This window comes from Brucella pituitosa (genome assembly GCF_003049685.1).
Lineage (GTDB): Bacteria > Pseudomonadota > Alphaproteobacteria > Rhizobiales > Rhizobiaceae > Brucella > Brucella pituitosa.
Genome location: NZ_PYSY02000001.1, coordinates 173,014 through 634,386, shown reverse-complemented (window position 1 = coordinate 634,386; position 461,373 = coordinate 173,014). Strand labels below are relative to the sequence as shown.

Genomic DNA, 461,373 nt, shown 5'->3' with positions numbered 1-461,373 from the left:
CGATGCCACGCTGATAGAAGACCGGCCAGTCCTTGCGTTCAGGTGACTTGATCTGCTCAACGGCCGCATCGTAGATTTTTGCGGCATCAGCAAAATTCTTGTCCTGTGCATAGACACCGCCCAGTGCCAGATAGGTGCGCAGATCGGTCTTGTCGCGGTTGAGCAAGGTTTTCAACTGCTCAATCGCTTCGCCTGTCTTTTCATTTTCAGCGAGATTAAGCGCCCGCTGCATTTCTGCATCGCGCCTATAGGGCGATTTTTCAGGAACGCGACCATAATATTCGACCGCCCTTTCAGGCTGGCGCAGCTTCGCCGAAATATCGCCAAGTTGATAAAGCGTAGCATCATTATCGGGACGCAATGGCAGTGACATTTGCAGATAAAGCTTGGCAAAAGCTTCCGCACCACCACGGTTGATCGCAGTACCGAGCGTATAAAGCACTTCGCCCACACCCTGCTGCGGCGTCTCGATCAGGCGAGGATATTTCTGTCCAGCCTCGATCTTTTCGCGCATCTCGGTAATGGTCATGCGACCGTTCAGAAGCTCTTCAGCATCTTTCAGAATCTTGATCGCGCCATCCTTGTCACCCTGACGCAGCTTGAAGGAGGCATAGGCCATCACAATGCGTTCATAGGTATCAGGTGCAGCACTTCCGCCCGGACGGTCGTCAATCGCCTGCTGGTAATAGTTACGTGCATCCTGCTTGTCACCAGCGATGTCGGCAATCAGCGCCGCATTATAAATGCGGAACAGGCCATACCATTCAGGGCCGTTGATCTTCACGACGTCTGCAAGCGCGCGCTTCGGATTACCCTGCCCGACCTTAACCCATGCGCCCATGAGGCTGGTCGCAAGCTGATCCATATCGGACTGGATCGACAGCATCAGGAGTGGGCCAGTCTTGCGATACTGCTTCCTGGAAATGGCGTCGATTGCCAGAGCAACACGCGAAAAGCGTTCAATCTCAGGCTGATTCTTCAGCTCTTCCGCAAGCGGCAAAGCATCCTTGAAACGGCCTTCTGTCAGAAGTGCAAGAAGCAGGTTCTGTTTGATAATATCGTTGCCGGGGTCAAAGGCCATGGCCTGACGGTAGAAATCTACCGCAGCACCAATGTTGTTGTCGGCTTCTGCCGTACGGGCTGCAAGATAGGCACCTGCAAACGAACCGGCGCGCACTTGCGACACAGGATCAGGATTGGTTTTAGCCATTGCCGCATTTGCTGGCAGCGCTACTCCCGCTAGAGCCAAGAGAAGCAATCCGTAAAGCGGACGACGTTTCAATCCCTGCCGCATAAAGCCCAGTCCTCTTTCCAATTCCGCATAAGTTCCCCTATTCAGAGGCACCTCAAGCATGGCCTTTTTGGGGTACACGCGCAAGAAAAGCATCCGTGATGGATGCTTTTCTTTTCATTATGACTCCGCATGTCGTTATCCCGAAACCGCTTCCCACTTTCGGGCGACATGCTCAACGATGCATCCCTAATGAATGCTTCGTCGTTGTTTAATCCCGGTTTTAATTAACGCGGCTGATGCAGAAATCGATCACTTCGATCAGTGCATCTTTCTCAGGTGTTGCCTTGAGCGGCGCCAAGGCATCGCGGGCGATTTCACCGAAATGTCGCGCGCGCTGTACCGTATCGGCAATCGCACCGTGCTTCGTCATCAGACCAATGGCCTTTTCAAGTGACGCGTCGTCGCTGGCACCCTCTTCAATCGCGTGCTTCCAGAATGCGCGCTCTTCATCGCTACCCCGACGATAGCTCAGGATAACCGGCAAGGTGATCTTGCCTTCACGGAAATCGTCGCCTGTGTTCTTACCAAGATCGGCAGCCGAACCACCATAATCCAGCGCATCGTCAACGAGCTGGAAGGCGAGGCCGAGATTGAGACCATAGTCGCGCAGCGCTGCACGATCCGAGCGCTGTGCCTGAGCAATGATCGGACCGACTTCAGCAGCCGCTGAGAAAAGAGCGGCAGTCTTTGCCTTGATCACGGCGAGATATTCGTCTTCGGTGGTTTCCATGTTCTTGGCTGCAGCAAGCTGCATCACTTCACCTTCGGCGATAACCGAAGCGGAGGTTGCGAGAACATCGAGTGCATCAAGCGAACCAACGTCTACCATCATCTTGAAGGCCTGACCGAGCAGGAAGTCGCCAACCAGAACACTGGCCTGATTGCCCCAGATCATACGCGCCGTGCTTTTGCCGCGGCGCAAATCGCTTTCGTCAACCACATCATCATGCAGAAGCGTTGCCGTATGCATGAATTCAACTGAGGTTGCGAGACGGACATGGCCGTCACCTTCATAACCAAACATGCGGGCTGCCGCGAGCGTCATCATAGGGCGCAGGCGCTTGCCACCAGATGAAATGAGATGGTTAGCCACTTCCGGGATCATCTCGACATCGGAACCTGCACGGGACAGGATCATTTCGTTCACGCGGCCCATATCGGCCTTCGTGAGATCGACCAGAGGCTGGACCGACCCTTCCTGTTTCTTTTTCCCGTCGAGATTCAAAACCACACCCAATGTCGTTACTCCTAGCTGCTGACCACACTATGTGTGCGGATCAGAATGCTCAAGACGCTTAAAGGCCCCCTGCACGCCCAAGCTTTTCATTCAGAGCCTGTTCACCATTGAAGGAAGCAGTTGTCAATGCGGTCTATTGATTACACATTGTCGAAATGATCGAACTTATGCGCACAAATGATTCCGTATTGCTGTCCGTCGCCGAAGCGCTGATGAAAGAGGCAGGTATCATCTATTTCATTGCCGACACCAATATGAGCATCCTCGAAGGTTCGCTTGGCATTATACCGCGGCGGTTTCTAGTCGAAGAAGACAAGCTGGACGAAGCCCGACGCTATCTCATCGACGCTGGCTTGGAACACGAATTAAAAGACCATGGCAAATAACATTTCCGAGCACCAGCCTTACACGGTCGATGAAACACTCGATGTGTTCCATCGTGGTGCATTTCACCTCGTACAGCCTGCCATGAAGGGGCATCGCTCCGGTGTGGACGCGATGATTCTCGCAAGCAGCGTCCCGCAGGGTTTTTCAGGTCAGCTCGCTGATCTTGGTAGTGGTGCAGGCGCTGCCGGACTGGCTGTGGCCGCCCGTTGCAAGCATGCGCACGTCACACTTATTGAACGTTCTGGCTTCATGCTGAACTTCGCGCATAAAAGCGTCAGCCATCCACTGAATGCAGCCTTGCTTGATCGCGTCGATATTCTCGAAGCAGATGTCTCGCTGACTGGAAAGGCACGCGCTGCCGCTGGCCTCGTTGATGATAGTTTCGACTTTGTCATCATGAACCCACCTTTCAACGAAGCCAGTGACCGCTCCACGCCCGACCCCGTAAAGGCCGAAGCGCATGTCATGCCTGCAGGCATGTTTGATCAGTGGTTACGCACCGCATCGGCAATCCTTCGGCCAGGCGGTAGCGTGTCTATTATTGCGCGTCCGGGTTCACTCGCCTCGATATTAGAAGCACTGACGGGTCGTTTTGGTGGAGTGAAAATCATTCCGGTACTGCCGCGTCCCGACAGTGCGGCCATCCGCATTGTGATTATGGGCATTCGTGGCAGCCGTGCTGGACTTTCGCTGATGCCTGCACTCATCCTTCATGGCGATGAAGGCAATGATTTCACGGAGCGCGCAACCGCCATCAATAACGGGCAGACTTCGCTGCTTTAAAATTTGCCGCACAGCGCCGAGGTATTCATGGAAATCAGACCAGTCAAAATCGATGATGCAGACGACATGAGCAAGGTGCTTAAAGAAATCATTGATGCAACCGGACGTAAGCGGCAATATGACCGCGATCATGTCATCGAACTCTATATTGCCGACCCCAACCGTATAGAATGTTACGTGGCGGTTATTGAGGGCGAAGTATTGGGGTTTCAGTCGCTGAAACATGCAACCGAGGGCAATTCTTACGGCGTTGCTGTCGGATGGGGCATTATCGGAACCCATGTCAGCCCACGTGCTGCCCGTAAAGGCGTGGGTTCCGCATTGTTTGCCGCGACACACCAAGCTGCAAAAGGTGCCAGGATCACCGATATTGACGCGAGTATCGGCGACGACAACGATATGGGGCTCGCTTATTACGAAGCGATGGGATTTCGCACCTACCGAACCTCACCGGGCCGGATCTGCAAACAATATAAAGTGGAAAATTGAGGACATGCTGCTGATCGTCGGAACCGTGCGACTGCCCGCTGAAAAATTAGAAGACGCACGCCTTGTAATGCAGCGCATGATCCAAGCAAGTCGCGCGGAAACTGGCTGCATTGAATATTCATATGCTCAGGACATTCTTGATTCCGGCCTCATCCATGTAAAAGAGCTCTGGCAGGACCGGGTTTCACTGGACAAACATTTCACTTCTGGCCACATAGCAGACTGGCGTTCCGAGTGGCCACGACTGGGCATAACGGATCGTAATCTCATGCTCTACGATGTAGACGCTCCGGAAATAACCTGAAAAGAAATCAATGACGCCCAATCCGAAGCCCGTTCGCCCCGTTTCCATCATGCGCCGCTTTCTTGATAGTGAATCTGCCGGTGGCATCGTCCTTATGTTCTCTGCGGCCCTTGCACTCATCGTTGCGAATTCACCTTTCTCAAAGGCTTATTTCGACGCTTTGCATTTCTACATCGGACCGCTCAGTCTTGCGCATTGGATCAATGATGCGCTGATGGCTATCTTCTTCCTGCTGGTCGGGCTTGAGATCAAGCGTGAGTTTCTCGATGGTCAGCTTGCAAGCTGGCCCAATCGCATGTTGCCGGGGATTGCTGCTGCGGGTGGCGTTATTCTGCCTGCGCTGATCTTTGTCGCATTCAACTATGGCGATCCTGAAAAAGTGCACGGCTGGGCTGTACCATCTGCCACCGACATCGCATTTGCACTCGGCGTTTTATCGCTGCTGGGTTCGCGCGTGCCTTCGAGCCTCAAAGTCTTTCTGGCAACGCTTGCGATTCTCGATGATCTGGCGGCTGTTGTCATCATTGCTATTTTCTACACTGCCGAAATTTCCATGCCTTATCTTGGTGCGGCATTCGCAACAGCTGCGGTGATGTTTGCAATGAACCGACTTGGTGTAGCCAAGTTGCTGCCTTACCTCATCGGTGCGGCGGTGTTGTGGTTCTTCGTGCTCAATTCCGGTGTCCATGCAACGGTTGCGGGGGTTGTGGCAGCACTTATGATCCCGCTCAAGCCCGCCAAGGCGAAGCCAGACGATATGAGCTCGCCGCTCCATATCCTCGAACATGCATTGGCAAAGCCGGTTGCCTTCTTCATCGTGCCCGTATTTGGCTTTGCCAATGCGGGTATTTCCTTTGCCGGGATGAGCCCTTCCATCATCTTTGATACGCTGCCGCTCGGCATCATGCTTGGACTGTTTGTCGGCAAGCAGATAGGCGTGTTTGGCGCAGCCTGGCTTGCGATCAAATCGGGGCTGGCACAAAAACCAATGGGCGCAAGCTGGGCTCAGCTCTATGGCGTTGCAGTTCTGTGCGGTATCGGCTTCACGATGAGTATTTTCATCGGCCTCTTGTCGTTCCCGTCGGAACTGTTGCAAGCGGAAACGAAAATCGGGGTTCTCACAGGCTCCGCCTTGTCAGCAATATGTGGCTACATACTGCTTAGAATGCTGGCAAAGCCGAAAAAGTGATACGCGATGAATGCCCGGAACACTTTTCCGGGCATTTCTCTTTGTATTTCCAAGATTGATTTCTACATTTGAATGAAGAAGCTTTTTCAACTGGAGTTTGATTTGCCCGGAATATTGACCCGTTTCATTCCGCGTCGTTTTCGCAAAAAAGAAATTGAGATCCCCGTTGTGCGCCTGCATGGCGCCATCATGACTGGCGGCTCGTCTTTCCGGCCGGCACTCTCGCTTGCCACCGCAGCAGGCGTTCTGGAAAAGGCGTTCACCGACAAGGAAACACCGGCGGTTGCGATTTCTGTCAACTCACCCGGAGGCTCTCCGGTTCAGTCGCGTCTGATTTATCGACGCATCCGCGATTTAGCCGATGAACATCAGAAACGTGTCTTCATTTTCGTCGAGGATGCCGCCGCATCAGGCGGTTATATGATCGCGCTTGCAGGCGACGAAATCATTGCAGACCCCTCTTCGATTGTCGGCTCCATCGGCGTTGTTTCGGCATCCTTCGGCTTCCCGGAACTGCTCAAAAAGATCGGTGTTGAGCGTCGCGTTTATACCGCCGGACAGAATAAAGCCGTGCTCGACCCATTTCAGCCGGAGAAAAAGGCAGATATTGATCGCTTGAAAAAGCTTCAGCTTGAAATCCATGAGACTTTTATTGACATGGTCAAGGAACGTCGCGGGAGCAAGCTCGCAGATGACCCCGATCTTTTCACCGGTATGTTCTGGACCGGCATAAAGGCCAGGGAAATTGGTCTTATTGACGGGATTGGTGATATGCGCAGCTTTTTGCGCAAAACCTATGGGGACAAGGTGAAGCTCAAACTCATAGAGCCAAAGCGCGGGTTGCTTGGACGCAAGGCACCGGGCGTCGAGATGAGCCTCGGTCTGGGACTTGACCCGACCAGCATTGCCGCCAGTCTTGGTGAGGGTTTACTGTCGGTTGCCGAAGAAAAAGCGCTCTGGGCACGATATGGGCTTTGAATTCCATCGTTTCACCATGATATGATGCATAATTGGGTGGATCAGTGTTATGCTATTCGCCAAGACTTTTCCCTGCGTGGTCCCGAGATGGCAATTTCGGGATCTTGTGCAAGCCTGAGGACTAGAGGCCATGCCCCAGCTTATTTTTCTGCTGTTGATCATCGCTGCCGCCTGGTACGGCTACCGTTCCTTCAAACGCGAAGCGGTACGCGTTACCCAGCGCGTGCGCCGGGCAGAAAAAGAAGCGCAGAACCGCGCTCATGGCACGCTCGTTCAGGATCCTAAGACCGGCGAATATTACGTCAAAAAAGATTAGAGCCGTTCCAGTTAAGACTGAATCATTGGAACCGCTCTATCTATTTGTTTTGGCGCATTATCCATCGCAAAACCGCTACGCACTTTTGCTGGAAATGCTTTAATCCTGCTTTTTCTGAATGCATCGTTTTACTGAGGCCGCCGCTCTGGTTCGTCATCCTGTTCATCGTGTGGCACCGGCCAAGATTAATCTCGCGCTGCATGTAACAGGGCGCCGAGATGACGGTTATCATCTGCTCGACATGCTGGTGGTGTTCGCCGATTATGGCGACCGCATAAGCGTTGAAGAAGCGCATCATGACAGTTTCAGCATCGATGGGCGCTTTGCTCAGGGCATACCGCTTGATAGCGGCAATCTGGCCATCAGGGCCCGCGATGTTTTAAAGCAATATGCAGGTCGCGATCTCACGCCCGTTGCAATTCATCTTGAAAAGAACCTGCCAGTAGCTTCTGGCATCGGCGGCGGCTCAAGCGACGCAGCAGCAACACTTCTTGCGCTCAATGAAATCTGGCAGCTTGGTCTCGACTTAGACACACTGACGGAACTTGGCCTCAAGCTCGGTGCTGACCTTCCTATGTGTTTGCATGGCGCGGCTGTTGGCACTCCACTCGTTGCGCGCGGCATTGGTGAACACCTGACTACGGTCGCGCAAATACCCCCTCTTCCCTTGCTGCTTGTTAATGATGGCACGGCCGTTGCCACGCCCGATGTCTTCAGGGCATTGACAAAGCGCGACAACCCTTCCCTCCCGTCGCCTTCAGAAAGCGGCATAGAAACAATCTGCGCCTATCTCGGCTCAACCCGCAACGATCTCCTGCCAGCAGCCCTGACGCTTGCTCCACAAATCGAGAATAAGCTCGATCTATTGCGTATGCAGGGCGCACTTTTTGCGCAGATGTCGGGCTCGGGTGCGACGTGCTTTGCCATCTTCAAAGACCGGCAAAGTGCAGACGATGCGGCTTCCAAAATTCAGGCGCAAAAGCCTGACTGGTTTGTGGTTTCCACCCAAACAACGGCATCGTAATTCCAGCGTCAGATAGCCATTTTTCGGCCTCATACTGTTCACATATACTTGAATAAATCGTGTCATATTGGGCATTAAGCCCGCTTCAAGGCTTTATTGTTCACACTTTGCGATACATTCTGTGAACCATATGCTGTCTAGGCGCTGCCGATGGAAAGGCCTATCTCTTGCTCATCGAAACGACGAACACACCGTCGCTTCACACAAACCAAGGAGATAGAAAATGAAAAAGTTTGCTCTTGCTGCCGTAGCCGTTGCCCTTAGCGCCGGTGCAGCACTCGCTGAAAATCCACATGTTGGTGAACCTGCCGATCTTTATGCAAATGATCGCACGCCAGTTGCAACCCAGCAGGTTGATAACACTGCAACCGCTTCCATCGGCCAGTCGTCGTTCCAGGATGGTTCGGCTCATCGCTTCGGTGATGCATCGCCTTCGAGCTTCCAGAACTAATATCGGCGGAAGCAGGTCCAATACAAAAAGGCGAAGTCTCTTCAGGCTCCGCCTTTTGTTGTTTGTGGGGGTATAATGATTTGCGGCAACCGAACAGGCTTCAACTGGCGCGGTAAGCCTTCCAGCTCAAGCCCATTCGATGGCAACGAGCCAAGCGCTTCAAGCCTCACGAGCAAACCAGAGTCCAAAGATGGCTTGCGTGCAAAGAGTTTGCCCAGCAATCCCAAACGCGCCTCTTGCTGCAAAGTAAACCTGGCCGGACCCCAACTTTCTCCCATGTGGCGACGCACAGCTTCTTCCCAGCCGTCTGCCAATATTGCCCCGGGTTGCAAAATCAACAGCCACTCCGTTCGTAACGCATCAAGCGCCTCGGTCAGCTCATCCTCGTTATAAAGAGCACAGCCTGCTCCTTCTGCCACCAGCCTTGTCTCATCGGTCGAGCCTTGATCGACCACAACAACGCGACGCAAAAGCCCTTCGACCACTGCTGGCACCAATGCCGACAACGTGTTCGCCAAAAGCTTTTCAGAATTTAGAGTGACGATAAGAACGGAAAGCATGATCCATTCTATATCAAGACCTCGTGATCGAAAAGCTGTCTTCCTGTATGTTCTTGCTTTGTTCCTTTCTTTGCGATAGGAATAGATTCATCAACAAGAGAGTCGGTTATGGAAATCATCCAGCAGGCAGATAAAGCAGCATTCGGAACAGGGCGCGCGGAACACGCCAATGCGCTCGTGAGCGAGGCAGGCCTGCGCATTGACCATTCACGTCGTCGCGGGCGCGGCGCTGGCATCAATCCCACAGGGCGATTTGAACCCACCACACGACATGAATTTGACGATGGATGGGAGACGCTTGAAGACCTTCCACCCTTCAAGACAGATGTTCAGGTTGAAAAGCCGCGTACCATCATCACACGCAATGATTCACCTGACATCAGCTTTGATCGGTCCATCAATCCCTATCGCGGTTGTGAGCATGGCTGCATCTATTGCTTTGCGCGGCCAACGCATAGCTATATGGGGCTCTCGGCGGGCCTTGATTTCGAAGCCCGGCTATTCGCCAAGCCCGATGCGCCACGCTTGCTTGAACGGGAACTGGCAAAGCCCGGTTATCAGCCAAAGACCATAGCCATTGGCACCAATACCGACCCTTATCAGCCTATAGAGAGAAAATGGCGCGTCATGCGCGAGGTTCTCGAAGTACTGGAAGCTGCCAACCATCCGGTAGGCATCGTGACCAAGTCGGCACTGGTGGTGCGCGATATAGATATATTGAGCCGCATGGCAGAAAAGGGCCTTGCAAAGGTCGCGCTTTCAGTCACCACGCTTGACGCCAATCTTGCCCGCACGATGGAGCCACGCGCATCGACGCCGACCCTGCGCTTGCAGGCTATTCGTAAGCTCACTGATGCTGGCATTCCGACCAATGTGATGATGGGGCCGATCATTCCCGGCATCAACGATCATGAAATTGAGCGCATTCTGGATGCCGCCTATGCGCAAGGCGCACGCGAAGCAGGCTACGTCCTCTTGCGTCTGCCGTTGGAAGTAGCGCCTTTGTTCAAAGACTGGCTCTTGCGCAACTACCCCGATCGTTATCGCCATGTCATGTCGCTTGTGCGTTCCATGCGTGATGGCAAGGATTATGATGCCGAATGGGGCAAGCGCATGCGTGGAACTGGGCCTTATGCCTGGCAGATCGGTCGCCGCTTTGAGATTGCCGCACGCAAGCTCGGCTTCAATTCCAGACGGCTTCATCTTCGGACAGATCTGTTTGAGCCGGTCGAAAAGGGTGGCAAGCAGCTTTCGCTTTTTTAAGTTTGCGCGCTCACCGTCTCGAACGCGAGCAGTTTGCATGAGTTACGCGTTGCGTATTCAATCCCCGTCTGATGTCCATTTCAGACGGAAGGTCCCTGCTTTTACGCCACCTTCCTCGGCAGGGACCTTGCGGAGAACCAGAAGCAATGCGAGCATTGCCGCCAAATGAAACGCTTGTCTTCTGATTCTCCGCTCCTTTTTGACATCCCGCTCGCACCGGACTTCTCGGAAGAGAAGAAACATCTGGCGCGCGGACTTCTTCATATTGCAGGCATCGACGAAGCAGGTCGTGGGCCTTTGGCCGGTCCTGTGGTGGCGGCGGCTGTGGTGCTTGATCCCAATGATTTGCCTGAAGGACTGGATGACTCCAAGCGGCTTAAGGCTGCCAAACGCGACGCCCTCTACGAAATCATTCTTGCCAAGGCATTGACCGTCTCAGTCGCGAGCTTAAGTGCGCGCAGCATTGACGCCAGCGACATTCGCAAGGCCGCGCTTGAGGCCATGCGTCGCTCATTTATGGGGCTTACCCTCAAACCTTGCCATGCGTTAATCGATGGACGCGATGTACCGCCCGGCTTGACCTGCCCCGGCTCTGCTTTGGTGAAAGGCGATCAGCGCTCAATTTCCATCGCTGCCGCCTCCATCGTGGCTAAGGTCACGCGTGATCGCATGATGGTCCGGGCAGGCAATGCCCATCCTCCCTACGGACTGGAAGTTCATGCGGGTTATGGAACCGTCAAGCATCGTACTGCCATTGAGACAGACGGCCCTGTACCCGGCATTCATCGCTACACATTCGCACCGATCAAAGGGCGCTTTTCCTGCTAACACTTCGGTCTGAACCGAAGCATGTGCGTGCAGCGGACTGCTAGAGAGCAGTACAACCGCTTAAACATGCAGGAAAAGATGAGCCACAAAACCAATATCGTCGTCGAACTAGGATTGCTGTTGTTACTGGCCGCTCTTTGGGGCGCATCCTACAGCTTGATTAAAGTCGGCGTGGCTACGATCCCACCTATTACCCTCATCGCAGCCAGAACCTTGATCGCAGGATTGATATTAATTGTCATAATCAGGCTGCGCGGTCTGAGGCTGCCAACCGACGCGCTGACCTGGAAACGCTTTCTGTTTCAGGCCTGCCTGAACAGCGTCGTACCATTCACCGCGATTGCATGGGCGGAACAGACGACGGAAGCAGGCCTTGCTGCAATCCTCAACTCAACAACACCGATCTTTACATTTCTCATCACGCTTCTGATCACACGCCACGAAGCTGTAACCAGCCGCAGACTATTCGGCGTTGCAGCAGGCCTTGCGGGCACCTGCCTCATTATCGGTGTGCAGGCGCTTACCGGGTTGGGCAATGAATTATGGGCGCAGCTGGCAATTATCGCTGCCACCATCTGCTACGCAGGCGCCGCAATCTTTGGCCGGAATTTCAAAAGCCTTGATCCGATGCTGCCAGCCGCAGGCTCTCTCATCAGTGGCGCGATTATTCTGATCCCATTGAGCCTCATCATCGACCAACCATGGACTCTGACACCCAGCGCTAACTCAGTATTCGCATTGCTCGGCCTTGCGGTGTTTTCAACGGCGGCTGCTTTCACAATCTATTTTCGGCTCATCCACACATTGGGGTCTGTTGGCACCACAGCGCAAGCCTACCTCCGCGTTCCCATTGGTGTCGGTATCGGTGCGATCTTTCTCGGAGAGAGGCCGACATCAACTGCGTGGCTGGGTCTGGCTTTCGTCATCATAGGTGTCATCGCGATGACGCTGCCACCGAAACAGGAACCCTGAAATTTGGTAGGCTCCCCAAATACCATAAACAAAAAACGCCGCCCTTTTGAGGCGGCGTTTTCAAAATTCAATGACTACTGCAGTTAGTTCAGATTGGTCTTAACCTGACCGAGCGCATCCTTGAACAGGGTGCCTGCAACCTTGGCGTCAACCTTGTCAGCAACGATCTTGCCAGCAGCGGCGACAGCCAGATCAACAGCCGAAGCACGGACTGCATTGATTGCATCGGTTTCAGCGGTTGCAATCTTCTGCTCAGCAAGCTTGTTGCGACGAACAACATATTCTTCGGTCGCACGCTTGGCATCTTCAAGAAGAGCCTTTGCTTCGCGCTCTGCCGCAGCGACAATGTCGCCAGCTTCTTTTTCCGCTTCCTTGCGCTTGCGATGATATTCAGCAAGAAGCTGCTGGGCTTCTTCGCGCAGGGTGCGGGCTTCTTCGAGTTCCTTCTTGATGTTTTCGGCGCGCTCATCGAGCGAGCGACCGATCATGCCCGGAACCTTCAGGTAAACAATCAGTGCAATGAAGAGAAGAAGAGCAATAAATGCCCAAAATGTTGAATCCATTTTCGTCTCCTCAGGCGTTTGCGGTTTTGACTGCTGCGGTCACGTCAGCCTTATCGGCCTTGGTTCCCAGAAGCTGTTCAACAATCGCAGACGTGGTTTCTTCGGCGATAGTGCCGACATCGCTCATGGCCTTGGCCTTGATTGCGGCGATACGTTCTTCCGCTTCAGCAAGCTTGCTCTCGAGAGCAGCTTCCGCAGTGGCACGTTCGGCCTCCGCTTCGCCCTTGCCTTTTTCGTGAGCAGCTTCAGCAATCGAAGCAGCCTTGGTGCGCGCAGCAGTCAGTTCCTGCTCGTAAGCAGCAATGGCGTTGTCCGCATCTTGCTTAAGGCGGGCAGCCTGCTCGAGATCCTGTGCGATACGGTCACGACGGTTTTCGATCACGCCGCCGATACGCGGAAGAACCACGCGCGACAGGAACAGATAGAAAAGACCGAAAGTGATCGCCAGCCACAGAAGCTGCGATGCGTAATGGGTGGAATCAAACGGCGGGAATACGCCGCTGCCGTGTCCGGCATCGTGCGCGACCCCGGTTTCGGTGTGCACAGCATCGGCTGCGCCGTGCTCACCAGCAGCTGGTGCCGGTTGCGATTCGGTGGCGGTTTGGGCAAACGCCGTGGACACGAACATCCAGATTTCCCCTTCAATCCAGCATGCTCTTTTCCGGAAAGAAGTCCCGGATTTATAGAAACATGCTCACTTAGACGTCATATGCAAAGGCCAGCCGCGCTGCATTTCAAGATACAGATCGCGGCAGGCCAGTTTCTTGCGACTGTTTATTAAACAGCGAAGAGGAGCAGAAGCGCGATGAGCAGCGAGAAGATGCCCAGAGCTTCCGTCACAGCGAAACCGAATACCAGACGGCCGAACTGGCTGTCAGCAGCGGATGGGTTACGCAGAGCGCCCGAGAGATAGCTACCGAAAATGTTGCCGAGGCCGAGAGCCGTACCGGCCATACCGAAACAGGCGAGACCGGCGCCGATGTACTTTGCTGCTTCCGCTTCCATGTTAAAGCTCCTTCTGGATTGCAAATTAGTGCGGATTTCTGTTCTGGCGGAAACCCGCCGGCTAGAACCTCAAAGCGCATCACTTTAATTGTATCGATGCGAAGCGCTTTAAATGTTTTCATAACGCATGTTGTTGTCGGAAAACCGGTAAACCACTTTTCCGCAACATGCTTTAGTGACCCGGATGTACTGCGTCGTTGATGTACATGCAGGTAAGGACGGTGAAGACGTAGGCCTGGAGGAATGCAACCAGGAACTCAAGCGCGGTGATCGCGACCGTCATGATAAGAGGCAGGATCGCTCCACCAACACCAAGTGCACCAAGTGAGCTCAGCGAGACAACGAAGCCTGCGAAAACCTTGAGCGTGATGTGGCCTGCCAGCATGTTCGCGAAAAGACGAACAGAAAGGCTGATAGGTCGCGAGAGGAACGAAATGATTTCAATGGCAACAACCAGTGGGATGATGATGCCCGGAACACCGCTTGGCACGAACAGCTTGAGGAAGCCAATGCCATGTTTGTAGAAACCGTAGATAATTACAGTGCCGATGACGAGCAGCGACAGTGCAAATGTAACGATGATCTGGCTGGTAATCGTATAGAAATACGGGAACAAACCGATAAAGTTTGCGACCAGAATGAACATGAACAGCGAGAAAACGAAGGGGAAGAACTTCATGCCCTTCGACCCGGCCGAATCTCTCAGGCTCGACGCTACAAATTCATAGGCCATTTCCGAAACCGACTGAAGGCGGCTCGGGATCAGTCCACGGCTCGACGACGTGAAGTAAAGAAAGCCTGACGCAAGCACCACCGTTGCGACCATAAAGGCCGAAACATTGGTGAACGACAGGTCCAAACCACCGACGTCGATCGGAATCAACCGGGAAACCTGGAACTGATGGATCGGATCGTTGGCCAACTTAACCTCGTCTGTCGTTCCTGCCCTAAGGCGTTTCAGTCTCGGGCAAACCGCCCGCTTGTCTTAAGTGTCTATACGCGAACATTTTCGTGATGTCCGCGAAGACTTATTCCTTATCGCTCTTTTCCACGCTAGACTTATTATTGCCTTGATCGGCAACATAACCTGCGGAACGGAGCACGTTGAGGGTGCCAGCGCCAAAGCCCAGAAGGAGAAATACTATCAACCCCCATGGCGACGTGCCTGCGTAGCGATCAAGAGCCCAACCAATTACTGCGCCAACCACGATACCAGCAATAAACTCGCTGGAGAGTTTCATGGCCTGCGCGACGGAACTGGATGTTTCCGAACGCTCATTCTCAGAAGCCGGTGGTTTAAGCACCCCCTTTTTGGCCAGTTCGGCCTCAAGGCGGTTCAAACGCTGATCCAGCCCCCCGGAAACAGTTTTGCGGTCCACATCCCTGCCTACACCGGATGACTTTCCGGGCTCAGTGCCGCTCGTCATTGGCAGCTCCTTTTGCAAGAAATGCGGGCCTTAAAAGCCCATTTCCAAGTTGCGCGCAACATATTGACACACCGCGCGCTAGTCAAGGCGGTCAAGCAGTTGCTTCAAAAGGTTTTTTCTCTAGTAAATGCAATGATTTAGCCGATGGTGCGACTCATTTTCCGCCCAAAGTCGGAGTTCATGCAGCAATTCGGCTTCAAAATTGGAATCGAATTAGGCGAAGCTCCGCACATGGATTCATCAATGTGCACCCGTTTCAAGCGACGTTCGAGACAAATAAATGTGTCCGAAAGTGATTTCGTAGCAAGCCACTTGAACAGACGCCTGTTATTAGCTCCAGCCGCCGCCATAAGTGCGATAGAACACATGAAGGCCGATCTTGGTCATCTTCTTCATGGTGGGTGCCCAGAACGGGCTGACATAGGTCGCGTGATAATGGGTGGAGGAACCAACCTCCGGCAGCCAGATCTGACCGGCGGTGACTGTTTTGGCGACCTGCTGCGCCATGCGCCATTGCGGCATCTCGGTTACGCGATGCTTTTGCCCATCGCAGGCAAATGAAAACTGGCATGCATTGAGCCAGTTGCGATTCTGATAGACCACATCGCAAATGGTTCCCGGATAAGACGGGTTGCGAACGCGATTGAGTACGACCTGCGCTACGGCTACCTGTCCTTTGACGGTTTCGCCACGCGCTTCATAGTAGACTGCCTCTGCGAGACACTTCTGCTCTTTCGATCCAAAGGATTCTGCAGGCAAAGGCGTAGCCGCCCATGCGTGGTCCTGTTCACTGATCGGCGGCACAAAACGACCGCTATCTGCTTCCGGCGTCAGAATACTTTCAAAGGGCGAAGTTTTGCCGTAGTCGGGCTTAGAAGGCGCATAGCCCAACGCGAGAACGTCGGGCTCATTATTGTTGATCAGCTTTGCCAGCTGCACGGGCATATCCTGCTTGGGTTTGGGTGGTTTGACCGCGTGGAACGCCATCGCGATCTCAACCTCCTTCCCTTCAATGCTGGACTTTGAGAAGGCCATGCGCGCATCGATTTTTTCGCGCGGCGCTGTGATCATGCTTATTTTCTCAAACATGCTGCCCGCGTTGAAAGCCCGCGCCGGAGCCTTAGGCTTAACAGAAACGATGCGACCGGTCTTGTCCGAACGATTGATGCGGTTTTCATCCGGGTTGGGATCATCGATACCAAGCTTAGCAGTCTTCTGCCCACCGGAAAGTGCAACGCGGCCAATGCCCGGCACCTGAATACCTGTTGCAGCAATACTGCCTGTGACCGTCGTTGCATCGACAAAAGGCATTTCTGCCTGATGCAGCGAACCAACCGGAGCCTTGGCGACAAAAGCTGTCCAGCGATGCCCTGCCACGTCTGCAGTCGGTACAAGGCTTGCCATATCCTGAAAGGCAATTGCATTGGAGTTGAACAGGTAGGCGATCGCAGCCAGCAAAAGCGGCACCAGACGATGCGGCTTGCGCACGACATGACGTGGCTTGGCGCGAACAGCGTAATAGCGACCATCCTCGGGACAATAGCCCGTTACCGGATAATGCCATACCGGCTCGGCAGCGGCCTTTGACCGGCCAAACAGCGCTCGCATGGAACCAAAACGCACCGCAAACTCCACTCGCAACGATTACTTAACTATAGCGAATAATGGAGTATTAACCTTGATGGATGGTTAACGGTATTTTGTTTACCCTTTGAAAAGATTGATTAATTTTGAATTAACACCGTTCCCGGAGGTTTGTTTTTATTTGCTTTTTTAGCTATCCCAATAGCAAATGCGTTCAGGCAAGAGCGTGCTGGATTTATCTGGAATGCAAAAGGAATTTAAAATGGTCGGCAAAAAGACATTGAGTACACTGGTGGCGGCACTGATTGCCCTCCCCTTTCTGGCTTCAAATCTTAATGCTGAAACCTTTGATCGTGTGGTGATCCTTGCCAATACACCCAAAATCACCCGTTGGGCCGTCATTCATCAGGAACCCGATCCGGCTCACAACGATCCCTATTATCATTTGGAGGCGTTCGAGCATAAGAAAGGTGCGCAGCCTTGGGTGTTCAAGCGACTTGCACATCATATGGTGATCACCAGCGAAGCGCTCGAGAAGAGCCGCAACAAGAAACGCGCTGGCACATATGCCTATAAGGATGTCGAGTTCTGGATCACATACAAAATGTGGCGTGACAATCCGGAAATCCGTGCGCAAACGCCCATTTGTGAAACGAGCATCAAAGACTGCCTTGAACGCGCCACAGACCAAAAATAAGCGACCAATATGATCAGGAAAATTCTTTTCGTCGTCGTTCTCATCGCTGTCGGCTTGTTCGGCTACACCAAGGTCATGGCGCGCATCGGTTCAGGCGAGCCGCCACAATCTCTCCCTGCGGAACAACAGGCAGACGCCATAAAGGTTTATAAAGGCGAGCGTCGGATGACGTTGCTGCGCGATGGCGCCGTGATCGGCACATATCGGATTGCACTCGGCGGCAATGGCGATGGGGGACATAAGAGCCGCGAGGGCGCCCAGAAAACACCTGAGGGCGCTTACATCATTGATTGGCGCAATCCGCGCTCAATGGCGCATCTGAGCCTGCATGTTTCCTATCCAAATACTGCAGACCAGAGTGCAGCCGATGCGGCAGGCTATGCACCCGGCGGCAATATCATGATCCACGGCCTGCCTAATGGCTGGGGATGGCTTGCTTCTGTGCACCATCTCTGGGACTGGACGGACGGCTGCATCGGCGTGACCAACACGGAGATGCGCGAAATCTGGTCGAAGGTGCCAAATGGCACCCCCATCGTCATCGAGCCCTAATTCAGCTTCACTGCCCAGCGCTCGATATCGGCACTTTGACCGATCAGGGCCAGACCATTGGCAATCGAATCAAACTGGTTCGAGCTTGTGACCATTGCATCCGGGAAACGCTTTTCAAAAGCCTCGCGGATGGCAGGCACGAAGGATGTGCCGCCCGTCAGGAAGACACGATCGATACCCGCAAAAGTAAGCCCCGCATTCTCCACAGCCTGCTCAACTGATTGTTCGATATTCGCCACGTCATCGGCAATCCAGTTGTCAAAATCGTTGCGGGTGATATCGGACCTGATCTCGAAATCATCAGCTTTGAAATGAAGCTCAGATATTCTTTCCGATGACAAGCGTACTTTGAGGTTTGAGACGGCGCGATAAATCTCATAACCGTAGTCGTTCTCGATCAGGTTGATGAAATGCTCGAGCGGTTCGGGATCGACGGCATTCTTCGCAAGATCGGTCAGTGCGCGAATGGTGGCTGGCGAGTTCATCAGGAACAGCGTATTCCACCGTGCGAAGTTCGCATAATAATGACGCGGTATCGGCAGGCGTTTGCCGAAAGATTTATATTCGCCATTTTTACCCAGAAGCGGGGAAACCGCATTGTCGATAATGCGATAATCGAATGTGTCGCCTGCAATGCCGAGACCGGTCTGGCTCAATGGCGTGAAACTTAGGCCCTGCGCACCCACTTCAAATCGCACGATAGAAAAGTCGCTCGTACCGCCGCCAAAGTCGGCCACAAGAACAGTCGATTCGGCCTTCAGCTCCTGTGCGTAGAAATATGCAGCCGCCACAGGCTCATACACATAATGAATATCGGTAAATCCAAAAGCGCGAAATGCTTTTTCATAGCGCTGCATGGCCAGCTCTTCATCAGGCGACGCTCCGGCAAAAATGACCGGACGACCGATGACAACACGATTGCCCTTAGGAGGCAAACGATCCCCAAGGCGCGCTGCAACTGACTCCAGAAAAGTCTCGAGAATGTCCTCAAACTTGAAGCGCTTGCCGTAAACCGGCGTGTCGGTAAAAGATTTTTGGGCCGCAAACGTCTTGAAGGATTGCAACATACGGGTTGAGTGCGGCGCGTTGACGAACGCGTCCATGGCCCATGGACCACTTTCCGACGTGCGCTCGCCGGTTTCGCGATCCTGCCAGAAACAGAGAATCGAGCGATAGCCGGTCACATCAACGCCATCTTTCGGCACGCTCAGCACTGCCGTCGAACCATCGGGTGAAGCCAACGACAGGACAGTGTTGGTTGTGCCGAAGTCGATGCCCAAGGTCACGCCATTAAATTGGCCCTTGCTCTGGCCTTGCTCAGCCTTCGTCATGATCTGCCTCTGAAGTTGCGGAAATTGCCGGGGGAATTTTGAGAGGCGGGCCATTTACCAGCCGAAGTGGCTTAGCTCAACCCGCAAAAGGGAAAATAAGCACGATATATTGCCCGATAATATATCAGAGAACGCTTATTTTCTTATTTCCGCGAAGCCCTAGTTTCTGGTTATTGAAACCACGAGTCGACCAGCAAAAGGGAACAATCTCATGAGCACAAAGCCAATTATCGTACTCGCACATGGTTTTTGGGGAGGAGCGGCCCATTGGAGCAAAGTCATCCTCGCGCTTTCTAGAATGGGATACGACAAGATAAGAGCTGTCGAAATGCCACTAACCTCGCTCGCGGACGACGCTGAACGTTTGCGCAAGATGACAGCGCAGCAGGAAGGTCCAGTGCTTCTGGTCGGCCATTCCTATGGCGGTGCAGTCATCACGCAGGCAGGCGATCTGCCGAATGTGGTGGGGTTGGTTTACATTGCTGCCTTTGCACCGGATGCGGGCGAAAGCCCCGGCGGCATCAGTCAGGAACATCCACCTGCAGCATTCCCTAATCTCGCACCCGACAGCGATGGATATCTCTGGATCAAATACGATAAGTTTCACGAGAGCTTCTGCCAGGATCTGAGTGCCGACGAAGCTCTGGTGATGGCAATCACGCAGAAAGCTCCAATCGCCAATACATTCGGCGACACGATCACCGCACCTGCGTGGAAGAAAAAGCCGACCTGGTATCAGATATCGAGCCAGGACCACATGATCGCGCCCGAAAACCAGAAGCGAATGGCCGAACGCATGAATCCGCGCAAGACCATCACATTGGATGCAAGTCATGCCTCGCTTGCCTCAAGACCCGACGAGGTTGCCGGACTGATCGCCGAAGCCGCAAACAGCGTCTCGTGAGAATCGAAAAGCAGAAAGCCCGGATTGCTCCGGGCTTTTCTCTATCTCTTTTTCTTCGCACGACCTGCGAACGGATTGTCCGAGGTGCGCAATGAAAGCCTTATCGGCACGCCCGGCATTTCGAATGTCTCACGCAGGCCGTTGATAAGATAACGCACATAGGATTGCGGCATCGCATCAGGACGCGAGCAGGAGACAACAAAGCCCGGCGGGCGGGTTTTGATCTGCGTCATGTACTTGACCTTGAGACGACGTCCGGAAACAGCCGGTGGCGGCTGATGCGCAATAACGCCTTCAAGCCAGCGGTTCAGGCGGCCTGTCGAGATACGACGGTTCCAGATTTCATGCGTCTTAACGACGTTTTCCATGAGCTTATCCAACCCCTGGCCACGCTCGCCTGAAATCGGCACAGCGCGAAGGCCCCGCACCTGTGGCAGAAGCCGTGCGGTCTTCTCGTAGAGATCTTCAAGAACCAACTGGCGATCTTCGATCAGATCCCATTTGTTAAACGCGATAACCGGCGCACGGCCTTCGCGAATGATCAGATCGGCAATCTGCAAATCCTGTTTTTCAAACGGGATCGTTGCATCAAGCACGATGATAACAACCTCAGCAAAGCGAATCGCACGCAGGCCATCGGCAACGGAAAGCTTTTCGAGCTTTTCCTGCACCCGCGATTTGCGGCGCAGACCGGCCGTATCAAAAAGCTTGATGTTACGTCCGCGCCATTCCCAGTCAACGGAAATCGAGTCGCGCGTGATACCGGCTTCAGGGCCCGTCAGCAAACGGTCTTCACCGAGCATCGTGTTGATCATTGTGGACTTGCCTGCATTCGGACGTCCAACAATGGCTATGCGCAGTGGCTTGGTTGTATCGTATTCCGGAATGATTTCTTCATCCGGGTCTTCGATATCATCGCCGATCAGCTCACCGACTGCCTTCGGTGTGAAGACTTCATCGGCTGCTTCTTCTTCACGCTCATCTGCAAAGACACGTTCTTCGCCCAAAAGCTCGACAATCGCATCACGCAGGTCAGGCATGCCCTGACCATGCTCAGCAGAGATCGGGCAAGGCTCACCCAAACCAAGCTGGAAAGCATCATAAAGGCCCGATTGCGCACCGCGTGCTTCTGATTTGTTTGCGACCAGAACAACCGGACGGTTTGAACGGCGAACAAGTTCGGCAAAGGTTGCATCGGTCGGCGTAATGCCAGCCTTGGCATCGATCACAAACAGGATCGCATCCGCTTCCTGAATGGCAGCCTCAGTCTGCGCGCGCATGCGCGCTTCCAGACTGTCATTGGCAGCTTCTTCAAGACCAGCCGTGTCGATAACCTGAAACTTCAGATCGTAGAGCTTGGCATCATGGATGCGCCGGTCGCGCGTAACGCCCGGCAAGTCATCGACCAGCGCCAGCTTGCGGCCGACGAGGCGATTAAACAGTGTGGACTTGCCGACATTGGGACGCCCGACGATGGCGAGAGTGAAACCCATAGGTTCGTATTACTCCGAAGATAAGCGCGGCTTAAAGCGTTTCGCGCTTATATTAGTGTTGCTAAACGCTTTAAGCATTTACTTCTTTGCTTGTCGTTATCGGAAAACCGGTACCCACTTTTCCGCGACAAGCTTTAGCCTTGTTGAGCTTCCGGCATCTTGATGCCAGCGCCGCGCATGAGATCTAGCATTGTGTTGGCGCGTTGGCGGATATTCGCCGGCGCCAGATTGTCATTAGCAATCTGCTGATAGAGCTTGGCAGCATCGTCGAAACGCTCTGCCTTCCAAGCAGCAAGGCCCAGCGCTTCGCGAGCGCTGGAACGCATTGGATTGCCATCTGCCGAAAGGGTTTCAACGCGCTTTGCGACATCATCATAAGAACCAGAATCAACAAGCAGATAAGCCGCACGCAGGCGAGCGACATCACGCATTGGAGCAGGTACAGCATTGTCGGCAGAAACAGCATCAAAGGCTGCAACGGCTGCTGCCACATCGCCCTTTTCTGCCTGAACGGAGGCCACACGCAGACGTGCCAAAACCGGATAAGAGCCGTAACCGGTCTTTTCCAGATCATCGAGCGCAGCAATAGCTTCATCGTTCTTGCCGGAAGAAGCCAGATCGAGTGCTGCCAGGAACCTGTCACCGGAAGCGGAGGCTTTGCTGTCAGTCCAATGCTGATAGCCAACCCAGGCGGCCGTACCGATAACGACCGCAACCGCACCGCCGATCAAGATGGGGCCGAAGTTTTTCCAAACCTGCTTTGCCCGTTCCGAACGGAGTTCCTCGTTTACCTCGCGAATGAAACTGTCGTCTGCCATGGACCTGCCATCTTTAGTAGAGTGCAACGGATTTGAAGCCGCGCTCTAAAACCCGTTGATCTTAATTTATCTATTCTGGCGCTTTTAGTCGGAATTCACGCCATATGTAAGACCTGTCGGCGAAATAAGCTGTAAGTGCAAGAAACAATGTACATCTATGTCGGAGCTTCGCCATATTTTGTGACTAACAAGCAACTTTTCCAGTCAGATTGCGTTCATTCCCCCATGCGCCTCATCACTCCCGCCGTCATCATCGCCTCCTCACTCGCTGCAAGCCCCGTCCTCGCCCAGACGACGAAGCCACAATATGTGCTGATTTCGTTTGACGGCGCGCATGACAACAAGCTTTGGACGCGTTCACGGGAGCTGGCGAAAAACAACAATGCACATTTTACCTATTTTCTGTCCTGCGTCTTTCTGATGGAAAAGAAAGACCGCCGCGATTATCAGCCCCCGCGTAAGCCTGCTGGCGCATCCAATGTCGGCTTTGCACTGAGCCATGATGAAGTTGTGACCCGCCTCGACAATATCTGGAAGGCACATCTGGAAGGCAACGAGATCGCAAGCCATGGTTGCGGCCATTTTGATGGCACCAGCTGGTCAACCGCAGACTGGGACAAGGAAATCAAGGAATTCCGTCGCATCACGGCAGACGCCTATAAGAACAACAGCATCGAAGGCGAACCGGAAGGCTGGCAGGAGCTGGCCCGCAAGGGCATCAACGGTTTTCGCGCGCCTTATCTCGCGGCATCCAAGCCGGTGCAGGATGCGTTGAAAGCCAATGGCTTCCGCTATCAGGCTTCGTCCATCACACGTGGACCGGAACTGCCACAGATAAATGGCCAGTTCGCATCCTTTGGCCTGCCGCTTATTCCTGAAGGGCCATCCCAGCGCGCTATCGTCGGCATGGACTACAATCTCTATGTTCGTCACTCAAAGGGCAAGGAGCTACCTACCCAATCAGCAGAGTTTGAGGACCGCGCCTACAAGGCGTTTCGTACCGCTTTCGACAAGCAATATGACGGTGAGCGCATTCCGCTACAGCTCGGTTTTCATTTTGTGCTGATGAATGACGGTGCCTATTGGCGGGCCATGGAACGGTTGGTGTCGGAAGTCTGCAACAAACCAGATGTCAAATGCACGACCTATAATGATTATCTCAACAGCAGCACCGACGCACACTCCGATGGTCTGGGCGACAGTGCCGCTCAGAGCAGAGCACAGGCTTTATGACATGAGGCCCAGATTTTCCTGATCCAGTACAGGCGCTGGCGGTCCTTCAATAGCTGCCTCAAAGCCACGTAAACGCTTGTAGATTGAAAGCAGCTCAATAATCGTCGTCCATGAGTTGACGAGATATTGGAACGAGGTCCGCACCTGCTCGAAAACATTGGAAATCTGGCTCATCAAACCAAGCGTCAGCTTACCTGCTACGATAGAGGGAATGAGGATCAGGAGCGGAAAGATATTATCCGCCTGCAGATAGAAAATACGTGCGACGTTGAAATAGACATAGTGGAAATAGAGCCTGAAATAATTGTGGCGAACATTGGTGAAAAGCTCGCGCATGGTGACAGGCTCTGCGCGATTAGCATGGTCCTCGCCATAAACCAGTTCCTTACGGTAGGCCGCTTCCACGCGCTGATTGTTGAATTCCAGACCCGGTAGCTTGATACCAACGAGCGCCAGAAAGCCCGTCCCGAATATAGCCCAAACTATCGCAGCCCAGACCAGCGCATGTGGAATTACGCCAATTATTGGAAGTTCGCTGACCTTTTTGGAGAAGGTGAACAACACTGGCAAAAAGGCAATCAACGTCATAACCGATTTTACAAGGCTTACACCCAGCTGTTCCAGCGTGGTGGAAAAGCGCATTGTGTCTTCTTGCACGCGCTGGGCGGCACCTTCGATATGACGCAATTTCTGCCAATGCAGCATGTAATAATCGTTCATGGCCGTACGCCAGCGAAAAATATAATGACTGACGAAGAACATGCTCAAGACGCCGATGGTGATGGCCAAAAAGGCAATTCCAGCAAAGTCCAGTGCGCCCCAGTAAAAATCAACAGCGGATACAGCACCCGGCGTACTCAACCCCTTCTGCACCATGTCATAGAACGGCCCATACCAGGCGTTGATCGCGACACTGACCTGAACGCTGAAATAGGTTGTAAACAGGATGAGAGCCGAACCAAGGATCGACCAACGCTGCCATGGGTGCGACGAGAACGCACTCCAGAAAGCATAGAACGCAAACACCGCAACGGCAAAATAAATGTAGAACCACAAAAATGGTGCGGACCAGAAGACGCTAGCGCCGATGATCGGCGCAGACTCTGCCGCTGCACGTGGCAGGCCGACAAACCGTCCAAGAGTGCTCCCCCCATCATACCAGCCAATGACAGCAAGTAGTGTCCAAAGAAGAGCTGAAGAAAAGAGCAGTTTGGGACGAGGAAAGAATGATACGAACATCAGGAAAATCCAAAAATGCAATTCTGCATTTATGAAATGCCTGTCCAACGTCCTTTACCAGTTAAATTTTTGTAAGGTTTCCCGTTACTTGGCAGCCTTGCCAGCGGCAAGGCCTATGAAAGCTGTGACCAGCAACGCAAAAGCGGCGATCAGACTTGGCAGGGTAAACGAGCCGGAATATTGCGCCATGAAGCCGGCAACCAACGGCCCTGCAATCTGGCCAATACTGAAACAGACTGTCATGCGCCCAAGTGCGCGCTTTGGCGAATGGGGTGCGAGAACACGCGCAGCCTGAAGGCCAAAGGCAGTCAAAGCCATGAACGTCAAACCCAACAATGCACCGCCAATCAGTGGGCCAAAAGGTGCGGGCAGAACCACACTTGCGGCAACGCCAATCGCTTCCAATACGGCAGTCAGAGCAAAGGCAGAAAACAATCCGAATTTTCTGATAGCAGGCGACCATAGCCAGATTGAGGGTGCAGCGCACAATCCGGTTATGACCCAGACCGCCGCTTCCATCAGCGGCCCGCCCTCATTGGAACGCACGATGGCAATGATGAATGTCGCCGTAATCACATAACCAAAACCAAAAATGCCATAAGCCAGCGCAATTGCATTGAACGCGAAACTGTTTGGCAAAGCCGGTTCACGCTTGCCATTCGTGCCACCGACCGGGCCTTCCTTCACGAGATAGGCCACGAGAGCGGCCAAGATTACGCTCAGAACAGCCGCGCCCATCCAGTCTGCTTTCCAGCCAAGGCCGGACAGCCGAATGGCAGCCACCATTACTGCGGAAATTGCAATACCCGCACCCACGCCACCGAAATGCAGTGCACCGAGCCCTGCCCGCTCCGCTGCCGTGATATGGCTCAACACGATTGCGGTTGCGAGAATCATGGTGACGGCACTGATGAAACCTGCTGCAAACCGGATGATTGAGAACAGCCACACGCCATCGACCAGTGCCATGAGCGCACAAAGCACGGCACTGATGATCAGCCCCACAAGCACGCTGGCGCGTTCAATACCGGCAGACCAGCCATAGCCGCCAACAACCGCCCCAAGCAGATAACCGACATAATTGGCTGATGCGATGAAACCGGCATCTGCTGCATCAAAACCCACATCCGCCATCATACCCGGCAGAATTGGCGTATAGATGAAGCGACCAATACCCATTACCGCGATCATGGCAAGGAAGCCGCCAAAGGCATAACGGAGTGCAATCTGGTGCGGGTATGTCTGGGAGAGTGTCTTGTTCATGGCGGGGAAAATACGCTTCGCGCGAAGGCATACAATTGAATTTTTCTGATCAAACCTATCAACTCAGCTTTCAGGTAAACTCTAGTGCGCGCAAGCGGACTTTATCATTCTCGAAGGTCCGTGGTTTGGCGTTCTAACGGTCTAGAGAGGTCGCTAAATGCTGCCGAGGCCAATTGGAAAGTAGAACAAATCTCAAGAATTTCACTAGGCAAAAACTCTAGAAAATTGCCTAAAGGTATGCGCTTCTCCCGATCTTTCACTGTGAAACTCGCTGGCGGACCTCCATGAGGTTGGCCTTTAATCAAAGAACCCATGGGACTAGACATATCCATCTTGTTAGAATCCAAGCCATCATGCACGGCTATTTCAGCATCTAACCATCGGACAACCAATTCGTTACTCTCTACCAGATCCGGAGCGCCTACTACTCCAGCGCGATGCGCAAGACAGTTCCTTGCCCGATTAAAACCAATAAGCCGCGAAACCCAAGCTGCGTCGACTGAAAAATCTTTCATCAAAATATCTAGTTGATCTTCGATACCTCGCCGCTCAAATTTCTTTGCTGTGGTAGAAAAATCAGCATCGGGATTCTGTTCTAGTGCAACTGCGTATATTTCCATTAGGAAAATAGAGAAGCTTTCTATTAAATCTCGCAGCACAGAAACAGCCGCCCAGGACTGAAACTCTACATGTAACTCTAAGCTTTCAGCCTTTCTAATACCTTCAAATACGTACTCCTTCTTATCAATGTTCAATTTATGATCAGCATTTGTTGGGATTGCTTTGAGGCAAACAATATAATGAAAAGCTGCTAGCTGAATTGCTCGCTGCATTTTATTAAGTGGTGTCACCAATCTTTGATCCATCTTTACCTCTTTATCTCGGACTAAATGGCATCCCACTAATCTTAGTTCGACGGTTGTCGTCGCACCGGCACACTGTCAGGCTGGGCTGAATGCAGGAAATGCAGCAGTGTTTCATTCACCGATTGCAAACGGAAAGCCGTATCGCGCCAACTGAAATCAATGTCCTGCGGCACAGCTGTCAGGCGCACCGGCACCTCACCTTCATCCAGATTGCAATTGTGGATCACCGATTGCAACGCCTGTGCAATCCATTCTGGCGGCGACGCTTCCTTCTTGCGCAGCGCATTGCCGAGAGCTTCGCCGAACAACAGTGCCGATGCATAAAGACGAATGCCACGACGATCATAGCGGCCCGCCATTTCGCTGACCTCACGCGCGACAAGGCGCCCGCGGAGCGACCATCGCGCATTGGATCGCGCCAATGCAATGCCATCACCCAGCGCATTGACTGCTCGTTGTGCCTGCGTGAACTGGTTTATGGCGCTTTGCGCGTGAACAACGTCTTGCTTTTCAAGGGCAATTGCTGACTGTTTCAGGCCTTTCAGAATGTTATCGACCAGTCCCCGCACGGCTCTGTCAATGAGCCTCACCGGATCGGGCGTCACCAATATCTGACTGAACAAAAGCCCGACACCGGCGCCGACCAGCACATCAATGAGGCGCGTCATACCAGCAACCTGTGGCCCCATAGCCAGAACCAGAATGGCGGAAACGCCCGATTGGATGGCGATTGCGGGTGCCAAGCCGAATGTCGTTGCAAGCACCATGGCTATGCAGGTGACAACACTCATATGCAGAACCGGAATTGTTTCCGGTAAAAGTAGGGACAACTCCCCTACCACAACACCTGTTGTGACGCCGGTAATGACACCGATCGCCTGCTTGCCGTGATTGGGAAGATTGGGTGCCAAGCAGATAACCGCTGTCACCATTGCAAAGACAGGCCGTGGCTGGCCAAGCATCCACTGGCAAACCAGCCACGCGACCGCACCGGCAACAGAGGCAATCAACGCATCCCGCCAACTGACCGACCATTGCTGGAAAATTTTGTCTATCCGCTTATGCATGGTTTGGCCTGCCCACTATCGTCATGTGAAGACATATTATCTAAGGCAAACCTTGAGATGCTCAAGCTTCGAAAAACGCTTCGTATTGATCTGGCTTGAAACCGACGGTTAGCTTTCCGTCCTTATCGATTACCGGGCGTTTGACCATGGAAGGCTGTGCCAGCATCAGCTCGCGTGCCTTTGCAGCATCAACATTCTGACGTTCGTCTTCAGGCAGCTTGCGGAAAGTGGTGCCCGCACGATTGATCAGCTTTTCCCACTCAACATCTTTCAGAAACCGGTCAAGTGTCGCGGCATCGAGGCCTTCCTTCTTGTAGTCGTGGAAAGCGTATTCGATGCCATGATCTTCAAGCCAGGTGCGCGCCTTCTTCATGGTGTCACAGTTTTTGATACCGTAGATGGTCACGCTCATTTCCGACTCCTTTGATCTTGTGTCGCGATCAAAAGCTATCAACCGAAACGTTGCAACCCCTTATCGTGCGTCATGAAATATAATGCCCAGCGTATGGCGCCTGCCCGAGCGCAAGCGGCTGACTCCATGGCGCATCTTGACGCGATAATCGCCTCGTGTGCCACGCATTGGTCGATCATTGACCGCAAAAACAACCGCATCTCCCTGTTGCAGGGACACGACCTCGGCCCTGCTCTGCATACGCGGACGCTGTTCCGTCAGTACAAACTCACCGCCGGTGAAATCCTCGCCCGGCTGTGACAGCAGGACTGCCACCTGAAGCGGGAAAGCGAGATCGCCGTAAAGATCCTGATGCAGGCAATTGTAGTCACCTTCGACATATTGCAGGATCAGTGGAGTCGGGCGTGTCTGCCCTGCTGCATGGCAGATTGCGAGATATTCATCGTGGCTTGCCGGATATTCCACTCCACTTCCCAGACGTTCGCTCCAGCGATTGGCCAGGGGGCTTAGCCGCGCATATAGCGCCTTGCGGGATGTGCTGATGATCTCAGGCAGCGGATTGGCAAAATACTTGTACTCACCGCGTCCAAAACCATGCCTTGCCATTGATATTGTCGAGCGAAACGCATCAGAAGCATCATAGAGGCCGACGAGCTCGTTACATTGCTCTTCGGAAAAGAGTTGCCCTAGCGTCGCCGTTCCAAACTGGTCCAGCTCATCGGCAATTTTTTCCCACTCATAAGAGGCCAGTTTATCCTTCATGACTGGCGCTCTCTTTCGAGCAAATCACGCTTGCGTTCAACACCCCAGCGATAACCGGACAGGCCGCCATCATTGCGCACCACGCGATGGCATGGAACTGCAACAGCAATCTTGTTGGCACCACAGGCTTGTGCCACCGCACGCGTTGATTTGGGCAGACCGATCGTTTGCGCAAGATCGCTATAACTTACTGTTTTTCCAAGCGGAATATCTCGCAATGCCTGCCACACGCGCTGCTGAAAAGCTGTGCCTCTTAAATCAAGCGGCAGATCGAATCCTATGCCGGGATTTTCGACAAAGCCGATGACCTGCGCGATGTGATCCTCGAAATCGCGGTCTGCTCCCACAAGCTGCGCTTTGGGAAAACGCTTTTCCAGATCGGCAATCAGCTCCTGTGGATCGTCGCCCATCAGAATGGCACAGACCCCCTTCCCGCTTTCGGCTACCAAAACAGCACCCAGGGCGGATTGTCCAATGGCAAAGCGGATGGTTTCGTTTTCACCGCCGGACTTGTAGGCCTTCGGCTTCATGCCGAGGATCTTGTCCGAAGCCTCATAGAAACGGCTGGAAGAATTATAGCCTGCCTCGTAGATCGCGTCCGTTACGCGAATGTCATTGGCTTTGAGGGCTGCGCGCATTTTTCCTGCGCGATGTGCATCGGCATAGGCCTTCGGCGTCAGACCAGTAAAGCTTTTAAAGATGCGATGGAAATGTGCTGGGCTGGCACCGGCAACGCGTGCAATCTCCTCGAGTGCCGGAACTTCATCGGCATTTTCGATGAAGCGGCAGGCGGCGGAAACCATATCCGCGTAACGCGCAGTATTTTGTGTCTCCAGCGTTGCATCGACATGCGGCTTGCACCGCATGCAAGGGCGAAAGCCAGCGTGCTCCGCATCGTCGCAAGTAATAAAAAACTGAACATTTTCGCGTTTACCACGGCGCGATGGGCACGACGGACGGCAAAAAACGCCCGTCGTGCGTACAGCGTAAACGAATTCGCCATCTGATGCCTTGTCGCGCGCCAGCACTTTTAGCCAACGGCTTTCATCAGTGTCATTGTTGCTTGTCAGCGTGCGTGTCATCAGGTTCATGTCCGTTATCCTTCTTACTATGAAGGAAAGCTAACGCTTAACAAGACCGACAACACTCCGCTGCTTGCTTTCAAATTTTTGAAACGCTTTTTATACCAAGGCGGCTCAAGATGCTAACGCATCACGCCTTGATAAAGTTCAAGCGCCACTCGGGCTTAACCAAAGTCCAATGAGTTTCACTCAATGAACTTTGGTATTAGGCCTTGCGCGCTTCCTTGATAGCGTCGATCAGGCTCTGCTCATTCATCACGCCACCATAAAGTCTAGTGCCTATGACAAACGATGGCGTGCCGCCAAAATTAAAGGCTTCACCCTGTTCCATGTTGCGCTCAAGAATACCGTTGATCCGAGCAGCGTCGGCTTTGTAAGCAGCTTCAAGCTTTTTCGGATCAAGACCAGCTTTCTTAAGTGCTGCATCCGTCTGGTCCTTGGTCAGACGACCCGGTGTTAGCATCATGGCTTCCATCGCCTTGACATAATCACCCGACTTTTCGGCTGCCAGCACCAGTCGCGCCGGATAGGCAGAGTTGTCACCAAAGATAATCCAGTCTTTCAACACCAGCCGCACCTTGCCGTCATTTTCGACAACGCGCATCAGTTCAGCGTGGCCCTTTTTGCAGTAGGGACACTGATAGTCGAAATATTCAACGATAGTGACGTCGCCATTGGGATTACCGAGAACCGGGATTTCCTTGTCATAAAGAACATCGGCGACGGTCGGCACACGCTGAGCGAAGCTCTCGCCGCCAGAAATGGCTATTGTTGCGGCACCGGCTGCGGTTGCTGCCAGCATCTGACGACGATTGATCATTAGCTTTCTCCTTGCCCAGACTGGGACCTAGATTGAGACTTGTCCAGAACGACGACACGGCTTCCGCTGGAAACACGCTTGTGAAGGTCGAGAATGTCCTGGTTGAAAAGACGAATGCAGCCTGAAGATGCGGCTTTACCGACGGACCATGGCTCATTCGTACCGTGGATGCGATAGAGCGTATCTTTGCCGTCGCGATAGAGATAAAGGGCTCGCGCGCCGAGTGGATTGCGGATGCCGCCTTCCAGACCCTTGGCATATTTCGCATAGTGATCAGGATTGCGCTTGATCATATTCTGCGTCGGTGTCCAACGCGGCCACTGCGCTTTATAGGCAACCTTTGCTTCGCCGCTAAAAGTCAGGCCAGCGCGACCAACGCCCACGGAGTAGCGCATGGCCTTGCCGCCGGGCTGCACGAGATAAAGATAGCGTGCATAGGGATCGACAATGATGGTTCCAACCGGATGGCTGGTCTGGTAGTTCACCTGCTTGCGCAGATTACGCTCGGCGATTTTGCTCAGATCAAGTGCCGCAATCTGATTACCGCCATCATTGACCGCGCCATACATGACTTCATATTCGCTCTTTGCCGTCTGCACTTCAGGCTCTGGCAAAGGCTCAACAACAGGTGCTGCAGCCACGGGCTGGGGAGCGACAGCAACCGTCTCTGGCATCGTCACTGCGATCGGCCTATCTGACGATGTCGTCGTGCAAGCCGCAACTGCAAACGGCAGAAGGCTGATCAATATCAGTCGCGCTAAGGACGCAGTTGAGCGCCCCTTTTGATTGTGAGTGGTCAATGCCCCATACCCCAAATGTCCCCGAGCCATGTTCAATTTAGAGCGCATTTCGATCTGATTGAATCAGATCGGCGCTCTAACCTTTCGTTTTGACGCGCGTCTTGTTCCGAAAACCGGTTTCCACTTTTCGGGACGCGCTCTCATAAGCCTTGTTTCTCACCGGCCTTTAGAAGTCCGACAGAACGTTCAATGGTTGCCGACGATACATCGCCGACCAATCTTGTTCCTTCAGGCTCTTTGCTGGCATTGTTGAAGAAAACCATGGTTGGCGGACCTGCTACTTTAAGCTTTGCCATGAGATCGGCATTGCCCGCATTGAGGTCCGAGACATCCGCCTTGATAAGCTGATATCCGCCAAGCGCTTTCTTCACGCCTGCATCCGGCAGGACGCGCCGCTCCACAGTAGAGCAGCTGACGCACCAATCTGCCGTGAAATAGACCAGCGTCGGCTTGTCGCCGTGCGCCGCATCCAGCTTTTCCTGAAGGGCAGAAACCGTTTCGACCGGCGCGAATCGCAGCTCGGCCAAGTTATGGTTAACGTCACGATTAACCAATGCCGCCAGCGGTTGCAATGGATCGCGACCACCAGAAGCCACCCCGAGCATCAAAATGACGCCATAGACGAAGGCCGTCGTGCCAATGGTGCGGGCGACGACACTGCGCCCCGGTATCTTGAGAAAGGCAAAGCTTGCAACGCCAAACAGCAGCAAGGCCCAAAGCACCATATCCACGCCCGATGGCAGCAAGGGCGCGGCCATGAAAATAGCGGTTGCGAGAAAACCAAAGCCAAAGACCTGCTTGAACATTTCCATCCACGCCCCGGCACGTGGCAAGGTGCCTGCGCCAAGCGTAGCGAATGCGATCAAAGGCAAGCCTTTACCAATACCAAGCGCGAACAAGGCGCTGGCTCCAAGGGCAACATTGGCGGTTTGTGCGATATAAAGCAGCGCACCTGCCAAGGGCGCCGTAACACAAGGGCCGACGATCAACACCGACGAAAAGCCGAGAACTGCGGCGGAGCGCTTTGAACCGGTGCGCTGCCCGGTTTTAGCTGAAACTGCGCTCACCCAAGAGGATGGCAGCTGTATTTGGAACAGGCCAAACATCGACAGGGCAAGCAAGGTGAATATTCCGGCAAGTGCCAGCGCCATCCATTTGGACTGCAGTACCATTTGCAGGTTTTGGCCGGACCAGCCCGCAATAGCGCCGATGACTGCAAAACCAAGTGCGAGGCTGACGACATAGGTACTGGACAGAACGAAGCCACGTCGTGCAGTAAGTTTTTCGCCTTCTCGCGCCAGAGTTCCCGCAACAATCGGATAGATTGGGAACACGCAAGGCGTAAAAGCCAGCAGCACGCCGAAAGCAAGAAACGCAGCAATCACCAGCGCTGAACCGCCCTGATCGAGAAGACTTTCGATCATGCCTTTTTCAGGAGCGAGTGCGAAAGCTTTGCCTTGGTCATTCGGAGTTGAGGCGGCCGTAAATGGAGAGCCTTGCGAAAAAGCCTTACCCATCTGGCTGCTGACTGCGAGCGTCACCGGATCAATGGTACGGGTTTCAGGGCGATAGCAGATTCCATCTTCCTGACACCCTTGATAGGTCAGCTGAATGGGCTCGCTACCCACCGGAACACTGGCACTTGCTCGCGTGTAATAGACTTCGAGCCGTCCGAAATTCGGATCATCCTTGGTGATGCCCGGTTGCGTATCGACGGTAAGTGCTGCGCCTTTTGCATCTTTTGCTTCGATATGATCGCGATAGAGATAGTAGCCGTCGGAAATCTGCCAGTTCAGCAGGAGCCGGTTGTCGCCATCCTTCGCTACACTTAAACCAAAAGCATCATCGACCGGCAGCGGGCTTGCAGCCAGCACAGGTGAAAAAGCAAACATAAGAAAAGCGGCGAGTATCGCGAAAAAGCGCATTCGGGTTATTCCGGGTAATTTGATTCGTGCAAAATAGTTTAGGTTGTAAAAAGCAAATGCTGTCGTCACCTTAAGGCAGCCTTAAGCTGGCAAAGCGAGAAGCCGCTTACAGATGAAACAAGGCGGAAACAGGAAGACACATGCGCATTCTGGTGGTTGAAGACGATGCAATCCTGCTCGACGGGCTTTCCGTGGGTCTGGGATTAGCCGGATTCACCGTGGATGCTGTTGCAAGTTGTGGCGATGCGGAAGCAGCGCTTGCCGCCCAGAATTACAACGCGGTTGTGCTCGACCTGATGCTGCCGGATGGCTCAGGTCTCGACATCCTGAAATCCATGCGGCAGGCGCGAGATGAAACACCGGTCCTCTTGCTGACCGCACGTGACCAGGTGCCCGAACGCATTGCAGGGCTTGATGCAGGTGCAGATGATTACGTCGGCAAACCCTTCGATCTGCACGAGCTTGCTGCACGCGTTCGAGCCATTGCACGGCGCGGCTCAGGTCGCGCCAGTGCTACACTTGAATGGCAAGGCGTAGAACTTGATCCGGCCGAAATGTCGGTACAATTCAAGGGCGAGCCGCTTCGCCTGACACGACGTGAATTTTCGATATTGCGTACTTTGATGGAACGCCCGACAGCGACGGTTTCCAAGTCATCGCTCGAAGAAGCGCTTTATGGCTGGCAGGAAGAAGTCGAAAGCAACGCAGTCGAAGTGCATATCCATCACCTGCGCTCCAAGCTTGGTTCAGGCTTTATCGAGACTGTGCGCGGTGTCGGTTACAGGCTCGCGGGAGCTCAGGCATGAACTCCATTCGCAGTCGCCTCACCGGCATATTGATCGGCATCACCTGTCTCGTCTGGTTGTTTGCCGTGATCTGGATTCATGTGAGCACGCAGTCGCGCCTCGAAAAAGTGCTCGATGCGCGCTTGATGGAAGCCGCCCGCATGGTCAATTCGCTTTTGATCGAGCGGCGCGTTGAGGTTAATCCCGATGGCGACGGCGGACAGCTTTCACTCAAGCCGATGGATGATTTTCCCCATTATGATCGCCAGCTTTTCTGCCAGATCTGGGCAATCGACGGCAGACTTGTTGGACGGTCCGAAAGCGCACCAGGTGAACGCCTGACCGATGTGGCCAACGGCTTCTCGGACACGATTGTCGCGGGCGACCGCTGGCGAGTATTTGCGGTTGAAAATACAAAGCTCGGACTGCGCGTGATGGTGGGCGATAGCCTTTCAGTGCGTGAGCGGCTTGTGCAAAACGTGGTGACAGGCGTCGTACTACCGGCACTGCTTCTGCTGCCGATCCTTGCTGGTATGATCTGGCTGTGCGTGCGGCGTGGACTCAACCCATTGAGCAACCTTGCAGCAATCTTGTCCAAACGGGATGCGAGAGACTTACGGCCACTCCGAGAAGAGAAACTTCCGTCAGAAATTGCCCCGGCTGTTTCGGCGCTGAACGGGCTTTTCCATCGTGTGGAAGAAGCGCGGGAACGCGAACGTAATTTCGCAATCTTTGCCGCACACGAATTGAAAACCCCGCTTGCGGGCCTCAAAACGCAGGCTCAGATTGCCGAGAGTGCAAAAGACGATACCATGCGTATCAATGCCGTTCGTCAGATTGCAGCTGGCGTGGATCGCACCAGCCGTCTGGTCAACCAGTTGCTTGATCTGGCAGCACTCGAAACAGGCGACGAAATGGAACCACCGGCACCCGAACCCGCTTGCCAGCTTCTGGTTTCTATCTCAACGGATATGCGGATGCTCGCGGCGCATCGTGGCGTGAAGGTCGAGCTACCCGACAACCTGCCGCTTGTAACCATGCAATATCCGCACCTCTTTACGCTCGCTATGCGCAATCTGATCGAGAACGCCGTCAACCATTCGCCGGAAGGCGGTTCGGTACGATGCAGCCTTTATCAGGATGGCGAACATCTCGTCTTCACTGTTGAGGATGACGGGCCTGGCATACCGCCGGAGGAAATGATCCATGTGACCGAACGCTTCTATCGCGGTGCGAACAGAAGCGAGAACGGCAGCGGTCTTGGCCTTCCAATTGTCCAAATGGCAGCAACACGTATGGGCGGTGAGGTGCAGTTGCATAACCGTGCTGAAGGTGGCCTGCGTGCCCTCCTCATTATTCCGACACAAGCTGCGGCATAATACCAAGGCGCTGAGATGCCGACGCATCACACTTGGCAACTGACTTCCCCCGAAACTCCCAATTCATCGCAGGCGCTCCGATCTTTTGTTTTGGCGCGCATCTTGTCCGAAAACCGTTTCACACTTTTCGGGATGCGCTCTAACGCTCGTTGATTTAGATCAATGACACCCTTTCGCAGAGAGCCGATAGAGAACTATCGCTATAGCTGTCTTCACTTCGACAGCTTCTGACTTGCGCTGCGAGGGGATTAGATGAACTACGCCGCTGGAACAGTCCTTTCTGGTCTGGGAGCACTTTTTGCCGTGCTTCTGGCCGGATTTTCTCATGATGAGTTGTTCAGAACCCATATGTGGATTCTGTTCGCTACACTTGCCATCTTCACCATTTTGCTGATGCGGAACGCCGATTATGGCCTTGCGCCAAAAAAGGTCGATCAGTCCACCTATATGGACGGACCGATCCGCTACGGCGTGATCGCAACGGTCTTCTGGGGTGTCGTTGGCTTTCTGGTCGGTGTACTTATCGCGGCCCAGCTCGCTTTTCCCGATCTCAATCTGGAACCCTATCTGAACTTTGGCCGCTTGCGTCCGCTGCACACCTCAGCAGTTGTTTTTGCGTTTGGCGGTAACATCCTGATCGCCTCATCCTTCTATGTCGTGCAGCGCACCTGTCGCGCCCGCCTCATTGGCGGCGATCTGGCCTGGTTCGTGTTCTGGGGCTACCAACTCTTCATCGTGATGGCTGCAACCGGCTATCTGCTCGGCATCACGCAGAGCCGCGAATATGCTGAACCGGAATGGTATGTCGATATCTGGCTTACCATCGTCTGGGTCGCCTATCTCGTTGTCTTCCTCGGCACCGTGTTGAAGCGCAAAGAACCACATATCTACGTGGCAAACTGGTTCTACCTGTCGTTCATCATCACCATCGCCATGTTGCACATCATCAACAATCTGGCGATCCCGGTATCGTTCCTCGGCGTGAAGAGCTATTCGGCCTTCGCAGGCGTGCAGGATGCCGTGACACAGTGGTGGTATGGTCATAACGCAGTTGCGTTCTTCCTGACCGTGCCATTTCTCGCGATGATGTACTATTTCGTACCCAAGCAGGCGAACCGTCCGGTCTATTCCTATCGCCTGTCGATCGTTCACTTCTGGTCGATCATCTTCCTCTATATCTGGGCTGGCCCTCACCACCTCCATTACACGGCTGTTCCCGATTGGGCGCAGACGCTCGGCATGGTGTTCTCGATCATGCTCTGGATGCCTTCATGGGGTGGCATGATCAACGGTCTGATGACGCTTTCCGGCGCATGGGACAAGGTTCGTACCGATCCGATCATCCGTCTGATGGTTGCAGCAATTGCCTTCTACGGCATGGCAACCTTTGAAGGTCCGATGCTGTCGATCAAGGCGGTCAATTCGCTGTCCCACTATACGGACTGGACCATCGGTCACGTCCATGCTGGTGCGCTCGGCTGGAATGGCATGATCACATTTGCTGCCGTTTACTACCTCACACCAAAACTATGGGACCGTGAACGCCTCTATTCGATCCGCATGGTCAACTGGCACTTCTGGCTCGCAACACTCGGCATCGTGCTCTATGCCGCCGCCATGTGGGTTGCCGGCATTCAGCAGGGCCTGATGTGGCGCGAATACGACGATCAGGGTTTCCTCGTCTATTCCTTCGCCGAAACCGTGCTCGCAATGTTCCCTTACTACGTGATCCGTACGGCAGGCGGTCTGCTTTACCTCGCCGGTGGACTGGTGATGGCATGGAACGTCTACCAGACCATTCGCGGCAATCTGCGCAAAGAAGCCCCAATGGGCGGTGCCCGGCCTGTAGCCGGCACCACGATGCAGCCAGCCGAATAAGGAGTGTGATTTATGTCTATTCTGAAAAAACACTCCAAGCTGGAGAGAAACGCAACACTGCTGCTGATCGCCTCGCTCGCTGTGGTTACGGTCGGTGGTATCGTTGAAATCGCGCCGCTGTTCTATCTCGAAAACACCATCGAGAAGGTGGAAGGGATGCGTCCTTATTCACCGTTGGAACTCGCGGGCCGCGACATCTATGTGCGTGAAGGCTGCTACCTCTGCCACAGCCAGATGATCCGTCCGTTCCGCGACGAAGTGGAACGCTACGGTCATTACAGTCTGGCGGCGGAATCCATGTACGATCATTCGTTCCAGTGGGGCTCAAAACGCACGGGGCCGGACCTTGCGCGCGTCGGCGGACGTTACTCCAATGAATGGCACGTACAGCACCTGATCCGCCCGCGTGACGTGGTGCCGGAATCGGTCATGCCAAGCTACGCTTTCCTCAAGGATCGTCCGCTTGATGCCAACAACATCGCTGCGAACCTGAAGGCCAATGTGGCAGTCGGTGTGCCTTACACGCAGGAGATGGTCGACAACGCGCTTGCTGATCTGAAGGCGCAGGCCGATCCAAACGCCGATACGTCCAGCGTCGAGGCCCGTTACCCTAAGGCACGCGTTGGCGATTTTGACGGCAACCCGCAGGTCATTTCGGAGATGGACGCGCTGATCGCCTATCTTCAGATGCTCGGCACCCTTGTTGACTTCTCGACCTACGATCAGTCCCCCAAAGCGAGATAAAGCGGAGATTTAGCGATGGATTACAATACCCTACGCACTTTCGCCGATAGCTGGGGCCTGCTCGCCATGGCGCTCTTCTTCGTCTTTGTCATTCTTTTTGCCTTCCGCCCCGGAAGCAAAAAGAAAGCCGATGAAGCGAAGGAAATTCCATTCAAGGACGACAAAAATGACTGACAAACAGATAGATGAAGTCAGTGGTGTAGAGACCACCGGCCACGAATGGGATGGCATTAGGGAACTCGACAATCCTATGCCACGCTGGTGGCTCTGGACTTTCTACGCAACCATCGTTTGGGCACTTGCCTATGTCATTGCCTATCCGGCATGGCCGCTGATTTCCAACTCAACAGCAGGCCTGATCGGTTGGTCGAGCCGCGGCGATTTCTGGAAAGAAAACGCCGCGATCACTGCCGATCGTCAGGGTATTATCGACCAGATCAAAGCCAAGGATGTGCATGAGATTCTGGCCGATGAAAACCTGCGCCAATATGCGATTGCAGGTGGGGCGGCCGCTTTCCGTGTCAACTGCGTGCAGTGCCACGGCTCAGGCGCACAGGGTGCGCCCGGCTATCCAAACCTCAATGATGATGATTGGCTTTGGGGTGGTTCGGTTGACGACATTCTCACAACCATTCGCCATGGGGTGCGCTCCCCTGACGATAGTGAAACGCGCGTTTCGGAAATGCCCGGCTTTGCCGATGTTCTCGAACCCGCGCAGATACGCGATGTCGCAGCTTACGTGGTCAGCCTTTCCGGCACGCCACATGATCCAGCCATGGTTCCAGAAGGCCAGAAAGTTTTTGCTGAAAACTGTGCCGTCTGTCACGGCGCGGATGCAAAGGGCTTGCGTGAATTTGGTGCACCAAATCTCACCGATGCCATCTGGTTCTATGGCTCTGGTGAAGACGCTATTGCGCGTCAGGTCGCGCGTCCGAAGCATGGTGTGATGCCTGCTTGGGAAACACGCCTTGGTGATGCGACCGTTAAACAGCTCGCAATCTTCGTCCACTCGCTCGGCGGTGGTGAATAACGACTACTGGCCCCTTTCCGGGGCCAGTTAAAATAAAGGGCAGCTCCAGTTGAACGGCAAATCGGGGCTGCACTCATGTTACTGCATCGGAACGGACGGCGAATAACCACCCCGCTCTCAATTGTTGCAAGTGCGATCTACCGGCAAGCCAGCTTCTGTCTGTCCGGCATCGTGCTTCAGGAGCAAGGCAAATGTCAGATGATGTCGAACGCATAGACGTTCAGGCAGTCAATTCCCCCAAGACCCGCCCCCCAATGAGTGGGAAGTCGCTCTATGCGGCGCGGGTAAAGATATTTCCGAAGCGCGTGCAAGGCAATTTCCGCCGCTTCAAATGGATCATCATGTTTATCACATTGGGGATCTATTACCTGACGCCGTTTCTTCGCTGGGATCGTGGGCCATATGCGCCCGATCAGGCAGTGCTGATCGATCTGGCCAATCGCCGCTTCTATTTCTTCTTCATCGAAATCTGGCCGCAGGAATTCTATTATGTTGCAGGTCTGCTCATCATGGCGGGCCTTGGTCTGTTTCTGGTGACATCGGCGGCTGGGCGCGCCTGGTGCGGCTATACCTGCCCGCAGACCGTCTGGGTCGATCTTTATCTGGTTGTCGAGCGCGCCATTGAAGGCGACCGCAATGCCCGCATGAAGCTCGACAAGGCACCATGGAGCTTCGACAAGGTCTGGAAGCGCGTAACCAAGCACGCAATCTGGATTATCATCGGCGTTCTGACAGGCGGCGCATGGATTTTCTATTTTGCCGACGCGCCCACCCTTCTCATGGATTTTGTGACCGGTCAGGCAGCACCCGTCGCCTATTTCACCGTCGCGATCCTGACGGCTACGACCTATGTTTTCGGTGGTCTGATGCGCGAGCAGGTCTGCACCTATATGTGCCCATGGCCGCGCATTCAGGCAGCGATGCTTGACGAAAACTCGCTGACCGTGACCTATAATGACTGGCGCGGCGAACCGCGCTCACGCCATTCCAAGAAGGCATTGGCTTCAGGCGAAACCGTTGGCGATTGCGTCGATTGCAATGCCTGCGTTGCCGCCTGCCCGATGGGTATCGACATTCGTGACGGTCAGCAGCTTGAGTGCATCACCTGCGCGCTCTGCATTGATGCCTGCGACAGCGTGATGGACAAGGTTGGCAAGGAACGTGGTCTGATTTCCTATGCAACGCTTGCCGATTACGATTGGAATATGGCGCTCGCCACCAACAATGGCACCGCCCCTATTGATCCGGCACGCGTTTATGAAGCGCCGAACAAGCTCTCCGGTGCCGTTGAGCATCTGTCGTGGAAAAAAGTCTTACGTCCGCGCATCCTGTTCTACTTCATCGTCTGGGCGCTGATCGGCCTGACGCTGGTTATCTCGCTTTCCATGCGCCAACGCATCGGCATCAACGTGCTGCATGATCGCACACCGCAATATGTGTTGCTGTCCGATGGCTCGATCCGCAACGGTTATACGGTCAAGTTGCTGAACATGATCCCCGTTCCGCGCACCTTCCGTCTTTCAATCGAAGGTCTGCCGGGTGCAACGCTGACTGTTCAGGATGAAAACATCGATGCGGACGGCAATTATGATGTGCCAGTTGAACCAGACAGACTGAAGACGCTGCGCGTTTTCGTAACCCTGCCGCATGATGCTATCATGGAGCCCCGCTCTGACTATGAAATCGAAGTGCGCGACGCAGACGGCTCTGAAAGCGCACGCTACAAGGCAACCTTCATGGCCCCGGAGAAGAAATGATGTCAGTAAAATCGAAAACGTCAGGTACTTTTACCGGCTGGCACATGCTGGGCATCATGATTGCTTTTTTTGGCGTCATCATCGCTGTCAATATGACCATGGCTTACAAGGCTATCAGCAGCTGGAGCGGACTTGTGGTGAAAAACACCTATGTCGCAAGCCAGGAGTTCAACGACAAAGCCGAGACCGGCAAGGAACAAGCTGCACTCGGTTGGCAGTCACAGCCATCTTATGCAGAAGGTGTGTTCAGCTGGAAACTTGCGGATCGCGACGGCAAAGCCATAAACGTGACCGGCGGCACGGTTGAATTCAAGCGCCCGGTCGGTGATGTCCATGACACCAAAGTCACTCTCAGCGCGGGTGACGAGGGTGTGCTGACCGCGCCGCTTGAACTTGGCGAAGGCGCGTGGATCATGGAAGTCAATGCCGATACCAATGAAGATTATGGTCTTGAAGATCCCTATCGCCACATCATCCGCGTTCTTGTAAAGGACGGGAGGATCTTATGAGTTGCTGCGTTGAAAATGCTCAGATAGCCACTGCCATTCAAGCTGTCTCGCCAGATGAAATGCTGGTTGCGAGCCGTGCGTTGGGCGATGGCCTGCGCCAGCTTGACCTCTCGGTTCCGGGCGTTCATTGCGGCCTCTGCATCAAGACCATTGAAGGGGCGCTCGGCAAGCTCAAGGGCGTCGCTTATGTTCGCGTTAATCTCACAGCGCGCCGCGTCACCATTCGCTGGAAGGACGGTGAAACACCGCCCGATGTGGTCGATCCGCTGCGCCGCCTTGGCTATGAGGCGCATATTTTCGATATGGTTCAGGATAAGGACCCGACCTTCACGCGGCTGTTGATTGCACTCGGCGTTGCAGCCTTCGCATCCAGCAATGTGATGCTACTGTCGGTTGCAGTTTGGTCGGGTGCGGATGCCGCCACCCGCGATATGTTTCACTGGATTTCCGGTCTTATAGCGCTGCCAACACTGATTTATTCGGGTCGAATTTTCTATGTTTCTGCATGGAATGCCTTGCGCACCCGACGCGTGAACATGGATGTGCCAATCGCGCTTGCCATTTCGCTTGCCTTCGGCATGAGTGTTTACGAGACCATGAACCATGGGCAGCACGCCTATTTTGATGCCTCGGTTTCACTGCTGTTCTTCCTGCTGATTGGCCGCACGCTCGACTATCTGATGCGTGCACGTGCGCGTTCTGCTGTTCGCGGTCTGGCGCAATTGAGTCCGCGCGGTGCGGTGGTGATTGGTGACAATGACGAGCGCAACTATCTGCCGGTCAATGAAATCCGCCCCGGAATGCGGATTATCCTTGCCGCTGGCGAACGTGTGCCGGTCGATGCCAAAGTCGAAGACGGTCGTTCGGAACTCGATTGCGCCATTGCATCGGGCGAAAGCGATGCGGTTCCAGTTGGCCCCGGCTCGGATATTCGTGCGGGAACCATGAACCTCTCAGCCCCGCTCGTCATTCGTGCGACCGCTGAAGCAAAAGATTCGTTCCTTGCCGAAATGGTGCGTCTGATGGATGTGGCCGAAGGAGGCCGCGCCTATTATCGTCGTCTCGCTGATCGCGCCTCGGAGCTTTATGTGCCGATGGTGCATACGATAGCCTTTGCGGCATTTGTCGGCTGGATGATCTATACCGGCGGCGATTGGTATCGCTCGATCTATATCGCGATCTGCACACTCATCATCACCTGCCCCTGTGCGCTGGCGCTTGCGGTGCCGATTGTGCAGGTGGTTGCAGCTCGCCGCCTGTTTGAAAATGGCATCATGATCAAGGACGGCTCCGCCATGGAGCGGATGGCTGAGATCGACACTGCTGTGTTCGACAAGACCGGTACGCTGACACTTGGTCAGCCACGCCTGACTAACCGCGATGCGATCAACCCGAACCACCTCGAAATTGCTGCTGAACTGTCGCTTTATTCGCGTCATCCATTGTCGCGGGCGCTTGCGCTGTTTTCAGGCGCAAAGCCAATGACGGCCTTCACCCGCATTGAGGAAATTCCTGGTGCTGGCATTGAAGCCGAACTGAGCGGCACGATCTATCGGCATGGCAAGCGCGAATGGGCGGACAACCATGCAAATGCCGCTCTTTCTGATGGCCCAGAGACTGGCCTTTCCATCGACGGCAAGCTGGTTGAAACCTTCCGCTTTGAAGACCAACCGCGCGAAGATGCGGCGGCCGCCATCGGTGCGTTGAAACGCAATGGCTTGAAGCTTGAAATCATTTCCGGCGACAAACAGCCTGCCGTGCAAAAGCTGGCCGGTTATCTGGGTGTTGATACTTATCGTGGCGAAGTTCTGCCTGCTGACAAGTCACAACTTGTGCAGGAACTCACCGCCGATGGTCGCAAAGTTCTGATGGTCGGTGACGGGCTGAACGATGCGCCAGCGCTCGTCGCGGCCCATGTTTCCATGGCCCCGGCAACGGCTGCCGACATTGGCCGCAACGCTGCCGATTTCGTGTTCCTGCGCGAAAGTCTCTCCGCCGTACCGCTGGCTTTTGCTGTATCAAAAGAAGCAGGCCGATTGATAAGCCAGAACTTTGCGCTTTCCATCGGCTATAATATCATTGCTGTGCCGATTGCGATTTTCGGCTATGTCACGCCGCTGGTGGCAGCACTTTCGATGTCGCTGTCATCAATTGTGGTAGTGAGCAACGCCATGCGGCTTAGGGCCGGAAAACAAAAGCAGCCGGTGCAGACCAGCGTTGCACCTGCTGTCCTTCTCAAGGAAGCGCACAAATGAGCGGACTGCTTTTCCTTATTCCTATCGCGCTGGGCCTGGGGGTTCTGGGCCTTGCGGGATTTCTATGGTCTTTAAAAAACGGCCAGTATGAAGATCTGGATGGCGCGGCTACGCGCATTCTGATCGACGACGAAACTAAGCCAATATCAAAATAGCTCTGAGATCATTGACGTTTGTTCCGGTAGGACCGGGCATGAACAGATCATCGATTGTGTCAAATGCCGTCCATGCATCATTGGCATTAAGCCGGGTCGCACCATCTTCGCCAGCCTTTTGTAGCCGTGAAACCGTTGTACCGTCGGCAAAAGCTCCGGCGTTATCTTCCGAACCGTCAATGCCATCGGTATCTGCTGCCAGCGCATGAATATTCGCATAGCCATCAATATCGAGCGCAAAAGCCAGCAGAAACTCGCTGTTGCGGCCACCCTTGCCGCCTTTGGCGCGGATGGTCACGGTGGTCTCACCACCGGAAAGCAACACAATCGGTTTTTTGAACGGGCGATCACGATCCGCCACTTCACGCGCGATTGCTGCATGAACATGCGCTACTTCGCGCGCCTCGCCTTCCATTGAATCGGACAGGATCACCGCTTCAACACCATGGCGCTCGGCTTCCTTGACTGCGGCCTCCAGTGAGACGGCTGCTGACGCAATTACCCGCACTTCATTGTCGGCAAAGATCGTGTCGTCAGGCTTCGGCGCATGAGCCTTCTCGCTTTTGATATGCGCAAGCACCGCATCCGGCAGTTCAAGCTTGTAACGTTCAATGATTTTGAGCGCGTCATCGCGAGATGTTGCATCAGGCACGGTCGGACCAGAAGCGACAAAGGCAGGGTTATCACCGGGAATATCCGAAACCACCAGCGAGAAGACCTTTGCCGGATGTGCGTGCGCTGCCAGTCTTCCGCCCTTGATGGTTGAGAGATGTTTTCGCACGGCATTCATGGCCGAAATCGGCGCACCAGATGCCAGCAGCGCTTTGTTGACCGCAATCTCGTCGTCCAGTGTCAGACCTTCGGGCGGCGATGGCAACAAGGCAGACCCTCCACCAGAAACAAGCGCCACCACAAGGTCATCTTCTGTGAGGTTCGACACTGCATCGAACAGTCGCTTTGAGGCCGCAAGCCCGGCATCATCAGGCACCGGGTGCGATGCTTCGATGATCTCGATGGTTTTGCAAGGCGCACCATAGCCATAGCGCGTGACGACAATACCTTCGAGTGGCGCGTCCTCACCCTCATGCCGCTCGGCCCATGCCCGCTCGAATGCAGCCGCCATCTGTGCCGAGCCTTTGCCTGCACCAATCACAATCGTCCGGCCCTTGGGCTTGGCAGGCAGATTGGCGCGGATCACCAGTTCAGGATCAGCAGCAGCAACCGCTGCATCAAACAGGCTGGTCAGAAACTTCTTCGGATCGGTGATAGCGGTCATGAGATTCCCGATTTTGTTTATTGTTTCACAGCACTATTTCGTGCCGCGCATATAAAAGCAATGGAGCCGGCCATCTCCCTCCAGATAACCAGCTCCATGTTCTCCCCTCCAGAGAAATCAAACTTGGGGATTATGCAACGTCATGGTTTGCCATGCGTTCCAGCGCACGCACCAGCCCGGAATGATCCAGACCGTCGTCACCATGAGCCGCACAAGAGTTGAACAATTCCTGTGCTGTCGCGGTATTCGGCAGCGAAACGCCCAAAGCCTTCGCGCCCTGCAAAGCCAAATTCAAATCCTTCTGGTGCAGCGCAATGCGGAAACCCGGATCGAATGTGCGCTTGATCATGCGTTCGCCGTGTACCTCCAGAATACGCGAGGAAGCAAAGCCACCCATCAGCGCTTCACGCACCTTGGCCGGATCGGCACCCGCTTTGGAGGCAAAGACCAGCGCTTCGGCGACAGCTTCAATATTGAGCGCGACGATAATCTGGTTTGCGACCTTGGTGGTCTGGCCATCACCGCAATCGCCCACAAGCGTGATGTTCTTGCCCATCAGTTTCAGCAGAGGCAGTGCGGCATCAAAACTTGCCTGTGCACCGCCTGCCATGATGGAAAGGCTCGCGTTCTTCGCACCGACCTCGCCGCCTGACACTGGTGCATCGATATATTCCGCACCGGTTGCCCGGACTTTTTTCGCAAACTCCTTGGTTTCGATAGGCGAAATCGAGCTCATATCGATGAGCGTCTTGCCCTTGCCCAAGCCTTCCGCAACACCATTCTCACTAAACAGAACGTCGGCTACCTGCGGCGTATCCGGTAGCATGAGGATGATTGTCTCACATTCCGCAGCCACTGCCCTGGGCGTATCGAGAACGGTCAGTCCTGCATCCAGCAAGTCTTTATGCGGGGGCTGCGTATGCTTTGAGGTAAAAAGCTGGTGGCCTGCATTTTGCAAATGCTGCGCCATTGGCTTGCCCATAATCCCCAATCCGATGAAGCCGATCTTGGCCATTTCGCTTACTCCCTATTCTAACTTATGCACTCAACCGTTCAGCTTCATATTGTTTGAACCAGCCAAGACCTTCCTCGGTTGTGGTCTTGGGCTTATATTCGCAACCGATCCAGCCCTTGTAACCGGCGGCTTTCAGAGCTTCGAACACATATGGATAGTTGATTTCGCCCGTGCCCGGCTCGTTACGACCCGGATTATCGGCAAGCTGAACATGCGCAATCAGCGGCTTGTAGCGTTCATAGGTGGCGATCAATTCACCACGTGTGCGCTGCTGATGATAGAGATCATACTGGATGAACAGGTTGTTGCTGCCGACCTCGTCAATGATCGAAACTGCCTGCTCCACCGTATTGAGATAAAAGCCCGGAATATCATAGTGATTGATCGGCTCGATCAGCAGGCGGATGCCATGCTTGCCCAATTCCTTTGCGGCAAGCCGCAAATTGCTGACGAAAGTTGCGCGCAACACATCTGGATCAGCGCCCTGTGGGGCAATACCCGCGAGGCAATTGACCTGCGAACAGTTAAGCGTTGTCGCATAGTCAATCGCGTCGGCAACACCGCGACGGAACTCATCGATACGATCAGGCAGAACAGCAATACCGCGTTCGCCACCACCCCAGTTGCCTGCAGGCAAATTGTGCAGCACCTGCGCCAAATTGTGCTTGGTGAGTGCGGCTTTCAGCTCATGGCGGTTGAAGTCATAGGGGAAGAGATATTCCACCCCTGTGAAACCGGCTTTGGCGGCGAGAGCGAAGCGATCCATGAACGGCACTTCGTTAAAAAGCATGGTGAGATTGGCTGCAAATCTTGGCATTTCCGCCTCCTCTATTTTTCTAGGCAATTGTGAACGGAAAACCGCTTCACACTTTTCCTGCAATTGCTCATTTTTAATCCAGCAGCATGGCAATCGCCGTTGGCGCATCCTCGCCACGTTCGGCGAGCTCTTCAAACTCGACGACCTGATCAATATCCGCCCCCATGGAAATATTGGTGACGCGCTCAAGGATGAACTCGAGAACAACCGGCACCTGATGCTCTTCCATCAGCGCCTTAGCCTGTTCAAAACCTTCCGCGAACTGGTTCGGACTGCGAACCCGGATCGCCTTACAGCCGAGGCCTTCCGCAACCGCCACGTGATCGACGCCGTAACCCTTTTCCGCGTCACCTGATGCGTTGATATTGTCGAAGGCGAGACTGACCTCGAAATCCATATTAAAGCCGCGCTGCGCCTGACGAATGAGGCCGAGATAGGAATTGTTCACGACCACATGAATGTAAGGCAGCTTGTGCTGTGCACCGACCGCCAGTTCCTCGATCATGAACTGGAAATCATAGTCGCCTGAAAGCGCAACGATTGGGCGATGAGGATCGGCAGCGCGGACGCCGAGAGCGGCTGGCAATGTCCAGCCCAACGGGCCAGCCTGACCACAATTGATCCAGTTGCGCGGACGATACACATGCAGGAACTGCGCACCGGCAATCTGGCTCAGACCAATGGTCGTGACATAACAAGTGTCGCGGCCAAAGGCCTTGTTCATCTCTTCATAGACGCGCTGCGGCTTGAGCGGCGTCTGATCGAAATGGGTCTTACGCAGCATGGTTTTCTTGCGGGTCGCACATTCCTCGGCCCAGCCCGACCAGTCGCGCAGCTTGCCAGCGGATTTCCATTCGGTCGCAACGTCGAGTAGCAATTTCAGAGCTTTAGCAGCATCCGAAACAATACCGAAGTCCGGTGCGAACACACGGCCAATCTGGGTGGGTTCAATATCGACATGGATGAACTTGCGGTCTTTTTTATAGGTTTCGACATTGCCGGTATGGCGGTTTGCCCAGCGGTTTCCGATGCCTATAACGGTATCTGACGCAAGCAGGCTGGCATTGCCATAACGGTGCGACGTCTGAAGACCGCACATGCCTGCCATCAGGCGGTGATCATCGGGGATGACACCCCAGCCCATCAGGGTTGGAATAACCGGAATGCCGGTGATTTCGGCGAACTCAACCAGAAGATCGGAAGCATCGGCATTGATGATACCGCCGCCTGCAACAATCAGCGGACGTTCCGCTGCGTTGAGCATGGCAATGGCCTTTTCGGCCTGTGCACGGGTTGCTGAAGGCTTATATGCTTCCATCGGCTGATAGGTATCGATGTCAAACTCGATTTCGGCGAGCTGGACATCGATCGGCAGATCGATCAGCACCGGGCCGGGACGACCCGACTTCATGATATGAAATGCCTTCTGGAAAACAAAAGGCACCAGTGGTGGCTCCATAACCGTAACCGCCCATTTGGTGACGGGGGCTGCGATCTTGGCAATATCGACTGCCTGGAAGTCCTCTTTGTCGAGGCGCGCGCGGGGGGCCTGGCCTGTAACGCAGAGGATTGGAATTGAATCGGCGGATGCCGAGTAGAGGCCGGTGATCATATCCGTACCAGCTGGGCCGGATGTGCCGATGCACAGACCAATATTGCCGTACTTTGCGCGGGTATAGCCTTCAGCCATGTGTGAAGCGCCTTCAACATGGCGTGCAAGAATATGGCGGATAGAACCACGCGCTTTCATGGCGGAGTAAAATGGGTTGATCGCAGCACCCGGCACACCGAAAGCGCAATTGATCCCTTCTTTTTCCAGCACAAGTACGGCTGCATCGACTGCACGCATTCTGGCCATGACGGCTTCCTCCTATGGAATAATTCTCCATTTACAAAATCTATAGCCAAAAAATGGAAATGCATACCATCATACGGAAATAAAGATTTTCAACGGAATGGAGATAATCGCCACGCCCTTTTCGAGGTCATGGGGATAAGGTAGTGATAGAAAAACAAGGAATCGGAGGCGGCTGATGGAACAGATAAAAGCGAAGCGGGGCCGCAAGGCAGCGGAAAACGCGGCACCTTCATCCGTTCAGGTTCTGGATCGCAGCCTCAAGCTTTTGGCACTTATTGCCGAGAATGACGGTTCGACATTGACCGATCTGTCTGATGCAAGCCACATGGCACCTTCAACCGTGCATCGACTTCTTTCATCACTCGCAAATCACGGCATGGTTTCGCATGATGCGGAGAGCGGCGACTGGACCATCGGCGTCAAGGCATTTGAAATCGGTAATGCCTTTCGCCGCTTCCGCAAGCTCGGCACTCTGGCGCGACCTTATCTCAAGCAATTGATGGAAGCGAGTGGCGAGACCGCCAATATCGGCGTCGAGGACGGCGGCGATGTCGTGTTCATCTCGCAGATCGAAAGCCATGCGCCGATGCGCGCTTTTTTCCGCCCGGGGCGCCGTGGACCGATCCATGCATCCGGCATCGGTAAGGCTGTGCTTTCGACATGGTCGGATACAGAGATTGCGCGAACGCTTTCGGGAAGAACACTTGAGCACTTCACACAACGCACACTCGACACGTTACCTGCCCTGTTGAAAGACATTCAGGAAACCCGCACCCGTGGCTGGTCGATTGACGATGAAGAACATACGCTCGGCATGTGCTGCATCGCAGCACCTATTTTCAACGAGTATGGGGAAGCAATTGCGGGCATTTCCGTTTCTGGACCTGCCGTGCGTTTGCCTAAGAAAAAGCTGGAAGAACTTGGGCCGATGATCCGCAAGACAGCCGATGAGCTGACCCGAACCATGGGTGGCAAGCGCCCGGAAGAGCTTTAGAACGCGCATCTATTCCGAAAACCATTTCACACTTTTCGGGATACGCTTCAAAAACAGAAGAACCCGCAGCAGATTGCTCCGCCACGGGTCCTCCCTCTCCCTCCTCCAGAGATTTCTTTAGGCGAGTTCGGCCTTCAGCGGCTTTCCCGCGATATAGGTCTCGACAATCGCACGGTCATCACCGACCGTTTGCAGCAGGAACAACTCCTGTTCAAGCGTTGCCCCTGCAGCCATGCGAAGACGCATCGGCGATGTCGCTGCCGAATCCAGCACCACGATATCGGCTTCGGTGCCCTCATCAAGCGTGCCGATCTTGTCTTCCATTGAGAGCGCGCGGGCATTGCCGAGCGTCATCATGTAGAATGACTGGAACGGATTGAGACGGCTTCCGCGTAGCTGCAAAACCTTGTAGCCCTCATCCATCGTGCGCAGCATCGAAAAGCTAGTGCCGCCGCCGACATCGGTTGCGACTGCCATGCGCACGCCCGATGCTTTCAGGCGGTCGCGATCGAAAAGGCCGGAGCCGAGAAACAGGTTCGAAGTCGGGCAGAAAACCGCAACCGAGCCGGTCTCCGCCATCACCTGCACTTCACGCTCTTCAAGATGGATGGAATGGCCAAGCAACGTCTTACTGCCGAGCAAACCATAATGCTCGTATATGCCGAGATAATCAGGTGCATCCGGGTAAAGCGATTTTGTGAACTCAATCTCTTCGTGATTTTCCGAGAGATGCGTCTGGATAAAGCATTCAGGATGCTCACGTGCAAGCGCCTGACTTGCTTCCAGCTGTTCTGGCGTCGAGGTAATCGCAAAACGCGGCGTGATCACATAATCGAGGCGATCCTTGCCATGCCAGCGGGCTATTAGCTGCTTGCTGTCATCATAACCCGATTGAGCGGTATCACAGAGTGCGGGCGGCGCATTGCGGTCCATCATCACCTTGCCGCCAAGCATACGCATATTGCGATGCTGCGATGCACGGAAATAGGCATCGACGCTCTGCGGGTGTACCGAGCAATAAGCGACAGCCGTGGTGGTGCCATGGCGGATCAATTCGTCCAGAAAGCGCTCAGCGATAAATTCCGCGTGCTGCTCATCGGCGAATTTTTGCTCTGCCACAAATGTATAGGTGTTGAGCCATTCGAGAAGATTGGCCGCGTAGGACGCAACAACCTGCGTCTGCGGATAATGGATGTGCGTATCAATGAAGCCGGGCAAGATGAGATGTGGGCGATGATCGGCAACCTTTACGCCGCTGCCTGCTTCAGCACTTATCTCGGCGTAGTCTCCGAGACGCGTGATGCGGCCATTTTCGACAAGCACGGCACCATCTTCGATATAGCGATAGGATTGACTGTCATCCAGACTCTGCGGTTCGTCACGAAAGGTCAGCACGCGGCCACGGATGAGAAGTTTGGTCATTATTGCTTTGCTCCAGAAGTCGCAGATTCATACCAGGAAGCGAGCAGCTTGCGCTCCTCATTGCTTACGCCGGTAACATTGGCGGGCGGCATGGCATGGGATCGACCAGCCTGCAAATAGATTTCGCGCGCATGCGCGGCAATTTCCCTATCAGTTTCAAGGACTACACCTTTAGGTGGCACAATGATGCCTTCCCAACCCGGCTCCTTTGCATGGCACATCGCACAACGTCCCAGAACGGTATCCCGCACTTTTTCAAAGTGCGGGTCCGAGATGAAAGTCTGCTGCAGCGATGACACCTTCTGTTCTTCCGGTTCACCCGTCAGAATCTTCGGTACAGTCGACAGCCACATGATGATGATGAACAGGATAACCGTCACCAGCCATGTCCATGTCGGGCTACCCTTGCGGGCGTGCTGCGTGTTGAACCAATGGCGGATCGTGACGCCCATCAGGAACACCAGCGAGGCGATGATCCAGTTGAACTCAGTCCCGAATGCCAGCGGATAGTGGTTCGACAGCATCAGGAACAGAACCGGCAGCGTCAGATAGTTGTTATGCGTTGAGCGTTGCTTGGCGATCTTGCCGTATTTCGGATCGGGCTTGCGGCCTGCAATCAGATCCGCCACCACGATTTTCTGGTTCGGAATGATGACCATGAACACGTTGGCAGACATGATAGTCGCGGTGAAAGCACCCAGATGCAGGAAAGCTGCACGACCCGTAAACAGATGCGTATAGCCCCAGGCCATCACCACCAAAATGCAGTAGAGGATGATCATCAGGAGCGTATCGCTCTTGCCGAGCATCAGCTTGCAGATAGTGTTATAGGCGATCCAGCCGAATGCCAGCGAGGCAATCGAAATAGCGATTGCAACCGGTGCTGAGACATCGAGCACATTCGGATCGACCAGATATAGATCGGCGCCCGCATAATAGACGATGCAGAGCAAAGTGAAGCCTGACAGCCAGGTGGCGTAGGATTCCCATTTGAACCATGTCAGATGCTCGGGCATCTCGGCAGGTGCAACCAGATATTTCTGGATGTGATAGAAACCGCCGCCATGGACCTGCCATTCTTCGCCATAGGCGCCGACCGGCAAGCCTGGACGCTGGCGCAAGCCAAGGTCCAGCGCGATGAAATAGAAAGACGAGCCGATCCACGCAATCGCGGTGATGACGTGTAGCCACCGCACTGCGAAGCCCAGCCAGTCCCAGGCCACGGCAAGATCATACATCCGGCACTCCCATTCTCAGAGCGCCATGCGCCCAAAAGGACGCATAAAGGACGCTCTGTCTCGTTTTCGTTGACGCATCGCGCTTTCCAAAAATCCATTTCGATTTTTGGGCCGATGCGGTGGCCCCATTGTTCGTTACTTTATTATGTGCCAAAGCTTGGCCCTTATGGGAACGTCACATCACGACCATCACTTTCAAAAAAATATATACAATGGTGGAACGGACGCATGTCTTATCTTGATAATCTGCGCGTTTTTGTGCGCGTTGTCGAATTGGGAAATTTGTCGGCGGCAGGTCGCGACCAGCGCGCTTCGCCAGCTGTTGCAAGTAATCGAATCAAGGAGTTGGAGAAGCATCTTGGTGTGCGGCTTTTCAACAGAACGACACGCAAGCTGACGCCAACCGAGCACGGTCGCATATTTTATGATGGTGCTTTAAAAATTCTCGAAGCCGTGGATGAAGCCGAAGCAGCCGTCGCTGAACTGGCAAAAAACCCAAAGGGTTCGATTCGCATTACAGCACCTCTGGGGCTGGGTCGAAGGCTCATCGCATCAGGGATTCCGGAGTTTCACGACAAATATCCGGACATAGAAGTGCGCCTGCGACTATCTGACCATGAGATCGACATCATGAGTGAAAGCGTTGATGTTGCTTTCAAATTGGGTGTTCTGGAAAATTCGAACCTCCGGATGCGCGGCATTCTGAACTGCGAACGTGTGATCTGTGCTGCACCCGAATATCTGGAAAAGCATGGCACTCCGCAATCGCCCGAGGAACTTCTGGGCGACAAACACGATTGCCTGCTCCTGCGCTTTCCCGGTTCGAAAGAATATTTCTGGTCTCTGCAAACACCGGAAGGTCTGCGCAAATTCGAAGTCACCGGGCCTTACGATTCCGATGATGGCGACGTATTGACGCAATGGGCGCTCGGCGGGCGCGGAATTATCAACAAGCCGCTGTTTGAAGTGAAGGAATATATCCGTGACGGGCGGCTGGTTCCTATTCTTGCAAGCACGCCACCAGCGTCGATCCAGCTCGCTGCGATCTATCCGCATAAGCGGTTTCAGGACCCGAAAGTCCGTCTGATCATCGATTTCATGACAGAGCGTTGCCAGCGTCTGATCCGCGAGGCACTGGCTTAAAAAGACGCCCGCCTAGTCAATTGAGTTAGGCGGGCTGTAAAACTTTACTGGAAACCAGAACGGCGGTTAAAACCTCGGGCGCAGCCAATGCGGCAATAACTTCCGGTCGCTTGTCTTTAACGACCGAGCCGCCAACCGGACAGACGAGATTTTCAAATAATTCTGCGCGACCGATTTCGCGTTTCAACCAATTTTTGAAAGTGGCCTTCTTGGTCTTCGAGCCGATCATACCGACATAGACGGCATCGTCACGCTGCAAAGCTTCCGCCACGATCAGGAAATCAAGCGCATGGTCATGGGTCAACACGATGAATGCGCTGCCGGGTGGGGCCGAACGCACCACCTGTTCGGGCATGGCTGCAAGACAGGTTTCAACGCCGGGCGCATCAACGGCCATCAGTTCCGCTTCACGCGTATCAACCAGGATAACCCGCACGGGTGTCAGTGAGAGCGTATAGGCGAGAGCATCACCGACATGGCCTGCGCCAAAGATATAAACATGCGGACGGGTGGCGATTTCGGCATCGACCTTTGCGATTAGTTCTTCAGCCAGTCCGCGATTGACGCGCCGGAAGCTCAACCCAACACGACCGCCGCAGCACTGGCCGATTTCAGGGCCAAGTGGTACATCCATAGGGGAATCTTTACCGCCAGCCAAAATCTTGCGGGCATGGTCGATTGCCATATATTCGAGCTGCCCGCCGCCAATGGTGCGAAAAATCATATCGCGGGCGACAAGCATCCACGCGCCGGCATCGCGCGGGGCCGAACCTCGGACATCGGTGACTTCAATCAGAACACTATCGGGCCGCTTGTTGAGAAACGCCCTGATGTCGTCTCGTCTGCCCAGCATCGCATCAGCCTTTCTGACTTCGCAGCCGCTCGATTGCCATCAACACGCGCTCCGGCGTTGCTGGCGCATCAAGGCGCGGACTAATTTTGTGATCGGCAACGCTCGCCACCGCATCCGACAGCGCATAAAGCACCGACATGCCATGCGGCAGCGGCGGCTCGCCAACCGCCTTTGAACGATGGATTGTTGGCTCATAAGCCTCCGACCAATCGGTCAGCGCGACATTGAAAATCTTTGGACGGTCTGATGCCAGCGGGATCTTATAGGTCGATGGTGCATGGGTGCGCAGCCTTCCTTTGTCATCCCAGACAAGCTCTTCCGTGGTCAGCCAGCCCATGCCCTGCACGAAGCCGCCTTCCACCTGACCAATATCAATCACACGGTTCAGCGAACGGCCCGTATCGTGAAGAATATCGGTGCGCTCCATCACATATTCGCCGGTCAGCGTATCGACCGATACTTCCGAGCAGGCCGCGCCATAGGCATAATAATAGAAGGCGTGGCCTTTACCCTTGGCACGATCCCAATGGATTTTCGGTGTCTTGTAATGCCCCGACGCAGAGAGCTGCACACGGCCAATATAGGCTTGCTTCACCAGATCATTGAAGCTGATTTCCTGATTACCAACGCGGATACGGTTAGGGAGGAAGACGACCTGATCTTCCGGCACCTGATGTTGCTGCGCGGCAAAGCGAATGAGGCGTTTCTTGATCTGACGCGCCGCATCCTGTGCGGCCATACCGTTCAAATCGGCCCCGGACGATGCTGCCGTTGGTGCAGTGTTCGGCACTTTCGCGGTTGTTGTTGCGGTAATCTTCACACGATCAAGATCGATCTGGAATTCTTCGGCCACCACCTGCGCCACTTTGAGATGAAGCCCCTGCCCCATCTCCGTGCCGCCATGGTTCATATGCACCGAGCCGTCATTATAGACATGCACCAGCGCGCCAGCCTGATTGGATTCCGTCTTGGTGAAGGAAATCCCGAATTTCACTGGCGTCAGTGACATGCCGCGTTTGACATAGCGGCTTTTCGCGTTGAATTCGCGGATTGCCTCGCGACGCTTCGCGTAATCCGCACTGTCTTCCAACTCAGCAACAATGCGCTGGATGATGCAGTCTTCCACCTTCTGGTGATAGGGCGTCACATTGCGCGTGCCACCTTCGGTGCCCATGGCATCGTAGAAATTGAGCTTGCGGATTTCGAGCGGGTCTTTGCCGACAGCAAAAGCCACTTCCTCAATCACGCGCTCGGCACCCACCATGCCCTGCGGACCACCGAAGCCACGGAATGCCGTGTTGGACACGGTATTGGTATAAAGCGGGGCGGACTGCGCATGAACAGCCGGAAAGAAATAGGCATTGTCGCAATGAAATAGTGCGCGGTCGCCAACCGGACCGGACAGATCGGCAGAGAAACCAGCATTTAGTGCAAACAGATAATCGACACCAGAATATTGCCCTCATCGTCAAAACCGACTTCGTAATCGATCATGAAATCATGACGCTTGCCGGTCGAGGTCATATCCTCATCACGGTCGAGCCGGATTTTCACAGCGCGCTTATGCTTCTTGGCCGCAATGGCTGCAATGGCTGCCCATTGATTGGCCTGCGTTTCCTTGCCGCCAAAACCGCCACCCATACGCCGCACTTCAACCGTCACCGAATGGCTCGGCACGCCAAGCGCATGGGCCACCAGATGTTGCGTTTCGCTTGGCCCCTGCGTCGAGCAATAGATGGTCACATCTTCATCTTCGCCGGGGATGGCAAGTGAAGCCTGTCCTTCGAGATAAAAGTGATCCTGTCCACCGACAAGCATCTGCGCTTTGACCTTGCGCGGGGCGTCGTCAATGGCCTTGCGGGCATCGCCGCGAATAAGCGTGAGTGGCGTGAAGACCAGCCGATCCTTGTAACCATCAAGACCCGCAATCGAAAACAGGCCGGGCATTTCTTCATATTCGACTTTGGCAAGACGTGCAGCGCGGCGTGCCTGATCACGCGTGCGGGCAACAACCGCAAAAATCGGCTGACCATGAAACTGCACGTTATCGACCGCGAAGATCGGATCGTCATGCATGCCCGATGGCGAGACATCGTTTTCGCCCGGCACGTCCTTATAAGTCAGCACATCGACAACGCCGGAGGCCGCGCGCACAGCCGATAAATCAACCGCAATGATTTTGGCATGGGCAACAGTCGAACAACCTATACCGATATGCAGCGTGCCTTCGGGTTCTGGAATATCGTCGATATAGACCGCTTCGCCCGTCACATGCTTATGCGCGGAATCATGGCGCTGATCGGTTGCGACACCGCCTTTAATACGGGCGGCTTTTATTTCATTTGCAGGATGCTTGTTCATGTCATCCTCCCTATGCAGCAACAACGTTTGGCTTACGCAAAGGTTCGGCTTGCCCTTGCGTTTCAGCATAAAAGCGACGGAGCAAATTCTTGGCGACCAGCAAGCGATAATCAGCCGTCGCGCGCATATCGCTCAAAGGCTGATAATCAATTGAATAGGCATCAAGTGCAGCCTCAACCGTTGCATCATTCCATAGCTGGCCCATCAGTGCCGCTTCAACGGCCGACGCCCGCTTTGGCGTTGCTGCCATTCCACCATAGGCGATACGGATGGATGCAACCTTGCCCTCATTATCGAGTGTCAGATGGAAGGCACCAAGCGTTGCCGTGATGTCTTCCTCAAAACGCTTGGAGATCTTGTGAATGGCAAACTGGCTGCGCTCATCTGGCACCGGCACATGCACGGCTTCCACAAATTCGCCGGGCTGGCGATCCTGTTTGCCATAGGCAATGAAATAGTCTTCGAGGGGAATTGTCCGGCGTTCGGCACCTTTGCGCAGCGTCAGCTTTGCATCAAGCGCGATCAATGGCGGTGGCGTATCGCCAATCGGCGAACCATTGGCAATGTTACCGCCGATGGTGCCCATATTGCGCACCTGTTCACCACCAATGCGATTGATGAGATTTCCCAGTGCCGGAATGCGTTTTGCGAGGAAGGAGAAAGCTTCCGTATAAGTCACACCCGCACCAATGGTGATGACCCCGTCTTTTTCGCTGACGGTGCGCAGTTCTGCGAGATGGCCGATAAAGACGACCGGCGAAATATCGCGCATCATCTTGGTGACCCAGAGGCCAACATCGGTTGAACCAGCAACGATTGTTGCCTTGGCTTCGGCTGCATAGATAGTGGCAAAATCATCGAGGTCGGCAGGCACGACCAGACGATCCTTACCACTACCCACTTCAACCCGCGCGCCATCACGCAAGGCGTTAAGCTGGCTGATGACATGCGCACGTTCAGCCGCAAGCGGATCTTCCATCAGCGTACCATAATCAGAGATTGCGCGGGCCGCGCGCATGATGGCTTCATAGCCAGTGCACCGGCAGAGATTGCCTTGCAACGCCTTTTCAATCTCAACGTCTGCAGGCTTTGGATTGCGCATCCAGAGACCATAAAGCGACATGACAAAGCCCGGCGTGCAGAAACCGCATTGCGAGCCGTGAAAGTCGACCATCGCCTTTTGCACCGGATGCAGGCCACCGTCGGACCCGCGCAGATGCTCGATGGTCACGACATGGCAACTATCCAGCGAGCCGACAAAACGGATGCAGGCATTCACGCTTTCATAGATCAGCTCGTCGCCCACAATCTTGCCGACAAGCACCGTGCATGCACCGCAATCGCCTTCGCCGCAACCTTCCTTGCTGCCACGAAGTTTGCAGGCAAGACGCAGATAATCGAGCAAAGTTTCGTCAGGCGAAACGCGGTCGAGCTCTACCGTCTCGCCGTTCAGCAGAAAGCGGATATTGTGTCGGACTGCTTGACCCATATCGCTTAGCTCCCGCGATAGGTTGAATAGGAAAATGGCGAAACCAGAAGCGGCACATGATAATGCGCCTTTTCGTCAGAAATGCCAAAGCGCAGCGGCACAACATCCAGAAATGGCACGATGTCATCGCTCTTTCCGAAATATTCGCCAACATGGAAAAGCAGCTCATACGAACCAGTATGCAGCGCATCACCTGCGAGCAGCGGCTCGTTGCAGCGACCATCCGCATTTGTGCGTATCTCACGAAGCGTTTCTGACTGCTGATTCCCGATGCGGCGTAATTCAATGCGTAAGTTTGCTGCTGGCTTGCCGCTCACCGTATCGAGGACATGCGTCGTCAATCGGCCCTGACCGCTCATTTCCTGACCCATTTATACTCCTGCTGCCTGCACGATTCTTCCGACCCTACCGTTAGGACCATTGCAAGCAATTGTTTTTGTGTGATTTATTTCACGCAAATCTGAACGATCTGCGAACCACACTTGTTCCCGATTTTGATTATTTACCGAAGTTCTGTCCTGGGAAAGATGATAATCGTTGGATGTCTTTCAAAATTTTGAGGGGGAATGGTCCGCGTAATTCTTTATTATCATAAGAAAAACCATGAATAATTGAGGGAAGACCATATGAGTTATCCGCGCAATCTGGTTGGCTATGGCCGCAACACACCAGACCCACGCTGGCCGGGCGGGGCCAATATCGCCGTGCAATTCGTCGTAAACTACGAAGAAGGTGGCGAAAGCTGCATTCTCGATGGTGACCCTGCATCCGAAAACCTGCTTTCCGAGATCGTGGGCGCACAAGCGTGGAATGGTCAGCGCAACCTCAATATGGAATCCATCTACGAATATGGTGCCCGCTCCGGCTTCTGGCGTTTGTGGCGCGCTTTCACGCGACGCAACATGCCGGTGACGGTCTATGGCGTGACCCTTGCCATGGACCGCAACCCCGAAGCCATCAGTGCCATGAAAGAAGCGGACTGGGAAATCGCCAGTCACGGCCTGCGCTGGTGGGAATATAAGGACGTTCCCGAAGACGTGGAACGCGAACATATTCGCGAAGCGGTGCGCCTGCATACGGAAATCACCGGCTCGCGCCCTCTGGGTATTTATCAGGGCAAGCCTTCGGATAACACGCTGAAGCTGGTGATGGAGGAAGGTGGCTTCCTCTATTCGGCCGATTCCTATGCGGATGAGTTGCCTTATTGGGTGAAGGGGCCGAAGGGTCCACATCTGATCGTGCCTTATACGCTCGACACCAATGATATGCGCTTTGCGACCCCACAGGGTTTTAACTCCGGCGATCAATTCTACACCTATCTTAAAGACACGTTCGATGTGCTTTATCGCGAGGGTGCGGAAGGTGCGCCAAAGATGATGTCGATTGGTCTTCATTGCCGTCTCGTCGGGCGTCCGGGTCGTGTGGCAGCGCTTGAGCGCTTCCTCGATTATGTGCAGAGCCATGACAAGGTGTGGGTTGCGAAGCGCATCGATATTGCCCGCCACTGGCACGAGCACCACAAGCCGAAACAAGTCGATGTGGTGCCATCCAAGTCCAGCAAGACGGATTTTGTTGCGCGATATGGCGGCATTTTCGAACACTCGCCATGGATTGCCGAACGCGCCTATGACACCGGCCTGACGGAACTCGCCGATTCTGCATCCGGTCTTCACACGGTTCTGGTCCGCGCTTTCCGTGCGGCATCAGACGATGAAAAACTCGGCGTGCTGTGCGCGCATCCTGATCTTGCCGGTAAACTCGCAGCGGCCAAACGCCTGACGCCTGAATCCACCTCCGAGCAGGCATCCGCCGGTCTTGATGCGTTGACGGACGATGAGCGCAAAACGTTCACCGAACTCAACGACGCTTACACGCAGAAATTCGGCTTTCCTTTCATCATCGCGGTCAAGGGCCGCAACAAAAGAGAAATTCTCGACGCTTTCAAGCGGCGCATCGAGAACACGAAAGCTGCCGAGCTGGAAACGGCGTCCGAACAGGTTGAGCGCATCGCGCTGCTGCGGCTCAAAGATATTCTCCCTGAGACACTTTACTAGGATAAGACAATGAGCCGTAATTATTATGCACCGACCGGCGGCCTGCCGCCCCAGACGCAACTCCTGACCGATCGCGCCATGTTCACCGAAGCCTATGCGGTTATTCCGAAAGGCACATTCAGCGATATCGTCACGAGCTTTCTTCCCTTCTGGGACAAGACGCGGCTGTGGATCATCGCCCGCCCGCTATCAGGTTTTGCCGAGACTTTCTCGCAATATATTATGGAAGTGCAGCCCGGCGGCGGCAGCGATCGCGCGGAACTCGATGACGGTGCGCAGGGTGTGCTGTTTGTCGTTGAAGGCGAAATCACCGTCACGCTTGCAGGTAAGAATCATGTGCTGACCGAAGGCGGTTATGCCTATCTGCCGCCCAAAAGCGGTTGGACGCTTCGCAACAATTCGGGCGCTGTCGCGCGCTTCCATTGGGTGCGCAAGGCTTATGAATATGTCGATGGCCTTGATGTGCCGGAGCCGCTTTTCCTCAATGAAAAGAACATCGCACCGACGCCAATGCCAGACACCAATGGCGCATGGGCGACGACGCGCTTTGTCGATCCAAACGATCTGCGCCACGACATGCATGTAACGGTCGTTACGTTCGAGCCGGGCGGCGTCATTCCATTTGCTGAAACCCATGTGATGGAACACGGGCTTTATGTGCTCGAAGGCAAGGCCGTCTACCGGCTCAATCAGGATTGGGTGGAAGTGGAAGCCGGGGACTTCATGTGGCTGCGCGCTTTCTGCCCGCAGGCTTGCTATGCCGGTGGTCCGGGCAAATTCCGCTATCTGCTTTACAAGGACGTAAACCGACACATGAAATTGTCGCGATAGACGCCACGCATCACTCTCCTGACAACGGCCGGATTTGCTCCGGCCTTTTCTTTAGAGCATAGCTCTGATTGCTTTCCCAAATAAAAACGGCGGGCCGAAGCCCGCCGCCACCATTCTTCTGACTGGAGATCAGATTAAAATAACAAAGCAGTCCTTCTACTTTGTCGAATGGTATCTCTGTATATCTAGTTTTCTAATTGCATATAATACCAATATATATTGAGAATATTTGCATTAATATTAGTAAATGGGGAAATTAGGATTATCAAACTTCGTGTACTGGCCGCCACGTAATGTAACGGTCAGCGCACTTATTAGCCAGCGCACTTATTAGAACGAACGCTGGAAGCGAACCATGCCCTGCCATGCGTCCTTGCCCTTGAGGTAGGACTTGTCGTCCTGCCACTTGGTGTAGGAAACTTCTGGAGTAACAGTAAAGCCAGGCACCATTTCATAGGCAACGTTAGCGGTTGCAGCAAAGGTGCTGCTGCCGTCATATGCAGCCTGCACATTGAAAGTCGCCTGTTCGGTTGCCTTGAATGCAGCGCCACCCCAGACAGCCCAATCGCCACCCCATGTGCCGTAGAAGCTGCTGATCGCCCGGACCTGACCGACAACGTTGCCGGAGTCATCCTTCACGTCGAAATACTTGTCCTTATTCGACTTGTAACCGCCCATAACCCAGAGCGAGAAGCGATCCGTGAGGTTTACGTCGCCACGCAGCTTGCCTGCCCATTCTTCGTTACGAGCGTCATAAGCTGCAACGGCTACAATCTTGCCCCAGCCCTGTTCATATTTCACACCACCAACGACATGCGGGGCGTAATCCTTGATGACGCCGTCGTAGCCGTACTTGCTATCAGTATCGGCGTTGTTGCCCTGTTCAAGCGACAGAATTGCCGACAGGCCATTGTCACCATTGAAGGTATAGCTGATAAGGCCGGTGCGATAACCACCTGCAAGGATCACGTCATCGTTGATGACGTCGCCAAGGTAACCAGGGAAGGTAACGAAAGCCGACTCGTCAAGACCAACGCGAAGACCACCGAGCTGGATATAGCCGTAACGCAGTGAGCCGGATGCGCCTTCTACGCCGTTGCCCCAGTCATAACGGGTTTCAGCAAAGGTCTTGAGGGTGCCAAGTTCAGTTTCCGAAGCCGTGCTGAAGCGGAGTGTGAAGCGAGCCTTGTTGTCCCAGGTCTTACGCTTGTATCCGTCACTCGCAAGGGCAGCGCCGTCGCGATCAGTAAATCCACGGCCATATACATCGTTGCCACCAGTCAGATCGTAACGAACATAGCCGGAGACGCGCAGGCATGTCTCGGTGCCGGGAATGTAGAAATAGCCTGCACCATATGCATCGCAAACGCGTACGTATTCAGCGGCCTCTGGTTCTGGTGCAACGATTGCGTCGGCAGCTTGAGCCGCACCATTTCCCGCAGCGATGACTGCTGCCGAACCCAGAAGAAAACCCTTAATAGTCATTTTGATATGCCTCCAGCAAATATGAATAATTAACACTATCGACTGATAGAATGAATCCAATACAGATCTCAATTACAACTTATCAATCATGGAAATAATAAATAACCATGTGGCAAATCCAGCACTATTTAACAGTATATTATATTTACCCAACTAATATTTACTTAAAGTATAGGCTATTTATATTAAACTATATTCCTTTACCAATTAATTGGTTATTATCTTACGAATACCAATTTTCTAATTCATGCCTGACCGCTTTAAAGGCCTGAACCTTGCGAAGGCAGTTCTCTTATCCGAGAAGACCAACCTTTACGATAAGCCCCGGCCTGCCCTTGATTGCAGAACTACGACAAACTTACAAAGTAGAATATTCAATATTTTATAATCTATATTTTAGAAATCAATTACATTGCCGACTTCACGCAATATATTATCTATTGCATTTAATTTGACTTTGTGATTATTAATATATCATGGTCGGTAAGTTGTTTAACGACCTTCTCTCATTGCCACTCAGAAGAGAATGTATTAATGAAAACTTATAGCCTGATCGGCCTTGCAATTGGCTTTGCTGTGGTTTCGAGTATTCCGGCGTTTGCCGCCCCTCTCCCAGGCGGCGCAAGCACCCTCCAGGAAACATATCAGGACTGGACTGTTTCCTGTCAGTCCGAAAAAGAAACAACTGTCTGCGCTATACGGCAGGATCAAAGCAGCACTCAGACGGGTCAGCGCGTTCTGACTGCCGAGTTGCGCAATATACCTGGTGGTAAGGTTGAAGGCGTCATTCTAATGCCATTTGGCCTTGATCTTGTAAAAGGCGTTGCACTGAAGATCGATGAAGCTGACGGGCCGCAGCTGACATTTTCAACCTGTCTGCCGCAGGGCTGTCTGGCACCAGTGAGTTTTGATGCCAAGCAAGTGGCCGCTTTGAAGGCCGGCACTAATTTGAACGTGAATGCGACTGCGCTTAGTCCAAGTCAGGCTGTGGCTTTCAAAATTTCGTTGAAAGGTTACGGCGCAGCGCTCGACCGTATTATTGCACTCACGAAATAATTTGGGGGCATTTGATTTTAGCGGATACATAAGGATATCCGCAGCATTGCAGATCATGCCGTATGGTTTCTACCGTACGGCATTTTTTTGTGATCCGCGCTGATTGAAAGTTTCACACTTGTCCAGCCTGAAAAGACCTTTCAAATTTAGAGCGGCTCCAGTGGATAAAGAACCCTTGGACCCGCTCTAAATATTTGCCTTTGCGCAATATACCATGCAAAATTGTTTCGCGTTTGTGGCTCAAATGCTCGTAATTATTTTGATACGACACTGATGCGCATGAGAGAGCGTCGCCAGCGCATGGTCATCAGCACAGAAACTATCGCAAGCCCTGCCGCCAGACCAAGCCAGACACCTGCACCACCAAAGCCAAACTGGAATGCAAGCAGCGCACCGAACGGCAACCCTACACCCCAATAGCCGACTAATGCCAGATACATGGGTACGCGCGTATCTCTGAGGCCACGCAGCATACCTGCAGCCACCGCCTGCGCTCCATCGACAATCTGGAAAAGTGCAGCGAGTGCTAAGAAGGTGACCGCGAGTTCGATAACGGCAAAGTTTTCCGGATCTTTGAGATTAAGAAACACACCGATAAACAGACGCGGAATCAGAATCATCAACAAGCCCATGATCGCCATGAAACCCACGCCGAGCGCATAGGCGCTCCAGCCTGCATAGGCGACAGCCTGAGGGTCGCCGCGGCCATAGGCACGGCCCACGCGCACGGTTGCAACCTGACCGAAACCGAGTGGCACCATGAAGCTCAGAGAAGCGACTTGTATAGCAACTGCATGGGCAGCCATGGCAGTGGGGCCGATATAGCCCATCATGACAACGGCTGCATAAAAGATCGACGTTTCAAACACAAAGGTCAGCGCCATAGGAAAACCTATGCGCCAGAGCTCAACGAAACGCGGCCAGTCCGGACGCCAGAACCGCCCAAACAGCCGATACCGACGGAACCGGCGGTGACGCATGGTAATGAAAGCCATGCCCAGAAACATCATCGTACTCGACAGGGTAGTGGCGATACCCGCGCCATGGAGTTCCATTCTTGGAAAACCGAAATGGCCGAAAATCAGTGTCCAGCCAGCCAGCGCGTTAAACCCGATAGCGACGGCTGCAACAATCAGCGTCCACATCGGCTTTTCCATCGCCGCAAAGAATGAGCGCAGCACGATATAAAACAGATACGGCAACAGTGCCCATTGCAACGTATGCATGAAATCGGTCGAGCGCGCGGCGATATCCGGTTGCTGACCAAGGAAGAGGAATATTTCCTCGCAATGCCAGAGCACGATCCAGATCGGAATCGAGATGATAATGGCCGACCACATACCCTGACGCACGGTACGGCGCACATCGCGCACCGAATGACGGTTCCTGCCAAGTGCAATGGCGATCATCGGCATCACAGCCGAAACCAGCCCCATCGAGAAGATCATCAGGGTGTGATAGAAACTCGTCGTCAGGAGCGCCGAAGCCAGCGTATCCTTGCCAAGACGGCCAATGAAGATCACATCGGTCGCAGTCAATGCTGCCTGTGAAAGATTGGTCAGAATCAGCGGCCAGCCCAATTTGAGAGCCATCCCCATTTCCCGGGTCCAGCGCTGAACGCTGCTCATGTGAGGCTCATGAAAGCCCGCATCAAATGTATTGGTCACAAACTTACTCCCGGGGCACACCCCGTACCATCCGTGGCCGTCAACCCATCGGACAATCCATAACGAAAGCACGCGCCGAGACATCAAAGGCTCAGAGACCAGGTCGATCTGAGGAGAATGGCGTGTGATACGAGTATCGATCGCCCCATGCCGGCTAAGAGCGTTCATCGCTTCAAAAGCGACTTCGCCCCAACTTTTCGGGTTATTCAATTTCTATTGGGAACGTTGTGGATGTTCCAGAAATTGATCCGGAGCCAGGCGGGCTGCGCATCGATTTGCACAAAATTAGAGCACAATGGATATCAGACTTGCTTAAAGAAGCAACACACCTTGGGAAGTAAATTCTGATCTCCTGACATGCATGGAAATCAATTTCCAGACATGTCGCAAAAATGCACTTTCTGGTCTGCAGAACAGTTGACCGTTACATCTGATTATCTAGGAATGTCGTGGATGCAATTTTGCGAGGGAAATCATGCGCAGCACCAAAGTCATCCATATTGTCGGCTGTCACGCAGAAGGCGAAGTCGGTGATGTCATCGTAGGTGGCGTGGCCCCTCCTCCTGGCAATACGGTGTGGGAGCAGTCACGCTTCATCGCCAGTGACGAGGCCTTGCGTAATTTCGTGCTGAACGAGCCGCGCGGCGGCGTGTTCCGCCACATCAATCTGCTGGTGCCTCCGAAAGATCCGCGCGCGCAGATGGGTTTCATCATCATGGAACCCGCCGACACCCCGCCCATGTCCGGCTCCAATTCGATCTGTGTCTCCACGGTTCTTCTGGATAGCGGCATTATCCCCATGCAAGAACCAGTCACGCGCATGGTGCTGGAAGCGCCGGGCGGGCTCATCGAGGTGGAGGCTGAATGCCGTAACTGCAAGGCTGAGCGCATCAGTGTGCGCAACGTACCGTCTTTCGCGGACCGTCTGGATGCATCGCTGGAAGTTGAAGGCCTCGGCACGATCACCGTTGACACAGCCTATGGCGGCGACAGCTTCGTTATTGTTGATGCAGCTTCTATTGGAATGAAAATCGAGCCGGGTCAGGCACGGGAACTGGCTGAGATTGGCGTTAAGATCACGAAAGCTGCCAATGAACAGCTTGGCTTCCGCCATCCTGAAAAAGACTGGAACCACATTTCCTTCTGCCAGATCACCGAGCCGGTGACGCGCGATGGCGATGTACTGACCGGTATAAATACAGTTGCCATTCGACCGGCGAAACTGGATCGTTCGCCAACCGGTACCGGCTGCTCGGCGCGCATGGCCGTGCTTCATGCAAAAGGCCAGATGAAAGTCGGCGAGAAATTTATCGGAAAGTCCGTGCTGGGCACGGAATTTCACTGCCGATTGGACAAGGCTCTGGAGCTTGGTGGTAAACCGGCCATCAGCCCGATCATTTCCGGCCGCGCATGGGTGACAGGAACCTCACAGCTCATGCTTGATCCGAGCGATCCGTTTCCGAGTGGGTATCGTCTGTCGGACACTTGGCCAAATATGCCTGAGTAAGCCAGAGCAAAGCGCCAATAAAAAACCCCGCCAAAGCATAGCATTGGGCGGGGTTTTCTTTACTCATTCAAATGACGCTTACGCGAAATCCAATGCACGGTCGCCGTCTTCGTCCTTGATGCGCGATGGCAGGCCTATCTGGTTCAGGATGTGGAGGAAAGGCTTCGGGTTCAGCTCTTCCACGTTGACCATCTTCTTCACATCCCATTCGCCCGAAGCGATCAGGATTGCAGCTGCGACCGGCGGAACGCCAGCGGTGTAGGAAATGCCCTGCGAACCCACTTCATTATAAGCGTCCTTGTGGTCGGCAACGTTGTAGATGAAGACTTCCTTTTCTTTGCCGTCCTTGGTGCCCTTAACGAAATCACCAATGCAGGTCTTGCCGGTGTAATCCGGTGCCAGCGACGAAGGATCAGGCAGAACAGCCTTAACCACCTTGAGCGGGATAACTTCCAGACCTTCAGCAGTTTTCACCGGCTGTTCGGAGAGAAGGCCGAGATTGTTCAGCACGGTAAAGACATTGATATAGTGATCGCCAAAGCCCATCCAGAAACGCACATCTGCGTTCGGATAGTTCTTTGAGAGCGAATGCACTTCATCATGGCCGGTCATATAAGCCTTGCTTGGGCCAACGACAGGCAGATCAAAGGTGTGTCCAACTTCGAACATCTTGTTCGACTGCCATTCACCACCCTGCCAGGAATAGACCGTGCCGGTGAATTCGCGGAAATTGATTTCCGGATCGAAATTGGTCGAGAACCAACGGCCATGCGAACCGGCATTGATGTCAACGATGTCGATGGATTTAACTTCATCGAGATAGTCGTCGGCAGCCAGACGCGCATAAGCATTGACCACGCCCGGATCAAAGCCGATGCCGAGAATGGCGGTGATGCCCTTCTCTTCGCATTCCTGCAAGTTCTTCCATTCGTAGTTGCCATACCACGGTGGGGTTTCGCAAATCTTCTTCGGATCTTCATGGATCGCGGTGTCCATGTAAGCCACGCCCGTATCGATACAGGCGCGAAGAACCGACATATTGAGGAAGGAAGATCCGACATTGATGACGATCTGAACGCCGATTTTCTGGATCAGAGCCTTGGTGGCTTCAATATCCAGAGCATCCAGCGCATGCGCTTCCAGTTTCACCTCGGTCTTGAGGCTCTTCTTTTCATGCACGCTATCGATAATCTTGCGGCATTTCTCAACCGTGCGGGACGCAATATGGATATCGCCCAATATGTCAGAGTTTTGCGCACATTTATGTGCAACAACCTGTGCCACGCCCCCGGCGCCGATAATGAGAACGTTCTTCTTCATTTTCTGTCGATGCTTCCTCTTCCAGCGGTTTCCCGCCATCTGTTTCGCGTCCCCGGCGCTCTCAGCCGCGGAACCTGTTTAAGTTTTACGCCGCTGAGTAATACCGCGACGCAGGGTTCAGGAGAGCGAACCCTCGAAATCCGCGTAATCAAATTCGCGGACAATTTTGACCGTGCCGTCGAGTTCACGCACGGCAATGGCTGGCATTTTCACGCCATTAAACCAGTTCTTTTTGACCATCGTATAACCGGCCGCATCTTCAAATGAGAGGCGGTCGCCAATGGAGAGCTCCTTGTCGAAATTGAACTCACCGAAAATATCGCCAGCAAGGCAGGACTTGCCGCAGATCATGTAGCTATGATCGCCATTGTTGGGTGCCATCTTCGCCTTTTCGCGATAGATGAGCAGATCGAGCATATGTGCTTCGATCGAGCTATCGACGATGGCGAGGTTCTTGCCGTTATAAAGCGTGTCAAGAACCGTCACTTCCAGCGTCGTGGTTTTGGTGATCGAAGCCTCACCCGGCTCCAGATAGACCTGCACGCCGAACTTTTCCGAAAACGCCTTCAGGCGTGTGCAGAAATCATCGACCGGATAATCGTCTCCAGTGAAATGAATACCGCCGCCAAGGCTGACCCATTCAACGCGATGCAGAAGTGAGCCAAACTTTTCTTCAATATCGGTCAGCATCTTGTCGAAAAGACCGAAATCGGAATTCTCGCAATTGTTATGGATCATGAAGCCGGTCACGCGGTCCATGACCTTTTCAACCTTCGCAACATCCCATTCGCCAAGACGGCTGAACGGACGCGCCGGGTCAGCCAGATCAAAGGTCGAAGACGAAATGCCCGGGTTCAGACGCAGGCCACGCTTGATATGCGCTGCCTTGTCGGCAAAGCGCTCCAGCTGGCCAATCGAATTGAAGATGATCTTGTCGGCATGCGAAATGACTTCATCGATCTCGTTATCGGCATAAGCCACGCTATAGGCATGGGTTTCACCGCCAAATCTTTCATGACCGAGACGCACTTCATTAAGCGAGGACGACGTGGTGCCATCCATATATTCGCTCATCAGATCAAACACCGACCATGTGGCAAAGCATTTCAGCGCCAATAGCGCCTTTGCGCCGGATTTCTCGCGCACATAGGCAACCTTTTCCATGTTGCGCTTCAGCTTGGTCTTGTCGATCAGATAGTAGGGCGTCTGGATCATGAGCGTTCCGGGTCGTCAATTGGGGAAATATGGCCTGTCCAGCTAGGCTGGCGAGCACGTTGTTTGAGTCTGGCGCGCATCTTATCCGAAAACCGCTTTGCACTTTTCGGGACACGCTTTAAAGCCGCTATTGGTACAGGCTTATAGGAAGCTTGTGACAGAAACACAAATCCGCCACAGACGTTTAGAGAAAAAATTCTCCGACGCGGCAGCGGATTCTGTAATTCTTAGCTTCATATAGAGTTTTTCTGCCAAATTTGAACCCCTTTGAATTTTTATTGAAGCCGTTTTACTTCATTCCCCATTCCGAAGATCAAAAAAGCATTTTATAAGGCCAGCCAACGCGTGCGGACAGCGGGCATCAACCCGCCTCTGAAATGCGGGATAGGACCAGGGAAAGAAATGCAGACCGAAAATCCAGCCGCCACTGCCACAGCAGGGGCTACTGCAGGCTGGGGAGAATTGTTCGCGGGCAGGAATGCGATCCGTTCGCTAACACTTGTGGGCGGCGTTGCGCTCCACGCTATCAATGTTTTCATTGCTACAACCATATTACCAACCGTTGTCGCCGATATTGGCGGCATGGACTATTACGCCTGGAACACGGCGCTGTTTGTAACAGCCTCGATTCTTGGCTCGGCCCTTGTGCCAAAACTTCTTTCGCAGGCCGGGCCGCGTAACGCCTATCTTGTAGCCGCCATCATCTTTGCAGCCGGAACACTGGCCTGTGGCTTGGCACCTTCCATGCCAGCCATGCTCGCGGGCCGTGTTGTGCAGGGACTTGGCGGTGGCATGATGCTGGCGCTGTCCTATGCCATGATCCGTATCGTCTTTGATGAATCGCTCTGGCCTCGCGCCATTGCGCTCGTTTCCGGCATGTGGGGCGTGGCAACGCTTGTTGGCCCGGCTATTGGCGGCATTTTTGCTGAACTTGGCGTGTGGCGCGCAGCTTTCTGGTCGCTTGTGCCGGTGATCGGTATTTTTGCCATCATGGCGACGCTCATCCTGCCAAAACGCGCGGGCGATGATGAAGCCAAAGACAAGCTTGCCTGGCCACAGCTTATTCTGCTGACGGCAGCCGTGCTGATCGTCTCGGCGGCGAGTATTTCAGCAAGCACGTTCTGGAATGTCGCTGGCGTTGTAATTGCTTTTGCTGTGCTGCTGTTGCTTGTCATTGTTGAACGGAAGGCCACGAAACGCATTCTGCCGAAAGGCACTTTCAGCATCAAGCGACTTGGTGCGCTCTATATGACGATGGGCTTTCTCGGTGCATCAGTCACAAGTTCGGAAGTCTTTGTGCCACTGTTTTTCCAGGTATTGCATAACCAGTCACCATTGGTGGCAGGCTATCTTGCAGCACTCATGGGCGGCAGCTGGACGCTTGGTTCCATCGGCTCATCGGGTGTATCCGGTGCCCGTGTGAACCGTGTCATCCTTGCAGCCCCTGTTATGGGAATAGCCGGCATGGTGACACTTGCGATTCTCGTCCCTCCGGGCAGCGAAGGACATTGGTATGATCTTCTACCGATCTGTCTTGCCATGGCAATTATAGGCTTTGGTGTCGGCATGACATGGCCGCATCTGCTCACCCGCGTCTTCAAACGTGCTGAAGCTGCGGACCAGAATCTGGCTTCTGCGTCACTAACCACGGTGCAGCTGTTCACGACGGCCATGGGGGCAGCGCTCGCTGGCATGGTTGCCAATCTGGCAGGGTTAAGCAATCCCGGTGGCGTAGCAGGCACTGCCAATGCAGCGCTCTGGTTGTTCATCGGATTTTCCGCCCTTTCAGGCATCGCACTGCTTTCTGCCATAGCGCTTGTTCGCAGCTCGCGCTGACACACAAAAAGTGGCTTCCGGAGGTACAACATACTCCGGAAGCCACAGCGATTAGAAAGCAATTCCTTGAGGCTGCGTTTGAATTCGATTTAATTGCGCGGAGAATACAAACCGATGACTCTTGATGTCGGGACGCAGAAGCATTATTCCAACTTCCGTAATCTTCGTCCGGCTATGGTGCAGCATACCGGCAAATCACGACCTCGCGGAAGCCACCCTGAAGGCAGCCAGACGCGATCCCCTATGATTGCGATAAGAACGCTCGCTTCTTGAGAAGCGGGCACCGTGAAAAGCGAAACAGAGACAGTTCCGACAATGAGCAGCAATTTTAATCAGGAAACCGTTCTTGACGTTCACCACTGGACCGACAGGCTGTTTTCCTTCCGCACCACGCGTGACCAGGGCTTTCGCTTCCAGAGCGGCCAGTTCATCATGATCGGCCTTGAAGTGAACGGCAAACCGCTGTTGCGCGCTTATTCGATTGCTTCCAGCGTCTACGACGAACAGCTCGAATTTTTCTCGATCAAGGTGCAGGACGGCCCACTGACGTCGCGCTTGCAGCATCTGAAAGAGGGCGACAAGATTCTCGTCGGTAAGAAGCCGGTCGGCACATTGCTTTATGATAATCTCATTCCGGGTGACAATCTGTGGCTGCTTTCGACGGGCACCGGCCTAGCACCGTTCCTCTCAATCATCCGCGATCTTGAAGCCTATGAGCGCTACAAGAAAATCATCCTGGTTCATGGCGTGCGTGAAGTGAACGAGCTTGCCTATGCAGACCTCATCACCAAAGAACTGCCGGAAGATGAATTCCTCGGCGAGATGGTGCGCGAGAAGCTCATTTATTATCCGACTGTGACCCGTGAAGAGTTCCGCAATCAGGGTCGTCTTACGGATCTGATCAGCTCGGGCAAGATTTTCGAGGATTTGGGCCTGCCAAAGTTCTCCGAACAGGACGACCGCATGATGCTCTGCGGAAGCCCGGAAATGCTTGCCGACATGCGCCAGATTCTCGAAGGCCTTGGCCTCGAAGAAGGTAGCCAAAGCGAAGCCGGTCACTTCGTCATCGAAAAGGCTTTCGTCGAAAAGTAAGACTTTGCGCTCAGGCGATGTTTAAAAGGGTGGCCAAAGTGCCGCCCTTATTTTTCGTATCTTGCTTTATCCGGCACCAGCACTATGCTCACAGCCATGATAAAGTGTTCGAGTACCCCCTGCATCGCGCTCCTGTGATCTCATCACAAGTTTCATCACTGGGAGCATGAACGTAAGCAACCACACGGTTTCTTGCGGGGTTTTCGTTTGCATATACGCAAGCGAACAAATGCCGATCTGATCGGCGATTACGCATTATCCCAAACAAAGCTGCTTCGTCACTTTTACCGGATATGCCTGATGCAGTGAGCATTCTCATGAAAAATTACTTTGAAAGCCCGTTTAAGGGAACCACCCTCGATAAGCAGGTCGCAAATCCAAACATCATCGTTGGGCGTTACAGCTATTATTCTGGCTATTATCATGGCCACAGCTTCGATGATTGCGCCCGCTTTCTGCTGCCCGATGAAGGTGCCGACAAACTCATCGTCGGCAGCTTCTGCTCAATCGGATCGGGTGCCGCCTTTATCATGGCGGGCAATCAGGGGCATCGACATGACTGGATCAGCACCTTCCCGTTCTTCTTCATGCCAGAAGTGGAAATATTTACGGGTACTGAGAACGGCTACGCCCCCTCAGGCGATACGATCATCGGCAATGATGTGTGGATTGGCTCTGAAGCCATCATCATGCCCGGTGTGAAGATCGGCCACGGTGCAATCATTGGCACGCGAGCGTTGGTCACGCGCGACGTAGAACCCTATGCGATTGTCGGTGGCAACCCTGCCCGCACAATCCGTTCGCGTTTCAACGAAGCAAGCGTCAGCATGCTTCTGGAAATGCAGTGGTGGGACTGGTCCGACGATCAGTTGAAGGGCGCCATGCCTATTTTGACCGGCGGTGATATTGCAGCGCTTTATCACTATTGGCAGAGCGTTGTTCACTGCAGGTGACATGGGGCCTGCTCGCAATTTGCGAGCAGGCTTTCTCCACGCGATACAGCTGTGAAGTCTAGAGCACATCCCGAAAAGTGCGAAGCGGTTTTCGGAAAAAGATGCGCTTAAAAACAAATGGATAGAGAATTTCCAATGATTCAATCAAAACAGGAAATTCTCTAGAGCATAATTCCTTAAACTTGGATCAGTTTAAGGAATTATGCCCTGATTTTAAAGGGTTAGAGCGACCTTTGGGCGTCCAATAGGACGCCCGGCGCTTTAATCTTCGGATCATGTAAAGCCAGCTCATATCTCACATATGAAAAACATGATTGCAATATTCATATTTACATGGCAGCTATAACTGACTGACTATCAGTCAGTCAAAGCGGCAACCTGAAAGGTCGGCTAAAGTGTGCGTGCAGGTCTTTCAGGTTGTCGTCCTCAAAAATCAACCAAAGATAAGCGCTGCGGCTGGTTTAGAGCGCAGTTCGATCTGACTGTTTGTTTTTTAGCGTGTTATCCCGAAATCATCTCACACTTTTCGGGATGCGCACGGTCCAATGTTAACGCGCATCTTCTCCGAAAACCGTTTCACACTTTTCGGGATGCGCTCCAAGACTGCTGCGGCAGAAGCGAGATCCTATGTTTCACGATACAGAACAATGGCCTTACATCGTTACCATTGCCAAAGGCCCCTCTACGATTGAAGACGTGCGTGCATTTTTCGACAGCTGGAACGCATGGCTGGATGAAGGAAAGCCGTTCATTGCCATTCGTCGCTTTGTTGACGAGGCAGCACTCGTTCATCCAGATGGCGCTCCACGCGAAATCAAACAATGGTTTCAGCAAAATGCCGAACGTATCCGCAATCAGGTTATGGCGATGATTAGCATCGTACCAGAATCCGTGTATGAGGAATTAAGTCGTATGGATGCGGAAAAGCTGTTTCGCGTGCCAGCAGGAACATTTTCTAATGTGGATGCAGCACTGCACTGGCTCGAAGACAGAGTTGTGCGTCCCAATCAGCTTGCCTTTGACAGAGTAGCGATCCGCGCAAAACTGGAGACATAGATTTGCCAGCAGCCAAGCCCAAGCCCCGCACGAAACCGGCCGAGATACGCCGTAGCGAGCTGATGGCGGCTGCTGAAACGATCTTTCTGGAAAAAGGCTTTGCGGCAACAAGCGTCGATGAGATCGTACGCAAAGCCGATGTTGCCAAGGGCACATTCTATCTGCATTTTCGCAGCAAGGATGATATTCTGACCGCTCTGCGTGAGCGGTTTGTTACATCCTATTGCGAAGACCTCGACAGGGAATTGGACGCAGTACCGATGGGTGACTGGAACGGGCGTCTTTCGGCCTGGGCCGCGACCGGGGTCGCAGGCTATCTCGATAATTACCGCGTGCATGATCTGGTTTTTTATGATTTTCACCCACCCATGCGGCATGTGAAGCAGGAAAACCCGGCCGTCCTTCGACTTGAAAAACTTCTGAGAGATGGTCAAGCTGCGGGAATCTGGAAAATCGATAACACACGCTTGCTGGCAACGCTTCTCTTCCATGCATTGCATGGCGCGGTCGACGACTTCATCATCCGCTCAAACATCGCAGAACGCGATGAAATGGTTCGCGGCGTGCAGGATCTGTTTTTGAAAGCAGTCAGATCTTAGGCTCAGCTATTTCTTAACGCCAAACACATGTTCAGGCCCCGGAAAAGACCGCGCGCGCACTTCTTCCGCATAGGATTTTGCGGCTTCAGAAACCTGCGGAGCAAGCTCGGCAAAGCGCTTGACGAAACGCGGTGTAAAATCCTGAAACAGTCCCAGCATATCATCTGATACAAGGATTTGGCCATCGCAGGCGGATGACGCACCAATACCAATTGTTGGAATTGTCAGCGTCTTAGTGAGCTCACGAGCCAATGGCTCGAAAGTGCCTTCTATTACCAGCGCAAAAGCACCTGCATCGGCAATTGCCTGTGCATCGCGGCGAATTTGATTGGCTTCCTCATCATCGCGGCCCAGCGAGCGAAAGCCGCCGACCGTATTGACCTGTTGTGGCATCAGCCCGACATGGCCGAAGACCGGAATGCCACGTTTGACGAGGAATTCAACCGTCTCGGCCATTTCCTCGCCACCCTCAAGCTTCACGCCGTCGCAGCCTGTTTCCTGCATGATGCGCGCTGCGTTGTGGAACGCTTGTTCTTTCGATTCCTGATAAGAACCAAATGGCATATCGACAATTACACAAGCATGCTCGACGCCACGCATAACCGCCTGCCCATGCGCAATCATCATGTCGAGCGTAACGCCAAGGGTCGAATCCATTCCGTAAAGCACCATGCCAAGCGAGTCGCCCACCAGAAGCAAATCGCAATGTGGATCGAGCAGGCGCGCAATTGGCGTCGTGTAGGCCGTGAGGCTGACAATCGGGCGCTCACCCTTCATCGCTTCAATCGCCTTTGGCGAAAGGCGCTTCTTTTTAACAGTCGCGCTCATTTCAGGCCGCCTTTTCCTGCGCTTTAAGCGCTATCACCCGATTATCAAGAAGGCGCGTTGAACCGAGCCGCACAAAAAGCGCCACCAGGACCGGCCTGCCCTGTACCGAGGTCAGACGCTCCAGCGTTTCAGGATCGCGTAATGCGATGACTTCCGGTGTCGCCAGCGATTCCGTTTCAATGAACACACGGATTGCAGCCTCAAATGCTTCCGGATCGTCGATGCCGGAACGATAAAGTCGCTCAGCTTCGTCCAGTGCCTTTGGCACGATGATCGCAGCCGCGCGTTGCTCGGATGTCAGATAGACGTTGCGTGACGAACAGGCGAGCCCATCATCTTCACGCACGGTTTCAACACCAACCACACGCACAGGGATCGCCATATCCTCGACCATGTGGCGAATGATGACGAGTTGCTGAAAATCCTTCTCGCCAAAATAAGCAGCGTCAGAGCCGACAATGTTGAAAAGCTTGCTGACAACTGTTGCGACGCCTGCAAAATGGCCGGGGCGCGCCTCACCTTCCATCTGGTTGCCAAGTGTCGGCACGTCCACCACGGTCTGCATCGGGCGCGGATACATATCCGACACCGCAGGTGCAAAAAGGAAATCCACATTTGCATGGCGCAGCAGATTTGCGTCACGTTCGAGATCACGCGGATACTTGTCGAGATCTTCATTGGCGCCGAATTGCAGCGGATTGACGAAAATCGAAACGACCGTGACGTCATTTTCCGCACGTGAACGGCGAACAAGTTCGAGATGCCCTTTGTGAAGATAGCCCATCGTCGGCACGAGACCGATGGTTTTACCGCTCTTGCGTGCGGCGCCAAGCGCCTGCCGCAAATCTTCAATCGTATGGATGATCTGCATGAGGATCTCCCTGCCAGCAACCGGATTTTAGTCGCCAGTCCTATAGCGCGCCCTCAAATATGACAACAGCACTTTTGTTAGTGAATATCCGAGAAGAGCGAAAAACCTCAGTTTCCGACTGTACCGCTCACCGTATTGCTAACCGTTCTACCAAACCTATCAATCTGCTCATCATAGGTTCGGCGCGTATTCGGATCAAAGACTGCAATCGGCGCACTCACGACGAGCGAGGCGGCACTGCCCACGCCTTGCGCAGTACCAAGTGCAACAGCACCCAGCCGTTCGCCCAACCCGATATCAGAATCGGTGATAGTCTGGCCTGTTACGAGACGTTGACCGATCAGCTGAACAACCTCAGGACTTGATGCAAACTTGCCGTGATTGAGCCTGTCACCGGCTTTAAGCTGGGTCAGATCGATAACAGTTATGCCAGCCTTTTCAAGCTGTGACCTGTACGGCTCAACCGAAGGATCAATCTGCCCAAGTCGGTCAACATTGCCGGAGATGAAGCGTGAAGCGCGCAGTGCACGGTCATCGCGTGACGTGAAAAGCGTGAACCGTGGGTGGTCCTTACCCATGGCGCTGAACTGCTTATTGAATACATCCACATCAAGATCAGGCGACGCAAGAATGACGTCGGAAATCTTCGGATTGACACGCTTATCGCGGATCGCCATCTGACGCAGCGCCTCAACCGTCAGCCAGCTGCCCATGGAGTGGGCCATGACGGTGATGTCTTTCACACGCGGATCTTCGGCGATTTTGCGCAGGGTCGTTTCCAGCGCATCGCGCGAATAATTCGTGCTTTCCTTGTCGTAATTATAATCGAACACGCTACCGCGCGACGGCCATGTGAAAATGACGGGCGCTACTTCAGCGCCAGAATCGTGCACGATCTGCGCAAAGCGATAGACCGAGTCCTCATAAGTATTATTGAAGCCGTGAACAAAAACCATGACCCGACGGGATTTCGGCAGGCTATGATCAAGCCATTGTCGCGCGCCGGTTTCCGTGTTGATCGCTTTTACTTCAACGGTCGTGAAATCCTTCAGCGGATTGGCTGGCAGCTTTTTAGGCCACTGAACCTCACCAACCTTGCGGTTCTTTTCTGGCGGGATGGAAACCATAATCTCCGTCAGGCTAATTTCCTGATCACGTTCACCGGAAAACAGCGTTCCGGGATTACCGGACGGTGCACGGGTCGTCGCCACCATAAGATCGACCTTCGATGCGCCCGGCACACTTTCCGCAACTGGAATAAGGACGCCGTCAGGACGGCTGGCACAGCCCGCGATCAGGGTCAGACAGACAAGCAATGCCGGGGCAGTACGACGAATGATGCTCCGCAAAACCCAACTCTCCTGACAAAATCCAAACCCAGATAACGCCAATCCAAGGCGAGGCGTGCAGTTAATATATTCTTTACCTGAGAGGATAAGCCAAGTCCTAATTGTCAGGGCCTGTGGAAAGATGCTGTTGCTGCGGCTTCTCGGTTACACACTGTTTCCGTAACCAACACTTTCCCGCACGCCTCTTGCGCCCAATATTGGAACCAACAGTGCAAACAATTTCATTTATGCGCAGGAGGACACAAAATGACTTCAGACCTTACCCCACAACTCACAGGGCTGCATCATCTGACAGCCATCACCGCAGATGCACCTGGCAACAGGCGCTTCTATACAGACACGCTTGGTCTTCGCCTCGTCAAGAAGACGGTCAATCAGGACGATACCAGCGCCTACCATCTGTTTTACGCCGATGGACTGGCATCTCCAGGAACCGACATCACGTTCTTCGACTGGCCCGTACAGCGTGAACGGCGTGGCACGCATAGCGTTTCCCGTACCGGATTGCGCGTAAACGGCGTTGAAAGCCTCGACTGGTGGCGCAACCACCTCAATGAAAAGGGCATCGAAACCGGCGATATATTCGAAGTTGCTGGTCGCGCAGTGCTCGATTTTGAGGATCCGGAAGGTCAGCGCCTGCGTTTGACCGATGATGGAGGCACCGGTGCAGCACATAGCTGGGAGAAAAGTCCGGTTCCTGCTGAGCGGCAGATACGCGGCCTTGGTCCCATTACGCTAAGCGTTCCCGATCTGGCACCGACAAAAATCGTGCTGGAAAAGGTAATGAACATGCGTGAAGCCGGTGACTATGCTTCGCCCGATGGCGAAGGCCATGTCCACGTGTTTGAAATGGGCTCAGGTGGTGCCGGCGCAGAACTGCATATCGCCGTGCAGCCCAATCTATCACCAGCCGGTCAGGGCGCAGGTGCCGTGCACCATGTTGCATTCCGCACACCGGATCAGGAAACCATGCAGGAATGGGTGGATCGCCTCCGGGCTTTCCGCATCCCATCCAGCGGTGAAGTCGAGCGCTATTACTTCCGCTCGCTCTACTTCCGTGAACCCAATGGTGTGCTGTTTGAAATTGCAACTGATGGTCCCGGCTTTGCAGTTGATGAACCGCTGGAAAGTCTCGGAGAGAACCTGTCGCTACCACCCTTCCTTGAAGGAAAGCGCCAGGCAATTGAAAAGGGCTTGAAGCCACTTGATTAATACAAAAGGCCGCCGGATTTCTCCGGCGGCCTTTTTTGGGGTTTAACATACAGAGGTCAGAGCTTGCGCTGCAGCCATTCACCAGCCAGACGAACATCTTCATCTGTCAGTCCATGACCACCTTCGGTGGAGAGAACATCAAGTTCTGCACCATCAGCCCGCAAGGCTTGCTCCAGTTTGCCGGATGCATCGCCAAACGGATCGCCAATCCCGTTGAGCAACAGAATCTTAGCATCCGAAAGGTCCGCAACCGGTTGCTCTTCCAGAACGTCCGTTGCACGCAACAACACGGCTTTGCGTACGACATGTGGATGGAGCCGCATAAAGGCCGCAAGCAGATTGGCGCCGTTGGAGTTTCCAATGAACGCAGTCCGTTCCGGATCAATACCGTAGGCAACAATCGCACCTTCGACAAAAGCCTCGAAAGCCTCGGCCTCAGACCGAATGTCCTCCTGGTCGAACCGTTTCAGATCGAAACGGCGAAACCAGCGCTGAATGCCTTCTTCCGTGCTGCGTCCCCGAACACCCAGAAGCGTTGCGCGCGGTGCAGCCAGACGAGCAAGCGGCATGAGGTCGTTTTCATTGCCGCCGGTGCCATGCAGCAGAACAAGCGTACTGCCATCCGGGTTTTCCGGCTGATGGATACGATGCACAAAAGGCAAATCGCGATAGATCACCCTTTCCTCACCCGGCAAGCCAAATTGCGGCATACGGGATCGGATCGCATCCGCCTGCTGCTCGTTGCCCGGTGGCACGAACAGAACCCGACCCAGCGATTCCACTGGTTCATCCAGGGTAAAGCCGGGAGCATCGGTGGCAAATTCAAACAGGGTTCCGCCCGGCTCACGGACATAGAGCGACGTGAAGTATTTACGGTCATGTACGTTGACTTCACTGGAGTTAAGCTTTGAAAGCTCCTTCTCAAGCTTTGTCACATCATCCGTTATAGCCGCACGAAACGCCACGTGGTCAGCAATGCCTGTTCCGGGAATACCCGGCCAGAAGCCACTTGCATCGCGAACGTCAATCACATCGCCTGAATCAGAGACCAGACGATCAATCGTGCCTTCCCTGGCCTGAGCGCGGAAACCGAAATAGCGTTCGATGAAGCCAACTGTCTGTTCTGGTGCCTCAGACAAAATGGTTGCCGAGCGTATCCGGCGCACAACATGTTCCGCAGGAATATCGCCTGAAACCCATGCGTCATTGGCTGCAAGATCGCTGCCGACCAGCTTGACGATAACGCCATCCGGATCGCGCAAGCGAAGCACCGGCTCGCCAAATTCCTGTACCGGACCTTCAGACTGCACGTGATAGCGCAATGCCCGCTCCAGCCAAAAGCCGACCGAGGTGCGGTCGATCGCAAGGGCAATTTCGCTAACCTGACCATGACCGACACGGCCCCTTGCACCATCTTCCCAGACGAGGAAAGTGATCAAAGACCCCGGCGTTCCAGAACGGTCGCCATAGAACAGGTGCAGCTGTTCCGCATCTTCAAATCCACCTGTCCGCTTGACTATACGCAGACCGAGAAAGCCAGCATAGAAGTCGACATTGGCCTGAACCTTGCGCGTAATCAGCGTGAGGTGATGGATCCCACTGGTCATGATTGCAATCTCCCGCGTTTCGTGGCGGCAAGTCTCTCAGACGGAGACAATCACCGCAAATGTGAAGTTACCCGAGAGATAGTTCACATTGGCTCGAATGCCCATGGGGCTGTGCGGCGACGCACTGTTAACAGTTCAGCATTTGGGGAGGTTCAGAAAAGAAAAAGGCCGCGCGGGAGGAGGATGCGCGGCCTGATCTTGAATACGGCTGGGAGGAGGAGTGCCGTATCCCGCATCGGGTTCTGGGAGGAGGAGTGAACCCGATGACTAATAATTACCCGCAGCCTCTTTATTCAACAACGGTCAATAACGCATATCAGTTATGCAAATACGCCGATGCTTAAGATTGTTGCAGAAACACAAACGCACACAATATGCTTATATTATAAGCATATTGAACAAAATATGCTGAAAAATCAGCACTTCAGAGAAGCTGGGCGATGAACGGCGCAGCCAAAACATTGACCAAACCGACCAGAACCATGACGAGACCTGCAATCGAGCCTTCCTCGCTGCCGATCTGATGGGCCTTGGCAACACCAGCCCCATGCGCGCCCATACCGAACAGTGCGCCGCGCGCGAGAGCCGAGCGAAGCGGCAACCAGTTGAGCATCACCTCACCCAGCGCTGCACCGAATACACCGGTCAGCACCACGAAGATGGCTGTCAAATCAGGCGTCCCGCCAATATCGCCGGAAACCGTCATGGCGAAAGGTGTACTCATGGAGCGCGGCATCAGGCTGAGGCTTATAGCGTCATTCAATCCAAGAAGATGCGCAAGCCCCCAGGCCGAAAGCATCGCAGAAGAGCTGCCAACCACGACACCAACCAGCAGAACCGGCCAGTAACGACGAATAGTTGCGCGTTGCTGATAGATGGGAATGGCAAAGGCCACCGTTGCCGGGCCAAGGAGCGCGACCAGCCAATGCGTCGCACTGAAATAGCCGCGGTAGTTTTCATTAAGGCCGATAAGCAAGGCCATCAGCAGCAGTGGAGTGATCGCAAGCGGCGTCAGCCACCACATGGGAAAACGGCGATAAACGCGCTTTGCAGCAAGATAGAGAAGGATCGTAGCCGCCGACCAGAATAGTGTCGCCACATAGGGGTTACTTAGTGGCATAGCGAGCGCTCAGACGATAGCAGAAGTCTACAGTCAGTGCCGTCACAGTCATAACGGTCAGAGTTCCAACCAGAATGACCGCCATAATCTTCACACCCAGCATACCGAGCAGTTCCTGATGTTCCAGAACTGCCAGAACTGCAGGCACAAAGAACAGCAGCATTTCAGCAAGAAACCATTCAGCACCGCGCTTCATGCTGAATAGGCTTACACGTCCACTCAGAAGCAACGCCAAAACCAGCGCCATACCAACAATGCCGCCAGGCAGTGGCAGACCGCTTAAACGAACAAACGCCTCACCGGCCAACCAGAAACCGACCAGCGTCGCAATCTGCATCAAGCGGCTGTTGTGCAGCGCATAGCGAAAACGGATCATCAGGTTATGGGCATTCATGGTCATGTTCCAATGCTGGTATTTGTGAAACCAATATAGGCCCGAAATCGATATTCCAGAAATGAATTGATTTCATTGCAGCTATTCCATTATAGAATAGCTTATGAACTTACGTGGCTTTCAGGCATTCGTGGAAGTGGTGCGGCAGGGCGGCTTTTCCGCCGCGGCCCGTACCATCAATGCTACACAATCGACCGTCAGCAAGACGGTGCGGCAGCTCGAAGACGAACTCGAAATCATTCTGCTGGACCGCGAAACCACCCCTCCCCGTCTGACAAGCGCAGGTGAAATCGTCTATCGGCGCGCACTGGCTATGCTGACGGAAAAGGACGACATGCTGACTGAGCTTGGCGAGTTGCGCGGGCTGAAGCGCGGTCTTTTGCGCCTCGGATTGCCACCCATCGGTTCGAGTGTATTGTTCGCCCCGGTCTTTGCGACCTTTACCAAACTTTACCCGGATATCGACATTCAGCTCGTCGAGCATGGTAGCAGGCGGCTGGAGGAATTGCTTCTTGCAGGCGATATCGAACTTGCCGCTTCGCTTCTGTCGCTCGAAAGCAATTTTGAATGGCAGGCGGTGCGTCGGGAGCCGGTGGTGGCACTGCTTCCTGCCAGCCACACCTTCGCCGATAATGGCGGCATCCCTTTGCAAGACATTGCCAGTCTGCCCTTCATTCTGTTTGAAAGCGGCTTCGCCCTCAATCATATCATTCTCGATGCATGCCATCAGCACGGATTGTCCCCGAACATTGCCATGCGTTCCAGCCAGATCGATTTTATCGTGGAACTGGTAGCCGCTGGTATGGGTATTGGCTTTCTGCCACAAATGATTGCTGAACAGCGCAAGCACCCCGATGTCCGCATCCATAAGATCAAAGGCGCGGAACTGAACTGGGACATGGCCCTGATATGGCGAAAGGGTGCGTTTTTATCCCATGCCGCACGGGCCTGGCTCACGCTATGCAAGCATGAAAACACCCATCACGAGGCTTGAAACCCGCACCCGCGCGCCTATCTCAATTGAATACACCGACGCCAAGGGGAGCTATAATGCGCCCATCACCCATACGGCTTTAAGAGGAGGCCATCATGGAAGGTCAGGTTATATTCTATAAGGGCGACAGGATCATTTACCGGCACCACGTTGAGGTGCAGGAAGACGACTATTCAAAAGGCGTCAACGACGCACTCATCGCCTTCCAGCGCAACTATGCCGGCTTCGATCTTGCCGACGACAGCATCCACATCCGCTTTAAGCGACCAGGTGACGTTTGAAACCTGCAGACATCCTGGAGAAAGTTTCGTCTGAGAAATCAGGCGAAGGCTGCCTCGCGTGCAACGCGGTGAATATCGGTACGTGACAGACCGAGATCATAAAGCTCGCGGTCGCTGCAGCCACTGAGTTCGCGCAGATTTTCGCGATACTGCATCCAACGGGAAAACTGGGTACGAAGGTTGTTCATGATGGTATCCCCTTATGTGCAGCACACCTCTTTTCAGGATGTGCTGTGCTTTTTTACCTTCCTCCCAATATGAAGTTTCCGCCTTTTCAATCGTTTTGAGAAGTGCATAAACTGCATGGCTGCAATGCCAAACCCGCCACCTTAAAAGAGCAGATAGGTAACGCAGTTCGTTATCTTGCGCGAAAAAGTGATCATTAAAACAGGCCTCATATCAGTTGGGAGAGGCTTAGAAACTTGTAATCTTCCAATTTTAATTAAATCTACCTATCTGACTTAACAGGATAAGATTCCCTAACATATGAACAAAACGATATTTATTGTCGGCAATGGCCCCCTTGACCATGATTTGTCCGCTGAAATTGACGCTGCCGATCTTGTCCTTCGTTTCAATGAACCGCGCGTCTCTCTCGGAATGAGCGGTACAAAGACCGACATGCTTATGCTCGCCACCTCGAGCAAGCAGATGGAACAGTGGATCAAGGATCCAGCCTTCATCAATTCGGAAATTGTTCGCAATACCCCGGAAATGCTGTTTGCCTTCCACCCAAGCATCATCAAACGGTTTCATCATCACCCAAACATTCTGTCACGGCTCAAAGGTCGCCGCGCCGACTGGACCAATGAGGCGATTGACTATTTCGGCCGGGCTGGCAAGAAAATCCGCATCATGCCATCGCAGGACTATTTTGCTGTTTGCGACGAGCTTGGTATCAGCGCCGATCGGATGAAAGAGGTTTTCCCAAGCACTGGGTTCTTTGGCATCTGGCTGGCTTTACGCAAATACTCGCAGCCCGAGTGGGATATCAAGATTTGCGGATTCAGCTGGGAAGGCTGGAAGCGCCATGACTGGAATGCCGAACGAAAATGGATTGAAGAAAAGATCGCCGCGGGGCTTCTTCATAAAGTAGGTTAGAGCGCATCCCGAAAAGTGTGAAACGGTTTTCGGACAAGATGCGCGTGAAAACAAATGATTGGAGCGCCGACCTGATTCAATCAGATCGAAACGCGCTCTAATAAGTGCGACTTGCGAAAATCATGCGCATGGCAGATATAGAAATCCGCTTCGGCTGAAATTACTTTTTGCGCGCTCAGGTTTTACATGAACATCAAGGCTTTCATCATTCATTTGACGCGCGCGACTGACCGCAAGCCGCAAGTGGATAAACTCATTCACGAGCTGCCAGTAAAAACGGAAGTAATCGATGCTGTTGATAGCCGCACCCTCACAGACGCTGAGATAGGCCGCGTTTACAAACACAAGCTTCATGCACCGCGCTATCCGTTTGAGCTTAGCAAGAACGAAATTGCCTGCTTCCTGTCCCATCGCAAAGCATGGCAGGCCATCGTCGACCAACAACTGGACGCAGGCTTCGTCATTGAAGACGATATTGAACTCACTGATGTTTTCAATGCTGCCTTCCATGCGGTCAGCAATCATTTTGAGCCCGGCAGTTTCGTACGCTTTACATTCCGCGATGACCGCGAGGATGGACGCGAAGTTTTCCGTAACAATGAAGTGCGTATCATCATTCCAAACCCGATTGGGCTTGGCATGGTCGCACAGCTTGTAAGTTTCGATGCTGCTAAAAAGCTGCTTGCAATCACAGAACGATTTGATCGTCCTGTCGACACGTCAATTCAGATGCGTTGGGTTACTGATTTACAGCCGCTCGCAGTCATTCCTGGTGGCGTGAAAGAAATTTCTGCGCAGCTTGGCGGCACGACCATTCAGCACAAGAAATCCCTTTCCGATAAGCTTAAAAGGGAAATCATGCGCCCTATCTACCGGATGCGTGTGCGCGGCTTCTCCTCAAGATCGAAGTGAGACAAATGGCGGTCCCCGTTCTTCTTTATCACCAGATTGCACCTCTGCCGCACAAGAAGATCCCGTTTCGCGGCCTTTGGGTTCATCCGGACAAGTTCCGCAGCCAGATGGCGTGGCTGAAACGGCTCGGCTATCAGGGCCTCTCGCTGCGAAACGCTATGCCCTATATCAAAGGCGAGAAGATCGGGAAGGTTGCAGTCATCACCTTCGATGACGGGTTTCTCAATAATTATGAGAATGCCCTGCCGGTTCTTGCGGAGTTCAACTTTACCGCAACCAATTACTTCGTCGCAAATCAGGTTGGCGGCAGCAATATTTGGGATCAGGCCATGGGTGTTCCCTCGACACCCTGCATGTCGGTGACACAGATGCGCGAATGGGCGGCCTTGGGTCATGAAGTCGGTGCACATACAGTCGACCATGTTAATCTGGAAAAGACGCCCGAAGAAGAAGCTCGTCGACAGATCGTGCAGTCCAAAACCATGCTTGAAGACATGCTCGGATCAGAAGTGACAAACTTCGCTTATCCCTATGGTGGGAATCACCAGACCCACCGCGACATGTGCCGCGACGCTGGTTTTGAAACTGCGACAACGACCGTTCATGCACGGGCGCGTGCAAGCGACGATCGCTTCGGCATGCCGCGCGTTTATGTTCGCCGCAGAGATATGGCACCCAAATTCATTTTCCGCCTCATGACGAAATGACCAACTTTTTCATCCAAGCGCTGAAAACCGGCTATTTGTTTGATTTTGATCAATGCAGCTTCACGAAAGCGTGGCAAATTGCCCGCCATTGCGCCATGGACGCAAACACGCAAAAGCGGTACTAGAGCAATAACAAGGAGCGTATAATGGACTATCGCCGGTTTTTTGAAGAAGCGATCGACCAGCTGCACGCCGAGAAGCGTTACCGCGTTTTTGCCGATCTTGAACGCATTGTTGGACGTTTCCCCCGAGCTACCTGGCGCAACAATGGCATTGCACGTGAGATCACCGTCTGGTGCTCGAACGACTATCTTGGCATGGGGCACCATCCTGATGTGATTAAGGCGATGTGCGAGACCGCCAACAGCACTGGTTCCGGCGCAGGCGGCACCCGCAATATTTCGGGCAACAATCACCCACTTGTAGAACTTGAAGCCGAACTTGCTGACCTGCATGGCAAGGAAGCTGGCCTCGTTTTCACGTCCGGTTTTGTGTCCAACGAAGCCTCGATTTCGACCATTGCACGTTTGCTTCCAAACTGCCTGATCCTTTCTGACGAACTGAACCACGCTTCGATGATCGAAGGTGTGCGTCGTTCGGGTGCAGAAAAGAAGATTTTCCGTCACAATGACGTCGAGCATCTGGAACAGTTGCTCAAGGCCGCAGACCATTCCCGCGCCAAGCTGATCGTGTTTGAATCTGTCTATTCGATGGATGGCGACATTGCGCCGATCGAGAAGATTGCCGATCTGGCCGACAAGTATAACGCCATGACCTATATCGATGAAGTTCATGCAGTTGGCATGTATGGCGTGCGCGGCGGCGGCATTACCGAACGCGACGGTCTTGCACATCGCATGGATATTATCGAAGGCACGCTTGCCAAGGCATTCGGAGCACTGGGCGGTTATATTACCGGTTCACGCGCTATCATCGATGCCGTTCGCTCCTATGCGCCGGGCTTCATCTTCACAACATCACTTCCGCCGGCAGTTGCCGCTTCCGCTACCGCTGCGATCCGTCACCTGAAGGTTTCGCAGGTCGAGCGCGATGGTCAGCAGCGCCAGTCGCAGCGCGCCAAGGATGTTCTTTCGGCTGCCGGTTTCCCGGTCATGCCGTCGGAAACCCACATCGTGCCAATTCTGGTTGGCGATCCTGAACTGTGCAAGAAAGCCAGCGACCGTCTTCTCGACGTACACGGCATCTATATCCAGCCGATCAACTATCCGACTGTGCCACGCGGCACAGAACGCCTTCGCATCACACCGTCGCCATTGCATGACGACCTGCTGATAGACGGCCTCAAGGATGCGTTGCTGGAAGTATGGAATACGCTCGGCATTCCATTTGCTGAACCGGATGCACCAAAAGCTGCAAATTCCGACCGCGTTATTCCGCTGATGGTTTCAAAAGCAGGCGGCTGATAAACACAGTATATAGAATTGAAAAAGGCCGGTAAAAACCGGCCTTTTTGGTTTTTAGAGATCATTAATCCAGCGAACCAATCTTGCAGCGGCCTCATCCACCTGCTGCTGATCGCGACAGAAGCAGAGGCGGAAAAAGCCTTCGCCGCCAAGCCCGAATGCACTGCCCGGTGCAAGGCCTACATTGGCATTATCAACCATGTCGATTGCAGCCTTGACCGAATCCGTCACACCATCCACACCGAAGAACAGATAGAAAGCCCCCTGCGGCGGCGTGAGACGGACCTTTCCAGTGCTTTGCAAAGTTGCGCAGAGATGATCTCGTGTTGAGCGCGCGCGTTCAACCTGCATGGCAATAAAATCATCGCCGTGGTCGAGCGCCGCAACCGCACCGCGCTGCATGAACTGCGCAACACCGGAATTAGAATACTGGATCATATTTTCAACAACGGGGCCAATCGAAGGATGAACGGTCATCCAACCCACGCGCCAGCCAGTCATCGCCCAGTTTTTGGAAAACGAATTGACGAAGATGATGCGGTCGTCGGGTTCCATGATGTCCATGAAAGAAGGTGCGCGTCCGCCACCGTAATAGAAATGGGTGTAAATCTCGTCGGCAATGATCCAGATGCCCTTCTCGCGCGCCATCTCGAGAATAAAGCGCAGTGTTTCGCGATCCGCAGTCCATCCGGTCGGATTGGATGGCGTATTGATAAATATCGCGCGCGTGCGTGGGGTGACGGCTGCGGCGATCTTCTCAGGATCAAGCACCCAGCCATTGGCACCGAATTCAAGTTCCACGGGCACTGGAACCGCACCGGCAAGTCCCGCTGCGCCAACAAAATTGGGCCAGGCCGGTGAGAGATAAATCGCTTCTTCACCTGCACCCGTTGTTGCCTTCAGCGCCATCTCGATGGCGTGCATGCCCGAACCAGTGACATAGAAGTTATCGGGCGTGAAGGATTGAGAAAAATGGCGCGCATGATAGCGAGCAAGAGCCTCGCGCAGATCAGGAATACCAGCCTGCCATGTGTAGAAGGTTTCGCCGTCGGCAATTCCCTTCTGAGCTGCCTCGCGGATGAAATCCGGCGTGGAAAGATCGCCCTCACCGACCCACAACGGAATCAGGCCCTCTTTGCCACGACCGTGATTGGCAACGGCAACAATGCCGCTTTCAGGTGATTGAGCTGCTTCACGGCGAAGATTGGCGATAAGCGTCATTTGTTCCCACATAAAATTCGATTTTGATTACACCTGCTTAGCAAGGAGCAATCATGAAATCACGTGGCATTTTGTGATGATCCGATCAACCACATTGATGGGTCGAACCGGTTCTCACCTTGGGAAGGCGCGCACAAAAAACGGAGCCATGAAGGCTCCGTCGTTTGTCAAAAATTTTGGGTCGCCTATTCTGGGAAAAATCAGGCTTTGCTCTGCTTTGCGAGGAGATCGCGGATTTCGGCGAGCAGCACTTCGTCGCGCGGCAGCTCTGCAGCAGCTTCCGGCTTGGCTTCTTCCTTCTTCTTGAGCCTGTTCATGCCCTTGACGACGAGGAACAGAACCCATGCAATGATCAGGAAGTTGATAAGCAGCGTAACGAAATTGCCGTAAGCGATGGTCGCACCGGCTTCACGAGCTGCAGCCAGCGTGGTCTTCGGATCCCCAGCAAGCTGAATAAACATATTGGAGAAATCGATACCACCCGTCAACAAACCGATGATCGGCATGATAATGTCATTGACGATGGAATTGACGAGGCCACCGAACGCCCCGCCGATGATAACACCGATGGCCAGATCGACCATATTGCCCTTGAGAGCAAATTCTCTGAATTCTTTCAACATTAGCCTGTATCCCTCTCGAACACGAACTCAAACCGGGCCGTCTTTGCTGCGGATAAGGTTCGCCAGATAAACTTCTCGCTGTGAACCGATGAGATCAGGGATGATCACAAATGTTCACTCGCTAGTTTGTAGGCTAAAATAACCGAAGAAAAGATGAACTGTGCAAAATGCACCGTTTAGAAGTGTCTTTTTTTGAATTTGCTAATGTTTGGGAGCTGGAGACGCAAAAGATGCGTCTCCTAAAACAAATTTAAGCAGCAAACCGCTTGGTTGCTTCAATCAACTCATGCGTAATTCCGGGCTCGGTCACCGCGTGACCGCTGTCTTCAACAATTTTGAGATCAGCTTCTGGCCACATCTTCTTAAGCTGCCATGCATTGATGAATGGCGTGCAGATATCATAGCGGCCATGGACGATCACGCCCGGAATCTGCCGGACACGTTCAACATTCCGCAGAAGCTGGTCATCGCTTTCAAGGAAACCACCGTTCTGGAAATAGTGGCATTCGATACGCGCAAAGGCGATGGCGTGATGATCTTCTCCAAAAGCTTCAACACGAGCAGGATCAGGCTGCACCGAGAGCACTGAACCTTCCCATCGCGCCCATAGACGGGCAGCTGCAAGCTGCACCTGCGGATCGCGATCGGTCAGACGCTTGTAATAAGCTGCGATCATATCGCCGCGTTCTTCCTCAGGGATATGCTCCTGATAGGCCTCGAAGTGATCGGGGAAAATGATGCTAGCACCGTTGGAATACATCCAGTCGACTTCAAACCGGCGCACCATGAAAATGCCGCGTAAGATGATTTCCGACACGCGTTCCGGATGGGTTTCCGCATAGGCAAGGCCCAGCGTCGAGCCCCATGAGCCACCGAAAACCTGCCACTTGTCGATGCCCAGATGTGCACGAATATGCTCCATATCGGCCACCAGATCCCAGGTGGTATTCTCGCGCAATTCTGCATGCGGTGTAGAGCGACCGCAGCCGCGCTGATCAAAAAGGATGATGCGGTATTTCTCTGGATCATGCAGGCGACGCATGGCGGGCGTGATGCCGCCGCCCGGCCCACCATGGATCATGATCACAGGTTTGCCATCAGGATTGCCGCACTGCTCGACATGGATGCGGTGTAATGACGAAACCTGCAGCATCTCTTCCTTGAAGGGCTGGATTTCCGGATAAAGCGTATTGCGCGTCATTTAATGCCTTTTCGTTCCCGCTGGAGCATTTCCAGTTTAAACTGAATTGTTAGAAATGTTCTGTCTCTTTGTTTAAGCGCATCTTGTTCCGAAAACCGCTTCACACTTTTCGGGATGCGCTCTGGAGCATTCCCTGTTTTGCCGGGAAGGCTCTTGTTCATCACTGAAATTAGCACACAATACGGCCAGAAGGCGGCAATGCGACATATGAATCCAGCTAAGCAATGCTATTTTTGGTTGCCCGGAACAAAAATCGGCATAAAACGGAAAGGCTGCATGTAAAGTGCAGCGCATGGGGAGGACTTTCAGAATGGCGTGCGAGGCTTATGCAATTCATTATCGCTGACGACCATCCGCTTTTCAGAGGTGCGTTGCGACAGGCTCTGTCAAGCCTTCCTGAAGAAGCAGAAATCCTTGAAGTCGGCGATTTCGATGCAGCGAAAAAGCTCGTCGTAGAACGCGACGATATCGACTTGCTTTTGCTTGATCTGACCATGCCTGGCGGGACTGGCCTTTCTGGCCTGGTCACGTTGAAAGCACTTCAGCCTGCTTTGCCGGTCATTATTGTATCAGGCACCGATGACGCAGCAACAATCAGGCACGCGGTCGAATTAGGTGCATCAGGCTTCATCTCGAAATCCGCAAGTATGGAAACCATCGGCGAGGCTGTGCACGCCGTGATCGCAGGCGATATCTGGACACCGTCCGACATTGATCTCGATCAGGCACATGATCCTGAAATCGAAGCGCTCATCAACAAGATAAGAACACTCACACCCCAGCAGACACGCGTATTGACCATGCTTGCCGAAGGCCTGCTCAACAAGCAGATCGCCTACGAACTGAATGTATCAGAAGCGACGGTCAAAGCGCATGTCTCCGCCGTTCTGCAAAAGCTCGGCGTTGATAGTCGCACACAGGCGGTCATCCTTTTGTCGCGCATAGGCAGCGACGCACTGACCTCAGAAGCCAGCTGAAACTATTTGTTTTTACGCATTTACCTCACGCATCGAAGCGGGATAAGAAATCAGTCCAGTGGACTGATTTCCCCGCGTAGGCGCTTCGCACTTTTGCTGGAAATGCTAATAAGTCACTCTGCGGCTGTTGGACGGCTGGAAGCGACTTCACGCTGATGCAACGCGCTCGATAGAAGCGAGCGCAATGCTGCCGGGCGCAATGGCTTGTGCAGGACGATGACATTTTCATCGTCAGCCCGCTTGCGAACTTCCTTGGAGCGATCAGCTGTCAGCAGAATAGCCGAAATTTCATGTTTGAAGCTTTCCCGCGCAAAGCCGATCATGTCCAGCCCGTTTTCATTATCGAGATGATAGTCGGCGACGATAATATCCGGTGGCACTTCCCGCTCGACACAGAATACCTTCAGCTCGGAACCGCCACGCAACGTGGTTACATTGCAGCCCCAGCCAGTCAGAAGCGTTTCCATCCCGGCCAGAATATTGGCGTCGTTGTCGATACAAAGCACATCAAGGCCGGTGAGGCTCGACGCACGCTTCACGCCCGTGCGGCTTGCAACCTCTTCCATAGGAGCAGGTGCTGCGCTGATTGGAATGCGCAGCGTGAAAACGCTGCCTTTCCCTGGCGTTGAGGATAGTGTCAGGGGCAGCGACAATACACGTGCAATACGATCGACAATGGAAAGGCCCAAACCAAGGCCTTCCGCCTCACGCATGCCTTCATCAAGACGCGTAAACTCACGGAAAACCAGTTTCAGTTTCTGCTGCGGGATGCCAATCCCGGTATCAAGCACTTGCAATTCAATAAAATCGCCACGTCGGCGAACACCAAACAGAATGCCACCCTTACGGCTATACTTGATTGCATTTGAAACCAGATTCTGGATGAGGCGTCGCAGCATGTTGCGGTCTGTCTTCACCACGATACTCGACGGCACCACCCGCAGTTTAAGCCCCTTTTTACGAGCCATCGGTGTGAAATCTGTCGCAATCTGACTTAGAAGCTTATCGAGACGGAAGACCGAAACTTCCGGCTTGAGTGCGCCCGTATCGAGCCGCGATATATCGAGCACCATGCCCAGGATAGCCTCGACCGATTCAAGTGAAGAATCGATGTTGCGGGCGAGCTGGCTGGTTTCTGCACGTCCAAGCTTTTCTGTCAGCGCTGTACTGTAAAGCCGTGCAGCATTGAGAGGCTGCAAAATGTCATGGCCAGCTGCAGCCAGAAACCGTGTCTTGCCAAGGTTTGCTTCTTCGGCTGCGGATTGTGCCTTTGCAAGCTTCTGGTTCACGTGCGTCAGCTCGGCAGTACGATCCGCGACGCGCTGTTCAAGAACTTCGGCCGCCTTCTGGCGCATCAGATCGGCCTCAACTTCGGCAGTAATGTCTGTATAGGTTGCGACAAGCCCCCCATCCGGCATGGGATTAGAATTGATCTCCAGCACCTTTCCGGTCGATTTCAGCGTCATGCGCCATGGCTGTCTGAGGGTTGCAAGAGACCGTATAACCGAATGCTGCGCGTTGACGGCAAGATCGCCGCTGCTGGCCAGATGCTCGACAATTTCGGACACCGGAATACCGACCTGCATCACTTCATCCGGCAGATCAAAATGAGCACGGAACTGACGGTTCCAGCATGTCAGCCGCAGATCCTTGTCGAGCACCGTTATGCCCTGATCCATCTGATCGAGCGCAATTTGCAGAAGATCCCGATTTTGTTGCAGGGCGACAGACGCATCATCAAGCAATTGCCGTGCGTCACGCGCAGAGGCATCGTTGCGTTGGAGAAGCAACGACAGGACGAGACGCGCCGACGAGGAACCGACAGCAGTGCCCAGCAATTGCTCCGCATAGCGGATCAACGGTGTGTCCACCGTCATGCCGGGATCGAGCCTGCGCTGCTCTCGCCCTTCAAAACGAAGGAAAGCCCGCTCAACACGTTCGGCTCCGAGATAGCGGGCCATGGTTGCTTTGAGTTCTGCGACCGTAACCGTTGTCCGAAAGCGCTTGAGGGTCGGCGTACCAATAAAATAGCGCGGCAGAAAAATACTTGCCTGAATACGTTCAAGCGGTGTGGAGGCACGTGAAAGCGAGCCAAGAATGTAAAACAAGGTGTTGGCCGCAAGGCTCCACATGACGCCATTGGTCAAAGGCAAAGCATCGGTGCCAAACAAGGCCTCAGGCCGTAAGGCGGTAAAACCAAGAAAGCCTTCGCGCAGGATCTCCGCGTCTTCCGGAGCCATGGTTGGCAGAAGCAACGTATAGGACCAGATCAGAAAGCCAGCAGACAGGCCGAGCATTGCGCCACGTCCATTGGCATTGCGCCAGAACAACCCGCCGATAAACGAGGGCATAAACTGCGCAATGGCTGCAAAAGATATCAGACCGATGGATGCGAGGTGAATATTATTGGACGCCATGCGGTAATAGACGAATGCCAGCGCCAGAATGCCGATGATCGTCAGTCGCCGCGTATTGAGAATGATCATCGTCAGATCGCGCTGTTCAGTCGGATGGCGAACAGCGAGCCTGCGAATGATAAGCGGCAGCACAAGGTGATTGGAGATCATGATCGCCAGCGCCACGCAAGCAACGATAACCATAGCCGTGGCTGCTGAAAGCCCGCCGAGAAAGGCTATCAGCGCAAGCCAGTGGGCACCGGCTGATAGTGGCAGTGCCAGCACATAAAGATCGCCACTGACTGTATTGCCAAGCGTCATGACGCCGATGAGCGCAATCGGGAAAACGAAAATATTGATCAGGATCAGATAAAGCGGAAACAGCCATGAGGCGGTACGCAGTTCTTTCTCACTGCGGCTTTCAACAACCGTCACATGAAACTGGCGCGGCAGCATGATGATGGCGGCAGCACTCAACGTCGTATGCACGATCCACGTACCGATTGAGGTTTCATAGTGAAAGGCATCAAGGGCCGCTGGCGATTGCGAAATCTTCTCGATCAATTCTCCCGGCGAGCCAAAAACAAAGAAGGTGCAGGCAAAACCAACTGCAAGAAATGCGGAAAGTTTGATCACTGATTCAAGTGCAACCGCCAGTATAAGGCCGTTCTGATGTTCGGTCGCATCTGTGTGACGCGTGCCGAACAGAATGGCGAAGACTGCCAGAACGGCAGCCACCGGCAGGGAAATATCGCCAAAGACAAACGAGGACGGATCAAAGGCCGAGCCATAATGCTCCATCACCAGCCCGACGCTGCCGGAAACGGCTTTAAGTTGCAGCGCGATATAGGGAATGGAGCCGACTGCTGCGATACAGGTTGCAAGTGAAGCCACGCCAAAGCTCTTGCCATAACGGGCAGCCAGAAAGTCAGCGATGGAGGTGATGTGTTCTGACTTCGCCAATCGTACGATGTGGCGCAACAGGCGATTGCCGAGCGTGAAGACCAGAATTGGACCGATATAGATGCCCAGAAACTCGAGTCCACGCTGCGCCGAGAGGCCAACCGAACCGAAGAATGTCCATGACGTGCAGTAAACCGCGAGACTGAGTGCGTAAATATAGGGGCGTGGAGCGCTGCTCCAGCGTGCGGCGCGCCTGTCGCCGATGCTTGCAACCGCAAACAACATCAACAGATATAAAAATGCCGCGCCTATAATTCCCCAGCCCTGCATTGCCGGACCATCCTCCCCTGCTGCTCCCCACTAATTGGAGGAAGCAGACATGGGAAGGCAAGCATTTTCATAGGTAGCGCGCAAGGCCCACCATATTATCAACTCGTTACTGAGCGGGCGCCGTACGCTCAGTAGGCTTATCGGCTTCGCTGTCGAAACTCTTCGTAACGTCCATGAAGCGACGCATGAAACGTTCCATATAGCCAAGAGACTGCTCAAACTCTGCATCTGTTGGCAGCTTGGACGCTGTTGCTGATGCACCACCTGCTTCAAGGGCTGTAACCTTGTCCTCGAGCTTCTTCACCCGATCCTGCAAATCAGAAAGATCGTTTTCGTAAGCTTCCCGATCCTCGGTCGCCATCTTGCAGATAAGCTGTCCCTGTTGCTCATTGCAAACCGACAGTGCACCGGTGCGCGTATCGAGCCGAACATAACCAGTTTCGGTGCCTTCAAGGCGATAACGCCCATTTTCCTCAGCATAGGCCCCGCTTGCAACAAAGCTTGTACCCAGCAATGAAACGGCTGCGAGTGTGCGAAATAGCGGCATGGTGTTGCCAGACATGGTTCGATCTCCTTCAGAGCATATTTTAAGCACATCTTGCCCGAAAACCGTTTCACACTTTTCGGGATGCACTTTAAGCTTCCACCCAACATATGGGAGCTATGCAAGAAAAACGAACATGTCATGCTTTGATTTTCTGGTTAATTCGGTCTAGAGAGCAGCCATGACCAAAACGACCATCTACAAGATCGCCCCGCGCGATCTCTGGGCGCAGGCAGAAGAGGCTGGCATTTTTACCGGGACACCGGTTGATATTGCCGATGGCTATATCCATTTCTCCACCTATACACAGGTGCGCGAAACAGCCGCCAAACATTTTGCCGGGCAAACGGATCTGCTGCTGGTAAGCGTGGATGTGACTGCCTTAGGCGATGCACTGAAATATGAAGCCTCGCGCGGCGGGGCACTGTTTCCGCATCTTTATGCGACACTGCCAATGTCTGCAGTCACGAAAGTTGAGCCATTGCCGCTCGACAAAGATGGACTCCATATCTTTCCGGAGCTTGAGGATAAATGAGCGGGCTTTTTGAACTTATCGGGCGACGGGCATTGTTCTCGTTCGATGCCGAGCAGGCGCATGGTTTGTCCATTGCTGGTCTTAAAACCGGTATCGTCACATGCAACTGCCCCAATGACCCTGCACTTTCGGTCAAGATTGCGGGACTGCAATTCCCGAATCCGCTGGGCATGGCTGCGGGCTATGACAAGAATGCCGAAGTGCCGGACGCGCTTCTGAAAATCGGTTTTGGCTTCACAGAAGTCGGCACAATCACCCCGCGTCCACAAAGCGGCAATCCGCGTCCACGCATCTTCCGCCTGGTAGACGATCGCGGCGTCATCAACCGCCTTGGCTTCAACAATGAAGGTCATGATGCGGCTTTCAAGCGACTGTCCCAGCGTGCAGGCAAAAGTGGTATCGTCGGCGTCAATATCGGTGCCAATAAGGATACCGAAGATCGTATCGGTGATTATGTGGCCGGCATCCGTAAGTTCTATCAGCTTGCGCGCTATTTCACCGTCAACATTTCGTCGCCCAACACGCCGGGCCTGCGCAATCTTCAGTCGCGCGAGGCATTGCGAGAACTGCTTTCGCGCGTACTTGAAGCGCGTGACGAAGAAGGCAAGATGTGCACGCTGAAACGACCTGTCTTCCTCAAGATCGCGCCTGATCTTTCTGACGAAGAACTGGATGATATCGCGGCGGAAGCTAAAGCGCAGAAGCTCGACGGCATCATCGTTTCCAACACCACGCTTTCACGTACTGGCCTGAAAAGCACTGAGAACCGCGAAGAAACCGGTGGGCTTTCCGGCGCACCGCTTTTCGAGCGTTCGACCATCATTCTGGCCCGTATGCGCGAACGTGTCGGCCCTGACATGCCTCTGATCGGCGTGGGCGGCATCGACAGCACCGAAACAGCACTCACCAAGATCAAGGCTGGTGCCGATCTCGTGCAGCTTTATACTGGCATGATCTATCGCGGGCCGGGCCTCGCATCAGAAATCCTGCGCGGGCTTTCCAAAGCCGTACAAGCCGAGGGTGTGGCAAACATTGCCGCGCTGCGTGACCGCGACACGAAGGAATGGGCCGAACGCCGCCTGCCTGATTAAACTTTGCTTGAGCATGCTCCAAAAAACTCAGACCTGTATCTGCGCGGCAGCAATGTCAGAAGTGTTATACCTCGGATCGACAGAAACAGATTGATTGCCAGCCAAAGCCCGTGATTGCCCATCACGGGCTTTGCTGCATAAAGTACCGCCAGAAAAAATATCAGCGAGAAGAACATCATATTGCGCATGTCGCGCGACCATGTTGCACCGATATAGACGCCGTCCATATGAAAGGCGAGCAGGCCCGTGAGGCCCGTGAGTGCCGCCCACGGCAGATATTTGATCGCCTCATCACGCACGTCCGCAGCCTTTGACAGCAGGCCGATAATGGCATCACCAAACACCATCAGGATCAGTGCAATCGCACTGGCCATGACCAGCCCCCAGACAAAGGTCAGCTTGGCACCACGCACGAAAGCGGGGCTGTGACGTGCACCGACCGAACGCCCAACAATCTGCTCAACAGCTGCGGCCATTCCATCAAGGAAGAAACCGCAGATGAGGAAGAAATTCATCAGCACCGCATTTGCTGCAAGCGTCACAGGTCCAAGCTCCGAGCCAGCGCGTGTGAAGAAAGCAAACGCCGTCAAAAGCAGGATCGAGCGGATCATGATGTCGCGATTGAGCGCGATCATCCGCACAATGCCAGCCTTGTGCAGAATGTGCCTGATATCCGGATGGCGTCCCGTTTGCCTGTGGAAATGCCGCATAACAAGAAACAGCCCGACAATAGCGGCCACCGTTTCGCCGGTCACAGTTGCCCAGGCAACGCCTTCGACACCCCAACCCAGTTCCAGGCCGAGCACGATACAGAGTACAATATTGATGCCATTGATAAGCACCTGAAGGCTCAACCCGAGCACACCCTGCCCCCGGCCAAGCAGCAAACCAAGCACTGAATAATTGATCAGCGCGACAGGTGCCGACAACATGCGAATGGAAACATAGCTCACCATCGCTGCCTGTGTTGCGGGCGTTGGATGAATAAAATCAGATGCGATAGTGAGGACAAGCGGCAGGCTCAGGATCATCAGACAACCGGCAACGATTGCTATGATGATTGCGCGCCAGAAAATCGCCTGTTCTTCCGCCTTATCCTCCGCACCCATGGCTTGTGCCACAAGGCCGGTCGTACCGGAACGCAGGAAGCTGAACATCGTCAGCAGAAAATCGAAAACCAGCGCACCGATTGCCAGTCCGCCAATCAGTTCGGCCTGCCCCATCTGCCCGACCACGCCCATATCCACCAGCCCCAGCAGAGGCGTAGTGATAGCGGCCAGCGTCATCGGCACGGCGATCATCATCACCATGCGATTGGTCACTTCAAATGGTCTGGAAACGATGCCTTTTTCGTGCAGCATCTGATCCATGGCTGACCCCGACAACTGATTAGCAATAAGAGGAAGCTCTACTCTGGAATTTCCGGAAACGACAGAAAATTCGGCCACCGCATTGTCGCAGGTCTGACAGCATTATGTCAGTAGGTTAAAGCGTGTCGCTTTAACTGTTATTTTTAGCATGTCTCCCAAAACCGGTTCCCACTTTTGGGAGACGTGCTCTAAAGTCCAAGCATTATCGCCCAGTAAATGCGACGCGGATTATTTTCAGGCGTTGCCCAGGCAAGGCCGTAATGCTGAAAAGTCGGATCGAGCATGTTTTTGCGATGACCGGGCGATTTCATCCAGGCATCGAAGACGGTTTGTGTATTGGGCTGACCAGCGGCGACATTTTCCGCAGCGGGACCGCGAATGCCTGCCTGTTTCAGCCGTGACACGAACCCATTGCCCCAGCCAACCGAGTGGCCGATCTTGCCGTGGCTCGCCATACGCCTTGCCTGATAAAGCGCGGCCTGTTCGAGCTTGCTGTCAGTCGCCATCAACGACAGGCCGTTGGCCTTGCGGATTTGATTGAACAGTTCTGTCGGATCGACGTCTGCTGCGGCATCCGCAAAACCTGCAGGCAAGGCGGCGAAAGCCAGTGCACCACCGGCGAAGACCAAAAATCCACGCCGGGAAAGAATAAATGTGTCGTTCTGCTGCATTTGTCCGATTTCTGAGCGGTTCAAATTGAAGCATTGGTCGGCACAAAAATGCAGCGCAGTTTTGGCTCAAATGCTCTGATTATTTCCGGTAACTCAGGATACGGAGCAAAATAAAGGCAGGAATGACGACTGCCGCACCAAGAATGAGATAATCAGCAAAACCGGCAATTGCTGAGAAGCCCATATTCCACAGACGCAGCACGAAATCGCGGATGCCGTAAAGAATATCATACGGTGTCCAATGGAATGCGCTCATTACCACGCCAACCACAAGCGAGATCAGCACAAGCTTGATCAGTACACGCGCTGGCGTATCGCCAAGAAAACGGTTTACACCATCAGACATGCAAATCTCCTGCGTCAAAGCATGTCTCGGAAAAGTGGGAACCGGTTTTCCGCTAAGACATGTGTAAAAAGAACGAAAGCTTCATCTTCTGCCAGAGCGGCAGTTTCGTCGCGGAAAATAGGAGGTCGGTGCGGGATTCGCAAGTTATCTCGGGAATTCAGTGCTGTTTACGATATTCGCGCGGGGCTTTTTGCTTCTGCCTGATAAACGAACGGTTCATGCTGCGTGTATCGGTAAAGCCGCTGGCAACGGCCACTTCCAGAAGCGACAGCCCGGTTTCCGATAACAGTTCCCGCGCCTTCTTGACCCGCAACTCCTCGCGCACCTCAAATGCTGTTCGCCCTACTGCCATGCGGAAACCACGCTCCATCTGGCGTACAGAAATGCCGAGCTTGCGCGCCACATCGATCATCGGCACCGGCTCTTCCAGCGTTTCTTCGAAAATACGGATTGCCTTGCGGATCATCGGCGAGCGAACGCCATTGAAGCTGAGCGCTGGCTGCTCTGATCGCACCAGCTCATAGGGGATCATCAGGATGGACGCGCTTTTGCGCGCCAGTTCCTCCGAGATTTCATTCTGGATGATCGATAGAGACAAGGAGGCTGCGCCCAGCCCACCTGCGCAGGTATAGTGCCGACCGCTACGGTGAAAAAGGCTGGTCGTGTCAGCCGTATGGCCATCGAAAAGATCGACGAAATCGTCGCGGTGAAACCAACTGACACAGCAATTGCGATCATCCAGCAAGCCGCCCTCGGCCAGAAGGAACGCCGCCGTGCAAAGGCCTACTACCGTTTTGCCCCGTTTGTCGGCTCGTTTGATCAGATCAATCAGCGCCTGCTGACGCGGGCGATATTGTGCAAGCAAACCGCCAACCACAGCCACATAGTCACATTCATCAAGTTCGCCGATGGGAGCGGTCGGCTCAATGACCATGCCGGAACTGGACGTGACCGGATCGCCTGACAATGTGCAGATTTTCCACCCACACCGGATCTGACGGCTCTTGTCACGGTCATCGGCTGCCAGTCGAAACGGATCAAGAAACAGACTGAGTGCCGTCAGTGTAAAGCCCGGTAGCGCAACGATGCCCACCAATAGACGCTGCTTTGGCAGATCTACTGTGTTTTCCCGTACCTCGTCCTTCCCATGCTTCACTCTTCCGGTCTCCTCCACTTCATCCCTCGTTTATAAAAGCGGGATCAGGAAGAGTGCAATCACCGGAAATGCTTAGAGAGCTTGAGTTGCTGCGCCTGATAGTTCGATCCGAGATCAACGCCGTAGAGCGCCTTCGGGCGATTCAACATATGCTCATAAACAAGACGGCCGACAATCTGGCCATGTTCGAGAATGAACGGGACTTCATGACTGCGCACTTCCAGAACCGCACGGCTTCCGGTGCCACCAGCGGAGCTGTGACCGAAACCGGGATCAAAGAAGCCCGCATAATGCACACGGAATTCGCCGACCAGCGGGTCGAAAGGCGTCATTTCAGCTGCGAAAAGCGGCGGCACATGCACGGCTTCACGCGAAACCAGAATATAGAACTCATCAGGATCGAGCACGAGCTCTCGTGACCCGCGATCATAGATAGGCTCCCAGAAATCCAGCACGTCATGCGCGGCGCGCTTATCGACATCGACAACAGCCGTATGGTGCTTACCGCGATAGCCGATGAGCTTGTCTTCACCACCTGACAGATCGACCGAAAGTGCGATACCACCACCCGAAATATTCGGCATTTCAGAAGCGACCAGCGTTTCATTCTGATGAAGGGTCGCGAGTTCTGCTTCGCTCAGTTGCGCACGACCCTTGCGGAAACGGATTTGCGACAGGCGTGAACCGGTGCGGGCCACAATCGGGAAGGTACGCGGGCTGACTTCGAGATAAAGTGGACCTTTGTAACCAGCCGGAACCTTGTCGAACTCCTGCGCCCCGTCTGTGATGACGCGCGTGAAGATATCAAGACGACCGGTTGAACTCTTGGGATTGGCTGACGCTGACAGCTCTGGCGAAAGTGACAGGCTTTCGAGCAATGGCACAATGTAGACACAGCCGGTTTCAAGCACGGCACCAGCGGTCAGATCAATCTCGTGCAGCTTGAGGCGTTCGAGCTTGTCGATAACTGGTGTACCAGGGCCAGGCATGAAGGATGCACGCACACGATAGGCTTTCGCACCCAACCGCAGATCAAGGCTGGCAGGCTGAATCTGATCCACATCCAATGGACGCGCAGATTTGAGCAAACCGCTTTCAAACAGCGCAGCGATATCCGCATCTGCCAGAATTCCTGCATCCCTCTGCGTCATAACACTGAACTCCGTGACTTACTTAATTTTTGGTCTATGACCATTGACCGCTCCCGACACCAATGCCAACCCTGAAACCCCGCAGTTTGCGGGTTTTCCGCAGGAATCACAGCTATCAGAGCTTTGGCAGGCAGCGGTTTTCCTGAAAACTGATGTTCCAAGCATTGACGACCCCGGCCAAGAGGCATAAGGAAAAAGTGTTCCGTGGTGATTTGGCCGGCCGGCTTGCAGCCACGTTAAAGAATTCGCTAAATGAGGCCGCGGTTCGTTACCGGCCTTTTGCGTTTTCGCAAGGCCGGTTTTTTATTGGCCGCCGAGGCGCCTCCGTGCCCCGGCCGACCAGCTTTCGACAGGTTGGAAAAATGACGAATGAGACTACCCGCAAGTTCCGCCCGGCAACTCAACTCGTTCATGCAGGATCGCTGCGTTCGGGCTTTGCAGAGTTGTCTGAAGCCCTCTATCTGACGCAGGGCTTCCTCTACCCGACGGCAGAAGCCGCCGAAGCTCGCTTCACAGGCGAAGACCCGGGGTTCATCTATTCGCGTTATGCCAACCCAACCACCGACATGTTTGAAAAGCGCATGTGCGCACTTGAAGGTGCAGAAGATGCACGCGCCTTCACATCCGGCATGGCAGCGGTTGCTGCGTCCATTCTCTGTCAGGTACAGGCAGGCGAGCACGTCATCTGTGCACGCGCCGTCTTCGGATCGTCGCGCTATATTATTGAAACCCTGCTGCCACGCTATGGCGTGGAGTTTTCGATCATCGACGGTTCGAAGATTGAAAACTGGAAAGCTGCGGTTCGCCCGAATACCAAGGTGATGCTGCTCGAAAGCCCGTCGAACCCGACACTTGAGGTTATCGACATTGCGGCTGTAGCAGAAATTGCCAATGAGATCGGCGCAAAGCTCATCGTCGACAACGTGTTTGCAACGCCACTTTACCAGAAGCCGCTGGAACTCGGTGCGCATATCATCGTCTATTCCACAACCAAACACATCGACGGTCAGGGTCGCTGTCTTGGCGGCATCATCCTTTCCGATCAGGAATGGACCGAGGAAGTTCTGCAACCTTACTTCCGTCATACCGGTCCGGGCATGAGCCCATTCAACGCCTGGATCATGCTGAAAGGCCTTGAAACGCTTGGCGTTCGCGTGCGTCAGCAGACGCAGTCGGCTGCAGCCGTTGCCGATGCGCTTGCCGGTCAGGCAGGTGTGAAGCAGGTCATTTATCCCGGCCGCGCCGACCACCCGCAGGCCGACATCATCGCCAAGCAGATGACTGGCGGCTCGACGCTGATCGCGCTGGAACTCGAAGGCGGCAAGGAAGCGGCCTTCAAGTTTGAAAATGCGCTTCAGGTCTTCAGCATTTCCAACAATCTGGGTGATGCAAAGAGCATCATCACGCACCCCGCCACAACCACGCACCAGAGCCTCACCGATGAAGCCCGCGCAGAGCTTGGCATTTCTGACGGTATGCTGCGTATCTCGGTGGGCCTTGAGGATACGGACGATCTGGTTGAGGATGTCCTGGAAGCGCTAGAGCGCGTTTCGATCTGATTTAATCAGATCGGCGCTCTCTCTTCTTTTTTACCGCGCATCTTATCCGAAAACCGTTTCACACTTTTCGGGATGCGCTTAAAAGCGCCGCTCGTTAATACGATTGTACTAATCCAGCGTCTTTTGATCGCAAAATGATGCATAAACAACGCAATTGCCGGAACATTTCGGCAATTGCGGCATAATTGTCCGCTTCAAATCGTTGACCTCTCGCGCAACTTTGGCGATAGCTTTGTGAAGTGTGTTTGATGCGATTCAAAGGCGGGTGCGTATGTACAGAGCGGTAACGCGGGGTATCGAAGTAACGGCCGAGCCCTTTTATCTTGAAGATCAGTCTGAGCCTGAAGAAAACCGCTACGTCTGGGGTTACCGGATCACGATCGCCAATAATTCTTCCGATACCGTACAGTTGCGCTCGCGTTACTGGCAGATCACGGATGGGAATGGTCAGATAGAAGAAGTGCAGGGAGATGGCGTTATCGGCGATCAGCCAACGCTGAACCCCGGCGACTCCTATCAGTATTCTTCAGGCTGCCCACTCACCACCACATCCGGTGTGATGGTGGGGCGCTATCAGATGCAGGCTTCTGATGGAAAAGCTTTTGAAGTCGATATTCCGGCCTTCTCGCTCGATATTCCCGAAACACGCCGCACACTGAACTGAAAAAAGGCGCTTCAAAAGAAGCGCCTTTTTTCATCACTTCGCAAACTGCTCGGGATCGAACTCATAGGTCGTGGAGCAGAATTCGCATGTCACCGAAATCTTGCCGTCCTTAACGCTGTCCTGAATTTCTTCAGCCGAGAAATTATTGAACACGCCTTCGATCTTATCTCGCGAGCATGAGCAATCATCCTCAACGCGGATCGCTTCATAGATGCGCACGCCACGCTCGTGGAACAGACGATAGAGCAAGCGCTCTGAACCGACCTGCGGATCGGTCAGTTCGGAGCTTTCGATCGTTCCGACCAGCGAACGCGCTTCATCCCAGCCGTCGTCTTCAGGACCGAGAATAGCGGTGTTCTCGTCACCATCACCACCCGGAAGGTCCGGCATGCGCGAGCGTATTTCGGATTCTGGCAGAAACTGAATCATCAGACCACCAGCGCGCCAACGCTCGACCAGTTTGCCATCGCTACCCCGTTCGACAAGCTTCGCAACGCTCAGCTTCATGTCGGTTGCAATCTGTTCGGACTGACGGAAATAGGTACGTGCAATTTCTTCCAGCGTCGATCCATCAAGCGCAACAATGCCCTGATAGCGTTGTGTATGCGCGCCCTGATCGACCGTGAAGGCAAGCGTGCCACGACCGAGCAGCTCTTCAGGACGAGTTTTGCCTGTGCTCACGGCTTCCCTGACGCGTTCGGCATCAAAGCGTGCATAGGCGCGCACGGAACGCGGCGTGCGGAAATCGACGACCAGCATATCGACAGGACCATCGGACTGGGTCTGGAAGATAAACTTGCCGTCGAATTTCAAAGACGTGCCAAGAAGAACAGTCAGAACCGTTGCTTCGGCCAGAAGGCGGGCGACATGTTCCGGATAGTCGTGGCGTTTCAGAATAGCGTCAATGCTGCCGCCCAATTGTACGGCGCGACCACGCACGTCGAGCCCCTCCACCTGGAAGGGCACAACGGCATCGTCGCCGGCGAAGTCGAGGTCTTCCAGAGCGATCTGGATGTCTTCGACTTCGATTTGCTCATTGCTGATCTTGTCAGACAAATTATGCTCCCAATCAGCTGTTTTGCAGGCACCATGCCAGAATGGCCTTCTGGGCGTGGAGCCTGTTTTCAGCTTCATCGAATACGACCGATTGTGGGCCGTCGATCACTTCGTCGGTCACTTCCTCACCGCGATGCGCGGGCAGGCAGTGCATGAAAAGCGCCTTAGGGTCAGCATTAGCCATCAGACGTGCATTGACCTGATAGGGCATGAAAACATTATGGCCACGGGCATGATCTTCCTGCCCCATCGAAACCCATGTGTCGGTGACGATGCAATCCGCACCGCTTACCGCCTTGTCCGGGTCCGCTGTGGACATGATGTTCGCGCCGTTTGCCTTTGCCCAATCGATATATTGCTGCTTCGGCTCGCTGCCTTCCGGCGTTGCGATATTGACGTTGAAATCAAAACGCGCCGCAGCTTCCACAAGCGAATGAAGAACGTTGTTACCGTCCCCCATCCAGGCAAAGGTCTTGCCTTTGATCGAGCCGCGATGTTCCTCATATGTAAGAACGTCAGCCATGATCTGACAAGGGTGTGTGTCATCGGTCAGTGCATTAATTACAGGAACGGTCGCATATTCGGCCAATTCCAGCATACGATCATGCGATGTTGTGCGGATCATGATCGCATCCACATAGCGCGAAAGCACCTTTGCGGTGTCTGCAATGGTCTCGCTGCGGCCGAGCTGCATTTCCGAACCCGTGAGCATGATCGTCTCACCACCAAGCTGGCGCATGCCTACATCAAACGAGACGCGGGTACGTGTGGACGGCTTCTCGAAAATCATTGCCAGCACCTTGCCGGCAAAAGGCTTTTCGATTTCGCCAGCCTTCAGCCGAGCCTTGCGCGCCTTGGCATCTTCCATAATGGCGCGGAGTTCACCGGCTGGTACGGTTGAAAGGTCGATGAAGTGCTTGATACCGTTATTGTTCGCCATAATCTCACGCCGTCTTGCTGGTCGGATTTGCGATTGCAAGCCGCTCTACGGCCATCTCAATACGCTTCAATGCTTCACGAGCCTCTTCAGGCGTCGTGACCAGTGGCGGAAGAAGTCGGATGACGTTGTCACCAGCGCCGACGCTCAGGAAATGCTCGTCGCGCAGAGCCTGAATAAGCGTCACGTTTGGCACAACGCATTTGATGCCCATCAGAAGGCCGCGGCCACGGACTTCAGACACGACACTGGGATAGCGATCAATAATCGATGCAAGACCCTGCTTCATGGTCAATGCTGTTTCCTGCACGTTTTCGAGGAAGCCGTCAGCCAACACCACATCAAGCACGGCATTGCCCACAGCCATGGCCAGCGGGTTGCCGCCATAGGTGGTGCCATGCACGCCAGCGGTCATGCCCTTGGCTGCTTCAGCCGTTGCAAGACAGGCGCCCATAGGGAAGCCGCCGCCGATACCCTTGGCGACTGCCATAATGTCCGGCGTGATGCCCGACCATTCATGGGCAAACAGTTTGCCGGTACGGCCAACGCCAGTCTGCACTTCGTCAAGGATCAGAAGAAGGCCCTTGTCGTCGCAGATCTTGCGAATAAGACGCATGAATTCTTCCGGGAAGCCGCGCAGACCGCCTTCGCCCTGCACAGGCTCAAGCAGAATAGCAGCCGTTTCATCGGTGATTGCAGCACGCAGCGCTGCTTCATCGCCAAATGGCACCTGATCGAAGCCGTCGACCTTCGGGCCGAACCCTTCGAGATACTTGGCCTGACCACCAGCAGCAATCGTTGCCAATGTGCGACCGTGGAATGCCCCTTCAAAGGTGATGATGCGGAAGCGCTCAGGATTGCTGTTGACATAATGATAACGGCGCGCGGTCTTGATCGCGCATTCCAGAGCCTCGGCACCGGAATTGGTAAAGAACACTTTATCAGCGAAAGTCGCCTCAACCAGACGACGACCGAGCTTCTCCTGTCCCGGAACCTCGTAGAGATTGGACAGATGCCACAGCTTGTCAGCCTGATCTTTGAGTGTATTGACCAGATGCGGATGGGAATGGCCCAGCGAATTGACTGCAATGCCTGCAGCAAAATCAAGATAACGGTCGCCGCCTTCGGTAATCAGCCAGATGCCCTCACCTCGCTCGAAGCGCAGAACCGCACGATTATAGGTGTCGTAGAGCGGTTGCACAGTCGTAACGTCGGTCATTGCAGTCAGGCCTCCATAAGCCTTGTAAATGCAGCGCCTCCGGCCAAGCCGGTCAGGCAGCGTTTCCCATTGTGTTGATGTCCCGCACATGAACGCAATCGTTCGCAGGCGGGTCGGGGATCACATGTCTTTGCATGATCCTCCCGGCGGAAATAAAAAACCGCCCTCAGGGCGGCAATATTTAATCCCGCGCGTATATTGGCGTTCACAAAAAAAATGTCAATCAAAGCCCACCCGGATAATCATGCATCTTTATGCATGAGTTCATGCGGGAAGCTCACATTATAAAGAGCGGGATTAAGATGGCACCTATGCAGTCGGAGGGGTGGCATTTTGCAGATCGGGTCGATATATAGACACCAGATGTTCTCCCTGACGGGATGTCACCCTGAAAAGCTGCTGCAAAATACGCGCAACTGACTCAGAAAAACCGTCTTTTGCACCCAAGTTGGGGAAAACCATAAAAATGGAATCCGCCTGACAGGGCTATCCCTTGTCATGGAGTCGTTGATTAATGTAGTTTCTATTCAAAGCAAAAAACTACATTTCGTGCGACGGACCTAGTCACCCGGATAGATATAGTGTTTGTGCCTGGAGCAATCCGGGAGCACTGGCGGATTCCGGATAACGAAAACTGATTGGAGCCCAGGGCGATGAACTGGACAGATGAGCGCGTCGAACTGCTGAAGAAATTATGGAACGAGGGCTTGAGCGCAAGCCAGATCGCAGCACAGCTTGGCGGCGTGAGCCGCAATGCAGTGATCGGCAAAGTGCATCGTTTGAAGCTTTCGGGCCGTGGCAAAACCACCACGGCTGCTCCGCGCAGTAAAAAAGTCAATACTGTTGCGGCCACTCCACGTCCTACTGCAACCCAGACGAATGGCGGCATCAGCCGCCCTCAGGCGACAACGACCATCCGCACTGCAACCGTTACACAAACCGTCGGTGCAACCGCACTTCAGATGGAATATGTGGCCGACGCAGTGACTGAACGGGTCGTAAGACCAGCCTCGGACGTTGTTGTACCTATTTCCCGCAAGCTGACCTTGCTGCAGCTTAGCGAACGCACCTGCAAGTGGCCAATCGGCGATCCGCTCAATGAAGATTTCCACTTCTGCGGCAGTGAATCCGGTGAATCCAGCCCCTATTGCGGATATCATTCGAAACTGGCTTTCCAGCCAACGGCAGAACGTCGCCGGGCACGCTGAACGACGATAAGCCAAATCGCAAAAATCTAAGCCCCGGAGCGGAAACGCTGCCGGGGCTTTCGTTTGCAGCAGTCTTGTTCTTCGAGCACATCCCAAAGAGTGTAAAAACAAATAACGAGCGCGCCGATCTGACCCACCCCGAAATCGTTCCGGGATGATCTCTTAGAGCACCGATCCGATGGAAACAGATCGGTGCTCTAAGTATTTGTTTCGTCGCATTATCCTGCGCAAAACCGCTTCGCACTTTTGCTGGAAATGCTCTAACTCAAGCCCGCTTGGGCAGGCGCACCAGAAAGGTTGAACCTTCGCCCAGCTGCGAACGCACAACCAGTCGCCCGCGATGGCGCGCCAGAATGTGCTTGACGATCGCAAGCCCCAACCCTGTTCCCTTTTGCGCACGGCTGGTTTCAACATCGATACGATAGAAGCGCTCTGTGAGACGTGGCAGATGTTCAGCGGCAATACCCGGACCAAAATCCTGTATGGAAGCCACAGCCTCGGATGCACCGCCATTGTTCTCTTCGTCCAATTTCAGAATAACGCGCTTACCGCCCTGCCCATATTTACAGGCATTCTCAACCAGATTCTGGAACACCTGAATCAGTTCATCGCGCGTCCCCGTCACGTTGACCGGATGATCCGGCAAATGGCGTTCAATCGTGACATCCAACCCCGCGGCCAGCGGGCTTAGCGTATCTGCCACATGATTGAGCACAGCCGTCATATCCACGCATTCATTCACAGCCAGATGGGCACGCATTTCAAGGCGTGACAACGACAGGAGATCATCTATCAGGCGCGACATGCGCTCAGCCTGTTTCTGCATGATGACGAGAAACCTGTCACGCGCTGCTGCATCGTTGCGCGCAGGTCCCTGCAGCGTTTCGATAAAGCCCAGCAGTGAGGCAAGCGGGGTGCGCAGTTCGTGACTGGCATTGGCAATGAAGTCCGAACGCATACGGTCAATGCGCCGTGTTTCGCTCTGATCGCGGAAAAGAAGAACAAACAGCTCTGGCTTGCCGTCAGCATCACGCAGCGCCTTGACCATCGCCTTATACCAGCGATCAATCGGCACGCGCTCAAAATAGTCGATGCTGCGCGGTTCGCCGTCTGCAATCACCCCCTGGATGAGCGCATGCATTTCCGGCGCACGAAAACGCAGATAAAGGCCCGTGTCCTTTTCAAGAGATTGAAATGCATCAAGAGCGGCGGCATTGGTAAAAAGCACAGTTCCACGCTGATCGAAAACGATCATCGGATCGGTTAACAGCTCTGCCAGCCGTTCGCCCGAAACATCAGCCATTTCATTGGTTGAATGCACGCCCTGCGGCTTATCCTCGATGGCATCTTCGCGCGTCGCACTGGCAACCCAGATAGCCCCTATGATGATCAGAACCATCAAAGCGATACGGAACCATAACGGCAATTCCAGCACCATGATGCAGACTACCAGTACTATGCTGGCAATGAGCACGCCTTTGACCCTGAGAAGCGGAGCGAAGAGGGGTTCCTCTGGCTCGGAACCGGGCGAAGGCTGGTTGCTGTTTTCACTCATTCTGACATCTCTCACTTATTGCACCGCGCAAGCAATTTACCCTGGAACGCGTTTCGATCTGATTGAATCAGATCGGCGCTCTAACTATTTGTTTTCACGCACGTCGTTAACGAAGAACCGGCCCCCCATTTTTCCGTGACATGCTTTAGCCAAGTCATTGTCCCAAAAGCGAGTAAGCGATCCTTTACGCGGCTTATAAACAGCCCATATCATGCATAATGCGATATGGGCACTTTTCGTAGCGTGCCTCTCTATAAACCAAAGGAGCTTGCCGTGGGTGACAGTTCAAAGACAGCTAACAAAAAGAAAACAGAAAAGGACAATTCGAAATCCACTGACAAGCCCTTGAAGATCAAAATCGATGGCGATACCCACAAGTTCGATATCAATGATCCGAAGCTTCCAGATTGGATAGATGACCGGGCTCTGCAGTCCGGCGGCTATCCCTATGCTGAAAAGATGAAAACGAAGGAATATGAGGAAACGCTGGAGCGTCTTCAGATCGAACTCGTCAAGATGCAGTACTGGTTGCAAAGCACAGGTGGGCGCGTAATTTCAGTGTTTGAAGGACGCGATGCCGCCGGCAAAGGCGGTACGATCTTCACAATCCGTCAATTCATGAACCCACGTACTGCACGCAACGTCGCGCTGCCCAAGCCAACTGAAACCGAACGTGGCCAATGGTATTTCCAGCGCTATGTGCAGCTTTTCCCAACGACCGGCGAATTCGTCACCTTCGACCGCTCCTGGTATAACCGTGCCGGTGTTGAGCGCGTCATGCAATTCTGCACGCCAGAGCAAATTGAGACATTCCTGACGGAAACCCCGGATTTCGAGCGAATGATTGTCACTGATGGCATTCACCTGTTTAAGTTCTGGCTCGATATTGGTCAGGAAATGCAGCTCAAACGCTTCCATGAACGCCGCCACAGCCCGCTCAAGAACTGGAAGTTCTCGCCCATGGATGTGGCAGGCATTTCACGCTGGGACGATTATTCCACTGCTTTGCATACAATGCTGGAACGCACTGATACAGGCTATGCGCCATGGACAATCATCCGCTCCAATGACAAGCGACGCGCCAGACTTGCTGCAATCCGGCGCGTTTTGCTGAGCTTGCCCTATGAAGGACGTGATCTGGAAGCCATTGGCCCCGAAGATCAATCCATTATCGGGCGTGGGGCCGAGTTCCTCGCATCTAAAACACCCACCCCTTCATCCTCCAACAAATAGAACACACTTGGCTGGTGCGGAGTTTTCTCCCAGAGATGCGGCTTTCGCACCAGCTGCCAAAGCGCACGCCAGGCTGAAATGGAGATCAGGACCCAATAGGCAGGAATAGCCAGAATATAAGCGTAACCACCCAGTTCCGTCGGTTCCATCGTTTTGGAACCAAGCACGTAAAAGCTCAGATAAGCCAGCATGATATTGACGAGATCAATGCGCAACAGCCACAGATTTTCCGAGCCAAGCGGTCCGACGAGCATCATAGCGACAAGTACAGCCACCGTCATAAGCATGAATGGATGCAAAAGCGCTGAACCGATAATACCGAGCGTATAAATCTGGTTGACCACGAACCGCCACCAGCCGAGCTCACGCCAGGTCATGTAGGGGTTTCGGCCATGCACAAGCCACGTCTGCATCCACCCCTTGATCCAGCGCGTCCGCTGTTTGTGCCAGACGGAATAATCCACCGGCGCATCCTCAACCGTGCCGCGGGTGATAACATCAATGCCATAGCCAAAGCGGGCGAGCCGCATACCAAGATCGGCATCCTCCGTCACATTATACGCGTCCCATCCGCCAACCTGATCGAGACAGGAGCGGCGAAAATGATTGGAGGTGCCGCCTAACGGAATGACAAGCCCCTGCGAGGCGAGCCATGGCAGCAGGCCCCGGAACAGGGTCGCATATTCGAATGCGAACATACGCGTGAGCAAATTCTGCCGAAAATTTCCAATAATGAGCGGTGCCTGAACGCAAGCGAGTTGCTTGCCTCCCCGCTGAAATGCCTGCCATGCCTCAAGCAACTGGTCAGGATGCGGGCGGTCCTCTGCGTCAAAAACCGCAACTATTTCTCCGCGCGCAAACTGAAGCGCGTAGTTCAATGCCTTAGGCTTGGTGCGCGGCCCGCCCGAGGGCACGAGAACCAGTTCATAATTGGAAGGCAGCGTCCTTCCTCTGATCTCAGCAATCGTATCGAAATCGTCTTTCTCACACACAAGCTTGATATCCAGCTTGCTGCGCGGCCAGTTGAGCCGCTCAAGCGAGGCCAGCAACTGCCCGACCACGGCCTGCTCGCGATAGAGAGGCACCAGAACTGAGTAGACTGGCAAGTCACGTCGCTTGAAAGACATAATCTCGGGAAAACGCAAACGTCGGCTGCCAATGGCTGCAAAAAGACGAATAAGCACACAACCGAAAAAGAACAATGTCAGACACACATGTAAGGCCAGAATGGTTTCTGTCGGCCAGTTCACGATACTGGCGATAAATGCATAGAGCCCCATCGCTATGATGAATGCCTGAGGTGTCTCAAGAACACGGGACGCAGAAAAAAGCTGCGGCGTCATCGCATGCGCTCGCGCAATGAGATCTTTCTGATGACGCTGCCGCAAAATTCTCTTTATGAATGAGGGCGTGCAAATCCTGATCCGATCCCGCAGGTCCGGCGACTGACAAATATGATCCCGCAATTTCGCGATGCGATTTTCAGTTGGTGCCAGATAAAGATAGGAAGTGCCGTCTCGGCCGAGCACCATCAACTGGCCAGGCTCAGTGAAAATGGCCGATGTCTCTTCGCCCGTGACAAAGACCCGGGACGATAGAACCTCTTCTGTAAATGTCAGTTCAAGATAATCGGCTATCGCTTCGAAAAGCAGTGCTTCTGAAACACCCTGCTGATGTGCAACTTCATCGCAGAAACTTGTCCCGTTTATGATAGCCGCTTCATATGCCTGCTTCAGGCAATCACGCGGCACGCCACGGCGCTCCAATCTGGCGGATATGGCAGTGCATATCCCCAGATCGAACGCAATCGATCCATTACTCATAGTACCCCCGCACTACTACTGGATTATTTTCAATTATTACTAATATTAAATTCAATTCATGATGTGGTTTATTTACAATGCTAATTTATGTATTTATTAAATAATCCCACATATAGATATTTATTTCATTCTATTTAAAATAGAAACAGAATTATTCACTTCAAATAGAAGTTATTTTATTTTTACGTCCTGTTGGGCCAACCCATTCAAAATCATTGCATATTTTCCCACACAGGCTCTATTAACGTGAAATTATAAGATATTGCTTAGACAAAGCACCGATGAAACGGCACCTTTTGAGCATAGCGGTTGCAGCTTGTTGGCTTTTGAACAGCCTTCCCGCCGACGCACAATCCGCACCCAAGGCACCTGACTTCTTCAATCAGAAGGAAAGGCTGGCGTTGCCGTCTCTCCAGGGCCTCAGCAGGCTTCGCTTTGTAACGACGCTCGACTTTCCACCCTTTAATGCACTGAACGAGGCTGGGCAGCTTTCCGGTTATAATGTTGATCTCGCCAAAGCGCTTTGCAATCAGATGGGATTGAGTGACATCTGCCAGATTGAAGCTGTGCCTTGGAACGAGCTTGAAGCCAGGCTTGAAAGCGGAGATGCCGACGCCATCATTGCAGGCTTCAGTGCCAATCCACAAAACCGCGAGAAATTTGTCTTCACCCGCGCTTATATGCGTCTTCCTGCCCGCTTCGCTACAATGAAAGCAAACCGTTTCTCTGAGCCCGCTTCTATCGCTGTACGCGGCAAGAATGTCGGCGTCATTGCAGGAACGGCACACGAGCAGCTTCTAAAAGCTTATTTCCCGCAAGCCCTCGCCAAACCTTATCCCGATCGCGCAGCACTACTGACCGCATTGCAAAAAAGCGAAGTGGATGCAGCATTCGATGACGGAATGGCTCTATCGTTCTGGCTGGAGAGTGATCAGGCCAATGATTGCTGCAGCTTTGTCGATGGGCCTTATCTTGCGCCGCAATACCTTGGCCCCGGTTTAAGTATAGCTGTAGCACCTAAAAATGCAGCGCTAGCGAGCGCTTTCAACAGCGCACTTCAATCACTGCAACAGCAGGGAAAACTCACAGAGCTTTATCTGCGCTATTTTCCGAACAGCTTTTATTAGAGCAGTCTCAACAGCTCGGGCTTAATTGGAACCGCTCTCCCCGACACGCGCCGAATGCGCCGTTCAGCAGCTAACTTAAATTAAGCTGATTGATCCGGAAATGCGCCATTGCCAAAGCCAAGCCTGTTCGAACACGAGCCAATTTCGTGCCATTTTGTCGCACCAAAGCGTGCGCCACAAACTGAGTTTTCAGTGATTTTTGAAACTTCCGATTATTCGATACTTACAGTACGTAAGTAAAATTATTTGAAATCAGAATATTGTGTGGGATTTGTTGAAAATATTCGGTGCACTTACGCTCGCACCCTCGTAACTTTCGTGTCGCTTTTATCATATTTCGTCAATAAATCCAGCCGTTTATTTGAGCTTGAAGATTTCTTCTTTTAATCGATAATCAAAATCGAGGAGAAGGAGGAATTATACATGTACCAAGGCATTAGCACTCATTGGCACAAGACTCCTGCACAGACCCAAAGGTCACCGAATGAAGCAACCTACGTGTTCTTCGGTATCTTTCTGGCGTGCCTGACAGTTCCTGCGGCAATCATTCTTTGGGCAATCGCTCAAAGCATAATGACGCATTTCTAGAAAAGTCAGGCGATCTCGCTGTATATTGCCGAGACGTCAAGCAACGGTCGTTGATGTGAGTGTATGGAGAGCGTGACGAGAAGGCGCGAGCGGCGCCTGGGGAGGCTTGCTCATAAATATGACCCAACATGTGCAGGTGTCATTAAATCCATCGCATGTTGTCTGCAGTTTAACAAAAAGCCCGCCAATTGGCGGGTTTTCCTTTTTCGGTCCTGAGCGCCACACACAGCCTACTGCATAATTCCTTAAGCGTGACCAGCTTAGAGCGCATCCCGAAAAGTGTGAAACGGTTTTCGGAAAAGATACGCGTTAGAACAAACGGTTAGAGCGGCCTTTGTGCGCCCGATAGGGCGCACATTACTCTTATAGGCTGCGCGAGGACACCGGATCAGTGAGCAGGGCCATTTCCCTCGTCCGGAGCAGTCTGCGCCGGAGCTGGGGTGGCAGCCACATCGTCGGGACGCTTCTTAGGCGGCTTGCGAGCGATCAGGCTGTAGAACATCGGGATGAAGAAGGTTGCGATAAAGGTCGCAGCCAACATACCACCGATAACGCCTGTACCGATCGAGTGACGGCTTGCCGAGCCTGCGCCCGAGCTGATTGCCAGCGGAACCACACCAAGGATGAACGCCAGCGACGTCATCACAATCGGGCGGAAACGCAGACGCGCAGCTTCAGCAGCAGCCTCAATAGCCGACTTGCCCTCTTCACGTTGCAATACCGCGAACTCCACGATCAGGATCGCGTTTTTCGCCGCAAGACCTATCAGCGTCACCATACCAATCTGGAAGTAAACGTCATTGGTAAGACCACGCAGATCGGTCGCAAGAAGCGCACCGAAGATAGCGAAGGGCACAGCTGTAATAACCGCCAGCGGAAGGCTCCAGCGCTCATACTGGGCGGCGAGGATCAGAAACACCATGATCAAACCGAAGATCATAGCCTGATTGCCACTGCCGCTCGTCGAGACTTCCTGATAGGCAGAGCCCGTCCAGGCAATCTGGTAACCCTGCGGAAGCACTTCAGCCGCAACTTCCTGCATCGCCTTGATAGAGTCACCTGACGTGTAACCCGGCGCTGGATTACCGGTGACCTTTGCAGCATTGAACGCATTGAATCGTTCGAGCTGATCAGGACCGACGACGCGCTTTACCGTCACCAATGCGCTGAGCGGGATCATGCTGCCAGAGTCGGCGCGCACAAACACATGCTTCAAATCGCTCGGATCACGGCGGAACTCAGCCTCCGACTGCAAGTTGACCTGATAGTTTCGGCCATAAAGCGTAAAGTCGTTGACATAAACGCTACCGAAGGTCGCCTGCATCGCGGTGAATACCGAGTTGATCGGCACACCCATCGCCTTGGCTTTTTCGCGGTCGAGCTGAATGTCATATTGCGGCACATTCGGATCGAATGTTGTACGTACGCCTGTCAGTTCCGGGCGCTTGGCTGCGGCGTCTGTCAAAAGCTTGGTCGCATTGGTCAGCGATTCAACACCACCACCCGTACGATCCTGTACGTAGAGTTCAAAACCGCCCGTCGTGCTCAGTCCCATGATCGGAGGTGGATTGAATGCCAGAACCAGACCGTCCTGAATGCCCGCATTCATACCCATGATAGCACCGGGCAGATTACGCGCATCGACATCAGGTGTCGTGCGTTCTTTCCAGTCCTTGAGCATGATGAACATCGTACCGGCACTGGTCTTCAGACCACCCGAGAGCAGATCGAAGCCGGAGACTTCAAACACGCTTTCGACAGCAGGATGCTTGCGAATATTGCTGCTGGCCTCATGAAGAACTGCCGTCGTGCGTTCCAGCGATGCCGCTGGCGGCAGGATGGCCACACTGAACAGGAAGCCCTGATCTTCATCCGGCAGAAGCGAGCTCGGCACTTTCTCAAAGAGATAATATGTAGCGCCCAACAGACCTGCGAAAATAAGCAAACCGATGGAAGCACGTTTCAGGAAGAAGCGCACACCACTGGTATAGCCGCGCGTCAAACGATCAAAGAAGCGATTGAAGATGCGGAACGGCAGCATAGGCTCATGATGGCCTGGCTTAAGGATCAGCGCGCACAATGCAGGTGTGAGCGTCAAAGCCACAATACCGGAAATCGTCACCGAAATCGCGATCGTAACAGCGAACTGCTTATACATTTCGCCGACCAGACCGCCCATGAAGGCGACCGGAATAAACACGGCGCAAAGCACGAGAACAATCGCGATAACAGGCCCCGTCACCTCGCTCATTGCCTTGATGGCAGCTTCACGCGGCGGCAGTTTTTCCGTCGTCATGATACGTTCGACGTTTTCCAGCACCACGATGGCGTCGTCCACGACGATACCGATGGCGAGAACCAGACCGAACAATGTCAGCAGGTTAATGGAGAAGCCAAGCACATACATGCCCGCAAATGTACCGATGATCGAGATTGGAACCGCGATAACCGGGATCAGTGTCGCACGCCAGTTCTGAAGGAAGATAAAGACCACCAGAACCACGAGGATAATCGCCTCGATGAAAGTATGGACCACTTCCTCGACGGAGACCTTAATGAACTTGGTCGTATCGAATGGAACCGAATAGTCGATGCCTTCAGGGAAGCTCGTCTTCAACTCCGCCATGCGGTTCTGAATGAGTTCCATCGTATTGAGCGCGTTGGCACCCGGCTGCAGATAGATCGCAATCGGAACCGCGGGTGTGCCATTGAGAGCACTGTCGACGAGATAGCTCTCTGTCCCCAGTTCTACGCGCGCGACATCCTTGAGCCGAAGCGTTGCAGCATTCTTGTCAGAACGCAGAATGATATTCTCGAATGCCGATGCATCTGGCAGACGGCCCTGCGTTGTCGCAGTATAGGTGAATGGTCCCGCCTGCGGGTCAGGCTGATCGCCAAAACGACCCGCTGCAAACTGTGCGTTCTGCTCCTGAATAGCCGTCTGAACGTCCGAAGGCGTCAGATTATATTGTGCAAGCTTATCAGGACGCAGCCAGACACGCATCGAATAATCGATATTGCCGAGAAGCTGAACGTCACCCACGCCCGTAAGACGCTTGAGATCGTCAATGACGTTCAGAAGCGCATAGTTACCGACATAAGTACGGTCGTAACGGTCGGTGGTCGAGAACATCGCCACCATGCCGAGAATCGTGCTCGAACGTTTGTCGACGGTAACGCCGAGACGCTGCACTTCCTGCGGCAGGGATGAAGTCGCACGCTGCACACGGTTGTTAACGTTGATGGTCGCCTGATCCGGATCGGTACCCAGAGCAAAGGTCACGGTCAGCTGCATGGTGCCGCTGCCAAGGCTCGAGGACTGCATATAGAGCATGTTCTCGACGCCATTGATCTGCTGCTCAAGCGGCGCCGCAACGGTCTGCGTCACCGTTTCCGCGCTTGCGCCCGGATAGGTCGCACTGACGACCACCTGTGGCGGCGTCAGCTCAGGATATTGTGCGATAGGCAGGATCCGCATCGAGATGAGGCCTGCCAGCACAATGACGATAGAGATAACCGCCGCGAAAACCGGGCGGTCGACGAAGAATCTATTCATTTCTTGTCTGCCGCCTGTTCTTTACCAGCCTCTGCTCCTGCATCGCCTGCAGCCTTCTCAGCCGAAGCGTCAACCGGCTTAACCGTCTTGCCTGGAGCAGCTTTAATCACGCCTTCGGTGATGATGCGGTCGCCAGCCTGCAAGCCGTCGCTTACGAGCCATGCGTCCGTCAGTTCACGCGAAATCGTAACGGGGCGAACTTCCGCAACGTTGTCCTTGTTCACAACATAGACGAACTGCCCCTGCGGGCTCTGCATCAATGCTGCTTTTGGAACCAGAATTGCATTGTCGATGGTAACGCCAAGAATAGCTGCACGCACAAACTGGCCAGGGATCAGACGCTGATCAGGATTTTCCACGACAGCGCGCGCGCCCAGTGTACCAGTTTCGGTATCGAGCGATGAAGACGTGAAGTCGATAGTGCCTTCATGATCATAAGCCTGTCCGTCACCAAACAGAATCTTGATGCGCAGACGATCGGCGTCCTGACCCGTCGCGCCCCTAGCCTCGCGCAGCTTGCGGATTTCCGCAGCTTCCGTGTCGGTGAAGGAGAAATTGATGTAGACCGGATTGATCTGGGTGATCGAGGTCAACAGACTCGATGTCGAATCTGTACCGATAAGGCTGCCTTCAGAAACCTGTTCAAGGCTGGTGATGCCGCTGATCGGCGCAGTGACTTTGGTATAGCTCAGATTGAGTTCTGCCGTCCGCAACTGTGCTTTGGTGGCTGCAACAGCGGCCTTGTTAAGATCGCGGGTTGCAAAAGCAGTATCGCGGGCAGCCGCACTTTGCACCTTTTGCTGAACGAGCTGTTCGGCACGTTCTGCATCGCGGATCGACTGCTGATACTGAGCTTCAGCCTGAGCGACCTGTGCCTGCGCACGAGCCAGTTCCGCCTCATACGGCGCCGGATCGATCTCAAAAAGCACGTCGCCAGCTTTGACTACAGTGCCTTCTACGAAATTGCGGTGCAGAAGAATGCCGCCGACACGAGCGCGCACCTGAACATCACGATATGCACTCACCCGAGCTGCATATTCGTAAGGGACGGAAACGTTCTGCGCCTTGATTTCTGTAACAGTGACTGGAGGGGGCGGTGGCGTAGCGCCTCCCGGAGCCTGCGCGAATGCAGACTGTCCTGCAATGATGAAAAATGCGGCTCCCGCCGCAAAAAGCCGAATAGAACGGTTCATGGTCATAATGGGAGTTGCCCTTGATGTCGCACGGTGCGGCCGAATAAACATACACGAATGTTTGTAAATACGAATTACCGTGTTATAGTCAATCACCTAATGTTACATATCACGAATGAGTTATCCCAATTTTAAAGTAAAAACCTGAAGAGGTTTTGGAAACTTTTCACTTTGGAATATCGAAAGAACCCGAATGCGCAGGACCAAAGCCGAGGCCGCGGAAACACGCGACGCCATTCTCACGGCCGCCGAGCATGTCTTTCTGGAACGCGGCGTAACTCAGTCTACATTAATGGAAATCGCAAGCCATGCCGGTGTGACACGGGGTGCGATCTATTTTCATTTTCACGACAAACTCGACGTTTTTCAAGCGCTCATCAGCCGTACTCGTTTTCCACACGAAGAGATTATGCTACAGGCGGCGGCCTGTGACCACCCCAATCCTCTCTATGTCCTTGAACAATCGATCCTAACGGCGATGGAACTCTTCATTACCAATGAACGTCAGCAGAATGTTTTCACGATCATTCACCAGCGCTGCGAGTATGTTGGTGAGAACGCCCCGGTCGTTGAACATCTGAATGAAGCACGCACCAATGTGCTGTCTCTTTTCATAGGGCTGCTTGAAGTCGCAGAACGTCGCGGAGAACTTTCCAGAGAATGGACATCTTATACAGCAGCACAAATTCTGCTTGCTGTTCTGGGCGGGCTGCTCAATGAGTGGCTCAGAAGCGAGCGTAGCTTCGATCTTGTCGGTTCAGGCAGCAAGGCTATCAAAACAATGATACAGTCTATGCGCAGCGAACAATTCGCCGTTAGCTAGTGTCCGCCTGATATCGTAACGGGACCGCCTTATCACCGATACAGAGCGTTTGCCGCGTGCGGATGCGCCCAACCCACAAAGTTAGGAAAGACGATCAACAGCATTTTAATTTACGCTTACGTCAATGTAACTCTTGCGATTACGACGAAAGTCGCCCACATTAATTTCTGAGGAGCACGCCTGTCAGTCTTTCTGAATCAGGCAGCATTGGGAGAAGGGTGGCGGCTTGCTACTCAAACAAAGGACGGAGCAATCCGGGGAGAAAGCATGGCGAAAAAGGCAACCGAAACTGAGAATACGTCGAGCAAGGCAACAGCCACTGTGCCTGCACCAAATAAGATTTGGCTGAAATCCTATCCGAAAGCCGTGCCGCATGAGATCGATCTGAGCAAAGCCACATCTATTGGCGACATGATCTCCGCCGCATGCCGCCAGTTCGCTGACAGGCCAGCCTTTACCTGTATGGGCAAGGACTTGTCCTACAAGGATTTGGACGAAAACTCCCGCGCACTCGCCGCATGGCTTCAATCACGTGGACTGGTCAAGGGTGATCGCGTTGCAGTGATGATGCCCAATATCCTGCAGTACCCGATTGCGATTACAGCAATCCTGCGGGCGGGCCTCGTCGTCGTGAACGTCAATCCGCTTTACACACCCCGCGAGCTTCAGCATCAATTAAATGACTCAGGCGCCAAAGCGCTGATAGTTCTCGAAAACTTTGCCTCGACCGTCCAGAAGTCACTCGCTTCCATTCACGTGCCGAACATTATCGTTGCCTCTATGGGTGACATGCATGGATTGAAAGGCCACATCATTAATCTTGTGGTGCGCAAGGTGAAAAAACTGGTGCCAGCCTGGAGCATTCCCGATCATGTGCGTTTTAAGGATGCGCTGGCACAGGGGCGCGGCAAGTCCTTTAATCCGGTCCCAGTCAATAATTCCGATCTCGCCTTCCTGCAATACACCGGCGGTACAACCGGTGTGTCCAAGGGCGCAATGCTGAGCCACAACAATATTCTCGCCAATGTCGAACAGATGCATACCTGGATGGACGTCGCATTCCAGAATAAAGGCAAGCCGAAGGAGCTCAACTTCGTCTGCGCCCTGCCGCTCTATCACATCTTCGCTCTCACCGTGAATGCGATGATCGGCATCAAGCTGGGCGCGCGCAATATTCTCATTCCGAACCCGCGCGATATTCCGGCCTTCGTAAAAGAACTGCAGAAGTATCCGTTCCATATCTTTCCTGGCCTCAACACCCTGTTCAACGCTTTGATGAACAATGACGACTTCAAGGCGCTCAACTTCAAGCCACTTATTCTCACGCTCGGCGGCGGCATGGCCGTGCAACGTCCCGTCGCTGAACGCTGGCAGCAAATGACAGGCTGTCACATCACTGAAGGCTATGGGCTTTCCGAGACATCGCCCGTTGCCTCTGCCAATGCGCTCGATGCGACAGAATTCAGCGGCACTATTGGCCTGCCAATGCCATCAACGGATATCGTCATTCGCGATGATGACGGCAAGGATCTGCCGCTCGGCGAGGTCGGCGAAATCTGTGTGCGTGGTCCACAGGTTATGCTCGGCTACTGGAACCGGCCTGATGAAACCGAACGTGCCATCATGGCCGACGGCTTCTTCCGCACCGGCGACATGGGCTTCATGGATGAAAACGGCTTCACCAAGATTGTGGACCGCAAGAAGGACATGATCCTTGTTTCCGGCTTCAACGTCTATCCAAATGAGATCGAAGAAGTGGCTGCAGAGCATCCCGGTATCGTGGAATCGGCTGCTGTGGGCATTCCCAACGAGCATTCAGGCGAAGTGGTGAAGCTCTACGTGGTGCGTCGCGATCCGAACCTCACAGAAGAAGATGTGAAGTCCTTCTGCGCTCAGCGTCTCACCAACTACAAGCGTCCGCGCGAAGTGGAGTTCCGCGATGCATTGCCGAAAACCAATGTCGGCAAGATTTTGCGTCGTGAACTGAGGGACTAAACAGTCTCAGGATTATAGATGATCGCAAGCTGCGGCTCTGTTGAGCCGCAGCTGGTGGAGCTTTGTGTCGAAGGAAATGGAACGATGATTGAAGAAATCACCTTCGAGGCCAGTGATGGCTTTCCGCTTTCGGGCAAGCTGTTTCATGGCAGTGGCAACAAGCCATTGGTGCTGATTTCATCAGCAACAGCCGTACCGCAGGGCTTTTATGCAGCCTTCGCCAAGCACCTGATTGCCGAAGGTGCACGCGCGGTTCTTACCTATGATTATCGTGGTGTCGCAGCTTCGCGGCGTGCCCGCAAAGCAGTGCCCGAGATCCGTTTCAGGGATTGGGCCGTGCAGGATTTCCCCGCAGCACTCCATCGCCTGCAAGCTGTTGCGCCGGGACATGAAATGGTCGGCATAGGCCAATCCTTCGGCGGACAGGCGCTCGGCGTGTCTGGAAGCTCCGACGCCTTTTCGCGCTATGGCATGGTGGCTACCATGTCGGGTGCAATGCATCTTCTGGATGATAAATGGGCCTGGCCGCGCATGAACATTGTCGGCGTGCCGGTCTCCTATCTCACGCCCAGTATGCCTCGCTGGATGAATGGCGAGCCAATTCCCGGCTCGGTATTCCGGGATTGGGCGCGGTGGTGCCGGATGAAGAACTACTTTTTTGATGATCCGCAGCTTGGTGCTGCTGACCTTATTGCCAAGGTCAAAACACCCATTTTGTCTGTGGGACTTGAAGATGATCCGTGGGGAACGCGGCGCGCAGTCAGCCACTTTCTGAGCTACCACACGAGCGCACCGATTGAGCAGCTCTGGTATTCGCCAGCAGACGCCGAAGGCCAGCCAATCGGCCATCTTGGCTTTTTCCGCTCGCGCTTTGCACAAAGTCTGTGGCCGGAAATGACAGAATGGCTGCTGGATGGCGTTTCACCATCCAGTCAGGATCATTTGAGCAAGTCAGGCAAGCCCGCGATGGAGTCGAGCACCACATCGGCGTGAGGCTCAAGCGCCTCGCGTGGACTGTTGCCCGACAAAACACCAACGCCAAGACCGGCCTTCGCAGCCTGTGCCGTTTCAAGATCGTGCAGATTGTCGCCTACCATCGCGATGGCGCTTGGTTCAAGGCCGACTTTTTCTGCGAAATAGAGCAGTGGGTCCGGATACGGCTTGGGACGTGCGGCTGTATCATACCCAATCACCACATCAAAGTAGTGGTCAATGCCTAAGGCCTTTGCGGTCGCATGAGCACCCGCTTCGGAATCATTGGTGGCAATGCCAAGGATAAAACCCATCGCGCGAAGGGTTTCCAATGTTTCCCGCAAGCCTTCGATCGCCACAGCAGAACGCGCACCTTCGGCAACCGTATAGGCGTCGAACTCACTGATCTTGGCTTTGAAACCGGCCTCGTCAATATCCGGGTGCCAGAGCTGCACAATGTCTTCGACTGTTCCGGCAGCGATTACGGAATTGGCGCGAAAGCGCTTTTCCTGCCAGTCATAGCCGCCCGCATCCAGCAAGGAACGCGCGCGATGCTCATCACCATTGGCGGTGCGCTGTGCAAGATTCCATGACACGGCAAACCACGTGCGGTCGAAATCGATCAATGTACCATCCTTGTCGAAAAGGATGGCACGGATCGCTTTCAGCTTTTCGGAAGCGGGCAGCGCACTCATGCTTCTAAGGCGCCGGAACGCTTCTTGACTGCCGATGGTTTTGCAGCAAGCAGTTTTAAAAGATCATCGCCACGGCGGACATAGCGCAACGTGCGGCGAGTCAGAATTCGGCCTGCCTGTGGCGCGGTCAGCGTAATGTCGTCTTCCGGCTCACCCGGTTTCGTGACGACCGTTACGAGCTTTGCACCCGCTTCCACCACATCGCCGGGAGCAACATGATAAAGCACCATGCCACCTTCCGGTGCGCGCAGCATTTCCACATTTTCAAGCGGCGTTATCAGACCCTTGTAATCGAGATCGAGCTTCACGCTTTTGTCGACAATCACGCCACGATGGACGAGAAACTTGTAGAGACCTTCAGCATCACCTTTGCCCATATCGGCATAGACATCGCTGAGGCCACGGAATTCGACCGTGGTAACGGCGCGGCGTTTCATATTGCGCTGGTCAGCAGGCAATTGCAGAACCGGATGCGCACAGGCTTCCTCGAAGGCAGCGTCTGCTGTCGTGTCCCATGCGAGGATCGCGGTCGAGCCAAGCGCCACGGCCAGATCCTTCATGTCTTCCACAAATTCCTTGGCGATATAGACGTAGTTTTCGCTTTCATCATCGCAGTGAAGATCAAGCACAATGTCATTGGCAAGAGCCATCTTCAAAAGCGTAGCCTTGAGACGCTGTGCAAGCGCGACAGGCGCATCCGGGTCGGGCAGTTCACTGGTATCGAAATCAGGCAGCAATGGGAAAGCGCGATTGAAATTGACCGCCGAGAAAAACTCGAAGCGACCCAGATGCTGATGTGCCTGCCACTGGTTCGAACCAATCGGATTTGCCTGTGGGATAACCGTGATATTGCCAAGAATGCGGCCTTCTTCAGATGCCTTTTTCAGCATCGGAACGAGAAAATGCAGAGCAGCCTGCCCCGGCAATTCACCGCCATGCAACGAGGATTGCAGATAAGCGGTCGGCGCATCACTGTCTTTGCCTGCAAAACGCAACACACGCAGTTCAATGGCGTTACCCGGTACATCGCCGGCAAACTCGATAATCTCGGTCTTCATTTCAGTTCCCATTTTTATTCAGCACTTCATACCTAGACGGAAAAAAAGCCGGGTGTGAAACCCGGCTTTATCCTTATCCACCTGTTTGTAGTATCAGGCTTTGCGGCGTGCGTGCAAATGCGCAACGAGGCCGATTGTTGAGGCGTCTTTGCCTTCGGCCGATTCAGCACCGGAAACCACCGGCAGAAGCTCGGTTGCCAGTTCCTTGCCAAGCTCTACGCCCCACTGGTCGAACGCATTGATGCCGAAAATCTGCGCTTCGACGAATACGCGATGCTCGTAAAGGGCGATCAGACGACCAAATGCAAACGGGTCGAGCTTGTCGTGAACAAGTGTGAGCGACGGACGGTTGCCCGAGAACACGCGATGCGGTGCAATGCGCTCGACTTCGCTTTCAGGAAGGTTCTTGCTCTTTAACTGCGCGCGGGCTTCATCCAGCGTGCGGCCTTTCATCAGCGCTTCCGACTGCGCAAGGCAATTGGCAAGCAGCATTTCATGCTGATGATCGAGGTGCTTTTCATGGCCCTTTGCCGCAACGATGAATTCGAGTGGAATAGTGTCGGTGCCCTGGTGCAGAAGCTGGAAGAAGGCGTGCTGGCCATTGGTGCCGGGCTCGCCCCAGACAACTGGACCAGTTGGGCCGGAAACGGGCTTGCCGTCGACCGTCACGCTCTTGCCGTTCGATTCCATATCGAGCTGCTGGAGATAGGCCGGAACACGCGCCAGACGCTGATCATAAGGAATGACAGCGCGGCTACCATAGCCACAAATTGCACGGTGCCAGTAGCCGATAAGACCGAGCCAGATTGGCAGATTCTTTTCCAGCGGTGCATCGCGGAAATGCACGTCCATCGAATGCGCGCCCGCAAGGAATTTGCGGAAATTGTCTGCACCAATCGCGATCATCACCGGCAGGCCAATCGCCGACCACACCGAATAGCGGCCGCCAACCCAATCCCAGAAGCCAAAGACGCGTTCTTCGCCAATGCCGAATGCTGCAACCTTATCAAGGGCTGTGGAAACGGCAGCAAAATGCGCGCCAACTGCGTCTTCACCCAGTGCATCGGCGATCCATTTGCGCGCGGTCTGCGCGTTGGTCATGGTTTCGATGGTGGTGAAGGTCTTGGAGGCGACGATGATGAGCGTCGTTGCCGGATCAAGCGCATTGAGCGTGTCGGCAATATGTGCGCCATCGATGTTCGAGACATAATGCGCACGTGGGCCATCGTGGTAAGGCGAAAGTGCGATCGTTGCCATGACTGGGCCGAGATCAGAGCCGCCGATACCGATATTGACGATGTCGGTGATCTTCTTGCCGGTCGCACCCTTGATCGAGCCTGAACGGATGCCATCAGAGAAGGCAGCCATACGGTCGAGAACTTCCTTCACGTCAGGCAGAACGTTATGGCCATCGACCAGCACTTCCTTGGACGTGGTGTCACGAAGGGCCACATGCAGCACAGCGCGGTCTTCAGTATTGTTGATGTGCTCGCCTGCAAACATTGCAGCGCGACGACCTTCCACGTCAGCAGCCTTGGCCACTTCAGTCAGAAGCGCAACCGTCTCGTCATTGACACGTGCTTTCGACCAGTCAAACAGAAGATCGTCCAGAGATAGCGAATAGCGCTCAAAACGGCCTGGATCGGCTTTAAAGGCTGCGCGCATGTCCTTTGGTGCAGCGTCCGTCCAGTGCTTTTTCAGCTGTGCGACCGTTGCTTCAAGCTTCGCCGCGTCTCTTGCCATGATGGTACTCCCGGTCAATCAAATCGATTTAATTGTCTTAATAGAGCATTTTAGTGGAGAAGTGCATCCGTTAAATTACAGAAATTTTCCATTTTGATGTCGTTCCGTATAGGGATATGCATCAATTTAGGTTGATCAGGAGCAGTGTAAAGCATGGACCTCGTCGGAGAAGAAAGAATCGCTGCACCCCGGCAGGCCGTATGGGACGCGCTCAACGACATTGAAACGCTGAAAAACTGCATTCCGGGCTGCGAAGATCTCGAACGTCTGTCGGACACGGAAATACGGGCAGCGCTGAAAGTCAGTCTCGGCGTGCTTAAAGTTCGCTTTCACGGCATGCTCGAACTTTCCAACATGAACCCGCCCGCCTCCTATACGATCTCTGGACGCGGTGAAGGTTCCATTGCGGGCTTCGCCCATGGTGATACGGACGTGACGCTAATCACAGACGGCGACGGCACGATCCTCACATACTCAATCAGGGGTGATGCGGGTGGCAAGATCGCCCAGCTCGGCTCGAAACTGCTCGGCTCGGTGGCACGCAAGGTCGCGGATCGCTTCTTTGCCAATATCGGTGCTGCGGCCGCGCAAAAAGCGGCAGAAAATGCCGCTGCAAAAACGGCATAATTTCATTCCAAGATGGTATGAGAATAGATGGGAAAGCGTTTTTGCTTTTCGCCCTTATGAGATAGTCGATAACGCATAAACCGTGACAAGGCCTATCGGCATGAAACCCAGAGATACCGCCACCTATATTTTTCTTGCTGTAGCATGGGGGCTGTCGTTCCTCGTCGTGTTGCGCGTGGTCGAAGCCTTTGGCTGGGTCGGCGCGGTTGCCTTCCGCTCCTTCATTGCGGCTGGAACGCTTTTTGTAATCGCGAAACTCTCCGGACGCAGGCTTGATTTTCACGCGGGCTGGAAACCCTTCGCCGTGGTTGGCGCAACCACCGTTGCAGGCCAGCTGATCGGCCTTTCCTATGGCACACCGCTGATTGGCACGGCAATGGCTGCGATCTGCGTTGCATCCATTCCGTTTTTCTCGATGGTTATCAGCCAGCTTTGGGGCCTTGAGCGCATCACTTCACGCGGCTTGATCGGCCTGTTGCTCGGCGTGACCGGCATCGTGCTACTGGTTGGCTTCCCGGCCGTTGCCGTTACGCCTGAATTTATCATGGGCTGTATTGCCGTGCTTTTCTCCTGCTTCTCGGCAGCTTTCGGCAGCAATTATGCAAGCCGTCGTCTTTCTACAACCGGCTCATGGGAAACCACCATCGGCGCATTCGTGTTTGGCGGTATTCTGACTTTGCCACTGATTTTCGCCATTCCTGTACCAACAACACCGGGGCTCGTTGACTTCATCTATCTGCTGGTTTCAGCCTGCGTGATGAGTGCGCTTACCTATGTGCTTTATTTCAAACTGGTCGGGAATGTGGGACCGACCAAAGCCATCAGCGTCGAATTCGTGGTAACGGTCATCGCGGTTCTGGTGGGTGCGGTGTTCCTCAAAGAACAGCTTTCGTTGATCCAGTTTGTCGGTGCTGCCGTCATCATTGCGGGTTGTGCTCTGGTGCTGAGCTCGCGCCCTGCCCTGCCAAAAGAAGCGGAAGCTTTTCAGGAATCAGAAGCAGAGAAAACCTCTGACAATGACATTCTCAAATCAGAGACAATCTGATTTCACACTCTGATCATCTGTCAAAGGCCCGCGCTTCCAAAGCCGGGCCTTTCTCTATTTCTAGTGCCTAACTCTCATAAATTGACCAGATGATAAAAAATTTGACCTTCCGTGAAAATCTGTCATCCTATCAGTAACGGGCACCACGCGACGGCAAAGATCGCAGCCCGGAACAGAGTTCAAGGTGCGCAAAGGGAACCCGCGCCTTAACAAGCAAAAATGGGAGATGCGATCGATGAGATCAGCAGAGAATTCGCCTATTGATGCAATTGATAATCCGGGACATGCGAACGGGCCTGATATTCACGGCTCGCGGCTTGAGAAGGCCGACTATGCGCATGTTTTCGATGATCTGCATCCGCCGCTGAACAAGCATGAAGCCCTCGTTGAATCCGACCGCTGCTATTATTGCTATGATGCGCCCTGCATGAATGCATGTCCGACCAGCATCGATATTCCGCGTTTCATTCGCCAGATTAACACTGGCAACGCCATCGGTGCGGCAAAGACCATCCTATCGGAAAACATTCTGGGTGGCATGTGCGCCCGCGTCTGCCCGACAGAAACGCTCTGCGAAGAAGTGTGCGTTCGCGAAACTTCGGAAGGCAAACCGGTCAAGATCGGTCATTTGCAGCGCTATGCCACAGATGTTCTGATGGAAACCGGCAATCATCCTTTCAAGCGCGCACCCGAAACCGGCAAGCACATCGCAATCGTTGGCGCGGGCCCGGCAGGTATCTCCGCAGCACATCGCCTTGCGATGTATGGGCATCAGGTGACGATTTTTGAAGCGCGGCCCAAGGGCGGCGGTCTGAATGAATATGGTATTGCCGCCTATAAGACGGTCAATAATTTCGCCCAGCGCGAACTGGAATTCGTGCTGAAAATCGGCGCGATCAATATCGAATATAACCAGACGCTCGGTCAGGACATCACCATTGAAGCGCTGAAGGCTGGCTATGATGCAGTTTTCCTCGGCATGGGCATGCCGGGTGTTAATGATCTGGCACTAGTCGGCGAAGATGCGCCCAACGTGATCGATGCTGTGGATTACATCGCCAATCTGCGTCAGGCAAAAGACCTCTCATCCCTCCCCGTTGGCCGCAATGTGGTCGTGATCGGCGGCGGCATGACCGCTGTAGACGTTGCCATTCAGACCAAGAAGCTTGGCGCTGAAAACGTGACAATCGTTTATCGTCGCGGTCAGGAAAGCATGAATGCCAGCGCCTATGAGCAGGAACTGGCACAGATTCATGGCGTGGTGATCCGTCACTGGTTGCAACCGCATGCCCTTGAGCGGAACGAAGACGGCACGGTCAATGCCGTGGTCTTTGAATATACCAATGCCGATAGCGGCAAGCTTTCCGGCACCGGCGAATATCTCATTCTTGAAGCCGATCAGGTGTTCAAGGCTATCGGCCAGAAGTTTGAACCAGAGCCAATTGCCGGGTCTGGCATCGGGCTTTCCAAAGGACGCATCAGCGTTGATGAAGATCGTCGCACATCCGTTGAGGGCATATGGGCGGGGGGCGACTGCGTTGCGGGCGGTCAGGATCTGACCGTTGCATCGGTGGAAGACGGCAAGGTTGCCGCAGAATCCATCCATGCGACGCTGACAAAACGTCCCGAAGCCATTGAAGGCTTTGCCGATGCGGTGTTGTCGGGCGGCGCACTTCATGCACCCTCCCCGTCTGCTTCGCGTGACCGCAGTGTGCCATTGGGCCAGGAACAGGGCTGAGGAGAGTAAAAATGGCTGATCTTTCAACGAACTTCCTCGGCATTAAATCTCCAAACCCGTTCTGGCTGGCTTCGGCCCCACCGACAGACAAAGCGTACAATGTCGAGCGAGCTTTCAAGGCTGGCTGGGGTGGCGTGGTCTGGAAAACACTGGGCTCTGAAGGCCCGCCGGTGGTCAATGTCAATGGCCCCCGCTATGGCGCGATCCATGGTGCTGATCGGCGGTTGCTCGGTCTTAACAATATCGAGCTGATCACCGACCGTCCGCTGGAAGTGAACCTGCGCGAAATGAAAGAAGTGAAAATGCGCTGGCCCGACCGCGCACTGATCGCTTCGATCATGGTGCCATGCGAAGAAGAAGCGTGGAAAGCCATCCTGCCTCTGGTAGAAGAAACCGGCGCTGATGGCATTGAGCTGAACTTCGGCTGTCCGCACGGCATGAGCGAGCGCGGCATGGGTGCAGCTGTCGGTCAGGTGCCGGAATATGTCGGCATGGTCGTGAAATGGTGCAAGCAATATAGCCGCATGCCGGTGATCACCAAGCTGACGCCGAACATCACCGATATTCGCAAGCCAGCACGCGGCGCAAAGGCCAATGGCACCGATGCTGTATCGCTGATCAACACGATCAATTCCATCGTGTCGGTCGATCTCGACAGCATGTCGCCGGTTCCGTCCATTGATGGTCGCGGCAGTCACGGCGGATATTGTGGACCAGCGGTCAAGCCGATTGCGCTCAACATGGTGGCGGAAATTGCGCGTGATCCGGAAACCTATGGCCTGCCGATTTCAGGCATTGGTGGCATAACCACATGGCGCGATGCAGCTGAGTTTATTGCACTTGGTTGTGGCACGGTTCAGGTTTGTACGGCTGCAATGACCTACGGCTTCAAGGTCGTTGAAGAAATGATCGATGGCCTTTCCGACTGGATGGACAGCAAGGGCTATCAGACGCTGGATGATTTCCGCGGCATGGCCGTGGGACATGTCAGCGACTGGCAGTATCTCAACCTCAATTACGTCACCAAGGCGCGGATTGATCAGGATTCCTGCATCAAATGTGGTCGTTGCCATATTGCCTGCGAAGATACCTCGCATCAGGCAATCACCAATCTGGTGAATGGTGCGCGGCACTTTGAGGTGATCGATGAGGAATGCGTTGGCTGCAATCTTTGCGTCAATGTCTGCCCGGTTGAGGATTGCATCACCATGGAGCAGATCGGCGATTTCGATCCGCGCACCAAGGCACCGATCCCGGCACAATATGCCAACTGGACCACGCATCCGAACAATCCGATGGCGGTCAAGGAAGCAGCCGAGTAAAACAGAAACGCCGGGGAAAACCCCGGCGTTTTTCATTGCTGACAGATGATTTAACGGCTGACGCGTTTGCCTTTTTCCGGCTCGAACACATGGCTTGTTGCCGGATCAATCGCAATGGTCAGCACATCACCCGGGCGTACTGTCAAGCGTTCGCGGAACAAGCAGGTGACTGGCTGATCGCCGAGCTTGCCCATGACCATGATTTCCGAACCGGTCGGTTCAACGATTTCGACTGTGACCGGCACGCCCTGCTCGGCAATCTTCATATGTTCAGGGCGCATACCATAAACGGCCTTGCCCGAAAGACTTGCATAATCGCCTTCCGGAAGCGGCATACGGAAGCCGCCGTCGGCCACGAACGAACCTTCTTCGATCTTGCCATTCACAAAATTCATTGATGGCGAACCGATAAAGCCTGCGACAAACATGTTGGCCGGGCGATCATAAAGATCGAGCGGCGCACCGATCTGTTCAACTAGACCATCACGCATGACGACGATCTTATCAGCCATGGTCATGGCTTCGATCTGATCGTGGGTCACGTAAATCGTGGTGGTCTTCAGACGCTGATGCAGACCCTTGATTTCGCCGCGCATCTGCACACGCAATTTAGCGTCGAGATTGGAAAGCGGCTCATCGAACAAAAACACCTGCGGATCGCGAACAATCGCACGACCCATGGCCACACGCTGGCGCTGGCCACCAGAAAGCTGGCGCGGAAAACGATCAAGCAACTTGTTGAGGCCGAGAATCTCGGCTGCACGATTAACGCGGCTGTCGCGTTCTTCCTTCGGCGCGTTTTTCAGCATGAGCGCGAAGCCCATATTGTCGGCCACCGTCATATGCGGATAGAGCGCATAATTCTGGAACACCATGGCAATATCGCGCTCTTTAGCGCGCAGGTCATTGACCACACGCGGACCGATGGCGATTTCGCCGTCGCTGATTTCCTCAAGCCCTGCGATCATGCGCAAAAGCGTTGACTTGCCACAACCCGATGGGCCGACCAGCACGACAAATTCGCCGTCCTGAATATCCACGGACACGCCGTGCAACACGCCGACATTGCCATATTTCTTGATTGCATTTCGGATGGATACAGATGCCATCTTGAACCTCAACTCTTATTTGACGGCGCCTGCTGTCAGACCTGCAACGATCTGGCGCTGTGCGAAAACGGTTAGCAACAGGACCGGCAATGTGACCACAAGGGCTGCGGCGGCAAGCGGACCCCAGCTGACCTGTTCAAAGGACAGCATGTTGTAAACTGCGACCGGCAGGGTGCGTGTCTCGCGACTTGCAAGCACGATGCCGAAAACGAAATTGTTCCACGAGAAGATCACCGCAAGGATGAGCGACACCACAACGCCAGGCTTGGCGATGGGAAGTGCCACTTTCCTGAACACCTGCCACGAGGATGCACCATCGATAATGGCGGCTTCTTCAAGCTCCATAGGGGTCGTCTCAAAATAGCCGATCATGATCCAGATCACGATTGGAACAGTCACAACGAGATGGATGATGATCTGCGGCCAGAGCGTGCCGAGCAGTCCCAGCGTCTGGAACAGCAGGAACAGCGGGATCAAATAAGACAGGCCCGGTGTCATACGCGCAATCATGATGACGATTGCCGACTTGTTGGCGCGCAGTCGTGCGATACCGTAACCCGCCGGAACACCGACCAGCAATGCCAGCAAGGTGGCTGTTCCGGTGACCAAGATACTGTTCCAGAAATAGAGCAGAAAGTCGTTGGTCTCGAAAATTCCGGTATAGTTCGACCACGCGATGCGGTCAGGGATGAGGATTGGCGGATAAGCGCCGTTGTCGATTTCATATTTCAACGAAAGCGACAGCATCCAGACGAAGAAGAAGATTGCGGGCGACACGATCACGAAAACCATGAGTGCCGTGCCAAGCTTGGAAAGAATTGACTTGCGTGCCATGGTCAGTCCTCACGAGTTCCACTTGGTCCGCTGGCGCAGGGCCAGAAGAACCATCGACATGGCGATAATGACAATGAAGAACACCACGGCAATCGCCGATCCATAGCCAATGTCGTAATAGGAAAACGCCACGTTATAGAGATAAATATTGATGGTTTCCGATGCCGTTCCGGGACCGCCCTGCGTCATCGCATAGATGATGTCGAAGCTTTTCAGCGCATCAATCGAGCGAATGATAACGGCCACCATGATAAACGGCAGGATCATCGGAAGCGTGATATAGCGGAACTTCTGCCAACCATTGGCACCATCGATTTCCGCACTTTCAAACGGATCACGCGGCATGGAAGCAAGGCCGCCCAGCACAATCAGCATCACCAGCGGCGTCCACTGCCAGGTTTCAACCAGCACCAGCGACGGGATAACCGTGCTCTGATTAAAGATCCACTCTTGCGGCGCAATGCCGATCAGCGAGAGAAGATAGTTCAGCACACCCAGCTGCGGGTGATACATCATGGTCCAGACAAGGGCGACCGCAACTGGCGTTGCCATCATCGGCATCACGAAAATACCGCGCAACAGTCCGCGCATTGGCAATTTGCTGTCAAAGACCAGCGCCGCAATCGTGCCCAAGATCATCGGAGCCACGACCGAGAGAACCGTATAGACAACCGTGTGCCACATGGATTCCCAGAAGCGCATATCGGCGGCGAGACGCAGATAATTGTCGAAACCGACAAAGCTCTGTTCACCGCCGAGCTGCCACTGGTTGGCACTCATCCAGAGTGTAAACACCCATGGGAAAACGATCACCGCCCCGACGGTAATCAAGGCTGGAAGAACGAACGGCCAGTAGCTTGGCCGCAAGCGACCTGTGACCGGCTTGGTGGCAGGAACAGCTTGCGCTGTTCCTGTTTTTGCACCTATCGGGGCGGCAGATGTCATTTTCCTTCGCTCCGTGCGAGGACCGGACGGAATTCTTCCGTCGCGCGTTTCATTTCAGTTTCTGCGTCAGCACCGTTCAAGAGATTGGTGAGGCCAACACCGATAATGTCGCGGAATTCCGTGACCGGCACGATGACTGGCAGGCAGAGCTGGCTGATCGGGGCAGACTTCGAGAGCGCTTCTACCCAGCCTTCCGGCATGGTGACGCCCTTGCGGACTTCTGCATCGTCGATGATCGACTTGCGGAACGGAACGCCCGATCCCGATTGCAGAAGACGCGCGCCCATTTCCTTGGAAATAGCCCACTGGCAATAAAGATATGCGGCTTCTTTGTTTTTCGAAGCTTCGGTCACGCCGATACCGTCGCCGGTGGTCGGGGCTGCCTGTGCATTCGGGCCTGCTGGCATGACGCCATAGCCAACCTTGCCAACAACGCGCGACTTGTTCGGATCTTCGAGCGGTGGAGCAAAGCCGATACCATCAAGCCACATACCAACGCGGCCCTGAAGGAAGTTCGACTGGCATTCGGCCCAGTTGAAGCCCGCAACACCGGGAGGTGCTGATTTGGTCATCAGACGCTGGTAAAGTTTGGCGGCTTCAATGCCTTCAGGAGAATCCGTCTGGACATTGCCGTCCGCATCCACCGACTGCTTGCCATAACCGAGCAGAAGGCTGGTATAGACCGGCGCATTGGCATTCTTCATGCCGCGTGCAACGAAACCATAGGTTCTGGTTGATGGGTCCGTCAGGGCTTCAGCGGTTGTGACCAGCTCTTCAAACGTCTTAGGGAATTCAAGGCCCTTCTCCGCAAAGAGATCCTTGTTCCAGTAGATGATCCAGTAATCAACCGAGAACGGCAGCGCGCCGAAGCGGCCATTGGCATCCTTGGCGAAGGTCAGACCAGCACTGGCGAAATCATCTTCTGTGAGTGACGCATCGGTCAGCGTCGGGTCTTTCAGGAACGGGTTGAGGTCGGCAAGCCAACCGCCCTTTTCAAACTGGCGCTTCTGAACGTGATAGCTGATGTGAATGACGTCGAAACTCGGACGGCCTGAAGTCAGCTCGATCACCGCCTTCTGGCGCTGCTGCTGTTCCGGCGTCTGCTCGGAGTTCACCTTGATGCCAGTGAGTTCTTCGAATTCCTTCTGATATTTCTGAAGGATTTCGCCGCGCGGGCTCTTGATGAGGTTTACTTCAAGTGTGGTCCCGGCATACTTCTTCCAGTCGACACCCGACTGAGCGAATGATGGGCTGATGCCCGTGACACCTGAAGCGGCAATGGCCGCTGTTCCCGCCAGAAACTGACGACGTGTTGGACGTAATAGATTCATTACATGCTCCTCCCCTGTTGTGTTCCTGATCAGGCGACTCCTCTCGCATGACCATGGCCTTTAGATGTGCAAAGCCAGCTTCCGTGCATTGTTGATATGAACGGCGATGGCATCCATGGCTGTCTGCGGATCGCGTGTTTCGATTGCAGCAAGGACAGCGAGATGCTCCTGCATGACCGGGATAACGCGCCCGGTGATGCGGAAGCGTTCCTGATTGATCAGGCGCATCTTGATCGTATTGGTCTGATAGGCGCGCCAGATGATTTCATTGTCGAGCGAGCCGACAATTGTATCATGCAAGCTCCAGTCGATATTCTGCGCCTGCTCTTCGAGCTCTGGTGTTTCGCCCTCACTCATTGCGCGATTGAGCGTGTCTTCATGCTCAGCGCGCAACGAACGCAACAGCTCATCGGAAGCCGCCTGACAGAAGATGGCAATCGCCTCTTTCTCGATGAAAAGGCGGAACTGAAACGCTTCGCGGATCAGATTGAGATCGATATGGGCGATCTGCAGTCCGCGCTGCGGCACGGTCTTGATAAGACCTTCCGCTTCAAGGCGCGGGATCAGTTCGCGGATAGCACCCAGCGGCAAGCCCGTCATGGTGACAAGCTGGCGCTGCGAAACGAACTGGCCCGGATGAAAATCACGCGCCAGCAAATGCTGGGTGAAGCTCTGATAAGCCTTGTCCCGCAATTTTACCGGTTCGTTGTGATCGTCCGCCAAAGCCTGTCCCCTCTCAGTCCCGCTTGCTTATGCCGCCCTTAAGCTGCTTTTGCCATATGCAAACGGTCAAATACACTGCCAATTGCATCGAAATCCGCATCATTCAGTGAAATCAGCGGCGCGCGTACGCGACGCCACTCCTTGTCACCCGTATGACGCGCCACCATGGCCTTGACCGCAGGCGTGACCGGATAGTTCAGCAATTGCTGTACTGCGCCGACCAGTTCAGCATCGTCCTGACCGTTATTGATCATGCGCAGAAGGCGATCCGGGAACAGGTTTGCCATGCCGGAAATCGCACCCTGCCCACCGAGACGTACACCGGCGGCAAGATCACGCTCATCGCCGATCAGGATCGCAATGTCCTTGTGGGCTGCAAGCAGCTTTTCCGTATAGGCCCAGGTGCCGGAAGAATCCTTCACGCCAGTAATGATGCCACCAAAGGCTGCGCGCAGACGGGTGATCAGATCGACCGAAAGCTCAACCGCTGTCACCGATGGGATGTTGTAGAGAATGATGCTGCGGGCATCGTCACCCAAACCTTTGAAGACTGCCGAGAACCAGTTGAACAGGCCTTCATCCGAGAGGTTTTTGAAGTAGGAAGGCGGCGCCAGAAGAATGGCCTTGCAGCCGCGACGCAGTGCATCGGCAGACTGTGCGACCGCATCGGCAATCGAGTTTTCCATCACACCAACAACGATGTTGGAAGCAGCAAAGCCCTGCGTAATGAAGGCATCGAGAAGCGCTGCGCGCTCGGCGTCACCAATGGAAGAGCCTTCGCCGGTGGTGCCGAACAGGGTTACGCTTGAGCAGCCGTTATCAAGGCGTGCGCGGGCATGCTTCAGGGCACGGCTGACATCGATTTTGCCATCTGCGTCGAATGGTGTCGTAAGCGCTGCAGAGAGCCCGAAGCGCTCCTGCCGAGAATGATTGTGTGCCAAAACTGGCTCCTCCCAAATTTGAACTTCAGGTTTGCACATACTAACATGTTAGTAAAGAGTCAATTCGGGTTCAGTGCGTAATCGCGCTTTTTGGAGGAGTGTTTTGATGCTTATTGAGCGGGGACGATGCCGCTTTCGATGAAGGAAAGAACTTCCGTTTTGCTTGGTGAACCGGCACGTCCGCCGAAGCGCGCGCATTTGATGGCGGCGGCTGCATTGGCAAAGCGGATGATGTCGGTCATCGGTTTACCTTCCACCAGACCACGTGCAAATGCGCCATGGAAGACATCGCCCGCGGCCAGCGTATCCACCGCATTAACCTTGAAGCCCGCCACATGGGAAACAGGCTTGCCAGCACCTTCAGTCCAATAGCAGCCATCTGCGCCAGCCGTGACAGATGTGAAAACATCATAGCGGTTGCTGAGAATACGGACACATTCACGCAAGTCCGCCGTGCCCGCGACGCTGATTGCAGCGGGTTCCGACGCAACAATATGAGTTGCAAGCGGTAGCAGCGTTTCCAGCAATTCGACAGGCGCGGTATCGGCATCCAGAATCGCCGGAATACCGGCATCGCGAGCCGTACGCAGCGCCGTTTCCGCAGCCCATGGCCAACGCACATCGGTCATGACAGCCGCATAGGCTCCCGCCACAATCGGCGGCACCGGATCAGCCGGGCTTGCAAGCCTGCGATCATAAAAAGGCACGATGATGCGTTCACCATTCGCATCGACGAGGATCGAGGAAAATGCTGTGCGCGCGCCTTCCAGCCGCCTTATATGCGAACAATCAATGCCTTCGGCTTTAAGCTCTGCTATGGCACGATCACCCACCGGATCAATCCCCGCAGAAGCCCAGAGCGCCACGTCGCCACCAAGCCGGGCAATCGCAGCAGCGGCGCTCGAGGCCATCCCAGCCGCAATCTCGACCGCCTCGCGCGGCAGATATTTGCCTGCCTGTTCGGGAAGCGTGTCGAGGCGGAAAATGGTGTCCATTGTGAGGGCACCGACACAGAGAATTTTGGAGGACATGATTACGAAATGAGACCTTCCGAGCGAAGCGTCGTCCAGAATTCATCCGGGATCGACTGTTCGAACCAGACCACATTTTGCCTGATCTGTTCAGGTGAACGTACACCGATCAGAATGGAGCTGACGGCCTCATGCCTCAACGGAAACTGCATGGCGGCAGCGGCAAGCGCCACATGATACTCATCGCAAATATCATGTAGGCGATTGGTGCGAGCAACGATGTCGGCAGGTGCATCGGCATAGTCGAACTTCTGTTCGCCGCCGCGCGGTGCCGCGAGAATGCCTGAATTGAATACACCAGCGATTACCAGTGCCATGCCGCGCTTTTGTGCCAGCGGCAGGAATTCTTTTTCGGAAACCTGATCGAGCAGCGAGTAGCGGCCAGCCAGAAGCGAGCAATCGAGATCAGCCTCTTCCAGCGCATCGCGAATGATCTGCCATTCGTTCACACCAAGACCAAAACCCTTGATATTACCTGCCGCGCGCAGTTCGGTCAGCGCACGGAAACCACCGCCCCTGGTCAGCGCGTTCCAGTGAAACTCGTGCCTGTCGGCATGGGTCACGCGGCCAATGTCGTGAACATAGAGAAGATCGATTTCTGGAAAGCCGAGACGCTGCTGGCTGTCATCGAAGCTGCGCATGACGCCATCATAGCTGTAATCAAAAACCTCACGGAAATTGAGGCCGTTATGCCAGCCCGAATCAAGCGGATTCTTTGGCGGCGCTGGTGGCAGGGTGCGACCAGCGCGCTCATTGGTCATCAAGCGGCCAACCTTGGTGGATACAACCGCGCGCTCACTCTTTTCGCGCAACATATCGCCAAGCAAATGTTCGCAACGGCCATAGCCATACATCGGCGCGCTGTCGAAATAACGGATACCGCTGTCCCAACCAGCTTCCAGCAAAGCGTCCGCATCAGCACGCGAAACCGGCGCATACAGTCCGCCCAAAGGCGCGGTTCCCAGACCAAGCGCTGTTACAGTCAGACCAGTTCGGCCAAGCGCCCGTTTCTCGGATGCCTTCAATTGCATGGGTATTTCCTCCATCGCGGCATGCAGCATGCCGCACTCCGTTTTCAGCGCGTCTTATCCAAAAACCGCTTCGCACTTTTTGGGACGCGCTGCCTCTTCCGGCGATTGATAGGAGCAAGCATGCCAAAGCGCAATCGGAAAAGCATGCGCATGCGAAGAGTCTATTCACGTGCAAATAAACCATGCTTGACAGCCCCGAATTCCTGTCGATATTACTATGATGTCAGACCAATTTAAGAACCAACAAGGGAACCGGCTCTGACCTGATTGCGCGTTGAGACTCTGGGCTGATCTCTGGGCCAATCTGTGAAATGGAGGCAGAATGAAAGATCGCAGGCTGCTGCAGATAGCTCCATTGCCGCCGATGGATCGCGCCCGGCAGGTAACAGATGCGCTCGCCAATTACATCGCGACAGCGCAGCTTCAGGCCGGAGATCGCCTTCCCGCCGAACGTGAATTGATGACCGCGCTGGCCGTGGGGCGCTCCACCATTCGCGAAGCAATCCGACACTTTCAGGCCCTAGGTGTTATCGAAGCCCGCAAAGGCAGTGGCACCTATCTGCTCAAGCCGATTTCGGCGGCAACCATTCATATGCCGCTTTCGTTCGACCCCGCGCAATTGCGCGATGCATTGCTGCAATCGCTTGAAGTGCGCCGTGGCATCGAAGCCGAGGCCAGCATGGTCGCCGCCCGCAAACGCACCACTGAAGACCTAATCATCATCGAACGCAATCTCAATGAGATGGAACGCGTTCATATCGCGGAAGGCACGTCAGGCCCGGAAGATCTGGCGTTTCACCTCGCCATTTACGACGCGACCCATAACCCGCTTTTCAGACAATTGCTCGAACAGATGCGCGAAGCCTTCCTGCACTTCTGGGATCATCCGTTTGAGCGGATCGACTTCGCGCGGCGGACCTTTCCGTTCCACCGCACGCTCTTTAACGCCATCGTGGCTCAGGACCCTGAAGCCGCACGGCAGGAAACACTCAAAATCCTCGACATTGTCGAGGAAGACATCAAGGAAATGTCCAAATGACCGACGGGATGGATCCGCTGGATTTTGCAGCACTTACGGTTGCCCATGATGAAGGCAATGCATACGACGCCGTGGTTCCACCCATCGTGCAGACCTCGCTTTTCACCTTCCCAAGCTATGACGACATGGTCGCCTCCTATCGCGGCGAAAAGGTTCGCCCGATCTACACACGCGGCCTCAACCCGACCGTGCGGGCATTTGAAGAAATGCTGGCAAAACTTGAAGGCGGCGAAGACGCGCTGGGCTTTGCAAGCGGCATGGCTGCGATCTCTTCAAGTGTGCTGGCCTTCGTCAATCCGGGTGATCGCATTGTTGCCGTGCGCCATGTCTACCCGGATGCATTCCGCCTGTTTGGCACCATTCTGAAGCGCATGCAGGTGCAGGTCGATTATGTCGACGGACGTGACGAGGAAGCGGTTGCAAAAGCCCTGCCCGGTGCAAAGCTCTTCTACATGGAAAGCCCGACGAGCTGGGTCATGGAAGCCCATGATGTCGGCACCTTGGCAACTATTGCCAAGCAGCATGGCGTGTTGAGCATCATCGACAACAGCTGGGCCAGCCCGATCTTCCAGCGCCCACTGTCGCTTGGCGTTGATCTCGTCGTGCATTCGGCATCGAAATATCTCGGTGGTCATAGCGATGTCGTGGCCGGTGTCGTGACCGGCTCGAAAGAGCTGATCAATGCAATTCGCGCGGAAACCTATCCATATCTCGGCGGCAAGCTTTCACCGTTTGATGCGTGGCTTCTGGTGCGCGGTATGCGCACCTTGCCGACGCGCATGAAGGCGCATGAGGCTTCGGCACTGGAAATTGCAAAGCGTCTTCAGGCGCTGGATGTGGTTGAAACCGTCTGCCACCCGGCACTCGCCAATCGTCTGCCTGCGGGGCTCAAGGGCACGTCCGGCCTGTTCTCGGTCATCTTCCGGGAAGGCGTGAACATTCGCGAATTCTGCAATCATCTCGATCTGTTCAAGCTCGGCGTGAGCTGGGGCGGACATGAAAGCCTGATCGTGCCGGGCGAAGTCGTGCTGCAGCAGAAGGCGCAGCCAAATTCAGCACATACGTTCGGCATCGACCTGCTCTCCGTGCGCCTGCATGTCGGACTGGAAGGAACGGAAGCGCTGTGGCGGGATATTGAAGGAGCGCTCGCAGCATCGACCGAATAACGAAAATCTAGTGAGGAGCAATAAGGGGAACTGCAATGAAAAAACTAATAGCAGCCGCATTCGCAACCATGCTTTTGAGCGGTACGGCACTTGCTGATACCACTCTGAAGCTTGTTGAAGTCATCACCAGCCCGGAGCGCACCAAGACGCTTGAATCCATCGTTGCCAAGTTTGAGGAAGCCAATCCGGGCACCAAAGTCGAAATCATTTCGCTGCCATGGGGCGAATCCTTCCAGAAATTCGCAACCATGGTTTCGGCTGGTGAAATTCCCGACGTCATGGAAATGCCGGACACCTGGGTTTCGCTCTATGCCAATAATGGCATGCTGGAAAACCTCGAACCATATCTCGAAAAGTGGGAAACCACGCCAGACCTGACCGAGCGTGCGCTTGAGCTTGGCCGCAGCGTCAAGAACACAGCCTATACGCTGCCTTACGGCTTCTATCTGAACGCCATGTTCTACAACAAGAAGCTGCTGTCTGAGGCTGGTGTGTCCGAGCCACCGAAGACGATGGACGAATTTGTCGAAGCCTCCAAGAAGATTGCCGCTCTTCCCGGCAAGTCCGGGTTCTGTATGCGTGGTGGCCCCGGCGGCCTCAATGGCTGGGTGATTTTTGCTGCATCCATGGCCGGTGACAATAAGTTCTTCAACGAAGACGGCACCTCGACCATGAACAGCGAAGGCTGGAAAAAGGGCATCACCTGGATGGTCGATCTCTACAAGAACGGCCTTGCACCGAAGGACAGCGTCAACTGGGGCTTCAACGAAACCGTTGCCGGTTTCTATAGCGGCACCTGCGCCTTCCTCAACCAAGACCCGGATGCGCTGATCGCCATTGCCGAACGCATGAAGCCGGAAGATTTCGGCGTTGCCATCATGCCAAAGGGCCCGGCTGGCAAGACCTTCCCAACCATCGGCTTTGCCGGCTGGTCGATGATGAGTGGCAGCCAGAACAAGGACCTCTCCTGGAAGCTGATCTCGATGCTTGAAGGCCCGGAAGGCAACATCGAATGGAACAAGCGCACCGGTGCCTTGCCGGTTCTCAAATCCGCTCAGAACGATCCGTTCTATAGCGGCGAGCAGTTCAAGGGCTGGTTCGATGAACTGGCTGACAAGAACGTCGTTCCAACCGTCATGCCGACCTATCTGGAAGAGTTTGCCTTCTTCAAGGATTCGCTCGTCATCAAGACCTCGCAGGAAGCGCTTCTCGGCGACATCACGCCGGATCAGCTGGCCGACCAGTGGGCAGAATATCTGACCAAGGCACAGCAGAAGCACCTTTCAAAGCAATAGCAACATGAACAGCTTGCAGGCGTGGAACAGCCACGCCTGCAAAACGAATGATGCAGCCCCGCGAAGGGAAAAATGATGAACGACACCGCTTCCATAAAGGCCCCGGTGCGCAACGACGTGCCAAAGCAGGATCGCCGCAGTTTTCTGCAGCGACTTGCGCACGCCTCCGAACCTTATCTCTACAGTGCCCCCGCACTGATCCTCATCGGCGCCGTCATGCTGGTTCCGCTGATCCTCGGCGTCTCCTATGCCTTTCGCGACATTCAGTTGCTCAACCCGTTTTCGGGTGGCTATGTGGGGCTTGATCATTTCCGCGAACTTGCGACCGATCAAGCTTTCTATCGTTCCTTGAAAAACACACTCTGGTGGACCGGTTGCTCGGTGCTGCTGCAATTCGTGTTCGGGCTTATTCTTGCCCTGCTGCTCGACAAGCCATTCGCCGGACGTGGGCTGGCACAGGCGCTGATCTTCCTGCCATGGGCTGTGCCGACTTTCCTCACAGGTCTTAACTTTGCGTGGCTTTTTAATCCGGTGATCGGCCCGCTGCCGCACTGGCTACATGCAATCGGCATTCTGAGCGCACCAGACAACATCCTGTCCGACCCCAATCTGGCCATGTGGGGTATCATTACCGCCGGTGTGTGGTGGGGTATTCCGTTCTTTGCCATCACTATGCTGGCCGCCTTGCAGGCTATCCCGCGCGATCTTTATGAAGCGGCAGCCATTGATGGCGCTGGCCCCGTCCAGCGTTTTCTCTCAATCACGCTTCCTTACCTTGCGCCAACCATGGCTATCACCATTTTGCTGCGCACCGTCTGGATTGCCAACAGTGCCGATCTGATTGTCGTGATGACCGGCGGTGGCCCTGCCGACCGGACGCAGATCGTCGCGAGCTACATCTTCACGCAGGCCTTCAAACGGCTTGATTTCGGCTATGCCTCGGCGATTGCGATGGTCCTGCTTGTGCTGCTGATGGTCTATTCGATGCTCATCGTGCTGTTGCGCCAGACGCTGCTGAACAAGGATTGAGGCCATGACCAACCGTAAACTCCTCCTTGTTGGCGCGCATCGCATTGCCATTTTGCTATTCGTCCTGTTTGCGCTGTTTCCGATCTTCTGGCTGGTGAAGGTTTCCGTTACCCCCAATGATCTGCTTTACAGCGAAGGCGTGCGGCTATGGCCATCGCGTATGACGTTCGATCACTTCAGCCATGTGTTGAATAACAGCTCATTTCCGCTGTTCTTCCGCAACAGCCTGATCGTGTCCGGCTCAACCGCCATCATTGTTACGCTGTTGGCATCGCTCTCCGGCTATGCGCTGTCACGTTTCAATTTCCGTGCAAAATACTGGATTGTGGCGCTGATGCTGCTGACGCAGATGTTCCCGCTCGTGATGCTGATCGCGCCGATCTACAAGATCATGGCGCCGCTCGGTCTCACCAACAGCCTGATCGGCCTCATCATCGTCTATTCGGCATTCAATGTGCCTTTTGCAACCTTCCTGATGCAATCGTTCTTCGACGGCATTCCGAAGGACCTCGAAGAAGCCGCCAAGATCGACGGCGCAACGCAGTTCATGGCTTTCCGCCAGATCATTCTGCCGCTGACCCTGCCCGGTATTGCTGCAACGCTCGGCTTTGTTTTCACCGCAGCGTGGAGCGAGCTTCTGTTCGCGCTGATGCTGATTTCCGGCAATGATTCAGCCACGTTCCCGGTCGGGCTTTTGAGCTTCGTCTCAAAGTTTTCGGTCGATTTCGGACAGATGATGGCAGCGGGCGTGCTCGCGCTGATCCCGGCCTGTCTCTTCTTCTTCCTCATTCAACGATATCTCGTGCAGGGCCTCACGGCTGGCGCGGTCAAAGGCTAGAGCATGTCTCCCAAAAGTGGGAACCGGTTTTGGGATAAAGACATGCGTTAAAACAAATAGATAGAGCATTTCTTACGTTCCATCTTAAACAAGAAATGCTCTGAAAGGATTTTCCCCTATGGCTTCCATCGATATTCAGTCAGTCCGCAAAAGCTATGGCGAACATGCTGTTCTGCACGGCGTTGATCTTGAGATCAAAGATGGCGAATTCATTGTGCTGGTCGGCCCGTCAGGCTGTGGCAAATCCACATTGCTGCGCATGATAGCGGGCCTCGAAGACATTACTTCGGGACAGGTGCAGATCAGCGGCAAGCGCGTCAATGAACTCGCACCCAAAGACCGCGATATTGCGATGGTGTTTCAGTCCTATGCGCTCTATCCGCATATGAGTGTCGCCGACAATATGAGCTACAGTATGCGGCTGCGCAAAACGCCGAAAGAAAAGATCGCAAGTGCCATCAAATCAACTGCCACAAAGCTTGGCCTCGAACCTTTGCTGGAACGTCGCCCGAAGGCGCTTTCCGGTGGTCAGCGTCAGCGTGTAGCTATGGGCCGCGCCATTGTGCGTCAGCCCAAGGCCTTCCTCTTTGACGAGCCGCTTTCCAACCTCGATGCGCGCCTGCGCGAGCAGATGCGGGCTGAAATCAAGAAGCTGCATGGTGAGCTGAAAGCCACATCCATCTATGTGACACATGACCAGATCGAAGCCATGACTCTGGCCGACCGTATCGTCGCCATGCATGGTGGTGTGGTGCAACAGGTCGGCTCTCCACTGGAGCTTTATGACCGCCCGGCCAATCTCTTCGTGGCAGGTTTCATCGGTTCACCCGCCATGAATTTTCTCGACGTAACCTATCTTGAACAGGATGGTGGTCCGCGTCTGAAACTCAAGGACGGCACGCTCATCGCGCTGCCGCAGCCGGTAAAACTCAAGGATGGCGCGAACGCCACGCTAGGCATTCGTCCCGAGCATGTACATATCGAGAATTCAGCAGACCTGACGGCTGATGTCGATCTGGTCGAGCCGACCGGCTTCGGCATTATTCTGCATCTCAGCCTGCACGGATTGCCGTTCAAGATTTTCACGCTGGATCGCGATGCGCTTCATGCGCAGGGTTCTGTTCAAGTGAGCTTCCCGGCACAGCATCTCCATCTGTTCGATGGCGAAGGAAATCGCGTCGAGAGTGCTTAAACTGCATCCGAAAACCGCGCCTGAATGCTCTGCGAAAGCAGGGCAACAGGGCGGCTTTGATCCCCAGCCTTGAGCCAGATCAGTTCTTCAATCTCACTGGAAGCGGCAGGAACTTGCCCTTCTTTCAGGGTGAGATGAAACAGCTCTGCTTCAACTGTGGAATCAAGTTCGTTGGCGGCAGGCGCTGACATTTTTGCAGCAAAGCGCAACTGGCTCTCGTCAATGCAAATGCCAAGCTCTTCCTCTATCTCGCGGATGAGTGCTATTTGAGGCTGCTCGCCCGCATCAATCTTGCCACCGGGTTGGAAGAAAATCTCGCTGCCGCGCTTGCGCACGAGGAGGAAACGGCCCGCTTCATCGCGGACAATGGCTGCTGCAATAAGAATCGTTTTCATGATGACGAAACATCGTCGCGAACACGCACACCGTCAAGAATGACTGCAGCAATGGAGCGCGCCGTCTGCTCATAAAAATCTGGTTCTTCCGTGCGCTTGCCAAGTATGGCTGCGACCTGAACCGAGAAGTCGGAATAATGCTGCGTCACCGCCCATATCGTGAAAATCAGGTGATAGGGATCAATCGGCGCAATGCGCTTTTCCTCGATCCAGCGATGAATGACACGCGCCTTTTCATCAACCAGATCTTTCAGATGGCCTTTCAGAAAATCAGTAATTGCCGGTGCGCCATGCAGGATTTCATTGGCGAACAGGCGGGATGCTTCCGGACGTTTTGCTGAAAGCTCAAGCTTCTGCGCGATATAATTGCGAAGCTCCTCAAGCGGATCGCCTTGCGGGTCGATGCTCTCAAATGGGCCAAGCCATTCGGTGAGCGTTTCTTCAAGAACCGTCACATAGATATTCTGCTTGCGCGGAAAATAATAAAGCAGGTTTGGCTTCGACATACCTGCCTTTTCGGCGATCTGATCAACTGTTGAGCCGCGAAAGCCATAGGCGGAAAAAACATCCAAGGCGGCGTCCAGAATAAGCCTGCGGTTGATCGCCTGAATGCGCGTCGCACCTTCCGTCTTCTCGTTCGCACCTGCTTCGGCGGGAGCTGTCGCATCTGTGACCATTTAACACCTTCTGACGAAGCAAAATTTCTTAAAACCGCTTGACCGCTGTCGAACGCTCTTCTAGCCTGCATTTTGACCAACTAGTCAAGTTTTTGCAAATACTGCAAGAAGATTGAGGCCAAAGAGCCGGGTCGCGGGAACAACATAACATGCGAAGCGCTGGCAGCAATGCCACCGTTGATGCATGCTTGAAATGTGGAGGCAGAGCGTATGGTGCTCAGCAACAATCCCAGTTTCAGCAATCTCAAGGTCGATGGCGATCGCCTGTGGGACAGCTTGATGGATATGGCCAAAATTGGCCCTGGTATTCGTGGTGGCAACAACCGTCAGACGCTGACCGATGAAGACAGCGAAGGCCGCCAGCTTTTCCAGTCGTGGTGTGAAAAAGCCGGATTGTCGATGACCGTCGACACGATGGGCAATATGTTCTTCCTTCGCCCCGGCGAAGATGCGGATGCTGATCCGGTCTATATGGGCAGCCATCTCGACACGCAGCCGACAGGCGGCAAATATGACGGCGTGCTGGGTGTGCTTGGCGGACTTGAAGTCATGCGCACATTGAATGACACCAATATCAAGACAAAGCGCCCTATCGTCGTGGTCAACTGGACCAATGAAGAAGGCACGCGTTTTGCGCCTGCAATGCTTGCTTCCGGCGTTTTCGCCGGTGTGCATGAGCAGGATTGGGCCTATGAACGCACGGACGCCAAAGGCAAGAAATTCATCGATGAGCTGGAGCGTATTGGCTGGAAGGGCGACGAACCGGTCGGCAAGCGCAAAATCCATTCCATGTTCGAGTTGCATATCGAACAAGGCCCGATCCTTGAGATTGAGAACAAGGACATTGGCGTCGTCACCCATGGTCAGGGACTGTGGTGGTTGCAGGTAACCCTGACCGGCAAAGAAGCACATACCGGCTCGACGCCGATGAAGATGCGCAAAAATGCAAGCCTGGGCTTGGGCAAAATGCTGCAGCTTGTCAACGAGATCGCCATGTCGCATCAGCCTGATGCCGTTGGCGGCGTGGGCCATATCGAAGTCTCGCCAAATTCACGCAATGTCCTGCCGGGTCAGATCGTTTTCACCGTCGATTTCCGCTCACCGGATCAGAAAACACTCGATGCCATGAAAGAGCGTTTTGAGGCCGAAGCACTGACGATCGCTGAGGAAATTGGCATCGGCATCGAGATTGAAGTGGCAGGCCATTTCGATCCCGTCACCTTTGATGAGGGCTGCGTCACTGCTATTCGCAATGCGGCCGAGCGGCTCGGTTACAGCCACCGCAATATCGTTTCGGGTGCTGGACACGATGCCTGCTGGATCAATCGTGTAGCGCCAACTGCCATGGTTATGTGTCCATGTGTGGATGGCCTGAGCCATAATGAAGACGAGGAAATTTCAAAGGAGTGGGCATCGGCTGGTGCTGATGTGCTGCTTCATGCCGTATTGGAGACTGCTGAAATCGTGAGTTAGCATTCCCACCATCCAATACTGCTGAATGTTCGCAACAAAACCAAAAAGGGGAACGACGAACATGGTTAGTTCTGGGGCAAGTAAGGTCATCAAAGGCGGCACCGTGATTACGGCAGACCGCACCTTTAAAGCCGACGTTCTCATCGAAGGCGAGAAGATTGTTGCCGTGGGCGATAATCTGACCGGCGATGAAACCATTGATGCATCGGGCTGTTACATCATGCCCGGCGGCATCGACCCGCATACGCATTTGCAGATGCCCTTCATGGGCACCTATTCATCCGATGATTTCGACACTGGCACCGCCGCAGCCCTTGCTGGCGGCACGACAATGGTTGTGGATTTCGTTCTGCCCGGACCGGAAGGCAACCTGCTCGACGCCCTGCAGGAATGGTTCCAGAAAGCAGGCAAGGCCCGCACCGACTATTCGTTCCACATGGCGATCACCGGCTGGAGCGAACGCGCGTTTAATGAAATGCCGGAAGTGGTGAAGCGCGGCATCAATACGTTTAAGCACTTCATGGCCTATAAGGGCGCGTTGATGGTCAATGATGACGAGATGTTCGCATCGTTCCAGCGCTGCGCCGAGCTTGGCGCCATGCCACTCGTTCACGCGGAAAATGGCGATATCGTTGCGCAATTGCAGGCCAAGCTTTTGGCTGCTGGCAATGACGGACCAGAGGCGCACGCCTATTCACGTCCGCCGGAAGTGGAAGGCGAAGCCACCAACCGCGCCATCATGATTGCCGATCAGGCCGGTGTTCCGCTTTATGTGGTGCACACATCCTGCGAACAAGCGCATGAAGCAATCCGCCGCGCGCGCCAGAAAGGCATGCGGGTTTATGGCGAGCCGCTGATCCAGCATCTCACACTTGATGAAAGCGAATATCACAACCGCGACTGGGACTATGCCGCACGCCGCGTGATGTCACCGCCATTCCGCGATAAGGTCAATCAGGATAGTCTCTGGGCCGGGTTAGCTGCCGGAAGCCTGCAAGTTGTGGCGACCGATCATTGTGCCTTTACCACTGAGCAAAAGCGCCATGGCATTGGCAATTTCACCAAGATTCCGAACGGCACAGGCGGGCTTGAAGAACGGTTGCCGGTGCTCTGGACACGCGGCGTTCGCACCGGTCGTCTGACGCCCAATGAGTTCGTGGCGGTCACCTCCACCAATATTGCGAAGATACTCAACATCTATCCACAAAAGGGTGCGATCCTGCCGGGTGCTGATGCCGATATCATCATCTGGGACCCTGAAGCGACCAAGAAGATCTCTGCCAAGACGCAGCATTCTGCCATTGATTACAATGTGTTCGAAGGTTTCGAACTGAAAGGCCTGCCGGTCAAGACGTTCTCGCGCGGTCGCCTCGCCTTCGACAAGGGGCATGTGACAGCGCAGCCGGGCGATGGTCGTTTCGTTGAACGCGAGCCTAACGGCGCAGCCAACCGGGCCCTGTCGCAATGGAAAGAAATCGTTGCTCCGCGCAAGGTGGAACGCAGCGCCGAACATATGCCGATAGGGGTCTGATACATGGCTCTAGCTCAGCTTCGGGAAATGCGCATGAATTTGGAAAACAGCGTTGCCCCGGAGAGGGGCTTGGAAAATGCACAAACCGTGATCGACATCAAGGATCTCTCCCTGGTGTTCGAGACCAATGATGGTCCGGTCCATGCGCTTTCCAATATCAATCTCGCTATAAAGCGCGGCGAGTTTGTTTCCTTCATTGGTCCGTCAGGTTGTGGCAAGACCACACTGATGCGTGTGGTGGCCGACCTTGAACAGCCAACCTCGGGCTCTGTAACCGTCAACGGCAAGACGCCCGCACAGGCGCGGCTTGATCGCTCTTACGGCTATGTATTTCAGGCGGCAGCACTGTTTCCATGGCGCACCATCGAAGACAATATCAGCCTGCCGCTCGAGGTGATGGGCTATGCTGCTGCCGAGCGCAAACTGCTTATTGAAAAGAACCTCGCACTGGTGAACCTTGCGGGTTTCGGCAAGAAGTTTCCATGGCAGCTTTCCGGTGGCATGCAGCAGCGCGCATCGATTGCCCGTGCACTGTCATTCGATCCAGACATGCTGCTGATGGATGAGCCTTTCGGCGCGCTTGACGAGATCGTTCGCGATCACCTCAACGAACAGCTTCTGAAACTTTGGGCCGCAACGCAGAAGACCGTGATCTTCGTCACGCACTCCATTCCTGAAGCCGTATTTCTGTCGACCAAGATCGTCGTGATGAGCCCGCGTCCGGGCCGCATTCATGAAATCATCGACTGTGATCTGGGACCGGATCGGACACTGGATATCCGGGAATCGGAAGCTTTCCTGAAGATAGCTCATCGTGTGCGCGAAGGTCTGCGGCTGGGGCATATCCATGAATAACTTGCGGGGGCAAAAGTCAGGTAAAGGGGGGCAAGAATGACAGCCTTTCTTCGTGACAAATTTATTCCGGTAACGACGGTTTTGCTGGCGATCATCGGGCTTTGGTATCTGCTTGCGGTCTTTCTCAACGCACCGTTTGAGCGTGATCAGGCAGAGCGCGCCGGAACCGAGATTTCATTCTCGACAATCGTTGCCAATACGATGCATCAGGACCGCCCAGTCCTGCCTGCACCGCATCAGGTGGCGGAAGAAATCTGGAAAACCGTCTTTGACGTAAAACCGAGCTCCAAGCGCAGCCTCGTCTATCACGGCTGGGTGACGCTCTCATCGACCTTGCTCGGTTTCGTGCTGGGATCGGCGCTTGGCGTGCTGCTCGCGGTCGGCATTGTGCATTCGCGCACCCTCGATAAAAGCCTGATGCCGTGGATCATCACATCACAGACAATCCCCATTCTCGCCATCGCACCGATGATTATCGTGGTACTGAATGCGATCGGCATTTCGGGGCTTTTGCCAAAGGCGATCATATCAACTTACCTTTCCTTTTTTCCCGTGGCCGTGGGCATGGTCAAAGGCCTGCGATCCCCCGATGTGATGCATCTTGATCTGATGCGGACTTACAATGCATCCCGCAATCAGGTGTTCTGGAAACTGCGCTGGCCTGCTGCCATGCCCTTCCTGTTCACATCGATGCAGATTGCAGTCGCTATCAGCCTGGTGGGGGCTATCGTCGGCGAGCTGCCGACAGGTGCCGTCGCCGGACTTGGCGCACGTTTGCTGGCCGGTTCCTACTACGGCCAGACGGTTCAGATATGGGCCGCACTCATCGCAGCAGCCATCATGGCTGGTGTTCTGGTGGCCCTCGTCGGGTTTGTCGCAAGCGTCGTCAACCGACGCATGGGTGCAAAGCCAGAAAGGGCGGCAACATGACGAATGTCATAATCATTGTCGCGCTGATTGCCGTCTCATGGGCAATTGTCGGTTGGGTGGCAAGCCTGAAGTCTCGCAATCCGCACAGCCAGAAGCTGCTGGACATTGCCGTCCCTGCCCTCTTCGGCATCGCGATGCTCCTTCTGTGGGAAGTCGCCGTGCGGTTGTTTGCCGTACCGCAGGTGCTTCTGCCTGCCCCATCGGTCATATGGGCGCGGATCACGAGTTCGGTTCCAATCCTGTGGGCCGATTTCCAGCAGACCTTCATGAAAGCCGTCATCATCGGCTATGTCGCAGGTTGCGGTCTGGGCTTTGTCACGGCCATCATCGCTGACCGAGTGCCATTCCTGCGCAAAGGTCTGCTGCCGCTTGGCAATCTTGCTGCCGCCCTTCCAATTGTCGGCGTGGCACCCATCATGGTGATGTGGTTTGGCTTCGACTGGCAGTCGAAGGCAGCCGTCGTCATCATCATGACCTTCTTCCCGATGCTGGTGAACACAGTGGCGGGACTTGCGGCAAGTGGCTCGATGGAACGCGATCTGATGCAGACCTATGGCTCGAACTATTGGCAGACGCTGATCAAGCTGCGCCTGCCGGCAGCCATGCCATTCATTTTCAACGCGCTCAAAATCAACTCCACGCTGGCGCTGATTGGCGCGATTGTCGCCGAGTTTTTCGGCACGCCGATTGTCGGCATGGGCTTCCGCATATCGGCTGAAATCGGGCGCATGAATGTGGACATGGTCTGGGCTGAAATCTTTGTAGCCGCTCTTGCGGGATCGCTCTCTTACGGGCTGATCGCGCTGATCGAGCGCAGAATGACATTCTGGCACCCTTCATACAGGAGGGCATAAGCCTGAATATTTGGCATCTGCAAAAATAAGGTAGAGCCTTAACCAGAGGAGAACTGAAATGAAAAAGGCAATTTCTCTATGCCTTGGAACAGCCGGACTGGCGCTCGCGCTCATGAGCAGCTCGGCAATGGCAGCTGACAAGCTGACCTTGCAGCTCAAATGGGTGACGCAGGGACAGTTTGCAGGCTATTACGTCGCCAAGGACAAAGGTTTCTATGAAGCCGAAAATCTCGACGTGGAAATCAAGCCGGGCGGCCCGGACGTGGCTCCTCCGCAGGTAATCGCCGGTGGTGGCGCTGACGTGGTGGTGGACTGGATGCCGTCCGCGCTTGCGACACGCGAAAAAGGTGTGGCGCTCGTCAATATCGCACAGCCGTTCAAGAAATCCGGTATGATGCTGACCTGCCGCAAGGACACCAACATCACCAAGCCGGAAGACTTCAAGGGCCGCACGCTTGGCGTCTGGTTTGGCGGCAATGAATATCCGTTCCTGTCATGGATGAGCCATCTGAAAATTCCGACCGAAGGCGGCAAGGATGGCGTGACCGTACTCAAGCAGGGCTTCAACGTCGATCCGCTGATCCAGAAGCAGGCCGATTGCATTTCCACCATGACCTATAACGAATATTGGCAGGTGATCGACGCCGGTATTCCTGCCGATCAGCTCGTCGTGTTCCCTTATGAAGAACAGGGCGTCGCCACGTTGGAAGATGGCCTATACGTTCTTGATAAGAGTCTTGACGATCCTGCAATGGTCGACAAGCTCGCCCGTTTTGTCCGTGCTTCGATGAAGGGCTGGCAATATGCATCTGAAAACCCTGCTGAGGCTGCCGAAATCATTCTCGACAATGATGCTTCGGGTGCTCAGACCCAGGAAGTTCAGGAGCTCATGATCAAGGAAATCGGCAAGCTGATCGACGGTTCGGATGGCACGCTTGATGTGGCGGCAGCAGACCGCACAGTTGATACGCTGCTTGGCGGCGGTTCCGATCCGGTCATTACCAAGAAGCCGGAAGGCGCTTGGACGTCCAAGATCACGGATGCGATGAAGAAATAACAAACCTCGCAGCAAAAAAGCCCGGTCCTATGACCGGGCTTTTTTCATTTCAACTTTTCTTCCAGTGCTACGGCCCTGACCAGCTCGCGCTCAAGCCGTGCTTCTTCTTCAACTCTTGGCTTGGTGAAGCGACCAAGAAGAAGATAGGCGACCGGCGTCACAAACAAGGTTGCGATCGTGGCAAGACCCAGGCCACCAACTATTACCCAGCCAAGCGCCACACGGGCTTCCGCGCCTGCACCACTTGCGAGAACCAACGGTACACCGCCGAGAACCGAACAGATCATGGTCATGCAGACCGGGCGCAGGCGGATATTTGCCGCCTCTTCAATGGCCTCACGAACATTCATACCCTTGTCACGCAACTGATCGGCAAATTCGACAATCAGAATACCGTTCTTGGCCATGATGCCGACAAGCAGCACAAGTCCGATCTGGCTATAGACGTTGAGGCTCGTGCCGGTCAGGATCATCGCGAAGACAGCACAGCCAAGACCCAGCGGCACGGTTGCCATAACGATCAGCGCACTTACAAAGCTTTCAAACTGTGCTGCCAGAACCAGCAGGATGATGATGATGGCAAAGCCAAATACCAGTGCAATACCGGTCGAGGTTTCACTCAGTGTCGAGGCTTCGGCCAGTGGAATAATATGTGCGCCGGGTGGTAGTAGCGGTGCTGCTATTTCCAATGCGGCGGCATAGGCGTCGCCCAAAGCAAAATCGCTGCGCAGATCACTCGTGATAGCGATAGACCGCTGCCGCTCTTCGCGGTTGAGCTGTGGTGGAACCGCTTTTTCGACTACCGATGCGATGGACGACATCGGTACATAACGACCATCTGTTGTCTTCAGGAAGACGTTTTCCAGATCGGTCGGGTCGTTAATCGGGTTGGTGGTCGATACAAGCTTCACATCGAAACTTCTGTCGCCAACATAGACCGAACCGATTTTGCGACCATCAAGGACAGCCTGAACCGCATTGGCAAGACCGGTGATATCAATACCAAGATCGGATGCACGCTCACGGTTGATCTCGACAGAAAGCTGCGGCTGCGTCGGTTCGACCGACAGACGCGGCTGCACGAAACGGGGGTCTTTTTCGAGCGCCGAAACAATAGCGTCAGTCGCAGGACGCAGTTTTGCATAATCCTGACCAAGCACCGCAAACTGCAAACCATTGCCTGCACCGCGAATACCCAGACTGTTCGGCTGCGCCGTGAAAATACGCACCGCTGTAATACCGCGTGTACGCGCAGTGATATCGGCCATGATTTCCTGCTGCGAGCGGCTGCGCTCTTTCCACGGTGCCAGTGTCAGAACCATAAAGCCGTTATTCGACGACCCGCCCGACCCGGCAATGCCATAAGTGGTCAGGATTTCGCCGCTATCGCGCAAAGGCTGGATCGCTGTTTCGATCTTCTCGAGCTGCGATTGAAGAAATTCAACGCTGATGCCCTGTGGCCCATTGATGCGTAGAATGGCAACCGCGCGATCTTCCGTCGGTGTCAGCTCCTGTCTCAGCATACCGAAACCGACATAGGACGCACCGGCAAAAAGTATTGCGACCAGAACGACAATGAACGGGGCAGAAAGACAGGCATGGAGGCTCTTACGATAAAAGCTTGCCAAACCACTGCCGATCCGACGCAGAAATTTTGGACCATGGCCGCCGCCTTCAGAGGTTTCAACACCCTCTTTAAGGAACCGCGATGCCAGCATCGGACAGAGCGTCAATGCCACAATCGATGACAGCAAAATTGCAATCGCCAGCACGAAACCAAACTCGCGGAAAAGACCGCCAGCTTGTCCCGGCAGGAAGGAAATCGGCACAAACACAGCCACAAGTGTAAGTGTCGTTGCGATGACAGCGAAGAAGACTTCCTGTGTGCCAAGGACTGCCGCCGCACGTGGTCCCATGCCCTGATTGCGTCGCCGCACGATATTTTCGAGCACCACAATCGCGTCATCCACCACAAGGCCAGTCGCAAGCACCAGCGCCAGCAATGTGAGAATATTGACCGAGAACCCGCTGAGATAGATCGCCGCAATCGTGCCGATCAATGCCACAGGCATAGCCAGAGCCGGGATAAGTGTCGCGCGGATATCCCAGAGAAACATGAAGATGATCACGACAACGATGATAACGGAAGCAATCAGCGCAATCTCAACTTCGTGGATAGCGCCATTAATGAAGCTTGCATCGTCGCTGGTAACTGTCACATCGACGCCGGGCGGCAACGTATTTTTCAGGTTGGCGACGGCTGCCCGGATGCCTTCCGAGATATCGAGCGTGTTCGACTGCGCCTGACGCACGATGCCAAGACCAATGGCCGTCTTGCCGTTCGAACGCACAGCCGAACTTTCAATGTCCGGTCCCAGTGTCACCGTTGCGACATCGCGGAGTTGCGTGCGCCCTTTGATATAGACGTTCTCGAAATCTTCCGGTCGTTCAAGATTGGCCGTGGCGCGAACAACAATCGACTGATCAGAACTGCGCAACGACCCCGCTGGCGCATCAAGGCCCATGGAAGAAAGCGCACTCGAAATATCCGCAATGGTTAGCCCGTAACTTGCCAGACGTGCCTGATTGATATCGATGCGGAAAATCTTGTCGCGATCACCATTGATCTGCACATCGGCGACACCGGGAACAGCCGAGAGCACATCCTGGATCTGATCTTCCACCAGCACCGTCATGTCATCGACCGCCATGGTGTCGGACGTGACAGCAAGGCGCATGACCGGATCGGCATTGGAATCGGCCTTGATGATGCGCGAAGGATCAGCTTCTTCGGGCACATCGTTTGCCACGCGTGAAATAGCGTCACGCATATCTGCGGCGGCGACATTGAGATCAACGCCGTCGTTGAACTCGACCGTGACACGGCTGCGCTCAAAAGAAGATGACGAGGAAATGGATTTCACGCCCGACACGCGGGCAACCGCATTCTCCAGAACCTGTGTCAGCTGACGATCAATGGTTTCAGCCGAAGCGCCGCTGAAATCGGTGCTGATGGTGACAACGGGCCGGTCCACATCCGGCAGCTCGCGGATGTCGACGCCGGTAAAGGCCGCAAGGCCTGCAACGATAATCAGAACATTGATGACGAAGGCAAAGACCGGGCGCCGAATGAACAGCGCTGTCGACCCACCGGTATTGCCCGAATGCGAATTAGGATTGCTCACGCTTTATCCTCACCCTGCAACGCGGCTTTTGGCGACTGGATCAATGCGGGCGGTGCCCTGCTCATCCTGCAAACGGACCGGCGCATCGTCGCGCACGGTCTGCACGCCTTGCGTAACGATCATGTCGCCTTCCTTAACTGCACCGTCGATCAATATGTTGGTCGAATTGCGCTGTACGATGCGCGCAGCGACTTTCTTCGCGACGCCTTCTTCCACGCGCCAGACGTAAGAGCCGTCGGCACCCCACTGGATAGCCAGTGGATCAACGGAAGGATAATTATCTCCCGGGAACAAGACAGTCACCGAGAACGACATGCCGGCGCGCAGGCGATCCTGATCGTTGTTGATCTCAGCACGAACATGCAATGTGCGGCTCGCTTCATCGAGCATATTATCAACAGCGTTGATTTCACCCTTATGCATCACACCGGGAAATGCTGTCGATTCGGCCGTCAGCGGCTGACCGACTTTGATCTGCGGTGCAAAACGTTCCGGCACCCAAATATCGATCAGCACCTTGGAGCGATCATCAATGCGGGCAATTGAAGTTTGTGCGGTGACATAATTCCCGGCATTAACCGGCAGAATACCAACAACACCGGAAATCGGCGCGCGTACCGTGCGGCGGCTCAGTGCGAGCTGCGCATCTTCCAGTACAAGCTTGGCGTTGGACAAAGCAAGATCAGCTTCAACTTCCTGAACAACGGTTGCCGTATTCGTGGCCCGCAAACGCGCGATGCGCTGCCGGGTGGTTTCAGCATCTTTCAACGCAATCTGTGCTTTGCTGACTGCAATGGTTTCGGTCTCATTGTCGAGGACCGCAATCGGATCACCCGCCTTGATGAAATCGCCCGCTTTCACAAGCAGTTCATTCATATAACCGCTCGAATAAGGCGTGACCGAAACTGTACTGAGGGCGCGTGCTGATCCGATGGCTGTCAGGCGATTGTTGATCGTCTCCTCGCCAGCCGGTTCAACAACAACGAGCGGAGCGCCGCGTCCCGAAGATGATCCATGCGCCTGCGGTCCGGGAGCTGCGCCTGATGCCGTTTGCGCCGAAGAGTCTTTATTTTTATAGATGTACCAACCGCCACCAGCGGCAATAACAATAAGCAGGCACAGAACAATCTGCTTCCAGGACTTCATTCAACTCTCCGGCAGGGCCTTGTCGAAGGCATCGACGGGCCTCTGATTCAAACCATCCATATTCACGTTGGGCGCAGGATAAGCTGCAAACAGTATCAAAATAATGATCGCCCCAATAGTTGCACCGAAAGTGCCACCATTGAAGCATCACAGATTTCCCTTTTTGCGAGTTTGCACGTCGCGATTCCGCACGTCGAGTTAAATTTCGGTAATGCTGGTAAAGGAACCCAACGGACCTGTTTCAATCAAAAGAGACAAAGCCCGTTGGAATTATCTCGCGCCACCATATATAGAAGGCGATATTTGTATGTTCGCATTGTGATGAGCTTTCTGAATAAGGCGCGGCCGCATCGCAGCCACACAGCCTGTCGATTTGGATTTAACGTATGGCGGCTGTTGAAAAAACCATGGATACGGGTGGGGTCGTTGCCGATACAGCCGCGCGTTCTCCCGCTACGGCATCCCCACAGGACGATAAGACTTCGCCCATCCATTTCACGCGCCTTCGCTGGCGCAACCGGCTTTCAAGCAAGCTCCTCATTCTGACGGCTCTTGCCGTTCTTATCGCTGAGGTTCTGATCTTCGTGCCATCTATCGCCAATATGCGGGTGCGCTGGATGAGTTCGCGCCTCGACACCGTGTATGCCGTCAGCGAAGTGCTTATTGCGAGCGGCAATATCAATATTCCACGCGAAGTTCAGGACAAGGTGCTGCTTGCAACCGGGACCAAGGCAATTGCTTTGCGCGAAGCGGGTGCATCTCATCTTCTCGCAATGAGCGAAATGCCGGGCACTATCGATCAGGTGGTCGATCTCAATAATATCAGTGAAGCCGCTGCGATCTGGGATGCGTTTGGAACGCTGTTTAACGGCGGCAATCGCACTTTGCGTATTTATGGATCGAACCCGCCATCCGCCAATCCCGGACGTATTATCGAAATCGTCACTTCAGATGCACCGCTGCGCCATGCCATGCTGAGTTATGCGACCAATGTTGCGATCATCTCTCTGCTTATTTCGGTGATTGCCGCGAGCCTCGTTTATCTCATCATTCACGAAATGCTGCTGCGCCCTGTGCGCCTCATGCATCGCAATATGATCGACTTTGCCTCAGCACCCGACAATCCAACCCGGATTCTTGTGCCAGAAAACCGCAAGGACGAGTTCGGCATTGCACAACGACAGATCGCACATATCCAAAGCGATTTGCAGCGCACGCTGAAAGAACAGAAGCATCTGGCCGATCTCGGCCTCGCGGTTTCCAAAATCAATCATGATATGCGCAACATTCTGGCATCAGCGCAGCTCATGTCAGACCGACTGGCCGACACTCAGGACCCGATGGTGCAGCGTTTCGCGCCAAAGCTCATCCACACGTTAAGCCGTGCCATCAATTACTCCGAAAGCGTTATGGCCTATGGCCGCTCGCAAGAGGCCCCGCCTGCCCCGCGCCGCGTACAATTAAGCACCGTCATTCTTGATGTGCAGGAAACGCTTAATCTGAAAGCGGAAAGCGGTATCGAGTTCGAAAATCTCATCCCCGTTGATTTTGAATTGAATGTCGATTCCGAACAGCTGTTCCGCGTGTTGCATAATCTGTGCCGTAACTCTGTGCAGGCGATGGAGCGTGATCGGCGCAGCGATGTATCTACCGTCAAGCGTCTCACACTTTCTGCAGGGAGAATCGGAACGACAACAATTATCGGCGTGGAAGACACTGGCCCTGGCCTGCCGCAGAAAGCGCGCGACAATCTCTTTACAGCGTTTAAGGGCTCCACACGAAGCGACGGGACAGGGCTTGGTCTTGCAATCGCGCAGGAACTGGTGCGCGCGCATGGCGGCACAATCGAACTGCGTGAAGATCGGCCCATTGGTGCGCATTTCGAGATTCGCCTTCCTGACTTGCCCAATTGGGGCGAAAGACGCAGCAATAAGCACGGCAGCGACGCGGCTTAAGCATCTTGTATCAATACAATGAAACGACACGCATCAGAGGATTGCGTTCGATATTAGAATTTCGCCCGACATAAATGCTGGTTCAAACCTGAAATTCAAAAAATCCACTCGATTCATCAAGTTGCTAGTGGGCTGATTCACTGCATGATTCCCGCTTTGCGAATGCTGTCTCGTCCTGAATTCACGCCATTGCCTGGCTTTCATGCGTTTTCCCCATTTCGAAACAGGCTCTAAAAGCCCGCAAAGCCGGGCATTGATAAGAAAACTTCACATAAGCGCATTTTTTTCCAAGAAGGTGCTTGCTTTTAGTAATCCGTCCGATTATCAACCGCCCATCGCCGCAGCAATCGCGGCACACAGGCAAGCACCCGTAGCTCAGCTGGATAGAGCACCAGACTACGAATCTGGGGGTCAGAGGTTCGAATCCTTTCGGGTGCGCCATTCTTTCTCAATAAAATTCAATGTTTTTTAGATCAGCGGTAACGCTGATTTACTAAATTTATTCAGCCGCTTAGCCGAGAAGACCCCCTGCAGGATTTTTACCTGTGCGGGAGCTACGCCAAGTGAGATGAATTTACTTTTTCATTCGCAAAATCAAATCGCAGATCATGGCGAACAGCAATGATATCTATCATTGTGTAGCTCGAAATTTTATCTCAGGGGGGATAGGACCTTCGTTTCCAACCTAAGGGAAACTGGTGCTGCGAGAGAGGATTGAACTCTCGGCCTCTCCATTACCAATGGAGTGCTCTACCACTGAGCTACCGCAGCATTCTCTTGAACGCGGCGGACTTCTGACACATCATTACGCAAATCGCAAGCAACCAATCACAATTATTTTCACATAATGTGGAAATCCCCCGCCCGCCTCCACAGAAGGCGCTTTTCCCGCGCTTTCTGCCGTAGTAAACAACCTTCATGAACGAAGATGACACCCACGACGAGAAACAAAATCAGGCGGACAGGCGCAAAAAGCGGCTTGCAGAGCAGCTTCGGGCGAATCTGGCACGTCGTAAAGCACAAACCCGTTCGCGCCGCGCCGGCGATGCCGACGAACGCAATACTGGTATTACTGCGGGAAAAGACGACACCGATTAACATGCGGTTCAATTTTCAAGGTTAGTATATCAGGCGGAACAAAACCGCAGCCGGCAAAGCCTTTCTTGAAGATAGCGAGTGGCTGCGATAAAAGCACAATTCAATTCTTGGTGGCGTCGCGGTTCGGCTATGATTCGTGATCGACGTAATTCCGCCGCAAGAACAGTCATTTCATAATGCAACGCCCGCAGGCATGAACGCTGCGGAATTTGCAAAAATCGATTACCGGGCAATGGCTTCGGCCCAGAAGGTGAAACAGCATGGATCGCATCAAAATCGTCGGCGGCAACAAGCTCAACGGCGTCATTCCCATCTCTGGCGCGAAAAATGCCGCGCTTCCTTTGATGATCGCCTCCCTTCTCACCGACGATACGCTGACGCTCGAAAACGTGCCGCATCTCGCCGATGTCGAGCAGCTGATCCGCATTCTTTCCAATCACGGCGTTGATTATTCGGTCAATGGACGCCGTGAGCACCAGAATGGTGCCTATTCGCGCACCATCCATTTCACAGCCCGCAATATCGTCGACACCGTTGCTCCTTATGAGCTGGTCTCCAAGATGCGTGCGAGCTTCTGGGTTATCGGACCGCTTCTGGCTCGTATGGGAGAAGCCACCGTTTCACTGCCCGGCGGCTGCGCAATCGGTACGCGCCCGGTTGACCTGCTGCTCGAATGCCTTCAGGCTCTCGGCGCGCAGATCGATATTGAAAACGGCTATGCCAAGGCGCGCGCGCCAAAGGGTGGCCTTGTTGGCGCACACTATCGCTTCCCGAAGGTTTCAGTTGGCGCAACCCACGTGATGCTGATGGCAGCAGTGCTGGCCAATGGCGAAACCATTATTGAGAACCCTGCACGCGAACCGGAAGTCGTCAATCTGGCGGATTGCCTCAACGCCATGGGCGCAAAAATCACCGGTGCTGGCACCGAGACGATCCATGTTCAGGGCGTGACCAGCCTGTCAGGTGCACGCGTTCGCGTTATTCCTGATCGCATTGAAACCGGCACGTATGCCATGGTTGTTGCGATGACCGGTGGCGACGTCCTGCTTGAAGGTGCTGAGGCAAGTCAGCTGACCGCAGCACTCGATACGCTGCGCAAAGCTGGTGCTGAAATCACCGAAACCAACAGTGGTCTGCGTGTTGTGCGCAATGGCCATGGCATTCATCCGGTAGACGTGACGACCGATCCATTCCCCGGCTTCCCTACCGATCTTCAGGCGCAGTTCATGGGCCTGATGACCATGGCAAAGGGAACGTCGCGCATTACCGAAACGATTTTCGAGAATCGCTTCATGCACGTGCAGGAACTGGCGCGCCTTGGCGCAAAGATTTCGCTGTCCGGTCAGACTGCAACCGTTGAAGGCGTCGAACGTCTCAAGGGTGCACAGGTTATGGCGACCGATCTGCGTGCTTCGGTTTCTCTCGTCATTGCAGGCCTTGCAGCTGAAGGTGAAACCATCGTCAACCGCGTCTATCACCTTGATCGCGGCTTTGAGCGTCTGGAAGAAAAGCTCTCGCGTTGCGGCGCGAATGTCGAACGCATCAGCGGTTAATTGCTTAAAAGCCGGAAATAAATTTCCGGCTTTTCTTTTATCGCAGGCAGATTAATCAACAGGCTGAAAAGCCTGTCGATTTTTTTGTGCTGGCATGTAAAGTTGCTTCCACATCATTTTGAAAATAGCAGGGAACGATGCCAGATATGGAAATGTTGAAGCTTGTGGCGCTGGATGAGGAGGATTTGCAGGTCCTGTCCGCCCATCTTCAGGATGCAGTCCTAAAAGTCTCCGATCTTCAATATCTTGCGAAGGACAAGCGTTTTGTCCTGACTGCCAACCGTTTTGCTTGGGAAGAGGCAAAGCCTAAACTGTTCCGCAAGCCGCAATATCAGCGTCGTCGCACGGCCCTGCATTTCAATCGTGTCACAGCTGCAAAAGCTACCGGCATCGACCGGCAAAAATCGGATGAAGTACTCTCGCTGCTGGCCATTCGTTTCGTTCCCGGTGAAGCGCCTGCCGGAACATTGGAACTGACTTTCTCGGCAAATGCGGCTATCCGTCTGGATGTAGAATGCATTGAAGCACAGTTGACGGATCTCGGTCCTGCCTGGGAAACAAATACCCTGCCGCGACACGACGCCTGATTGCCGCTGACAACCGCTTCACATACCTGACGGGCACCGCCCAGACTGACAATTAAAGGAATACCAGCGTGGTCACGACGCTCAGACAAAACGATCCCGATTTTGAACAGAAGTTTGCAGCTTTCCTCACCGGCAAGCGCGAAGTCTCGGAAGATGTGGATCGGGCTGCCCGCGAAATCGTTGATCGTGTGCGCCGCGAAGGCGATTCAGCGCTTATTGAATATTCGCAGCGGTTTGATCGTATCGATCTGAATAAGACCGGCATCCGCGTGACGGAAGCGGAAATCGATGCGGCCTTTGATGATGCACCGGCTTCAACCATTGAAGCTCTCAAACTCGCCCATGAGCGCATCGAAAAGCATCATGCGCGTCAGCTGCCCATGGACGACCGTTATACCGACGCGCTTGGCGTAGAACTCGGTTCGCGCTGGACGGCCATCGAAGCGGTTGGCCTATATGTGCCCGGCGGCACAGCGAGTTATCCAAGCTCAGTGCTGATGAATGCCGTGCCTGCGAAGGTCGCGGGCGTTGATCGGATTGTCATGGTCGTCCCCTCGCCCGATGGCAAGCTCAATCCGCTAGTTCTGGTTGCTGCACGGCTCGCAGGTGTGTCGGAGATTTACCGTGTCGGCGGGGCTCAAGCCATTGCAGCACTCGCCTATGGCACTGAAACCATTGAGCCGGTCGCCAAGATCGTCGGCCCTGGCAATGCCTATGTTGCTGCCGCCAAGCGCATTGTGTTCGGCACTGTTGGCATCGACATGATTGCAGGCCCTTCCGAAGTGCTGGTGATTGCCGATAAGGACAACAATCCCGATTGGCTGGCCGCTGATATTCTGGCGCAGGCAGAACATGACACTGCAGCACAGTCGATTCTGATGACCAATGATGAGCCTTTTGCAAAGGCTGTTGAAGAGGCTGTGGAGCGTCAGCTTAAAACCTTGCCGCGCGCTGAAACAGCCGCCGCAAGCTGGCGCGATTTCGGTGCCGTCATTCTGGTTGACGATTTTGAAGCAGCCATTCCGCTGGCAAACCGCATTGCTGCGGAGCATCTGGAAATCGCCACGGCAGATCCGGAAGCGCTTTTGCCAAAAATCCGCAATGCCGGTTCGGTCTTTATCGGCGCCTATACGCCGGAAGTGATCGGCGATTATGTCGGTGGATGCAATCACGTTCTGCCAACCGCGCGCTCTGCGCGTTTCTCGTCTGGCCTTTCGGTTCTTGATTATATGAAGCGCACCTCGCTTCTCAAACTCGGCCCGGATCAGTTACGCGCCCTCGGTCCCGCAGCTATCGAAATCGCTCGTGCCGAAGGCCTCGACGCCCACGCGCAGTCCGTTGCCATCCGGCTTAATCTATGAGGTATCATGACCGCCGGCGTTCCTAATGCCCGTCTTGTTGACGTCGAGCTCGATGAATCCATCGGCCGTTCGACGCCTGACGTCGAGCACGAACGCGCGGTCGCGATTTTTGACCTGATTGAAGAAAATGCCTTTCACCCGGTGGGTGATCATACCGGCGGGCCGTACAAGCTGAAGCTTTCGCTGATGGAATCACGCCTGATTTTTTCCATCATGCGTGAAAGCGGCGACGATGTTGCGACTCACATCCTCTCATTGACTCCATTGCGGCGTGTTGTGCGCGACTATTTTCTCGTTTGCGAAAGCTATTATGAGGCCATTCGCTCAGCGAGCCCCAGCAAGATTGAGGCAATCGACATGGGGCGGCGCGGCTTGCACAATGAAGGCTCGCAAACCCTGCAAACGCGACTGAACGGCAAGATCGAAGTCGATTTTGCGACCGCACGGCGTCTTTTCACGCTCGTCTGCGTGCTGCACTGGCGGGGCTGATCCTTGATGAGCAATCAGGAAGCGATTGTCCCAGCAGAAGAAAGCGAAGTCGTTAAACGGCCCACTTCTGTACTTTTCGTCTGCGGCAAGAATTCCATTCGTTCGCCAATTGCCGAACTTCTTGCAAGAAAGCTGCTTCCACCCAATATGTATATTGCTTCTGCCGGTGTTCAACGCGGCGAGCGCGACCCGTTTGTCGATGCCGTGCTCATTGAAGAAGGCCTGTCGCTCGATGCCCGGCAACCGCGCGGACTGGAAGAACTGGCGGACGGCTATTTTGATCTTATCATCACGCTTACCCCGCTCGCGCATCATACGGTGCTTGAACGGATGCGCGGCTTTTCAGTGGATGTGGAATATTGGCCCACGCCTGATCCAACACTTATGACGGGAAGCCGTGAGCAGATCCTGAATGCATATCGTGATGTGCGCGATCGCCTGAAGCGGCAAATCACAGAGCGATTAGCCCCAAAATAACATCGCCCAATTCGGTTGTTCACAAATGCCGTCTAATCATATAGGTTCCGGCCAAATTTAAAGCTGCGGCCCGATTTCGGGCCAATCTATCAAAGAAAGTAACAGGTATCGCATGGCGAAAGAAGAAGTCCTCGAATTTCCGGGCGTTGTTACGGAACTGCTGCCGAATGCAATGTTCCGCGTGAAGCTCGAAAACGAACATGAAATTATTGCCCACACTGCAGGCCGCATGCGCAAGAACCGCATCCGCGTTCTCGCCGGCGACAAGGTTCTGGTCGAAATGACCCCTTACGACCTGACCAAAGGCCGTATCACCTACCGCTTCAAGTAAGCAGCCCCTATCTTTCGGGAAACTTAGTTCCAGGAAAAACCTTGTCTATGAGTGCGCAACATAAGCTGGTTCTTGCCTCCGGCTCTCCCCGCAGGATCGAGCTTCTGGGGCAGGTCGGCATTGAGCCAGATCATATTCAGCCAGCAGATATTGACGAAACGCCTGAGCGCGCGGAACATCCGCGTTCACTGGCGCGTCGTCTTGCGCGTGAAAAGGCAAAAGCCGCACAGGAACAATTGAAGGGCGATGAAAACTTCGCCAATGCTTTTGTTCTGGCGGCTGACACGGTTGTTGCCGTGGGACGTCGTGTCCTGCCCAAGGCAGAAATCAACGACGAAGCACGGGAATGTTTGCGCCTTTTGTCAGGACGCACGCATAAGGTTTTCACCGGCGTGTGCCTTATTCTGCCCAACGGCAACCTGCGTCAGACGCTTGTAGAAACGCGCCTGCGTTTCGAGCGTCTGACACGCAAGCAGATTGACGCCTATCTCGCGTCAGGCGAGTGGCGCGGCAAGGCTGGTGGTTATGCCGTTCAGGGGCTTGCAGGCAGCTTTGTAGTCAAGCTGGTTGGATCATATACCAATGTGGTTGGCCTCCCCTTGCAGGAAACTGTAAGCTTGCTGGCCGATGGTGACTATCCGGTTTATGCCAATTGGATAAACGGCAAGGTCTGAGAATTCCCATGAGCGACAAGAAAGATATATCTGCAGCTGCCGGTTCGCGCGTTACACCGTTGCGCCCGACTCGCCCCTGTCCTGAATGTGGTAAGCCATCGGTTCGTGATACGTATCCGTTCTGCTCGCCACGTTGCAAAAGCATCGATCTCAATCGCTGGCTTTCGGGAAGCTATGTCATTCCTGGAAAAACGATTGAAGAAGAGGAAGAAAACGACAACTGAGGCTGGCAAACATCGATTTCCACAGCGAAATCGGCACTTTAGCGTGTTTATAAGAAATCTTATAAAAATTGCGATGGGGTGCTGGACAGCGCGAAATTTAATGCTATAACCCACCCACTTCCGGCGGACACCAACACCGCCACACGGTGAGAAATCACTGCAAGGATGCCCGGATAGCTCAGTTGGTAGAGCAGCGGATTGAAAATCCGCGTGTCGGCGGTTCAAATCCGTCTCCGGGCACCACTCTAAGCCCTTCATATAATTATCATATTTGACTTGTTTCATTTCTCAATCCAGTCAAGTTTGACGCTTTTTTCAGGCGGGTTTGACAGTTTTTGTTCTACGCCTGTTCATTTCAGCGTCTAAATCCGTCACGGTTGCCGACATTAATTTGCTCACATCTGCACGGCGCGAATAGTGCTTCGCCATGGCTTCGGTTTTGTGACCGAGCATCGCCGCAATCGTCTCATGATCCTTGCCCATTTCACGCAGAATCGTTGCCACGGTATGCCGCAATCCTTTGAGCGTTAGGCCGGGGTTAATCGTGCCAGTTTCTTCCAGCTTCTTTTTCAATTTCGCCCAGTTGGTGCTGAAGCCGTTATAGGTCCACGGCCTGCCATAGCTATTGGCGCAAACGGTAATTGCTGTATGTTTTGGTGCGCGCTCAAGAGCTTCAACAACAGGCGATGGAAGTGGCAACCAAACCGCAACGCCTGTTTTTCCGCGTTGAGTATCAATCTTGCCGTCGGATATTGATGAACGCGACAATTGCAGTGCGTCCTGTGGATCCAAGCCACAATACATCATAAGGATCATTGGCAACGCCATATGGCTGGGAAGCGCTTCAAGAACCGCATGGCGTTCCGCATCCGTCCAAGGACGGTTCGCGTCAGCAGTACCTTTTGGACGACGAATGCCCTTAATATTCAGCGCGGGATTGATCTTCACATAGCCGCGCTCAAGCCCCCAGGCGAACGTCAAAGCCATAACTGTCTTGACGTAGTTTCCAAAGCGGCGACCGTGCTTTTCAGCAGCCTTGTCGCGTATCTTCACAACAAGAGGCGGCGTGAAGCGATCAATTGGAGTATCAGCAATGGGCTGCAAATAATCGAAAATGCGCTGATAGTCTGCTTTGGTGCGCAAGGCGAGGTCTTGAAATGAAACACCCGCACGGTAACGAGAGATAAGCATTCCCAACGTTCCCGGCTTGGAATTTTCCCCCTTATCGAGCAAGGCTTGAATGCGCGAGCACTCAGCAAGAAACGATAAACTGCCAAGCGGAAACTTGACAGTATCAATCATTGTGCCGGTCTTGCGGTGACGACAACGCCATTTATATGGCAGCTTTTTATCCTGCCAGATTTGAAAACCTTTGACGCGAACGATTGCCATCAGCCCAACCTTTCAAGCAATCGATCATCGTCGCTGTTTCCACCCGTCTTTAATGCATCGATCCACGCATCGAGATCATGCATATCGTAAAGGCGGTCGCCATTCGGCATATCGATTTGAACGACTGTGCACATGCCCATGAAGTGCTTAACCGGAAGGCCGCAGTATTCTGCGGCATCCCTTGGCTTTAATAAGCGGCGTGGAGGTACTTTAATGTTAAGCGTGGCGCTCACCATAGCTCAGCCCTCCAATTTGCCCGAAATAGCCCGATAAGCAGGCAGAACAAGATTGATTGCAGCCTCATGAAATGGGCTGTCATGCCGCCATCTGACGGCCTTACGGTCATCTTTACTGAATGGCGGCCAAACACGGTATTCGCCGTCTCTCGACACCAGAGCCGCACCGCGAATGGTGAGGCCACCGGCAACGCTAAGGTCGGCATAGGCCAGCAAATCAAAGTCAGGCTTAGCCGCACCGTTATAAAGCCGCATTCCAAGAAGCTGCATATCCATTACCGCCCCCTTATCGAGCCAATCGCACAGCGACAGAAACCGCAGCCGCAGCCGCTGTTTCAACCGCATGGCCGATCAATGTATTTCCGGTGTTGCTGGCAGTGACTTTCTTGGCAGTCGCGTCCCAAAAGGCTTTCTGCCCCTCGATCAGCCCTGCACCTGTAGCCTTCGGAAGATCGAAAACGCCTTCCAGATAGGTTGATACTTTCTGCCCTACGCTGGCATCAGTTGCGGCAACGCCGAATAGATCACCAGTCAGAAAACCTTCACCCGACAAAACACCGTCAACAGGCGCGGTAAGATCAACAATATTTCCATGCTGCACATAGTTTCGCATATCAGTAGCCCTTAGAAACTCTAGGATAAATCAACCGGCGCGACGGCTTTAAAGCCGCCACAATCCGGGTTTCGAGATCAGCAATGGCAGCGGCCAATTCAGCGTCACTGCGATATTCGGTTTCATCATCCCCAAAGCGGGTCTTGCGAACACCTTCGGCCCGTAAGGCTCGAAGGTTTGCAAGCTGCTGCTGCATCTCGGTTACATTCATGGCTAAGCCGCCTTATGGTCAAGGCGTGTCCAGCTACGCCATTCAAGCCAGCCAAGGCCGAACGGGTGGCGTATCTTGAACTGCACTGCATCCGTATTGAAATCGATACGGCTGTCAGTGAAAGGCGCTTCCTGCCCTTGCAGATAGACGCGCACAGCGCCGTCCATTTTCGACGGTGCGGCAACCAACCATGATGCATCAGGATCAGTTAGGCGCGGCTCGACAACCACTTGCAGCTTTCCAGCGAGCGGGTTCACATCAGCGATTGCGGAAGCCTGAATGCTGGCAAGAAGGCGAAGCGCGGTTTCCTCAAAATCAGAATGCACAAGCCAGTGTGTCGGATAGACACCGATCATCACATTTCCAACGCCTTTACGCTTTGCCATCGCAGAGCGAGCGCCCATGATCTGCTTGACTTCCGTCTGACTATCCAGCGTGAAATCAACAATGTTGCCACGGCTGGCATGAAAAACTGTCTGGCCGTCTTTCATTTTCGGGCCGGACAAACTGCCTTGCTGCACATATGCAACCTGACGATCTGCAATTTCCGCAGCCATGCGCTTGCCAAACTGCGTACCGTCATTGCCAAGTCGAGAACCGGCATTGATCGTCAATTCGTATGACTTGCTTGTAATGCCGCCGATCACGGCAACACTAACAGTTTCGCCTGTTTCGTGAATGAACGAATGCTTGTATTCGCCGCTCTCCAATTTGTCGGCAATTGCAAGGCTGGTCCAATCAGCAAGGCCACGTGTTTCTGCATTGAATGTCGAAACACTATCGCGACCAAACAAAGCTGCCATAGGCGAAGCCGCTGCATCCAATTCACGGCGCATAGCAAGATTGAAAGTACCGCCTGCAATCAGCGGAAAATCGGACGTGGTGGCAGCGCGGCGCACAACCTCCGCATCAGATAGGCCAATTGTTGTGATACCAGCATTACGGCAAAGGCGTTCAGCCAATGCGCGTTCACCCTGTGCAAACACTTCCGCAGCCTGTCCATTCGGCTGTTCGCCACGATTAACAGCATCGTAGAAATTCACAACGGCATTGCGCAGAACAACAGGATTGTCGAGCGTGTCATCATTATGCTGGCGGATTGTGCGGACAGGCGGAGCGCTACGCTCTACCGCTGCAAGCGCCAAGGCAGTGCGCTCACTGTCTGGCGCATCAGAGTTGCGCAGCGCTTCACGCACCGCATCTGGAACGCCAGCGGCACGGCAAACCGTGTCCCACTGTTCAACCGACATGCGGTTGATTTCGATCACATCTTCGGGGTCCATAGGACGGCTCCTGATTTTTGAATGGGGATCAGCAGGATTAACCACAAAGCTGCCCTCGATCAGCTTCCCAGAAAGGGCTGTTCTGATCTTGCGGCCTGTTGCTGGGTCTTTGCTGTCACGCCATTTCGAAACTGAAAAGGAAATGGAAAAACTCGATTGCACGCCATCCTTAAGATTGGCTGCGAGCGCGTCATTATCAGCGCGCGAAGATAAGCGCCCTTCGGCTATGAGGGCTTGAATGTCGCCTTCGATTGTTTCGAGGCGGAAGTTTTTAAGAATGCCCACCGTGTCACGAACACTGATGGAATGATCTGTTTGCAGTGGCAGGCTTTCCGGCCAGCCGGTGGCACCGAACGAAGCAAGGTCCAGAACTTCAAAATGGTTTCCACAATTCACGGGTGCAGATGTTGCAACAACAACCGTGAATGAGCGGGTTTCTGGATCATAACTATTCGGCTTGGACTGTGCCTGAAACCGACGAACAAGATTTGTCATTGCTTATTTCCTTGAGTTTTGACGGTTTTGTCGGCTTCAAATTCTGACTGCACAGTCTCATATTCGCGGCCCCGCGCTTCGATGATCTCCTTGCGAGACTTCAAACCAGCATTCAGCAGGGAAATATCGGCATTGGCTTCCTTGAGACGGTCGATTTCAGGCCAGCTTGGTTCGATCCAACCATGGTCAAGATCAGCTCTAATCCGACCTGCCAGTCGCTCGATTGCCTGCCAGCGCGTGAACACCGGGTCGAGAACGCCCTCAATCAAAATAACTTTGCGAGTGGCTTCCGCCTTGCGGCGTGCCGTCAATGCGCCACCGCGAAAGCTGGAATAATTTACGCCCTCAAGATCGCCGATCAGGTCTTCATATGTCACGCCAAGGGACGCCGCTATCTGACGATAAAGCACCTTGATAAAAGCATTAAAGTCCGGCGACTGTGGACCGTTGACGACTTCAACCTGTTCGCCCGGACGTGCGCGAATAATTGCGCCCGGTTCCAATGAAGGATTAGGCTCACCATCAAAAGCATCTGTGCCGTCAGGACTGGTCAAGATTGCTGTCAGCATAGCACTGACTTGCAACTGCTTGAGCCGCGCTTCTATGGCAATGCTTGCATTGTTGAGAACCGGCAACGTTGCGACAAGCGCACTGATACCACGCACCTGTCCGGGAAACTCATGCTCAAATACATGCACAACGTCCGATGCATCAAAACGAACTGATTGCGTGTTACGGGCAAATGGATCGCCGGGAGAGTTCGGCAATATCCAATAACCAGCAATCACGCCAAGGCCATCCCGCTCGACACCGGCAACGATAGAGCCGGATGCATCCAAATCTTCATTCTTGGAGCGATCAAGCTGTTCCGGGTCGAGAAGCTGGAAAGCGTACCGGCCATCAATCACACGATGCAAACCAAGGATTTCACCGCTGATCACCCATGAGCGAACCGAGGCACGTTGCATGGCCGTAATCGACATAAGCGCAGATGGATCAATGCGCGAAGTGTTGAACCGTGCATCAACAATCTGATCAGGTGTATTCAACCGAACACCACTGCCCACGATCTGCGACACAACCAGATTGACCGCCGAACGTACCACGGGATCATTTACATAAAGCCCAGCAACACGCTGCGAAACTGTCTGGCCTACCTGACGAATATCAGCCGAACCAGAGATAACACGTGGATCATCCGGCCAGTTTATGCTTGCAGCGTTCACAGCGCGTTTAACTGGCTTGGATGAAGGGTTGAATAGCTTTCCAAACAAACTAGCCATCATTTATCCATTGAACTTAGACGGTTGATCACGTTTGCTAAGATCGCCGAAAGGCTAACCAAGGAAAAAGAAGCGGCCCCATCAGATAACAAAGACGAAACTTTATTGGTGAGGCTCGAAATGTCGTGGAAAATTATCCCACCAATATGATTTCCTCCGCCATCAACTTCACGGCCACACAATACAAACACTTCACCGCCACTAATTGTTTTGTCGTATGAAGGCTGAATGCCGGAAAAGAAATCATATGATCCCTCGGCAATAAATTGCGCCAGCGTATGATTACCTTGTGAAGCTAATACTTCTGAAAATGCAGCAACTTGGCACAGGTTTGCGAATGATAGACGAGTCCACTTTCCGCTTTCCAAAGGAATTTCAAACTTGCCACGCTTTATCCAAGAGCGAAGCGTTTCAATATCCACATCTGCCGCCCAAGCTGCATCTGATACCGTAAAGGTACGATTTAGAAACTTTGAAAGCACTGCACATCTCCTATAAAACTAGGGCAACTGTACCTCTTTTTTCAAAGTAGTGCAATTGCCCCGCTTTTAAAAGATCAATTTTGAGTACCCCACCAATAACCAAATACTAATATGCGGCGTTACGGTGTGGATAAGTTTCCGCTATGAGCGCGGTGGGCCGCGTGTTCTCTCATTTCAACGCCCTCCAACGCTGCCAGTGCATTGAGCGCCTTCTTATCCGCAACCTCAAGAACGCGGCTTACGCCACCGAGAATGTTGTTATATGGACGTGACAAATCTTCACTGATGTTTCCCAAACATTCGATAGCAGTGCGCAATAACGCCGAAACGTCATATGCATCATCAATTGCCAGATTGAGTTCATCTTTATCGATCATGGCAAAATAACTCCCTTTTCAGCACAAATACGACGTGCATAAGCAAGGGCTTCGCGTTTTTGGTTCGAATCTAAGCCCGACCACAACAGCAAAATTTCCGCGTCAATTTCAGACAAGCCTTCGGCGTTCGCCGGAATGGATGGTTTCGGCATCAGTTGCTCCATAAGTGAACTTCATGTATTATGTTAATCATCATGCTCAACATCGGGCATATTGTCAACACTATGCACAATGTTGGGCTTCATGCACATAACACCAGCACAATGCCGCGCCGCTCGTGCGCTGCTAGAAATGGAGCAAGCCAAACTTGCAGACGCTGCGAACGTCTCGCGGAATACGATTGTGGATTTTGAGAAGGGTCGTCGCACACCCAATATCAACAACCTGATCGCTATTCAGAATGCGCTAGAAGCATCTGGAGTAATTTTCGTCGCCGAGAATGGCGAAGGACCGGGTGTAAGATTAAAAAAGACGATTTAGTTTTGTGCAGGTTATGATGGAAGTATTTCTAGAAATTATTAATTCACAGATAGTGCAGGCACTCCTAATCGCATCTATCATAGGAATTACTGCGAGATTATTCTCCCCAAAAGGAAAACTTATTTGGGGGGTGTCTCATCAGCATTATTACAACATGCCTAAAATCGAAGGTGATGGAACTTTTCCAGTCGTCACGCAACAAATATGGTTTCAGAATCTCGGACGGCTCCCAATCGAAGAAATTGAAGTTGTAATTAACTGGAAACCACAACACTATGAAATTTGGTTCCCGCGCGAATGGCAACCAAGCGAAACACCTGACAAACGGTTTCTACTTAAAGTTCCGTCATTAAGTGCGAGAGAGTTATTCACGCTTTCAATGATCGACACTCGACCAGAGTTACCCGAGATTTTAAATGTGAGATGGAAAGGCGGCATCGGTAGAAGGGTACTAATGAGTCCGCAACGAATCTATCCGATGTGGATAAATTACCTAATTCTTATGACGTTATTTTTCGGACTGTTTTCCATTTTTTCCTTTTTGCTTAGAGCAATAATACATTTAAATTCGTAAGATAATAATAAATTGAAATTCTCATCAAGTCGCCAAGTTGGCGACTTGACCAACTGGCCACCGTGCCCACATGAAATACGGGTGACACCGTGTCACCCGTGCGGGTCTGCAAATTTGCAGCCCCTGATTAATCATCGCAGCCACTTCGATTTCATGACGGCCTGCACCTTAGGCGCTGCCGTTTCTACACCAAGCCGCAAATCATCAATGCGCTGATCCCAGTTGATATTCAGTATCTGCCGTGCCGCGAAGCCATAAACAACGCAATCCAGCGCCTCAGCTCGACGACCGGGAATACGCTCAAACCGGCGCTGTGGCTGGCCGCGTGTATAGCGCACCACAACACGCTCACTAGCAAGCTGTTCAAACCACGATAGCGGCAGCCGATCAGAAAAACGAATTGTGCGCCCACGCGATAGCCGTGCTGTCAGGTGCGACTTCAGCCCATCAACACCTACGATCCAAAGCGCCCCGCCCTTCACTTTCTGCTTGGATTTCTCAATCCATGGCCGATTTCCGTTCACGCCCTTAATTGCCAGCACTTTGCGCGAGGAACGCGGAAAGCAGAACGAATAGACATTTTCCATCGTCTCGCCGTCAGAGCTATCGATAGCAACAGCGTCAAGCCCCAGCTTACCACCAAGCGGATGATCAAAACGCATTTTCAGAACGGCGTCTAGTTCCGTCCATGTAGCATCGTCATCCGGCAAACCCCAAATCACCTTGTGATCGAGAATCATGGCTTCGCCGTCCCGCGTCCAGCCGATGATTGTAACCTCAAGGCGGTCGCGTTGCGTGTCCACACCCGCTGTAAGGGCAAGAACACTTTCTGGTAGCATATCAAGCGAGATTGCTTCGACGCGGCTTGCAAGCTCGCTATCGTCCATTTCCTCGCCGCTTTCGCGCCAACCCTGCCCCAGCACAAGATTGATGAAAGTTTGCAGCAAGGCCGGGTCATCTTTGGCAGCGAGAAACTCTTTGGCGAGAATGCCCCACGCTGCATTTTCCAGCGGTGACACAAGAGAGTTGATACGAAAACCCGCATGGCCCTTCACTTCCGGCACTGTGATACGCCAGCGACCGGCTGCAACCATGCTGCCCTTGTATCTTTCCTCGACGACAGAACCGCAGCCAGGACAAGCCCAATGAGCCTTTTCCGGCTCACCTTCCGGCCAGTGAATGTCCTTCCATTCGATTTCGTGGAAATCGCCACATTCAGGACAAGGCACTTCATAGATTCGCTTGTCTGACCGCTCATAGGCGCTCAACACATGGCTGCTATCTTCATAGATCGGGGTCGAGCCGATTATGATTTTTCGATCAGGAAAAGACATGGTGCGCCGTTCGGCAATCGGGATCGGACTGCCTTCCTTGGTCATTTCCATGCCGTCAGTCTCGTCCATGATCAGGATACGGGCATTGTGAGCGCGAAGATTGCGCGGTGCTTTGGCTGCGATAACCTTTAGACTGCCACCCGGAAAGCGCCGTGACAAAAGCGTATTGCGTTTCTCGCTGCCCTTATCGCTTGCCAGCGCATTCGAAAGGCATGGCGAAGCTTCGAAAGTAGGCTCGACGTTCGACACAACGAATGTTCGGCAGTCATCCTCAGTCGGCAGAACGAACAATACGGGTGCTGGTTCATTCACCACATGCGAACCAAGCAAGCCAACCAGCAATGTGGTGTAACCAATACGGGCCGATTTCACGACCGTAATGCGTTCGATCTTCGAATCGCTCATTGCATCGGCCATGCCACGCTGAAACGGATATAGCCGAATAGGGCCGCGCATGGCCGACACATCAGCAGGCAACCGCACTTCACGCTCGATCCACTGCGACAGTTGCAACCGTGCAGGCGGAATAATCGACCGGCGCGAACGCTCACGAACTTCGAGAAGTGTTTCACTGATCATTGCCAAACTCCGTAAGCATTCGGCGCAGCTCGCCGTCTATGGCTTCAATATCCTCAACCGTCAGGTGCGGAAGAAGCTGCCGTAACCGCGAAGGCACCGCGAGAACACTGGATCGCAACTGCATCCACTCACCCGACCAGAGCCGTTCCACTTCACTTGCAGGCACCAATTCACGCCGCATGGTCGCATTTTTCAATTCGACAGCATCCGCTTGCGCCTTTGCCAGCCTTGCGCGTTCCGCAGTCAGCGATATCGCCTGCTTTTCCTCGCCGAACAGCGTGGCACCTTGCGCCTGACTTGCTGCCCGTGTCGGATTGATATTCTCCGAAATCCAGAGTTTGCACCGCGCAACATCAAGCTTTCCATCACGATCAACCGGCATTCCCGCCGTGATCATCTGCGAAACCCGACCTGGAGAAACATTGATCAGCTTGGAAAAGCCGCTTTTCGAAATGGTGCGCGGTTCCTGTTTTAGCGCTGGATCGGCTGAAACTTCATGAACAATATTCATGACTATCACCATTTAACCCATTGTTTTTAGCTATAAAATTTAATTGCACAGACCGAAATCCCGCAGTCGCGCTCACCCGCAGCAGACAGATGCCCGGAAGGACCCAAACCTTCATGCCCCGACTGCCCTCGCAGCCATCAGCACCACATTCCCACCCCCTGCCTGCCTTGCCAGTAGTGCATTCATGAACGCTGGCAGTGCTTTCACTCCACCGCGTGGGAAGCTCATAGTCTTGGCATCTCGTGGAAACGGCCAGCCCCTTGCCTCAAACTCGCACTGCCAATCCTTCCATCGAGCGCTGCCCGATGTGACAGCTTCCATCTCGAAAGCCATCTTGCGGATCGAAGGCGCAAGCGTTTCATGCTCAAGTGCCTTTGGCTGTTCGAACATGCTGTTGATCTCAGGCCAACCGTGCTTGGCCTGATGATCCAGAACAAGGGCTGGCCTTTTCTCGATCTCGATCAGGTTTCGAAGCAAAGCTGTTCCCGGCCTTGGCAATGCCCCCGGCCCTTTTGCTAATTTGTCGAAAATAGCAATAGACCATGCAGCCTTGAACGGTTCATCGGCAGCGTCATGCGCACGCGCCGCGCTCAAGGATTTAATCAGGGATTTATTCAAAGAGGTTTGTAGGACATTTTTGTCCACCTTTTCGGCATTCAAATGTCCACCTTTAGGGACAGCCGTGTCCACCTTTTCAACTAAACGTGGACAATTCTGTCCACCTTTATCAGGTGCAATTGACTGTATATCAGCACCCATTTCGTCTGTTGTCGTGCCTACTTTGATGACTGCAAAATACGTCAGCGCCTTCGAACGTCCGCCATTGCCGTTCGTTACAATATGGCCGCGCTCACGCAACAACGTGACAGCACGCTGGATCGTCTTAGGAGAGCAACCAGCCTCTTTTGCAAGCGTCTCATAGGACGGCCATGCATTCAGGTTTCCGCTACTGGCGAAGCCCCTACGATTGAAATAACGGCTAATGCGAAAGGCAGCATCACGTGATACCGTCGTAAGCGCCTGATCATCGTAAATCTGGTCAAGCCATACCATACGGCTACGGGTGAAATCATCGCTCATGGCTACGATCCCCCACGTTGCCCGAATTTGCCATCATACGCGCCTGTTTCATCGCTTCGATAGCGTCGAGCGCTGTAAGAGTGAAACGCTCACGTACGACAGGTATTTTTGCGCCTACGCATTGGTGACCGCATTCAAACAGCCATTTCGCAGCGACTAAGATTTCTGGATTAAGGTGATCAGCCATCATCAAGCCTCACCAAGCTGCAAAACTAAACGATTTTCGCCACGATCATCGACCGCAGCAACTTCAAACCAAGGCTGGCCCGGACGTGCCAATGCTCGCACCTTGTCCTTGGCCCTGACTGTGACAGTCGGGTACTTGGTACGGTCGATATGAAGTTCTGATTTTTGGGCAACGATGCGCGTGCGCCAAGATGATTTGCTCGAACCGCCAATCGTAGTGGACTTGCCACCGCCAACGCGCAGAACGGCTTCTATCTCGATTATAGGGCGGCTAGGATCGGCAGTGCCTTGAGCCGTGAAAAACGACAATCGAACCGGCTCAGCAAATGCCCGATCAACAGCGGCCACGGCCCGATCTCTCAATCGGTGATAACGTGCGGGCATCATTTCGACACCTCACAAACCGCACCTAGCAAGTTTGACAGTCTGTTGCTAAGTGCTTGATTTACTAACTCAAGTTTGACGGAAGTTTTTATATAAGCAATTGTATTCGCAAAAATGGACTTTGATTGAAAATCCGCGTGTCGGCGGTTCAAATCCGTCTCCGGGCACCATCTTCCTCCTGACAATGATTTCCAAATATTGCGCAGCACTTTAGCGGTTACCTGATATTCGGTGGGTTTGATCCGGAACACTCATGAAATTTTCCCCTGCCGATCAAGACGTCCTCTTCCGCATTCTGCGGTGGCGGCGAGATGTGCGCCATTTTCTATCTGATCCTGTTTCCGATGAAATTCTCGAAATGCTGCAACAGGCAATGGCCTATGCGCCATCCGTCGGAAATTCGCGTCCGTGGAGAATCTTTGCCGTCCAGAGCATCAAAATGCGCGAGGCGGTGTATGATGTATTTGAAAAATCAAACTGTGATGCAGCAAATATCTACGACCCCGCTCGTGCCCGGAAATATGAGAAACTGAAGCTGGAGGCTATCCGCACAGCTCCGGTTCAACTCGCCATTTTCACCGAAACAGACCCCGTTGAAGGCCACGGACTTGGACGACAGACAATGGCTACCACACTGGAGCAAAGCACAGCGATGGCAGTCCAGAATCTCAATCTGGTAGCCCGTTCACTCGGACTTGGTGTCGGCATGGTTTCTATTCTCGATCCACACGCAATGAAGCACCTGTTCAGCACGCCAGAACATTGGAATTTCAGTTTTTATCTGTGTATCGGCTGGCCATGCTTCGCCAGCGATACGCCCCTCCTGCACGAGAACGGATGGCAAGAAAATACGACCCTCCATTGGAGCACGTTATAGGTCACAATCATCTTTTAGCCTGATCGCTCAGCAAGTGGCTGAGGCGCATTTGATAGTTGATCGCAACAGCCCAATTTGTTTAATGAGAGACATGCTTCTACACGACAAACATCGGCTCGCTGTTCTCACATCCTATAACACGATCGAGATGGGGCAAGATCGCACGCTGGATGCGCTCTGCAACCTGGTTCTGTCGACATTTGGTGTACCCATGGCAGCTGTGTCGCTTGTCGATGAAAGTGTGACGCACCATATCGGTATGGCAGGCTGCGTGTTCGGCGATGTGCCCAACGAAAACACGTTCTGTTCCCGCGCAATCGAAAGCACAGACCCTTTTCTGATAGAAGATGCCACTTCCGATGATCGTTTTGCCACCAATCCTTTCGTGAAAGACGCTCCGGGTATCAGATTCTATCTCGGTGCTCCGCTGATTGCGCCCGATGGCTCAACACTTGGTGCGATTTGTGCACTGGATACCAAAGTCAGACACTGCACTCCTGATGAGAAGATTAAGCTCGTCAGTCTCGCCAGTACTGCCGTCGAGATTCTGAGCATGCGTCGCTACATGCGCGAAGCCCGTAAATTGGCGCTTGTCGACGGATTGACCGGCATCACCAATCGCACTGGCATTGAGTTGGAAATCGAAAAGGCAATCATTGCATTGCGCAATCACGGCCTCCCCTTCTCGCTGCTTTATTTCGATGTCGACCGGTTCAAACAGGTCAATGACGAGCGTGGCCACACCGCAGGCGACGCGTTGCTGCGACTGATCGGCGAAACGCTGGCTGGCCGCAATCGTCCGGATGAGGTCAGCGCACGTCCCGGCGGCGATGAATTCATCGTACTGCGCCTGGGCGGCACAAAGGCAAGCGACCTTGCAGAAACTCAGCAGATCAAGGCTTTGCTTGATGATGCCGTTGCGCGTGAAGGCTTCAATGTCAGTTTTTCGATGGGCCTTGTGAGCTTTACTGTCGCGCCTGTCGATGTGACCGCAGCGCTTTATGCGGCAGATGCACTGCTTTATGACGCCAAGCGGCGTGGTAAAAACCTGATCTCTGCCAGCGAGCAGAAGTAAGGCTTCACTTTTCAGTGAGACTGAGGCCTGTTGCCTTGCTGCAATTGATCTGCAGCACATCTTCTGCGACCACTGCACCTACAGATAATTGGGAATGTTATCTGGCGGGTTTCAGCGCATATCGCTTATCATCACGCGACTTCATTCAACACTTAGCGAGGGCTTTCCATGATCTGGACCTTGTTCGGCATTCTTTCGGGTGCCTGTATCGCCATTCAGGCACCCATCAATGCTGCACTGGCGCGTGGACTTGGATCGCCAGTCACAGCTGCGGCAATATCCTTTCTGTCGGGAGCGGTCATTCTTGGCATGATTGCAGCCATAACCGCACGGGTAACAGGCGCGATGCCAAGTTTCAACGTGCCTGCGAGCTGGCTGTTTGTGGCTGGCGGCGCGCTCGGCTGCATCTATGTCACGACATCGGTGTTGCTGACGCCACGCATTGGCGCTGCTGCCGTGATGGGTCTTGCGGTCGCTGGACAATTGATGGCCGGACTGGCTGCAGACCGCATTGGTTTCATGGGCGTTGCTGTGCGCGAGATCACTGCGGGACGCATCGCAGGCGCGGTCCTGCTTCTCACCGGCGCGCTGATGATCCGCTTTCTCTGAGGCATTTCCGACAGAAGTGCGAAGCGAATTTGCTTCGGATAATGCGTCAAACAAAAGCCGCGCTGGCAGTATTTCCAGCGCGGCTCTTTAATCAACCCTTGAAGGTGTATTCCGCAATCGACTGCGGCTTCATTTCAATCGAGAAGCCTGGCAGCGATGGCGGCATATAGGCCGCATCCTTGATGATGCATGGCTCGATGAAATGCTCGTGCAGATGGTCAACATATTCGATCACACGACCGTCCATGGTGCCGGAAACGGCAACATAATCGATCATCGAAAGATGCTGCACATATTCACACAAGCCAACGCCACCGGCATGTGGCCAGACCGGCTTGTTATATTTCGCAGCAATCAGCAGCACGGCCAGAACTTCATTCAGGCCACCCATACGACATGAATCGATCTGAACAATGTCGATAGCGCCTTCTGCGATGAACTGCTTGAACATGATGCGGTTCTGGCACATTTCGCCGGTCGCAACCTTCACATCGCCAATGGCTTCGCGGATTTTGCGATGGCCTGCAACATCATCCGGGCTGGTCGGTTCTTCGATGAAGAAGGGCTTGGAGAAGGCAAGCTTGTTGACCCACTCGATTGCCTGATCGACTTCCCAGACCTGATTGGCGTCGATCATCAGATAACGATCCGGACCGATCACTTCGCGCGCGATGGTGAGACGACGAATATCGTCTTCCAGATCACGGCCAACCTTCATCTTCACATGGTTGAAACCCTCGTCGATGGCTTCCTGACACAGACGACGCAGCTTGTCGTCATCATAGCCGAGCCAGCCAGCCGAGGTCGTGTAGCAAGGATAGCCCTTGGCCTCGAGTTTCGCGATACGCTCAGCCTTGCCGCTCTGCGCTTTACGCAGAATTTCGACAGCTTCGTCACGTGTCAGCGCATCGGTGAGGTAGCGATAATCGACGATATCGGCGATCTCTTCCGGCGACATGTCGGCAACAAGCCGCCATACCGGCTTGCCAGACTGCTTTGCAGCCAAATCCCAGAAGGCGTTGACCACAGCGCCAGTGGCAAGATGCATCGCGCCCTTGTCCGGACCAATCCAGCGCAGCTGGCTGTCACCGGTCAGGTAGCGCCAGAACTTGCCGGGGGCCGCGAGGAAATCATCCATCGAGGCACCCACGACCAGATGACGCATGGCGAGAATCGCCTGACAGCAAATGTCGTTGCCGCGTCCAATGGTGAAGGTGAGACCGTGGCCCTTCAGCGCCTCGTCATCCGTATCAAGGATAACATAGGCCGCCGAGTAGTCCGGGTCCGGGTTCATCGCGTCAGAACCGTCCAGACTTTGCGAAGTCGGGAAGCGCAGATCGAAGACGCGCAGATCAGTAATTTTCGTCATGATTTATCCGTGATCAGAGCACGCTCCCCAACCGTGAAAACCGGTTATGGGGAGCATACTCAAAAAATTAAACGTCAGCGCGCACGTTCTGCTTCTGGGTGCCGAGGCCTTCGATGCCGAGTTCGACAACGTCGCCAGCCTTGAGATAGCGCGGTGGCTTCATGCCCATGCCAACGCCCGGAGGCGTGCCGGTGGAGATGATGTCGCCCGGCTGCAGTGACATGAACTGCGAGAGATAGGAAACGAGGTGGCGTACGCCATAGACCATGGTCTTGGTCGAGCCGTCCTGCATGGTTTCGCCGTTGACCTTGAGCCACATGCCAAGGTTCTGCGGGTCGGCAACTTCGTCCTTCGTCACCAGCCATGGACCTGTCGGACCAAATGTGTCGCAGGATTTGCCCTTGGTCCACTGACCGGCGCGCTCGATCTGGAAAGCGCGTTCCGAAACGTCATGCAGCGTGCAGTATCCCGCGACATAATCAAGTGCATCATCTTCCGAGACGTATTTCGCGGTCTTGCCGATGACGATGCCGAGTTCGACTTCCCAGTCGGTCTTTTCCGAACCGCGCGGGATCAGCAGATCATCATTCGGGCCGACGATTGCTGAAGTAGCTTTCATGAAAATGACGGGTTCTGGTGGAACAGCCATGCCGGATTCTGCTGCGTGATCGGCATAGTTGAGGCCGATGCAGATGAACTTGCCGGTGCCTGCAACACATGGGCCAAGGCGCGGGTTGCCTTCGACCTTTGGCAGCGCATTGACATCCAGCGAACCGAGCTTGGCGAGTGCTTCAGGGCTGAGAACGGCACCCGACAGATCGCTGACATGGGCAGACAGATCACGGATATTGCCGTCGGCATCGAGAAGGCCCGGCTTTTCCTGACCGGTTTCGCCATAGCGAAGAAATTTCATGAGTTTACTCCTTGTGGGGATGCTGAATTAGTAACGATGGGGCGCCTAGGGTAGTTGAGATTCTGGTTATGGCGTGCCGAAAATGGTGTTTTTCGAGAACCGGAGCAGAGTGTACTTAAAGGTACATGAGCACCGGAAGCGCAGAAAAGTGCCATTTGCAGGCCGCCAGAGCCTGAATATCGACTACCCTAGATCGTCCAGCCTCCATCAATGTTATATGCCTGACCGGTCGTGTAAGTTGCACCCGCGAGATAGACCGCAAGATCGGCGATTTCTTCCGGCTGACCGATACGGCCAATTGGCTGACGCGCGATGAAGGCTGCGCGCTGTTCTTCATAATCGCCCTGCGCACGCAGACGGTCCTGAAGCGACGGGCTTTCAACCGTACCGGGGCAGATGGCGTTGCAGCGGATACCATTGGCAACATAATCGGCAGCAACAGCCTTGGTCAGACCGATGACAGCCGCCTTGGTGACACCATAGGCAAAGCGGTTCGGCACGCCCTTCACGCTCGAAGCAACCGACGCCATGTTGACGATAGAACCGTCCTTGCGCTCCAACATTCCCGGCAGCACGGCGCGAATGGTGCGGATCATGGCCTTGACGTTGAGATTGACGGCAAAGTCGAGGTCTTCGTCCTTCATCTCAAGGATTGAGCCGCCATGGACAACGCCTGCGCAGTTGAACAGGATGTCCACCTGGCCGATTTCGGCGACCGCTGCCTTCACTTCTGCCTCGCCAAGCACATTGAGCTTGCGGGTGATAATGCCCGAAACGCCTTCGATTTCCTTGAGTGCTGCCTCGTTGATATCGGTCGCGTAGACCTTGGCGCCAGCTTCCGCAAAAGCCAGCGCACTTGCACGGCCAATGCCCTGAGCAGCAGCCGTGATGAGTGCGGTTTTTCCATCAAATCGTATCGTCATTTTCAAGCCTTCCGTTCAACAAGCAGGATGTGGTCGCAAGCCAGCACCACTTCATCCCGCTGATTAAGCACTTCGCACCGCTCGGTAACGCGGCCCATATTGGCCCTCTTCGGGTCATCTTCCTTGGCGCTGATTGTCACGCGCGTGCGGATCGTATCGCCGATATGAACCGGACGCACGAACCGAAGGCGGTCATAGCCATAGGAAAACGCAACAGGGTTAATCAGCGTTGCCGTGAGGCCGACGCCGATTGCAAAGATCATCGTGCCATGGGCAATGCGCTGGCCACCGGGCAGAGTCTTGGCGAATTCCACATCCATGTGGTGCGGAAAGAAATCGCCCGTATGACCGGCATGAACCACGAAATCCGTTTCAGTGATCGTGCGGCCATAGGTTATGCGCTGATGACCGAGTTCATAATCTTCAAAATAGATCGTCTGTTCAGACATGATCAAAACTCCGGTTTTGCAGCAAGCGGCGTGGCGGGCGTGCTGCTCGACTGATAGGCGGCTTCGACCAGCGCCATAGTGTGCCAGGCATCTTCGACCGAGCCGATAAGCTCTGCATCTTCGCCAGTGGCAAAGCGCTGCAACTGCGCCATGCGGTTCAAGAATGCATCCGGGAACCAAGCGCCTTGAAGTGCTACCTGTACCCAATCGTCCGTGCCCTTTGGCTTGATCCAAAGCTCGTCCGGTTCGCCACGCGGGTAATCGAGATTGACGCCAAGTTTCACATAGGCAGCACCTTCGGTGCCGCAGATACGGAACTCGCAGGCCTGAAATTTGCGGCCAAAATCATGGTCATGATTGATCGACAGCGCACAACGCACGCGGTTGCCATAATCGAGGATCGCAGCCGTGCGGGTTTGGGCAACGTCATGGTTCGGATGGCCGATGGTTTTCGCATGAACGCCTTGCGGATTGCCGAGCAGACCGCGCACGAAATCCAGATAATGGATCGAGTGCATGGCGATCTCGATGCGCGGCAGACCTTTCAGGAACGGCCACAGACCCCAAGGGGTCGCAAGTGCCAGCCATGCGTCGAAATCCACCACTTCGCCAAGCAAGCCCTTATCGACGGCATCGTAAAGTGCCAACATCATCGGCGCGAAACGCAGCTGGAAATTGACCGCAGCCTTGAGATTGCGCGCACGGCAAACTTTCAGAATTTCCGTGGCTGCAACAAGATCGCTGCCCATCGGCTTCTGGATCAGAACAGCCGCACCTTCCGGCAATTGCGCGAGGATCGAAGCATGAGCAGAAGGCGGCGTTGCCAGATCGAAGATCGCGTCTTCAACCGCAATTGCTTCTTCAAGGCTGGCAAAAGTCTTCACATTCCATTTGTCGGCGAGTTCTTTGGCCTTATCAAAATTAGGATCGAAAATGCCCGCAACCGGAAAACCGCCCTTTTGATAAGCGGGCAGGTGCGCGTCGCCGACAATGCTGCCCGCACCGAAAATCACGATGGGTTTCGGCTGCGCAGGTTTCGCCCACCACTGGCGCAAGCTCTTCGGATCAAAAGCGTCAGTCATGATGGAAAACCGCCTCCATCATTGCCCACCACTCGCCGTCTTTGCGGGTTTCAAGCGGCTTCTGGCATGGCATGCAAACGGCCCACCATTCCTGATTTTTCGGGTTATCGGCCATCTTCTTCATGTCGGCTTCAAAGTCGGTGCCGACATAGTCCCATGTGCCGAACAGCAGGTTTTCCGGCTCTTTGAGAAAGATCGTGTAATTGGTGATGTTGCATTCGGAAATGAGCGCCAGAATTTCCGGCCACACGCTCGCGTGCAGCTTTTTATATTCTGCGATTTTCTCAGGCTTTAGCCCGATCACCATGCCCATTCTCTGAATCATCACGACCTCACGATCTCGCGGGTGAATTCGGAAACGGACCGGCTGCGGACGGCATCCCAATCCCACGAAATACCGATGCCCGGCTCCGATGGTGCGATGGCGTGGCCATCACGGATTTCCATGCCCTTGGTGGTCAGATCATCAAGCTGCGGAATATATTCGACATAGCGCCCGTTCTGAACGGCACAGGTAAGGCTGACATGCAGTTCCATCAGGAAGTGCGGGCAGACGGGAATATCAAAAGCTTCTGCGGCGTGCGCCACTTTCAGCCAAGGCGTGATGCCGCCGATGCGCGCCACATCCACCTGAACGATGGAGCAAGCGCCCTTCTGCATATATTCGCGGAAATGGCGGATCGAATAGATCGATTCACCCACCGCAATCGGTGTCGGGGTGGAACGGGTCAGGCGGATATGGCCGTCAAGATCATCAGCCGGAAGTGGTTCTTCAATCCAAGCGAGATCGAGTTCTTTCAGGCGCTCGGCGCGGCGAATGGCTTCGTCCACCGTAAAGCCCTGATTGCAATCGGTCATGATTTCAAAGCCGTCACCCACGGCTGCACGCACCGCCGAAAGACGCGCATAGTCTTCCGAACCATGCGGCTTGCCGATTTTCACCTTGGAACCGGAAAAGCCCTTAGCTTTGGCCTGCAACGCATCTTCAACCAGCGCTTCTTTCTCGATATGTAGCCAGCCACCTTCGGTCGTGTACAGCGGGCAGCGATCCTTGGCACCACCTGCAAGCTTCCACAGCGGCAGGTTCTGTTTCTTCGCACGCAAATCCCAAAGGGCCGTATCAATCGCAGCCAACGCCAAAGCCGTAATCGCGCCGATGGTTGTGGCGTGGGTTGCAAATTCAAGCTTACGCCAGATCGCCTCGATGCAATCCGCATCCTCATTAAGGATCAGCGGCACCAGATGGTCGTTCAACAGGCGCATAACGGACGAGCCGCCCGTGCCGATGGTGTAGCTATAGCCCGTACCCACCGCACCATCACTGTCGGTGATGGTGACGATTGGCGTTTCCTGACTGACAAAGCTCTGGATCGCATCGGTGCGCTTGACCTTCGGCGGAAGGTCGACCATGCGCAGTTCGACTTTTTCAATACGCGCCATAACTATACCGCCAGACTCTTGCCGCTTGCAGCATCAAACAGATGCGCCTGCGACAGATCAAAATGCATAGAGATCGCTTCACCGGAATTGAGGTGACGCGGGTTTAGCATACGCGCCACCCATTCCTTGCCGGCGAACTCGACAAAAACCAGCGTTTCATTGCCAAGCGGCTCGGTGATCGAAACGTGCAATTCGCCCTCATGAACGGCGTCTCCCGATGAAAGCCCATGGCCTTTCGGAAACAGATCATCCGGGCGCAGGCCGAACGTGACCTTGGAGCCATCCGTGACCTTGGCCTTGAACTGTGCAGGCACCGGCAGGCGCTGACCATTGGCAAAGACCAGTTCCGAACCCTGCACGGTTGCCTCGGCCATATTCATAGGCGGCGAGCCGATAAAGCCTGCAACAAACTGCGTTGCCGGGCGCTTAAACACTTCATCCGGGGTTCCGACCTGTTCAATATGGCCGTCACGCATGATGACGATGCGGTCGGCCAATGTCATGGCCTCAACCTGATCATGCGTCACATAAACGACGGTGGACTGCACCTTGGCATGGAGCTTCTTGATCTCCGTGCGCATCTGCGTGCGCAGCTTCGCATCGAGGTTAGAAAGCGGTTCGTCGAACAGAAACACTTCCGGATTGCGCACGATAGCGCGGCCCATGGCAACGCGCTGGCGCTGACCGCCTGAAAGCTGCGCCGGACGGCGTTCCATCAAGGCTTCAAGGCCAAGAATAGCGGATGCTTCATTGACGCGACGGTCGATTTCCGCCTGGGGCTGCTTGGCGATTTTGAGCGAGAAACCCATGTTTTCGCGCACAGACATATGCGGATAAAGCGCATAGGACTGGAACACCATCGAGATGTTGCGATCACGCGGCGGCAGATCGTTGACCACCTTGCCGCCGATTTCCAGCGCGCCGTCGGAAATGCTTTCAAGACCTGCAATCATGCGCAGCGTCGTGGACTTGCCGCAGCCCGAAGGGCCAACAAGCGCTACAAATTCCTTGTCGGCGATTTCGAGATTAATGCCATGCACCACTTCGATTGTGCCATAGCGCTTGACGAGATTTTTAATGGAAAGCTGAGCCATTTTATATCAACCTTTAACCGCGCCGAACGTCAGACCAGCAACGAGATGCTTCTGAACGATGAATGTGAGGGTCAGCGCCGGAATAATCATCACGACCGCCAGCGCACACATGCCGCGCCAGTCGATGGTGAATTCAGCGGTGTAATCGAGAAGACCAACAGGAAGGGTCTTAGAATTGACCGAGCGAGTAAGCTGGGAAGCCAGCGCATATTCGTTCCACGAGGTGAGGAAGGCGAAGATACCTGCGGTCGCAATGCCGGGACCAGCCAGTGGAAATTCCACCTGCCAGAAGGCCTGCCAGCGCGTGCAGCCATCAATCTGGGCTGCTTCCGCCAAATCCTTCGGCACCTGACGGAAGAAGCCGTCGATCAGCCAGATCGTAAACGGCACATTGAGCGCCACATAGGTGATGATCAGGCCAAAATGCGTATCGATGATGCCGATGCGCGAATAGAGCATGAAGAGCGGCAGCGAAAGCGCAATGCCCGGCACCGAGCGCGTCAGCATGAGGCCGAGGAAGGTCGTCGACTTCCCCCCAGAAGCGGAAGCGCGCAAACGCATAGCCACCCGAAACGCCGACGATCAGCGCAATAATGGTGGATGTGACCGAGATAATCAGCGAGTTGCGGAAATAATCCCAGACCGGAATACCGCCGCCGCCTGCGCCCCGAGAACATGGCACGATAAGCCTCGAAGGTGATTTCCTGCGGAATCCAGACCGGCGGCTTTGCCATGATTTCGACTGGCGGACGCAGCGAGGACAGCACGATCCACAGACCGGGCAGGCAGATGATCGTCATCGCGAGAAACAGGCCGATGAGGTACGCGACTTTCTTGACGCGACGTAGCAGGCGATGCTGATCATTAGAGAGGGTTTTGGAAGCCATGATTACCACTCCGCTCCAATTTGCGCGCGTGCGGCTGCAAGCTTGCGGAAGAACATTACGGTGAAGAGGATCGACAGCAGGATCGCGACATAGGCCATGGCATTGGCCAGCCCCATCTGCGCATCCGAATAGGCGGTGCGCCCGACCAGCGTCCAGATCAGCTCGGTTCGGCGTGCCGGGCCACCATCGGTCATGATCTTCACGATGTCATAAGCGCGCGCCACATCAAGCGAACGAATAGTCATTGCGATGAAAGCAAAGGGCATCAGATAAGGCCAGATGACATAGCGGAATGTCTGCCATGGCGTGCAGCCGTCGACGCGCGCGGCTTCAACCGGGTCCTGCGGCATGGACAGAAGACCGCCCAGAATGAGGATTGCGAACACCGAGGTCGACATCCAGACTTCTGCCAGTAAAATCGCAAACAGCGCCAGATTTCCGTCGATCAGCCATGGAATAGCCTGGCTTGTGATGCCCAGAGATTGCAGCGCATTGTTCACGAGACCGATATTGTCGTTGAACATGAACTTGAACTGGAAGCCGACGAGCACCGGCGAAAACATCATCGGGAACATCATCAGCGTGCGCAAAACACGCTGGCCGTGGGTGGCCTTGTTGATGAGCAGCGCTAAGCCAAGGCCGAGCAGCATTTCCAGATTGAGCGCGATGGTGAGGAAAATCACCGTGCGAATGAATGCAGCCCAGAACACCCAATCACTCATGATGCGCTGATAGTTGCGCAAGCCGATGAAGTTGAACAGGCTTTCAGGGCGCGTCAGCCGGAACGGCGTGAAGCTTGAATAGAGCGAAAGCGCGAGGGGAAACAGAACCACCGCTGCGAGAATGATGAAGGCCGGAAGCAAAAGCAGAACCGGCGGGGAAATTCGTTTAAACATTGTTCTTCCGAAGCGGTCATTAAGCCAGCATCAAAGCGCGCGCATCTTGTCCAAAAACCGCTACACACTTTTTGGGATGCGCTTGGAATGGCCCGCCCCATTCAGAACGGGCCATGAAGTCATAGTTTAAATCAAACGGCGGGCTTAAAGCTCGCCAGCATCCTCAAGGATCTGCGTTGCCTTCTTGGCTGCATCATCAAGCGCCTGCTGTGAGGTCTTGTCACCAAGGATAGCTGCCTGAAGCTCAGGATAAACAGCGTTGGAAATTTCGATCCAGGATGGGGTCTGCGGAACCGGGAAAGCGGTCTTCGCAGTTTCCTGGAACACTGAGAGCACTTCCTTCTTGTATGGATCGGAAGCAGCCTGTTCGATGACGTAATCCCAGACAGCGGTGCGGGTTGGAAGCGTGCCAGCCGCCGATTCCTGCTTCTGCGAATCCTCATTGGTCAGGAACCAGACGAGCGATGCGGCAGCTTCTTTATTGTTGCAGGTTTCAGTGACCGAGAAGCCATGATGACCCGACCAGCCAGTGCGCTTACCCGATGAACCTTCCGGCGCGACGGCGATACCGACATTGCCTGCGACTTTCGACGACTTTGGATCGTTGAAATAGGTCGCCCAGCCCGGCCAATCCAGATTGAGTGCAATGGTGCCGGATGCAAAGCCAGCGCCCAACTCATCCCACAGATAGTTGGTGGTGCCTGCAGGAACGGCCTTGGCCTTGTAAAGGTTGACGAACCAGTCGAGCGCACGGACACCGGCTTCAGAGTTGAAAGCAGGCTTGCCGTCCTTGAGATATTCGCCGCCTTCAGCCACCAGCATTTCATAGAAGCGGCCATTGATGGCTTCTTCCTTGCCCGCAAACTGCGTGCCATAGAAATTCGGCGGATCTGCAAAGAACACAGCCTGATCGGAAACTTCCTTCCAGGTCTTTGGTGGAGCCAGATCGTAGCCGTATTTCTCCTTGAATGCCGCCTTCTTGGCGTCATCTTCGTAGAGGCTCTTTTGGTAGTAGAGCGCCGAGACGTCGTATTGCGCCCGCGGCAGCATGATCAGCTTGTCGTTAAGCGTCGAAGCCTTGATGACCGATGGCACGAAGCCTTCGATTTCTTCCTTTGGAACCAAAGCGTTCAGGTCGGCATAAAGGGTAGGATATTGTGGTGCAAAGGACGAGTGGTTGGAACCAACGCACCAATTGATCGAGCCGGATGCAATGTCCGACTTGATTTCCTTGTCCAGCTCGAAGTGGTTCTTCTTGGACAGGATGTTGACCTTGGCACCGGTCGCTTTTTCCCATTCGGCAATGCGCGAATACAGCGCTTCATACTGCTGACCACCAATGAGCTTGGCGTCAATTGTAACGCCTTCAAATTTGCCCGGAAGTTCCGCAGCCCCCGCAGAAACCATACCCAGCGCAAGCAGGACTGAACCTGCCAGCACAGATGTCGTAAAATTCCTCATGCTTTCCTCCTCATGACGGGCACCTCCCGTGCCCGCACCCAATTGTAAATTGTGTATTTATATGCAAACATAATATTCACAGCCGGTCAAGGCGCTTTCGCTGCGTTCACGACTTTCATCACTTGCGATGTTCGTATATGAAGAAGGCTATTCATGAAGGGGACCAGTTTGGAAACGGATGATCGCTACCGCGCGCCTGCGCTGGACAAGGGGCTGGATATTCTCGAATTGCTGGCGAGCGTCGATGGCGGCTTAAGTCAGGCTGAGATTGCCAAATATCTCGACCGCAGCCCCAACGAGTTTTATCGGATGCTCGATCGTCTGGTGAAGCGCGGTTATGTGACCAAGCTCGAAGGCGACCGTTATTCTCTGACGCTGAAGCTGTTCGGTCTTGCACATCTGCATGCGCCGGTGCGCAGACTTGCATCATTCGCCACGCCCTTCATGCGCGAACTCGCAGACCGCTCAAAGCAAGCCAACCAGCTTGCCGTGTTTGATCGCGGTTCTGTTGTGGTGATCGCCCAGCAGGAAGCCCCGGATTATTGGGGAATTTCGATCCGCGTCGGCTCACATATCAGCCTGTTTGATACAGGTTCCGGCCATGTGCTTTTAGCCTTCCGCTCGCCGGAAGAGCGTAAGATGATGATCGCCGAATATGTGAAGGGCGGCGAAAGTGCACAGCTTGACGACAACTTCTATGAGCGTCTCGATCAGATCCGCGAGCGCGGCTACGAGATGATGCCAAGTGCGCAGGTGGCTGGTGTCTATAACCTCTCGGCACCGATTCTCGGGCCGGACGGCACATGCATTGCAGCGCTCACCTGTCCTTATGTCACGCTCGTTAATTCGGCATCAGCACCCGACATCACACAGACGATCAATTTGCTGCAAAAGACGGTCAAAGACCTGTCGAAGCTGGTTGGTTCCGATATCGGAACAACTGATTAAACAGCAGTGATAATTCTTATTTGAAAACTCTCTTCTTTTTTGAAAGTATGACATCGGAGGAGAGTTTTCATGATTATCGATACCCATCTGCATCTGATAGACAAAAGCGCGCTCAACTATCCATGGCTGGGAGACGTACCCGCCTTGAACCGCGACTTTCTGTTTGACACCTATCGGAAGCAGGCCGAACGCTGCGGCATTACAGCGGCGCTGCATATGGAAGTGGATGTTGCGGCTGATAGCATTCAAGCCGAGACGCACCATGTTCAGGATATTTCAATCGCGAATGGTGGCTTCATAAAAGGTGCAATTGCCTCCTGCCGCCCGGAAGAACCGGGCTTTCCCGAATATCTCGAATTGCAGCTTGGTAATCCTTTCGTCAAAGGCTTTCGCCGCGTGCTGCATGTCGTACCTGATGACGTTTCTGAGGGTGTTCTTTTCCGCGAGAATATCAAGCGGTTGCAAGGCACTGGCCTGACCTTTGATCTCTGCACACTCCCACACCAGATCGACAAAGTGACGGCACTTGCCGATCTCGCACCAGACGTGCAATTCGTGCTCGATCATTGCGGCGTTCCCGACATCAAATCAGGCGCACTGGAAGTCTGGCAGAAGGGCATTAACGAGATTGCGCAGCACGACAATGTGACGGCAAAGATTTCCGGTGTGGTCGCCTATGCCGATGCTGAAAGCTGGACCGTCGACACTGTGCGCCCCTATGTAGAGCATGTCATTCAGGCCTTCGGCTGGGAGCGGATTGTGTGGGGCAGCGACTGGCCGGTCTGCACACTAGCGAGCACTGTCGATGCCGGGCTTTCGACATGGGTGGCCACAACCCATGCGCTCCTTGAAGGATGCAGCGAAGACGAAAAAGCGCTGCTTCTCTCCGAGAATGCAACGCGTCTCTGGAAGCTATAAAATTGATAAAGCTGGCGGATTAACCGCCAGCCAATTTGTTGAATTAAAAGCTTTCGCGGAAAAGCCGATTGAGATCGGCAACGACATCTTCCGCCTTCTCATTGTCCAGCAAGCCCTTGTTGATGCGTTCCGATGCCGCTTCCTGAAACGGCATATAACCGTCATGGCGCGGACGCACCCAAGCGCCTTCCAGCGTCGCGCGCGTATCGCGATAGAAGTCGGAGGTAGCTTGGTTTACAGCATCGTCTTCCCAAGCATCTGCATGTCCCGGCTGACCGTTGGAAGCCGCATAAAGCCCCTTCTGCACCTCACCACTTGCAATCCAGTAAGCAAAGTCGATTGCTGCTTCAGGATGTTTGCTGAAGGCTGAAACAGCAATACCCGTACCACCCAGAGCCGAGCCTGCAACCCCCGCCGCACCCGCTGGAATATCCGCAAAGCGAATCAGTCGATCGCGGAAGCCCGGCATGGCATAATTCACATAGCCATAGATTAGCGGCGAACAGGCAATATCCGAATCCGGCTTTGCCATTTCTTCAAACACCGCAATCGGGTCCATGCCGAAACATTCCGGCTTTACGAGCGAGGCAATCTCACGCAACTGCTCAAAAGCTTGTGAGCCATCCTCAACAGAGATCAGCTCGCCTTCGACCGCGCAAGGCGTTCCAGCATTGGCAACGAGAGTATAAAAACACATCAGCGAATGCGGTGAGCGCAGTGGCAGCAGAACTTTCCCGGCGCGGGCTAGACGCAGCACCTCACCCCATGAGGTGGCTGGCTTGTCCATCAGGTCCGGACGCCATGCCTGAACCTGTGTGGCGGCATCAAGCGGAAATGCCCATTGCCGCCCCTGCCAGTTATAGCTTGGGAAGGACTGGCCGACCGAACCTTCGGCAAGCGCCTTCAGTTCCGCTTCGCGACCCGCCACATCAAGCGGCACAAGGCAGCCTTCCTTGGTGATCTGGCCCACATGCGGATGATCGATCACGATCATATCGAAATTGCGCGCCAGTTCCTCAACCGGAAAGGTCTCGAAATCCTGCAAAGAGCGCTTTTCCCACTCGATTTCAACGCCCTTGTCAGCAAGCCATTGTTCGGCGCCTGCAACCATCGGATCATAGCCGCGCGGATGGCTCCAGGTCATGCCTTTAAGCTTGATCGTGCTCATAGACCGAACTCCTCGCGAATTTCTTTGCTGTTTTCGCCAATGCGCGGGGCTGCGCGTGCCACCTTCGGGCGCTGTCCGTTGATGCGCAGCGGCGAACGTGTCGTGGTAATGGAAACATCATCTTCGCGCGTCACAGTCTGGAGCATGTCGAGAGTTGAAAAGCCTTCGCTTGCAAGCAGTTCTTCCCAGTTGAGAACGCGCGCGCACCAGATATCAGCTGGTTCCAGAATGGCCAGCCATTCATCTACCGTCTTCGTGGCAACACAATCAGCGATCAGCCGTTTGATTTCATCGCGCTTGGCAAAAGCCAGTTTGGCATCCTCAACGAAAGGCGCAAGCGTATCTGTTTCAAGCAGTGGTGCGAGTTTCGCAATCGGCATCATGGCAATCGCCAGATAACCGTCCGCTGCTGGATAGACACCGTAAGGTGCTGCAAGATAGGCATGCGCGCTGCGGAAATCGGAACGCTTTGGCAGGCGGCGACCATCGTTAAGGTGGGTGGTCAGCACTTCAAACTGGAAATCAACCAGCGCTTCGAGAAGGCTGGTTTCGACATGCGAGCCTTTATTGGTGATGCCGCGCCGCACCAGCGCTGCGAGAATGCCTTGTGCCGCAGCAGCGCCAGCCAGCATATCGGCAACCGCCAGACCGAATGGAACCGGTCCCTGCCCTTCATCACCATTGAGCCACATGAGGCCCGAACGCGCCTGCGCCAGCAGATCCTGTCCGGGACGACCGACCCATGGACCTTCTTCGCCATAGCCGCTGATCGATGCATAGACGAGACGTGGATTTATCTCTTTGGCCGCTTCGTAATCAAGACCAAGACGCTTGATAACACCGGGACGGAAATTCTGAATAACCACATCGGCCTGTGTGAGAAGCTTCTTCAACGCAGCCAGATCGTCAGGATTTTTGAGGTCAATCGCAAGGCTGTCCTTGCCGCGATTGATGGCATGAAAAATCGTGGAATCGCCGCCTATTTCCGTGTCGCTCAGATAAAGCCTGCGTGAGAGATCGCCGCCATCGGGCCGTTCAATCTTGATGACGCGTGCGCCCAGATCCATCAGACGCAACGAGCAATACGGCCCCGACAGAAACTGGCTCATATCAACAACGACAAGCCCGCTCAGCGGCAGTTCGCTTTCCGACATCGGGAAATTCCCTCCTCATGAATTTCTTATGTGAATACAGTCTTCACATATGGATTTATAGAAGGCAAGGCTGAAATTGGGGTAAAAATGCAAAAACGCCGCCCGGTTGGGCGGCGTTTTCAGTCCCGATTTGATGAATTGGATTGTGTGTTAGACCTCGTTGCTGGCCAGTTCCAGCAAGGTCCAGACGTGATCAGCGAATGAGTTCCACACTTCGATCCGGTAATGATCGGCATCCCACTTCAACAGAATGATCTGGGCATGATCGAAGATCGTGCGGGCAGCACCCGGAAAGCTCATCTGCGAAAGCTCAAGCGGGGAAGCGGCATTCAACAGCCATTCGGCTTTGGGCCCGGAAATATCGATGCCGGTTTCCCGATGGCTTACTTCCGTCAGGCTGTGCGGCTCTGTTTCATAAAGCGTGGCGAAAGCCTGCGTAATCGCAGCACCCTTGGCTTCATCAGCCCAGATATACCATTCATCCGGTCCGATGCAGGCAACGGCAATCTCGTCCGTGCGGATCAAACCGCCGATCTTTGCCGGGATTTTTGCGCCCAGCGCTTTTTCGGCCAAGGCCAGTTTTGCCGGGGCAATGCGCAGGATGAAACGGGCGGCATCATCGGCTGCATGGATTTCCAGACGACCGGGAATGACGACCTTGCGGTTCGAATAAGGTTTTGTCTCAACAAGCATGGTTCAATCCTTATCCGTTCAGTTTCTTGCCTTCGGGATCATAGAAGACCATTCCCGAAACCACAGCCTCATGCACTGTGCCATCAGGCATCGGCATATAAAGCGTTTCACCCATACGATCCTTGCCACCGGAGACCACTGCCATGGCGATGGAACGACCAAGCGCCTCGCTCCAATAGGACGAGGTGACATGACCAAGCATGGTCATCGGCAGCGCCTGCTTTGGATCGGCAACAATCTGCGCACCTTCTTCCAGCACCAGCTTCGGATCGTTGGTGAGCAGACCCACAAGATGCTTGCGATCCGCTTTCAGCATATCCGGACGCGCCAGCGAACGCTTGCCGACGAAATCCGGCTTCTGCTTGCCGACAGCCCAGCCAAGGCTTGCATCATCCGGCGTAATCGTGCCGTCAGTGTCCTGACCGACAATGATATAGCCCTTTTCAGCGCGCAGAACGTGCATGGTTTCGGTGCCGTAAGGCGTGATGTCGTATTGCTGACCGGCCTCATAGAGCGCCTTCCAGAGTGACAGGCCGTAACGGGCAGGCACGTTGATTTCATAGCCCAGCTCGCCGGTGAAGCTCATGCGGAACAGACGCGCTGGCACGCCAAGGAATGTGCATTCCGCCACCGACATATGCGGGAAGGCTTCATCGGAAATATCCAGACCTTCAACCATTGGCTCAATGAGCTTGCGCGCATTCGGGCCATTGATTGCCACCACTGCCCACTGTTCGGTGGTCGAGGTCAATGAGACTTTCAGGTCAGGCCATTCAGTCTGGAGATAGTCTTCCATCATGTTGAGAACACGCGCGGCGCCGCCGGTCGTGGTCGTCACGTGGAAGCGATCCTGCGTCAGACGACCAACAACACCGTCATCGCGGATGAAGCCATCCTCGCCGAGCAGCAAACCATAGCGGCAGCGCCCGACACCAAGCTTCGTCCAAGGATTGGTATACATGCGGTTCATGAATTCCGCTGCATCCGGGCCAACCACTTCGATCTTGCCAAGCGTTGAGGCGTCGAAAATGCCGAGTGACTGGCGGGTTGCCTTGCACTCGCGCGCCACGGCCTGATGCATGTCTTCGCCGGTTTTCGGGAAGTACCATGCGCGACGCCACAGCGAGACCGGCTCGAAAGCAGCACCGTGCTGTTCGGCCCAGCTATCGATTGGCGTCTTGCGCGTGACATCAAACAGCTTGCCGCGATTGTAACCGCAGAAAGCACCAAAGGTTGTTGGAGTATAAGGCGGGCGGAAGGTGGTGAGACCAACCTGAGGCGTTGGGCGCTTGAGCGCATCGGCTGCAACCGCCAGACCGTTAATGTTCGAGGTCTTGCCCTGATCGGTCGCCATGCCATTGGTGGTATAGCGCTTGACGTGCTCGATGGAATGGAAACCCTCGCGCACGGCCAGACGAATATCCTTGGCAGTCACATCGTTCTGGAAATCGATGAAAGCTTTGGCCTTGCCCGGATCGCGATCAGTTGGCAGTTCGCGACAGCTTACGCCGTCACAGACGAAATCACCGGCAACTGCATATTCAGATGCTTTGGCCTTATGCCCGGCATCGGAGGCAGCAGCGGCACCCGCTTCCGCACCCTCGCGCAATGCGGCCTGCAGGTCGAAATTGCCATTGCCTGCACCGGCACAGCGGCTTTCCTCGGTGCGTTCGCCCGGCAGATAAATCTGACGCGCTTCATCCCAGACGAGAGAGCCTTTCGTGTGCGAGAACAGATGCACGCTCGGATTCCAGCCACCGGACATCAGCAGCACATCGCAGGCAATGGTACGTGCAGCACCAACCGAGCCATTGGAAACCGGATTAGCCCGCACAGACGACACGCGATGGCGTCCGCTGGTATCCGTCACAGTCCAGCCGGTTAGTGTTTCAATGCCGAGCATTTTTGCGCGGTTAATAAGGCTGTCGGCAACGCTTGAACGCACGTCGATGATGGCCGGAACCTTCACACCTGCAACAGCGAGGTCAAAAGCCGCAAGCCATGCACTGTCATGCGAGGTGACGACGACAGCCTGATTGCCGACCTTAACGCCATAGCGATTGAGATAGGTGCGTGCGCTCGATGCCAGCATCACGCCGGGACGGTCATTGCCTGCAAAGACCAGTGGCTTTTCGATAGCGCCCTGCGCCAGCACCACCTGCTTTGCGCGCACACGCCACATACGCTCACGCGGCGCATTGGAGGCAGGCTTGGCCTGATGATCGGTCAGGCGTTCGCAAAGACCAACCATGTTCTGATGGTAATAGCCAATGGCCGTCGTGCGCGGCAAAAGCGTGACATTCGGATTGGCTTTCAGCGCTGCTATAGTTTCATTGAGCCAGTCCCAGCTTGCGCGGCCATTGATGACCGGCTCCGGTTCCGACAGAAGCGAGCCGCCAAATTCCGCCTGCTCGTCAACGAGGATAACCTTCGCGCCGCTCTTTGCGGCTTCAAGAGCCGCAGCCAGACCGGCAGGTCCACCACCGGCGATCAGCACATCGCAGAAAGCATAGCGGCTGGCATAGGTGTCCGGATCGGGTTCGGAAGGCGATTTGCCAAGACCGGCGGCGCCACGGATGAAAGGCTCATAGACCTTGTTCCAGAAGCTTTTCGGCCACATGAAGGTCTTGTAGTAAAAGCCTGCCGAGAAGAACATGTAGAATGCATCATTGATCGCGCCGACATCGTGCTTCAGCGACGGCCAATGGTTCTGGGTTTCGGCCTTGAGACCATCATAGAGTTCCAGCACCGTGGCGCGGGTGTTCGGCTCGTAACGGCCCGGTCCACGCGAAACACCCATCAGTGCATTTGGCTCTTCGGAACCGGCAGAAAGAATGCCGCGCGGGCGGTGATATTTGAACGAGCGACCGGCCAGATGTTCGCCATTGGCAAGCATGGCGGATGCCAGCGTATCACCTTCAAAGCCGGAATAGGTCTTGCCGTTGAGGGTGAACCGAACGGACTTGGCCTTATTGACACGGCCTTTGTTATGAATGCGCATATCGGTCATTATTTCGTCTCCGCAGCCGGAGTTTCTGCCAAAGCAGGACGGGGTTCGCCTGCCTTGTAGGTGGTGACAAACTTGTCGCTCACCGTGTCGCGCACCGCATTGAAAAAGCGGCCGCAGCCATTGATATGCCGCCAGCGTTCATAATGGGTGCCGCGCGGATTGGAGCGCGTGAACAGGAAGTCGCGCCATTCATCATCGGTCAACGTCGATGGGTCGGCTGGGCGCGCAATATGCGCTTCGCCCGCATAGGCGAATTCCAGCTCTGGGCGTTCCATCTCGCAATAAGGGCAACGGATAAGAAGCATTAGTGTTTCCCCTATTTCCTTAGTGCGCGACAGCAGCAGCAGCCGCTTCATCGATCAGGCGACCGGTGGTGAAGCGTTCAAGCGTGAATGGCGCGTTGATCCAGTGTGGTTCGTCGCGCGCGATGGTGTGAGCGAAGACATGCGCGGAACCCGGTGTTGCCTTGAAGCCGCCCGTGCCCCAGCCGCAATTGACAAAGAGGCCCGGCACCGGCGTCTTGCCAATGATCGGCGAACGATCCGGCGTGACGTCAACGATACCGCCCCATTTGCGCAGCATCCGCATACGGGTGAAGATCGGGAAGACTTCGCAGATGGCCGCAAGCGTATGCTCGATCAGTGGCAAGCCGCCACGCTGGCTGTAAGACACATATTGATCAGTGCCCGAACCAATCACCAGCTCGCCCTTGTCAGACTGGCTGATATAGGCATGAACCGTGTTGGACATGACCACGCATGGGAAGATCGGCTTGACCGGCTCAGACACCAGCGCCTGTAGCGGATAGCTTTCAAGCGGCATCCGCACGCCTGCCGTATCCATGACGACGGATGTGCTGCCAGCAGCAGAAACCGCCACTTTCTTCGCCTTGATGAAACCGCGTGGCGTATCCACGCCGGTCACGCGACCCGACGCATCGCGACGAATGGCCGTGACCGGGCAATTTTGGATGATATCGACGCCGCGCTCGGTCGCGCCGCGTGCATAGCCCCATGCAACCGCATCGTGGCGGGCCACGCCGCCGCGCCGCTGCAAGGTGGCACCGACGACCGGATAGCGCGCATTGGCTGAAATATCGAGCGGCGGGCAATATTCCTTCGCCTGCTCCTTGGTTAGCCATTCATTGTCGATGCCGTTGAGACGATTGGCATGGATGTGACGCTTGAAGCTCTGCACATCATGCACCGTATGCGCCAGCATCATCACGCCGCGCTGCGAGAACATGACATTGTAGTTGAGGTCCTGGCTCAAGCCTTCCCACAGCTTCATCGCATGTTCGTAGAGATGTGCGCTCTCATCATAGAGATAGTTGGAGCGGATAATCGTGGTGTTGCGCCCGGTATTGCCGCCGCCAAGCCAGCCTTTTTCAATGACCGCGACATTGGTGATGCCATGTTCCTTGGCCAGATAATAGGCGGCACCCAGACCATGCCCGCCCGCGCCGACGATGATCACGTCATATTCGGCCTTGGGCTCGGCATTCGGCCATTGTGGCTTCCAGTTCTTGTTGCCGGACAGCGCATTTTTAATGATAGAAGCTGCAGAAAAGCGGGACATGTACAAACCACCAGTCTTACGGTTCATGCACCCATGCGGCACACGAAAAATCTCTGACGATATTTGTATTGGCTCACGAGCAAGATCGACAGCAGGCTTGCGTCAAAAGACGTCACAAATACGACATTTGCACCATTTCGCGACATGGCGAAGATCGGAGGGCCCAAGTGTTGCAATTCGCGTCTGACAAGGACAGTAGTGGAACCCGATTTGAACGCGCCACATCAACTTCGACTGGATTGCTAATGACCGACACACTGCCGCTTAAGCCGCTCGATTTGCCTGAAGGCGAATTCGCAAGTCTCGTGCCGAATGCCAGATTGCGGCAGCAGTTCCAGTTTATTCTTGAAGTCGAAAAACTGAAGCAGGTGATACGACGGACACCTCTTCTGGATGGCTCGCGGCGCGAAAATGATGCCGAGCACACCTGGGAGCTGGTGCTGATGGCGATGGTCTTGCAGGAACATGCGAATGAGAACGTTGACCCGCTGCGTGTGCTCAAGATGCTGATCATCCATGACATCGTTGAGATCGATGCAGGCGATACCTTCATCTATGACGACGCGGGAGCGCTTGATCAGGAAGAGCGCGAAATACAGGCAGCCAGCCGGATATTTGGCATTCTGCCCGACGATCAGGCGTTGGAGTTCCGCGCGTTGTGGGATGAGTTCGAGGCACGCAAAACGGCAGAAGCGCAGTTCGCCCGCGCGATGGATAGGCTACAGCCACTCCTCCATAACTTCTTCACCAGTGGCGGAACCTGGCACACGCCGGGCGTAAACGCATCAGACGTACTGGATAGAAAAGCGCCTATTTCGCAGGCATCGGACACACTTTGGGAAGCCGCTCAGCGGATAATCGCAGAAGGCGTAGAACGCGGATATCTCAGACAGGGTTGAACTAAACTTTTTAGTTTTGGCTGGATATCGCGAAGCTCTGGTTGCCTTCTCGGACGACCGGAAGGGGCTGCTACGTCCCTAATATTAGTGATTAATAATATTAGAAAGCCTCCAAATAGTTTTTATCAAAATAGGACAATATTGTTGTCCTTTTCTCTTTTCTTTTATTGCGTGAAGCGCTACTCAAGCGTTCATAAACGCCTCTTTATAGAGGGATAAAAGCAAGAAAGGTGATTTCGTGACTAGGGAAAATCTACTTGAAAGTGCGCTCGTTCGTCTTGATGAAGCCGCAAGCCATATCAATATCGATCCGGATGTTATCGAAAAGCTGAAATACGCCCGCGAAACCATGAAAGTGCGGTTGATGATCCGCATGGACGACGGCTCGCGTAAATCCTTTCTTGCATGGCGTTGCCGCTATGACGACACCCGCGGACCAACCAAGGGCGGCATCCGTTATCACCCCGAATCAACGGCTGAAGAAGTCGAAACCCTCGCTTTCTGGATGACCTTCAAATGCGCCGTCATGAACCTGCCTTACGGCGGCGGCAAGGGTGCAATCCAGGTTGATCCACGCAAGCTTTCCAAGGCTGAGCTTGAGCGTCTCTCACGCGCCTATATTCAGGCTTTCTCCGGCATTATCGGCCCGGATCGCGATATTCCAGCACCGGATGTCTATACCAATTCCATGATCATGGGCTGGATGGCAGACGAATATTCGCAGATCGTCGGCCAGTCTTCGCCTGCGGTTATCACCGGCAAGCCATTGGCGCTAGGCGGCTCGCTGGGCCGTAACGATGCAACTGCACGCGGCGGCTTCTATCTGGTTCGCCATTTGGCACACGATCTCGGCCTCGCTGCACAGCTCCGCGTCACAGTTCAGGGTTTCGGCAATGCCGGTCAGTTCTTTGCGAAACTTATGGCCAGCGACGGCCACAAGATTGTAGCCGTATCGGATTCGTCGGGCGCTGTTTATTGCGCGAATGGTCTTGATCTCGATCTGCTGCTGGCTGCAAAAGAACAGGGTAAGTCGGTTGTTTCCACCGCCGGCAACAAGGGCCATGAGGCGATCAGCGCTGATGAACTGCTTGCTGTTGATTGCGATGTTCTGGCACCAAGCGCCATGGAAAACATGATCCATGTCGACAATGCTGCATCCATCAAGAGCAAACTGATTGTTGAGCTCGCAAACGGTCCTGTGACGCCAGAAGCCGACAAAATCCTTGAGGAAAAGGGCGTTATCGTTCTGCCGGATATTCTGGCCAATGCCGGTGGCGTGACGGTTTCCTATTTTGAATGGGTTCAGAACCGCCAGGGCTATTACTGGACGCTTGAAGAAATCCATGAACGCCTGAAAACCATCATGGAACGCGAAGGCCGTGCCATCTGGAACCATGCCAAGCAGCACAAGGTTACTGTCCGCTCGGCAGCCTATGTTCATGCGCTGGAACGCCTTGCACAGGCTATCGAGGCGCACGGCACGCAAAATTATTTCTCGGCCTGATTGCGTATTTTGAAACTGCCCTCCTGTCAGATAGCTGGCAGGAGGGCATTTCATCGGCAAGCGTCTTTTGCCAGACGGCTATGGTCCCGTCCCTTAACATAACAATCGTATAATACTTGGCCGTAAGGCTCTTTGAATGACGTCTTGCCGTCCCTATATCCTGTGAAATCACGATACAGCGAGGAACGGGATGAATATCGGGCAGGCCGCCAAAGCATCGGGCATATCGGCGAAGATGATCCGCCATTATGAAACCATCGGGCTTATCGAGGCTGCCGACAGAACCAGCTCGGGCTATCGCGTCTATACGCAGAATGACGTCGAAACGCTGCGTTTCATCCGATCAAGCCGCGATCTCGGATTTCAGGTCGAACAGATCAAGGAACTGCTGGCGCTTTGGCGCGACCGCAACCGCGCGTCTGCCGATGTGAAGAAGGTCGCACTTCAGCATGTCGAAGACCTCGAAGCAAAGATGAAGCAGTTACAGAACATGGCCGAGACGCTGCGCCACCTCGCCCATAATTGCCAGGGCAATAACCGTCCCGACTGTCCGATTATTCAGGAACTGGCCACCCATAGCGTACAAAAGCCCGTGCGCCCCGCGCCTCGGAAGGGCGAGTTGCTGCACGGAAAAGTTTGAAACGCTCTTTGGACAAGAGACATATCAAAAAGGCAAAACGCCGGGAATTTCCCGGCGTTTTTGTTTGATGTGCTCTGTCGGTTTATTTTTACGCGCATCTTGTTCCGAAAACCGCTTCACACTTTTCGGGATGCGCTTTATTTCGGCAGTGTATAGGCAATCACGTAGTCGCCCGGCTTGGTGCCGACAGAACCATGACCCCCTGCAACCATCAGCACGAATTGCTGATCATCGACCGTATAAGTCATAGGTGTGGATTGCCCGCCTGCAGGAAGACGTGCTTCCCACAGAACCTCACCATTGGTGAGATTATAGGCGCGAAGATAATCATCCACCGCAGCGCCCAGGAAGGCAACGCCACCTGCCGTAATCATCGGCCCACCAATACCCGGCACACCAACCTTGAACGGCAGCGGAACCGGAGCCATGTCACGGATGGTGCCATTGCGGTGTTTGTAAACCGTCTTACCAGTTCGCAGATCAACACCGGCAACATAGCCCCATGGTGGCGACTGACACGGAATGCCGAGCGGGCTTAAGAATGGTCCCATGAAGACGCCATAAGGCGCGCCGTCATTGCGGTTCAGCCCCTGTTCGCTGCCCTTCTCGTCCTGACCTTTCGGCGGAATATCCGCACGCGGCACAAGGCGGGAAGTGAAGGCTAGATAGGTCGGCATGCCGAACATCACCTGACGCACCGGATCGACTGCTACACTGCCCCAGTTGAAGACGCCGAAGTTGCCCGGATAGACAATCGTTCCTTTGAGCGAAGGTGGCGTATAGCGCCCTTCATAGAAATGCTTGTGGAATGAGATGCGGCAGGCCAGCTGATCAAACAGTGTGACGCCCCACATGTCGCTTTCTTTAAGCGGTGGCGGGCTGAATGTCAGATCAGAGATCGGCTGTGTTGGTGATGTATGATCTTCCGGAATTGCGCCTGTCGGGGCCGCAATCTCACTGATCGGAATGATCGGCTCGCCCGTGCGGCGATCAAGCACATAGATATCACCCTGCTTGGTCGGCCCAACCAGCGCGGGAACACCGTTGATGTCAAGCAGGACCGGCTGGGCTGGAACATCCATATCCCAAAGGTCGTGATGCACTGTCTGGCGCACCCATTTGACCTGCCCCGTATTCACATCGAGTGCGACGATGGAAGAGGAATATTTTTCGACATTCTCGCTACGGCCCATACCGAGCTGATCAGGCACCTGATTGCCGAGCGGGATATAAACAAGGTTGAGCTTGTCATCAACGCTGAAGACAGACCAGCTGTTAGGCGAATTGGTCGTGTAGTGCTCACCTTCGGGCAGCGGCGTCGTAACGTCCGGATTGCCCGAATCCCAGTTCCAAAGCAGCTCACCCGTGCGGATATCGAACGCGCGGATAACACCCGACTGTTCTTCAGTCGAATAGTTGTCATTGACCGCACCGCCGACGATAATCTTGTCGCCGACGACTGCCGGTGGCGAGGTCGAGTAATAATAACCAGCCGGATTATATTTCATGCCATGGCTAAGATCGAGCGTGCCACCATTGGCAAAGTCGGTACAGATCTCGCCGGCAGCAGTATCAAGCGCGATCAGACGGGCATCCGAAGTCGGCAGATAAACGCGCTCAGAGCATTTGGCACCAGCACTCGCGGTTGAATCCTTCCAGTAGCTTACGCCACGGCAGGTCTGATGCTGACGGTCTGTGTTGAAACCAACCTTCGGGTCGAACTTCCACTTTTCCTTGCCCGTAGCCGCATCAAGCGCAATCGCCCAATTATGAGGCGTGCAAAGGAAAAGCGAGTCGCCGATTTTGAGCGGTGTCACCTGATAGGTGGTTTCACCCACATCCTGTGGCTGCTTCACATCGCCGGTCTGATATTGCCAGGCGACCTGAAGCTTGGCGACATTTTCAGGCGTTATCTGAGCAAGCGGCGAATAGCGCTGTCCGTAAGGCGTCCGCCCATATTGATGCCACTCGCCATCAGGCACATTGCCACCAAGATCAGGCGTTGCAGCGACCTTTTCCGTCGGCAGGTCGCCCTTGATGTTGGTCGGGTCCTGCGTCATCGAATAGCCCGCCACAACGAGCGCTGCGAGCGTCGCAATGGTCAATGGCAATCCCCCGCCATTAAGCGGTTTCCGGATCCATGGTGTCAGCAGCCACAGGCCAAGCAGCACAATGATGCCGCCAGTGGAACCCAGTCGCCACCAATCAAAGCTGACTTCATAAACGGCCCAGCCAAGCGTTCCGAGAATGACCAGCGCATAAATCCAGAGCGCCAGAGCATTTCGTTTGAGAAGGAAGAAGCCTGTCAGCAGAAAACCGACAGCGATGATGATGAAGGCCCAGCTGCCACCCAGCGTGGCGAGATAAATCCCGGCTACACCGAGCGCAAGACCAATCAGTATCAATACAATAGACGTAAGAGAAACAAGCAAGACATTACCCCCTTCAAGTAGTGACTGCAGTCCCGCCGTGCATGACTGTTAATCTATTGAAAGCTGCACGGATTAAACCGAATTCGAGGTATTCCTGATTTGGGTGGAAGTGTCGCAGCAAATCCTTTGCCACGCAACACCAGCTGCCTGTTCATCCACATAGGCTGTAAAATGAAAAATCCAGAGGCGCGTATCTAAAAATTCACATTAATGAATCGGCAGCCTTTACGACTGCCGATGTAACTATTCCAATATTTCTTTTATCAGCTCGCCATCGGACTCTTAAAGCCTTTCAGGCGCAGAGCATTGCTCAAGACGAAGATGCTTGAAAGCGCCATGGCGCCAGCAGCCAAAACAGGCGACAGCAACGTGCCGGTGAACGGATAAAGGATACCAGCTGCAACCGGGATCAGCGCCACATTATAGGCAAAGGCCCAGAACAGGTTTTCGCTGATATTGCGGATCGTTGCCTTCGAGATCGCAATCGCATTCACCACACCACGCAGATCACCCGACATCAGCACAACGTCTGCACTTTCAATCGCAATATCCGTGCCCGTACCAATGGCAATGCCGACATCGGCCGCAGCAAGGGCTGGCGCATCGTTGATGCCATCACCAACAAAGGCAATACGCTTGCCACCTGCCGAGAGGCGCTTCAAGGCTTCGACCTTGCCGTCAGGCAATACTTCGGCCACCACCTCATCAATGCCCAGACGCTTGGCAATGGCTTGCGCCGTGCGACGGTTGTCGCCCGTAATCATAGCCACTTTCAAACCCTGTTCATGCATCGCAGCAATGGCTGCAGGCGTGGTTTCCTTCATTGGATCGGCAACCGTGATGATCGCGGCAAGCTTGCCATCAATTGCTGCATAAAGCGGTGTCTGGCCCTCATCGCCAAGGCGACTTGCATCATCGGCAAAAACAGCCACGTCAAAGCCAAGCTTTGCCATATAACGATCAGCACCGATCACAACTTCATGACCGGCAACACTGGCTTTCAGGCCAAAGCCCGGGACAGATTCAAAGGCTGAGACATCGGCAAGCTTAAGGCCTTTTTCCTTTGCTGCGGTAACAATGGCATCAGCAATCGGATGCTCAGAACGAGCCTCAACAGCCGCAACCAGCGCCAGGGCTTCATCCTTGTCAACACCATCGACAACAGCAAAATGTGCAAGTGCAGGTTTGCCTTGAGTGAGTGTGCCGGTCTTATCGACAGCGATCACCGAGGCATCACGCAGCGTTTGCAGTGCATCGCCACGACGGAACAGCACACCGAACTCGGCTGCACGACCCGTTCCGACCATGATCGAGGTCGGCGTTGCAAGGCCCATGGCACAAGGGCATGCGATGATGACCACAGCGATGGCATTGACCAGCGCAAAGCCCATCATGCCTGTGCCGCCGATCACCAGCCAGACCACGAAGGTCAGTGCAGCAGCAGCCAGAACCGCAGGCACAAACCAGCCCGTCACCTTATCGACTTTTGCCTGAATAGGCAGCTTGTCGGCCTGTGCATCCTCGACCATGCGCACAATCTGCGAGATGACCATATCGCGGCCAACCTTGGTCGCGCGGAACGTGAAAGCGCCAGTCTTGTTGATCGTACCACCGACAACTTCTGCGCCTTCTTCCTTGGCGACAGGTACTGGCTCGCCGGTAATCATCGATTCATCCACATAGGACGAACCCTCAATCACCTCACCATCCACCGGCACCTTTTCGCCCGGACGCACCTGCACGATATCGCCGACCAGCACATCGTCGAGCGGCACATCGACCGTCTCACCATCGCGCACGACGCGCGCAGATTTTGCCTGCAAACCGACCAGACGACTGATTGCAGCCGAGGTGCGACCCTTGGCACGCGCCTCCAGATAACGACCGATCAGGATCAGCGTGACAATGACTGCCGCTGCCTCGAAGTAAACATTCACTGTGCCTTCGGGCAGAATATCAGACCAGAAGGTTGCAACGACCGAGAAGCCCCATGCAGCTGCCGTTCCGACCACCACCAGAGAATTCATGTCCGGTGTGCCACGCAGCAATGCGGGAATGCCTTTCTTGAAAAAGCGCATTCCGGGGCCGAACAGCACCAGTGTGGTGAGAACGAACTGGAAATACCAGCTGTTCTGCATTCCGATTGTGTTCATGACGAACATGTGCATAGCGGGAACGATATGCGATCCCATTTCAAGAATGAAAACCGGCAGCGTCAGAACTGCGGCAAGGATCACGTTCTTCTTCAGTTCGAGCGCTTCGGCATCGCGCTTGTCAGATTGCGTTTCCTGCTTCGCATCGCTGCGCACTTCATCAAGCGAACGAGCCTCATAGCCTGCAGTTTTGACAGCCTTGATAAGGTCGCTGAGTGGCACCTGACCCGCAAGCTCTACATGTGCACGCTCGGTCGCAAGATTGACACTGGCGCGGGTAACACCCGGAACTGCGTTCAATGCCTTTTCAACTTTGCTGACACAGGACGCACAGGTCATGCCTTCGATAGCGAGATCGGCGCTCCCGGATGGTACGTCGTAACCGGCCTTGCGGATGGCATCGATGACCGCAGGCATATCGGGGGCTGCTTTAAAAGTTACATCAGCGCGTTCGGTCGCAAGATTGACCAGAACCTTTTCAACGCCCGGCACTTTCGCAACGGCTTTCTCAATGGAAGACACACAGGACGCGCAGCTCATGCCCTCAACGGGAATGGCAAAACTTGTGTTTTCGGGTTTGACTGGCTTGTTCATGGCAATCCCTTTCAGCCCCTGTTTTGAGGAGCGATATTACGAGTTGCACAATAAATAACCCTTCCCACCGTTGGAAGGTCAAGCCTTAATATGGAATGATTTTCAGACTGCCATTTCGTTCTGTGGCTGCATCGTCGCGAGGATCGATCCGCAACGGGTCTGGATGAATTCCAGCACGTCGGCTGCAGGCATCGGGCGTCCCATGAGGAAGCCCTGCACTTCACCGAAATTCTGTTTACGCAGACATTCAAGCTGTTGTGTTGTTTCAACCCCTTCGGCGGTTGTGACAATCTTGAAGCCCGCTCCAAGCGTTGCGACAGCCTGAATAATCGCCAGATCACGGCTATCAATTTCAATGCCGGAAACGAAGCTCCGGTCAACCTTGATCTTGTCAAAAGGAAAAGAACGCAGATAGCTCAGAGACGAATAACCGGTGCCAAAATCATCCATGGCAATGCGTACACCCAATCGGCGTAACTCGAACAGCAGCTCAGTATTGTGCTTGCTGTTTTGCAGAAAGACCGATTCCGTAATTTCCAGCTCGAGACGATCCGGTGAAAGCCGCGCTGCAAGCAATGCGTCCTTCACGGAATCAAGCAGCGTGCATTGATTGAACTGGACCGGAGAAAGATTGACCGAGACCTTGATGTCGTCGGGCCATGAAGCTGCCTCCCGACATGCCTCGCCAAGAACCCAATCACCGATGGGGCCGATTAGTCCTGCCTCTTCGGCAATCGGAATAAATTCGACCGGGGAGACCATGCCCAATACGGGATGATACCAACGTAGCAAGGCTTCAAAACCGGATATACGTCCGGTTTCAAGATTGAATATCGGCTGATAATGCAACTCGAACTGCTGCGCTGCCAAAGCCAGCCGCAAGTCGGTCGTCATGGCATGACGTTTCTCAACGGCAAGGCGCAGGGAATGCTGATAAAAGCAGAAGGTACGTCTGCCATCTGCCTTGGCCGCATAAAGTGCAAGATCGACATTCCGCATCAGCACATCGGGATCGTCACCATGCATAGGCGCCTGCGCAATACCGATGCTACATGTCACAAATTCCGAGATATCGCCCAGATCGAATGGATCCTGAAATGCCGAAAGGAGACGGTCGGCAAACATGGCAATCTGTTCAACCGTATCGCAGTGATAAATGATGGCGAATTCATCGCCTCCAAGCCGCGCGATAAACTGATCACTGATGATATTCTTGAGACGAACCGCAACCTGTTGGAGAAGCAGATCACCAATCTGGTGACCGCTGCTGTCGTTGATGGTCTTGAAATGATCAATGTCGAGATAAAACAGCGCGAATGCAGGAGCGCGGTCTCTCTTTTTCAACACCCCGGCCATATGCTGCGAGAAATAGGCACGGTTAGGCAAATCCGTCAGACTGTCATGCATGGCAACATGGGCCATGCGTTCCTCAATCTGCCGCTGCTCCGTTGTATCCTCTATCAATCCAATGAGATAACGCGGCTGATCGCCCTCTATCGGAGGGATCGAGCGTTTTATAATCCGCATCCGGCGCGGCTTACCATCCGCGCAACGGATATCGCGTTCAACCGTCAATACATTGCCGCGGCGCATGGCCCGACGATCCTGCTGGGTCAGAAGCTTTGCTTCCTCAATCGGAAAGATTTCTGCGTCAATCGAACCGATAACTCGATCAATATCGTGCCCGCTGATGCTGGACGCCGCCTGATTGTAGAGGAGGTAACGCCCCTGATCCTTCATGTCCTTGACGAACACGCCAAGCGGCAAATTATTGATGAGACTGTCGAGCAGGGACTGCACATGATTTGCCTGCCGGTTAGCTTCTTCCAGCTCGGTAATATCCTGCACAATTGCCAGGATCGCCTGCTTTCCATCAAAAATAACCTGACGCCCGTAAGTCAGAACATCAATGGTCTGGCCGTTGGCTTTCAAATGCTGCCAGCGCTCGGGGCGTTCCAGATCACTCCTGTCGCGCACTGCGGCAAACATTCTGTCACGTTCGGTCTGTGGGCGGATGTCCAGCACCGTCATGCCGGGTATTTCGTCAACGGAATAACCATAGAGCCCATGGGCCGCTTCATTCATGACAATGAAATGCAGCGTTTCAGGATCATAGACCCACATCGGCGTCGGATGGGTTGTAAAAAGAACGCGGAAATCTTCTTCGGAGGTGCGCGCCATGGCACCATCCGAGCGAGCCTGACCGGCTTCCCGCTTCCTCATCATTGTCCCCTCATCAGACTAATCCTGACTGGATGTTCTCTGTTCTCGTGTCTGGAGAATCAGACCAAACTGTCTGTAGCAGGACGAAACAATCCCGTGGATAGCTTATTGCGTATAATTTTAACAAATTATATACAAATTATAGGAATCGCTAAATTAGCACCTGTGATTTTGAATTTTTGAGAGCTTTGCTCTGTCTCTTGACCGGCCTGCCGTTCCGGCCTATGCCTTAAAGCGCAAAATTCGTTGGGGTGCCTTCGAAGCAATATCAGGAAAAGTGCTTAGCGGTTTTCCGTCCGATGTTGCGACACAAAAGGCTGAGAGACGCTGATCGCGTTAACCCATTGAACCTGATCCGGGTAATACCTGCGTAGGGAACGGAGTTTGACGCGTCGCGACCGAGGGAGTTCCCTCATCGGAGTTCAAGCTCCAAACAGGTTCATGACGTCTCATTTTTCCGTTCGGAATGAGAGACGTCATGATGGACCAAAAAAACAGTTTCTCCCGAACTACACCAAACAGCAGTGCGGCATCCGTGCCCATATGCGTGACTATTGCGGGCTCTGACAGCAGCGGAGGCGCGGGCATTCAGGCCGATCTGAAAACATTCTCGGCACTCGGCGTCTATGGCGCCAGCGTCATTGCCGCTATCACGGTGCAGAATACACGTGCTGTAACAGCGGTGCATGATGTGCCACCGGAAATTGTCGCCGGACAAATCGATGCGGTTTTCAGCGATCTCAATGTCGCTGCGGTAAAGATTGGCATGGTTTCGGTTCCTAAGACAATTCAGGCAGTCGCGCGAAGCCTCGAGCATTTTTCCGGCCCTATCGTTCTTGATCCGGTGATGATCGCCAAATCAGGTGATCGCTTGTTGAGTGAAGATGCTATTTCGATCCTGCGCGAAAAGCTGATCCCGCTTGCAGCCATTTTAACCCCCAACAGACCGGAAGCTGCCTGCCTTCTCGATGGACCAATGGCAAGCAATGAAGACGAGGCAGAGGAACAGGGCCGTGCTTTGCTAAAGCTTGGCGCCAAAGCCGTCTTGATGAAAGGCGGACATGCGGAAGGCGCAATCTGTACGGACCTTTTGATCCGCAGTGACCAGCCAACGATCCGGCTTGAAGCACCGCGCATCTACACGCAAAACACGCATGGAACGGGTTGTACGCTATCTTCCGCAATTACAGCCGGACTTGGTAAGTATCTCCCTATTGAGCAAGCACTCCGCGAGGCCCACGCCTATCTGCAAGGCGCGATCCAGAACGCAGACAAGCTTAAAGTCGGCAGCGGGCATGGTCCTGTGCATCACTTCCATAATTTGTGGGAGACAGTCTGATGCGTGTGACCATCATTGGCGCAGGTGTTGCTGGCCTTGCCTGCGCTACAGAATTCAGCGATCAGGGACATGCAGTCACTGTCATTGCCAAAAGCACTGAGATCGGCTCCGACAGCTGCTCCTGGTTTGCCGGTGGAATGCTCGCCCCATGGTGCGAAGGCGAAAGTGCGGAAGAACCAGTCGTGCGGCTTGGGAAGCAAGCAATTGACTGGTGGGAACGGCATGTTTCAACCGTTCGCCGCAAGGGAACGCTCGTCATATCCCACACACGCGATGCGACCGAACTTCGCCGCTTTGCCCGTCGGACGGAGGCCTTTGATACCATTGATCAGGAACAGATCGAGGCGCTGGAACCGGACCTCGCAGGCCGTTTCCGGCAGGGGCTCTTCTTTGCTGAAGAAGGCCACCTCAACCCACGCAACACGCTGATTGAACTTGCCGAGAATCTTCAGAAAAAAGGCGTGGTATTTCATCTGGGACAGGATGCGAAAGACGTAAAGATCGACACCGATATCACCGTCGATGCGCGTGGTCTTGCGGCGCGTGATCAGTTGCAGGATCTGCGCGGCGTGAAGGGCGAAATGCTTATTGTTCGCTCCCGCGACATCAATCTTTCGCGCCCTGTGCGCCTACTGCATCCACGCATTCCGCTTTATATCGTGCCGCGTGGCGACGGCATCCACATGATCGGCGCAACCATGATCGAAAGCGATGAGCGGGGCGGCATCAGCATCCGCTCGACGCTGGAAATGCTGAGCGCCGCCTATGCGCTGCATCCGGCATTTGGCGAGGCGGAAATTCTCGAAACCGGTGTCGATGCCCGCCCGGCCTTCCCCAACAATCTGCCGCGTGTGCGCAAACGTGGCCAAACCATCTATGTCAATGGGCTTTATCGGCACGGCTTTCTGCTCTCGCCTGCGGTCGCACGCATGGCGGTTGCGGCTGCAACTGAAGCCGAACATAGGCCTGAATTTTTAGAGGAACTGGCATGACCATCGTTTTAAACGGCGCGGTCTTTGAAACCACGAGCACCAATCTTTCAGCCCTGCTTGCAGAAATCGAACTTGATGAAGCGGTGGTGGCAACCGCGCTCAATGGCGAATTCATCCCAGGCGACGAACGCGAAGCCACCCTGATCGGTGAAGGCGACCGCATCGAAGTGCTTGCACCCATGCAGGGAGGCTAAGATGCTGGAATTTTACGGAAAAACATTTGAAAGCCGCCTGCTATTGGGAACGGCACAATATCCCTCCCCCTCTATTCTTGCTGACAGCGTTCGCGCGTCAAAGACGGAAATCGTGACGGTTTCGCTGCGGCGCGAGAGCGGGAATATGCGTGCCGGTCAGGATTTCTGGACACTCATCAAGGATCTGGGTGTTTCGGTTCTGCCCAATACTGCTGGGTGTCATACCGCACGCGAAGCAGTGACCACGGCAAAAATGGCGCGTGACGTTTTTGGCACCAACTGGATCAAGCTTGAAGTCATCGGCGATCACGACACGTTGCAGCCCGATCCTTTCGGGCTGGTCGAAGCAGCACGAATTCTCTGCGATGAAGGCTTTGAGGTCTTTCCCTATATGAATGACGATCTTGTAGTTGCGGAAAAACTGATTGAGGCAGGCTGCAAGGTGTTGATGCCATGGGGCGCACCGATTGGTTCAGGTCGCGGCCTCAACAATCCTTATGCGCTTAAAACCATGCGCGCGCATTTCCCCGATATTCCACTGGTCGTGGATGCCGGTATTGGCGTGCCATCGCACGCTGCAACCGCAATGGAACTTGGCTTTGATGCCGTGCTGATCAACACCGCCGTTGCCAAAGCGGGCGATCCTTGCGCTATCGCCCGCGCTTTTGCGCTCGCTGTTGAAGCTGGTCGTATCGCCTATGAAGCCGATCCGATTGAGGCCCGCGACATGGCAGCCCCCTCCACTCCCCTCATCGGAAAGGCGTTTTTGTAATGCTCCTCGATCCGTTCTACCCGATCTTTGACAGCGCCAGTTGGTGTGAGCGCATGGTACCGCTTGGCATCAAACTCGTGCAGCTGCGCATCAAGGATAAGGACGACACGCAACTGCGCGCAGAAATCCGCGCAGCACGCGAAATTTGCGCGCAATATGATTGCCAGCTCATCGTCAATGACTACTGGAAACTGGCTATTGAGGAAGGCTGCGACTTCATACATCTCGGTCAGGAAGACCTTGATGACGCCGATCTCGATGCTATCCGTGCGGGCGGCTTGAAGCTCGGTGTATCCAGCCATGATAAGGCGGAGCTTGATCGCGCATTAGCGCTAAAGCCAGCCTATATCGCGCTCGGCCCGGTCTATCCGACCATTCTCAAAAAAATGAAGTGGCATGAACAGGGACTGGACCGCGTCAGCCAATGGAAAGCCACTCTTGGCGATATTCCGCTTGTTGGCATTGGCGGTATGAATGTGGAGCGCGCGCCGGGCGTCTTTAAAGCCGGAGCTGACATAATTTCAGTCGTCACTGACATCACTCTCAACCCCGATCCCGAAGCCCGAGTACGGCAATGGATCGAAGTTACTCGACCTTACGTAAAACAGACCCAAACGGTTTAACCGGAGGAATTATGAAAAAACTAGCTCTTGCTGCGCTTTTCAGCGCCACGGCTTCGTTTGCCCTGATGTCAGCTCAGGCAGCTCACGCGAACGATAAATTCAAACTCATACTCGACTGGTATGTGAACCCGGATCATGGGCCGATCATCGTGGCCGACAAGCTTGGTTACTTCAAGGATGCGGGTCTTGATGTGGAAATCATCGCCCCTGCAGATGCATCCGTGCCACCCAAAATGGTTGCGGCTGGACAGGCTGATCTGGCAATTTCCTATCAGCAGCAGGTGCATCTCGATGTTCATGCCGATATTCCCCTGATCCGCGTCGGCACTCTGGTCGATTCTCCACTCAATTGCCTGATGGTGCGTGACGATGGTTCGGTCAATTCAATTACCGACCTCAAAGGCAAGAAGATAGGCTTCTCGGTCGCTGGTGTTGAAGAAACGGTGCTTGGCACCATTCTCAAAAAGCACGACATTCAGTTGTCCGATGTTGAACTCATCAATGTGAATTTCTCGCTCGCGCCATCGCTGATGTCGAAGCAGGTTGATGCGGTGATGGGTGCCTATCGCAATGTTGAACTCAACCAGATGGCGGTTGAAGGGGTCGCGGGCAAATGCTTCTTCGTCGAGGAAGAAGGCGTGCCGGTCTATGACGAGCTGGTTTATGTCGCCAATTCCAACAAGCTTGATGCGAGCGAAAAAGAGCGGATTTCGCGCTTCCTCGCAGCCACCGAAAAGGCCGCGCAATATATCGTCAATCATCCAGAGCAAAGCTACGACCTGTTTGCGTCTTACAGTTCTGAACTCAAAGACGAACTGAACCAGCGCGCCTGGAAAGACACGGTTGCCCGTTTCTCGCGCTCACCCGCAAGCCTCGATTATGGACGCTGGAGCCGCTACGAAACCTATCTCAAGGATAACGGTCTGGTGCCCTCCATCCTGCCGGTCGAAAAATTCGCCATCGACGTCAACGCGGAAGGGAGCAAGTCATGAGCCAGCCACAGCCGCATTATTCGTCTGAATTATTTACCCGTCTGCGGGCAGCAACCCTTGATGACTGGAAGCCCTACATCGATCATGCGTTTGTCCGTGGGCTTGGAGATGGCACGCTGCCGAAATCGGCGTTCCTGCATTATCTCCGGCAGGACTATGTCTATCTGCATCACTATGCCCGCGCCTTTGCGCTCGGTGTCGTGAAGGCAGGCAGTCTTCAGGAAACACGGCTTTGCGCCGAAATCATGCATGGGCTTGCGGTTACGGAATTGCCACTGCATATCGGCATCTGCGCCCGCGAAGGCATCAGTGAAGACGAGCTTTACAACACAAAAGAAGAGCCGGAGAACCTCGCCTATACGCGTTATGTACTCGATTGCGGGCAGGCTGGCGATTTTCTCGATCTGCTGACCGCACTGGTTCCCTGCGCACATGGCTATGGCGAAATCGGGGTCAATCTCGCAGCCACGGCAAAAGCCGGTACGCCCTATCAGGAGTGGATCGACACCTATGCGGGCGCTGATTATCAGGAGATGTGCCACACGGTTGGCAAGCTCTTTGATCAGGCCGCGAAAGATCGCATTGGTACGGATTTCGAGAGCAGCCCACGCTGGCCAAAGCTCTGCCAGATTTTTGCAACGGCCAGCAGGCTCGAAGCGAACTTCTGGAGCATGGGTCTCAAAGAAGCATGACGAGCATCGCTCCTCGCTCGCGCAAAAAACGCATCGCCGACGGGTTTCTGTCGGCGGTTGCTGTGCTGGCACTGTGGCAGGCTGTGGTGAGCATCTGGCAGATGCCACGCTTCATCTTGCCCGGCCCGCTCGACGTCGTGCAATCGCTCATTACCAATGCGCAGCTGATTGCCGACAATGCCGTCGTGACATTTGGCGAAGTGCTGGGCGGGCTTTTCCTCGGCTCTGCCATTGGCGTGCTGACAGCCATCGGCCTGATGATGTCGCCTCTTGCACAACGGCTGGTCATGCCAGTGATGGTGTTCTCTCAGGCTATCCCGATATTTGCGCTTGCGCCCATCCTGACACTCTGGCTCGGCTACGGCCCTGCATCCAAAATCGCTGTCACCATTCTGATGATCTTCTTTCCGGTCGTCTCGACCTTTCTGGATGGAATGCAGCGTACCGATCAGACGCTGATCAATGCCGCCGAAAATCTCGGTGCGAAACGGATGCAAATTCTGTTTCGCATTCGCATCCCGGCAGCTTTCCCGTCACTTGCCTCGGGTTTAAGCTTGGCTGCCGTCTATGCACCCATCGGCGCCGTGGTCGGCGAATGGGTGGGCGCATCCAAAGGGCTTGGTTATCTGATGCTGCTCGCCAATGGGCGCGCCAAGGTCGATCTCATGTTCGCAAGCCTTTTCGTGCTGGCGGCCTTCACCATGCTCTTGCATGCAACGATCTCACATTTTGCGCGCAAGCTCGCCGCGTGGCCTCGAAAGCTGTAAGGCAGCATTTTTGCCACACTCAATAGATTGAAATAAAATTTCTGCATTTTGCCACTTGGCAAATGCTTTTGCTCATTTATTGTGCAGCCATCTGAAACACTGGCAAGAGGTATGAGATGCGTGTCTATCCATTTCCGTCGGTGCCCGGTGTTAATGCGGGTGCTTCCAAGCTTTAAGTCTTTGGCCCGTGTTGCAGGCTAAGGCCTGACCGCCCTCCCTAAAAGGGCACATTCCTAACAACTCCCAAATTTGCCGCAGCTATTTTCAGCTGTTTGTTTTGTCTTCGTTTTCACGCATTGTCCGGCGCATAACCGCATCGCACCTTTGCTGAAAATGATTTTAAAGGAACCAGAATCCGTCTTCGCGGCCTGGTATTATTCACATGACTCGGTTTCGTATAGATTTCCGGGGACCTGCCTTCCGCAATGTCCTCGGCTACACATTTGGCCACTGGCGAAGTCAGCCTCTGCGGCTGACGCTGATTATCATCAGCATGCTGCTTGCAACGGCCGCAGATGTTCTCACACCGCTTTATTCCGGGCGGCTCGTTGACGCCCTTTCTCTTGGCAAAGACAGCGCATGGGATGGTGCGGTTCATGCGCTGATTATCCTGCTTGCACTGGGTGCACTGGCGCTGATCACACGTCAGCTGACCTTCTATGTCATCACCGACTTCACGCTGAAGATCATGAGCGACATGGCAGCCAGTTCGTTTCGCAAGCTACAGAGGTTTTCGACCGACTGGCATGCAAATGCTTTTGCCGGATCAACCGTGCGCAAAGTCTCGCGCGGCATGTGGGCGCTCGATCTGCTCAATGACACGCTGCTCATTGCTTTGCTGCCATCAATCCTGATGCTGCTTGGCTCGGTAGCGCTGCTCTCATGGTACTGGCCAATGATGGGCTTGCTGGTTGCAATCGGCTCGGTGCTTTTCATCGTCTGCACGATCGTGATTTCACTGGGCTTCGTTGCGCCTGCAGCAACGCTCGCCAATAGCTGGGACACACGTATGGGTGGCGCTTTGGCCGATGCCATTTCGTGCAATGCCGTTGTTAAGGCATTCGGTGCGGAAGGTCGTGAAGATGGACGTCTCGCAAAGGTCGTCACCAAGTGGCGCGGTCGTACACGCCGCACATGGCTGATCGGCACGCTGAACGGCTTCATTCAGGGGGTAAACCTACTGGTGATGCGTGGCGTGGTCATTGCTTTTGCGCTCTATCTGTGGAGCCAGGGCAAGGCAACGGCCGGTGATATCACCTTCGTTCTGACTGCTTTCTTCATGTTGCAGGGCTATCTGCGCGACGTTGGCATGCATATCCGCAACCTGCAGCGTTCGGTTAACGATATGGAAGAACTGGTTCAGATTGAAGCCGAGCCTTATGGCATTGCCGACAGGCCAGGTGCTGGTGCAATCAAGATTGGAAATGGTGAGATCACATTCGACAACGTCACCTTCCATTACGGCAGTCACGACACAGCTCTTTATCGCGACTTCTCGGTCAGGATCGAAGCTGGTGAACGGGTTGGTCTGGTCGGTCATTCGGGTTCGGGCAAGACGACATTCGTCAAGCTCATCCAGCGTCTTTATGATGTCAGTGGCGGCGCCATCAAGATTGACGGACAGAACATTGCCGAAGTCACGCAAGGGTCGTTGCGTTCACAGATTGCAATCGTGCAGCAGGAACCGATCCTGTTTCACCGGACGCTGGCTGAGAACATTGCTTATGCTCGCCCCGGCGCAACTCAGGCCGAGATCGAGCATGCAGCAATGCTTGCCAGTGCGCATGACTTCATCATGCGTCTGCCAAAGGGCTATGCGACGCTCGTTGGCGAACGTGGTGTGAAGCTTTCGGGTGGCGAACGTCAGCGTGTGGCGATTGCGCGTGCGTTTTTGGCAGACGCACCGATCCTTATTCTGGATGAGGCAACGTCGAGCCTTGATTCAGAATCGGAAGTGCTGATCCAGCAGGCAATGGAACGGCTGATGATCGGTCGTACAACGCTTGTCATTGCACACCGGCTTTCGACGGTTCGTGCGCTTGATCGGTTGCTGGTCTTCGACAAGGGCAAGATTTTGGAAGAAGGCGATCATGACGCGCTTATCCGTAAGCCGGGCGGCATCTATCGCCGCATGTTCGAACGGCAGGCGCTGGAACTGACCAAGGGACTGGAAGATGTTCTTCCGTCATAGTAAGAGATGAAACGGGGCCGGGATTACCGGCCCCTTTTTTATTCTGCTGCCTTGCCGGAAGACTGGCGAATAATCAGCTTATATTCGACATGGCGCGACGGCGATGCATCGCCACTCTCGATCTGCTGCAAAAGCATATCCACGGCATCACGGGTCATCTCGCGTATGGGCTGACGAACGGTCGTAATCTGCGGGGAAACCATGCTGGCGATAGCACTGTCATCGAAGCCGACAATGGTCAGATCGCCGGGCACGTCCAGCTTATAGTCATAGGCAATCTGCAAAACAGCCGCCGCCATATCATCATTGGAAGCGAAAATGGCCGTTGGCCGCTTTTGCAGCTCCATCAGTTTTCTGCCGGCTGTCAGCCCGCTGGCGAAACTGAACCCGCCCCCAACCTCATAATCGGGATTATGCTCAATGCCCGCATCGTCAAGCATCCGGCGATAGCCCTCAAGACGCAATTGCGCAGAACGATGCGTCAGATCACCAATGACAATGGCAATCCTTGTGTGGCCTTGCTTGAGAAGATAATCCATCAGGTCAACGGTGGCGGCGGCGTCATCGATTGCCACACTATCCGTCGGATGCACGTTAAAATCACCCGCCACCCGTGAAAATGGCATGGCGGAAGCAATCAATTCCTGCAAAATCTCTGGATCATCAGACATGGGTGGCGTGACGATTATGCCATCAAGTCCGGAAGCATGGGCCGTTTCAATCAACGAACCGCGAATATCGGCGCGATTTTCGACCGGAAAGATCAAAAGCCGATAGCGGGTGCCGCGCAGGCGATCAAGCGCGCCGTTCTGCAATTCCGTGACATAGCTGTGGCTCGGATTTTCAAAGAAAAGCCCAATGAGATGCGAGCGTCTTTCAACCAGATTGCGCGCTGCCGCATTCGGGCGATAGCGCAACTCGGCCCCCGCTTCTCTCACACGCTCGCGGATCGTGTCGCGCACATTGGGTTCGTCATTATAAACCCGTGATACTGTCTTGATAGACACGCCAGCAAGACGCGCCACATCATGGATTGTCGCTCTTTTATTGGATGCGGCCATGGCCGATATGTACTCTCTCCCCGGTATTCCCGATAATTTAACTAGCTGCTTTGCCTATCGAGGCAAAGCCCTAAAGCGCGACGCGCATTAACTATTTGTTTTATCGCATTATCCTACGCAAATAGCTCACGTGCTTTTTGGTTCAAATGCTTTAAATAGAACATATCTTGGAGCGGGTGAGAAAGCGCTTTTCACGGCCATTGTCGAGCGAGAACATACCGCCTCGCCCCGGCACGACATCGATGATGAGTTCGGTATGCTTCCAGGCTTCGTATTGCGAGCCGCTGATGTAAAATGGCGCACCACCGATCTCGCCAAGCTTCACATCTGCATCAGACAAAAGCAAATCGCCCTGCGGGTAACACATCGGCGAAGAACCGTCGCAGCAACCACCGGACTGATGAAACATGATCGGCCCATACTCGGCCTGCAATTCCTTTATGAGCTCAAGCGCTGCATCAGTCGCAGTAACCTGCTGTTCTTGTGCGAGCTGGGTCATGGTTTCCTCCTCCCATAGAGCGCGTTTCGATCTGATTGAATCAGATCGGCGCTCTAAACGCTTTTATTCAAAGCATAATCTTATCGATCCTCGTTTCACTCCGGTCGGATTATGCTCTAAAAAAGCCGCCGCATCACTACGGCGGCTCTATTTGAACTATGAACCGATTACTGCGTGAGGTCCATCACGACACGGCCTTCAATCTGACCGGCGCGCATTTCATCAAAAATTGCGTTGATGTTGTCGATCTTGTCTGTGCGGATGGTCGCCTTAACCTTGCCGTCGGCGGCAAAATCGATGGATTCCTGCAAATCGAGACGCGTACCGACAATGGAGCCGCGCACGGTGACGCCGTTCAACACCATATTGAAAATCGACAGTGGAAATTCGCCCGCCGGAAGGCCATTGAGCGCAATCGTGCCACCGCGCGCAGCCATGCCGATTGCCTGTTCAAAAGCCTTCGGCGAAACGGCCGTGACAAGCACGCCCTGTGCACCGCCATCAGTTTCTTTTTTGATATAAGCAGCCGGATCATTATGCGTCTTCGCATTGACTGTAACGGTCGCACCAAGCCTGCGGGCAAGGTCGAGCTTCTTGTCATCGATATCGACGGCGGCGACATTGAGCCCCATCGCTTTGGCATATTGCACCGCCATATGGCCAAGACCGCCAATGCCGGAAATCACCACCCAATCGCCCGGCTTGGTGTCCGTGACTTTAAGGCCTTTATAGACTGTCACACCGGCACAGAGGATAGGTGCAATCTCATTGAACTCGATGTTCTTCGGCAGATGCCCAACGAAATTGGGGTCGGCGACCACATAGTCAGCAAAGCCGCCATTGACGGAATAGCCAGTATTCAGTTGCTCTTCGCAGAGTGTTTCCCAGCCGCCAAGGCAATGCACGCAATGACCACAAGCCGTGTAGAGCCATGGAATGCCGACACGGTCGCCTTCCTTGACGTGTTTGACCCCTTTACCCACTGCAGAAACAAAGCCAACGCCTTCATGTCCCGGGATAAATGGAGGGTTGGGCTTTACAGGCCAATCGCCTTCGGCGGCATGAAGATCAGTGTGACAGACGCCGGATGCCTGAATGGCCACCTGTATCTGACCGTCTCCCGGCTGCGGAATTGGGACTTCGTCAATTGTCAGTGGTTTGCCGAACTCGCGGACAACAGCCGCTTTCATTGTCTTTGCCATTGGAAGTTCCTTCTGTTTTTGGGCGAGCCGGCAGGAGTATAGATCCTGCCGACCCACCCCTTTCCTGGGAGGAAACAGGGGGGAACAGCCTCAGATCAATAGTGCAAGTGAGGCCGTACTGTACCGATGAAACTGCGAGGAGAGGGGGCGGCCCGAGGCGCGAAAGCCACGAACCGCCTTTGCTTTTTAGAAGAAGCCGAGCTTCTTCGGGCTGTAACTCACCAGCATGTTTTTGGTCTGCTGGTAGTGGTCGAGCATCTTGAGGTGGTTTTCACGACCGATACCCGACTGCTTATAGCCACCGAACGCCGCATGGGCCGGATAGGCGTGGTAGCAGTTTGTCCAGACGCGGCCTGCCTGAATGGCACGACCAAAGCGATAAGCGCGCGTGCCGTCACGCGTCCATACACCTGCGCCAAGACCATAAAGTGTGTCATTTGCAATCGCGAGCGCTTCGGCATCGTCCTTAAAGGTCGTGACCGAAACAACAGGGCCAAAGATTTCCTCCTGGAAAATCCGCATCTTGTTGGTGCCCTTGAAGACAGTTGGCTTGACGTAATAGCCTCCCGCCAGATCACCAGCCAATTCATTGCGCCCACCGCCGGTCAGCACTTCTGCGCCTTCCTGTTTGCCGATATCGATATAGCTCAGGATTTTTTCGAGCTGTTCGCTGGATGCCTGCGCACCGATCATGGTTGCCGGATCAAGAGGATCGCCCTGTACAATAGCTTCCACGCGCTTCAATGCACGTTCCATGAACTCGTCATAGATCTTTTCATGGATCAGCGCGCGGCTTGGACAGGTGCAGACTTCCCCCTGATTGAGCGCAAACATGACAAAGCCTTCAATGGCCTTGTCGAAGAAATCGTCATCTTCTGCCGTGACGTCAGAGAAGAAGATATTTGGCGATTTGCCGCCCAGTTCCAGCGTTACCGGGATGAGGTTCTGGCTGGCATATTGCATGATGAGACGACCGGTCGTCGTTTCACCGGTAAAGGCGATCTTGGCAATGCGTGGGCTCGATGCCAGCGGCTTGCCAGCTTCCAGACCAAAACCATTGACCACGTTGAGCACGCCTGCAGGCAGCAGATCACCAATGATCTCCATCAGTACAAGAATGGATGCAGGTGTCTGTTCAGCAGGCTTCAGCACAACGCAGTTACCGGCAGCAAGGGCTGGTGCCAGTTTCCATACTGCCATCAGCAGCGGGAAGTTCCAGGGGATGATCTGGCCGACAACACCGAGCGGTTCGTGGAAATGATACGCAACCGTATCGTGGTCGATTTCCGAAATACCACCTTCCTGCGCACGGATTGCACCGGCAAAATAACGGAAGTGGTCAATAGCAAGTGGCAGATCGGCATTTGTGGTTTCGCGGATCGGCTTGCCGTTGTCCCATGTTTCAGCGGCTGCGAGTTTCGGCAGATTTGCTTCCATCCGGTCTGCAATCTTATTGAGGATCACAGCGCGTTCGGCAGGGCTGGTTCTGCCCCATGCATCCTTGGCAGCGTGTGCCGCATCAAGTGCCGCATCAACATCAGCTGCATCAGAACGCGCGACTTCGCACAGAACCTGACCATTGACCGGGGATGTGTTTTCGAAATAGCGGCCAGACTTGGGTTCAACCCATTTGCCGCCAATGAAATTGCCATAGCGCTTGGCAAACTCCGGCTTTACGGAGCGATGAAATTCTACCTTGTTCATGACATTCCTCCCAAAGACAACGCCGCTCCTACGGCGTTTCTTGATCCAAGATGGCGCGGCTCTTGGGAGGAGTCATCCACACCAATGACTATACAGTATTAATGTGTCTCAATAATGAGACAGTTTGGAAAACCGAATGCAAAATCTAGTTCGGACGAATGATTTTCAGCCGATTGAGCTTGCGGTGAAGCGTGGCGCGGCTGATACCGAGAAGCTTGGCAGCGGAAGAAACATTGCCGTCTGAACGCGCAATGGCCCGCAGGATAACGCTTCTTTCAGACTCCGCCATGTCCTCTCGCGGATCGGCATGCCAACCCAACAGGTCAGCAGCCGGGAGTGCTGTCGAAAGCGCTTCATCGGTAAGACCGAGTGAAAGCCTTGCAGCTCGTGTCGCACCAACCACCAGATCATCCTTGTCGACAGCGATCAGCGCGCCACCAGTGCGATCAGCACTTGGAGCCAGCATGATGCGTGCTTGCGGAAAAGCCTGACGGAAATTTTCAGCCTCTATCCGGCGAGCTGCATCAATAACCGCCACGGAAATCAGCTGCACAAAGGCTTCAGTCAGATCGCTGCGGCATGAGGAGACATCGAGTGCAGCCATCAATCGACCCTGATGATCGTGGATCGGTGCAACCGTACAGGAAAGGCCTATGTTTCGAGTATGAAAATGCTGATCGCGGTGGATGGTCAGCGCCCGTTGTTCGGCGATACAGGTCCCAATTCCGTTGGTGCCTTCGACAGCTTCACTCCACACGGCACCGGTCCACAGACCCCATTCGTAGAATGTATCGTCATCGCCCGCAGCACCTCGTCGCTCGACCGGCACGCCGTTGCTGTCAGCCAGAAGCACACAGCAACCAACGCCACCAACCGCCATATAAAGACGATCCATGCTCGCTTGCGCTATGTTGACCACACGCTCCATACGCTGGCGTACATTGCGAAACTCGCCGTCAGAGAGCGTTTGAACTGAACCAAGCTCTGCCGGGTCCAGCCCATGCAGCTGCGCAGAACGTCGCCATGACGCGACGAGAGCCGAGCGGGCCGCACCACCCGTATCGATAGCGGAATGGATGCGGTCAGCATGAATTCTGTCTTGCGGTGCACCCATGTTTTCCTCCCAGAAAGGCTGGAAACCGCCTGCTGGAAGGATAATGACTTTTTATATCGAGGGTTGCAAGTGAGGGATTAAGCAGCCTTCACCGGCTTCAGAAAAGCTTGCAGCGCAGAGACCTCAGAGCTATTCAAACGAAGGCCAAGCTTTGTACGGCGCCACAGAATATCTTCTGCCGTATGTGCCCATTCATTTTCAATGAGATAGCGCACTTCTGCCTCATAGAGATCGGCACCAAAATGCCGTCCGAGATCAGCAAGCGAACTGGCCTCGCCGAGCAAAGCGCGTGCCCGTGTCCCATAGAGCCGGAACAGACGACGGGCATGGATAGGAGAAAGGAACGGATAAGCCGCTTTCAGCTTTTCAAGCTCACGATCAAAGGCTACTTCCTGAAAATCACCGCCCGGCAAAGGTGCGGCATGGGTCCAAGGAGCACCTTTTTTGCCCAAGTGATGCTCAATCTTCTCAAGCATATGCTCAGCCAGCCTGCGTGCGGTGGTCAGCTTGCCACCAAACACATTGATCAGCGGCGCTGCTCCCTGCGGCGCATCTTCTTTTAGTACGTAATCGCGGGTTGCTTCCTGCGCCTTGCTCGCACCGTCATCATAAAGCGGACGCACGCCGGAATAGGTCCATACAATATCCTCGAGGCGCACCGACTCCTTGAAATATTCACTGGCACAAGCGCAAAGATAATCGGTTTCCTTGTCGCTGATCGCGACCTTGGCCGGATCTCCCTGATAATCCTGATCGGTTGTACCGATCAGCGTAAAATCGTCCTCATAGGGAATGGCGAAGATGATACGTCCGTCATTATTCTGGAAGAAATAGGACCGCGGATCAGAGAATTTTTTGCGCACCACAATATGGCTGCCCTGAACCAGGCGCACATTATGCAGTTGGCGATCACCCTCAACACCTTGCAAAACCTTGTCGGCCCATGGACCTGCTGCATTGACGAGAAGCCGGGCACGAACCTCTTCACGCGCACCCGTGTCAATGTTTTCCAGCGTTACCGTCCAAGCTTCATGGTCACGGCGAGCGGATACGACTTTGGTGCGTGTGCGGATCATTGCACCACGATCTGCTGCGTCACGCGCGGTTAGCGCAGTGAAACGAGCATCATCCACCCAGCAATCGGAATATTCGAAAGCCTTGGTGAAAAGCGGCTTCAAGGGCGCAGCAGAAGGGTCGGTTCGCATATCGAGCGTGCGCGTCGCAGGCAGTTTCTTGCGGCCACCGAGATGATCGTACAGAAACAAGCCAAGGCGCAAAAGCCAGGCCGGACGCACACCACCCTTATGAAAAGGCAGCACAAATCGCATCGGATGGATGAGATGCGGCGCGTTGGCCCACAGCACTTCCCGCTCCATCAGCGCCTCACGCACCAGACGGAATTCGTAATGCTCCAAATAGCGCAAACCGCCATGAATGAGTTTGGTGGCCCGCGACGAGGTGCCGCTTGCCAGATCGTTCATCTCGGCAAGACCTACGGAGAAACCACGTCCCACCGCATCTCTTGCAATGCCGCATCCATTGATGCCGCCACCGATTACGAAAATGTCAAATATTTTATTCTGCACCATGGCGAACCCTGAAGACCTTCTCCAACCACCAAAGCGAATATAATTCATTTCATACGAAAGCAAAACGAAAATGAAACGAAACTGCGATTCTTTCTGTCCATTAGAACCTCATAGGCCCTACAGGGCGCACAGACGTCGCTCTAACAGTTTAAATTCGCTGCATAATTTTACCTTGATCCGATTTCGGCTTAAAGAATTAAGCAGCAGGCAAGTCAACCGCCGTTTCAATGAGCTCAACCTCATTCTCCCGGCATAAATCGCGCAGTTGCTGCGACGGACAGCGATCAGTGATGAAAGTATGGACCTGCGATATATGACCCAGACGCACCGGTGCTGTTCGTTCCAGCTTGGTTGAGTCGGACACGAGAATCACGTGCCGTGCATTGGCGATGATGGCCTGAGCGACCTTCACTTCGCGGAAATCGAAATCGAGCAGTGCGCCATCTTCATCCATCGCTGAGGCGCCAATGACTGCGTAGTCGACCTTAAACTGACGGATGAAGTCAACCGCAGCTTCACCGACAATACCGCCATCAGAGGCGCGCACGACACCGCCAGCAATAACCACCTCTATTTCAGGATAGACACGCAGCGTATTGGCGACATTGATATTGTTGGTGATGACCATCAGATGATTATGGTCAATGAGCGCGTGGCTGACCGCCTCGGTCGTCGTGCCAATATTGATAAAAAGCGATGCACCATCGGGGATCATTTCAGCAGCAGCCCGCCCGATCAGCTCCTTCTCATACGCTGCGATCCGGCGGCGCGCCTCATATTCCATGTTCTCGACGCCGGATGGATAGAGTGCACCGCCATGAATGCGCCGCAGCAAGCGCGCCTTGCAGAGATCATTCAGATCCTTGCGCACAGTTTGCGGTGTCACATCGAATGCGGCTGCCAGATCATCGACCAGCACCTGCCCCTGTCGGCGGGCGATATCCAGAATTGCATTGTGGCGAGGAGTAAGCTGCATTTTGTGTCCGGCAATGAATTGTTCTAACCAGAGCGAGTCGCATTTAATCGTACCCACCGCGCACGCTCTATCTCTTTATTTTCGGGTATGTCGTTATCGGAAAACCGGTGCCCACTTTTCCGCGACATGCCTTAAGTTCGTAATTTCGCTGTTTTGCAAGAGAAAGCAACCGCTTGATGACAAATCAGTTGGAAAGTGACGCCATCCGCCTGTGATTTTCACGTTACATTTGAAGCCTGCCAGCGCTCTCAGCCCCTTTACCCTCCAACGAAGCGCTTCAGACAAGATCAAGCGATATAAACTTTCGTGTAGAAGAAAAACTAAGGTAATAATGACTGGTCTTGGAACATCCAAACGATAGCTTTAAATCTTAATAATCACCAACACCTTACACATTGTATGTACAAAATATCATAACATTCATATTCACAGATTTTAAAATTTTTATAATATCAGAATAATCCTTTTCGTACGTAAAATGGAAACAACAAAATAAATGATACTGGCGCTTTTATCATACTAAAAAAATAAGATACCAACTAAAACTCGAAAGACTGTAGCGGGAGGCCATCGCGTTTACTCTCGCTCAGAAAAGAATGAGAGACCCCTCAAAGGATACCCACTCTCATTCTTTAGGGGCAGGTGAAAATCTGCCCCTACCCTTCTATTTAAACGCAGAACAAGCTCTGCGTTATACATGGCATACAGGGCTCCGAAAACTATGAAGCGCCGGCTGAGCTTGTCAGTCCGGCGCTTCATAGTTTCCAGAATATATATGTATGCATGCGAATAACTTCATTCCTCGCTGAATTTATTGCCGTACATTTTATGCAGCTTGCAAGCGACTTCAGTGCGGTTAGCAGCACCGATCTTTCTCATAATGTTATGTACATGCGCCTTTACCGTGCCTTCACTCATACCAAGTTCGAATGCAATAATCTTATTGGACTTACCCACCCGGATCGCGTGAACAACTTCGATCTCGCGTACCGTCAATAGCTCGCCCAACACATCATCGTTCAAATCCTGCGACGGCGGCTTCATCAGCATCGAAGCCGGCACATACATACCACCTGCCAGGGCAAGATGAATTGCTTCCACACAGATCTTGATGTCAACCGATGTCGGAATATAGCCGCGTGCTCCTATTTCCATCGCACGCAAAACCTGCGACCACTCTTCGCGTTCGGCAAGGAGCACAAGCGGTATCGGATACCATGCTTTCACCGCAGCCTCTACCTCATCGGAAAAAAATGGATCGGCGAGGCGCTTTGAGCCGATATGCATGAGGATAACGATTGCACCATTCAATGACATGTTCTTATCGATAGATGCATAGCTGACGACCGGAAGTTTAAGTCCGTTCATCATTAGTCCGTTGAAAAGACACTCCCGCTCCAGATTGCTTTTACAAACGAGCATCAGATGTGGTTCGTTCTGCAAAGGCAAACCGGTCGAGTGTCCCGCTTCTCTTGTTCGCCCACCTACAGCAATAGAAACTCCGTCACTACTGCCATCAGGTGCTGCCCATAAGTATTGTTCTCTGACTTCCAACATTGCTTAGTTTCCCCTGTTACTCAGGTTTGCATTCAACGCAAAACACTAGTCATGCCAAAAACTGCGCTAGTTTATTAGGATTTTTATTGCCAACCCCGATGAAGACTGGTCTAAATATTGCTATCGTCAAATAAACGTGTCATTAACTTATGTTAGCAATTTATAAAAAAATGTAGTCGCCATAAGAACGACTTCGGGAACAGAAAGTTACAAATTCTATAACTTTCGTTGGGCATAGGCAGAAGATGCATAGTGGTAACCAGAACACCACCGCCCTGATGATCGACGGATTGGTTAGTTTATTGGAATCCCCTCCAATTCTGGCCAAATTGAACACGCAGGAAAGAGAAGCGTTGCAGTCTCTCGTCATTTCCGAGAGCAGTTACGCTGCCGATACCGTCATCATTGATCAGGGCGCTTGTATCAGAAGCGTTCACCTGGTCCGTTCAGGCTGGGGATGCGTTTATCGCGACCTTTCGAGTGGCGAGCGTCAGATCATCGATTTTCCCATGCGATGTGACTTTGTTGGGCTCAGAACCGCGGACGGTTACAGCTACAATACGATCAAGACGATCACACCGATGTCTGTTTATGAAATACCGCTGACGTCGCTGGAGAAGACAGTCCGGCAGATTCCCAAGCTGAGCATGATCTTCATTGAACTTCTCTCGCGTCAGCGCTCAATGCTCATTGAACATCTGACGAATGTCGGCTGCCGAAGCGCTTTTGTCCGCACCGCGCATCTTTTGCTGGAGCTTTCGGATCGCGTCAAATCCTGCGGAATGGGTGAGCCGGACTCATTTTATTGCCCACTCACACAGTATCAGCTCGCAGATGCCCTCGGCCTGACCCCCATTCACCTCAATCGCATGATGCGTGAGTTACGAGAAGAAGGGCTCGTTTTGTTCAGATCTTACAAGGTTGAAATTCTCGACAGGCAAAGACTGGTCGAAATTGCTGAATATGATGGAGAATTTATGCGAATGTCAGTCTTTGGCAGAACGAAGTAACGTCGCCTGCTGACAAATACGGATAATTTTATAACATCGTGGGGAGAAAATGGTCGGAGCGAGAGGATTCGAACCTCCGACCCCCTGATCCCAAATCAGGTGCGCTACCAGGCTGCGCTACGCTCCGTGACCATCTGATCGTGACTCTCACAAGCCCGACCGTGAAGCGGCTTATAGCGCTGCCGTTTTCAAGTCGCAAGGGGCGTGTCGGGCTTTTTTTCAATCATTTGAGTGCATATCCCGATTAGCTGGCTTATCAGTTCCAGAGAGGGCCTTTTACACCCTGTTTTTAAGCAAAAACCGGTGCCGCTCCTGCACCATAGGCGACAAAATCGGGATTTGCGAAGCTTTGCACTGTGCCATCGGACCGTTGGCCATAAGTCAGTGGACGCGCATCAAACGTGGTGGTCATCCCACCAGCGGCGCGAAGCACTGCGTCACCTGCCGCCGTATCCCACTCCATCGTCGGGCCAAATCGCGGATATAAATCAGCCTCGCCGCGCGCAATCATGCAAAACTTGAGTGAAGACCCCACAGAAACACTATCGCCGATCTGGTTGGCTTTCAGAAACTGCTCTGTTTCCGTTGTAATATGGGAACGACTACACACTACGATGCGCTTGGATGGAGCAATGCGCGCCTTAATCGATCGCTGACTTTTGGCAGCATGATCGGCTGTCGTCACGATTTCAACAGCACCATCAGAGCTTCCCACATAGAGGAGATTGCGCACCGGTGCATAGACCAGACCAACCACGGGCGCACCGTCTTCTATCAGCGCGATATTCACTGTGAAGTCGCCATTGCGCAGCAGAAACTCCCGCGTTCCATCAAGCGGGTCGATCAGGAAGAACCGCCGGCCCAAATGTTGAGGCAATCGACCGGCAGCCGCTTCTTCTTCCGCAACAACCGGAATATCAGGAGCAACAGAGGCGAGAGCCGACAGGATTACGGCTTCTGCGGCGTGGTCAGCTTCCGTAACCGGCGACTGATCTTTCTTAGAATGAACCGCGCAACCGTTAGCATAATGCTTCATGATCACGCGCCCCGCCTCAAGCGTTGCGTCCTGCAAAGCGGCAAGAAGTGTCTGACCGTCAGGATCGGCTTTTGGTGAGGCGGATATTTTCATTTTCTCAAATCGACCAGGAATCACTGCCATAGCTGCCGATAACACCACGTTCGGCCAGATACTTTTCTACTTCCGCGACGAGTTCGTCAATGTCACGGCCTGCAGTGTTGAGATGCAGCTCTGGCGAAAGCGGTGCTTCATAGGGTGAATCTATGCCGGTGAAAGCCTTGATCTCACCGCGAAGCGCTTGCGCATAAAGCCCTTTCGGATCACGCGCCATGCATTCTTCAATCGGCGTATCGACAAAGATTTCAATGAATTCACCCTCTGGCAGACGAGATCGCACGCGGTCCCGCTCGGAACGGAACGGCGAAATGAACGAGACCAGCGTAATCAACCCGGCATCAGCCATTAGCCCCGCCACCTCGCCAACACGGCGAATATTCTCGGCCCGGTCCTCATCAGAGAAGCCAAGATCGCTGTTGAGACCATGACGCACATTATCGCCATCCAGCAGATAGGTGTGCTTACCCAGCGCATGAAGCCGCTGTTCCAGCCTGTTGGCGATGGTGGATTTGCCAGAAGCGGACAGACCTGTGAACCAGAGCACGGCCGGTTTCTGGAATTTTTGCGATGCCCGTGCCTGCTTATCGAGATCGAAAGCCTGCAAATGCACATTGGTTGCCTGACGCAACGCGCTATTGATCATGCCAGCGCCGACGGTTGCATTGGTGAGCCGGTCAATGAGCACGAAAGCGCCCGTCACGCGGTTGTCCGAATAGGGATCAAACACGATCTGATCCGCCGTCTGAAGATGGCAGAGCCCCACTTCATTAAGATCCAGATGCACCGCATCTTCGCGGGCAAATGTATTGACGTCAGTGCGGTATTTGATCTCGCTGATCGTCACCGGCGTCTGATCGGTTTCGGTGCGCAGCAGATAGGAGCGCCCCGGCTGCAAAGCTTCTTCACCGAACCAGACGATGTCGGCCGCAAAGCGATCTGCCACTTCAGGCCGCGCTTCTGCACCCACCAGCATGTTGCCGCGAGAGACTTCAATCTCGTCGTCGAGAACCAGCGTAACCGCCTGCCCTTCCGTTGCACGCGGTAGGTCACCGTCATAGGTGGCGATGCGTTTAACCTTCGATTGCTTGCCCGACTTTGCGACCACGACCGTATCGCCTTCGGCAATCGATCCAGACGCAACGGTGCCGGAAAAACCCCGGAAATCGAGGTTTGGCCGGTTCACATATTGCACAGGAAAGCGGAAAGGCTTGCCGATAGCGTCTGTATCAAGACGCACCGTTTCAAGATGCTCCAGAAGATACGGCCCCTGATACCAGCCAATACGCGGTGAAAGGCTGCTGACATTATCGCCAAAGCGTGCCGACAGCGGGATGGCCTGAATACTGGCAAAGCCCAGGTCTTTGGCGAAGCTCATATAATCCGCAACTATGCGATCAAACGTACTTTGCGAGAAATCGACCAGATCGATCTTGTTGACAGCCACGACAATGTGTCGGATGCCCAAAAGCGAAGCGATAAAGCTGTGACGGCGCGTCTGTGTGAGCACACCCTGACGCGCATCAATCAGCACCACTGCGAGATCGGCGGTGGAAGCCCCCGTCGCCATGTTGCGGGTATATTGCGCATGGCCGGGCGTATCAGCCACGATAAACTTGCGGCGCGGTGTCGAGAAAAAGCGATAGGCCACATCAATAGTGATGCCCTGCTCGCGTTCGGCTTCCAGACCATCGACCAGCAGCGCAAAGTCGAAATCGTCATCCGTGGTGCCGAATTTTCGGCTGTCGTTCTTCAGCGTCGCAAGCTGATCCTCAAAGATCAGTTTGGTGTCATAGAGAAGTCGCCCGATCAGCGTTGACTTACCGTCATCGACCGAACCGCAGGTGAGAAACCGGAGCAGCGTCTTGCGTTCCTGATCGGCGAGAAAGTCACTGACCGCCGCACTTGTTACAGAAGGCTTCAATACGGCGTTCATCAGAAATAGCCCTCGCGCTTCTTCTTTTCCATTGAGCCCGCCTCATCGCGATCAATGGCGCGGCCCTGACGCTCGGATGTGCGGGCGATCAGCATTTCTTCGACAATATCGGAAAGATTGGTGGCGTTTGATTCAATCGCACCCGTCAGCGGATAGCAGCCGAGCGTACGGAAACGCACCAGCCGTTCCTCCACCTTCTCGCCGGGCAGCAAAGTCATGCGGTCATCATCGAGTTTGATCAGCATGCCATCGCGCTCGACCACCTGGCGAGGCGCCGCGAAATAGAGCGGCACAATCGGGATGTTTTCCTGCAGGATGTACTGCCAGATATCGAGCTCGGTCCAGTTGGAGAGCGGAAAGACGCGGATCGATTCACCAGTGGAAACGCGGGTATTATAGACCTTCCACATTTCCGGGCGCTGGTTCTTCGGATCCCAGCCATGCTGTGCATTGCGGAACGAAAAAATGCGCTCCTTGGCGCGTGATTTTTCCTCATCACGACGTGCGCCGCCAAAGGCGGCATCAAACTTGTATTTATCAAGCGCCTGCCGCAAACCCACTGTCTTCATGACATGGGTATGGACGTTTGAGCCGTGCGTGAACGGACCGACACCATCGCGCACGCCGTCTTCATTGATATGAACCAGCAGCTCAAAGCCCTTTTCTCGGGCTTGCGCATCGCGAAACTCGATCATTTCGCGGAATTTCCAGGTCGTATCGACATGAAGGAACGGAAATGGCGGGGGAGCTGGATAAAAAGCCTTCATCGCCAGATGCAGCATGACGGAGGAATCCTTGCCCACCGAATAAAGCATCACCGGATTGGAGAAGGTCGCGGCAACTTCGCGGAAAATATGAATTGCTTCTGCTTCCAGACGCTCAAGATGCGTCAGGTTTTTGGTCAGGGATGCATGATGCACGTCTGTTTCTCCCGGAAACCGGCTAACTAACTTTACTTTGAAGCGCATCTTGCCCGAAAACCGTTTCACACTTTTCGGGATGCACTCTGATGGTCGCGGGAGGGTGGGCGAATGCCTTGATCCGGCGCAGATGTGGTAAAACCACGTTGTGCGCATTGTCGTGAAAGACAGAGCAAAAGGAAAAGTATGCTATCGCGTATTGCGAGAGGGTTAAGCGAAAACTTGCCTGTTTTAAGCCCGAAGCAGGAAGAAACTTGCGCCGGATCAAAAAGTGCAATTTTCGCCCAAGTTGCGGAAAATACTACTAAATTTGTGGTATTAAGACGGTTTTGGAGGAGTAAATTGTCCTTCGGGCAAGACCGCCGAAGGATTAAGCACCGTTACAGAAGACCAAAAGTGCGCGCCTTGGCGACAGCCTGCACCTTGTTGACCGCAACAAGCTTTATAAGAACATTGCTGATGTGGAAATTAACGGTGCGGGTTGAGATGTTGAGGATTTTTCCGATAATCTCAGCAGTCTTTCCTTCGCTCGTCCACCGCAGTATCTCACGCTCGCGCGCCGTCAGATTAACCTCTGCCACACAATTGATGCTTGGAACATCGACATGTTCGTACATAGCGAGATGCAGAAGGTTGGCTACAATCTGCATCTGGCGACGCAGAAACGAGGTTTCACCTTCTGACAAGGCCGGTTTTTCGCGCAGGAATGTAAGAATTCCAAAAACGCCCTGAGCTGCCCAGCACGGCTGGGAGATTCCAGCCTTCAAACCAAACACTTGTGCATCTGCCCATATTTGTGGAGCCTCCGCAAATTGTCGAGCCGACCAAACCAAAGGCTCGATGCTGTTTATGCCCCGCCTGATAATCGGATCGATATCCGCATATTTCTTGGCGGCATAGTGCTTCTGCCAACCGTCCGGCAGGGATTCAAACCGCACCCAGCGAGCAACACTGTTTAAAGACGGCACACACATGGCATATGAAGCATATTGAAAGCCGAGCGCTTCAGCATAAGATCTAACATGTTCAAATAATTGCTCTGCATTGTCGGATGATTGTATCTTTTCGTATAAATCTTCCCATTTCATCGCATAAATCCCAACATTTTCCTTATGAAGCAATATTTACTCTGAAAACGCTGCAAGCAGGCACACTCCGGCATCAGAGCACATTTCGATCTGATTGAATCAGATCGGGCTCTGACATTTTGTTTTGACACGCCTCTTTTCCGAAAACCGTTTCACACTTTTCGGGATGCGCTCTAAAACTCCGCCAGACAAACAAATATAAACTGAAGGGATTCTATGGCGCCGGAATCCGCGAATTCAAATCATCGACTACAAAACCGTAAGCCACCTGTATTACATAACACATGATTCCTGAGCCATCTATACAGAATGGTTTCAAGTTCTTACGTCGCTTTCACAAAACCAATATTTATTCTCTATAAATAGAATTTTAGTAAATAAATGTAAAAGCCCCGCACTGCGGGGCTTTATCATTATTATTTCATAAATTACTCAAGCAGCAGCTTCAATCGGCTCCGGTGTCTGACCGGGAATGTAGTTAAGGATCGGCCCAAGCCAGCGCTCGACCTCCTCAACGCTCATACCTTTACGCTCGGCATAATCCTCAACCTGATCACGCTCCACCTTGGCGACACCGAAATAATAGCTTTCGGGATGGCCTATATAGAGACCCGACACGGACGAACCCGGCCACATGGAGTAGCTTTCCGTTAGCTCAACGCCAGTCTGTGTGGTTGCATCCAACAATTCAAACAGGGTCTTCTTTTCCGTATGGTCTGGCTGTGCGGGATAGCCCGGTGCCGGGCGGATACCTGCATAACGCTCGTGGATCAGATCATCATTGGACAGTTCTTCACCCGGTGCGTAGCCCCAGAACTCATTACGAACGCGCTGATGCATAAGTTCGGCAAAGGCTTCTGCGAAGCGGTCGGCCAGCGCTTTAACGAGAATGGACGAATAATCGTCATTGGCCCGTTCAAAGCGTTCAGCAATTGCCACTTCCTCGATACCTGCCGTCACGACAAAGCCGCCGACATAATCCGATTTGCCGCTGTCTGCAGGCGCAACAAAGTCAGACATAGCGACATTCGGACGTCCATCGCGCTTCGACAATTGCTGACGCAGCGTGAAGAAGGTTGCGAGCTCTTCCTTCCGGCTTTCATCGGTAAAGAGACGAATATCGTCGCCCACTGTATTGGCAGGCCAGAAGCCGATTATGCCACGCGGCGCAAACCACTTCTCATCAATGATCTTTGCGAGCATAGCCTGCGCATCAGCCCAAAGCTGACGCGCAGCCTCACCCTGCTTTTCATCTTCGAGAATAGCCGGATAACGGCCCTTCATCTCCCATGTCTGGAAGAATGGCGTCCAGTCGATATAACGCGCAATCTCTGCGAGATCGTAGTTCTCGAATGTTTTGGTGCCAAGGAATGTCGGCTTTGGTGGTGTGTAGGTGTCCCAGTCGAGCTTGTGGGCGTTTTCGCGCGCACGTGCTAGTGGCAGACGCTTCTTTTCCGCCTCGTTGCGCGCATGCGCTGCCGCAACCTTGGCATATTCCTCACGAATGCCTTCAACATAAGCACCCTTGTTTTCAGGTGACAGCAGATTGGAAACAACACCCACAGCACGGCTGGCATCAATCACGTAGACCGCCTGTCCCTGCTCATAACGCGGATGGATTTTCACTGCCGTATGCACACGACTGGTCGTCGCACCGCCGATCAGCAGCGGCACGTTGAAGCCTTCGCGTTCCATTTCAGCCGCCACATGCACCATCTCGTCGAGCGATGGGGTGATCAGACCAGACAGCCCGATGACATCGACATTTTCAGCGCGTGCCGTATCGAGAATTTTCTGCGTCGGCACCATCACGCCAAGATCGATAATCTCGTAATTGTTGCAGGCGAGAACCACACCAACAATGTTCTTGCCGATGTCGTGCACGTCGCCCTTCACAGTTGCCATCAGCACTTTACCGGCGCTCTGACGACCTTCACCACCATTCAGGCGCTTTTCTTCTTCCATGTAAGGCAGAAGCACAGCAACAGCCTGCTTCATCACGCGGGCGGACTTCACCACCTGCGGCAGGAACATTTTGCCCGAGCCGAACAGATCGCCAACCACATTCATGCCAGCCATCAGCGGACCTTCGATGACATGCAGCGGACGCGCTGCCGCCAGACGGGCCTCTTCGGTATCGGCTTCAATATATTCGGTAATGCCATTGACCAGCGCATGCGAAAGTCGCTTTTCGACCGACCATTCACGCCAGCTCAGATCCTGCGTCTTGGCTTCTTTTGTGCCGCTGTCGCGGAAACGCTCCGCGATTTCGAGCAGTCGTTCCGTCGCGTCATCACGACGGTTCAGCACCACATCTTCGCAAGCTTCGCGCAGTTCCGCGTCAATCGTATCGTAGACCGCGAGCTGTCCGGCATTGACGATACCCATATCCATGCCGACCTGAATGGCATGATAGAGGAAGACGGCATGCATCGCTTCGCGCACCGGCTCATTGCCTCGGAACGAAAAGGACAGGTTTGATACACCGCCCGAAATATGGGCGTGCGGCAAGGTCGAGGTGATCTTGCGCGTCGCTTCAATGAAATCGACGCCGTAATTATTGTGCTCATCAATGCCGGTCGCGACCGCAAAGACGTTCGGATCGAAGATGATGTCTTCAGGCGGGAAACCAACCTGCTCGGTCAGAATTTTATAAGCGCGGGTACAGATCTCGACCTTGCGCTCTTCTGTGTCCGCCTGTCCCGTTTCGTCAAATGCCATGACGACGACCGCCGCACCATAGGCGCGCACCAGACGTGCGTGATGCAGGAAGGCTTCTTCGCCTTCTTTGAGTGAGATGGAATTGACGATCGGCTTGCCCTGAACGCATTTCAGGCCAGCTTCGATCACCTCCCATTTGGAGCTGTCGATCATCACTGGAACACGCGCGATATCCGGCTCTGCCGCGATCAGGTTGAGATATTCAACCATGATCTTCTGGCTGTCGATCAGACCTTCATCCATGTTGATGTCGATGATCTGCGCGCCGTTTTCCACCTGGTCGCGCGCCACATCGAGCGCTGTCGAATAATCGCCAGCCTTGATCAGCTTGCGAAAACGAGCTGAACCCGTGACGTTGGTACGTTCGCCGACATTGACGAAAGGAATATCCTTGGTCAGTGTGAAAGGCTCAAGGCCCGACAAGCGCATCAGCGGCGGCACCTTAACCGGCTTGCGCGGCGGATGCTTGGCAACAGCCGCAGCGATTGCGCGGATATGGTCCGGTGTCGAACCACAGCAGCCGCCAACCACATTGACGAGACCTTCGCGCGCAAAATCTTCGATCTGCGCGGCCATAGCCTCCGGGCTTTCGTCATACTGGCCGAATTCGTTCGGAAGGCCCGCATTCGGATAGGCACAGACAAATGTATCGGCAATGCCTGCAATTTCCGCGAGATGTTCGCGCATTGCATTGGCACCGAGCGCGCAATTAAGCCCAATGGTGAAAGGCTTGGCATGGCGCAGCGAATACCAGAATGCCGTTGGCGTCTGGCCGGAAAGCGTGCGGCCTGAAAGATCGGTGATCGTGCCGGAAATCATCACCGGCAGATGCACGCCCTTCTCGATGAACACTTCTTCGGCGGCAAAAACGGCGGCCTTTGCGTTCAGCGTATCGAAGATGGTTTCAATCAGAATAATGTCGGAGCCGCCATCGATCAGGCCGCGAATCTGGTCGGCATAGGCAATGCGCAGATCATCGAATGTCACCGCACGATAGCCCGGATTGTTGACATCCGGCGACAGCGACGCGGTGCGGTTTGTCGGTCCCAAAGCACCTGCAACAAAGCGGCGGCGACCATCTTTCTGCTGCGCACGGAGAGCCGCGCGACGCGCAAGACGCGCGCCGTCGCGGTTCAGTTCATAGACGGCATCTTCCATGCCGTAGTCGGCCTGCGCGATGGTGGTCGAGGAAAATGTATTGGTTTCGAGAATATCAGCGCCAGCCATTGCATAGGCATAGTGAATTTCTTCAATCGCCTTTGGCTGGGTGAGTGTCAGAAGATCGTTGTTGCCCTGCAACTGGCAATCGCAGGCACCGAAACGCTCGCCGCGAAAATGCTCTTCGTGAAAGCCAAGTCCCTGAATCTGCGTACCCATGGCACCGTCGAGAATCAGAATGCGCTCGCTTGCGGCTTTGGTCAGTGCTGCAAGCACTTCCGAACCGTCCGGCTTTGCCGCCGTTGAACCAAAAAGATTATCGAGGGAAGACGTCATAGGGGATTACCACCTGTATTCAGATACGCTTCATCGCTACAACACCGCCCGAAATCCGCAAAGGATTTTCAGTAAACGCGATGCGTAGATTACTTCATAGCGCGCGCGTTTGACGGTTCTGCATGAACCCACAGCACACGAGGTGCATTTAATGACATAAACATATCTTTATGTCAATTCGAGTGGCTCATTTTGAATCGCTGTTCGTGTCCTCACCAAACTATTGCCGTTGAGAAGAAAAAGTGAGTTTTACCAGCCACCTACCCGCCACATTGCGGGAGCAAAATGGGTTTCAGGGACGTTGATAACAAAGCCTCTATACTAGGGAGAATCCGATGAAGAGATTTGCATCTTCCTTCTTCGCAGCGTGTCTGTCACTCGGCATAGGCGTGCCAGCCATAACAGCAAGCGCCGATGCGGCACAGCCAACAACGCTCATCGCACCTACAACCTCACCCGGCGCACAAGCTCCGGTCGAGAAGGTGCAATATTACGATTACCGCGGCGATAGACGCCATTGGCGCCATCATCGGCCACGCTATCGGGATGGCTACAGGCATTATCGCCCCCATTATCGGCCATACTACCGCGATTGGGGGCCACCACCGATCTATCGCCATCCACCCCGCTATCGCTCGGCACCGATGTATCGCGGTGGCAACGCGCATGTGCGCTGGTGTTACAATCGGTATCGCTCTTACCGCGCCTATGACAATACGTTTCAGCCCAACTATGGACCACGGCGTCAGTGCTATTCGCCTTATATTTAGAGCGCATCCCGAAAAGTGTGAAACGGTTTTCGGACAAAGATGCGCGTTAAAACAAATATTTAGAGCGCCGATCTGATCCAATCAGATCGAAACGCGCTCTAAACAAAAAGGCCCCGGACAAACCGGGGCTTTTCCATAGTAGTGAATATCTCAAAGATCAGGTTACGAAAGCCCCGATAGATGCTGCGACCAATCCAATCGCAATGGCTATCATAACGCCATAAATGCGAGGTTTATCGAAAAGCACGGCAAAGGCAGAGAACCAGGCCACCACCGCCGCACCCAGCGCAAAAAGAAAACCGGGCTTGTCGCCATGGTAAAGATTGGCCGCCATCAGTGCGCCGACGATCAGCGCGCCAAACACGATCATCAGCCCTGTGGCATAGCGTTCGTAATCGTCCATCTAAAATTCCTCGTCCCGATCACGCCAAACGCGCGCCAGAAGATATCGCTCATTCATTTGGCCATTTAAAGACATGGTCATTTCCCATGTCATTGGCGGGTTATTCTCACACAATCACTATTTGCTTCGTTCTTCAACCATTTCGCAGCATGATCCGCTGCAATTATTACGACTTTCACGCAGGCGTTTTCGCAGAAACCCAACTCATGTTATGATTGCAGCCATGGAATCGTCTGGTCTCAACATCTTCGAAACACCGATAGGCCCTTGCGGCATCGCCTGGCATGCAGACAAAATCGTCGGCGTGGAAATCGGTGATGCAGATGAAAATGAGACGCGTTACAGGCTGAAAAACCGCTTTTCTGATACCGAAGATGAAACGCCACCGCCATTCGTCACAGAAGCTATCGACAAAGTTCGCATACTTCTTAAAGGCGGTGATCCGGATTTCTCCGCGACACCACTCGCGCTTGATTCGGTGCCCGACCTCAATCGCCGGGTCTACGAAGTCCTTCTGGAACTCAAAGCTGGCGAGACTATCACCTATGGCGCAATCGCGCGCAGGCTGGGCGATGTCAGTCTTTCACAGGCGGTGGGCTATGCGCTCGGCAAAAACCCTTTTCCGATTATCGTGCCCTGCCATCGGGTTTTGGGCTCCAATGGCAAGGTCGGCGGTTTTTCGGCTGCGGGAGGTACTGCGACCAAGCTGCGCCTGCTCAATATCGAACGCGCCAGAACATCGACGGAACCGGATTTGTTCGGTGGCCTGCCATTGCAGGCACGACCGACACCCGAAGACTAATTACGCAAACTCCGCCAACCCGATTGACGCAGTTGTTCTACGATCAATCCGACGGCATCATTGGTTGAGACCGACGCTGTATCGATCACAAGACGTGATCTATCCCAGGGGGCATATTCCCGAGACTGAACAGAGCTCCATGTCGGGTGAGAGGGGTCCTGAGACTTCTCCCGACGTGTCTCAACGCGTCTTTTGTGCTCCGCTAAATCGGAACAGATGATTTCCACTTCCGTGAGCGGCACTTTCGCGGAAATCGCCACAGACCCGTAGGCATCGCGCGTAATTTTGAGAGGGTTTACAGAATCTGCAATGACCGTGTGCCCAATCGCCAGATTATCCGCAGCAAGCCGGTAGGCGGTCAAATAACCTGCAGTTCCTGGCTGTGAAAGCACATCGGCAGCAACGATTGCATTTTCAATTGTGTCAATTCGCAAATAAAAAGCGGGCAAAATGCCCGCCAGTTTATGTGCAATCGTGCTCTTTCCAACACCCGGCAAACCTGCAAACACGATAAACATATGCCTGTCACCTTCTGTCAAAGCCAGATTGGGTATAAAGCCTGTCAGCTCTTGTCGGTCACGACATCTGCCGAGAAGCGCAGCTCGCGCATAGGACGTACATACTGCGTAGATGCGTCATATGTCGGATGGCTTTTGTACGCGAAAAGCGCTTCCTCATCCTTAAATTCGGCATAGACAACGAGGTCGATCGCGTTGCCCATCGGGTCGACCTTGGAATTCGGCAGGACTTCAAACACGTCGGAATAAGGAATAGTGCCCAACTGCTCCAAACCCTTACGGACAACATCGATGTCCTGATCTGGCTTGACGCTGAAGAAAACAATGTGGCGGATCACGTCTTGTCTCCAAATCCAGAGCGGTTCTGGTCAACATGAAACCATTCGAACCGCTCTATCTTTTTATTTTGACGCATTATCCGATGCAAAACCGCTTCGCACTTTTGCTGGAAATGCTTTGATGGGGCGTATCTACCCCATCAAGCGAACAAGCAAAACTACAAAAAGGTGATTGCTAAGAATTAGCCAGCCTTAATTCGCCGCCAGGCAAATCCACCCTCTTGCTGCACCGAACCACGACCGGGCTGATAGTAGCCCGGTGTGTCTACGAGACGCTGCTCGCCAAGGCGGCTTTGCGCGACCTTGTTGGTCACCTGAAGACTGTCAAAGCCAGTGCGCAGCATAAGCGCTGCCTGATCGATCAGCACGTCGCCTGTCGCACGCAATTCGCCCTCAAAACCTGCACGACGCAGAACTTCGGCTTTTGAATAGGAGCGTCCATCATTGAAAGCTGGAAACTGCAAAGCGATGACTGGCAGACTTGCCAGATGATCGAGCAAAGGCTCGATCTTCTCACCCGGCGTGACCGACACACCGATACGGCGATTGGAAGAACGGCGCTTCTCCTCATCAAGCCCCAGCCAGACGGCCAAAGGGATGATGATCGCAGGTGCATCACCTGCGGTTTCCAGATCATCCGCAAAAATATAGTCATCTTCACGAAAGCCTTGCTCAGACCAGAGCTTCGTTTCAGGTGTGGTTTCGCTCATTTCTGGTCCAAAGCTCCTAGGTTTTTCAGGCTATCCGTAAGACCGGTCAAGTGGATGCCGCATTCGGTCTTTTCTGATCCTGCCCAGCGCCCTGCGCGCTGATCTTCGTCGTCGCTTACCGGTCGTGTGCAGGGCATGCAGCCGATGGACCGATACCCCTGCTCTGTCAGCGGGTGGACGGGGAGATCGTGCATGCGCGCATAGGCACGCAAATCGTCGGCACTCATACGCGCAAGCGGATTGATACGAATACGCGGGCCAACTGATTCAAAAACCGGCAAAGCATTGCGGGTCGAGGCCTGAAACTGTTTCCGGCCGGTCATCCATGCATCATAAGGCGCGACAGCGCGCGCCATCGGCTCCACCTTGCGAATGAAACAACAGCGATCCTTGTCGGTCATCGACAAGGCACCGAACGGATCATCGGCTTTCACGTTTTCCTCTAGCGGCAAAATATCCTGCACATCGAGAAGACCCAACCGATCCACGAGATCATGCCGATAATCGAGCGTTGCGCGGAAATGCTTGCCCGTATCGAGAAACAGAACCGGTGTTGCCGGATCGATCTCAGAAATCATGTGCAGCAGCACAGCCGATTCAGCACCGAATGATGAAACGACTGCAATGCGCCCATCAAAGAGTTCGCGCGTGCTGAGCGCAATCACCTCTTGCGGAGAGGAAGCCCCATGGCTCCCCTCCAGCAGACGGGCTTGCGCCTCTGCTATCTGATCTGAATTGGGATCAAGGTCAGGCCGCACGGCTCACTTCTCCATAAAGCGCGCGTTTGAACGGCTCCATACCCACCCGGCGATAGGCAGCAAGGAAAGTCTCTTCGTTGTTTTCGCGCAAACCGAGATAGGTATCGACCACGGTTTCAATGGCATCGACCACTTCTTCGGATGAAAATCCGCGTCCGGTAATGTCGCCAATCGACGAATGCTCGTCCGCCGAGCCGCCAAGCGTGATCTGGTAAAGCTCTTCGCCCTTTTTCTCGACGCCAAGAATACCGATATGGCCGACATGGTGATGACCGCAGGCATTGATGCAACCGGAAATCTTGATCTTGAGATCGCCGATTTCAAGCTGGCGCTGCTGGTCGCCGAAGCGCTCTGAAATGCGCTGTGCAACCGGGATCGAACGCGCATTGGCAAGCGCGCAATAGTCAAGGCCGGGGCATGCGATGATGTCGGTGATCAGCCCGGCATTGGCTGTAACCAGACCATCCGACTGAAGTAGATCGTAGACAGCAGGAAGATCCGCTTTCGCCACATGCGGCAGGACCAGATTCTGCTCGTGGCTGACGCGAATTTCATCAAAAGAATAGGTTTCGGCAATATCCGCCACCAGTTCCATCTGCTCCGCACTCGCATCGCCCGGAATCCCGCCAATAGGTTTCAGCGAAATCGTGACGACGGCATAGTCCGGGTTCTTGTGTGGCGTAACATTGCGCTTGGTCCATGCCGCAAAATCAGCGTCGGATTTCTGCGTGACCGCCAGAATTTCCCAGCCTTCGGGACGCTGTGGTAAATCCGGCATCCGGAAATAGCTTTCAATCGCATCAATATCACGCTGCGGCAGTTTCAGATCACCGTAACGGATCTGTTCCCACTCGGCATCGATCTCTTCCACCAGCGGCTCCACGCCAGTTTCATGAACGAGGATTTTGATGCGCGCCTTATATTTGTTATCGCGGCGTCCATAGAGATTATAGACGCGGACGATAGCCGTCACATAGGTCAGCATGTCCTCAAGCGGCAGAAAATCACGGATTTTCTTGGCGACCATCGGCGTACGCCCCTGTCCGCCACCGATATAGACGGCAAGGCCCAGTTCGCCTGCTTCGTTCTTCTTAAGCTGCAGGCCGATGTCATGCACCTGAATGGCTGCACGATCATGTTCAGAACCGACAATCGCGATCTTGAACTTGCGTGGCAGATAGGAAAACTCCGGATGCAGCGACGACCACTGGCGTAGAATTTCTGCCAGCGGGCGCGGATCGGCTACTTCATCATGAGCTGCACCTGCAAAATGATCTGCCGTCACATTGCGAATGCAATTGCCCGAAGTCTGGATCGCATGCATTTCGACTTCGGCCAGTTCTTCCAGAATTTGCGGCACATCTTTCAGTGCTGGCCAGTTATACTGGATGTTCTGACGCGTTGTGAAATGCGCGAAACCGCGATCATAATCGCGCGCAATGGAGCCAAGCCTGCGCAGCTGGCGGCTCGACAATGTGCCGTAAGGGATCGCAACACGCAGCATATAGGCATGTAATTGCAGATAAAGACCGTTCATCAGCCGCAAAGGCTTGAACTGGTCTTCCGTCAATTCGCCAGAAAGGCGACGCCCAACCTGATCCTTGAACTGTGCAACACGGGCCGCAACAAAGTCGCGGTCAAATTCATCATAACGATACATATTTACTTCCGATATTCAGATCAGGAGGCTTTTTTCAGGGCCGGTTGACCAAGCGTAATGATGGTGGGACCGGAGAGCCGGATGCGCTCGCGGAGGCGAATGGGATAAAGCCCTTCGTCACGCTCTTCGACATCAATCACATTCACATCGACAACCAGATTGGCCTTCGCTGCAATTTTCCCGGCTTCTTCTAGTGCGCTGACTGCTTCCACATGACGGGCAACCAGCGCACCATCAATCGTTTCCTGCCATGATCCGTCAGCGCCAAGCCACACAGCCTGTCCATCGATGAGCCGGTTTGCAGTGAGAACTTTTACAACCATTTTTCCGACTCCTGATTTAAGCTGCGACTGCAACGGGTCTAACCGCCAGCGCCTGCGCTTTGTCGATAGCGGCGCCTGCAACAGCATCGCCGATGATGACCATGACCGGACCAGCAAGCTCTTTGCGCTGTTCCAGCGATGGCAGATCTTTCAATGTTCCATGAAACAGCCGCTTATCCTTGCGGCTGGCATTCTCAACAACTGCGACAGCCGTATCTTCATGCAGACCGGCAGAGATCAGGCGGCTTGCAACGGAGGCTGCGACGCTTGAGCCCATATAGACTGCGATTGTCGCACCCGAGACCGCAAGCTTGGCCCAGCCCGGCAGCACATCACCTGCCATATCGTGACCTGTCGTGAACACCAGCGAAGACGCCACGCCGCGCAAGGTCAGCGGCAGTTCCATGTCGGCTGCAGCAGCGAAAGCGGACGTAATGCCCGGCACGATCTCAAAGCCGATACCGGCTGAACGCAATGCGGCCATTTCTTCACCAGCGCGGCCAAAGACCAGCGGATCCCCCGCTTTCAGACGCACCACGCGCTTGCCCTCACGACCAAGACTGACGAGCAGATCATTGATCTCGTTCTGGCTCTTGGAATGGCAACCCTTGCGCTTGCCCACAGAAAGGCGTTCGGCGTCGCGACGCCCCATGGCAATCACACCTTCCGGCACCAGCGCGTCATGCACAATCACATCGGCTTCCATCAGCACGCGATGCGCACGCAGGGTCAGCAGATCTTCTGCACCCGGACCAGCACCGACCAGCCAGACATAACCAGCAGCATTCTGCGGTTCTGCGATTAATTCATTTGCTGCTCTATAAGCTTCCTCGCGGTCGCCATTTTCAACAGCACGCGCAACGGAGCCGGAGAAGAACCCGCGCCAGAAACTGCGGCGCGCTAAGCCTTTTGGCAAAAGCTTTTCGACCAGCGGACGCCAGCTTTCAGCATAATGTGCAAGCTCACCAAGGCGTGGCGAGAAGGCTGCATCAATGCGCGCGCGCACCATCTGCGCCAGCACAGGGGCCGAGCCTTCCGTGCCAATCGCAATTGCAATCGGAGCGCGGTTCACGATGGCAGGAGTCAGGAAATCGCAGAGCGCCGGACGGTCGACAACGTTGACTGGAATTTTCTGCGCTTTGGCCGATGCTGCGATGGCACGATCCTGATCTTCATCACCGGTCGCCACAAAAACCAGCTTGGCACCTTCAAGAAGATCGGCGCTGAAAGATTGAGAAACATGTTCCGCCCCATGGCTTTTAATGTGGCTCTCGATGAAGCTCGCCAGGGCTGGTTCAAGCTCTTCCGCAACGATGCGCAAACGCGCAGAGGTCTGCGCCACGAGACGCGCTTTGTTAAGCGCTTCCTCGCCACCGCCGACAATAACCACCACCTCTTCCGAAACACGGAAGAAAGCAGGAAAATCAGCCAGAAGACGTTGGGACATAAGAGCCACGGAGCTATCCTTTTTTAGATAGCCGCCATTATTCCCGTACTGGTGAAATTTTATAAGAAACGGGCTTGCGTGCGCAAATCGCGCGGAGCATCACTTTTTCTCAGAAAAGGTATTTTGAGGATTTTAATTCCTGATTGCCTCAAATTATATCCCATAATTTTTGTAGGATTAGCATTTGAGCGCCGTGCGTCCTATGGGACGCACAAAGGACGCTCAAACACTAAAAATACGCATCGAGCTTTCCAAAAATCGATTTCGATTTTTGGGCCGATGCGTGGCTAGCGGTAATTGCCTGACGTAAAAAAGGCTGGCACATGCTTTGGCCAGCGACGTGGCAAGACAGCCACGAGGTCAAACCGCAGAGACAGTTTCGCGTAATCCTTTTGTCGTTGCAGCCACATATCCGCCGCCGCCTCAATCCGGCGCATGGCTTGCGGGGTGACGGCAAGATGAGCCGCTTCCACACTTGTCCGTGCTTTAACTTCAACAATCAGAATGAGATTGCCGCGCCGGGCAATGAGATCGATTTCGCCAAGCCGCGTGCGATAGCGGCGTGCCACGATACGAAAACCTTTGAGCATGAGCGCTAAGGCGGCCAGCCGCTCGGCGCTGTGTCCGCGAAAGAAAGCAACTCGCTTTTTCTCGCGGAAATCACTCATCAGCCTTGTGCCTTCAACTGCATCAGACGCTGATAGAGCACCGATTTCTGCCCGCCAGTCATCTTTGCTGCCTCGCCTGCGGCCTTGGATGGCGGCAGTTCTTGCGCTAGCGACAGCAGCAGCTTGTCGATGTCTTCTTCGCTTTGCGGGCCGGCTTCCCCTGTTGGCGGGCCAACCAGCAACACGACTTCACCGCGAATACGATCTTCGCCATCAAATTGCTGTTTCAGCTCGCCGAGCGTCGCCGTGACGATGGTTTCATAAGCCTTGGTCAACTCGCGGCAAAGGGCTGCCTCACGCGCATCGCCAAAAACCTCTGCCATATCGGAAAGCGTTGTCGCCGTACGGTTGGGCGATTCATAGAACACAAGCGTTGCTTCGAGATTTTTGAGGCTTTCAAGCTTGGAGGTCTTCTGGCCATGCTTGACCGGCAGAAAGCCGCAGAACATGAAAGCATCAGTCGGAAGCCCAGAGGCTGCGAGTGCGGCAAGAAGTGCGGAGGCTCCGGGGACTGGCACCACGCGAATGCCTGCCTCGCGTGCTTCACCCACAAGCCGGAAGCCCGGATCGGACACAAGCGGCGTGCCTGCATCTGACACCAGCGCCACGCTTTTACCAGCCTGCAAGGCGGCAATCAGCTTTGCGCCTGCCTCGGCAGCATTATGCTCATGATAGCTGATTGGGCGACGTGCAATGCCATAACGATCCAGCAACACGCGGGTCACGCGGGTATCTTCACAGGCAACAATGTCGGCACTTGCTAGCACTTCCAGCCCGCGCAGCGTCATGTCACCGAGATTGCCAATCGGGGTCGAGACGATATAAAGCGCGGGTTCGATCGGGCGTGCACGCTGGGCGGTGCCGCCGACAACAAATTCGCGTTTCTGCTCGTCCAAAAATTCGGTCATTACGTGTCCTTATTGACGCATGTCGTTATCGGGTCGCAGCGGGAATAAGAAATCAGTCCAGTGGACTGATTTCCCCGCGAAGGCGGTTTCCACTTTCCCGCGACATGCGCTAAGCCGCCAGATCAGCCACCAGCGCATCAAGCACCAGCGACCCATCCGGCGTTGCACGGATGAAAGTTCCATCCATCTTTTCAATCATGCCTGATGCAATCAGCCGTTCAAGGCGCTTGCGATCAATATCATGTCCGGTCAGGCGCTGATAACGCGCAAGATCAATGCCTTCGCGCAACCGCAGCCCCATCATCAGGAACTCATCGCCTTCCTGATTGCCATTGAGATATTCTTCTTCAATGATGCCGTGACCGTTGGTCTCGACCTTTTCGAGCCAGGTTTCCGGGTGCTTTTCGGTCATTGTAACCGTGCGCGTGCCGTTCTCAACAAAACGACCATGCGCACCGGGACCGATGCCGACATATTGCCCATAACGCCAGTAAACCAGATTGTGCTGGGATTCACGTCCCGGCACCGCATGGTTTGAAATCTCATAGGCCGGAAGACCGTGTTCTGCTGTAATCTTCTGCGTTTCCTCATAAAGAGCCGCCGCATGATCAGGCTCAGGCGTGGTGAGCTTGCCAGCCTTCCAGAGATTATAGAACTGCGTGCCTTCTTCAATCGTCAGCTGATAGAGCGAGAGGTGATCGGCAGCCAGATCAATGGCTTCTTTCAGCTCTTCGCGCCATGCTTCAATGGTCTGATCGGGCCGCGCATAGATGAGATCAAAGGAAAGACGCGGGAAGATTTCACGTGCCAGCCGGATTGCAGCCTTGGCTTCATCGACCGAATGCATACGGCCCAGACGACGCAGATCAGGAGCATTCAGTGCCTGAATACCAAGCGAGACGCGGTTGACGCCCGCCGCACGATAGCCTCGAAAACGTTCTGCTTCCACGCTCGTCGGATTGGCTTCCAACGTGACTTCGATGTCCGGCGCAACTGACCAGCGCGATGCAATGCCGTCTAGCAGGCTGCCAACAGTCGACGGCTGCATCAGCGATGGTGTACCGCCGCCCAAAAAGATGCTGGTGACCGTGCGTGCTCCGGTGCGGGCGCGCAATGTGTCCATCTCGCGGTTGAAGGCTGCGGCAAAGCGATCCTGATCAACCGGCTGATGACGCACATGGCTGTTGAAGTCGCAATAAGGGCATTTGGCCAGACAAAACGGCCAGTGCACATAGACTCCGAATGCAGTTTCCCCATCCGCGCGTGCAATCGGCAAAATATCAACGGGTGGGGAGAAATGATGGTTCATTCAGCGGCATCCGAAACAACACCAAGCGCCTTTTCAGCAAACAGCTTGAAGGCGCGCGCACGATGCGAAAGCGCTGACGCATCGCCCGGCGTCCAGCCGTGCTTTTCGTCGGCAGTCATTTCACCAAAGGTCTTTTCATAGCCATCGGGCTTAAACACCGGATCATAACCGAAGCCGATATCGCCACGCGGAGGCCAGATCAGCATGCCTTCCACTTCACCGCGATAATATTGTGCTTCACCATCCGGCCATGCAAGGCAAATCACCGAAACAAAGCGCGCCTTGCGCTGATCCGGGGTGGTCGCAGCTTTGGCCTGCAAAAGATCTTCGACCTTCTGCATCGCCATGTTGAAATCACGCGTGCCGTCTTCGGTTTCAGCCCAGTCAGCAGTGTAAACACCCGGATCGCCATCAAGCGCGTCAACCATCATGCCGGAATCGTCAGACAGAGAAGGCAAACCAGTCGCTTTCGCCGCAGCGAGCGCCTTGATGTAAGCATTCTGCTCAAACGTCGTGCCGGTTTCTTCAGGCTCAGGCAGGCCGAGAGCGGCAACAGAACTGACCTCAAAGCCAAACGGGGCGATAAGCCCATCGAATTCGCGCAATTTGCCTGCATTGTGCGATGCGACGATCAGTTTGCCTTTTTCAAGCGCTCTCATTGTTCAATCCTGCTTTTAAAACGCATGATCTTATCCGAAATTGGCTTCCCACCTTTCGGGATCATGCTTAACTCCAAAGTTTAGGCTCGGCGAATTCCAGCGAGTTGCCGGAAGGATCGCGAAAATAAATCGAACGTGCGCCATTAGGCCATTCGAAATCGGACTCGATAGCAATGTTGTGCTTTTCGAGATAGTTGCGCCAGTCGTCAATTTCATGACGTGTGGCTGCAAAACAGACATGCCCTGCACCGATCGTCCCATGCGGCGGCACCGGCAGCGATCCGGACGCAGGTGGCTTCAAAGTTTCTTCCGCTTTAAACAGCAGCAAAATGCCGTTGCCACAGCGGAAGAATGCATTGCGTTCACTGACCTTGCCTACCGGCTCAAGCCCGATGATGTCGCGATAAAATGCAATCGCCTCGGCAACATCACGGACATAGAGCGCGGTTTCAAGAATGCGTGCTGCTTGCATTTCCGGCCACCTCTTAAATCAGAGAAGGCCTTAACTATCAGGCAAGTGCTGCCTTCTGCAACTCGACGAGCTGATTGATGCCGCCGCGTGCGAGCTTCATGAGCGCTGCAAACTCTTCTTCCGAAAACGGTGCGCCCTCAGCTGTGCCCTGAATCTCGACGATGCCACCCTGACCGGTCATCACGAAATTGCTGTCAGTTTCAGCAGCCGAATCCTCAACATAATCGAGATCAAGCACAGGCTGGCCTTCATGGATACCACAGGAAATAGCTGCGATATGATCTTTAAGCACCTTCTCAAAGCGGATCATCTGACGTGCTTCCATCCAGCGCAGGCAGTCATGCAGCGCTATCCAGCCGCCGGTAATCGCAGCTGTACGGGTGCCGCCATCAGCCTGAATAACGTCGCAGTCAACAGTGATCTGGAATTCGCCCAGTGCCTGAAGATCAACGACAGCCCGCAGCGAACGGCCGATCAGACGCTGGATTTCCTGCGTGCGGCCACCCTGCTTGCCGCTGGCTGCTTCACGGCGCATACGGTCGCCCGTCGAGCGTGGCAACATGCCATATTCGGCCGTAACCCAACCCTTGCCCGAATTGCGCATCCAGCCCGGGACCTTTTCCTCTAAGCTTGCCGTGCATAAAACATGGGTGTCGCCAAACTTGACGAGGCACGAGCCTTCCGCATGTTTGGAAACGCCGCGCTCGAAAGAGACGGCGCGCATTTCATCAGCAGCGCGCTTGGATGGACGCATTGTATTTCCTCAATTCATTTATCGTTGCGGCTTTTTAGGCTTGTCGCGCCCGAATGGAAAGGAATTTCGCGTGATCCTTCAAGAGAGATGTTGAGAGAACTGTCATTACTGGCGCAAAGCCTTTGACGCCTTCAATACCAGTCTTATATTTATGGCATGCAATTCAGAGGGTTCGCTCTAAGACCATGATCAAATCACCGGAACATCAGCTGCTTAATTCGCTCGACCAGCGGTCGCGCGATATTTTTCGGCTGATCGTCGATAGCTACCTCAATGATGGTGATCCGGTCGGCTCACGCAATCTGTCGCGCCTTCTGCCGCATAGTCTTTCGCCTGCCACCATTCGCAATGTGATGAGCGATCTTGAGCAACTCGGCCTCATTTATGCACCGCATATTTCTGCCGGACGTCTGCCGACGCAGATCGGTTTGCGTTTCTTCGTCGATGCGTTCATGGAAGTGGGCGATCTGCGACCTGACGAACGTTCATCCATCGAAGCACAGGTGCGCTCGGCGGGCATGAACAACTCGGTTGAAAGTGTGCTGACCGAAGCCAGTCAGGTTCTCTCCGGCTTGTCACGCGGCGCGGGTCTTGTGCTTGCGACCAAGGCCGAAGGCGCGCTTAAACATATCGAATTCGTACGGCTTGAGCCGACCCGTGCGCTTGCCGTCCTTGTGATGCAGAATGGCGATGTTGAGAACCGCGTCATCAATCTGCCCGCAGGCATTTCTGCGTCGCAGCTCGTGGAAGCATCGAACTTTCTCAATGCGCATATTCACGGCCATACGCTGTCGGAAGCAAAATCAGAGCTGGAAAAACTTTCGGAAGAAACCAGACAAGAGCTTGATCAGCTCTCGCAGGAATTGGTGGCACAGGGCATAGCCGTCTGGAGCGGCGCAGGTTCAGATCAGCCCGCGCGCCTTATCGTACGCGGTCGCGCCAATCTGCTGGAAAACATTCATGCACAGGAAGATATCGAGCGCCTGCGCCACCTCTTTGACGACCTTGAAACCAAGGATGGCATGATCCAGCTACTTGATCTTGCTGAATCGGGCTCTGGTGTGCGAATTTTCATCGGCTCGGAAAATAAGCTGTTCTCGCTCTCGGGTTCCTCGCTGGTGGTGGCCCCTTATCGGGATAGTGAACAGCGCGTTGTCGGTGCTCTCGGCGTCATAGGCCCGACCCGACTTAACTATGCCCGTATCGTACCGATGGTCGATTACACTGCCCAAATTGTCTCGCGGTTGCTGCGTTAAGTTGTCAGACTTAACAAGGCCGGGAAATTAGACCTTGATTTTAACGCCGTGAAACTCGATATCCGGCCCAAACACTATTCAAGACGGAAGAAGCATTATGGCTGATGAAAAGAATACACCTGAAAACCCCGATCTTGAGCAGCGCGATATCAACAATCCTCGCGATCGTGATGCGCTGAAGCGTGCTGCCGACGATTTTCTGAAAAGCCGCAAGGCTGAGGCACGCGCTGAAGCCAAAGAGGAAGCCGTTGATGCCGAGAGCCTGGCTGCAAATACGATTGCAGCGCTTGAAGCGGACAATGCTGAGCTCAAGGATCAGATGCTGCGTCTCGTTGCTGAGATGGAAAACCTGCGCAAGCGCACCCAGCGCGATGTTCAGGACGCCCGCACCTATGCCGTGACAAATTTCGCTCGTGACATGCTGTCGGTTTCCGACAACTTGAGCCGTGCGCACGAAGCCATCCCCGCCGATGCATTGGAAACCGATGCAAACCTCAAGTCACTGGCTGACGGCGTGGAAATGACCGAACGTGCCATGCTGCAGGCCTTGGAACGCCATGGCGTGACCAAGCTTAATCCTGAAGGTGAAAAGTTCGATCCGAACTTCCATCAGGCTATTTTTGAAGTGCCAAACCCTGAACTGCCAGCCAACACCGTCGTACAGGTTATGCAGGCAGGCTATGCCATCGGCGATCGCGTGCTGCGTCCGGCAATGGTTGGCGTTTCAAAGGGCGGCCCGAAGGTTGCTGCAGACAGCGGCACAACTGAAGCAGCGGGCGATGCCTAGGGCGCATTTTGATCTGATTGATTGATCGATTGAGAGCGGCGAGATACATCGCCGCTCTTTCTTTTTGTCCTTATCCGTTGGAATATCGACATACTAGAGCGTTTCGCCGTTAATTGTATCCGCTGCACTCGCTCTATCTCTTTATTTTTGCGCATGTCGTTATCGGAAAACCGGCCCCCACTTTTCCGCGACATGCTTTATCAGCTGGGAGGTCGTGCGTGACGATTTTTGATTTTGCAAATTTTGCAGGTGTTTTCGTCTTCGCTGCCACCGGCGCACTTGCTGCTTCACGCCGCCAGCTCGACATTATCGGCTTCATCTTTCTCGCCAACATTACTGGCATTGGCGGCGGCACGATGCGCGACCTGGTGTTGGGCGCTCCGGTTTTCTGGGTCGTCCAACCCTTTTATCTTTTGGCAGGGACATCGGCTGCAATCATCGTCTATTTCACTGCCCATCTGTTCGAATCACGCTACCGGCTTCTGCTCTGGTGTGACGCTATTGGTATGTCTGCCTATACGGTTGTGGGTGCCGCCAAAGGGCTGGCGCTCGGCTTTGGGCCATCGGTCGCGATTGTAACCGGCATCTTCACCGCAACACTTGGCGGCATTTTGCGCGATATGGTGGCAGGTGAGCCATCCGTCCTGATGCGCAGGGAGATCTATGTGACCGCGGCCCTTGCAGGCGCTTGTCTTTATGTGGTGCTGGAGCGTTTCGGGATCGACCCATTGTTTGCAGCACTTGCTGCTGCGCTAACCGCATTCATCGTGCGCGGAGGTGCGCTCTATTTCGGCTGGAATCTGCCTGTTTATAAAAGCCGTCCCGGCCGCACAGAGGAAGAACTCAAGCGCGACCGGATTGTTCGAATCGATCAATAATCAGATAAGTTTGGCCTGGCTTGCAACAGCCTGAAGATCGATCAGTGGACGCGGTCCCATCTGCTGAATGATCATGCCAGCGGCAAGCGAACCCAGACGTGCGCAATCCTCAAGCGAACGATCTTTGGTATAGCCATAGAGGAACCCTGCTGCGTAGAGATCACCAGCACCCGTCGTGTCGACCAGTTCTTCAATCTCAATCGCTGGCACATGCAGCGTCTGATCGGCAGTGATGACGATTGCACCCTTTTCCGAACGTGTGATGATCGCAAGAGGGCAATCCTTACGGATGGCTTCCACAGCTTCATCAAGCGACTTGGTCTGATAGAGCGACTTTGCCTCGTCTTCGTTCGCAAAAACGATATCGACGGTGCGTTTGCGCATCAGATCCAGGAACTCTTCGCGATAACGGTCGACGCAGAACGGATCGGACAAGGTCATGGCTACCTGACGACCATGTTCATGTGCAATTTTTGATGCGAGAACGATGGCTTCCTTGGCGCGCGGCGGATCCCACAGATAACCTTCGAAATAGGTAATGCGGGCATCGGCAACCTTGGAGGTTTCGACATCTTCCGGTCCGAGCTCCACGCACGCCCCCAGATAGGTGTTCATTGAACGCTCGCCATCCGCTGTAACGAAGATCATCGAACGAGCCGTCGGCGAACCTTTTTCCAAAGCGCGCGTATCAAAGGCGACGCCCTGTGCGCGGATGTCATGAGCAAATACCCGGCCAAGATGGTCAGTCGCGACCTTGCCGAAATAGGCGGAACGCCCGCCGAGGCTTGCAACGCCCGCAGCCGTATTGCCCGCACTGCCGCCGGACATTTCCGTGAACTGGCCTTTAATGCGGCTATAGAGCAGTTCTGCCCGGTCGCCATCAATCAGGTTCATGGCACCTTTTATGATGCCGTTGGCTTCGAGAAACGCATCTTCCGTGCGCGAAAGAATATCGACAATGGCGTTGCCAATGCAAAGAACGTCGAATGTAGCCATGAGCTGGTCTGGGGCTCCCCTTCTTGTCTGCCGCCCGTCTTCGATTGAAGACTTGTGGCAGCGATCTAGCGGCATTCATTTGGGGTCGGTTTAGCCTTTTGAAAAGTTTTTGGCTAGTCCGTCAGTGTTGGCACTTGTGGGCAGACCGTCTTGTGCAGGTCGAACAGCCTTCCTATTTTGATCGTATGAGATTGCGGAGAGTGAACCCAAAATGATCATTGATGCTGCGCTGAAGGCGCTGAAACGTCTTCCAACTCCGGAATTTCGCTCAGTTTTATGGAAAACGCTTGGCTTGACGCTTTTGCTTCTTCTCGGGTTTTGGGTCGCCATAAGGCAAATATTTTTTACTTTCGCATGGCCCTGGATGGAGCAATTGCTGCCCGGAATGCCCGAATGGGCAGGTTGGCTCGGTATCGTTGCGGCAATCGTGGCAGGTCTTGGACTGGCGCTCGCTCTCGCTTTGATGATCGCGCCCGTTACAGCACTTGTCGCCGGTATTTTCCTTGATGATGTCGCAGATGTTGTCGAACGCGAGGATTATCCCGGCGCCCCCGCAGGCACCCCCCTGCCGCTGGGCCGTTCCATTGTCGTGTCACTCAAGTTTCTAGGCGTGGTCGTTCTCGGTAACATTGTGGCACTGTTTCTGCTCTTCGTACCCGGCATCAATCTGATCGCCTTCTTCGTGATCAACGCCTATCTGCTCGGCCGGGAATTCTTTGAGTTTGCGGCCATGCGCTATCGAACAGAGCGTGAGGCCAAGGCACTCCGCTCGCAATATGGTGTGACGGTGTTTCTTGCAGGACTGCTAATCGCTGGCTTCATGGCAATTCCGATTATCAATCTTCTGACACCGCTCTTTGCAGCTGCAATGATGATCCATCTGCATAAGGCTATATCTGAGAAGGAAACTTTAAAACTGCGGCGGTAGCGGAATGAGCGCTGCCGGAACATCACAAGTCTTGCCGGGGAACTTACAGATATCGGCAATCACGCAGTTCTCGCACTCAGGTTTGCGTGCCTTACAGGTATAGCGTCCGTGCAAGATCAGCCAGTGATGCGCGTGGAACAGATATTCTTTCGGAATGACCCGCATGAGAATAGCTTCCACCGCATCCGGTGTCTTGGCCGGTGCAAGCCCGATCCGGTTGCCTATGCGCAGAATATGCGTATCCACAGCCATGGTCGAATGACCGAAAGCCATGCTCAGCACAACATTGGCAGTCTTGCGGCCGACACCCGGCAGTTTCACCAGCTCGTCGCGATCATCGGGAACTTCACCGCCATAATCACGGATAAGCGCTTCAGACAACAGAATGACGTTCTTGGCCTTGTTGCGCCAAAGACCAATGGTGCGGATATAATTGCCAACCGTGTCTTCGCCCAGCGCCAGCATTTTTTGCGGTGTGTCGGCAATCGCAAAGAGCGCGCGCGTTGCCTTGTTTACACCCGCATCCGTTGCCTGCGCCGACAAGACGACAGCCACCAGCAGCGTGAAAGCGTTCACATGCTCAAGTTCGCCTTTGGGCTCGGGGCGCAGAATGGAGAAACGACGGAAAATCTCGTGGATTTCATCAGCCGTATAAAGCGTGCCAGAAACCCGGCGCGGACGACGGGCAGGTGTCGCAACAGGCGTGTTCACGGGCGATTTGATTTTGGCGTTTTCCATTTTGTCTCTATACTTGCGTCTATCTTCGGAAAACAGTTCACAGCTTGACGCAGCCCGGAGGGAACTTTGCATGCAGCATCCAGACGGCGCAAATCCAGACAGGTTTGATACCCCAATTTTTGAAGCTCTGCTGACGCCCTATCGCTCATTGGGGAAAACGGGGTTTCGTGTGCTGATGGGGGCCATGATCTGCTGCTGGCTGTTTGTCTGCATATTGTTCTGGTCAATCGGAGCATGGCCGATCATCGGCTTTTTTGGCCTTGATGTGCTGGCGATCTATCTGGCTTTTCGCTGGAACTATCGTTCGGCAAATGCTCGCGAGGAGATATCTGTTTCGCGTGCGGCACTGTCCATCCGCAAATATGAAGCATCCGGTAAACTGACCACCCACCTGTTTCACCCCTTCTGGACAAGGTTCAATGTTGCCAGAAAGCCAGATATTGGCATCACGACCATGCGTGTCGAAAGCCGCAACAACAGCGTACTCGTCGGCGGCTTCCTCAATCCCGATGATCGCGAAAGCTTCGCCACGGCTTTTGGCAACGCGCTGAGCGAAGCCCGGCGCTAAAGAAGCGCCAAAACTTTTCCACATATGTTGACGGCTTTTGCCCCGAAAGCATCAGTTTTAGGATGCCATGACAGGAATCCGATTTCGGCCCTTGAAGTCGTGCTTTTCACAAGCCATATCAGTTGAGCGAAAGATACGCCGAAAGGGTGCTTTCCATGACGGTCGCTTCGATAAGGACTGATACAATGACAAGAATGACACCGTTTTCGAGCCCGCTATTGCTCGGATTCGACACAATGGAAAAGACGCTGGAACGGATTGCTAAATCCGGCGATGGATATCCGCCATATAATATCGAGCGTCTGCGCGGAGAAACTGGTTCTGAACGCCTGCGTATCACGCTGGCTGTTGCAGGCTTTGCCAGTGACGACCTCGAAGTCATGACGGAGGACAATCAGCTTGTCATCCGTGGACGCCAGACAGACGATACCGAACGTGAGTTTCTGCACCGTGGCATTGCTGCCCGCCAGTTTCAGCGTGTCTTCGTTCTGGCCGATGGCATGCGGGTTGTCGGCTGTGATCTGAAAAATGGCCTTCTCGCCATTGATCTTGACCGACCTGAACCAGAACGGCTTATCAAACGTATAAATATAGCAGTCAAAGACTGATCCCGGTTCAGACTGGGTTCAGGTAAAAGCCGCTATAGGAATTTATTAAGCTCTTAAGCGCCATGATCGCAAATGATATGCCGCGAAAACGGAGGCTACGATGATGAACAGACACATTCTCACTGATCATGAATTCGCTCATCTGGGTGAAGGTGAACTGGCTTATGTGCGCAAGATTCGTTCCGACGACCTGACACGCACCTTCCCGGCCCTCCCCCCGATTGCACCTGGCCTTGAGCTTTGGGCGCTGTTTGGCGCAAGCGGCGAGCCGATTGTGCTTTCCGACGTCCGTGCCACCGCACTGCAAGGCGCAAATGAACATGAACTACGCACCGTGATGCTGCACTGAATTCTATGCACAATGCCGGTCCATTAAATGGGCCGGCATTGCTGCCCGTCGTCAAATGATCATTTTGACGGATTCTGGTGCATGCAATTGGCATATTGCTCACGCAGGCACCATTCGTGCCATTTTTTACCCTTTTTCTTGTAATTCCGGCAAAGCGTCTCGGCTACTTTCCTGCATTGATCAGAAGTAGCTGAATTCGCCGCACCTGACATGTTTGGTACGAAGCGGTCCGCTCGTGCCGAACCGGAAATCACGAGCAGTGAAATTGTCGCGACTGCAATTGTTTTATACAAAGTCACAAAATACCTCTCACCAAATTCACAATCATCAATGTCTGAGGCTTATATCAAGGCGGCTCAAGATGCTGACGCATCACGCCTTGATAAAGTTCAAGCGCCACTCGGGCTTAACCAAAGTCCAATGAGTTTCACTCAATGAACTTTGGTATTAGCGGTATCGGACGGCCTCGAAAATCGTGAGATATAGCGACAGAAATAGTGCACCTTAAAAATGACAAAGCCGCCGTTCTTTCGTGAACGGCGGCTTTGTTAGCTTAATAAGTCAAAATCAGGCAGCGTTAGACGCTGGCTGTGATGTCAGGAATGAATAAAGCGCCTGCGCGTCATGTGTTCCGCGCAGCTTTGCCACTGTGTCGGCATCGCGCAACATGCGCGCAATGCGTGACAGGGCTTTCAAGTGATCCGCGCCAGCGTTTTCCGGTGCCAGAAGCAGAAAGACGAGATCGACGGGCTGATCGTCCAGTGCTTCAAAATCCACTGGAGTTTCAAGGCGCGCAAAAATTCCTGCAATCTTGTCGATGCTTGCCAACTTGCCGTGCGGAATGGCAACGCCGTTGCCAACCCCGGTGGAACCGAGGCGTTCACGCTGGAGAATTGTTTCGAAAACTTCACGCTCAGGGAGACCGGTCAGTTCCGCAGCCTTTTCAGACAATATCTGCAAAAGCTGCTTTTTGGAGCTGGCTTTCAGCGCAGGGATAATCGCCCCTGGCTGAATCAGATCACTAAGATCCATTCTCTCCGTTCCTTCTTCAATCAGGCCATCGTTGGCCCGGTTTAGGGAAGCGCACGACAGCGGAAAACTGCGTGCGCTTCAGGTTTGCCGTCAAGCGCGGGGAGCGGCCTGGCGGGTAACCGTCGATGGATCAACCCAGCCAATATTGCCGTCCGCACGACGGTAGACGATATTTACTTCATCATTGCCCGCATTGCGGAAGACCAGGACCGGGTTTTCGATCAGGTCAAGTTCCACAACCGCCGACGCAACCGAAAGGGTGCGAAGGGCGACAGACGATTCCGCAACGATAGTCGGTGCGTAATCAACCGGAAGGTCCTCCTCTTCTTCCGGCAGCGGTGCCATAACACGATATGCCACATCATCATAGATCGCATTTGGTGCAGTCGCTGGACGTGATTTCAAACGGCGCTTATAACGACGCAACCGTGTTTCAATCTTGTCCGCAGCCGCATCGAACGCCAATTGCGGGTCCTGTGCATCCCCGGTGCTCTGCAAGGTAGCACCACTATCGAGATGCAAAGTGCAATCTGCGCTATAGCGCGATCCGGACTTGGTGACCGTTACCTGCCCGGAAAAGCCATGATCAAAATATTTGCCGACAGCTTCATTAACCCGATCGATAATCCGGGCCGTGAAAGCTTCACCGACGTCCATATGCTTTCCAGATACACGCAGAGTCATTTGGTACACCTCATTTGCGTTACACAACAGGACGTAGTCTAACCATAAGGCGAGCGAAGCGCAAAGCGAACCAGCATCAAATATGCTTTTCGTCCTGTGCTTATTTTAGCCCCGCTGCACACATTCAGACTAAGTGTCGAAACACTGTTCAGAATGCGCGCTCTATCGCGACTATTCGAGTAATTTCCCCACCATATGTTTTCACAACACATGCCTGGAATGCTCGCTGCACATCGTTCTTTTATGTAACGCTGGAAACGCAGAAGCGTTTCCCGAAATATTACCTTACCTTTCGTTTAGAACACATCTCAATCCGATTGGATCCAGTCAGCGCTCTAGTTATTCGTTTCTAAGCATCTCTTATCCGAAAATTACTTCACACCTTTCACGATGCGCTCAATAATCAGACACCGGTATTCCGGTCTATGCGGATGCATATCTTAATGCGAGCGGGGCTTCTATTGACTGAAACGTCAATTGTCAATTGCACCTTCTTCCAGCAACAGGGAATGCAATACGCCCAATTTCCTCTATAAGATTGAATTTCACGCGTTCAGGGTAATACTGTTTCAAAAGTCGGCATCGATCCGGTCGTTTCCGAATGTGTATATTAGCGCGCACGCAACTTCATGCTGCGGAAACATCATTCAACGGGCCGATAATCTGGCTTTTTTCTCGCGTCTGCGCTGTACTGAAGAAGCAATATTCATCGATTCCCGATATTTTGCGACAGTTCTGCGCGCAATATCCACACCGTCCTTCTTCAAGGCTTCGACGATTGCATCATCTGATAATACATCATCCGGCTTTTCCGCGTCGATCATCTGACGGATACGATGGCGCACACTTTCGGATGAATGGGCATCACCACCTTCGGAAGAGGCAATGGATGCGTTGAAGAAATAGCGCAATTCAAACACGCCACGCGGCGTTGCCATGAATTTGTTGGCTGTTACGCGGCTGATGGTTGATTCATGCATACCAACGGCATCGGCAACGGTGCGCAGATTCAACGGCTTGAGGTGGGTGACGCCGTGTCTGAGGAACCCGTCCTGCTGACGCACGATTTCCTGCGTCACTTTCAGGATCGTACGCGCCCGCTGATCGAGGCTGCGCACCAGCCAGTTGGCCGATTGCATGCAATCAGACAGAAATGTCTTTTCCTCGCCTTTAATCGAAGTGTTCACTTCTGCATAATATTCGTTGTTCACGATAAGACGCGGCTGGGCTGCCGGGTTAAGCTCGATCCCCCAGGTTCCATCGCGCGCTGCGGCAACCAGCACATCGGGAATGATCACATCAGCAACCGAAACCTCGAACTGGGTTCCAGGCTTGGGATCAAGCATCCTGATCTCGGTCAGCATATCGAGAATGTCGGACTGATCGACACCGCAAAGCTTTTTAAGCGTTGCGAAATCACGGCGCGCAAGCAGATCAAGATTATCAATGAGCGCTTCCATCGCCGGATCAAACCGGTCCTTGAGACGGAGCTGAATTGCCAGGCACTCACGCAGATCGCGCGCGAAAAGCCCCGCCGGATCAAAGCTTTGCATTTCACGCAGAATGCGTTCGACATGTACGGTTTCAACGCCGAGATTCTGCGCAAGCAAAGAGACATCAGCGCGCAGATAACCGCTTTCATCCAGCGCATCTGCCAAGGCCGTTGCGATAAAGCGATCAGCCGGTGTGGAAAACGTCAGCGCTATTTGCTCGGCGACATGTTCGCTCAGCGATACACGGCTTGCCGTTACCTGATCTATGTCGTAGCTGCCGCCCGCACTATATGTCTCGCCAGCGGAGGTGTTCCACTGTGCAGCCAGGTCGACATGTGCATCGTCGCTGCGACCGGGATCATCGGGAAAGATATTTTCAAGCGAACTATCGAATGTCGAAGAGAGATTTTGTGCATCGTCGACAGCCCCGGTTTTGAACCAGTCTTCATCCGCAGATGCGTCCGATGTGCCTGCATCGTCGCTCTCGCGCTCACTCTGACTCTGGGGCTCAGCGTCTGCAAAATCATCATTCGCTGCCTCTATTCTGTCCAGCAGCGGATTCTTTTCAATCTCGAGATCAATAAACTGGTCCAGCTCGATATGCGTCATCTGCAGCAGCTTGATCGACTGCATCAGTTGAGGCGTCATCACCAGCGATTGCGACTGGCGAAAATCAAGCTTCGGCGAAAGGGCCATGCGTTATTTTATTCCCCCACTTCCCTGACAGCATATTTTAAGCTGGCAAACCGCTTGTTCCTGAATTGTTTTCAATTAAAGCGTGCAAGACATCAAAACTGGTATGAACCTTGCTTGTCAATTCTGAATGTGCATTTTTTCATGAAAAGGGGAAAATAGTCGCAAGAATGTGGCGACTGTTGAGGCAGTCGTCGCGGCTTATACGGGAAAAAGGAAAGCGGTTTCCGCAAATCTGCGGAAATCCGAAAAATCAGAGCGTAAACTGATCGCCGAGGTAAAGTCTGCGAACGTCTGGGTTGGCGACGATTTCAGCAGGACGACCATGCGTCAGAACCTGACCAGCATGAATAATGTAAGCGCGGTCGATCAGACCGAGCGTTTCACGAACATTATGGTCAGTGATAAGAACGCCAATACCACGGCTGGTCAGATGACGCACGAGTTGCTGGATGTCAGAAACGGCAATCGGGTCAACACCGGCGAAGGGTTCGTCGAGCAGCATGAAATTCGGGCGCGATGCCAGCGCACGTGCGATTTCCAGACGACGACGTTCACCACCCGAAAGGGAGATGGCCGGGGCCTTGCGCAGATGCGCGATATGAAATTCTTCAAGGAGCGCGTCGAGTTCAGTAGCCCGCTTCTTGCGGTCTTTTTCGACGACTTCCAGCACGGCCTTGATGTTATTCTCAACCGAAAGACCGCGAAAAATCGATGCTTCCTGCGGCAGATAGCCAATACCAAGACGTGAGCGGCGGTACATCGGCATCGATGTTACGTCGTAACCATCGATCTCAATGGCACCCGCATCAGCGGGAACAAGGCCTGTCACCATGTAGAAACAGGTTGTCTTACCGGCACCGTTTGGACCAAGAATACCCACAGCTTCGCCAGCGCGCACTCCAAAAGACACACCGTTGACGACCTGTCGTCCGCGATAACTTTTGCAAAGGCCACGAGCAACCAGCGTCCCTTTGAGACGGGTCGCTTTGCCGGGCTGCGATGGCATCATACCATCCGCACCCTCAAGAGCGGCTGCATTGTCAGACATGCCTTGCTGCTCGTCGGCTTTCTTGTTCCAGAACAATCCCACGCGCGCTCCGGTTAATTCGATTTGGGCGCAGCACCGCCCTGCTTCTGTTGATCCTGCGGCGCCATAATGATGGATACACGGCCCTTGCTCTGACCCTTGCAGCTTTCAAGGAAAGCCTTGCCGGTGCTCATATTGGCCGTGAGCTTGCAGCCCGTCGCAACATTATCACCGTCGGTCAGCACAACCTTCTGGCCCTGCAAGACCATGACCTGGCTCTTGCCATCATAGTTTCCAGTGTCACCGGTTGCGACCTGAGTGCCAGACTTGAGGTAAACCTTGCCGCTGATTTCGAGACGATCAATACCGGACCCACTCAGACCAGCAGTACCACCAGCAGCCTGACCGCCTTCACCCTGCGAATCCTTGTTGTAATAAACGATCATCTTGCCGGACTTCAAAAGCGCGTCGCCCTGCACCACGGAGACATTGCCGGTGAAGATGGCCTTGCCTTCCTTGTCGAGCATTTCGAGCTTGTCAGCGTCGATCTTGATCGGATCCTTGCCACCAGAAAGCTTGAGGCTGCCAAATGGCACCTGCTGGCTGTCCTGAGCCAGAGCGGAGAGCGGCGCAACAACGAGGCCAAGCGCCAAAGCTGCAAATCCCATCCGCAAAGTGCGGGTCTTCATGCTCTTGTTCATCTTGCCCGTCTCGCGTTCCATTACTCTCCAGCTCCCCTACACTTCCTGTTTCAGGAATCAGGCCGAGCACATCAAATCCCTGCCCGACGCATAAATCTGCCTGAAAAGTCTATCAACCTTTCAGACCTACACCTCAAGCCATAATCATTCGACCCCGATCTTAAACTTAACGCAGCCAGATAGAAATATCTGACTGCGCAGAAAAGAAAACGAAGCCCGCAGAACCTGCGTCAGACAATAGCTGTTAAAGCGCATGCGCTTTACAGCTTTAATTCAGGGCGTGTTGTTGCCCGAAACTGCGCCGCCGTCAATCACAACACGCACCTTGTTTTCAAAGATCACAATCTTGCCGCTCTCTTTGATCTGCATGCTGTCAGCGCTGATCTGCGTAGTGCCGTTACGAATATCGACAGGCTTGTCTGTCGTCACCTGCCCACTCTTCAGATTGATATCCGCTGAGCGCATGACGGCATGCAAACCCTCATTTGTCGTAACAGTAAAATCTTTATCAAGTTGCAAACGACCGTTCGCATTATCGAAAACGCCGGAAGCGGCCTCTATCTTGGCGCTACCATTGTCACCAACCGGCAGCTCGGCAGAAATACCTTCAAGCGAGATTGCGCCACTGTTTTTGACGTCCTGCACGGCCTTTGCTGCGACCATTGAATAGGGACGATTGTCTTTGGTATAACCGTCGAGCTTTGGACTACTCATGACAAGCTTTCCACTCTCGCCGCCGTTATTCACTTCGACCTTCACAGGAGCGGCCGGTGTGGCCAGAAATGTGTACCAGGAAAAGACAGCAGCAAGTGCAATTGCAGCAACAGGCAAAGCGGTTTTAAGCACACGCACGCGGATCGAATGACGCTGTGCAGCTTTAAAAAGCGAAGCTGCCTTTTCAGACGCTCCAAAATGCATGCCGCCGCTGTTGGACGCCGCGGAAGCGGAACCCTGCGAAGCATGGATATGTGGTGTGTCAGCGCTCATTGTGTCTTTCGATTACTCAATCTATTGTCGGCTATTATCCGGCAGTTTTTAATGTCGCTTTATTGCTCAACTGTTTACAGAAGCATCAAGCAAGAAACTTTTTCATGCAGTGCTATCTTGGCTCAATGCGGTTTATTTGGGGTGCAATACCCTGACACTCAAGTCTAATACACGTCACAAAACACCGCACCTGCCATGCAAAAATGACATGAACACTACGGAAACACCAAAAACTGGCTTTTCTTCAGTCCTTTAGCAACAAAGCGCCGATCACTTCATTGTTAACATACAACTGATTTTGATTATAGTCTTGGCAAGTTCCAGGCAAAATCATCGAGGGAGCTTGCAGCCTTCCCCTCTCGCCGGTCATAGATTAAAGAACATCGACTGCACTTCGTTTTGAAGAAATGGATGGATGAGGATGGCTCAGGACGCCGAAGCACTGATCGAAAGACGCAAGCTGCGCAGAAAGCTCACAGTTTGGCGCATCGCTTTTCTGCTTTTGCTGGCGGCCCTGATTGCAGGAGTCGCTTCCTATTCCATGAGAGGCACCAATTATGCAACGCCGCACGTCGCGAAGGTTCGCATCGAAGGCACGATCTTCGAAAATGAAGAATTGTTGAAGCGTCTTAACAAGATCGCCGATGATGATGCAGTCAAGGGCGTGATCCTGATCCTCGATTCACCCGGCGGAACCACGGTCGGGGGCGAATCAATCTACGAAGCAGTACGGAAAATTGCCAAAAAGAAGCCGGTCGTAACTCAGGTCGGGACACTTGCGGCATCGGCTGGCTATATGATTGCCAGCGCATCAGACCACATTGTGGCGCGTCAAACGTCGATTGTCGGCTCGATTGGCGTGTTGTTCCAGTATCCCGATCTTTCCAAACTTCTCGACACCATTGGCGTAAAAGTTGAAACCATCAAATCGTCGCCATTGAAGGCAGAACCGAACTATTTCAGTCCGGCAAGCGACGAAGCCAAAGCCATGATCCGCAACATGATCATGGATTCCTATGACTGGTTCGTCGGAATTGTTCAGGAACGCCGCTCTTTCACACGTGAAGAAGCCCTGGCTTTGGCCAATGGTGCGGTCTTTACGGGACGTCAGGCGCTGGAAAAGAAGCTGATTGATGGCCTTGGCGGCGAGGAAGAGGCCGTTGCCTGGCTCACAAGCAAGGGCGTTTCCAAGGATTTGCCGAAGATTGAATGGAAGCCTGTCAGCAGCGACACCGGTTTTTCTCTGCGTGATCTGATTATTCATGCCGGAGCACGTCTTCTTGGCGTGCCACAAGAGGCTGATGCCATGTTGAAGGAAATCGCCAGGGATCGTATCTTCCTTGACGGACTTCTTTCGGTTTGGCACGTTGACGGAACGCCGGGCATCACCCCGGCAAATAAATGAGTCTTTCACCGGACAGATATAAACACAGGGGTTTAAAGCCGTGATTAAATCGGAACTCGTTCAGGTTATCGCCAGCCGTAATCCGCATCTTTTCCAGCGCGATGTCGAAAACATCGTTGGCGCGGTTTTTGAAGAGATCACCAATGCGCTTGCTGATGGCAATCGCGTGGAATTACGCGGCTTTGGCGCTTTCTCTGTGAAAAACCGTCCAGCACGCAGCGGTCGCAATCCACGGACGGGCGATACGGTAGACGTTGAAGAAAAGTGGGTGCCGTTCTTCAAGACTGGCAAAGAACTCCGCGACCGTCTCAACGGCGCCATCTGATCGATCGTCATGGTGGCAAAGCGTGTTGTAACAATTGTCATTCTGGTGCCATTGGCGGTCATTCTGATCGCTCTTTCGGTCGCCAACCGGGAAACGGTTGGCCTGACAATTGATCCATTCAATCCCGGCAATCCTGCGCTGACCTATCAGGCACCGCTGTTTATCTGGCTGTTTGGCGCGCTTATCCTTGGCGCTTTGATCGGCGCTGCCGTTACATGGCTAACGCAAGGCAAGCATCGCCGCCGGGAACGCCGCTATAAAAAAGAAGCATCTGAGCTTCTGGAACGTGCGGAATCGGCGGAAAAGCGACACGTGCCGAGCACGGTTTCCAAAGCCTGATAGCAGCACTTTTTCTTTTTCACTTTCGTTCCTGCATTATTTGGCCTACCTACAGGCCAAATAATAAGCGGAGTTTCGGGTGAAGGCGCCAAAAGGAAAAGGCAAAAAGCCAACAGGCGGTAAAGAGCAGCGTGGCTTCGGTCGCGCAAAGCATGATGAGCCGCGCTCGGCTGCCAAGCATGGAAGCAAGCCCGACGATAAGGGCTCGTTCTTCAAAAAGCCGCGTCCGCAATTTGCCAAGACTCCTGTAAAGCCTGCTGAAGAAAAGCATATTGCGGCGCCCCTGCGTGAGATCAAAGCTTACGAAGGCGAGCGTCCCGGCGAACGCACGCCAGTTATCCTCGAAACCGAGCCGTCGGACGATTATGCACTGCTAGACAGCGGTGACGGTCTCAAGCTCGAACAATACGGCCCTTATCGTATCGTGCGTCCGGAAGGTCAGGCAATCTGGCTTCCGAGCCTACCGAAAAGCGAATGGGACAAAGCCGACGCGGTCTTTACCGGCAATACCGATGAAGAAGGCATGGGACGCTGGGCATTTCCGAAACTGCAACCCGGTCAGACTCTGGGTGAAACATGGCCGATGCAGCATGACGGCATTTCGTTTCACGGCCGTTTCACTTCGTTCCGCCATGTTGGTGTGTTCCCGGAGCAGGCAGCACACTGGTCCTATATGGATGAGCTGATCCGTAATGCAGCCAAATCGGGCCGCACGGTGAAAGTGCTCAATCTGTTCGGCTATACTGGTGTTGCCTCCTTGGTTGCAGCCCGTGCAGGTGCTGAAGTCACCCATGTCGATGCTTCCAAGAAAGCAATCGTCTGGGCGCGTGAAAATCAGGAAATGGCGGGGCTTTCCGAAAAGCCAATCCGCTGGATTTGCGAAGACGCGATGAAGTTTGTGCAGCGCGAAGAGCGCCGCGGAAGCTTCTACGACATTATCCTGCTTGATCCGCCCGCCTATGGTCGTGGCCCGAACGGAGAAGTCTGGCAATTGTTCGAACATCTGCCAGCCATGGTCGACACCTGCCGCTCAATCCTCACGCCAAACGCCTTGGCAGTCATCCTGACTGCCTATTCGATCCGCGCTTCCTTCTTCGCCATTCACGAACTGGTCCGCGACCGTTTCACCGGCCTTGGCGGCATGGTCGAATCAGGTGAACTTATTCTGCGCGAACGCTCAGCCAAGCGTGCGCTTTCCACATCCATGTTCAGCCGCTGGGTAGCAAAATGAGCCGAAACGACGATTTCTCCAGAAGCGGCAATCATCCAACCGGATCACGTGTAGGTCAGGTGAAGGAAGTCACAAGCCTCACCAATCCGATTGTCAAAGATCTGCGCTCGCTTGCGCTTAAAAAATTCCGCGATCAGCAGGGCGTGTTTCTGGCTGAAGGCCTGAAGCTCGTCATTGATGCCTTTGAACAGGACTGGCGCATCAAGACGCTTGTGTTTGCCAAGTCCGGCAAGGGCAACAAAATGGTCGAGCAGGTTGCAGCGCGGACCTTCGCCAAGGGCGGACTGGTGCTGGAAGTAACCGAAAAGATCATGGCTGCCATCACTCGCCGCGATAATCCGCAGATGGTGGTTGGCGTTTTCGAGCAGCAGTATCAGCAGCTTTCAAGCCTCAAGCCAAAGGGCAACGATGTTTACATCGCGCTCGACCGCGTGCGCGATCCGGGAAACTTGGGCACCGTTATCCGCACGGCCGATGCAGTCGGGGCAAAAGGCGTGATCCTGATCGGCGACACCACCGACCCCTATTCGCTGGAAACCGTTCGCGCCACGATGGGATCGGTCTTCTCGGTGCCGCTTTATAAGGTGACGGAAACCGAGTTTCTCAACTGGCGCAAGGGTTTTTCCGGCCTCATCGTCGGCACGCATCTTAAAGGTGCTGTCGATTATCGCACCATTCCTTATGCCAAGAAGCCAGTCATATTGATGATGGGCAATGAGCAGCAAGGCCTGCCGGATGCTCTGGCAGAGACATGCGACAAGCTCGCACGCATCCCGCAGGCTGGCCGTGCAGACTCGCTCAATCTGGCGATTGCAACCGGCGTCATGCTTTATGAAATTCGCCGCGAGGCACTCACTCTCGATGAAAGGGCCAGCGGATGAAGCGTCATGCGGTTTTGTCCTCGTTTCTCGTAGTCATTATCGCAGTCCTGATCGATCAGGGCGTCAAGTTTCTGGTCGAAACCCGTATGGGCTATGGGCAGCAGATTGATCTGCTGCCATTCCTCGCGCTGTTCCGCACACATAATGAAGGCATCGCCTTCTCAATGCTGGCATGGCTGCATGACTGGGGCCTGGTCGCGATCACCGCAGCCGTCATCCTTTTTGTGCTCTACCTCTGGTGGACAAACCCGTCTGAACGCATCTTTGCGCGCTATGGATTTGCGCTTGTGGTCGGCGGCGCCATTGGCAACCTCATCGATCGTGTCATGCATGGCTATGTGGTCGATTACATTCTGTTCCATCTGCCGACATGGTCATTCGCCGTTTTCAATCTGGCTGATACCTTTATCACCATTGGCGCAGCGCTTATCATTCTGGAAGAGTTTCTCGGTTGGCGACGCGAGCGGGCGGCGCGCTAGAGCTCTTTTGTGCCCCCAATCCGAAACGCTTGATCAGACTCAAGCTTTCCCCTATTTTGACTATGAAATTTAACTGATTTTTGAAGGGGATAAGCTTCACCCACCCCAAATGACACATTGGTGACACGGTTCTGTCATCCTCGCGTAGCACTGAATCTGTATTGCTGCGGTCAGATTGGACGTCATGTCCACGCAACCAGACCGTAAGAGAATCGGAATTGGTTAGCTCCAGCTGAAATATCAGTCGGAAAACCGTTCAGGAATGCGTGAACAACAGGATCAGGAGCGAATCATCATGTCAGTACTGCTTGGAATGGGCCAGCAAATCATTGATGATACGGTCATGTCGGGCATAGAAGCACAACCAACGCTCTTCACATCCGCAAGCGACCCCATTGTTCTGGGGCGTATCGGGTCACTGGAAGTACGACTTGCAAATTCTCGCGATGCGATTGACGCCGCGCAGGAACTGCGGTTCCGCGTCTTCTTTGAAGAAATGGGCGCACGCAAGGAAACCATCGAAGAAGTAGAACTTCGCGATTCTGATCGCTTCGATGCCATCTGCGATCATCTTCTGGTTTATGATACCTCGTTGCCGGTTCCCGAGCATCAGCAAATCGTTGGTACCTATCGCCTGATGCGCAGCGATCAGGCTGAAAAGGCGCTCGGTTTCTACTCGGCCGATGAATATGACGTGCAGCGTCTGGCGCTTTCACGTCCAAACCTCAAGCTTCTTGAACTTGGTCGCTCCTGCGTTAAGGCAGAATACCGCTCCAAGCGCACGGTCGAGCTTTTGTGGCAAGGGGCATGGGCCTATTGCCGCCGTCATTCCATTGACGTGATGTTTGGCTGTGCGTCGTTCCACGGTGCTGTGCCTGCCGCACATGCTCTGGGCCTGTCCTTCTTGCACCAGAACTGCCGTGCAACACCTGACTGGGATGTACGCGCGCTGCCGCATCGCTATCAGCCGATGGACTTGATGCCAAAGGAAGCGATCAACACCAAGGTTGCACTCTTCTCGATGCCGCCACTGGTGAAAGGCTATCTGCGCCTCGGCGCGATGATCGGCGATGGCGCGGTGATCGATGAAGCCTTCGGTACCACGGATGTGTTTATCATCCTGCCGATTGAGCGCATTTCCAGCCGTTACATCACCTATTACGGCGCGGACGCTAATCGTTTTGTATAAAGGAAAAGGCGAAGCACCAGCTTCGCCTTTCTAACTTCATGCCCTGCCTGCCAGCTCTTTCAGCTTATAAATCAGCTCAAGCGCCTCACGCGGCGTTAGCTCATCCGGGCTGATCGCCGCAACGGCCTTCCCCAATTCGCTATCCTTTGCGGCTGCCTGCGGCTTTGGCTTCTCTTGTTGAAGCACAACGGAAAACAGTGGCAGATCGTCGATCAGTTTGTCGGCTTTGCCTGATGTTTCACCAGCTTCAAGCTGATGCAAAACATCGCGCGCGCGATTGACGACAGCTTCAGGCAGACCGGCAAGGCGCGCAACCTGCACACCGTATGAGCGATCAGCTGCACCCTTTGCCACTTCATGCAGGAAGACAACGTCATTGTCCCATTCCTTGACCCGCATGGTGACATTGGACAGTCGGTCGAGCTTTTCCGACAGCGCCGTCATTTCATGGAAATGCGTGGCAAAAAGTGCGCGGCAGCGGTTTTTTTCATGCAGATATTCCACGGCCGCCCACGCAATGGAAAGCCCGTCAAAGGTTGCCGTTCCACGACCAATCTCATCGAGAATGACCAGTGAACGTTCGCCTGCCTGATTGAGAATGGCCGCTGTTTCGACCATTTCCACCATGAAGGTCGAACGGCCCCGCGCCAGATCATCCGATGCACCGACGCGGCTGAACAACCTGTCCACCACACCGATTTGCGCTGAACCCGCAGGAACAAACGACCCCATCTGCGCTAGAATCGCAATCAATGCATTCTGGCGCAGGAATGTCGATTTACCGCCCATATTGGGACCGGTAAGCAGCCAGATCGCACCATTACCCCCGTCTGATTGTGGAGAAAGATCGCAATCATTGGCCACAAAAGGATTGGCCGCCTGACGGCGCAACGCCTGTTCGACCACCGGATGGCGACCGGCCACAATATTGAAAGACAGGCTGTCATCGACCAGCGGACGGCAATAGCCTTGCTCATCGGCAAGAACGGCAAGAGAAGCGGAAACATCGAACACGCTCAGTGCTGCTGCGGCAGCACGGATGCTATCCGCGTGGCTGACTGCTTCCGCAGTGAGTTCCTCGAAAATTGCCAATTCTATCGACAACGCCCGGTCAGCCGCATTAGCGATCTTGCTTTCAAGTGCCGCCAGTTCCGTGGTGGTGAAGCGCATGGCGTTCGCCATTGTCTGCCGATGGATGAAACGGCCCTTGGCAGCATCTGTGTCGGTCATTGCGCCAGAATTATTCGCTGTCACCTCAATGAAATAACCAAGCACGTTGTTATGCTTGATTTTCAGCGATTTGATTCCGGTTTCCTCGATATAATCCGCCTGAAGTCCGGCTATCACGCGGCGAGACTGATCGCGCAGCGCACGCATCTCATCGAGCTCTGTGTTGTAGCCCTGACGCACGAAACCACCGTCGCGCTTCAAAAGCGGCATTTCATCGGCCAGGGTCCGATCGAGATGGGCTGCAAAGCTTGCCGGTATTGTCTCAATCGCGTCACAGGCAGAGCGGAGTTCATCAGGCAGAAGTGCGCCTTCAAGCAAGGAGCCAATGCCACTGGCTGCTTCAAAACCCCGCTGCAAAGCGCCGAGATCACGCGGACCACCGCGACCGACCGCCAGACGCGAGAGCGCACGCGGCATATCAGGCACGCCTTTAAGTTCAAGCCGCATCGCGTCGGAGAGCGATTGTTCACGTAAGAACCATGAAACGGAATCATGGCGCAGCGCGATTTCTGCCGGGTTCGTAAGCGGCGCTGTCAGACGTTCGGCAAGAAGACGCGCGCCGCCACCGGTCACGGTTCGATCAATCGCTTTCAGCAGACTGCCTTCGCGATCGCCGGACATGGTACGTGCCAGTTCAAGACTGGCACGGGTGGCGGGATCGATGAAAATCGTGCCGCCTTCCTGCTCGCGTTCAGGTCGCATCAAAGGCGGACGCTCTGAAATCTGCGTCTTTTCGATATAGGCAATCGCACCGGAAATGGCCGAAAGCTCAGAACGGCTGAACTGACCAAAACCATCCAGTGTCGCGACATTGAAATAGCGCTGAATGCGCGCCTCTGCTGCCCCACTGTCAAACAGCGTTGCAGGCTGCGGAGACACAGCTTTGCCGATCAGATCAAAAACAGGGCGAAGATCTGCATCATGGAATGCTGTGTCGGCCACGATCAGCTCACGCGGGTCGACACGCATGATATCGGCAAAAAGCCGGTCTTCGGCTGTTTCGGCGACGCGGAAAGTGCCTGTTGAAATGTCGATCCAGGCGAGTGCCAGCGCGCCATCACCTTTGGTGCGGCCGAGCGTCATAAGGAAGTTTGCCTCGGACGGATCAAGCAGCTTTTCTTCGGTGATCGTGCCGGGTGTTACAAGGCGGATCACATCGCGGCGAACGACCGATTTCGAGCCACGTTTCTTCGCTTCGGCCGGATCTTCGACCTGCTCACAGACGGCGACCCGATAGCCCTTGGCAATCAGCTTCTGCAAATAGTCATCGGATGCGTGGAACGGCACACCACACATTGGAATGTCTTCGCCCAGGTGCTTACCACGTTTGGTGAGCGTAATGCCCAGTGCGCGGGACGCTTCCACCGCATCATCGAAGAACAGCTCGTAGAAATCGCCCATGCGATAGAAGAGCAGCGAATCAACATTCGCGGCTTTGATCTCGATATATTGCTCCATCATGGGCGTGAGGCGAACAGCGGTTTCCTGCACAGCGCTTTCATCTGCCTGTGGGTTATTGTCGCCTGCTTTCGATTCCATACTGAAGCCTTCGTTTATTGCTCATTTAAATCGTTTAAAGTCATAAAGTTTCACAACTCATCACTTTTGGATCAACATCTGTTCCAATATGCACTGTTTACACCGTGCATCACTGGCGTTATCGAATTTGTCCCGCAGATGAACCCGGAGGGAACATGCCAGCCTCGACGCCGAAGGGCAACACGCCAGAACGCACACCCACAGCCAGTGAGAAGGAAGCGCTCGACTTTCACGCTCAGGGCCGCCCGGGCAAGCTGGAAATCAACCCCACCAAGCCCATGACGACGCAACGCGACCTGTCGCTTGCCTATTCACCCGGCGTCGCGGTGCCGGTCAAGGCCATCGCGGAAGATCCTGCTCTCGCCTATGATTATACCGCCAAGGGCAACCTCGTCGCGGTTATCTCCAACGGCACGGCGATCCTCGGCCTCGGCAATCTGGGTGCGCTTGCATCCAAACCCGTCATGGAGGGCAAGGCTGTTCTCTTCAAGCGCTTTGCGGATGTGGATTCCATCGATTTGGAAGTCGATACGACCAACATTGATGAATTCATCAATGCGGTGCGCTATCTCGGTCCTTCTTTCGGCGGCATCAATCTTGAAGACATCAAGGCACCGGACTGCTTCATTATCGAACAGCGCCTGCGCGAAGTGATGGATATTCCGGTTTTCCACGATGACCAGCATGGTACGGCAATCATTGCCGCAGCGGGCATGATCAATGCGCTGCATCTGACGGGCCGCGACATCAAGAACACCAAGCTCGTCTGTAATGGCGCAGGTTCTGCTGGCATTGCCTGTATCGAACTCATCAAAGCCATCGGCTTTCCGGCTGAAAACGTCACGCTCTGCGACACCAAGGGCGTCGTCTATCAAGGCCGCGAAGAAGGTATGAACCAGTGGAAGTCGGCCCATGCCATCAAGACTTCCAAGCGCACGCTCGAAGATGCTATGAAAGACGCCGACATCTTCTTCGGCGTTTCGGCCAAGGGCGCACTGACCAAGGAAATGGTGCGCTCGATGGCGCCAAACCCGATCATCTTTGCAATGGCCAATCCGGACCCGGAAGTAACCCCGGAAGACGTGGCAGAAGTGCGTGATGACGCAATCGTTGCTACTGGCCGTTCGGACTATCCGAACCAGGTCAATAATGTGCTGGGCTTCCCGTATATTTTCCGTGGCGCACTCGATGTTCGTGCCACCACGATTAATGACGAGATGAAGATTGCAGCGGTCTATGCAATCGCAGAGCTCGCACGCGAAGACGTGCCGGACGACGTGGTTGCCGCTTATCAGGGCAGCCGTCCGCGCTTCGGTCCGCAATATATCATTCCGGTGCCATTTGATCCGCGCCTGCTGGCGACGGTTTCGGCTGCTGTCGCCAAGGCTGCAATGGAAACCGGTGTTGCCGGTCGCGCGATTGACGATCTTGAAGGCTACAAGCGCGAACTGCTGGCGCGTCGTGATCCGATTGCATCAACATTGCGCGGCATTTATGAGCGCGTGCGCCGCCAGCCAAAACGCATCGTCTTTGCCGAAGGCGAAGAAGAACAGGTGATGCGTGCCGCTGTTTCCTACGTTAATCAGGGGCTTGGCACGGCCATTCTTGTTGGCCGTGAGGAACGCGTCGCAGAAACCGCAAAAGCGGCTGGTCTTGATCTTGATCGTCCGGGCATCGAGGTTATCAATGCGCGTCTTTCGAGCCGCAATACGGTCTATGCCGATTATCTCTATGAGAAGCTGCAGCGCAAAGGCTATCTGACCCGTGACTGCCACCGCCTGATCAACAATGACCGCAATCATTTTGCGGCCTGCATGGTGGCGCTGGGCGATGCCGACGGCATGGTAACGGGGATCACCCGTAACTACGCAACCGGCCTCGAAGATGTGCGCCGCGTGATCGATTCAAAGCCCGGCCACCGTCTGGTGGGTGTTTCCATCGCGCTCTGCCGTGGGCGCACAGTCTTCATCGCAGACACTGCCGTGCACGAACAGCCAACAGCCGAAGAACTTGCCGATATCGCCGTTGAGGCGGCGGGCATGGCACGCCGCATGGGCTATGTGCCGCGCGTGGCACTGACAGCGTTCTCGACCTTCGGTCATATGGTCGGCGAAAGCTCGGCACGCATTCAGGAAGCAGTTCGTATTCTCAACACACGCCATGTTGATTTTGAATTCGACGGCGAAATGAGTGCGGATGTGGCTCTCAACCCGAAGCTGATGGACCGGTATCCTTTCATCCGCCTGTCGGGTCCGGCCAATGTCATCGTCACGCCCGACAATCATTCGGCTTCGATTGCTGCCAATATGCTGCAGGAGCTGGGAGGTGCGACCATCATTGGCCCGCTGCTCGTCGGTCTCGATAAGCCAGCGCAGATTGTCAATATCGGCGCAAAAGATACCGACATCGTCAATATGGCAGCAATCGCGGCCTACAACGCAACCAGCTAAGCAGACGACCAACACATGGAAAAGGCCGGGCATTGCCCGGCCTTCTCTTTTGAATGTTCACCATATCTAAAACCGGCTATAGGATGATGACCGCAAGCCCTTCCCCACAAGCCGGACATCAAAGCCGCATGAGCGCACACGACCTAAAGCTTGAAGAAATCGTCAATCCCGAAACACTGCGTCGCAAGCTGAACGAACTGGCTGACTCCACAGATGAGAGCTACACAAGCCCTTCCGTGCGCAAAGTCGTGCTGCAAGCGCTTAAAGATGCTCTGATACGCGGTCGTGCCAATGCGGAAAGCATGCTGATGAAAGATGGGGGCGGCACACTTTGTGTGCGACGTCTGTCCTATCTCATGGACACGCTGATCAGCGCATTGTTCGAATTTGCCAGCACCAAAGCCTACCCGATGACGAACCCGTCCAAAGCTGAAAACATGGCGATTGTCGCTGTTGGTGGCTATGGGCGCGGCGGACTTGCTCCGGGTTCCGATATCGATCTTTTGTTCCTGTTGCCCTATAAGCAGACCCCATGGGGCGAACAGGTCGCCGAATATATGCTCTACATGCTTTGGGACATGGGGCTGAAAGTCGGCCATTCGACACGCAATATCGACGAATGCATTCGTCTTTCACGCGAAGACATGACCATTCGCACAGCCATTCTGGACGCACGTTTCATTATCGGCAACCGCGATCTGTTCAATTCGCTCGTCACGCGTTTTGACGAAGAGGTGGTCAAGGATACCGGTCCTGAATTCATTCAGGCCAAGCTTGCCGAGCGCGATAATCGCCATAAAAAAGCGGGTGAAACACGCTATCTGGTTGAGCCCAATGTCAAGGAAGGCAAAGGCGGCCAGCGCGATCTGCACACGTTGTTCTGGATCGCCAAATATTTCTATCGCGTCAAAAGCAAGGAAGAGCTGGTCAAGCTCGGTGTTCTTTCGCGAGCCGAATTGCGCCTTTTCAACAAGGCCGAAGACTTCCTTTGGGCTGTGCGTTGCCATATGCATTTTGCAACGCTTAAAGCCGAAGAACGCCTTTCCTTCGATATCCAGCCGGAAATTGCGCAGCGCCTTGGCTACACCGCGCATCCGGGCCAGAACTATGTCGAACGCTTCATGAAGCATTACTTCCTTGTCGCCAAGGATGTTGGCGATCTGACCCGCATTCTCTGTGCGGCGCTCGAAGAAGAACAAGCCAAGCATGTGCCGGGCTTCAACCGCATCTTCCTCACCTTCTCGCGCCGCAAACGTAAGCTTTCAGCAAGCGGAGATTTCATCTCCGAGAATCATCGCATTAATATTGCCGATCCCGACGTCTTCAAACGCGACCCCGTCAATATCATCCGTATCTTCCATCTTGCGGACAAGCATGGACTGGAATTTCATCCCGATGCGATGCAACAGCTTACCCGTTCGCTAAAGCTCATCAACGGAGAACTGCGCGAGAACGCAGAAGCCAATCGCCTGTTTCTGGAAGTGCTGACCTCGCCGCGCAATCCGGAATTGATCCTGCGCCGCATGAATGAATCTGGCGTACTGGGTAAGTTCATCCCGGATTTTGGCAAAATCGTCGCGATGATGCAGTTCAACATGTACCACCACTATACAGTGGATGAACATCTGCTCCGCTGCATTCAGGTCATGTCTGAAATCGAGCACGGGGAGCTCGAAAACGAGCACCCACTGGCCAATCATCTCGTTACCACCATGAAGCGTGACCGTGTTCTGCTTTATGTGGCCATTCTGCTCCATGACATCGCCAAAGGTCGACCAGAAGACCATTCCATCGCCGGTGCCCGCATTGCCCGCAGGCTCTGCCCACGCTTCGGCTTATCTGCATCCGAAACCGAAACCGTGGAATGGTTGGTGCGCGAGCACCTGACCATGAGCATGGTTGCGCAGTCTCGCGATCTCAATGATCGCAAAACAATTGTCGACTTTGCCGATACGGTTCAGACGATGGAGCGGCTGAAGCTTTTGCTCATTCTGACCGTCTGTGACATCAAGGGCGTTGGCCCCGGCGTCTGGAATGGTTGGAAAGGTCAGCTTCTGCGTACCCTTTTCTATGAAACAGAACTCGTTCTGACGGGCGGCTTCTCCGAATTGCCACGCGCTGATCGTGACCGGCAGGCGCGTGCTGCATTGGCAGACAAGCTGTCCGACTGGCCAGCGGCAGAACGTGATGCTTATCTTGGCTTGCATTACACCAACTATTTCCTGACCGTCAGTCTCGACGATCAGGTACGCCACGCCCATTTCATAAGGGAAACCGACCGCAACGGTCGTGCGCTTGCCACGATGGCCAAACCGCACACCTTTGAAGCAGTCACGGAAATCACTGTGCTCGCCCCCGATCATCCGCGCCTGCTGTCGATTATTACCGGCGCTTGCGCGGCGGCTGGCGGCAACATTGTCGATGCGCAGATCTTCACCACAGGTGACGGTCGCGCGCTTGATACAATCCTGATCAGTCGCGAATTCGACACTGACGAAGATGAGCGCAGACGCGCCGAGCGCGTGGGCAAGGTGATCGAAGACGTGCTTTCCGGCAAATCTCATTTGCCCGATGTTCTTGCCAAGCGCACCAAGCCTAAGAAAGGCGCCAAAGCCTTCAAGGTGGAGCCGCATGTGGAGATCAACAACACGCTCTCGGACAAGTTCACCGTCATCGAAGTGGAAGGGCTTGATCGCCCCGGCCTTCTTTCAGAGCTGACCGGCCTTATTTCTGACCTTTCGCTGGATATTGCTTCAGCTCATATCACCACTTTCGGCGAAAAGGTGATCGACAGTTTCTATGTAACCGATCTCGTCGGGCACAAGATTTCAAACGCAACCCGACAGGGCAATATCAGGCGCAAGCTCCTTGCCGTTCTTGGCGGGGAAAATACTGCTAAGACCAATGGCCGCGCTGCAGCATAATATAGGTATTTTAGTTCAATGAGTTTGGTCAAAAAGTTCGCAACGGTTGCGTCCGGCACGCTGATGAGCCGCATTTTCGGCTTCACGCGCGAAATGTTCATGGCAGCAGCGCTCGGCACCGGCCCCGTGGCGGACGCATTCAATGCGGCCTTCCGCTTCCCGAACACGTTCCGCAGATTATTTGCTGAAGGCGCATTCAACGCGGCCTTCGTGCCGCTGTTTGCCAAGGAGATCGAAAAGAACGGCATGGAGGGCGCGCGCCGCTTTTCCGAAGAAGTGTTTGGCGTTCTATTCACTGTGCTGCTTTTCATTACGATCGCCATGGAACTCTCCATGCCGTTTATCGTGCGCACGGTCATTGCGCCGGGCTTCACCGATGATCCGGTAAAGTTCGACAATACTGTGCGGCTTGCGATCATCATGTTCCCCTATCTCGCCTGCATGTCGCTTTCGGCCATGATGGGCGGAATGCTCAACTCCCTGCATCGCTATTTTGCAGCAGCCATCGCTCCGGTGTTCCTCAACATCATTCTGATTGCCGTGCTGGCCTTTGCCTGGTGGAATGGTTACGACGCACTTGCCGTCGGCTACGGGCTCTCATGGGGTGTGATGGCGGCAGGTGTAGTGCAGCTCGCTATCGTATGGCTTGCCGTGCGCAATGCAGGCATCAAGATCGGTTTCCGTCGTCCGCGCCTGACTAAAAATGTCAAACGCTTGCTGGTGCTGGCATTACCTGCAGCGATTACCGGCGGCATCACGCAGATTAATCTGCTGATCAACACCAATATCGCATCGGGCATGGAAGGGGCCGTATCCTCGCTCGTCTATGCCGATCGCATCTATCAGTTGCCGCTCGGCGTGGTAGGTATTGCGGTTGCGACTGTGCTTTTGCCAGAGCTCTCCCGCGCATTGCGCGGCGGACACATGAAAGAAGCCTCGAACCTGCAGAACCGTTCAGTCGAGTTCACGCTGTTTCTCACCCTTCCGGCTGCCGCAGCACTGCTTGTCATGTCAGAGCCGATTGTGCGGCTTCTGTTTGAACGCGGTCAGTTCAGTGCTGAATCGACAATCGTCGTTTCCAATATTCTCGCGATTTACGGTTTGGGTCTTCCAGCGTTTGTTCTGATCAAAGCCTTCATTCCGGGCTTCTTCGCGCGCGAAGATACCCGCACACCTATGATCTTTGCAGCCATTTCAGTGGTCGTGAACGTGTCGCTGGCCATCACGCTGTTTCAACGCATGGGGCCAAGCGGCATAGCGATTGCCGAAATTACTGCCGGTTGGGTCAATGCAGCGCTCTTGTTTGCGACACTGGTCAAGCGTGGCCATTGGGGGAGCGATATACCGTTGCTCACCCGCATTCCCCGCCTGCTGATTGCAGCGGGCGTGATGGCAACAGGTATCTATTTTGCCATCGGGCATTTCGCATATGAACTCTCATCCGCTGCCTCGTTCGCGGTCAGAGCAGGCACCGTTACGACTATGGTTGTTGCAGCAATGGTCGTCTATTTTGCACTGGCCTTTGGTCTCGGCGGTGCCAATACCGCCATGATCCGCCGTGGCATCAAACGTGGAGGCGTAAATAAGGAACCCGGCGCTGACACATAATTGCCCTTGAAAGGCTGCCACAGCTCTGCGAAAACACCGCATCAAATTAGTACCCTTCGCTCTCCACCGGCGGAGGCCAACATCAGGATAAAGTCATGAGCACGTTTAAACCGCTTGTCTTCTCCGGCGTCCAACCGACCGGAAATCTTCACCTCGGCAATTATCTGGGTGCGATCAAGCGGTGGGTAGAGGTTCAGGAGACGCAGGAATGCATCTACTGTGTCGTCGACATGCACGCCCTGACCGTCTCGCCCGATCCGGCTGAACTCATTCAGTCGACCCGCGAAGTCACGGCTGCATTTCTGGCTGCAGGCATTGATCCCAAGCGGAGCATTGTCTTCAATCAGAGCCGCGTCATGCAGCATGCGGAACTTGCATGGGTGTTCAACTGCGTTGCCCGCATCGGCTGGATGAGCCGCATGACGCAGTTCAAGGACAAGGCAGGCAAAGACCGCGAGAACGCCTCGCTCGGCCTCTTCGCCTATCCAAGCCTCATGGCTGCCGACATTCTGCTTTATCGCGCGACCCATGTTCCAGTCGGCGAAGATCAGAAGCAGCATCTCGAACTGACCCGCGACATCGCCCAGAAGTTCAACAATGACTATTCCGATCGCATTGCCTCGCTGGGTATCGGTGTGGATATGCAGGTTGGTGATGAACAGGTTTCGGGCTTCTTCCCGCTGACCGAGCCGATGATTTCGGGCCCAGCCATGCGCATCATGTCGCTGCGTGATGGCACCAAGAAGATGTCAAAATCCGACCCTTCGGACCTCTCGCGCATCAACCTGATCGATGATGAAGAGACCATCAACAAGAAGATCCGTAAGGCCAAGACCGATTCTGACGGTTTGCCAACGGAAATCGATGGCCTCACCGGACGTCCGGAAGCCGATAACCTCGTCGGTATCTATGCGGCCCTGTCGTCGAAGTCGAAGGAAGAAATCCTGGGCGAATTCGGAGGCCGCCAGTTCTCAGAATTCAAAGCAGCACTCGCTGATCTGGCAGTGGCAAAGCTGTCACCTATCACCCATGAAATGCGTCGTCTGGTGGCCGATCCAGCCTATATCGACAGTGTTCTGAAAGATGGCGGCGAACGCGCCAGCGTGATTGCAGAGGCAAACATGCGCCACGTCCGCGATATTATCGGCTGGTTGCAGGACTGATAAATAATCAGGAGCTGCCCGCTTGCGGGCAGCTCTTTGCAATGCCACATTATCGCCATGGTATCCAAACGACTTAGCCGGGAAGCCGGCCACCGACGCAAGTTTCTTGCTGTTATTGACGACACGCCCGAATGCGAGCGTGCAGTTGCCTATGCCGCACGCCGCGCAAAGAATACCAATGGCGCACTCGTCATGCTGTTTGTCATCGACAATTCGGATTTTCAGCAGATTCTGGGTGTTGGCGAAATCATGCGGCAGGAAGCGGAAGAACGCGCACGTTCAACGCTCGAAAAATTTGCAGCCACTGTGCGCAAAGAGCAGGGTATCGAGCCGGAATTGATCATCCGCGAAGGCAACACCAATGATCAGTTACCAAGCCTGATTGAAGAAGATCAGGACATAGCCATTCTGGTTCTGGCTGCTGGCTCCGGCAAGGAAGGCCCCGGCCCTCTGGTCCAATCACTTGCAGGGCGGGCATTATTTCAAATTCCCGTTACCGTGGTCCCCGCAGGACTTTCCAACGATGACATTGATGCGGTGACATAATCACCCTATATTGATCGTAACTTGCATATGCCCGTTCAAGGCAGGGCTTGCCTTCGCGCGTATCCATGCTTACGAACAGTTTCTGATATTGAAAGCGGAGAACGGATATGTTCATCCAGACCGAGACTACGCCGAACCCGGCGACCCTGAAGTTTCTTCCAGGCAAGGTTGTCATGCCTGAAGGGACGGCAGATTTCCGTGACGCGGCAAGCGCGGGCAACACATCGCAGCTCGCTGCAAAGCTTTTTGCGGTGCCTGGCGTAACCGGCGTCTTCTTCGGCTATGATTTCATCACAGTCACCAAGGAAGACGGCGAGTGGCAGCATCTGAAGCCTGCCATCCTTGGTACAATCATGGAGCATTTCATGTCTGGCCTGCCCGCTATGGTGGGTAATGCCAATGCAGATGCAGCCGCCGCTCATGACGATGAAGAATTCTTTGATGAGGCAGACACCGAAATCGTCGAAACCATCAAGGAATTGATCGAGACCCGCGTTCGCCCGGCTGTTGCACAGGACGGCGGCGATATCACATTCCGCGGTTTTGAAAATGGCACGGTGTTTTTGCACATGAAGGGCGCCTGCTCCGGCTGCCCGTCGTCGACGGCAACGCTCAAGCATGGCATTCAAAATCTTCTGCGCCACTTTGTGCCGGAAGTACAGCAGGTCGAACAGATCTGATCTCACTGAGATTTATAAAGAAAAAGGCCGCTTCTCAGTGGCCTTTTTCTTGTTCCAGAGGTATCTTTACTGCCTCACAATAACCTTGGCACCCTGCTCTGCGCGCGCATGGAGATCAATGATATCCTGGTTCATCATGCGCACGCAGCCGGACGACATGGCCTTACCAATCGACCACCATTCCGGCGTGCCGTGGATACGATAGCCAGTGTCTCCGCCCTTGTTATAAAGATAGAGCGCGCGCGCGCCGAGTGGGTTTTTCAGGCCCGGCTCCATGCCATTGCGATATTTCGCCAGCTCCGGCTGACGCTTGATCATAGGAGCAGGCGGCGTCCAGGTCGGCCATTCACGCTTCATGGCAACGCGTGCTGTTCCTGACCAGCCAAAACCTTCGCGGCCAACACCGATGCCATAACGCATCGCCTTGCCATCGGGCATGACGTAATAGAGGAACTTCTCACGCGTCTCAACGATGATCGTTCCAGGCGCTTCATCAGTCTGATATTTTACGATCTGACGGCGATACTGCTGTGGAATCTTCTCACTTGGAATGGCTGGAATAGTATAGCCAGCATCACTGATCGAAGAATACGACGCGGTATAGAAAGTGCCGCCCACCGTAGAGCAACCCGCAAGAGCACCACCAAGAAGAAGTGCTGCGGTCAGCTTCAAAACGCGAGACTTCATGAATTTCCCCCAGATTGAGATTTTCCATCATCAGGAGCGAATCGCTCATTCACGTGCAAAGTTGCGTCAGTATTGTTAACCAGGCGTTAACCGTAAATTGAAAAATCCCGGTTTGGTCACTTTCTTGCCATTTTTGCCGCAGTTGTGTGGCATCAGCGTCTCAATAGAAGTCATTTTGCTGTTGTTTCAAGCAGCGGTCAGGCGCAAAATCTTGCCATGCCGATTGTGATTCCCAACAAATCCCACCCTCTTTCAGATGGGCGTCAGTCCGAAAACGCGCTTCTTGTGCGACGTGGTGTGCAACGTCTTTTTCTGGAAATGGGGTTGGCAACGCTGCCCGAACTGCCACTGGCGTCAGGAAGACGCGCTGATCTGATTGCGGTCAGCCGCAAAAGCGAGATCTGGATTATTGAGATTAAGTCCTCGATCGAAGACTGGAAAGCGGACCGCAAATGGCCTGAATATCGCGCCTATTGCGACCGGCTTTTCTTTGCGACGCATCCGTCGGTGCCACGCGAAATCTTCCCTGAAGATTGCGGCTTCATATTATCGGACGGTTATGGCGCTGAAATTCTTCGTGACGCGCCGGAGCATAAGCTTCCCGGCGCAACCCGCAAAGCGCTGATGTTGCGCTTTGCTCGAGCAGGGGCTGCACGGCTAACGATTGCAGAACTTGCCGGGCTCGACGTGCCCGAAACCGATATTGATTAAAAGTGCATCCCTGACAGGGGAGACAGTCTTCGGATCAGCTGCGGTTTTGATTAACGTGGCGCACGTTTAGCCAGAATCCGCTGCAAAGTACGACGATGCATATTGAGGCGGCGTGCGGTCTCGGAAACATTGCGCTCGCACATTTCGTAAACACGCTGAATATGCTCCCAACGCACACGATCAGCAGACATTGGGTTTTCCGGTGGCGCAACCTTTTCACCCGGACGACGGGTCAGAGCAGCAAACACCTCATCCGCGTCGGCAGGCTTGGAGAGATAATCAATCGCACCGAGTTTCACAGCATTCACCGCAGTCGCGATATTACCGTAACCGGTCAACACGATGGCGCGCGTATCCGTGCGACGTGAACGGATGGCCTCAATGACGTCAAGCCCGTTACCGTCTCCCAGTCGCATGTCCACGACCGCATAAGCGGGTGCAGCGGCCTTTGCAGCGGCGATGCCTTCTTCAACCGATTCTGCAGTCGTTACCTGAAAACCCCGGCCTTCCATGGCCCGGGCAAGACGCTGCAAAAAAGGCTTATCATCATCAACCAGAAGGAGGGTGGGATCGTTGCCAATGGCTTCGGTGTCTTCCTGCTTCAAGTCTTCCATGGGGTGCTTCCTGCCTGTATTTTTATTCCCTTATTGATATCCCTGCGTCAAAAAGTCAAATAGCCATTGAATTATTGAAGCAATCTCAGCAAAATTAAAATTGCGGCGACGCTTAAAGCATTGTGATTAAATGTGATTTCTGATCACAAGCACGAAAAATTGATAAAATCGAAACATGGCGCAAAATGCGCATACACTTCAAACCAAGATTAATTCCGCAATATATTCATCAGCTTACAGTGAAGGCAGAGCGTGGCCATATCACTCTTACTTCAGCACCCTGCCCCGGATTCTTGCGATTTTTAAAGCTAATCTGCGCGCCAGAGCGTTCCAGCAGAGTTTTTGCGATGAAAAGCCCCAATCCAAGACCACCGCCACCATTATGGGAACTGTCGCGGCTGGTCATATAAGGTTCACCGATTCGGTCGAGAATTTCCGGTTTAAACCCTTCACCGTCGTCCTGAATCGTGACGGTAACGTTCGTGTCGGTCCAACCCCACGTGACACTGACTTCATCGCGCGCAAAATCGACCGCATTTTCCACCAGATTGCCAAGCCCATAAAGCAGCCCCGGATTGCGGCGAACAACAGGCTCCGGTTTCGGACCTTCCTGTTTGGTCACTTGAAGCAGAATTCCAAAATCCCGATGCGGCTCAATCACTTCTTCGATCAGTGATGAGAAAGGCAGACGCGACATGTGTTCCTCGTTTTCCGAGGACAGACTGGTCAACCGTTGAAGAATTTCGCGACAGCGCGCAGCCTGTGATTGCAAAAGCGCAATATCTTCTGCAAGCGCGGGATCAATGTCAGGCTTCTTTGCATAACTGCGCTGCATTTCCTTGACCACCAAGGTGATGGTGGCAAGCGGCGTGCCTAGCTCGTGTGCAGCTGCGGCAGCAAGTCCATCAAGGGCCGTGAGATGTTGCTCGCGCTGCAAGATCAGTTCTGTTGCAGCCAAAGCATCGCCGAGCTGGCGCGTTTCTTCAGCAATACGATAAGCATAGACGCCGGTAAAACCCAGTGCCGCGATAATTGCGCACCAGATGCCCGCCACAAAAAGAAATGGCAGATCAAGAGTTTCGCCCGGATACCAGGGCAGCGGCTCGTAGCGCATAGTCAACACCGATGTGCTCAACACAACGAGAAGCGCGAGAACCAGCGTATGGCGCACCGAAAGCGATGTGGCGGATATGATGACCGGCGCAATCATCAGGATGACAAAGGGATTTTGCACTCCACCTGTCAGATAGAGCAGACCCGCCAGTTGCAGAATATCAAATGCCAGAACAATGCTGGCGGCAGTCGGACTGAGACGATGGTTGGTCGGAAAGCGAAACGCGAGATAGAGATTGAGCCACGCCGAGCATGCGATGAGCGCAAAACAGACACCGACTGCGAAGTTGAACTGCAGATAGAGCGCCACGAACATGACTGTCGCAGTCTGCCCTGCGATAGCCAGCCAGCGCAGACGCACCAATGTGGTCAGACGCGGTTTTCGCGAAAGATTTGAAGCCCGATTGTCGAATTCTGCGTGCATGATCACCCCTATCAGCCCCTTATGCGGCAAGGCGCATATTCACGCAAGCAGAACTGTGTCATCCAGTCGCAGGCTTTGGCGTGCATGACACGCAACGCCCTATTATGTGGGGAATTATCAAGTTTTCCCTCATGGGCAAAACCTGCCAATCAGCAATTGTGTCAATTTTGTGAAGGAATTATAACAGGACTGTCTGCAAAGTGATGGAGGGCGCCGCGTGATTATCTTCAGGGGGAAGATATCATCCGGGCTTGGAAAACATTCCGAGCTCATTATTCCTGGAAAACAACATCTGGATAATTCACCAAATGACTGGCCGGATCACTTTGCATCCGGCTCGCTGAATGTGCAGATCATGGAATATCCATCCATTCTGCAAAGCCGTCGCAAGCAGCTAAAGGCGCTGGATCGCGGCATTGTCCCACCAAGCATCACTATCCCGCAGCACGAAATTCTGAACAACAGTCTGCGCCGCAAGTTTTTCAAGCCACGCCGCGGCATTGGCCAGGCATGGCGGGCGACGCTTTATGCGCATTCCCGTTCCATGAATGTTTGGATTTTCCGGCGTATCGGATCGCATATGCACGACTGCATTGAGCTGATCTCGGACAAGCGCATCCGTGAAAATCTCAACATCCGCGATCAGGATGAGGTCCACGTCGTTCTGCATTCCTGATCGGCATCAGGTGCCGCGTGGTTTTGCCCTGCGCGTAGCTTCGGCATTGGCCGGATCTTCCGGCCAGACATGGCGCGGATAGCGGCCACGCATATCGGAGCGCACATCCGCCCATGAGCCCTGCCAGAAGCCCGGCAGATCACGCGTGATCTGAATCGGGCGATGGGCGGGGGAAAGCAATTCCAGCAAAAGCGGTACTTTGCCATTGGCAATGGCCGGATGAATGCCAAGGCCGAACAACTCCTGTACGCGCACGGCTAGAACCGGCTCCTCCGTGTCATAGCGGATCGGGATATTCGAGCCGGTCGGTACTTCAAAATGCGTGGGTGCCAGCTGATCGACGAGGCGTTGCAGATCGAACGGCACAAGGCTCATAAGGCCGTTTTTCAGCACATGCGCCGGGATACGATCTAGCTGCGCTTCGCCTGTGAGGAAAGGCAAAAGCCAATCATCAAGACGCTCAATAAGATTGTCATCATCCATAGACGGCCACGGATCGCCAAGACCGCGATAAAGCCAGCCCAGACGACGACGCAGAATTTCAGCCTCTTTGCCCCACGGCAGGATTTGCAGTCCATGCTCACGCACGGCAGCGATCACGCCTTCATCGGCGCTCACGCCAGAAGGAGCGGCAAGCGGCTTTTCCGACAGGGCAATGGCACCAATCCGAACGGCTTCACGCGCCCGCAAAGCGTTCTTTTCTGCGTCATAGATGACTTGTCGGCCACTCTCGATCCTGCTGCCAAGGGCATTACGGATTTCACTTTCCGAAACTTCCGCAGCAGAAAGCACGCGTGCACGGCCTGCTTTGCCCGACATATCCGCCACGACAAGCCACGATGCGCGACTGAGGCTGATGGCAGGATCGACTTCGCCGCCGCGTCCATTGGCCAGCAGAAATTGCCCCGTTGCCCCTCGCGCCTTGGCGATGCGGTCCGGGTAGGCATCGATCAGTATCCGGCCAACATTAGAATTTGGGCTTGAACCCGCAGCTTCGCCTTTGTTGGGCACATTTGCAGCCAGACGTTTCGCCAGTCCTTTGGCACGCAGGGCGCGATCAGAACGGTCATTGCGGAACCGCGACATGCGCGTGTCGAGGTCGGTTTCATTGCCGCCAAGCCCACGCTCGGTCAGAAGAACTGCAAGCTCTGCTGCTCGCAAAGCCTCGCCGCGTTTGCCCGCTTCCGCCACCATATGTGCAAGGCGTGCGGGGAGTGCCAACGAGCGCATAGCCTCACCGTCAGTTGTCAGGCGTCCAGCCTCATCAAGTGCACCAAGCCGGCTAAGCAATGCTTTGGCTTCTTTGAGCGCGGGTAGTGGCGGCTTATCAAGCAGCGACAAGGTTGCTGGATCGGTCACACCCCATGCAGCCGCATCGAGCACGAGGCCGGAAAGATCGGCTTCCAGAATTTCAGGCGGCGAGAACGCAGGGAGCGAAGCCGTTTGCCCCTGATGCCAGAGGCGGATGGCTATGCCCGGCTCGGTACGACCCGCACGACCAGCGCGTTGATCAGCACTCGCACGCGAAGTACGCACAGTTTCCAATCGTGTGAGGCCGGTTGCGGGTTCATATTTTGGCAGGCGAGCAAGGCCGCTATCGATCACCACCCGGACCCCATCGATGGTTATGGAAGTTTCGGCAATCGACGTGGCCAGCACGACCTTGCGATGACCTGCGGGAGCTGGCTTGATTGCCGCATCCTGATCACGGCCTTCCATCGCGCCATAAAGCGGGGCCAGAATGATATTGGCAGGCAGAAATTTTTCCAGAATGCCAGCCGTGCGTTCAATCTCACCCTGACCGGGAAGAAAGGCAAGAATGCTACCCGTTTCATCGGCCAGCGCCTCACGAATGGCTTTCACCATCGAATCTTCAATGCGTTCGTCAGGCTTACGGTCACGGTGGCGAATATCGACGGGGAAAGCGCGGCCTTCGCTCTCAATAATGGGCGCATCGCCCAAAAGTGAGGCCACACGCGCACCATCAAGTGTTGCCGACATGACAAGAATTTTGAGATCGTCGCGCAGAGCGGCCTGCACATCGAGCGCCAGCGCCAGACCGAAATCGGCATCGAGGCTACGCTCATGAAACTCATCGAACAGAACCGCCGCTATGCCTTTTAGGTCCGGATCATCGAGGATCATGCGTGCAAAAACGCCCTCGGTAACGACAAGGATTTTGGTCTTCGCCGAGACCTTGCTTTCAAGGCGCATACGATAGCCGACCGTATCGCCCGGCTCTTCGCCCAGCAACTGCGCCATACGGCGGGCCGCTGCACGCGCTGCAAGACGACGCGGTTCGAGCAGCACAATCATGCCGTTGCCGCGCCAGCTTGCATTCAGGAAATGCAACGGCACCAGCGTCGTTTTACCCGCGCCGGGAGGGGCAACCAGAACCGCGCTTGCATGGGCAGCTAAGGCGGCGTCGAGTTGCGGCAGAATGCGGGTAACGGGAAGATCGGGCAGACTCGTCAAATGAAATTCCGTATTATAAAGGCGTTGCTTTGGTGCTTATCCCACAAGGAACGATGATGATCCATATCCGAAAATCTAATCCGGCGGATGCCCCCGCCCTCACCGCCATCTGGCGCACAAGCGTGCTGGCAACGCATGACTTTCTAAGCCGCGAAGATTTCGCTGAAATCGAAAAGCTGGTCGGTGAGCAATATCTGCCGAATGTGGCAGTCGATGTCATTGAGGATGACGGCAAGCCGATCGGCTTCATGGGCATGACCGATAACAATATCGACAGCCTGTTCATTTCACCCGACCAGCGTGGCAGGGGTATTGGTAAGCATATGATTGCGCACGCGAAAAAGCGGGGCACTCTGACCGTCGATGTGAATGAGCAGAACACGCAAGGCGTGGGCTTTTATCGCCATGTGGGCTTTGTCGAGACAGGTCGCTCGGAAACGGATGATCAGGGGCGCCCTTATCCACTGCTGCACCTCAAGCTTGAGGCTTAAAATCCGAGCCATACCAATTGCTGAGAAAACCATTCTCGCAAAAGGCGTTTCCGGAGCAATTGACATACTCCCCTATAGTATATAGGCTTCATGAAAATCGGGAGATTCCATGCCGCATTCACCGGAAGACAAAAAGCGCGCTTTAACGCGTCTGCGCCGTATCAAAGGCCAGGCCGAAGGCTTGGAGCGCGCGGTGGAAGCAGGCACGGAATGTGCTGCCTTGTTGCAGCAGATTGCGGCTTTGCGTGGGGCGACCAATGGGTTGATGGCGGAAGTGCTGGAAAGCCATTTTCGCGAGACATTCGGCCAAAATCGCGGGCTGGCTCGTGAGGCGATAGCGCGCGATGCTGTGGCAGATCCCGATGCAGAGATCGACGAAATCATGCGGATTTTGCGCACCTATCTGAAATAGGGCGCATAAACGAACACTGAAATTGAAGGGAATATCGTCATGAAATCACGCGCAGCCGTTGCCTGGGAGGCAAAGAAGCCGCTCACCATCGAAACCGTTGAAATCGGCGGTCCACGCGCTGGCGAAGTGCTGGTCGAAATCATGGCGACCGGCGTTTGCCACACGGATGCCTACACGCTTTCCGGTCTTGATTCAGAAGGCAAGTTCCCAGCCATTCTCGGCCATGAAGGCGCTGGCATCGTGCGCGAAGTTGGCGCAGGTGTTACCTCGGTCAAGCCAGGCGATCATGTGATCCCGCTTTACACGCCGGAATGCCGCCAGTGCAAAACCTGCCTGTCGCAGCGTTCAAACCTCTGCACCTCGATCCGCTCAACGCAGGGTCAAGGCCTGATGCCTGACAAAACCTCGCGCTTTTCGTGCGATGGCGGCGAAGTGTTCCATTATATGGGCTGCTCGACCTTCTCGAACTTCACCGTTTTGCCAGAAATCGCTGTCGCGAAGGTCCGCGAAGACGCGCCTTTCGACAAGATCTGCTATATCGGCTGCGGCGTAACCACCGGCATTGGCGCAGTTATTTATACGGCTAAGGTTCGCCCGGGTTCCAATGTAGTTGTGTTTGGTCTGGGCGGCATTGGTCTTAATGTCATTCAGGGCGCACGCATGGTTGGTGCGGATAAGATCATCGGCGTCGACATCAATCCATCCAAGGTGGAAATGGCAAAGAAGTTCGGCATGACCGACTTCGTCAACCCGCGTGAAATTGGCAATGACAAGGTTGTGCAGGCCATTCAGGATCTGACTGATGGCGGCGCTGATTATTCGTTCGATGCCACCGGCAACACCGATGTCATGCGTCAGGCACTGGAATGCTGCCATCGCGGCTGGGGTGAATCGATCATCATCGGCGTCGCGGAAGCAGGCAAGGAAATCGCCACACGTCCATTCCAGCTCGTCACCGGACGCGTCTGGAAAGGCACTGCATTTGGCGGCGCCCGCGGTCGTACCGATGTGCCGAAGATCGTTGACTGGTACATGGAAGGCAAGATCGACATCGACAGCCTCATCACCCACACCATGCCGCTTGATGAAATCAACACGGCTTTCGATCTGATGCATGAAGGCAAGTCGATCCGTTCGGTGATTGTCTACTGATGAGTGAAAAGCTTTTCACCTCCCAATGGGACCCAATCGATAACCTGACCCCGCGCGCGCTTTATGCGATGCTGAAGCTGCGCGTGGACGTTTTTGTGGTGGAGCAGAATTGCCCTTACCCCGAAATCGACGGCAAGGATTATGACGCATTTCACCTACGCATTCTCGATGGTGAAGAACTCGCAGCAAGTTTGCGGGTTCTGCCACCGGAACAGGATGGTAAGCCGGTGAAGATCGGCCGCGTTGTTGTGGCAGCCGATTATCGTGGTTACAAGCTTGGTCAGCGTCTCATGAAAGAGGCTGTCGCCTTTGCTCAGACACGTTTTCCAGGCATTTCCATTGAGCTTGGCGGACAGAGCCATTTGCAGAAATTCTATGGATCGTTCGGCTTCGTCGCGATTTCGGAAGAATATCTCGAAGATGGTATTCCGCATGTCGATATGCGGCTGGCACCACAGGAAAGTGCGGCCTGATGTTTCTGCTGCGCCGCCATATGTCCTTTTATCTGGCAGCCATTGGTGGCGCTGCAACCTTCATTATCGCATGGCTTCTTAAAAGCCCGCTTGCCCCGGTCATCGGGGCAAACTGCTTCTTTGTGCTCTATCTCGTTCTGGCGCTTGCGGCTTTACCCAAGCTCACCGCGCCCTATCTCAGAAAACATGCGGCAACGGCGGATGAGCCGATCTGGATCATCTTTCTGGTGACATTTGCCACCGTTGTTGTGGCTGTGGTGTCGCTGTTCATCCTGATAAACCAACAACCCAAGGCCGATCTGTTTTCGCTGGTCATGACGCTGGCGGCTGTGCCGCTCGGCTGGTGTACGATCCACATGATGACGGCGATCCATTACGCGCACATGTATTGGCAACCACGCAAACCCGCAGGCGACGATTCAGCCCATGCCAGCAGATATAGAGGCGGCTTCAATTTTCCAGAAACGCCACAGCCCTCCGGCTGGGATTTCGCCTATTACGCCTTCATCATCGGCATGACGGCACAGACGTCCGATACCAATGTCACGACCACCGCGATGCGAAAAGTGACGCTTCTGCACAGCGTCGTGTCATTCTTTTTCAATACGGTCCTTGTTGCGGCGACAGTGAATGTCGTGGTCGCACTCGGAAGCGGATAAAAATCAGGAACTCTCATGGAAACGATTTCGACTGCAAAATGCTTTGGTGGAACGCAGGGCGTCTATCGCCATAAGAGCGAGACCAACCAGTGCGATATGACCTTTGCCGTTTTCCTGCCACCACAGGTAAAAGATGGCCCTGTGCCGGTACTCTGGTATCTTTCCGGCCTCACCTGCACCCATCAGAACGTGATGGACAAAGGCGAATACCGGCAAATGGCCGCAGAATTAGGAATTGCCGTTATTTGCCCCGATACGAGCCCGCGCGGTGATGACGTGCCGGATGAGCCGGATAACTGGCAGTTCGGCAAAGGTGCTGGCTTCTATGTCGATGCGACGCAGGAACCATTCGCCAAAAACTATCAGATGTATAGCTACATCACCAAGGAACTGACTGATCTGGTTGCTGCAGAATTTCCGCTCGACATGGCGCGTCAGGCGATCACCGGCCATTCAATGGGCGGTCATGGCGCACTGACCATTGCGCTCAAAAACCCTGACCGCTTCAAATCGGCATCGGCTTTTGCACCGATTGTCCAGCCTTCAACGGCTGGCTGGTCGAAGCCTGCGCTGGAAAAATATCTGGGCGCTGAAGAACGCGCATGGCGTGCCTATGATGCGACGCTGCTGATTGAAGATGGCTATCGTTTCCCGGAATTTCTGGTCGATCAGGGCACAGCCGATGGCTTTCTGGATGAAGGTCTGCGTCCATGGCTTCTGGAAGAGGCATGCAAGAAGGCTGGCATTCCGCTTACGCTCAATATGCGTGAAGGCTATGATCATTCCTATTTCTTCATCTCGACGTTTATGGATGACCATCTCAAGTGGCATGCAGAGCGGCTGAAGTGAGGCGCTGATTAGCGCTTGACCACCTTCATCGGCAGGCCGCCCTGTGGCTGGGTAGTCAGCTTCTGTACCGGCCACGGCTTTGTCGTTTCAAGTACGTCGAAGCGGTGTTCGCGTAGCAATATAGCAAGGGCAATGACCGCTTCCTGAAGCGCAAAACTTGCACCGATGCAGACGCGCGGACCTGCGCCGAACGGCAGATACTGGAAACGGTCGATCTGGTCACGATTTTCAGGCCAGAAGCGTGACGGCCTGAAAGCGTCCGGCTCCTGCCAGTAAAGCCTGTGACGGTGGATCACCCACGGCATCACCAGAACGGCAGTCCCCTTGGCAATTTTCAGATCGCCATAGGTATCATCGACTGCTGCCTCGCGATTGATTGAAGGCGCTGGCGGATAAAGCCGCATCGCTTCCTCGAAAGCTGCACGTGTGAAAGGCAGTTTCGCCAACCATTCCTGCGGCGGCAGATCATCGCCACCATCCGCGAAGAAAGCATCGATTTCGGTTTCCACCCGATCACGTTCCTGCGGCGCTTTGGCGAGCAGATAGAGCGTCCAGCCGAGCGCGCGGGCAGTCGTCTCGTGGCCTGCGCCAATGAAGGTGATGATGTTATCTTCGATCTCTGAGCGCGTCAGTCCGTCCGGCCCTTCAGCGCGCAGAAGCAGCGTGAGGAAGTCGTTTGGAACATCCTCACCCTTGTCCATGCGCGCTTTGCGCATAGCAATCGTACCTGAAACAAGCTCGCGGAAAAAGCCAAGCGATTGCTGGCCACGTAAACGCGTGAAGCGGGGCAGCCAGTCCGGCAGGCCCAGCAGATCAAAGGGGTCGACGCGCCCCATGGTTTCAAACAGCTTGTCGATCTGTCGGGCGAAATCATTGGGGTCGCCAGCAATTTCACCGGAAAACAGCGTTTCGGCCAGAATATCGTAGGTAAGAAGCGTCATGTCATGGGCGACATCGGTGATGATGCCGCTCGTCGTGTATCGCTCCGCGAAATGACGTGAGCGCTCCCGCATGGTCTCAGCGAAACCGCCAATATGGCGCGGGGTAAAGACCGGCGCCATGGCTTTGCGCGAACGCTTCCAGACTTGTCCCTCAGCAGTCAGAAGACCATCGCGCAGAATGGGGCGCAGCACGCGCTGGCGAATGGCGGACATAGGGTAATTTGCGGCATTATCGACCAGCACGTGGCGGATCAGACCCGGATCATTGGCTATGACAGTTTTCATGCCGAACCAGCTGACGGAAATCCACGGCTCGTTATAGGAAGGCTCGCCCCACAATTCGAGCGGATTCTTATAAACCACCCGCATCATCTCGAACCGCCCAACCGGCTTTTCACGCGGGCGTGGGGCGGGCGGAACGAAGGGATTTGCGGTTTCGGTCATCTTGGCTGCAACTTCCATCAAGCGTTCCTTTTTTATAAAAATCAGGGTTTATAAAATCAGGTCAAGAACGCCCCCGTTTTGAGAATATAAGCGTCAATTGTGGCGGTTCCAGAGAACCCACGCCAGCCCAATTCTGTATAGGTTGCCAAATGAGCAGAATCCCCGGCAAATTTGGCCCCAAAATTTGGAAAAATTGCCTTTAACGCCTATATTAAAGCCATGTTTGTCGTGTGATTCGACATGGTTTTTGATGCTGCAATCGCAGCAGGCTTTAGGGCCGCGTTCGCGGCGCATTTTCGAAAGATTTTCATGAGCGAGACTCCAGAGATGAATTCCGAAGCCCCCGCCGAATATGGCGCGGATTCCATTCGTGTGCTGAAAGGTCTGGACGCAGTTCGCAAGCGCCCTGGCATGTATATCGGTGACACGGATGACGGCTCCGGCCTGCATCACATGGTCTACGAAGTCGTGGACAATGCAATCGATGAGGCGCTTGCAGGCCACGCTACGCTTGTAACCGTGACGCTTAACGCCGACGGCTCCTGCACCGTGACCGATAACGGTCGTGGCATCCCGACCGATATCCATAAGGAAGAAGGCGTTTCGGCTGCCGAAGTCATCATGACTCAGCTTCATGCCGGCGGTAAGTTCGACCAGAATTCTTATAAGGTTTCCGGTGGTCTGCATGGCGTGGGCGTTTCGGTTGTGAACGCGCTGTCGATCTGGCTCAAGCTGAAAATCCGCCGCGCTGGCAAAATCCACGAAATGGCCTTCACCCATGGCGTGGCCGATGCTCCGCTTATCGTGACAGGCGATGCAGGCAGCGACACCGGCACCGAAGTCAGCTTCCTGCCGTCGCCCGATACGTTCACCATGATCGAGTTCGATTACGATACGCTGGAACGACGTCTGCGCGAACTGGCGTTTCTGAATTCAGGCGTCCGTATCAAGCTTGCTGATCGTCGTCATGCCGATATTCGCGAACAGGAACTCCACTATGACGGTGGCGTCATCGAGTTCGTAAAATATATCGACAAGGGTAAGAAGGCGCTTCTGGAAACACCGATCTATATCAAGAGCGAAAAAGACGGCATGACCGTTGAAGTCGCCATGTGGTGGAATGATTCCTACCATGAAAAGGTGCTTTGCTTCACCAATAACATTCCGCAGCGCGATGGCGGCACCCATCTGGCCGGTTTTCGTGGTGCGCTGACCCGTCAGGTGACGGGCTATGCGGACGCTTCCGGCATGACCAAGAAGGAAAAGGTGCAGCTCACCGGCGATGATTGCCGCGAAGGCCTGACCGCTGTGCTTTCCGTCAAGGTTCCGGACCCTAAATTCTCGTCGCAGACCAAGGACAAGCTCGTTTCCTCGGAAGTGCGCCCGGTCGTGGAAAGCCTCGTCAACGAAGCGCTTTCGACATGGCTGGAAGAGCATCCGGCAGGTGGCAAGACCATCGTCGAAAAGGTCATTCAGGCAGCCGCCGCTCGTGAGGCAGCCCGCAAGGCCCGTGATATCACCCGCAAGAGCAATCTGAGTGTGACGTCCCTGCCCGGCAAACTCGCCGATTGTCAGGAACGCGATCCTGCGAAATCAGAAATCTTCATCGTCGAGGGTGACTCTGCAGGTGGCTCCGCCAAGAGCGGTCGTTCACGCCAGAACCAGGCTATTCTGCCGCTGCGCGGTAAGATCCTCAACGTGGAACGCGTCCGCTTTGACCGCATGATTTCTTCCGATCAGGTCGGCACGCTGATCACTGCCCTCGGCACTTCGATCGGCAAAGACGAATCTCACGGTTTCAATCCTGACAAGCTGCGCTACCATAAGATCATCATCATGACAGATGCTGACGTCGACGGTGCACATATTCGTACGCTGCTGTTGACCTTCTTCTTCCGTCAGATGCCGGAACTGATCGAGCGTGGCCATATCTATATCGCGCAGCCGCCGCTCTATAAGGTGTCTCGCGGCAAGTCCTCGCAATATATCAAGAATGAAGCGGCCTTTGAGGACTTCCTCATTGAGACCGGCCTTGAAGAAGCAACTCTTGAAATGGCGAGCGGTGAAGTGCGCGCCGGACCGGATCTTCGTTCCGTCGTCGACGATGCGCGCACGCTGCGTCAGCTTCTTTCGGGCCTTCATACACGCTATGATCGTCGCGTGGTTGAGCAGGCGGCGATTGCAGGCCTTCTCAATCCGAATGCAACCGCCAATGACGCTACTTCGCAGGCTTCTGCGGATATCGTTGCCAAACGTCTCGACATGATCTCGGAAGAAACCGAACGTGGCTGGACCTCCCATGTGACGGAAGACGGTGGCTATCGCTTCGAACGCATGGTGCGTGGCGTCAAGGACGTCGCCATTCTCGATATGGCACTGCTCGGTTCTGCTGATGCACGCCAGATCGACCGTGTGGCCGGACGCTTGTCGGAAGTCTTTGCAGAGCCGCCTTTGCTTCGCCGCAAGGACAAGGTTGAAACACTGTCCGGTCCGATGGCACTGCTTGATGCGATCTTCGCAACAGGCCGCAAGGGTCTGACGCTGCAGCGTTACAAAGGACTGGGCGAAATGAACGCCGAACAGCTTTGGGAAACCACGCTTGATCCAAATGTGCGTTCGCTGTTGCAGGTGAAGATCAATGACGCGACCGACGCAGATTCGCTATTCTCACGCCTGATGGGTGATGAAGTTGAACCGCGCCGCGAATTCATTCAGGAAAACGCGCTGAGCGTCGCCAATCTCGACGTCTGATAAACCAGCCCCGGAAAGACATGAAAACTTTCGGGGGACTTCCAGTTTTACAGCAGTTCCAGTTAAGACTGAATCGTTGGAACCGCTGTAACTATTTGTTTTTACGCATTGTCCAATGCAAAACCGGTTTCCACTTTTGCTGGAAATGCTTCAAGACAAGAAAAAGCCCGCCAATTGGCGGGCTTTTCTATGACCGGAAATTACTCTCCGCGTGGCTTTTTGGAATAGCCATCGTTAGATTTTTTGCCGTCCTTCTTGAAACCGTCTTTCTTGAAGTCGCCCTTAGGCTTCGACCAGCCGCCTTTTGCCCCATCACGATTATTGTCGCGCGGACCATCACGGAAATCGCTCTTGAACTTGTCGCCGCGTGGCTTGAAGTTGCCTTTGCCTTCACGCGGTGCTGCATCGCCACCAGCGCCTGCAACGGCGGTGCGGATCACGAGACCCTTTTCGCCAGTACCGCGTTCTTCAACCGAACGACGGAATTCGTCGGCCTTGGCTGCGGTAATTTCAAAGCGGGTTTCATTATCGAAAATCTTGATCGAACCAACATCGCGCTTGGAAACGTCGCCTGCCTTGCAGATCAATGGCAGCAGCCACTTCGGATCGGCGCGGTGTTTGCGACCGGCGGAAACCGAGAACCATACGCCATCGAAACGTGCATTGCGGTCGAAACGTTCGCCCGGTTCGCCACGATCAAAACGCTCGCCACGTTCTGGACGATCACCACGCTCTGAACGTTCGCGAGGCTTCTTGCTGGCAATCGGATGAACCGGTGCATCAGAAATATCTTCAGCTGCAGGCAATGCCGCGAGTTCGCGATTGAGGAACGCGCTTGCTATCTGTTCCGGCGTATAACGCTCGGTCAGTGCCTTCAACAGGTCCTGATGCTCTTCATCAACCGGCTGGCTGAAAGCTTCGCCATTGAGAATGCGTTCGTTGTTCTTGGCCTGAACGGCTGCAATACCTGGTGCCGGAACAGTCTGCGCATCAAGCTTTGCCATATGCAGAAGACGCTCTGCAATGCGGCGACGCGAGAACGGAACCACCAGAACACAGGTGCCCTTGCGGCCCGCACGGCCAGTACGGCCAGAACGGTGAAGCATGGTTTCAGCATTGTTTGGCAGATCGGCATGGATAACCAGATCAAGGTTTGGCAGATCGATACCACGTGCAGCAACGTCGGTTGCCACGCAAACGCGGGCACGACCATCGCGCATTGCCTGAAGCGCATTATTGCGCTCGGCCTGGCTCAGTTCACCCGACAGCGCCACAACCGCAAACCCGCGATTGGAAAGGCGGCTCGCCATGTGCTTTACCGCTTCGCGGGTCGAGCAGAAGATGATTGAGTTCTGTGAATCGTAATAAAGCAGCGTATTGATGATCGCATGGTCACGCTCTTGCGGCGGAACCGGCATGGCGAAATAATCAATATCGGCGTGCTGACCGGCTTCACCAGCAGCAGAAATGCGCAGCGCATCTTTCTGGAAGCGCTTGGCAAGCTGCGCAATCGGCTTTGGTACGGTTGCCGAGAACATCAGTGTGCGACGGTCTGCCGGTGCTTCACCAAGAATAAATTCGAGGTCTTCGCGGAAGCCCATATCGAGCATTTCGTCGGCTTCATCGAGCACGACGACGCGAAGCTGCGACATATCAAGGGCATTGCGCGTAATATGATCGCGCAGACGGCCAGGTGTGCCGACAACGATATGCGATCCACGTTCAAGCACACGGCGCTCGGAACGAATATCCATACCACCAACGCAGGATGCAATGGTGGCACCCGTATCGGCATACAGCCATTCCAGCTCGCGACGAACCTGCAATGCCAGTTCACGTGTCGGCGCAATAATCATGGCAAATGGTGCTTCTGGGCGGCCAAAACGCAGCTCATCACCAAGGATGGTCGATGCCATGGCAAGGCCAAAAGCAACCGTCTTGCCGGAGCCTGTCTGCGCGGAAACGAGCAGATCGGCATCCAGTGTTTCAGGAGCCAGAACGGCATTCTGAACAGCGGTGAGTGTATTGTAACCACGAGCGGCTAATGCTCCGGAAAGTGCCGGAGCGATTGTTTCAGGTAGGGACATGAATGACTTTCAAAAAAGCTTCACAAGCCGCAAACCCATTGGTCACAAACCCACTGGCGACTACCGAAGCAACAGAATTGCCGCCTACCTATAGCGTCAAACCGCTCAGGTCAACCGGTTGAGACCCTAATGGGCCTCATCCCAGTTATGCGCTGCACGCGCATCGACATGCAAAGGCACCGAAAGTGACACTGCTGGCATGGCTGCATTTTCCATAATATCGCGCACCAGCGAAATCGTCTTTTCCACTTCATTTTCAGGCACTTCGAAGATCAACTCGTCGTGCACCTGCAACAGCATACGGGCCGCAAGCTTTTCATTGGCCAGTGCAGTTTCCATGCGGATCATGGCACGACGGATAATATCTGCAGCAGCTCCCTGAATAGGGGCATTGATGGCCGCCCGTTCATTGAATGCCCGCACCTGTGGATTGGATGCTTTGATGTCGGGATAATGCGCGCGACGGCCAAAGATGGTTTCGACATAGCCATGCTCGCGGGCAAAGGCCTTGGTCGCTTCCATGTAATCCTTGATACCGGGGAACCGCTCGAAATAAGTGCGGATATATTGCCCTGCTTCTTCACGCGGGATTGAAAGCTGATTGGCAAGGCCAAAAGCCGAAATGCCATAGATGATACCGAAGTTGATTGCTTTGGCGCGGCGACGCACTTCGGAAGGCATGCCTTCAACCGGCACACCGAACATTTCCGATGCCGTCATGGCATGAATGTCGATGCCGTCCGCAAATGCCTTCTTGAGCTGCGGAATATCGGCGACATGCGCCAGAACACGCAGTTCAATCTGACTGTAATCGGCAGAAACCAGCTTGTTGCCCGGCTCAGCAATAAAAGCTGTTCGGATCTTGCGGCCTTCAGCAGTACGCACTGGAATGTTCTGCAAGTTCGGATCAGATGAGGACAGACGGCCTGTCGAGGTGGACGCCATCGCATAAGATGTGTGCACGCGCTTGGTCTGCGGGTGGATATAGCCCGGCAAAGCATCGGTATAGGTGGATTTGAGCTTGGTCAGCTGACGCCAGTCGACAATCTTGCGCGGCAGTGGCAGGCCTTCGGCGGCGAGATCTTCAAGCACCTGCGCAGAAGTGGACCATTGGCCGGTCTTGGTCTTGGAAGCGCCGGGAAGTCCCATTTTTCCGAACAAGATATCGCCAAGCTGCTTGGGCGAACCGATATTGAATTTCTCTCCGGCCAGTTCGTAGATTTCTTCTTCATAACGCGCGGCAGACTGGGCAAGATCACCCGACAGACGCGAGAGAACCTGACGATCGACGGAAATGCCGCGTTCTTCCATGCGGGCGAGCACATCAACCAATGGGCGTTCAAGACGCTCATAAACTGACATGAGGCCCTCTGCGGCCAAACGCGGCTTCAACACTTGCCACAAGCGCAGCGTTACATCGGCATCTTCTGCGGCATAGGCTGTCGCGCGATCAATATCGACCATATCGAAGGTTACAGCGCTTTTACCGGTGCCCGCCACATCCTTATAGGCGATTGGTGTATGGCCCAGCCAGCGCTCGGAAAGCGGGTCCATGCCATGGCTCCCGGTGCCTGCATCCAGCACATATGAAATCAGCATCGTATCATCAAAAGACACGGTGTTGATGCCGTGGCGGCGCATGACCAGCCAGTCATACTTCATGTTCTGCGCGATCTTGAGAACGGATTTGTCCTCTAGAACGCGCTTCAAAGCAGCCAACGCTTTATCCAGCGGTATCTGCCCTTCGACCATGCCGCCACCGAGCAGATCGCCTGCGCCGGATTTGTGCTGGAGCGGGATATAGGCAGCTTTGCCCGGAGCGAGAGCCAGCGAGAAGCCGATCAGTTCAGCCTGCATCGGATCAAGCGAATTGGTTTCGGTATCAAACGCGACAAGGCCCGTCTCTATGGCTTCGGCCAACCACTTGTTCAGCGTTTCGATGTCGCGAATGCATGTATAAGCGCTCGTATCGATCTTTTGAGCCAAAGCATCGGATGCACGCTTTTCTGCAAGTGCCTTCGGCGTATAGCCATCTGCGGGCTGCACTGCTTCTACAGAAGAACTTTCGGGCGTAGTCGTATCGTCCGACTTCACTGGTACATCAACATCAGGACCATGGGCATCCGCGCCCCATTCTGTCTCGATATGACAGGGCTCAACGGCCGATGCATCCGTCTCGGTTGCTTCCGCCACACGACGCGTAAGCGACGTAAATTCCATGGCTTTCAGGAACCCTATGAGTTTCGGGCCATTTTGCGGCTCAAGCACAAGACCTTCGAGATCAACATCCAGCGGCACGTCGGTCTTGAGCGTTACCAGTTCACGAGCGATCTTGGTCTGGTCAGCATAAGCGATGATGTTTTCGCGGCGCTTGTTCTGCTTGATCTCAGAAGCGCGCGCGAGCAGCGTATCAAGATCGCCAAATTCTTCCAGCAATTGCGCCGCCGTCTTTGGCCCGATGCCGGGAATACCCGGAACATTATCGGTGCTGTCGCCAGTCAGCGATTGCAGATCGATCATCTTTTCCGGCGGTACGCCCCATTTTTCGATCACTTCCGGGATCGAAATCTGCTTGTCTTTCATGCCGTCATACATCGACACCTGCGGTGTGACGAGCTGCATGAGGTCCTTGTCGGACGAAACGATGGTAACATCGCCACCTGCAGCTTCAGCCAGACGGGCATAAGTCGCGATCAGATCGTCGGCCTCAAATCCCTCTTTCTCGATGCAAGGCAGATTGAACGCGCGCGTTGCCTGACGGATAAGGCCGAATTGCGGAATGAGGTCTTCCGGCGGCGCGGTGCGGTTCGCCTTATATTCGGGATAAATCTCTTTGCGGAAAGTCTGCGACGAATAATCGAAAATGACCGCGAAATGCGTTGGCACGACGCCCACATCGGTATTTCGCGCATCCTTCAGCAGCTTCCACAGCATGTTGCAGAAGCCGGACACGGCCCCTACCGGCAAGCCATCAGTCTTGCGGGTCAGCGGTGGCAGGGCATGATAGGCGCGGAAAATATAACCCGAGCCGTCAACGAGAAAGAGATGATCGCCTTTTTTCATGTCATAGAATTAGAGGAAACCACGCACAAAGAAAACCGGCCTTGTGTCAGGAGAAACATGTGTCCACCGTTGGATCACGCGTGGATCACACAAGCGCGCATTTCAGTGACAGAAGCTACTCCAGATCTTCCTGTATGAACTCGCCGGAGACATGAATATCGATCATCTCCAGAAGACCCGGACCGACATTGACGTATTTGTGTGGAATATTGGCTGCACCAAATACGATGCTGCCTTCTTCGGCTTCGAATTGCTCTTCGCCAACCGTGAATAAGGCCCGGCCTTTGCGCACAATAAAGATCTCGTCATAGGGGTGACGATGCAATCTGGGGCCACGCCCAGCCTCTTCGGTTGCATAGAACATGACGGACGCACCCGTTCCGAACACATTTCCTTCAAACTCGCCGTGCCACTTGCCTGGCGTCTTTTCCCAGTCCTTCTTACCCAGCATTGTCATCTTATCCATAAGCGCCTCTTCTCTCACGCATTTTCACGCTATCACCGATAACGGATTCCACCCGCCAAGGTAACGTTTATGTTACGAATTTGTAATCTTAAATGCCCTTGAATAGCCACAGTTGGAGGGCCAGATTACACCCATCGACAGTACGTCGGTCGCCGGTTTTCTGACCCGTCCCCCGTTGGATACCGGTTGTTCGCGACAGCCTCATTCCCCTCTCCGGGCTGTCGCTTTTGAGTGTAGTGATATGGCCGTTGTGGTAACCCCCTCACCGCAACGGCCAATTCATTTTCTGGTCCCAGTTTTGCGTTCATATTGGGTTTCTTCTTCGAGTTGGTGGTTGTAGTGTGCCATCAGTTTTACGACTCGTCAGGAAGCATCCATGTCCGCGCAATCACTCGATAAAGTCCTCAATTATCTCGACACAAATCTCGATAAGAGCATCGACCACCTGTTCGATCTTTTGCGGATCAAGTCGATTTCGACCGATCCGGCTTACAAAGCCGATTGCCGCAAGGCTGCCGAATGGCTGGTCGAAGACCTGAAGTCGATTGGCTTTAATGCAAGTGTGCGCGACACACCGGGGCATCCAATGGTCGTCGCCCATCACGATGGCGCTACAACTGATGCACCGCATGTGCTGTTTTATGGCCATTATGACGTGCAGCCGGTTGATCCGCTCAATCTTTGGGAAAACGATCCGTTTGATCCTGCAATCAAAGACGTCGGCAATGGCCGCAAAATTCTGACTGGTCGCGGAACATCCGACGACAAGGGCCAGCTCATGACCTTTGTGGAAGCCTGTCGCGCTTACAAAGCCATTAACGGCAATCTGCCCGTGAAGGTGACATTGCTGTTTGAAGGCGAGGAAGAATCCGGCTCACCATCGCTGAAGCCGTTCCTCGATGCAAACAAGGAAGAGCTGAAGGCCGATGTAGCACTTGTTTGCGACACCGCCATGTGGGATGCCGAAACGCCCGCGATCAGCGTTGGTCTGCGCGGACTTGTCGGCGAACAAATTGTCATCAAAGCTGCGGATCGCGATCTGCATTCGGGTTTCTTCGGTGGTGCCGCTGCCAACCCGATTCATATTCTCAGCAAAATCCTTGCAGATCTTCATGACGAAACCGGCCGTGTTACGGTTCCGGGTTTCTATGAAGGCGTGGAAGAAACGCCGTCGCAGATTTTGCAGTCCTGGGAAAGCCTTGGCCGAACGGCTGAAAACTTCCTCGGCCCGATTGGTCTTTCAATCCCATCGGGTGAAAAAGGCCGCAGCGTTCTGGAACTGACCTGGGCGCGCCCAACGGCTGAAGTCAACGGCATTATCGGCGGCTATACCGGCGAAGGTTTCAAAACCGTGATTGCTGCGGAAGCATCCGCCAAGGTTTCGTTCCGTCTCGTCCACAAGCAGGATCCAGTCAAAATCCGCGCAGCTTTCCGCGCTTTCGTCGAAGAGCGTCTGCCAGCCGATTGCTCGGTCGAGTTTCATCCTCATGGCGGATCACCGGCGATCCAGCTGCCATATGATTCCCCGCTCGTTTCCAAAGCCAAGGATGCGCTTTCAGACGAATGGCCGAAGCCAGCCGTATTGATCGCCATGGGCGGATCGATTCCGATTGTCGGCGACTTCGACAAATTCCTCGGTATGGAATCTTTGCTCGTCGGTTTCGGTCTTGAAGATGACCGCATTCATTCGCCCAACGAAAAATATGAGCTGAACTCCTTCCATAAGGGTCAGCGCTCTTGGGCGCGTATTATGGCCGCTATCGCGGCCAACTAAGGAAAACTATATGACGATCCGTTTTCACAAACACGATTTGCCCGATCTGGATAATTATCAGGTTGATGCAGTCGCTATCGACACCGAAACGCTCGGCCTGAACCCACATCGCGACAGGCTTTGCGTCGTTCAGATCTCGCCCGGCGACGGCACGGCAGATGTGATCCAGATCGAAGCCGGACAGAAAAAGGCCCCCAATCTGGTCAAGCTGTTGAAAGATCGTTCGATCACCAAGATCTTTCATTATGGACGGTTCGACCTTGCAGTGCTGGCACATGCTTTTGGCACCATGCCGCAGCCGGTCTTCTGCACGAAGATCGCATCGAAGCTCACCCGCACCTATACGGATCGTCATGGTTTGAAGGAAATCTGCAACGAGCTTCTCGATGTTTCGATTTCCAAACAGCAGCAATCATCTGATTGGGCGGCAGAAGTGCTTTCGCAGGCCCAACTCGATTATGCCGCCTCAGACGTGCTTTATCTGCATCGCCTGAAAGCAGTATTCGAGAAACGCCTGGAGCGTGATGGCCGCGCGAAACAGGCTGAAGCCTGCTTCAAATTCCTGCCAACCCGCTCGGAACTTGATCTGATGGGTTGGCCGGAGACGGATATTTTCGCTCACTCATAAAGCATCAGACGGCGGCATGAGAGATAGCTCTCTCATGCCGTTTTCTTTAACGCGCATCCTGCCCGAAAACCGTTTCACACTTTTCGGGATGCGCTTGAGCCGCCGTTTTCTTTTGCGGAGCGCGATCAATATAAGCCCATGCCGGACGACGGAACAGGAACTGTCCAAAACCAGTCCATTGAATAAGCCCGTAGAGAACGACCGGACCGATAACACCGCTTGCGGTCGTCAGCAGTGAAACCGTTCCGACATCCAGAAAGCCAACTTTCAAAAGAATTGTCCGGGCAATCGCCATCGGTAGGAAGAATGCCAGATAGACGACGATTGAATGCGCGCCGAGCCAGCTTAGCCCGCGATGCAGCCAGTTTTTATCCGAAAGCAAACTCAGCAGCGATGATATCGAAATAATCGCCAATGCTCCAATCAGCCCAAGCAAAAGCGACATGATCGGAAGATCGCTCACTGCCCCTCGCCCGTTCAAAAGATCACCAGCAGGAGCGATGAGAGAGGCGAGGCTTTCTGGTATTGGCGTGAAGACCAGCTTATATTCGATCAGCCCCCAGATAAGCAGCCCAACTATTCCCGCAACCGGACGCTGACGCAGCCAATCCGCGATGCGGAAAATCAGGGGCGCGAAGGCATAGCCTGCGAAAAAATAAACAAAACGCGAGCAGAACTCGTCAATCATCGTCCAGCCGGTATGGATGGGCAGAATTTCCAGAATAGCCAACAAGGCAAAGGTCAGACCGACAGGCACACGCTTCAACAAGCGTGTCGCAATGAAAAAGACCGGCAGAATGTAAATGAACCAGAGCGTTCCGAAAGGCTCAATGAAGGCCATGAGGTAGGCTTCGACAACACCGGCAATACCTGCCTCACTTCCAATTGCTGGTGCTTTGAATGCAAACTGGATCGTCAGCCATAAGATATAGAAATACAAAAAGTGTACGACCTTACGATCGAGATAGCGCCGCCATGGCCTGTCAATGACGAGGCTGAGAAACAGGCCGGAGATCAGGAAGAAGTCGGGCATGCGGAAAGGCTTGGCGAAGGCCACGACATGATGCATCCAGCCTTCAGAGCCTGCCGCCTTTTCCACGCCCAGCGTGGAATGCATCATGACGACGAAGATAATGCAAATACCCTTGGCAATATCGACCCAGTCGACCCGCTGTACAGCCCCGGTTGCCCCACCCATTTCATTTTCTCCGCGCCCGATATCCGCACCCTATATCTCAATATCGATTGCAAAGACATCCTCGCAGAATGCAACCGTGGATTTTAAGCATTTGGTAACCAATAACATCAGCTATTCGAGCTAATCACGATTCTGTGCGCAACTTCTGCGGCAATTACGCGACTGTGACCTTCTTGCTACAGACTCTTTTCGTCAATCGCTTATATTGGGTGCAACAGATTTCGAACTCCCCGTTCTCCAAAGGAGATTTATTATGAAGCTCAAGTCTCTTCTTCTCGCATCCACTGTTGCTCTTCTTGCTGCAACTGGCGCAAAGGCAGCTGACGCTGTAGTTTACGAAGAACCAGCTCCAGTCATCGTCGCTCCTTCCTTTACATGGAACGGCGCTTACCTCGGTGGCCAGATCGGTTACGGCTGGGGCAAGTCGCGCTTCGACACTGATGGCTTCGACCTCGGTAACGTCAAGCCAGATGGCTTCCTCGGTGGCCTCTATGCAGGTTACAACTTCGACCTCGGCAACAGCGTTGTTCTGGGTATCGACGGTGACGTGACCTACAACAACCTCAAGGATAGCGCATCGATCTTTGACGATGCTGGTGTGGATACCGGCGTTGAGCTTGAAAGCAAGCTGCGTTGGTCGGGTGCGGTTCGTGCCCGTGCAGGTTATGCAGTTGACCGCTTCCTGCCGTACATTGCTGGTGGTGTTGCATTCGGCAGCGTCAAGAACACACTCGATAATGGTGTAGACAGCGTTTCACAGAGCAAGACCCTTACCGGCTGGACCGCTGGCGCAGGTGTTGACTACGCAGCAACTGACAACGTCATCGTTCGCCTTGAATACCGTTACACCGATTACGGTCATAAGGATTTCGATTTCGGTGGACCAGTCAGCATTCGCGACAAGTTCAAGACCAACGAAGTTCGTCTCGGCGTTGCATACAAGTTCTAATCTGACCTGATCAGATGAATTTTTGGAAAGGCCCTGCTCTGCAGGGCCTTTTCTTTTGCGCTCCAACACCGTTATTTTTTGTGAATGCGGAGTTTACCCCCCTTTAAACTGCCGCATTTACCCTTCAGGCGATAAACGCCCTCGATATATGCGGGTTGATGAATTAAGCGGTTACAAAACCAGTAACCGATAAGCAGGTGGGCGGATCTAGAACGACATGGCATCGCGAGACGGCAGAAACGGACGTATCGAACCTTCCTTCGGCAAGTCGCAGGAACAGGAAGAGGACGTGTTTCGCGTCGATGAGGAGGAGCGCATGGCCCGTCCCCAGCGTAAAAGCAAACCGACGAAAGATCGCGAACCGCGCAGTTCACGTCGCGCGCCCAAAAAACGCGGCGGCTTTTTTGGATTTGTTCGCCGTGCATTTTACTGGTGTCTCGTGCTCGGCCTTTGGGGCGGTATCGCTTTTGCGGGCATGCTCGTGTACTTCGCAGCCAAAATGCCGCCGACAACTGACTGGACCATTCCAGATCGCCCTCCGAATGTGCGTATCGTTGATGTGCAGGGCAGTCTCATTGCCAATCGTGGCACAACGGGCGGTGAAGCTGTCGGTCTGCACGAGATGTCGCCATTCATTCCGCAAGCTGTCATGGCAATCGAAGACCGCCGTTTCATGTCGCACTTCGGTATTGATCCGATAGGTCTCGCCCGTGCAATTGTTACCAATGTAACCTCTGGCCGCGCCGTACAGGGTGGTTCGACACTCACACAGCAGCTTGCCAAGAACCTCTTCCTTTCGCCTGATCGCACGCTTGAGCGCAAGGTGCAGGAAGTGATGCTCGCTCTGTGGCTTGAGCATAAATATACCAAAGAGCAGATATTGGAGATGTATCTGAACCGTGTCTATCTCGGTTCCGGTGCCTATGGTGTCGATGCGGCTTCGCGACGCTACTTCGGAAAATCTGCCAAGGACGTGAACCTCATGGAAGCGGCAACGCTTGCCGGTCTTCTGAAAGCCCCTTCGCGTCTTTCGCCTGCGCGCGATCCAGAGGCCGCAAGTGCCCGCGCCAAGCTGGTGCTGGGCGCTATGCGCGAAGAAGGCATGATCGATGACCGTCAGGTCGCCATCGCAGAAAGCGAGCCACCAACACGCGCTGCGGCTTACTGGCAAGGCTCTGAAAACTATTTTGCCGACCGGGTGGTTGCCGAGATTCCTGCGCTTATTGGCGAAACGAAAACTGACATTACGGTTGAAACCACTGTCGATCTCAATCTGCAGCGTGCCGGCGAAGAAGCGATCAAGGACCAGATTTCAGCAAATGGCAAAAAGATGAATGTGAGCCAGGGTGCGCTCGTATCCATCGACGGCACGGGTGCCGTGCGCGCATTGGTGGGCGGTTATGATTATGCTGCCAGCCAGTTCGACCGCGTCACCGACGCCCGCCGTCAGCCCGCCTCGTCCTTCAAGCCTTTCGTCTATCTGACAGCACTCGAACAAGGCCGTACACCCGATTCTGTCCGCAACGATGCGCCTGTGCGGATCGGTAAATGGACGCCGAGCAATGACAACGGCAAATATATGGGCGAAGTGACTCTGGCGACCGCCTTGTCTCACTCGCTTAATTCCGTTTCAGCGCAGCTGGTCATGGAAGTTGGTCCACAGACCGTGATTGACACCGCGCACCGCCTTGGCGTTCAGTCGAAGTTGGAACCCAACGCCTCGCTGGCACTCGGCACATCCGAAGTCTCATTGCTGGAATTGGCTGACGCCTATGTGCCTTTTGCCAACGGTGGTTATCGTGCGCCGGTGTATTTCATTACCAGGATCACGGATTCTGAAGGCAAGGTTCTGTACCAGAGAGAAGATGGCGTCGGCCCACGCGTGATCGATGAACGCAATGTCGGCATGATGAATGCGATGCTTCGTCGTACGGTGGAAGATGGCACCGCCAAACGTGCCGCTTTCGGTTGGCCAGCAGCGGGGAAAACCGGAACCAGTCAGAACTTCCGCGATGCGTGGTTCGTCGGCTATACCGCAAATCTCACAACCGGCGTCTGGTTCGGCAATGATGATGGCAAGGGCATGAAACGTGTCTTCGGCTCCACACTTCCAGTTGCCGCCTGGAAAACGTTCATGAAGGAAGCCCATAAGGGCGTGCCAGTCGCAGAACTTCCGGGCCATTACGATATTCAGAATGTTGTACCCGGCGGCAGCGACGGTATCGATCCAAACAATCCATATGAACCCGGCATGATTCCGCAAGGCGGCTATGGCGATCAGCCAATGGCAGGCAATGGTGATGACGGCTATTGGCCACCGGCACCTGATTCTGCCGCCCGCAATACGGTTCAACAGGGGCAGCAATCCGGCGTGCCAGCCAACTATCCAGTGAATGATAATGGCGCGCCAGTACCGCCCGGCAATGTTGGCGGTCCACCACCGCAGCAACGCGACTCAACGACATTGCTCGATATCATCATGGGCAATACGCAATAAAGCGGTTCCAGTTAAGACTGAATCGTAGGAACCGCTTTAACTATTTGTTTTTATGCATTATCCGACGCAAAACCGCTTCGCACTTTTGCTGGAAATGCTTTAAGAGAGCGCATTCCGAAAAATGCGAAGCGGTTTTCGGAAAAGACGCGCGCCAGATCAAACCTCTCGGAAAGTCGGGGCGATCGCTGATCGACCCGACCTCGCGATCAAGTGAAGCACCACGCATTGCCTGCTGCTAATTCCCCTCGAAATCCTGAGCGGCTTAGTCTATTCAAGGATTGAGAGTGAGGTTTTCATGTCTACAGTTTCCCACACTGATACGTCCCGGTCTGATGCTCCCAAGGCAGATGCGGAACGTAAGACCCTGGTGCTGACAGGGGCAAGTCGCGGCATTGGCCATGCCACGGTCAAGCGCTTCTCGCGCGCGGGTTGGCGCGTCATTACCTGCTCGCGTCAGGATTTTGCCGAAAACTGCCCTTGGCCAGCGGGTCCGGAAGATCACATAAAGGTCGATCTGGCCGATCAGGAAGACATCGGCAAAGCGATTGCTGAAATCCGCCGCAGGCTGGAAGCCAATGGCAGCAAGCTGCATGCACTGGTTAATAATGCTGGCATCTCACCCAAAGCAGAAGGCGGTCGTCGCCTGAATTCAATTGAAACGCCCATGGCTGTATGGCGTGATGTGTTTCAGGTGAACTTCATGGCGCCGATCATGCTGGCGCGCGGACTGTTCAAGGAACTGGAAACAGCGCAGGGTTCAGTGGTCAACGTGACATCCATTGCAGGCAGCCGCGTTCACCCCTTTGCAGGCACCGCTTATGCGACGTCAAAGGCTGCACTGGCAGCTCTTACACGCGAAATGGCTTCCGATTTTGGCCCTCATGGCATTCGAGTGAATGCCATCGCCCCGGGCGAAATCGACACCGCAATCCTGTCGCCCGGTACAGACAAGCTGGTGGAACAATTGCCCATGCGGCGCCTCGGAAAGACCTCCGAAGTGGCCGAGACCATCTATTATCTCTGCTCCGAAGCTTCATCCTATGTGACCGGCTCGGAAATCCACATCAATGGTGGTCAACACGTTTAACGAATTTGCAAAAGTGCTGTGTTGAACAACACCGCGCTTTTGTGTTTATGTTCGTTATTTTCTAACCTTCAATCGATTTAGATCGGTTCCACTTAAGGCAAAATAACCGGAACTGCTCTAACAGTTTGTTTTTACGCATTGTCCTGCGCAAAACCGCTTCGCACTTTTGCTGGAAATGCTCCAACAGCCGAGTTGACCCTATGATCCTATGCTGCGGTGAAGCCCTGATTGATATGTTGCCACGCGAAACGGCAGAAGGCGAAACAGCCTTTGTGCCCTTTGCTGGTGGCTCGGTGTTCAACACGGCCATCGCACTTGGCAGGTTGAGTGTTCCGACCGGATTTTTCTCAGGCCTGTCATCGGATTTCTTCGGTGAAGTGCTGCGCGACGCCTTGGCGCGCTCGAATGTTGACTATTCCTATTCGGCAATCTCCGATCGACCAACAACGCTGGCATTTGTGCGGCTTGTCGACGGACAGGCCCGCTACGCTTTCTACGATGAAAACACGGCATTGCGGATGCTTTCGGAAAGCGACATACCGCTGATAGACGACGCAATAGATGCACTGCTTTTTGGCTGTATCAGCCTGATTTCAGAGCCATGCGGCAGTGTCTACGAAGCACTGATGACGCGTGAAGCTTCAAAGCGGGTCATGTTCCTTGACCCGAACATTCGTGCCGGTTTCATCACCAAGCGCGAAAAACATCTCGCCCGCATGAAGCGCATGATCGCGCTCGCGGATGTCGTTAAGCTTTCAGACGAAGATCTCGACTGGTTCGGCGAAAAAGGCAGCCACGACGAGATTGCAGCCGAATGGCTCAAACTTGGTCCCAAGCTGATCGTCATCACCAAAGGCGCGCACGGTGCCGATGCTTATACTGCGAAGGCAACTGTTCGCGTGCCCGGCGTGAAGGTCGATGTGGTGGATACCGTGGGGGCTGGTGATACTGTCAATGCGGGTATTCTCGCGAGCCTGCATGGTCAAGGATTACTGACCAAGGAAGCAGTCGCCAATCTCGACGAAGACCAGATTCATGCAGCCGTGGCATTGGGCGTTCGCGCTGCAGCCATCACTGTTTCCCGCGCGGGTGCCAATCCGCCGTGGGCGCATGAGATGAAGGATTGACGCACAGCAAAGCCGTGACATGATGCGCGCATAAGCATTTCCAGCAAAAGTGTGAAACGGTTTTGCGTTCGGAAATGCGCAAACGAAAGTTAGCGCATTATGAGCATCGAATTTCTGCTGACATCCTTCATCATTGTCGCGTCCCCCGGCACAGGGGTGCTGGTGACGCTTGCCGCAGGACTGTCCCGTGGTGCAAGGGCTTCAGTCATTGCCGCGCTCGGCTGCACGCTCGGCATCGTGCCGCATATGCTGGCAGCCGTAACGGGGCTTGCGGCTCTGCTCCATGCCAGCGCACTTGCTTTCGAGGTCATCAAATATGCAGGCGTCGCCTATCTCCTCTATATGGCGTGGATGACGCTCAAGGAGCACGGCACACTGAAAATCGAGACCGATGACGCTCCGCGTTCGGACCGCGAGGTCATCTGGTCTGCGATCCTCGTCAATCTTTTGAACCCCAAACTATCGATATTCTTCTTTGCCTTCCTGCCGCAATTTGTGAATACGCAGCAGGGCGGAACTGTTGCCCGCATGGTGGAACTATCCCTCGTCTTCATGGCCATGACATTCGTGGTGTTTGCGATCTACGGAGTTTTCGCCGCCGCCGTCCGTAACCAGATCATCTCGCGCCCCGCAGTCCTTGCATGGATGCGCCGTAGCTTTGCTGCCGCTTTCGTCGCGCTCGGGGCAAAACTTGCACTGACTGAACGATAGACCATGGCCCAGAATATTTATGATCGTGACGATTTCTTCGCCGCCTATAGCCAGCTGCCGCGCTCAGTGTATGGGTTGGATGGTGCGCCTGAATGGCCTTATATCCGCTCGCTGCTGCCTGATTTATCCGGCAAAGACATCGCTGATCTCGGCTGCGGATTTGGATGGTTTTCCCGCTTTGCCCGCGAGCAGGGCGCGGCTTCCGTCGTCGGATACGACCTGTCGGAAAACATGCTTGAACGTGCGCAGCACGACACTCAGGACAATGCGATCCGGTATGTGCAAGCCGATCTGGAAACATTGGAACTGCCAGAAGCACATTTCGATCTGGTCTATAGCTCGCTCGCCTTTCACTACATCTGCGACTTTACGCGTCTGCTCAACACGATCCATCGTGCGCTTCGTCCCGGTTCCCACTTCATCTTCACGATCGAACATCCGATTTTCATGGCACCGCTAAAGCCCGGTTGGATCGTGGATGAAAACCAAAACAAGCACTGGCCGGTCGATCATTATTCCGTCGAAGGCGAAAGGCGCACCGACTGGCTTGCAGACGGTGTCATTAAATACCACCGTCGCCTGAGCACGACCGTCAATTCGTTGATTGAAGCGGGCTTTGCTATCAACAATCTTGAAGAATGGCGTCCGACATCGGAGCAAGTTGAGGCTATGCCCGCATTACGCGATGAGATGGAGCGTCCAATGCTTCTGATCGTATCGGCAAGCCGATAGACGGGCACAAAGCAACATCGATCCGCATTGTCCCTGTATTGCCCTTGACCCGACGCATTTCGCGCTTTCTATAGAAGAAGGGCGGGAGAGAATCGAAATTTGGCGAAGGACAAATCATTGGACGTCTTGCGCATAGCAGCCTTCTCGCAAGGCAATCAGGGCGGCAATCCCGCCGGTGTACTGATTTCGGAAAAACACCCCTCAGCTGAGGAAATGCAGAAAATCGCTCACGATGTTGGCTTTTCGGAGACGGCTTTTGCCATGCCGGAAGGAGACAGCTGGCGGGTGCGTTATTTCGCGCCCGAAATGGAAGTGCCGTTCTGCGGCCATGCCACGATAGCGCTCGGTGCTGCACTTGCCATGCGCGAAGGTGACGGGCGTTTTGCATTGAAGCTCAACAATTCCGACATCAGCGTGGAGGGCCGCAAGGAAGGCGATCTGTTTTCAGCCAGCCTTCAATCGCCCGGAACGCGCAACCGCGCTGCATCTGAAATCGAGATCGAGCAGGCGCTTGCGCTATTCAATTATGAGAAAGATGATCTGGCGCCGGGCATTCCACCAGCACTTATCCATGCCGGTGCAGATCATATCGTGTTGGCATTGCGCTCACGCGAGAAACTGGCGGCCATGCATTACGACCTTCCGCGCGGGCGGGTTCTGATGAAGCGACAAGGCTGGACCACGATCCTTCTGGTGCATTCAGAAACGCCACAACGCTTTCACAGCCGCAATCCTTTTGCCTCGGGCGGGGTTTATGAAGATCCTGCGACCGGCGCGTCTACAGCAGCCTTTGCTGCCTATCTGCGCGACTTGGGCTGGCCGCATGGCGGATCTATTGAAGTGTTTCAGGGCGAAGATATGGGCGTACCATCCCATCTGCGCGCTGAAATTGGTCATGTACGCGGCGAATCTATCCGCCTGTCCGGTACAGCGCGCCTGATGGAATAACAGAATGCAACTCGTCAAACCTTGACGAGTTGCTCCACCCGCTCCTCATTGCCAAAGAATTTGAGATAACGTTCAACTTCCTTTGGGTCGCCTGTCGCTTTCTGCGGATTGTCGGAAAGTTTTACTGCCGGGCGTCCATTGGCATCGATCACCTTGCAGACCAGCGATATAGCTTTGAGGCCATGGATTGTTGTCGGTGCGCATCCGGCAAAATCATTGGTAAGGTTCGTACCCCAACCAAAGCTCATGCGGACCCGGCCCTCAAAGTGGCGATAGGTTTCCTCAATCGTTTCGACATCAAGCGCATCAGAGAAGATCAGCAGTTTTTCGCGCGGGTCTTTGCCGCGAGACTTCCACCATTCGATGATGCGTTCGCCGCCTTCGATCGGCGGGGCGCTGTCGGGACGAAAGCCGGTCCAGTCGGCAACCCAGTCCGGCGCACTGCGCAAGAATGCCGCCGTACCGAAAGCATCGGGCAGAACAATCAGAAGATTGCCGCCATAATAACGGTTCCAGTCCTGAAGCACCCGATAAGGTGCTGTGCGCAGTTCATCATCCGTATTGGCAAGCGCTGCCAATACCATCGGCAATTCATGCGCATTGGTGCCGAGCGCTTCAAGATCGTTATCCATTGCCAGAAGCACATTGCTGGTGCCGGTGAATGCTCCGCCGATACCTTCCTTCAAAGCCTCTACGCACCAGCGTTGCCACAGGAATGAGTGACGGCGACGGGTGCCGAAATCCGAAATCTTCAGGTCCGGCAATTCGCGAAGCCGCTCAACCTTGCTCCACATCTTTGCCTTGGCGCGGGCATAAAGCACATCGAGCGAAAAAGGCCCGAGATTTTTCATCGCAGCACGCGAGCGCAACTCGTTGATGATCGCAAGCGCTGGAATTTCCCACATGGTCGTGTGTGACCATGGTCCATGGAAATGCAGCTCATACTGACCATCCTTGCGGCGCAGATCGTATTCCGGCAGCTGAAAATCATGCAGCCAGTTGAGAAACTCCGGCTGGAAAATCTGCTTGCGACCATAAAAACTGTTACCGGCCAGCCAGATCATCTCTTTCTTGGTAAAGCGCAGCGTGCGTGCATGATCGAGTTGCGCGCGCAATTCGCCTTCATCGATCTCATCGGCAAGGCGCACGGACGTCGTGCGATTGATGAGCGCGAAGGTCGCATCCACCTTAGGGTAAAGCCCCCAGATCATCTGCAACATCAGAAGTTTGTAGAAATCCGTGTCCAGCAGACTGCGAACAATCGGATCGAGCTTCCATGCGTGGTTAAAGACGCGCCGCGCGATATCGGTTTTGGCCATGACGGCCTCCATTGCATGAACTTAGAGCATTTCCACTTTTAGGTGAAACGCTGGAAATGCTCTCACTATTTTTACGCATGTCTCTACCCCAAAACCAGTTCCCACTTTTGGGAGACATGCAATTGCTTGCAACCAAACCAAATGCTTGGCAGCAAAAAGAAAGGCGGGTTTTCACCCGCCTTTTTAAATGCTTCATTCAGATTTGGGAAGCTCTACAATGATCTCATGTTCACCATCGAGCTTGATCGCAACCCCTTCATCGGGCTTGGTGATTTTACGTCCATTGAGCTTGATCGCCTTTGTCTTGGAACCGGTCACCACTTTCACGTGATAGGTCGCGTCGCCAAAGCGCAGGTCAGCTTCATAGCCGTCCCATTCAGGCGGCAATGCCGGATCAAGATGCAGGCGATCACCACGTTTTGTGACGCCGAGAATGCCTTCCGTCGCCACGCGATAGAACCAGCCAGCGGAACCCGTGTACCAGGTCCAGCCGCCCTGTCCGCGACGCGGCTCGACAGAATAGATGTCGGCTGCGATCACATATGGCTCAACACGGTAGACATCCGGATTGCGTCCATGGTTGACCGGGCTGATGAGCGAGAACAGACGCCATGCTTCCGCGGCCTTGCCCATGCGAGCCAGTGCCAGAATGGCCCATGTCGCACCATGCGTATACTGACCGCCATTCTCGCGAACGCCGGGCGGATAGCCCTTGATGTAACCCGGCTCCTGTACCGTCTTGTCAAAAGGCGGTGTGAACAGACGCAGCAACTCACCCTGATCGTCGAGCAGGTATTTTTCGAGCGAAGCCATTGCCTGCTCGGAACGCTTTGGATCGGCAACGCCAGACAACACGCTCCATGACTGCGCGATAGCATCGATCTGACATTCGTCGCTGTCTTTCGAGCCGAGCGGCGCACCGTTATCGAAGAAGCCACGACGATACCATTCGCCGTCCCAGCCATCGCGATCAAGCGCTTTGGTCAGGCTATCGAGATGCTTCTCCCATGCTTTTGCGCGTTTCGCATCCTTGCGTGATTCAGCAATAGGGATGAACTGACGCAATGTGTAAGCCAGGAACCAACCGAGCCACACGCTTTCGCCCTCGCCCTTGACGCCGACGAGATTCATGCCGTCGTTCCAGTCGCCGCCAAGGATCAGTGGCAGACCGTGCTTGCCTGTGCGTTCAATCGCAAGATCGAGCGCCAATGCGCAATGCTCGTAAAGGCTTTCAGTGTTCTTCGAGATTTGCGGCTCGTAGAACGCATCATGTTCGCCCTCTTCCAGCTTGCGGCCTTCAAGGAATGGCAGTTTCTCGTCGAGAATAGCGCGATCACCCGTCGTTTCCACATAGAGCGACGTGCCATATCCAAGCCAGACCACATCGTCGGAAATCAGCGTACGCACACCGGCGCCCGTTGCAGGCAACCACCAATGCTGCACGTCGCCTTCAGGGAACTGACGCGAGGCCGCGTTGAGGATCTGCGCACGAGCCAATGAAGGATCAATCAGCAGAAGCGACAGCGTGTCCTGCAGCTGATCACGGAAGCCGAAGGCACCGCTGGCCTGATAGAAGGCAGCACGCGCCCATATACGGCAGGCAATCGCCTGATATGGCAGCCAGCCATTGATCAGGAGATCGAATGCCGGATCAGGCGTTTTGACCTGTACGCGGTTGAAGAGACCTTCCCAATGTTTGCGTGCAGCGTCGAGCTTTTCTTCAAACGAAGCCTTGCGGCTTTCTGCGACAAGCGCCTTTGCCTGTTGCTGATCGGCAGCATTGCCAAGCAGGAAGACCAGTTCACGACTTTCGCCCGGACCGACTTCAATATCGAGCGCAAGCGCTGCACATGGATCGCGTCCTGCTTCAACCGTTCCCGAAAGCGCTTTGCCAGCAAGCACAACTTCCGGCTTGTCAACCGATCCTGTCGAACCGATGAACTCGCCACGATCAGCTGTGACCGATTGCGGCTTTTCGGTTGCCGCAAAGAACGCCACCTGACCGGACTTGTCCGGATGATACGGATTACCAGCAAAGAGCGCACCGAGCTCTTCATCCTGTGATGGCACGATGAAAGGCACATTCTTGGCGCGGGCATTGCCCAGAACCCATTCGACATAACCATAGGCACGCAGCTTGCGCTTGGACCGACCCTTATTGGTAATCGTCAGACGCGAAAGCCGAACCGGCTTTTCGGCATCCACAATATGGGTGAGTTCCAGTGCCAGTTCGCCGTGCTGCGCCGAGAACGTGGTGTAGCCATGGCTGTGGCGGGCTTCATAGGTGACAGCTTCGTCGCGCAGCACATTCGCTGTTGGTGCAAAGCTGCGGCCCGTTTCGCGATCAAGAATATAGATCGCCTCGCCCGGACGGTTGGTGACCGGATCATTTGCCCACGGGGTGAGCTGATAATCACGGCTGTTGCCTGCCCAGGTGAAGGCCGATCCTTCTGCCGAAACATGGAACCCGAAATCCGGATTAGCGATCACGTTGATCCATGGATGCGGCGTGGTTGTGCGGTTGTTGATCCGCACGACGTAGCTGCCATCCTCGGCAAAACCGCCATAGCCATTCCAGAACTGGAGATCGTCGCCCGCTGGAGCCGGACGTGTCACTGGTTTTGGCTTTGCAACCGGACGGCGCTCTTCGGTGCCGCGCTCAAGCGCAACAGGTGCAAGCCCTGCTGCACCAAGGCCCTGCTGAGCTATCGCGGGTGTTTTTGCGTCGCTTCGTGCGGCCAGATCAACCGTGATTTCCTCGCTTCGACGCAACTGTTCGGCAAGCGAACCGTTCTGCGCATGCATGACGATACGAGCCGAAGCGAGAAGCGTGTTGTAGCTTTCCTCGCTCATCTGATCGCGACGAACCGCAAAGATATGCGGTTGACCGCCGCCACGAGCGCGGAAACCTTCCACGATCCAGTCGATGGCGCGTTGCGTATCCTGCGCATAGGAGAATGCGCGTTCGTTGACCGCAACGACGTCGACCGTCAGGCCCTTGCTGCGCCAATATTCCTGCGCACGCAGCACGCCACGCAGCACATCAAGATCGGCTTCATTATCAATGCGAAGAGCAAAGATCGGATAATCGCCGGAGATCGACATCGGCCAGAGATTGGATTGCTTGCCAAGGCCGCTTGCAATCGTTTCAGGCGGCTGACGCAAGGTGCGCTCCGGATAGAGCAGATAGGCTGCAACCTTCTGGTAGTCAGCAGCTTCCGCCGGCTTGATGCCGATATGGTAGAGCTGAACCTGCGAACTCGTCCATGACAGCGAGTATTCGCGCGCAAAGGTCTCCGGATGACGGTGCATCGCGACCGCATGTTCAACCGCATCGCGGCTTCCACCTGCAAAGGTCCAGAAGACGAGGCTCACCTTCTTATGCGCCGGAACGCGAACGCGGGTGCGTACCGATGCAATCGGATCAAGCACACAGCCCTGGCTTCCCGTGAATGTCGTACCTTCATCAAAGGCTGCGGCATCACGCAGCGAACGGCCACGACCGATGAAAGCACGACGGTCGGTTTCGACTTCTGTCTCTCGGATCGAGCCCGACAGGTCGGTCACGAAATGGGCTACATGAATGTCCGGATCGGACGGCGCACGCTTGCGGCGTTTCGCATAGATGGTCGAGCCATTGTCAGCGATTTCGGTTTCGACAAACATCTTGGCGAATGCCGGATGTGCTGCATCGCTGTCGCTGTCCGTCAGCACCAGTTCGGAATAAGACGTGACTTCAATCACGCGATCCCGCGCACTGGTATTGATGATATCGAGCCTGCGGCCTTCACCATCAGATTCTGACGAAACGATCACTTCCATGACCGTCTTGATGTCACCGGCAGTCTTGTAGAACTCCGCCTTGTCTTCGGTGAAGACAGTCTTGGTTTCTTCCTCGGGGTTGCGTACCGGCTCGCCGGTCGCCGACCACCAGTATCCGCTTTCCATGTCGCGCAGGAACAGGAACGTGCCCTGCAAATCCTCCGACGCATCGGCATGGAAACGGGTGATGTCCCAATTGTGCCAGCGACTATAGCCTGAGCCATTCGCCGTCACCATCAGTGCATATTGACCATTCGACATCATATGCGTCGTACGCGGAGCCTTGAACGGCACATCGATGATACGCATTGGCGCATCATCGAAACCGCCCGAATCCACACGCATCGGATTTTCCGTCTTCGCATAGATCATTGGAATTTCGCGTGGTGCCTTTTCCTGCAACAGCAGTTCGGCTGCTTCGATCACCGGATCGGAATGGAAGCGTTCACGCATGCGGCCTTCAAAGATCACGTTGTTAACCGCAATGATCGACATGCCATGGTGGTGGGCATAGTAGTTTTTCACCACCGCACAGGTTTCACCTTCGCGAACACGCGAAGGAGTGAAGTCCACGGAATCGTGGAAACCATAGCGGCCAAGCGCACCGAGCTTTTCCAATCGCTTCAGGTTGGCGACAGCCGCAGCGGGTTGATACTGCGAAGCCAGTAAGCTCGCATAAGGCGCGATAACCGCATTACGCGACAGACCACGCTGAAGGCCGAGGTTCGGCACGCCAAAGTTCGAATATTGGTAGTTCATATGCGCGTCACGCGCATTGAATGCCGCTTCCGAAATACCCCAAGGCAGACCGCGCGAGGTCGCGTAGTCGATCTGACGCTGCACAACGAGCTTGTTGGTCTGGTCAAGCAGCGAACCAAGCGGCTCCGACATAACCAGCGGCGGCATCAGATACTCGAACATCGAGCCGGACCAGGAGAGCAGAGCGCCCTTCCAGCCAACTGGAACCAGAAGACGGCCAAGCTTGAACCAATGCTCAACCGGCACGTCGCCCTTGGCAATGGCAAACAGGCTCGCAAGACGAGCTTCCGATGCCAGAAGATCGTAGCAGCTCTCGTCCAGTTCGTTTTCCTGCACGCGGAAACCGATCGACAGAAGACGACGTTCTTTCCGTTCAAGGAAACCGAACTGCATGTCAAAGGCCAGCTGGCGCGAACGGGATGCAAGATCACGCAGGCGCTCACGCAGTTCGTCGGTGTTGTGCTCGCCCATCGAATCGTCGGTGTGGGCCTTGCAGGTTTCAACGAGAATATAAGCCCACTCACGCGCTTCAGCACTTGCAGGTGTTTCGATCTCGCTGTCGAGTTCTTCCATCAGGCGCACAATATCGGTCGCAAAGAGCGACAGATTGATAGTGCGGAACGATGCCGTTTCCGGCTCTTCCTTGATGGTACGCACTGCACGACGGAAATTGGCGATCCGCTCTTCCAGACGACGGCGCAATGGACGCAGGATACGACGATCATCCGGGATACGAGCTATCGTTTCCTCAAGTACGTCGTTGACGTCAAGAATACCGTCGAGATCGGCCTGGAGATAAACAGATGGTGCTTCCGCCCATTCTTCCAGCGCCGACGAAAGCGTCACAAGATGGCCCGCGAGATTGCCACTATCCACGGCAGAGACATAAAGCGGACGCATCGGCGTCAGCGTATTGGTCTCATACCAGTTGTAGAGATGGCCCTGATATTTCTCCATCTTCTCAAGCGTATTGACGGTGGCTTCAACGCGATCAAGCGTCTCGGTAAAGCCGATCCAGCCAAAGTCACGCGCCGCAATCACCGACAGAAAATAAACGCCGATATTGGTTGGTGACGTACGCTGCGCAACAATCGGAGCTGGATCTTCCTGGAAGTTATCAGGTGGAAGATGGTTGTTTTCTTCATTGGTGAATTCGGCGAAATAGCGCCAGGTACGGCGCGCATACCGGCGCAGAGCCGACTTGTCAGAGGACAGCACTTCCAGCGTATCCTGCGGCTTCGCAGAACGGCTGACGAGCCAGGCAATCAGCGGTGACGCAAACCAGATCACGGCAAAGGGTGCAGCAATCATCGCTGCGTGGCTTTCTGCAGCCAGAGGCATGAAGATCGCAAGACCCGCAATAACAATGGCTGGCCACATCATCTGGAAGTAAAACAGCAGCGTGTCGGGCGCGGACTTGGCCTGTGCCGCCGTACGCCATTCGAGCAGGTTACGGCGTGATACGAACAGGCGATAAATCGTGCGCGCAATCGCATCAGCCATCAGGAACGCGGAATGCGCAATGAAGGTGGTGCGCAGCGCCACATCCGCCGTGCCCAGTGCAATATCGGTCAGAACCGACTGCGCATGGCCTTTAAGCGAATAGTCCATATTTGACGGAATGAGGTTGGTGACGATGCCGAAGGTCGGCGCCACAAACATGCTGATGATCAGGAAGCCTTGCCAGACAGCAGCCGGTCCAATTGGCAGTACACTCCAGCCGATAATGGCTGCAATCAGCCACAGGATCGGATTGAGCGAACGACGCAGATTATCGACCATCTTCCAACGCGTGATCGCGCTTACACCGCGGCCTGTCGAGAACAGCCATGGCAGAAGCTGCCAGTCGCCACGTGCCCAACGGTGATGACGCGACACGTCGACATTGTAGCCGGTCGGATAATCTTCAACGACTTCGACATCACTGACCAGCGCTGCGCGGGCATAGCCGCCTTCGAGCAGGTCGTGGCTGAGAAGCGTGTTCTCTGGAACGCGATTTTTCAGCGCAATTTCAAAGGCGTCGATATCGTAAAGACCCTTACCGGTGAAGGTGCCTTCACCCAAAAGATCCTGATAGGAATCGGAAACGGCAAAGACATAAGGATCAATGCCGCGATTGACCGAGAAAACGCGCTGCAGGAATGAAGCTTCATCGCCCGTCGTCAACGAAGGCGTCACACGAGGCTGCAAAATGCCATAACCACGAACAACCTTGCCGGTTTTCTCATCGAAAACCGGGCGGTTCAGTGGATGGCTGAGCTTGCCAACGAGGTTGGTGACCGATTCCGGCGTAAGCCGCGTATCCGCGTCCAGCGTCATGACGAATTTGACGTCTTTCGGCAGACGCTCGTCCGGCGGGAAATAGCTCGTATCCTGATCGCCACGCAGCAGCAGATTCAACTCATGGAGCTTGCCACGCTTGCGCTCCCAGCCCATCCAGCAGCTCTGCTTTTCATTGAACAGGCGGCGACGGTGAAGCAGGAAGAAGCGCGGCTGTTCGCTGCCGGTATAATGCTCATTGAGCTTGGCTATTTCATCGCGCGCATATTCGTAGATTTCCATATCCGCAGGCGTGATTTCCTGCTTTGCATCCACCCAGTCGCTGACCAGCGCGAAATAGATTTCGCCGCGTGGATTGGTGAGATAATGGACCTCAAGATTGCGGATCTGCTCGTCGATGGAATCGCGCGAATTGATAAGCGTTGGCACGGCAACAAGCGTGCGCGCCTCAACTGGCAGGCCTTCCTTATATTCGAAGCCGATCAAGCGCGTCGGTTGCACAAACCACGGCACCAGCGCATTGAACAGCGAATAAGACGCGTCCATTGCCGGGAAAATCGCGAGCAGCGTGAACAAAGTACGCAGGTCGGTCGAAAGCCCGGCCCTGCTCATGCAGTAATTGACCGTCAGCAGAATCAGAATCGTGAAAATGGCTGTTGGGATGAAGAAACCCAACAGGCCCAGATTACGATAAAAGCGCAGGGCTTTGACGCCGAATGGCGCCTTGTAGCCGCACATCTTTTCAAGCTCAGAGCGTCCCTCGCCCGAAAGATAATAGGCGATCGAGCCCTTACCTTCCGCGCCGTTGACATCTGCTGATCCCGCGGACTTGCTGTCTTCTGCAAGCTTGAGTGCTGCCCAGGTGATGTCGATTTCGCTCATATTCGAAAAGCGAGCGAGCTTTTCAATCGTCACGCGATAGGCATTGCGCGAACGGAAATCCAGAAGTTCAAAATCGCTATGGTCGCGCAGAATTGCATCGACCTCGTTGACGGTTTCAAACCAGGTTTCCCAGTCGATATCGTCAATTCTTTTGAGGCTGGTGATGACATTGCCCATCGTCACACCGCCGGTGGACTGGCGGGCATGTTCCTCAACGATGGCGTCTTCGGGATTGCTGCCTTCCTGCTCGAGAATACGCTCAAGCCAGCTTGCGGCAGCCGATGTATCGGTCGAGGCGCTGCGCAGGCGATAAAGCAGATGCGTGGCAAATGTGCTGTCACGTGCTGCTTGCGCATATTGCGCCAGAACCGTGTCGAGCTCATCCTTATCAGTGGCAACGACGATGCGATCAGCAGCAGTATTGGCGAGATTGCGCATGTTGCGCGCGCGATCAACGCGCAGCGCCAGACGACGCGCATTCTCGATGAGGAAATACCGCACAGCCGATGGCAGCGCCCATAGTTCACCAATCTTCAGCGGCTCGACAGTCTGAAAGCCCTGAACAAGCGCCGTCAGCGACTTGAGCGAGAAATTACTGTCGGTGTGAGCAACATAAAGCCATGCAAGCGCAAAAATACGCGGCATGTCCTGATATTTTTCAACGCGGGCCTCATAGGGCGGCAGTTGGCGGATGAACTTCCGCGGCAGATCGCGGCGTGTCTGCTGGACGGTCTTGTCGATCTGATAATGATTGTCGAGCAGCCACTGTGCGGCTGGCGTAATCGTCTCGCCAGCGCGAGAAGCCGCATCGGACGAGCGGTATGCGTGCAGGATCAGCTTGCCATTTTCAGACAGGCGCTGATCGAACTCAAAAGCCTGATAGCCGGGCAAATCCAGCTCTTCGCCACGTGCAACGGAGGCCGCGAGTTCGCGCAGCTCATCCTCGCTTTTGTAAAGAGCACGTATCGGAGAGGGTTGCTCGGGCGGAATCTGATCCGAAGTCTTGCGATCGGCAATGGACGAATTAGACGGCGAAGAAGACAATTCCGGCATGTGCCTTAACAGCCTTTCCGAAGGGAATAAGTTAAATGCGGCGGGTGGATACTGAATGCACTGAGAATTTTCATATCAGGGGAACGACAGTATCCGTATTCGGTTCCCTGAATGTCGATATCATTTGGCCAAAATGCGACGACGGGTTGTGCTGATATTCAAACCGTTTGAATCGCAACGCACAATTCTTTCCGAACATTAATGTTGCGTTATAAAATATGCGCCTTTTACAACCCTAACATACTGAAAATAAGAATAATACTACTCTGCGTATTAGATTGCGAAAATGCCTCGGGCACGCACTTCGCCCTACTGGGTACTTTTACCTGTTAGAGCGGCCTTCGTGCGCCCATGGGAGGCACGGCGCTCTAAAAGATAAAAGACATCCGCATCTGTTAAAAAATGCGGATGTCAGTTTGATAAGGTCGTGCTTTGATCAGCCTGTTTTAGGCCTGAGCCTCGGTTAAAACCGGAGGGTTTTCAATTGCATTTGGCGCATCATCATTTCCGAAAACCTGCCAGTAGCGAGGGCGGAAAGCGATGCGGCTTTTTTCCGAAGCCGGATGCTCTGCTGGTATCTCGATTTCGACGCGCTCACGCGCACCGCCGATTTCAAGTTCCACGCGGCGTTTCCCGCCAGACCTGCGGCTTGCAATGACTGTACCGGCGATGCAACCACCGCAACCGTCAAGCAACTCCACATCATGCGGGCGGAAAAACAGCCGAGTTTCACCATCGGCAACGCCATCGACCGTCAGACCAATATTGCGATCGGCCAGCCAAAGCTCACCCTTTTCTATCCGCACAGGAAGAGTGCTGGATTCACCAATGAAGCCATAAACGAAAGGCGAATTGGGCGTATCATAGACCTCATCAGGCGTACCGATCTGCTCGATACGGCCCTGACTCATCACCACCACCCGATCTGCGAGTTCCAGCGCTTCATCCTGATCGTGGGTAACGAACACGGTCGTGTGGCCAGTCTTGTCGTGAATCTCACGGAGCCAACGGCGCAGTTCCTTGCGAACCTGCGCATCAAGTGCTCCGAACGGTTCATCGAGAAGCAGGACTTTCGGCTCGATAGCCATCGCGCGCGCAAGAGCCACGCGCTGACGCTGACCACCAGAAAGCTGCGACGGATAGCGGTTTTCAAGCCCTTTCAACTGCACAAGATCGAGCAATTCGAGCGCTCGGCGCCTAATCTCGACGGTGGCAGGACGTGTACTGCTCGGGCGAACCTTCAGGCCAAAACCGATATTCTCGGCAACCGTCATATGGCGAAACAGCGCATAGTGCTGAAACACGAAACCGACATTCCGCTCCTGCACACTTTTGTGCGAAGCATCCTCTTCACCAAAATAAATGGCGCCCTCGGTTGGTTTTTCCAGCCCGGCAATCAGGCGCAGCAAGGTTGTCTTGCCCGAGCCCGATGGTCCAAGCAAAGCAATCAACTCGCTCGAACGGATGTCCAGCGACACATTATGCAATGCCGGAAAGCGAGCAAACTCTTTACGCACACCGGCGACACGAACTTCCATTCCCAATCCTTTCCCCTACCGCCAACTGCTAAAACAAAGCTTGGGCGGTTTATTCTCGTATATAAGTTAGTTGTTAATGCCCGTTACCGCCAGCCAGTTCATCACCATAACGCAGCTCAAGAAATGCTTTTAGCGCCAAGGTCACGAGAGCAAGAAGTGCCAGAAGTGAGGCGACCGCAAATGCCGCGACGAAATTATATTCGTTATAGAGGATTTCGACGTGCAGCGGCATCGTATTGGTAAGACCGCGAATGTGGCCCGACACCACGGAAACTGCGCCAAACTCGCCCATCGCCCGCGCATTACAGAGCAAAACGCCGTAGAGAAGCCCCCATTTGATGTTGGGCAAGGTGACATAACGGAAGGTCTGCCAGCCATTTGCCCCCAAAGAAATTGCGGCTTCTTCATCACCGCTTCCCTGTTCCTGCATCAGCGGAATGAGTTCGCGCGCCACAAATGGAAATGTCACAAAGAGTGTTGCCAGCACGATACCAGGCACCGCAAAGAGTATCTGAATATTATGGCTCGATAACCATGGTCCAAGCAGTCCATGACTTGCAAACAGCAACACAAAAACAAGACCGGAAATAACCGGCGATATCGAAAATGGCAGGTCAATCAAGGTTGTCAGAACGGCCTTACCTTTGAACTCGAACTTGGCAATTGCCCAAGCAGCGGCGACACCAAACACCAGATTGACGGGCACGGATATTGCCGCAACCAACAAGGTCAACCTGATCGCTGCCCAGGCGTCCGGCTCAACAAGCGCAGTAAGATACTCTTCCGTTCCCTTACGGAAGGCTTCGACAAAAACTGCGACCACCGGCAGAATGAGGAAGAGCGCCAGAAACACCAGCGCTATGCCAATCAAAAGGAGCCGCGTCGGCAGACTTTCCGTCACGGCACTGCGCATCGAAGTTGTTATGTCATTCGCCATAGCCATACTTCTTTCTCGTCCAGGACTGGATCAGATTGATGAACAGCAACATGGCAAATGAAAGCGCCAGCATCACGGTCGCAAGCGCGGTCGCCCCGGCATAATCATATTCTTCAAGCCTGATGACGATCAGCAAGGGTGCGATTTCCGACACATAGGGTGTGTTGCCCGCGATGAAGATCACGGAACCATATTCACCAACCCCGCGTGCGAAAGCGAGTGCAAAGCCAGTGAGAATCGCTGGCTGCAGACTTGGCAGAAGCACCCGCCAGATTGTCTGGAAACGCGACGCGCCAAGGGTTGCTGCAGCTTCCTCAACCTCACGGCTGATTTCTTCCATAATGGGCTGCACTGTGCGCACCACGAATGGCAGGCCGATGAAGATCAGCGCCACGACGATGCCTGCGCGCGAAAAAGCGATCCGAATATTAAACGGAGCCAACAGGCTGCCGATCCAGCCATTGGGTGCATAGATCGAAGCGAGCGCGATACCGGCAACAGCCGTTGGAAGTGCAAACGGAATATCGACGATTGCATCAATGAACCGTCGCCCCGGAAAGCGATAGCGCACCAGCACCCAGGCCAGGATCACGCCAAACACAACGTTGACAAGCGCTGCAATGAAGGCTGTGCCAAAGCTGGTTTCAAGCGCTTTTATGGTGCGTTCATCGGTGACGATACGCCAAAAACCCGACAGCCCGACATCGGTCGAGCGCAGCACGAGAGCCGCAAGCGGAATAAGAATAAGAAGGGTCAAGTAGGCGACACTAAAACCGAGTGTCAGTCCGAAGCCCGGAATGACACTCGGTTTTCTGAAATGCCACCCTGCTCTGACCGGTGCAGGGCGCGAAGACATCAATATTTGTTCCCTTTTATTGATCTTTCGTGTGACTGCATCCTATCGGAATCAGACCACGAGTGGATTTACTTCGCAGACTTGTAGATCTGGTCGAATGTACCGCCATCGCCGAAGTGATAAGGCTGCGCTTTGGCCCATCCGCCAAAGATTGGATCATCAATCGTCACAAGCTGCAATTGCGGAAACTCGCGCTTCTGGTCAGCAGGCACGACGTCCGGCTTGGATGGACGGTAAAAATGCTTGGATGCAAGCGCCTGACCTTCCGGCGAATAGAGATATTCGAGATAGGCCTCGGCAACCTTACGGGTTCCATTTTCATCGGCATTCTTATCGACCAGCGCCACGGGCGGTTCTGCGAGGATGGACTGCGGCGGAACCACAATGTCAAAAGCATCTTCACCGAATTCAGCGATCGAAAGATAGGCTTCGTTTTCCCAAGCCAGCAGCACATCGCCAAGCTGGCGTTGCACGAAGGTCGTGGTCGAACCGCGTGCACCTGTATCGAGCACCGGAACATGGCGGAACAATTCGCCGATATAATCCTTTATCTTGGCTTCATCGCCGCCATATTCCTTATAGGCCCACGCCCAGGCAGCCAGATAGTTCCAGCGCGCGCCGCCCGAGGTTTTCGGGTTTGGCGTAATGACCTCGACGCCATCCTTTACCAGGTCACCCCAATCCTTGATGGCCTTGGGATTGCCTTTACGCACGAGGAAAACAATCGTGGAGGTATAGGGTGAGGAATTATCCGGGAGGCGTTTGCGCCAATCCTTGTCGATTTTACCGGAATGTTCGACAATCGCGTCAATATCGCTTTCCAGCGCAAGTGTCACGACATCAGCTTTGACGCCGTCAATGACGGAGCGTGCCTGCTTGCCCGAACCGCCATGGGAAACGCGGATGGTCAGATTTTCACCGGTCTGATCCTTCCAGTGTTTTGCAAAGGCCGCGTTGTAATCCTTGTAAAGCTCGCGCGTCGGATCATAGGACACATTCAAAAGCGTCTGATCGGCAAAACTTGCCTGAACCGTCCCGGCCAGCGAAGCCGCAGCAACCAATGCTGCTAAAGTGAGCGAAAATCTCGATATCTTCATGACCGCCTCCATGTTTCATTGGCCAAGACAGTATCAGAGCTCTTTGAAGACAGGATGCCACAAGTCGGTCGTTATTTGAAACGACTTCGAAAAATCTACTCGCTTTGCAGGAGAATTCGGGGATAATTTTTCCACTGGCATGTCGAAACATGTCGGCTATAGTATCATTAACTCATTGGACCAGCTCAGGCACGGCAACCGGCACAGTTCCAGCGGCAGGCTGGCTACTCGTGGCTTGCTCCAGTTCGAGCGGCTGCTGCTTCGGCTCGTTCCAGCCCATAAAATTGTAGAGCGTATAGCGCCAGACGCCGATTTCCTCGTGGAGCGCCAGATCTGTCGCCAGGAAATACAGGCCTGCCGAAGACATGTTGGTTTGCGATCCGGTCAGATAACCGACCGCAACCGGCTCGGGCTTCACGCCGAAATGCGCCAGATAGAGAAGATCGCGCTTCATCATGGGCGCAGCTTGCAGCAAAACGACCTTCCTCGGTCTGATTTCACGCAGGATTTCCGCCGTATTCCTGGCGTTCTGCCAGCTATTGCGGCTCTTTTCGTCAAGCAGGATGGACGTCCGATCAACACCGGCATTTTCCAACTGCTTGGCGATTGATGCGGCTTCGGAAATGCCCGTTCCGGCTACATCACCGCCGCTGGCGATAAACTTGCAGCTGAGACTCTTCTCGACACACTGACGGTTCATGGCAACCGCCGTCAAGATTGGCCCATAAGAGAAGGCAAGCAGCTCGACCACGTTTTGACCCTGTACATTGACCGTCTGGGTTCCCATGCCGAAGACGACGAAGGCAGTATTGTCTTCAAGCTGCGTCTGCAATTGCGATGAATAGGATGATTGCAGGCGGCTCATCAAATAATCAGGAAGAATTGCAGAAACAATTGCACCATATAAAACGACACCAAGGCCTAATAATAAAAAGCCCGTCTTACGCCGTTTGAATTTCAACGAGAGCAATCCGATAATAACAAAGGCAATAATAATATTAAGCGTCATACGGCAATCACCGGGATTCAATATGAATTCTTCTCAATTTCATCAATATAAACGGCTGTGAAAAAACCGATCAATCCCAATAAATTCAGGAATGATCATTCTCGCCCTTAAAAGTGGGACCCGGATTGGGATTGCGGGGGCAAATTTACTCCGGGTCCCGGCCGATCTAACGACCAGCAGAGTTATAACGGACAAAGATGGATTCGGTTCCGGTACAAAATTGAAATTCTGCGACTTTTTCTGCTACGAATTTGCTGAGTTGGTTACGACGAACAGAGTTTCATGTTTCAAAAGGAACGATTGCGATATTAGAGCATAATTTTAAAGTGTTAGAGCGACCTTTGCGCGCCCAATAGGGCGCCCGGCGCTCTAAGACGTGAGAATAGTGCCAACAGATCAGATAGCAGGTCGGGCGAAGGAGAGGTCACTATGCAAAAATGCCTATACAATGTGGGTATCACATTCGTCATGACAGCTCTCACGGCAAGCCCCGGTCTGGCGCAAGCAATAAGCCGGGACTCGGTCATTCGCATCGACTATGTCTGTGAACGCGGAGTTGTTGTGCCCGTCACCTACATTCATGCTGGTGAGGAGCCCGCTTTCGCTGTGCTTGACGCTGAAAGCAAGATGGTTGCGCTGCAATGGCACGACGCTCTCAAAAAATACGTCGCCATGGATGAACAGGACAGTTATCGCTGGGCTGAAAAAGACGGACTGGGCATTTTAAGCCACCTCGAAGCCGACGATTCAGCCAAAGAGGTGACAATTCTTTCGTCCTGTCGCGCTGACGACAGTGAGCAATAATGTTCAGGGGACGAGATAGTGCTTGTCCCACTGATCCTGTGGAACTTCATCGCCAATATCATAGTCGAATGACACGACGTTGATGTGCTCATCATCCGTCTTGCAGACAAAAGCGAGCTTATACCAATGCTCACGGCTGCGGAATGCAGCACCGTCAGCCTGAATGCTGTTCTTTCCTGCTACAGGATCGGTAAAAGCATAAGCCAGAACCTTGTCGACCGAAAATTTTCTCTCATCCCGGCTGATCCGCTCCATCGCCTCAACATCGCAGCGCTGCTCAAGACGCGTTGCAGGATCGAGCTTTTCAAGCTGCGCCTTTTCGAGTGCTGTCATAGCCATGGACGGCGCGCTCACAGAGATGATGACGGACATAGTAACGAACGACAGAAGGCGAGCGATGAATGAATTCGGGATCAGAGCAGATAAAAACTTCATGAGATTTCGGGTAACTCGCTTCGTATGAATTCAGGAAAGAGGTTTAGAGTGGTTCCAGTTAAAACTGAACCATTGGAACCGCTCTATCTATTTGTTTTTACGCATTATCCGACACAAAACCGCTTCGCACTTTTGCTGGAAATGCTTTAATAACACACTCTTTGCGTCAGCTTGTCGACCATCACGGCAATTTTATCGGCCTTCATCCCCACAAGATCGCCCAGTACAGTCAGGAAAAATTCTCTTCAAACAAAGTTCGGTCACGACCCGCTTCTTTAGCGGCATAAAGAACCTTGTCGGCCCGCTCCACTGCTTGCCAGAGATCATCCTTGTGACGAAGCCTGACAACACCAAAGCTACACGTAACGTTTACACCAGTTGAAAGACGAGAAAATTCGTGGGTTGTAACGCTTTCCCGGATATTCTCGACCAACGCGAAGGCGGCATCCGAGGGCATATCATCAAGATAGAGAATGAACTCCTCACCACCCGTACGTGCCGCCAAATCACGGCTCCTTAAATGCGATTGCAGAACATCTGCGAATTCTTTCAAAACAGCATCACCTGTTGCATGTCCATAAACATCATTGATCGTTTTGAAATAATCGATGTCGCAAGCCACAACCCAACCGGAAATATTGTTGCGCTCCATAGCCAGCATGTGCGCTTCCAGCCCACGACGGTTGAGAAGCCCTGTGAGGGGATCGCTATCGCGCTCATGAACAAGTTCATCGAACCGATCAGCGCCCGCTGCTGCAAAAAGCACAAGCCCAGCAATGACCGCTGCGACTGCCGTTGAAAAAACCGTCCACTGCCAGAACGGCGTGAAGGCAAAATCGACCGGAGTATCCTCACTGACAATGGAATGCGCAGTCAGCAGTGTGCGCGGGAAAAACTGGACTGCAACCAGAACCAACATGCCGAGGATGAGCTTGTCGGCAGGAGACCCGTGAACAAGGCCGCGCAGATGCCAGACAATACCCAGAATCACACATGCAAGCCCGAGATTGAGTACATACACCCGACCGAGCAGGCTAGGATATAGATACAGGAAACAGATAATGCCGCCGAGGATCAGCACAAGGCTTGCAACACAGAACCAAAGCGACAAACTAAGACCTGATCGGCGCAGAATCCCATGCCCGCCTGCCAAAGCGCCAAGCACGTAGACTGTGGCCGTCAGCATCGTGTTCTGGCCATCATCCACGGGTATATCGACAAGCTGCGCAAGCATGGCCAAGCCAATGCAGAGAAAGCACAACGCGCACCACAAAAGATAGCGACGCAGTTTATCTACAGCCCATACAACGACGAAGGCCAGTGAAAACAGGAGCAGGACGGCGGGCAGTACATAGAGCATATAATTATTATCTTAATTTCAACTGTCAGTGACTCTTATCGCCTTCCGGAATTAAAAACACAATTCAGTAAATTAGAATGGCCATCGAAACGCAGACTGTTCTGATGAAACGCTCTTGATTTCACATATCCGCCCGTGCTTGAAACCTGCAAACGCAATCGGCAATCCAGCCATACGGCGAGCCACCACCTGGTCAACGACCAATGAGCGGCTTGCCGCGAAAGGAAGAGATATGAAGCCCGTTTTCCTGCAACTGCAATGCACACCCGGCAAGACTTATGAGGTTGCGGACACGCTCTTTCAGCGTGAAATCGTATCGGAGCTCTATTCGACCAGTGGCGAATATGATCTTCTTGCCAAAATCTATGTCGCTGAAGGTGACGATATCGGCAAGTTCATCAACGAAAACGTGCTGAACATTCCAAACATTGTGCGTTCGCTCACAACGCTCACATTTACCGCGTTTTAGAGCAAGTTTGGCCTGGCTGAATCCGATACGATACCCGCGTCTCGACGTTATAAATAGCTGCGCAGTAAAGATTTGATTCACCATTAGTCTATTATCCTGATCACTCAGGGAACCTCCCTGTGTCCTTGCGCATTGACTCTGTGATAGCCCGCCCAAATGGGCTTCACAAAAGATTAGATCGAAAGCGACACTGGAAAGAAGATGGATAATCTTGAACATAGGCGCGTACTGGTCGTGGAGGACGAAATTTTTGTCGCCCTCGACGTTGCCGCCACTGTGGAAGATGCCAACGGAACGGTTGTCGGCCCTGTGGGCACCGTAAGGCAGGCCATAGACATCATAAATAATCAGGATGTCGATGCAGCTATTCTCGACGTCAATCTGGCAGATGGTGATCTCGAACCCATTCTTGATAGGCTGAAAAGCCGGAACATCTTCGTCGTCATTCACACTGGCGGTGGATTGCCTGCGCATCTCGCGGCACGTTATCCGGAAATGCCGATCTTCCAGAAGCCCGTTCCGCCCTATGTACTGACAAGGGCGCTGGCTTCAGCATTTACACCCAATATGGCTCAACGCGTCTGATGCGTCACAGCTTCCCCGATTTTGCAACCGTATTGAAAGAGGCTGAAGCGGAGCGCGACAGCGCTGAACACCTGCCGCGCCCGACAGTTAATCTCGCATCCGCAGTGTTTTCCGCCGGTTTCAATCCGGCTTCAAACGGAACTTACCCGACAGAAAAAATAGTCCCACAGTTCGATCTTCAGGATTTTGAAAGCGATCAGGACAAGCTAGATCGCGAAATGCAAGAACTGGCAAAACGCATGGAGAGCCAGTCGCCAGCTTCCATTCGCAGGGAACTTAATCTGCGGCCCGAAATGAAACGGGCAGAGCTTCAACGCCTGCGCCGACAGTTCGCCGCGCAAAACCATCCAGACCGGTTACCGCAAGAATTTCGTCTGGCCGCAGAACAGCGTATGAAGACAGCCAATGCGCTGCTCGATAGCGCCATGACTTCTGCAACAAATGAGCTTTAAGAAATTTCCTTACGTTTAAAGCTTTAAATCTTTTGCATTATAACAATAATATGCTAGGTTGATCTTGTCGGCGCCTGCAATTGCTGTTGCACGCCTGAACTTTTCCGCTGAACGCAATATCCTAAAGGATGCGCGACCGGTGCAAGCGCTGGGGCAATTTGCGCTTTGCTCTGCGGGAATGGTTCTGCCATACCGGCATCACAGGTTAGTGCATCCCGAAAAGTGTGAAGCAGTTTTCGGATAAGATGTGCGTCAACAAAGTAGAATAGAGCGCATTTCGACCCTATTTAAAGGGCGAGGTTCACTCTGAAATAGTGCTAAAAGGTTTGAAAATGCCTCCTTATCGTTCGCGTACTACCACCCACGGCCGCAATATGGCTGGCGCGCGCGGCCTATGGCGCGCCACCGGCATGAAGGATGAGGATTTTGGCAAGCCAATTATTGCTGTGGTGAACTCGTTCACCCAGTTCGTGCCGGGCCATGTGCATCTGAAGGACCTCGGCCAGCTCGTCGCGCGCGAAATTGAAGCGGCTGGCGGCGTTGCCAAGGAGTTCAACACCATTGCGGTCGATGACGGTATCGCGATGGGCCATGACGGCATGCTCTATTCGCTGCCATCGCGCGAGCTGATTTCCGACTCGGTTGAATATATGGTCAATGCCCATTGCGCCGACGCGATGGTCTGCATTTCCAACTGCGACAAGATCACTCCCGGCATGCTGATGGCAGCACTCCGCCTCAATATCCCGGTCGTGTTCGTTTCGGGCGGGCCGATGGAAGCAGGCAAGGTCGTCTGGGACGATCAGGTCAAGAAGCTCGACCTCGTGGATGCGATGGTTGCAGCCGCTGACGACAGCTACACCGACGATCAGGTCAAGGCGATTGAGCGCTCTGCCTGCCCTACCTGTGGCTCGTGCTCTGGCATGTTCACCGCAAACTCGATGAACTGTCTGACCGAAGCTCTCGGCCTGTCGCTGCCGGGCAACGGCTCCACGCTCGCAACCCATGCCGACCGCAAGCGCCTCTTCGTGGAAGCCGGTCATCTGGTTGTCGATCTCGCCCGCCGTTATTACGAGCAGGACGACGAAAGCGTATTGCCGCGCTCGATTGCAAGCTTCCCGGCCTTTGAAAACGCCATGACACTCGACATTGCGATGGGCGGTTCGACCAATACGGTTCTGCATCTGCTTGCAGCCGCACAGGAAGCCGAGATCGACTTCACCATGGCCGATATCGACCGCCTGTCGCGTCGCGTACCGGTGCTCTGCAAAGTCGCACCTGCCAACAACACGGTTCACATGGAAGACGTGCATCGCGCAGGCGGTATCATGGGTATTCTCGGTCAGCTCGACAAGGCAGGCCTCATCAATACTGCGCTGCCGACCGTGCACAGCGAAACCATGGCCAAGGCGCTCGATCATTGGGACGTCACGCGCACCAAGAGCGAAATGGTACACAAGTTCTATTCCGCAGCTCCCGGCGGCGTGCCGACACAGGTTGCCTTCTCACAGGAACGTCGCTTTGACAGCGTCGATGCAGACCGTGAAAAAGGCGTCATCCGCTCCAAGGAATATGCCTTCAGTCAGGATGGCGGTCTGGCCGTGCTTTACGGCAATCTGGCCGAAGACGGTTGTATCGTGAAGACGGCAGGCGTGGACGATTCCATCCTGAAGTTCTCCGGCCCTGCCCGCATCTTCGAAAGTCAGGATACCGCAGTACTCGGCATTCTGAACGGCAAGATCAAGGCTGGCGACATTGTGCTGATCCGCTATGAAGGCCCGCGCGGCGGCCCCGGCATGCAGGAAATGCTCTATCCAACCAGCTATCTGAAGTCGAAGGGTCTGGGTAAGGCTTGCGCGCTGATCACCGACGGACGTTTCTCGGGCGGTTCTTCAGGCCTCTCGATTGGTCACGTTTCGCCGGAAGCAGCCGAAGGCGGCACCATTGGTCTGGTGCGCGAAGGCGATATCATCGATATCGACATCCCGAACCGCAAGATCCATCTGGCTGTTGATGATGCAACGCTGGCCGAACGCCGCGCCGAGCAGGAAGCAACGGGCTGGAAGCCGCTGGAAGAGCGCAAGCGCAAGGTTTCAACCGCGCTGAAGGCTTATGCCTCCATGGCAACCAGTGCCGCCAAAGGCGCGGTGCGGAAGTTGCCGGATTGATTTCGTAAGAGAATATTTTACTAAGGGCTCTTCGGAGCCCTTTTATTTTATCAGGAGATTGGAAGCCATGAATTTGAGAGCCATATTTTGTGCATCTATAGCTGCTTCTTTATTGTCTATTGCACCGGCGCAAACCCAAGAACTAACCAAGCAAGATTATCTAGCGCTTCCCGCTAAATCCCTAAAGAATTTTCAATGCGCTATCCTCATCCAAAACATCGGAAATATTGTAAAACCAGCGGCCTCTTCATACCTTCTGTCATCCAGTTTCACACAAAAAGCTTACGATCTAGGCAAGCAATATTATGAGGCTCTGGAAACCAACAAGATTAGCGTCATGGACCTCACGCTAGATATGCCTTCAGAGTTTAAGCTGGACACAACTACGATCATGGCGCGAGATCAACAGGAAGTAATCGCGTTCAAACTTGGACGTATCTCGATCAAAGCAACGGCTGACATTCTTTATAAGGTCGGAGCTGTGAATAATGAGGGTGAAGTAGACACCGCCAAGTTCAAAAAGAAATCTCCCGAACTTCTTGATGAATATTGCGATTTCGAGGGATTGAACATGCCTGCTCCAATGCTCGAAAAGCTGCAACATGACCTCAGATCATCGGTTCAGGAATAAGCTCAACTATTACTGAAGCGCCTTCTCCACCGCTGGCATCAGATCGTTCTTCACCGATTCCGGGGTAAACGGCCCGACATGCTTGTAGACGATCTTGCCATTCTGATCTACGAGGAAGGTTTCCGGCACGCCGTAGACGCCCCATTCGATTGCTGAGCGTCCGGCGCGGTCGACACCGACAGCGGCAAACGGGTTGCCGAGATCGCCGAGGAAGCGGCGCGCGTTTTCCGGCTGATCCTTGTAATTGAGGCCAACCACGCGGATGCGCTCATCCTTGGCGATTTCCATCAAGAGCGGATGCTCCTGACGGCAGGGGACGCACCACGATCCCCAGACATTGACCAGTGTGAGCTTGCCTATAAAATCTTCGCTGTTGAGACCCGGCACAGGCGCACCATCGCGCACCAGACCCTCGACAGGCGGAAGACTCGTCTGCGGTGCCGGTTTGCCAATCAGTGCCGAAGGAATGGTCGTATTATCCTTGCCTGACAGAAGCTGTACGGCAAAGATTGCGGCCAGTCCGACGAAAATCGCCAGCGGCAGCAGGGCAACCCATGTGGAGCGCTTTTTCGGCGCGGCAGACTTTTCGGTTGTTTCGGTCATTATGCTTTACCGGGGGCTTTTGCAGAACGGCGACGCACGCCCTGTGCCTCAAGCCGCTTCAGCTCATTCTTCAGGGTACGCTGATCGATCAATATCCAGCCAATTGTGATGGCAAGTGCTCCCGCGGCGAGGCCATAGGACGTTACAACAAAAGCCATGTGGCTCATCATACCGCCTCCCCTTGGGTTTCAGCCTGTTCTCTTTTCATACGGCTGCGGTCGGCATTGCGGGCTGCGAGCTTTTTCATCATGGCCACGCGACGGCGCCATATTTCATTGCGCATCGCCATCATGTGCAGCGTGAGAAACAGCAGCGTGAAGCCAATGGCCATCACGAAAAGTGGGCGCAGCATGGAGCCGTCAATGGTCGGACCGTCCATGCGGAAGACAGAGGCTGGCTGATGCAGGGTGTTCCACCAATCGACCGAGAATTTGATAATCGGGATATTGATGAAGCCCACCAGTGTCAGAACCGCGACAGACTTGGCGCTCTTGGTCGGATCATCCATGGCACGCGACAGTGCGATAATGCCAAGATACATGAGAAACAGCACGAACACGGACGTCAGCCGCGCATCCCACACCCACCACGTGCCCCACATCGGCTTGCCCCAGAGCGAACCTGTTGCCAGCGCAAGCGCAGTGAAAACGGCCCCCAGCGGAGCTGCAGCGCGGATCGAAACATCCGCCAGCGGATGACGCCAGACCAGCGTGCCCAGAGATGAGATTGCCATGATCGAGTAACACATCATGGAAAGCCATGCGAAAGGCACATGAATATACATGATGCGGACCGTCATGCCCTGCTGGTAGTCCTCCGGCGACAGGAAGAAGACCATATAGAGGCCGATGGCCAGAAACAGTGCAGACAGAAGCCCAAGCCATGGCAAAACCCTGCCCGCAAAGCCAAGAAAGCGCGTGGGGTTTGCCAGATCAAGCCAGCTTGTGGTTCTCATCGTATCATTCGTCATGGCTTATACTTATACCTGACGCGTTATGCTGTTCAATTGACCGTAATCAACTGCGTCAATCCGCCGAGCATGATCTTGACCCAAAAACGGCTCCCACTTTTCGGGATCACAATATTTCTGAGCATTATCCTACGCAAAACCGGTTCCCACTTTTGCTGGAAATGCTTTAATCCGCCGAGCTTTTTAATGAAGCTGCTGCGGCCAACGGACCCAGAACAGCGAAAAACAAAGTGAGCGCACAGAGAATAAGGAATGGTGCAAAAAACGGAGCCACGGCATCAGTCGCGCCATAAGACGCTGACACGCCAAAAATCAGCACTGGAATGGTCAGCGGCAGCACGATTACCGAAACAAGCAGACCACCACGCGGCAACGCTACGGCCAATGCTGCACCAACAGCTCCGATAAAGGCAATTGCCGGGGTGCCAACAAGAAGTGTGAGGGCAGTCGCAGCGGTTGCCGTCGCATCCATATTCATGAACAGCCCCAACATGGGTGACGCAATCACCAACGGCAATACGCTTGCCACCCAATGAGCGACGCATTTCACAAAAACGGTGAAAGCCAGCATATGGCGGTCTGCGCCAATCAGCAGGAGATCGAGCGAACCATCCTCGCGATCCGCCTGAAACAGCCGGTCCAACCCGAGCAGTGTTGCCAGCAAAGCGCCAATCCACAACATGGCCGGGCCGATACGCGCGAGGAGATTGAGATCAGGACCGACACCGAACGGCATCACCGAAATCACCGCCAGAAAGAACAATATGCCGATCAGCGCGCCACCGCCAGCGCGAAAACTAAGGCGCATATCCCGGATAAAAAGCGCCAGCATCACACAGCCTCAACTGAATAGGCGGCCATGTCGAGTGTGCGAACGCCAATGTTTCTTTCCAACGCAGTTTCGGACGGGAAACCGGCTTCCACTTTCCCTGAAAATGCCTCTAAGCCCAACGGAATATGCGTTGCGGCGACAATCATGCCGCCTTCCTGCATATGCCCGCGCATCAGTTCTGCAAAACGCGCCTCGGATGCTTTGTCGAGCCCGGCAGTCGGCTCATCGACAATCCAGAGCGGACGATAACTGACCAGCAGCTTGGCGATTGAAACGCGACGCTTCTGCCCGGTGGAAAGATAGCCGAAAGGCAAATGCTCAACGCCTGGCAAATCAACGGCCTCAAGCGCCTCATCGATATCGAGGCGTGGTTCGCCATTGAACTTTTGCCAGAACAGCAAGTTCTCGCGCACACTCAAGGCAGGCTTCATTGCATTCTGGTGACCGAGATAGTGGCAAGATGCGCGAACGGGAAGCGAGGTTCCCTCTTCAAACAACTCGACTGCGCCATCTTCCGGCGCAAGAAGACCACATATGATTCGCAGCATCGTTGATTTGCCGGAGCCGTTCGGACCTGTGACCACCAGCGCTTCGCCGGAAGACAATTCAAAGGAAAGGGCAGAGAAGATTGTCTCGCCGCCACGTTCGCCTGCCAGGTTTTCGGCCTCAAGCCGCATTTTCTCTCCTTAGCGCGCCGTGCGCTCTGCAAGGCGCACAAAAGGTCGCTCTAACAGTTTAAACTTGCTGCATAATTTTATCTTAAACTGATAAGAGTTTAAGAAATTATGCAATAGGCACGTCCGGCAAGGGCTGAACGCGGGTATCGCAACATTTCGCCGCAAGGGAGCAAATTCACGATATTCTGTCTGGAATCGTTTTAGGAAACTCTCTATATGAGGGCTACCATGCCAGCGGTCGGTGTGGAAACAAATTTTGGCCGATCTCAAAGGCTTGGCGCTTGTAGGAGCACAGGTTTCGGGACGGACAGCGGAAATGACTGCACCCGCACCTTTAGCGCGTCCTTGAAACGCAGCAGAGGCGTTCGTCCTGGTTTTCCGGCCAGTAGCATGAAGGACGAACGCAGTGTCACACATTGACAGCTTTAAATGCCGCAAAACCCTTACCGTCGCCGGTAAGGAATATGTTTATTACAGCCTGACCGAAGCCGAAAAGAACGGCCTCGAAGGCATCTCCAAGCTCCCGTTCTCCATGAAGGTTCTGCTCGAGAACCTGCTCCGCTTCGAAGATGACCGCTCTGTCAAGAAGTCGGACATCGAAGCCGTTGCCAAGTGGCTGAATGATCGCGGCTCGGCAGGCGCGGAAATCGCCTATCGCCCGGCACGCGTACTCATGCAGGACTTCACCGGCGTTCCGGCCGTTGTCGATCTGGCAGCTATGCGCGACGGCCTGAAGAACCTCGGCGGCGATCCTGAAAAGATCAACCCGCTGGTTCCTGTCGATCTTGTCATTGACCACTCGGTCATCGTCGACGAATTCGGCAATCCAAGCGCATTCAAGGCCAATGTGGATCTGGAATACCAGCGCAATGGCGAACGCTACCGCTTTCTTAAGTGGGGCCAGCAGGCATTCAAGAACTTCCGCGTCGTTCCTCCGGGCACCGGCATCTGCCATCAGGTGAATCTCGAATATCTGGCGCAGGCCGTATGGACCAAGGAAGAAGACGGCGTGACCGTTGCTTATCCTGACACCTGCGTCGGCACCGACTCCCACACCACCATGGTCAACGGCCTTGGCGTTCTGGGCTGGGGTGTTGGTGGTATTGAAGCAGAAGCCTCGATGCTGGGTCAGCCGGTTTCCATGCTGCTGCCGGAAGTTATCGGCTTCCGCCTGACCGGTAAGGTCAAGGAAGGCGTTACCGCAACCGATCTCGTGCTCACCGTTACCCAGATGCTGCGCAAAAAAGGCGTGGTTGGTAAGTTCGTTGAGTTTTTTGGCCCGGGTCTCGACAATATGACCCTTGCCGATCGCGCAACCATTGCCAATATGGGCCCTGAATATGGCGCGACCTGTGGTTTCTTCCCGATCGACAAAGAAACGCTCAACTACATGAACACGACCGGTCGCGAAGAAGACCGCATCGCGCTCGTTGAGGCTTATTCACGTGCACAGGGCATGTGGCGGGAAGCGGACAGCGTTGATCCGGTATTCACGGATGTTCTCGAACTGGATATGAGTGAAGTCGTTCCGTCGATGGCCGGTCCAAAGCGTCCTGAAGGCCGCATTGCGCTGGAAAAGATCGCATCGGGCTTCGCAACCTCGCTTGAAACCGAATACAAGAAGACCACAGGCCAGACCGCACGTTACGCTGTTGAAGGCGAAGATTACGATCTCGGCCATGGCGATGTGGCAATTGCCGCAATCACCTCATGCACCAACACCTCCAACCCAAGCGTGCTGATCGCTGCCGGTCTTCTGGCCCGCAATGCAGTTGCAAAGGGCCTCAAGACCAAGCCTTGGGTTAAGACCTCGCTTGCTCCCGGCTCTCAGGTTGTTGCCGCTTATCTTGAATCCGCTGGCCTCCAGAAGGATCTTGATGCGCTCGGCTTCAACCTCGTTGGTTTCGGCTGCACGACCTGTATCGGTAACTCCGGTCCATTGCCTGCTCCGATCTCCAAGACGATCAACGAAAAGGGCCTGATCGCGGCTGCCGTTCTTTCCGGCAATCGTAACTTCGAAGGCCGCGTTTCGCCGGACGTTCAGGCGAACTATCTGGCTTCGCCGCCGCTCGTCGTCGCTCACGCTCTTGCCGGTACGGTCACCAAGGACCTGACCAAGGAGCCGCTTGGTGAAGATCAGGACGGCAACCCGGTATTCCTGCGCGATATCTGGCCTTCATCGGCTGAAATCCAGGAATTCATTGCCAAGAACGTTACCCGCAAGATTTTCTCCGAAAAATATGCGGACGTGTTCAAGGGCGACGAAAACTGGCAGGCCGTTCAGGTTCCTGCAGGCCAGACCTATGCATGGGACGACAATTCGACCTATGTGCAGAACCCACCTTACTTCGTGGGTATGGGCAAGTCGGCAGGCAAAATCGGTGATGTTAAGGGTGCACGCATCCTCGGCCTCTTCGGCGACAAGATCACCACCGACCACATCTCGCCTGCCGGTTCCATCAAGGCACAGTCGCCTGCTGGCAAGTACCTCATCGATCATGGCGTCGGCATTGCCGACTTCAACCAGTACGGTACGCGTCGTGGCAATCATGAAGTGATGATGCGCGGCACCTTCGCAAACATCCGTATTCGCAACCACATGCTGGGCGAAAACGGTCGTGAAGGCGGCTACACCATCCATTATCCGTCGAAGGAAGAAACCTCGATCTACGACGCAGCCATGGAGTACAAGGCAGAAGGTGTGCCACTCGTCGTCTTCGCAGGCGTCGAGTATGGCAACGGTTCTTCTCGTGACTGGGCTGCAAAGGGCACCAACCTGCTCGGCGTCAAGGCTGTGATCGCACAGTCGTTTGAGCGTATCCACCGCTCCAACCTCGTTGGCATGGGCATTGTGCCTTTCGTCTTCGAGGAAGGCACAAGCTGGCAGACGCTGGGTCTGAAGGGTGACGAAATCGTCTCCATCGAAGGCCTTGCCGATGTACGTCCGCGCCAGAAGGTCGATGCTTCGATCACTTATGCTGATGGCACAGTGAAGAAAGTTCCGCTCATCTGCCGCATCGATACGCTGGACGAGCTCGACTACATGAAGAACGGCGGCATTCTGCAGACCGTTCTGCGCGATCTCGCTGCTTAATCAGCGACAACGCTCCAAACAAAAAAGCCGCCGGAGAAATCCGGCGGCTTTTTCAGTCTCTGGGACCGTTTTATTGCCCCGAACGGATCATTTCCCTGATTTTTAAAGCTTTTTCAAAGTGATCGAGAGTGTGGGTCTTTATCCACCACTCGGCAGCTTCCATAAGAAGCTCCGGTTCCGTGTTTTTGTTGGCAAAGAATGCATAGAACGAGATACCGACCGTATCGCCCTTTTTCGCGATCTTTTCATCGCAGATGGCGATGGCCTTTTCTCTCAAACTTTGTCTCATTCGCAATTTGCCTTTTATTAAAGCGCGACGCTGCACATATACTCGAAAAAGCCAGCTTCCGCCTTTAGGAGACGTATCTTAGTGAGATAAAAGAAACACACTGCCTGCAAATCTCACTGCAACGTGAATTCCTATTGATCGTCGTAATTCCTACATAATAGATGTCAGCGTCAATTATTGCAGGATGAACCCAAAGTGACCTTCCATTACCCTTTCCATGGGACACATACATGGCTTTCCGGCGACTATGTTCCCGGCTTGCGCGGTGTTTGTGCTGCATTGGGGCTGGCGTTCACCGGTTGCCTGTCAATGCAGGGCGTAGCGAAAGCTCAGGATAGCAGCACGCGAACGTCCGTTCTCGAGCTCTATACCAGTCAAGGCTGTGCCTCGTGCCCGCAGGCTGACAAGAATTTGGCGAAATACGCTGACGACGCCAATGTATTGGCTCTGTCGTTCCACGTTAATTACTGGGATTACATGGGCTGGCGCGACACACTCGCCTCACAGGACAATACAGACCGCCAGAATGCCTATCGCAATTCGTTCAATGCCAAGATGGTCTACACGCCTCAGGCAATCGTCAATGGCGCTTCGGAAATGAACGGCGGCGACGCCGAGGTCGTGAAGCAGCATCTTGATGCGAGTAAGCTCAACGTACCCGTTTCGATCAGGAAACTGGACGATGGGCGCCTGTCGATTGAGATTGCGGCAGGTGAAAAACCAGAGAAGCCCGTACATGTCGTTATGTTCTACCTGCGCGATTCGGTAACCATTCCGATTGACAAGGGTGAGAACGCAGGGCAGTCCGTTACCTATCGTAATACGGTAACGGACACCAATACGATTGGCATGTGGGATGGTCAGGCTTTGAAAATCGAGCTGCCAGCTTCCGAGTTGACCCGCAAGGATGTGACCGGCTGTGCTGTGGTATTGCAGCAAAGCAACAGCGACAAAGCGCTCGGTCCAATTCTCGGTGCCGCGATATTCAAACAAAAAGTTCAGCTCGGGCTCTAAAAGCCGCTTCGTCAAACGCCCGCAACACGCGAACGCAACAGCAACTACGCTTCGTGCGAGCTGTTTATCTTATCATTTTGCGGGAATGTTGCATCTGTCTGAGTGGCTAGGCCAATGAAGGTTGGTTCGGCTCGGGCAGTCCTTTGGGCGGGGGGCTTGGGGTCGGACATACCCGAACCGAACCGTCTCAGGCAACATGGTGATGCTGACGTCATAATCGGGCCGGAATGCGAAGTTGACAAGGCCAAAATGTGGCTGGCGATCACCATTGAGAACAGCTTTTCTCTTTTCGTGAACAGCTAATATACAACTAATTGGGGGTCTATTCTTGTGGGCAGTTCATAGAAAACCGCCAGTACCAGCGCTTGATCTTGCAATCGTTTTACAAAAGCATCACCTTACTGTCATGAGCTGATTTGATCGGTGTTCCCGTATTTCCTTTACAATAGCTCCTGACGGCGAAAGGAAGAAAATGGACATACCAAGCGCTGCGAATGAAGATAAGTCTTCGCATTCGCCCTCTCATCCATCGGCGACGCCAAAAATTGTCCCTTTAGCGCAATCACGTCCGCCTTCTCCCACTGTCAGTTTTGACAGACACGAACTTGGTAAAATCCTGAATATTTATGGCCGTATGGTCGCCACAGGTGCGTGGCGCGACTATGCGATTGATCATCTGGCCGATAGAGCGGTGTTCTCGATCTTTCGGCGGGCCAGCGAAGTTCCGCTGTTTCGTGTGGAGAAAAACCCCAAACTCGCACAGAAGCAGGGGGCCTATTCTGTGATTGCTGCAAGTGGGCTCATTATGAAACGCGGACACGAACTGGAGCGTGTGCTCCGTGTTTTCGATAAAAGCCTCAAGCTGGTCGATAATTGATTAGAGCGCATCCCGAAAAGTGTGAAACGGCTTTCGGACAAAGATGCGCGTTAAAACAAATATTTAGCGCCGATCTGATCCAATCAGATCGAAACGCGCTCTAAGTAAGGGGCACTTCGCCCGGGTCGACGGTGCAGCCACCGTTGAGCGGCAATTGCATGAGGACCGTATCGAGCCAGCGTCCATGCTTGAAGCCTGAACCCTGAATACGTCCGCTATGGGTGAAGCCGAGGCTCTCATGCAGCTTCACAGAGCCTATGTTGTGCTCGCCGTCACCAACCACTGCCAGCAATTGCCTGAAGCCCAACGTGGTCGCACGCTTGATAAGCTCGCCAAGCAGAAGCTTGCCAACGCCCTTCCCCTTAGCGTCCGGCGCGATATAGATCGAATCTTCTGCAAGCCAGCGATAGGCCGGCCGGGTACGGAAGTAGCTGATATAGGCATATCCCAGCACCAGCCCATTTTCTTCCGCGACAAGAATTGGAAAGCCCTGCTCGACAAATGCATCGAAGCGAGTTTTCATTGCTTCAACGGTGGGCGGTTCGATGTCGTAAGAACCGGAACCGTTCAGCACAGCCTCTGTGTAAATTGCAGTGATGGCATCGATATCTGTGGGTTGAAAATCGCGGATATGGGGCATGTCATAAGCCAGAAGTCAGGTTCAGATTACGCCTTCAACATGCCTCGAAGTCACGCGATTGAAAAGCAAAAAGGGCAGCGTTTCCGCTGCCCTTTCGCATAATTCAATTCCAGACTGATTAGTCACGGTTGCCCATGAACTGAAGCAGGAACATGAACATGTTGATGAAGTCGAGATAGAGACGCAGCGCGCCCATCACAATCTTGCGGCCCTGCGTGTCCGAAGCATCACCTTCGTAGTACATTTCCTTGATCGACTGCGTGTCGTAGGCGGTGAGACCTGCGAAGATCAGCACACCGATCACCGAGATTGCGAACTGCAGCGCGGTGGAGCCAAGGAAGATGTTGACGACAGAGGCGATGATCAGGCCGAACAGGCCCATCATCAGGAACGAACCCATTGCGGAAAGATCACGCTTGGTCGTGTAACCGTAAAGCGAGAGCGCTCCGAAGGAAGCTGCCGTTACGAAGAAGGTGCGCACGACGCTTTGGCCGGTGAAGACCAGGAAAATCGACGACAGCGACAGACCGACGAGAGCTGCATAGCCCCAGAATACGGCGTTAGCGGTCGAAACCGACAGACGTTCGATACGGAAGCTCAGGAAAAACACTGCTGCGAGCGGTGCAAGCATGACCACCCAGCGCAGCGGAGACGTGTAAAGTGCTGCACCAAGTGCAGTAAGCATCTTGCCGTTTGCCATCTGCGCGACAGCAGCAGACGGGTCATTGGTCACTGCCAGAGATGCGACGGCGAATGCAGCAAGGCCGGTAACGGCCAAGCCGATAGCCATCATGTTGTAGACGCCCAGCATGTAGCTGCGCAGTCCCTGATCAATGCTGGCATCAGCGCGAGCGCCGCCTACCGGCCTCTGCTGCGCCTGAATATTGCGAAAGTCAGCCATGACTTAAATCCTCTTGCCTTGTCCCGTCCGGTGTCGGGTCCTGGCTCATTTCGAACCGCTCCCAGGCGCCGCTGGCGGGACCCCAGCATGCCTGCGTATATTATGGGCATTTCAGAGCTATCGTACAAGTACTACCTGTAAAAAATCGTGATGAGGCAGCTTGAAATCTGAAGTGCATTCTCCATGCTATCCAAGCATTTAGCCCATTTCTGATCCAACATTACAAATGGTTCATATGGTCCGCAGCACAGTTGCAGGTTTCTGACCCAACACCCGCCATGTTCCCGCAAGGCCGAAACCAACGGTGAGGATCAGTGCAACAGCGACTGTCATCAGAGCCACATCCGGCAGGAACTGTGCTTTGAGCTTCATCACTTCTACCACTACATACCAACCGGCAGCACTTCCTGCGACCAGCGCAAACATGGCTGTTGCAAGCCCAAGCAGCATATATTCGACGATATAGGCTGCAATGAGCGTACCCCGCGTGGCACCCAGCGTTTTAAGCACAACGGCATCGTGAACACGTGCCCGATTGCCCGCAGCCAAAGCCCCGCCAAGCACCAGCACCGAGGCCGCAAGCGCTATGGATGCAGCCGCACGGATTGCCGTTGCAAGCTGGCTGATCAGATCATTGGCAACATCAAGCGCATCGGTCACGCTGACAGTGGTAACCGCTGGCCATGTCTTCGTGACCTGCCGCAGCACATCCGGCGCAAGATTCTTCTGCCCGTCAGGAATGGTCAGCGTCGCAAGCCATGTGGCGGGCGCACCGGCAAAAGTGTTGGGCGAAAACACCATAACGAAATTCATCGCCAGTGTTTCCCATTGCAACTGCCGGAAACTTGCAATCTTAGCATTGATGTTACGGCCAAGTACATTGACCGTGACCGTGTCGCCAAGCTTCAGGCCAAGCTCCTTGCCCTCACGTTCCGCAAAAGATACCAATGGCTCGCCGCTATAATCCGCTGGCCACCACTCACCTTCAGTGAGTGTCGAATTTTCGGGCACCTTGTCGGCAAAGGTTATGCCGCGATCGCCGCGCAATACCCATGCAGCTTCCGGCGGAATGGTCATGTCGCGTACATTGGTGCCGTTAAAGGCTACAATACGCCCGCGCAGCATCGGACCGGAGGTAAGCTTGCCATCCGGTACGATGCCGCTCACAAGCTTGGTGAAATCGCCAATATCCTTGTTCTGAATATCGACAAAAAAGAAATCCGGTGCCTGTGCAGGAATGTTTTCTGTGACCTGACGGCGTAGATTGCCGTCGATCAGTGCAATCGCCACCATGAGTGTAAGACCAAGGCCAAGCGACAGAACCACCGAAGGGGTCAATGCGCCTGGACGATGAATATTGCCGACCGCAAGGCGAACGGCAGTTGAACGCATGCGCGGTGCGCGGCGGGCAAGCCAGCGGATACCGTCCGCGACCAACCGCAGAACACCAAAGGCCGCAATTGATGACACGATGAAGATGGCAGCGATCCGCCGGTCATAGGCGACGTAAAGTGCAAGACCCGCCAAAGCCGCAATCAGCAACACAGCGAGGCTGAGATAAAGGAACGGTGGCAAGCCGCGCTGCTCAAAACCCTGCTCGCGGAAAAGGGCTGTGGCCGGAATATTACGCGCGCGGCCCAGCGGTATGATTGCAAAGGCCAGCGTTGTGATCAGACCGAAGACAGCGGCAAGCGCAAGTGCATCCGGGAAAAACCCGCCGCCACCGGCGACAGGCAAATAATTGGCGAGCGCTGCCGCCGCCGCAAAGGGCATGATTGCCGCCAGAACCAGTCCGATAGCGATGCCGACAAGGCCGATCACCATGATCTGCACCAGATAGACCAGCACAGCAAAACGCGCGGGCGCGCCCAATGATTTGAAGGTCGCAATCACACCCCGCTTGCCGTCGAGATAGGCGCGAACGGCATTGGCAACCCCGACGCCCCCAACGATCAAAGCAGTCAGGCCGACCAGCGTAAGAAACTGCGAGAAACGCTCGATATTGGCGCTCAGCGCCGGTGCAGCGTTAGCGCGCGAACGGATATTCCAGCCTGCATCCGGAAAATCAGTGCTTGCCCGCTCACGCAATTGCACGATTGCTGAATCCGGCGCGCCATCTGGTAATGCGACCTTGTAGATATGATCGACGAGGCTTCCGGGCTGGATCAGTCCCGACGCACGCAGACCATCCATCGAGACCAGAAAGCGTGGCGCAAAATTAAAGCCGGACGACAGCAGATCAGGTTCGCTTTCAATCAGTGCCCGCAATTCAAACGTTGAGGAGCCAAGCAGCACTTTCGCGCCCAGCGACAGGCCCATTCGATTGAGGAAATCCTGGCTGACGGCGGCACCATAGACGCCATCTTGCTCATTGGTCATATCCGCAAGCGGCTGTTGAGGTTGTACCTTCAGCTCACCATAAAGCGGATAGGCGGCATCTACTGCCTTAACCTCTACGAGCGATTGATCGGTGCCATCCGGTATGCGCGCCATGGAACGCATGGTCGCACTTTCGGCAAAGCGGCCTTGCTGCTCGATAAAGGCACGCTCATCTGCGCTTGCCTCTCGTTGATTAAGCGCAAAGCTCAGGTCACCGCCAAGAATGCTCTGACCTTCCGAAGCAATGCCTGTGCTGACAGAACGCGCGACAGAGTTCACACCGCCAATGGCTGCAACACCCAGCGCGATACAGGCGAGGAAAATATAAAAACCGGACAAACCACCGCGCATTTCACGTAATGCAAAGCGAAGTGCTAGTGAAAATGAGGCAATTCCGCTCATGCGCCAGCCACCGCCGCTTCGAACGCTGACTCTTTTCGCGTAGGTTCTTCAATGCGTCCCGAACGTACTGGAATTTCATGATCGCAGCGCGCAGCCAGTGAAGGGTCATGTGTAACCAACACCATGGTCAAACCGTTTTCGCGCTGTTTGGAAAATAGCAGATCGGTAATCTGGCGACCCGTGGCTGTATCGAGATTGCCTGTCGGTTCATCCGCAATCAGGATTTTTGGGCTTGGCGCAAGCGCGCGGGCAATCGCCACGCGCTGTTGCTCCCCACCAGAAAGCTCTGAAGGATAATGCGTGAGGCGTTCACCAAGGCCGACGGCGATCAGCTCTCGTTCAGCCACTTCAAATGCATCTTTGCGCCCTGCAAGCTCCAGAGGAACGGCAACATTTTCCAGCGCTGTCATATTGGGTATGAGGTGAAAGGACTGAAACACGATTCCGATATTGGCACCGCGAAAGGCTGCCGCCTGATCCTCAGTCATCTTGCTGATTGTCTCACCTGCGATCTTCACACTTCCGTTATCAACGTGCTCAAGACCGGCCAGAACCATCAAAAGCGTGGACTTGCCCGAACCCGATGGCCCCACGATGCCGACAGACCGTCCCTGGGCGATGGAAAGTGAAACACCCTTGAGGACATGGACCGATGAGGCTGCATGTCCAAGCGTCAGATGAACGTTCTCAAGCTCGATAATCGGGGCAAAAATCGGGGGAGTCACCTGTTCCGTCACGCGTTTTTCTTCCTATATGAATATTGAAGAGCCAAAGCGCGCCACAAAATTGAACTTGTTTTGCGCCAGAAATTGAAGAGAAGTCCGAGGAGAAGTTCTTCGGGTGATTTTCCTACCTTGTTGCTAGATATGGGTTGCTGACAATGCGTTTCAAACTCTCGATCCCGGCATGGCTGTCGATTTTTGCGATAGTTGGATCTTTTCTTGCCGCAAGCTTGCCTGCCGCAAATGCGCAGGAGGAGCCGACAGGGCTCGAAGATGCATTACCAACCGAACAGCTTGCACAGGTAAAAATTGTCGGTTTTGGCGATAGTTTGATGGCGGGATATCTTCTGCCTTCCAATGCAGCCTTCCCTCAGCAGCTTGAAAAAGTGCTCGACGATAAGGGCTATGAAGTCAGCATCGAAAATGCAGGCGTATCCGGCGACACCACCACCGGCGGCCTTGCTCGCATCGACTGGTCGATCCCCGATGGCACTGATCTGGTGATCCTTGAACTTGGTGCCAATGACGCTTTGCGGGGCATTTCACCCGACATTACCGAGAAAAATCTTGATGAAATGCTGTCGCGCCTCAAGGCACGCGGCATCTCCGTTATCCTTGCGGGCATGATGGCGCCGCCCAATATGGGCAAGGATTACGCTGACAAATTCAATCCGATCTATCCCAGGCTCGCCCAGAAATACGGTGTGCCGCTTTATCCGTTCTTCCTTGATGGCGTCGCTACACAGAAAGGATTGTTACTTGAAGATGGCATGCATCCCAATGAAAAAGGGGTCGAAGCCATGGTTGCGAAATTTTTGCCAACAATCGAGAAAAACCTGAAAGACATACAAAAGACGGGGACATCCGGCGGCTGACACAATCGGGAGGCATAAACAGCTTGCTCAAAACAACGAAGAATGATTCGCTGAGAGTTGCATCGGTTAGGAAAGAAGATTCGTTTTTCTGATGATCGGTGCATAGGCACTCTAACTCAGAGCGTCCTCCAGTGGTTTCGGCCACACGACGCTCTGGCGCAGAACGGTTCGAGGAGGATGCTTTATGCCGCGTCTCTTTACTGCCCTCGAAATCCCGCGCGACGCCGCGCTTTCGCTCTCGTTATTGCGAGGCGGCCTCCCCGGCGCACGCTGGATTGATGTCGAAAATTACCACATAACCCTGCGTTTTATCGGAGATGTGGAAGGCCATGTGGCCGACGAGGTTGCCAATGCGCTTGATCGCGTGCGGCGCCCCGAATTCATGCTCAACCTGTCAGGTGTCGATGCTTTCGGTTCCAAGAAGCCGCACAGCATTTATGCTGGTGTATCCCCCTCGCCTGAACTCAATGCATTGCAAGGCGAGATCGAACGCATTTGCCAGCGGCTTGGTATTCCCGCCGATCCGCGCAAATTTACACCCCATGTGACTTTGGCACGCTTGAGAAATCCACGTATTGAAGATGTCGTGCATTATCTCTCTTCACGCGGCAATTTTTCGACTCTGCCCTTCAAAGTGGGTCGCTTCGTGTTGATGTCTTCACGTGATTCAGTGGGTGGTGGACCTTATATCGTTGAAGAAGCCTGGCCTTTGATGGCAGCATCCCGCCAGAACTGGTCAGCCAACGCATTGGAAGACGCCAGAACCATCCGGTAAACCTCTTCGAAGTCCCCGATCTGGCCATAATAAGGATCGGGGATTTCAACCGGCTTTCCTTCGGCTATCTCGGTGAAAAGTCCGACGCGGGCACTTGCGTTTGCAGGCTGTCGCTGGCCGATCATCCGCATATTGTAGTGATCCATCCCCAGAATGAGATCAAAGCGCGTGAAGTCGCCGGCGGTCAGCTGACGGCAACGTTGGGCCGAGATATCGAGGCCATGGCGTGCGGCAACCCGGATCGAACGATCATCGGGTTCCTCGCCAGTGTGATAGCCATTTGTGCCCGCCGAATCGATCAGCACATGATCAATTCGGCGCTGTTTCAGCACTTCGCCCATCACACCTTCGGCAAGCGGCGAACGGCAGATATTGCCTGCACAAACGAAAAGGATACTGGTCGGGGCTGAATGGGTCACGGAACTCTCGCGGCTATGATAAACTGATATGACGAACCCAACATAGGCAAAAGACGATGGCACGCAACAGGCTGACGGAAAACGAATTCCAAGAAGCGCTCACTGACCTAGAAGGCTGGCAGAAAGTCGAAGGGCGCGAAGCGATCCAAAAAACTTTCAAGTTCAAGGATTTCAATGCCGCGTTCGGTTTTATGACGCGCGCAGCGCTTCACGCTGAAAAGCTCGACCACCATCCGGAATGGTTCAATGTCTATAATCGCGTCGATGTCACGCTTTCGACCCACAGTGAAAACGGCATCACGGAACTTGATATCAAGCTTGCGCGCAAGATGAATGCATTGGCTTGAATCTATTCAAACCTTTGAAATATAAACAATAATAACCTTTTTCTGGAAGCTGAAGCTACCATCGCGATTCCTGCACGAGTAAGGCAGCACCTTCGCCAGATCGATTTTCTCGTTCCAGTTTTGCCCTAAAGCACCTCCATTCACGCTTCTGATAAAAACGTCACCAATGGCAATAGCAGAATGGAATATGTGCCCGGCTCTGACATCATAGAAGCCGATTGCTCGCCCATAGGGCAGAGCCGAATAGCCGTTCCACAGCTCTCCGGCTTTGAAATTCAGCAAGGGAATCCAGTTCTGTCCGGATGTGCCACGTAATGTGTGCTCAGAAATGCCCGCACCCAGCAAGAACCGCATATAGGCGGTAGTGTCGTAGCAAATGCCATCCTTTACATCGATATTGACCTGATCGCCAATATCCTGCGCCATGGCCAACTGATGGCCGCGATAGAACTGACTTGACCGGTCGGTGCGCACAAAGTTTTCGCCATAGCCGGTTAGATGCATCGCAAATCTCCATTTAATCCGATCAGACAAAGCCACCCGATTTGGCTGAGAGCTATATTCTGGTGATTTGGGAGACTTGGTGTAGCTGACGGTTCTCTCAGGGCGGACCACAGCTCTTAATCTTGAAACGCGGTCGCAATATTCCCATCTGCGGTATCGTCATGTCATATATAACTATGTCGTAGATAACCGACTGACAGGAGTTTGAACGGAAGATGGATAGCGTCAAGATTGATGAAATCCTCGAACCCGGCGACAAAGGCGATTTCAATAATCGCAGCGAGCGGGTGAAAAAAGGTTTCTGGAAGACCGCACGCCGTGCCGGTCGCATGGTCCCGTTCATGGATGAAGTCGTGGCTGCCTATTATTGTGCGCTCGACCAGAATACACCGACGCGCGTGCGCATGACACTGATGGCAGCACTTGCCTATTTCGTTCTGCCATTCGATGTCATCCCCGATATGCTGGTCGGAATTGGTTTTACCGATGATATTGCAGTGTTGATGGCTGCCCTGACTGCAGTTCGCACGCATATAACGCCTGCGCATAAAATTGCGGCCCGTGAGGCCCTGCGCGACGAGGAGGAGGCAGCTTAAAGCCGCCGCTCCCCTTCACGGCTTTGTTACGGGTCGACATCACTATCATTGTGCATTGACGCAATACGACAAACTCTTGCCGCTTTCTTTTGGATGAAGTTGGCAACGGGATTGCGGGGGCCTCGGCCTGCTCGTTCAAGTTTTCTTTCAAAACTTCACCGTTTGGTAACCCAGATTAAGGCACATTAAGGGTCACCAAACGGGACGGCGTGTTGAACGGCGACATCCCGATATTCGACTTTGAAGCAAACGAAAGAGAACCGGTAAAAAACCATGCTTGGAAAATCGATCGTCGCGGCTTCGGTGTTCACGATTGCAATGGCGGGCTCGGCTCTCGCCCAGACACCGACCCAGATTAAGCAGTTCGACGCCTGGGGCGCATACAGCTACCAGTCAGGCAATGGCAAGGTCTGCTATGTCCTGTCCGTTCCGACGCAGAAAGCGCCAGCCAATGTTGATCATGGCGACAACTTCTTCCTCGTGAGCCAGAAGCCCGGACAGAATATCAGCTTTGAACCACAGTTCATGGCTGGTTATGAGCTGAACGCCAATGCGAATGCCAAGGTCATTGTCACCATTGGAAACCGCAATTTTACAATGTTCGTCAACGGAAAATCCGGCTGGATGGAAAACGCCGCCGAAGAACCACAGCTGATTGCAGCAATGCGCGGCGGTTCGGACATGAAGGTGCAGGCACAATCCAAGCGCGGCACCAAGACCAATTACACCTATTCGCTCAAAGGCATTTCGGCAGCACTCGCAGCCATTCAGAAGTGCAAATAAGCCAATCGGTTCAAGCTAAATTACTAAGCCGGGGCTCCGCTCCGGCTTTTCTTTTTGATCCTCGGCCTATCCATCCTGCATATCTGCTACGATATACTGCGGGATGACGGATCGAATATTGTGTGCTATGTCCGCGCGCAACAGGGTTCGCATTTCAAATGAACGAGCCCATATATCCATGCAACAGATAGTGTTTATCGGCGCGCTTTATGCGACGTCCTCAACAGTTGAAAACAGATGTCCATTTCATTCGACTTAACCATTGATGATACGCGCGACCAGCTTGCCCGCCACGTGCGCGCAAATATGGAGCAGAAGCCGTCGCTCATCGGCATGTCGCGTGAGGAAATGGCTGATGAGCTGATCAAGGTTGGCGTGACGCCAAAGCAGGTCAAGATGCGCATCGCGCAGCTCTGGCACTGGCTTTATGTGCGTGGCGTTTCCGACTTTGCCGATATGCGCAATATCTCCAAGGATCTGCGCGTTCTTCTGGCGCAGCATTTCACCATTGCGCGTCCGGAAGTGGTTGAAGAACAAATCTCGCAGGACGGCACGCGCAAATGGCTGTTCCGTTTTCCGCCACGCGGTGCCGGACGCCCTGTCGAAATCGAATGCGTTTATATTCCTGAAGAAGGTCGCGGCACGCTATGCATTTCCTCACAAGTGGGCTGCACGCTGACCTGCACTTTCTGCCATACCGGCACACAGAAGCTGGTACGTAATCTCACCTCAGAAGAAATTCTGGCACAGTTGATGACGGCTCGTGACCGGCTTGGCGATTTCCCGGATACTAACACGCCCGACGGCGCTATCGTGCCTGCGGAAGGCCGCAAGGTCACCAACATCGTCATGATGGGTATGGGCGAGCCGCTTTATAACTTCGAAGAAGTGAAAAAGGCTTTGCTGATCGCATCCGATGGTGATGGGCTGGCGCTTTCCAAGCGTCGTATCACGCTTTCAACTTCTGGCGTTGTGCCGGAAATCTATCGCACTGGTGAAGAAATCGGCGTGATGCTGGCGATCTCACTGCATGCAGTGCGCGACGAACTGCGTGACCTTCTGGTGCCGATCAACAAAAAATACCCGCTGGAACAGCTGCTTAAGGCTTGCCGCGAATATCCGGGCCTGTCGAATGCCAAGCGCATTACGTTTGAATATGTGATGCTGAAAGACGTCAATGACAGTATGGAAGACGCCAAGCTTCTGGTGAAGCTGCTGCGCGGCATTCCAGCCAAGATCAACCTGATCCCGTTCAACCCATGGCCCGGCACCAACTACCAGTGCTCGGACTGGGAGCATATCGAGCGCTTTGCTGATTATGTGAATGCAGCAGGTTACGCATCGCCGATCCGCACACCACGCGGCCGTGATATTCTGGCTGCCTGCGGTCAGCTGAAGTCGGAATCAGAGCGTATGCGCAAGACCGAGCGTCTGGCGCTCGAAGCGATGATGATCGCCGGACACGGAGATTAAGCGCGGTTGACCGACACGTTCGATTATATAACTCGCTTGTTCGTTATCTGTTTCGGCTATTGCTGTGCGGTTCTCGCTGCAGGCTATTTTCTTGCGGCGGTTCTTTACGGCCAATTCGACCTCAACACGTTGCTCCGGCACGATGTTGATGGTACCGACGCTTTCAATCCCTTTGTTGGAAATTGGGGTTCTGAAGGTTTTCAGGCTGCATTGCACTTGGGTGGATTCTTCTTTGCAGGCATTGCAGGCGCGTTCAGCTTTTTCCCAGCACTTGGAATGGTCATCTATAGTGAGACCAAGCCTGTAACATCTTCGCTTTTCTATTGCGTAGGTGGACTACTGATCAGCTTGTTTGCCATGATCTCAATCGGCCTTTTCACATGGCAGATGGAACCGATCGATTCATTCTCTGTCATGCTTTACACCACCGGCGCCTGCTCTGGCATTGTCGGCGGCTTCGTCTACTGGCTGATTGCCGGTCGCAACGCCGGGCGATTTTTAGCCCGCCCGGCTGAATAGCGATTTACTTCGCCTGTGCGGTGATGATCTTCAGCGCGAAAGCTGAGAAAATACCGGCAAAAAGCCAATCCACAATCCGTGTAACCGTTGGGTTCTTCTTAAGAAGACCAGCAAACCTGTCGGCTGCAACCACCATAGGAATGGTGAAAGGCAACGCCAGCGGTATGAACGACAGGCCAAGGAAGAACAGTTTTCCCATAGCATGTGGATCATGTGCGGAAACGAACTGCGGCAGGAAGGTCATGTTGAACAGAATGATCTTCGGGTTGAGCAGATTGATGCCAAGTCCGGTCGCCCAGTTCTGGAACAGCGTATGCTTCTTACCACCGTTCTTTTCAGGCGAGAATGCCGATCCTTTGCGAATAGCCTGCACGGCAAGCCACACAAGATAAATCGCACCAACGGCTTTCAGGGCCGTGAAGGCTGCAGGCGAAGCGAGGATAAGCGCAGAAAGCCCCAACGCCACCATGCTTGTATGCACGACAATGCCCGTGCTTGCGCCTGCCATACAGGCAAAACCAGCCGCCTTCCCTTCAGACAGGGCACGCCCGACGAAAAGCGTCATATCCGGGCCGGGGGTGATGGATAAAATTGCAGTAGCGATCACGAACTGGACGAAGATGGTCCATTCGGGAATGAAGGTCAGGTTTGTCAGAAAAGACATCGAAAGGCACTCCGAGAATTCGCGGCAAGCTAACGCGAATTCAATTGCGCCGCCACAGGATTTTTTAGCCGTCTCAGCGCCCCTTGTTTATGCGTAAGCAACCCATCCGCGATAGGTGAAAGATGCATAGAAAAGGCTCAGATCCTTGAAGCCCGCACCACGTATCAGCGCCTCGTCCTGCTGCGGTGTTAGAATGTGAAGGCGTTCTTTGATCGCAGCACTGGCTTTCACTGCACTTGCCAGATCGACACCGGAATCATTCAAAAAGGCAGCATAGCGTGACAGCCACAATGCTCGTTCGTCGGCATTGTCCTGTTCAAAGCTGAAATGCGCCAAAATGAACGGTGCCCCGGGCTTCAGCCGACGATGCACCTCCGCGAGCGTTTGCCTGCGCGTTTCCTCATCCAGAAAATGCATGGTCAGCAGACAGACAGAACCATCAAACGGTCCCGGCGATGCGCTACCGATATAGCCTTCGTGGAAGTTCACACGAACCGCATTGGAGCCAAGGTTTTGCCGCGCCAATTGAAGCATTTCGGCAGACGGATCAACCCCTTCAAACGTCCAGAATGGATGACTTTCAGCAAAGAGCCTGAGTTCAAGACCACCGCCCGCACCCAACACCAGAATTCTTGCAGTATCGGATAGGTGTTCGGCAAGCAGCAAACGCGTCATGCGCTGCATATCCCGAAAGCCCGGCACAGCTTTCGGCGGCCCTTCGGCATAATGGGCGACGACCTGCGGATCAGAAAATGGATTGCCAGATTTAATCATGTAACTTTTATAGTTACAAATCAAAGTGACAGTCAAGACTATCCATAATGGCAGATGACGCTTTCTTTTCGCTGACAAAGTGCCATCCGGCTTGCGCGCCGCTTAGCAACTGATAAAAGAACTGCAACATCCTGTTCTACGGCCCTTTGGGCCACAATCGCATCTCAGACGGAAGTGAACTATGAGCAAGCTGAAAGACGTTAAAAAGGTCGTTCTCGCCTATTCGGGCGGTCTCGACACCTCGATCATCCTGAAATGGTTGCAGACTGAGCTTAACGCAGAAGTCGTGACCTTTACCGCCGATCTCGGCCAGGGCGAAGAGCTTGAACCAGCACGCAAGAAGGCGGAAATGCTGGGCATCAAGGAAATCTTCGTTGAGGATGTGCGCGAAGAATTCGTGCGCGATTTCGTCTTCCCTATGTTCCGCGCCAATGCCGTCTATGAAGGCGTCTATCTGCTCGGTACTTCGATTGCCCGTCCGCTGATCTCCAAGCATCTCATCGAGATCGCCAAGAAGACCGGCGCTGACGCAATTGCGCACGGCGCGACTGGCAAGGGCAATGATCAGGTTCGCTTCGAGCTTTCCGCTTATGCGCTGAACCCGGACATCAAGATCATCGCTCCATGGCGCGACTGGTCGTTCAAGAGCCGCACACATCTGCTCGAATTTGCTGAACAGCACCAGATTCCGGTTGCCAAGGACAAGAAGGGCGAAGCGCCATTCTCGGTTGACGCCAACCTGCTGCACTCTTCCTCCGAAGGCAAGGTTCTGGAAGATCCGGCAATCGAAGCGCCGGAATATGTGCATATGCGCACGATTTCACCAGAATCGGCACCTGACACACCAACCATCATCAAGGTTGGCTTTGAAAAGGGTGATGCCGTTTCGATCAATGGCGAACGTCTGTCGCCTGCGACACTTCTTGCCAAGCTCAACGACTATGGCCGCGACAATGGCATCGGTCGTCTCGACCTCGTGGAAAACCGCTTCGTCGGCATGAAATCGCGTGGCGTCTACGAAACGCCGGGCGGCACGATCCTGCTGGCTGCACACCGCGCCATCGAATCGATCACGCTCGATCGCGGTGCAGCGCACCTCAAGGATGAGCTGATGCCACGTTATGCAGAGCTGATCTATTACGGCTTCTGGTTCTCGCCGGAACGCGAAATGCTGCAGGCTGCTATCGACCTCAGCCAGCGTCATGTCGAAGGTGAAGTCACGCTCAAGCTCTATAAGGGCAATGTGATCGTAACTGGCCGTGAATCGGACAAGTCGCTCTATTCCGACAAGCTCGTCACTTTCGAAGACGATCAGGGCGCTTACGACCAGAAGGACGCAGCGGGCTTCATCAAGCTCAATGCGCTTCGTCTGCGCACATTGGCTGCCCGCGACCGTCGCTAATCGGATCACATCAATGCGAAAGCCCGCCTCCCGGCGGGCTTTTGTTTTTAGAGCGGGACGTGAATTTTGTCTTTCTATCTGGCCCTACCTGTCTGCATTCTGCTCGGCATCTATCTACTGATCCGCTGCATACCCATTCTGTGGAAAATGATTGCGCCTGATGTCCGGCACCAGTTTGCGGGCAACGCCCGGCCACATGTCTTTCATTTGCCGAACGCCGGACGCTACGCGATCAGCATCGTGTTTCCGCCGTTTACCATTCTCCCCGGCACGGCCTATTTCTCAACGCGGTTTGCCATCAAAGCCTGCGCGACCGGCGCGCCGATTGCCTATCATTCCGCAAGCCGCTTCCTGTTGAGCGTCCGGCGGACCGACATGCGCGGCAATGCTTCCCACGCCTTGGGTTATTTCGACTGCACGACAGCCGGGAATTACGAAATCACCTGCCTGACCCCTGAAAAGATCAGGGCGAATTTCCGGCTGGAAATAACGCCCCATATTTCTTTCCTGAAACTCGCGCCCGTCATCGCAGGGACCATTCTTGCCGCTGGAATGAGTGTGGGCGGGACGATTGTCTTTGTGCTCTGGATAACCGGCAGGATCGCATGAGATCAAGCGGCGTGTTTTATACCCGCCAGCATCTTTTCTTCACCGGGACGCAAGGTCAGCACCCGCACGCCATTTGAGGTGACTGCGACAGTATGCTCAAACTGCGCTGACAGTTTTCCGTCACGCGTCACCACCGTCCAGCCGTCCTTTTCGGTCTTCACCTTGGCCGTTCCCTGATTGAGCATCGGCTCGATGGTGAACACCATGCCTTCGCGGAGACGAACGCCGGTGCCCGGCTTGCCGAAATGCAGAACCTGCGGTTCCTCATGCATCTCGCGACCGATACCGTGGCCGCAATATTCCCGCACGATGCTGTAATCATGCCGCTTGGCGTGACGCTCGATGGCATGGCCGATATCGCCCAGCGTCGCGCCGGGTCGCACGGCAGCAATCCCCTTCCACAGCGCCTCATAGGTCACACGGACCAGCCGCGAGGCAAAGGGAGCAACGTCACCGACCATGTAGGTCTTGCTGGAATCGGCGATATAGCCGTCCTTTTCCAGCGTGATATCGAAGTTGATGATCTCGCCGTTTTCAATGATCTCGTCATCCGACGGCATGCCGTGGCAGACAACTTCATTCTTGGAACTGTTCAGCACATAGGGAAAATCATATTGCCCCTTGCTGGCAGGCCGTGCCTGCAATTCGCGGGTAATATAATCCTCCACCAGATCGTTGACCTGCATCGTGGTCATGCCCGCCAGCGGCGTGCGGTCGAGAAGTGTAAAAACGGAGGCGAGCAGCGCGCCGGATGCCGCCATTTTCTCCACTTCAGCAGATGTCTTGGTCATGACGATTGCACAGTAAGAACGGGCAGAACCGGCAGCTCGACCTGCGCTGCGCGCAACTGCATCTGCACGATCTCGTTGAACGACAGGTCGGGATGGGCTTGTGCCAGCATGCCGATCTTCATCCAGTATTCAGCCTGCGCATTGATCGAACGGCACATGACGTCACTCGCCTTGCGCAGTTCCTCATGCAGTTCATCGCCGATTTTCACGATACCCATAGCATTGTCCAGACCATATAGTTCATATACGGATCATATATAAACCGTATATACCTATCGATCAAGCTCTCCACTGTTCCTGCTCAAGCAATCAAAGTCACTTGCATTTAGTATGGCGCCATACTATAAGTCACCGTATGGAAATAATCGAGCAAAAGCACCACGCCCTTCTGGGCGAAATGGAACGCCGTCACAGCCCGTCCACCGACGCGCTGAAAACCTGCTTTGAAGTCTTGTCGCTTGCTGCGGCCATTGACCGTGATTGCGCCAACCGGCTTGCACCGCACAAGCTTTCGGAGGGCAAATTCGTCCTGCTGTTTCTGCTGCACAATGCAGCTGACGGCCTCTCGCCGCACGAGCTTTCAGAACGCGCAGGTGTCACGCGCGCCACCATCACCGGCCTGCTGGACGGGCTGGAGCGTGATGGTTTCCTCAAGCGTCACGCGGATAGCGAGGACCGCCGCAAGCTGACTGTCCGGCTGACATCCGAAGGGATGCTGCTGGCGCAACAGCTTTTCGAACAACATACCGCATGGATTGCAAGCCTGATGAGCGATCTCTCGTCAGGCGAACAGCAGCTTCTCAGCACCTTGCTGCGCCGCATCTGGAGCCGCACCGATGCCGGTCGCTCTTTCAAGATCAATGAAACCCTAAGGGATATGACATGACCTATTACCTCGCCGAGCTTTATTCCCCGAAATCGAGCTGGCACGGGCTTGATGCTGAAGGCAGGCAGGCCTTCTTTGAGAAAGTCGGCGCGGGTATGGGCGGGCTTGCCGCGCTCGGTATCGAGGCCTTGGCATTAGGTCCCGTCGACGCGACAAAGCCTTTTGCACCCGACCAGAGCTTCTTCGCCATCTGGCGTTTCCCGGATGAAGCAGCTCTCGACATGCTGATTGCCGGAATCACCGCCACCGGCTGGCATGATTATTTCGACACGATCAATGCGGCTGGTGCAGGCACCGACCTTCCCGGCCATCTGGCGCAACTGGCAGGCGTGCCTTTCAGGGAAGCCGCCTAATCCAAAACCGCTATCGCGATGATAGAGCGCATCCCAAAAAGTGTGAAACGCCTACACAAGGAAATCAGTCCACTGGACTGATTTCTGATCCCGCTTGACTCTTGCCTCACTCGATTCAATACTAGAACATATAGAGAACAAAAAGATGGAATCTAGACGTGAGCGGCATCGACATCGCGGCGCTGCGGCGCATGGTTACGACCATTGAAGGCAACGATCCGCAAGGCAGTTTTGCAAATCAGGGGCAAACGGGCTTCGGGCGGGCGCGCAGTTTCACGCTCGGCCTTGCCGGGGCGGATGCCGCCTTTCCGCATGGCCTTGCAGGCGACGCGCTGCATGAGGTTTTTGCCGAAAACCCCGGCGCGCATATGGCCGCGACCGGCTTTGCGCTCGCCTTTGCCGCCCGCGCCGCAGAATGCGCCATAGAGCCTCGTCGCCCGATTATCTGGATCGAGGAAGAAAGCGCTGCAAGTGAATATGGCGGGCTTTATCCGCCGGGACTTCATGCCTTCGGGATCGATCCGTCGCGACTTCTGATCGTGCGCTGCCCCACGGCACAGGATGTGCTGAAGGCGGCAAACGATGCGCTGGAAGCCGGAAGCGGCGGCAAGGCCTCGCATCTTGTTTCCGGTGTTGTCGCCTCGGTGACAGGCCAACCGAAATGCCTCGACCTGACCGCTTCGCGTCGTCTCTTTCTGGCAACCGAAACCGCGCAGCTGCCCGTCATCCTGCTCCGGAGCCACCGGACAGGCGTGCAAAGCGCTGCCGTCAGCCGCTGGCGGGTGGCGCCCGCGCCGTCCCGTTCAAGTGGAGCAAACGCACCCGGCAAGCCGGTCTTTTCGGCGGTTTTGGAGCGCAATCGCCACGGCACATGCGAGCAATGGATCATGGAATGGAACAATGAAACCCTTGAATTTGATGCAAGAGAACGGGATGGCAGAACGTCTGTTTCTCGCCCTCTGGTTTCCGTTTCTGCCGACCGACCGGCTTCGCAGCAGCACTCCGCCTGACGGCAAACCGCATCTGCCTTTGGTTGTGACCGAGCGTACGGCCAATGCGCTGCGCCTGACGGCGGTGGATGCCGGAGCGGTAAAGCTTGGCCTTTTTCCCGGCATGGCGCTGACGGATGCACGCGCCCGCGTGGAAAAGCTAGAAGTGGCAGCGGCAGCACTCGAGCACGATGCGGCATTGCTCAAGCGTCTTGCCCATTGGTGCGAACGTTACACGCCGCTTGTCGCCTTCGATGAGCCGCATGGGCTAATGCTCGACATAACCGGCTGCGCGCATCTTTTTGGCGGGCTCGACGCCATGCGTGCCGATGCAATCCGGCGTCTGGAACGGGCCGGGCTTGGCGTACAGGCGGCGGTTGCCGATAACAGTTTTGCCGCGCGACTTCTGGCACGGGGAACGAAGGGCGGTGTCTTCAGCAGGGCAGAGGCCGACCGGCTGCTTCCCCGCCTGCCGCTCTCCGCGCTTGAACTGACGCAATCTGCCGAAACCGGCCTCAAGCGCGCCGGATTGAAACGCATCGGCGATGTGATGGGGCTTCCGCGCGCCGCACTCACCGCCCGCTTCGGCACCGATCTTGCCACCAGGCTCGACCGGCTGGCGCGGCGCGAGCGCGCGCCGATTTCCCCCTTGCGCATCATGCCGCTCAGTGCCGTCGAGCGCCGCCTGTCAGAGCCGGTTACCGCAATGGAACTGGTCGAACGCATCTTGCAAGAACTGGCGCAGGAACTTTTTGCGCAGCTTGAACCGGAGGGAAAAGGCGCGCTTCTGATTGAGGCCTCCTTCTTCCGTGTCGATGGCGAAGTGCGTCATATCCACATCGAAACCGGCCAGCCCTTGCGCAGCGACAAGGTTTTCCTGCGCCTTGCGCGTGAAAGGCTCAACGCCTTGACCGACCCGCTCGATGCCGGTTTCGGCTTCGACATGATCCGGCTGGCAGCGCTGCGCAGTGCGGCAATCGCCCAGCGCCAGACAGGGCTCGACCAGCATGAGGAAGATGAGGCCGGGTTCGGCCAGCTTGTCGACCGGCTTTCGGCGCGGCTTGGACAGAACCGCGTTCTCGTCTCCTTTTCGCGCAACACGCATATTCCTGAACGGGCCTTCGGCCTGCGCCCTGCCCTGCACACGGATGGCAAGGGCGAAGCCGATTATGAGAGTGCACCAATGCTTCCCGGTGATCCGCCTGCGCGCCCCATAAAACTGTTTCGCCCGCCGCAGTTGATCGAAAGCGTGGCGGAAGTGCCCGACAGTCCGCCTTCGTTTTTCCTGTGGCGGCGGGTGCGCCATCATGTGCGCCTTGCCGAAGGACCGGAAAGGATCGAACCGGAATGGTGGATCGCAATCGGTCACGCGGTTCCGGAGCTGCGCGATTATTACCGGGTGGAAGACGAGAACGGCCAGCGCTTCTGGATTTTCCGCGAAGGCCTTTATGACGGTGCCAATCATCCGCGCTGGTTTCTGCATGGACTGTTTGCGTGATGGCTCCTTATTTCGAAATGGCTGCTGCCAGCAATTTTTCCTTCCTTTGCGGCGCTTCACATCCGCAGGAACTGGTAGCGCGTGCGCATGAGCTTGGCCTGTCCGGTATCGGCATTGCCGACCGCAACACGCTGGCCGGTGTGGTGCGGGCACATGCGGCATGGAAGGATTTTCGCGACAAGAGCGATTTCCGGCTTTTCATCGGCTGCCGCCTGTCCTTTACTGACGGCACGCCGGATATGGTCGTCTATCCGCGCGATCGTCCGGCCTATGGGCAATTGTGCCGCCTGCTGACGGAGGGCAAGGTACGCGCCGCCATCAAGGGCGAATGCCACCTCGAATGGAGTGACCTGCTGTTTCGCGCCCGGCAGTTCCAGATCGCGGTCTTTCCGCCTGAAGACGACAGGCCGGATTTTGCCGCGCGCCTGACCGAGATTGCACAAGCTGCCCCCGGCTCCGTCTGGCTGGCGCTTGCCATGCCGCATCAGGGCCATGACGGACGCCGGGCCGAACGCATCGCCCAGTTTGCAGCCGAAGCCAATGTGCCGCTGCTCGCCACCAATGACGTTCTTTATCATCATCCCGACCGCCGCGCGCTTCAGGATGTGCTGACGGCAACCCGCCACCACACGACTGTTTTCGCAGCCGGACGGCTTCTCGAAAAGAATGCCGAACGCCACCTGAAACCACCGAAGGAAATGCTGCGACTGTTCCGCGATTACGCTGAGGCCGTCGAAGCAACCGCTGATTTCGTCGCGCCCATCACCTTCCAGCTTGATGAGCTGAAATATGATTATCCCGACGAACCGGTGCCGCCCGGCAAGACGCCGCAACAGCATCTGCATGATCTCACCTGGGAAGGTGCTGCCCGTCATTACGGTGCGGACAGCATCCCGCCGAAAGTACAGGCGCTGATCCACAAGGAACTGGCGCTGATCGAAAAGCTGCAATATGCGGCCTATTTCCTCACCGTCTATGACATTGTGAGCTATGCCCGCGGAGAAGGCATTCTGTGTCAGGGGCGTGGTTCGGCGGCCAATTCCGTCGTCTGCTTCTGCCTTGGCGTCACCGGTGTGGACCCGACACAGGTCGATCTCCTGTTCGAGCGCTTTCTTTCGGTGGAGCGAAAGGAGCCACCGGATATCGACGTCGATTTCGAGCATGAGCGGCGCGAAGAGGTGATGCAATATGTCTATAAGCGCTATTCCAGAGATCGTGCGGCCATTGTCGCAACCGTCATCAGCTATCGGTCCCGCAGTGCGATCCGCGATGTCGGCAAGGCGCTGGGTCTCACCGAAGACGTGACGGCAGCGCTCGCCAATACGGTCTGGGGCATATCCGGCGGCGGCATCGACAAGCAGCATATCAGACAGGCGGGTCTCGACCCCGACAATCCCATCATCCGACGCGCGGTGGAACTGGCCATCACGCTGATCGGCTTTCCGCGCCACCTGTCGCAGCATGTCGGCGGTTTCGTGCTCACCCGCGACCGTCTGGACGAGACCGTGCCCATCGGCCCGGCAGCAATGGACAAGCGCTCCTTCATCGAATGGGACAAGGACGATATCGACGAGGTGGGATTGATGAAGGTCGATGTGCTGTCGCTCGGCATGCTCACCTGCATCCGCAAGGCTTTCGACCTCATTCACCAGCACAAGCCGCAGCTTTATGGCGGCGAAAAGCTGACGCTGGCCAATCTGCCCCGTGAAGATGAAGCCGTCTACGACATGTTGTGCAAGGGGGATTCGCTCGGCGTGTTTCAAGTGGAAAGCCGCGCCCAGATGAACATGCTGCCACGCCTGCGCCCGCGTGAGTTCTATGATCTCGTCATCGAGGTCGCCATCGTGCGGCCCGGTCCCATTCAGGGTGACATGGTCCATCCCTATCTGCGGCGGCGAAACAATGAGGAACCCTGCACCTTGCCATCGCCAGCGCCGGAGTACGGGCCGCCCGACGAGTTGCTGCAGATTCTCGGCAAGACCAAGGGCGTGCCGCTGTTTCAGGAACAGGCGATGCGTATTGCCATGGAGGCTGCAAAATTCACACCGGATGAGGCCAACCAGTTGCGCCGCGCCATGGCCACTTTCCGCAAGATGGGCACCATTCATACGATGGAGACAAAGATGATCGAAGGCATGGTCAATCGTGGCTACGACCGGACCTTTGCCGAAAACTGCTTCAACCAGATCAAGGGGTTCGGCGAATATGGCTTTCCCGAAAGTCACGCAGCAAGCTTTGCGCATCTGGTCTATATTTCCGCGTGGATCAAGTGCCACCACCCGGAAGTGTTCGCCGCCGCACTTCTGAATTCCCAGCCCATGGGTTTTTATGCGCCCGCCCAGATCGTACGCGATGCCCGCGAGCATGGCGTGACGGTGCTGCCCGTCGATGTGAACTTCAGCCATTGGGACAATACTTTGGGCGACAATATTCTGGAGGATACGCTCGATATTCGACCAGCGCTCCGGCTCGGCTTCCGCCAGATCGACGGTTTTTCCGAACGGGACACCGAACTCCTGATTGCCGACCGGCAGGAGCCTTACCGCACCATCGAGGACATGCATCGGCGTCTCCGGCTCGACCGGCGCGCCTTCACACTTCTGGCCGATGCCGATGCCTTCGGCTCGCTTGACATCGACCGCCGTGCCGCACTGTGGGCCGTGCGCCGTCTGCCCAATGACGAAACGCTGCCGCTGTTCCGCGCCGCCGCAACCAGTGAACTGGCGGAGGAACCGCGCACAAAGCTTCCTGAAATGGCCGCCTCCGAGCATGTGATTGCCGATTACGAGACGACGCGGCTCTCGCTGAAAGGGCATCCGCTGCAATATCTGCGCGAGGGGCTGGCAGCGGAAGGCGTTTCAACCTGTCGTGCGGTGCAGGAAGGTGCCGACGGACGCCGCATGAAAGTGGCGGGCATCGTCACCGTGCGCCAGCGCCCCGGCAGCGCCAAGGGCGTGGTGTTCCTCACCATTGAGGATGAAACCGGCATCGCCAATATTGTCGTCTGGTCGAAGATCATGAAGGCGTTTCGCCGCGAAGTGATGGGCGCACGGCTGATCCATATCGAAGGCCGCATCCAGCGCAGCCCCGAAGGGGTCGTGCATCTGGTGGCGTCAAAGCTGCAGGATCGTTCGGCAGCGTTGATCGAAATGAGCGGACGCGAAGCGCAGCGCCTCGTCGCTCCCTCCCAGACAGCGCATCATCCGCGGAATGTAAAAATCATGCCGAACTCACGCGACTTTCATTAGCCTTACGTCCCGACGAAAAACACCGCACAATAATGCAGTGCCGCGCCCACCACGACAAAGCCGTGCCAGATGGCATTCTGAAATCGCAGGCGCTCCCAGACATGGAAGATCACACCTAGCGAATAAACCATGCCACCGGCTGCAATCAGCCAGAAAACGGCTGGCGGTAGCGACTGCACCATGGTGTCGTAGACCATGACGCCACTCCAGCCGAGCGCCAGATAAAGCAGGATCGACAGCCGGTCGAAACGCCCCGGCATGAACAGTTTCAGCATAATGCCGACGAAAGCCACGCTCCAGACGAAGAGAAGCAGCGGCACGGCACGATCGCCCATATGCACCGCAAAGGGCGTATAAGTTCCAGCGATCAGCAGATAGATCGCCGAATGATCGAAGCGTCGCAGAAACCATTTGGTGGGAGATACAGGCCAGATATTATAAACTGCAGAAATTCCAAGTGCGGCAAGCAAGCTCGCGAGATAGACACCCGATGAGATTGACGTGGTGGCCGACATGTTCGGCAAGAAGTAAATGAGCATCGCGATAGCACCTGCAAATGCAAGTGCCACGCCCAGCACATGGACAACACCATCTGCCCAAAGCTCGGCTCTGTCATATTTCCATTTGATTGGATACGGTAGTCTTACATCCATCACGCGCACTCACATCTTCATATCAGGCCAGCAAACTGGCATCGCTTTGCAGCGTCAAGATGACAGTTGGTTGATATGAAGTTTACTGTGCTGCCGGTGCGTAGGACGCCTGAATGGGAGCGACGCCGGGAAGCGGCGCTGCAGCACCTTCTGGCAAGGTCGCCGGTTCTGCCGAGATTGCAGCTGCGTCACGTGTCGGACCACTGTGCTTCCAGCTGCCGTCGAGACCCGTCTCCTCCAGCAGTCCCTTGCGCTTGGCATCATAATAATAGCCGCGGGCATAATAGCGAACCGCCTGGCTTTCATCACCGCCTGCAACCTTGTAAGCGCCAGACAGATAGCGGACAGCATATTTCAGGTTTGTCTCGGCATCGAGAAGACCCTTGGCGTTACCCTTGTAGCCCATACCACGCGCAGTCGGATGGCTGATCTGCATCAGACCCCAATAGGGTCCGTTGCGGGCACCCGGATTGAACCGGCTTTCGCGATGCACGACCCGGCGCACAAGGCGCTCCGGCACATCATAGGCAACCGAATATTTGGTGATGAGATCATCAAGACCATTCGGTGCATGGTCTGGTGTTTCAAAAGCCATGTTGGTAGCAAGAGACGCAGGCGAAGCCGCTGCCTGTGCGCCAGCAAAGGCCAGCATAGGCTCGGATTGTCCACGGACACCCGGAATTGGCACAACCGATGGAAGTACCGGGTTTTCCAGCGATGCGACGGTTCCCGTTCCGGTAGCGGCATCCGCAACTGCGGTGGCGCCAACAGCAGGATTTGCTGCGTCGCCCGTTGCTGTTGTTGCAGCCTCGGTGGTTGTCGTTGAAGCGCCGCTTGGTGTGATCAGTGCTGTTTTTACAGGCTTGCCGTCATTGGTCGTGTTGCACGCGCTCAAAGCGACGGCGCAACCAAGGAGAAGAACGCCTTTAAAGACCGGAAGGGAAAATGCTCTGGAAGTAACCTGAAAACGCATGTCCGATTGATCCTTAGGAATCGAAATCTTGTTCGATACGTTTTTCGAGTTCAACCAGATCGGCTGGCAGAGGCATACCCGTTGCTTTGAGCGCATTGAGCTTCTCGCGAACTGTTTCGCGAATCTCATGAACGTCCTGCGGCTGGTTCACCATCTGCTCAAACAGCAGAGCAATTTCCGCCTTGATGTCCTCGAATGCCATAAGACCCTCTTGGCTTGAGCGGGTCCGTTTTGCGGCCCGGTTCAGTCAATATTCTTTCAATCGATAACTGTCATCTACCATGCAAAATACGCAAAGCGAAAGCCCAGAACGTCACGGGCGCGTCAAAATGAATATTTCAATCGGTAACAGAACGCCCTGAGGCCTCACAAAATTCGTGGCAGAATCGTATCTAACGCATTGAATTCATGCGCAAAAATTCCAAGATCGTCCAGACCAAGACCACCATCGGGATCGAACAGATAAATGCTCATCCAGACGAGCGCGCATGTCAGCAAAATCGCCAATATCGTCAAAAGCAGAAGGCGGCGACCGAGAGCAGCCTTATGGCCAGCTCCCTCGGGTGGGATCTTATTCATATTCAATCGTCATTCGTGGCGTTCAAATCTTCAGGCGGTGTACCATGTTCTGACGGTGCTGCAAGGTATCCTTGCTGCACGAGTGATTTACGCAAAATATGGATGATGGCCTCGGTCTGGTTCAGACCGGGATGCTTTTCGTTGATAAAGCGCTCAAGAGCGTCATGTATGTCAACGGGAAGATAAGTGCTCATCATTCCTCCTTCGAAAGCTTCTCTATACGCAATCTTTTCTGGCTTTTTCTGGCTGTTTCCGGCCATTTCCGGACAGGATTTCGTCAGGCAACTTTCACCGAAATCGTGCCGACGCCATCCACATTCCCCTGCAGCAGATCTCCCCGCTTAACAGCTCCCACGCCAGCCGGTGTGCCGGTATAGATGAGATCACCGGGCTGCAGAACAAAGAGAGATGAAAGATACGCGATGGTTTCCGGTACTTTCCAGATCATCTGATTGAGATCACCCGCCTGACGCTGCTCCCCATTGATTTTCAACGCAATTGCCGCAGATTGTGGATGGCCGATTTCAGACACTGGTACGATGGCCGAGCAAGGTGCCGAATGTTCGAAAGCTTTCGCTACTTCCCACGGACGGCCGGCCTTTTTAGCCACAGCCTGTAAATCGCGCCGCGTCATATCGATACCAACCGCATAGCCATAGACGTGATCAAGCGCTGTCTCGACCGGGATATCGCTGCCGCCTGTCTTGAGCGCGACAACCAACTCGATCTCGTGATGCACGTCTTCAGTCTTTGGCGGGTACGGAAAATCCCCACCATCAATCACAAGGTTGTCGGGGTTTTTCTGGAAGAAAAAAGGCGGGTTACGCGTTGGATCGCCGCCCATTTCGATAGCGTGATCTGCATAATTCTGTCCGACACAATAAATGCGATGCACGGGAAAACGCGCTTCTGTTCCCTTAACCGGCACGAATGGCTGCGGAGAGGGCGCGAAAACATAATTTGTCATGAAAGGCTGATCCCGTCAGAATGTAACTGCTGTTTCACATCATGCAGGCAGGAATCACCTGCTGCAAGTCTTGGACGTGCAATTTTCCGTCATGGTTTATGCCGTTATGACAACGTAGTTTGCATTTCGTGACGTCGAAACCACGAGCTCGGCATTCGGAATATCGTTGGAAAGTGCGCGCTCACGCGCGGCATCTTGTGTGTGTCCATGATCAAGCCAACGCTGGATGAGACGACGCTCCAGCTCCACAAAAGGCACGTCCAGAAAGATCGTCATATCAAAGAATGATGCAAGACCTGTCCAGGGTTCCTGATCGAGCAGAAGGTAATTGCCTTCAACCAGCAAAATTTGATGGTTGGCACGTACGATTGCGGCACCAGCACGCGCCAGATCCAGCGTGCGATCAAAGGCAGGAATGACAATATCTTCTGATGCATCTTTCAAACGCTCCAGCAGCGCTGCAAAGCCCGCACAATCAAAGGTCGGCGGCGAGCCTTTGCGGCTGCGTAGCCCACGCTCGTCAAGGATCGCATTGTCGAGATGAAACCCATCCATGGGCACAACAACGGCAGGCCCCGCACCACCTTTATTGATCGCGTCCCGCAGATATTCCGAAATGGTTGATTTGCCTGCGCCGGGAGGTCCTGCAATCGCAACGATCAGACGGTCTTCTTTATTTGAAAGCCGCGCAAGAATTTCTGCAGGCAGACTTTCAACCTGGCAACGTGTCATGAAATGGAGCCTCAATCGAAAATTATAAATGTTTCTGTAAAACAGCACACAGTTTGTTATTTTCAAACAATAAGTTTGATCTATCTTGTCTTGCAATGACCGCAAATACTGATCACTTGCTAATTCAAATTATTGAATCGAATGGGAAAATTATGACTGTCAAAACAGTTGCCACCACGCCCTTTCAGGATCAGCAGCCCGGCACCTCGGGTCTGCGCAAGAAAGTGCCGGTTTTCCAGCAGCCCAATTATGCCGAAAACTTCATCCAGTCGGTTTTCGATGTTCTGGAAGGATTTGCAGGCAAGACCCTTGTGGTGGGCGGCGATGGTCGCTTTTACAATCGCGAAGTGATCCAGAAAGTGATCAAGATCGCCGCTGCCAATGGCTTTGGTCGCATCATGGTTGGTCAGGGTGGCATTCTTTCGACCCCTGCCGCATCCAACATGATCCGCAAATACAAGGCTTTTGGCGGCCTCATTCTTTCAGCCAGCCACAATCCCGGTGGTCCGACCGAAGATTTCGGCATCAAATACAATATCGGCAATGGTGGCCCGGCTCCGGAAAAGATCACCGAGGCGATCTTTGCACGCTCGAAGATGATTGATCAGTACAAGATCGTCGAGGTTGCTGATGTCGATATTGATAAGGTCGGGAGTGCCAAGATCGGCGAGACAGAAATCGTGGTCTTTGACCCGGTCACTGACTATGCCGAACTGATGGAAAGCCTGTTCGATTTTGACGCGATCCGCGCCATGATCAAAGGCGGGTTTGCACTGAAATTCGACGCCATGCATGCCGTGACCGGCCCTTACGCCAAGGAAATTTTCGAACGTCGCCTTGGTGCACCGGAAGGCAGCGTGATGAACTTCGTACCACTGCCAGATTTTGGCGGGCATCATCCAGATCCGAATCTCGTCTATGCCAAAGAGCTATACGATCTGCTGATGTCGGATAATGCGCCGGATTTCGGTGCGGCATCGGATGGTGATGGCGACCGCAATCTCATCATCGGGCGTGGCATTTTTGTGACCCCTTCCGATTCGCTCGCTATGCTTGCCGCCAATGCGCATCTGGCACCGGGCTATAAGGACGGCATCAAGGGCATCGCCCGTTCGATGCCGACCAGTGCCGCAGCCGACCGCGTTGCGGAAAAGCTTGGCATCGGCATCTATGAAACACCGACCGGCTGGAAGTTCTTCGGCAACCTGCTCGATCATGGCAAGGTTACAATCTGCGGCGAGGAAAGCTCCGGCACCGGCTCAGATCATGTGCGTGAAAAGGACGGGCTGTGGGCGGTTCTGCTCTGGCTCAACATTCTGGCCGTGCGCAAGGAAAGCGTGAAGGATATTGTCGAGGAACATTGGGCGCGCTTTGGCCGCAACTATTACACCCGCCACGATTATGAAGCCGTTGATTCCGACATTGCGAAGACACTGGTTGCTGATCTGCGCGGCAAGCTTGCAAGCCTGCCGGGCACAAGCGTCAATGGTCTTAAAATTGAAAAGGCTGATGATTTTGCCTATCATGATCCAATCGATCATTCGGTGAGCGAACATCAGGGCATCCGTATCTATTTCGAAGGCGGAGCACGCGTGGTGTTACGTCTTTCAGGCACTGGTACATCAGGCGCGACCATTCGCATTTATATCGAGCGCTATGAAGCAGATACAGCCAAGCATAATCTCGATACGCAGGAAACTCTAGCAACGCTGATTGATGCTGCCGAGCAAATTGCTGAGGTGAAAAAGCGCAGCGGACGAACAGAGCCGAGCGTGATCACATAATAAAAAGGGCCCGAAAGGGCCCTTTTTATTATTCAAAAACAATTGCCGGAGCGGGTTTTCCGGCCCCCTTGCCTGTCTTCATGTTATCCCAAACCTTGGCAGCAATATCGCGATAGATTTTCGCATGTTCGCTGTCAGGCTCCACGACGGTAATCGGTGTGCCGTTATCGGAATGCGCGCGCACATCCATATGAAGCGGTACTTCGCCAAGGAACGGCACATTGAGACGTTCCGCTTCCTTACGTGCGCCGCCATGGCCGAAAATATCGTAGCGTGCACCGGTATCAGGCGCGATGAAATAGCTCATATTCTCGACAATGCCCAAAAGAGGCACATCAACCTTGCGGAACATGGCCAGCCCCTTGCGTGCATCGATCAGCGCCAGATCCTGCGGCGTTGAAACAACGACGGCACCGGCCAGCGGTACCTGCTGCGCCATGGTGAGCTGCGCGTCACCCGTGCCGGGAGGCATATCAACAACCAGAACGTCGAGATTGCCCCATGCGACCTCGCGCAACATCTGTGTCAGTGCCGACATGACCATCGGGCCACGCCAGATCATCGGCGTATCTTCATCCACCATGAAGCCCATCGACATCACCTTGATGCCGTAGTTTTCCATTGGCTTCAAAATGCGGCCTTCGACAGTTTCCGGACGACCAGAAAGACCAAGCAGGCGCGGCATAGACGGGCCATAAATATCGGCATCGAGAATGCCGACCTTGAGCCCATTCGCAGCCATTCCGAGTGCCAGATTGACGGCAGTCGTAGACTTGCCCACACCTCCCTTACCGGATGCGACAGCAATAATCGCACCTACACCGGGAATACCAGGCTTAGCTGCCGGGCGCGGCTGTGGTGGATGACGATGCTGCTCTGGCGCTGGAGCCGGGCGTGGCTGAGGTTTAGGCGGAGGTGGCGCATCATCGCTTGTGCGACCACCCTTTTTTTCCGCCGTCAGCGTGACCAGCGCACCGGACACGCCGGGAATTTCCTTGACCGCTTTTTCCGCAGCCAATCGCATCGGCTCAAGCGCATTTGCGCGATCAGCCGGAACCGTAATGGAAAAGAAGACCTTACCGTCGGCAATGAAAATATCCGACACCAGACCGAGCGACACGACATCGCTTTCGAAATCTGGCCCTGTCACGGCCTTCAGCCGCTCCAGAACCTGTTCACGCGTTACGCCTGACATTATTCCAACCTCGTCTGCTGCAAGCCTCATCTGCAACACGCATTGAGCTTGCCCGCTTTGCATGTCTTGAGATAATCCAGTTTTAGCCAAAAGGCCAATAGAACCAAGCAAAGAGTTTTTGAGAGACAGGTGACATAATGGCCAAAGCCATCCACACGATGATACGCGTTCTTGATGAGGGAAAGTCCGTTTCCTTCTATGATCAGGCTTTTGGTCTGAAGATCGCCGAGCGCATCGATTTCGAAAGCTTTACGCTTGTCTATCTGCGCAATGAAGAAGCCGACTTCGAGGTCGAGTTGACTATCAACAAAGGGCGCACAGAAGCCTACAATCTCGGCGATGGCTATGGCCATCTGGCTTTCGTGGTCAACGATCTTGATGCGGAACATGCCCGTTTCACAGAACTGGACTTCCATGTCGGCAAGCTCGTGGACTTCAGGAATGGTGATGTACTGGTCGCTCGTTTCTTTTTCGTGGAAGACCCGGATGGTTACAAGATCGAAGTCATTCAGCGCGGCGGCCGGTATCAGTAAGGAGCTGAGGAACAGGCGGGACATCTCGCCTGTTCCGTTCCTAAAGAAGTCAGCTTCTATTTGACGCTTGGCAAAGAAGGTCGGGATGAATTAGTTAAAGCTCGGCACGAAGGAGAAGCTGAGAGTTGAAGACCGGTGCGACACATTTGCGGGTGATGCTGGCAGTACGTTTGCTAAGCGTACTGGCGCTGATGCTCGTCGCTTTTGCGCACAAGCCGGTTGTCCTTGCCTCCCCTGAAGAATTGTTGCTTGCAGAATATGTTCTGCCTGATGGCAGCTATCCCGTGCTCTGTATCACCGATCATGCAGTCGATAAGGACGGCCATGATCGCGATCAGCATTTGCATAACAGCAATATTTGCGATGCCTGTCGCATTTCATCGGCCTTTCTTTGCCCTGCCCCGACTGCCTCCAGTGGGGCTGCACCGAATGTAGCACTGGCACATGCTGTGGTCCCTTCTCAGCCAGTTCTCTGGCGCGACATCTATCCGCCATCAGCGCCACCGCAAGCGCCACCCTTCGCCTGAAATCAGTCTTTCAACGCGCGCTTGAAATTGAGCTGCGCCCGAACACATGACTATTCAGGTTCATTAAAATGAAAAATTCCCGTTCTTTCGCATCCGCCATTTCGATTTTCGCTCTTTTGGCTTCCGCAGGTCTGGCCAACGCACATTCATCGCTTGAACAGAGCGAAGCCAAGGCTGGCGGCTTTTATAAAGCAATCGTTCGCATTCCGCACGGTTGCGAGGGCAAGGCCACAACAGCCGTAAAGATTGAACTGCCCGAAGGTTTTGTTTCAGCACAGCCGCAGCCAAAAGCGGGCTGGAAAGTTGAAACCGCCAAAGGCGATTATGCGCAGAGCTACAAGATCCACGGCAAGGATGTGACCTCCGGCGTCAAGCAGGTCACATGGAGCGAAGGCGAGCTGCCAAGCGACTTTTACGACGAGTTCGTCGTGATTGGCCAGCTTGCGAAATTCGACAAGGACACAACATTGTCTTTCCCGGTCACGCAGTTCTGCGGAACCGATGATTCCGTGGCCTGGACGGAAATTGCAGCCGAAGGCCAGAACCCTCATGATCTGGAACATCCGGCACCACAGCTTCGCGTGATGACTGCGTCTGGCACCGATGAGCATGCGGGCCACGGTGGTCATGGTGATCATGGAAGCCAGAGCGATCATGTTATGGCCCCAACCAAGGTCGGCGATCTCAGCATCAGCGGCCCATCAATCCGCGCCATGGTTCCCGGTGCAAAGGTTGCTGGTGGTTTCCTCACTATCAAGAACGACGGCAAAGAGGCCGACAAGCTGATCGGCGTCAGCACCACTGGCGTCAAGCGCGTTGAAATCCATGAGATGAGCATGGAAAATCAGATCATGAAGATGCGCAAGCTCGACGGCGGGCTGGATATTCCGGCAGGCGAAACCGTGGAGCTGAAATCAGGCGGCTATCACCTGATGTTCATTCAGCCAGACCAGCCTTACAAGGAAGGCGACAAGGTTTCAGCGACGCTTGAATTCGAAAAATCTGGCAAGGTTGATCTCGAATTTCCGGTGACGCCACAGAGCGGCAAGTCCGACGATCATTCAAAACATTGATTTAAAGAGCACAGGGCGGTAATGCGCCTCTCTCCGTGCTTTATGCGCCCGTTTGCCGCAACCGCTACCCCGTTGTAGCGGTTGCGTTCTTCGTTTATTGCTATAAACATGAATGTAATAGTCTAGAATAATTCTACACTATTGAAATAATTCACCTTTTTAAAAGCTGAGTAATTGACTCCAGATCAATTTGCAGCTTTTATGCGCGAGAGTTATTTTGTGCAACCTTTGATGTCTGGGCCTTGAACCCTTTCGATTGGAGGACCCGATGATCGGTCTCAGTGAATGCCGGTCCGCAAATGTGGATGGATTGCCATGGCAACTTCATCTTTTGCCGACCGGATATTGCAATGCGCGAGGGGAAACAGAACGCCTCGCGAAGCATAAGCAGCAAAGCTGCGCATTTGTTCGCACCTCTGAATGGAGGCGAACATGAATATGCGTATTTCGGAACTGAACGGCACCAACAGCGTGGGCTATTATGATCGCCTGCCGGAAAAGCTGGTGCTTGAAGGTTATCGCCGCTGGACTGCCGGTTTTGAAACCGGATCGATCATTCCCTGGGAAATGACCTGGGGCCTCTATTCGGAAGTGCTCGGAGCCTCTGAAGCAAAGCGTGCAATCGCAGAACTTTCTCAGTTCATTCGTGTCCTGCGCCATTGTGCGAGCTGCCAGTTGAGAGCTTTTCCATTCGACTCGCACCATGTGTGCCGAGAGGAGTGTCTCACGCTGGGCCTGATTTCAGGTCTCCAGAATCAGGATGGATTACTGCTCGATACCTGCCTTGAGGCAATCGCCTGCAAACGGCGTTGCGACGATGTGGCAGATGCAGCCCGCAATTTTGCCGACACATTGGCCGATTTCGGACAGACTTTGTTGCCAATACCGATACATGCCATCGACATTGCTTTGAACATAACCCGTCGCGCGACCTTTCACTGATTTCAGGAACGCTGCGTAGGAAACCACTTTGATTTAGACCGCTAATTGCGGCGCGAGGAGAACAAAATGCAAGCCAGAACCGAACGACGCCTCGGCTTTGTTGCAGCCATTGCTCTGACGACAGCAGCCTTTGCCATGCCAGCGATATCCACCCAGATGGCGCAGGATATGACTGCACCCAAATCACAAACACTCCATGCATCGGTCGACAGCATGAAAATTGAGCTTTCGCGCCTCGTCGCTTTTGCCGACACGGCTGCCAAGACTGGTCGTTACGAATAACCGTCGCGAACGGAGTACCCGAATAGCCGGGCAATACGACCTCCAGTCAGCCCGGAAAACTTTAGAGCGCGCGCATTTCCTGAATGCGCGCGCTCTGGTTCTTTTGCGGGATGAAACACCGATCATCCAACGATGATCGGTGCCTTGCCCTGAACACGATTATAGAGATCGATGATGTCCTGATTCATCAGGCGGATACAGCCAGACGACATCGACTGGCCAATCGACCACCATTCCGGCGATCCATGGATGCGGTAGCCCGTGTCGCTGCCATTCTGGAAGATATAAAGTGCACGCGCGCCGAGCGGGTTTTGCGGACCTGGCTCCTGACCATTGCGGTATTTTTCCAAATCTGGCCTGCGCTGGATCATTTCCGGCGGAGGTGTCCAGCGCGGCCATTGCTTCTTATACTGGACATTGGCGCGGCCCTGCCATTCGAAACCGGCCTTGCCGATACCGACGCCATAACGCAGCGCTTCACCACCCGGGAGCACGTAGTATAGGAAATGGTCCTTCGTGCTGACCACAATTGTTCCCGGCGCTTCGCCTGTCGGATCCGGCACGATCTGGCGACGAAATTCTTTCGGCACTTTCTGATATGGAATAGCCGGGAGAGCATAGGGCCCTTCCTGCACCGAAGCATACATGACATCCGGCGTCGTGATGTTCTTGTCGACGCTGATTTGCGGACGCATCGGTGTAATGCCGCCCGTCGACATCGGATCGATGTTCATCTGGAACGCCGACATGTCCATGGTTTGCGAACAACCTGCGACACCGCCAAGCATGGCAGCGCCAGTGCCCAGCAGAAAATGACGGCGGCTTAATTTCTCATTCAACTTAGACATACAAATCGCCCAACTCGAAACAATCGGCAAAATGCCCTTTTATCGTTCCGACAATTTGCGTCCTTATGGTTGAGGAAGCGTTAAATCACTCGCGCAAACGTTAAGAAAAATGGTTACTGAGACATCGATAAAATAAAGACCGGGTATCGACCCGGCCTTTTTGATCAGGCTTTGCTGATCGTTCAGTAGTCTTTTTCGTAGAAAATACCGCCACTGGAATCACCCTCCGAGCCCAGAGCACCCTTCACCTTGAGGTTTCGGGAAATGTCGAGATTGACGGTACCCTTGGTTGAACCGCCGGAGCCGGCTTCTACACCGAGATAGATATTATCGCGAATATATCGACCGGCACGCACAGCGGTTTCGCCGTTGCTGTCGGTCACCACATCAATATCATCAAGGCCCGTTCCCTGACGCAGTTTGCCCATCAGCGAATTGTTGGAACCACCGGCAAGTTCGGCTGCAGCGGCTGCAAGCTGTGCAATCTGGAAGGCCGACAACTCACCAATCGAACGCTTGAAGATCAGATGCGCAAGCACTTCATCCTGTGGCAGTTCCGGCGAGGACGAGAAGACGATATTGAGATTATCAACCGTGCCGGTAACCGTCACAATCGCCGTAATATCGCCGCCTTCGCTGCGCGCAACGAAGTTGAGCTGCGGATTGAGATCACCCACCAGCGTTACATGGCCTTCATCAAAGGTAATGCGCTGGCCAAGGATGCCGATGCGGCCGCGGATCAGGTCGAACGACCCCACCGGTTGGATGCCGGTCACCGGACCTGTAAGCCTTACGCGCCCACCCAATTCCGTATCGAGGCCACGACCGCGCACAAAGATCTGGTTCGGCGCATTCACAACAACATCGAGACGCGGAACTGTTGGACGCGCGGTTGGTGTCGGCACCCTGCTGCGGCGCGTTTCTACCTTGGCACGATCAAGTGTTGCCTGAACATTCTTTGGCGTATTGATATGGCGAACAGGAACGTAAGATGCTCCGCCGCCCAGATTTTCCGGAACCGTAATCTCGGCACGATCCACATCGATACGGCCTGAAATCAGCGGATCGCGCATCAGCGGGCCGGTGATCGAAATGCCGCCATTGACGGTTGCCACCACCAGCTTGCCGTCAGCATAGCGCGCACGGTCCAGCTTGATATCGATATTGGCGGGGAAATTGGCCGCTGCGTTGGTCGAAATTGTGCCGGTCGCAGAAATCGCACCGCCGCTGCCAAAAGCGGCATTGACCTGACGGAGAGTAATAGTTTCCCCCTCCATTGCGCCCATGATATTGATATTGTTGAGGCGAACATTGGTTTCAGGGTCGATGAACTGCGCGCCCGAAGTCGAGAACATGCCGCGTAGCTGTGGCTTATCAAAGCCACCCGAAACATTTGCTGTCAGCGAAAGCGTACCGCTTGCCTGCGCACCGCGATCCGCAAGGAAGCGATTGGCGAGCGCCAGAGGCAAGCTGCCTGAGACATTAACACCAAGTCCCTGCCCCGAGAATGGCACCTTGCCATTGGCCGTGACATTCAGACCCTGCGGACCGTCGACGGTCAGCGAGGAAATATCGACTGCCTTGGCCGCATAGTTACCAGCAGCCTGCAGGCTCAAAGGTGCAAGACCATTATCGCGCAGAGGCTTTGCCGCCAGTCCTGTGCCACGCAGATTGAAGCTTGCAGCAGGATTGGTCAAAGGTCCGGTGACACGCGCTGTACCCGTGACATTGCCGGCAAGGTCCTGTCCCTTAACCGCACCGTTGAGAACAGTCAGTGGCAGATTGGCGAGATTGATATCGACCGCCATATCGCCCTGCCCGAGCGGAACACCACCCTTCGCAGTCACATCAATGCCACCACCACCGGTGACATGGGCATCGACATTCAGACGATTGTTGTCGGAGCTGCCCTTTGCATCCGCATTGAGCGGTGCGATGCCCTGTTTTTTCAGCTCAGCCGCAGTCACACCGCGCGCAGCAATATCAAAAGTCGCATTCGGCTTTTCACGCGTACCTGTGACGCGGGCCGTACCATTGATCGTACCGCCGAGGCCAAGCTCCGGCTTGAAGGTATTGGCAAGTGCCAGCGGCAGATTGGAAAGGGCTACCGAAAGATCGAAACGTTCTCCGATCGCGCCATTGACCTTGACCTGTCCGTCACCTGTATTGACGATGATATCGCCAAACGAAATGTCGCTGCCCTTCATGGCAATCGTTGCAGGCGCGGCAAGCGTTGCTGACAGTGTGCCCTGTTTCACATCGGCTGATGTCAGTCCGAGTTCAAAGCCGCCATCCTTCGGCTCCAGCGAACCGGCAGCATTCGCAACCGTACCAATCTTAAGTTTGGTGCTGGCAGTAAAGTCGGTCTTTGTTCCTGTCGCATTGGCCTTGGCATTGAAATTATCGATACCGAAAGTGCCAACCAGAATATCGCGTGCACTCGCCGCACCATCGACAACCGGCACGCCGAACAGGTCTTGTGCGGTGAGTGCGATGTCGGCAGACGCAATATGGTTACCGTTGATCTTCAGCCCATTGGCCTTGGCGTTTACAGTTGCATTCTGTCGCTCGCCAGTCGCATCAAGTGTGATGTCAGCATTGGCAGCGCCCGTTGCATCGGCAAGGAAAAGGGCTGCTGCCGTCGAAATATCCGGCGCATCCACATTAAGCTGACCAGCCAGCAGGCCTTTGGCATTCTGCGTGACATTGCCTGAAAGATGCGCGCCGCCTGCATTAAATACGAGGTTGGTCAGACGCTTCTCGTCATTGACGATATCGATCAGCGATCCAAGATCAATCTTCTCGCCATTGAGGAATGCGCTGCCTGCGAGCTTGCCTGAAAGCGATGCGCCTGTCGTTGCATTGCCATCCAGAAGCGCGTTGAAATCCAGAGCACCGTCGGCAAGCTTACGATCAGCAAGTGTTCCCTGTGGTGCATCGGCACGAAGAGCCAAGGCGATCAGTTTGTCATCACCACGCGCGCTCCCCTTGATCGTCATGCGACCGGAAGCTTTGTTAGACAGAAGCTTGAGATCAGACAGCATGACGCCAAAATCGAAATCAGCCTTATCGGATGCAAAAGAGCCATTGGCTGTGATTTCGCTCAGCTCATTGCCGATGCGGAAATTGCGCGCGGAAAACCCCTGTGCGCTACGTCCCAGCGCCCCGCTCAGATCGACATTGCCGTCGAGAATATTATCGACCGCTTCCGTGCCTGTACGCATGTTCTGCGCGGTTCCATCTAGATCAAGCTGGAAGGCACCGCTGACGGGGCTGACCGTGCCAGTTGCTTTTACGTCGATGCTACCTGCCAGATTGCGATCCGCCAGTGCCCCATAAGGCGCAAGGCTTGCGACCTTGGCGAGAATATCGCCATTGAATGCAAAGTCAGCAATATTGCCCTGAAGCTCAAGGCTCAAGCCGTTGCCTTCAATGCTGGCCTTTGCGAGTTCGACAGCAGTACCGGCACGCCAGCCACCCGCAATCGTCAGATCGATTTTTTCGCCCAGCGCTTCAGCAACTTTTGCATCTGTTGCATTGATACCGCTGATGCCGCCGTTCACATTGAAGGTGACATGACGATTTGCGATGTCGCCGAGATTTTCAGCGACGCCACCCATATCGAGCGCGATGCTTGACGCAGAAACAGTCGCATTCTTGAATCCGGCAATCGCGAGCTTTCCGGTCCAGTCATTGGTCGGGCGGTCGCCGTAGGAAATCTGTAGCGCTGCATTGTTGATGGTTGTCTCACCACCCTTCACCGGCAGGAGAACCTGACCCTTGCTGTCATCCTGAATGTTCGCATCAACGCGCAGCTTGTTCAGAAAACCGTCGCTGCCCGATTCTGCAGAGGCCTTCACCTTCAATGCAGCGGTTGTCAGCGCCAGATCGTCAAGGCGGAAACCGCCGCCATCTTTCAGCAGACCATTCGCGGAAAGGGCCGTTTCAGCGCCAAAGAAGTCGCGAAATACCGGAGGAACCAGAACCGCGATCGGACCATCGACACGGGTTGCAAAAACGCGGCCATCGGCCTGACGTACCAGTGTGAAGCCACCTGTCAGCGTACGGTTGCCATTGGTATCAAGTGCCAAATCAATCTTGAGATCGTCAAGTGTTCCCTTGCCCGTCAGAGTGAGATCGACCGGCGGGTGTCCATCGATATTGAGCACATTGGCGACAATGCCATTGGCAGGCTCTGTGACTTTGAGATCAAGATCAAGCTTCTGATCGGCATTGGCATAAGCAGCGCTGAGCGCAAAATTGCCGCCCGGCCCATCAAGACGCTTGATATCAAACACGGAATTCAGCGACCCGTCGGCAAGCGAAAGATTGCCGTTGAGCGATACTTCCGATTGCAGCCCGAAAATATCCTGACCAAAATGTAGGTGAGCTACATCAAGGCTATCGATATTGACCGACAGCGGCAGCTCCGGCAGGCTGAAACTCGAAGATTCAGGCGATGGCAGGCTGTTGTCCGGCAATGGTTTGCGGATGATGTCGATACGTTCGGCCACCAGTGACTGAATACTCAGACGACCGGTGAACAGTGCTGTACGGCTCCAGTTGAGCTTGGCATTCTCGATACGCAGCCACACACCTTCGCGGTCGGCAATGGTGATCGCGCCAACACTTGCTTCAGACGACAGAAGACCACTTAAGCCTGAAAACTCGATACGGCGGTTTGGCGCGGAAAGTTTGCTCTCCACGAAGGAAATGAAATACGACTTTTCTTCTTCCGCCTGCTCTTGCGCGACCACAGGAATGGCAAAGAGAATGAAGGCTAAGAGTGCAATAAATCTGGTCAAAACGCCTGTCCTATGCCTACGTAGAATGCATAGCTCGGATCGCCCGAGCGGCGGTTAAGTGGAAGTGCTACGTCAAGACGGATAGGTCCAAGCCCCGTCAGATAGCGCAGACCCAAGCCCGCACCGATACGCATTTCTTCCGAAAAATCAGGATAGGACTGCTCGCCCACATAGCCCGCATCGACGAAGCCCACCACGCCGATGGAATCGGTGACGCGTGTGCGCACTTCGCCCGATGCCTCGACCAGTGAGCGGCCACCAATGATATCGCCGGTCGATGTTTCAACACCGACACCACGATAGGAATAGCCACGGATGGAGCCGCCGCCGCCCGCGAGGAAGAGCTGGTTAGGTGGGAGATCTTCAATCTCCGCGCCAACGATAGAGCCAACCTTCACGCGGCCTGCAAGAATCACACGGTTTGTCGCGCCGAAACCGTAATAAGCACGGCCTTCAGCCGTGAAACGGGTCGCGAAATTGCCGCGCTGGAATTCGTAGAACGGCTGAATATTGCCTTCGAGATAAACGCCGGAGCTTGGATCTGGCTTGTTGTTGCGGCCATCATAAAGAAGATTACCTTCAAGCCCGCCGGTCGTGAATTCACGTGTTCCGAAATAATCGTCTTCGAAGCGGCCGTGGCTCGCCTTGGCGTAAAGCGCGCCGGAGAGTTCATCGCTGAAAATCTGCGTAAAGCCGGTCTTCGCGTTAATCGATGTTTCAGTATAGGCGTCGAGTACTTCACGCTTTGCATCGAGAGCTGCGACGAAATCCGTGTCCGGCGTATAAACGCCCGGCTTCGTGAAGCTTGTGCCGATCATATATGTGAAGTTGGCAGGATTAAACGAGTTGTCCTGCGATCCGCCGACACCGCTGATCTTGGCATCAAAGCGCAGACGTTCGCCTCTGCCGAACAGGTTGCGATGCATCCAGTATCCGGTCACACCAAAGCCATCGAGCGTCGAATATTCGGCACCAAAACCAAACCGGCGCGGTTTGCGCTCCTGAACATTGAGCGTCATTGGCAGACTGCCATCGGGCTCGATCTTCTCGGCTTCTTCAAAATTCATTGCACGGAAAACTTCCATGCGTCCAAGGCGCTTTTTCGCCTTCTCTATGTCATCCGGGTCATATTCCTGCCCCGGCTCCAATCCTGTCATCCAAGCGATGAATTGCGGGTCCATACGCGCAGTCCCGACCACACTTACAGGGCCATAATGCGCCTTGCGGCCCGGATCGAGCGATACATCGGCTGCAAGCGTGTTTCCATCATGATCGGCGACGATATCTTCGCCAGTCACCTTGGCTTTCGCATAGCCTTGCTGACGCCACGCTTCAACCGCAAGACGTTCCGCTTTTAGGATCGTGCCGGAACGTGCAACCTTTCCCGGAGCAAAACCTGCTTCTTCAGGCGACGGCACTTTATCGCGCTTGTCGACAGGCGGTGGAGCAATATTGGAAATAGCTGTGCGCGAGAACAAAAACTGCGGCCCCGGATCGACGGAAATATCGATCTTGGCATTATCGGGAATATCCGCATCTACGGGAATGTCACTGGCTTCGTGTCCATCAACCTTGATAGAAATCGTGCCGCCATAGCGGCCTTCGCCATATAGCGCTGACAGAATGCGACGGTAGTCGCCACGTGCCTTGGCTAAAAGCCCGGCAGAACCCGAAGCGGGCTTATCCTCGTCTGAAACGAGGCCAGAAGCGCCCTCAATCACAGATTTCACATCTGCATCACTGCCGTCGGCATTCTTCCGACTGCCTGTCGCTTCTACATTTACTGAATAATGCTTGGGATCGGAGATGACAGCATCGGCATCATCCGTCTTGTCCTTGCCCCAAAGCCGGACACCAAAAATCTCGAACGCCAATGCAGGCGACACTGTCATCGAAGCAAATTGCACCGCCAGCGCGAACACAATCAGACTTCTTCCCTGTATCGTCCTGTTACTCCAAGTCATACACGTTACTGTCCGGTTTCTATTTCACGACCGCTTGGGTAGCGCTTCGTCCTCCCCCAATCCCAGGACGATTCAGGGATTAACATAGAGTAGTGGGAAGGCCAAGCTTCAACCCAAATGCGCTATGACATTTCAGGCCCGGAAGAGATTTTATCCAAGAAAAACCGAAAATACACATCGGTCCGGTCAGAATCTCAAAACACTTCCAAAGCCCAAAGGTCAACTATTCCCTATTTTGAATAGATTGAGTCAATGGACAGTTAATGGGGAGCGTTAATATTGAGACAGTTAATATTGGGAACATTCAGATAGCAAAATGATTACGGCCCGCTGGAGGGAGGGGAATCCAGCGAGCCGCGGATCAGGTCATCAGGAGGGGAGGATAACGACCTGATATCTAGTAATTTAGGTGATATTCCTAACGTCCGGCGTGCATCGGCCGCATGTTTCCAAAATGCATGCCCCCGCCGCCAAAACCGCCACCGAAGCCGCGGCCACCAAATGCCGGGCGGTTAAATCCGCCGAAGTGGTCCGGACCAGATGTGAAACGTGGTCCCACGCCCCGGCCAGGTGCCCAGTTTCCACGTCCTCCGTTCGGCCATCCTCTGTCACCCCATTGCGGACCATGCCCCCAACGTGGGTTCCAGCCATTGCGCCCACCGCCACGATTAGACTGACAGTTGCGGCCGATACAGCCGTTGACATAATTCGGGCCACCACGCCAACCTGGACCGCCCCAGCCTGGCCCCCAATAGCCACCGCCCGATGCCCAGCCTAAACCGAGACCAAGTCCAAAGCCGGGAGCCCAACCATTGTCATAACCGTCATTGCTGACGATAACGGTGGTGTTGGAGGGCGCAGCATAAGCACCATTATACGAACCAAAGCGGACATAACGTGCAGAGACGAAACCAACGCTGTTGCCGTTATAAATCTGGCACCAGCCATTGCGGCAGGAACCGGCATTGACCGTTATACCTGCTGGAAGAGTTGCAAGCCGTCCGTAATTTGCACCGGGCCCGGAGCGAACATTGACCGAAGCGGATACATATGCGGTAGCAGCGGAAGCAATTGCAGGAGTGAAAAGCGTAGCAGCTACAATTGCCATACCAACGACACGTCTTTTTACAAGCACATTCTTAAATAAAAACATCGCAAATTCTCCAAAACACAGAGCAAATATAGAAACATTAATTATCAATCACGGCCGATACTACAACAATAATTCCAAATATGCAAATAACGCAACCAATAATGGTAAATTCATGACTTATATTACATTAATCTATACTTAATAAGCCACGTCATTCACGTCAAAATTACAAACATTTGATTAAAATTTTACAATTATTTACTTTTTGAACCTCCGTCTTGGATTGCGTCGCTCTTCAGGTATTTTGGACAGAGTTTTGTGTGCTCGCAAAAGCCAGCCGTCGTCTGCCGATAGAAAATCCTGAATATTCAAGCTCTATGCGTCCGCGCTTTGCTGACGCAGTTCTTTCGTCAGTTCGGTAACCTGCGATGCAGCTCCAACATGCGTCGCATCGATACGAAACGCCCTGTCTGGAGCTTTTACAGCAAAAGTGCGAAGCGGTTTTGCGTGGGATAATGTGACGAAACAAATACTTAGAGCGGTTCCAGTGATCCTGATTTAACTGAGCCGCTCTGGAACAGAGCATCTTATCGATGCTGGAAGATCTGGCGAAACCTGAGCATTGAAATTGTATGCAATGCAGGAGCGAGGTGGTTCAGACGTCTCTCCTACCCAAAAACCGTTTCACACTTTTTGGGATGCGCTGAAATTGTTCGCTAACGCGCATCTTATCCAAAAACCGTTTCACACTTTTTGGGATGCGCTTCAAAATGAAAGCGCCCCGGAGGGAACCGGGGCGCCACGCGGCTTTTAAGGGGGAGAGGGAGGAAAAAAGCCGCGGAACCGGGCCGTCAGGCCTGGTATCTGACATCAAAAGGCCGACCAAAGTCGGCCTCTTGAAATTCACTTATGGCAGATTACGCGCATCTTCAGGCGACATATACATCGGCATCATATTGGTATCGAGGTGATGCATGACCCAGATGGAGCCAGCAAGCACGATCGCAAGAATGATGACCGTGAAGATGAGTGCCAAGATGTTCCAGCCATTTTCCGACTTCGGATCAAGATGCAGGAAGTAAACCAGATGCACCACGATCTGAACAGCAGCCATACCGATAACGATTGCTGCAGTCGTTGCTGGCGTAAAGTAACCGTTCATCGCCAGCATGAACGGAACGATGGTGAGAATGATCGCCAGAGTCAGACCAATCAGGTAGGACTTCAGGCTGCCATGTGCGGCTTGATCGTGTGTTTCGTGTCCAGAGCTCATCACAGTACACCCAGCAAATAGACAAGGGTAAAGACGCCAATCCAGATGATGTCCAGGAAGTGCCAGAAGAGGCTCAAGCACATCACGCGCGTCCGGTTCTTTTCAGTCAGACCGTCGCGCAGAAGCTGGGCAGAAAGCACCAGAATCCAGACGAGACCCGAAGTAATGTGGAGACCGTGCGTTCCGACCAGCGCAAAGAACGCCGAAAGGAATGCCGAACGATCCGGACCCGCACCTTCAACGATCAGGTGATGGAATTCATAGATTTCCATGACCAGAAACGCTGCGCCGAGCAGGAAGGTAACACCCAACCAGAACAGAACGCCTGCACGGTTATTCCTGAACATTGAAAGCGTCGCCAGACCATAGGTCAGCGAGGAGGCCAGCAGGATCATGGTTTCGGTCAGCACGAACTGCAGGTCGAAGAGTTCACGGCCGGTTGGACCGCCCGCGAACTGATGCGCCAGAACGGCATAGGTTGCAAACAATCCCGAGAAGAGAACGCAGTCGCTCATCAGGTAGATCCAGAAGCCGACCAGCGTGGTCGACCCTGCATCATGATGATCTTCGTGAGCGGGATGCTCGTTTCCGCCCTTGAAAGGGCCGGTAGTCATAACAGTCGCGCTCATGGATCAGGCCTCCTGAGCATTCAGTTGCCGGGTATGTGCGTCTTCGACGCGCTGTACTTCATCGGCCGAGACATAGAAGTCTCTGTCATTGTTGAAGGAGTGGGCGATAGCAACGGCGAAGACCGCGATAAACGATGCAATTGCCAGCCACCAGATATGCCACACCATTGCAAAACCGAATGGAATGCACAGGATGCCAATGATGAAGCCCGTTCCGGTGTTCTTCGGCATATGAATGCGCGCGAACTTTTCGGTACGACGAACATAACCGTTCTGCTTCATATCCCACCAGCTGTCGTGGTCACGCACATGCGGAACTTCAGCGAAGTTGTAGAATGGCGGAGGCGACGAAATTGACCACTCGAGCGTGCGTCCAGTACCCCAGGAGTCGCCATCAACGACACGCAGTTTTTCACGATCGCGAATAGAGATCATGATCTGGAGAACCTGGAAGACGATACCAAGCAGGATGATTGCAACGCCAACAGCAGCAATGATCAGGTAGATATGCCATGCTGGATTTTCGGTGTGGTTCAGACGGCGGGTCATCCCCATCAGGCCGAGCACGTAGAGCGGCATGAAGGCCATGATGAAGCCAACGAGCCAGCACCAGAACGCCTTCTTGCCAAGACCTTCATGCAGCTTGAAGCCAAAAGCCTTTGGCCACCAGTAGATGAGACCGGCAAAGCAGCCGAACAGAACGCCCGAGATGATCACATTATGGAAGTGGGCGATCAGGAATACGGAATTGTGCAGCACGAAATCTGCAGGCGGAACAGCAAGCAGAACGCCCGTCATACCACCAACAACGAAGGTACACATGAAGCCGATGGTCCACATGACCGGCGTTTCCATGCGGACGCGCCCCTTATACATGGTGAAGAGCCAGTTGAAGACTTTTGCACCCGTCGGGATCGAGATGATCATGGTCGCAACGCCGAAGAAGGCGTTTACGCTTGCACCGCCACCCATGGTGAAGAAGTGGTGCACCCAGACAAGGAACGACAGAATGGTAATGGCAACGGTCGCATACACCATCGACGCATAGCCAAACAGACGCTTGCCCGAAAAGGTCGCAATGATTTCGGAGAAAACACCGAAGCAAGGCAGAACCAGAATATAGACTTCCGGGTGTCCCCAGATCCAGATGAGGTTGACGTACATCATCGGATTGCCGCCACCATCATTGGTGAAGAAGTGGAAATCCAGATAACGATCAAGAGACAGCAGAGCGAGCGTCACGGTCAGGATCGGGAACGCAGCCACGATCAGGACGTTCGAGCAGAGTGCGGTCCAGGTGAAGACCGGAACCTGCATCATGCCCATGCCAGGCGCACGCATCTTGATGATGGTGGTGATCAGGTTCACGCCCGAAAGCAGCGTACCCATACCGGAAATCTGGAGGGCCCAGATATAATAATCCACCCCGACATCCGGACTGAACTCCTTGCCGGAAAGCGGCGGGTAAGCCAACCAGCCGGTCTTGGCGAACTCACCGATACCGAGCGAAAGATTGATCAGGATCGCACCGGCAACCGTCAGCCAGAAGCTCAGCGAGTTGAGGTACGGGAATGCAACGTCGCGTGCACCAATCTGAAGCGGCACGGCGAAGTTCATCAGACCAACGATGAACGGCATTGCCACAAAGAAGATCATGATCACGCCGTGAGCGGTGAAGATCTGATCGTAATGGTGCGGTGGCAGAAAGCCTTCATTGGCGCCCGAGGCCAAAGCCTGCTGGGCGCGCATCATGACAGCGTCCGAGAAGCCGCGAAACAGCATCACGAAAGCCAGGATGATGTACATAATGCCGATGCGCTTATGATCGACAGAGGTCAGCCAGTCGTTCCAAAGAACGCCCCATTTTTTATAGTAGGTAATGGCTGCGAGAATAGCGAGCGCCCCACCAGCTATCGCGGTCAATGTGACCATGATGATAGGCTCGTGATAGGGGATCGCTTCGAGCGTAAGTTTTCCGAACATTTCTATTCTTACTTCGATTGGAGTGCGATCAGCAGCTTAGCCCCGGATAGAACATCGGGACTAAGCTGCATCGGCAAATCAGTTTTCAAGCTGCGAAAGACGCTGCGGCTGGATGGCGCAAATGATGTCATTTGCCCACAGGCTGAAATCGACAGGCGATGACTTGCGCAGATTTGCGCGCGCTGCCTGAGCCATCTGGGCCTGATGCATCTGATCATCGAGGCAGACGGACTTGCCGTCCCAGCAACGGTTCACGATGTTATGAAACAGCGCCTTGTCATTATAGGCAAAGTACTGAACCGGAGCCTTTTCACTCGGCTGAACCAGCGAAGCATAACGCTCACGCGACAGTTCCTGACCCGAAGCCTTGGCATCAGCAATCCACTTGTCAAAGCCCGCCTGATCCAGCGAGTGCGCTTTGAAGCGCATCTGGGCAAAGCCCTGACCGCTATAATTAGCGGAAATACCGTCAAACACACCTTCATGATCAGCAATCAGGTGCAGCTTGGTCTGCATGCTTGGCATGGAATAGACCTGGCTACCGAGTTGCGGAATGAAGAAGGAGTTCATGATGTTGCTGGAGGTCAGCTTGAAATTGACTGGCGTACCGACCGGCATTGCCATTTCATTGACCGATGCAACACCCAGATCCGGGTAGATGAACAGCCACTTCCAATCGAGCGCAACAACTTCGACATTGATCGGCTTCACATCGGATTCCAGCGGACGATAAGGATCGAGCTTATGCGTGCTGATCCATGTCACTGTGCCGAGAACCACAATGATGGCGCACGGAATGAGCCAGACCGCAGCTTCAATCTTGGTAGAGTGATGCCAGTCAGGCTTGTACTCTGCCTTGTCGTTGGTGGAGCGATACTTCCAGGCGAAGTACAGGGTCATAAAGATGACCGGCAGCACGACGAGGAGCATCAATCCAGTCGCGAAAAACATGAGATCGCGTTCTGCCACACCGACCTCTCCCTTCGGAGAGAGCAGGACCTGGTTCTCGCAGCCGGCGAGAAACGCCGTGAGGGCCAAGACGGCGAACGAAACGATCGTCCGGGGGGTGCCGTGTTTCATTTGTCTTTCCATCCTGCGCGCAGAGCTTTTGCTCTGGTGCATTCGTCATTTCCTAGATTTCGGTAAGTTCTGAAAATTTCAAAAGTACCGTTATAACGAATAATTCCGTTTGTCACGCGTCAGACCAAAAATGTATTGGATCGAAATGTCGCGGCTGCATACGCAATGTGAGTCATAATCGCCCCACCCGGAATCAAATTGGATAAAACCAATTCCCGTCGGTGGCTCCCTACAAGTTCATCTCTGAAATTTCAAGACGATATTCAATGTTAAACTGAAAGTGATTAAACCCTACTCGAAAATCATATCTATAGAATTCATGAAGATTAAATAATACTAATAGAAGTTATTCAAATTTACGCAGATTAACAAGATCAACATGCAACAGCTTCAACATTGCCTATAACATAGTGATGCAAATAACTCTATGCATTTCGCTTCGCATTGGACTCTGGAGCGCATCTCAATCTGATTGAATCAGATCGGCGCTCTAATGTTTTATTTAAACGCGTGTCTTTTCCGAAAACCGTTTCACACTTTTCGGGATGCGCTCAGATCGATTCCAGTTCGCGTTTTGATGCTATAGGTTACATTTGCAGGAATACGATCTCACGGAACGCTTATGATTTTTGGTAACTGGCCGATTGAAGAAACTGAAGGGACAATGCTTGCTTATGCAATTACCGCAGGCGCCCACAGCTTCCGGAAAGGCACTCTGCTCACACGCGATCATATTGAGATATTGGGACAGCAAGGCATCACGCATGTTTTCGCCGCTCGCCTTGAGAACGATGACATTGGCGAAGATGAAGCGGCTCTTGCTATCGGAACGCTGCTGATTGCAGACAATATAGAGCCGGGCAAACCGGTTACCGGTCGTATAAATCTCTTCGCCCGTCATGACGGCCTGTTCCATGCAGATGCAACAGCCATAGACAGGATCAACCTGCTCGATTCACGCATCTCGGTCGCGACCTTGCGCAATGACTGCCGTGTTAAAGCCGGGCAGATGGTGGCGACGGTTAAAATCGTTCCCTTTGCCGTCCCTGCAACATTAATTGAGAGCCTCCACACCTTACAAGACGGACAGGACGCCCTTGACGTCAGATCATTCAAGGCGACGAAGATTGGGATCATACAATCCCAATTACCCACCATACGCGACAGTGTGCTCGACAAAACCACCAACCTGATCACCAAGCGCGTGGAGCGCAATCAAGGCTCAGTCATAGAGGAACGTCGCGTTGCTCATGAACAAGACGCAATAGCAAAAGCAATCGATGAACTTGTACAGTCCTGTGATGTGGTCCTGATTGTCAGCGCCTCTTCAATCGCGGACGAAGCCGATATTGTTCCGCGCTCCATCGTGGCGTCTGGCGGGGAGATTTTACGCATCGGCATGCCGGTTGACCCGGGCAATCTTCTTGTTCTGGCAAAGTGCTGCACAAAATATATTGTTGTCGCTCCCGGATCAGCGCGCAGTGCTCGTGAGAACAGCCTCGACTGGATTCTGAATCGCCTGATGGCCGGTCTGAATCTCACGGCAAATGATCTTGGGAAAATGGGCGTTGGAGGGCTTCTGCTTTAAAAATTATAGTCGAACACAAGAATGCCTTCGATGCCATTCTCAGCAAGTTCAACAAGCCTTGTTCCGACAACCACGTGATCAGGGTGAGGAAGATAAGCGTCGCGCGCCGCAGCATCGGCAAAATCGACAACAAACCCGTGCCGGAATCCCTTCTCCAGTGCTTCCGGGCTGATATTGTCACCTGCGCTGACGGCAACAATGCCATCAATCCTCTCCCGCAGTGCAACAACCTGATTAAGCACGTCCGCGATATCATCGGACCCGATATCAGATCTGAACCGAATAAGAACGATGTGTCGTATCATTTTCATTACCTCCCTATGAAATGTCGCGCCACATTATGATGCATCATGGAAACTGCGAAACGATTTCAGAAAGATATGCACGAAATCAAAGACCATGGACGCGAAGGCAGTTTCGCGTGAAAATCGCATCACTTTTTCTGAAACGGCCAATTGGCTCACGGCCCCATCAAGGACCTTCAAAAACGAAAAAGGCCGGGCTGAACCCGACCTTCCGCTTCCATTCTGGGTGCGCCAGTACATCCGTGGTCACATTACCGAATGAATTCCCGATACGTGGAGAGATTTAGCACCCCTCCGTTTCAGGATTATGACAATCTCAGACAATCCGTCCGGTTGCCCAAGCTCTACTCGGAGCCGAAAACAAACGGGCTGGCCGCTCAGCCTTCGACCGATTACTGTACCTTGGAGCAGGTTTCGCTCTCAATGAATGAGATCAGTGCCCCATTTTTTGTTTTCACGCGCATATTTTCCGAAACCGTTTCACACTTGTCGGGATACGCTTGAATAAGACAGTACCCGATCAAGCAGCCATTGGCTCGTGCGTCGGTTCCTGATGGTTATATTCCCAAACCTCGATCAGGCACTGCCGCATCAAGTCCAGATCAACTGGACCAATCCGACTTAGCACGAGGTCAAGCTCGTCAGGCTCCACACCTCTGTTGAGAAGCTCAACGATTGCCTCGGTCAGAACTCTTTTGTCGTCAAATCTATAGCGCTGCATAAAACCTGCTCCGCTAATTGCCCCATTTTGATACAGACAGATTAAACCAGTATGGTTAACCGAAGCTTACCTTTTGATAACCATGGCGGGCAAAATCCCCCATTTGTTGGTCCATTTTCATTTTGATTAGCGACACCAAATCTAAAATCCCCCTATTCTATAAATTCAAAATATATTCATAAAACAACAATATTACGCCTCAATCTTACTACATAGATTGCGCAATCCAAGCAAAAAACAATTTTTCCCTTCATTTAACCATGTGCTTTTAAATGAAAAACATGAACTTCTTCAAAAAACATGCATCATGGTCTTTAAACCGCATGCGCTTGCCCGGCCTCCTGATCCTTATCGGAGCAGGTTTCCTGGGCGGATATCTTGTTACAATTCAATATAAAGGCAACGTCCACACGATCATCGCGGGGCAGGCCTATCGCTCCAATCAGCCAAGTCCATCGCGCATCGGCCAGCTGAAAGCGCTCTATGGCATCAAGACGATCATCAATCTGCGCGGCGCCGAACCTGGCGCAAAATGGTATGATGATGAGGTCGCAGCTTCCAAAGCGCTCGGCATCCAGCACACTAACTACGCAATGTCGTCCAGCCGACAATTAACGGCAGAGCGAACCCGCGAACTCGTCGCGCTCATGCAAAATGCTGAAAAGCCGATCCTTCTTCATTGCAAAGCGGGGTCTGACCGAACGGGGCTGGCAGCAGCGCTCTATGTCGCCGCCGTTGCCAAAGGCAGCGAGCGCAAGGCCGAAGGCCAGATGTCAATTGCCTACGGTCATTTCGGAATTCCATTCAGTCCGACTTATGCAATGGAACAAAGCTTCGAAGCTATCGAAGCAGAACTTGGCTTTACCGGCTCCTGACGAAGACAGAAAAACTCAATGCATGCACAAACAAAAACGCCGGGGACAAACCCCGGCGTTTTCTGTGGTTTCTGATCGAGATCAGTCGAGGCCGACGATCTTGCCATCCGACCACTTGAAAACATCGAAGCTTGGCGAAGACAGATCGCCCGTTTCGCCGTAGGTCAGCTTGCCGATAACCGTTTCGATTGGCTGGCCATCACGAAGGGTCTTCGCGACTGCTGCAGAATCGTCAGTCGTACCAGCGCGTTCGATACCGCTCGCGAGAACCTGAACAGCGGCATAAGCATTCATGGTGAATGCTTCGACCGGAATGTTCTTGGCTGTCAGCGCATCGACAGCTTCCTTGGAAGCCGGGTTCTTCGTCGCATCAACAGCGTTGGTGAAGAGTGTGCCTTCAGCATTGGTGCCGCCGATGGCCCAATATTCGGTGTTGGACAAGCCTTCACCGCCGAGGATGAGCGCCTTGAGGCCTGCATCGTGCAGCTGACGGGACAGGAGACCGCCTTCACCATGATAGCCACCGAAGTAGACGATTTCGGTGCCAGCGGCTTTCAGCTTGGAAACGAGCGCGCTGAAATCCTTGTCGCCTGGCGTAACCGAATCATACTGAACTTCGGTGATGCCACCCTTATTGATTGCAGCCTTGAAGGAATCAGCCAGACCCTTGCCGTAAGCGCCCTTATCGTGGACGATCGCGACCTTCTTGTCTTTGAAGTTCTTCAGGAAGTAGTCGGCCATGACGTCAGCCTGCTGGTCATCGCGACCGCAGGTGCGGAACACGTTTTCCAGACCGCGTGCGGTCAGATCCGGACCGGTCGCAGTTGGCGTAACCATCAGAACGCCGTTTTCCGAGAAAACGTCGGAAACAGGAATTGCCACACCGGTCGTAACCGGACCAACAACGAACTTGATGCCGTCACCGACGATCTGGTTGGCAGCCGAAACGCCCTGCTTTGGTTCACCGGCGTCGTCAGCGAACTTCAGAACGATTTTTTCGCCCTTGATGCCGCCCTTCGCATTGATGACTTCAACAGCGGTTTCCGCGCCCTTCTTGACCTGATCGCCATAGGCAGCAACCGGACCGGTAAGCGGCGCGACAACGCCAATCGTGATATCTGCATAAGCGGCACCGGCGAAGCCGAGTGTTGCGGCAAAAGCCACGCTGGAAAGCAGTTTCAGATTCATTTTTTTCTCCTTTGGTGAGGTCTCGTTTTTTCCCGATGACCTCAGACAACCCATGCCGGTCAAATCTCAGCGCGCCTGCGCTGCCGAATTACCGGGCCCTCCCTTTTTTCATCGTACGATCTCAAAGGGTCAATCCAAAAGCACGCCCCCACTCGTCGAAGAGGCCAGAGCCATAATATTATCCGAAATTGCATCTGCCCTTTCGGAATCATGCTCCGGAACGGGAGCGAGCTTTCATGATGTAATAAGAATGCATTTCCGGCTTCCGATTGCAAGGGGCCAAGTGCCCGCAACTACAACGAAAATCGGCCTCCCAATAAATGCCTATCCTCCTCTTTTCCATGATGGTGAAAGCTTTGCAAAAAAGGCCGCGATCCCCTCTGCGGCCTCCGGCGTTTCCCATGTATCGGCAAGACGGGTCAGCGTCATTTCGATGACGGCTTCATCTATCGGCGCGCCCAGCGCATGAACCAGCCTCTTGGAGGCGGCAACCGCTGCGGGCGCGGTAGAAAAATAGGGTTTGATCTCCGCCTCCACCGCCGCATCGAGACGTTCCGCCTCGACCACGTCATGCAACAGCCCGATCCGCCGCGCTTCCTCGGCATCGAACAGTCGTGCCGAAGTGAATGTGCGCAGCGCATTCGCCTGCCCGATGCGTGCCACAACATAGGGGCTGATGGTGGCCGGTATCAGACCGAGCTTCGTCTCCGTCAGTCCGAAACGCGCGCCGGAAACGCTGATCGCAGCATCGCAAACGCTGATGAGGCCGACACCGCCGCCATAGGCCTGCCCATTGATGCGCCCGATCAACGGCTTTGGCAGATCACGCAGCGCTTTCAACATGAGGGCGAGCTTGCGCGCTTCCTCAATGCGCTGCGCGCGCGTAGCTTTGACCTGTTCCTGCATCCATCCCAGATCGCCACCCGCACAGAAACTTGTGCCATTGCCGGTCAGGACCACGAGGCGCACGGCGTCATCATCCGCCAGATGCAGCGTCGCCGTCAGAAGCTCGTCGATCATCCGACCGGACAACGCATTATGCTGTTCCGGACGGTTGAGCGTCAGTGTCGCGACACCGCGTTGATCTATCGCAATCTGGATGGTTTCAACCGCCTTCATGCCGCTTTATCCTGACGCAGCGCCTGCGCGAACAAGGCCGCTGATCTGAGCTTGTCCAGATTGAGGCCGGTTTCAAAACCCAATCCATGCAGCATTTCGACGACGGAGACCGTATCGACGTTGCCCTTGGCGCCCGGCGCGAAAGGACAGCCGCCGAGGCCACCGACCGAAGCATCGAACACCCGCAGGCCTTTTTCGAGACTAACGCGGATATTGTCGAGCGCACGCCCGCTTGTGTCGTGATAATGGCCAGCAAGGCTGTGCGCAGGCGCAATGGCCAGCACGGCATCCAGCATGGCTGCCACCTTGTCCGGCGTGCCACGCCCGATCGTATCGCCGAGGCTTACTTCGTGACAGCCGAGCGAGAAGAGCTGTTCGGTCACATCGGCAACCGCTTGCGGGGCCACCGGCCCGTCATAAGGACATTCCACGACGCAGCTCACATAGCCGCGAATGGCCAGACCATCATTGATCGCAGCACCGATGACCGGCGACAGACGCTCGATGCTTTCGGCGATTGAGCAATTGATATTGGCTTTCGAAAAGCCTTCCGAGGCGGAAATGAAAACCGCAATCTCGTCAACATTTGCAGCGGCAGCAGCTTCATAGCCCTTCATGTTGGGCACCAGTACCGAATAACGCACACCGTCGGCACGGCGAATCCCGGCCATGACTTCTGCGGCATCGGCCAGTTGCGGCACCCATTTTGGGCTGACGAAGCTCGTCGCCTCGATGCGAGCATAGCCGCAATCGGACAGGCGGTCGATCAGTGCGACCTTGTCCGCTGTCGGCACAAACCGCTTTTCATTCTGCAGGCCATCACGCGCAGCCATTTCAACGATTTCTACGTGTTCAGCCATGTTCTTCCTCCAGTTCAACCAGCAGCGCGCCCTCATTGACCTGATCGCCCGCTGTAACAGTCACCGACGCAACCTTGCCATCGCGCGGCGCGGTCAGTGACAGTTCCATCTTCATCGCTTCCATCGTCACCAGCGGATCGCCCTTAGCGACGTTCGCACCCTCCACGACGGAAACCAGTCGTACCAGTCCCGGCATTGGTGACAGGATGCGGCTTTCACTCGAAGCATCCTCTTCCGCGCCAACAGACTGCACATGATGAAATATGGTGTCGCGACCTTCGAGTTGCACCGTCACATCGTGTCCGATGCGCACGACCGACGCCTCCGAAACACGGCCATCGACAGCAAAGCGAACCAGCCCGTTTTCATGGAAACGGATTTCGATGGTGCCGAAAGCAAAGCCGAAATGCCTGTCACCTTTGGTCGTGAAGCTGACCGTGTGCCGCTCGCCATGATGATCGAGCAGAACCGAGCGTGATGCGTCACCCCAAAGCCGAAACCCGCGCAGGCTCGACCATGGATCATCCTTTGCTGGCGCATCCAGAAGATCGAGCGCGCCGAGTGCAGCCAGCGCAAAGGCGATATCCGAAGGCTGCTTATCGGCAAACAGTGTCGCCGTCTCGCGTGCGATCAGGCCAGTATCGACATCACCGGTGCGGAAAGCTTCGAGATTGCAGAGCGCCGACAGGAACTGGCGATTGGTGACGAGGCCTGCAATGCGGGTCTTGTTTAGTGCCGCATCAAGCCGGTTCAGTGCCTCATCGCGCGTTGCGCCATGGGCGATGATCTTGGCGATCATCGGATCATAGAACGGCGTGATCGTATCGCCGGTTCGCACACCAGAATCGACACGGGCATTTTCAGGCGGCGCGAACAGAGCAAGCTTGCCGGTTGCGGGCAGAAAATCCCGCGCCGGATCTTCCGCATAAAGTCGCGCCTCGAAAGCCCAGCCGTTTATGGAAAGTTCGTCCTGTCGTTTCGGCAGCGGATCGCCGGAGGCCACACGCAATTGCCACTCGACCAGATCGAGGCCGGTAATCGCTTCCGTCACCGGATGCTCAACCTGTAGGCGGGTATTCATTTCCATGAAGAAGAAGCGGTCTGGCCGCAGCCCTTCAGAAACATCGGCAATGAACTCGACCGTGCCCGCGCCGCAATAGCCAATGGCCAATGCCGCCTTCACCGCCGCCTCGCCCATGGCGGCGCGCATTTCCGGCGTCATGCCGGGCGCAGGCGCTTCCTCGATGACTTTCTGGTGGCGCCGCTGCAGCGAACAATCGCGCTCGAAGAGATGCACCGCATTGCCATGACTGTCGCCAAAGACCTGCACCTCGATATGGCGCGGCTTCGTCATGTATTTTTCGACCAGCACCGCGCTATCGCCGAACGAGGCTTCCGCCTCGCGGCGCGCGCTGTCCAATGCTGCCGCGAAATCAGCGGCCTGATCGACACGGCGCATGCCCTTGCCGCCGCCGCCCGCACGCGCCTTGATGAGCACAGGATAGCCGATCCGGTCGGCCTTGCTTTTGAGGAAGGCTCCATCCTGATTGTCGCCGTGATAGCCCGGAACGACAGGCACGCCGGCCTTTTCCATCAGTGCCTTGGCAGCATCCTTAAGCCCCATGGCGCGAATGGCTTTGGCCGATGGGCCGATGAAGACAAGTCCCGCTGCTTCGACTGCATCCACGAAACCGGCATTCTCAGACAGAAATCCATAACCCGGATGGATAGCCTCTGCGCCGGTTTCCTTCGCAGCCTTGATGATAGCCTCGACATTCAGATAGCTTTGCGCAGAAATGGCAGGACCGACGCGCACCGCCTCGTCGGCCATCTCCACATGCAGCGCGTTGGCGTCCGCATCGGAGTAGATTGCGACGGTGGCAATGCCCATTTCGCGCGCCGTGCGCATGACCCGGCAGGCAATTTCTCCGCGATTGGCAATCAGTATCTTTTTGAACATCACTCTTGCCCTCGCGGGATGCGGGCGGAAAACCGCTTTACTTTTCCTCATCCCGCGCCTCCTCACATTCTAAACAAGCCGAAACGCGTCGGCTCGATGGGTGCGTTCAGCGTGGCGGAAAGCGACAGGCCAAGCACTTCGCGGCTCTTGCGCGGATCGACGATGCCGTCATCCCAAAGTCGGGCAGAGGCATAAAGCGGATGACTCTGGCGTTCGAACATTTCGAGCGTCGGGCGCTTGAACTCCGCTTCCTCATCCGCTGACCATGTGCCGCCGGTTCGCTCAATCCCGTCGCGCTTGACCGTTGCCAGCACGCCTGCCGCCTGTTCGCCGCCCATCACCGCAATGCGGCTGTTCGGCCAGGTCCACAGGAAGCGCGGCGAATAGGCCCGCCCGGCCATGCCGTAATTACCCGCACCATAGGAAGCGCCGATCAGCATGGTGATCTTGGGTACATTGGCCGTCGCCACCGCCGTCACCAGCTTTGCCCCATGCTTGGCGATACCCTCCGCTTCATATTTGCGCCCGACCATGAAGCCGGTGATGTTCTGCAGAAACACCAGTGGAATGTTGCGCTGGCAGCAAAGCTCGATGAAATGCGCGCCCTTCAAGGCCGCTTCGGAGAACAGCACGCCATTATTGGCGATAATCCCGACCGGCATGCCATAGACGCTGGCAAAACCGCAGACCAAAGTGGTGCCGTAGCGCGCTTTGAACTCATCAAAATCGGAGCTGTCGACCAGCCGCGTGATAACCTCGCGCACATCATAGGGAATGCGCGTATCGGCGGAAACAACGCCTAAAATTTCCTCCGGGTCATAGAGCGGCGTAGCACCATCGCCGCGCGGAATGAAGCTGCGCTTCTCGCTGTTGAGATTGGCGGCAATGGCGCGCGCGATCTGCAAAGCATGGGCGTCGTCATTGGCCAGATGGTCGGCCACGCCGGAAAGCCGCGTGTGCACATCGCCGCCACCAAGATCTTCCGCGCTCACCACTTCGCCGGTTGCAGCTTTCACCAGCGGTGGACCGGCCAGAAAGATCGTGCCCTGATTGCGCACGATGACCGTCTCGTCGCTCATGGCAGGCACGTAAGCGCCGCCTGCCGTGCACGAACCCATGACCACGGCGACTTGCGGGATGCCTGCCGCCGACATCTGCGCCTGATTGTAGAAGATGCGTCCGAAATGGTCGCGATCCGGGAACACCTCATCCTGATTGGGCAGATTGGCCCCACCGGAATCGACCAGATAAATGCAGGGCAGACGATTTTCGCCCGCGATCTCCTGTGCGCGCAGATGCTTCTTCACTGTGACCGGATAATAGGTGCCGCCCTTCACGGTCGCATCGTTGCAGACGATCATGCAGTCGCGACCCGATACGCGCCCGATGCCGGTGATGATGCCGCCCGAAGGGGCCGCACCGCCATACATGCCATGTGCTGCCGTCAGTCCAACTTCGAGAAAGGGGGAACCCGGATCGAGCAATTGCGCCACGCGTTCACGCGGAAGCAGTTTGCCACGCGCGACATGGCGCTCACGCGCTTTCTCGCCACCGCCATCGAGTGCAATCTGGGAAGCTTCACCCACCACGTCGATCGCCGCCAGCATGGCCTTGCGGTTAGCCTCGAAGCTGGCGCTGCGCGTGGAGATTTCCGATTTCAGAACCGCCATCAACGGGTCTCCTGAAAGAGTTCCCGTCCGATCAGCATGCGCCGGATTTCCGACGTGCCCGCGCCGATTTCATAAAGCTTGGCATCGCGCAAAAGACGGCCCGTCGGATAATCATTGATGTAGCCATTGCCGCCGAGAGACTGGATCGCCTGCAGTGCCATCTGCGTGGCATTTTCCGCCGTGTAGAGAATGCAGCCCGCCGCATCCTTGCGCGATGTCTCGCCCCGGTCGCAGGCTGCTGCCACGGCATAGGTATAGGCGCGCGAGGCGTTGAAGATCACATACATGTCGGCAAGCTTGCCCTGCATCAGCTGGAACTCGCCAATCGGCTGGTCGAACTGCTTGCGCTCATGCACATAGGGCACCACGACATCGAGACAGGCCGCCATGATGCCGAGCGGACCACCTGCCAGCACCACGCGTTCATAGTCGAGACCGGACATCAGCACATTGACGCCCTTACCTTCTGCCCCAAGCAGGTTTTCGGCTGGCACTTCGCAATCCTGAAACACCAGTTCGCAGGTGTTGGAACCACGCATACCGAGCTTGTCGAGTTTCTGCGCGGTCGAAAACCCCTTGAAACCTTTTTCGACGATGAAGGCGCTGATGCCACGCGGGCCTGCCGATGGATCGGTCTTGGCATAGACCACCAGCACATCGGCATCCGGGCCGTTGGTGATCCACATCTTGTTTCCGTTGAGAACGTAACGATCGCCACGTTTCTCGGCGGCAAGTTTCATTGAAACGACATCGGAACCCGCACCCGGCTCGGACATGGCGAGCGCGCCGACATGCTCGCCGGAAATAAGTTTTGGCAGATATTTCGCGCGCTGCTCAGGAGAACCGTTTCGCTTGATCTGGTTGACGCAGAGATTGGAATGCGCACCATAGCTGAGGCCGACGGACGCGGAAGCGCGGCTGATTTCTTCCATCGCGATACAATGGGCGAGATAGCCCATGCCAGCGCCGCCATATTCTTCGGGTGCCGTAATGCCGAGTACACCAAGCTCACCCAGTTCACGCCAGAGATGCATGGGAAATGCATTGTTGCGGTCGGTTTCAGCGGCCAGCGGCGCAATGCGGCTTTCCGCAAAACGGCGCACCGTATCGCGAAGGGCTTCGATCTCCTCGCCAAGACCGAAATTCATGCCCGATGCAAACATACTCGTCCTCCACAAGTTCTGCTCGGTGTCCATCTTTTGCAAGACGGCTATGTTCCGGCCAGAGTGTCCCGTGGCGGCCAATTAGGCAATGGCTTTGCGTGGCGTTCTGTGGCTATTTATTACCGGATAACGAAATTTTGTTGCGCCCGTTATCCGGCAACTCCAAGCAATTGGAGGGTAATCAAATCAATCCTCATGAAGCTCGGCAATATCGCGATAAAGCTCCAGCGCTTCCGGGTTTGCCAGCGCCTCGCGATTCTTCACATCGCGCCCATGCACGATATCGCGCACGGCGAGCTCCACGATTTTTCCCGACTTGGTGCGCGGAATATCCCGGACCGCCACAATCTTCGCCGGAACATGGCGCGGCGTGGCACCAGTACGAATCTTGGTCTTGATGCGCGCCTTGAGGTTGTCGTCCAGCGCGATACCTTCGGCGAGGCGCACGAACAGCACCACCCGCACGTCATTATCCCAATCCTGCCCGATGCAGAGCGCCTCGGCGATTTCCGGCATCTGTTCGACCTGATTGTAAATCTCCGCCGTACCGATACGCACGCCGCCGGGGTTGAGTGTCGCGTCCGAACGACCATGGATGACGATGCCGTCATGTTCGGTCCATTCGGCAAAATCGCCATGGCACCAGATATTGTCGAAGCGCTCAAAATAAGCGGCCTGATATTTCGCGCCTTCGGAATCGTTCCAAAATTGCAGCGGCATGCAGGGGAATGCCTTCGTGCAGACCAGCTCGCCTTTCTCACGGCGCACCGGCTTGCCGTCATCGTTCCAGACGTCGACGGCCATGCCAAGGCCCGCGCCCTGAATTTCGCCCAGCCAGACCGGTTCGGTCGGAACGCCCAGCACGAAGCAGGACACGATATCCGTACCGCCGGAAATGGAGGCGAGATGCACGTCCGGCTTGATCGCTTCATAGACGAAGGCAAAGCCTTCCGGCGACAGCGGCGAGCCGGTCGAGGATACCGTGCGCAGTGCCGAAAGATCATGTGTCTCGCCGGGCTTCAGACCGGCTTTCAGCACCGCGTCGATGAATTTCGCCGAAGTGCCGAAATAGGTCATGCCTTCGGCGGCGGCATAATCGAACAGCACATTACCATCGGGATAGAAGGGCGAACCGTCATAGAGCAGAAGCGTGGCGCCGGAGGCGATGCCGGAAGCCAGCCAGTTCCACATCATCCAGCCACAGGTGGTGAAATAGAAGAAACGGTCGCCATCGCGAATATCCGCATGCAGGCGGTGTTCCTTCAAATGCTGCAACAGCACGCCGCCCGCGCGATGTACGATGCATTTTGGAATGCCCGTCGTGCCGGACGAAAACAGGATACAAAGCGGATGATCGAAGGGGAGCCGCGTGAACTCGACGTCTTTGGCCTTGAACGGTTCCAAAGCCGCATCAAGCGCAATGCCCTTTTCAGCGCGGTCAGCAACGGCTTCCGCTTCGCCGAGATAGGTGACAATGACCGCCCGTTTCAGCCCCGGCAGCTTTGCCGTCACTTCTGCCACCTTGTCGGCAACTTCAATGCGCTTGCCATTATACCAGTAACCATCGCAAGCGAAGAAAAGCTTCGGCTCGATCTGGCCGAAACGGTCGAGCACGCCTTGCACGCCGAAATCCGGCGAACAGGAAGACCAGACCGCGCCGATGGACGAAGCGGCCAGCATCAAGGCCACCGCCTCCGGCATGTTGGGCATCATGCCCGCCACGCGGTCGCCGGGCTGGACACCCTCCGCCAGCATGAACTGCTGGAGTTTTGAGACCAGCGCGTGAAGATCGTCCCATGTCAGGCGGCGCTCAACCTTGTCCTCACCGCGAAACACGATGGCTTCCTCGCCACCCTCATGGCGCAACAGGTTTTCGGCAAAGTTGAGCCGTGCCTCGGGGAAGAATTTTGCGTCACGCATATGGCCTTTATCGACAAGGGCTGTTTTGCCACGCTCGCCGATAACCTCGCAGAAATCCCACACAAGCTGCCAGAAGTCGGCGCGATCCTCGACCGACCAGCGATGCAATGCCTGATAATCGGCAAGCTTCCGGCCTGCCCTTCCCTCTGCCCGCACACGAAAATGCTCGAGCGTGCTTGCGGCGATCCGCTTTTCATCGGGTAGCCATAGCGGTTGGACATCAGCGGAAACGGCTTCTTTAATCATCATTCCTCCCAGAATCATGCAAGGCTGAAAACCGTTTAACGGTCAGCTCCAACACGAATTTCTAAAAGAGACTTGCGGCCTCGTCCATGCCTTTACTGAGAAACATATTTTGCTGATGCAATGCGACATGCTTGAGAGCGCGTCGCGAAAAGTGTGAAATGGTTTTATGGATGCGCGAAAACTAACGGTCAGAGCGCCGATCAGGCGGATCCCTCTGGAAGAGGCAGCTTCGCAGCTTCGTCTTCCTGGGTCACCCACGCATTGATACGGGTTACGAGCCAGCGATTGATTGGGTTTTCAAAAAGGTGCCAAGCGACAATTGCTGCGAGAAGGCTTGCCAGAACACCACCCCCGATCAGCAATACTGCGCCCATGTTGGTCTCGCCCCAATGTTGCGGAACGGCATTGAAAAAGACCAGCCCTACGAGAGGATGCAGAATGAAAATGCCGAAGCTGTAACGGGACAGCGTTACCAGCGGACGAAGTCGCAGCGGCGTATAGATGTTTTGCGTGGCGGCAAGATAAAACACGTAAAGGCAAAAATAGAGAAAGGCCAAACGCATTGGGCCTTCCAGTGTGGCGGGTTCACCTGCAATATTTTCGGGATGATAAAATAGAAAGATCATCAGACAGGCTGCAAGTGCCACCTTGATAAAGATGGCTGGAACTCGGTGATGCGTTTGCCGCGCGAGCCACATTCCAAAGAGAAACGATGGCAGAGCGCGTAAAATGCCAATATCAGCAAACTGAATACGGGTGATCGATAATACGTTGAGCTTCTGCGCCAGATATTCCCCGCCCATGACAGCCATTATGACGACGATGAGGGTCAGACTTCCGAGGCGATGACAGAGCATATCGAACAACGGAAAGCAAAGATACATCAGGAAGAGTGCACTCAGCGACCAACTGACGTAATTATAGGAGAATGTTCTTCCAAGACCCCAGTCGTGAACAAGCAGTAATTGCGTGAGCCCGTCTGACAAGCTCATATTTGGTTCAGCGGAAGGATGAAGAATGCCGGTCGCAGTGAGGAGAGAAAGGAGCGCGAAGCAGCTAAAAGCTATTACGTGTAGCGGATAAATCCGCGCCAGGCGTTTTCCGACAAAACCGATATAATGCTGCCTGCTCCATATATAATTATCTCGACGCGCAAGGAACAGTCCAGAAACAATAAAAAAGATATCGGTAAAATAAGAGAATGTTAATATAACACCTTGCAGGTGATCGTTCTTCACAGGAACCCGGAAGGAAAAATGAAAGATTGCGATTCCTAAACACAGAACAAATCGCAAACCATCAAATTCAGAAATCCTCTTCATTCAACATATCACTAACAATTGCTTCAATGAAACTACCGTAGCCAAATTGAATGAAAAGTCGAGCGAAAGTTAGTACTGATAAGTACGAAGCCAAATCGGGCGCATGTGCGTTTTTGAGAAACTGAGCAAAACGGGAAATTTGGTGGAGCCAAGCGGGATCGAACCGCTGACCTCTTGCATGCCATGCAAGCGCTCTCCCAGCTGAGCTATGGCCCCATCAGACCTCTTTCGAGGTGGGCCAGACAGAAATTTCTGTCCGGTGTGGCGGCTTATTAAATGGCTCGTTACAGAAGATCAAGAGCTAAATCACAACTCTTTTGGTATCTGCCAAAAATAATTTGCCGATTATGCTCAAGCCACCTTCAAGACAGATCAAGCCGCAAAAAGGAATACTAAAACGCAACAAGGCAGCTCAATGAGCCGCCTTGTGTAATTCGATCAGCAAGAGTTGATCAGACTTCTTCGTCGTCACCGCCAACGCCGCCGCCCAGAATACCGGAAACGTCGTCGTCTTCATCTTCCTCTTCTTCAAGGAATGTGTCGTCATCGTCGTCACCCAGATCGACGTCATCGTCGATTTCTGGCAGGTCTTCGCCACCCTTGGCTTCGTCGTCCGCGTCCTCGAGAGAAACGAATTCCGGCTTTTCGAGTGCCGTATCCAGTTCTTCCTCTTCAGCTTCCTCTTCAGCCGCACGGCTTTCAGCTACGGTCGCTTCAAAATACGACCGTGGGTACGAAATACCGCTGTAAGGCGAAACAATCGGATCGCGATTGAGATCGTAAAACTTCTTGCCCGTTTCCGGATCGATGCGCTTGGTACCAAGTTCAGCTTTTGCCACGTTTAGCCTCGTGAGTTTTTATCCCCGTCGCGCCTGCGACGTTTTACGCCGCTTGTTCATCCGGGTCACAAATTCATTCAAACCGCGTCTGCTACGCTTACATGCTTTAAGCTTGCCATCATACTCCAAACCTTCAATTGGTGAGGAGAAGGCGTAAAGCGCGCCTTACGGTGTTGTTCGGTGCATAAACGCAATTTGCAGCTTTTGTCAAAGCTAAAGACTCATTCTGCTCTCTTACAATGCCTCAAATCGCGCATTGACGGATGACCCCGCCCTGTTCCTGTGCTAGGAAGCTGCCGCTTTGATCAATCCCGCGTGAATAACGCCCAAATGAGACAGTGAAAAATCCATGTCCCATTCTGCATCCCCGAAACCTGCAATCGCCCGCCATTCAGAGGCACTCAAGGGCGAAATCCGCATTCCGGGTGACAAATCTATTTCCCACCGTTCGTTCATGTTCGGTGGTCTCGCATCAGGTGAAACCCGCATTACAGGTCTGCTGGAAGGCGAGGACGTCATCAATACAGGCCGCGCCATGCAGGCCATGGGTGCCAAGATTCGCAAAGACGGTAATGTCTGGATCATCAATGGCGTCGGCAATGGCTGCCTGTTGCAGCCGGAAGCGCCGCTCGATTTCGGTAATGCCGGAACAGGTGCCCGCCTTACCATGGGTCTCGTTGGCACTTACGACATGACGACAACCTTTATCGGCGATGCATCGCTGACCTCCCGACCTATGGGTCGTGTGCTCAATCCGCTGCGTGAAATGGGCGTTCAGGTGAAGGCTGCAGAAGGCGACCGCCTGCCGCTGACATTGACTGGCCCCAAGACAGCCAATCCGATCAGCTATCGCGTGCCGATGGCTTCTGCGCAGGTGAAGTCAGCAGTTCTACTTGCCGGCCTCAATACGCCCGGCGTTACAACCGTCATCGAACCGGTCATGACGCGCGATCACACTGAAAAGATGCTGCAGGGCTTTGGTGCCGATCTTACCGTCGAAACCGACAAGGATGGCGTTCGCCATATCCGCATCACTGGACAGGGCAAGCTGACCGGCCAGACCATCGATGTACCGGGCGATCCATCCTCGACCGCTTTCCCGCTTGTTGCAGCGCTGCTCGTTGAAGGTTCGGATGTCACCATCCGCAACGTGCTCATGAACCCGACCCGAACCGGCCTTATCCTGACATTGCAGGAAATGGGCGCAGACATCGAAATCATCGATCCGCGCCTTGCAGGTGGCGAAGATGTTGCCGATTTGCGTGTGAAGTCGTCGAGGCTTAAGGGCGTCACGGTTCCTCCGGAACGCGCGCCCTCGATGATTGATGAATATCCGGTTCTGGCTATTGCCGCTTCTTTTGCCGAAGGCGAAACCATCATGGATGGCCTCGACGAATTGCGTGTGAAGGAATCGGATCGTCTGGCCGCCGTCGCGCGCGGCCTGGAAGCCAATGGCGTCGATTGCACCGAAGGCGAGATGTCGCTGACGGTTCGCGGTCGTCCGGATGGCAGGGGCCTGGGCGGAGGCACGGTTGCCACGCATCTTGATCATCGCATCGCGATGAGCTTCCTCGTCATGGGATTGGCTTCCGAAAAGCCGGTCACGGTCGATGACAGCACGATGATTGCAACCTCGTTCCCTGAATTCATGACCATGATGCCGGGCCTTGGTGCAAAAATCGAAGTAAGCGATGTGCGATGACGAGCTTCGTCGTTGCCATCGACGGGCCAGCAGCTTCGGGCAAGGGAACTCTTGCCCGGCGCATCGCCATTCATTACGGCATTCCTCATCTGGATACCGGGCTGACCTATCGTGCGGTTGCAAAGGCGCTGCTTGATCAGGGCCTGCCACTCGATGATGAGGCGATTGCGGCAGACGTTGCCCTTAATATCGATCTGCACGAGATGGACAAGGCCGTGCTTTCTGCCCATGCCATTGGCGAGGCGGCTTCCAAAGTAGCCGTCATGCCTGCCGTCCGGCGCGCACTTGTCGAAGCGCAGCGCAATTTTGCCGCCGCATTGCCATCAAGCGTGCTTGATGGGCGCGATATCGGAACAGTTGTCTGCCCGCAAGCCGAGATCAAGCTGTTTGTGACAGCCTCCCCGGAAGTCCGTGCACAACGCCGCTTTGACGAGATCCTCGCAAAAGGTGGCGCAGCCGATTTCGATGAAATTCTGGCCGATCTCAAGAAACGCGACGACCGCGACATGAACCGTACGGATTCGCCACTCCGGCCTGCGGAAGACGCGCACTTGCTAGATACGAGTGAAATGAGTATAGAAGCGGCATTTCTGGCGGCAAAAAAGCTGATCGATCACGCTTTCGCGCAGCACAGGGCATAATATCGGGATTGTCGCGAGACTTTCTGGTATGATTATGTCTTAGAAATGCTGGATAATTCGGGGTTTGTTCCTATATAGGTCTCACCCACATTTATAACCTGACTTCGCGTTCCACGCGCCGGTTGTCCCAAAGGGACGGAGCCGAAGGACAGGCCTAACGCAACTCTAACCCCCGGCGCCGCATCCGATGTTGTTTCATACCGGATGCATCAGGAGTATTTATGTCTGAATTCAATCCCTCCCTCGCAGACTTCGAGTCGCTGCTGGCCGAATCCTTTGCCAACAATGACCTTGCAGAAGGTTATGTTGTAAAGGGTCGCATCGTTGCCATCGAAAAAGACATGGCAATCATCGATGCTGGCCTCAAGGTCGAAGGTCGCGTACCGCTGAAGGAATTCGGCGCGAAGGGCAAAGACGGCTCGATGAAGCCGGGCGACGAAGTTGAAGTTTACGTTGAGCGCATCGAAAACGCACTCGGCGAAGCTGTTCTGTCGCGCGAAAAAGCACGTCGTGAAGAAAGCTGGGGCAAGCTCGAGCAGAAGTTCGCCAATGGCGAGCGCGTCGACGGCGTCATTTTCAACCAGGTCAAGGGTGGTTTCACCGTCGATCTGGACGGCGCAGTTGCGTTCCTTCCACGTTCGCAGGTCGACATTCGTCCGATCCGCGACGTTACCCCGCTTATGCACGTCCCACAGCCTTTCGAAATCCTCAAGATGGACAAGCGTCGCGGCAACATCGTTGTCTCGCGTCGTACCGTTCTTGAAGAAAGCCGTGCAGAACAGCGTTCGGAAATCGTTCAGAACCTTGAAGAAGGTCAGGTTGTTGAAGGCGTTGTCAAGAACATCACCGATTACGGTGCGTTCGTTGACCTCGGCGGCATCGACGGCCTCCTGCACGTTACCGACATGGCATGGCGCCGCGTCAACCATCCTTCGGAAATCCTCACCATCGGCCAGACCGTCAAGGTGCAGATCATCCGTATCAACCAGGAAACTCATCGTATCTCGCTCGGCATGAAGCAGCTCGAGAACGATCCTTGGGATGGCATCGGCGCGAAGTACCCGATCGGCAAAAAGATCACCGGTACTGTCACGAACATCACCGACTACGGTGCATTCGTCGAAATCGAGCCAGGCATCGAAGGCCTGATCCACGTTTCCGAAATGTCGTGGACCAAGAAGAACGTCCATCCGGGCAAGATTCTTTCCACCACTCAGGAAGTCGAAGTCGTTGTTCTCGAAGTTGATCCGGTCAAGCGCCGCATCTCCCTCGGCCTCAAGCAGACCCTCGACAACCCATGGACCACTTTCGCTCAGAAGTACCCACAGGGCACGATCGTTGAAGGCGAAGTCAAGAACAAGACCGAATTCGGCCTGTTCATTGGTCTCGACGGCGATGTTGACGGCATGGTTCACCTTTCCGATCTCGACTGGAACCGTCCAGGCGAACAGGTCATCGAAGAGTACAACAAGGGCGAAGTTGTTAAGGCCGTTGTTCTCGACGTTGATATCGAAAAGGAACGCATCTCGCTCGGCATCAAGCAGCTTTCCGGCGACAAGGTCGGTGAAGCAGCAGCTTCGGGTGAACTGCGCAAGAACGCCGTTGTAACTTGCGAAGTAACCGCAGTTACCGATGGCGGCCTTGAAGTTCGTCTGATCGACCACGACCTCGAAAGCTTCATCAAGCGCTCGGATCTGTCGCGTGATCGTGACGAACAGCGTCCAGAACGCTTCACGGTTGGTCAGAAGGTTGACGCTCGCGTCATCGCTTTCGACAAGAAGACCCGCAAGCTGCAGGTCTCGATCAAGGCGCTCGAAATCGCTGAAGAAAAAGAAGCAGTCGCTCAGTACGGTTCGTCCGACTCCGGCGCTTCGCTCGGCGACATTCTTGCTGCAGCAATGAAGAAGTCGGAAAACAACTAAGTTTTCCTACTCCTCAACCAAACATGAGAAAGCCCGCCATTTGGCGGGCTTTTTCTTTTCTGGAACGCACTGCAATCCCATCTGCCTATAATTCAGTTGTAATATTAGTTATAAAAAATACTCTTATATAATAACCTAATAAATATGGCACATAGTTGTTATTGATCAAGAAAAGTTGATGTGCGAATTCAGTATGCCTGAAAAATAAATTACATTATTACATGGAGTTTTTACGTGAAGAAATTTTTAATACTCGGGTCTTCAATTTTGCTCGCAACTTTGACAACAGGTGCCTATGCAGCTGATCCAATCAGCGCTCCGGAACCTGCACCATCGTTTGCTGTACCCGCATTTAACTGGAGTGGCGCGTATATCGGCGGACAAATCGACTATTCAATGATGAAGGGAAAATTTTCTTACGCCAACTTTCCTGAAGCGAAAGGCACTGCAAAGGGTTTCCTTGGTGGACTCTACACAGGCTATAATTTCGATGTCGGAAACAACGTAATTTTGGGTGCAGAACTGGACTTTACGGCCGCCTTTAACAACAAGGCCAAGGAAAACGATGCTTCTGGCTACGCGGCATACGCCACGACACAGATCCGCTGGACTGGTGCAACGCGTGCGCGCGTTGGATATGCAGTAGACCGCTTCCTTCCTTATATTGCGGGTGGTGTAGCCCTGGGTGGCATTAAAGATACAGTCACGACAAACAACTCAAGCTTTACAAGCGACAAAACACGTGCCGGCTGGACGATTGGCGGCGGCGTTGACTATGCGGCAACCGACAATTTGGTTTTGCGTCTTGAGTATCGCTACACCGACTTCGGCAAGCAAAACTTCAATCTGAACAACTCAACGAATTACAGCCGGAAGCTATCCACCAACGATATTCGTATTGGTATTGCCTACAAGTTCTAAACCTAGTGAGCTTTCGCATTTTGGCGAATAATGCTTTTGAGCGGGGCCGCTTTACATGATGTTAAACCGGCCCCGCTTCAAAAAGCGGATAATAAAGCTATAAGCCAACTCATACCACGCCAAGCAAATGGATAAGTCCGAGGCTTATCACGCCCAGAACCAGCAGCGAAAGAATGGCGGTGAGTGTGACGCGTCCACCGGCTGAGGCAACAGAGCGTACATCGACCCCCAATCCCAGTGCAGCCATCGAAATAATCGTCAAGGCTGTCGATGCGAATTGAATGCCTGGCAGAATTGTGTCCGGGATCAGATGCAGCGAGCGCAGCGCCATCATGCCAAGAAATCCGATGATGAACCAGGGCACAAGTTGCAGAAAGCCCGGCTTTGCTTCCGCATCCTTGTTACCGGCCAGAACCGATAGTGTCAGAATGACGGGGCCGAGCATCAGCACCCGCACCAGCTTGACCAATGTTCCAAGCTGCACACTGATGGTCGCAATAGGAGCCGTGGCCGCAAGAACCTGCGGTACGGCATAAACCGTCAATCCGGCGAGAATGCCATATTGCGTGTGTGACAGCCCCAGCAGCGGCACCAACAGCGGCAGGCATAGCACGACGACAACGCCAAGAATGGCAGTAAACGCGATTGAGGCAGCGACATCGTCGCTTTCCGCTCCAATGACAGGTGCAGTCGCAGCAATTGCCGAGTTGCCGCAAATTGAATTGCCGCAGGCCACCAATACCGCCATGCGGTGCGGAAGCTGTAAAAGACGCCCGATGCTGTAGCTCAGCGTGATCGCAACAGCCACCACGGCCGCAATACCCAAAATAAGTCCGGGGCCGGCGGCAACAACTGCACTCACACTAATGGAAGCGCCGAGCAGGACCACAGCAATCTCCAGCAGCATTTTGGCTGAAAAGCTAATCCCCTTGGCAAATTGTTTGCCGGGGCGAAAAATGCTTCTGACTGCAGTTCCAATCAGGATCGCCAGTACCAGCGCTTCGAGCCATGCCTTGCCGGTATAGTGCTCCTCGACCTTTTCAAGCCCGACAGCCAGTGCCGAGACGGCGAGACTAAGCACCAGACCGGGGAGAATGTTCTTGAATTTATTCGAGGTTGCGGCTGTCATCTGATTTGGCATTCACATCTTGAGAAATATTTTCCAATCAGATGCCGCATTTCTTCTGTTCATTCCATCGTATTATATGTCACAATTCATTCGATAAAATCGAATGATTGATGCTATGACACTGGAACAATTGCGTATTTTCATCGAAGTAGCCGAGCGGGAGCACCTGACCCGCGCATCGGAAGCACTACACCTCACACCATCGGCAGTGAGTTCAGCGATTCGCACGCTCGAAGATCGCTATGGTGCAATGCTTTTCAACCGCATCGGTCGTCGTATCGAACTGACCGGCGATGGCCGCATGTTTCTTGATGAAGCACGCGCGACGCTGGCCCGCGCGCAATCGGCTGAGCGTATGCTGTCCGAGCTTGGCGGCGGCAAACGCGGCATCCTCGCGATCCACGCCAGCCAGACCATCGCGAGCTACTGGCTGCCGCCCTATCTGGCGCAGTTTCATGCCGCCTACCCGTTAATCGATGTGCGGCTTACGCTCGGCAATACGGAAAGCGTGACCACAGCCACCGAAGCAGGGCTTGCCGATATAGGCCTCGTTGAAGGCGCTGTGCAGGCCCCCACACTTTCACTGCGCAAGGTTGGCACAGATCAGCTGATTGTCGTCACACGACCTGATCACGCGTGGCATCAATCCGGGCGGCTCACATGGGATTCTCTGTTTCGCGGCCAATGGATATTGCGCGAACATGGTTCAGGCACCCGCAGTGTGTTTGAAGATGCAATGCGCGTTGCAGGCTACAACCCCGCGCGTCTCAACATTGCTCTGGAGCTTCCCTCCAACGAGGCGATATGTTCGGCTGTGCTTTCCGGCAATTACGTCACGGCAATTTCAGAACTGGTGGCAGCACCGCATCTTGCGGCAGGCACACTCGTCAAAGCCGATTTCACTCTCCCGCAACGCCAGTTTCTGATGCTTTCGCACAATGATCGCTATCAAACCAAGGCTCTCAAGTCTTTCGCCGACATGCTGATGAGAGAACCAGACATGTCGCGCACAGAACACCTCCCCGACCGATAAGCACTGTAGGCTTGGCTGCCGGGTAAATCCCCGCACATCCCGACCCAATATGCGGATCGGGAACGATCCGCACAGTCGATCTGGAGGAGGTAGACATGAGCAGGAATAGAGGCGTTGTATATATGCGCCCGGGTAAAGTCGAAGTTCGTGACATTGATGATCCAGTGCTGAGCGCTCCCGATGGGCGTAAGCTGGACCACGCCGTCATCCTGATAGTTATCACAACTAATATTTGCGGTTCCGACCAACACATGGTGCGTGGTCGCACCACCGCTATGCCCGGCCTCGTGCTTGGTCATGAAATCACTGGCGAAGTGATCGAAAAAGGCAGCGATGTGGAAATGCTCGAAGTGGGCGACATCGTTTCCGTGCCATTCAACGTTGCCTGCGGCCGCTGCCGCTGCTGCAAATCACAGGACACAGGTGTTTGCCTCACCGTCAATCCATCGCGCGCTGGCGGAGCATATGGCTATGTCGATATGGGCGGGTGGATCGGCGGGCAGGCACGCTATGTCATGGTGCCTTATGCCGACTTCAATCTGCTGAAATTCCCTGACCGCGAACAGGCCATCGAGAAAATTCGCGACCTGACCATGCTGTCGGATATTCTGCCCACCGGCTTTCATGGGGCAGTGAAGGCGGGCGTCGGCGTGGGCTCCATCGTCTATGTGGCCGGTGCTGGCCCCGTCGGGCTGGCTGCTGCCGCATCAGCCCGTATTTTGGGTGCAGCCGTCGTCATGGTCGGCGATTTCAACAAAGAACGACTGGAACATGCCCGCAAGGTAGGGTTCGAGCCAATTGACCTTTCGGCAAGCGACCGTCTTGGTGACATGATTGCCGAAGTGACCGGCAGCAATGAAGTGGATAGCGCCATTGACGCCGTCGGCTTTGAAGCGCGCGGCCATAGCGGTGGCGAGCAACCAGCTATTGTTCTCAACCAGATGATGGAAATCACCCGCCCTGCCGGTTCCATCGGTATTCCGGGATTGTATGTGACCGAGGATCCGGGCGCCGTCGACAATGCGGCCAAGCAGGGAAGTCTGTCGCTGCGCTTTGGCCTTGGCTGGGCGAAGGCACAGTCTTTCCACACAGGTCAGACGCCAGTGGTCAAATATAACCGCCAGCTCATGCAAGCCATTCTGCATGGACGCCTGAACATCGCCGAAATCGTCAATGCGCAGGTGATTTCGCTGGATGATGCACCACAGGGCTATGAAAGCTTCGATCAGGGCGTGGCGAAGAAATTTGTGCTCGACCCGCACGGCATGCTGACAAAGGCTGCTTAAACAGCTTTGCGCCGGAGCGATTATCTTACTCCGGCGCAGATTTTATCGAATGGATTTCACCAGTTCAGGCTGGGTGAAACAGGTCGGCGCCATTCCATTTTTCGACTGCCACAGACCAATCGAGCGACGGGTCTTAAATCCCGGCAGACCATCGACCTTCCCCACATCATAGCCCTGCGCCTGCATGCGCTTCTGCATGGCCTGAATGTCAGAGCGATACATGGTGCCGACATTACCCCATTGGGTCTGAAAGTCGTCTGCGCCATAAGCAATGCGATCACCGACATGACCAATGAAGAGCGCATAGAGGTCGCTCATATTATAATCTTTGATGACGTAGAAATTCGGCGTGACGATGAAGGCGGGGCCATAACGACCAGCGGGCATAAGCAGAAAGCCCTCGCCCTTCATTTCATTGGCCGGAAACGCCTTGCCATTGGTGCGGCTGATACCAAGTTTCGCCCAGTCCGCAAATGTCTTGCCCTGATCAGGACCTTCCAGCGAGCAGGAAATATTCTGAGGCACATTGACCTCATAGCCCCAGTCGCGCCCCGCCTGCCAGCCATGGATTTTGAGATAGTTAGCGATGGATGCCAGCGTATCCGGTACCGAGTTCCAGATATCGCGCTTGCCATCGCCATCAAAATCAACGGCATGTTTGAGATAAGAAGTAGGCATGAATTGCGGCTGGCCCAATGCGCCTGCCCATGAGCTTTTCATCGAACCATTGGCGATATAGCCGCGTGAGGTGATCTCAAGTGCAGCGATCAGCTCCTTGCGGAACATGTCCTTGCGCGTTGCCATGAAGGCCTTGGTGCCGAGCACTTCAAACGCATTGTATGGAATCTTGACCGTACCGAAGCCGGATTCACGACCCCATATGGCAACAACGATACGGCCCGGCACGCCATATTGCTGTTCGATCTTTTTAAGCAGACCTGCATTCTGGCCAAGCCGAGCCTTGCCGCCGCCGGTGACGGAACCAAGCGTCTTGGCATTGAAATATTTGCCCGGCGCACCAAACTCAGCCTGTTTCTGCTCTTTGGGTGTCGTTGGCTTTTCGCCGGGAATCACCAGGTCAGGCAGCTTCCAATTGATGGTAACGCCTGCAAAAGCCTGCTCGAAAACAGGGTGTGAAACGCCAGCAGCTTTGGCTTCCGGCCAGAGGTCTTTTTCGATCCAGTTACGATACTGGCTTTCGACCTGTGCTTTGGAAGGAGCTGCTATTGCAGGAGAAATGGCAAACGCCGTGAACAGACCGAGAGCGATTTTGAAGCTTCGTTTCCATCTGCCAGCCTTCATGCCAGTCTCCAAATTATTGAATGTTTATAGCGCCGTCCGCGCCCTTAGAGCAGCGGCTAGTGTGCCCTCGTCGAGGTAATCAAGCTCACCACCTACAGGCACACCATGCGCTAGTCGTGTGACACGCACGTCGAAATCAGCCAGCTGATCAGTGATGTAATGGGCGGTTGTCTGCCCTTCGACCGTCGCATTGACCGCGAGAATCACTTCCTTGATTTCGCCTGATGCAACGCGCTCAACCAGCCCTTTGATGTTGAGATCATCGGGACCAATGCCATCGAGTGGCGACAGCCGACCGCCCAGCACGTGATAGCGGACATTCATGGTGCCTGCGCGTTCGAGTGCCCAAAGATCGGACACATCTTCTACGACGATCAGCATGGACGGATCGCGACGATCATCGGTGCAGATCGTGCAAGGATCCGAGGTATCGACATTGCCGCAGCACGAGCAAATGCGCACCTTTTCGGCAGCATCCTGCATCGCCCCACCAAGCGGGATCAACAGCGCTTCTTTCTTCTTGATCAGGTGCAGCGCTGCACGACGTGCAGAACGCGGTCCCAGTCCCGGCACACGGGCCAGAAGCTGGATCAGACGTTCGATTTCAGGACCGGCGATACGTTTGGACATACTGCTTTAGAAAGTTGGGCTGCTTTGGAAAATTGACGAGTAAAAGTAAGCTGAGTAGGGGAGCTTCGTCGCTCCCCTCATCGCCTTAAAACGGTAGCTTGAAGCCCGGGGGGATTGGCAGGCCAGCGGTCAGCGACTGCGTCTTTTCAGCCATTTCGGCTTCGAGTTTCGCCTTGGCATCGTTGTGGGCTGCAATGATCAGGTCTTCGAGGATTTCCACGTCCTCTTCCTTGGCAAGCGACGGATCGATCTTTAGAGCCGACAGAGTGCCCTTGCCCGAAAGCGTGATCGTGACCAGACCGCCGCCAGAAGATGCGGTTGCTTCAAGATTGGCGATCTCGTCCTGCATGGCCTTCATCTTGGCCTGCAATTCCTTCGCCTGTTTCATCATGCCCATCATGTCACGCATGGGTTCACTCCAGTGTCTTTTAGAATTCAGTCGTCTTCAGAAGGCGTGCCGGGCACGTCTTCAACCGTATCAAGGTCTATATCGTCATCATCGCCCTGTTCTGCAACGGCAATGCGGACGTCTGTTATCTTTGCACCCGGAAAAGCCGCCAGAATAGCGGCGACATCAGGATCAGCACGCGCGTCAGTCACGAGGTTGTCGCGACGCTCGGTTTCAGCTTCCGCAACCGTCTGTCCCGAAACATCACGTGCAACCGTCACAACCCAGCGAATGCCGGTCCAGTTAAGAAGGCGCTGCGAGATATCGCTCGGCAATGATTTCGGGGCATCGTCGGTCAAGCCGATTTCAAGCCGTCCGGGGGCGATGGATGACAATCGAACGCAGTTCTTGACCAGTATCTTGAACTGCATGTCTCGATACTTGTCAGCCAATGCGACGATATCGGCAAGGCTGCTGATCGGAACCGAAGGCTGCGGCGTATTGTCGACGAATTGTTGAGGCACTGGAGGCTGTACTGGCTGCGGCTGCGTTTCCACAAGGCGCATCGCAGTCGCAGGGCCGCCCGATGCAGGCATCATGGAAGAGGCGATTGCATCCGCACTTGCGCGTGCCTCAGGCTGAGAGCCGGCATTTGACCTTGCAGCGCCCGAAGGTTGCTGACGCGGTGCAGAAACAGAGCCGTTTTCAAACCCTTTCAACGCTTCATCGAGCGTTGGCAGATCGGCGGCATGCGCCAGACGGATCAGCAGCATTTCCGCCGCCTGCACTGGCCGCGTTGCCGTATCCACTTCCGCAATGCCCTTGAGCAGCATCTGCCATGTACGCGAAAGCACGCGCACCGAAAGTTTTTGCGAGAAGTCGCGACCACGAACGCGCTCGTCTTCCGAAAGCGACACATCTTCCGCCACATCCGGCGTAAACCGCAGACGTGTGACCAGATGATTGAAATCAGCAAGATCAGTCAGCACCACCGATGGGTCAGCACCGACATCATATTGCGCGCGGAATTCCGTCAAAGCACCGGCCACATCGCCACGCATCAACATTTCAAACAGATCGATAATGCGGGCGCGATCGGCAAGGCCGAGCATTGAACGCACGGCTTCTGCCGACACATGGCCCGCGCCATGGGCAATGGCCTGATCGAAAATGGAAAGAGAATCGCGCGCAGAGCCCTCGCCCGCACGCGCAATCATTGCCAGCGATGTGTCATCGACTTCGATCTGTTCGGCTTCCGCAATGCGGCGGAGATGAGCGGCCAGGGTCCCCGATTCGATGCGGCGCAGATCAAAACGCTGACAGCGCGACAGAACCGTGATCGGCACTTTACGGATTTCGGTGGTTGCGAAGATGAATTTGACGTGCGGCGGCGGCTCTTCGAGCGTCTTCAGCAGACCGTTGAAGGCTTGATTGGAGAGCATGTGCACTTCGTCGATGATATAGACTTTGTAACGCGCCGATACAGGGCGATAGCGCACCTGCTCGATAATCTCGCGAATATCGTCGATACCTGTATGCGACGCCGCATCCATTTCGATTACATCGACATGGCGGCCTTCCATGATCGCCTGACAATGCTCGCCCATAACGGACAGATCAATTGTCGGCTGATCGATAGAATCAGTCTTGTAATTAAGCGCGCGCGCCAGAATACGCGCTGTCGTGGTCTTGCCCACACCACGTACGCCGGTCAACATCCAGGCCTGTGCGATACGGCCGGTCTCGAACGCATTTTTCAGCGTGCGAACCATCGGCTCCTGACCGATCAGATCATTGAAATTCTGGGGACGGTATTTGCGGGCGAGAACGCGATAAGCGCCAGTTTCGGATTTTGTGTCCATTGCGACCCTTCCGTTCCCTGTTCGCTTCTTTCCGATCCTAAAACTCTAAACAGTTTGGACCGGAGACGAAAGTGTCTTCGACAGCGGTTTACTGCCAATCAACAGCCATTGCAGCATCCGCCAAAAAATCGGTATCGATTTTTGGAAAGCACGATGCATGGATCAATAGCTTAGAGCGTCCTTGTCTAGCGCCTAAAAAGGCACACGGTACTCTAACGTTGTAAAAGAAAGGTGGGAGGCTGGCACGGCGACCCGTGCCTGGCTCGTTAGGGCTGCTTCCTTCCGGACCTGACCCGGTTGGCGAGTGGCTCGTCCACCACCAACCTCCCACGCTGCATATCGTCAATTACGAAGCAAAAAGCAAGGAGGACACCGTGCAAAAAGCGAGCATAGAGAAGAAAAAAATGATAATAATTCTAATATGGAACAGTTTGAACTCGATAAACGGCTCGATGCCGATACTTTTTCAGTCGCCAAGCTTGGCTTGTGCGAGCTGCGGTTGATGGATGACCAGCGCTGGCCCTGGCTGATCCTCGTGCCGCGCCGTGCGAAACTTGCCGAAATTCACGATATGACGCCACTCGATCAGACAATGCTGACTTTTGAAGCCGCGATTGTCTCGCAAGCGCTGAAGAAGGCAACCGACTGCCACAAGATCAATACCGGCGCTTTGGGCAATATTGTCCGCCAACTCCACATCCATGTCATTGCGCGCAATGAGGGCGATGCTGGCTGGCCCGGCCCTGTCTGGGGCCATGGCACCCGCAAAACTTATCATGATGCCGATGCATATGCGCTGATCGAAAAGATCCGCGCAGCGCTCTGATTCCCCCAAAAAACCACTCCCGAGAACACATTCCAGAGAAAATCATGGCTTTTCGCCTTTACGACCTGCCGGAAATTGAACCGAGCCGTCTCGTCGGCTTTGCTGGCAACCGCATCGACCGTCTTTCCGAAAAGCGACAAGATGATTCGGCCTTCACCGCTCTGGAACTGCCAGAAACGCGGGTGATGATTCTGGGCGGCAACAGGCTGTTGCTCGATTACACAAATGAGAGCGCTCCGCGCGCACTCTTTACACTGAAAGAGGCTCAGGCTTTTTCGTGTGATCTGCATGAACCGGTACTGCTGGGGTTGCAGGACAGTGCACCGCTGGTGGCAGTCATGGCTCCGCTTGATCCGGAACAGCTTGAGGCTCCCTATAAGGCACAGGACTATCGCAGCATCTATATGGAAGGCCTCGTGCCCGCTGATATCGTCGGTGCACTGGCGCAGGCTGCTGCTTTAACAGCATGGCATAGCAATCACCGTTTTTGTGGACGTTGCGGCACAAAAAGCGAAATGCGCGCCGGTGGTGCAAAACGCGTCTGCCCGAATTGTGGAGCCGAGCATTTCCCGCGAACCGATCCGGTCGCGATCATGCTGCCCATTCGTGGTGAAAAATGCATTCTGGCACGCAGTGCCCACTTTGCCGCCGGGTCCTATTCCTGCCTTGCAGGCTTCATCGAGCATGGCGAGACGATCGAAGCCGCCGTGCGTCGCGAAAGCTTTGAAGAAATGGGCCTGTCGATCGGCCGCGTTGGCTATCACGCGAGCCAGCCATGGCCATTTCCTTATTCGCTGATGATCGGTTGCCATGCCGAAGTGCTGTCAGACGATTTCGCAATCGACCGCTCGGAACTCGAAGACGGTCGCTGGTTCGAGAAATCTGAAGTGCGCGCCATGCTTGCTGGCACACATGAAAATGAGCTGCGCGTCCCGGCAACCGGAGCCATCGCAACCCATCTGATCAGAGCCTGGGCAGAAGATTAGAGCGCATCCCGAAAAGTGTGAAACGGCTTTCGGGATGCGCTCTAATTACTCCGCTGCCAGCAGCTGCGTGCCGCGCGTATCGCTGCCCTTATAGACGCCTAAAATGCGCACTTCCTTGGTGAAGAATTCAAGCTCTTCGAGAGCAAGCTGCACATTCCGGTCTTCCGGGTGGCCTTCAATATCCGCATAGAATTGTGTCGCGATAAACCGGCCGCCCAGCTGATAACTTTCGAGCTTGGTCATGTTGACGCCGTTGGTCGCAAAGCCACCCATTGCCTTATAAAGCGCGGCGGGCACGTTGCGTACACGGAAGACGAAAGTGGTAATAATCCGCTCGTCTTTTTCCGGGCGCGGCTCCCATTTCTTCGTCTTCGACAGAACGACAAAGCGAGTCACATTATCTTCCGCGTCCTCGACATTCTCTTCCAGAATATCGAGACCGTAGAGATCGGCCGCAAGGCTTGGCGCAAGCGCTGCCATTGAGCGATCTTTCATGTCAGCCACAAGGCGGGCGGCGCCTGCGGTATCGCCCGCAATCACCGGCTTCCAGCCATTCTGCCTGATAACCTTGCGGCACTGGCCCAGCGCATGGATATGGCTGTGAACAGTCTTGATCTCTTCACGTTTCACACCGGGAAGAACCATCAACTGAAAATGGATCGGCAGGAAATATTCGCCAACAATGTGCATGTCGGCAAGCGGTAACAGATAGTGAATATCAGCAACACGACCCGCAAGCGTGTTCTCAATAGGAATCATCGCAAGATCGGCGGCGCCGCTTTCAACCGCATTAAACGCATCTTCAAAAGTCGGGCACGGCAAAGGCTCCATATCGGGAAACATGTTGCGGCAAGCCGTATCGGAATTGGCGCCCGCTTCACCCTGAAAGGAAATCCGGTTGGTCTTCATCGTGTTCGTACTTTCTCAAATGCTCCGCAACAATCGAAGCGTGTTTATCACAATCCCTTTGCGATAATTTCACGTGCCCGGTCAAGATCAGCCTGCGTATCAACGCCCAGCGGGACTGTTCTGACAATCTCTGCGTCAATGCGCATTCCGTCTTCAAGTGCACGCAGCTGTTCCAGCTTTTCGCGCTTTTCAAGTGGAGACGGCCCAATCTTCACAAAACGCTCTAACGCCGCACGGCGATAAGCGTAAAGCCCAATGTGATGATAGAGCGGGCCATCGCCGTAAGGTGCTGTGGCGCGGGTAAAATACAGCGCACGCAGACGTTCGCCACCGGGCTGTGGTGAACCGACGATCTTCACCACGTTCGGATTGATCTTTTCTTCATCCAGTGTGATTTCAACACCCAGTGTCGCAATATCGGCAGGCCCATCTTCCAACGGCCGCAGCGCGCGGCGGATGGTTTCCGGATCGATCGTCGGCAGATCGCCCTGTACGTTGATGATCGCCTCCACCTCACCCTGTGGATCGACTTTCTGAAGCGCCTCATAAATACGGTCAGAACCCGATTCATGATCGCCGCGCGTCATAATGACCTCATGACCATGCGCCCGAACAGCTGCGAAAATCTCGTCACTATCGGTCGCAACCACGGTGCGTCCAAGAGATGCTGCCGCCGCACGATCTGCCACATGCACGATCATCGGCTTGCCGCAAATATCGGCCAACGGCTTGTTTGGCAGGCGCGTTGAAGCCATCCGCGCCGGTATAAGTGTCAGTGTTTTCAAAGTCTGAAGCATGATCGCCTCTTGGTGTTTAATTTGGCCGTAGAAAGTCTGTCGAAGCCCTCTGGCGATCTTTATCTGCACAGCAAATGCAGCAAAAGTGTCAAAAAGTCACGGGTCTAGAACCCCTTATAGGTGTTGCATCACCCCTGTAAAAGACCTAGTTTCCGCCCGACGCCGGGGAGAGACTTGCCAGCCTTTTAACACAGGTTTTGCATGCCGGCTTTGGAGGGCGTTGAGTAGAGGGAGCGCTGACCGGCGATGAATTCAACCCGGACTAATAAGTTTATCATGGCTTTTCTGGCAACGGTTTTTGTTGTCATGACGACGGGCATTCTGTCCGACACGCTGTTTCATGCGCCAGCCCCTGAGAAGCCAGGTTTCATAATCGAAGCAGCAGAGGCTTCGACTGGTGGGGAAGCTGCACCAGCCAAGGAAGAAGTGTCGATTGCTACATTGCTGCAATCCGCTGATCCGGCACGCGGCGAAACCGTCTTCAAGCGTTGCGCGGCATGCCATACAGGCGAAAAGGGTGGTGCCAACAAGGTCGGACCGCATCTTTGGGATGTTCTGGACCGCCCGGCTGCTTCCGTTGAAGGCTTTGGCTATTCAGCTGCGATGAAGGAATTTGGTGCGGGCGGCAACAAGTGGGATTATGAACATCTCAACAAGTTCCTCACTTCGCCAAAGGGCTTCATCAAGGGCACGGCCATGGGCTTTGCTGGCGACAAGAAGGACAATGAGCGCGCCGATCTGATCGCTTATCTGCGCACACTGTCCGACAATCCAGCGCCACTTCCAACAGCTGATGCTGCACCGGCAGATGGCGGCGAAGCAAAGCCTGAAGGTACGGCACCTGCAGGTGAAGCTGAAAAACCTGCAGAGCAGGCTCCTGCGGGCAACGGCGAAGCTCCGGCACAGCCAGCACCTGCCAACTAAACTGGCCACCTAAGGCTCATTGTGATATCGAGAAAAAGCCGGGTTTAGACCCGGCTTTTTTATTGCCCGCATGTTTTTTCAACATGTGCCTTTCTTCCTCCGCAAAAACCCCTAAAAATCGCACCCACAATATCCGAAGCAGAAACGGAGATGCTGGATGAGAGGTTTTTGGGCGGGAGCGTTTGCGGTCACTATGCTGGCAAGCACGGTATCGTTTAGTTACGCAACAGATGCCGAGCCGCAATGGAGACATGCCTCAAGCCTCATAGGCGAGCCCAAATATCCGGCTGATTTCAAGCATTACGACTATGTGAACCCTGATGCACCCAAAGGCGGTGTCCTCAATCAGGTTGCCGTCGGCACGTTCGACAGTCTCAATCCATTCGTGGTTCAGGGTGTTGCCGCAGCAGGCCTCGCCGATTTCGGCGGCGGAATGCTTTACGATACATTGATGACCGATGCGCTCGATCAGGGCTCAACGCAATATCCGTTGATCGCTGAGGCATTGCAGTATCCCGACGACTTTTCATGGGTGAAGTTCAAGCTCAATCCCGATGCCAGGTGGCACGATGGGGAGCCGATTACCGTTGAAGATGTGATCTGGTCATTTGATATTCTCAAGAAGCAGTCACCGCTCTATAACAAATATTATGGTGATGTGGAGAAAGCCGAGAAGACCGGCGACCATGAGGTGAAGTTTACCTTCTCTCAGACAGGCAACCGCGAACTGCCGCAGATCGTGGGACAGCTCGCAATCCTGCCCAAGCATTGGTGGGAAGGCAAGGACGCGCAAGGCAAGCAGCGTGACATCAGCCGTCCCACGCTGGAGATTCCACTCGGATCGGCCGCCTACAAGATCAAGAGCATGGTTCCGGGTCGCTCTATCGTATGGGGACGTGTTGCCGATTACTGGGGCAAGGACCTCGGGGTCAATGTCGGGCGCAACAACTTCGATGAAGTGCGCTACGAATATTATTTAAGCGAAGATGCAACATGGGAAGCCTTCAAGAAAGGTGGTCAGTATGACTACCGGCAGGAAAACCGCATTCAGCGCTGGATGGAACAGTATAATTTCCCAGCGGTGCAGCGCGGCGATGTCGTCAAGGAGTCTTTTCCGTTCAACGCCGTTGGCCGTATGCAGGGCTATTTCCTCAACACCCGCAGGGACAAGTTCAAAGACCCGAAAGTGCGGCAGGCACTGACTTATGCTTTCGACTTTGAATCCATGAACCGCCTGCTGTTCTTCAATCAGTACAACCGGATCAACAGCTATTTCGCAGGCAACGAGCTGCAGCTGAGCGGCGCACCCACGCCGGAAGAAAAGGCAATTCTTGAAACCGTAAAGGATTCGCTTCCGCCGGAAGCACTGACGGAAGAATTCAAGCTGCCGGTTTATGACACACCACAGGCAACACGCGATAATCTGCGCAAGGCACTGCAGCTTTTTAGCGAAGCAGGCTGGAAACTGCAGGGCAACAAGCTTGTTAATGCCAGTGGCCAGCAGTTCACAATCGAATTTCTGAATGACGGTGGCGCCTTCGAGCGCGTGCACAATCTCTATATCCAGAACCTGAAGAAAATCGGCATTGATGCGCAGATCCGCACTGTTGATGCAGCACAATATCAGGCCCGAGTGAATGATTTCGATTATGATGTTGTATCGTCCCTGACCCCACAGACAGCCTCTCCCGGCAATGAACAACGCGATATGTGGGGTTCGAAAGCTGCTGACTTCAAAGGAAGCCGCAATTATTCAGGTATCAAGAATCCGGCCATCGACAAGCTGATCGACCGCGTCATCTATGCCAAGGATCGTGATGAGCTGGTGGCAGCCAGCCATGCGCTCGACCGCGCATTGCTGTGGAACTATTACGTCATTCCGCAATGGTATTCGGACCACATCAACGTCGCCTATTGGAACAAATTCGGCATGCCGGAAAAGCAGCCCGATTATCTAGGGATTGATCCGTTTTCGTGGTGGATAGACCCCGCGAAGGAAGCCAAGCTTAAAAACAGCTCCAACTAGTATGGCGACCCCGAAATTCGTCACGCCATAAAGCAACCGTTTGAACGAATTTCGGGTTCCAAGCCATACTAGTAGTATATTGAATCTAGTGTGGTTTACGGATTTGAAGTTCCTAAACGTGGATGCAACACAAATGATAGGAACTTCAAATCCACCACACTAGAGCGGCCTCAATTAAGATTGAATAGTTGAAACCGCTCTATCTATTTGTTTTTACGCATTATCCTACGCAAAACCGCTTCGCACTTTTGCTGAAAATGCTTTAAGGACGCCTTCCAATGCCGGGCTTTCATCTCAACCGCCGCCATTTTCTCGGACTTTCAGGCAGCGCCGCTCTCGCGGCCTGCCTTCCAGGAGAAGCTTTTGCAAAGCTTCCCACAGACAAGCCCCTGCATGGTTTATCTGCCTTCGGCGAACTGAAATATCCGCCCGATTTCACCCATTTCGACTACGTGAACCCGGATGCGCCCAAAGGCGGCACCTTCACGCTGGCCCCATCCACCTGGGTATGGAATCAGAACACAGAGACTTTCAATACGCTCAACACACTGGCCTTCAAGGGTGATGCACCGCCGCGCATGGAGCTGACATTTGACACGTTGATGGCGGCAGCTCTTGATGAGCCTGATGCTGTTTATGGTTTGATTGCCGAAAGTGTGACGCTGTCCAAAGATCGTCAGACCTGTCTCTTCAAGCTACGTAAGGAAGCTCGTTTTCACGATGGTTCGCCAATTGAGGCAAAGGACGTCGTGTTCACTTACGAGACGCTCAAGGAAAAGGGCCATCCGCAAATAAGGCAGATACTTGCAGCACTCGAAGCCGTGAAAGAAATCAGCAAAAGCGAAGTGCAGATGCATTTCTCTGCTGAACGCGGCCCCAATGCCATTCTCGACGCGGTTACACTGCCAATCCTCTCAAAAGACTGGTTCAAGGAGCGTTCTTTCGATGCGACAGGCCTGGAGCCGATCCTTGGATCCGGTGCTTATCGCGTCGGTAAAATCTCTGCGGGGCAAGCGATTGAATATGACCGTGTAGAGGATTATTGGGCCAGGGATTTACCGGTGCAGCGCGGCTCCGGCAACTTCGACCGCATCCGCATTGAGTTCTACCGTGATCGACAGCCAGAATTCGAAGCCTTCAAAAAGGGCAACATCGATTTTCGATCCGAGAACGTAGCGAAGAACTGGGCCACGGCTTATGATTTCCCTGCCGTTCAGCAGAACAAGGTCATCAAACGCACATTTCCAAGGGAAAAGCGCCCGCTCATGCAGGCCTGGGCGATCAACCAGCGCCGCGAACGTTTCCGCGATCCGCGCGTGCGCGAAGCGATCAATCTGTGCTTCGACTTCGAGTGGACCAACGCAAACCTGTTCTATGATACCTATCAACGGTCGCAATCCAACTTCAACGGTTCAGACTTTCAGGCCGTGGGCCTGCCGACGGCTGATGAACTGAAGGTGCTTGAACGATATCGTGGCAAAATTCCTGAAGCAGCTTTTGGTGAAGTTTCTGTCATAGCTGTTTCAGATGGTACTGGCCGTGATCGCAAGCAATTTTCACGCGCTATTGAACTGATGGAAGCTGCAGGCTTTGAGCGTAGCAAAGGCCAGTTTCACAGCAAGAGCGGCGAAAAGTTCACGCTCGAAATTCTGAGCAATTCTGAATCTCTCAATCGTGTCTACAATCCTCTCGTTCAGAAGATGCGCGCCATCGGCATCGATGCCAGTGTGCGGCTGGTGGACCCGAGCCAATATCAGGCTCGCATTCAGGATTTCGATTATGACATGGTTGGAATGGCGATCCAGTTCGGCGCAACGCCGACCAAGGAGTCACTTGCGGGCATGTTCGGTTCAGAATCGGCCAAAACGCCCGGCAGCTATAATCTCCCCGGTACATCTGACCCTATTATCGACGCATTGATTGAGGATGTGGGCAAGGTTTCCACGCGAGACGAGTTGGTGGCAACGATCAGGGTGCTTGATCGGTACTTGCGTATCAGGCTTGAGTGGATTCCAAATTGGACGGTAGCGAATCACCTGGTAGCTTATTGGGATCGTTTTGGTTTCAAGGAGCCAAAGCCCGATTATGGCTTTCCGGTCGAGACGCTTTGGTGGATTAAAGCGTGATCCCGAAAAATAGGAACCGGTTTTCGGATCAGATCATGCTCATGAGAAGCGTCATAATCTCGAAGAACAAGAAGGCAAAAGCTGTTGGCAGGCCATAAGAGCATATTGAACATCCGGAGCACTGAGAGCTGATGGGCGCTTATATTTTACGCCGCCTTCTCCTGATGATCCCGACTATCCTGGGCATTATGGCCATATCTTTTGCCGTCGTTCAGTTTGCCCCCGGTGGGCCGGTTGAACGGGTGATCGCACAGCTTTCCGGTCAGGGCGGCGATGCGCTGGACCGCCTTTCCGGTGGCGGCGGCGATTTCGGCCAGAGTGGCATGGATAGCGGCTCGGTTAACTCCAAATATCGTGGTGCACAGGGTCTCGACCCACAATTCATCGCTGATCTTGAAAAGCAATTTGGCTTCGACAAGCCGCCACTTGAACGCTTCGGCCTGATGCTTTGGAATTATATGCGCTTTGATTTCGGGCACAGCTATTTCCGCGATATCAGCGTCATTGACCTCATCAAGGAAAAGATGCCGGTGTCGATTTCGCTCGGTCTGTGGCTCACCTTCCTGTCCTATCTGATTTCGATTCCGCTTGGCATTCGCAAGGCGATCAAGGAAGGAACACGTTTCGATACCTGGACCAGCGCGATCATCATCGTGGGCTATGCAATTCCAAGCTTCCTGTTCGCGATCCTGCTGATTGTGCTTTTTGCAGGTGGTTCGTTTTTCGACTGGTTCCCGCTTCGTGGTCTGACCTCACCTGATTTCGCGCAGATGTCGTTCTGGGGGAAGATCGGCGATTATCTTTGGCACATGGTCCTGCCCGTCACAGCCCTTGTGCTTTCGGCCTTCGCCACCACCACGCTTCTGACCAAGAACTCGTTTCTGGAAGAAATCCGCAAGCAGTATGTCACGACGGCGCGCGCCAAAGGCCTGACCGAAAATCAGGTTCTCTACGGCCATGTGTTCCGCAATGCGATGCTCATTGTGATTGCCGGTTTTCCGGGCGCTTTCATCTCGGCCTTCTTTACCGGCTCTCTGCTAATTGAAACCATCTTCTCGCTCGATGGGCTGGGACTGCTTGGCTATCAATCGATTATCAATCGCGATTATCCGGTCGTTTTTGCCAATCTGTTCATTTTCTCGCTGATCGGGCTTCTCGTCGGCCTCCTATCCGATCTCATGTACACATGGATCGATCCGCGTATCGACTTTGACCGGAGGGATGTGTGATGACAGATACCACCCTCACCCCGGCTGCCCCGGTAGCAAAGCCTGTGAAGCGTCCATTCCTTTCGCCGCTCAACCGTCGCCGCTGGCAGAATTTCAAAGCCAATAAACGCGGTTACTGGTCGCTGTGGATTTTCCTGTTTCTGCTTGTTGCAGCGCTCTGCTCCGAGTTTATCGCCAATGACCGCCCCATTCTCGTTTCCTATAAGGGCGAATTGCTGACGCCGGTTTTTGTCGACTATCCGGAAGAGAAATTTGGCGGCTTTTATGCCGTGACCGATTATCGCGATCCCGTCATTCAGGACGAGATCAACAATAATGGTTGGGCCATCTGGCCGCCGGTCCGCTACTCCTACAACACTGTCAATAACGACATTCCGGAAGCGGCTCCTTCAAAGCCATTCTGGCTTTACACCGAAGAGCAGCGCTGCCAGCGTTATCCGCAAGGCGTGAACGATCCCAATTGCATTGTCGGCAACTTCAACTGGCTCGGCACCGATGATCAGGCACGCGATGTTTTTGCGCGTGCACTTTATGGTTTCCGCATTTCGGTGCTGTTCGGCCTGATCCTGACGTTCTTTTCTGCCATCATTGGCGTGACGGCAGGTGCCGTGCAGGGCTATTTCGGCGGCTGGGTCGATCTTATATTCCAGCGCGTCATCGAAATCTGGTCTTCGATCCCCGTGCTTTATTTGCTGCTGATTATCGCAGCGATATTACCGCCCGGGTTCTGGGTGTTGCTCGGCATCATGCTGCTGTTTTCATGGGTGGCTTTCGTTGGCGTGGTACGTGCGGAATTCCTGCGCGCCAGAAACTTCGAATATGTGAATGCGGCGCGTGCGCTCGGCGTGAAGAACGGCACGATCATGTGGCGGCATCTTCTGCCCAACGCCATGGTCGCGACACTGACCTTCCTGCCGTTCATCCTGAACGGCTCCATCACCACACTCACCTCGCTTGATTTCCTTGGTTTCGGCCTGCCTCCGGGCTCTGCTTCGCTCGGCGAACTCCTCGCGCAGGGCAAGAACAACCTTCAAGCGCCATGGCTCGGTATTACCGGCTTTGTGGTGATCTCGTTGATGTTGTCGCTGCTGATCTTCATCGGTGAAGCAACACGCGATGCATTCGATCCACGAAAGGCGTTTCAATGAGTGGGTCAATGAATAAGCCGTTGCTTTCCGTCCGTGATCTGTCCGTCGCATTCCGCCAGAACGGAGAAGAGCGGATTTCCGTCGACCGCGTTTCCTTCGATATCGCAGAGGGTGAAACCGTGGCGCTTGTCGGTGAATCCGGGTCAGGCAAGTCCGTTTCTGCGCTGTCCATTCTAAAGCTCCTGCCCTATCCGGCAGCAAGTCATCCATCCGGCGAAATTCTTTTCAACGGCAAGGATTTGATGACGGCGTCAGAGCCTGAGTTGCGGCGTGTGCGCGGCAATGATGTCACCATGATTTTTCAAGAGCCTATGACCTCGCTCAATCCACTGCATTCGGTGGAACGGCAGATCAGCGAAATCCTGAAAATGCATCAGGGCATGAGTGATCAGGCGGCACGTGCGCGCACGCTGGAGCTTTTGCACGAGGTTGGTATTCGTGAACCGGAAAAGCGCCTTGCCGCCTTCCCGCATCAGCTTTCAGGCGGTCAGCGCCAGCGCGTGATGATCGCCATGGCGCTTGCCAACAAGCCAAAGCTGCTCATCGCCGATGAGCCGACAACCGCGCTCGATGTGACGGTTCAGGCGCAGATATTGCAGCTCCTCGCGGAACTGAAGCAAGCCCAGGGCATGTCTATGCTCTTCATCACCCATGATCTCGGTATCGTGCGCAAGATCGCCGATCGGGTTTGCGTGATGAGCAAGGGGAAGATTGTCGAAACAGGTCCGACCAAAGAAATCTTCGACAATCCGCAGCATGAATACACAAAGCACCTCCTTGCGGCAGAACCCAAGGGCGAGCCACCGCTGGCTGATCTCAGCGCGAAGAAGGTGATGGAAGGCAAGGACATCCGCGTCTGGTTCCCGATCAAGAAGGGTTTCCTGCGCAAGACCGTCGATCATGTGAAGGCCGTGGACGGCATCAATGTGACCTTACGTGCCGGTCAGACGCTCGGCGTTGTGGGAGAGTCTGGTTCTGGCAAGACAACACTTGGTCTCGCTCTCTCACGCATGATCTCGTCGCAGGGCGAAATTCGCTTCGATGGACGCGATATTGCGAAATTCAGCTTCAAGGACATGCGCCCGCTGCGTCGTGAAATGCAGATCGTATTTCAGGACCCGTTCGGCTCACTGAGCCCACGCATGACCATTGCGGATATCATCGCCGAAGGGCTTCTGGTGCACGAACCGAAACTGTCGGTCGACGCACGTGATGAGCGCGTTGTGGCGGCACTCAAAGAAGTAAACCTCGATCCGGAAAGCCGCTTCCGCTATCCGCACGAATTTTCGGGCGGTCAGCGCCAGCGTATAGCGATTGCGCGCGCCATGGTGCTCAACCCGAAATTCGTCATGCTGGACGAGCCAACTTCGGCGCTCGACATGAGTGTTCAGGCACAGGTGGTCGATCTTTTGCGCGCATTGCAGAAAAAGCATGATCTCGCTTATCTTTTCATAAGCCATGACTTGAAAGTGGTGCGGGCGCTGGCCAATGATGTGCTGGTGATGCGCAATGGCAAGGCAGTCGAATATGGAACGTCAAAGGAAGTCTTTGCCAATCCAAAAACCGACTATACCAAGGCGTTGATGGCGGCAGCCTTCCACATGGAGGCTACTGAGGGAGGAATAAGACAATGACGACCGTGGACAAAAAAATCCTTCTGTCTCTGACCAGCTGGGATCCGGCTATTTGGGTCGACAGCTTTAAGGCACACGCGCCTGAGCGCAATGTTGTGACTGAACGCAGCGAAACCGATCCAGGCATCGAATATGCGCTCGTCTGGAAACAGAAGCCCGGCTCGCTGACCAATCTTCCAAATCTCAAAGTGATCTTCTCACTGGGGGCGGGCGTGGATCATGTCTTTCACGATCCCCACATTCCGGACGTGCCGCTCGTACGCGTCATCTCCGATGACCTCACCATGCGCATGACCGAATATGTCGTCTGGCAGGTGCTTGATCATCATCGTCTTGGCGCAAACTACCGCAAACAGCAAAAGAACCGCGTCTGGCACGAAGACCCGCGCCAACCAGCGGCCCATGAAGTGACTGTCGGCATCATGGGACTGGGGGTTCTCGGTCGCGATGCCGTAGCCAAGCTCAAGACGCTCGGCTTCAATGTCACCGGCTGGAGCCGCCGGCCGCAGGAAATCGAGGGTGTTCAGACATTCAACGGCAAAGAAGGTTTCTCGCGGTTTCTCAAAACGGCTGATATTTTCGTCTGCCTCCTGCCTTTGACGCCCGACACCAGGGGCATCCTGTCCATGACCATGTTTGCGCAATTGAAGAGCGATGGACCACTTGGAGCACCTGTGCTGATCAATGCCGGTCGTGGTGGATTGCAGAACGAAGCGGATATTCTGGCAGCACTCGATCGCGGTCTGCTTTCAGCTGTGACGCTCGACGTGTTCAATCAGGAACCGCTACCATCTGATAGCCCGCTCTGGACACATCCGAAGGTGACGATCACCCCGCATTCGGCTGCAAGCTCGTCAGCAATGGCTATCGTTCCGCAGATCATCCGTCAGATCGAAGCTTTCGAGCGTGACGGAACTCTGGAAAACATCGTGGATCGCACGACGCAATATTAATTAAGTTACTATCGAGATCTGTCCATCCTCGCCGACTGTCACCCGATGGCCGGCGAGTTTCTTTTGGATCTCCCGGTCAAACTCGACGGCTATCGGCACATCGTGCCCCATCTCGCGCGCAACGATGAGACCAAGAAGCAGAATGGCATCTGGTTCGTGCAGAACGATCGCTGCGGGAGCCAAACCAGCGTGGACAAGTTCCAGCAACACCGCTGCCGCAGAAGACGAGCCGATGGTGCCCGGCAGACACAGGACATGGCCTGAAATGCTCTGCCCATGCTCCGGGTGACGAACATCGGCAATCCGACCCGTTTTAGGATCGACGCCACCCCAGAAACTGATGGGGGCTGAGAGAACCAGCACTTGAGCCTGAGCCACTTTTCCCGCAACAAGCACGGAGGATGTGAAAGTGGTTTCACTCATGCTGCCTGCCTCGCAAAAACGGGACGGCCTGCGACAGCACTCTCAACGCATTCCTCAAGCGCCCCATAGAGCACGCCATAACCCGTATTGCCGGGCGCATAATGGGCGAATTTTCCCGAGTTCGTCATCAGAACAGCGTTATCCTTGGTCGGCAAAATAGGCGTAACAACAACGCAGGTATCGGCCACAATCACCACGCCCGCTTTTTCAAGCTGTTGCCTGCGCCCATTCTTCTCAAGCTCCACAAGCGCATGACGCCCCGTGCATGCATAAAGCGGCACCGCAAGCTTGCGACCAGCAATGGCACGTTCGAGACGATCAAACTCTGCAATCGATAAATGCGGGCTGCCAATAGCAACCGCATCAATCGCATCCACATGATCGACCGTCGACAAGCGTTTGCGCGTGGCGTCAATCATCTCCTGCGTCACATGGATGATGCCTTCGGGCTGCTGATGCTGAAGCGCTGTTTCAAGATCGGGTGCTTCCGGCGTGACACCGGCAACATGGAAAAGCCCGACTGAACCAACCGATGCAGCGGCAGCGCCAAAGGCTTTCAGCGCATCTTCATCCGGGTGCAAACCGGCTCCCGCCACCACACCGATATTTGTGCCCACGCTGCGGCCAAACAGGTTGCCGAGAATAGGCCACGCAACTTCCGATTCAAGAAACGCAGGATCGATTGCAGAAATATCGAGAACGACTGTCGCACGACGATTCTCAGTCCGGTGAAGACCGTAATCGGGTGCCCGTCCGGCAATAGCACAGGCTATATCAAGAAAATCACCATAACGGTTCGTGCGCGCACCCAGCACAGAATTGCAGAAAACAACGGCGTTGGATTCGCCCCAGGCAACATCGGTTCCTTTTTCCGGGCGATGGCCCGCCTGATAAGGCGCGCAAGTCCATGTCGGCTCGCAGCCAAGCTTGATATAAGCGCGCATCATGCGCTTGGCCATTTCCGCCTCATGCTGCGGCAGGTTATTATGCGAACAGCCAGTAAGATCGATGGAACCGACATTGAGTGTTGCGCGCACTTTGGCTTTTGCACAGCCATCAACCAGCCTTTCAGCAAACAATGTACCGCTGTCCCCATGATAGAGCGCACCATCAATATGCGCGGACGCAATTGGGATCAGACGTGGCGCTCCCATTAAACGCGCAGTATCGGCCACAATACGCATGGCCATCGCAGCGCCTTCGCCCTCAGCGCCTGCTGCTATAGACTGCTCTTCATGGGTTAATGTCAGTGCCACGCGTGATCTCCTTGCGCATGGTGATCGATGTCGTGCGCGTAAAACCGGGATGAGCAGTTTCCGCCACCTTGCGATAGCCTAGCTTCTCAAAGACGGCATGGTTGCGCGTGAGCTCAATGCGCGTCTGCAGCTCCATCACAGGCTTACCACGCGCTACTGCCTGCTGCTCGGCCCTATCCACGAGTTTACGTCCAATCCCCTGACCTTCAAAGCCGGGCGCAACCGCAAGCTTACCAAGATAGAAGTGATCGTCCTTTTCCTTGATGAACACACAGCCTGCCAATTCATCACCGACAAAGGCTGCAAAACCCGTTTCGTCTTTTGCCTTCTCCCGCAAATTATCAGCTGTCAGCTGCTGCGCGGAAGATGGTGGATCAATGACCCCATCCATATAGGCAAAACTCTCCTGAATGAGGCGGAGGAGCTCCTCCCAACGATCAAAATCCGAACTGACAGAAAGAACACGGAGGGCCGTCATTTGGGTTTGCGGGCCTTGTAGCGAATGGTTTCAAAACGAACGTTCAACGCATTGTAAAGCAGAAGCCGACCGACAAGCGGCTCACCGATACCGGTCACGAGCTTGATCACTTCCATGGCCTGCAAACTGCCAATCACGCCCGGCAAGACGCCGAGAACGCCCGCTTCCGCACAAGTTGGCACAGATCCTGGTGGCGGCATGTCTGGAAACAGATCGCGATAGGATGGATTGGGATTGCCATCGGCACCATTGGCGTAAGGCATAAGCACCGTCACTGTGCCATCAAAACGGCTCATCGCTCCCGTCACCAATGGGCGTTGGGCAAGGGCCGCAGCGTCAGCCAGTGCGTAGCGCGTGGTGAAATTGTCCGAGCCATCGACAACAACATCATAATCGCTGATGAGAGCTTGTGCATTCTCGCCATTTAGCCGCAACAGATGGGTTTCGACCTTCACATGCGGATTGATGCGGGCAATCGAAGCCTTGGCGCTGTCGACCTTCGCTTGGCCGACACTTTCTGTGTCGTGGATCACCTGCCTTTGCAGGTTCGACAGCGAAACCGTATCGTCATCGACAAGGCCAAGCGTGCCAATACCGGCTGCAGCCAGATATTGCAGCACCGGCGCGCCAAGTCCACCGGCGCCCACGATAAGGACGCGGGCAGCTTTCAGCATCTGCTGACCGGGACCACCGATTTCCGGCAACACGATATGGCGCGCATAGCGTTCCAGTTCTTCGGATGAAAAAGGCTTTGATGATGCGTTCATGATGCTTGAACATAGGCCCGTTAAAGCCGTCTGTCAGCGGATATTTTGTCTCAAATTCTGGTCAGTTCGCCTGCCGCCACATTGAAAAACTGTGCATCACCTTCAAGCGCTTCAAAGAGCGAGCGGTCAGTGCCCGTCATAAATGCCTGCCCGCCAAGATCGTCAAGAATACCAAACAGGGCCGCACGGCGGCCGGTATCGAGATGGGCCGCGATTTCATCAAGCAAAAGGATCGGAGCCATGCCCGAGAGCTCACCCGTCAGCCGCGCATGAGCCAGAATAAGTCCGATCAGCAATGCCTTCTGCTCGCCGGTGGAGCAAAGCGCTGCAGGCATAGATTTGGGTCGATGCTGAACGATGAGATCGGTACGATGCGGACCATCCAAAGTGCGTCCGGCAGCCCGATCCCGTACACGCCCGTCGCGCAATGTGCGACGAAAATCCTCTTCAAGATCAAGTGCCGCTTCAACACCAATGCGCTGTTCAAGCGATCCTTCGAGAAAGCAATCAGCTTTAGGGAATGGACCATCACTGGGCAGTCGCTCAATCATCGCTGCAATCATGCGCATGGCCTCGGCGCGCGCTGCAGCGATTGCAATGCCGAGTTCCGCCATCTGGCTTTCAATCGCTTCCAGCCACTGATTATCGCTGTTTCCGTCACTCAGCAGACGATTGCGCGAGCGCATCGCCTTTTCATAATCAAGCACGCGTTTGCCGTGACCGGTATCAATGGCAAGCACCATGCGGTCGAGAAATCGCCGCCGATCCGATGCGCCGCCCGTAAAAAGCCCGTCCATCGACGGAACAACCCAGAGAACGCGCGCATAATCGAGGAGTTCATCGCCGGATGCAGCAATGCCATTGATGCGGACCTTACGGCCACCTTCGCCGCCGCCTGCAGTGCCTGTGCCGATTTCGGCATCGCCATAAATCATGCAATCGAGCGATGCATGGATGGCAAAACCATCATGTCCCGTTGTGCGCGCAACATCATCATAGGATGCGCGCCGCAACCCTCTGCCCGGAGACAAGAAGGAAAGAGCTTCTATGAGATTCGTTTTGCCTGAGCCGTTTTCGCCGGTCAGCACCACATGGCCCGGACCAAGCGGCAGCGTGAGCTCCGCATAATTGCGAAAGTCAGAAAGTTTAAGCCGCCGGACCGAGACTCGATCCGGACGGCTTAGATTTGGTTCTGAGATGCTCACGATCTGTTTTCTTTAAGGCCCTAAACGCGCATCGGCATCAGGACATACAGCACATCTTCGTCGCCCATATCGCGCACCAGTGTTGGTGAACCGGCATCTGCCAGCATGAAGACTGCTTCGGAGCCCGAAAGCTGGCTGGTGATGTCGAGCAGATATTTCGAGTTGAAGCCGATATCGATGGGATCCGCATCGTAATCCGCTGCCAGCTCGTCAGTCGCACTGCCCGAATCGGGATTGTTGACCGTCAGTGTCAGCTGGCCATCGGCAATGGAAAGCTTAACCGCACGGCCACGCTCGCTCGAAATGGTGGAAACGCGATCAACGGAGGCCGCGAAATCCTGACGGCTGATGGTGAGCTTCTTGTCGTTGCCCGAAGGAATCACGCGCTGATAATCCGGGAACGTGCCGTCGATCAGCTTGGAAGTGAGAACGACCGATCCCACTGTGAAGCGGATCTTTGCATCCGACAGTTCAACCGACACAACAGTGTCCGGCACATCAACGAGTTTCTGGAGTTCAGCAACCGTTTTGCGCGGAATGATAATGCCCGGCATACCTTCGGTGCCCGACGGCGCTTCCAGTTCAGCACGAGCAAGGCGGTGACCGTCGGTAGCAACTGCACGCAGCTTCAACGCACCGTCGCTTTCAATGGCGTGGAAATAGATACCGTTGAGATAATAGCGGGTTTCTTCCGTCGAGATCGCAAACTGTGTGCGGTCGATGAGGCGCTTTAAAGCCTGCGCATCGATGCGGAAGGAATGCGTGAACGAACCGGCTGTCAGTTCCGGGAAATCCGACTGCGGCAAGCACTGCAGGCGGAAAGACGACTTGCCCGAAATGACTGACATCGAGCCGCCATCGGGATTGGTCGACAGCATGACTTCTGCGCCGTCAGGCAGCTTGCGCACGATATCGTAGAGAAGATGCGCTGGAACCGTGGTTGCTCCGGCCTGTTCGACCATGGCAGCGGTTGCTTCGTTCACTTCAAGATCAAGGTCCGTTGCCTTGAGCGCTAGACTTCCGCCTTCGGCTTGCAAAAGCACATTGGACAGAATCGGAATCGTGTTGCGACGCTCCACGACACGGTGGACGTGGTTGAGTGACTTGAGAAGGTTTGATCGCTCTAGGGTAACACGCATATTGAAACGCACTCGCTCTCTAGGACAGGGCAACCGCGTAACGGGCAGATGCCCCCATCAATAAGGCGCACAAGCGCCAGAAGGTTTGCTAAAGTGGCAGATATTCGAGCTGAAAAGCAAGCCCACGCCGCATCGCAAAACGACACGGCGCAGGCTTTTTAACGAATTTCTACAGATCAGGCAGCCTGATCGTTGATGAGGCGCTTCAACAGCTCGAGTTCCTGCGCCAGCTTGCCATCGGCACCGACCAAATCTTCGATCTTGCGCACGGCATGGAGCACAGTGGTATGGTCGCGTCCGCCAAAACGACGACCGATTTCCGGAAGCGAACGCGGGGTCAGCATCTTCGCCAGATACATCGCGACCTGACGCGGCTTTACAATGGTGCGCGTGCGGCGGTTCGAAAGCAGATCCTGCTTCGAGACGTTGTAATGACGTGCCACGATACGCTGAATTTCTTCAATACGGATACGCTTAGGTTCGCCAACGCGGGTCAGATGGCCGAGCAGTTCATCGACGCGGTCGATGGAAAGATTTGGCTCGAACGACTGGCGGAACAGAAGCTGGTTGAAAGCGCCTTCCAGTTCGCGACCCGATCCGGTGACGGTGCGGGCAACATGGGCGAGAATTTCATCGTCAATATTGAGGCTTGAATCTTCAAGCTGTGCAGTCGTGAGGCGGCGGCGCAGCATTTCAACGCGCATTTCATAATCAGGTGCTGCAACTTCGAGAGCAACACCACCCTGAAGGCGCGAACGAACACGGACATCGAGTGATTCCAGTTCAGACGGTGGGCGATCTGCTGCAACAACCACCTGCTTGGCGCTGTCGAGCAGCGTGTTGAGAAGATGGCAGAACTCGTGCTGGATCGACTTGCCCTGCAGGAACTGCATGTCGTCAATGACGAGCAGGTCGATGTCGCGCAGCTGTTCCTTGAAAGAAAGCGCATTGTTGTCGCGAATCGCAGTCGCAAAACGCCACATGAAATATTCCGCAGTCAGATAAACGACGCGGGCCTTTTCCTGACGCTGCAGGGCAGCCGCAGCAATCGCCTGCAAAAGGTGAGTCTTACCAAGACCAACAGATGCATGGATGAAAAGCGGGTTGAAGCGCACTGCACTTGAGCCTGCTTCTGCGATGGTGCGGGCGGCAGCAAGAGCCACACGGTTGGAAGCACCGTCAATGAAAGAATCAAACGTGTAACGCGGATCGAGCGGAGAGCCGAGAACCGAACCGGAAGCCGATTCTGCCACGACTGCCGAACCGCGCTTTTCAGCGCTTGGCTGACCAACCGGGAAAACGACCTTTTCGCGCATGGCAGCAGGCGACTTGGTGTCCACGACTTCGCTGGTTTCAGCAGGTGCTGCGGTGCGAACAACACGGCTCACTCCGCGCACAACCACTTCTACCTTGAGAATCTGCGGGTGTTCTTCCTGCCATAGCTCAGTCAGCAGTTCAGAATAATGATTGTTGATCCACGAGCGAAGAAAAGCCGTCGGAACCGACAGGCGAACCACGCTTTTGGACAGATCGTCGAGCTTTAGACGGCCAAACCAGCTTGAATAGATCTCGCTGCCGACGCGGGCTTTCAGCTTTGCTGTCAGACGTTCAAAAACATCATCGCCAACGACATTCCCAGCGCTCACCATGAGGCTGTTTTCTTTTCCAGTAGCAGAAGATCCATGGTTACGGTTCGCATGCGCATCATCACCCATCGTTGCCGTCGACTTACCAGTCATCATTGCCATCGTCTCGCCTGCCTTCACATTCTTACGCGCCATTTTGCGGCGCTTGTCGTTATTTCCCGCATCAGGTCCGCAGGATCTTATGATCCAGTCGCCTCGCAGGTACTCATCTCACACTGGCTCCTCTCGCGGAGGGCCAAACACAAACTCAAACAGTCCACGCCTCAAACAGCTGCCGCGGATCGATGTCCGGATGCTCCTTTCCGGCTACGCGTTACGACTCACACAATTCTTGCTCAAGGCTGATTGCCCGGAACGGATCTTGCGACAACCATTCAATGAACGAGGATGCGCCTAAAACAGCATTCCGGTTAATGAATGGTAATCAACAGCCATGAGAAACAAACTTAATAGGAACAGGGCCTTAGACCAGACCTCAGCACCCGCGGACAAGACTGCCCACGTCAATTGAAGACTCAATGTGATGCTAACTCCGGGCCGTGGCCCACCCCTCTGATGTCCTGACTTTAGCGAAGCCTCGCGGCAAAGGGCAAGCCTAAGATCTGCAGTTTTTTCTTCAATTAAGACTTGCATGGCCGGTGCAGGGGATCAGAGAATCGGGCGTCAAAGAAATAACACCTTTGGATTCAATGCGTTTCCCGAACCGTTTTTTTAGGTGGCCACGATATGTTCTCCGACAAAATAAATTTTAAAAAAATGGCTTGACTCAGACGGTCTTCCGAGTCCTTTGCGAGGCCTGTGGATAACTGTGGATAAAGATTTGCAAGTTTTTGAAAACAAAAGGGAATTCCCATCAGTCATTTTTTCGGGAGCTTGAAAAATATCATTAAATTATAAAGCGTCTCAAAAAAACATGCCCCTAGTTTAATGGGTGCCGTTCTTTAAAAAAGTTCCAAAAAAGAAAACCCGGCTAACAATGAGCCGGGTTTCTAAAACCTAGTTTTAATTTTAGGTTATATCAGGCGTTCAGAGCCTTAACGCGTGCAGCAAGGCGCGAAACCTTACGAGCAGCGGTATTCTTGTGAACGACGCCCTTTGAAGCAGCGCGCATCAGTTCAGGCTCAGCAGCCTTGAATGCAACCGATGCTGCTTCCTTGTCGCCGCTCAAGAGCGCATCTTCAACCTTGCGGAGGAAGGTACGAACGCGCGAACGACGCGACTTGTTGATTTCGGTGCGGGCAGCGATCTTGCGCACTGCCTTCTTGGCCGAAGGAGTATTGGCCATAAATGCCTCTCTTTTTCTGTCAGCAGCCCACTGGGTATAACCGTCGGGCACAAAACCTCTAGGGCAGCCATAGTGCCTAGGGCCGCCGATCCGTGGCGGGCTTATAGATCAGCTTTGCTCCCGCGTCAACGAGGATTCTGCGGAGCGAGCTCGCCAAAAGGCCGGATATGCGGCCTTCCGACTTAATTTCCGGCCTCAGACAAAGCCAATCCGGCTAAACTGTCGCGATCTGATCAGCCTTCAGGATCGAACGATCAGCGATTCTTGAAAGATGGGGTGCGCTTATCGATGAAAGCGGACATGCCTTCTTTCTGGTCCTCAGTGGCAAAAAGCGAGTGAAACAGACGGCGTTCAAAACGCAGACCTTCATCAAGTGTCGTCTCATACGAACGATTGACCGATTCCTTCACCATCTGCACGGAAGGCTGCGAGAAGGAGGCAATACGCTCGGCAGCTTTCAATGCTTCCTCGATCAGTTCCTCAGGGGCAACAAGGCGCGAGACAAGACCACAACGCTCGGCTTCCTCTGCATCCATCATGCGCCCCGTCAGACACATATCCATGGCTTTGGATTTACCGACATAGCGCGCAAGGCGCTGTGAGCCGCCCATGCCCGGCATAACACCCAGCGTGATTTCTGGCTGACCGAATTTGGCATTGGTGGCTGCGATAATAAAATCGCACATCATGGCGAGTTCGCAACCGCCACCCAGCGCATAGCCCGACACGGCTGCAATGATCGGCTTGCGCACACGATCCACCTTGCGCCAGTCTGCAAACATATCCTGCAAATAGGCGTCGACGAAATTGATTGGCTGCATTTCCTTGATATCGGCACCAGCCGCAAAGGCTTTTTCCGAACCGGTGAGCACGATCGCTCCGATTTTGCCATCAGTATCGAAAGCGGCCAGGGCTTCGGTCAGCTCTTTAAGAACTGTACTGTTCAGCGCATTGAGCGCCTGCGGTCGATTAAGACGAACAAGACCAACGCCACCGCGCGTCTCAACAACGATCGTTTCATAGGCCATGGAATAATTCTCCTCCTTCGCCAGACCAGAAATTGCTGGACAAGGTGTACTGCCGGTTTCCATTTGGCAAGATCAGCCAAATATCAATTCAATATCAACTTTGGCATGATGCGCAGAAAAAGGTCGAGCGGCCCGCCTGTACTGCCCGCTCAACCACCCCCGTACAGCCCGGAGCGCGACAAGGCTGCGCCTCGCGGCCATAGACGGAGAACGAGTGCTGAAAATAGCCAAGCGCACCATCAGCCTGAATATAATCTTTCAAACTCGATCCACCTGCGGCAATGGCTTCTGCAATCACGGTGCGAACATCCCCGGCAAGACGATCAAGCGTCTCCTTGTCTTTCGCGATCGAACCTGCGGCACGCATGGGCGAGAGCCGCGATCGCCACAATGCCTCGCAGACATAAATATTACCCAACCCCGCAATCAGCCGCTGATCAAGCAGTGCTGCCTTTAATGGCGTCTTGCGATCTTTAAAGAGTGTGCCAAGCAACTCTCCTGAAAGCCGGTTTCCTGTCGGCTCAACACCAAGCCCTTTGAGCAAGGGGTGATCATCAAGCCCACCTTTCTCGGCAAAGAGCATGAAACCAAAACGCCGCGGATCATTATAGATGATGCGCGCCTTCGAGCCGTCCAGGCGCAGCATATGAAAGACGACATGGTCGTGCTTGGCGATTTTGGATCGCTCATGATGAAAGCCGCCCGGCATTCCTTCCGCATCATCCGCTTCAATGCGAAACGAACCTGACATGCCAAGATGACTGATGATCGACAGCCCGTCATCAAGATGCATGGTCAGATATTTCGCGCGGCGACCCAGCGCCTCAATACGATGACCTGAAACCCGCTCGACAAACTGATCGGGGAAAGGAAACCGCAGATCTGGCCTGTTCTGCTCGACCCGCTCGACATTTGCGCCTTCCATGAAGGGCTGCAATCCGCGGCGGACCGTCTCGACCTCTGGCAATTCCGGCATTGATTATCTTCCCAGCAAATAGTTCGGAAAACCTCATATAGGCCGGAGAAACTGTATTTGCCATCCGTTAACCCAAACCAGACCGAAGTCGCACCCAAGCCAAGTTGGAGTCATATTAACGCTTTATTTTCCTTGTTTCTTAAACTCATCACAATTGGCGGGCATTAAAAAGGAACCCTACTGCATAGTTCCTTAAATCGGAATCGATTTACGGTAGAACTATGCAGCATGTTTAAATTGTTAGAGCGGCCTTTGTGCGCCCCCTTGGGCGCACGACGCTCTAACGAGACTTCAGCTCAGGGTAAGTAACATGCCGGCTTTGATGACGCGCTTTTTTCAAGAACAGATCGGGTGCAGCGATGATTGAATGCACGCTCATCGGTGCGCTTGCCATTATCGCCGTCATCAGTGGCATGGCGCTTTTCGCCGGAAAGCCCGCTTCCGCTTTCGATTACAATGCAGCCGCACAGATTCAGCTCGTCGAACGAAACTAGTGGATTGAATTTGACGTTTGAATCCCGACTGACATATCGGATCAGACCATTAGAAAACGTTGACCCGCATCTTATCCGAAAACCGTTTCACACTTTTCGGGACGCGCTCGAATGTTTCCCTTTCATGCAGAATTGAATAGCCAGTCGGTTCACGCCGGGTGGCTATTTGTTTATTGACGTAGCTACAAGTTTTCACTGCCGAGGAATGTCATGACCGTTGAGATCGTTACCACCAAATCAGCAGACAGCCGCCCCATCTGGTTCATCGGAAAGAATAAGGTCGATCAGGCAGGGCTGACATCCGATGTCCAGGCCTGGGCCAGAGCGAATGATTTCAACGGTGAAGCCGGACGTGTTCTTGTGCTGCCGGGCAAAGACGGCTCGATTGCTGGCGCTCTGTTTGGTACAGGCGACGATGAACAGGGTGGTCAGTCGCAGCTTTTGGCCGGTAAGCTTGCCCGCAGCCTGCCAGAAGGTAACTGGTATATTGAAGGCAATCCTGATCATGCCGAACTGACAGCGCTTGCATTTCTCATGGGCGGTTACAGTTTCACGCGTTACCGCAAGGGCAATGGAAAGACGATCCGTCTGACCATTCCCGAAGGTGTGGATGCCGCTGAAACACAGCGCATCGCCGATGCTGTAACCCTTACCCGTGATCTCATCAACACGCCGACCAATGATATGGGACCGGATGCGCTGGAACAGGCGGCACGTGATCTGGCAGCCAGGAATGGCGCGAAGGTCAGCACCATCGAGGGCGACGCACTTCTGGAACAGAATTTCCCGATGATCCATGCGGTTGGTCGTGCAGGCAGCATCGCGCCCCGCCTGATCGATCTCACATGGGGCAAAGACAGCGATCCAAAGATCACGCTCGTCGGCAAAGGCGTGTGTTTTGATACCGGCGGTCTCGACATCAAGCCTGCGAGCGGCATGCTGCTCATGAAAAAAGATATGGGCGGAGCCGCCAATGTGCTGGGGCTTGCCTCCACCATCATGGACGCGAAACTGCCCGTGCGGCTACGCGTGCTCATTCCGGCAGTCGAGAATTCGATTGCGGGCAATGCTTTCCGCCCAAGCGATGTGCTGCAAAGCCGCAAGGGATTAACGGTTGAAATCGGCAATACCGATGCAGAAGGCCGTCTGGTTCTGGCAGACGCACTGGCACTGGCCGATGAGGAAGAGCCGGAACTCATCATCGATATGGCAACGCTGACAGGTGCAGCGCGTGTGGCGCTCGGCCCGGATCTGCCGCCTTTCTATACGCATGATGATGCGCTTGCAGCAAGCATTGCGGAGAAAGCTGATGAAACAGCCGATCCGCTCTGGCGTATGCCGCTCTGGCAACCTTATGCGCAGAAACTTTCGTCGCGTGTGGCAGACATCAACAATGTCACCACCGATGGCTTTGCAGGCTCTGTGACGGCTGCACTGTTCCTGAGCCACTTTGTCGAGAAGGCTAAAAGCTGGGCACATTTCGACATCTACGGCTGGGTGCCGGCGGAAAAGCCTGCCTCTCCGATTGGTGGCGAAGCACAGGCAATCCGCGCGCTCTATAAGCTGCTCAAAGAGCAATATCCCGCAAAATGAAATCGCTTGCCTGCAAAGTGAAAACGGCGTTGAATGATACGGGTCCGAAACAATTACCCGAGCTTCGGTAGAACATGCCCGTTGAACTGAAACCTTTGCAGGCACTGACATTGCTGAGAACTTTGTCGCTGGAGCAGGTGCGGGACGAGATGCCCGACCTGACCACGCGACAAGTCACTATACTTCTCACCATTTATCTGGAGCCCCCGCCGCATACGGTGCGAGGACTTGCAGCCAAACTGAATGTCACCAAGCCGGTGATTACACGTGCCCTCGATACGATGGGAACGCTCGATCTTGTATCCCGGCATCGTGATGAAAAAGACCGTCGGAATGTGCTAGTAAAGAGAACGGTTACTGGCGCACTTTATGTCGAAAGATTAGGCGATCTGGTGATCGCCAAGGCCAGGGAGTTACCACTGTGAGCATGCTCGACCGTCGCTTGAATGCCTATCGTCCTGATCTCGCCGATGAGCGGTTGAGCGGCAAGGTGGAAGCGAGCCGTTTTACCACTGGCACTCTGATGCAGGTTTCGGCTTCGGTGGTTGACCTTCGTTCTGAACCACGACCAGATAGCGGACCACAAACCCAGATCATTTTCGGCGACATGGTTCGCGTTTTCGAAGAGCAGGACGGCTGGTCTTGGGTGCAGGCCGAGCGCGACGGCTATACAGGCTACATATCCTCAGCATCGTTGAAAAAGCCAACCGCAGATGCGACTCACATGGTGATCGTGCCGCGCACATTCATCTATCCCGGCTCTGATCTTCGTTTTCCGCATACCAAGGCACTTTCGCTTGGCTCGCGTGTGCGCATTATTGGTTCCGCTGAAACACGCGGCACGCAATATGCACTACTTGAGAACGGCGAAGCCCTGATTGCAGGCCATCTTGCGCCACTTGATCAGCATGCGGCAGACTATGTTGCAGTTGCTGAAACCCTATTGCATACGCCTTATCTCTGGGGTGGAACATCGGGTTTCGGTATCGATTGCTCCGGTATCGTGCAGCTTTCCATGTGGGTTTCGGGCCGCAAGGTCTTGCGCGATTCGGACATGCAGCAGAACACGCTCGGCGAAATCGTCGAACCGGATGATGATTATTCCAATCTCAAGCGCGGAGATCTGGTGTTCTGGAAAGGCCACGTCGCGATCTGTGCATCGCCTGACATGCTGATCCACGCCAGCGGCCACACCATGACCGTGACCCTGGAGCCACTCAGGGACGCAATCAAGCGCATCGCCTATCTCTACGATCTGCCAACGCTGATCAGAAGGCCCTGATGACCGGGTATCTTTGATGACAGGAAAAACGACACTCCCACGATCGGTGCTCTGGATTTCCACACTGGGATTCTCAGCACTGCTCTTCGGGCTTGTCACCTTCTTCCCGTCTGCCGTTTCGCTTGAAAGGGCCGCACGCATGACCATCACCGCTTCGCCAGCCAGCTTTGCCAGCGTCAATGGCATTGAGATGTATTATCGCGTCGTGGGAAAGGGCCCGCCAATCCTTCTCATCCATGGCGGCCTGTCTGATCAGCATGTCTGGGATGCACAACTGCCGATTCTCGCGCGCGACCATACGGTGATTGTTGCGGATAGCCGTGGGCAAGGACGCTCGACACGCACGACCGAACCGCTCACCTATGAGCTGATGGCTGACGATTATGTAGCACTGCTGGATTATCTCAACATCGGCAAGGTTGATCTGGTCGGCTGGAGCGATGGCGGCATTATCGGCATCGATATTGCCATGCGCTATCCCGAACGACTCAAAAGCCTGTTTGCGCAAGCCGCCAATGTTACGCCGGAGGGCTCGACCGGCTATGCTCTGGCGCGCGCCGAAGGCAAACCGCTTCCTGAATTACGCCACTATGAAAGCATCGATAAAGAAATCCATGCCTTATGGGCGAATGAGCCGAACTATACGGCGGAAGACTTGTCGAAGATCACCGTGCGAACCGCCATTGTAATCGGTGATCGCGATACTGCGATCACGCGTGAGCATACCGAGTTCATTGCAGATCATATTCCTGATGCACGGCTGGTTATCCTGCCCGATTCCGGTCATGGCGTTCCGGCGGAAAATCCCCGCCTCTACGCCCGTGCAGTATTGAAATTCATTGCTGGCGACAATCCTGATAGCTCGGTTACGGCCAGCAAATAGCTTCAAACGCGATTGGGCAGGACACGATCAGGCGGGCGATGGCCATCGACAAAAGCCCGGATATTGATAATCACCTTGTCGCCCATATCAACACGACCTTCAATTGTGGCCGATCCCATATGCGGCAGCAACACGACCTTGCCCTTTTCAGCCAGCGAAAGAAGCTGCGGATTGACCGCCGGTTCATGCTCGAACACGTCGAGACCCGCGCCCGCAATTTTGCCCTGCTCGATCAGCTCGACCAGCGCATTTTCATCGATAATCTGACCACGCGCCGTGTTGACCAGATAGGCTGTCGGCTGCATGAGCGCTATTCTGCGGGCTGAAAGCAGGTGAAATGTTGCCGGTGTCGATGGGCAATTGACCGAAATGATGTCCATCCGCGCCAGCATCTGATCAAGGCTGTCCCAATAGGTCGCTTCCAGCTCTTCCTCGACCTGTGCGCTGACACGCTTGCGGTTGTGATAATGAATGGAAAGACCGAAGGCCTTGGCACGGCGTGCGACCGCAGTACCAATGCGGCCCATACCGACAATACCGAGGCGCTTGCCCCAGATGCGGCGTCCGAGCATCCAGGTCGGTGACCAGCCCGGCCATTCGCCGTCACGCTCATTGAGCACATTCGCACCCTCAACGAGCCTGCGAGGCACCATCAGCAACAGCGCCAGCGTCATGTCGGCTGTATCTTCGGTCAGCACATTGGGCGTGTTGGTAACGGTGATACCGCGCTTTGCAGCAGCCGCGACATCGATATTGTCGACGCCATTGCCGAAATTGGCGATCAGTTTGAGATTCGGCCCCGCCTGTTCAATCGCAGCAGCATCGATCACGTCGGTGATACAGGGCACGAGAACATCCGCCTCTTTCATCGCGGCGATGATTTCAGGCTGTGACATGCGATGGTCGTCTATATTCAAACGTGCGTCGAACAATTCCCGCATTCGGGTTTCAACCGGGTCAGGCAGTTTTCGGGTAAGAACCACCAGTGGTTTCTTCTTGTTCGACATCTCCACCCCATTTTTTGAGCAAAGCTCTAAAAGTCGCTTTCAAGCATTTTCAGACGCAAAACATGGTTCACAGTCCCTGAAAATCCTTTAACCAATATCTCGTGTTGAGACCTCCTTAACCAAGAAGGTGCAATATGAGATATTGCTTCGGCTGCACATCTCTAGCAAGGCGGCGCGGCAAAGACAAAGAAAAACAGAATCGTAAAAACGGCAACAGAGCAGTCTCAGCAGTTCTCACAGGCCTGCAAAAACCAAAACTCTTGTACCTGTTTTTCGATCACAAGCGGGAAAACCGCGCAGTTATTCGTTTTCGCAGTTTCAGTCGGTCCCTCCCCCTTGCCCTGAAACTGCCCGACATGACAGGACGGCGAGAGGTCAGAATTGTACCGAGTACTTTCGCAACGCTTTTTTATGGCAGCGCTTGGCAGCATCGCAATGCTGCTGGTCATTGCACCACTTGGCGCATCGCACCAACATGCCGCAATGGCTCAGGCGACATCAGGCACGACATTGGGCGCAAGCGGCCTGCCTGTGCCGCGCTTTGTCAGCCTTAAGCCTGCACGCGTCAATTTGCGTGTCGGCCCCGGTAGAGATTATGCCGTGTCGTGGCTGTTTATGAAATCGGGGCTGCCTGTCGAAATCATTCAGGAATATGACAACTGGCGCCGCATCCGTGATGCCGATGGCACCGAAGGCTGGGTTTATCAGTCGCTGCTATCGGGCAAACGCACAGCGATCACCGCGCCATGGCTCAAGAATAACGAAGGTTCGATGATCACCATGCATCGCGACCCAACCGAGACTTCGGGGCTTGCGGCAGAAATTGAACCCAATGTTATCGGCACCGTTCGCCAATGCAATGGCCAGTGGTGTCGGATGGACATGCAGGGCACCCGTGGCTGGATCAAACAATCCGATCTTTGGGGCGTTTACCCCGACGAAGTTTTCGACTGATCCACAAACGCCGACGCTTGACGAGTGAGTACCGCCAACGGTACTTCTCTCAAACAAATTAAAAAGGAGTTTTATGCGCAGAAGTTCATCGCTGCCGTTTTAACGGTTTTGAACCCTACCCCTTGCGGTGGGATATTTGTGCATATCAAAACTCTGGAATAACCATGAAAAAAATGTCGGTCATGATCCGCGCTTATGAAGCTGCGGACAAAGAAACCTTATCTTCAATCTGGTATCGCGCTTCGCTTGAAGCGCATGCTTTTCTGGGAGTGGGCCTGCTTCGCGACCAGCAAAAGCTGATCGAAGACGTCTATCTCGAAAAGGCAGAGACCTGGGTCGCGGTTGTAGATAACAAATCTGTCGGCTTTATCGGCCTTCTGGACAGTTTCATCGGCGGCTTGTTCGTCGATCCAGCCGCTCAGGGCCACGGCATAGGTCGTCAATTGATTGACCACTCGCTGGCAATGAAGGGCGAACTTTCGCTCGAAGTTTACGCTGATAATCAAAGGGCTTGTCGCTTCTACAAGCAGCTCGGTTTTCAGGAAATCAGCCGTCGCGCGAAAGACGACAACGGTCTTCCGTTCGCCAATATTGAAATGCAGCTAAAAGCCAAATGATAAAGCGGGGCGATTGCTCGCCCCGCTTTATTGGCATTATTCAATATCAACTATCACCAAGCCGGAATAACCGATCCTTTGAAGGTTTCAGCGATAAACTGCTTCACTTCCGGGCTATGATAGGTGCTGATCAGCGTCTTCACCCATTCAGCATCCTTGTCAGCTGTGCGGACGACCAGCACATTCACATAAGGAGCCTTTTCGCCTTCGCGGATAAGCGCATCACCTGCCGGGTTCAGTCCCGCTTCCAAAGCGTAGTTGGTATTGATGACTGCAGCATCCACATCTTCAAGCGAACGCGGCAACTGTGCTGCATCAAGTTCCACGAACTTCAGGTTCTTCGGATTTTCCGTCACATCAATGGACGTAACCTTCAGGCCCTTGGCAGCATCCAGCTTGATAAGGCCGTTATCGGCAAGCACCAGAAGCGCGCGCCCGCCATTGGTCGGATCATTTGGAATGGCGATAGTAGCGCCATCGGCCAGTTCTGAAATGTTCTTGAGCTTCTTGGAATACATGCCCATCGGGAAGTTGACAGTCGGTGCTACCGTCTCAATCGGAAAGCCGCGATCTGCCACCTGGTTATCGAGATAAGGCTGATGCTGGAAGGAATTTGCCTCAAGCGCACCGTCAGCCAGAGCCATGTTGGGAATCACATAATCAGAAAATTCCTGAATATCGATTTCCATTCCCTTGGTGGCGGCAACTTCCCTGACCTTTTCCATGATCTGCGCGTGCGGTCCGGGGGTGACGCCAATGCGAATCTTCTCGGCAAAGGCGCTTGCCGTTGAGAAAAGAGCGAAAGCGGTGGCGGCAATGATCAACTTGTGCATGGGCGTCTCCAGTCAAATCGTTATCGACGCATTCATGCTTGGTTGGGAGGTCCGCTTTCAAATGCGCCTGGGAAAGGTAATGGGTCGGATGAATCACTTTAGCCTAAGATGCGCAACAAAAAAGCGGCCCCAAAGGCCGCTTTCTTGAAACTTATATAAAGCTACTCAGCGCGTCCTGCGGCGAAGGCGGACGATAATGTCCACATTGACGATTTCCATGCCTTCGGGTGCTTCGGGCATATTGGAGACCGTTGGCTGACCGCGTTCACCATGCGGAATATCGAAAACGACATTCTCGCCTTCAAGGAAGAAGTGCTGGTGATCGGATATATTGGTATCGAAATATGTTTTCGAACCTTCGACTGCGATGATGCGCAGCATGCCGGCTTCGGTAAACTGGTGCAGCGTGTTATAGACAGTCGCAAGCGATACCGGCACGTTCGCGAGGACCGCTTCTTCATGAAGGTCTTCAGCAGAAAGGTGGCGATCGCCTTGCGCATAGATCAGGCTGGCAAGCGAAACACGTTGACGCGTCGGGCGCAAACCCGCTCCGCGAAGCCGTTCTTCCATTGAAACCATCGAGTGGCTGGCATGATAATTCTGCATATTCACCCTTGGATCCGTCACAAGCTTGTAGCAATTTCGTCAAAGATTAAACGGGCTGTTGCCCATTGCATACTGACATTGATATATGCCGTTGCGAAATAAGTATCAATAGGCATGGTAATCCCGGCTTTTTTTGGAAAACCACGCACACTATTTTACTGACGGAAACACTCTATGTTAGAGGTGTTCCCGAAAAGATGAAAACCCGACCGCTTCTGGCGACAGAAACGGTCACATCAGAATGATCCTCAAGGGAGGCGTAATGGCAGAACAGAAATCGAGCTACGGGTATGAAGAGCTCCTCAGCTGCGCACGCGGCGAGTTGTTCGGTCCCGGCAATGCACAGCTCCCCCTGCCACCAATGCTGATGGTGCACCGCATCACCGAAATTTCCGAAACCGGCGGAGAGTTCGACAAGGGCTATATCCGTGCCGAATACGATGTCAGCCCCGACGACTGGTATTTCCCATGCCATTTTCAGGGCAATCCAATCATGCCGGGCTGCCTTGGCCTCGACGGCATGTGGCAGCTGACAGGCTTCTTCCTCGGCTGGCTCGGTGAGCCGGGTCGCGGTATGGCGCTTTCGACCGGTGAAGTGAAGTTCAAGGGCATGGTTCGCCCGCACACCAAGCTTCTGCAATACGGTATCGACTTCAAGCGCGTCATGCGTGGCCGCTTGGTTCTTGGCACGGCCGATGGCTGGCTCAAGGCTGATGGCGAAACCATCTACAAGGCAAGCGACCTGCGCGTCGGCCTGTCAAAAGACGGCGATAGCGCTTAATTCATCATCATTCACGGGCGCGACTGTAGAAAATATCGAGTTTTCATGCAGCCGCGCTCAAAACATGCGAAGATCGCACCTATGTAACCGGGAACAAGGGTCAGCCTTCACGGGTTGATCACACGGAACAGGTGTAAAGGAGAACGCGATGCGGCGTGTGGTCGTAACGGGTATGGGGATTGTATCCTCAATTGGAAACAACACCGAAGAGGTAACAACCTCTCTGCGTGAGGCCAAATCCGGCATTTCCCGTGCCGAAGAATATGCCGAACTCGGATTCCGTTGCCAGGTGCACGGCGCACCGAAAATCGACGTTGAAGCACTCGTAGACCGTCGCGCAATGCGCTTCCATGGCCGTGGTACGGCTTGGAATCACGTTGCCATGGATCAGGCGATTGCCGATGCAGGCCTTTCGGAGGAGCAGGTCTCCAATGATCGTACCGGCATCATCATGGGTTCCGGCGGTCCTTCGACACGCACGATCGTCGATAGTGCCGACACGACCCGTGAAAAAGGTCCAAAGCGCGTTGGTCCATTTGCTGTGCCAAAAGCCATGAGCTCGACCGCGTCGGCTACGCTTGCGACCTTCTTCAAGATCAAGGGCATCAACTATTCGATCTCGTCGGCTTGTGCGACGTCGAACCATTGTATCGGCAATGCATTCGAGATGATCCAGTATGGCAAGCAGGACCGCATGTTTGCGGGTGGCTGCGAGGACCTCGACTGGACGCTTTCGGTGTTGTTCGACGCCATGGGTGCCATGTCGTCCAAATATAACGACACGCCGTCTACTGCATCGCGCGCCTATGACAAGAACCGCGACGGTTTTGTTATTGCCGGTGGTGCGGGCGTTCTGGTGCTTGAAGATCTTGAAACAGCACTCGCACGTGGCGCGAAGATTTACGGCGAAATCGTCGGCTACGGCGCAACCTCCGACGGCTATGACATGGTCGCTCCGTCTGGCGAAGGTGCTGTTCGTTGCATGAAGATGGCGCTTTCGACGGTTACCTCGAAGATCGACTACATCAATCCACACGCAACCTCGACGCCTGCCGGTGACGCTCCGGAAATCGAAGCTATACGTCAGGTCTTTGGCTCAGGCGATGCCTGCCCGCCAATTGCGGCGACCAAATCGCTGACCGGCCATTCGCTGGGCGCTACCGGTGTGCAGGAAGCAATTTACTCGCTTTTGATGATGCAGAATAACTTCATCTGCGAAAGCGCTCATATCGAAGAACTGGATCCTGCCTTCGCGGACATGCCTATCGTTCGCAAGCGCATCGACAATGCTCAGCTCAATACCGTGCTCTCCAACTCCTTCGGATTTGGCGGCACCAATGCCACGCTGGTGTTCCAGCGTTATCAGGGCTGACGGAGAGGGACAATATGCAAGGTTTGATGCAAGGCAAACGCGGCCTCATTATGGGGGTCGCGAATAACCACTCACTCGCATGGGGCATTTCTAAACAACTCGCAGCACAAGGTGCCGAACTCGCATTCACCTATCAGGGCGATGCACTCGGTAAACGCGTAAAGCCACTGGCCGAACAGGTCGGCTCGGATTTGGTGCTGCCTTGCGATGTTGAAGATATCGCTTCAGTTGATGCCGTTTTCGCTGAAATCGAGAAGAAATGGGGAAAGCTCGATTTTATCGTTCACGCCATCGGCTTCTCCGATAAGACCGAACTGAAGGGTCGCTACGCAGACGTCACCACGCGCGAAAATTTCAGCCGCACCATGGTGATTTCCGCCTACTCCTTCACGGAAATGGCACAGCGCGCAGAAAAGCTCATGAAGGACGGCGGCTCGATCCTGACGCTGACCTATGGCGGTTCCACGCGCACGATCCCGAACTACAATGTCATGGGCGTAGCGAAAGCTGCACTTGAGGCCATGGTTCGTTATCTGGCTGCCGATTACGGTCCGCAGGGCATTCGCGTCAATGCGATCTCGGCTGGTCCGGTGCGCACGCTGGCCGGTGCCGGTATTGGCGATGCCCGCGCAATCTTCAGCTATCAGCGCCGCAACTCGCCGCTTCGTCGCACTGTCGATATCGATGATGTCGGCAAATCGGCTGTCTATCTGCTGTCCGATCTTTCGAGCGGTGTTACCGGTGAAGTCCATTATGTGGATTCTGGCTACAACATCGTTTCGATGCCGACGCTTGAAGAGCTGAAAAGCTCCGACGCCGAACGCGGCGAATAAAGCCAAGCCATCTTGAAAAAGGCCGCCCTTGAGGCGGCCTTTTTATTTCAGTTACAGCGGTTCCAGTTAGGACTGAATCGTTGGAGCCGCTGTAACTATTTGTTTTTTCGCATTATCCTACGCAAAACCGCTTCGCACTTTTTGCTGAAAATGCTTTACTTTTTGGCATCGAAAATTTTGAAACCGTTCGCTTCTTCGAGAACCGTCACATTCTTGAACAGCCCCTTCAACGTCGCTTCATAAGGCAATTGCCGGTTTGCAACCATCAGCAGACGGCCACCGATTTTCAGGCGTGAAGCGGCGGCAGCAATAAATGTCTGTCCAAGCGACATATCGGTCGCGCGCCCTTCATGGAACGGTGGATTCATGATGACGGTATCATAGATGCCCGTCAGCTTCTCACTGGTCACATCGAACCAGTCAAACGAAACCGGCACCGACGCACCCAAACGCTCGAGATTGCCGCGTGCAGCCTCCAGAGCCTCGTAATCAGCCTCGAAAAGATCGATCCCCTTGAGGCGGTCGGCATATTTGAGACTTTGTGCTGCGAGATAGCCCCAGCCAGCGCCAAGATCGGCGACTTGGCCGAAAACGATCTTTTCCATATGTGGCACCAATAGTGCCGAGCCTTTGTCGATCGCGCCGTGCGAGAACATGCCGGGTTCTGTGCGGAACACATCGTCAATATCGGTCGCAAGCGGCTTCAATGCATTGATGAAATCATTTGTCAGATCAGCCGGGCGTTGCAGCCAGAAGGCCACCGCGTGATTCTTGGACAGGCGATCGCTGATTTCAGCGATATTGCCGACCCATTTTCGGAAACTATCGACGCCGAGCTTCTTGTCACCGCATACGACGATCCACCCGCCGGGCTCAACACGCATCAGAAGCTCCGCAAACCACGCCTCATTGCGTCCGCGATGTTTTCCGAGCAGCAGCAGTCCGCCAGAGAAACGCTTCTCCTCGTCCAATTCTGGCGCCAATCTGGGAATTGCTTTGAAGCCTTCCTTGTTGAGTGCGAGCCAGTCCGGGCGCCAGGGCTGTAAAAAAGTCAGCGCCCGCTTCCATTCATCTTCAAGCTGCCGATCCGCAGACAGGCCGCAGGCAAGGAAGGTCTGACCTTCTTCAGGCATATCCAGAATGTCCTGATAGAAGGGGAGAAAAAGTGTTTCTTGTGCTGGTGTCATCATGGCTCATCCATGGTCTTGAATTGATTCACGTGCAACAAAAAAAGCGCGCCCCAAAATAGCTTTGAGGCGCGCTCTTTTTAAATTATTGCGGCGTAGAACGCTTACTCAGCGTCAGCTTCTGCCTTCTTTTCAGCAACAACTTCCTTGCCGGTTTCCTGATCGACAACCTTCATCGACAGGCGAACCTTGCCACGCTCGTCAAAGCCCATGAGCTTGACCCAGACCTTCTGGCCTTCCTTAACCACATCGGTGGTCTTGGCAACGCGGTCGGAAGCCAGCTGCGAGATGTGAACCAGACCATCGCGTGGACCGAAGAAGTTTACGAATGCGCCGAAGTCAGCGGTCTTAACAACCGTACCTTCGTAGATTTCGCCAACTTCCGGTTCAGCAACAATCGAATGAATCCACTTCTTGGCGGCTTCGATTTCCTTGCCATTCGACGAAGCGATCTTGACCGTACCATCGTCTTCGATGTTGATCTTCGCGCCGGTCTTTTCGACGATTTCACGAATAACCTTGCCGCCCGAACCGATAACATCACGGATCTTGTCGGTAGGAATGTTCATGACTTCGATGCGTGGAGCAAATTCGCCGAGTTCTTCACGCGAGGTCGAAAGAGCCTTGCTCATTTCGCCGAGGATGTGAACGCGACCGCCCTTAGCCTGTTCCAGAGCAACCTTCATGATCTCTTCGGTGATACCGTCGATCTTGATGTCCATCTGAAGGGCTGTGATGCCGCTTTCAGTACCAGCTACCTTGAAATCCATATCGCCGAGGTGATCTTCATCACCCAGGATGTCGGAAAGAACTGCGAAACGCTCGCCTTCCTTGATGAGGCCCATAGCAATACCAGCCACCGGGCGGGTGATTGGAACGCCCGCATCCATCAGCGCCAGCGATGTGCCGCAAACGGTTGCCATCGACGACGAACCATTGGATTCCGTGATCTCGGAAACAGTACGGATCGTGTAAGGGAACTGTTCAGCTGCTGGCAGCATTGGGTGGATTGCACGCCATGCAAGCTTACCATGACCAACTTCACGACGGCCTGGCGAACCCATGCGGCCGGTTTCACCAACCGAATATGGCGGGAAGTTGTAATGCAGCATGAAGGATTCTTTGTACGTACCGGTCAGAGAATCGATCATCTGTTCGTCTTCGCCGGTGCCGAGCGTGGCAACAACGATTGCCTGCGTTTCACCGCGGGTGAACAGAGCCGAACCGTGGGTGCGTGGCAGAAGGCCAACTTCCGAAACGATTGCGCGGACCGTCGACAGATCGCGGCCATCGATACGGTTGCCGGTGTCGAGAATGTTCCAGCGAACGATCTTCGCCTGCAGGTGCTTGAAAACGGTCGCAAACTTTTCAGCCGAGAATTCTGGCTCTTCAACGCCTTCAGGGAAGAAGTGAGCCTTCGCCTTGGCCTTTGCAGCATCAACAGCTGTGTAACGAGCCTGCTTTTCGGTGATCTTGTAAGCGTCACGCAGGTCGTTTTCGACAACTGCGAGCATCTTGGCTTCGAGGTCCGACAGATCTTCCGGCTGGAAATCACGTGGTTCCTTGGCAGCAACTTCAGCGAGCTTGATGATCGCGTCGATAACTGGCTGGAAGCCCTTCTGGCCGAAAACAACGGCGCCGAGCATGACTTCTTCGGAAAGCTCCTGAGCTTCCGATTCAACCATCAGAACGGCGTCGGCAGTACCGGCAACAACCAGATCGAGTTTCGATTCCGGCATTTCGTCGATATTCGGGTTCAGCACATATTCGTCGTTGATGTAACCAACGCGTGCGCCGCCAATCGGGCCCATGAAAGGAACACCGGAAATGGTCAATGCTGCAGAAGCTGCAACCATCGACAGAACGTCGGGATTGTTCTCAAGGTCATGCTGAATAACGGTCAGAACTACCTGCGTGTCGTTCTTGTAGCCATCAACGA

General features: G+C 54.2%; 424 protein-coding genes, 5 tRNA genes, 1 other RNA gene, 3 pseudogenes and 2 riboswitches (2 of these 435 cut by a window edge). Of the genes and pseudogenes, 200 read left to right on the top strand and 233 right to left on the bottom strand.

The annotated features are described in order from the left end of the window. Positions 1-1,294, bottom strand: partial view of a tetratricopeptide repeat protein gene (locus tag C9380_RS03010; protein ID WP_100560226.1) — the 5' portion only. 509 nt of this gene lie to the left of the window's left edge; 1,294 of the gene's 1,803 nt are visible here — the first part of the coding sequence; the start codon lies at positions 1,292-1,294; the stop codon falls past the left edge of the window. 220 nt (positions 1,295-1,514) lie between these two features. Further along, positions 1,515-2,531, bottom strand: coding sequence for a polyprenyl synthetase family protein (locus C9380_RS03005; RefSeq protein WP_024896127.1), 1,017 nt, complete (start codon positions 2,529-2,531; stop codon positions 1,515-1,517). 155 nt (positions 2,532-2,686) lie between these two features. Between C9380_RS03005 and C9380_RS03000 the strand changes: the two genes are divergently transcribed. From C9380_RS03000 to C9380_RS02965, 9 genes are all read left to right on the top strand, one after another. After that, positions 2,687-2,917 (top strand): putative signal transducing protein, encoded by a 231-nt coding sequence (locus C9380_RS03000; protein WP_024896126.1) that lies wholly within the window; start codon positions 2,687-2,689, stop codon positions 2,915-2,917. Further along, entirely contained in the window at positions 2,907-3,701 is a 795-nt protein-coding gene (locus tag C9380_RS02995; protein WP_051514712.1) for a tRNA1(Val) (adenine(37)-N6)-methyltransferase, read from the top strand. Before C9380_RS03000 ends, C9380_RS02995 begins: the two co-directional genes overlap by 11 nt. A 27-nt stretch (positions 3,702-3,728) precedes the next feature. Further along, positions 3,729-4,190 (top strand): GNAT family N-acetyltransferase, encoded by a 462-nt coding sequence (locus tag C9380_RS02990; protein WP_128092965.1) that lies wholly within the window; start codon positions 3,729-3,731, stop codon positions 4,188-4,190. A 4-nt stretch (positions 4,191-4,194) separates the two neighbouring features. After that, on the top strand, positions 4,195-4,494 hold the full coding sequence (locus C9380_RS02985) for a putative quinol monooxygenase (protein ID WP_128092964.1): 300 nt from the start codon (positions 4,195-4,197) through the stop codon (positions 4,492-4,494). 10 nt (positions 4,495-4,504) lie between these two features. Continuing rightward, positions 4,505-5,683, top strand: coding sequence for a Na+/H+ antiporter NhaA (gene nhaA, locus C9380_RS27345; RefSeq protein ID WP_036566685.1), 1,179 nt, complete (start codon positions 4,505-4,507; stop codon positions 5,681-5,683). Between the two features lie 102 nt (positions 5,684-5,785). Beyond that, complete coding sequence (locus C9380_RS27340; RefSeq protein WP_151081256.1) at positions 5,786-6,661, top strand: S49 family peptidase; 876 nt, start codon at positions 5,786-5,788, stop codon at positions 6,659-6,661. A gap of 130 nt (positions 6,662-6,791) precedes the next feature. Next, positions 6,792-6,977, top strand: a complete 186-nt coding sequence (locus C9380_RS02975; RefSeq protein ID WP_024896122.1) for a membrane protein — start codon at positions 6,792-6,794, stop codon at positions 6,975-6,977. Between the two features lie 118 nt (positions 6,978-7,095). Continuing rightward, positions 7,096-8,001 carry a 4-(cytidine 5'-diphospho)-2-C-methyl-D-erythritol kinase gene (locus tag C9380_RS02970; protein ID WP_024896121.1) on the top strand — a complete coding sequence of 302 codons (906 nt, stop codon included), beginning with the start codon at positions 7,096-7,098 and terminating at the stop codon, positions 7,999-8,001. Between the two features lie 223 nt (positions 8,002-8,224). Next, the gene (locus tag C9380_RS02965; protein ID WP_024896120.1) at positions 8,225-8,452 is read left to right on the top strand and encodes a hypothetical protein; all 228 of its coding nucleotides are present in this window, start codon (positions 8,225-8,227) and stop codon (positions 8,450-8,452) included. 41 nt (positions 8,453-8,493) lie between these two features. Here the strand turns inward: C9380_RS02965 and C9380_RS02960 are convergent, their stop codons facing one another. After that, a complete protein-coding gene (locus tag C9380_RS02960) occupies positions 8,494-9,012 on the bottom strand; it encodes a glycosyltransferase (RefSeq protein WP_024896119.1) in 519 nt (172 codons plus the stop codon). Positions 9,013-9,120: 108 nt separating this feature from the next. Here C9380_RS02960 and C9380_RS02955 point away from each other — a divergent pair, with 108 nt between their 5' ends. The 3 genes from C9380_RS02955 to C9380_RS02945 all read left to right on the top strand — a co-directional run bounded on the left by C9380_RS02955 (position 9,121) and on the right by C9380_RS02945 (position 12,075). Beyond that, positions 9,121-10,275 carry a PA0069 family radical SAM protein gene (locus C9380_RS02955; protein WP_024896118.1) on the top strand — a complete coding sequence of 385 codons (1,155 nt, stop codon included), beginning with the start codon at positions 9,121-9,123 and terminating at the stop codon, positions 10,273-10,275. Between the two features lie 165 nt (positions 10,276-10,440). Continuing rightward, positions 10,441-11,103, top strand: a complete 663-nt coding sequence (gene rnhB / locus C9380_RS02950) for a ribonuclease HII (RefSeq protein ID WP_036566682.1) — start codon at positions 10,441-10,443, stop codon at positions 11,101-11,103. Positions 11,104-11,181: 78 nt separating this feature from the next. Next, a complete protein-coding gene (locus C9380_RS02945; protein ID WP_128092963.1) occupies positions 11,182-12,075 on the top strand; it encodes a DMT family transporter in 894 nt (297 codons plus the stop codon). Between the two features lie 83 nt (positions 12,076-12,158). Here the strand turns inward: C9380_RS02945 and C9380_RS02940 are convergent, their stop codons facing one another. The 6 genes from C9380_RS02940 to C9380_RS02915 all read right to left on the bottom strand — a co-directional run bounded on the left by C9380_RS02940 (position 12,159) and on the right by C9380_RS02915 (position 16,693). Further along, positions 12,159-12,638: a F0F1 ATP synthase subunit B gene (locus C9380_RS02940; protein ID WP_007873666.1), complete on the bottom strand. Its 480-nt coding sequence runs from the start codon at positions 12,636-12,638 to the stop codon at positions 12,159-12,161. A 10-nt stretch (positions 12,639-12,648) separates the two neighbouring features. After that, positions 12,649-13,266: a F0F1 ATP synthase subunit B gene (locus C9380_RS02935; RefSeq protein ID WP_128092962.1), complete on the bottom strand. Its 618-nt coding sequence runs from the start codon at positions 13,264-13,266 to the stop codon at positions 12,649-12,651. Positions 13,267-13,415: 149 nt separating this feature from the next. Further along, positions 13,416-13,643 (bottom strand): F0F1 ATP synthase subunit C, encoded by a 228-nt coding sequence (locus C9380_RS02930; protein WP_007632966.1) that lies wholly within the window; start codon positions 13,641-13,643, stop codon positions 13,416-13,418. A 172-nt stretch (positions 13,644-13,815) separates the two neighbouring features. Beyond that, a complete protein-coding gene (locus tag C9380_RS02925; RefSeq protein WP_024896113.1) occupies positions 13,816-14,565 on the bottom strand; it encodes a F0F1 ATP synthase subunit A in 750 nt (249 codons plus the stop codon). Positions 14,566-14,671: 106 nt separating this feature from the next. Further along, positions 14,672-15,070, bottom strand: coding sequence for an AtpZ/AtpI family protein (locus tag C9380_RS02920; protein ID WP_128092961.1), 399 nt, complete (start codon positions 15,068-15,070; stop codon positions 14,672-14,674). A gap of 330 nt (positions 15,071-15,400) precedes the next feature. Beyond that, a complete protein-coding gene (locus tag C9380_RS02915) occupies positions 15,401-16,693 on the bottom strand; it encodes a cell wall hydrolase (RefSeq protein ID WP_128092960.1) in 1,293 nt (430 codons plus the stop codon). A gap of 223 nt (positions 16,694-16,916) precedes the next feature. On the opposite strand from C9380_RS02915, the gene C9380_RS02910 reads away from it, so the two are divergent. Beyond that, positions 16,917-17,351, top strand: a complete 435-nt coding sequence (locus C9380_RS02910) for a DUF5086 family protein (protein ID WP_128092959.1) — start codon at positions 16,917-16,919, stop codon at positions 17,349-17,351. 9 nt (positions 17,352-17,360) lie between these two features. After that, positions 17,361-17,903, top strand: a complete 543-nt coding sequence (locus tag C9380_RS02905; protein WP_128092958.1) for a L,D-transpeptidase family protein — start codon at positions 17,361-17,363, stop codon at positions 17,901-17,903. Here the strand turns inward: C9380_RS02905 and C9380_RS02900 are convergent. Further along, a complete protein-coding gene (locus C9380_RS02900; RefSeq protein ID WP_100559642.1) occupies positions 17,900-19,234 on the bottom strand; it encodes an Hsp70 family protein in 1,335 nt (444 codons plus the stop codon). The genes C9380_RS02905 and C9380_RS02900 overlap by 4 nt on opposite strands. 211 nt (positions 19,235-19,445) lie before the next feature. Between C9380_RS02900 and C9380_RS02895 the strand changes: the two genes are divergently transcribed. Beyond that, positions 19,446-20,138 (top strand): alpha/beta hydrolase, encoded by a 693-nt coding sequence (locus C9380_RS02895; RefSeq protein ID WP_100559644.1) that lies wholly within the window; start codon positions 19,446-19,448, stop codon positions 20,136-20,138. A gap of 41 nt (positions 20,139-20,179) precedes the next feature. On the opposite strand, the gene der is transcribed toward C9380_RS02895, so the two are convergent. Beyond that, positions 20,180-21,631: a ribosome biogenesis GTPase Der gene (gene der / locus C9380_RS02890; protein ID WP_100559646.1), complete on the bottom strand. Its 1,452-nt coding sequence runs from the start codon at positions 21,629-21,631 to the stop codon at positions 20,180-20,182. 134 nt (positions 21,632-21,765) lie between these two features. Further along, positions 21,766-22,449: a tetratricopeptide repeat protein gene (locus C9380_RS02885; RefSeq protein ID WP_128092957.1), complete on the bottom strand. Its 684-nt coding sequence runs from the start codon at positions 22,447-22,449 to the stop codon at positions 21,766-21,768. Positions 22,450-22,674: 225 nt separating this feature from the next. On the opposite strand from C9380_RS02885, the gene C9380_RS02880 reads away from it, so the two are divergent. After that, positions 22,675-23,682: a polysaccharide deacetylase family protein gene (locus tag C9380_RS02880; RefSeq protein ID WP_247877558.1), complete on the top strand. Its 1,008-nt coding sequence runs from the start codon at positions 22,675-22,677 to the stop codon at positions 23,680-23,682. On the opposite strand, the gene sbmA is transcribed toward C9380_RS02880, so the two are convergent. The 10 genes from sbmA to dsbD all read right to left on the bottom strand — a co-directional run bounded on the left by sbmA (position 23,677) and on the right by dsbD (position 33,918). Next, positions 23,677-24,921, bottom strand: a complete 1,245-nt coding sequence (sbmA, locus tag C9380_RS02875; RefSeq protein ID WP_128092956.1) for a peptide antibiotic transporter SbmA — start codon at positions 24,919-24,921, stop codon at positions 23,677-23,679. The two genes, C9380_RS02880 and sbmA, sit on opposite strands and share 6 nt — an antisense overlap. Positions 24,922-25,005: 84 nt before the next feature. Further along, complete coding sequence (locus C9380_RS02870; RefSeq protein ID WP_128092955.1) at positions 25,006-26,184, bottom strand: YbfB/YjiJ family MFS transporter; 1,179 nt, start codon at positions 26,182-26,184, stop codon at positions 25,006-25,008. Positions 26,185-26,288: 104 nt separating this feature from the next. Beyond that, a complete protein-coding gene (locus C9380_RS02865; protein ID WP_128092954.1) occupies positions 26,289-27,050 on the bottom strand; it encodes a hypothetical protein in 762 nt (253 codons plus the stop codon). 41 nt (positions 27,051-27,091) lie between these two features. Continuing rightward, positions 27,092-28,117, bottom strand: a complete 1,026-nt coding sequence (locus C9380_RS02860) for an FUSC family protein (RefSeq protein WP_128092953.1) — start codon at positions 28,115-28,117, stop codon at positions 27,092-27,094. Positions 28,118-28,178: 61 nt separating this feature from the next. Next, entirely contained in the window at positions 28,179-28,529 is a 351-nt protein-coding gene (locus C9380_RS02855) for an ArsC family reductase (RefSeq protein ID WP_128092952.1), read from the bottom strand. A gap of 60 nt (positions 28,530-28,589) precedes the next feature. Then, positions 28,590-29,291, bottom strand: a complete 702-nt coding sequence (locus tag C9380_RS02850; protein WP_100559657.1) for a 2OG-Fe(II) oxygenase — start codon at positions 29,289-29,291, stop codon at positions 28,590-28,592. Then, a complete protein-coding gene (gene ada, locus C9380_RS02845; protein ID WP_024896099.1) occupies positions 29,288-30,382 on the bottom strand; it encodes a bifunctional DNA-binding transcriptional regulator/O6-methylguanine-DNA methyltransferase Ada in 1,095 nt (364 codons plus the stop codon). The genes C9380_RS02850 and ada overlap by 4 nt, the downstream gene beginning before the upstream one ends. Positions 30,383-30,578: 196 nt before the next feature. After that, positions 30,579-31,193 (bottom strand): DsbA family protein, encoded by a 615-nt coding sequence (locus C9380_RS02840; protein ID WP_128092951.1) that lies wholly within the window; start codon positions 31,191-31,193, stop codon positions 30,579-30,581. After that, positions 31,193-31,867, bottom strand: coding sequence for a L,D-transpeptidase (locus C9380_RS02835; protein ID WP_247877559.1), 675 nt, complete (start codon positions 31,865-31,867; stop codon positions 31,193-31,195). The genes C9380_RS02840 and C9380_RS02835 overlap by 1 nt, the downstream gene beginning before the upstream one ends. Positions 31,868-32,133: 266 nt before the next feature. Next, positions 32,134-33,918 carry a protein-disulfide reductase DsbD gene (dsbD, locus tag C9380_RS02830; protein ID WP_128092950.1) on the bottom strand — a complete coding sequence of 595 codons (1,785 nt, stop codon included), beginning with the start codon at positions 33,916-33,918 and terminating at the stop codon, positions 32,134-32,136. 140 nt (positions 33,919-34,058) lie between these two features. On the opposite strand from dsbD, the gene C9380_RS02825 reads away from it, so the two are divergent. From C9380_RS02825 to ccoS, 10 genes are all read left to right on the top strand, one after another. Then, entirely contained in the window at positions 34,059-34,724 is a 666-nt protein-coding gene (locus C9380_RS02825; RefSeq protein WP_094541507.1) for a response regulator, read from the top strand. Beyond that, on the top strand, positions 34,721-36,082 hold the full coding sequence (locus tag C9380_RS02820) for an ATP-binding protein (protein ID WP_128092949.1): 1,362 nt from the start codon (positions 34,721-34,723) through the stop codon (positions 36,080-36,082). The genes C9380_RS02825 and C9380_RS02820 overlap by 4 nt, the downstream gene beginning before the upstream one ends. Positions 36,083-36,334: 252 nt before the next feature. Next, complete coding sequence (ccoN, locus tag C9380_RS02815) at positions 36,335-37,960, top strand: cytochrome-c oxidase, cbb3-type subunit I (protein WP_024896093.1); 1,626 nt, start codon at positions 36,335-36,337, stop codon at positions 37,958-37,960. A gap of 12 nt (positions 37,961-37,972) precedes the next feature. After that, a complete protein-coding gene (gene ccoO, locus C9380_RS02810; protein ID WP_024896092.1) occupies positions 37,973-38,704 on the top strand; it encodes a cytochrome-c oxidase, cbb3-type subunit II in 732 nt (243 codons plus the stop codon). 15 nt (positions 38,705-38,719) lie between these two features. Next, positions 38,720-38,878, top strand: coding sequence for a CcoQ/FixQ family Cbb3-type cytochrome c oxidase assembly chaperone (locus C9380_RS02805; protein ID WP_024896091.1), 159 nt, complete (start codon positions 38,720-38,722; stop codon positions 38,876-38,878). After that, a complete protein-coding gene (gene ccoP, locus C9380_RS02800; protein WP_100559665.1) occupies positions 38,871-39,734 on the top strand; it encodes a cytochrome-c oxidase, cbb3-type subunit III in 864 nt (287 codons plus the stop codon). Before C9380_RS02805 ends, ccoP begins: the two co-directional genes overlap by 8 nt. A gap of 191 nt (positions 39,735-39,925) precedes the next feature. Then, positions 39,926-41,491 (top strand): cytochrome c oxidase accessory protein CcoG, encoded by a 1,566-nt coding sequence (ccoG, locus tag C9380_RS02795; protein ID WP_100559667.1) that lies wholly within the window; start codon positions 39,926-39,928, stop codon positions 41,489-41,491. After that, positions 41,491-42,000 (top strand): FixH family protein, encoded by a 510-nt coding sequence (locus C9380_RS02790; protein WP_024896088.1) that lies wholly within the window; start codon positions 41,491-41,493, stop codon positions 41,998-42,000. The genes ccoG and C9380_RS02790 overlap by 1 nt, the downstream gene beginning before the upstream one ends. Beyond that, a complete protein-coding gene (locus tag C9380_RS02785) occupies positions 41,997-44,255 on the top strand; it encodes a cation-translocating P-type ATPase (protein ID WP_128092948.1) in 2,259 nt (752 codons plus the stop codon). Before C9380_RS02790 ends, C9380_RS02785 begins: the two co-directional genes overlap by 4 nt. After that, positions 44,252-44,410, top strand: coding sequence for a cbb3-type cytochrome oxidase assembly protein CcoS (gene ccoS / locus C9380_RS02780; RefSeq protein ID WP_024896086.1), 159 nt, complete (start codon positions 44,252-44,254; stop codon positions 44,408-44,410). The genes C9380_RS02785 and ccoS overlap by 4 nt, the downstream gene beginning before the upstream one ends. Here the strand turns inward: ccoS and C9380_RS02775 are convergent. The 4 genes from C9380_RS02775 to gcl all read right to left on the bottom strand — a co-directional run bounded on the left by C9380_RS02775 (position 44,391) and on the right by gcl (position 49,376). Further along, entirely contained in the window at positions 44,391-45,686 is a 1,296-nt protein-coding gene (locus C9380_RS02775) for a glycerate kinase type-2 family protein (RefSeq protein WP_128092947.1), read from the bottom strand. The genes ccoS and C9380_RS02775 overlap by 20 nt on opposite strands. Before the next feature lie 130 nt (positions 45,687-45,816). Then, positions 45,817-46,701: a 2-hydroxy-3-oxopropionate reductase gene (locus tag C9380_RS02770; protein ID WP_111786801.1), complete on the bottom strand. Its 885-nt coding sequence runs from the start codon at positions 46,699-46,701 to the stop codon at positions 45,817-45,819. A gap of 22 nt (positions 46,702-46,723) precedes the next feature. After that, positions 46,724-47,518 carry a hydroxypyruvate isomerase gene (gene hyi, locus C9380_RS02765; protein ID WP_024896083.1) on the bottom strand — a complete coding sequence of 265 codons (795 nt, stop codon included), beginning with the start codon at positions 47,516-47,518 and terminating at the stop codon, positions 46,724-46,726. A gap of 73 nt (positions 47,519-47,591) precedes the next feature. After that, a complete protein-coding gene (gene gcl, locus C9380_RS02760) occupies positions 47,592-49,376 on the bottom strand; it encodes a glyoxylate carboligase (protein ID WP_128092946.1) in 1,785 nt (594 codons plus the stop codon). A 175-nt stretch (positions 49,377-49,551) separates the two neighbouring features. On the opposite strand from gcl, the gene C9380_RS02755 reads away from it, so the two are divergent. After that, the gene (locus tag C9380_RS02755; protein WP_100559677.1) at positions 49,552-50,370 is read left to right on the top strand and encodes an IclR family transcriptional regulator; all 819 of its coding nucleotides are present in this window, start codon (positions 49,552-49,554) and stop codon (positions 50,368-50,370) included. Positions 50,371-50,487: 117 nt separating this feature from the next. Here C9380_RS02755 and guaD read toward each other — a convergent pair whose 3' ends face one another. After that, entirely contained in the window at positions 50,488-51,792 is a 1,305-nt protein-coding gene (guaD, locus tag C9380_RS02750; RefSeq protein ID WP_024896080.1) for a guanine deaminase, read from the bottom strand. Further along, positions 51,792-53,030, bottom strand: a complete 1,239-nt coding sequence (locus tag C9380_RS02745; protein ID WP_111786804.1) for a urate hydroxylase PuuD — start codon at positions 53,028-53,030, stop codon at positions 51,792-51,794. Before C9380_RS02745 ends, guaD begins: the two co-directional genes overlap by 1 nt. A gap of 228 nt (positions 53,031-53,258) precedes the next feature. Here C9380_RS02745 and C9380_RS02740 point away from each other — a divergent pair, with 228 nt between their 5' ends. Next, positions 53,259-54,173 carry a LysR family transcriptional regulator gene (locus C9380_RS02740; RefSeq protein ID WP_128092945.1) on the top strand — a complete coding sequence of 305 codons (915 nt, stop codon included), beginning with the start codon at positions 53,259-53,261 and terminating at the stop codon, positions 54,171-54,173. A gap of 25 nt (positions 54,174-54,198) precedes the next feature. Here the strand turns inward: C9380_RS02740 and xdhC are convergent, their stop codons facing one another. From xdhC to uraH, 4 genes and pseudogenes are all read right to left on the bottom strand, one after another. Then, positions 54,199-55,026: a xanthine dehydrogenase accessory protein XdhC gene (gene xdhC / locus C9380_RS02735; protein WP_128092944.1), complete on the bottom strand. Its 828-nt coding sequence runs from the start codon at positions 55,024-55,026 to the stop codon at positions 54,199-54,201. Between the two features lie 4 nt (positions 55,027-55,030). Continuing rightward, positions 55,031-57,387: pseudogene (gene xdhB, locus C9380_RS02730) on the bottom strand (xanthine dehydrogenase molybdopterin binding subunit). A gap of 10 nt (positions 57,388-57,397) precedes the next feature. After that, complete coding sequence (gene xdhA, locus C9380_RS02725; protein WP_128092943.1) at positions 57,398-58,876, bottom strand: xanthine dehydrogenase small subunit; 1,479 nt, start codon at positions 58,874-58,876, stop codon at positions 57,398-57,400. A gap of 5 nt (positions 58,877-58,881) precedes the next feature. Beyond that, entirely contained in the window at positions 58,882-59,247 is a 366-nt protein-coding gene (gene uraH / locus C9380_RS02720) for a hydroxyisourate hydrolase (RefSeq protein ID WP_024896074.1), read from the bottom strand. A 255-nt stretch (positions 59,248-59,502) separates the two neighbouring features. Between uraH and puuE the strand changes: the two genes are divergently transcribed. After that, on the top strand, positions 59,503-60,930 hold the full coding sequence (puuE, locus tag C9380_RS02715; protein WP_128092942.1) for an allantoinase PuuE: 1,428 nt from the start codon (positions 59,503-59,505) through the stop codon (positions 60,928-60,930). A gap of 9 nt (positions 60,931-60,939) precedes the next feature. Next, a complete protein-coding gene (locus C9380_RS02710) occupies positions 60,940-61,761 on the top strand; it encodes a bifunctional allantoicase/(S)-ureidoglycine aminohydrolase (RefSeq protein WP_128092941.1) in 822 nt (273 codons plus the stop codon). A 330-nt stretch (positions 61,762-62,091) separates the two neighbouring features. On the opposite strand, the gene C9380_RS02705 is transcribed toward C9380_RS02710, so the two are convergent. Further along, positions 62,092-63,246, bottom strand: coding sequence for a porin (locus C9380_RS02705; protein ID WP_128092940.1), 1,155 nt, complete (start codon positions 63,244-63,246; stop codon positions 62,092-62,094). Positions 63,247-63,780: 534 nt separating this feature from the next. Between C9380_RS02705 and C9380_RS02700 the strand changes: the two genes are divergently transcribed. Next, positions 63,781-64,302, top strand: a complete 522-nt coding sequence (locus tag C9380_RS02700) for an invasion associated locus B family protein (protein ID WP_024896070.1) — start codon at positions 63,781-63,783, stop codon at positions 64,300-64,302. A 254-nt stretch (positions 64,303-64,556) separates the two neighbouring features. Here C9380_RS02700 and C9380_RS02695 read toward each other — a convergent pair whose 3' ends face one another. After that, the gene (locus C9380_RS02695; RefSeq protein WP_128092939.1) at positions 64,557-65,969 is read right to left on the bottom strand and encodes an MATE family efflux transporter; all 1,413 of its coding nucleotides are present in this window, start codon (positions 65,967-65,969) and stop codon (positions 64,557-64,559) included. A gap of 475 nt (positions 65,970-66,444) precedes the next feature. Between C9380_RS02695 and C9380_RS02690 the strand changes: the two genes are divergently transcribed. After that, complete coding sequence (locus C9380_RS02690; protein WP_128092938.1) at positions 66,445-67,476, top strand: trans-3-hydroxy-L-proline dehydratase; 1,032 nt, start codon at positions 66,445-66,447, stop codon at positions 67,474-67,476. Between the two features lie 78 nt (positions 67,477-67,554). Here C9380_RS02690 and C9380_RS02685 read toward each other — a convergent pair whose 3' ends face one another. Both C9380_RS02685 and nspC read right to left on the bottom strand, forming a co-directional pair. Then, positions 67,555-68,796: a saccharopine dehydrogenase family protein gene (locus tag C9380_RS02685; protein WP_128092937.1), complete on the bottom strand. Its 1,242-nt coding sequence runs from the start codon at positions 68,794-68,796 to the stop codon at positions 67,555-67,557. A gap of 117 nt (positions 68,797-68,913) precedes the next feature. Further along, positions 68,914-70,011 (bottom strand): carboxynorspermidine decarboxylase, encoded by a 1,098-nt coding sequence (gene nspC, locus C9380_RS02680; RefSeq protein ID WP_100559695.1) that lies wholly within the window; start codon positions 70,009-70,011, stop codon positions 68,914-68,916. Positions 70,012-70,413: 402 nt separating this feature from the next. Between nspC and C9380_RS02675 the strand changes: the two genes are divergently transcribed. The 6 genes from C9380_RS02675 to C9380_RS02655 all read left to right on the top strand — a co-directional run bounded on the left by C9380_RS02675 (position 70,414) and on the right by C9380_RS02655 (position 75,547). Beyond that, positions 70,414-71,847: an MFS transporter gene (locus tag C9380_RS02675; RefSeq protein WP_024896064.1), complete on the top strand. Its 1,434-nt coding sequence runs from the start codon at positions 70,414-70,416 to the stop codon at positions 71,845-71,847. A 114-nt stretch (positions 71,848-71,961) separates the two neighbouring features. After that, entirely contained in the window at positions 71,962-72,120 is a 159-nt protein-coding gene (locus C9380_RS26730; RefSeq protein ID WP_157803354.1) for a hypothetical protein, read from the top strand. Between the two features lie 42 nt (positions 72,121-72,162). Next, positions 72,163-72,939 carry a ferredoxin--NADP reductase gene (locus C9380_RS02670; protein ID WP_024896063.1) on the top strand — a complete coding sequence of 259 codons (777 nt, stop codon included), beginning with the start codon at positions 72,163-72,165 and terminating at the stop codon, positions 72,937-72,939. Positions 72,940-73,256: 317 nt separating this feature from the next. Further along, positions 73,257-73,892, top strand: coding sequence for a type B chloramphenicol O-acetyltransferase (gene catB, locus C9380_RS02665; RefSeq protein WP_100559697.1), 636 nt, complete (start codon positions 73,257-73,259; stop codon positions 73,890-73,892). Positions 73,893-74,519: 627 nt separating this feature from the next. After that, positions 74,520-74,948: a hypothetical protein gene (locus C9380_RS02660; protein ID WP_128092936.1), complete on the top strand. Its 429-nt coding sequence runs from the start codon at positions 74,520-74,522 to the stop codon at positions 74,946-74,948. 2 nt (positions 74,949-74,950) lie between these two features. Next, a complete protein-coding gene (locus C9380_RS02655) occupies positions 74,951-75,547 on the top strand; it encodes a TetR/AcrR family transcriptional regulator (protein WP_100559701.1) in 597 nt (198 codons plus the stop codon). Positions 75,548-75,553: 6 nt separating this feature from the next. On the opposite strand, the gene panB is transcribed toward C9380_RS02655, so the two are convergent. The 3 genes from panB to C9380_RS02640 all read right to left on the bottom strand — a co-directional run bounded on the left by panB (position 75,554) and on the right by C9380_RS02640 (position 78,595). Further along, on the bottom strand, positions 75,554-76,375 hold the full coding sequence (panB, locus tag C9380_RS02650; RefSeq protein ID WP_111786814.1) for a 3-methyl-2-oxobutanoate hydroxymethyltransferase: 822 nt from the start codon (positions 76,373-76,375) through the stop codon (positions 75,554-75,556). A gap of 1 nt (position 76,376) precedes the next feature. Beyond that, complete coding sequence (gene panC / locus C9380_RS02645) at positions 76,377-77,246, bottom strand: pantoate--beta-alanine ligase (RefSeq protein WP_128092935.1); 870 nt, start codon at positions 77,244-77,246, stop codon at positions 76,377-76,379. 107 nt (positions 77,247-77,353) lie between these two features. After that, positions 77,354-78,595 (bottom strand): alpha/beta hydrolase, encoded by a 1,242-nt coding sequence (locus tag C9380_RS02640; RefSeq protein ID WP_105705371.1) that lies wholly within the window; start codon positions 78,593-78,595, stop codon positions 77,354-77,356. 246 nt (positions 78,596-78,841) lie between these two features. On the opposite strand from C9380_RS02640, the gene C9380_RS02635 reads away from it, so the two are divergent. Then, entirely contained in the window at positions 78,842-79,807 is a 966-nt protein-coding gene (locus tag C9380_RS02635; RefSeq protein ID WP_105705373.1) for a ring-cleaving dioxygenase, read from the top strand. A 56-nt stretch (positions 79,808-79,863) separates the two neighbouring features. Here C9380_RS02635 and C9380_RS02630 read toward each other — a convergent pair whose 3' ends face one another. The 3 genes from C9380_RS02630 to C9380_RS02620 form a co-directional block, all read right to left on the bottom strand. Then, the gene (locus C9380_RS02630) at positions 79,864-81,414 is read right to left on the bottom strand and encodes a VOC family protein (RefSeq protein ID WP_024897789.1); all 1,551 of its coding nucleotides are present in this window, start codon (positions 81,412-81,414) and stop codon (positions 79,864-79,866) included. Between the two features lie 424 nt (positions 81,415-81,838). Next, positions 81,839-82,534, bottom strand: coding sequence for an LrgB family protein (locus C9380_RS02625; protein WP_024897790.1), 696 nt, complete (start codon positions 82,532-82,534; stop codon positions 81,839-81,841). Continuing rightward, entirely contained in the window at positions 82,521-82,928 is a 408-nt protein-coding gene (locus C9380_RS02620) for a CidA/LrgA family protein (protein WP_036567364.1), read from the bottom strand. The genes C9380_RS02625 and C9380_RS02620 overlap by 14 nt, the downstream gene beginning before the upstream one ends. A gap of 103 nt (positions 82,929-83,031) precedes the next feature. Between C9380_RS02620 and C9380_RS02615 the strand changes: the two genes are divergently transcribed. Together C9380_RS02615 and C9380_RS02610 are read left to right on the top strand one after the other, a co-directional pair. Next, entirely contained in the window at positions 83,032-83,922 is an 891-nt protein-coding gene (locus C9380_RS02615; protein ID WP_105705375.1) for a LysR family transcriptional regulator, read from the top strand. Positions 83,923-84,017: 95 nt separating this feature from the next. Beyond that, positions 84,018-84,203 carry a hypothetical protein gene (locus tag C9380_RS02610; RefSeq protein WP_105705377.1) on the top strand — a complete coding sequence of 62 codons (186 nt, stop codon included), beginning with the start codon at positions 84,018-84,020 and terminating at the stop codon, positions 84,201-84,203. A 38-nt stretch (positions 84,204-84,241) separates the two neighbouring features. Here the strand turns inward: C9380_RS02610 and C9380_RS02605 are convergent, their stop codons facing one another. Continuing rightward, positions 84,242-84,391: a DUF1127 domain-containing protein gene (locus tag C9380_RS02605; RefSeq protein WP_084486813.1), complete on the bottom strand. Its 150-nt coding sequence runs from the start codon at positions 84,389-84,391 to the stop codon at positions 84,242-84,244. Positions 84,392-84,689: 298 nt separating this feature from the next. Here C9380_RS02605 and C9380_RS02600 point away from each other — a divergent pair, with 298 nt between their 5' ends. The 4 genes from C9380_RS02600 to hemA all read left to right on the top strand — a co-directional run bounded on the left by C9380_RS02600 (position 84,690) and on the right by hemA (position 88,347). Next, positions 84,690-85,304, top strand: coding sequence for a glycosyltransferase family 29 protein (locus C9380_RS02600; RefSeq protein ID WP_024897794.1), 615 nt, complete (start codon positions 84,690-84,692; stop codon positions 85,302-85,304). A 186-nt stretch (positions 85,305-85,490) separates the two neighbouring features. Beyond that, positions 85,491-86,216: a glycosyltransferase family 25 protein gene (locus C9380_RS02595; protein ID WP_128092934.1), complete on the top strand. Its 726-nt coding sequence runs from the start codon at positions 85,491-85,493 to the stop codon at positions 86,214-86,216. Between the two features lie 5 nt (positions 86,217-86,221). Next, entirely contained in the window at positions 86,222-86,923 is a 702-nt protein-coding gene (locus C9380_RS02590) for a polysaccharide deacetylase family protein (RefSeq protein ID WP_024897796.1), read from the top strand. Positions 86,924-87,069: 146 nt separating this feature from the next. Continuing rightward, positions 87,070-88,347 carry a 5-aminolevulinate synthase gene (gene hemA / locus C9380_RS02585; RefSeq protein ID WP_024897797.1) on the top strand — a complete coding sequence of 426 codons (1,278 nt, stop codon included), beginning with the start codon at positions 87,070-87,072 and terminating at the stop codon, positions 88,345-88,347. A 54-nt stretch (positions 88,348-88,401) separates the two neighbouring features. Here the strand turns inward: hemA and C9380_RS02580 are convergent, their stop codons facing one another. The 3 genes from C9380_RS02580 to pip form a co-directional block, all read right to left on the bottom strand. Beyond that, on the bottom strand, positions 88,402-89,568 hold the full coding sequence (locus C9380_RS02580; RefSeq protein WP_024897798.1) for a pyridoxal phosphate-dependent aminotransferase: 1,167 nt from the start codon (positions 89,566-89,568) through the stop codon (positions 88,402-88,404). A 200-nt stretch (positions 89,569-89,768) separates the two neighbouring features. Continuing rightward, the gene (mscL, locus tag C9380_RS02575; protein ID WP_024897799.1) at positions 89,769-90,191 is read right to left on the bottom strand and encodes a large conductance mechanosensitive channel protein MscL; all 423 of its coding nucleotides are present in this window, start codon (positions 90,189-90,191) and stop codon (positions 89,769-89,771) included. Between the two features lie 250 nt (positions 90,192-90,441). Beyond that, a complete protein-coding gene (gene pip, locus C9380_RS02570) occupies positions 90,442-91,392 on the bottom strand; it encodes a prolyl aminopeptidase (protein WP_024897800.1) in 951 nt (316 codons plus the stop codon). 326 nt (positions 91,393-91,718) lie between these two features. On the opposite strand from pip, the gene C9380_RS02565 reads away from it, so the two are divergent. Continuing rightward, positions 91,719-92,369 carry a response regulator transcription factor gene (locus C9380_RS02565; protein WP_128092933.1) on the top strand — a complete coding sequence of 217 codons (651 nt, stop codon included), beginning with the start codon at positions 91,719-91,721 and terminating at the stop codon, positions 92,367-92,369. A gap of 113 nt (positions 92,370-92,482) precedes the next feature. On the opposite strand, the gene C9380_RS02560 is transcribed toward C9380_RS02565, so the two are convergent. Both C9380_RS02560 and C9380_RS02555 read right to left on the bottom strand, forming a co-directional pair. After that, entirely contained in the window at positions 92,483-95,998 is a 3,516-nt protein-coding gene (locus C9380_RS02560) for a PAS domain-containing hybrid sensor histidine kinase/response regulator (RefSeq protein ID WP_128092932.1), read from the bottom strand. Positions 95,999-96,104: 106 nt separating this feature from the next. Beyond that, a complete protein-coding gene (locus tag C9380_RS02555) occupies positions 96,105-96,560 on the bottom strand; it encodes a hypothetical protein (protein ID WP_100559728.1) in 456 nt (151 codons plus the stop codon). A 163-nt stretch (positions 96,561-96,723) separates the two neighbouring features. On the opposite strand from C9380_RS02555, the gene C9380_RS02550 reads away from it, so the two are divergent. Both C9380_RS02550 and C9380_RS02545 read left to right on the top strand, forming a co-directional pair. Further along, positions 96,724-97,077 (top strand): DUF952 domain-containing protein, encoded by a 354-nt coding sequence (locus tag C9380_RS02550; RefSeq protein WP_128092931.1) that lies wholly within the window; start codon positions 96,724-96,726, stop codon positions 97,075-97,077. Then, a complete protein-coding gene (locus C9380_RS02545) occupies positions 97,074-98,168 on the top strand; it encodes a quinone-dependent dihydroorotate dehydrogenase (protein WP_128092930.1) in 1,095 nt (364 codons plus the stop codon). The genes C9380_RS02550 and C9380_RS02545 overlap by 4 nt, the downstream gene beginning before the upstream one ends. Here the strand turns inward: C9380_RS02545 and C9380_RS02540 are convergent. The 5 genes from C9380_RS02540 to C9380_RS02520 all read right to left on the bottom strand — a co-directional run bounded on the left by C9380_RS02540 (position 98,165) and on the right by C9380_RS02520 (position 102,862). Then, complete coding sequence (locus tag C9380_RS02540; protein ID WP_024897806.1) at positions 98,165-99,538, bottom strand: MATE family efflux transporter; 1,374 nt, start codon at positions 99,536-99,538, stop codon at positions 98,165-98,167. The two genes, C9380_RS02545 and C9380_RS02540, sit on opposite strands and share 4 nt — an antisense overlap. 188 nt (positions 99,539-99,726) lie before the next feature. After that, complete coding sequence (locus C9380_RS02535; RefSeq protein WP_128092929.1) at positions 99,727-100,209, bottom strand: CAP domain-containing protein; 483 nt, start codon at positions 100,207-100,209, stop codon at positions 99,727-99,729. 79 nt (positions 100,210-100,288) lie between these two features. Beyond that, complete coding sequence (locus C9380_RS02530) at positions 100,289-100,555, bottom strand: DUF6460 domain-containing protein (protein ID WP_007873508.1); 267 nt, start codon at positions 100,553-100,555, stop codon at positions 100,289-100,291. A 157-nt stretch (positions 100,556-100,712) separates the two neighbouring features. Next, positions 100,713-101,729, bottom strand: a complete 1,017-nt coding sequence (locus C9380_RS02525) for a GlxA family transcriptional regulator (RefSeq protein ID WP_024897808.1) — start codon at positions 101,727-101,729, stop codon at positions 100,713-100,715. Between the two features lie 41 nt (positions 101,730-101,770). Next, positions 101,771-102,862 carry a 2'-deoxycytidine 5'-triphosphate deaminase gene (locus C9380_RS02520; RefSeq protein ID WP_024897809.1) on the bottom strand — a complete coding sequence of 364 codons (1,092 nt, stop codon included), beginning with the start codon at positions 102,860-102,862 and terminating at the stop codon, positions 101,771-101,773. 194 nt (positions 102,863-103,056) lie between these two features. Beyond that, positions 103,057-103,136: riboswitch (SAM riboswitch) on the top strand. 88 nt (positions 103,137-103,224) lie between these two features. Here C9380_RS02520 and C9380_RS02515 point away from each other — a divergent pair. Together C9380_RS02515 and apaG are read left to right on the top strand one after the other, a co-directional pair. Then, positions 103,225-104,421, top strand: coding sequence for an O-succinylhomoserine sulfhydrylase (locus tag C9380_RS02515; RefSeq protein WP_105705379.1), 1,197 nt, complete (start codon positions 103,225-103,227; stop codon positions 104,419-104,421). Positions 104,422-104,692: 271 nt separating this feature from the next. Further along, positions 104,693-105,085 carry a Co2+/Mg2+ efflux facilitator ApaG/CorD gene (gene apaG / locus C9380_RS02510; RefSeq protein WP_024897811.1) on the top strand — a complete coding sequence of 131 codons (393 nt, stop codon included), beginning with the start codon at positions 104,693-104,695 and terminating at the stop codon, positions 105,083-105,085. Between the two features lie 33 nt (positions 105,086-105,118). Here apaG and C9380_RS02505 read toward each other — a convergent pair whose 3' ends face one another. From C9380_RS02505 to C9380_RS02495, 3 genes are read right to left on the bottom strand one after another with little or no spacing between them, the layout of a single operon-like run. Continuing rightward, positions 105,119-106,141: an Hsp33 family molecular chaperone gene (locus tag C9380_RS02505; protein WP_024897812.1), complete on the bottom strand. Its 1,023-nt coding sequence runs from the start codon at positions 106,139-106,141 to the stop codon at positions 105,119-105,121. 13 nt (positions 106,142-106,154) lie between these two features. After that, positions 106,155-107,081 (bottom strand): ornithine carbamoyltransferase, encoded by a 927-nt coding sequence (gene argF, locus C9380_RS02500; RefSeq protein ID WP_036567367.1) that lies wholly within the window; start codon positions 107,079-107,081, stop codon positions 106,155-106,157. A 4-nt stretch (positions 107,082-107,085) separates the two neighbouring features. After that, entirely contained in the window at positions 107,086-108,297 is a 1,212-nt protein-coding gene (locus C9380_RS02495; RefSeq protein WP_128092928.1) for an aspartate aminotransferase family protein, read from the bottom strand. 653 nt (positions 108,298-108,950) lie between these two features. On the opposite strand from C9380_RS02495, the gene C9380_RS02490 reads away from it, so the two are divergent. Continuing rightward, positions 108,951-109,505 (top strand): GcrA family cell cycle regulator, encoded by a 555-nt coding sequence (locus tag C9380_RS02490; protein WP_128092927.1) that lies wholly within the window; start codon positions 108,951-108,953, stop codon positions 109,503-109,505. 265 nt (positions 109,506-109,770) lie between these two features. Here C9380_RS02490 and C9380_RS02485 read toward each other — a convergent pair whose 3' ends face one another. Further along, positions 109,771-111,060 (bottom strand): ATP-binding protein, encoded by a 1,290-nt coding sequence (locus C9380_RS02485; RefSeq protein WP_024897815.1) that lies wholly within the window; start codon positions 111,058-111,060, stop codon positions 109,771-109,773. Between the two features lie 273 nt (positions 111,061-111,333). On the opposite strand from C9380_RS02485, the gene ppk2 reads away from it, so the two are divergent. Next, positions 111,334-112,293 carry a polyphosphate kinase 2 gene (gene ppk2 / locus C9380_RS02480; protein ID WP_024897816.1) on the top strand — a complete coding sequence of 320 codons (960 nt, stop codon included), beginning with the start codon at positions 111,334-111,336 and terminating at the stop codon, positions 112,291-112,293. Here ppk2 and C9380_RS02475 read toward each other — a convergent pair. Further along, positions 112,221-114,116, bottom strand: a complete 1,896-nt coding sequence (locus tag C9380_RS02475) for a glycosyltransferase family 2 protein (RefSeq protein ID WP_128092926.1) — start codon at positions 114,114-114,116, stop codon at positions 112,221-112,223. The genes ppk2 and C9380_RS02475 overlap by 73 nt on opposite strands. A gap of 281 nt (positions 114,117-114,397) precedes the next feature. On the opposite strand from C9380_RS02475, the gene C9380_RS02470 reads away from it, so the two are divergent. Further along, positions 114,398-115,243 (top strand): transporter substrate-binding domain-containing protein, encoded by an 846-nt coding sequence (locus tag C9380_RS02470; RefSeq protein ID WP_111786829.1) that lies wholly within the window; start codon positions 114,398-114,400, stop codon positions 115,241-115,243. A 976-nt stretch (positions 115,244-116,219) separates the two neighbouring features. Here the strand turns inward: C9380_RS02470 and C9380_RS02465 are convergent. Both C9380_RS02465 and C9380_RS02460 read right to left on the bottom strand, forming a co-directional pair. Further along, entirely contained in the window at positions 116,220-119,387 is a 3,168-nt protein-coding gene (locus C9380_RS02465; protein WP_128092925.1) for an efflux RND transporter permease subunit, read from the bottom strand. After that, entirely contained in the window at positions 119,384-120,586 is a 1,203-nt protein-coding gene (locus C9380_RS02460; RefSeq protein WP_024897820.1) for an efflux RND transporter periplasmic adaptor subunit, read from the bottom strand. Before C9380_RS02460 ends, C9380_RS02465 begins: the two co-directional genes overlap by 4 nt. 187 nt (positions 120,587-120,773) lie before the next feature. Between C9380_RS02460 and C9380_RS02455 the strand changes: the two genes are divergently transcribed. From C9380_RS02455 to C9380_RS02445, 3 genes are all read left to right on the top strand, one after another. After that, complete coding sequence (locus C9380_RS02455) at positions 120,774-121,403, top strand: TetR family transcriptional regulator (protein ID WP_024897821.1); 630 nt, start codon at positions 120,774-120,776, stop codon at positions 121,401-121,403. A gap of 267 nt (positions 121,404-121,670) precedes the next feature. Continuing rightward, on the top strand, positions 121,671-123,398 hold the full coding sequence (locus C9380_RS02450) for a long-chain fatty acid--CoA ligase (protein ID WP_247877569.1): 1,728 nt from the start codon (positions 121,671-121,673) through the stop codon (positions 123,396-123,398). Between the two features lie 84 nt (positions 123,399-123,482). Beyond that, on the top strand, positions 123,483-124,391 hold the full coding sequence (locus tag C9380_RS02445) for an alpha/beta hydrolase family protein (protein ID WP_247877570.1): 909 nt from the start codon (positions 123,483-123,485) through the stop codon (positions 124,389-124,391). Here C9380_RS02445 and C9380_RS02440 read toward each other — a convergent pair. The 3 genes from C9380_RS02440 to pgi all read right to left on the bottom strand — a co-directional run bounded on the left by C9380_RS02440 (position 124,337) and on the right by pgi (position 127,866). Further along, positions 124,337-125,065, bottom strand: coding sequence for an HAD family hydrolase (locus C9380_RS02440; protein ID WP_024897824.1), 729 nt, complete (start codon positions 125,063-125,065; stop codon positions 124,337-124,339). The genes C9380_RS02445 and C9380_RS02440 overlap by 55 nt on opposite strands. Further along, positions 125,062-126,123, bottom strand: coding sequence for a M14 family metallopeptidase (locus tag C9380_RS02435; protein ID WP_128092924.1), 1,062 nt, complete (start codon positions 126,121-126,123; stop codon positions 125,062-125,064). The genes C9380_RS02440 and C9380_RS02435 overlap by 4 nt, the downstream gene beginning before the upstream one ends. 93 nt (positions 126,124-126,216) lie before the next feature. Then, on the bottom strand, positions 126,217-127,866 hold the full coding sequence (gene pgi, locus C9380_RS02430; RefSeq protein ID WP_024897826.1) for a glucose-6-phosphate isomerase: 1,650 nt from the start codon (positions 127,864-127,866) through the stop codon (positions 126,217-126,219). 153 nt (positions 127,867-128,019) lie between these two features. On the opposite strand from pgi, the gene C9380_RS02425 reads away from it, so the two are divergent. The 4 genes from C9380_RS02425 (at position 128,020) to preA (ending at position 132,598) form a co-directional block, all read left to right on the top strand. Further along, on the top strand, positions 128,020-128,493 hold the full coding sequence (locus tag C9380_RS02425; protein ID WP_100559746.1) for an SRPBCC family protein: 474 nt from the start codon (positions 128,020-128,022) through the stop codon (positions 128,491-128,493). Positions 128,494-128,593: 100 nt separating this feature from the next. Next, on the top strand, positions 128,594-129,538 hold the full coding sequence (locus tag C9380_RS02420) for a DMT family transporter (RefSeq protein ID WP_128092923.1): 945 nt from the start codon (positions 128,594-128,596) through the stop codon (positions 129,536-129,538). Positions 129,539-129,764: 226 nt separating this feature from the next. Further along, entirely contained in the window at positions 129,765-131,276 is a 1,512-nt protein-coding gene (locus C9380_RS02415) for an NAD(P)-dependent oxidoreductase (protein WP_181152044.1), read from the top strand. An 11-nt stretch (positions 131,277-131,287) separates the two neighbouring features. After that, positions 131,288-132,598, top strand: coding sequence for an NAD-dependent dihydropyrimidine dehydrogenase subunit PreA (gene preA, locus C9380_RS02410; RefSeq protein ID WP_007873474.1), 1,311 nt, complete (start codon positions 131,288-131,290; stop codon positions 132,596-132,598). Between the two features lie 50 nt (positions 132,599-132,648). Here the strand turns inward: preA and C9380_RS02405 are convergent, their stop codons facing one another. The 8 genes from C9380_RS02405 to C9380_RS02370 form a co-directional block, all read right to left on the bottom strand. Then, positions 132,649-133,707 (bottom strand): ABC transporter ATP-binding protein, encoded by a 1,059-nt coding sequence (locus C9380_RS02405; protein ID WP_111786836.1) that lies wholly within the window; start codon positions 133,705-133,707, stop codon positions 132,649-132,651. 15 nt (positions 133,708-133,722) lie between these two features. After that, positions 133,723-134,541: a carbohydrate ABC transporter permease gene (locus tag C9380_RS02400; RefSeq protein ID WP_105705389.1), complete on the bottom strand. Its 819-nt coding sequence runs from the start codon at positions 134,539-134,541 to the stop codon at positions 133,723-133,725. Positions 134,542-134,550: 9 nt separating this feature from the next. Next, entirely contained in the window at positions 134,551-135,486 is a 936-nt protein-coding gene (locus C9380_RS02395; protein ID WP_105705391.1) for a carbohydrate ABC transporter permease, read from the bottom strand. Further along, positions 135,483-136,817, bottom strand: a complete 1,335-nt coding sequence (locus C9380_RS02390) for an ABC transporter substrate-binding protein (RefSeq protein WP_024897833.1) — start codon at positions 136,815-136,817, stop codon at positions 135,483-135,485. The genes C9380_RS02395 and C9380_RS02390 overlap by 4 nt, the downstream gene beginning before the upstream one ends. A gap of 60 nt (positions 136,818-136,877) precedes the next feature. After that, complete coding sequence (locus C9380_RS02385; protein WP_024897834.1) at positions 136,878-137,540, bottom strand: GntR family transcriptional regulator; 663 nt, start codon at positions 137,538-137,540, stop codon at positions 136,878-136,880. A gap of 38 nt (positions 137,541-137,578) precedes the next feature. After that, on the bottom strand, positions 137,579-138,481 hold the full coding sequence (locus tag C9380_RS02380; protein ID WP_100559756.1) for a dihydrodipicolinate synthase family protein: 903 nt from the start codon (positions 138,479-138,481) through the stop codon (positions 137,579-137,581). 110 nt (positions 138,482-138,591) lie between these two features. Continuing rightward, positions 138,592-139,512 carry a PfkB family carbohydrate kinase gene (locus C9380_RS02375; RefSeq protein WP_128092922.1) on the bottom strand — a complete coding sequence of 307 codons (921 nt, stop codon included), beginning with the start codon at positions 139,510-139,512 and terminating at the stop codon, positions 138,592-138,594. 2 nt (positions 139,513-139,514) lie between these two features. Then, positions 139,515-140,543 carry an aldo/keto reductase gene (locus C9380_RS02370; RefSeq protein WP_111786841.1) on the bottom strand — a complete coding sequence of 343 codons (1,029 nt, stop codon included), beginning with the start codon at positions 140,541-140,543 and terminating at the stop codon, positions 139,515-139,517. A 322-nt stretch (positions 140,544-140,865) separates the two neighbouring features. Here C9380_RS02370 and C9380_RS02360 point away from each other — a divergent pair, with 322 nt between their 5' ends. The 6 genes from C9380_RS02360 to C9380_RS02335 all read left to right on the top strand — a co-directional run bounded on the left by C9380_RS02360 (position 140,866) and on the right by C9380_RS02335 (position 147,102). Then, positions 140,866-141,582 carry a FadR/GntR family transcriptional regulator gene (locus tag C9380_RS02360; RefSeq protein ID WP_111786842.1) on the top strand — a complete coding sequence of 239 codons (717 nt, stop codon included), beginning with the start codon at positions 140,866-140,868 and terminating at the stop codon, positions 141,580-141,582. Further along, on the top strand, positions 141,579-142,748 hold the full coding sequence (locus tag C9380_RS02355) for a PLP-dependent transferase (protein WP_128092921.1): 1,170 nt from the start codon (positions 141,579-141,581) through the stop codon (positions 142,746-142,748). The genes C9380_RS02360 and C9380_RS02355 overlap by 4 nt, the downstream gene beginning before the upstream one ends. 35 nt (positions 142,749-142,783) lie before the next feature. Next, complete coding sequence (locus C9380_RS02350; RefSeq protein ID WP_128092920.1) at positions 142,784-144,043, top strand: ABC transporter substrate-binding protein; 1,260 nt, start codon at positions 142,784-142,786, stop codon at positions 144,041-144,043. 75 nt (positions 144,044-144,118) lie between these two features. Beyond that, positions 144,119-145,072, top strand: coding sequence for a carbohydrate ABC transporter permease (locus tag C9380_RS02345; RefSeq protein ID WP_100559768.1), 954 nt, complete (start codon positions 144,119-144,121; stop codon positions 145,070-145,072). A 4-nt stretch (positions 145,073-145,076) separates the two neighbouring features. After that, positions 145,077-145,910, top strand: coding sequence for a carbohydrate ABC transporter permease (locus tag C9380_RS02340; RefSeq protein ID WP_010658175.1), 834 nt, complete (start codon positions 145,077-145,079; stop codon positions 145,908-145,910). 118 nt (positions 145,911-146,028) lie between these two features. Continuing rightward, positions 146,029-147,102 (top strand): ABC transporter ATP-binding protein, encoded by a 1,074-nt coding sequence (locus C9380_RS02335; protein ID WP_128092919.1) that lies wholly within the window; start codon positions 146,029-146,031, stop codon positions 147,100-147,102. Here the strand turns inward: C9380_RS02335 and C9380_RS02330 are convergent. Together C9380_RS02330 and C9380_RS02325 are read right to left on the bottom strand one after the other, a co-directional pair. Then, positions 147,099-147,497, bottom strand: coding sequence for an NUDIX hydrolase (locus tag C9380_RS02330; RefSeq protein ID WP_128092918.1), 399 nt, complete (start codon positions 147,495-147,497; stop codon positions 147,099-147,101). The two genes, C9380_RS02335 and C9380_RS02330, sit on opposite strands and share 4 nt — an antisense overlap. Next, positions 147,494-148,174, bottom strand: coding sequence for a TetR family transcriptional regulator C-terminal domain-containing protein (locus C9380_RS02325; RefSeq protein WP_024897845.1), 681 nt, complete (start codon positions 148,172-148,174; stop codon positions 147,494-147,496). The genes C9380_RS02330 and C9380_RS02325 overlap by 4 nt, the downstream gene beginning before the upstream one ends. Positions 148,175-148,384: 210 nt before the next feature. Here C9380_RS02325 and C9380_RS02320 point away from each other — a divergent pair, with 210 nt between their 5' ends. The 6 genes from C9380_RS02320 to C9380_RS02295 all read left to right on the top strand — a co-directional run bounded on the left by C9380_RS02320 (position 148,385) and on the right by C9380_RS02295 (position 154,874). After that, positions 148,385-149,647: a Zn-dependent hydrolase gene (locus C9380_RS02320; protein ID WP_128092917.1), complete on the top strand. Its 1,263-nt coding sequence runs from the start codon at positions 148,385-148,387 to the stop codon at positions 149,645-149,647. A 61-nt stretch (positions 149,648-149,708) separates the two neighbouring features. Continuing rightward, entirely contained in the window at positions 149,709-151,178 is a 1,470-nt protein-coding gene (gene hydA, locus C9380_RS02315; RefSeq protein ID WP_024897847.1) for a dihydropyrimidinase, read from the top strand. A gap of 33 nt (positions 151,179-151,211) precedes the next feature. Beyond that, positions 151,212-152,033 carry an ABC transporter ATP-binding protein gene (locus tag C9380_RS02310; RefSeq protein WP_024897848.1) on the top strand — a complete coding sequence of 274 codons (822 nt, stop codon included), beginning with the start codon at positions 151,212-151,214 and terminating at the stop codon, positions 152,031-152,033. Positions 152,034-152,069: 36 nt separating this feature from the next. Further along, a complete protein-coding gene (locus tag C9380_RS02305) occupies positions 152,070-152,963 on the top strand; it encodes an ABC transporter permease (protein ID WP_100559776.1) in 894 nt (297 codons plus the stop codon). After that, positions 152,960-153,817, top strand: a complete 858-nt coding sequence (locus tag C9380_RS02300; protein ID WP_128092916.1) for an ABC transporter permease — start codon at positions 152,960-152,962, stop codon at positions 153,815-153,817. Before C9380_RS02305 ends, C9380_RS02300 begins: the two co-directional genes overlap by 4 nt. A 58-nt stretch (positions 153,818-153,875) precedes the next feature. Next, positions 153,876-154,874: an ABC transporter substrate-binding protein gene (locus C9380_RS02295; protein ID WP_128092915.1), complete on the top strand. Its 999-nt coding sequence runs from the start codon at positions 153,876-153,878 to the stop codon at positions 154,872-154,874. Positions 154,875-154,918: 44 nt separating this feature from the next. On the opposite strand, the gene C9380_RS02290 is transcribed toward C9380_RS02295, so the two are convergent. Beyond that, positions 154,919-158,059, bottom strand: coding sequence for an efflux RND transporter permease subunit (locus tag C9380_RS02290; RefSeq protein WP_100559780.1), 3,141 nt, complete (start codon positions 158,057-158,059; stop codon positions 154,919-154,921). Positions 158,060-158,068: 9 nt separating this feature from the next. After that, complete coding sequence (locus tag C9380_RS02285; protein ID WP_128092914.1) at positions 158,069-159,205, bottom strand: efflux RND transporter periplasmic adaptor subunit; 1,137 nt, start codon at positions 159,203-159,205, stop codon at positions 158,069-158,071. A 386-nt stretch (positions 159,206-159,591) separates the two neighbouring features. Here C9380_RS02285 and C9380_RS02280 point away from each other — a divergent pair, with 386 nt between their 5' ends. Both C9380_RS02280 and C9380_RS02275 read left to right on the top strand, forming a co-directional pair. Then, positions 159,592-161,160 carry a sensor histidine kinase gene (locus C9380_RS02280; RefSeq protein WP_128092913.1) on the top strand — a complete coding sequence of 523 codons (1,569 nt, stop codon included), beginning with the start codon at positions 159,592-159,594 and terminating at the stop codon, positions 161,158-161,160. Between the two features lie 364 nt (positions 161,161-161,524). Further along, a tRNA-Arg gene (locus C9380_RS02275) sits at positions 161,525-161,601 on the top strand. 255 nt (positions 161,602-161,856) lie between these two features. On the opposite strand, the gene C9380_RS02270 is transcribed toward C9380_RS02275, so the two are convergent. After that, positions 161,857-161,931 (bottom strand) — tRNA-Thr (locus C9380_RS02270). 147 nt (positions 161,932-162,078) lie between these two features. Between C9380_RS02270 and C9380_RS02265 the strand changes: the two genes are divergently transcribed. The 10 genes from C9380_RS02265 (at position 162,079) to C9380_RS02220 (ending at position 168,197) form a co-directional block, all read left to right on the top strand. Further along, positions 162,079-162,258: a hypothetical protein gene (locus tag C9380_RS02265; RefSeq protein ID WP_024898065.1), complete on the top strand. Its 180-nt coding sequence runs from the start codon at positions 162,079-162,081 to the stop codon at positions 162,256-162,258. Positions 162,259-162,518: 260 nt separating this feature from the next. Then, positions 162,519-163,811, top strand: coding sequence for a UDP-N-acetylglucosamine 1-carboxyvinyltransferase (murA, locus tag C9380_RS02260; RefSeq protein ID WP_100559783.1), 1,293 nt, complete (start codon positions 162,519-162,521; stop codon positions 163,809-163,811). 146 nt (positions 163,812-163,957) lie between these two features. Further along, positions 163,958-164,398, top strand: coding sequence for a DUF2948 family protein (locus C9380_RS02255; protein ID WP_024898067.1), 441 nt, complete (start codon positions 163,958-163,960; stop codon positions 164,396-164,398). Between the two features lie 68 nt (positions 164,399-164,466). Next, a complete protein-coding gene (gene hisD / locus C9380_RS02250) occupies positions 164,467-165,759 on the top strand; it encodes a histidinol dehydrogenase (protein WP_128092912.1) in 1,293 nt (430 codons plus the stop codon). A gap of 6 nt (positions 165,760-165,765) precedes the next feature. After that, on the top strand, positions 165,766-166,248 hold the full coding sequence (locus C9380_RS02245; protein ID WP_024898069.1) for a UPF0262 family protein: 483 nt from the start codon (positions 165,766-165,768) through the stop codon (positions 166,246-166,248). Positions 166,249-166,254: 6 nt separating this feature from the next. After that, positions 166,255-166,725, top strand: coding sequence for an arsenate-mycothiol transferase ArsC (locus C9380_RS02240; protein WP_105705409.1), 471 nt, complete (start codon positions 166,255-166,257; stop codon positions 166,723-166,725). A 112-nt stretch (positions 166,726-166,837) separates the two neighbouring features. Then, the gene (infA, locus tag C9380_RS02235; RefSeq protein ID WP_002965531.1) at positions 166,838-167,056 is read left to right on the top strand and encodes a translation initiation factor IF-1; all 219 of its coding nucleotides are present in this window, start codon (positions 166,838-166,840) and stop codon (positions 167,054-167,056) included. Between the two features lie 47 nt (positions 167,057-167,103). Continuing rightward, entirely contained in the window at positions 167,104-167,730 is a 627-nt protein-coding gene (locus C9380_RS02230) for a Maf-like protein (protein ID WP_024898071.1), read from the top strand. Between the two features lie 8 nt (positions 167,731-167,738). Then, positions 167,739-167,954, top strand: coding sequence for a DNA gyrase inhibitor YacG (yacG, locus tag C9380_RS02225; protein ID WP_024898072.1), 216 nt, complete (start codon positions 167,739-167,741; stop codon positions 167,952-167,954). A gap of 167 nt (positions 167,955-168,121) precedes the next feature. Beyond that, positions 168,122-168,197: transfer RNA gene (locus tag C9380_RS02220), tRNA-Phe, on the top strand. A 72-nt stretch (positions 168,198-168,269) separates the two neighbouring features. Here the strand turns inward: C9380_RS02220 and C9380_RS02215 are convergent. The 10 genes from C9380_RS02215 to C9380_RS26725 all read right to left on the bottom strand — a co-directional run bounded on the left by C9380_RS02215 (position 168,270) and on the right by C9380_RS26725 (position 174,478). Beyond that, on the bottom strand, positions 168,270-169,346 hold the full coding sequence (locus C9380_RS02215) for a tyrosine-type recombinase/integrase (protein ID WP_128092911.1): 1,077 nt from the start codon (positions 169,344-169,346) through the stop codon (positions 168,270-168,272). Then, positions 169,346-169,480 carry a hypothetical protein gene (locus tag C9380_RS28315; RefSeq protein ID WP_282183923.1) on the bottom strand — a complete coding sequence of 45 codons (135 nt, stop codon included), beginning with the start codon at positions 169,478-169,480 and terminating at the stop codon, positions 169,346-169,348. Before C9380_RS28315 ends, C9380_RS02215 begins: the two co-directional genes overlap by 1 nt. Before the next feature lie 105 nt (positions 169,481-169,585). Then, complete coding sequence (locus C9380_RS02205; protein WP_128092909.1) at positions 169,586-169,858, bottom strand: hypothetical protein; 273 nt, start codon at positions 169,856-169,858, stop codon at positions 169,586-169,588. Positions 169,859-169,868: 10 nt separating this feature from the next. Beyond that, complete coding sequence (locus tag C9380_RS02200) at positions 169,869-170,195, bottom strand: DUF2190 family protein (protein WP_128092908.1); 327 nt, start codon at positions 170,193-170,195, stop codon at positions 169,869-169,871. A 1-nt stretch (position 170,196) separates the two neighbouring features. After that, positions 170,197-170,406, bottom strand: coding sequence for a phage head-tail joining protein (locus C9380_RS02195; protein WP_128092907.1), 210 nt, complete (start codon positions 170,404-170,406; stop codon positions 170,197-170,199). Between the two features lie 2 nt (positions 170,407-170,408). Beyond that, a complete protein-coding gene (locus tag C9380_RS02190; RefSeq protein ID WP_128092906.1) occupies positions 170,409-172,184 on the bottom strand; it encodes a phage major capsid protein in 1,776 nt (591 codons plus the stop codon). Then, entirely contained in the window at positions 172,181-173,467 is a 1,287-nt protein-coding gene (locus C9380_RS02185) for a phage portal protein (RefSeq protein ID WP_128092905.1), read from the bottom strand. Before C9380_RS02185 ends, C9380_RS02190 begins: the two co-directional genes overlap by 4 nt. Next, positions 173,467-173,949, bottom strand: a complete 483-nt coding sequence (locus C9380_RS02180; RefSeq protein WP_128092904.1) for a hypothetical protein — start codon at positions 173,947-173,949, stop codon at positions 173,467-173,469. The genes C9380_RS02185 and C9380_RS02180 overlap by 1 nt, the downstream gene beginning before the upstream one ends. 119 nt (positions 173,950-174,068) lie before the next feature. Continuing rightward, complete coding sequence (locus C9380_RS02175) at positions 174,069-174,326, bottom strand: hypothetical protein (RefSeq protein ID WP_128092903.1); 258 nt, start codon at positions 174,324-174,326, stop codon at positions 174,069-174,071. Continuing rightward, the gene (locus tag C9380_RS26725) at positions 174,323-174,478 is read right to left on the bottom strand and encodes a hypothetical protein (protein WP_164844630.1); all 156 of its coding nucleotides are present in this window, start codon (positions 174,476-174,478) and stop codon (positions 174,323-174,325) included. The genes C9380_RS02175 and C9380_RS26725 overlap by 4 nt, the downstream gene beginning before the upstream one ends. Before the next feature lie 91 nt (positions 174,479-174,569). On the opposite strand from C9380_RS26725, the gene C9380_RS02170 reads away from it, so the two are divergent. Next, positions 174,570-174,806 carry a helix-turn-helix transcriptional regulator gene (locus C9380_RS02170; RefSeq protein ID WP_128092902.1) on the top strand — a complete coding sequence of 79 codons (237 nt, stop codon included), beginning with the start codon at positions 174,570-174,572 and terminating at the stop codon, positions 174,804-174,806. Between the two features lie 705 nt (positions 174,807-175,511). Here the strand turns inward: C9380_RS02170 and C9380_RS02160 are convergent. From C9380_RS02160 to C9380_RS02140, 5 genes are all read right to left on the bottom strand, one after another. Continuing rightward, entirely contained in the window at positions 175,512-177,293 is a 1,782-nt protein-coding gene (locus tag C9380_RS02160) for a phage terminase large subunit family protein (RefSeq protein WP_128092900.1), read from the bottom strand. Then, positions 177,283-177,804, bottom strand: a complete 522-nt coding sequence (locus C9380_RS02155) for a DNA packaging protein (RefSeq protein ID WP_128092899.1) — start codon at positions 177,802-177,804, stop codon at positions 177,283-177,285. Before C9380_RS02155 ends, C9380_RS02160 begins: the two co-directional genes overlap by 11 nt. A gap of 111 nt (positions 177,805-177,915) precedes the next feature. Beyond that, positions 177,916-178,884, bottom strand: coding sequence for a helix-turn-helix domain-containing protein (locus C9380_RS02150; RefSeq protein WP_128092898.1), 969 nt, complete (start codon positions 178,882-178,884; stop codon positions 177,916-177,918). Beyond that, a complete protein-coding gene (locus tag C9380_RS02145; protein WP_128092897.1) occupies positions 178,874-179,074 on the bottom strand; it encodes a hypothetical protein in 201 nt (66 codons plus the stop codon). The genes C9380_RS02150 and C9380_RS02145 overlap by 11 nt, the downstream gene beginning before the upstream one ends. Then, on the bottom strand, positions 179,074-179,457 hold the full coding sequence (locus tag C9380_RS02140; RefSeq protein WP_128092896.1) for a hypothetical protein: 384 nt from the start codon (positions 179,455-179,457) through the stop codon (positions 179,074-179,076). The genes C9380_RS02145 and C9380_RS02140 overlap by 1 nt, the downstream gene beginning before the upstream one ends. 250 nt (positions 179,458-179,707) lie before the next feature. On the opposite strand from C9380_RS02140, the gene bluB reads away from it, so the two are divergent. From bluB to C9380_RS02125, 3 genes are all read left to right on the top strand, one after another. Continuing rightward, positions 179,708-180,331, top strand: a complete 624-nt coding sequence (gene bluB / locus C9380_RS02135; protein ID WP_024898087.1) for a 5,6-dimethylbenzimidazole synthase — start codon at positions 179,708-179,710, stop codon at positions 180,329-180,331. Positions 180,332-180,422: 91 nt separating this feature from the next. Next, the gene (locus C9380_RS02130; protein ID WP_164844629.1) at positions 180,423-181,406 is read left to right on the top strand and encodes a sensor domain-containing diguanylate cyclase; all 984 of its coding nucleotides are present in this window, start codon (positions 180,423-180,425) and stop codon (positions 181,404-181,406) included. A gap of 168 nt (positions 181,407-181,574) precedes the next feature. Beyond that, positions 181,575-182,015 (top strand): DMT family transporter, encoded by a 441-nt coding sequence (locus C9380_RS02125; protein ID WP_111786854.1) that lies wholly within the window; start codon positions 181,575-181,577, stop codon positions 182,013-182,015. 91 nt (positions 182,016-182,106) lie between these two features. On the opposite strand, the gene C9380_RS02120 is transcribed toward C9380_RS02125, so the two are convergent. From C9380_RS02120 to C9380_RS02070, 11 genes and pseudogenes are all read right to left on the bottom strand, one after another. After that, on the bottom strand, positions 182,107-183,384 hold the full coding sequence (locus tag C9380_RS02120; protein ID WP_128092894.1) for an L-fuconate dehydratase: 1,278 nt from the start codon (positions 183,382-183,384) through the stop codon (positions 182,107-182,109). 67 nt (positions 183,385-183,451) lie between these two features. Then, positions 183,452-184,297 carry a fumarylacetoacetate hydrolase family protein gene (locus C9380_RS02115; RefSeq protein WP_094541381.1) on the bottom strand — a complete coding sequence of 282 codons (846 nt, stop codon included), beginning with the start codon at positions 184,295-184,297 and terminating at the stop codon, positions 183,452-183,454. A gap of 188 nt (positions 184,298-184,485) precedes the next feature. Beyond that, positions 184,486-185,220: an SDR family oxidoreductase gene (locus tag C9380_RS02110; RefSeq protein WP_128092893.1), complete on the bottom strand. Its 735-nt coding sequence runs from the start codon at positions 185,218-185,220 to the stop codon at positions 184,486-184,488. Positions 185,221-185,222: 2 nt separating this feature from the next. Continuing rightward, entirely contained in the window at positions 185,223-185,669 is a 447-nt protein-coding gene (locus C9380_RS02105; protein WP_128092892.1) for a MaoC/PaaZ C-terminal domain-containing protein, read from the bottom strand. Positions 185,670-185,671: 2 nt separating this feature from the next. Beyond that, positions 185,672-186,751, bottom strand: a complete 1,080-nt coding sequence (locus tag C9380_RS02100; protein WP_128092891.1) for a Gfo/Idh/MocA family protein — start codon at positions 186,749-186,751, stop codon at positions 185,672-185,674. Beyond that, entirely contained in the window at positions 186,744-187,076 is a 333-nt protein-coding gene (locus C9380_RS02095) for an L-rhamnose mutarotase (protein WP_210249749.1), read from the bottom strand. Before C9380_RS02095 ends, C9380_RS02100 begins: the two co-directional genes overlap by 8 nt. Next, positions 187,076-188,191, bottom strand: a complete 1,116-nt coding sequence (locus C9380_RS02090; RefSeq protein ID WP_128092890.1) for a mandelate racemase/muconate lactonizing enzyme family protein — start codon at positions 188,189-188,191, stop codon at positions 187,076-187,078. The genes C9380_RS02095 and C9380_RS02090 overlap by 1 nt, the downstream gene beginning before the upstream one ends. 2 nt (positions 188,192-188,193) lie before the next feature. Next, on the bottom strand, positions 188,194-189,285 hold the full coding sequence (locus C9380_RS02085) for an ABC transporter ATP-binding protein (RefSeq protein WP_128092889.1): 1,092 nt from the start codon (positions 189,283-189,285) through the stop codon (positions 188,194-188,196). 6 nt (positions 189,286-189,291) lie between these two features. Further along, positions 189,292-190,172: pseudogene (locus C9380_RS02080) on the bottom strand (carbohydrate ABC transporter permease). A gap of 2 nt (positions 190,173-190,174) precedes the next feature. Then, positions 190,175-191,068 (bottom strand): carbohydrate ABC transporter permease, encoded by an 894-nt coding sequence (locus C9380_RS02075; RefSeq protein ID WP_024898098.1) that lies wholly within the window; start codon positions 191,066-191,068, stop codon positions 190,175-190,177. Between the two features lie 144 nt (positions 191,069-191,212). Further along, positions 191,213-192,529 (bottom strand): ABC transporter substrate-binding protein, encoded by a 1,317-nt coding sequence (locus C9380_RS02070; RefSeq protein ID WP_094541376.1) that lies wholly within the window; start codon positions 192,527-192,529, stop codon positions 191,213-191,215. A 153-nt stretch (positions 192,530-192,682) separates the two neighbouring features. Here C9380_RS02070 and C9380_RS02065 point away from each other — a divergent pair, with 153 nt between their 5' ends. After that, complete coding sequence (locus C9380_RS02065; protein ID WP_111785754.1) at positions 192,683-193,477, top strand: IclR family transcriptional regulator; 795 nt, start codon at positions 192,683-192,685, stop codon at positions 193,475-193,477. Between the two features lie 69 nt (positions 193,478-193,546). Further along, complete coding sequence (locus C9380_RS02060; RefSeq protein WP_100559919.1) at positions 193,547-194,395, top strand: amidohydrolase family protein; 849 nt, start codon at positions 193,547-193,549, stop codon at positions 194,393-194,395. A 43-nt stretch (positions 194,396-194,438) separates the two neighbouring features. On the opposite strand, the gene C9380_RS02055 is transcribed toward C9380_RS02060, so the two are convergent. The 6 genes from C9380_RS02055 to C9380_RS02030 form a co-directional block, all read right to left on the bottom strand. Beyond that, the gene (locus C9380_RS02055) at positions 194,439-195,563 is read right to left on the bottom strand and encodes an extracellular solute-binding protein (protein WP_128092888.1); all 1,125 of its coding nucleotides are present in this window, start codon (positions 195,561-195,563) and stop codon (positions 194,439-194,441) included. Next, the gene (locus C9380_RS02050) at positions 195,560-196,717 is read right to left on the bottom strand and encodes a CaiB/BaiF CoA transferase family protein (RefSeq protein ID WP_100559923.1); all 1,158 of its coding nucleotides are present in this window, start codon (positions 196,715-196,717) and stop codon (positions 195,560-195,562) included. Before C9380_RS02050 ends, C9380_RS02055 begins: the two co-directional genes overlap by 4 nt. A gap of 150 nt (positions 196,718-196,867) precedes the next feature. Beyond that, entirely contained in the window at positions 196,868-197,410 is a 543-nt protein-coding gene (locus tag C9380_RS02045; protein ID WP_100559925.1) for a sarcosine oxidase subunit gamma, read from the bottom strand. Positions 197,411-197,420: 10 nt separating this feature from the next. After that, positions 197,421-200,420, bottom strand: coding sequence for a sarcosine oxidase subunit alpha (locus C9380_RS02040; RefSeq protein WP_105705454.1), 3,000 nt, complete (start codon positions 200,418-200,420; stop codon positions 197,421-197,423). Next, positions 200,420-200,725: a sarcosine oxidase subunit delta gene (locus C9380_RS02035; protein ID WP_010658073.1), complete on the bottom strand. Its 306-nt coding sequence runs from the start codon at positions 200,723-200,725 to the stop codon at positions 200,420-200,422. Before C9380_RS02035 ends, C9380_RS02040 begins: the two co-directional genes overlap by 1 nt. A 19-nt stretch (positions 200,726-200,744) precedes the next feature. Beyond that, on the bottom strand, positions 200,745-201,998 hold the full coding sequence (locus C9380_RS02030; protein ID WP_024898106.1) for a sarcosine oxidase subunit beta family protein: 1,254 nt from the start codon (positions 201,996-201,998) through the stop codon (positions 200,745-200,747). Positions 201,999-202,243: 245 nt separating this feature from the next. Between C9380_RS02030 and C9380_RS02025 the strand changes: the two genes are divergently transcribed. From C9380_RS02025 to cueR, 3 genes are all read left to right on the top strand, one after another. Continuing rightward, a complete protein-coding gene (locus tag C9380_RS02025; protein WP_210249748.1) occupies positions 202,244-202,897 on the top strand; it encodes an HD domain-containing protein in 654 nt (217 codons plus the stop codon). Positions 202,898-203,135: 238 nt separating this feature from the next. Then, positions 203,136-204,401, top strand: coding sequence for a Glu/Leu/Phe/Val family dehydrogenase (locus tag C9380_RS02020; protein WP_024898108.1), 1,266 nt, complete (start codon positions 203,136-203,138; stop codon positions 204,399-204,401). A gap of 190 nt (positions 204,402-204,591) precedes the next feature. Then, a complete protein-coding gene (gene cueR / locus C9380_RS02015; RefSeq protein ID WP_024898109.1) occupies positions 204,592-205,041 on the top strand; it encodes a Cu(I)-responsive transcriptional regulator in 450 nt (149 codons plus the stop codon). A 137-nt stretch (positions 205,042-205,178) separates the two neighbouring features. Here the strand turns inward: cueR and C9380_RS02010 are convergent, their stop codons facing one another. From C9380_RS02010 to C9380_RS02000, 3 genes are all read right to left on the bottom strand, one after another. Continuing rightward, positions 205,179-207,473: a glucose/quinate/shikimate family membrane-bound PQQ-dependent dehydrogenase gene (locus tag C9380_RS02010; protein ID WP_128092887.1), complete on the bottom strand. Its 2,295-nt coding sequence runs from the start codon at positions 207,471-207,473 to the stop codon at positions 205,179-205,181. A gap of 263 nt (positions 207,474-207,736) precedes the next feature. Further along, complete coding sequence (locus C9380_RS02005) at positions 207,737-210,220, bottom strand: heavy metal translocating P-type ATPase (RefSeq protein ID WP_128092886.1); 2,484 nt, start codon at positions 210,218-210,220, stop codon at positions 207,737-207,739. 102 nt (positions 210,221-210,322) lie between these two features. Further along, positions 210,323-212,443 (bottom strand): putative bifunctional diguanylate cyclase/phosphodiesterase, encoded by a 2,121-nt coding sequence (locus C9380_RS02000; RefSeq protein ID WP_128093618.1) that lies wholly within the window; start codon positions 212,441-212,443, stop codon positions 210,323-210,325. A 237-nt stretch (positions 212,444-212,680) separates the two neighbouring features. Next, positions 212,681-212,837: riboswitch (TPP riboswitch) on the top strand. 87 nt (positions 212,838-212,924) lie between these two features. Between C9380_RS02000 and thiD the strand changes: the two genes are divergently transcribed. The 9 genes from thiD to C9380_RS01955 all read left to right on the top strand — a co-directional run bounded on the left by thiD (position 212,925) and on the right by C9380_RS01955 (position 221,005). After that, the gene (gene thiD / locus C9380_RS01995) at positions 212,925-213,782 is read left to right on the top strand and encodes a bifunctional hydroxymethylpyrimidine kinase/phosphomethylpyrimidine kinase (protein ID WP_128093617.1); all 858 of its coding nucleotides are present in this window, start codon (positions 212,925-212,927) and stop codon (positions 213,780-213,782) included. Continuing rightward, positions 213,782-214,774: a glycine oxidase ThiO gene (thiO, locus tag C9380_RS01990; protein WP_128092885.1), complete on the top strand. Its 993-nt coding sequence runs from the start codon at positions 213,782-213,784 to the stop codon at positions 214,772-214,774. Before thiD ends, thiO begins: the two co-directional genes overlap by 1 nt. Then, positions 214,771-214,968, top strand: coding sequence for a sulfur carrier protein ThiS (thiS, locus tag C9380_RS01985; protein WP_024898115.1), 198 nt, complete (start codon positions 214,771-214,773; stop codon positions 214,966-214,968). The genes thiO and thiS overlap by 4 nt, the downstream gene beginning before the upstream one ends. A 1-nt stretch (position 214,969) precedes the next feature. Then, entirely contained in the window at positions 214,970-215,740 is a 771-nt protein-coding gene (locus C9380_RS01980) for a thiazole synthase (RefSeq protein WP_128092884.1), read from the top strand. Further along, complete coding sequence (locus tag C9380_RS01975; RefSeq protein WP_111785747.1) at positions 215,740-216,363, top strand: thiamine phosphate synthase; 624 nt, start codon at positions 215,740-215,742, stop codon at positions 216,361-216,363. The genes C9380_RS01980 and C9380_RS01975 overlap by 1 nt, the downstream gene beginning before the upstream one ends. An 11-nt stretch (positions 216,364-216,374) precedes the next feature. Further along, positions 216,375-217,355, top strand: a complete 981-nt coding sequence (locus C9380_RS01970; protein ID WP_128092883.1) for an ABC transporter substrate-binding protein — start codon at positions 216,375-216,377, stop codon at positions 217,353-217,355. After that, on the top strand, positions 217,352-218,047 hold the full coding sequence (gene tenA, locus C9380_RS01965; RefSeq protein WP_128092882.1) for a thiaminase II: 696 nt from the start codon (positions 217,352-217,354) through the stop codon (positions 218,045-218,047). The genes C9380_RS01970 and tenA overlap by 4 nt, the downstream gene beginning before the upstream one ends. Continuing rightward, positions 218,044-218,814: an ABC transporter permease gene (locus C9380_RS01960; RefSeq protein WP_128092881.1), complete on the top strand. Its 771-nt coding sequence runs from the start codon at positions 218,044-218,046 to the stop codon at positions 218,812-218,814. The genes tenA and C9380_RS01960 overlap by 4 nt, the downstream gene beginning before the upstream one ends. Before the next feature lie 382 nt (positions 218,815-219,196). Then, complete coding sequence (locus tag C9380_RS01955; RefSeq protein ID WP_024898121.1) at positions 219,197-221,005, top strand: ABC transporter ATP-binding protein; 1,809 nt, start codon at positions 219,197-219,199, stop codon at positions 221,003-221,005. A 38-nt stretch (positions 221,006-221,043) separates the two neighbouring features. Here C9380_RS01955 and C9380_RS01950 read toward each other — a convergent pair whose 3' ends face one another. The 8 genes from C9380_RS01950 to C9380_RS01915 all read right to left on the bottom strand — a co-directional run bounded on the left by C9380_RS01950 (position 221,044) and on the right by C9380_RS01915 (position 230,707). Continuing rightward, entirely contained in the window at positions 221,044-222,066 is a 1,023-nt protein-coding gene (locus C9380_RS01950; RefSeq protein ID WP_024898122.1) for a LacI family DNA-binding transcriptional regulator, read from the bottom strand. A 151-nt stretch (positions 222,067-222,217) separates the two neighbouring features. After that, a complete protein-coding gene (locus C9380_RS01945; RefSeq protein WP_024898123.1) occupies positions 222,218-222,565 on the bottom strand; it encodes a DUF779 domain-containing protein in 348 nt (115 codons plus the stop codon). A gap of 167 nt (positions 222,566-222,732) precedes the next feature. After that, on the bottom strand, positions 222,733-223,767 hold the full coding sequence (gene adhP, locus C9380_RS01940) for an alcohol dehydrogenase AdhP (RefSeq protein WP_024898124.1): 1,035 nt from the start codon (positions 223,765-223,767) through the stop codon (positions 222,733-222,735). Between the two features lie 186 nt (positions 223,768-223,953). Continuing rightward, positions 223,954-225,471, bottom strand: a complete 1,518-nt coding sequence (adh, locus tag C9380_RS01935; RefSeq protein WP_024898125.1) for an aldehyde dehydrogenase — start codon at positions 225,469-225,471, stop codon at positions 223,954-223,956. A gap of 145 nt (positions 225,472-225,616) precedes the next feature. Beyond that, entirely contained in the window at positions 225,617-226,585 is a 969-nt protein-coding gene (locus C9380_RS01930) for a GAF domain-containing protein (protein WP_024898126.1), read from the bottom strand. 77 nt (positions 226,586-226,662) lie between these two features. Next, positions 226,663-228,174, bottom strand: coding sequence for a glycerol-3-phosphate dehydrogenase (gene glpD / locus C9380_RS01925; protein ID WP_024898127.1), 1,512 nt, complete (start codon positions 228,172-228,174; stop codon positions 226,663-226,665). Positions 228,175-228,370: 196 nt separating this feature from the next. After that, positions 228,371-229,150: a DeoR/GlpR family DNA-binding transcription regulator gene (locus tag C9380_RS01920; protein ID WP_100559952.1), complete on the bottom strand. Its 780-nt coding sequence runs from the start codon at positions 229,148-229,150 to the stop codon at positions 228,371-228,373. 795 nt (positions 229,151-229,945) lie between these two features. After that, positions 229,946-230,707 carry a response regulator transcription factor gene (locus C9380_RS01915; RefSeq protein ID WP_128092880.1) on the bottom strand — a complete coding sequence of 254 codons (762 nt, stop codon included), beginning with the start codon at positions 230,705-230,707 and terminating at the stop codon, positions 229,946-229,948. Positions 230,708-230,952: 245 nt separating this feature from the next. On the opposite strand from C9380_RS01915, the gene C9380_RS01910 reads away from it, so the two are divergent. Then, on the top strand, positions 230,953-231,717 hold the full coding sequence (locus C9380_RS01910; protein WP_024898131.1) for a Crp/Fnr family transcriptional regulator: 765 nt from the start codon (positions 230,953-230,955) through the stop codon (positions 231,715-231,717). Positions 231,718-231,767: 50 nt separating this feature from the next. Here C9380_RS01910 and C9380_RS01905 read toward each other — a convergent pair. From C9380_RS01905 to metH, 6 genes are all read right to left on the bottom strand, one after another. Then, positions 231,768-231,844 (bottom strand) — tRNA-Pro (locus C9380_RS01905). 162 nt (positions 231,845-232,006) lie between these two features. Next, positions 232,007-232,846, bottom strand: a complete 840-nt coding sequence (cysQ, locus tag C9380_RS01900; protein WP_128092879.1) for a 3'(2'),5'-bisphosphate nucleotidase CysQ — start codon at positions 232,844-232,846, stop codon at positions 232,007-232,009. Between the two features lie 4 nt (positions 232,847-232,850). Further along, positions 232,851-234,785, bottom strand: a complete 1,935-nt coding sequence (gene cysN, locus C9380_RS01895) for a sulfate adenylyltransferase subunit CysN (protein WP_111785740.1) — start codon at positions 234,783-234,785, stop codon at positions 232,851-232,853. Then, a complete protein-coding gene (gene cysD / locus C9380_RS01890; protein WP_128092878.1) occupies positions 234,785-235,705 on the bottom strand; it encodes a sulfate adenylyltransferase subunit CysD in 921 nt (306 codons plus the stop codon). Before cysD ends, cysN begins: the two co-directional genes overlap by 1 nt. 380 nt (positions 235,706-236,085) lie before the next feature. Next, positions 236,086-236,793, bottom strand: a complete 708-nt coding sequence (locus C9380_RS01885) for a LuxR family transcriptional regulator (RefSeq protein WP_128092877.1) — start codon at positions 236,791-236,793, stop codon at positions 236,086-236,088. Between the two features lie 432 nt (positions 236,794-237,225). Further along, complete coding sequence (gene metH / locus C9380_RS01880; protein ID WP_128092876.1) at positions 237,226-241,008, bottom strand: methionine synthase; 3,783 nt, start codon at positions 241,006-241,008, stop codon at positions 237,226-237,228. Positions 241,009-241,343: 335 nt separating this feature from the next. Between metH and C9380_RS01875 the strand changes: the two genes are divergently transcribed. Then, positions 241,344-241,778 (top strand): BA14K family protein, encoded by a 435-nt coding sequence (locus C9380_RS01875; protein WP_128092875.1) that lies wholly within the window; start codon positions 241,344-241,346, stop codon positions 241,776-241,778. A gap of 157 nt (positions 241,779-241,935) precedes the next feature. On the opposite strand, the gene C9380_RS01870 is transcribed toward C9380_RS01875, so the two are convergent. Further along, positions 241,936-242,181: a hypothetical protein gene (locus C9380_RS01870; RefSeq protein WP_024898138.1), complete on the bottom strand. Its 246-nt coding sequence runs from the start codon at positions 242,179-242,181 to the stop codon at positions 241,936-241,938. 223 nt (positions 242,182-242,404) lie between these two features. Between C9380_RS01870 and C9380_RS01865 the strand changes: the two genes are divergently transcribed. Continuing rightward, positions 242,405-242,983, top strand: a complete 579-nt coding sequence (locus C9380_RS01865; RefSeq protein WP_111785770.1) for a methylated-DNA--[protein]-cysteine S-methyltransferase — start codon at positions 242,405-242,407, stop codon at positions 242,981-242,983. Here the strand turns inward: C9380_RS01865 and C9380_RS01860 are convergent. The 13 genes from C9380_RS01860 to rph all read right to left on the bottom strand — a co-directional run bounded on the left by C9380_RS01860 (position 242,980) and on the right by rph (position 253,507). Next, entirely contained in the window at positions 242,980-243,501 is a 522-nt protein-coding gene (locus C9380_RS01860) for a P-loop nucleotide/nucleoside kinase family protein (RefSeq protein ID WP_128092874.1), read from the bottom strand. The genes C9380_RS01865 and C9380_RS01860 overlap by 4 nt on opposite strands. Before the next feature lie 44 nt (positions 243,502-243,545). Beyond that, positions 243,546-243,839 carry a Dabb family protein gene (locus C9380_RS01855; protein WP_024898141.1) on the bottom strand — a complete coding sequence of 98 codons (294 nt, stop codon included), beginning with the start codon at positions 243,837-243,839 and terminating at the stop codon, positions 243,546-243,548. A gap of 182 nt (positions 243,840-244,021) precedes the next feature. Continuing rightward, positions 244,022-244,549 (bottom strand): DUF934 domain-containing protein, encoded by a 528-nt coding sequence (locus C9380_RS01850; protein WP_024898142.1) that lies wholly within the window; start codon positions 244,547-244,549, stop codon positions 244,022-244,024. Then, complete coding sequence (locus tag C9380_RS01845; protein WP_024898143.1) at positions 244,546-245,307, bottom strand: phosphoadenylyl-sulfate reductase; 762 nt, start codon at positions 245,305-245,307, stop codon at positions 244,546-244,548. The genes C9380_RS01850 and C9380_RS01845 overlap by 4 nt, the downstream gene beginning before the upstream one ends. Further along, entirely contained in the window at positions 245,297-246,967 is a 1,671-nt protein-coding gene (locus tag C9380_RS01840; protein ID WP_024898144.1) for a nitrite/sulfite reductase, read from the bottom strand. The genes C9380_RS01845 and C9380_RS01840 overlap by 11 nt, the downstream gene beginning before the upstream one ends. 20 nt (positions 246,968-246,987) lie before the next feature. Next, positions 246,988-247,290: a DUF2849 domain-containing protein gene (locus C9380_RS01835; protein WP_024898145.1), complete on the bottom strand. Its 303-nt coding sequence runs from the start codon at positions 247,288-247,290 to the stop codon at positions 246,988-246,990. 16 nt (positions 247,291-247,306) lie between these two features. Next, on the bottom strand, positions 247,307-248,737 hold the full coding sequence (gene cysG / locus C9380_RS01830) for a siroheme synthase CysG (RefSeq protein WP_128093616.1): 1,431 nt from the start codon (positions 248,735-248,737) through the stop codon (positions 247,307-247,309). Between the two features lie 287 nt (positions 248,738-249,024). Next, positions 249,025-249,405 carry a YraN family protein gene (locus C9380_RS01825; protein ID WP_128092873.1) on the bottom strand — a complete coding sequence of 127 codons (381 nt, stop codon included), beginning with the start codon at positions 249,403-249,405 and terminating at the stop codon, positions 249,025-249,027. Beyond that, positions 249,405-250,313, bottom strand: a complete 909-nt coding sequence (gene rsmI, locus C9380_RS01820) for a 16S rRNA (cytidine(1402)-2'-O)-methyltransferase (protein ID WP_100559979.1) — start codon at positions 250,311-250,313, stop codon at positions 249,405-249,407. Before rsmI ends, C9380_RS01825 begins: the two co-directional genes overlap by 1 nt. 109 nt (positions 250,314-250,422) lie before the next feature. Beyond that, the gene (gene hemW / locus C9380_RS01815; protein WP_128092872.1) at positions 250,423-251,622 is read right to left on the bottom strand and encodes a radical SAM family heme chaperone HemW; all 1,200 of its coding nucleotides are present in this window, start codon (positions 251,620-251,622) and stop codon (positions 250,423-250,425) included. Next, a complete protein-coding gene (gene rdgB / locus C9380_RS01810) occupies positions 251,619-252,281 on the bottom strand; it encodes an RdgB/HAM1 family non-canonical purine NTP pyrophosphatase (protein WP_128092871.1) in 663 nt (220 codons plus the stop codon). The genes hemW and rdgB overlap by 4 nt, the downstream gene beginning before the upstream one ends. Before the next feature lie 67 nt (positions 252,282-252,348). Next, on the bottom strand, positions 252,349-252,753 hold the full coding sequence (locus tag C9380_RS01805; protein ID WP_111785733.1) for a VOC family protein: 405 nt from the start codon (positions 252,751-252,753) through the stop codon (positions 252,349-252,351). 37 nt (positions 252,754-252,790) lie between these two features. Next, positions 252,791-253,507: a ribonuclease PH gene (rph, locus tag C9380_RS01800; RefSeq protein ID WP_024898152.1), complete on the bottom strand. Its 717-nt coding sequence runs from the start codon at positions 253,505-253,507 to the stop codon at positions 252,791-252,793. Positions 253,508-253,692: 185 nt separating this feature from the next. Here rph and hrcA point away from each other — a divergent pair, with 185 nt between their 5' ends. From hrcA to C9380_RS01785, 3 genes are all read left to right on the top strand, one after another. Further along, positions 253,693-254,763, top strand: coding sequence for a heat-inducible transcriptional repressor HrcA (gene hrcA, locus C9380_RS01795; RefSeq protein ID WP_024898153.1), 1,071 nt, complete (start codon positions 253,693-253,695; stop codon positions 254,761-254,763). 97 nt (positions 254,764-254,860) lie between these two features. Beyond that, positions 254,861-255,550, top strand: a complete 690-nt coding sequence (grpE, locus tag C9380_RS01790; RefSeq protein WP_128092870.1) for a nucleotide exchange factor GrpE — start codon at positions 254,861-254,863, stop codon at positions 255,548-255,550. Between the two features lie 218 nt (positions 255,551-255,768). Beyond that, positions 255,769-256,428, top strand: coding sequence for a trimeric intracellular cation channel family protein (locus tag C9380_RS01785; protein WP_024898155.1), 660 nt, complete (start codon positions 255,769-255,771; stop codon positions 256,426-256,428). Here C9380_RS01785 and C9380_RS01780 read toward each other — a convergent pair whose 3' ends face one another. Beyond that, positions 256,429-257,424 (bottom strand): adenosine kinase, encoded by a 996-nt coding sequence (locus tag C9380_RS01780; RefSeq protein ID WP_024898156.1) that lies wholly within the window; start codon positions 257,422-257,424, stop codon positions 256,429-256,431. Positions 257,425-257,635: 211 nt separating this feature from the next. Here C9380_RS01780 and C9380_RS01775 point away from each other — a divergent pair, with 211 nt between their 5' ends. Next, positions 257,636-258,352 (top strand): sulfate transporter family protein, encoded by a 717-nt coding sequence (locus tag C9380_RS01775; protein WP_111785731.1) that lies wholly within the window; start codon positions 257,636-257,638, stop codon positions 258,350-258,352. Here the strand turns inward: C9380_RS01775 and nth are convergent. Then, entirely contained in the window at positions 258,335-259,090 is a 756-nt protein-coding gene (nth, locus tag C9380_RS01770; protein ID WP_100559988.1) for an endonuclease III, read from the bottom strand. The two genes, C9380_RS01775 and nth, sit on opposite strands and share 18 nt — an antisense overlap. A gap of 70 nt (positions 259,091-259,160) precedes the next feature. On the opposite strand from nth, the gene C9380_RS01765 reads away from it, so the two are divergent. From C9380_RS01765 to C9380_RS01750, 4 genes are all read left to right on the top strand, one after another. Next, positions 259,161-259,658, top strand: a complete 498-nt coding sequence (locus C9380_RS01765) for a DUF2244 domain-containing protein (protein WP_024898159.1) — start codon at positions 259,161-259,163, stop codon at positions 259,656-259,658. A 185-nt stretch (positions 259,659-259,843) separates the two neighbouring features. Further along, on the top strand, positions 259,844-260,266 hold the full coding sequence (locus C9380_RS01760) for an Hsp20 family protein (protein WP_024898160.1): 423 nt from the start codon (positions 259,844-259,846) through the stop codon (positions 260,264-260,266). 103 nt (positions 260,267-260,369) lie between these two features. Beyond that, entirely contained in the window at positions 260,370-260,615 is a 246-nt protein-coding gene (locus C9380_RS01755; RefSeq protein ID WP_024898161.1) for a BQ00720 family protein, read from the top strand. 210 nt (positions 260,616-260,825) lie between these two features. Beyond that, positions 260,826-261,053, top strand: coding sequence for a hypothetical protein (locus C9380_RS01750; RefSeq protein WP_128092869.1), 228 nt, complete (start codon positions 260,826-260,828; stop codon positions 261,051-261,053). Between the two features lie 129 nt (positions 261,054-261,182). Here C9380_RS01750 and ptsN read toward each other — a convergent pair whose 3' ends face one another. The 6 genes from ptsN to lptC form a co-directional block, all read right to left on the bottom strand. After that, on the bottom strand, positions 261,183-261,647 hold the full coding sequence (ptsN, locus tag C9380_RS01745; RefSeq protein WP_024898162.1) for a PTS IIA-like nitrogen regulatory protein PtsN: 465 nt from the start codon (positions 261,645-261,647) through the stop codon (positions 261,183-261,185). A 90-nt stretch (positions 261,648-261,737) separates the two neighbouring features. Beyond that, positions 261,738-262,331, bottom strand: a complete 594-nt coding sequence (gene hpf / locus C9380_RS01740) for a ribosome hibernation-promoting factor, HPF/YfiA family (RefSeq protein ID WP_024898163.1) — start codon at positions 262,329-262,331, stop codon at positions 261,738-261,740. Positions 262,332-262,978: 647 nt separating this feature from the next. Then, positions 262,979-264,520, bottom strand: a complete 1,542-nt coding sequence (rpoN, locus tag C9380_RS01735; RefSeq protein ID WP_111785729.1) for an RNA polymerase factor sigma-54 — start codon at positions 264,518-264,520, stop codon at positions 262,979-262,981. Positions 264,521-264,770: 250 nt separating this feature from the next. Beyond that, on the bottom strand, positions 264,771-265,526 hold the full coding sequence (gene lptB / locus C9380_RS01730; protein WP_210347977.1) for an LPS export ABC transporter ATP-binding protein: 756 nt from the start codon (positions 265,524-265,526) through the stop codon (positions 264,771-264,773). Positions 265,527-265,621: 95 nt separating this feature from the next. Beyond that, complete coding sequence (locus C9380_RS01725) at positions 265,622-266,269, bottom strand: LptA/OstA family protein (protein WP_024898166.1); 648 nt, start codon at positions 266,267-266,269, stop codon at positions 265,622-265,624. A gap of 252 nt (positions 266,270-266,521) precedes the next feature. Beyond that, positions 266,522-267,235, bottom strand: coding sequence for an LPS export ABC transporter periplasmic protein LptC (lptC, locus tag C9380_RS01720; RefSeq protein WP_100559992.1), 714 nt, complete (start codon positions 267,233-267,235; stop codon positions 266,522-266,524). A 421-nt stretch (positions 267,236-267,656) separates the two neighbouring features. Here lptC and sppA point away from each other — a divergent pair, with 421 nt between their 5' ends. The 7 genes from sppA (at position 267,657) to olsB (ending at position 273,084) form a co-directional block, all read left to right on the top strand. Beyond that, positions 267,657-268,640, top strand: a complete 984-nt coding sequence (sppA, locus tag C9380_RS01715; RefSeq protein ID WP_128092867.1) for a signal peptide peptidase SppA — start codon at positions 267,657-267,659, stop codon at positions 268,638-268,640. Between the two features lie 40 nt (positions 268,641-268,680). Further along, positions 268,681-268,965: an integration host factor subunit beta gene (locus tag C9380_RS01710; RefSeq protein WP_007873253.1), complete on the top strand. Its 285-nt coding sequence runs from the start codon at positions 268,681-268,683 to the stop codon at positions 268,963-268,965. A gap of 9 nt (positions 268,966-268,974) precedes the next feature. Continuing rightward, on the top strand, positions 268,975-269,304 hold the full coding sequence (locus C9380_RS01705) for a lipopolysaccharide assembly protein LapA domain-containing protein (RefSeq protein WP_024898169.1): 330 nt from the start codon (positions 268,975-268,977) through the stop codon (positions 269,302-269,304). Positions 269,305-269,383: 79 nt separating this feature from the next. After that, a complete protein-coding gene (locus tag C9380_RS01700) occupies positions 269,384-270,535 on the top strand; it encodes an RsmD family RNA methyltransferase (RefSeq protein ID WP_128092866.1) in 1,152 nt (383 codons plus the stop codon). After that, positions 270,532-271,416 carry a TrmH family RNA methyltransferase gene (locus C9380_RS01695; protein WP_024898171.1) on the top strand — a complete coding sequence of 295 codons (885 nt, stop codon included), beginning with the start codon at positions 270,532-270,534 and terminating at the stop codon, positions 271,414-271,416. Before C9380_RS01700 ends, C9380_RS01695 begins: the two co-directional genes overlap by 4 nt. Further along, positions 271,413-271,895 (top strand): signal peptidase II, encoded by a 483-nt coding sequence (lspA, locus tag C9380_RS01690; protein WP_024898172.1) that lies wholly within the window; start codon positions 271,413-271,415, stop codon positions 271,893-271,895. The genes C9380_RS01695 and lspA overlap by 4 nt, the downstream gene beginning before the upstream one ends. Before the next feature lie 295 nt (positions 271,896-272,190). Continuing rightward, positions 272,191-273,084 carry a l-ornithine N(alpha)-acyltransferase gene (gene olsB / locus C9380_RS01685; RefSeq protein ID WP_024898173.1) on the top strand — a complete coding sequence of 298 codons (894 nt, stop codon included), beginning with the start codon at positions 272,191-272,193 and terminating at the stop codon, positions 273,082-273,084. 36 nt (positions 273,085-273,120) lie between these two features. Here olsB and mutS read toward each other — a convergent pair whose 3' ends face one another. Beyond that, a complete protein-coding gene (mutS, locus tag C9380_RS01680; protein ID WP_128092865.1) occupies positions 273,121-275,853 on the bottom strand; it encodes a DNA mismatch repair protein MutS in 2,733 nt (910 codons plus the stop codon). 155 nt (positions 275,854-276,008) lie between these two features. Between mutS and C9380_RS01675 the strand changes: the two genes are divergently transcribed. From C9380_RS01675 to C9380_RS01650, 6 genes are all read left to right on the top strand, one after another. After that, positions 276,009-278,303 carry an NADP-dependent malic enzyme gene (locus tag C9380_RS01675; RefSeq protein ID WP_100559998.1) on the top strand — a complete coding sequence of 765 codons (2,295 nt, stop codon included), beginning with the start codon at positions 276,009-276,011 and terminating at the stop codon, positions 278,301-278,303. Between the two features lie 128 nt (positions 278,304-278,431). Next, the gene (locus tag C9380_RS01670) at positions 278,432-281,227 is read left to right on the top strand and encodes a [protein-PII] uridylyltransferase (protein WP_128092864.1); all 2,796 of its coding nucleotides are present in this window, start codon (positions 278,432-278,434) and stop codon (positions 281,225-281,227) included. 18 nt (positions 281,228-281,245) lie between these two features. After that, on the top strand, positions 281,246-282,835 hold the full coding sequence (gene murJ, locus C9380_RS01665) for a murein biosynthesis integral membrane protein MurJ (RefSeq protein ID WP_024898177.1): 1,590 nt from the start codon (positions 281,246-281,248) through the stop codon (positions 282,833-282,835). A gap of 95 nt (positions 282,836-282,930) precedes the next feature. Then, positions 282,931-283,998 (top strand): tryptophan--tRNA ligase, encoded by a 1,068-nt coding sequence (gene trpS / locus C9380_RS01660; RefSeq protein ID WP_024898178.1) that lies wholly within the window; start codon positions 282,931-282,933, stop codon positions 283,996-283,998. 6 nt (positions 283,999-284,004) lie between these two features. Continuing rightward, the gene (locus C9380_RS01655) at positions 284,005-284,544 is read left to right on the top strand and encodes a universal stress protein (RefSeq protein WP_024898179.1); all 540 of its coding nucleotides are present in this window, start codon (positions 284,005-284,007) and stop codon (positions 284,542-284,544) included. 107 nt (positions 284,545-284,651) lie between these two features. After that, positions 284,652-285,224 carry a NifU family protein gene (locus C9380_RS01650; RefSeq protein WP_024898180.1) on the top strand — a complete coding sequence of 191 codons (573 nt, stop codon included), beginning with the start codon at positions 284,652-284,654 and terminating at the stop codon, positions 285,222-285,224. 66 nt (positions 285,225-285,290) lie between these two features. Here C9380_RS01650 and C9380_RS01645 read toward each other — a convergent pair whose 3' ends face one another. Continuing rightward, positions 285,291-285,911: a L,D-transpeptidase gene (locus tag C9380_RS01645; protein WP_024898181.1), complete on the bottom strand. Its 621-nt coding sequence runs from the start codon at positions 285,909-285,911 to the stop codon at positions 285,291-285,293. A gap of 216 nt (positions 285,912-286,127) precedes the next feature. Here C9380_RS01645 and C9380_RS01640 point away from each other — a divergent pair, with 216 nt between their 5' ends. Further along, positions 286,128-286,622, top strand: coding sequence for an MmcB family DNA repair protein (locus tag C9380_RS01640; protein WP_024898182.1), 495 nt, complete (start codon positions 286,128-286,130; stop codon positions 286,620-286,622). A gap of 50 nt (positions 286,623-286,672) precedes the next feature. Here the strand turns inward: C9380_RS01640 and regA are convergent, their stop codons facing one another. Then, positions 286,673-287,236: a global response regulator transcription factor RegA gene (gene regA, locus C9380_RS01635; protein ID WP_024898183.1), complete on the bottom strand. Its 564-nt coding sequence runs from the start codon at positions 287,234-287,236 to the stop codon at positions 286,673-286,675. 229 nt (positions 287,237-287,465) lie between these two features. Beyond that, a complete protein-coding gene (locus C9380_RS01630; protein WP_024898184.1) occupies positions 287,466-288,773 on the bottom strand; it encodes an ActS/PrrB/RegB family redox-sensitive histidine kinase in 1,308 nt (435 codons plus the stop codon). 217 nt (positions 288,774-288,990) lie between these two features. Here C9380_RS01630 and C9380_RS01625 point away from each other — a divergent pair, with 217 nt between their 5' ends. Further along, entirely contained in the window at positions 288,991-289,449 is a 459-nt protein-coding gene (locus C9380_RS01625; RefSeq protein WP_024898185.1) for a DUF120 domain-containing protein, read from the top strand. Positions 289,450-289,455: 6 nt separating this feature from the next. Here C9380_RS01625 and hrpB read toward each other — a convergent pair whose 3' ends face one another. Continuing rightward, positions 289,456-291,924 (bottom strand): ATP-dependent helicase HrpB, encoded by a 2,469-nt coding sequence (gene hrpB, locus C9380_RS01620; RefSeq protein WP_128092863.1) that lies wholly within the window; start codon positions 291,922-291,924, stop codon positions 289,456-289,458. Between the two features lie 32 nt (positions 291,925-291,956). On the opposite strand from hrpB, the gene C9380_RS01615 reads away from it, so the two are divergent. The 6 genes from C9380_RS01615 to fghA all read left to right on the top strand — a co-directional run bounded on the left by C9380_RS01615 (position 291,957) and on the right by fghA (position 295,960). After that, positions 291,957-292,415, top strand: a complete 459-nt coding sequence (locus tag C9380_RS01615; protein WP_374844438.1) for an acetyltransferase — start codon at positions 291,957-291,959, stop codon at positions 292,413-292,415. Between the two features lie 109 nt (positions 292,416-292,524). Next, positions 292,525-292,827 (top strand): metal/formaldehyde-sensitive transcriptional repressor, encoded by a 303-nt coding sequence (locus tag C9380_RS01610; protein ID WP_100560008.1) that lies wholly within the window; start codon positions 292,525-292,527, stop codon positions 292,825-292,827. 39 nt (positions 292,828-292,866) lie between these two features. Then, on the top strand, positions 292,867-293,979 hold the full coding sequence (locus tag C9380_RS01605; protein ID WP_007873207.1) for an S-(hydroxymethyl)glutathione dehydrogenase/class III alcohol dehydrogenase: 1,113 nt from the start codon (positions 292,867-292,869) through the stop codon (positions 293,977-293,979). After that, positions 293,979-294,452: a GNAT family N-acetyltransferase gene (locus C9380_RS01600; protein WP_128092862.1), complete on the top strand. Its 474-nt coding sequence runs from the start codon at positions 293,979-293,981 to the stop codon at positions 294,450-294,452. The genes C9380_RS01605 and C9380_RS01600 overlap by 1 nt, the downstream gene beginning before the upstream one ends. Next, a complete protein-coding gene (locus C9380_RS01595) occupies positions 294,452-295,111 on the top strand; it encodes a DUF1345 domain-containing protein (RefSeq protein ID WP_128092861.1) in 660 nt (219 codons plus the stop codon). Before C9380_RS01600 ends, C9380_RS01595 begins: the two co-directional genes overlap by 1 nt. Before the next feature lie 15 nt (positions 295,112-295,126). Next, positions 295,127-295,960 carry an S-formylglutathione hydrolase gene (fghA, locus tag C9380_RS01590; RefSeq protein ID WP_128092860.1) on the top strand — a complete coding sequence of 278 codons (834 nt, stop codon included), beginning with the start codon at positions 295,127-295,129 and terminating at the stop codon, positions 295,958-295,960. An 8-nt stretch (positions 295,961-295,968) separates the two neighbouring features. Here fghA and C9380_RS01585 read toward each other — a convergent pair whose 3' ends face one another. Continuing rightward, on the bottom strand, positions 295,969-297,363 hold the full coding sequence (locus C9380_RS01585; protein ID WP_128092859.1) for a cytochrome P450: 1,395 nt from the start codon (positions 297,361-297,363) through the stop codon (positions 295,969-295,971). A gap of 291 nt (positions 297,364-297,654) precedes the next feature. On the opposite strand from C9380_RS01585, the gene gyrB reads away from it, so the two are divergent. Then, on the top strand, positions 297,655-300,096 hold the full coding sequence (gene gyrB, locus C9380_RS01580) for a DNA topoisomerase (ATP-hydrolyzing) subunit B (protein ID WP_036567533.1): 2,442 nt from the start codon (positions 297,655-297,657) through the stop codon (positions 300,094-300,096). Positions 300,097-300,296: 200 nt separating this feature from the next. Here the strand turns inward: gyrB and C9380_RS01575 are convergent, their stop codons facing one another. The 3 genes from C9380_RS01575 to C9380_RS01565 form a co-directional block, all read right to left on the bottom strand. Continuing rightward, positions 300,297-302,183, bottom strand: coding sequence for a DEAD/DEAH box helicase (locus C9380_RS01575; RefSeq protein WP_024898193.1), 1,887 nt, complete (start codon positions 302,181-302,183; stop codon positions 300,297-300,299). A gap of 126 nt (positions 302,184-302,309) precedes the next feature. Beyond that, positions 302,310-305,246, bottom strand: a complete 2,937-nt coding sequence (polA, locus tag C9380_RS01570; protein WP_128092858.1) for a DNA polymerase I — start codon at positions 305,244-305,246, stop codon at positions 302,310-302,312. Between the two features lie 115 nt (positions 305,247-305,361). Next, positions 305,362-305,712: a cupin domain-containing protein gene (locus C9380_RS01565; RefSeq protein WP_024898195.1), complete on the bottom strand. Its 351-nt coding sequence runs from the start codon at positions 305,710-305,712 to the stop codon at positions 305,362-305,364. Positions 305,713-306,088: 376 nt separating this feature from the next. Here C9380_RS01565 and C9380_RS01555 point away from each other — a divergent pair, with 376 nt between their 5' ends. Both C9380_RS01555 and C9380_RS01550 read left to right on the top strand, forming a co-directional pair. Then, positions 306,089-307,486 carry a dipeptidase gene (locus C9380_RS01555; RefSeq protein WP_024898196.1) on the top strand — a complete coding sequence of 466 codons (1,398 nt, stop codon included), beginning with the start codon at positions 306,089-306,091 and terminating at the stop codon, positions 307,484-307,486. Between the two features lie 10 nt (positions 307,487-307,496). Beyond that, positions 307,497-308,114 (top strand): ribonuclease D, encoded by a 618-nt coding sequence (locus C9380_RS01550; protein ID WP_100560019.1) that lies wholly within the window; start codon positions 307,497-307,499, stop codon positions 308,112-308,114. Between the two features lie 46 nt (positions 308,115-308,160). Here the strand turns inward: C9380_RS01550 and C9380_RS01545 are convergent, their stop codons facing one another. Continuing rightward, entirely contained in the window at positions 308,161-309,312 is a 1,152-nt protein-coding gene (locus C9380_RS01545; RefSeq protein WP_128092857.1) for an acyltransferase family protein, read from the bottom strand. A gap of 253 nt (positions 309,313-309,565) precedes the next feature. Here C9380_RS01545 and C9380_RS01540 point away from each other — a divergent pair, with 253 nt between their 5' ends. The 7 genes from C9380_RS01540 (at position 309,566) to C9380_RS01510 (ending at position 317,363) form a co-directional block, all read left to right on the top strand. Further along, positions 309,566-310,261, top strand: a complete 696-nt coding sequence (locus C9380_RS01540) for an outer membrane protein (protein WP_128092856.1) — start codon at positions 309,566-309,568, stop codon at positions 310,259-310,261. A gap of 217 nt (positions 310,262-310,478) precedes the next feature. Further along, positions 310,479-312,758 (top strand): transglycosylase domain-containing protein, encoded by a 2,280-nt coding sequence (locus tag C9380_RS01535; RefSeq protein WP_128092855.1) that lies wholly within the window; start codon positions 310,479-310,481, stop codon positions 312,756-312,758. Positions 312,759-313,053: 295 nt separating this feature from the next. After that, a complete protein-coding gene (locus C9380_RS01530; RefSeq protein ID WP_024898202.1) occupies positions 313,054-313,845 on the top strand; it encodes an SDR family NAD(P)-dependent oxidoreductase in 792 nt (263 codons plus the stop codon). A gap of 200 nt (positions 313,846-314,045) precedes the next feature. Next, on the top strand, positions 314,046-314,972 hold the full coding sequence (locus tag C9380_RS01525; protein ID WP_128092854.1) for a carbohydrate kinase family protein: 927 nt from the start codon (positions 314,046-314,048) through the stop codon (positions 314,970-314,972). Between the two features lie 99 nt (positions 314,973-315,071). Continuing rightward, the gene (locus C9380_RS01520) at positions 315,072-315,683 is read left to right on the top strand and encodes a LysE family translocator (protein ID WP_024898204.1); all 612 of its coding nucleotides are present in this window, start codon (positions 315,072-315,074) and stop codon (positions 315,681-315,683) included. A gap of 3 nt (positions 315,684-315,686) precedes the next feature. Then, positions 315,687-316,415 carry a class I SAM-dependent methyltransferase gene (locus C9380_RS01515; RefSeq protein ID WP_128092853.1) on the top strand — a complete coding sequence of 243 codons (729 nt, stop codon included), beginning with the start codon at positions 315,687-315,689 and terminating at the stop codon, positions 316,413-316,415. Between the two features lie 117 nt (positions 316,416-316,532). Continuing rightward, the gene (locus tag C9380_RS01510) at positions 316,533-317,363 is read left to right on the top strand and encodes a PhzF family phenazine biosynthesis protein (protein ID WP_024898206.1); all 831 of its coding nucleotides are present in this window, start codon (positions 316,533-316,535) and stop codon (positions 317,361-317,363) included. Between the two features lie 14 nt (positions 317,364-317,377). On the opposite strand, the gene pncB is transcribed toward C9380_RS01510, so the two are convergent. From pncB to C9380_RS01475, 7 genes are all read right to left on the bottom strand, one after another. Then, entirely contained in the window at positions 317,378-318,682 is a 1,305-nt protein-coding gene (gene pncB, locus C9380_RS01505; protein ID WP_024898207.1) for a nicotinate phosphoribosyltransferase, read from the bottom strand. 192 nt (positions 318,683-318,874) lie between these two features. Continuing rightward, a complete protein-coding gene (locus tag C9380_RS01500; RefSeq protein ID WP_128092852.1) occupies positions 318,875-327,478 on the bottom strand; it encodes a glycoside hydrolase family 94 protein in 8,604 nt (2,867 codons plus the stop codon). A 446-nt stretch (positions 327,479-327,924) separates the two neighbouring features. Beyond that, positions 327,925-329,016 (bottom strand): sulfate/molybdate ABC transporter ATP-binding protein, encoded by a 1,092-nt coding sequence (locus C9380_RS01495; protein WP_128092851.1) that lies wholly within the window; start codon positions 329,014-329,016, stop codon positions 327,925-327,927. A gap of 73 nt (positions 329,017-329,089) precedes the next feature. Next, entirely contained in the window at positions 329,090-329,953 is an 864-nt protein-coding gene (gene cysW, locus C9380_RS01490) for a sulfate ABC transporter permease subunit CysW (protein WP_024898210.1), read from the bottom strand. Further along, entirely contained in the window at positions 329,943-330,809 is an 867-nt protein-coding gene (gene cysT / locus C9380_RS01485; protein WP_128092850.1) for a sulfate ABC transporter permease subunit CysT, read from the bottom strand. Before cysT ends, cysW begins: the two co-directional genes overlap by 11 nt. Before the next feature lie 68 nt (positions 330,810-330,877). Continuing rightward, the gene (locus tag C9380_RS01480) at positions 330,878-331,906 is read right to left on the bottom strand and encodes a sulfate ABC transporter substrate-binding protein (RefSeq protein WP_128092849.1); all 1,029 of its coding nucleotides are present in this window, start codon (positions 331,904-331,906) and stop codon (positions 330,878-330,880) included. A gap of 172 nt (positions 331,907-332,078) precedes the next feature. Then, entirely contained in the window at positions 332,079-332,915 is an 837-nt protein-coding gene (locus C9380_RS01475; RefSeq protein ID WP_128092848.1) for a YdcF family protein, read from the bottom strand. A 429-nt stretch (positions 332,916-333,344) separates the two neighbouring features. Between C9380_RS01475 and C9380_RS01470 the strand changes: the two genes are divergently transcribed. After that, positions 333,345-333,719 (top strand): hypothetical protein, encoded by a 375-nt coding sequence (locus C9380_RS01470; protein ID WP_128092847.1) that lies wholly within the window; start codon positions 333,345-333,347, stop codon positions 333,717-333,719. A 3-nt stretch (positions 333,720-333,722) separates the two neighbouring features. Here the strand turns inward: C9380_RS01470 and C9380_RS01465 are convergent, their stop codons facing one another. Then, a complete protein-coding gene (locus C9380_RS01465) occupies positions 333,723-334,154 on the bottom strand; it encodes a DUF930 domain-containing protein (protein WP_024898216.1) in 432 nt (143 codons plus the stop codon). 229 nt (positions 334,155-334,383) lie between these two features. Then, positions 334,384-335,514 (bottom strand): GGDEF domain-containing protein, encoded by a 1,131-nt coding sequence (locus C9380_RS01460; protein WP_128092846.1) that lies wholly within the window; start codon positions 335,512-335,514, stop codon positions 334,384-334,386. Positions 335,515-335,746: 232 nt separating this feature from the next. On the opposite strand from C9380_RS01460, the gene C9380_RS01455 reads away from it, so the two are divergent. The 5 genes from C9380_RS01455 to C9380_RS01435 all read left to right on the top strand — a co-directional run bounded on the left by C9380_RS01455 (position 335,747) and on the right by C9380_RS01435 (position 339,819). Further along, on the top strand, positions 335,747-335,983 hold the full coding sequence (locus C9380_RS01455; RefSeq protein ID WP_024898218.1) for an Lrp/AsnC ligand binding domain-containing protein: 237 nt from the start codon (positions 335,747-335,749) through the stop codon (positions 335,981-335,983). A gap of 201 nt (positions 335,984-336,184) precedes the next feature. Next, positions 336,185-336,568 (top strand): response regulator, encoded by a 384-nt coding sequence (locus C9380_RS01450; RefSeq protein WP_024898219.1) that lies wholly within the window; start codon positions 336,185-336,187, stop codon positions 336,566-336,568. Continuing rightward, positions 336,568-337,020, top strand: a complete 453-nt coding sequence (locus C9380_RS01445; protein WP_128092845.1) for a hypothetical protein — start codon at positions 336,568-336,570, stop codon at positions 337,018-337,020. Before C9380_RS01450 ends, C9380_RS01445 begins: the two co-directional genes overlap by 1 nt. Before the next feature lie 332 nt (positions 337,021-337,352). Beyond that, positions 337,353-339,188, top strand: a complete 1,836-nt coding sequence (gene ilvD / locus C9380_RS01440; RefSeq protein WP_105705489.1) for a dihydroxy-acid dehydratase — start codon at positions 337,353-337,355, stop codon at positions 339,186-339,188. Between the two features lie 67 nt (positions 339,189-339,255). Next, positions 339,256-339,819: a hypothetical protein gene (locus tag C9380_RS01435; protein ID WP_105705491.1), complete on the top strand. Its 564-nt coding sequence runs from the start codon at positions 339,256-339,258 to the stop codon at positions 339,817-339,819. A gap of 9 nt (positions 339,820-339,828) precedes the next feature. Here the strand turns inward: C9380_RS01435 and C9380_RS01430 are convergent, their stop codons facing one another. The 5 genes from C9380_RS01430 to ccmA all read right to left on the bottom strand — a co-directional run bounded on the left by C9380_RS01430 (position 339,829) and on the right by ccmA (position 342,901). Then, the gene (locus C9380_RS01430; protein WP_128092844.1) at positions 339,829-340,422 is read right to left on the bottom strand and encodes a DsbE family thiol:disulfide interchange protein; all 594 of its coding nucleotides are present in this window, start codon (positions 340,420-340,422) and stop codon (positions 339,829-339,831) included. Further along, positions 340,422-340,589, bottom strand: coding sequence for a heme exporter protein CcmD (gene ccmD, locus C9380_RS01425; RefSeq protein ID WP_374844442.1), 168 nt, complete (start codon positions 340,587-340,589; stop codon positions 340,422-340,424). The genes C9380_RS01430 and ccmD overlap by 1 nt, the downstream gene beginning before the upstream one ends. Further along, positions 340,589-341,392, bottom strand: coding sequence for a heme ABC transporter permease (locus C9380_RS01420; protein ID WP_100558301.1), 804 nt, complete (start codon positions 341,390-341,392; stop codon positions 340,589-340,591). The genes ccmD and C9380_RS01420 overlap by 1 nt, the downstream gene beginning before the upstream one ends. 166 nt (positions 341,393-341,558) lie before the next feature. Beyond that, on the bottom strand, positions 341,559-342,224 hold the full coding sequence (gene ccmB / locus C9380_RS01415; protein ID WP_024898226.1) for a heme exporter protein CcmB: 666 nt from the start codon (positions 342,222-342,224) through the stop codon (positions 341,559-341,561). Continuing rightward, positions 342,224-342,901, bottom strand: coding sequence for a heme ABC exporter ATP-binding protein CcmA (gene ccmA / locus C9380_RS01410; RefSeq protein WP_128092843.1), 678 nt, complete (start codon positions 342,899-342,901; stop codon positions 342,224-342,226). Before ccmA ends, ccmB begins: the two co-directional genes overlap by 1 nt. 406 nt (positions 342,902-343,307) lie before the next feature. On the opposite strand from ccmA, the gene acnA reads away from it, so the two are divergent. After that, positions 343,308-345,995 carry an aconitate hydratase AcnA gene (acnA, locus tag C9380_RS01400; RefSeq protein WP_024898228.1) on the top strand — a complete coding sequence of 896 codons (2,688 nt, stop codon included), beginning with the start codon at positions 343,308-343,310 and terminating at the stop codon, positions 345,993-345,995. A 70-nt stretch (positions 345,996-346,065) separates the two neighbouring features. Here acnA and C9380_RS01395 read toward each other — a convergent pair whose 3' ends face one another. Next, positions 346,066-346,284, bottom strand: a complete 219-nt coding sequence (locus C9380_RS01395) for a DUF6500 family protein (protein ID WP_024898229.1) — start codon at positions 346,282-346,284, stop codon at positions 346,066-346,068. A 279-nt stretch (positions 346,285-346,563) separates the two neighbouring features. Here C9380_RS01395 and C9380_RS01390 point away from each other — a divergent pair, with 279 nt between their 5' ends. Both C9380_RS01390 and C9380_RS01385 read left to right on the top strand, forming a co-directional pair. Further along, positions 346,564-347,298, top strand: coding sequence for a DUF1223 domain-containing protein (locus C9380_RS01390; RefSeq protein WP_024898230.1), 735 nt, complete (start codon positions 346,564-346,566; stop codon positions 347,296-347,298). Between the two features lie 472 nt (positions 347,299-347,770). Further along, positions 347,771-348,175 (top strand): DUF2794 domain-containing protein, encoded by a 405-nt coding sequence (locus tag C9380_RS01385; protein WP_024898232.1) that lies wholly within the window; start codon positions 347,771-347,773, stop codon positions 348,173-348,175. Positions 348,176-348,275: 100 nt separating this feature from the next. On the opposite strand, the gene C9380_RS01380 is transcribed toward C9380_RS01385, so the two are convergent. The 4 genes from C9380_RS01380 to C9380_RS01365 form a co-directional block, all read right to left on the bottom strand. After that, positions 348,276-348,815, bottom strand: coding sequence for a GNAT family N-acetyltransferase (locus C9380_RS01380; protein ID WP_128092842.1), 540 nt, complete (start codon positions 348,813-348,815; stop codon positions 348,276-348,278). Between the two features lie 118 nt (positions 348,816-348,933). Then, complete coding sequence (locus C9380_RS01375) at positions 348,934-349,716, bottom strand: Bax inhibitor-1/YccA family protein (protein WP_024898234.1); 783 nt, start codon at positions 349,714-349,716, stop codon at positions 348,934-348,936. A gap of 231 nt (positions 349,717-349,947) precedes the next feature. Beyond that, positions 349,948-352,497 (bottom strand): ABC transporter permease, encoded by a 2,550-nt coding sequence (locus C9380_RS01370; protein WP_100558305.1) that lies wholly within the window; start codon positions 352,495-352,497, stop codon positions 349,948-349,950. Beyond that, positions 352,494-353,222, bottom strand: a complete 729-nt coding sequence (locus C9380_RS01365; RefSeq protein WP_128092841.1) for an ABC transporter ATP-binding protein — start codon at positions 353,220-353,222, stop codon at positions 352,494-352,496. Before C9380_RS01365 ends, C9380_RS01370 begins: the two co-directional genes overlap by 4 nt. A 155-nt stretch (positions 353,223-353,377) precedes the next feature. Here C9380_RS01365 and C9380_RS01355 point away from each other — a divergent pair, with 155 nt between their 5' ends. Next, complete coding sequence (locus C9380_RS01355; protein WP_128092840.1) at positions 353,378-354,094, top strand: arylesterase; 717 nt, start codon at positions 353,378-353,380, stop codon at positions 354,092-354,094. 184 nt (positions 354,095-354,278) lie between these two features. Next, positions 354,279-354,869 (top strand): RNA 2',3'-cyclic phosphodiesterase, encoded by a 591-nt coding sequence (gene thpR, locus C9380_RS01350; protein ID WP_024898238.1) that lies wholly within the window; start codon positions 354,279-354,281, stop codon positions 354,867-354,869. Here the strand turns inward: thpR and C9380_RS01345 are convergent. Then, positions 354,779-355,288: a low molecular weight protein-tyrosine-phosphatase gene (locus C9380_RS01345; RefSeq protein ID WP_100560028.1), complete on the bottom strand. Its 510-nt coding sequence runs from the start codon at positions 355,286-355,288 to the stop codon at positions 354,779-354,781. The two genes, thpR and C9380_RS01345, sit on opposite strands and share 91 nt — an antisense overlap. Positions 355,289-355,344: 56 nt before the next feature. On the opposite strand from C9380_RS01345, the gene C9380_RS01340 reads away from it, so the two are divergent. Beyond that, a complete protein-coding gene (locus tag C9380_RS01340) occupies positions 355,345-355,635 on the top strand; it encodes a 4a-hydroxytetrahydrobiopterin dehydratase (RefSeq protein ID WP_024898240.1) in 291 nt (96 codons plus the stop codon). A 6-nt stretch (positions 355,636-355,641) separates the two neighbouring features. On the opposite strand, the gene C9380_RS01335 is transcribed toward C9380_RS01340, so the two are convergent. Next, positions 355,642-356,139 (bottom strand): hypothetical protein, encoded by a 498-nt coding sequence (locus C9380_RS01335; RefSeq protein ID WP_100558307.1) that lies wholly within the window; start codon positions 356,137-356,139, stop codon positions 355,642-355,644. Positions 356,140-356,354: 215 nt separating this feature from the next. Here C9380_RS01335 and C9380_RS01330 point away from each other — a divergent pair, with 215 nt between their 5' ends. The 4 genes from C9380_RS01330 (at position 356,355) to C9380_RS01315 (ending at position 359,510) form a co-directional block, all read left to right on the top strand. Beyond that, positions 356,355-356,735: a YkvA family protein gene (locus C9380_RS01330; RefSeq protein WP_024898242.1), complete on the top strand. Its 381-nt coding sequence runs from the start codon at positions 356,355-356,357 to the stop codon at positions 356,733-356,735. 273 nt (positions 356,736-357,008) lie between these two features. Further along, the gene (locus C9380_RS01325) at positions 357,009-357,518 is read left to right on the top strand and encodes an invasion associated locus B family protein (RefSeq protein ID WP_024898243.1); all 510 of its coding nucleotides are present in this window, start codon (positions 357,009-357,011) and stop codon (positions 357,516-357,518) included. Between the two features lie 237 nt (positions 357,519-357,755). Further along, positions 357,756-358,991, top strand: coding sequence for a dual-specificity RNA methyltransferase RlmN (rlmN, locus tag C9380_RS01320; RefSeq protein WP_100558309.1), 1,236 nt, complete (start codon positions 357,756-357,758; stop codon positions 358,989-358,991). Between the two features lie 6 nt (positions 358,992-358,997). Next, positions 358,998-359,510 (top strand): hypothetical protein, encoded by a 513-nt coding sequence (locus C9380_RS01315; protein ID WP_128092839.1) that lies wholly within the window; start codon positions 358,998-359,000, stop codon positions 359,508-359,510. A 4-nt stretch (positions 359,511-359,514) separates the two neighbouring features. Here the strand turns inward: C9380_RS01315 and C9380_RS01310 are convergent, their stop codons facing one another. Both C9380_RS01310 and C9380_RS01305 read right to left on the bottom strand, forming a co-directional pair. After that, positions 359,515-360,174 carry a LysE family translocator gene (locus C9380_RS01310; RefSeq protein ID WP_024898246.1) on the bottom strand — a complete coding sequence of 220 codons (660 nt, stop codon included), beginning with the start codon at positions 360,172-360,174 and terminating at the stop codon, positions 359,515-359,517. Between the two features lie 87 nt (positions 360,175-360,261). Continuing rightward, positions 360,262-360,948, bottom strand: coding sequence for a class I SAM-dependent methyltransferase (locus C9380_RS01305; protein ID WP_128092838.1), 687 nt, complete (start codon positions 360,946-360,948; stop codon positions 360,262-360,264). Positions 360,949-361,129: 181 nt separating this feature from the next. Here C9380_RS01305 and C9380_RS01300 point away from each other — a divergent pair, with 181 nt between their 5' ends. After that, positions 361,130-362,350: an argininosuccinate synthase gene (locus C9380_RS01300; RefSeq protein ID WP_024898248.1), complete on the top strand. Its 1,221-nt coding sequence runs from the start codon at positions 361,130-361,132 to the stop codon at positions 362,348-362,350. Between the two features lie 66 nt (positions 362,351-362,416). Further along, positions 362,417-362,959, top strand: coding sequence for a hypothetical protein (locus C9380_RS01295; RefSeq protein ID WP_235822324.1), 543 nt, complete (start codon positions 362,417-362,419; stop codon positions 362,957-362,959). Positions 362,960-362,961: 2 nt separating this feature from the next. On the opposite strand, the gene map is transcribed toward C9380_RS01295, so the two are convergent. Both map and C9380_RS01285 read right to left on the bottom strand, forming a co-directional pair. Beyond that, positions 362,962-363,750, bottom strand: a complete 789-nt coding sequence (map, locus tag C9380_RS01290) for a type I methionyl aminopeptidase (protein WP_128092837.1) — start codon at positions 363,748-363,750, stop codon at positions 362,962-362,964. Continuing rightward, positions 363,747-363,968: a ParD-like family protein gene (locus C9380_RS01285; protein ID WP_011982312.1), complete on the bottom strand. Its 222-nt coding sequence runs from the start codon at positions 363,966-363,968 to the stop codon at positions 363,747-363,749. Before C9380_RS01285 ends, map begins: the two co-directional genes overlap by 4 nt. A 137-nt stretch (positions 363,969-364,105) precedes the next feature. On the opposite strand from C9380_RS01285, the gene C9380_RS01280 reads away from it, so the two are divergent. The 5 genes from C9380_RS01280 (at position 364,106) to C9380_RS01260 (ending at position 370,724) form a co-directional block, all read left to right on the top strand. Then, positions 364,106-364,636: a MarR family winged helix-turn-helix transcriptional regulator gene (locus C9380_RS01280; protein ID WP_111785696.1), complete on the top strand. Its 531-nt coding sequence runs from the start codon at positions 364,106-364,108 to the stop codon at positions 364,634-364,636. Next, positions 364,633-364,989 (top strand): DUF6616 family protein, encoded by a 357-nt coding sequence (locus C9380_RS01275; RefSeq protein ID WP_128092836.1) that lies wholly within the window; start codon positions 364,633-364,635, stop codon positions 364,987-364,989. The genes C9380_RS01280 and C9380_RS01275 overlap by 4 nt, the downstream gene beginning before the upstream one ends. A gap of 158 nt (positions 364,990-365,147) precedes the next feature. After that, positions 365,148-365,999 (top strand): ImuA family protein, encoded by an 852-nt coding sequence (locus C9380_RS01270; protein ID WP_128092835.1) that lies wholly within the window; start codon positions 365,148-365,150, stop codon positions 365,997-365,999. After that, positions 365,935-367,476: a Y-family DNA polymerase gene (locus C9380_RS01265; RefSeq protein ID WP_128093614.1), complete on the top strand. Its 1,542-nt coding sequence runs from the start codon at positions 365,935-365,937 to the stop codon at positions 367,474-367,476. The genes C9380_RS01270 and C9380_RS01265 overlap by 65 nt, the downstream gene beginning before the upstream one ends. After that, positions 367,476-370,724, top strand: a complete 3,249-nt coding sequence (locus C9380_RS01260) for an error-prone DNA polymerase (protein WP_128092834.1) — start codon at positions 367,476-367,478, stop codon at positions 370,722-370,724. Before C9380_RS01265 ends, C9380_RS01260 begins: the two co-directional genes overlap by 1 nt. Before the next feature lie 2 nt (positions 370,725-370,726). On the opposite strand, the gene trhA is transcribed toward C9380_RS01260, so the two are convergent. From trhA to C9380_RS01225, 7 genes are all read right to left on the bottom strand, one after another. Then, complete coding sequence (trhA, locus tag C9380_RS01255) at positions 370,727-371,377, bottom strand: PAQR family membrane homeostasis protein TrhA (RefSeq protein ID WP_128092833.1); 651 nt, start codon at positions 371,375-371,377, stop codon at positions 370,727-370,729. 82 nt (positions 371,378-371,459) lie between these two features. Then, positions 371,460-372,350, bottom strand: coding sequence for a lytic transglycosylase domain-containing protein (locus C9380_RS01250; RefSeq protein WP_128092832.1), 891 nt, complete (start codon positions 372,348-372,350; stop codon positions 371,460-371,462). A 13-nt stretch (positions 372,351-372,363) separates the two neighbouring features. Continuing rightward, complete coding sequence (locus tag C9380_RS01245) at positions 372,364-372,552, bottom strand: hypothetical protein (protein WP_024898257.1); 189 nt, start codon at positions 372,550-372,552, stop codon at positions 372,364-372,366. A 164-nt stretch (positions 372,553-372,716) separates the two neighbouring features. Further along, entirely contained in the window at positions 372,717-372,929 is a 213-nt protein-coding gene (locus C9380_RS01240) for a hypothetical protein (protein ID WP_128092831.1), read from the bottom strand. A gap of 2 nt (positions 372,930-372,931) precedes the next feature. Further along, positions 372,932-373,123 (bottom strand): hypothetical protein, encoded by a 192-nt coding sequence (locus C9380_RS01235; protein WP_024898259.1) that lies wholly within the window; start codon positions 373,121-373,123, stop codon positions 372,932-372,934. A gap of 83 nt (positions 373,124-373,206) precedes the next feature. After that, a complete protein-coding gene (locus tag C9380_RS01230; protein WP_128092830.1) occupies positions 373,207-373,896 on the bottom strand; it encodes a fumarylacetoacetate hydrolase family protein in 690 nt (229 codons plus the stop codon). Positions 373,897-373,992: 96 nt separating this feature from the next. After that, entirely contained in the window at positions 373,993-374,628 is a 636-nt protein-coding gene (locus tag C9380_RS01225) for a nucleoside/nucleotide kinase family protein (protein ID WP_024898261.1), read from the bottom strand. Between the two features lie 152 nt (positions 374,629-374,780). Here C9380_RS01225 and C9380_RS01220 point away from each other — a divergent pair, with 152 nt between their 5' ends. Further along, positions 374,781-376,412 carry an alpha-D-glucose phosphate-specific phosphoglucomutase gene (locus C9380_RS01220; protein WP_111785693.1) on the top strand — a complete coding sequence of 544 codons (1,632 nt, stop codon included), beginning with the start codon at positions 374,781-374,783 and terminating at the stop codon, positions 376,410-376,412. A 28-nt stretch (positions 376,413-376,440) separates the two neighbouring features. Here C9380_RS01220 and apbC read toward each other — a convergent pair whose 3' ends face one another. Beyond that, positions 376,441-377,607: an iron-sulfur cluster carrier protein ApbC gene (apbC, locus tag C9380_RS01215; protein WP_128092829.1), complete on the bottom strand. Its 1,167-nt coding sequence runs from the start codon at positions 377,605-377,607 to the stop codon at positions 376,441-376,443. Positions 377,608-377,744: 137 nt separating this feature from the next. Between apbC and C9380_RS01210 the strand changes: the two genes are divergently transcribed. The 5 genes from C9380_RS01210 (at position 377,745) to C9380_RS01190 (ending at position 380,964) form a co-directional block, all read left to right on the top strand. Then, positions 377,745-378,140, top strand: a complete 396-nt coding sequence (locus C9380_RS01210; RefSeq protein WP_128092828.1) for a VOC family protein — start codon at positions 377,745-377,747, stop codon at positions 378,138-378,140. 125 nt (positions 378,141-378,265) lie between these two features. Next, the gene (locus C9380_RS01205; RefSeq protein ID WP_024898265.1) at positions 378,266-378,667 is read left to right on the top strand and encodes a hypothetical protein; all 402 of its coding nucleotides are present in this window, start codon (positions 378,266-378,268) and stop codon (positions 378,665-378,667) included. Between the two features lie 68 nt (positions 378,668-378,735). Beyond that, positions 378,736-379,740: a DUF1775 domain-containing protein gene (locus C9380_RS01200; protein WP_128092827.1), complete on the top strand. Its 1,005-nt coding sequence runs from the start codon at positions 378,736-378,738 to the stop codon at positions 379,738-379,740. 432 nt (positions 379,741-380,172) lie between these two features. Next, positions 380,173-380,682 (top strand): hypothetical protein, encoded by a 510-nt coding sequence (locus C9380_RS01195; RefSeq protein WP_024898267.1) that lies wholly within the window; start codon positions 380,173-380,175, stop codon positions 380,680-380,682. Positions 380,683-380,748: 66 nt separating this feature from the next. Further along, a complete protein-coding gene (locus C9380_RS01190; protein ID WP_024898268.1) occupies positions 380,749-380,964 on the top strand; it encodes a hypothetical protein in 216 nt (71 codons plus the stop codon). Positions 380,965-381,086: 122 nt separating this feature from the next. Here C9380_RS01190 and C9380_RS01185 read toward each other — a convergent pair whose 3' ends face one another. The 8 genes from C9380_RS01185 to cyoA all read right to left on the bottom strand — a co-directional run bounded on the left by C9380_RS01185 (position 381,087) and on the right by cyoA (position 394,639). Next, positions 381,087-381,812, bottom strand: coding sequence for a L,D-transpeptidase (locus C9380_RS01185; RefSeq protein WP_024898269.1), 726 nt, complete (start codon positions 381,810-381,812; stop codon positions 381,087-381,089). A gap of 182 nt (positions 381,813-381,994) precedes the next feature. Further along, positions 381,995-386,617 (bottom strand): translocation/assembly module TamB domain-containing protein, encoded by a 4,623-nt coding sequence (locus C9380_RS01180; protein ID WP_128092826.1) that lies wholly within the window; start codon positions 386,615-386,617, stop codon positions 381,995-381,997. Further along, positions 386,614-388,581, bottom strand: a complete 1,968-nt coding sequence (locus C9380_RS01175; protein WP_282440520.1) for an autotransporter assembly complex protein TamA — start codon at positions 388,579-388,581, stop codon at positions 386,614-386,616. Before C9380_RS01175 ends, C9380_RS01180 begins: the two co-directional genes overlap by 4 nt. A 418-nt stretch (positions 388,582-388,999) precedes the next feature. After that, positions 389,000-389,734, bottom strand: a complete 735-nt coding sequence (locus C9380_RS01170; RefSeq protein WP_128092825.1) for an SH3 domain-containing protein — start codon at positions 389,732-389,734, stop codon at positions 389,000-389,002. A gap of 847 nt (positions 389,735-390,581) precedes the next feature. Further along, positions 390,582-390,947 (bottom strand): cytochrome o ubiquinol oxidase subunit IV, encoded by a 366-nt coding sequence (cyoD, locus tag C9380_RS01165; RefSeq protein ID WP_024898273.1) that lies wholly within the window; start codon positions 390,945-390,947, stop codon positions 390,582-390,584. Then, on the bottom strand, positions 390,947-391,576 hold the full coding sequence (gene cyoC / locus C9380_RS01160) for a cytochrome o ubiquinol oxidase subunit III (RefSeq protein WP_024898274.1): 630 nt from the start codon (positions 391,574-391,576) through the stop codon (positions 390,947-390,949). The genes cyoD and cyoC overlap by 1 nt, the downstream gene beginning before the upstream one ends. A gap of 3 nt (positions 391,577-391,579) precedes the next feature. Next, the gene (gene cyoB / locus C9380_RS01155; protein WP_024898275.1) at positions 391,580-393,559 is read right to left on the bottom strand and encodes a cytochrome o ubiquinol oxidase subunit I; all 1,980 of its coding nucleotides are present in this window, start codon (positions 393,557-393,559) and stop codon (positions 391,580-391,582) included. Between the two features lie 78 nt (positions 393,560-393,637). Next, entirely contained in the window at positions 393,638-394,639 is a 1,002-nt protein-coding gene (gene cyoA / locus C9380_RS01150; RefSeq protein ID WP_024898276.1) for a ubiquinol oxidase subunit II, read from the bottom strand. A gap of 622 nt (positions 394,640-395,261) precedes the next feature. On the opposite strand from cyoA, the gene C9380_RS01145 reads away from it, so the two are divergent. Then, positions 395,262-396,227, top strand: coding sequence for a molybdopterin-binding protein (locus C9380_RS01145; protein ID WP_128092824.1), 966 nt, complete (start codon positions 395,262-395,264; stop codon positions 396,225-396,227). Here C9380_RS01145 and C9380_RS01140 read toward each other — a convergent pair. Beyond that, positions 396,224-396,532 carry a Dabb family protein gene (locus C9380_RS01140; protein WP_100558329.1) on the bottom strand — a complete coding sequence of 103 codons (309 nt, stop codon included), beginning with the start codon at positions 396,530-396,532 and terminating at the stop codon, positions 396,224-396,226. The genes C9380_RS01145 and C9380_RS01140 overlap by 4 nt on opposite strands. A 520-nt stretch (positions 396,533-397,052) precedes the next feature. After that, positions 397,053-397,253, bottom strand: a complete 201-nt coding sequence (locus C9380_RS01135) for a hypothetical protein (RefSeq protein WP_024898280.1) — start codon at positions 397,251-397,253, stop codon at positions 397,053-397,055. A gap of 281 nt (positions 397,254-397,534) precedes the next feature. Between C9380_RS01135 and C9380_RS01130 the strand changes: the two genes are divergently transcribed. Next, positions 397,535-398,128, top strand: coding sequence for a tyrosine-protein phosphatase (locus C9380_RS01130; RefSeq protein WP_128092823.1), 594 nt, complete (start codon positions 397,535-397,537; stop codon positions 398,126-398,128). A gap of 81 nt (positions 398,129-398,209) precedes the next feature. Here C9380_RS01130 and C9380_RS01125 read toward each other — a convergent pair whose 3' ends face one another. From C9380_RS01125 to C9380_RS01075, 10 genes are all read right to left on the bottom strand, one after another. Next, on the bottom strand, positions 398,210-399,316 hold the full coding sequence (locus C9380_RS01125) for an ABC transporter substrate-binding protein (protein WP_100558332.1): 1,107 nt from the start codon (positions 399,314-399,316) through the stop codon (positions 398,210-398,212). A 324-nt stretch (positions 399,317-399,640) separates the two neighbouring features. After that, the gene (locus C9380_RS01115) at positions 399,641-400,435 is read right to left on the bottom strand and encodes a crotonase/enoyl-CoA hydratase family protein (protein ID WP_111785683.1); all 795 of its coding nucleotides are present in this window, start codon (positions 400,433-400,435) and stop codon (positions 399,641-399,643) included. Beyond that, entirely contained in the window at positions 400,432-401,295 is an 864-nt protein-coding gene (locus tag C9380_RS01110) for a hydroxymethylglutaryl-CoA lyase (RefSeq protein WP_100558334.1), read from the bottom strand. Before C9380_RS01110 ends, C9380_RS01115 begins: the two co-directional genes overlap by 4 nt. Further along, positions 401,288-403,255 (bottom strand): acetyl/propionyl/methylcrotonyl-CoA carboxylase subunit alpha, encoded by a 1,968-nt coding sequence (locus tag C9380_RS01105; protein WP_128093613.1) that lies wholly within the window; start codon positions 403,253-403,255, stop codon positions 401,288-401,290. The genes C9380_RS01110 and C9380_RS01105 overlap by 8 nt, the downstream gene beginning before the upstream one ends. Before the next feature lie 62 nt (positions 403,256-403,317). Then, the gene (locus C9380_RS01100; protein ID WP_128092822.1) at positions 403,318-404,925 is read right to left on the bottom strand and encodes a carboxyl transferase domain-containing protein; all 1,608 of its coding nucleotides are present in this window, start codon (positions 404,923-404,925) and stop codon (positions 403,318-403,320) included. Next, entirely contained in the window at positions 404,925-406,073 is a 1,149-nt protein-coding gene (locus tag C9380_RS01095) for an isovaleryl-CoA dehydrogenase (protein WP_210249752.1), read from the bottom strand. Before C9380_RS01095 ends, C9380_RS01100 begins: the two co-directional genes overlap by 1 nt. A gap of 201 nt (positions 406,074-406,274) precedes the next feature. Continuing rightward, positions 406,275-408,257 (bottom strand): acetoacetate--CoA ligase, encoded by a 1,983-nt coding sequence (locus C9380_RS01090; protein ID WP_374844437.1) that lies wholly within the window; start codon positions 408,255-408,257, stop codon positions 406,275-406,277. Positions 408,258-408,454: 197 nt separating this feature from the next. Further along, positions 408,455-409,576 (bottom strand): acyltransferase family protein, encoded by a 1,122-nt coding sequence (locus C9380_RS01085; protein WP_128092820.1) that lies wholly within the window; start codon positions 409,574-409,576, stop codon positions 408,455-408,457. Positions 409,577-409,716: 140 nt separating this feature from the next. Further along, a tRNA-Ala gene (locus C9380_RS01080) sits at positions 409,717-409,792 on the bottom strand. Positions 409,793-410,028: 236 nt separating this feature from the next. Then, complete coding sequence (locus C9380_RS01075) at positions 410,029-410,415, bottom strand: TIGR02300 family protein (protein WP_128092819.1); 387 nt, start codon at positions 410,413-410,415, stop codon at positions 410,029-410,031. Positions 410,416-410,764: 349 nt separating this feature from the next. Between C9380_RS01075 and aroA the strand changes: the two genes are divergently transcribed. The 4 genes from aroA to C9380_RS01055 all read left to right on the top strand — a co-directional run bounded on the left by aroA (position 410,765) and on the right by C9380_RS01055 (position 415,601). Beyond that, entirely contained in the window at positions 410,765-412,117 is a 1,353-nt protein-coding gene (gene aroA, locus C9380_RS01070; RefSeq protein WP_128092818.1) for a 3-phosphoshikimate 1-carboxyvinyltransferase, read from the top strand. Then, a complete protein-coding gene (gene cmk / locus C9380_RS01065; protein ID WP_128092817.1) occupies positions 412,114-412,758 on the top strand; it encodes a (d)CMP kinase in 645 nt (214 codons plus the stop codon). The genes aroA and cmk overlap by 4 nt, the downstream gene beginning before the upstream one ends. 221 nt (positions 412,759-412,979) lie before the next feature. After that, positions 412,980-414,680 carry a 30S ribosomal protein S1 gene (gene rpsA / locus C9380_RS01060; protein ID WP_024898292.1) on the top strand — a complete coding sequence of 567 codons (1,701 nt, stop codon included), beginning with the start codon at positions 412,980-412,982 and terminating at the stop codon, positions 414,678-414,680. A gap of 234 nt (positions 414,681-414,914) precedes the next feature. Beyond that, positions 414,915-415,601 carry an outer membrane protein gene (locus tag C9380_RS01055; protein WP_128092816.1) on the top strand — a complete coding sequence of 229 codons (687 nt, stop codon included), beginning with the start codon at positions 414,915-414,917 and terminating at the stop codon, positions 415,599-415,601. A 109-nt stretch (positions 415,602-415,710) separates the two neighbouring features. Here the strand turns inward: C9380_RS01055 and C9380_RS01050 are convergent, their stop codons facing one another. Then, complete coding sequence (locus C9380_RS01050; RefSeq protein ID WP_247877566.1) at positions 415,711-416,730, bottom strand: YeiH family protein; 1,020 nt, start codon at positions 416,728-416,730, stop codon at positions 415,711-415,713. A gap of 115 nt (positions 416,731-416,845) precedes the next feature. Here C9380_RS01050 and C9380_RS01045 point away from each other — a divergent pair, with 115 nt between their 5' ends. Continuing rightward, on the top strand, positions 416,846-417,763 hold the full coding sequence (locus C9380_RS01045) for a LysR family transcriptional regulator (RefSeq protein ID WP_128092814.1): 918 nt from the start codon (positions 416,846-416,848) through the stop codon (positions 417,761-417,763). A 95-nt stretch (positions 417,764-417,858) separates the two neighbouring features. Further along, positions 417,859-419,049 (top strand): formaldehyde dehydrogenase, glutathione-independent, encoded by a 1,191-nt coding sequence (fdhA, locus tag C9380_RS01040; protein ID WP_128092813.1) that lies wholly within the window; start codon positions 417,859-417,861, stop codon positions 419,047-419,049. A gap of 42 nt (positions 419,050-419,091) precedes the next feature. On the opposite strand, the gene C9380_RS01035 is transcribed toward fdhA, so the two are convergent. The 5 genes from C9380_RS01035 to ffs all read right to left on the bottom strand — a co-directional run bounded on the left by C9380_RS01035 (position 419,092) and on the right by ffs (position 423,559). Next, the gene (locus C9380_RS01035; RefSeq protein WP_100558342.1) at positions 419,092-420,351 is read right to left on the bottom strand and encodes a lytic murein transglycosylase; all 1,260 of its coding nucleotides are present in this window, start codon (positions 420,349-420,351) and stop codon (positions 419,092-419,094) included. 24 nt (positions 420,352-420,375) lie between these two features. Next, positions 420,376-420,981 carry a recombination mediator RecR gene (gene recR / locus C9380_RS01030; protein ID WP_024898298.1) on the bottom strand — a complete coding sequence of 202 codons (606 nt, stop codon included), beginning with the start codon at positions 420,979-420,981 and terminating at the stop codon, positions 420,376-420,378. Between the two features lie 85 nt (positions 420,982-421,066). Next, complete coding sequence (locus tag C9380_RS01025; protein ID WP_024898299.1) at positions 421,067-421,390, bottom strand: YbaB/EbfC family nucleoid-associated protein; 324 nt, start codon at positions 421,388-421,390, stop codon at positions 421,067-421,069. A gap of 26 nt (positions 421,391-421,416) precedes the next feature. Then, a complete protein-coding gene (locus C9380_RS01020; RefSeq protein ID WP_128092812.1) occupies positions 421,417-423,231 on the bottom strand; it encodes a DNA polymerase III subunit gamma/tau in 1,815 nt (604 codons plus the stop codon). A 231-nt stretch (positions 423,232-423,462) separates the two neighbouring features. Then, positions 423,463-423,559, bottom strand: an RNA gene (gene ffs, locus C9380_RS01015) — signal recognition particle sRNA small type. A 93-nt stretch (positions 423,560-423,652) separates the two neighbouring features. Here ffs and C9380_RS01010 point away from each other — a divergent pair. Then, positions 423,653-424,057, top strand: coding sequence for an HIT family protein (locus tag C9380_RS01010; RefSeq protein ID WP_111785658.1), 405 nt, complete (start codon positions 423,653-423,655; stop codon positions 424,055-424,057). Between the two features lie 44 nt (positions 424,058-424,101). Further along, entirely contained in the window at positions 424,102-425,043 is a 942-nt protein-coding gene (nudC, locus tag C9380_RS01005) for an NAD(+) diphosphatase (protein WP_128092811.1), read from the top strand. Positions 425,044-425,088: 45 nt separating this feature from the next. Here nudC and C9380_RS01000 read toward each other — a convergent pair whose 3' ends face one another. Both C9380_RS01000 and C9380_RS00995 read right to left on the bottom strand, forming a co-directional pair. Further along, positions 425,089-425,952: a prephenate dehydratase gene (locus tag C9380_RS01000; RefSeq protein ID WP_128092810.1), complete on the bottom strand. Its 864-nt coding sequence runs from the start codon at positions 425,950-425,952 to the stop codon at positions 425,089-425,091. Between the two features lie 47 nt (positions 425,953-425,999). Further along, on the bottom strand, positions 426,000-426,749 hold the full coding sequence (locus tag C9380_RS00995) for a 3-deoxy-manno-octulosonate cytidylyltransferase (RefSeq protein ID WP_128092809.1): 750 nt from the start codon (positions 426,747-426,749) through the stop codon (positions 426,000-426,002). Positions 426,750-426,995: 246 nt separating this feature from the next. Between C9380_RS00995 and C9380_RS00990 the strand changes: the two genes are divergently transcribed. From C9380_RS00990 to C9380_RS00960, 7 genes are all read left to right on the top strand, one after another. After that, on the top strand, positions 426,996-427,673 hold the full coding sequence (locus tag C9380_RS00990; protein ID WP_128092808.1) for a c-type cytochrome: 678 nt from the start codon (positions 426,996-426,998) through the stop codon (positions 427,671-427,673). Positions 427,674-427,830: 157 nt separating this feature from the next. Beyond that, positions 427,831-429,699, top strand: coding sequence for an extracellular solute-binding protein (locus C9380_RS00985; RefSeq protein ID WP_111785656.1), 1,869 nt, complete (start codon positions 427,831-427,833; stop codon positions 429,697-429,699). A 278-nt stretch (positions 429,700-429,977) separates the two neighbouring features. Beyond that, on the top strand, positions 429,978-431,825 hold the full coding sequence (locus tag C9380_RS00980; protein WP_128092807.1) for an extracellular solute-binding protein: 1,848 nt from the start codon (positions 429,978-429,980) through the stop codon (positions 431,823-431,825). 131 nt (positions 431,826-431,956) lie between these two features. Continuing rightward, positions 431,957-433,054 carry a microcin C ABC transporter permease YejB gene (locus tag C9380_RS00975; RefSeq protein WP_024898308.1) on the top strand — a complete coding sequence of 366 codons (1,098 nt, stop codon included), beginning with the start codon at positions 431,957-431,959 and terminating at the stop codon, positions 433,052-433,054. Continuing rightward, the gene (locus C9380_RS00970; protein WP_024898309.1) at positions 433,054-434,202 is read left to right on the top strand and encodes an ABC transporter permease; all 1,149 of its coding nucleotides are present in this window, start codon (positions 433,054-433,056) and stop codon (positions 434,200-434,202) included. Before C9380_RS00975 ends, C9380_RS00970 begins: the two co-directional genes overlap by 1 nt. Before the next feature lie 8 nt (positions 434,203-434,210). Beyond that, positions 434,211-435,836, top strand: coding sequence for an ABC transporter ATP-binding protein (locus C9380_RS00965; RefSeq protein ID WP_128092806.1), 1,626 nt, complete (start codon positions 434,211-434,213; stop codon positions 435,834-435,836). Then, positions 435,833-436,789, top strand: coding sequence for a 2-hydroxyacid dehydrogenase (locus C9380_RS00960; protein WP_024898311.1), 957 nt, complete (start codon positions 435,833-435,835; stop codon positions 436,787-436,789). Before C9380_RS00965 ends, C9380_RS00960 begins: the two co-directional genes overlap by 4 nt. On the opposite strand, the gene C9380_RS00955 is transcribed toward C9380_RS00960, so the two are convergent. The 10 genes from C9380_RS00955 to mutM all read right to left on the bottom strand — a co-directional run bounded on the left by C9380_RS00955 (position 436,790) and on the right by mutM (position 446,992). Further along, positions 436,790-437,212, bottom strand: coding sequence for an aconitase X swivel domain-containing protein (locus C9380_RS00955; protein WP_128092805.1), 423 nt, complete (start codon positions 437,210-437,212; stop codon positions 436,790-436,792). Next, the gene (locus C9380_RS00950; protein WP_210249747.1) at positions 437,209-438,468 is read right to left on the bottom strand and encodes an aconitase X; all 1,260 of its coding nucleotides are present in this window, start codon (positions 438,466-438,468) and stop codon (positions 437,209-437,211) included. The genes C9380_RS00955 and C9380_RS00950 overlap by 4 nt, the downstream gene beginning before the upstream one ends. Next, positions 438,446-438,946: a GNAT family N-acetyltransferase gene (locus tag C9380_RS00945; protein ID WP_128092804.1), complete on the bottom strand. Its 501-nt coding sequence runs from the start codon at positions 438,944-438,946 to the stop codon at positions 438,446-438,448. The genes C9380_RS00950 and C9380_RS00945 overlap by 23 nt, the downstream gene beginning before the upstream one ends. Further along, the gene (locus C9380_RS00940; protein WP_128092803.1) at positions 438,943-439,713 is read right to left on the bottom strand and encodes a molybdopterin-synthase adenylyltransferase MoeB; all 771 of its coding nucleotides are present in this window, start codon (positions 439,711-439,713) and stop codon (positions 438,943-438,945) included. Before C9380_RS00940 ends, C9380_RS00945 begins: the two co-directional genes overlap by 4 nt. A gap of 50 nt (positions 439,714-439,763) precedes the next feature. After that, a complete protein-coding gene (recF, locus tag C9380_RS00935) occupies positions 439,764-440,918 on the bottom strand; it encodes a DNA replication/repair protein RecF (protein ID WP_024898316.1) in 1,155 nt (384 codons plus the stop codon). Positions 440,919-440,938: 20 nt separating this feature from the next. Beyond that, positions 440,939-442,057 (bottom strand): DNA polymerase III subunit beta, encoded by a 1,119-nt coding sequence (gene dnaN / locus C9380_RS00930; protein WP_105705537.1) that lies wholly within the window; start codon positions 442,055-442,057, stop codon positions 440,939-440,941. A gap of 176 nt (positions 442,058-442,233) precedes the next feature. Beyond that, positions 442,234-443,799 carry a chromosomal replication initiator protein DnaA gene (gene dnaA / locus C9380_RS00925; RefSeq protein WP_024898318.1) on the bottom strand — a complete coding sequence of 522 codons (1,566 nt, stop codon included), beginning with the start codon at positions 443,797-443,799 and terminating at the stop codon, positions 442,234-442,236. A 922-nt stretch (positions 443,800-444,721) separates the two neighbouring features. Next, positions 444,722-444,988, bottom strand: coding sequence for a 30S ribosomal protein S20 (rpsT, locus tag C9380_RS00920; RefSeq protein ID WP_007872888.1), 267 nt, complete (start codon positions 444,986-444,988; stop codon positions 444,722-444,724). 254 nt (positions 444,989-445,242) lie between these two features. Beyond that, positions 445,243-446,016: an enoyl-CoA hydratase gene (locus C9380_RS00910; protein WP_024898319.1), complete on the bottom strand. Its 774-nt coding sequence runs from the start codon at positions 446,014-446,016 to the stop codon at positions 445,243-445,245. Positions 446,017-446,110: 94 nt separating this feature from the next. Next, complete coding sequence (gene mutM / locus C9380_RS00905; RefSeq protein ID WP_128092802.1) at positions 446,111-446,992, bottom strand: bifunctional DNA-formamidopyrimidine glycosylase/DNA-(apurinic or apyrimidinic site) lyase; 882 nt, start codon at positions 446,990-446,992, stop codon at positions 446,111-446,113. A gap of 310 nt (positions 446,993-447,302) precedes the next feature. On the opposite strand from mutM, the pseudogene C9380_RS00900 reads away from it, so the two are divergent. The 5 genes and pseudogenes from C9380_RS00900 to C9380_RS00880 all read left to right on the top strand — a co-directional run bounded on the left by C9380_RS00900 (position 447,303) and on the right by C9380_RS00880 (position 451,244). Then, positions 447,303-447,486 (top strand): annotated as a pseudogene (locus C9380_RS00900) (Flp family type IVb pilin). A gap of 210 nt (positions 447,487-447,696) precedes the next feature. Beyond that, positions 447,697-449,079 (top strand): leucyl aminopeptidase family protein, encoded by a 1,383-nt coding sequence (locus tag C9380_RS00895; RefSeq protein ID WP_128092800.1) that lies wholly within the window; start codon positions 447,697-447,699, stop codon positions 449,077-449,079. A gap of 74 nt (positions 449,080-449,153) precedes the next feature. Beyond that, positions 449,154-449,504, top strand: a complete 351-nt coding sequence (locus C9380_RS00890) for a MarR family transcriptional regulator (RefSeq protein WP_024898323.1) — start codon at positions 449,154-449,156, stop codon at positions 449,502-449,504. Between the two features lie 2 nt (positions 449,505-449,506). After that, a complete protein-coding gene (locus C9380_RS00885) occupies positions 449,507-450,361 on the top strand; it encodes a C40 family peptidase (RefSeq protein ID WP_210249751.1) in 855 nt (284 codons plus the stop codon). A 16-nt stretch (positions 450,362-450,377) separates the two neighbouring features. Then, positions 450,378-451,244 carry an alpha/beta fold hydrolase gene (locus C9380_RS00880; RefSeq protein ID WP_128092798.1) on the top strand — a complete coding sequence of 289 codons (867 nt, stop codon included), beginning with the start codon at positions 450,378-450,380 and terminating at the stop codon, positions 451,242-451,244. Between the two features lie 2 nt (positions 451,245-451,246). Here C9380_RS00880 and C9380_RS00875 read toward each other — a convergent pair whose 3' ends face one another. After that, a complete protein-coding gene (locus C9380_RS00875; RefSeq protein WP_024898326.1) occupies positions 451,247-452,251 on the bottom strand; it encodes a 2-hydroxyacid dehydrogenase in 1,005 nt (334 codons plus the stop codon). A 381-nt stretch (positions 452,252-452,632) separates the two neighbouring features. Between C9380_RS00875 and C9380_RS00870 the strand changes: the two genes are divergently transcribed. Then, entirely contained in the window at positions 452,633-453,205 is a 573-nt protein-coding gene (locus C9380_RS00870) for an SH3 domain-containing protein (RefSeq protein ID WP_024898327.1), read from the top strand. 164 nt (positions 453,206-453,369) lie between these two features. Then, entirely contained in the window at positions 453,370-453,822 is a 453-nt protein-coding gene (locus tag C9380_RS00865) for a GNAT family N-acetyltransferase (protein ID WP_111785649.1), read from the top strand. 53 nt (positions 453,823-453,875) lie between these two features. On the opposite strand, the gene C9380_RS00860 is transcribed toward C9380_RS00865, so the two are convergent. Both C9380_RS00860 and irrA read right to left on the bottom strand, forming a co-directional pair. Beyond that, positions 453,876-454,655 (bottom strand): MetQ/NlpA family ABC transporter substrate-binding protein, encoded by a 780-nt coding sequence (locus tag C9380_RS00860; protein WP_100558357.1) that lies wholly within the window; start codon positions 454,653-454,655, stop codon positions 453,876-453,878. Between the two features lie 165 nt (positions 454,656-454,820). After that, positions 454,821-455,261, bottom strand: coding sequence for an iron response transcriptional regulator IrrA (gene irrA / locus C9380_RS00855; protein ID WP_024898330.1), 441 nt, complete (start codon positions 455,259-455,261; stop codon positions 454,821-454,823). Between the two features lie 262 nt (positions 455,262-455,523). Between irrA and fabA the strand changes: the two genes are divergently transcribed. The 3 genes from fabA (at position 455,524) to fabI (ending at position 458,247) form a co-directional block, all read left to right on the top strand. After that, a complete protein-coding gene (gene fabA, locus C9380_RS00850) occupies positions 455,524-456,042 on the top strand; it encodes a 3-hydroxyacyl-[acyl-carrier-protein] dehydratase FabA (RefSeq protein ID WP_024898331.1) in 519 nt (172 codons plus the stop codon). Between the two features lie 148 nt (positions 456,043-456,190). Beyond that, complete coding sequence (gene fabB, locus C9380_RS00845) at positions 456,191-457,414, top strand: beta-ketoacyl-ACP synthase I (protein WP_024898332.1); 1,224 nt, start codon at positions 456,191-456,193, stop codon at positions 457,412-457,414. A 14-nt stretch (positions 457,415-457,428) separates the two neighbouring features. Next, a complete protein-coding gene (fabI, locus tag C9380_RS00840) occupies positions 457,429-458,247 on the top strand; it encodes an enoyl-ACP reductase FabI (RefSeq protein ID WP_024898333.1) in 819 nt (272 codons plus the stop codon). A gap of 155 nt (positions 458,248-458,402) precedes the next feature. Here the strand turns inward: fabI and C9380_RS00835 are convergent, their stop codons facing one another. Further along, positions 458,403-459,437: a class I SAM-dependent methyltransferase gene (locus tag C9380_RS00835; RefSeq protein ID WP_128092797.1), complete on the bottom strand. Its 1,035-nt coding sequence runs from the start codon at positions 459,435-459,437 to the stop codon at positions 458,403-458,405. A gap of 101 nt (positions 459,438-459,538) precedes the next feature. Beyond that, positions 459,539-461,373, bottom strand: the 3' portion of a protein-coding gene (gene pnp, locus C9380_RS00830) for a polyribonucleotide nucleotidyltransferase (RefSeq protein WP_100558359.1). It continues 307 nt past the right edge of the window; the window shows 1,835 of its 2,142 coding nt (coding positions 308-2,142); its start codon lies off the right edge, out of view; the stop codon is at positions 459,539-459,541.

Excerpts from the sequence above, each read along its gene's own strand:
- C9380_RS03000 (WP_024896126.1), top strand. The coding sequence starts at position 2,687 with ATGATCGAACTTATGCGCACAAATGATTCCGTATTGCTGTCCGTCGCC.
- C9380_RS02995 (WP_051514712.1), top strand. The coding sequence starts at position 2,907 with ATGGCAAATAACATTTCCGAGCACCAGCCTTACACGGTCGATGAAACA.
- C9380_RS02990 (WP_128092965.1), top strand. The coding sequence starts at position 3,729 with ATGGAAATCAGACCAGTCAAAATCGATGATGCAGACGACATGAGCAAG.
- C9380_RS02985 (WP_128092964.1), top strand. The coding sequence starts at position 4,195 with ATGCTGCTGATCGTCGGAACCGTGCGACTGCCCGCTGAAAAATTAGAA.
- nhaA (WP_036566685.1), top strand. The coding sequence starts at position 4,505 with ATGACGCCCAATCCGAAGCCCGTTCGCCCCGTTTCCATCATGCGCCGC.
- C9380_RS02975 (WP_024896122.1), top strand. The coding sequence starts at position 6,792 with ATGCCCCAGCTTATTTTTCTGCTGTTGATCATCGCTGCCGCCTGGTAC.
- C9380_RS02970 (WP_024896121.1), top strand. The coding sequence starts at position 7,096 with ATGCATCGTTTTACTGAGGCCGCCGCTCTGGTTCGTCATCCTGTTCAT.
- C9380_RS02965 (WP_024896120.1), top strand. The coding sequence starts at position 8,225 with ATGAAAAAGTTTGCTCTTGCTGCCGTAGCCGTTGCCCTTAGCGCCGGT.
- C9380_RS02960 (WP_024896119.1), bottom strand. The coding sequence starts at position 9,012 with ATGCTTTCCGTTCTTATCGTCACTCTAAATTCTGAAAAGCTTTTGGCG.
- C9380_RS02955 (WP_024896118.1), top strand. The coding sequence starts at position 9,121 with ATGGAAATCATCCAGCAGGCAGATAAAGCAGCATTCGGAACAGGGCGC.
- rnhB (WP_036566682.1), top strand. The coding sequence starts at position 10,441 with ATGAAACGCTTGTCTTCTGATTCTCCGCTCCTTTTTGACATCCCGCTC.
- C9380_RS02945 (WP_128092963.1), top strand. The coding sequence starts at position 11,182 with ATGAGCCACAAAACCAATATCGTCGTCGAACTAGGATTGCTGTTGTTA.
- C9380_RS02940 (WP_007873666.1), bottom strand. The coding sequence starts at position 12,638 with ATGGATTCAACATTTTGGGCATTTATTGCTCTTCTTCTCTTCATTGCA.
- C9380_RS02935 (WP_128092962.1), bottom strand. The coding sequence starts at position 13,266 with ATGTTCGTGTCCACGGCGTTTGCCCAAACCGCCACCGAATCGCAACCG.
- C9380_RS02930 (WP_007632966.1), bottom strand. The coding sequence starts at position 13,643 with ATGGAAGCGGAAGCAGCAAAGTACATCGGCGCCGGTCTCGCCTGTTTC.
- C9380_RS02920 (WP_128092961.1), bottom strand. The coding sequence starts at position 15,070 with ATGACGAGCGGCACTGAGCCCGGAAAGTCATCCGGTGTAGGCAGGGAT.
- C9380_RS02910 (WP_128092959.1), top strand. The coding sequence starts at position 16,917 with ATGGTCGGCAAAAAGACATTGAGTACACTGGTGGCGGCACTGATTGCC.
- C9380_RS02905 (WP_128092958.1), top strand. The coding sequence starts at position 17,361 with ATGATCAGGAAAATTCTTTTCGTCGTCGTTCTCATCGCTGTCGGCTTG.
- C9380_RS02900 (WP_100559642.1), bottom strand. The coding sequence starts at position 19,234 with ATGACGAAGGCTGAGCAAGGCCAGAGCAAGGGCCAATTTAATGGCGTG.
- C9380_RS02895 (WP_100559644.1), top strand. The coding sequence starts at position 19,446 with ATGAGCACAAAGCCAATTATCGTACTCGCACATGGTTTTTGGGGAGGA.
- der (WP_100559646.1), bottom strand. The coding sequence starts at position 21,631 with ATGGGTTTCACTCTCGCCATCGTCGGGCGTCCCAATGTCGGCAAGTCC.
- C9380_RS02885 (WP_128092957.1), bottom strand. The coding sequence starts at position 22,449 with ATGGCAGACGACAGTTTCATTCGCGAGGTAAACGAGGAACTCCGTTCG.
- C9380_RS02880 (WP_247877558.1), top strand. The coding sequence starts at position 22,675 with ATGCGCCTCATCACTCCCGCCGTCATCATCGCCTCCTCACTCGCTGCA.
- sbmA (WP_128092956.1), bottom strand. The coding sequence starts at position 24,921 with ATGTTCGTATCATTCTTTCCTCGTCCCAAACTGCTCTTTTCTTCAGCT.
- C9380_RS02870 (WP_128092955.1), bottom strand. The coding sequence starts at position 26,184 with ATGAACAAGACACTCTCCCAGACATACCCGCACCAGATTGCACTCCGT.
- C9380_RS02865 (WP_128092954.1), bottom strand. The coding sequence starts at position 27,050 with ATGGATCAAAGATTGGTGACACCACTTAATAAAATGCAGCGAGCAATT.
- C9380_RS02860 (WP_128092953.1), bottom strand. The coding sequence starts at position 28,117 with ATGCATAAGCGGATAGACAAAATTTTCCAGCAATGGTCGGTCAGTTGG.
- C9380_RS02855 (WP_128092952.1), bottom strand. The coding sequence starts at position 28,529 with ATGAGCGTGACCATCTACGGTATCAAAAACTGTGACACCATGAAGAAG.
- C9380_RS02850 (WP_100559657.1), bottom strand. The coding sequence starts at position 29,291 with ATGAAGGATAAACTGGCCTCTTATGAGTGGGAAAAAATTGCCGATGAG.
- ada (WP_024896099.1), bottom strand. The coding sequence starts at position 30,382 with ATGAACCTGATGACACGCACGCTGACAAGCAACAATGACACTGATGAA.
- C9380_RS02840 (WP_128092951.1), bottom strand. The coding sequence starts at position 31,193 with ATGATCAATCGTCGTCAGATGCTGGCAGCAACCGCAGCCGGTGCCGCA.
- C9380_RS02835 (WP_247877559.1), bottom strand. The coding sequence starts at position 31,867 with ATGCCAGAGACGGTTGCTGTCGCTCCCCAGCCCGTGGCTGCAGCACCT.
- dsbD (WP_128092950.1), bottom strand. The coding sequence starts at position 33,918 with ATGCGCTTTTTCGCGATACTCGCCGCTTTTCTTATGTTTGCTTTTTCA.
- C9380_RS02825 (WP_094541507.1), top strand. The coding sequence starts at position 34,059 with ATGCGCATTCTGGTGGTTGAAGACGATGCAATCCTGCTCGACGGGCTT.
- C9380_RS02820 (WP_128092949.1), top strand. The coding sequence starts at position 34,721 with ATGAACTCCATTCGCAGTCGCCTCACCGGCATATTGATCGGCATCACC.
- ccoN (WP_024896093.1), top strand. The coding sequence starts at position 36,335 with ATGAACTACGCCGCTGGAACAGTCCTTTCTGGTCTGGGAGCACTTTTT.
- ccoO (WP_024896092.1), top strand. The coding sequence starts at position 37,973 with ATGTCTATTCTGAAAAAACACTCCAAGCTGGAGAGAAACGCAACACTG.
- C9380_RS02805 (WP_024896091.1), top strand. The coding sequence starts at position 38,720 with ATGGATTACAATACCCTACGCACTTTCGCCGATAGCTGGGGCCTGCTC.
- ccoP (WP_100559665.1), top strand. The coding sequence starts at position 38,871 with ATGACTGACAAACAGATAGATGAAGTCAGTGGTGTAGAGACCACCGGC.
- ccoG (WP_100559667.1), top strand. The coding sequence starts at position 39,926 with ATGTCAGATGATGTCGAACGCATAGACGTTCAGGCAGTCAATTCCCCC.
- C9380_RS02790 (WP_024896088.1), top strand. The coding sequence starts at position 41,491 with ATGTCAGTAAAATCGAAAACGTCAGGTACTTTTACCGGCTGGCACATG.
- C9380_RS02785 (WP_128092948.1), top strand. The coding sequence starts at position 41,997 with ATGAGTTGCTGCGTTGAAAATGCTCAGATAGCCACTGCCATTCAAGCT.
- ccoS (WP_024896086.1), top strand. The coding sequence starts at position 44,252 with ATGAGCGGACTGCTTTTCCTTATTCCTATCGCGCTGGGCCTGGGGGTT.
- C9380_RS02775 (WP_128092947.1), bottom strand. The coding sequence starts at position 45,686 with ATGACCGCTATCACCGATCCGAAGAAGTTTCTGACCAGCCTGTTTGAT.
- C9380_RS02770 (WP_111786801.1), bottom strand. The coding sequence starts at position 46,701 with ATGGCCAAGATCGGCTTCATCGGATTGGGGATTATGGGCAAGCCAATG.
- hyi (WP_024896083.1), bottom strand. The coding sequence starts at position 47,518 with ATGCCAAGATTTGCAGCCAATCTCACCATGCTTTTTAACGAAGTGCCG.
- gcl (WP_128092946.1), bottom strand. The coding sequence starts at position 49,376 with ATGGCCAGAATGCGTGCAGTCGATGCAGCCGTACTTGTGCTGGAAAAA.
- C9380_RS02755 (WP_100559677.1), top strand. The coding sequence starts at position 49,552 with ATGGAACAGATAAAAGCGAAGCGGGGCCGCAAGGCAGCGGAAAACGCG.
- guaD (WP_024896080.1), bottom strand. The coding sequence starts at position 51,792 with ATGACCAAACTTCTCATCCGTGGCCGCGTGCTGACCTTTCGTGACGAA.
- C9380_RS02745 (WP_111786804.1), bottom strand. The coding sequence starts at position 53,030 with ATGTATGATCTTGCCGTGGCCTGGGACTGGCTGGGCTTCGCAGTGCGG.
- C9380_RS02740 (WP_128092945.1), top strand. The coding sequence starts at position 53,259 with ATGTCTTATCTTGATAATCTGCGCGTTTTTGTGCGCGTTGTCGAATTG.
- xdhC (WP_128092944.1), bottom strand. The coding sequence starts at position 55,026 with ATGCTGGGCAGACGAGACGACATCAGGGCGTTTCTCAACAAGCGGCCC.
- xdhA (WP_128092943.1), bottom strand. The coding sequence starts at position 58,876 with ATGGGTCAAGCAGTCCGACACAATATCCGCTTTCTGCTGAACGGCGAG.
- uraH (WP_024896074.1), bottom strand. The coding sequence starts at position 59,247 with ATGGGTCAGGAAATGAGCGGTCAGGGCCGATTGACGACGCATGTCCTC.
- puuE (WP_128092942.1), top strand. The coding sequence starts at position 59,503 with ATGAGTTATCCGCGCAATCTGGTTGGCTATGGCCGCAACACACCAGAC.
- C9380_RS02710 (WP_128092941.1), top strand. The coding sequence starts at position 60,940 with ATGAGCCGTAATTATTATGCACCGACCGGCGGCCTGCCGCCCCAGACG.
- C9380_RS02705 (WP_128092940.1), bottom strand. The coding sequence starts at position 63,246 with ATGACTATTAAGGGTTTTCTTCTGGGTTCGGCAGCAGTCATCGCTGCG.
- C9380_RS02700 (WP_024896070.1), top strand. The coding sequence starts at position 63,781 with ATGAAAACTTATAGCCTGATCGGCCTTGCAATTGGCTTTGCTGTGGTT.
- C9380_RS02690 (WP_128092938.1), top strand. The coding sequence starts at position 66,445 with ATGCGCAGCACCAAAGTCATCCATATTGTCGGCTGTCACGCAGAAGGC.
- C9380_RS02685 (WP_128092937.1), bottom strand. The coding sequence starts at position 68,796 with ATGAAGAAGAACGTTCTCATTATCGGCGCCGGGGGCGTGGCACAGGTT.
- nspC (WP_100559695.1), bottom strand. The coding sequence starts at position 70,011 with ATGATCCAGACGCCCTACTATCTGATCGACAAGACCAAGCTGAAGCGC.
- C9380_RS02675 (WP_024896064.1), top strand. The coding sequence starts at position 70,414 with ATGCAGACCGAAAATCCAGCCGCCACTGCCACAGCAGGGGCTACTGCA.
- C9380_RS26730 (WP_157803354.1), top strand. The coding sequence starts at position 71,962 with ATGACTCTTGATGTCGGGACGCAGAAGCATTATTCCAACTTCCGTAAT.
- C9380_RS02670 (WP_024896063.1), top strand. The coding sequence starts at position 72,163 with ATGAGCAGCAATTTTAATCAGGAAACCGTTCTTGACGTTCACCACTGG.
- catB (WP_100559697.1), top strand. The coding sequence starts at position 73,257 with ATGAAAAATTACTTTGAAAGCCCGTTTAAGGGAACCACCCTCGATAAG.
- C9380_RS02660 (WP_128092936.1), top strand. The coding sequence starts at position 74,520 with ATGTTTCACGATACAGAACAATGGCCTTACATCGTTACCATTGCCAAA.
- panB (WP_111786814.1), bottom strand. The coding sequence starts at position 76,375 with ATGAGCGCGACTGTTAAAAAGAAGCGCCTTTCGCCAAAGGCGATTGAA.
- panC (WP_128092935.1), bottom strand. The coding sequence starts at position 77,246 with ATGCAGATCATCCATACGATTGAAGATTTGCGGCAGGCGCTTGGCGCC.
- C9380_RS02635 (WP_105705373.1), top strand. The coding sequence starts at position 78,842 with ATGACTTCAGACCTTACCCCACAACTCACAGGGCTGCATCATCTGACA.
- C9380_RS02630 (WP_024897789.1), bottom strand. The coding sequence starts at position 81,414 with ATGACCAGTGGGATCCATCACCTCACGCTGATTACGCGCAAGGTTCAG.
- C9380_RS02625 (WP_024897790.1), bottom strand. The coding sequence starts at position 82,534 with ATGCCACTAAGTAACCCCTATGTGGCGACACTATTCTGGTCGGCGGCT.
- C9380_RS02620 (WP_036567364.1), bottom strand. The coding sequence starts at position 82,928 with ATGAATGCCCATAACCTGATGATCCGTTTTCGCTATGCGCTGCACAAC.
- C9380_RS02615 (WP_105705375.1), top strand. The coding sequence starts at position 83,032 with ATGAACTTACGTGGCTTTCAGGCATTCGTGGAAGTGGTGCGGCAGGGC.
- C9380_RS02610 (WP_105705377.1), top strand. The coding sequence starts at position 84,018 with ATGGAAGGTCAGGTTATATTCTATAAGGGCGACAGGATCATTTACCGG.
- C9380_RS02605 (WP_084486813.1), bottom strand. The coding sequence starts at position 84,391 with ATGAACAACCTTCGTACCCAGTTTTCCCGTTGGATGCAGTATCGCGAA.
- C9380_RS02600 (WP_024897794.1), top strand. The coding sequence starts at position 84,690 with ATGAACAAAACGATATTTATTGTCGGCAATGGCCCCCTTGACCATGAT.
- C9380_RS02595 (WP_128092934.1), top strand. The coding sequence starts at position 85,491 with ATGAACATCAAGGCTTTCATCATTCATTTGACGCGCGCGACTGACCGC.
- C9380_RS02590 (WP_024897796.1), top strand. The coding sequence starts at position 86,222 with ATGGCGGTCCCCGTTCTTCTTTATCACCAGATTGCACCTCTGCCGCAC.
- hemA (WP_024897797.1), top strand. The coding sequence starts at position 87,070 with ATGGACTATCGCCGGTTTTTTGAAGAAGCGATCGACCAGCTGCACGCC.
- C9380_RS02580 (WP_024897798.1), bottom strand. The coding sequence starts at position 89,568 with ATGACGCTTATCGCCAATCTTCGCCGTGAAGCAGCTCAATCACCTGAA.
- mscL (WP_024897799.1), bottom strand. The coding sequence starts at position 90,191 with ATGTTGAAAGAATTCAGAGAATTTGCTCTCAAGGGCAATATGGTCGAT.
- pip (WP_024897800.1), bottom strand. The coding sequence starts at position 91,392 with ATGACGCGCAATACGCTTTATCCGGAAATCCAGCCCTTCAAGGAAGAG.
- C9380_RS02565 (WP_128092933.1), top strand. The coding sequence starts at position 91,719 with ATGCAATTCATTATCGCTGACGACCATCCGCTTTTCAGAGGTGCGTTG.
- C9380_RS02560 (WP_128092932.1), bottom strand. The coding sequence starts at position 95,998 with ATGCAGGGCTGGGGAATTATAGGCGCGGCATTTTTATATCTGTTGATG.
- C9380_RS02555 (WP_100559728.1), bottom strand. The coding sequence starts at position 96,560 with ATGTCTGGCAACACCATGCCGCTATTTCGCACACTCGCAGCCGTTTCA.
- C9380_RS02550 (WP_128092931.1), top strand. The coding sequence starts at position 96,724 with ATGACCAAAACGACCATCTACAAGATCGCCCCGCGCGATCTCTGGGCG.
- C9380_RS02545 (WP_128092930.1), top strand. The coding sequence starts at position 97,074 with ATGAGCGGGCTTTTTGAACTTATCGGGCGACGGGCATTGTTCTCGTTC.
- C9380_RS02540 (WP_024897806.1), bottom strand. The coding sequence starts at position 99,538 with ATGGATCAGATGCTGCACGAAAAAGGCATCGTTTCCAGACCATTTGAA.
- C9380_RS02535 (WP_128092929.1), bottom strand. The coding sequence starts at position 100,209 with ATGCAGCAGAACGACACATTTATTCTTTCCCGGCGTGGATTTTTGGTC.
- C9380_RS02530 (WP_007873508.1), bottom strand. The coding sequence starts at position 100,555 with ATGTCTGATGGTGTAAACCGTTTTCTTGGCGATACGCCAGCGCGTGTA.
- C9380_RS02520 (WP_024897809.1), bottom strand. The coding sequence starts at position 102,862 with ATGACGCAGAGGGATGCAGGAATTCTGGCAGATGCGGATATCGCTGCG.
- C9380_RS02515 (WP_105705379.1), top strand. The coding sequence starts at position 103,225 with ATGACGAATGAGACTACCCGCAAGTTCCGCCCGGCAACTCAACTCGTT.
- apaG (WP_024897811.1), top strand. The coding sequence starts at position 104,693 with ATGTACAGAGCGGTAACGCGGGGTATCGAAGTAACGGCCGAGCCCTTT.
- argF (WP_036567367.1), bottom strand. The coding sequence starts at position 107,081 with ATGGCGAACAATAACGGTATCAAGCACTTCATCGACCTTTCAACCGTA.
- C9380_RS02495 (WP_128092928.1), bottom strand. The coding sequence starts at position 108,297 with ATGACCGACGTTACGACTGTGCAACCGCTCTACGACACCTATAATCGT.
- C9380_RS02490 (WP_128092927.1), top strand. The coding sequence starts at position 108,951 with ATGAACTGGACAGATGAGCGCGTCGAACTGCTGAAGAAATTATGGAAC.
- C9380_RS02485 (WP_024897815.1), bottom strand. The coding sequence starts at position 111,060 with ATGAGTGAAAACAGCAACCAGCCTTCGCCCGGTTCCGAGCCAGAGGAA.
- C9380_RS02475 (WP_128092926.1), bottom strand. The coding sequence starts at position 114,116 with ATGAGTAATGGATCGATTGCGTTCGATCTGGGGATATGCACTGCCATA.
- C9380_RS02470 (WP_111786829.1), top strand. The coding sequence starts at position 114,398 with ATGAAACGGCACCTTTTGAGCATAGCGGTTGCAGCTTGTTGGCTTTTG.
- C9380_RS02465 (WP_128092925.1), bottom strand. The coding sequence starts at position 119,387 with ATGAATAGATTCTTCGTCGACCGCCCGGTTTTCGCGGCGGTTATCTCT.
- C9380_RS02460 (WP_024897820.1), bottom strand. The coding sequence starts at position 120,586 with ATGACCATGAACCGTTCTATTCGGCTTTTTGCGGCGGGAGCCGCATTT.
- C9380_RS02455 (WP_024897821.1), top strand. The coding sequence starts at position 120,774 with ATGCGCAGGACCAAAGCCGAGGCCGCGGAAACACGCGACGCCATTCTC.
- C9380_RS02450 (WP_247877569.1), top strand. The coding sequence starts at position 121,671 with ATGGCGAAAAAGGCAACCGAAACTGAGAATACGTCGAGCAAGGCAACA.
- C9380_RS02445 (WP_247877570.1), top strand. The coding sequence starts at position 123,483 with ATGATTGAAGAAATCACCTTCGAGGCCAGTGATGGCTTTCCGCTTTCG.
- C9380_RS02440 (WP_024897824.1), bottom strand. The coding sequence starts at position 125,065 with ATGAGTGCGCTGCCCGCTTCCGAAAAGCTGAAAGCGATCCGTGCCATC.
- C9380_RS02435 (WP_128092924.1), bottom strand. The coding sequence starts at position 126,123 with ATGAAGACCGAGATTATCGAGTTTGCCGGCGATGTACCGGGTAACGCC.
- pgi (WP_024897826.1), bottom strand. The coding sequence starts at position 127,866 with ATGGCAAGAGACGCGGCGAAGCTTGAAGCAACGGTCGCACAGCTGAAA.
- C9380_RS02425 (WP_100559746.1), top strand. The coding sequence starts at position 128,020 with ATGGACCTCGTCGGAGAAGAAAGAATCGCTGCACCCCGGCAGGCCGTA.
- C9380_RS02420 (WP_128092923.1), top strand. The coding sequence starts at position 128,594 with ATGAAACCCAGAGATACCGCCACCTATATTTTTCTTGCTGTAGCATGG.
- C9380_RS02415 (WP_181152044.1), top strand. The coding sequence starts at position 129,765 with ATGCGATCGATGAGATCAGCAGAGAATTCGCCTATTGATGCAATTGAT.
- preA (WP_007873474.1), top strand. The coding sequence starts at position 131,288 with ATGGCTGATCTTTCAACGAACTTCCTCGGCATTAAATCTCCAAACCCG.
- C9380_RS02405 (WP_111786836.1), bottom strand. The coding sequence starts at position 133,707 with ATGGCATCTGTATCCATCCGAAATGCAATCAAGAAATATGGCAATGTC.
- C9380_RS02400 (WP_105705389.1), bottom strand. The coding sequence starts at position 134,541 with ATGGCACGCAAGTCAATTCTTTCCAAGCTTGGCACGGCACTCATGGTT.
- C9380_RS02395 (WP_105705391.1), bottom strand. The coding sequence starts at position 135,486 with ATGACATCTGCCGCCCCGATAGGTGCAAAAACAGGAACAGCGCAAGCT.
- C9380_RS02390 (WP_024897833.1), bottom strand. The coding sequence starts at position 136,817 with ATGAATCTATTACGTCCAACACGTCGTCAGTTTCTGGCGGGAACAGCG.
- C9380_RS02375 (WP_128092922.1), bottom strand. The coding sequence starts at position 139,512 with ATGTCCTCCAAAATTCTCTGTGTCGGTGCCCTCACAATGGACACCATT.
- C9380_RS02370 (WP_111786841.1), bottom strand. The coding sequence starts at position 140,543 with ATGCAATTGAAGGCATCCGAGAAACGGGCGCTTGGCCGAACTGGTCTG.
- C9380_RS02360 (WP_111786842.1), top strand. The coding sequence starts at position 140,866 with ATGAAAGATCGCAGGCTGCTGCAGATAGCTCCATTGCCGCCGATGGAT.
- C9380_RS02355 (WP_128092921.1), top strand. The coding sequence starts at position 141,579 with ATGACCGACGGGATGGATCCGCTGGATTTTGCAGCACTTACGGTTGCC.
- C9380_RS02350 (WP_128092920.1), top strand. The coding sequence starts at position 142,784 with ATGAAAAAACTAATAGCAGCCGCATTCGCAACCATGCTTTTGAGCGGT.
- C9380_RS02345 (WP_100559768.1), top strand. The coding sequence starts at position 144,119 with ATGAACGACACCGCTTCCATAAAGGCCCCGGTGCGCAACGACGTGCCA.
- C9380_RS02340 (WP_010658175.1), top strand. The coding sequence starts at position 145,077 with ATGACCAACCGTAAACTCCTCCTTGTTGGCGCGCATCGCATTGCCATT.
- C9380_RS02335 (WP_128092919.1), top strand. The coding sequence starts at position 146,029 with ATGGCTTCCATCGATATTCAGTCAGTCCGCAAAAGCTATGGCGAACAT.
- C9380_RS02330 (WP_128092918.1), bottom strand. The coding sequence starts at position 147,497 with ATGAAAACGATTCTTATTGCAGCAGCCATTGTCCGCGATGAAGCGGGC.
- C9380_RS02325 (WP_024897845.1), bottom strand. The coding sequence starts at position 148,174 with ATGGTCACAGATGCGACAGCTCCCGCCGAAGCAGGTGCGAACGAGAAG.
- C9380_RS02320 (WP_128092917.1), top strand. The coding sequence starts at position 148,385 with ATGGTGCTCAGCAACAATCCCAGTTTCAGCAATCTCAAGGTCGATGGC.
- hydA (WP_024897847.1), top strand. The coding sequence starts at position 149,709 with ATGGTTAGTTCTGGGGCAAGTAAGGTCATCAAAGGCGGCACCGTGATT.
- C9380_RS02310 (WP_024897848.1), top strand. The coding sequence starts at position 151,212 with ATGAATTTGGAAAACAGCGTTGCCCCGGAGAGGGGCTTGGAAAATGCA.
- C9380_RS02305 (WP_100559776.1), top strand. The coding sequence starts at position 152,070 with ATGACAGCCTTTCTTCGTGACAAATTTATTCCGGTAACGACGGTTTTG.
- C9380_RS02300 (WP_128092916.1), top strand. The coding sequence starts at position 152,960 with ATGACGAATGTCATAATCATTGTCGCGCTGATTGCCGTCTCATGGGCA.
- C9380_RS02295 (WP_128092915.1), top strand. The coding sequence starts at position 153,876 with ATGAAAAAGGCAATTTCTCTATGCCTTGGAACAGCCGGACTGGCGCTC.
- C9380_RS02285 (WP_128092914.1), bottom strand. The coding sequence starts at position 159,205 with ATGAAGTCCTGGAAGCAGATTGTTCTGTGCCTGCTTATTGTTATTGCC.
- C9380_RS02280 (WP_128092913.1), top strand. The coding sequence starts at position 159,592 with ATGGCGGCTGTTGAAAAAACCATGGATACGGGTGGGGTCGTTGCCGAT.
- C9380_RS02265 (WP_024898065.1), top strand. The coding sequence starts at position 162,079 with ATGAACGAAGATGACACCCACGACGAGAAACAAAATCAGGCGGACAGG.
- murA (WP_100559783.1), top strand. The coding sequence starts at position 162,519 with ATGGATCGCATCAAAATCGTCGGCGGCAACAAGCTCAACGGCGTCATT.
- C9380_RS02255 (WP_024898067.1), top strand. The coding sequence starts at position 163,958 with ATGGAAATGTTGAAGCTTGTGGCGCTGGATGAGGAGGATTTGCAGGTC.
- C9380_RS02245 (WP_024898069.1), top strand. The coding sequence starts at position 165,766 with ATGACCGCCGGCGTTCCTAATGCCCGTCTTGTTGACGTCGAGCTCGAT.
- C9380_RS02240 (WP_105705409.1), top strand. The coding sequence starts at position 166,255 with ATGAGCAATCAGGAAGCGATTGTCCCAGCAGAAGAAAGCGAAGTCGTT.
- infA (WP_002965531.1), top strand. The coding sequence starts at position 166,838 with ATGGCGAAAGAAGAAGTCCTCGAATTTCCGGGCGTTGTTACGGAACTG.
- C9380_RS02230 (WP_024898071.1), top strand. The coding sequence starts at position 167,104 with ATGAGTGCGCAACATAAGCTGGTTCTTGCCTCCGGCTCTCCCCGCAGG.
- yacG (WP_024898072.1), top strand. The coding sequence starts at position 167,739 with ATGAGCGACAAGAAAGATATATCTGCAGCTGCCGGTTCGCGCGTTACA.
- C9380_RS02215 (WP_128092911.1), bottom strand. The coding sequence starts at position 169,346 with ATGGCAATCGTTCGCGTCAAAGGTTTTCAAATCTGGCAGGATAAAAAG.
- C9380_RS28315 (WP_282183923.1), bottom strand. The coding sequence starts at position 169,480 with ATGTGCACAGTCGTTCAAATCGATATGCCGAATGGCGACCGCCTTTAC.
- C9380_RS02205 (WP_128092909.1), bottom strand. The coding sequence starts at position 169,858 with ATGGATATGCAGCTTCTTGGAATGCGGCTTTATAACGGTGCGGCTAAG.
- C9380_RS02200 (WP_128092908.1), bottom strand. The coding sequence starts at position 170,195 with ATGCGAAACTATGTGCAGCATGGAAATATTGTTGATCTTACCGCGCCT.
- C9380_RS02195 (WP_128092907.1), bottom strand. The coding sequence starts at position 170,406 with ATGAATGTAACCGAGATGCAGCAGCAGCTTGCAAACCTTCGAGCCTTA.
- C9380_RS02190 (WP_128092906.1), bottom strand. The coding sequence starts at position 172,184 with ATGACAAATCTTGTTCGTCGGTTTCAGGCACAGTCCAAGCCGAATAGT.
- C9380_RS02185 (WP_128092905.1), bottom strand. The coding sequence starts at position 173,467 with ATGGCTAGTTTGTTTGGAAAGCTATTCAACCCTTCATCCAAGCCAGTT.
- C9380_RS02175 (WP_128092903.1), bottom strand. The coding sequence starts at position 174,326 with ATGATCGATAAAGATGAACTCAATCTGGCAATTGATGATGCATATGAC.
- C9380_RS26725 (WP_164844630.1), bottom strand. The coding sequence starts at position 174,478 with ATGCCGAAACCATCCATTCCGGCGAACGCCGAAGGCTTGTCTGAAATT.
- C9380_RS02170 (WP_128092902.1), top strand. The coding sequence starts at position 174,570 with ATGCACATAACACCAGCACAATGCCGCGCCGCTCGTGCGCTGCTAGAA.
- C9380_RS02160 (WP_128092900.1), bottom strand. The coding sequence starts at position 177,293 with ATGATCAGTGAAACACTTCTCGAAGTTCGTGAGCGTTCGCGCCGGTCG.
- C9380_RS02155 (WP_128092899.1), bottom strand. The coding sequence starts at position 177,804 with ATGAATATTGTTCATGAAGTTTCAGCCGATCCAGCGCTAAAACAGGAA.
- C9380_RS02150 (WP_128092898.1), bottom strand. The coding sequence starts at position 178,884 with ATGAGCGATGATTTCACCCGTAGCCGTATGGTATGGCTTGACCAGATT.
- C9380_RS02145 (WP_128092897.1), bottom strand. The coding sequence starts at position 179,074 with ATGATGGCTGATCACCTTAATCCAGAAATCTTAGTCGCTGCGAAATGG.
- C9380_RS02140 (WP_128092896.1), bottom strand. The coding sequence starts at position 179,457 with ATGATGCCCGCACGTTATCACCGATTGAGAGATCGGGCCGTGGCCGCT.
- bluB (WP_024898087.1), top strand. The coding sequence starts at position 179,708 with ATGAAATTTTCCCCTGCCGATCAAGACGTCCTCTTCCGCATTCTGCGG.
- C9380_RS02130 (WP_164844629.1), top strand. The coding sequence starts at position 180,423 with ATGCTTCTACACGACAAACATCGGCTCGCTGTTCTCACATCCTATAAC.
- C9380_RS02125 (WP_111786854.1), top strand. The coding sequence starts at position 181,575 with ATGATCTGGACCTTGTTCGGCATTCTTTCGGGTGCCTGTATCGCCATT.
- C9380_RS02120 (WP_128092894.1), bottom strand. The coding sequence starts at position 183,384 with ATGACGAAAATTACTGATCTGCGCGTCTTCGATCTGCGCTTCCCGACT.
- C9380_RS02115 (WP_094541381.1), bottom strand. The coding sequence starts at position 184,297 with ATGAAATTTCTTCGCTATGGCGAAACCGGTCAGGAAAAGCCGGGCCTT.
- C9380_RS02110 (WP_128092893.1), bottom strand. The coding sequence starts at position 185,220 with ATGACGATACGATTTGATGGAAAAACCGCACTCATCACGGCTGCTGCT.
- C9380_RS02105 (WP_128092892.1), bottom strand. The coding sequence starts at position 185,669 with ATGTCTGAACAGACGATCTATTTTGAAGATTATGAACTCGGTCATCAG.
- C9380_RS02100 (WP_128092891.1), bottom strand. The coding sequence starts at position 186,751 with ATGACTGACGCTTTTGATCCGAAGAGCTTGCGCCAGTGGTGGGCGAAA.
- C9380_RS02095 (WP_210249749.1), bottom strand. The coding sequence starts at position 187,076 with ATGATTCAGAGAATGGGCATGGTGATCGGGCTAAAGCCTGAGAAAATC.
- C9380_RS02090 (WP_128092890.1), bottom strand. The coding sequence starts at position 188,191 with ATGGCGCGTATTGAAAAAGTCGAACTGCGCATGGTCGACCTTCCGCCG.
- C9380_RS02085 (WP_128092889.1), bottom strand. The coding sequence starts at position 189,285 with ATGGCTCAGCTTTCCATTAAAAATCTCGTCAAGCGCTATGGCACAATC.
- C9380_RS02075 (WP_024898098.1), bottom strand. The coding sequence starts at position 191,068 with ATGTTTAAACGAATTTCCCCGCCGGTTCTGCTTTTGCTTCCGGCCTTC.
- C9380_RS02070 (WP_094541376.1), bottom strand. The coding sequence starts at position 192,529 with ATGAGGAATTTTACGACATCTGTGCTGGCAGGTTCAGTCCTGCTTGCG.
- C9380_RS02065 (WP_111785754.1), top strand. The coding sequence starts at position 192,683 with ATGAAGGGGACCAGTTTGGAAACGGATGATCGCTACCGCGCGCCTGCG.
- C9380_RS02060 (WP_100559919.1), top strand. The coding sequence starts at position 193,547 with ATGATTATCGATACCCATCTGCATCTGATAGACAAAAGCGCGCTCAAC.
- C9380_RS02055 (WP_128092888.1), bottom strand. The coding sequence starts at position 195,563 with ATGAGCACGATCAAGCTTAAAGGCATGACCTGGAGCCATCCGCGCGGC.
- C9380_RS02050 (WP_100559923.1), bottom strand. The coding sequence starts at position 196,717 with ATGTCGGAAAGCGAACTGCCGCTGAGCGGGCTTGTCGTTGTTGATATG.
- C9380_RS02045 (WP_100559925.1), bottom strand. The coding sequence starts at position 197,410 with ATGCTTGTTGAGACAAAACCTTATTCGAACCGCAAGGTCGTCATTCCC.
- C9380_RS02040 (WP_105705454.1), bottom strand. The coding sequence starts at position 200,420 with ATGACCGATATGCGCATTCATAACAAAGGCCGTGTCAATAAGGCCAAG.
- C9380_RS02035 (WP_010658073.1), bottom strand. The coding sequence starts at position 200,725 with ATGCTTCTTATCCGTTGCCCTTATTGCGAGATGGAACGCCCAGAGCTG.
- C9380_RS02030 (WP_024898106.1), bottom strand. The coding sequence starts at position 201,998 with ATGTCCCGCTTTTCTGCAGCTTCTATCATTAAAAATGCGCTGTCCGGC.
- C9380_RS02025 (WP_210249748.1), top strand. The coding sequence starts at position 202,244 with ATGACCGACACACTGCCGCTTAAGCCGCTCGATTTGCCTGAAGGCGAA.
- cueR (WP_024898109.1), top strand. The coding sequence starts at position 204,592 with ATGAATATCGGGCAGGCCGCCAAAGCATCGGGCATATCGGCGAAGATG.
- C9380_RS02005 (WP_128092886.1), bottom strand. The coding sequence starts at position 210,220 with ATGAACAAGCCAGTCAAACCCGAAAACACAAGTTTTGCCATTCCCGTT.
- C9380_RS02000 (WP_128093618.1), bottom strand. The coding sequence starts at position 212,443 with ATGAGGAAGCGGGAAGCCGGTCAGGCTCGCTCGGATGGTGCCATGGCG.
- thiD (WP_128093617.1), top strand. The coding sequence starts at position 212,925 with ATGGACCAAAAAAACAGTTTCTCCCGAACTACACCAAACAGCAGTGCG.
- thiO (WP_128092885.1), top strand. The coding sequence starts at position 213,782 with ATGCGTGTGACCATCATTGGCGCAGGTGTTGCTGGCCTTGCCTGCGCT.
- thiS (WP_024898115.1), top strand. The coding sequence starts at position 214,771 with ATGACCATCGTTTTAAACGGCGCGGTCTTTGAAACCACGAGCACCAAT.
- C9380_RS01980 (WP_128092884.1), top strand. The coding sequence starts at position 214,970 with ATGCTGGAATTTTACGGAAAAACATTTGAAAGCCGCCTGCTATTGGGA.
- C9380_RS01975 (WP_111785747.1), top strand. The coding sequence starts at position 215,740 with ATGCTCCTCGATCCGTTCTACCCGATCTTTGACAGCGCCAGTTGGTGT.
- C9380_RS01970 (WP_128092883.1), top strand. The coding sequence starts at position 216,375 with ATGAAAAAACTAGCTCTTGCTGCGCTTTTCAGCGCCACGGCTTCGTTT.
- tenA (WP_128092882.1), top strand. The coding sequence starts at position 217,352 with ATGAGCCAGCCACAGCCGCATTATTCGTCTGAATTATTTACCCGTCTG.
- C9380_RS01960 (WP_128092881.1), top strand. The coding sequence starts at position 218,044 with ATGACGAGCATCGCTCCTCGCTCGCGCAAAAAACGCATCGCCGACGGG.
- C9380_RS01955 (WP_024898121.1), top strand. The coding sequence starts at position 219,197 with ATGACTCGGTTTCGTATAGATTTCCGGGGACCTGCCTTCCGCAATGTC.
- C9380_RS01950 (WP_024898122.1), bottom strand. The coding sequence starts at position 222,066 with ATGGCCGCATCCAATAAAAGAGCGACAATCCATGATGTGGCGCGTCTT.
- C9380_RS01945 (WP_024898123.1), bottom strand. The coding sequence starts at position 222,565 with ATGACCCAGCTCGCACAAGAACAGCAGGTTACTGCGACTGATGCAGCG.
- adhP (WP_024898124.1), bottom strand. The coding sequence starts at position 223,767 with ATGGCAAAGACAATGAAAGCGGCTGTTGTCCGCGAGTTCGGCAAACCA.
- adh (WP_024898125.1), bottom strand. The coding sequence starts at position 225,471 with ATGAACAAGGTAGAATTTCATCGCTCCGTAAAGCCGGAGTTTGCCAAG.
- C9380_RS01930 (WP_024898126.1), bottom strand. The coding sequence starts at position 226,585 with ATGGGTGCACCGCAAGACAGAATTCATGCTGACCGCATCCATTCCGCT.
- glpD (WP_024898127.1), bottom strand. The coding sequence starts at position 228,174 with ATGGTGCAGAATAAAATATTTGACATTTTCGTAATCGGTGGCGGCATC.
- C9380_RS01920 (WP_100559952.1), bottom strand. The coding sequence starts at position 229,150 with ATGCAGCTTACTCCTCGCCACAATGCAATTCTGGATATCGCCCGCCGA.
- C9380_RS01915 (WP_128092880.1), bottom strand. The coding sequence starts at position 230,707 with ATGTTGGAAGTCAGAGAACAATACTTATGGGCAGCACCTGATGGCAGT.
- C9380_RS01910 (WP_024898131.1), top strand. The coding sequence starts at position 230,953 with ATGCATAGTGGTAACCAGAACACCACCGCCCTGATGATCGACGGATTG.
- cysQ (WP_128092879.1), bottom strand. The coding sequence starts at position 232,846 with ATGAAAATATCCGCCTCACCAAAAGCCGATCCTGACGGTCAGACACTT.
- cysN (WP_111785740.1), bottom strand. The coding sequence starts at position 234,785 with ATGAACGCCGTATTGAAGCCTTCTGTAACAAGTGCGGCGGTCAGTGAC.
- C9380_RS01885 (WP_128092877.1), bottom strand. The coding sequence starts at position 236,793 with ATGAAATGGGAAGATTTATACGAAAAGATACAATCATCCGACAATGCA.
- metH (WP_128092876.1), bottom strand. The coding sequence starts at position 241,008 with ATGACGTCTTCCCTCGATAATCTTTTTGGTTCAACGGCGGCAAAGCCG.
- C9380_RS01875 (WP_128092875.1), top strand. The coding sequence starts at position 241,344 with ATGAAGAGATTTGCATCTTCCTTCTTCGCAGCGTGTCTGTCACTCGGC.
- C9380_RS01870 (WP_024898138.1), bottom strand. The coding sequence starts at position 242,181 with ATGGACGATTACGAACGCTATGCCACAGGGCTGATGATCGTGTTTGGC.
- C9380_RS01865 (WP_111785770.1), top strand. The coding sequence starts at position 242,405 with ATGGAATCGTCTGGTCTCAACATCTTCGAAACACCGATAGGCCCTTGC.
- C9380_RS01860 (WP_128092874.1), bottom strand. The coding sequence starts at position 243,501 with ATGTTTATCGTGTTTGCAGGTTTGCCGGGTGTTGGAAAGAGCACGATT.
- C9380_RS01850 (WP_024898142.1), bottom strand. The coding sequence starts at position 244,549 with ATGAGCGAAACCACACCTGAAACGAAGCTCTGGTCTGAGCAAGGCTTT.
- C9380_RS01840 (WP_024898144.1), bottom strand. The coding sequence starts at position 246,967 with ATGTATCGTTATGATGAATTTGACCGCGACTTTGTTGCGGCCCGTGTT.
- C9380_RS01835 (WP_024898145.1), bottom strand. The coding sequence starts at position 247,290 with ATGGTTGTAAAAGTTCTCACTGCAAACCGGCTCATCGATGGACAGGCT.
- cysG (WP_128093616.1), bottom strand. The coding sequence starts at position 248,737 with ATGTCCCAACGTCTTCTGGCTGATTTTCCTGCTTTCTTCCGTGTTTCG.
- C9380_RS01825 (WP_128092873.1), bottom strand. The coding sequence starts at position 249,405 with ATGAGTGATTTCCGCGAGAAAAAGCGAGTTGCTTTCTTTCGCGGACAC.
- rsmI (WP_100559979.1), bottom strand. The coding sequence starts at position 250,313 with ATGACCGAATTTTTGGACGAGCAGAAACGCGAATTTGTTGTCGGCGGC.
- hemW (WP_128092872.1), bottom strand. The coding sequence starts at position 251,622 with ATGAACCATCATTTCTCCCCACCCGTTGATATTTTGCCGATTGCACGC.
- rdgB (WP_128092871.1), bottom strand. The coding sequence starts at position 252,281 with ATGAGAGCGCTTGAAAAAGGCAAACTGATCGTCGCATCGCACAATGCA.
- C9380_RS01805 (WP_111785733.1), bottom strand. The coding sequence starts at position 252,753 with ATGCAAGCAGCACGCATTCTTGAAACCGCGCTCTATGTCCGTGATGTT.
- rph (WP_024898152.1), bottom strand. The coding sequence starts at position 253,507 with ATGCGTCCATCCAAGCGCGCTGCTGATGAAATGCGCGCCGTCTCTTTC.
- hrcA (WP_024898153.1), top strand. The coding sequence starts at position 253,693 with ATGATCAAATCACCGGAACATCAGCTGCTTAATTCGCTCGACCAGCGG.
- grpE (WP_128092870.1), top strand. The coding sequence starts at position 254,861 with ATGGCTGATGAAAAGAATACACCTGAAAACCCCGATCTTGAGCAGCGC.
- C9380_RS01780 (WP_024898156.1), bottom strand. The coding sequence starts at position 257,424 with ATGGCTACATTCGACGTTCTTTGCATTGGCAACGCCATTGTCGATATT.
- C9380_RS01775 (WP_111785731.1), top strand. The coding sequence starts at position 257,636 with ATGATCATTGATGCTGCGCTGAAGGCGCTGAAACGTCTTCCAACTCCG.
- nth (WP_100559988.1), bottom strand. The coding sequence starts at position 259,090 with ATGGAAAACGCCAAAATCAAATCGCCCGTGAACACGCCTGTTGCGACA.
- C9380_RS01765 (WP_024898159.1), top strand. The coding sequence starts at position 259,161 with ATGCAGCATCCAGACGGCGCAAATCCAGACAGGTTTGATACCCCAATT.
- C9380_RS01760 (WP_024898160.1), top strand. The coding sequence starts at position 259,844 with ATGACAAGAATGACACCGTTTTCGAGCCCGCTATTGCTCGGATTCGAC.
- C9380_RS01755 (WP_024898161.1), top strand. The coding sequence starts at position 260,370 with ATGAACAGACACATTCTCACTGATCATGAATTCGCTCATCTGGGTGAA.
- C9380_RS01750 (WP_128092869.1), top strand. The coding sequence starts at position 260,826 with ATGTTTGGTACGAAGCGGTCCGCTCGTGCCGAACCGGAAATCACGAGC.
- ptsN (WP_024898162.1), bottom strand. The coding sequence starts at position 261,647 with ATGGATCTTAGTGATCTGATTCAGCCAGGGGCGATTATCCCTGCGCTG.
- hpf (WP_024898163.1), bottom strand. The coding sequence starts at position 262,331 with ATGACTCTGCGTGTATCTGGAAAGCATATGGACGTCGGTGAAGCTTTC.
- rpoN (WP_111785729.1), bottom strand. The coding sequence starts at position 264,520 with ATGGCCCTTTCGCCGAAGCTTGATTTTCGCCAGTCGCAATCGCTGGTG.
- lptB (WP_210347977.1), bottom strand. The coding sequence starts at position 265,526 with ATGCCATCGCAGCCCGGCAAAGCGACCCGTCTCAAAGGGACGCTGGTT.
- C9380_RS01725 (WP_024898166.1), bottom strand. The coding sequence starts at position 266,269 with ATGGAACGCGAGACGGGCAAGATGAACAAGAGCATGAAGACCCGCACT.
- lptC (WP_100559992.1), bottom strand. The coding sequence starts at position 267,235 with ATGAGCGCTGACACACCACATATCCATGCTTCGCAGGGTTCCGCTTCC.
- sppA (WP_128092867.1), top strand. The coding sequence starts at position 267,657 with ATGGCTCAGGACGCCGAAGCACTGATCGAAAGACGCAAGCTGCGCAGA.
- C9380_RS01705 (WP_024898169.1), top strand. The coding sequence starts at position 268,975 with ATGGTGGCAAAGCGTGTTGTAACAATTGTCATTCTGGTGCCATTGGCG.
- C9380_RS01695 (WP_024898171.1), top strand. The coding sequence starts at position 270,532 with ATGAGCCGAAACGACGATTTCTCCAGAAGCGGCAATCATCCAACCGGA.
- lspA (WP_024898172.1), top strand. The coding sequence starts at position 271,413 with ATGAAGCGTCATGCGGTTTTGTCCTCGTTTCTCGTAGTCATTATCGCA.
- olsB (WP_024898173.1), top strand. The coding sequence starts at position 272,191 with ATGTCAGTACTGCTTGGAATGGGCCAGCAAATCATTGATGATACGGTC.
- mutS (WP_128092865.1), bottom strand. The coding sequence starts at position 275,853 with ATGGAATCGAAAGCAGGCGACAATAACCCACAGGCAGATGAAAGCGCT.
- C9380_RS01675 (WP_100559998.1), top strand. The coding sequence starts at position 276,009 with ATGCCAGCCTCGACGCCGAAGGGCAACACGCCAGAACGCACACCCACA.
- C9380_RS01670 (WP_128092864.1), top strand. The coding sequence starts at position 278,432 with ATGAGCGCACACGACCTAAAGCTTGAAGAAATCGTCAATCCCGAAACA.
- murJ (WP_024898177.1), top strand. The coding sequence starts at position 281,246 with ATGAGTTTGGTCAAAAAGTTCGCAACGGTTGCGTCCGGCACGCTGATG.
- trpS (WP_024898178.1), top strand. The coding sequence starts at position 282,931 with ATGAGCACGTTTAAACCGCTTGTCTTCTCCGGCGTCCAACCGACCGGA.
- C9380_RS01650 (WP_024898180.1), top strand. The coding sequence starts at position 284,652 with ATGTTCATCCAGACCGAGACTACGCCGAACCCGGCGACCCTGAAGTTT.
- C9380_RS01645 (WP_024898181.1), bottom strand. The coding sequence starts at position 285,911 with ATGAAGTCTCGCGTTTTGAAGCTGACCGCAGCACTTCTTCTTGGTGGT.
- C9380_RS01640 (WP_024898182.1), top strand. The coding sequence starts at position 286,128 with ATGCCGATTGTGATTCCCAACAAATCCCACCCTCTTTCAGATGGGCGT.
- regA (WP_024898183.1), bottom strand. The coding sequence starts at position 287,236 with ATGGAAGACTTGAAGCAGGAAGACACCGAAGCCATTGGCAACGATCCC.
- C9380_RS01630 (WP_024898184.1), bottom strand. The coding sequence starts at position 288,773 with ATGCACGCAGAATTCGACAATCGGGCTTCAAATCTTTCGCGAAAACCG.
- C9380_RS01610 (WP_100560008.1), top strand. The coding sequence starts at position 292,525 with ATGCCGCATTCACCGGAAGACAAAAAGCGCGCTTTAACGCGTCTGCGC.
- C9380_RS01605 (WP_007873207.1), top strand. The coding sequence starts at position 292,867 with ATGAAATCACGCGCAGCCGTTGCCTGGGAGGCAAAGAAGCCGCTCACC.
- C9380_RS01600 (WP_128092862.1), top strand. The coding sequence starts at position 293,979 with ATGAGTGAAAAGCTTTTCACCTCCCAATGGGACCCAATCGATAACCTG.
- C9380_RS01595 (WP_128092861.1), top strand. The coding sequence starts at position 294,452 with ATGTTTCTGCTGCGCCGCCATATGTCCTTTTATCTGGCAGCCATTGGT.
- fghA (WP_128092860.1), top strand. The coding sequence starts at position 295,127 with ATGGAAACGATTTCGACTGCAAAATGCTTTGGTGGAACGCAGGGCGTC.
- C9380_RS01585 (WP_128092859.1), bottom strand. The coding sequence starts at position 297,363 with ATGGAAGTTGCAGCCAAGATGACCGAAACCGCAAATCCCTTCGTTCCG.
- gyrB (WP_036567533.1), top strand. The coding sequence starts at position 297,655 with ATGAGCGAGACTCCAGAGATGAATTCCGAAGCCCCCGCCGAATATGGC.
- C9380_RS01575 (WP_024898193.1), bottom strand. The coding sequence starts at position 302,183 with ATGTCCCTACCTGAAACAATCGCTCCGGCACTTTCCGGAGCATTAGCC.
- polA (WP_128092858.1), bottom strand. The coding sequence starts at position 305,246 with ATGAAAAAAGGCGATCATCTCTTTCTCGTTGACGGCTCGGGTTATATT.
- C9380_RS01565 (WP_024898195.1), bottom strand. The coding sequence starts at position 305,712 with ATGGATAAGATGACAATGCTGGGTAAGAAGGACTGGGAAAAGACGCCA.
- C9380_RS01555 (WP_024898196.1), top strand. The coding sequence starts at position 306,089 with ATGTCCGCGCAATCACTCGATAAAGTCCTCAATTATCTCGACACAAAT.
- C9380_RS01550 (WP_100560019.1), top strand. The coding sequence starts at position 307,497 with ATGACGATCCGTTTTCACAAACACGATTTGCCCGATCTGGATAATTAT.
- C9380_RS01545 (WP_128092857.1), bottom strand. The coding sequence starts at position 309,312 with ATGGGTGGGGCAACCGGGGCTGTACAGCGGGTCGACTGGGTCGATATT.
- C9380_RS01540 (WP_128092856.1), top strand. The coding sequence starts at position 309,566 with ATGAAGCTCAAGTCTCTTCTTCTCGCATCCACTGTTGCTCTTCTTGCT.
- C9380_RS01535 (WP_128092855.1), top strand. The coding sequence starts at position 310,479 with ATGGCATCGCGAGACGGCAGAAACGGACGTATCGAACCTTCCTTCGGC.
- C9380_RS01530 (WP_024898202.1), top strand. The coding sequence starts at position 313,054 with ATGTCTACAGTTTCCCACACTGATACGTCCCGGTCTGATGCTCCCAAG.
- C9380_RS01525 (WP_128092854.1), top strand. The coding sequence starts at position 314,046 with ATGATCCTATGCTGCGGTGAAGCCCTGATTGATATGTTGCCACGCGAA.
- C9380_RS01520 (WP_024898204.1), top strand. The coding sequence starts at position 315,072 with ATGAGCATCGAATTTCTGCTGACATCCTTCATCATTGTCGCGTCCCCC.
- C9380_RS01515 (WP_128092853.1), top strand. The coding sequence starts at position 315,687 with ATGGCCCAGAATATTTATGATCGTGACGATTTCTTCGCCGCCTATAGC.
- pncB (WP_024898207.1), bottom strand. The coding sequence starts at position 318,682 with ATGGCCAAAACCGATATCGCGCGGCGCGTCTTTAACCACGCATGGAAG.
- C9380_RS01500 (WP_128092852.1), bottom strand. The coding sequence starts at position 327,478 with ATGCCGGAATTGTCTTCTTCGCCGTCTAATTCGTCCATTGCCGATCGC.
- C9380_RS01495 (WP_128092851.1), bottom strand. The coding sequence starts at position 329,016 with ATGGAAGTTCGTGTCGCCGGTGTGCGTAAAGAGTTTGCTCGCTTTCCG.
- cysW (WP_024898210.1), bottom strand. The coding sequence starts at position 329,953 with ATGGCGAATGACATAACAACTTCGATGCGCAGTGCCGTGACGGAAAGT.
- cysT (WP_128092850.1), bottom strand. The coding sequence starts at position 330,809 with ATGTCTTCGCGCCCTGCACCGGTCAGAGCAGGGTGGCATTTCAGAAAA.
- C9380_RS01480 (WP_128092849.1), bottom strand. The coding sequence starts at position 331,906 with ATGAAGATATCGAGATTTTCGCTCACTTTAGCAGCATTGGTTGCTGCG.
- C9380_RS01475 (WP_128092848.1), bottom strand. The coding sequence starts at position 332,915 with ATGACGCTTAATATTATTATTGCCTTTGTTATTATCGGATTGCTCTCG.
- C9380_RS01470 (WP_128092847.1), top strand. The coding sequence starts at position 333,345 with ATGCAAAAATGCCTATACAATGTGGGTATCACATTCGTCATGACAGCT.
- C9380_RS01465 (WP_024898216.1), bottom strand. The coding sequence starts at position 334,154 with ATGAAGTTTTTATCTGCTCTGATCCCGAATTCATTCATCGCTCGCCTT.
- C9380_RS01460 (WP_128092846.1), bottom strand. The coding sequence starts at position 335,514 with ATGCTCTATGTACTGCCCGCCGTCCTGCTCCTGTTTTCACTGGCCTTC.
- C9380_RS01455 (WP_024898218.1), top strand. The coding sequence starts at position 335,747 with ATGAAGCCCGTTTTCCTGCAACTGCAATGCACACCCGGCAAGACTTAT.
- C9380_RS01450 (WP_024898219.1), top strand. The coding sequence starts at position 336,185 with ATGGATAATCTTGAACATAGGCGCGTACTGGTCGTGGAGGACGAAATT.
- C9380_RS01445 (WP_128092845.1), top strand. The coding sequence starts at position 336,568 with ATGCGTCACAGCTTCCCCGATTTTGCAACCGTATTGAAAGAGGCTGAA.
- ilvD (WP_105705489.1), top strand. The coding sequence starts at position 337,353 with ATGCCTCCTTATCGTTCGCGTACTACCACCCACGGCCGCAATATGGCT.
- C9380_RS01435 (WP_105705491.1), top strand. The coding sequence starts at position 339,256 with ATGAATTTGAGAGCCATATTTTGTGCATCTATAGCTGCTTCTTTATTG.
- C9380_RS01430 (WP_128092844.1), bottom strand. The coding sequence starts at position 340,422 with ATGACCGAAACAACCGAAAAGTCTGCCGCGCCGAAAAAGCGCTCCACA.
- ccmD (WP_374844442.1), bottom strand. The coding sequence starts at position 340,589 with ATGAGCCACATGGCTTTTGTTGTAACGTCCTATGGCCTCGCCGCGGGA.
- C9380_RS01420 (WP_100558301.1), bottom strand. The coding sequence starts at position 341,392 with ATGACGAATGATACGATGAGAACCACAAGCTGGCTTGATCTGGCAAAC.
- ccmB (WP_024898226.1), bottom strand. The coding sequence starts at position 342,224 with ATGCTGGCGCTTTTTATCCGGGATATGCGCCTTAGTTTTCGCGCTGGC.
- ccmA (WP_128092843.1), bottom strand. The coding sequence starts at position 342,901 with ATGCGGCTTGAGGCCGAAAACCTGGCAGGCGAACGTGGCGGCGAGACA.
- C9380_RS01395 (WP_024898229.1), bottom strand. The coding sequence starts at position 346,284 with ATGAGACAAAGTTTGAGAGAAAAGGCCATCGCCATCTGCGATGAAAAG.
- C9380_RS01385 (WP_024898232.1), top strand. The coding sequence starts at position 347,771 with ATGGACATACCAAGCGCTGCGAATGAAGATAAGTCTTCGCATTCGCCC.
- C9380_RS01380 (WP_128092842.1), bottom strand. The coding sequence starts at position 348,815 with ATGCCCCATATCCGCGATTTTCAACCCACAGATATCGATGCCATCACT.
- C9380_RS01375 (WP_024898234.1), bottom strand. The coding sequence starts at position 349,716 with ATGGCTGACTTTCGCAATATTCAGGCGCAGCAGAGGCCGGTAGGCGGC.
- C9380_RS01370 (WP_100558305.1), bottom strand. The coding sequence starts at position 352,497 with ATGAGCGGAATTGCCTCATTTTCACTAGCACTTCGCTTTGCATTACGT.
- C9380_RS01355 (WP_128092840.1), top strand. The coding sequence starts at position 353,378 with ATGCGTTTCAAACTCTCGATCCCGGCATGGCTGTCGATTTTTGCGATA.
- thpR (WP_024898238.1), top strand. The coding sequence starts at position 354,279 with ATGCCGCGTCTCTTTACTGCCCTCGAAATCCCGCGCGACGCCGCGCTT.
- C9380_RS01340 (WP_024898240.1), top strand. The coding sequence starts at position 355,345 with ATGGCACGCAACAGGCTGACGGAAAACGAATTCCAAGAAGCGCTCACT.
- C9380_RS01335 (WP_100558307.1), bottom strand. The coding sequence starts at position 356,139 with ATGCATCTAACCGGCTATGGCGAAAACTTTGTGCGCACCGACCGGTCA.
- C9380_RS01330 (WP_024898242.1), top strand. The coding sequence starts at position 356,355 with ATGGATAGCGTCAAGATTGATGAAATCCTCGAACCCGGCGACAAAGGC.
- C9380_RS01325 (WP_024898243.1), top strand. The coding sequence starts at position 357,009 with ATGCTTGGAAAATCGATCGTCGCGGCTTCGGTGTTCACGATTGCAATG.
- rlmN (WP_100558309.1), top strand. The coding sequence starts at position 357,756 with ATGTCCATTTCATTCGACTTAACCATTGATGATACGCGCGACCAGCTT.
- C9380_RS01310 (WP_024898246.1), bottom strand. The coding sequence starts at position 360,174 with ATGTCTTTTCTGACAAACCTGACCTTCATTCCCGAATGGACCATCTTC.
- C9380_RS01305 (WP_128092838.1), bottom strand. The coding sequence starts at position 360,948 with ATGATTAAATCTGGCAATCCATTTTCTGATCCGCAGGTCGTCGCCCAT.
- C9380_RS01300 (WP_024898248.1), top strand. The coding sequence starts at position 361,130 with ATGAGCAAGCTGAAAGACGTTAAAAAGGTCGTTCTCGCCTATTCGGGC.
- map (WP_128092837.1), bottom strand. The coding sequence starts at position 363,750 with ATGACCAAGACATCTGCTGAAGTGGAGAAAATGGCGGCATCCGGCGCG.
- C9380_RS01285 (WP_011982312.1), bottom strand. The coding sequence starts at position 363,968 with ATGGGTATCGTGAAAATCGGCGATGAACTGCATGAGGAACTGCGCAAG.
- C9380_RS01280 (WP_111785696.1), top strand. The coding sequence starts at position 364,106 with ATGGAAATAATCGAGCAAAAGCACCACGCCCTTCTGGGCGAAATGGAA.
- C9380_RS01275 (WP_128092836.1), top strand. The coding sequence starts at position 364,633 with ATGACCTATTACCTCGCCGAGCTTTATTCCCCGAAATCGAGCTGGCAC.
- C9380_RS01260 (WP_128092834.1), top strand. The coding sequence starts at position 367,476 with ATGGCTCCTTATTTCGAAATGGCTGCTGCCAGCAATTTTTCCTTCCTT.
- trhA (WP_128092833.1), bottom strand. The coding sequence starts at position 371,377 with ATGGATGTAAGACTACCGTATCCAATCAAATGGAAATATGACAGAGCC.
- C9380_RS01250 (WP_128092832.1), bottom strand. The coding sequence starts at position 372,350 with ATGCGTTTTCAGGTTACTTCCAGAGCATTTTCCCTTCCGGTCTTTAAA.
- C9380_RS01245 (WP_024898257.1), bottom strand. The coding sequence starts at position 372,552 with ATGGCATTCGAGGACATCAAGGCGGAAATTGCTCTGCTGTTTGAGCAG.
- C9380_RS01240 (WP_128092831.1), bottom strand. The coding sequence starts at position 372,929 with ATGAATAAGATCCCACCCGAGGGAGCTGGCCATAAGGCTGCTCTCGGT.
- C9380_RS01235 (WP_024898259.1), bottom strand. The coding sequence starts at position 373,123 with ATGAGCACTTATCTTCCCGTTGACATACATGACGCTCTTGAGCGCTTT.
- C9380_RS01230 (WP_128092830.1), bottom strand. The coding sequence starts at position 373,896 with ATGACAAATTATGTTTTCGCGCCCTCTCCGCAGCCATTCGTGCCGGTT.
- C9380_RS01225 (WP_024898261.1), bottom strand. The coding sequence starts at position 374,628 with ATGACACGTTGCCAGGTTGAAAGTCTGCCTGCAGAAATTCTTGCGCGG.
- C9380_RS01220 (WP_111785693.1), top strand. The coding sequence starts at position 374,781 with ATGACTGTCAAAACAGTTGCCACCACGCCCTTTCAGGATCAGCAGCCC.
- apbC (WP_128092829.1), bottom strand. The coding sequence starts at position 377,607 with ATGTCAGGCGTAACGCGTGAACAGGTTCTGGAGCGGCTGAAGGCCGTG.
- C9380_RS01210 (WP_128092828.1), top strand. The coding sequence starts at position 377,745 with ATGGCCAAAGCCATCCACACGATGATACGCGTTCTTGATGAGGGAAAG.
- C9380_RS01200 (WP_128092827.1), top strand. The coding sequence starts at position 378,736 with ATGAAAAATTCCCGTTCTTTCGCATCCGCCATTTCGATTTTCGCTCTT.
- C9380_RS01195 (WP_024898267.1), top strand. The coding sequence starts at position 380,173 with ATGAATATGCGTATTTCGGAACTGAACGGCACCAACAGCGTGGGCTAT.
- C9380_RS01190 (WP_024898268.1), top strand. The coding sequence starts at position 380,749 with ATGCAAGCCAGAACCGAACGACGCCTCGGCTTTGTTGCAGCCATTGCT.
- C9380_RS01185 (WP_024898269.1), bottom strand. The coding sequence starts at position 381,812 with ATGTCTAAGTTGAATGAGAAATTAAGCCGCCGTCATTTTCTGCTGGGC.
- C9380_RS01175 (WP_282440520.1), bottom strand. The coding sequence starts at position 388,581 with ATGACTTGGAGTAACAGGACGATACAGGGAAGAAGTCTGATTGTGTTC.
- C9380_RS01170 (WP_128092825.1), bottom strand. The coding sequence starts at position 389,734 with ATGTTTTTATTTAAGAATGTGCTTGTAAAAAGACGTGTCGTTGGTATG.
- cyoD (WP_024898273.1), bottom strand. The coding sequence starts at position 390,947 with ATGAGCTCTGGACACGAAACACACGATCAAGCCGCACATGGCAGCCTG.
- cyoC (WP_024898274.1), bottom strand. The coding sequence starts at position 391,576 with ATGAGCGCGACTGTTATGACTACCGGCCCTTTCAAGGGCGGAAACGAG.
- cyoB (WP_024898275.1), bottom strand. The coding sequence starts at position 393,559 with ATGTTCGGAAAACTTACGCTCGAAGCGATCCCCTATCACGAGCCTATC.
- cyoA (WP_024898276.1), bottom strand. The coding sequence starts at position 394,639 with ATGAAACACGGCACCCCCCGGACGATCGTTTCGTTCGCCGTCTTGGCC.
- C9380_RS01145 (WP_128092824.1), top strand. The coding sequence starts at position 395,262 with ATGATTTTTGGTAACTGGCCGATTGAAGAAACTGAAGGGACAATGCTT.
- C9380_RS01140 (WP_100558329.1), bottom strand. The coding sequence starts at position 396,532 with ATGATACGACACATCGTTCTTATTCGGTTCAGATCTGATATCGGGTCC.
- C9380_RS01135 (WP_024898280.1), bottom strand. The coding sequence starts at position 397,253 with ATGCAGCGCTATAGATTTGACGACAAAAGAGTTCTGACCGAGGCAATC.
- C9380_RS01130 (WP_128092823.1), top strand. The coding sequence starts at position 397,535 with ATGAACTTCTTCAAAAAACATGCATCATGGTCTTTAAACCGCATGCGC.
- C9380_RS01125 (WP_100558332.1), bottom strand. The coding sequence starts at position 399,316 with ATGAATCTGAAACTGCTTTCCAGCGTGGCTTTTGCCGCAACACTCGGC.
- C9380_RS01115 (WP_111785683.1), bottom strand. The coding sequence starts at position 400,435 with ATGAAGGCGGTTGAAACCATCCAGATTGCGATAGATCAACGCGGTGTC.
- C9380_RS01110 (WP_100558334.1), bottom strand. The coding sequence starts at position 401,295 with ATGGCTGAACACGTAGAAATCGTTGAAATGGCTGCGCGTGATGGCCTG.
- C9380_RS01105 (WP_128093613.1), bottom strand. The coding sequence starts at position 403,255 with ATGTTCAAAAAGATACTGATTGCCAATCGCGGAGAAATTGCCTGCCGG.
- C9380_RS01100 (WP_128092822.1), bottom strand. The coding sequence starts at position 404,925 with ATGGCGGTTCTGAAATCGGAAATCTCCACGCGCAGCGCCAGCTTCGAG.
- C9380_RS01095 (WP_210249752.1), bottom strand. The coding sequence starts at position 406,073 with ATGAATTTCGGTCTTGGCGAGGAGATCGAAGCCCTTCGCGATACGGTG.
- C9380_RS01090 (WP_374844437.1), bottom strand. The coding sequence starts at position 408,257 with ATGATGATTAAAGAAGCCGTTTCCGCTGATGTCCAACCGCTATGGCTA.
- C9380_RS01085 (WP_128092820.1), bottom strand. The coding sequence starts at position 409,576 with ATGAAGAGGATTTCTGAATTTGATGGTTTGCGATTTGTTCTGTGTTTA.
- aroA (WP_128092818.1), top strand. The coding sequence starts at position 410,765 with ATGTCCCATTCTGCATCCCCGAAACCTGCAATCGCCCGCCATTCAGAG.
- cmk (WP_128092817.1), top strand. The coding sequence starts at position 412,114 with ATGACGAGCTTCGTCGTTGCCATCGACGGGCCAGCAGCTTCGGGCAAG.
- rpsA (WP_024898292.1), top strand. The coding sequence starts at position 412,980 with ATGTCTGAATTCAATCCCTCCCTCGCAGACTTCGAGTCGCTGCTGGCC.
- C9380_RS01050 (WP_247877566.1), bottom strand. The coding sequence starts at position 416,730 with ATGACAGCCGCAACCTCGAATAAATTCAAGAACATTCTCCCCGGTCTG.
- C9380_RS01045 (WP_128092814.1), top strand. The coding sequence starts at position 416,846 with ATGACACTGGAACAATTGCGTATTTTCATCGAAGTAGCCGAGCGGGAG.
- fdhA (WP_128092813.1), top strand. The coding sequence starts at position 417,859 with ATGAGCAGGAATAGAGGCGTTGTATATATGCGCCCGGGTAAAGTCGAA.
- C9380_RS01035 (WP_100558342.1), bottom strand. The coding sequence starts at position 420,351 with ATGAAGGCTGGCAGATGGAAACGAAGCTTCAAAATCGCTCTCGGTCTG.
- recR (WP_024898298.1), bottom strand. The coding sequence starts at position 420,981 with ATGTCCAAACGTATCGCCGGTCCTGAAATCGAACGTCTGATCCAGCTT.
- C9380_RS01025 (WP_024898299.1), bottom strand. The coding sequence starts at position 421,390 with ATGCGTGACATGATGGGCATGATGAAACAGGCGAAGGAATTGCAGGCC.
- C9380_RS01020 (WP_128092812.1), bottom strand. The coding sequence starts at position 423,231 with ATGGACACAAAATCCGAAACTGGCGCTTATCGCGTTCTCGCCCGCAAA.
- C9380_RS01010 (WP_111785658.1), top strand. The coding sequence starts at position 423,653 with ATGGAACAGTTTGAACTCGATAAACGGCTCGATGCCGATACTTTTTCA.
- nudC (WP_128092811.1), top strand. The coding sequence starts at position 424,102 with ATGGCTTTTCGCCTTTACGACCTGCCGGAAATTGAACCGAGCCGTCTC.
- C9380_RS01000 (WP_128092810.1), bottom strand. The coding sequence starts at position 425,952 with ATGAAGACCAACCGGATTTCCTTTCAGGGTGAAGCGGGCGCCAATTCC.
- C9380_RS00995 (WP_128092809.1), bottom strand. The coding sequence starts at position 426,749 with ATGCTTCAGACTTTGAAAACACTGACACTTATACCGGCGCGGATGGCT.
- C9380_RS00990 (WP_128092808.1), top strand. The coding sequence starts at position 426,996 with ATGAATTCAACCCGGACTAATAAGTTTATCATGGCTTTTCTGGCAACG.
- C9380_RS00985 (WP_111785656.1), top strand. The coding sequence starts at position 427,831 with ATGAGAGGTTTTTGGGCGGGAGCGTTTGCGGTCACTATGCTGGCAAGC.
- C9380_RS00980 (WP_128092807.1), top strand. The coding sequence starts at position 429,978 with ATGCCGGGCTTTCATCTCAACCGCCGCCATTTTCTCGGACTTTCAGGC.
- C9380_RS00975 (WP_024898308.1), top strand. The coding sequence starts at position 431,957 with ATGGGCGCTTATATTTTACGCCGCCTTCTCCTGATGATCCCGACTATC.
- C9380_RS00970 (WP_024898309.1), top strand. The coding sequence starts at position 433,054 with ATGACAGATACCACCCTCACCCCGGCTGCCCCGGTAGCAAAGCCTGTG.
- C9380_RS00965 (WP_128092806.1), top strand. The coding sequence starts at position 434,211 with ATGAATAAGCCGTTGCTTTCCGTCCGTGATCTGTCCGTCGCATTCCGC.
- C9380_RS00960 (WP_024898311.1), top strand. The coding sequence starts at position 435,833 with ATGACGACCGTGGACAAAAAAATCCTTCTGTCTCTGACCAGCTGGGAT.
- C9380_RS00955 (WP_128092805.1), bottom strand. The coding sequence starts at position 437,212 with ATGAGTGAAACCACTTTCACATCCTCCGTGCTTGTTGCGGGAAAAGTG.
- C9380_RS00945 (WP_128092804.1), bottom strand. The coding sequence starts at position 438,946 with ATGACGGCCCTCCGTGTTCTTTCTGTCAGTTCGGATTTTGATCGTTGG.
- C9380_RS00940 (WP_128092803.1), bottom strand. The coding sequence starts at position 439,713 with ATGAACGCATCATCAAAGCCTTTTTCATCCGAAGAACTGGAACGCTAT.
- dnaN (WP_105705537.1), bottom strand. The coding sequence starts at position 442,057 with ATGCGTGTTACCCTAGAGCGATCAAACCTTCTCAAGTCACTCAACCAC.
- dnaA (WP_024898318.1), bottom strand. The coding sequence starts at position 443,799 with ATGATGACTGGTAAGTCGACGGCAACGATGGGTGATGATGCGCATGCG.
- rpsT (WP_007872888.1), bottom strand. The coding sequence starts at position 444,988 with ATGGCCAATACTCCTTCGGCCAAGAAGGCAGTGCGCAAGATCGCTGCC.
- C9380_RS00910 (WP_024898319.1), bottom strand. The coding sequence starts at position 446,016 with ATGGCCTATGAAACGATCGTTGTTGAGACGCGCGGTGGCGTTGGTCTT.
- mutM (WP_128092802.1), bottom strand. The coding sequence starts at position 446,992 with ATGCCGGAATTGCCAGAGGTCGAGACGGTCCGCCGCGGATTGCAGCCC.
- C9380_RS00895 (WP_128092800.1), top strand. The coding sequence starts at position 447,697 with ATGACCGTTGAGATCGTTACCACCAAATCAGCAGACAGCCGCCCCATC.
- C9380_RS00890 (WP_024898323.1), top strand. The coding sequence starts at position 449,154 with ATGCCCGTTGAACTGAAACCTTTGCAGGCACTGACATTGCTGAGAACT.
- C9380_RS00885 (WP_210249751.1), top strand. The coding sequence starts at position 449,507 with ATGCTCGACCGTCGCTTGAATGCCTATCGTCCTGATCTCGCCGATGAG.
- C9380_RS00880 (WP_128092798.1), top strand. The coding sequence starts at position 450,378 with ATGACAGGAAAAACGACACTCCCACGATCGGTGCTCTGGATTTCCACA.
- C9380_RS00875 (WP_024898326.1), bottom strand. The coding sequence starts at position 452,251 with ATGTCGAACAAGAAGAAACCACTGGTGGTTCTTACCCGAAAACTGCCT.
- C9380_RS00865 (WP_111785649.1), top strand. The coding sequence starts at position 453,370 with ATGAAAAAAATGTCGGTCATGATCCGCGCTTATGAAGCTGCGGACAAA.
- C9380_RS00860 (WP_100558357.1), bottom strand. The coding sequence starts at position 454,655 with ATGCACAAGTTGATCATTGCCGCCACCGCTTTCGCTCTTTTCTCAACG.
- irrA (WP_024898330.1), bottom strand. The coding sequence starts at position 455,261 with ATGCAGAATTATCATGCCAGCCACTCGATGGTTTCAATGGAAGAACGG.
- fabA (WP_024898331.1), top strand. The coding sequence starts at position 455,524 with ATGGCAGAACAGAAATCGAGCTACGGGTATGAAGAGCTCCTCAGCTGC.
- fabB (WP_024898332.1), top strand. The coding sequence starts at position 456,191 with ATGCGGCGTGTGGTCGTAACGGGTATGGGGATTGTATCCTCAATTGGA.
- fabI (WP_024898333.1), top strand. The coding sequence starts at position 457,429 with ATGCAAGGTTTGATGCAAGGCAAACGCGGCCTCATTATGGGGGTCGCG.
- C9380_RS00835 (WP_128092797.1), bottom strand. The coding sequence starts at position 459,437 with ATGATGACACCAGCACAAGAAACACTTTTTCTCCCCTTCTATCAGGAC.